The sequence below is a fragment of the Pseudomonas sp. W5-36 genome (assembly GCF_046540455.1).
Lineage (GTDB): Bacteria > Pseudomonadota > Gammaproteobacteria > Pseudomonadales > Pseudomonadaceae > Aquipseudomonas > Aquipseudomonas graminis_B.
Genome location: NZ_JAXCIQ010000003.1, coordinates 168,883 through 520,806, shown reverse-complemented (window position 1 = coordinate 520,806; position 351,924 = coordinate 168,883). Strand labels below are relative to the sequence as shown.

Here is a 351,924-nt window from a genome sequence, read left to right as displayed (position 1 = left end):
GATGCTTCCTCGAACAGGCCTTATACATAGATGCAACCGGGTAGCAGTGTTCGAAAAGCAGGTTGAATGTGGGGGCGAGTCCATACATAGGACCGGCTTTAGCCGGGAAGGGGCCCGTCTGGACAATGGTTTTCTTGAATAGGAAGCCGAATTCAAGAAATAGAAAAGCCCCGGGTTTCCAGGCCGGGGCTTCCTCTATGGCTTCAACCTTGTCTCAGCGGTTGATTTTGATCTCGACGCGGCGGTTGAGCGCTCGGCCGTCGGCGGTTTTGTTGTCGGCCACTGGGCGGGCTTCGCCGTCACCTTCGACGGACACGAACGAGGCACGCGGGATGCCGGCACTGACGAGGTAGTCGGTCACCGATTGCGCGCGTTTTTGCGACAGTTTCTGGTTGTAGGCGTCGCTGCCCACGCTGTCGGTGTGGCCGCTGACGTGGAGTTGCACGTTCGGCGCTTCGGTTTTGAGTTTGGTCGCAACCATGTCCAGTTGCTGTTTGTCACCCGGTGTCAGGGTGGCTTTGTTGAACTCGAAGTGCACGTCACGGATGGTGATGATTTCTTCTTTCGGCAGCACCACCGGCGCGGCCATCGGTTCAGGGGCCGGTGTCACGATCGGGCAACCGGTGGCATCGACCGGGGTGCCTTTCGGTGTGTTCGGGCATTTGTCCAGGCTGTTGAGGACGCCATCGCCGTCATCATCGCCGTCCCCGTGGGTCCAGCAATATGCGCCTGCCATGACGCCCACTGCAGCACCGAAGCCTGCCGCCACCGACGCGCTCTGGAAAGCGCCGATCGCAGCGCCACTCAGCGCGCCCCCGGCCGCACACAGAGGCCAGTCGGTCTTTTGCAAACCCGCACATCCCGTCAATACACTGGTCACCAGAATCAGAGGTAACGCTGTCCGAATCATGCTCATACGTTTCTTCTCCTTTGGTATCGGCTAAAACCGACTGAAATGCAGTAAAGACGCGTGTGGGGCCGTTCGCCACCCGGATGACGGGGGTTTTACCGGATTTCACCGCACAACTCGGGCTCTTCTGTGCAGAACAGCCTTCCGCCTTCACTCCGTACGCGTCGTTGTAATGCGAAATGAAAGCCTGCAAGCACTAGGCCATTGAAGTTCAGCACGCTAACCTTGCCGCCTGAACGAGGATCTCCAATGACCGACCGCTTCTCCAGCCGCACGCCGCAACAGGCCTTGGCCGCCCTGCTCGACCTCTATGCGCCGAATCGTTTGCTGCTGGTTGGCGCCGAGACTTTCCCGGCGTTGCAGGCCTTTCAAGAAGCGCATCCGCAGACCGAGCTGGCCCACGCGGGGCCAGGTCTCTTACCCGCCGACCTGGCCGGACAGCGCTTCGATCTGGCGCTGGTGGTGGACTGCCTTGAACACATGCCCAAACGTACGGGCCTGGAGTTGTTGGGCGGTATCCGCAACCTCAATGCCAGCCGCATTGCCGTGCTGGCGGATCTTGATGCCTGCGGTTGGCAGTCCACGGATTTCTACTCGCTGGCACTGCAGGCCAGTGAACGGTTTTCCCGGGATGAACAAGTGCTCACGCTGTTCACCTACGATCTGCGCGAATACAAACAGGTGCCGGACTGGCTGAACGCGAAGTTCTGGGCCAATCCGGAGAATTACGGCAAGTACTGGTGGTGAGAAACGCATCATGAGCAGCGCAATATGCCCTTGCGGCAGCGGCAATCTTCTCGACGGTTGCTGCGGTCGCTATCACGCCGGTCAGCCCGCGCCGTGCGCCGAAGCGCTGATGCGTTCGCGCTACAGCGCTTATGTGCTGGGGTTGGTGGATTATTTGCTGGACACCACATTGCCGGCGCAACAGGCCGGGCTGGACCGTGACGCGATCAGCCAGTGGAGCGCCCGGAGCACCTGGCTGGGTCTGGAAGTCGAGGGTGCGGAGTTGATCGGCGGTCAGCCTGAACATGCATTCGTGACCTTCACCGCCCGCTGGCACGATGCCGACGGCGAGCATTGTCACCGCGAGCGCTCGGCGTTCGTGCAGCATGACAGACGCTGGTATTTCATCGACCCGACAGTGTCGATCAAAGCCGGTCGTAACGACGCCTGCCCTTGCGGCAGTCAGCAGAAATTCAAGAAGTGCTGTTCGGCTTATCTCACCTGACTTTTCCGCGACGCCAGTCACCACTCAGCGACAGGCAGTCCTCAGGCCAGCCTGATGTGGGAAACGTCCGGCACCAGCGCGTGCTCAACCGGCTTGTCCTGACCCAGATCAGCGCCGGCCGGTGCCAGGCTCAAGCCGGACAGGTCAAGCTGCGGCGCACGCGCCGGCATCTTCGGATCCTGCACGTCCTGGCCCGGTTCGGAGAGCGTGAAGTCCGGCGCCTCGACGTCCACAAATGCAGCCATGTACACATCGCGCGGCTTGACGCTGGCTTTGCGCGGCGGGGTGGCGTCGTTGGGCGGCGTCAGGCTTGACGCCTTGCGCGTCCAGGTCGGCTCGTCCGGCGGCGGCGCCAGTTCAACTTCTTCCACCTCGACCAGACCCGGCGCCTCCACAACCGGCACCATCGACACAACCTGGGCCATGGCCCCGGCGCGTTCGAGGGTCGAGCGGTACTTTTCGGCGGCGGCCTCATCGAGGTTGTTTTTCAGCACCAGCCGACGGCCGGAGAACAGCAACGCGATGCGCTGAGCGTCCGCCTGGAACAGCTTTGCCAGGTTGGCCTTGACCAGATCCGGCTGCGCGCCGGGCACCAGTTGGCCGGAAAATACGATTTCGTAGCGCTGCATGGTCAATACTCCTTCGACACATGGCGCGAGTATGGCGCAGGCTGTAGAGAACGGCGAGTCACGTGAAGTGGCGGTCAGACCGGGCATAAAAGGGAGCGACCCATGATGTTTGCAGCACACGTCCTCAGAATCGCAGGCCTCTTCGCGCTCCTGGCGCTGTCGGGCTGCTCGACCTGGATAACCGGCGGCTTCGAAGACCCCGACGTCAAGCTGCTGAAGGTGGAAGTGGTCAAGGCCAAGTTGCTGCGTCAGGACTTCAAGCTGCGCTTTCGGGTCGACAACCCCAATGACTCCAGCCTGTTGGTCCGCGGCCTGCGCTACAAAATCCTGCTCAACGACATGCTGCTTAGCGAAGGCGTCTACAGCGACTGGTTCATCGTCAAAGCCAACAGCCACAAAAACTTTTCCGTGCCGATCCGCACCAATCTGTGGGAACACCTCAAGGACATCTCCAAGGTGCTCGGCAAAGCCAATCAGCCGGTGCATTACCGGTTGGAAGGCAAGCTCAAGACCGGATTTTTATTCGGACACAGCGTGCGCATCGGGCGCAATGGCGACATAATCCCCGGCGATTTGATTCCGGAGTAACCCCATGAACCAGCAAGCCCACGTGCACGGTCCCGATTGTGACCACGATCACGACCATCACGATCACCACCATGACCACGGCCACGTGCACGGCCCGCATTGCGGCCACGCGCCTCAAGAGCCGGTCCGCAACACGCTCAAGGACGTCGGCCGCAACGACCCTTGCCCTTGCGGCAGCGAGAAAAAATTCAAGAAGTGCCACGGCGCGTAACGCTCTCGGATGCTTCCACGGCCTGAATCTTCAGGCCGTTTTTATTTGTGTGATCGACGCCCGAAGGGGTAAAAGAGCTCAAGCCTTAATGGCAGTCGTGATGACTTCACCTGGAGCGCGCAATGATCGATCTGCACTACTGGACCACCCCCAACGGCCACAAAGTCTCGATTTTCCTCGAAGAAGCGGGCCTGCCGTACAAAATTTTCCCGGTCAACATCGGCGCGAGCGAGCAGTTCGAAGCCGATTTTCTGAAGATTTCCCCCAACAACAAGATCCCGGCCATCGTCGACCACGAACCTGCTGACGGCGGCGAACCGCTGAGCCTGTTCGAGTCCGGCGCGATCCTGCTGTACCTGGCCGAGAAGACCGGCCGGTTCATTGCAACGGACCTGCGCGGCCGCGAGGAAACCCTGCAGTGGCTGTTCTGGCAAATGGGTGGCCTGGGCCCGATGGCCGGTCAGAATCACCATTTCAACCGGTTTGCCAAAGAGAAGATTCCCTACGCGATCAAGCGTTACGTCGACGAAACCGCGCGCTTGTATGGCGTGTTGAACGAACGTCTGGCCGATCGCAGCTTTGTGGCGGGCGAGGACTACGGCATCGCGGACATGGCGATCTATCCGTGGATCGTGCCTCACACGTTTCAGGAACAGAACCTGGATGACTTCCCGCACCTGAAGCGTTGGTTCGAGACGGTCGCCAATCGCGATGCAGTGAAGCGGGCCTATGCGCTGGCCGACAAGATCAATCCGCCGAAGCCATGAACGGACAGACGCCGCCTTCACCGTGGAGCGAAAATCGCGAAAATAAACTCCCTCCCCCGGCTTGCGTGGCGCTCGCCTGCTCTCTAACGTAGCGCCTTTTCTACGCACACCCCCCGCAGGAGCTTCATCATGGCCTCGCCAGCCCTTTCAACTCTGAAAACGCGCATGAGCGCGGCCGCTGCCATGATCGGACTTCTGAGCCTGGCCGGTTGCCAGCTGGGGGGTGAAGACCGCGACAGCCTGCCGCCTGCCAGCGGGGTGTTTGCCATTAAAGGGCTGGCACAGAACGTCTCGATTCGCCGCAACAACCTGGGCATGCCGCTGATTGAGAGCAGCACGTTCCATGACGCGCTGTTCACCCTCGGCTACGTTCACGCGACCGACCGCATCACCCAGATGATGCAAATGCGCTTGCTCGCCCAAGGCCGGCTGTCGGAAATCGCAGGGCCGGGCGCCCTCGACCTCGACCGCATGATGCGCGCCGCCAACCTCAAGCAGACTGCCGGCCAGCTGTATGCGGCCTCCTCGCCGCGCCTGAAACGCTTCTTCGAGGTGTACGCACGCGGCGTCAACGCCTACTTGTTCCGCTATCGCGACAAGCTGCCGGCTGACCTCGCCGATTCGGGTTACAAGCCTGAATACTGGAAGCCGGAAGACTCGGCGCTGATTTTCAGCCTGCTCAACTTCAGCCTGTCGGTGAACCTGCAGGAGGAGATTTCCTCCCTGGTGCTGGCGCAGAAAGTCGGGCCAGACAAGCTGGCCTGGCTGCTGCCAACCTATCCCGACGAGGAGTTGCCCTTTGCTGAAGCCGACAAGCTCAAGGGCCTGAATCTGGGCAGCCAGCTGGCGGGCCTGAGCGATCTGGACAAAGCGGCGCTGCAGCTTTCCGACCTCAACCTGCTGGGGGTTTCGGCGTCGAATAACTGGGTGATCTCACCGCAACGCGCGCGCGCTGGCAAAAGTCTGCTGGCCACTGACAGTCAACTGGCGCCGACTGTGCCGTCGATGTGGAATTTCGTACAGATCCGCTCGCCGAAATACCAGGCCGCCGGCGCCACCGTTGCGGGATTGCCGCTGGTCTTGTCCGGCTTCAACGGCAAACTGGCCTGGGGCATGGGCCCTGCAATGGGCGACAACCAGGACCTGTTCCTGGAGAAGCTCAAGCGTGAAAACAACCGGCTGATGGTGATGACCGACGGCAAATGGGTCGCGGCGGGAGCCCATGAGGAAACCTACTTCGTCAAAGGCCAAAGCCCGGTGCGCGAGCCCGCCTACGAAACACGCCATGGTGCACTGCTCAACGCAAGTTCTGCGCGGTTGGCCAGCGGCTTGGGCATCGCCCTGCAGACGCCCGATGCCAGAGACGACAAAACCCTCGATGCCCTCTTCGACCTGACCCGTGCGCCGAACGTGCAGCGGGCCTTCGACACCACCCGGGAAATCCGCGCCATCACCTTGAACATGGTGTTCGCCGATGCGTCGAACACCGGCTGGCAGGTGACCGGCAAATACCCGAACCGGCGCGACGGGCTCGGCCTGATTCCTTCGCCGGGCTGGGACGGCCGGTTCGACTGGGACGGCTATGCTGACGCGATGCTGCACCCGTACGATCAGGATTCGCAACAGGGCTGGATCGCCACCGCCAATCAACGCACGGTGCCGAAAGGCTATGGCATGCAGCTCTCCAATTCCTGGGATTATCCGGAGCGCGCCGAACGCATCGCCGAACTGGCCAGTGCCGGCAAGCAGGACACCCGCAGCACCGTCGCCATGCAATACGACCAGACCACGACCTTCGCCGCCAAACTGAAGAAAATGTTCTCCGCGCCCGGCATGTCAGTACCGCTGAAACAGGCCATTGACGCCCTGCCCGCACCAGAGCGCGACAAAGCCCGTGATGCGTTGACCCGCCTGATGGCGTTCGACGGCAGGTTGTCGCCGGGTTCGGCTGATGCGGCGATTTACGAATTGTTCCTGCAAGAAAGCGCCCGCCAGACTTTCCTCGACGAACTCGGCCCGGAGACCAGCCCTGCCTGGAAAGCGCTGGTGCAAAGTGCGGACCTGTCCTACTCGCCCCAGGCCGATCACCTGCTGGGCCGTGAAGACAGTCCGTATTGGGACGACGTGAAAACGCCGCAAAAAGAAGACAAACCCGCCATCCTCGCCCGCAGCCTGGCCGCTGCGATCACCCTCGGCGAAGCTCAACTCGGCGCCGATCACAAAGCCTGGCAGTGGGGCAAGTTGCACCAGATCACTTGGACCGCCCAAAGCGCCCAACTCAGCGCGGCGCTGGGGGGCAACAAGGCAAACATGATCAAAGGCCCGATCGCCACGGGCGGCGACCACACCACCCTGAACGCGTCGGGCTTCCACTGGGGCCAGGACTTCAACGCCGCCGTCGTACCGGCCATGCGCATCATCGTCGACTTCGCCCAGCAGGAACCGATGATGGCGCAAAACGCCGGGGGCCAATCCGGCAACCCCGCCAGCCCGTACAACGCCAACGGCATCGACCCCTGGATGAAAGGCCTCTACATGTCCGTCCCGATGCAACCGGAAAACTTCGAAAAAGCCTACGGCAAACAACGCCTGACGCTGACGCCCGGGAAGTAAATGGCCGAGCCATCCGGGATGACGCGGAGCGTCTCGGGATGCATTCCCACGCAGAGCGTGGGAACGATCAGTGTCAAGGCGCAAAAAATAGACGTCGCTCAACCCGGCCTCTTCCCGGCTGAAACCGGTCCTACCAAAAAATCGCATGCATCCAGTGAGATTGGCGCCGACTTAGGACCGGCTTTAGCCGGGAAGCTTTTGATCCGCTTTTGATCTTCAAACTCAAATAGCCCAGACACCGCCAAACGCGACTTTGGTGCAGGCTGAACGCAGGTCTCGCGGAGTGGGCCGAGCGGCATGGATGCCGCGAGAGCCGCCCCCCGCCATGGATGGCGGATGGCGGCGGGCCCACGGAGCGAGACCGGAGTGAAGGAACCCTGACGAAGGAAGGGCCAAACCAGGAGCAAGCACCCTTGGCTGCTCTTTAGAACAGAGAGGGGGGTGCTTTTCCAAGTGACTCGGCGAAGCCGAAACAGTCGAGCCGTTAGGCCGACGCTCTTGATCTTGATCTTGATCTAGCGTCAAAACCCCGAACTTCTGCGCCCCGCCACCGCTCTACCTGACAAGTCCCCAAACCCGGTTAACCCATGGATCTCGTCATTGCCCGCCCCGAAGGCCTCTACTGCCCGCCCGGTGATTTCTACATCGATCCATGGCGCCCGGTCGAACGCTCCGTCATCACCCACGCCCACGGCGACCACGCCCGCACCGGCAACGAACACTACCTCGCCGCCGCGCCCGGCGAAGGCATACTGCGCTCCCGACTGGGCCAGGACATCAACCTCCAGACCCTCGCCTATGGCGAAAGCATCACCCACCACGGCGTCAAACTCAGCCTCCACCCGGCCGGCCACGTCCTCGGCTCCGCCCAGGTCCGCCTCGAATACCAAGGCGAAGTCTGGGTGGCCTCCGGTGACTACAAAGTCGAACCCGACGGCACCTGCGAACCCTTCGAACCCGTGCGCTGCCACACCTTCATCACCGAATCCACCTTCGGCCTGCCGATCTACCGCTGGCAACCTCAGGCGGAAATCTTCGCCGGGGTCAACGAATGGTGGCGCGCCAATGCCGCCGCCGGCAAAGCCAGCGTCCTGTTCGCGTACTCATTTGGCAAAGCCCAACGCATCCTCCACGGCATCGACCCCAGCATCGGCCCGATCCTCGTCCACGGCGCCGTCGAACCGCTGAACCGCGTCTACCGCGAAGCCGGCGTGCGCATCCCCGAAACCCACTACGCCGGCGACTTCAAAAAAACCGACCCCGCGTTGCGCAGCGCCCTGATCGTCGCGCCACCCTCCGCCGGCGGCAGCACTTGGATGCGCCGCTTTGGCGAATTCAGCGACGCCTTCGCCAGCGGCTGGATGATGCTGCGCGGCACCCGACGTCGGCGCGGCGTCGACCGAGGCTTTGCCCTCTCCGACCACGCCGACTGGCCGGGCTTGCTCTGGGCCATCGAAAACACCGGCGCTGAACGAGTGATGGTCACCCACGGTTCAGTGGCCGTGCTGGTGCGCTATCTGCGCGAACTGGGCCTCGACGCCCAAGGCTTCAGCACCGAATACGGCGACGAAGAAGACGACGCAGCGGCCAAGACCGAATCTGCACCCGGCCCCGAATCGACAGGCGAGGCCTCCTCATGAAGGCCTTCGCCGAACTCTATTCGGACCTCGACGCTACCACCTCCAGTAACGCCAAGCTGGCGGCCATGCAGGCCTACTTCAGCAACGCCGCCCCCGAAGACGCCGCGTGGGCGGTGTACTTCCTGGCCGGCGGACGCCCACGGCAACTGGTGCCGACGCGCATGTTGCGTGAGCAGGCACTGTTATTGTCCGGCTTGCCGGAATGGCTGTTCGAGGAGAGCTATCAGGCGGTCGGCGATTTGGCGGAAACCCTGTCGCTGCTGCTACCCAAAGCCGAGCACAGCTCCGAAGAAGGCCTGGCCAGCTGGATGGAAAACCATCTGCTGCCCCTGCGTGGTCTGCCTCCGGAAGAGTTGCTCGAGCGTTTGCCGACGTTCTGGTCGCAACTGGACCCGCAAAGCCTGATGGTCTGCCTGAAACTGATCACTGGCAGTTTCCGCGTCGGTGTCTCCAAGCTGCTGGTGACACGGGCCCTCGCCGCGCTGGCCGATATCGACAGCAAGCGCGTGGCCCAGCGACTCGTGGGGTACACCGATCTTTCCCATCGCCCCAGCGCCGAAGGCTATTTAAAGCTCATCGCCGAAGAATCGGCCGACGAACACGCCCAACGCGGTGGCCAGCCGTACCCCTTCTTCCTCGCCCACGCGCTGCAGCAGCCGGTCGATCAGTTCGAGAACCTGCTGGGCGCCGCCGAAAACTGGCAGGTGGAATGGAAGTGGGACGGCATTCGCGCCCAAGTGGTCAAGCGTGAAGGTCGCTTGTGGATCTGGTCGCGGGGCGAAGAACTGGTCACGGATCGCTTCCCTGAACTGCACACCCTGGCTCAGTGCCTGCCCGACGGCACCGTCATCGATGGCGAGATTGTCGTCTGGAAAGCCGCGACGCCGGAGAATCCAGAGAGCGGCGAGTTCGCGCTGGACACCCCTGCGCCCGGCACACCTGGCGAAGCGACGCCGTCGGTACAACCCTTCGCCCTGCTGCAGCAGCGGATCGGACGCAAAACCCTGGGCAAGAAGATTCTGGAAGACGTGCCGGTCGTCGTGCTGGCTTACGACCTGCTGGAATGGGAAGGCCACGACTGGCGCAGTCGCCCGCAACATGAGCGCCGCACGCAGATGGAAAAAGTCATCGCCAGCGCCCAGAGCCCGGTATTGATGCCGTCCCCCGTGCTGACCGGCACTGACTGGCTCGACCTTGGCCGGCAGCGCGAGGCGTCCCGCAGTCTCGGTGTGGAAGGCATGATGCTCAAGGCACGGGACTCGATGTACGGCGTCGGGCGCACCAAGGACATGGGCGTCTGGTGGAAATGGAAGATGGACCCGTTCAGCGTCGACGCGGTGCTGATCTACGCCCAACGCGGTCACGGCCGCCGCGCCAGCCTGTACAGCGACTACACCTTTGCGGTCTGGGACGGCCCGCCGGAGTCCAGCGAACGGACGCTGGTGCCCTTCGCCAAAGCGTATTCGGGGCTGACCGACGAAGAGATGCGCAAAGTCGATGCAATCATCCGCAAGACCACCGTCGACAAATTCGGCCCGGTGCGAAGTGTTACCCCGACCCTGGTGTTCGAGCTGGGCTTCGAAGGCATCGCCCTGTCGAAACGGCACAAGAGCGGAATCGCGGTCAGGTTCCCCAGGATGCTGCGCTGGCGCCTGGACAAGCCCGTTGCCGAAGCCGACAGCCTGGCGACGCTGCAGGACCTGCTGGCCTGAGCACCGTCGCGGTGCGCGGGCCTGGCTTCGGTCCGCGTCGAATGCGCTGAAATGGGGCGCGCTGAAAAACGCACCCCTCAGCGACAAGCCCCGCCAGGCGTTTCGAATCTCCCCTCCATCACAACAAGCGCCGCTGGTCACCCCAAAGGCTGCAACTTTTTCGCCCACTCTCAACGGGATACGGCTACTCTGCCGATGCCTGCGGGGCCTCAAAAAAAGACAAAAGATGGCGCTAAGTCATCATTGCGACAACTCCGTACATTTAAAACGCGCGTTCGTTTCTTTGGTTCGGAAATTGCTGTCTATTTGCGGTCTGGCTTTTGCCGGTAGCAAGCCTTCGCGTGTTCCCAACGCTCAATTTGGTTTTAAGGACTGAACGATGAAAAAAGCATGGCTGACCCTTTCCGCTCTCGCCATCTGTCTGGCCGCCGGTAACGCAATGGCCAAGGAGTACAAGGAGCTGCGTTTCGGCGTCGATCCTTCCTACGCGCCCTTCGAATCCAAAGCCGCCGATGGCAGCCTGGTAGGCTTCGATATCGATCTGGGCAACGCGATTTGTGCTGAATTGAAGGTCAAGTGCAAGTGGGTCGAAAGCGACTTCGACGGCATGATCCCAGGCCTGAAAGCCAACAAGTTCGACGGCGTGATCTCCTCCATGACCGTGACCCCGGCCCGCGAGAAAGTCATCGACTTCTCCAGCGAACTGTTTTCCGGCCCTACCTCACTGGTCTACAAAAAAGGCTCCGGCCTGAGTGCTGACACGGCCTCGCTCAAAGGCAAAACCGTGGGTTACGAGCAAGGCACCATCCAGGAAGCCTACGCCAAGGCCGTTCTGGACAAGGCTGGCGTGAAAACCCAGGCCTACGCCAACCAGGATCAGGTCTATGCCGACCTCGTTTCGGGTCGTCTGGATGCCTCGGTTCAAGACATGCTGCAAGCCGAGCTGGGCTTCCTGAAATCGCCACAAGGCGGTGACTATGAAGTCAGCAAGCCTATCGACGATCCCCTGCTGCCAGCCAAAACCGCAGTCGGCATCTCGAAAGGTAACAAGGACCTGAAAGCGCTGTTGGACAAGGGTATCAAAGCGTTACACGACGACGGCAAGTACGCCGAGATCCAGAAGAAGCACTTCGGCGATCTGAATCTGTACAGCGGTAAATAAGCAAACAGACGCCCGTTGATTTCAGCCAGAATCCGTCGCTGAAGTTCACGGGCGTTTTTATTGACTGTATAGGTTGCACATGTTCGAAACTCTCCTGCAAAACCTGGGACTGTCAGCATTCAGCCTGAAAGGCTTCGGCCCGCTGTTGCTGCAAGGCACCTGGATGACCGTCAAATTATCGGTAATGTCGCTGCTGCTGGCCATTGTGCTCGGCCTGCTGGGCGCCAGTGCCAAACTGTCAAAAGCCGCCGTGCTGCGCGTTCCTGCCCAGATCTACACCACATTGATTCGTGGCGTACCGGACCTGGTGCTGATGCTGCTGATCTTCTACAGCCTGCAAACCTGGCTGACCACGCTCACCAATGCGATGGAATGGGATTACATCGAGATCGACCCTTTCTCTGCCGGCGTCATCACGTTGGGCTTCATCTATGGCGCGTACTTCACCGAGACCTTCCGCGGTGCGATTCTCGCCGTACCGCGCGGTCAGGTCGAAGCCGCCACGGCCTATGGGCTCAGCCGTTCGCAACGGTTTCGCATGGTGGTATTCCCGCAGATGATGCGCTTCGCCCTGCCCGGCATCGGCAACAACTGGCAAGTGGTGCTCAAGGCCACCGCGCTGGTGTCGATCATCGGTCTGGCCGACTTGGTCAAAGCCGCGCAGGACGCGGGTAAAAGCACCTATCAGCTGTTCTACTTCCTGGTAATCGCCGCACTGATCTATCTGGTCATCACCAGCGTGTCCAACTTCGCCCTGCGCTGGGCCGAACGGCGTTATGCCGCCGGCAGCCGGGAGGCTCAACGATGATCGAGTTGCTGCAAGAATACTGGCGCGCCTTCCTTTATACGGACGGCCAGAACATCACCGGCCTGGCCATGACGATGTGGCTGCTCAGTGCCTCCATCGCCATTGGCTTCATCGTTTCGATTCCGCTGTCCATCGCCCGCGTGTCGCGCAATCCGCTGGTGCGCTGGCCGGTGCAGTTCTACACCTACCTCTTCCGTGGAACGCCGCTGTATATCCAGTTGCTGATTTGCTACACCGGCATCTACAGCATCGCTGCCGTGCGTGAGCAGCCCATGCTCGGCGCGTTCTTCCGGGACGCGATGAACTGCACGATCCTCGCCTTCGCTTTGAACACCTGCGCCTACACCACCGAAATCTTCGCCGGTGCGATTCGCAGCATGAACCACGGCGAAGTCGAGGCGGCCAAGGCTTACGGCCTGACCGGCTGGCGCTTGTACACCTACGTCATCATGCCGTCGGCACTGCGCCGTTCGCTGCCTTATTACAGCAACGAAGTGATCCTGATGCTGCACTCGACCACCGTGGCTTTCACCGCCACCGTGCCGGACATCCTCAAGGTCGCGCGGGACGCCAACTCGGCCACCTTCCTGACGTTCCAGTCGTTCGGTATCGCGGCGCTGATCTACCTCACGGTCACGTTCATTCTGGTAGGCCTGTTCCGATTGGCTGAACGCCGCTGGCTGGCCTTCCTCGGCCCGACTCACTAGGAACCCTGCATGCGACACCAGACCCATGATCTGCTGGCCCCGGTGCCTGGCACCGCGCGGCAGATCCATAGCTTTCACTACGGCCCGGAACACGGCGCCTGCAAGGTTTACATCCAGTCGTCCCTGCACGCCGACGAGCTGCCGGGCATGCTGGTGTCCTGGTACTTGAAGCAACGGCTGGCCGAGCTTGAAAACGCCGGCCAGTTGCTCGGCGAGGTGGTGGTCGTTCCGGTGGCCAACCCCGTCGGGCTGGAGCAGGTCCTGATGGACATGCCGCTGGGCCGTTACGAGCTTGAAAGCGGACAGAACTTCAACCGCCGCTTCGTCGACCTCGGTCAGCAGGTGGGCGATGAAGTCGAAGCGCTGCTGACGGATGATTCCCGGCACAACGTCGCACTGATTCGCAAAACCTTGCTGGGCGCACTGAATAACTGCGTCGGCAGCACCCAACTGGAGTCCCAGCGCCTGACGCTGCAGCGCCTGGCCTGTGACGCTGATGTGGTGCTGGACCTGCATTGCGATTTCGAATCCGTCGAGCACTTGTACACCACGCCTGAGGCCTGGCCCCAGGTCGAAGCGCTGTCGCGTTATCTCGGCGCACAGGCAAGCCTGCTGGCCACCGACTCCGGCGGACAGTCGTTCGATGAATGCTTCACGCTGGTCTGGTGGCAACTGCAGCAGCGCTTTGCCAAGCACTTCCCGATTCCTATGGGCAGCTTTTCCGTCACCCTGGAGTTGCGCGGCCAGGGCGATGTCAATCACGCCCTCGCCAGCCGCGACTGTCAGGCGATCATCAGCTACCTGATGCACCACGGCGCCATTGCCGGGGAGCCGGTTGCGCCACCCCAACTGATTTACCCGGCGACCCCGCTGGCGGGCGTCGAACCGGTTGCCACGCCTGTCGGTGGTCTGCTGGTGTTCTGCGCACTGCCCGGCGAATACGTCGAGGCGGGGCAATTGATCGCTGAGGTCATCGACCCGATCAGCGACGCAGTGACCCCGATCCACACGGCCAACGCTGGCCTTATGTACGCCCGCTCATTGCGACGCATGGCAACCGCCGGCATGGTCATCGCCCATGTCGCCGGCACCGAAGCCTACCGCAGCGGCTACTTACTTTCTCCTTGAGGACTGCCCTTCATGTACAAACTGACCATCGATGGCCTGCATAAAAGCTACGGTGACCACGAGGTGCTCAAAGGGGTGTCGCTGAAGGCCAGCGTCGGCGACGTGATTTGTCTGATCGGCGCCAGCGGCTCTGGCAAGAGCACGTTCCTGCGCTGCATCAATTTTCTCGAGCAACCCAATGACGGCGCCATGAGCCTGGACGGCCAGCCCGTGCGCATGGTCAGCGACACCGGCGGCATGCGCGTCGCCGACCCGGCCGAGCTGCAGCGGATTCGCACGAGGCTGGCGATGGTGTTCCAGCACTTCAACCTGTGGAGCCACATGACGGTGCTGGAAAACATCACCATGGCCCCGCGGCGGGTACTGGGCGTGTCGAAGGTGGAGGCTGAGGCCCGCGCACGCAAATACCTGGACAAGGTCGGGCTGCCGGCGCGTGTCGCCGATCAATACCCCGCGTTCCTGTCCGGTGGCCAGCAGCAGCGCGTGGCCATCGCCCGCGCGCTGGCGATGGAACCGGAAATCATGCTGTTCGACGAGCCGACTTCAGCCCTCGACCCTGAGCTGGTCGGCGAAGTGTTGAAAGTGATTCAGGGCCTCGCTGAAGAGGGCCGGACCATGATTCTGGTGACCCACGAAATGGGCTTCGCCCGCAAGGTCGCCAATCAGGTGGTGTTCCTGCACCAGGGCCAGATTGAGGAAATGGGCCACCCGGACGACGTGTTGGGCAGCCCGAAGAGCGAGCGCTTGCAGCAGTTTTTGAGCGGGAATCTTAAGTAGCCGCCTGCTGCCGGCCTGACACCCCGCCTCAGTGCGGGATACGCATCACTTGTGGGAGCGACCGGGGTGGCGTTCCACCTTGCTCGCGAAGGCTATGGTTCAGCCACCAGAGATTCTTTGGCTGTACTGGCCTCTTCGCGAGCAAGCTCGCTGCCACAAGTATGCAGTCAAGCCTTGCCAACGCGTAGCCCGCTCCCAAACCGATCCAAACGGATATTCCATCAAACTATTCCACGCTCTGAGCGGTCTCTGACTTAACCCCTTCCCAGAGCCTGCGCATGCCAAAAGCCGTCAATTTCGCCAAGCGCTGGTTTGCCGAGCGTGGCTGGAAACCCTTCCCCTTCCAGAAAGAAGTCTGGGCCGCCGTGGCTCGCGGCGAGTCGGGCTTGCTGCACGCCAGCACGGGCGCGGGCAAGACCTACTCGGTGTGGTTCGCCGCCCTCAACCAGTTCGCCCGGCCTGCACCCGAATCGACCGAGCAGAAGCCGCGCAAGCGCAAGCCCGTCGCCGCTCCCCTGAGCATGCTGTGGATCACGCCCATGCGCGCCCTCGCCGCCGATACCGCCCGTGCACTGGAAGGCCCGCTGCAGGATTTGCAGATCCCGTGGAGTGTTGGCCTGCGCACCGGCGACACCAGCAGCAGCGAGCGCGCCAAACAGGGCCGGCGCCTGCCGTCCGCGCTGATCACCACGCCGGAGAGCCTGACGCTGCTGCTGACCCGCGCCGATGCCCAGGCGACGATGTCGACGCTGAAGATGGTCGTGGTCGATGAATGGCACGAGCTGATCGGCAACAAGCGCGGCATTCAGCTGCAACTGGCCCTGGCCCGGCTGCGTCAGTGGAATCCTGAATTGGTCGTCTGGGGCCTTTCCGCGACCCTCGGCAATCAAGCCCACGCGCAACAGGTGCTGGTGGGCGACCACGGCACCACCGTCCATGGCAAAGTGGTCAAAAAATTGATCGTCGACACGTTGCTGCCGCCCTCCATCGAACGCTTCCCCTGGGCCGGACATATGGGGCTGCGCATGCTGCCGCAGGTGCTGGCCGAGGTCGACAGCAGTTCCAGTTGCCTGCTGTTCACCAATACCCGGGCACAGTCGGAAGTCTGGTATCAAGCGCTGCTGGAAGCCCGCCCGGAATGGGCCGGGTTGATCGCGCTGCACCACGGCTCGCTGTCCCGTGAGGTCCGCGACTGGGTTGAACGCGCGCTGAAAGAAGGCCACCTGAAAGCTGTGGTCTGCACCTCCAGTCTCGATTTAGGCGTGGATTTTCTGCCAGTCGAGCGCGTACTGCAGATCGGTTCGGCCAAGGGCGTCGCGCGGCTGATGCAGCGTGCGGGACGCTCGGGCCACGCGCCGGGCCGCCCGTCACGGGTCACGCTGGTGCCGACCCATAGCCTGGAGCTGGTAGAAGCCGCCGCTGCCCGCGACGCCGTCAACGCGCGTCTGATAGAACCCCGGGAATCACCCTACAAACCGCTGGATGTCCTCGTGCAACATCTGGTGAGCATGGCCCTCGGTGGCGGCTTTATGCCCGACGCGCTACTGGCCGAAGTTCGCACCGCCTGGGCCTATCGCGACCTCACCGACGAGGAGTGGGAGTGGGCTTTGGCTTTCGTGCGCTACGGCGGCCTGTCACTGACGGCCTACCCTGATTATCGACGCGTCGAGCCTGACGAAGACGGCATCTGGCGCGTCCCCGATGCCCGCCTGGCCCGCCGCCACCGCATGAGCGTGGGCACCATCGTCAGCGAAGCCAGCATCAACGTGAAGTACTGGAGCAAGGGCGGCGGAGGTGGATCCCTCGGCAGCGTCGAAGAGGGCTTCATCGCTCGCTTGAAACCCGGAGACGGGTTTCTGTTCAGCGGTCGGCTGCTGGAACTGGTGCGCGTGGAGAACATGACCGCGTACGTGAAAAAGGCTACGGGCAAAAAAGCCGCCGTCCCACGCTGGAATGGCGGACGGATGCCGCTCTCCAACGAACTGGCAGACGCCGTTGTCGAAAAATTCGATGCCGCTGCCCGGGGCGATTTCAGCAGCCCCGAGATGCACATCGTCAGCCCGCTGCTGGAAGTGCAGCGGCAATGGTCAGCCTTGCCACGCAAGGACACGCTGCTGGCGGAAGTCTTGAAGTCCCGCGAAGGCTGGCATCTGTTTCTTTATCCCTTCGCCGGGCGCCATGTGCACCTGGGGCTGGCGAGCCTGCTGGCGTGGCGACTGAGCCGCGACACGCCACTGACCTTCTCCATCGCCGTGAACGACTACGGCCTCGAGCTGCTCAGCGCCACCCCGATCGACTGGAACGAGCGCCTGACGACCCAGCTGTTCTCCGAAGACGAGCTATTGGCCGATATCATTGCCAGCCTGAACGCCGGCGAACTGGCGCTGCGCCGTTTCCGCGAAATTGCCCGCATCGCCGGGCTGGTGTTCTCCGGCTACCCCGGCGCGCCGAAGAGCAACCGACAGCTCCAGGCGTCGAGCGGATTGTTCTTCGAAGTATTCAAACAATACGACGCCGGCAACCTGCTGCTGACGCAAGCTCAAGAGGAAGTGTTGCGGCAGGAGCTGGACGTGGCCCGTCTCGAACAAACCCTGAGCCGTATCAACAATCGAACCCTGGATTTGCACGTGATCAAACGCCCCACCCCGCTGGCCTTCCCGCTGCTGGTAGAACGCATGCGCGAAAGCCTCAGCACCGAAAAACTCTCCGACCGTATCGCACGGATGGTCAACGATCTCGAGAAAGCCGCCGGGCCTGAGGTCATGACGTGAGGCCGTATCTGTCGATTCAGCTGGCAGGTGCGGAGTTGTGGTTACTGGCGGACAAAGCGATTTACTACCCGGCCGAGCGGGCGCTGTTGATCGCCGACGCTCACTTTGGCAAGGCTGCTGCCTACCGACGGTTGGGTCAGCCAGTGCCCCACGGCACCACCGACGATAACCTTCAGCGCCTGGATGCACTTCTGGCGAGCTATGACTGCGACCGGTTGATCTTTCTGGGGGACTTTTTGCACGCCCCAGAATCCCACGCGGCCGGCACGCTGTCGGCCATTCAGGCATGGCGCGACAAGCATGAGAGTCTGGCGATCACTCTGATTCGGGGTAACCATGACAAGCGTGCCGGCGACCCACCCCCGGAATTGCGCATGGACATCGTCGAGGAACCGATGTTCATGGGGCCGTATGCGCTTCAGCACGAACCCGACCCACACCCTGACTTTCATGTTTTAGCGGGCCATGTACATCCTGCCTACCGGCTGTACGGACGAGGACGACAGCGCTTGCGGCTGCCGTGTTTCTACGTATTGCCACGCGTGAGTCTGCTGCCGGCGTTTGGCGCGTTTACAGGCGGCATGAACATCGAGCGGGCGGAAAACAGCAGGGTTTACGTGGTGGGGGATGGGGCGGTATGGGAGGCGGTTTGAACACCAAGCCGAACAATCGACGAGGCACGCTCTGGTGACTTACCGGGTCGAACCAAGTGGGCGCGACTGAGTTGGCAGAAGACAGGAGGTTCCCGCCGATGCCCAGGCAACGGCGGGAGCTGAATCAAGCGACCGGTGCAGGCGGTGGCTCGTCCGGAATGGTCGGCACGCCCGGCTCTAAGGGTTGCTCAAAGTCCGGGGTGTCAGGATTCGGCTGCCCGGGAATACCCCCGGCGACCATGTTATTGAGGTGTGGATGCGCTAACAGCGACCAAGCCAGCAACCCAACCTGATTGGGACTCGGGTCGGTTTCATTGCTGCTGGTGTTGATGTGTCTCTTCATAGGGCACTCCTGAGCGTTGGCCCCACCCGCATGGTGCGGATGGGAACAGTTCAGTCAATAGAGTGCGAATTCCGAGACAAATTCAGTAACGGGCTGACAAATGGCGTGATCACGTGCGGGGCAGCGTTACACCGCGTTGGCCTTGGTACTTGCCACCACGGTCCTTGTAGGACACTTCACACTCTTCGTCAGATTCCAGAAACAGCATCTGGGCAACGCCTTCGTTGGCGTAGATCTTCGCCGGCAGCGTGGTGGTGTTGGAGAATTCCAGGGTCACGTGGCCTTCCCATTCCGGCTCGAGGGGCGTGACGTTGACGATGATGCCGCAGCGCGCGTAGGTGCTCTTGCCGAGGCAAATGGTCAGAACATTGCGAGGAATACGGAAATATTCGACGGTGCGTGCCAGCGCAAACGAGTTCGGCGGGATGATGCAAACGTCGCTTTTGATGTCTACAAAACTTTTTTCATCGAAATTCTTAGGGTCGACGGTGGCCGAATTGATGTTGGTGAACACCTTGAATTCGTCGGCGCAACGCACGTCGTAGCCATAGCTGGAGACACCGAAAGAGATCACCCGATCAGCGCCTTCGCCGCGCACCTGACGCTCCACGAACGGCTCGATCATGCCGTGTTCCTGCGCCATGCGGCGAATCCACTTGTCCGATTTGATGCTCATGGCGGTGTCCTGAATAGCGAGGTGAAAAAGATGTCCGGCATCTTACCGGTCGAACGCCCCGGGTTCAAAGATTGCGCGCCGTGCGCATTAAGGTCGTTGAGCCACCTCAAGAAAAAATCTCGGACAGACCCTTTGCACATTCCGGAAAAAGGGGTAAGGTGGCCCCACTGTGTTGCTTGTGTCACTGAGAATATCTACACGATGTTGAATTTCGATCCAACCATCTCCAAGAATTTTTCCTGCTCTTTGCACTCAGTCTCGGCCAGGGCATTTCCTGAGTCGCAGTTAACTTTGTCCAAGGAGATACACCATGTCTAATCGCCAAACTGGTACCGTTAAGTGGTTCAACGATGAAAAAGGCTTCGGCTTCATCACTCCACAATCCGGTGACGACCTGTTCGTTCACTTCAAAGCTATCCAATCTGACGGCTTCAAAAGCCTGAAAGAAGGCCAACAGGTCTCTTTCATCGCTACCCGCGGTCAGAAAGGCATGCAAGCTGAAGAAGTTCAAGTTATCTAACTTGTACTGATTCGCTTAAAAGACCCCGCCCTCAAAAGCGGGGTTTTTTTACGCCTGCATAAAGGCTACTGCTGCACATCCCCGCTGCCCCCTACCTCGCCTCTTGCTAACGCGACATGCCGATCGTCCGGCACATCGCGCCTCCAGCTTTCAGCTTCAGCTGATCAGTCGTCGCTCACAGAGATGTTCGGCATCTGCGCACTCGCAGCTTCCTGCAACACAATACGCGCGCCGACATGACGCGCCAGCTCCTGGTACACCATCGCAATCTGGCTCTCGGGCTCGGCAATCGCCGTCGGCTTGCCGCCATCGGCCTGCTCTCGAATCAACATGGACAGCGGCAGCGAGGCCAGCAGCTCGACGCCATATTGCGTCGCCAGCTTTTCCCCTCCGCCTTCGCCAAACAGATGCTCGGCATGGCCGCAGTTCGAGCAGATATGCACGGCCATGTTCTCGACGACACCCAGCACCGGGATATTGACCTTGCGGAACATCTCCACGCCTTTCTTCGCGTCCAGCAATGCAAGGTCCTGCGGGGTCGTGACGATCACTGCGCCCGCGACCGGCACTTTCTGCGCGAGGGTCAGCTGGATATCACCGGTGCCAGGCGGCATATCGATGACCAGGTAATCCAGATCATTCCAGGCGGTCTGAGTCACCAGCTGCAGCAGTGCCCCCGACACCATCGGCCCTCGCCAGACCATCGGCGTGTTGTCGTCGGTCAGAAACGCCATGGACATCACTTCGATGCCATGGGCCTCGATCGGCACGAACCACTTCTGATCCTTGATCCTGGGACGGGTGCCTTCGGCGATGCCGAACATGACGCCCTGGCTCGGGCCGTAAATATCGGCGTCAAGAATGCCGACGCGCGCACCTTCTCGGGACAGCGCCAACGCCAAGTTCGCCGCCGTCGTGGATTTACCGACGCCGCCTTTGCCGGACGCAACGGCCACAATGTTCTTCACATTGGCCAGGCCGGGGATCTGGCCGAGGGCTTTGTGGGGATGAATGACCGAGGCGATCCGGACACTGGCCGAGGCGACCCCATCCAGCCCTTCAATCGCCATCTGCAGCATCTGTGCCCAGCCGTTCTGGAACAGCGCGGCGGCGTAACCCAGTTCCAGCTGGACACTCACGCGGTCGCCTTCGATCTCGATGGCGCGGACACACCCGGCGCTGACCGGGTCCTGATTCAAGTAAGGATCGGTGTACTGGCGAAGGACGGCTTCCACCGTTGCGCGATTGACAGCGCTCATGGGTGACTCCCTATAAAGACTGACTAAAACAGGCGGCCATCCTACCTTGTATGTCCGATAAAGAACGCAACGACGTTTCCTTTCAAGCACATCGGCAGATTCCGACATGCAGCGCGGGATGAAAAAAAACGCTCAGGCCTTTATAGTGGCCGACCTCCGTTTCACTTCAAGTAGCCGAGCCCAATGTCCGAGCCACGCAAGATTCTCGTCACCAGCGCCCTGCCCTATGCCAATGGTTCCATTCACCTTGGCCACATGCTCGAGTACATCCAGACCGACATGTGGGTGCGCTTTCAAAAGCACCGTGGCAACCAGTGCATTTACGTGTGTGCGGACGACGCCCATGGTTCGGCCATCATGCTGCGCGCCGAGAAAGAAGGCATTACGCCCGAGCAGTTGATCGCCAACGTGCAGGCCGAGCACAGCGCCGACTTCGCTGACTTCCTGGTGGATTTCGACAACTTCCACTCCACCCACGCTGATGAAAACCGTGAGCTGTCGAGCGAGATCTACAAACGCCTTCGCGACGCCGGCCACATCGCCACGCGCTCCGTGACGCAATATTTCGACCCGGAAAAGAAAATGTTCCTGGCCGACCGCTTCATCAAAGGCACCTGCCCGAAATGCGGCACTGAAGACCAGTACGGCGACAACTGTGAAAAGTGCGGCGCCACCTACGCCCCGACTGACCTGAAAGATCCGAAGTCGGCGATTTCCGGTGCAACCCCGGTGCTCCGGGACTCCAAGCACTTTTTCTTCGACCTGCCGGCATTCGACGCCATGCTCAAGAGCTGGACGCGAAGCGGGACGTTGCAGGACGCCGTCGCCAACAAGATCGCCGAATGGCTCGATTCCGGCCTGCAGCAGTGGGACATCTCCCGCGATGCGCCGTATTTCGGCTTCGAGATCCCCGACGAGCCGGGCAAGTATTTCTACGTGTGGCTGGATGCTCCCATCGGCTACATGGCGAGCTTCAAGAACCTCTGCGCACGTCGCCCGGAACTGGACTTCGATGCCTTCTGGCGCAAGGATTCGACGACCGAGCTTTACCACTTCATTGGCAAAGACATCGTCAACTTCCATGCGCTGTTCTGGCCAGCGATGCTCGAAGGTTCGGGATTCCGCAAGCCTACCGGCATCAACGTGCACGGCTACCTGACCGTCAACGGCCAGAAGATGTCGAAATCCCGCGGCACTTTCATCAAGGCGCGTACGTACCTTGAGCACCTGTCGCCGGAGTACCTGCGTTACTACTACGCCGCCAAGCTGGGCCGTGGCGTCGACGATCTTGACCTGAACCTTGAGGACTTCGTGCAGAAGGTCAACTCTGACCTGATCGGCAAGGTGGTTAACATCGCCAGTCGTTGCGCGGGCTTCATTCAGAAAGGCAACGCAGGTTTGCTGGTGGCGGGCAACGCAGAGCCCGAGCTGACCGACGCTTTTCATGCCGCAGCGCCAAGCATTGCCGATGCCTACGAGGCACGTGACTTTGCCCGTGCAATGCGCGAAATCATGGCCCTGGCCGACCGCGCCAACGCCTGGATTGCAGACAAGGCACCCTGGTCGCTGGCCAAGCAGGAAGGCAAGCAGGACGAGGTCCAGGCGATCTGCGCACTGGGCATCAATCTGTTCCGTCAGTTGGTGATCTTCCTCAAGCCTGTATTGCCGAATCTGGCCGCAGACGCCGAGCAATTCCTCAACGTTGCGCCACTGACCTGGGATGACCACCAGACGCTGTTGAGCAATCATCAGCTCAACCCGTTCCAGCCCCTGATGACCCGCATCGACCCTGTAAAAGTGGAAGCCATGACCGACGCATCGAAAGAAGACCTGGCCGCCAGCGCCACTGACACTGGTGCGGCACCACAGGGCAATGGCGAACTGACGAAAGACCCGCTCTCCCCGGAGATCGACTTTGATGCGTTCGCGGCGATTGACCTGCGGGTCGCGCTGATCGAAAAAGCCGAGCACGTCGAAGGCGCCGACAAGCTGCTGCGCCTGACGCTGGATATCGGCGACGAGAAGCGCAACGTCTTCTCCGGCATCAAGAGCGCTTACCCGAACCCGGCAGAGCTGGAGGGTCGGTTGACCATGATGATCGCCAACCTGAAGCCGCGGAAAATGCGCTTCGGTATCTCCGAAGGGATGGTGATGGCAGCGGGTCCTGGCGGTGAAGAGATTTACCTGCTGAGCCCTGACAGCGGCGCCAAGCCCGGTCAGCGCATCAAGTAAGCCGCCCCGAACCGCCACATTCTGCACATTATCGACGGCCCGCTCGGGTCGTCGATCGGGTCCAAGCATGAGCCTGATTCAGCGCATCGACGCCTTGCTGCCACAAACCCAGTGTGGGAAATGCGGCCATCCGGGCTGCCAGCCCTACGCTGAAGGCATTGCGGCCGGCGAAGCCATCAATAAATGTCCACCCGGTGGCGACGAGACCATCGGGGCACTGGCTCGACTGCTGAACGTGCCAGTCCTGCAACTGGACATCGAACGCGGCAGCGCGCCGGCGCAGGTTGCGTTTATTCGCGAGGCCGAGTGCATCGGCTGCACCAAATGCATTCAGGCCTGCCCGGTGGACGCGATCGTCGGCGCTGCCAAGCTGATGCACACCGTCATCGTTGAGGAATGCACCGGCTGTGACCTGTGCGTTGCCCCCTGCCCGGTCGACTGCATCGACATGCTGCCGCTGCCGATGACCGCGATTCCTTTCATTGGCGACTGTGCAATGGACGACGCCCAGCGGTCGGTCAGAGCCGTCAAACGCAGTCGCGCACGGCAACGCTTTGATGCGCGCTCCGCTCGCCTGCAGCGCGATGAGCAGCGACGGCAGGCCGAACGCCAGGCTCGCCAGCCGCGGACTGTCACACCTGCCGTTCCCCAGCCAGACCCGGCGCAAGCCGCGCTGGCCCGAATTCGCTCAAGACCTTCAGCGGGTGGCGATGCGGCGTTGAAACAGGCACGCGCCCAGGTCGCGATGAGCAGAGCACAATTGCTGAAGTCGCTGAAAGCCTTTGGTCACCCGCCCATTGCCGAACAAGCCGCACAACTCGTGCAGTTGCAGCGCGGCCTTGACGAGGCAGAGCACGCGCTCGCCCAATTGCAGGATCCGACGCCCTCGGCACCGTCTTCTCAGGAAACGCCTACCCCATGAACGCCGCCAAACGCCTTGAGATCTTTCGTCGTTTGCACGAAGACAACCCCGATCCTAAAACGGAACTGGCCTACTCCACACCGTTCGAGCTCCTGATCGCCGTGATTCTCTCGGCACAGGCGACCGATGTCAGCGTCAACAAGGCCACGGCGCATCTATATCCCGTGGCCAATACGCCTGAGGCGATTTACGCGTTGGGCGTCGAGGGTTTGTCTGCCTATATCAGGACCATCGGCCTGTACAACAGCAAGGCGCGAAACGTGATCGAGACGTGTCGCCTGCTGGTTGAACTGCACGGAGGGGAAGTGCCGCAAACCCGAGAGGCCCTCGAAGCCCTCCCCGGCGTTGGCCGCAAGACCGCGAACGTGGTCCTGAATACTGCGTTCCGCCAGTTGGCAATGGCGGTCGATACGCACATCTTCCGCGTCAGCAACCGTACCGGCATCGCGCCCGGGAAGAATGTCGTGGAAGTTGAAAACAAGCTGATGAAGTTCGTGCCCAGGGGTTACCTCATGGATGCGCACCACTGGCTGATCCTTCACGGCCGCTACGTGTGCATTGCGCGCAAGCCTCGGTGTGGCAGCTGCCGGATCGAGGACTTGTGCGAGTACAAGGCAAAGACCTCTGACGATTGAACGATAGCGTCCCAAGGCTTTGATCGATTAAAAAAATCTTTTTTACCCGCGCGGGGTTTGTCGCTATAAGGAGCGCCAACGACTGTTCACGCCTGAGGCTGAATCATGAGCGATGAAAAAGACACCATCGAAGTGGACGACGACTTCGTCATCGAAGAGCCGGAAGAAGTCCTGCCCGTACCGGTAGAGACCGCCAAGACCAACCTCAGCAAGCGCCGCACCATCGATAACCTGCTGGAAGAGCGCCGTCTGCAACGGCAGCTTGCAGACTACGATTTCGATTTCTGATCGTTCCTTGAAACGCTCTGCCTGAAGGCCTCTCCCTCGAGAGGCTTGGGCAGAATACAGGGTCTGAAAACGCCGCCTTGAAGCACCGTTGTTCCTCGGCCATCAAACGAGGCCGTTACGTTGGGCGAGCTCGATAAGGTCAACCAGCGAGTGCGCATTGAGTTTGAGCAACAGACGCGTCTTGTACGTGCTGACAGTCTTGTTGCTCAGGAACATGCCGTCAGCGATTTCCTTGTTGGTCTTGCCGCGGGCCAACTGCTGCAACACCATCATTTCCCTACCCGACAGTCGATCCACCATCTCCGCCTCACTGGCATTGCCGAGACTGGAGCGCACCGTGTGCAGCGCCTGATTGGGGAAGTAACTGTAACCGGACAACACCGCCTTGATGGCGCTGAGCAATTCGGTCAAATCCTGCTGTTTGCAGACATACCCCGCCGCCCCCGCCTGCATGCAGCGCATTGAAAAATGCCCGGGCGCCTGGGAGGTCAGGATCAGCACTTTGAAGGCCAGCGTCATCGCCGACAATCGGGCGATGACCTCCAGACCATCCAGCTTGGGGATACCGATGTCCAGAATGACAATGTCCGGCAAGTGCTCGCGCGCCAGTTGTAACGCATCCACGCCGTTATCCGTCTCGGCAATGACTTCGTAGCCATGACGTTCCATCAACATGCGTACGGCGAGCCTAATGACAGGGTGATCATCCACGATCAACACTTTATTCATGAGCAGTCCATTCTTCGCTGTTCGAATTTTCAGAGCCCGCACAATAGCTTAGTCGTTTAGTGCTTTGCATGGCGCTCCTCCCTGCAGACCAGCAGGCAAAGACCTTTCTCACTCAACCAACAGAAAAATCCTACAAAACCTGCCCTATCCGCTCTATTTTTTACGATGTTCAATCCCGTCTCAGTACGTGACCGCATAATTCCCAAGACCGCAAGTGGTAATTTTTGAATCCTGACTTCCCTAAGCTTTTCTGCCTATATGACTGCAGGTTGATAGCTCGGTTTGTCCTAAGGTTGATCCACGATTTGGTTGCTCCGCCGACCGGTTTGGATGTGCGAAAGCCAGGGCCATCCGTGACGCCCGGAAAAATGAGATTCCTCTTTAAAACACGGCTTCTGGCCACCGGGTGACAGCCCGTTCACCACGAGTGTTATGACTTCAGCATATGCCCATCTTACCGGGCCGCCAGCAAACAAAAATCATAAAATATTGCAGGCCCGGCGAGGCGTCGGCGACCGCACACACTTGGTTAACTTACACGCGCGGGTTCGACGAGTTTCATTACATATAAATACTCGAAAGAGCCTACAACGGGTTCAGAAATGTCTGAACAGCCCGAATCAACTTTCAACTATTCTTACCCGGGACGTGGACACGGAGCAGCCTGGAAAGTTACAGCGCTTAACCACCTCCAAACCCTGCGACTCAATTCAATAACGACTGGATCACATCACCCGCTTTTAAAAAAAGGGGCTCGCCCGCCTTCCACGTAATACTATTCGACACATAACATCCAGCACCCTCACGTCATTCCAGAAAAATACTACATAACTAACGGACTATTATTACCGCCAAGAACTTCACCCAATGGCGTTAAAAAACAAACCGCCCATTTTTTGGCTTTTTACTTGCCAAACCTATTACCAGTCGTTACTTTTTGATGAGCGAATGGTTCAACCCACTGTTAGTTAGTGGCTCTTATCACAATACAAGATTATTGCGCATATAAAGGCGGGGGCTTCTTTTGCCAGCGGTCCGTGCGCAGGCCACTCTTCGGCATGAATAAAGCATTCAGTGTTTAAACGTTCTTAAGCGTGAACGTCCCGACAGTGCAGGCTGTTTAGTTGATATGTTCAAAGGAACCTACCATGACCAAGAAAATTAAATACCCCATTGGCGCAAGCAGCGACCCTCTCAAGCTGGCGGAAGCGGTAGAGCGCTACGTTTCCCAAGGCGGCGTTATTAACGTCATTGCAGAAGGAGAGTCGCGGGAGACCGAATCGTCCCGGCAAACCCGGGACGCCGATCCGGAAGCGGAGCTGTGCACCAAGGTCGATCTGCTCAAGGGGCTAGTGGCCAAAGGAGCTGGGGTCGCGGCGCTGCAATACTCGCTGCGCATGAACCAGAAGGACATCAAGCGCCTGGCCAGCGAGAACGGTCTGAAGATCCGCTATTGCCAGCCTGTTCGCCGATCACGCACGTCCCGGCAAAGAGAGCCGGTAACCCTGGACGACGCCATTGCCGGACACGCCATGCATTACTCGGCGCTGGGCTACACCGTTCCTGAAATCGCTCAACTACTGGGCGTCGGGGTACGCGATATCCGGGACATTGGCAAAGCCTATCGTTTTGAGTTTCGAACAACTTCGCAGGGGGATACGGCTGAGAAAACCGCTGGCGAGGAGACAGATTTGCCAACATGACGAATGAGATAACGCACAGCGAGAGCAGGTCTTTTAGCGCCTGTAAAACGAGGCAATAACCGGCCAGCGTGGGGGCGGAAAGAGTGTCGAATGAATGGCCAGCGGCACAGGGAGGACAGATGTGATGAGTGCAGCCCTGAGCAGGGCTGCACATCAATCACGGCAGCGATCAGAACAACTTGCGGCCCTTGTTCGCTGCAATGCGCATGCGCAATGCGTTGAGCTTGATGAAGCCCGCCGCATCTGCCTGGTTGTACGCGCCGCCGTCTTCTTCAAACGTCGCGATGTTCGCATCGAACAGCGACTCGTCGGACTTGCGACCGGTCACGATCACGTTGCCCTTATAAAGCTTCAGGCGCACGACACCATTCACGTGGGCCTGCGACGCATCGATCATCTGTTGCAGCATAAGACGCTCAGGGCTCCACCAGTAGCCGGTGTAAATCAGGCTGGCGTACTTGGGCATCAGCTCGTCTTTGAGGTGAGCGACTTCGCGGTCCAGGGTGATCGACTCGATCGCACGGTGACCACGCAGCATGATGGTGCCGCCCGGGGTCTCGTAGCAGCCGCGGGACTTCATGCCGACGTAGCGGTTCTCGACGATGTCCAGACGACCAATGCCGTGCTCGCCGCCGATGCGGTTCAAGGTGGCAAGGACGGTGGCCGGGGTCATTTCAACACCGTCCAGCGCCACGATGTCGCCGTTGCGATAGGTCAGCTCCAGATACTGCGGCTTGTCCGGCGCGTTTTCCGGCGACACTGTCCACCGCCACATGTCTTCTTCGTGTTCGGTCCAGGTGTCTTCCAGCACGCCGCCTTCATAGGAGATGTGCAGCAGGTTGGCGTCCATCGAGTACGGGGATTTTTTCTTGCCGTGGCGCTCGATCGGGATCGCGTGCTTCTCGGCGTAGTCCATGAGCTTCTCGCGGGACAGCAGGTCCCACTCACGCCATGGCGCGATCACTTTCACGCCAGGCTTGAGCGCATAGGCGCCCAATTCGAAACGAACCTGGTCGTTGCCCTTGCCGGTAGCGCCGTGGGAAATGGCGTCAGCGCCGGTTTCGTTGGCGATTTCGATGAGTCGTTTGGCGATCAGGGGACGTGCGATGGAAGTACCCAACAGGTACTCGCCTTCATAGACGGTATTGGCGCGAAACATCGGGAACACGAAATCACGCACGAACTCTTCGCGCAGGTCATCGATGTAGATTTCTTTGACGCCCATGGCTTGCGCCTTGGCGCGTGCTGGCTCGACTTCTTCGCCCTGACCCAGGTCAGCGGTGAAGGTCACCACCTCGCAGTTGTACGTATCTTGCAGCCACTTGAGGATTACCGAAGTATCCAGGCCACCGGAATACGCGAGAACTACCTTGTTTACGTCCGCCATGCCATCACTCCAACGCGTTGTACGGAAAACCGACGAGTTTACCGTTCACGCGCGGGAATTTACAGTGTCGCGACAGCTTCTGACGACAAAGCGACAGATTCTGTCAGTCAGACGACTTCGCTGCCCATCGTCAAGAGGCCTTTGCGGGGGCCGCACTTGCCGCTGTGGCGGGCGCAGCGCCTGGGGTTGGCGTGGCGGCAGGTGCAGGCAGTGGGACCGGCGTCGGTGCAGGTGCAGGTGCAGCGGATGGCGGCACGGCCGGGGTCTGCTGCGCCACACGCTCCAGGTGAATGTTCACCCGACGGTTGCGCGCGCGGTTGGCGTTGTTGGTGTTGGGCGCCAGCGGGTACTGCTCGCCGTGGAAGCGCAGGGTGATCTGTTCTTCCGGAATGCCCTGGGCCTTGAGGTAGTCCATGACGGACAGCGCACGACGCCGCGACAGATCGCGGTTGGTCAACCGGTTGCCGCTGTTATCGGAGTGGCCGTCCAGTTCGACGTGATTGACCGTCGGATCAGCCTTCATATAAGCCAGCACAGTGTCCAGCTTGCGCCTGGCCGTAGCGTCCAGCTCGATGCCGCCACCCGGGAAACCGATCTCGGACTGCCGCACTTGCTCGAAATTCATCGGCAACAGCTTCGCGGTACAGACCTGGAAGTCACCATAGGCTTTGCTGAATTTGACCGGCAACAGCCTGACTTCCATCGCGCCGCCGCCATCTCGCAGGGTGTGACGAATCATCGGGCTGCGACCTTCCATCAAACCCGCGATCAGCCGCGTGGCCTGGGCCTGGTTGGTATTGAAAGGAATCTCGCCGTTACCGACTTTCACTGCGCCAAGATTGAGATCTCCGCGACCCGGCTGCCACGGCGCCGCCGCGGCAATCAACGTGGCCGAGCCGGACGAAAGGCTGTAGCCATTTGCCTTCAGCCGAAACGTCGGTTGCTCGCCCGCGCGTCGCACGAACTCGCCCGCACCGAAATCGGCGATCGGTTGAGTCAGTCTGCACTCGAACTGGTCGCCTTCCACCTTCCACTCAATATTCTCCAGACGCGTCTGAAAGGTGAGCGCCACGGCCGGCAGGCTGGCAAACGCGCTGAGCAGGGCTAGATATCGCTGGCGCACGGGAGGCTCCACTAAATTCACGTGTAACAAGATTTATGACTTACACGTGGCTATCGGTAACTTCCCGCAAAACTTGATAGCGAGTGCCTGGAGGAGTCTTTTCCGGTAGCATTCCCAGCGAGTTTGACCCGCCTGGAATCCCCAATGTCCGAACGCCTGACCCTCCTGCGCCCCGACGACTGGCATATCCATCTTCGAGATGGCGCTGTTTTGCCCCACACCGTCGCCGACGTAGCGCGCACCTTTGGCCGCGCGATCATCATGCCGAACCTCGTGCCCCCGGTACGCAACGCGGAGCAAGCGGACGCCTATCGTCAGCGCATCCTCGCTGCACGTCCGCAAGGCAGCCGCTTCGAGCCGCTGATGGTGCTTTACCTCACTGACCTGACGCAGCCCGAAGAGATTCGCGCCGCGAAGGCCAGTGGCTTCGTGTATGCCGCCAAGTTGTACCCGGCAGGCGCGACGACCAATTCCGATTCCGGTGTCACCAGCGTCGACAAGATCTTCCCGGTGCTCGAGGCGATGGCTGAGGTGGGCTTGCCGCTGCTCATCCACGGCGAAGTGACCCGCGGCGACATCGACGTGTTCGACCGTGAAAAGATTTTCATCGACGAGCACATGCGACGTGTCGTCGAGCGTTTTCCGACGCTGAAAGTGGTGTTCGAACACATCACCACCGCCGACGCCGTGCAGTTCGTCAATGAAGCTTCGGCCAATGTGGGCGCGACCATCACTGCCCACCATTTGCTGTACAACCGCAACCATATGCTGGTCGGCGGCATTCGCCCTCACTTCTATTGCCTGCCGATTCTCAAGCGCAACACCCACCAGGTTGCCCTGCTCGATGCCGCCACCAGCGGCAGCAGCAAGTTCTTCCTCGGTACGGACTCCGCGCCCCACGCGCAGCACGCGAAAGAAGCGACGTGCGGTTGTGCCGGCTGCTACACCGCATTCGCCGCCATCGAGCTTTACGCCGAGGCGTTCGAATCACGCAACGCGCTGGACAAGCTGGAAGGCTTCGCCAGTTTGCACGGCCCGGCGTTCTATGGCCTGCCGACCAACACCGACACCATTACCCTGGTTCGTGACGAGTGGACGGCCCCCGCCAGCCTGCCGTTTGGCGAGCTTTCTGTTATCCCGCTGCGCGCCGGTGAAAAACTGCGCTGGCGCCTGCTGGAGGAACACGCGTGAGTGAAGATCATTACGAAGACGAGCAAGAAGGCTCCGGCGGCACTGGCTCCCGGCACCCGATGGCTGCCCGTTTTCGCGGTTACCTGCCCGTTGTCGTTGACGTAGAAACTGGCGGGTTCAATTGCGCCACTGATGCGTTGCTGGAGATCGCCGCCACCACCATCGGCATGGACGAGAAAGGCTTTGTCTTCCCGGACCACACCTATTTCTTCCGCGTCGAACCGTTCGAGGGCGCCAACGTGGAAGCCGCGGCGCTGGAGTTCACCGGCATCAAGCTGGATCACCCGCTGCGCATGGCCGTGAGTGAAGAAACCGCGCTGACGGACATCTTCCGCGGCATCCGCAAGGCGCTGAAAGCCAACGGCTGCAAGCGTGCGATCCTAGTCGGTCACAACGCCAGCTTCGACCTGGGCTTTCTCAACGCAGCGGTTGCGCGGCTGGACATGAAGCGCAATCCGTTTCACCCGTTCTCCAGCTTCGACACCGCGACGCTGGCGGGCCTGGCGTACGGCCAGACTGTCCTGGCCAAAGCCTGCCAGTCGGCGGACATCGATTTCGACGGTCGCGAGGCCCACTCGGCCCGTTACGACACCGAGAAGACTGCCGAGCTGTTCTGCGGCATCGTCAACCGCTGGAAAGAAATGGGCGGCTGGCACGACTTCAACGACTGAGTCGATGTTGCTGCGCAATGAATGAATGAACCGGCCCAAGTGGCCGGTTTTTTTATGGGTGGGGATCGGCAGGCAGTGACCGGCCTAAAGCCCTCAGCGTCCCGACTGGCCCCTTCCCGGCTAAAGCCGGTCCCACTAAAAAGCAGGTCGCGTACAACCCGTGGGACCGGCTTCAGCCGGGAAGCTCTTGATCCGCTTTTGATCTTCTTACCCAAAAGGCTCAGTCACCGCAGAACGCGACTTGGGTGCAGGCTGAACGCAGGTCTCGCGCAGTGGGCCGAGCGGCATGGATGCCGCGAGAGCGCCGTCAGGACATGGATGTCCGTTCGGCGCGCGCCCACGGAGCGAGACCGGAGTGAAGGAACCCTGACGAAGGAAGGGCCCAACCAGGAGCACGGCCTTTTTGGTTACTTTTTCGGCTGTTGGAAAAAGTGACCCGCCGTAAGGGCGGAACCTTAATCAGCACCACCACCGATAATGGATATACACACAACCCTCGCAAGCGATCATGCCTATCGCAGCAGCTGACCACTCATCGGTAGCCACGCGAACAAGCCTGAGTAGTTTTGACAAGCATTCTCATTAACATTAGTATCCATCGCATTGAGCCAATCACTCAGCGACGGTTTCTTATATGTATGTCTGCCTCTGCCAAGGTGTTACCGACGGACAAATCCGTGAAGCAATCATGGAAGGATGCTGCAGCTATCGTGACGTCCGCGAGACCCTCGGTGTCGCCAGCAAGTGTGGGAAATGTGCCTGCCTGGCCAAGGAAGTGGTGCGTGAAACCCTGACCGAGCTGCAAACCAGCCACGTCGCCCTCGCCTATCCTGCAGAATTTTCAGCTGCCTGAATAATCGCATTCAAACAAAACCGGACACTGTCCGGTTTTTTTATGCCTTTAATTCAATCGCTTAGCGACAAGATGCGGAACACAAACATTCTTATTCCTATTTATTTTCACTTATTATTCAATAACTTAGGTTTGACAGAGTTATAGAGGGGGCTCAGACTTGCCGCCTGTATTACCTATACCTTCGACAGGACCCGATCATGAAAGGCGACATCACAGTCATCCAGCATCTCAACAAGATCCTCGGTAACGAGCTGGTCGCGATCAATCAGTATTTTCTGCATGCGCGCATGTACGAAGACTGGGGCCTGAACAAGTTGGGCAAACACGAGTACCACGAATCCATCGACGAGATGAAACACGCTGACAAACTGATCAAGCGCATCCTGTTTCTGGAAGGCCTCCCGAACCTGCAAGACCTGGGCAAGATCCTGATCGGCGAACACACCAAGGAAATGCTGGAGTGTGACCTGCGTATCGAGCGCAAGGGCCACGCCGATCTGAAAGCCGCCATCGCCCACTGCGAAACCGTCGGTGACTTCGGCAGCCGCGAGATGCTGGAAGACATTCTGGAATCGGAAGAAGAACACATCGACTGGCTGGAAACCCAGCTGGGCCTGATCGACAAGGTCGGCATCGAGAACTACCTGCAGTCTCAGATGGGCGAAGAGGACTGATTCTCGTCCCTGCCTCCCAACAAGACCGCCCAACAAAAAGCCCCGCGTCTCGGCAGAGAGCGGGGCTTTTTTACGACTGCCGAAAATCAGGCAGTGGCGTTTTTCGCAACAGCATCTTTCACCAGTTTCTGCAGCGAACCGTCAGCCTGCATCTCAGTGATGATGTCGCTACCGCCGACCAGCTCACCACCGACCCACAGCTGTGGGAAGGTTGGCCAGTTGGCGTACTTTGGCAGGTTGGCGCGGATTTCCGGGTTCTGCAGGATATCGACGTACGCGAACTTTTCGCCACACGCCATCAGTGCCTGAGAAGCCTTGGCCGAAAAGCCACACTGCGGGGCATTCGGAGCACCTTTCATGTAGAGCAGAACGGTGTTGCTGGCAATCTGGTCTTTGATCGTTTCGATAATATCCATGGAGCACCTCGGCTAAACTTTACGACTGTATGGGTCGACACGGTGGCGCATTCTAAACGATTCCCGAGCATAACGCTCGGTCTTGGCCTTGACGCCCCCATGACCGTCATGCCGCCGCAACCGTAACCGGCACCCCGTTCAGCACGGCGTTCCCGGAAATGCCATCCAGCGCCCGCTCGTCAGTCAGGTCATTCGCGCTTTCACCTGGCTGAGCCGTCGCGATGTCCATTCTCACGCCCGGACGACCGTGGCCCCAGCCGTGGGGCAGGCTAACGACCCCGGGCATCATCTCGATGCTGCCCATCACTTCTACCTCAATGACGCCTACCCGCGAACTGACCCTGACCCGCTGACCGTCCATCAACCCTCGGCTGATCAAATCATCCGGGTGCATCAGCAACTGATGCCGCGGCTTGCCTTTCACCAGGCGATGATAATTGTGCATCCATGAATTATTGCTGCGCACATGGCGCCGACCGATGAGCATAAGGCCGTCGGCGTGGGGTAGCGGCTGCGCAGCGAATCGGGCGAGATCGGCAAGGATCACCGGCGGCGCAGCCTGCACGCGCTGGTTGATGGTTTTGAGGCGCGCAGCGAGATTGGGCTTGAGCGGGCCGAGGTCCAGGCCGTGGGGATACTGCGCCAGCGTTTCCAGCGACAATTTGAGCGGCGAAGCATCACCATACAGCCCAGCCCGCAGACCGCGATCGACCATCTGCGCAGGCGGCATCGTCGGTTTCAATTCGCGCCCGGTTTTCAGTGCGAACGCCTGGGCGAGGCCGACGAAGATTTCCCAGTCGTGCAGCGCACCCTCGGGCTTGGCAAGAATCGCACGGTTGAATCGGGTGACGTTGCGCACGGCGAATATGTTGAACGTGGTGTCGTAGTGGTCATTTTCCAGCGCAGACGTCGACGGCAGGATGAGGTCCGCGTGCCGTGTGGTTTCGTTGATGTACAAATCGACGCTGACCATGAACTCCAGCCCTTCGAGCGCGGTGTCAAGCTGACGGCCGTTCGGTGTCGACAACACCGGGTTGCCCGCCACGGTAATCAGCGCCTTGATCTGGCCCTCCCCCGGGGTCAGCATTTCCTCGGCCAGCGCAGAGACCGGCAGCTCGCCGCCGTATTCCGGCAGTTGCGAAACGCGGCTCTGCCAGCGGTTGAAGCTGCCGCCGGAGGTCGACGCCACCAGATCCAGCGCCGGCTCGGTGCACAGCGCACCGCCTGGGCGATCGAGATTGCCGGTGACCAGGTTGATCAGTTGCACCAGCCAGTGGCACAGCGTGCCAAAAGCCTGGGTGGAAATGCCCATGCGCCCGTAGCACACGCCGCGTTTGGCAGCGGCGAAATCCCGCGCTAGCCGCCTGATCTGCTCGGCAGGCACGCCGCATCGAGGGCTCATGGCGTCGGCGGTCATCTCGCTGACGGCCACGCGGACGTCCTCCAGTCCATCCACGGCAAGATGGCTGTCGCGGGTCAAGCCTTCGGCAAACAAGGTGTGCAACAAGCCGAACAGAAACGCCGCATCCCCGCCCGGGCGGATAAACAGGTGCTGGTCGGCTATGGCGGCGGTTTCGCTGCGGCGCGGATCGACCACAACGACTTTGCCGCCACGGGCCTGGATCGCCTTCAGACGCTTCTCGACGTCGGGCACGGTCATGATGCTGCCGTTGGACGCCAGCGGATTACCGCCGAGGATGAGCATGAAATCGGTGTGGTCAATGTCGGCGATGGGCAGCAGCAGGCCGTGGCCGTACATCAAATGACTGGTCAGGTGGTGTGGCAACTGGTCCACAGAGGTTGCGGAGTAGCGGTTACGGGTTTTCAGCAGTCCGAGAAAATAATTGCTGTGGGTCATCAGCCCATAGTTATGCACGCTGGGGTTGCCCTGATAGACCGCCACCGCGTTTTGCCCATGACGCGCCTGAATGCCGGCCAGGCGCTCGGCGATCAGATCAAACGCGGCCTGCCACTCGATCGGCTGCCAGTCGTTGCCGATACGCTGCATGGGCTGCCGGAGCCGATCGGGGTCATTCTGGATGTCTTGCAGCGCGACGGCTTTGGGGCAGATATGCCCGCGGCTGAAGGTGTCCTGCGCATCGCCCTTTATGGAGGTAATCAGGGTGCTGGCATCGTCCAGCAGGGTGGTTTCGAGGGTGAGGCCGCAAATCGCCTCGCACAGGTGACAGGCACGGTGGTGGAGAGTCTTGGTCATCGCCAGTCTCGAGTTTTTATAGGGCGATCAGCCGATCGCGGATACAAAACTATGGGACCTGTCCGGGCGATGCGCCAGAAATGTCAGCGCCGTGAATCGGGCAGCATCAGGCGAGCCGATAGCTCACCCGATGAAAGAAGCGTCACTCAGGAAGCAGAGCCACCAATAGGTGTAACCACCTTGCGCTGCATCTGCACCTCATGAACCGTTTCGATCTGTTCCTGAGACACCTGGATGCCGGTGAGTTCGCCGATCAGCCGCCAGTGTTCGTCGAGTCCGGCGCTGATGGTTGCCATGCGATCGATCATCCGGCGCCCCGCAGAACGGGTCACTTCGTCTTCGCTGCGCATCAGTTCGAACGACATCGACGTCATGGACGCCGTGAGGTGCGTAAGGGTCCGAGCCGTAAGCCCGAGTAGTTCCGTCAGTTGTTGCTCTTTTGAATCCATTCCCCACCTCTTTTGGAGGACATAAGCCGCCTTTATAACCCACGCCGATGGTTTAGGAAACGTCCGGGTCTCCGCGGCGTGAAGCATGTCGCATAAGGCTGCACAGTGGTTTGCGACTGTTACGAATCAGGCAGTAATCGCGGCGACGCCAAAGAGCGTTACAAGCGAGCTGTCTGATCAGGACTAATGCGATGGCGAATGGCCTGCGCAGAAACATGACTGTAGCACTTCGTTACATGAAAAGCGTCCTGCGAACGCCGCTTTCAGGCTACCGAACGTCCGACGACGATTTTCCGTCACGGCGGGCCTTGGCATCAGGCGACATTTTCTTATACCCTCGCGCCTTCCCTATTCGTCGCCCCGTGCGGCTTTCGCCGCAGGTCTCGCCCGTTTTTCCGAAAAACCCGGCTTTGAGGATCTGCGGTCTGTTGCAGACAAGGTAGTTAATGATGAGCGCAAGGCACTTTCTCTCGATGATGGACTACACCCCCGCTGAGCTGGTAGGGGTGATTCGTCGCGGCGTTGAGCTGAAGGACCTGCGAAATCGAGGCGTGCTCTTCGAGCCATTGAAGGGCCGCATCCTGGCAATGATCTTCGAAAAATCCTCGACCCGGACCCGTGTCTCGTTCGAAGCCGGGATGATCCAGCTGGGCGGCCAGGCCATCTTCCTCTCCCCTCGGGACACCCAGCTGGGCCGTGGCGAGCCGATTGCCGATGGCGCACGGGTCATGTCGCGGATGGTCGATGCGGTGATGATCCGCACCTTCGCCCACAGCAACCTCACCGAATTCGCCGCCCATTCCCGCGTACCGGTGATCAACGGCCTGTCCGATGACCTTCACCCCTGCCAGTTGCTGGCCGACATGCAAACGTTCCTCGAACACCGCGGCTCCATTCAGGGCAAGACCGTGGCGTGGATCGGCGATGGCAACAACATGTGCAACAGCTATATAGAAGCCGCGATTCAGTTCGACTTTCAGTTGCGTGTTGCGTGTCCGGAAGGCTACGAACCCAGCGCGCATTACCTGGCTCTGGCGGGCGATCGTGTGACATTGATCCGCGATCCCCACGAAGCGGTGAAAGGCGCGCACCTGGTCTCAACCGATGTGTGGACGTCCATGGGTCAGGAAGAAGAAGCCGCCAAGCGTCTGGGCCTGTTCAAACCTTTCCAGGTCACTCGCGAGATGCTCGACCGCGCTGCTGACGATGTGATTTTCATGCACTGCCTGCCGGCGCACCGTGGTGAAGAGATCAGCGAGGACCTGCTGGATGACCCGCGCTCGGTGGCGTGGGATCAGGCGGAGAACCGGCTGCATGCGCAAAAAGCCCTGCTGGAATTCCTCGTCGCTCCTGCCTTCGCTGCCCCATGAGTCAGCCCCTGCTGCTGACGCTGCATGACCTCGCCTGCGGTTATCAGGACCAACGCGTGGTGCAGCACCTCAATCTGCACCTGAACGCCGGCGACATCGGTTGCCTGTTGGGTTCCTCCGGCTGCGGCAAGACCACTACCTTGCGCGCCATCGCCGGTTTCGAACCGGTGCACAAGGGCGAGATCACCCTGGCGGGTAACGTCATTTCCCGACCCGGGTTTACCCTGGCCCCGGAGAAGCGCCGGATCGGCATGGTGTTTCAGGACTATGCCCTGTTCCCCCACCTCACCGTGGCCGACAACATCGCCTTCGGCATCCGCAATCATCCGCGCCAGAAGCAGGTGGTTCAGGAAATGCTGGAGCTGGTCAATCTCGGCGCGCTGGGCACGCGTCATCCCCATGAGCTTTCCGGTGGACAGCAGCAGCGTGTGGCGCTGGCCCGCGCACTTGCCCCTGAGCCGCAGTTGCTGCTGCTCGATGAACCGTTTTCGAACCTGGATGGCGAGTTGCGGCGGCGCCTGAGCCATGAGGTGCGCGACATTCTCAAGGCCCGTGGCACCAGCGCGATTCTGGTGACCCACGACCAGGAAGAGGCTTTTGCCGTAAGCGACCACGTCGGCGTGTTCAAAGACGGGCGGCTGGAGCAGTGGGATACGCCCTACAACCTCTATCACGAGCCGGCGACGCCTTATGTCGCCAGTTTCGTCGGTCAGGGTTATTTCATTCACGGGCAACTGATCGATGCCGAATCGGTGCAGACCGAGTTGGGTGTGCTGCGCGGCAATCGCGCCTATGCCGGCGCGCCAGGCACTCCGATGGATGTCCTGCTGCGCCCTGATGACATTGTTTATGCGCCCGACGGCCCGATAAAGGCCCGCGTGGCGAGCCTGAATTTTCAGGGCGCGGCGACCCTGTACCGCCTGCAGTTGCCGACCGGCACGCAACTGGAGGCGTTGTTCCCCAGCCATGTGGATCTGCGCGCCGGTGATCAGGTCGGCTTCACGGTGTCAGCCGAGCATCTGGTGCTGTTTCCGGCCTCGGGCAGCGTGCCGGTGCATCGGAGCGTTCCGGTGCATCGGGACGTGGCGGTCTGAGGGCCTGTCGTTCTCGACCAGGCACTTTCAGCCCGATATCGACTAACTCAGTATCAACGCGCCGCTGGCGACCAGCGTCGCGTGCCCGCCGATTTTCACGCGCTCCCCCTCAAGCCGGCAGAACAGCTCCCCTCCCCGCGTCGACGCCTGATAGCCCGTCAGGCTGAACTTGTTCAGCCGGGCCGACCAGTAGGGAATCAGGCTGCAGTGCGTCGAGCCCGTGACCGGGTCTTCATTGATGCCGATGCCCGGCGCAAAGTAGCGCGACACAAAATCGTAGCGCTCGCCGTCCCCCTTGGCGGTGACGATCACCCCAGGCCACGGCAAACGCGCGAGGGCGGCGAAGTCGGGTTTGCAGTCGCGAACAGCCTGCTCGGACTCCAGCACCACCAGCAATTCCGCAGCGCTCAGCACGTCGACGACGGCAACCCCAAGGGCGCGTTCGATTTCCACCGTCACACCCTGCTCGGCGGGCGGCATGGACGGAAAGTCCAGGACCAGCCGATTGCCCTCGCGGCTCACGCTCAACTCGCCGGATTTGCCAGTGAAGTGGATAACCTCGGCCTTCTCGCCGTATTTCTCGAACAGCACGAAGGCGCTGGCCAGGGTCGCATGTCCGCACAACGGCACTTCATGGGTCGGGGTGAACCAGCGTATGTGCCAGCCCGGTGCTTCACGGACCAAAAACGCGGTCTCCGACAGATTGTGCTCTGAGGCAATCTGTTGCATCAATTGATCGGAAAGCCAGGCGTCCAGGCGGTAGACCATTGCCGGGTTGCCTGAGAACGGGCGGTCGGTGAAGGCGTCGACCTGATGGAATTCAAGCTTCATGGAAGGCATCCCCGAGTAAAGAAACGCGGCAACCCGTTCCGGGCGCTGCGGGTCTGCGGTCAGTGTCACCGCATGAAAGAGTCTGGCATTTCCGGTAAACCCGGCGAATCATTCCCGGCCGATCCGGGCAAAGCTCGCACCGGTGTGTTGTGCAAGTACGGCGGCGGGCAGTTCGACTTCGAGCCCTCGTCGACCGGCGCTGACAAAAATCGTTGCGAACGGTTGAGCGGACTCATCAATGAAGGTGCGCAGCCTTTTCTTCTGCCCGAGCGGGCTGATCCCGCCCAGTAGATAGCCGGTGGCACGCTGGGCGGCGGCCGGGTCAGCCATTTCGGCCTTCTTGGCGCCGGCGGCATGGGCCAGGGCTTTCAGGTCCAGCGAGCCCACCACCGGGACGACCGCCACCAGCAGCTCGCCTTTTTCGGTGCTGGCCAGCAGCGTCTTGAACACCTGAGCGGGGGCCAGATCGAGCTTTTCTGCCGCTTCCAGGCCATACGATGCGGCCTTGGGATCATGCTCGTAACTGTGGACGCGATGTTCGGCGCGAACCTTTTTCAGTAAATCCAATGCAGGGGTCATGCAGTGCTCCAGACAACCAGACACTTTGTTGTTTGCTGCCGATACTTTAGGCCATTGGTTATCGAAATGCCTGCATTCGAGAAGGACTTATCCACTAATATCGGCGTCTTGGAACATTCATCGATAGGTTCGCTTTCGACCTTTGACAAGGTTCGTTTACGTCTATATTTTTTCGAATACGAATATCTCGCTTGCTTCCTTGACGCCATCCCGGTATTCAGTGCGCAAAGGCACTGAGCACTGGCAACACAACGGACGGCCGTTTCCGGAAACTCGCTACATCACCAGGCATTCACCATGACCGACACCGAAAATAAGAATTACATCATCGCTCTGGATCAAGGCACCACCAGCTCCCGCGCCATCATTTTTGACCGCGACGCCAATGTGGTCAGCAGCGCCCAGAGTGAGTTCGTTCAGCATTACCCCCAGCCTGGCTGGGTCGAGCACGATCCGATGGAGATCTTCGCGACCCAGACCGCGTGCATGACCAAGGTCCTGGCCCAGGCGAATCTGCATCACAACCAGATCGCCGCGATCGGTATCACCAACCAGCGCGAAACCACGGTGGTCTGGGAAAAGGACACCGGCCGGCCGATCTACAACGCCGTGGTCTGGCAATGCCGCCGCAGCACCGAGATCTGCCAGCAACTCAAGCGTGACGGTCTGGAAGACTACATCCGCGACACCACCGGTCTGGTCATCGATCCCTACTTTTCCGGCAGCAAACTGAAGTGGATTCTCGATCACGTTGAGGGCAGCCGTGAGCGCGCCCGCCGTGGCGAGTTGCTGTTCGGCACCGTCGACAGCTGGCTGATCTGGAAATTTACCGGCGGCAAGGTGCACGTCACTGACTACACCAACGCCTCGCGCACGATGATGTTCAACATCCATACGCTGGAATGGGATCAGCGCATGCTCGACGTGCTCGACGTGCCCCGGGAAATGTTGCCGGAGGTCAAGTCGTCATCCGAAGTCTATGGCCACAGCAAAAGCGGCATCCCCATCGCCGGGATCGCCGGGGATCAGCAATCGGCGTTGTTCGGCCAGATGTGCGTCGAGCCGGGTCAGGCGAAGAACACCTACGGCACCGGCTGCTTCCTGCTGATGAACACGGGCAAGAAAGCCGTCAAATCCAATCACGGTCTGTTGACCACCATCGGCTGCGGTCCGCGCGGTGAAGTGGCATACGCACTGGAGGGCGCGGTGTTCAACGGCGGCTCCACCGTGCAGTGGCTGCGCGACGAGCTGAAAATCGTCAACGACTCCATGGACACCGAATACTTCGCCACCAAAGTGAAGAACAGCAATGGCGTCTATCTGGTGCCTGCGTTCACCGGTCTGGGCGCGCCCTACTGGGACCCGTATGCACGGGGCGCCTTGTTCGGCCTGACCCGTGGCGTGAAGGTCGATCACATCATTCGGGCCGCGCTGGAGTCCATCGCCTACCAGACCCGCGATGTGCTCGACGCCATGCAACAGGATGCCGGCGAGCCGCTCAAGGCCCTTCGCGTTGACGGCGGCGCAGTGGCGAACAACTTCCTCATGCAGTTCCAGGCCGACATTCTCGGCACGCCGGTGGAGCGCCCGAAAATGCGCGAAACCACCGCGTTGGGCGCGGCCTATCTGGCAGGTCTCGCGATCGGGTTCTGGAGCGGGCTCGACGAGCTGAGGGGCAAAGCGGTCATCGAGCGCAAGTTCGAGCCGCAATGCGATGACGCCGAGAAGGAAAAGCTCTACGCCGGCTGGCGCAAGGCAGTAGACCGCACGCGCGACTGGGAACCCCACGAAGAGGCCGAATAAGCGCGATCCCGGACGGGGCGTCAGGGGCATTTTTTCCGGCTGACAGGTAATGGCTGCCTGCGGCATCATGGGCGCCCGTGCCCGAAGGATAAAAAATGAATCTGCCACCCCGTCAACAGCAGATCCTCGAGCTGGTCCGTGAGCGCGGCTACGTCAGCATTGAGGAAATGGCGCAGCTGTTCGTCGTGACCCCGCAAACCATCCGCCGCGACATCAATCAGCTCGCGGAAATGAATCTCCTGCGTCGCTACCACGGCGGCGCGGCCTACGATTCCAGCATCGAAAACACTGCTTACGCCATGCGTGCCGATCAGATGCGCGATGAGAAGCAGCGCATCGCCGAGGCCATCGCCGCACAGATCCCGGATCACGCGTCGCTGTTCATCAACATCGGCACCACCACCGAATCCATTGCCCGCGCGCTGCTCAACCATAACCACCTGAAGATCATCACCAACAACCTGCACGTGGCGTCGATTCTCAGCGGCAAGGACGACTTCGAAGTGCTGCTGGCCGGCGGCAATGTGCGCCGCGATGGCGGCGTGGTCGGTCAAGCGAGCGTGGACTTCATCACCCAGTTCAAGGTCGATTTCGCCCTGGTGGGCATCAGCGGAATCGACGAGGACGGCAGCCTGCTGGATTTCGATTATCAGGAAGTGCGCGTTTCCCAGGCGATCATCGCCAACGCGCGTCAGGTGATTCTGGCTGCGGACTCCAGCAAGTTCGGCCGCAACGCGATGGTTCGACTGGGACCGATCACGTTGATCGACTGCCTGGTGACGGACCAGACGCCCGTGCCAGCGCTGTCGCAACTGCTGACCCAGAACAAGATTCGGCTGGAAGTGGTTTAACCCCGATCCATGAGCGAGCGCGATTCCGGCGCTCGCCTCACCTCCGATGTTCGCTTTTGTTCCTTTCCCTTTTCTCTGATCAGTATTTTCAATGAATACTGAGTAGCTGTGTTCGCCTCATTGCGCTACTATTTTCGGAAATGAACATAAATGTTCGAATTCGCCCTCCCAGTAGCGCAACATTCGAACGCGATCGAACACTCAGGAGGCCCCGATGGCCCAGTCCAGTTTGCCGACCCCACCCCTTTCCGAGGTCTACGACGTTGCCGTGATCGGTGGTGGCATCAATGGTGTCGGCATCGCGGCAGACGCATCGGGCCGGGGCCTATCAGTCTTTCTCTGCGAGAAGGACGACCTCGCCAGCCACACCTCTTCGGCCAGCAGCAAGCTGATCCACGGTGGCCTACGTTACCTTGAGCATTACGAATTCCGTCTGGTTCGCGAAGCGCTGGCCGAACGTGAAGTGCTCCTGGAAAAAGCACCGCACATCGTCAAGCCGATGCGCTTCGTATTGCCCCACCGTCCGCACCTGCGCCCCGCGTGGATGATCCGCGCCGGGCTGTTCCTGTATGACCACCTTGGCAAGCGCGAGAAGCTGGCAGGCTCGAAAAGCATTCGCTTTGGCGCCAACAGCCCGTTGAACAGCTCGATTACCAAAGGCTTCGAATACTCAGATTGCTGGGTTGACGATGCACGTCTGGTCGTCCTCAACGCCATGGCCGCCCGTGAAAAAGGCGCGCACATCCATACCCAGACCCGCTGCCTGGGCGCCCGTCGCAGCGGCGGCGTGTGGCACATGAACATGGAGCGTGCGGATGGCAGTCAGTTTTCCATTCGCGCCAAAGCCTTGGTGAATGCGGCGGGTCCATGGGTTGCCAAGTTCATTCGTGAAGATCTCAAGCTCGAATCGCAGTACGGCATTCGCCTGATTCAGGGCAGCCACTTGATCGTGCCGAAACTGTACGAAGGTGAAAACGCCTTCATTCTGCAGAACGAAGATCAGCGCATCGTGTTCGCCATTCCGTACCTGGAACGCTTCACCATCATCGGTACGACCGACCGCGAATATTCTGACGATCCGGGCAAAGTAGCGATCACCGAAGGCGAGACCGATTACCTGCTGAAGATCGTGAATGATCACTTCAAGAAGCAACTCAGCCGCGCCGACATTCTGAGCACGTGGTCAGGCGTGCGGCCGCTGTGCAATGACGAGTCGGACAACCCGTCGGCGATCACCCGTGACTACACGTTGTCGCTGTCGGGCAGCGCCCAAGAGGCGCCGATCCTTTCCGTGTTCGGCGGCAAGCTGACGACCTACCGCAAACTGGCGGAGTCGGCGATGCAGCAGCTGGCGCCGTTCTTCCCGCAGATGAAGCCAAGCTGGACCGCGAAAGCCAGCCTCCCGGGCGGTGAGAGCATGACCACGCCTCAGGCACTGGCCGCCGAGCTGCAACAGCGTTGTGCATGGCTGCCGGCCGAAATCGCCAAGCGCTGGGCCATTACCTATGGCTCACGCAGCTGGCGCATCGTGGAGGGCGTTCAGACGCTGGGCGAAATGGGCGAACACTTGGGCGGCGGTCTGTACAGCCGCGAAGTGGACTACCTGTGCAGTGAGGAATGGGCGACCAAGGCCCAGGACATTCTGTGGCGCCGGACCAAGCTGGGTCTGTTCACCACCGACGAAGAGCATCAGAAGGTTCAGGCGTACCTGGACAGCGCGGCACGCAGCAACGGGGCCGTTGAGCGTATTGACTGGCCCATGCCGGCGCCAAAGATTCACGCATAACCTGCCAGATCCAATTCCCGACTGAAGCCGGTCCCACGGAATCACCGCGATCCCGTGGGATCGGCTAGAGCCAGTCCAGCGGATCACCGCGATTCTGTAGGACCGGCTTTAGCCGGGAAAGCGTCAGACAGCACACCGCAAAACCATCTGCCTCAACACGCCCCACCCCGCCGCTATCATTCGGATTCCCGAACATCTCGCCCCACCCGATTCGGATTCCCGGACGGCCGATCCGCCTCGCCCACGTCCCTCCTCCATAAATAGCCAACACTTTCATACCCTTAGCTTCAGTCACCTCCCTGGCATGACTCATGCTCTACACTCTTGCACGATTGCTTCGATGTAGCGTGTCGCCTGACTGGGCCGCCGTTGAAGCGCTCTGAAACGATAGGGCCGTCCAACACCGGCCCAATAAAAAAAACAATGTCGAGGAAAAACAGATGCGCATCGTTCCCCAACTCCTGGGCGCAGCCATTGCTGCTGCTCTGATCACCACCCCCGTTTTCGCCGCCGAACTCACCGGCACGCTTAAAAAAATCAAAGAGTCCGGCACCATCACCCTCGGTCACCGCGACTCCTCCATTCCTTTTTCCTATATCGCTGACGCTTCCGGCGTGCCAGTGGGTTACTCCGCTGACATCCAGCTGAAGATCGTCGAAGCGATCAAGAAAGATCTGGACATGCCTGATCTGAAGGTCAAGTACAACCTGGTCACTTCCCAGACCCGCATCCCGCTGGTCCAGAACGGCACCGTCGACGTTGAGTGTGGTTCGACCACCAACAACGCCGAGCGCGCCCAGCAAGTCGACTTCTCCGTCGGCATTTTCGAAATCGGCACGCGTCTGCTGAGCAAAGCTGACTCGTCCTACAAAGACTTCGATGACCTCAAGGGCAAGAACGTCGTGACCACGGCGGGCACCACCTCCGAGCGCCTGCTCAAGGCGATGAACGCCGACAAACAGATGGGCATGAACGTGATTTCGGCCAAGGACCACGGCGAGTCGTTCCAGATGCTGGAATCGGGCCGCGCCGTTGCCTTCATGATGGACGACGCCCTGCTCGCCGGCGAAATGGCCAAGGCCAAGAAGCCGACCGACTGGGCCGTTACCGGCACCCCTCAGTCCTACGAAATCTACGGTTGCATGGTTCGCAAGGAAGACCCTGCGTTCAAGAAAGCCGTCGACGACGCCATCGTTGCGACCTACAAATCGGGCGAGATCAACAAGATCTACGACAAGTGGTTCACCCAGCCGATTCCACCAAAAGGCCTGAACCTGATGTTCCCGATGAGCGAACAGCTCAAAGCGCTGATCGCCAACCCGAACGACAAGCCGGCGCCGGACAAGAAGGCCTGAGTCCTTCGCTCCGCCATTCTGACAACGTGAAAAGCCTGACTTCCGGAGACGCCCTGCGTTTCCGGAAGCCGCTAACTGGCGCGTGCGTGCATAACGATCGATAAGAGGGGAGACCCTGATGAACTACAACTGGGACTGGGGCGTGTTCTTCAAGTCCACGGGCGTCGGCAGCGAGACCTATCTGGACTGGTACATCACCGGGCTGGGCTGGACCATCGCCATTGCCGTTGCTGCCTGGATCATTGCGTTGCTGCTGGGCTCGGTGCTCGGGGTGATGCGCACGGTGCCCAACCGCATCGTTTCTTCAATTGCCGCGATTTACGTGGAAATTTTCCGTAACGTGCCACTGCTGGTGCAGCTGTTCATCTGGTACTTCCTCGTGCCGGATCTGCTGCCTGAGAACCTGCAGGAGTGGTACAAGCAAGACCTTAACCCGACGACTTCGGCATTCCTGAGTGTTGTCGTGTGCCTGGGCCTGTTCACCGCTGCACGTGTCTGCGAACAAGTGCGCACCGGTATTCAGGCGCTGCCGGTGGGGCAGGAATCCGCTGCGCGCGCCATGGGTTTCAAGCTGCCGCAGATCTACTGGAACGTGCTGCTGCCCCAGGCGTACCGGATCATCATTCCGCCGCTCACCTCCGAATTCCTCAACGTGTTCAAGAACTCGTCCGTGGCGTCGCTGATCGGCCTGATGGAGTTGCTCGCGCAGACCAAACAGACCGCCGAGTTTTCCGCGAACCTGTTCGAAGCCTTCACCCTGGCGACGCTGATCTACTTCACCCTGAACATGAGCCTGATGCTGCTCATGCGCCTGGTCGAGAAGAAAGTGGCGGTGCCAGGTCTGATCTCCGTGGGAGGTAAATAATGGACTTCTCTGGAGTGATTCCTGCGATTCCGGGCATGTGGAACGGCATGCTCATGACCTTGCAGTTGATGGTCATGGGCATCGTGGGCGGCATCATCATCGGCACCATTCTGGCGCTGATGCGGTTGTCGTCGAACAAGCTGGCGTCACGTCTTGCCGGCGCCTACGTCAACTACTTCCGCTCAATCCCACTGCTGCTGGTCATCACCTGGTTCTACCTGGCGGTGCCGTTCGTGCTGCGCTGGATCACCGGCGAAGACACGCCGATCGGCGCGTTCACCTCCTGCGTCGTGGCATTCATGATGTTCGAGGCGGCCTACTTCTGTGAAATCGTGCGGGCCGGCGTGCAGTCGATTTCCCGCGGCCAGATGGGCGCCGCTCAGGCGCTGGGCATGACCTACGGCCAGATGATGCGCCTGATCATCCTGCCCCAGGCGTTCCGCAAGATGACCCCGCTGCTGTTGCAGCAGAGCATCATCCTGTTTCAGGACACCTCGCTGGTCTACACGGTCGGCCTGGTCGACTTCCTCAACTCGGCACGCTCCAGCGGCGACATCATCGGGCGCTCCAACGAGTTCCTGATTGTCGCCGGTCTGGTGTACTTCACGATCAGCTTCGCCGCGTCGCGCCTGGTCAAGTTCATGCAAAAAAGGTTAGCCGTATGATTTCCATCAAAAATATCAACAAGTGGTATGGGGACTTCCAGGTGCTGACCGATTGCAGCACGGAGGTCAAAAAAGGTGAAGTGATTGTGGTCTGCGGCCCGTCGGGCTCGGGCAAGTCCACGCTGATCAAATGCGTCAATGCGCTGGAGCCGTTTCAGAAAGGCGACATCGTGGTTGATGGCACCTCAATCGCCGACCCGAAAACCAATCTGCCGAAACTGCGTTCGCGCGTCGGCATGGTGTTCCAGCATTTCGAGCTGTTTCCGCACCTGACCATCACCGAAAACCTGACCATCGCGCAGATCAAAGTGCTGGGCCGCAGCAAGGAAGAGGCCACCAAAAAAGGCCTGCAACTACTCGAACGTGTGGGCCTGTCGGACCATGCCCACAAGCATCCGGGGCAACTGTCGGGCGGCCAGCAACAACGTGTGGCGATTGCCCGCGCACTGGCCATGGACCCGGTGGTGATGCTGTTCGACGAACCGACCTCCGCGCTCGACCCGGAGATGGTCAACGAAGTGCTCGACGTGATGGTGCAACTGGCCCATGAAGGCATGACCATGATGTGCGTGACCCACGAAATGGGCTTCGCCCGCAAAGTGGCGGATCGGGTGATCTTCATGGACAAGGGCCAGATCGTCGAAGACTGCGAAAAGGAAGAGTTCTTCGGCGACGTCAACGCGCGCTCCGAGCGGGCTCAGCAATTCCTCAACAAAATCCTGCAGCACTAAAAAGCATTAGCCCTTCGAGGGCGTAAAAACCGCCGGCCGCCCGTTCATCCCTGATGAAACGGGCGGCTGGCCGGTCCAGGACGACTGTGATGAAATGCGACCCCCCTCTCTACCGCGCCGCGCCGCCATCACTCGCCGTGAAACCCCGACTGATTCGCCATCTGTTCGTGCCACCGCTGATCATCCTGCTGATGATTGCGCTGGGCTACGTCACGTATTTGTACAGCGAGAAGAATGCCATCAAGGCGTTGGGTGAAAACGGTCAGCGTCAGCTGGAGCTGCACGCGCGCACCGTCGAGAGCGAGATCAACAAGTACAATTACCTGCCCAGCGTGCTGGAGCTGGAATCCAATGTTTCCGACCTGCTCAACCATCCGTCTGCGGAGTTGCGTTCCAAGGTCAACGATTACCTCGAAGGCCTGAACCGGCGCAGCCGCAGTCGGGCCATCTATGTGCTGGACACCACCGGCCGGGTGCTGGCGACCAGCAACTGGCGCGACGCCGACAGTTACCTCGGCGAGGACTTGTCTTTCCGCGCCTATTATCAGGACGCGATTCGCGGTTTGCCGGGGCGCTTCTACGGCATCGGCAGCACCACCGGCGAACCGGGTTATTACCTGGCCCACGGGCTGGAAGAGAAAGGCAAAATCATCGGCGTCGCGGTGATCAAGGTCCGGCTTGAGGCGCTGGAAGAACGCTGGCAGCGCGCGCGCCTGGAAGCGTTTGTCAGCGACGAGAACGGCATCATCATCCTCTCCAGCGATCCAGCGCGACGGCTGAAATCAGTCCGCCCGCTGACCGCCGAGATCAAGGAGCGGCTGGCGCGCAGCCTGCAATATTACTGGTGGCCGCTCAACGAGCTGGTGCCGCTGGAACGTGAATCGATTGCCGACGGAGTCGAGAAGCTGACCTTTCCCGCCAACACCAGCGTCGATCATGAGCACACGGTGGTGAGTTATCTGGCGCAGACCCGCGAACTGGCTGACACGCCTTGGCACCTGACCCTGCTGACACCACTGGAAGACTTGCGCCGGGAAGCCGCCAATCAGGGAATGCTGGTCGCCGTCGCCTGCGCGCTGGTGGCGTTTCTGCTGATTGCCTGGAACGAGCGGCGCAAGGTGATTTCCACCCGCCTCGCCGCCCGAGAAGCGCTGGAGCAGGCGAACAACGAGCTGGAACGGCGCATTACCGACCGCACCGCTGACCTGCGCGCCAGCAACGAACGCCTCAAGGGCCAGATCCGTGAACGTCGCCAGGCCGAAGAGACCCTGCGCCAGGCCCAGGATGAATTGATCCAGGCCGGCAAACTCGCGGCCATCGGCCAGATGTCCACCAGCATCGCCCATGAACTGAATCAGCCATTGGCGGCGCTGCGCACGTTGTCGGGCAACACCGTTCGGTTCCTCGAACGGGGCGCGCTGGACACGGCGAGTGCGAACCTGCGCACCATCAACGATCTGGTGGACCGCATGGGCCGTATCACCGCCAGCCTGCGCGCCTTCGCCCGGCGCGGGGAAGATAAAGGTCAGGCGTCCCTGGGCAAGGCAGTCGAGGCTGCAGTGCAATTGCTCGCGGCGCGTCTGGACAATGCGTCACTGGCGCTGCATCAGCAGATCGACGATGTCGAACTGGCGATTGATCAGACCCGGCTTGAGCAGATTCTGGTCAACCTGATCGGCAACGCGCTGGACGCCATGCAGGCGCAGCCGCTGCCGGCTCTATGGCTGGAAGGTGACGTGTTCGACGGCCGCTATCGGTTGCGCGTCCGTGACAACGGCCACGGCATCGACGCCGAAGCGCGCAAGCATTTGTTCGAACCCTTCTTTACCACCAAGCCCGGTGAGCAGGGCCTCGGGTTGGGTTTGACGCTGTCCGCCAGCCTTGCCACGGCGGCCGGCGGCACGCTCAACGCTGAGCACCCGGCCGAGGGCGGCACGATGTTTGTGCTGGTGTTGCCGCTGGTTGACCCCGGGGCGGCGGGTGTGTGAGAGATCCGTGCATCCCCAGTCTCGGTGTGACAGTTCATGTGGGAGTGAGCTTGCTCACGAAGACGGCATCCCAGCCGCTGAAGATTCAGCGGTGTGGTGATGTTTGATGAAAGCGAGTCTGCTCGCGAAAGCACCGGGGCAGTGACCCTGTTCGAAAACCTGACACACCGCTTCGCGGGCCAGCACTGGAATACACCATGAACACTGATCTGACGGTCCTCATTGTCGAAGACGACCCGCATGTCCTGCTCGGCTGCCAACAGGCGCTGGCGCTGGAAGACATTCACAGCCAGGGCGTGGGCAGCGCCGAAGAAGCGCTGGCGCTGATCAGTGAGAATTTCGCCGGCATCGTCATCAGTGACATTCGACTGCCGGGCATCGACGGGCTTGAGCTGCTCAAGCGCCTGAAAGAGCGCGATCGAACCCTGCCCGTGGTGCTGATCACCGGTCACGGCGACGTGTCGATGGCCGTCGGTGCGATGCGCGATGGCGCCTACGACTTCATGGAAAAGCCCTTTTCCCCCGAGCGGCTGGTCGAGGTCGCCCGCCGCGCGCTGGAGCAACGCGGGCTGGCCCGGGAAGTCTGGTCATTGCGTCGGCAACTGGCCGAGCGCGATTCTCTGGAAGGCAAGATCATTGGCCGCTCCCAGGCGATGCAAACCCTGCGCGCACTGATCGCCAACGTCGCGGACACCTCGGCCAACGTGCTGATCGAAGGCGAAACCGGCACCGGGAAGGAACTGGTTGCCCGCTGCCTCCATGACTTCAGCCGCCGCCACGACCATCAGTTCGTTGCACTGAACTGCGGCGGCCTGCCGGAAAGCCTGTTCGAGAGCGAAATCTTCGGCCACGAGGCCAACGCCTTCACCGGCGCCGGCAAACGCCGCATCGGCAAGATCGAACACGCCCACGACGGCACGCTGTTTCTCGATGAAGTGGAAAGCATGCCGATCAACCTGCAGATCAAACTGCTGCGGGTATTGCAGGAGCGCACGCTGGAGCGACTGGGTTCAAACCAGAGCGTGGCGGTGGACTGCCGGGTGATCGCGGCGACCAAGTCGGAGCTCAACGCGCTGAGCAAAGCGGGCCAGTTTCGCAGCGACCTGTATTACCGGCTCAACGTGGTGACCCTCGAACTGCCGCCCCTGCGCGAGCGCCGTGAAGACATCCTGCAGTTGTTCGAACATTTTCTGCAGCAGTCTTCACTGCGCTTCGACCGCGAGGCGCCGCAGTTGGACGCAAAGACCCGCTCGGCGCTGCTGGCCCACGACTGGCCGGGCAATGTGCGCGAGCTGCGCAACGTCGCCGAGCGGTACGCATTGGGCCTGCCAGCATTCAAGACCGCCGGTGCGGAAGTCGCCACCCAGAGCCTGGATTTCGCCGAAGCCGTGGAAGCATTCGAGAAGAACCTGTTGGGTGAGGCGCTGCAGCGCAGCGGCGGGAATCTCAGCCAGGCCAGCCAGGAACTGGGCATGGCCAAGACCACGCTGTTCGACAAAGTGAAGAAATACGGGTTGGGGTGAGCAAGTTCGCTGTTTGATTCTCGCCGCAGACCGTAGGAGCGTGGCTTGTCCTGCGATCGGCTGCGCAGCAGTCGTAAACCGGACGACTCGGTCCTTCCTGAGGAACGCAGTCAGCGGATTGGCTGCCGCTTCGCGCCAGATCGCGGGACAAGCCACGCTCCTACAGGTCATGCGATGGCGGGGGTCATCAGGGTGCCAGGGGAAATTCGCTGCTGCCGACTAACTCATCCACCTCTGCCGCCGTCGGTGCAGTCGCCGGGCCCCAGCGAGTGACGGCAATGGCCGCCGCCGCATTGGCGCGCAATGCGGCTTCTGCAGCGGACAGCCCTGACGCCAGCCCGGCCAGCAACACCCCCGCATGGGCATCACCGGCGCCATTGGTGTCAATGGCCGTCACCGGGAAGCCGCGCACGTGTCGGGGCTCGGAACCCTGACGGATCCAGCAGCCATTCGGTCCGTCGCGCACCACCATCAAGGCATCCTTGCGCAGCCAGTGCGCCAGCCTGTCCAGGGCCCCCTCGATCGTCTCGCACCCGGTGAAGCGCAGCGCTTCTTCGGCATTGCTCGTCCACAGCGTGATCAATGGCAACACCACCTGCATCCCGGACGCCTCCGGCGAATCGATCAGCGGCCCCGGATCGAACACCACGCCCGCCCCCGCTGGCAACTGCACGAGCCAGTCCAGCAGCGTCGACACCTTGCCGTCGTGCAGCAAGCTGTAGCCACTGACGAACACATAATCTTCAGGCTGCACCTCGACGCCGCGCAGATCGTCAGCCGACAAACCGCCCTCGGCGCCGACGTAGGAAATGAACGAGCGCTCGGCCGAAGGCTCGATGAGCGCCACCGACAGGCCAGTGTCCTGACCCGCCGACGCCGCCGCCGCGATGTCGATGCCTTCTGCCGCCATGGCCTGCCGCGCCAGATCGCCGAAACGCCCCGCACCGTGGCGACCGAGGTACAGCGTTGGCATACCACTGCGCCGTGCGGCGGCCATCACGTTGAATCCCCCGCCGGTTTCGAAGGCCGCCGAGCGGGCGAGCACATCGCCGCCGGAGCGGGGCAAGGCGTCCAGCGCCATCACCAGATCGACCACGACCTGGCCGGTGTAGAGCAATCTAGCGGGCATGAACAACCTCTTCGGCAAGGACGCGACGGTCACGGGCGCCGCCCAGCAAAGCATACACACCGCCGGCGACCACGAAGGTCACGATCCAGCCCAGCCCGTTATGGCCGAACCACGAGTCGGACAGCAAACCTTTGAATATCACGTTCTCCGGCGTGGTCGCGACGGTGGTGAAACTGTACCCAAGCACGATGGCCAGGGCCCACGCACCCTGCGCACGCCACTCGATCCCGCCGCGATACCAATAGGCACTGCGCGGCGAGACGTCCATCAAGTCAGCGGGGGAATAGTAATGGCGATGCATCAGGTCGACGACGAAGATCCCGACCCACGCGGTGATTGGCACGGCGAGCATCGAAATGAACGTGATGAACGGGCCGTAGAAACTGTCGGCGATCAGCATGAAGTAAATCGAGCCGGCGAAGATCGCCACGATGTCGACAATCACTGCGTGCACGCGCTTGATCCTCAGGCCCAGCGTCAGCGTGGTCAGGCCCGCCGAGTACACCGACAGATTGTTGGAGAGCAGCAGCCCGCCGAATGCCGTGATCAGGTACGGCACCGCCATCCAGGTCGGCAGCAGTTCGCGGATCGCGACGATCGGATCGGTGGCCGACGCCAGGTGGTCATTGCCCACCGACAGCAGCCCGCCCAGGGTGATCAGCAACACCAGTGGAATGCCTGCGCCGAAAGCAGCCGACGCCACCAGCCGCGTGGCTTTGACGCTGCGATGCTGATAGCGCGACATGTCGGCGCCCGCGTTGGCCCAGCCGATGCCCGTGCCGGCCGCCATGGTGCCGATACCGATGATCATCGCGCTCACCGGTGCAGGCGCGGCGTTGAACACGGCCGCCCAGTCGATGTGCGCGATCAGGAACCCGCCGACGATGACGTTCAAAGCGCCGAAGATGTACGTCGCCCATTTCTGAATGACCAGCAGCGTGGCGTGGCCGAGCCCGGAAACGGTCAGCGTCATCAGCACGAAAATGGCGATGAACACCAGGGTCAGGCCCGGCGCACTTTTAGCTTCCACCGGCGTGGCGAAGAGAATCGAGCACAGCGACAGCAGTACGAAAGCGGCGGTCGTGGTGTTCACCGTCTCCCAGCCCAGGCGCGACATCAGCGAGACGATGGTAGGGCCGATATTCCCGCGCACCCCGAAAATCGCCCGCGACAGCGTCAGACTCGGTGCCCTGCCCCGTCGGCCGGCAATGGAGATGACCCCCACGACAGCAAACGAACCGGCCGCGCCGAGGATCGCCACGATGATCGCCTGCCCGATCGACAGCCCGCGAAAGGCCACGAGCGTTGCCCCCAGCGGCAAACCGAGGATGCTGATGTTGGCCGCAAACCACACCCAGAAAAGCTGCAACGGGTAGCCGTTGCATTCGTTCTCCGGAACCGGTTCGATGCCGCGTGTTTCAAGCTGACCTGCGCCTTGAGCGGCGTTGGATGTCGTCATGTGAATGCTCCTGTGCCATTTGTTCTGGTTGTGGGCAGTACGCAAAGCAAACGACGTCCGTGTCAGCGTGGGCTTTTGCAGGCTGCAAAAGCCCTGACTCGCCGCTACATGGAGCCGCGAGGTAGGTCTTGTTCTTTATACGGGCTGGCTTCGGTCGGATCAGACCCCGCGCAGGGACAGCAACTGCTCGACCACGGGATGAAGGTCGAGTCCGTTGACGGTGTGGATCTGTTCGATCAGCGGTGCGGGCCAGGCGGCCATGCCCTCGCAGGCACCGAGCATCGCCCCGAGAATGGCGGCGATGGTGTCGGTGTCGCCGCCCAGGCTGGCGGCCATGCACAGCGCATCGAATGCCGATACCTGCCCGCGAGCCACTTGATGGGCGAGGGCGAAGGCCGCAACCACCGATTCCTGGGAGGCGACGGACGTGCCGATCACGTCATAAATCAATTCGGGCAGTTGTTCATTGCTGCATTCGACGCACAGTTGTTTGGCCCACCGGATTCGGGCGGCAATGCGGCCCCCGGCGATCCAGTACCCGTAGCCCTCGGCCTCATGGGCGATGCGCGCGCCGACGTCGAGGGCTTCGCCCAGAGTGGCACCGCTGATACCTGCCGAGACAACCGCCGCGACCGCTGCTGCGCTGGAGATCCCGAGATTGGTGTTGTGGGTGACCTGGCAGGCCTGTTTGACCGCCTCGACGAAACGCGCCTCTTCGCGCACATCGAAGGCAATGCCCACCGGCGTGATGCGCATGGCGGCGCCGTTGGTGGTGCCGAAACGCCCCGATTCTTCGGGGCTGTGACCGGCCAGAATCATCTCGATGGCGCGCTTGGTCGAGGGGCCGAGCAGGTCTTGCGAACCCTTGGCCTGCATCACCGCTTCCCAGTCGATCAGGCTCTGCGCCAGATCCGACGGCTCGATGCGCCCTTCTCCAGCGACCAGCAGTTCAGCGACCAAAACGGCTTGTTCGGTGTCATCGGTGATCGATCCGGCAGGCATGTTCGGCGCAATAGGCTGATCGGCACCGGCAGCCTGCAACGTAGTGATGCGGTCGAATCGCTGCCTGATCTGCTCGCGACTCAAGGACTGCGTCGGCATGCCCAACGCGTCGCCCAGCGCCAATCCGTAAAAAGCGCCCAGGCCTCGGTCGCGCGTGTCGATCAGTGCAGTCATGTGGGTGATCCAAAAGCCAGATGCAGACGAAAATGCACGGGGTCAAGAAGACTTTCCACGTGCTCCATGAAACGTTCGCGGCGATCAAAAGTAGTGCGAGTCGCCTTGAGGAACACCGAGCCCGGCTGGCGCAACATCAGCGCCGCGTCGTCGTTGCTCAGGGGCTCGGCACCGATCCACTGATCGCCGCGATCACCGACATACCCGTGGGCAGCCAGGGTGACCGTCAGCGAATCATCGATCAGCCCGTCGCGGGGCAGATTTTCCAGACCGTCGCAGGCCGGGATCAGCACACGCTCCAGGGAAACCACGCTGCCATCCCCCGCCGTGCGCCGACGATCCAGCGCGATGAACTCGGCCGTGCCGAACCGTCCTGCCAGATCGGGCCGCTGCACCGCCACCAGACGCAGAATCTCGGTGCTGACCCTGGCCCCCGTGTCGGCCAGGGCCTGGGCCCAACCGGCGCGCTGATCCAGCGAGATGCCGTCGTAGGTGACGATCGAACCGACGCCGGTTTGCGTGGCGATGTAGTTGCGCCGCTTGAGTTCGGACAGCGCCTCGCGCAGCGTGCCGCGGCTGACGTTGAATTCCTGTGCGAGCAGATTCTCGCCCGGCAACAACTCACCCGACCCCATCTGTCCGGTCTCGATGCGGCGAGCCAGCTCATCCACCACACGTTTTTTCTTGTCGAATCGAACCTGTCTAATCATGTACAAATTGATATCCGAAAGTGGCTGGGAGGAGCAAGTGTTTTTTGAAATGCAATGACGGAGGCGTAACAGCAGGTGACGGCTGCACGCGCAGAAGGATAATCGGCCGTCCGGGGTCGAAGAGCCCCGGATCAGCCGCCTGTGCGCTGCGCGTCAGGCCTCATCTCGCGTTTCAATCAGCCCGATTCACTACGCTCGATTCATCGCCCACGATCTGACGAATGGCGCTGACGAACACGTCGACGGGTTGCCCACCGGAAACGGCGTACTGGTCGTTGAAGACGATCGTCGGCACCGAACTCACGCCCCGCGATACCCACAGTTGCTCGAGTTCTCGAACGTCGCTGGCGTACTGATCGCTGGCCAGCAAGGCCTCGGCGCGCACCCGGTCCAGCCCCACTTTCTGCGCAACATCCGCCAGCACCTGGTGGCTGGATACGTTGGCATGCTGGCTGAAATACGCCGTGAACAGCGCTTCTTTCAGCGCGTGCTGCTTGCCTTCCAGCTCAGCCCAGTGCAGCAGTCGATGGGCGTCGAAGGTGTTGAAAATGCGCCGCTCGCCCTGCTTGAAGACGAACCCGAGTTCTGCACCGCGCTCACGGATGTTCTCGGCGTTGGCCTGGAATTGTTCCCGCGTCGAGCCGTACTTTTCGGCGATGTGCTCGAAGATGTCCTGGCCTTCAGGGGGCATTTGCGGGTTGAGTTCGAAGGGCTGGAAGTGAATGTCGGCTTGAACTTCATCGCCCAGATGCTCAAGCGCCTGGTCCAGCGCGCGCAGGCCGACGATGCACCAGGGACAGGACACATCGGAGATGAAATCGATTTTCAGCGGAGTGCTCATGGCAGCCTCGTGCAAGAGAGGAAAAGCACCACGATACGCCGATCACGGTGGCGCTCAAACCCTACACCGGCACGCCCACCCTCAATGGGCGGGTCAACCCCGCCGTCTTATTAGAGCTGCGCGACGTGGGATGCGTCTTCACGATGCTCGCGCAAATACGGCAACACGGCCGCCAGCAGCGGGGCCTTGAAGGCTTCCTGAAAGCGGTGGGCCAGGCCGGGAATGAGCTTCAACTGGCTGCCCTGAATGTGCGCCGCCACATGAATTCCGTGCATGACCGGCAACAGCGGGTCGGCGGTGCCGTGAACGACCAGCGTTGGCACGCGCAGACGATTCAACAATTCCACTCGGCTGGGTTCGGACAGGATCGCCAGAATCTGGCGCTTCACGCCTTCAGGGTTGAACGCCCGGTCGTAGGAAACCGCCGCCTGATGCAACAGCATCTGCCGATCATCCTTGACCTCCGGGCTGCCCAGCGCCGCCAGAAGATCGGCCTGTTGCTCAAGGGCAGTCTGCCGGTCCGGGGCGCCGCGACGCGCCAGCAGCTGCAACAACGCCGGGCTGGGCATCGGCAGCCCGGGCGCGCCGGAGCTGGTCATGATCAGCGTCAGGCTCTCCACGCGCTTGGGCGCCATGTCCGCCAGATGCTGCGCAATCATGCCGCCCATGCTGGCCCCCAGCACATGGAATTGCTGAACGTGCAGCGCGTCCATCAGGCCGAGCGCGTCCTGAGCCATGTCGGTCAGCGAATACGGCGCCGACACCGGCAGGCCGATTTTGTAGCGCAGCACTTCGTAGGTGAGGTTGGGACTCGGCGGCGCCTGGACCCAGGTCGACAATCCTACGTCCCGGTTGTCGTAGCGAATCACGCGAAAGCCCTGCTGGCACAAGGCAACGACCACTTCGTCCGGCCAGTGGATCAGTTGACCCCCAAGCCCCATGACCAACAGCAGCGCCGGATCGGAATCACGCCCGATGCTTTGATACGCCAGGTGCACGTCATCGAGCTCGACCACCTGCGTGGGAACGTCAACATCGCATCGAGAGGCCGCAAAAGACGGCAGGCTGCACAAGAGCGCAGCCAGAAAAAGTAAAACCCGCATGGAAAAACACCGACACACAGAATCCCAGTAGGCCGCGAGTCTGATGAAGTTTGCTCAAGCGCGCTGCCACAGTTGCGTGACAGTTTGATGAAGAGGGCTGAGCGGTAGCAAAACGGTCATCTCACCCTGTATTCACGCGGCCGCTGTTGCCGGCGAGCTGATCGAATCTGCCACCCACAGGTTGTCGGCGAAGCGCAGTTGAGCCTCTTTTACCACCTCAAGGGCGGCTTCGCTGTCGGTGCCAGCGGGGTCAAGTTCGCCTGCTACACCCAGCGACAGCACCTTGTAGATGGGCAGGCGGTCCAGCACCAGAGGCATTTGCTCCGGGGCACTGAGCACATCGACATGCAGGCCTTGCACTGGCAAAGACACCGCAAGGCCAAGGTTGCTGCCCAGCCCCAGACCGCCGCAGGAGACCGCGAGCAGCTTTTTAAGCGGCGAGTATTGCAAGGCGTGGTACGCGCGCTCGAAGGCGTTCTTCCAGTCCTGGGGCAGGTCGAGGGTCAGAATTGGCTCGTCGATCTGTACCCACTCGACGCCCTTGCCCGCCAGCCGGCCGAGGATCTCGCCGTAGACCGGCAGCAGACGGTCGAGCAGGTCGAGCTTATCGAAGCCCTCCCCTTCCGCTTGTCCCAGCCAGAGGTACGTCAAGGGACCGATGATCTCCGGCCGGAGGGTGTGGCCCTCGGCGCGGGCCTGGTCGACCTCATCGAACAGCGGCGCCCAGCTCAGGTTGAAGCGCTGGTCATGGGTAAACGTTGGCACCGAATCCACATCAATGCCGTCACCCAGGGTTTCGAGGATGTGCTTGAAGCCCCTGGCCACGCCGATGTGAGGAAAATTAGAGTTGTTGACCTGGCCCATGCTGACTGCTTCCTTCAAAAGATGGCGCCATTGTCGACACTTACCCTGACATGAGACAAACTCATTAAATTCGTGTTGATCACAAAATTTACTCATGGAGCGCCGTCGGTGCTGGAAATTCGCCACCTGAAAACCCTGCATGCGTTACGCGAAGCAGACAGCCTCGTTGACGCCGCTGACCGCCTGCATCTGACGCAGTCGGCGCTGTCGCACCAGTTCAAGGAGCTGGAAGAACGCATGGGCATGCCGCTGTTCGTGCGCAAGACCAAACCGGTGCGCTTCACCAGCGCGGGCCTGCGACTGCTGCAACTGGCCGACTCGGTACTGCCGCAACTGCGCCATGCCGAACGGGATATCTCGCGACTCGCCGGCGGTGTCGCAGGGCGTCTGCACATGGCTATTGAATGCCACAGTTGCTTTCAGTGGCTGATGCCGACGATCGACCAGTTCCGCGATGCATGGCCTGAGGTGGAACTTGATCTGGCGTCAGGCTTCGCTTTCGCGCCCCTGCCCGCCCTGGCCCGTGGCGATCTGGATCTGGTGGTGACGTCGGACCCTCTGGAACTGGCAGGCATTACCTATGTGCCGTTGTTTACCTACGAGGCCATGCTCGCGGTCGCCAATCAGCATCCGCTGGCGGCCAGGCCTTATGTGGTGCCGGAAGATCTGATCAATGAAACCCTGATCACCTACCCCGTCGAGCGCGACCGCCTGGACATCTTCACGCGTTTCCTTGAGCCGGCCGACATCGAACCGGCGCAGGTGCGCACGTCCGAGCTGACGGTGATGATGATGCAACTGGTCGCCAGCGGCCGCGGCGTGTGCGGGATGCCCCACTGGGCGCTGCATGAATACAGCTCACGCGGGTATGTGAAGGGCAAGCGGCTGGGGGAAAAAGGATTGTTCGCCACGCTGTACGCGGCGATTCGCGCAGACATGCTGGACGCGCCCTACATGCGTGACTTCCTGCTGACGGCGAAGGACACGTCGTTTTCGACACTGGACGGGGTGAGCGCGGTTCGTTAACCCGCCGCACCGCCCCCCCCATCAAAATCAGGCGATTGGCAGGCCTCGGTACAGCGGCAATATCGAATCCCGGGTCAGCGGCGCCAGGTGCAACTGCTCAATATTCTCGCCGTCGACCCAGATCGCTTCCTCGATCTCGGCCGCGGGATTGACCGGCTCGTCCACGTGAACGCCGTACAGCTGGCAATTCACTTCAAAGCCCGGCTCATTCGCCGCCACCGCCGAAAACTCGCCCAGGAATCGCGCGTGTTCAGGCGCGATGACCAGCCCCAGTTCTTCGTTCAGCTCACGGGCCAGCGCATCGAGCGCCGACTCGCCGGCATCGATCTTGCCGCCCGGCTGCATGAACGCTTCAGTCCCGCGCTTGCGCACCAGCAGCGTCTTGCCATCGGCACGGGTCAGCAGCGCGGCGGCAATACGGAGCGTCTTCACCGTCACAGCACCACCTCGGTTTTCAGCGCGCGGGTTTCTTCGGCACGTTCCAGCGCCAGGGTGATCAACCGATCGATCAGCTCGGCGTAGCTCAATCCGCTGGCCTGCCAGAGTTTCGGGTACATGCTGATGGAGGTGAAGCCGGGGAGCGTGTTGACCTCGTTGATGATGATTTCCCGTGCCTCGGTGACAAAGAAATCCACCCGCGCCAAACCGGCGCAGCCCAGCACGCGATAGGCCTGCAGCGCCACTTCACGCACGGCCTCGCTCATCTCTTCGGCCATCTGCGCGGGGATCGCGATGCGCGCCTGACCGTCGTTCAGGTACTTGGTGTCGTAGGCGTAAAACTCGTCATTGGCCACGACCTCACCGCACACACTGACCTTCGGCTCGTGGTTGCCCAGCACGGCGCATTCCACTTCGCGACCGACGATACCCTGCTCGATCAGCACCTTGTTGTCGTACTCGAAGGCCAGCTTCAGCGCGGCGGCATAGCCGGCTTCGTCGGTGACTTTGCTCACGCCAACCGACGATCCCTGGCACGCCGGCTTGACGAAAAGCGGCAGGCCCAGCTGGGCGGAGACGCTGACGAAATCCACCGTCTCGCCACGCTGAAGGACCACGAACGGCGCCACCGATATACCCGCATCGCGCAGAAGCCGTTTGGTCACATCCTTGTCCATGCAAGCCGCGGAGCTCAGCACATCCGGGCCCACGAACGGAATGTCCAGCAGCCGCAGCATGCCTTGCAGGCAGCCGTCTTCCCCGAAACTGCCATGGATCAGCGGGAACACCACGTCGATGCGCGGCACCTCTGCGCCGGTCTGCACTTCCACGAATTGCGGCCCGCTGGCGCCCGGCATCAGCGAAAGCAGACGCCCGGAGTCACTGAGCTTGATGTGCGCAGGATCAGTAGGGTTCTGCAGGTAATCCTGCTCGTCGAAGCGCAGCCAGTGGCCCTGCTTGTCGACACCAATGAGGGTGATGGAGAAGTTGTTGCGATCAATCGCGTTGATCACGTTGCGCGCCGATTGCAACGACACTTCATGCTCGGAGGATTGCCCACCGAAAACGATGGCGACTGACTTTTTCAAAGGGGGATGCTCCTGAATTTCAGGTCGCAGAGCTAAAAGCAATTTGGCCCGATAGTCCAGTGCCAAGGTGGCTTGCGAGACGGAATACAGGAAAAACGGGGCAAAAAAATCCCGCGCCCGGGTGATCGACTGGCGATGCCCGGAGCGCGGGAGGTGCTGCTGTCATTCCTCTTTCCTGGCGCCGGAACCGAAGGTCGCGAAGCGCTTGTTGAAGCCCGCGATACGGCCTTCGGTGGTGGTCTTGCGTTGTTGACCGGTGTACATGGGATGCGACGCGCTGGACACGTCGAGGGCAACATAAGGGTAGGTGGTGCCATCGGTGTGCGTGTGTGTGCGATCGGTATCAACCGTGGAGCCGATCAGGAAAAACACATCGGCAGCAGTGTCGTGGAAGAGCACTTTACGGTAGTCGGGATGGATGTCGGGCTTCATCGTTTTTCTCCAGAATGTAAACAATCATGTAATACGTTATACAGTATCAATTCGATAAAGTTCAACCGCTAACGATTTTGTAACGGTTACAACTTTCGCCTTTTCCGCCGCTTCCCCTGCCGCTAACGTTCGCGCCTCTGACGACCTCAGCCCGGTCCTCGACGGGAACGGAATGAACAAAAACACCAGGAGGGAGTGCCATGCACTTGATCGATCGATACGAAATGAGTGTCCCGGGACACATGAAGCTGATTGACGCCCGCAGCGCGTTGAATCATCTGCAGCGTCTGGTCCAGGCAACTGGCGGTAAGCCTGAATCCGAGCAACTCGTCAGCCTGATCGAAACGATCGTGGAGGCTTTTCACGAAGCCGCTGACGACGTCATGCCGGTCAACGACCACGACGTGTTCATGCGCCAGGCGTGTGAATGGAACTACATCGCGCTGTCTCCCAAAGAGCGCGAAGTGCTCCACGAGATCCGCTGCTGCAACGACGAGGGCAAAGAAGACATTTATCGAATGGTCAGCGAGACGCTGGACCGCAAGCCGATGCTGATGCCGGAAGCTCAGTAATTCACGGTTGGGTTGGAAATCTGCGCGAAAAAAGGGGCGCCTGTGAGTTCCCCTGGTGCGTTGCTCGTCGTTAAAAATGCCGGTTCCAGGCCAACCTGACGGTGTCGCAGGGATGAGATCAAATGAAAGCGTTGAGCCGCCGTCCACCAGTCGATTTCGGACTGCTCTACGGCTTGCGAGCCGAGACGGCAGGCTCACCTGAGCGCGCCATCGCATTTTCGTTTATTTCGAATAACATCCTCAGTTCTAGACAACGTTGTCAGGGTGGTCCCGGTGCATGCCGAACTGACGACTCAGGAAGCCGCTGATCTCCTCAACGTCTCTAGACCTCATTTCGTCAAGCTGCTTGGGGAAGGCGCTCTTCCTCACTTTAAAACCGGTCGCTACCGCAGAGTGTTGTTCTCTGACCTGATGGCGTTCAAGAACAAACGCGACGAAGCCAGCCGAAAACCGATGGATGATTTGTCCCGGCTTTCAGAAGAGCTATAGAGCGAGACATCCTGCAACATCCACCCTTTGCTTTTACCCCGCAAACCCGCCACCCTGCGCGCCGCCGATCAGACCCTGCTGACGGCAAGGAACCATGGCCCCATTGGCCCCTCTTCTTTAAACACCTTTGCAAGGCCCACCGTCATGACGAACGGACGCGACCATCGCATCGACTTCTTTCGGGGTCTGGCGCTGATTTTCATTTTTTGGGATCACGTGCCAGCCAACCCTTTCGCGCAACTGACACTGCGCAATTTTGGCTTCAGCGACGCCGCCGAGGTGTTCGTGTTTCTCGCCGGCTATGCCGCCGTACTCGCTTACGGGCGCGTGGCGCAGCGTGACGGTTATGTCGTGGCGTGCCTGCGTATCCTGCGGCGCACATGGGTGCTGTACGTCGCGCACATCTTCTTGCTGATGCTGCTGATGGGCATCGTTTTCGTCGCCAACAATCACGTCGAAACCCGGGACATGGTGCGGGAGATGGGCCTGGAGTATTTCGTCGGCAACCCGCAGCAGGCGCTGGCCGATGAGCTGTTGCTGCGCTTTAAACCCAACCTCACCGACCCGCTGCCGCTGTACATCCTGCTGATGGGCACGTTGCCGTTGATCCTGCCTGTCATGCTGCGCAACGCAGCGCTGGCGATCGGCCTGTCGATTGCGCTGTACATGATGGTGCCGCTGCTGGGCTGGAACCTGCGCGCCTACGAAGGCGGCGGTTACTGGTATTTCAATCCCGTCGCCTGGCAGTTGATCTTCGTGCTCGGCGGGGCCTTTGCCCTGCATACCCAACGGGCGCCAATCGTAATCGCCCCTGCTCGGCCGCTTTGGCAACAGCCGCTGTTTCTCATAGCCGCGGCTTACCTGCTGCTGGCCGGCGTCATCACCGTGCTGTGGAAATTTCCTGACGTGCATGACGCGCTACTACCTACCGCGCTCACCGAATTGATCTACCCAATCAGCAAAACCGACCTGTCGCCGGTGCGCCTGCTGCATTTCCTTGCGCTGGTGTCTGTCGTCGCGAAGACGCTGCCGACGTCGATGACCTGGCTCGACAACTGGCCTGTCCAGCAGACCTGCCGGATGGGCCGCTATTCGCTGGAGATCTTCTGCCTGGGCGTCCTCCTCGCCCCGCTGGCCGACATGGCGAACGCGCTGGCTGACGATGCCTGGCAAATGCGCGTGATCATCGCGTTGTTGGGGCTGGGATTGATGCTGCTGTTGTCGAACTGGCTGGAGTTGAACAAGCGATTGGGCAGTCCGAAAGCGGTGCAGGTGGTGAAGGTTTGAGAACCATGTCTCACTTGGATGGAGCTTCGGAAATTTCCTACTGGTTTATCAGGCAAAGCTTTTTCGCGAATTGCCGTTACGCGAAGGAGTGGACAAATCAGCGGAGGAAAAAATGGAACTACATCACCTGATGCAGCACGTGGCTTTAGCACCAGCGAGGATCTCAGTACAGCTAAAGCAGGGCGACGAATCCCCCGGCAGCCTAGACGTGTCTCAAGGCCCAGTTGCCGTGGAAGATGAACAACCGTGGCTTACCGAGCCGAATATGAAGAACATAACGAGCATGGCCGACTATCTTTCCTTGAAAAGGATTGATGCGGCCATATCGCTTGAACTGGCAAATCTGGCTTATACGTCATTCAAAAACGAGCTCTATAACCTACGACCGGAACTGGCTTCCAAAAACTTCAGCTTTGGCTTTGATAGCAGTGGGAATATCCAGATACTCGACCCTCAGGAAAGTCTCTCCACAGAGGAGCGGATCTGGCTGACAGAGCAGCTAAAGCACCGAGGCATAAAGGATCATTTGGTCGACCACTCCAGCGCAATGTCAGCGTTAGCCAAATATGACAAAACCGGCTTCAATGCCCGCTACAAGCTTGAGGCGGCTGATATCGCCCGGATTGTTGACTACGGAAAAATCCTCGAGAGTGAAGACATGGTACAGACGTGGAAGAAACAGATAGACGAGAGAGCGGAGAGAAAGCCTTCCCTGATTTCTGAACATGTTTAATTGATCGGGACAGGCCTGGCTTGTACAGTGTTCAGCCAGGCATCTTCTTATAGGGGGCCTGGAATACTTTTAATCAGCGTCTGCCTACAAATATGACCGAACACTCTTAGATCCTTGCCAGCCTCCACATCTCCAGCCTTTCCCAGCAGATAGTTCGAGAAAGTATAACCACCCACGTAGTAAAAGCTTCTCCACGTATTTGTGCCATGGTCATAGCGGACAAAGTCCCGTGCTTGATGTCCTCACGCACAGCGTTCGAAATTGATAACCGCAACCGCTTTCCCGTTTTCGTCACTTGTGACCTCCTCCTTCACCGGCGCAATTCTGGATTGCGTGAGACTCAGCAGGAATTTGCCAATCGCGCCTTTCAACGGTGCTCCGACGGAGTCGGTAAACTCCGCTTCCAAAACGCCTAGGGTATAGCCCTGAGTCCACAGCCAAGTCGGTTCGGTATAACCTGAAGGAATCCTGTTAACACCGATTTCGTCGCTAAATTCGAAATTTTTTAAAACGGGGTAAGAGCCGATCGCCAAATGATAAGGCTGTCCAGATAAAGGGACATCCGCTCTGTGGATAACCCTGATAAGCACCTCAGTCCCAGGCATCAAACTAGAGAACTTATCTTCAGAATCAGGTTTTTTAAGCCAGTTAGCACCATCGAAGTATTCCAGCTCCCAAAACGGTGCACCTGACAATCCCGGTGTGTTAGACACCAGTACATCTTGGCCTCGGACGGAAGTAAAACTGTAGTAGTGAACGGCTGTCTTGCTTTTCAGCGCGGCGTCTAACACGTAAGTTTGATCAGACAACACAGTAAGAATCATCTCACCATCATCATGTACCTCAGAAACACTTTCCTCTAAACCTTTGGCATAGGGTTGAGCGGGGGAGATTGATTGAGCGCTGGCAGGCGCGGCGAGAGTACAGACACACGCTACAAAAAAGCCTCTTAACATGTCACTCAAAATTATTTTTCTGCTCATAGTTTCATCCTCTTTAAATTGATTTGCCACCGCACTCAGAGGTGACAAAAGGACGTAACTATCTCAATCAACGCCGGTCAGCTGACGAGGCTGAAAACAAGAGACTTCCTACAAATCAGTCAGTCCCCATAACGGCCCCCGGGGAAGGAATAATCAGGCACGAGGCGCGAGGGGTCTAAGCGAGATCCCTCGCGCCTATCACGAAGATTCAGCGGTTGGATGACGAACGTGCCTCCTAAAGAAGCCGACCGAGCGCCGGTCACAAACTCTTCACCCGCGCCCACCAGCGTCTACGCTTGTAACAAGTGCGATGTGCAGGTTTGACCGGGCTTACGATATGGGCGCTTTTTGGCATTCCGATACGAAGAAGGCTGCGGTCAAGGCTGACAGTCAGGGGAACGGATCAGTGCCAGCCCATGCTCGCCCACGGCGTTACGTGTGGCGGTTTTTGCTGGTGGCGGTGCTGATGGCAGCAGTGATCCTGGGATTTGTGGTCTCGACCGAGGTGCGCAGCTCCCGTTTGCAGGCGCAGGAGTTCAGTCATCTGGCCCAAGGCCTGAGCTACGCTGTCGAAGCCGGTCCCAGCGACGCGATTGTGTATCCCGGTGACGGGCCTTTCGACAAGCGTCTGGGCTATTCCGCCCTCGGCGAATTCCTGCCGCGCTTGCTCAAGCGTGACTACCTGATCAGCGCCCAGGCGCGGTTCTCCCCTGATCTTATGTCCTACGCCAGGCGCGGTTTCTTCGTCCCGTATCAGGAGAAGATTCAATCCGGCCTGACCATTTCTGACTGTCGCGCCGCGCCGCTGTATCAGTACATCTATCCGCAGCAGCTGTACCCGACCTTTGCCGCGATCCCACCGGTGCTGGTCAACAGCCTGTTGTTCATCGAGAACCGCGACTTGCTGGATGATCAGCGCCCGCTGGCCAACCCGGCGGTGGATTGGCCAAGGTTCTTCAAGGCGGCGCTCTCTCAGGTGGCGAAAATGGTGGGGTTGCCGGGGCAATCGGCAGGTGGCAGCACGTTGGCGACACAGTTGGAGAAGTACCGGCACTCGCCGGACGGCCTGACGCTGTCGGGCAGCGAGAAAATTCGTCAGATGGTGTCCGCCAGCGTTCGCGCTTATCAGCCGGGGCAGCAGACCCTGGAGGCGCGGCAGCGGGTGGTGCGGGACTATCTCAACAGCGTGCCGCTGTCGGCGGTCCCGGGGCATGGTGAAGTCCACGGCATGGCCGAAGGGTTGCGGGTCTGGTACGGCGCGGACTTCGACCGCACCAACCAGTTGCTGGCGTCGACGGCAAAAGACGATAAAACCCTGACGGCGCAGGGCTTGGCGCTGCGCGAAGTCCTGTCGTTGGTGATCGCGCAGCGCAGGCCCTCGCACTTTCTGGCGAAGGGGCGCAAGGAGCTCGCGGATCTGACGGACAGCCATCTGCGCGTGCTCGCGCAGAACCATGTCATCGATCAACCGCTGGCCGACGCCGCTCTGGCAGCCAGCGTGACCTATCGCGACTGGGTGCAGCAGCCGACCGTGCAACCGATTGAGAGCAACAAAGGCATCACCGTCGCCCGCACGCGGCTGTCGAACATGCTCAACCGTTCGCTCTACGACCTTGACCGCCTGGACCTTTCGGCCACCAGCACGCTGCAAAACGACCTGCAGGTCAGCGTCGGCCAGTACCTGCGCGACCTCGCCAAGCCCGAATTTGCCGGTCAGATGGGGCTGATCGGTGAGCATCTGCTGACGCCGGCCAGCACCCAGGCGGTGCGTTACAGCTTTACCCTGTTCGAGCGCGACCCCGATGGCTCGCGGGTGCGGGTGCAGACGGACAGCACGGATCAGCCGTTCGACATCAACGAGGGCAGCAAGCTGGAGCTGGGGTCGACGGCCAAGATGCGCGTGCTGACGACGTACTTGCAGATCATCGCCGAGCTGCACGACAAGTACGCCAATCTGCCCGCCAGCGCCCTGAGAAAAATCCCGGTCGAGGAGTCCGACCGCCTTAGCCGCTGGGCGTTGGACTACCTGATTCAGAACACCGATCGGGACCTCGCGAAGATGCTCGCTGCGGCCCTCGATCGTCAGTATTCGGCCAGCCCCGGCGAAAGCTTTTTCACCGGCGGCGGCCTGCATCATTTCAATAATTTTCGCCGGGAGGACAACGCGCGCAACCCCACCCTTCGCGAGGCATTGCGCGAGTCGATCAACTTGCCGTTCATTCGCCTGATGCGCGATCTGGTGCGTTACACCACCTATCAGGGGCCCAACAACAGCGCGGTGTTGCTCAAGGACGACAGCGATCCGAGGCGTCAGGAATACCTGGCCGATTTCGCCGACCGTGAGGGCAAGTCGTTCCTGCTGCGCTTCTGGAAGCGTTACAAAAACAAATCCACCCAGGACCGACTCGACACCTTTCTCGACGGGGTGCATCCCGCGGCGAGCCGACTTGCCGCCGTGCACCGTTACCTGCTGCCTGACGCTTCGCAAAGCGCGTTCAATGCGTTCGTGCGGGCGCACATGGCCGGGGAAAAGGGTAAAACGGCGCTCACCGAGAAGCGCCTGGACGACCTCTATTTCGCCTACGGCCCCGGCAAGTTTGATCTGCCGGATCAAGGCTACGTTGCCCGCGTTCATCCGCTGGATCTGTGGCTGGTGGGGTATCTGCTCCAGAACCCGGACGCCACGTTCAAGGATGCCGTCGCGGCCAGCCGTTTCGAGCGGCAGGAGGTCTACAGCTGGCTGTTCAAGAGCCAGCACAAGAGCGCGCGCGACAGCCGCATTCGCACCATGCTGGAGATCGAAGCGTTTCTCGACATCCACCAGCGCTGGCAGCGGCTGGGGTATCCGTTCGATCATCTGGTGCCGTCGCTGGCCACCGCCATTGGCAGTTCCGGTGATCGACCCGCCGCGCTTGCCGAACTCATCGGCATCATCCAGAACGATGGCATCCGCCTGCCGGTGTTGCGCATCGACAGCCTGCACTTTGCCGCGCAGACGCCTTATGAAACCCAGCTGGTCAACAACCCCGAGCTGGGCAAACGGGTGCTGCCCTCGGAAGTCGCCGCAGCCATGCGCGAGGCGCTTTCCCAGGTGGTCGATGCCGGCACGGCAAGGCGCGTGTCCGGCAGTTTCAAAACCCGTGACGGCAGCGTGCTGGCCATGGGCGGCAAGACCGGCACGGGCGACAACCGTATCGAAAGCATTGGCGCAGGGGGTCGAATCCTGGCGTCCAAGGCCATCAACCGCACCGCGACGTTCGTGTTCTTCATCGGCGACAACCACTACGGCACGCTGACGGCCTACGTGCCGGGACGCGCCGCCGAGAGCTTCAAATTCACCTCCGCCCTTCCGGTGCAAGTCCTCAAAGGCATGGCGCCGATTCTCAATCCCTACCTGGAGCCGGGCACTTTCACCCAGTGCAAAGCGCCCGTCCCTACGCAGGTGGCCACGCTTCTGTAACCGGTATTCATCGATCCCATGCCTCTGAAACGGGACGACAACCGTTCGTCTTAACCCATCTTGTGGAAACAATAAGATATATCTTAAGGTATATCTAACTTGTACCAAGAGATGAAAAAAATGAAAGACCACTCACACGATCACCCCCACCACCACCGCCCACACTTCGGCGAACACGGCGACGGCCGCGATGGTTTCGAGAAACGTCCCGGCCGTGAACGCGGCGGCCGTGGGCCTCGGGTATTTGCCCCAGGCGACCTGAAATTGATGCTGCTGGCGCTGATCGCCGATCAGCCGTGCCATGGCTATGACTTGATTCGTCAGATCGAAGCGCTGTTCGACGGCGCCTATAGCCCGAGCCCCGGCGTGATTTATCCGACGTTGACCTTTCTGGAAGAAAGCGAGTTGATCCAGGGCGATGCCGACGGCGGCAAAAAACGCTATCGCATCACCGAGGCCGGCCAGCAGTTCCTGACCGAACAGGCCGTCGCGCTGGATGGCGTGAAAATGCGCATCGAAGTCAGCAAGCGCTCGTTGCGTGGGCATGATCGTCCGCCGGAGATTCACGAGGCCGTGCACAACCTGCGTCATGCGCTGCAGATGCACCACGGCCGCTGGAACCCTGAGGAGATCCTGCGGGTTCGCGACCTGCTGAACGACACCGCGAAAGCCATCGTCGACGGCCAACAACCCGCTGCGGAGAAATCTGAATGAATGCACCCCAGGGAATTCACCGCGTCAGCCACGAGATCAAATGTCGTACGCTGCAGGTGCTGAGGGTGACCGACATCACCCCGCGCATGCGCCGCATCACCTTGCACGGGCCGGAGCTTGAAGGGTTCATCAGTCTGGGCACGGATGACCACGTCAAACTGTTGTTCGCCACTACGCCCGAAGAACAGGCGGCGCTGGACAGTGACGCACCGCTGCAAAACGCTGAAGGCCCGCGCCCGGCGATGCGCGATTACACCCCGCGTCGCTACGACCCGCAGTCCGGCGAGCTGGACATTGATTTCGTGCTGCATGGGGACGGTCCGGCGGCGACTTGGGCGGCCCAGGCCGAAGCCGGGCAAACGCTGAGTATCGCCGGGCCCCGGGGCTCGATGATCGTGCCGGACATGTTCGACAGCTACCTGCTGATCGGCGACGAGACCGCCCTCCCCGCCATCGGTCGTCGGCTGGAGGCATTGCCGGCCGGTCGGCGTGCGCTGGTGGTCGTTGAAATCGATAACGCAGCGGAGCGCCAGGCGCTGACCAGCGATGCGCAGATCGAGGTGATTTGGGTGGTGCGTGGTCAGCAAGATCTGCTTGAAGTCACGCGCCAACTGACCCTCCCGCAGGGCAGCTTGTATGCCTGGGTAGCGACCGAATCGTCCCTGTCGCGCAAGGTACGGCGGGTGCTGCTGGATGAGTTCACGCTGGACGAGGCGGCTGTCAAGGCCGCAGGTTACTGGCGCGCAGACGGTTCGGACGAGGAGTGAAGCGTTGGCGTCGCCAAAAGGGATTGAATGATGCCGGCGCGCCAGATTCGGGGCGCCCCGGCACTATTGAGGTTTAGGACTGCCCTCGGCGGCCCAAAACCTTGTCTGTCCCGAAAATGACTGCCCCGATTCCCGCAAAACCCGCCAGCACGCCCAACGCGTTGGTCAGGGCTTTAGCGACGCCCAGCGTGCCAATGTCGAGAAACGGATAGAGATAGTCACCGAAGGCATTTCCGCGCAACAGCAAATAACCGAAGTAGACGACGGGATACAGCATCCACATCAGCACATGCCTGGGTTTCAGCAGGCCTTTGGGCACGAAGAACAACCAGTAGCCAAGGAACAGCAGCGGCATGACGTCGTGCAGTAATTCATCGGCGATCCACTGCCAGCCCTGGGGCGTCCACAGATGGCGCAGCAGCAGGTTGTAAGCGAGGCTCACCAGAATAATGCTGGTGGTGATGCCGGCGCAGACAGCGGGAGAACGGAAGAATCGGTACCCCGCCGAATGCCGGTCAATGACCGCGCAGCTGAGCGCCACCGCCACCAGCGTGTTGGTCACCACGGTGAAGAAACTGCAGAAGCGCACCAGGCCGCCGAGCAGGCTGGCGTGGTCGATCCATCGCCCCCAGAGAATCAGATAGAGCTGCACCGCAAGCCCGAACCAGCCAAGCATGGCGGCCGTGCTGATGAAGCGGCGCCGGCCTGGCGACAGGTGCAACGGGGAGCTGTGCATTTCGATCTAATCCTGGGCAATCGGCGAGTCAGCTCAAGGGCGCTTGGTGCGCGCCAGCTTGATGTACAACCCTTCGACCTTCTCCCGCGCCCAGGGTGTCTTGCGCAGGAACGTCAGGCTGGACTTGATGCTCGGATCGCTCTTGAAGCAGCGAATGTCAATGCGCTCGGCCAGACCCGACCATTCGTAATGCTCGACCAGCGCAATGAGTATCTGCTCCAGCGTCACGCCGTGCAGCGGGTTGTTGTTGGGTGTGGTCATGACGGGCCTATGGACGCTGGTGGGACAAGACAGTTTCGCGAGCTGCGCACCTTAGCGGACCCACCGCTGGGTGTGAAGGGTTGGGTGATAGTGGGACCGGCGTTAGCCGGGAAAGCGCCAGCCGCCACGCCGTAAATCTGCGGCGTTCAATCCGGCCTTTTCCCGGCTAAAGCCGGTCCCACAATTTGATCGCATTCATTCAGCCGCAAAGGAACAGCCGCTGCACCGCTGAATCCTGCCACCTGATCACGCCTGCTCAACGCTCATCTATGCGCCACCTGCAACGGTCGCGGCATACCGTCCTTACCCACCGTCGAAGAGACGGCCTACCTAAACAAAGGACAGCGCTACCCGGGGCTCCCACCACTGTTACACCGACCGCAATGATCCATGTTGCAATTTTGACTTTTTAAAAAAACGTTAGCGTCCTATCATCGCCGCCCTAAACGCTGAAACGGCTAACTCGTCATTGATTAAGACCTTGCAATGCGCCTCCCAAGCATTGCGAGCGGCGTCGCCCTTTGCTCTCGAATAACTCAAAAAGACCTCACGCCCTATGCCCCGTCATCTGAAACGCCCGACCTGCAAATCGTCCCGAGCCCTTCGTCATGCCAGCGCCCTGAGCCTTGCCGCATTGGAGTTTGCAAGCTGTGCCCATGCTGCACCGGCGTTCGACAGCGCGTCGCCGTGGATGCTGGGTGACTGGGGCGGCAAGCGCAGTGAGCTTTCCGAACAGGGCTACGACTTCAAGCTCGACTCAGTCATCGAAGTGGGCTCCAACCTGCACGGCGGTTACAACCACGACAAGGCGACCCGTTACAGCGACCAGTTCGCCCTCGGTGCGCACATGGATCTGCAGAAGATCCTCGGCTGGCACGACGCTGAATTTCAACTGACCCTCACCAACCGTAACGGCGACAACATCAGCAACGACCGCGTGGGCGATCCGCGCACCGGCACCATTTCGTCGTCCCAGGAAGTCTGGGGCCGCGGCAACGTGACGCGCCTGACCGACCTCTGGTACCAGCAGAAATTTCTCGACCAGACCCTCAGCGTCAAGGTCGGCCGGTTCAATGAAGGCGAAGATTTCAACACCTTCCCGTGCGACTTCCAGAACCTGGCACTGTGCGGCTCCCAGGTCGGCAACTGGGACGGCGGGATCTGGTACAACTGGCCGGTCAGCCAGTGGGCAATGCGCGTCAAATATCAGCTGACCCCTGAACTGTTCGTGCAGGTTGGTGCGTTCGAACAGAACCCCTCCAACCTGGAAAACGATAACGCCTTCAAACTCAGCGGCAGCGGTACCCAGGGCGCCGTGTTGCCGGTCGAGGTGGTCTGGTCGCCGAAGGTCAACGGCCTGCCGGGCGAATACCGCGCCGGTTACTACTACAGCACCGCCGACAGCAGCGACGTTTCCAAGGACAGCAACGGTCGATACGCCGCCCGGAGTGGCGATGACTACGCCTCGTCGTCCAGCAAACACGGCATGTGGCTGACCCTGCGCCAGCAAGTCAGCAGCGAGTCCGGCGACAACGACCGCGGCTTGAGCCTGTTCGCCAACGGCACGCTGCACGACAAGAAAACCAACATGATCGACAACTTCGTTGCCCTCGGTGCGACGTACAAAGGCCCGTTCGATGCGCGCCCCGAGGATGACATCGGCGTCGGCATCAGCCGCATCCACGTCAACCCGGCGTACCGCAAGAACAGCAACCTGCGCAATCAGGCCGAAGGCGTTTCGGACTACAACGACCCGGCGTTCCTGCCCGTGCAGGACACCGAATACAACGCCGAAATCTACTACGGCGTGCACGTCGCCAACTGGCTGACCGTGCGCCCGAATCTGCAATTCATCCGCCATCCGGGCGGTGTGAATCAGGTTGATGACGCGCTGGTCGCGGGGTTGAAAATCCAGTCCTCGTTCTGATCAGCCCAGCTCGCCCGTCTGCACCCAGGCATCGGCATTGAAGGCATGGCTTATCCGCCGCGCCTTCACGCCAACACGCGTTAACCACCACATCGTTACGGAGTACAACACTTATGAGCACTGAGGGTGCTTTCGGTAAGGGTCGCCTGCTTCCGAGCTTGCTCGGGCTGGTCATTCTGATAATGGGCCTGGCCTTGCTGGTCGGCGGCATCAAACTGCTGACGCTGGGCGGGTCGCTTTACTACCTGCTGGCCGGCATCGGCTTCGCCATCACCGGCGTCCTGCTGATGATGGGTCGCGGCGCGGCATTCGGCCTGTACGCACTGGTGCTGTTCGCCAGTACCGTGTGGGCGCTGTGGGAAGTGGGTCTGGATTGGTGGCAGCTGGTGCCGCGTCTGGCACTCTGGTTTGCCCTGGGCATCGTGATGCTGCTGCCATGGTTCCGTCGTCCGGTCCTGCGTGGCCAGGTCGGCGATACGGGTACCCGCGCATTGGGCGCCGCTGTGATCGTGGCGGGCATCGCCGCGCTGGCCAGCCAATTCACTAACCCCGGTGAAATCAAAGGCCAACTGGACCGCGAAACCGCCGGCACCACCAGCGCCGCGCCGGCCATGCCTGACGGCGACTGGCAGTCCTACGGCCGCACGGCCTTCGGCGATCGCTACTCGCCGCTGTCGCAGATCACCCCGGACAACGTCAGCAAGCTGGTCCCGGCGTGGACCTATCGCACGGGCGACATTCCGGGTCCGAACGACCCGGGTGAGACCACGGCCGAAAACACCCCGCTGAAAGTCAACGGCATGCTCTACGTCTGCACGCCGCACAGCCAGGTCATCGCACTGGACCCGGACACCGGCAAGGAAATCTGGCGCTTCGATCCGAAGATCAGCAGCGGCAAGGCGGCCAACTTCAAGGGTTGGGCGCACATGACCTGCCGTGGCGTGTCGTATCACGATGACGCCGCCTACGCTGCCACCGCGCCGACCGACGCTGCCGCACCTGCGCAAAGCCCGGCCGCTCCGGCGGTTGCCGGCGCAGCCAATGCCTGCCCGCGTCGCATCTTCCTGCCAACCGCCGACACCCGTCTGATCGCCCTGAACGCCGACACCGGCAAGATGTGTGAAGACTTCGGCACCAACGGTTCGATCGACCTGAGCGCCAACATCGGCACTTACGCACCGGGCGGTTACTATTCGACGTCGCCACCGGCAGTGACCAAAGACCTCGTGGTCATTGGCGGTCACGTCACCGATAACGTTTCCACCGACGAACCGTCGGGCGTGATCCGTGCGTTCGACGTGCACACCGGCCGTCTGGTCTGGAACTGGGACAGCGGCAATCCGGACGACACCACGCCGCTTGCCGAGGGCAAGACCTACACCCGCAACTCGCCCAACATGTGGTCGATGTTCAGCGTCGACGAAAAGCTGGGCATGCTCTACCTGCCGATGGGCAACCAGATGCCTGATCAGTGGGGCGGCGACCGCACCGAGGCCTCGGAGAAATTCAGCGCCGGTCTGGTCGCGCTGGACATCGCCACCGGTCACGTGAAATGGAGCTTCCAGTTCACCCACCACGACCTGTGGGACATGGACGTCGGCGGTCAGCCAACGCTCATGGACATGAAAACCGCTGACGGCGTGAAGCCTGCTGTTCTGGCCTCCACCAAGCAGGGCAGCATCTATGTGCTGGACCGCAGCAACGGTCAGCCCATCGTGCCGATCAATGAAATCCCTGTACCCCAAGGCGCTGTCGCCGGCGATCACACCTCGCCTACGCAGCCGAAGTCCGACCTGAACTTCATGCCGCCGCCGCTGAAAGAGCGCGACATGTGGGGCGTGACGCCGTTTGATCAGATGCTGTGCCGCATCGACTTCAAATCCCTGCGTTATGAAGGTCCGTTCACTCCGCCGTCGCTGCAAGGCACGTTGGTGTACCCGGGTAACTTCGGCGTGTTCGACTGGGGCGGCATTTCGGTCGATCCGGTGCGTCAGATTGCTTTCGTGAACCCGAGCTACATGGCGTTCCGTTCCAAACTGGTGCCGGCGGCTGAAGTCGCAGGCGGCCCGGGTCGCAAGAGCGAAACCGAAGGCGTGCAGCCGAACAAGGGCGCGCCTTATGGTGTGATCCTCGAAGCAATGCTGTCGCCAATGGGCCTGCCGTGCCAGGCGCCAGCGTGGGGTTATGTGGCGGCGGTCGATCTGACTAACCACCAGACCATCTGGAAGCACAAGAACGGCACCGTGCGTGACAGCGCGCCGGTTCCGATCCCGCTGACCATGGGCGTTCCAAGCCTGGGCGGCACGTTCATCACTGCCAGTGGTGTGTCGTTCCTCAGTGCCACGCTGGACCAGTACCTGCGCGCCTACGACGTTCGTAACGGCAAGCAGTTGTGGGAAGGCCGCCTGCCAGCAGGCGCCCAGACCACGCCGATGACTTACACCGGCAAGGACGGCAAGCAATACGTGCTGGTCGTTGCAGGCGGTCACGGTTCGCTGGGCACCAAACAGGGCGATTACGTCATCGCCTACAAACTGCCGGATTGATCCGCTTCACTGATTAGCGTCGTGCAGTAAAAGAAAAGGCGGTCCCGAAAGGTGACCGCCTTTTTTATGCGCGCCGAAACGCTCAAAAGGGGACCGCTCAAAAGGGGACAGATTTATTTACAACGCTTCACCGTAAATAAATCTGTCCCCTTTTGCGCCTCACCGTAAATAAATCTGTCCCCTTTTGCGGCCCCCTTTAGCGCCCCTACTTCTCGATCACCTCACCACGCTGGGGCGCCAGCCTGGCAATAAAACGGTTCTGCGTGGTCACCGGAATGTGCTGCTCGTTCATCGCATCGATAAGGTTCTCGACCAACGCATTGAAATCGCTGCGGCTGAGTTTCATGCCCTTGTGCACTTCTTCCAGGGAGTCACCGGTGTACGTGCACGGCCCGCCGGCTTCGACGCAAAACCTTTCCACCAGCTTGTCGCGTACCCGAACGATGTCGACCTTGGCGAAGTATTTATAAATGCGGTCATCCTGAGCAATGTGCAGCAGCATGCCTTCGACGATTTTCTGGATGCCGGCGCGCTGGCCCAGGTCCTGATAGAGGCTGTCGTCCTTGGGCGGCTGTTGGGCGCACCCCGCCAGCAACGACAGACTGAGCCCGAGAATCAGCCGCAGAGACCGCCCCATCAGAAACTCCCCTGCACGGAAAGGTAGGTGCCGTTCTGGTTGTCCAGCGTGGCGATTTCACCGAGCCGGGCGTAGGCCAGCACCACGGAAACATGCTTGTTGGGAAACCAGCCGACAAAGAAGTCCGCCCAGTCGCTTTCGCCGGCGAACGACAGATTGTCGGGCTTCTCGCGGTAGTCCATGCCCACTGCCCAGTGCGGGTTGAACAGGATGGCTGCGCCGCCCTCTTTCAGTACGCTGCGGGTATCGCGCCGGTCGCCGCCAAAGCCCATCAACCCGGTTTCGTTGGCACGGCTGTAACGCAGGCCGGCGTTGACCACCAGGTTGTAGCCAAAGGCCGCGCCCATGAACAGACGGCTCGCGGTGACATAACCCTCGACGTCCGAATCGCGCTTGGCGCCCACCAGACTGGGGATGAGGAAATCATTCTGGTGTTTGTATTCCAGCCCCGCCGACACCTGCGGCAACTGATCGTAGATCAGGTCGCCAAACAGGCGAACCTTCACGCCGAAGATGTCCTGGGTGAGGTTGTCATCCGGGAGGTTGAGCTTGCTGACCAGTGAGCCCAGGTCGAAGCGTTGATGGGCGTAGGAAACCTCAATCCGATTGCCGTAGGACGCTGCAGCGCCGACCACATCGAGGGTGTAGTCCGGCAAGTCGACGTGGGTGGCGAACGCGTTGCCGCCCCACTCGCCCTGCTCGTCATACCCGGCCAGCATGGCCCAGGGGATGATCCCGCCGCCTGCGCCGCCTTCAATGCTGCTGGCGCCGCCGGTGGCGATCAGGCGCCCCTGCTCGGCTTCGGCCGCCGGCGCGAACCATGTCGCACAGCCTCCGACCACGCTGGCAAGCAGCACGGGATTCAAGTACGTCGAAAGGCGTCGTGCCATAAATCCGTGTTCCATCAATACACCGTCATGCGGGGTGGGAGCTGGGAGCGGGCAATCCAGGCTTCGAAAGCGATCGCATCGAGCGGACGGCTGATCAGGTAGCCTTGCGCGGTATCGCAGTGCCACCGCTCCAGCAGACGGAGGCTGTGTTCGTACTCGACGCCCTCGGCGACCACCTTCAGGCCCAGGTTGTGGCTCATCTCGATGGTCGACCGCACGATGACGGCGTCTTCGCTGGTTTCATCCAGATCGCGCACGAAGGACTGATCGATCTTCAATTCCTGCACCGGCAGCCGCTTGAGGTGCGCCAGCGAGGAGTAACCGGTGCCGAAATCATCCACCGACAGGCTGATGCCGAATTCGCGCAGGCGATTGAGCACCTTCAGCGACTGCTCGGGCTCGCGCATGATGGCGCTTTCGGTGATCTCGAAAATCAACTGTTCGGCCGGCACGCGGTACAGCTTGAGCAGCGCAGCAACGCGGTCAGCCAGATTGCCGTCCAACAGGTCGTCCGCCGAGATGTTCACCGACACTTGCAGAACCAGACCGCGATACGCCCATTCGGCCAACTGGCGCAGGGCTTCTTCGATCACCCAGTTGGTGAGGATCTGAATACTGCCGGTGCGCTCTGCCAGCACGATGAACTCGGCCGGGGACAACGAGCCGAATTGCGGGTGCTGCCAGCGCAGCAAGGCTTCGGCCTGAGTCACGCGGCCGTTGCGGATATCCAGTTTGGGCTGGTAATGCAGGGACAGTTCGCCATTGCGCGCGGCCTGACGCAGGTCGCGGATCAGGCTGATCTGGCGCAAGTGGGCGACATCGCGACCGTCCACATAGACCTGCAGACGGCCCGGCAGCTGCGCCGCGTCTTGCCGCGCAATGGAGGCACGTCTGAGCAACTCGGACGCCGAATCGCCATTGGCCGGATAGGCCGCGATGCCGATGCAGGCATCCATCGCGATGTCCTGCTCGCCAATGCGCTGAGGCTTGACCAATAGACGCTGCAGCCGGTCGGCCACCGCGACGGCACTGTCGGTTTCAGCGTTGTGCACCAGCAGCAGAAATTCGTTGTCGGAGAGCCGCGCCACCGTATCACCGGGACGCAGCGGCTCCTGCAGTTGCTCGCTGATGATGCGCAGCAGTTGCTCGACTCCCTCGAGACCGACGTTGGTACTGATCGCGCGGAAGTTATCGATGCCCAGATAAAGCAGGGCCACTGGCCGTTGAGCAATGACTGCGCTGCCGAGGCGTTCCATGACCAGCGCGCGATTGGGCAGCCCGGTGAGTGGATCATGCAGGGCGTTGTGGGCCAGTTGCAGCTCACGCTCGGCGATCCCGCTCTGCATCGAATTGATAGCGCTGGCGAGCAGCCCCAGTTCATCCCGGCGATCCAGCACCACGGGGGTGGCGTAATCACCTTCGCCAATGCGCCGGGCCGCCTGGGCCAGGGCACTCACCGGCCGCGACAGGTTGCGCGCCAGTAACAACGCGCCGACCAGCGAGCACGCCAGCGCCACGACAGTGATCCAGAACAGCGTCTTGTCCAGCGGCGCGAATGCCTGCATGGCCTGATCCAGCGGGCTCTGCAGCAGGGCCACGACCTCGCTGTCGCTGTTGCTCCCCAGGCGCAGGGTTTTGCTCAGAAAACTCTGGTTCTGATGCTCGGTCATCTGCATCTCGTCGCTGGGCGGGTTCATCATCACCCCGCGCAGGCTGTCGAACAGCGGCGCCGGCTGGGTGCTGATCATCTGACCCGGCTGCTTTTGCACGATCGACAGAAACGACACCTGCAAACCGCTCAACGAGCGCAGTTCCTGCGCCAGATCACCGTCCATGCTGAAGCCCATCACCACGCGCGCAATCGGCAGCGGTGCGAGGACCGTGCTCTCCACCAGCAAGTGCGGCTGGCCCTGCAACGGCACGATGAGCATCGACTGATTCTTACCCTTGAGCTCACGCAACGCCTGGGTGTAGGGAAACGGCGAGCCTTCGGGGATCTGCGCGACTGTGCTGGCCATGACCGTGCCGTCCATGCCCAGCAGAAACATGTCATTGGCGTTGATTCTGGCGCCGTGATTGAGCAGCACCGAGCGGATGGTCGCCGAGTCCGCCGATGCCACGGCGTCACGGAAGCCGAAATCGGTGGACAGCAATTGCACGGCGTCGCGCAGCCGCTTGCCGCGCATTTCCAGCAAACCTTCGAACACCCGGGTGCCGACTTCGAGCTGTGCCTGGGCCTGCTTGCGAACCGCGTCCTGGGTCGCCGCTCTCACCGCAATAAACACGGCGAAGACCACGATCAGCAGCAGCATGATCAACACGCCGGCAATCCGCGCCTGAAAGCTGATGCGCACCTTCATTCGTGGGCTGCTTTATGAAAGGCATCGCCGAACGCGCTGGGCGTCGGCGCGGCCGGGGTGTTATCGGCATTGGGCTGCACAGCGATGCTGAACCGTTGCTTGAGGCCGCCGGCCGGGATGTCGATGTCGCCACCGGACACGGGCAGCATGTCGGCCCCCTGGGGGTGCCAGAGAGTGACGGCGTAGTGACCGGCGGGCACTTGATCCAGGGTCAGCGCGCCCTTGTCGTTGCTGACGCCGAACCAGCCATCGTCGGTGACGTACACATACCCGATCATGTTGTCGTGGACGTTGCAGCCGAGCACGACCACGCCCGGCTTGTCGAACAGCACGGGGGCCGACGGGGTACCACCATACAACCGCAATTCAAAACGCTTGGGCGTCGAGAACGAATACACCTGATGGCGGATTTGATCGCTGTTGGGGAAACTGATTTCCGTCCCACTGCGGACGGCCAGCACGTGGGGGGCAAATTGCACATCGCGCTGGTCCATGTCGGCTTTCATCGGCCCGGCAGGCGGCGCCGTTGCGCCGCGCAGGGTAAGCACCGCGTCGGGAAGCGGCTTGCCCTGGGCATCAACGAATTCGGCGGTCAGGCTGGCCGCACTGGCAAGGGTGCCCTGCAGCGCGGTTACAACCAGCAACAATGAAATAAAAACGTGGCGCATGACAGATGTTCCAGACAGCGAGGCCGGCAGAGCCTCCGTGGCGATGATTTCCAGCGTAGCCCACATCGGCGGTCAGCGATATCAGACGGACTTCCAGCAAAGCACATGGCCTTCATTAGTGGAATGCCAAGGCCTGGCGCAACGCCTTACAGGCTTTAAAACGATCCCCCGTCATTGCTATCGACCGACGCTATTGAAACCTGAGCCAATCTGCCCCATCTAAGGCTCATCTCCATTTATGCAGGTGCCCCATGAGCGACCAGCAATCCGACGCCAACCAGCCGCACCCGAACGACGATCACGAGCACGAAATCCTCGGCTCCGACAGCAAGCGCCTCGCCCTGCCCGGCCAGAACCTGCCGGATCAGGTGTACATCATTCCGATCCACAACCGTCCTTTCTTCCCCGCCCAAGTGCTGCCGGTCATCGTCAACGAAGAGCCCTGGGCCGAAACGCTGGAGCTGGTCAGCAAGTCTGATCACCACTCCCTGGCGCTGTTCTTCATGGACACCCCGCCCGACGATCCCCGTCATTTCGACACCAAGGCGTTGCCGGAGTACGGCACGCTGGTCAAGGTGCACCACGCCAGCCGTGAAAACGGCAAGCTGCAGTTCGTCGCCCAGGGCCTGAGCCGCGTGCGCATCAAGACTTGGCTCAAGCACCACCGCCCGCCGTTTCTGGTGGAGGTCGAATACCCGCATCAGCCCAACGAGCCGACCGACGAGGTCAAGGCCTACGGCATGGCGCTGATCAACGCGATCAAGGAGCTGCTGCCGCTCAACCCGCTGTACAGCGAAGAATTGAAGAACTACCTCAATCGCTTCAGCCCTAACGACCCGTCGCCGCTCACCGACTTCGCCGCTGCCCTGACCTCCGCCACAGGCGTCGAGCTGCAGCAGGTGCTCGATTGCGTGCCCGTGCTCAAGCGCATGGAAAAAGTCCTGCCGATGCTGCGCAAGGAAGTCGAAGTCGCGCGCCTGCAGAAAGAAATCTCCGCCGAAGTGAACCGCAAGATCGGCGAGCACCAGCGTGAGTTCTTCCTCAAGGAACAGCTCAAGGTCATTCAGCAGGAACTGGGGCTGACCAAGGACGACCGCAGCGCTGACATCGAACAGTTCGAAGAGCGCCTGGTGGGCAAGACCCTGCCACCGCAGGCGCGCAAGCGCATCGACGAAGAGATCAACAAGCTGTCGGTGCTGGAAACCGGTTCGCCGGAATACGCCGTCACCCGTAATTACCTGGACTGGGCAAGCTCGGTGCCGTGGGGCGTGTTCGGTGACGACAAGCTCGATCTGAAACATGCGCGCAAGGTGCTCGATCAACACCACGCCGGCCTCGATGACATCAAGAGCCGCATCCTCGAGTTCCTCGCCGTCGGCGCCTACAAGGGTGAAATCTCCGGCTCCATCGTGCTGCTGGTCGGCCCGCCGGGCGTGGGTAAAACCAGCGTCGGCAAATCCATCGCAGAATCCCTGGGCCGTCCGTTCTACCGCTTCAGCGTTGGCGGCATGCGCGACGAGGCCGAGATCAAGGGCCACCGTCGCACGTACATCGGCGCCCAGCCGGGCAAGCTGGTGCAGGCGCTGAAAGACGTGGAGGTCATGAACCCGGTCATCATGCTCGACGAGATCGACAAGATGGGCCAGAGCTTCCAGGGCGACCCGGCCTCGGCGCTGCTCGAGACCCTGGACCCGGAGCAGAACGTCGAATTCCTCGACCACTATCTGGACCTGCGTCTGGACCTCTCGAAGGTCCTGTTCATCTGCACCGCGAACACCCTGGACTCGATCCCCGGCCCGCTGCTGGACCGGATGGAAGTGATTCGGCTGTCCGGCTATATCACCGAAGAAAAGCTCGCCATTGCCAAGCGCCACCTGTGGCCCAAGCAACTGGCCAAGGCCGGCGTTTCGAAAAACAGCCTGATGATCAGCGACAGTGCATTGCGCGCGGTGATTGACGGGTACGCGCGGGAAGCCGGAGTGCGGCAGCTGGAAAAACAGCTGGGCAAACTGGTGCGCAAAGCGGTGGTCAAGCTGCTGGACAACCCGGACACCGTGGTCAAGATCGGCCCGAAAGAGCTGGAAGCCTCCTTGGGCATGGCCGTATTCCGCAACGAGCAAGTGCTGTCGGGCACCGGCGTGATCACCGGCCTGGCCTGGACCAGCATGGGCGGCGCGACGCTGCCGATCGAAGCGACACGGATCCATACGCTCAACCGCGGCTTCAAGCTCACCGGCCAGCTGGGCGACGTGATGAAGGAATCTGCCGAAATCGCTTACAGCTACGTCAGCTCCAATCTGGCGAAGTTTGGCGGCGATAAGAGCTTCTTCGACGAAGCCTTCGTCCACTTGCACGTGCCGGAAGGTGCGACGCCGAAAGACGGGCCAAGTGCGGGCGTGACCATGGCCAGCGCGCTGCTGTCGCTGGCGCGTAACCAGGCGCCCAAAAAAGGCGTGGCGATGACCGGCGAACTGACGCTGACCGGCCACGTACTGCCGATTGGCGGCGTGCGGGAGAAGGTCATTGCGGCGCGGCGGCAGAAGATCTACGAGCTGATTCTCCCGGAAGCCAACCGTGGCAACTTCGAAGAACTGCCGGATTACCTGAAAGAAGGCATCACCGCACACTTCGCTAAACGCTTTGCGGATGTGGCGAAGATATTGTTCTAAGACGGACCAGCATCACTTCCACAGGGGCGAATCGTGACCTGTGGAAGTCGGCCTCACAGACAAGGAGTTCAACATGCTCGACTTCAACAACAAAGGCTTTTTCAAACTCAAGCAGAACAACGAATACGCTGAGCGTGTGGCCGCGCTGCTGCTTGAGGATGAAACCGTCATCGACGCCTACAAGTCGATGCGCGACGGCGTTGTCTTCACGACCAAGCGGATCATTTCCGTCAACGTGCAAGGCATTACCGGCAGCAAGAAGGACTTCACTTCATTGCCGTATAAAAACATCGTGGCCTACTCGGTGGAAACGTCCGGCACCTTCGACCTCGACTCGGAACTCGAGATCTACTTCTCCGCCCTGGGCAAAGTGAAGTTCGAATTCACCGGGAAGACCTCCATCGTCGAAATTTCCAGGTACATTTCCCAATTCGTTCTCTGAACCAACGCATTTGGCCCAGTCACATGCGAACGTGGTTGAGGTGCAGGCTGAACCGAGCATCACGCGGCAGCGCATCAAAGGGGACTGATTTATTTACACGCTTCTCCGTAAATTAATCTGTCCCCGTCCAGGCACGCTTAAAACTACCCGATCTTCGGTTATCCTCACCCCAAACGTTGCCCACGACCGGAGCCTTCATGACCCCTGCCCGCCTGCTCGTCCCGCTCAGCCTCTCCCTCCTTGCCGCTTGCGCGGCGACACCGAAGCAGATCGTTTCCCTAGACGATCAGCAAGACTGCCCGCTCACCCTCAAAACCGGCCAGACCCTCATGCTGATGCTGCCCAGCAACCCCACCACCGGGTACCGCTGGCTGATGCAAAACCCCGCGCCGTCGATACTCGCCAGCCTCGGGCCGGAGGTGTTCAATGCCTCTAAAGATGTAGGCCTGGTGGGTGAAGGCGGTCAGTCGGTCTGGCGCTACCGAGCCGCCAATGCAGGCACGGGCCATCTGATGATGGTCTACCAGCAGCCGTGGGCGCCGGAAGTGGCGCCAGAACGCACCTTCGATTGCGTGATCACCGTGAACTGATCGAAAGGATCGTGATCGAAAGGGGACTGATTTATTTACACGCTTCTCCGTAAATAAATCTGTCCCCGTCCATGTATTTACCCGCGTCTCCGTAAATCAATCTGTCCCCGTCCATGCAAGTCGCCAAGCACTGGCGTAAGCCCCGTCATTCGGTCAGTAACTGCGCCGCATCGAAGCCCATGCGCAAGTTGCCCCAATGACGGCCGTCGAAGAAAAACGGCACGTCGATCTCGGTCATGATTTCCCCCGTGTCGCGCAGGTAGGTTTGCAACAGGAAGCGCTGTTGGTTACCCGCTGCACGCAGGCCGATGGGGTCAGCGAACATGCGCTTGTTCCGGCAGACCGGCAGGTCGACAGCCCGGTCACCCGTAGGTTTTTTCGACACCCAGCTGTTATTCACCGGGCAGTAGCCCTTGGCGTCGACGATGAAGGTGACCTTGCCCCCCAGCGTGCCTTTGGTCAGCGCGTCGCACTCCTCCTGACAGATCTGGGCGAAGCGCTCGCTGTAGCTGGTCGTGTATTGCTTGGGGTCAGTCCCGGGAATCAGTTTGTAGTTCTGATCGAACAGGTTGACGCCCTCACGTTGCAACGCGGCCAGGCGTACCTGGAGCCGGTCGCGGCAGTGGCTGGCGCGGGTAATGCCAGCGTCCAGCGCGCCGTGCCCGAGGACGAACCGGCCCAGCAGCGCCTGGACCTTTTCCGCCACGCCCGACAGATCGCGGGTGGCGGTAGCGGAATGCTGCATGCGCTGGTCGATGGACTGGCTGTCCGCATGAATCTGGGTGACGCGGTTATTGATGCCGGTGTTGCTGTCGGCGAACTGCAAGATGTGCGAGGCGATGTCTTCCAACTTGATGTGAGTGGATTCGAAATCGCCGATCATGCTCTCGAAATGCCCTGACGCGCGCTCGACCACTTTCTGGGTCTCCCGGGCGCTATGGCTGATCTGGGTGGTCTGCTCGTGGGTCGAGCTCACTTCCAGCAGCATGGCGTCGATGTTCTGGGAAATGTCCTCGGTGGCGCGACTGACGTTCTGGGCCAGGGTCCGGACTTCGTCGGCAACCACCGCGAAACCACGGCCGCTCTCCCCCGCACGCGCCGCCTCGATCGCCGCGTTGAGCGCCAGAAGGTTGGTCTGGGAGGAAATCTGTTGAATCAATCCGACGATGGATTTGATGCTCGACGAGCGTTGGTTCAGCGCCGACACCAGCGTGCCGAACTCATTCAGGCTGGTGGAAATCTCACTGATGTTGCCGGTCACTTCCAGCAGCTCGGTGTAGGAGTCGCGGGCCATGCTGAGGTTCTGCGCGGTGGTCCCGGAAATGCCCTGGGTCTGCCGGGACACTTCGGCAATCCGCCCGACTGCGTCGTTGCTCTGCTCCATGACTTCCCTGGCGAAGCGCGCCTGATGGGTCGCGCTGTCGCTGGAATCGCTGATGTTTTTCAGCGAGCGCGCGGACTCCACGGCAATGTGCACGGTCAGCGCCTGAACGCTGCTGATGATCTCCCGCTGCTTGGCGAGAAACCGGTTGCAGGTGCTCGCCAGCACGCGAATTTCATCATGGGTCAACAGCGGCAAGTCCTTGGACAGGTCGCCCTCGCCATTGGCAATGCCTTCCAGCGCCAGCGTCATCTGGGTCACCGGCCGCACGATCAGGTGGCGGAAATACCAGACCATGAAACTGACCAGGCACAGGGTGAACAGCGTACTGCCCAGAATGGCGTTGCTCAGCACATCGAGTTTGCCTTCGATCATGCCTAGCGTCCCCGCCGGCAACTGCGCGCTGCGCAACTGAAGCAGAATGTCCGCGCGGATGCTCACGGCCACCCAGTACACCAGGGCGCTCACCATCACCATCAGGAAAAGGCTCGACAGCTTCTTGGTCAAAGAATCGAAAAACTGCCGCTCGACGGACTCGTACAACGCCTTGAACGCATGCATGCCACGGTTCCCTGTGTCTGGTAATGAAATGGGTTGCAACTAAGGTTCTTCGACTGAGGATGGGAAAGCTTTAATGCGGTGGGGTGAACATCGATAAATGACATTGATTCTCAATTATAACTTGCCGATACTTGAGAACCATCATCATTCGTTACATTCGCCGGAGCTTCGCCCGCCATGCGCCACTCGATCCCCTTTTGCCCAAAGGCCCTTTCGTTAATCGCACTGAGCGTGCTTAACACAGCGAATGCCGAAGACACAGCGCTCAGCCTGCCCGCCACCGACGTGACGTCAACGGCCACCTACGGTGACACCGGCGACCCGCTCGGTTATCAAGGCAAACCCGGCAGTACCACTACCCGGCTGGACCTGACCAAACAGCAAACGCCTCAAGGTATTACCAACATCAAGCGCGAGCAAATGGATGACTTCAAGCTCAACAGCATTCGCGACGTATTAACCAGTACCCCCGGCGTCAACGTGCAAAAAGTCGAAACTGACCGCACCTATTTCACCGCGCGCGGTTTCGACATCAACAACTTCCAGTACGACGGCACGGCCATGCCGATGACCAATGGGTTGCTGGTGGGCGACATTGACCTGGCGCCCTACGAACAGGTCGATATCGTTCACGGCGCCAACGGTTTGATGTCCGGATCCGGCAACCCTTCGGCCACGGTCAACTTCATCCGCAAACGCCCGACCTACGATCCCCAGGCGAAGATCGACGTGACTGCCGGTTCCTGGGACAAACGCCGGGTGGACATCGACGTTTCCGGGCCACTGACCGACTCAGGCAACGTGCGCGGACGCGTCATCTACGCCAACGAGAACGGCAACTCATACCTTGATCGCTACTCTCGCGAGAAGAACATCTTCAGCGGTCTGCTGGCATTCGACTTGAGCGACAGTGACACGCTGACCCTTGGTTACGAAGACCAGAAAACCAACGCCAATGGCTCAAGCTGGGGCGCACTGCCGTTGGTCGATGGCAATGGCAACGCCATCCATTACAGCAGCACCCATTCCAATATTTCCCAGCCGTGGGTGCATTGGGATGTTCACACGCAACGCGCGTTTGCCGAGTGGGAGCACACCTTCGCCAATGACTGGAAGTCGAAGCTGACCGTCGCCGGCGCCGAGCACCGCGAAGACACCGAGATGTTCTACATGTTGAGCTCCACCGACTCGCCGACCGGCTACAGCGGTCTGGGCTCCAAGTACAAAGACAAAAACCTCGAACTCAGTGGCGATTACTCCCTGAGCGGCCCCTTCATGCTGGGCGGTCGCGAACATCAACTCACGCTGGGGGCGAACGCTGCACGCCAGCGCAACCGCGAATCCTCGCAGTATGGCGACATACTCAACTACTCGCCTGTCACCCTTGAAGATGCGCTGCATGGCTACCTGCCGCGGCCGAATTACGTCGCCGCGTTGCCCGCTGCGACGTCGAACTACACCGATCGCCAGAAGAGCGTCTACGCCGGCGCGCGTTTCAGCCTGACCGACGACCTGCATTTGATCACCGGTGCCCGCATGCTCAGCGCCGACAGCAATGGCGACAACTACGGCTCCGCGCGCAAGGTGCGCATTCACGGCAAAGTCACGCCGTATGCCGGTATCGTCTACGACCTGACCCCGGAATACGCGCTGTACGCCAGTTACACCGAAGTCTTCAATCCGCAGTATTACCTCGACGGCCAAGGCCGGGTGCTCGATCCGCTTGAAGGCAAAAGCTATGAAGCGGGCATCAAGGGCCAGTTGCTGGACAAGAAGCTCAACGTCAGCGCAGCGGTGTTCCATGCCAAGCAGGACAACGTGCCGGGCAGTTCGGTGTATGACGCCAGCCTTGGCGGCTACGTGTACGAGGCGATGTCCTACGACAGCAGCGGCCTGGAGCTGGAAGCGTCCGGCGAAGTGGCACCCGGCCTGCAAATCAACGGCGGGTACACCTACGTCTATATCACCGACGACAACGACAGCCGTGCGCGCAAATTCATCCCGCGCCACGCCCTGACGTCGTCCATGACCTACCAGTTGCCAATGGCACCGAAGGTCAAGGTCGGCGGCAGCCTGAGCTGGCAGAGCAAGACCCAGAACGACGACGCACCGGCCGCCCGGCAGGACGCCTACGCGCTCATCGGCCTGATGACCCGCTATGACATCGATCAGCACTGGAGCACCCAGTTCAACCTCAACAACCTCACCAACGAGAAATACCAACAGAGCCTGCGCTACAACCAAAGCAACTTCGGTGATCCACGCAACTTAACCGCGTCGGTAAGCTGGACATACTGATAACACGGCTTGCGTCTCAGCCGCCCAGGTGCAACCGGGGCGGCTTTTGCCGTTGAGGGGCAAACGTCTGCACACGAACGATGAGATGAGGTTCCAGCCGAGGGACGGAATTGGCTAAAATGCCGCACTTTTCGCCTTGTCCCCCGGAATCGCCGTGAGCCCAGAACCCGACCGCCTATTCGCCCAGCCGCTGCCCCAGGTGCCCGACTTCGCTTTCAACGAAGACGTCGTGCGGGTGTTCCCGGACATGATCAAGCGCTCGGTACCGGGCTACCCGACCATCGTCGAAAACCTCGGCGTGCTCGCGGCGCAGTTCGCCCAGCCCCACAGCGTGCTCTACGACCTGGGCAGCTCACTGGGCGCCGTCACCCAGGCGTTGCGCCGGCATGTGCGGACCGAGGATTGCCGGGTGATCGCCATCGACAACTCGTCGGCAATGGTCGAGCGCTGCCGGGAGTACCTGAACGCTCAGGACTCGATGTACCAGGAGCTGCTGCCGGTGGAGGTCATCGAAGGCGATATCTTGAATCTAGCGTTTGAGCCGGCTTCGGTGGTCGCCCTGAACTTCACCCTGCAGTTCATCGCCCCCGAACAACGCCTCGCCCTGTTGACTCGCATTCGCCAGTCGCTGCTGCCCGGCGGCGCGCTGATCCTGTCGGAGAAGCTGCGCTTTGATGACACCGAAGAGCACGCGCTGCTCAGCGATCTGCACGTCGCCTTCAAGCGCGCCAACGGTTACAGCGAGCTGGAGATCGCGCAGAAACGCAGCGCGATCGAAAACGTGATGAAGCCCGACAGCCTTGAGCAGCACCGCGAACGCTTGCTGGCCGCCGGTTTCAGTAAAGTCGTGCCCTGGTTCCAGTGCCTTAATTTCGCCTCGTTGATTGCCCTGCCATGATTGATCTCGCTCCCCTGGTCCGCCGTCTGGCGGGCACGCCACTGTATGCTTGGGCCCAAGGCCTGCAGGCGCAACTCGACGCGAAGATGGAAAAGGGTCACGGCGACCTCGAACGCTGGCAAGGCGCCCTGAATGCCTTGCCTGATCTGACGCCAAGCCGCATCGAGCTCAAGGACGATTTTATCCTCGACGCCGACTGCGACGATGCCACCCGCGAGCAGACCCGTGCGGCGCTGATGGGCCTGTCGCCGTGGCGCAAAGGCCCTTTTGATGTGTTCGGCGTGCACGTCGACACCGAATGGCGCTCGGACTGGAAATGGTCGCGGGTGTCGCCGCACCTTGATCTGAGAGGCAAGCGCGTTCTGGATGTGGGCTGCGGCAACGGCTATTACCAGTGGCGTATGCTGGGGGCCGGGGCCGACAGCGTGATCGGCGTTGACCCGAACTGGCTGTTCTTCTGCCAGTTCCAGGCCATGCAGCGCTACCTGCCGAACCTGCCGGCATGGCACCTGCCGTTCACCCTGGAAGATCTACCCGCGCGGCTGGAAGGCTTCGACACGGTGTTCTCCATGGGCGTGCTCTATCACCGCAAATCCCCCATCGATCACCTGCTGGCACTCAAGGATTGCCTGGTCAAAGGCGGCGAGCTGGTGCTGGAAACCATGGTGGTCGAAGGCGACGCGAATCAGGTGCTGGTGCCGGAAGACCGCTACTCGCAGATGCGCAACGTCTGGTTCCTGCCCTCAGTCCCGGCGCTGGAACTGTGGCTGCGCCGCGCGGGTTTTGTGGATGTGCGCTGCGTCGACGTCAGCACCACCACGGTAGAGGAACAGCGCGGCACCGACTGGATGCGCTTTCAATCGTTGAGCGACTTTCTCGATCCCGCTGATCACAGCAAGACCGTGGAAGGACTGCCGGCACCGCGGCGTGCGGTGATCGTTGGGCGCAAGCCGTAAACCCACAACGGCGCCATCGCGCGCGCTCGTGGAGCATGACAACACCGCAGCTGTCATTGCGGACAAATCACCCGTGGGAGCGAGCTTGCTCGCGAAGGCGATGGTGGTCGTCCCTTCAGATCACTGGCGGTGAGAAGAACTCACCGCTGCCAGAATCAACGCCTTCATCTCCGATACCGCGGACTTGAAGCCGACAAACAGGGCATGGGCCACCAGCGCATGGCCGATGTTCAGTTCGTTGATGCCCTTGATCGCCGCGATCGCTTCAACGTTGTGATAGTGCAAACCATGACCGGCATTGACGATCAGGCCCTGGGCCAGACCAAAAGCAACGCCATCGGCAACGCGCTTGAGCTCTTCGGCGACGGCCGCCGGGGTTTCGGCATCGGCATAACGGCCCGTGTGCAGCTCGATGGCCGGCGCGCCAACCCGGGCCGACGCGGCAATCTGGCGCTCATCGGCGTCGATGAACAGCGACACTTCGCTGCCGATGGCAGACAACCGCTCCACCGCCGCCTTGATGCGCGCTTCCTGACCGGCGACATCCAGCCCGCCCTCCGTGGTCAGTTCCTGACGGGTTTCCGGCACCAGGCAGATGTGCGCCGGCCGAATGCGCTCGGCGAACGCCATCATCGCTTCGGTGACGCCCATCTCGAAATTCATGCGCGTTTGCAGCACGTCTTTGAGCAGCAATACATCGCGTTCCTGAATGTGCCGACGGTCCTCACGCAAATGCACGGTGATGCCGTCGGCACCCGCTTCCTCGGCATCCAGCGCGGCCTTGACCGGATCGGGATAGCGCGTCCCGCGGGCCTGGCGCAGGGTAGCAACGTGGTCGATGTTCACGCCGAGCAGAATGCGAGTGCTGTGGGTCACGGGGTTCTCCTGATTACTGTGGCGGTGCCAGCCAGTAGTGGCTGATTGCGCAAGCGAGGAAGGATTTTCTAGGTTTGCGCCGCTGGACGCTAGAGTTTGCGAAACAATTCACGGCTGACCAGCGGCCGCCCACCCAGATGCACGGCGAGGGCCTGGCGCATCAGACGCTTGGCCGCCGACAGCGCGCCCGGCGAAGTCCAGTCCGCTTCAGACATCGCCTGCAATTCGGCGCCCTGAAACAATCCCGGCTGAAACAGATACACCCGCTCAAGGCCTGCGTCCACCTGAAGCCGGTACAGGCCGTCGCTGGCCAGGGGATCACCGTTGACGTCTGCATCCAGCGCAAAGCCGTAACCGAGATCGTCCAACAGCCGCCATTCGAACGAGCGCAGCAACGGTTCCAGCGCGCGCCCTTCGGCCAGGGCCACAAGGGTCGCAGCGTAATGCTCGAACACGCCCGGGTGCGGGTCTTCGGCGGGCAACAGACGAATCAGCAATTCATTGAGATAGAGACCGCTGAACAGCGCCTCGCCTTCCAGCCACGTAGCGACGCCGACGCCTTCCATGCGCCCCACGTTCTTCAGCTCGCCCCGGCCGCGAAACTCCACTTCGAGCGGCACGAACGGACGCGCCATCGTCCCCGCCTTTCCCCGAGCGCTGCGCAACACCGCACGCAAGCGACCCTTCGGGGTAATGAAATCGACCAGTGCGCTGTTTTCGCGGTACGCACGGCTGTGCAACACATAAGCGAGCTGACCGACGGGAGGGGTTTGTGACATGGCTATCTCGATGAAAGAACGCGGCCGGACGGGCAATCTGAAACGACTGTGGGAGTGAGGTTGCCTGCGAACAGGCGATCCCAGTCAACATCAAATGCTGAATGTCACATCCTCTTCGCGAGCAAGCTCGCTCCCACACGTGTTCGGCACAACCAGACTGCTTAGATTACAAGTCGCCGTAACCCAGCGAACGCAACGCGCGCTCGTCATCAGACCAGCCGCCTTTGACCTTGACCCACAGATTGAGCATGACCTTGGAATCGAACAACACTTCCATGTCACGGCGCGCATCCGAGCCGATACGCTTGATGCGCTCGCCCTTGTCGCCAATGATGATTTTCTTCTGCCCGTCGCGCTCGACCAGAATGAGCGCGTGAATATGCAGCGTCTTGCCCTGCTGCTTGAATTGCTCGATCTCGACGGTGATCTGGTACGGCAGCTCGGCGCCAAGCTGACGCATGATCTTCTCGCGCACCAGTTCCGCTGCGAGAAAACGGCTGCTGCGGTCGGTGATCTGATCTTCCGGGAAGAAGTGCTCATTCTCCGGCAACTGATCGGCAATGACCTTCTCCAGCGCTTCCAGGTTATGCCCCTGCTGCGCCGAGATCGGGATGATCTGGGCGTTCGGCAGTTGCTCCTGCAGCCAGGACAAATGCGGCATCAGCGCGCTCCTGTCTTCGATGCGATCGGTCTTGTTCAGCGCCACGATCAACGGGCCGGTCACGTACTGCACGCGCTCGAGAACCATCTGGTCCTCTTCGGTCCACTTGGTGCGGTCGACCACGAAAATCACCACGTCGACGTCTTTCAACGCTGCCGAGGCAGTCTTGTTCATGTAGCGGTTAAGCGCTTTGTCGCTGTTTTTGTGCATGCCGGGGGTATCGACATAGACCGCCTGCACGGCGCCTTCAGTCTTGATGCCAAGCATGTTGTGCCGGGTCGTCTGCGGCTTGCGCGACGTGATTGCCAGTTTCTGGCCGAGGATGTGGTTCAGCAGCGTCGACTTGCCCACGTTTGGCCGGCCAACAATGGCAACATAGCCACAGCGTGTTGCAGGTGAATCAGTCATTGCCATTCTCCACACCCAGGGCGATAAGGGCTGCGGCCGCTGCTACCTGTTCGGCAATGCGACGGCTTACGCCTTGTCCCCGGCTTTTTTCATTCAATAAAGAGATCTCGCATTCGACGAAGAAGATTCGGCAATGCGGCTCGCCCTGGATATCCACCACTTCATAGCGTGGCAGATCGCAGGCGCGTGACTGAAGGAATTCCTGCAGTCGTGTTTTCGGGTCTTTGTTGGTGTCGACCAGGGTCAGGGTTTCGAACTCGCTGGCCAGCCAGGCGAGCACGCGCTCCCTTGCCATGTCCATCCCGGCGTCGAGGTAGATCGCACCGATCAGGGCTTCCAGTGCGTCAGCCAGAATCGACTCACGGCGAAAGCCGCCGCTCTTCAACTCACCCGAGCCCAGGCGCAGGTATTCACCCAGATCGAAACCGCGGGCCAGAAGCGCAAGGGTCTCGCCTTTCACCAGACGGGCGCGCAGACGGGACAACTGACCTTCACGGGCCTGGGGGAAACGCTCGAACAGCGCTTCGCCGGCGACGAAGTTGAGAATGGCATCACCGAGGAATTCCAGACGCTCGTTGTTGCGTCCGGCAAAGCTGCGGTGGGTCAGCGCCAGGATCATCAGCTCCTGATCCTTGAAGGTATAGCCGAGCTGACGCTCCAGGCGACTCAATGAAACGCTCACGGTTTACCCACGCTGAATTCGTGGTCGAACTTGACCACCAGATCGATGTTCTGGATCAGTGACTCACGTTTTTCGTAGTTCAAATGAGCGAGGAACCTGTTGTTCTCCGTCGTCACAGTTAACGCCTTGTTCAAATCCAAATCCCGAATGTTATTAACCTGCATACCTTTGGCCACATAGGCGTAAAGGTCACCGGCGTTGGTGATGTCTGCCGTGCGGTCAGTGCCGGCACTTTCGATGATTTTCTTCATAGACAGGTAGTCCATGTAATGCGGCACGATCTTGGCGGCAGCGCTTCCGGCGAAGGCCAGAATCGCCAGCAACACCAGCCAGCCGATGAACGAGAGGCCTTTTTGCGGACCGGCAGACGTCATGATTGTTTTCAAGAGTAGCCCTTCCCTGTCACCTGCGAGATCGGCCACGCAACATGGCCCTGAATGACATACGGCGCTGCCAATGGCAGCGCCGCATCGGTTACTTGATCAGACCGACTCGCGAGAAGTTCGGAAAGTGGCTGAGCTTGGGTTCAGGCCAGCTCATCCAGACCGCGAAGGCCTTGCCGACGATATTCTTGTCGGGGACCATGCCCAGCTCGTCCTTGGGAATGTTGGGATCATCCCAGTAACGGCTGTCATTCGAATTGTCGCGGTTGTCGCCCATCATGAAGTAGTGCGCGGCCGGAACGGTCCATTCATGATCAGGCGGCGCACGGTAGCGGCTCATTTCCTGACGGATCTGGTGTTCCACTTCGCCCAGCTTCTCGTTGTAAAGCTCTGCGCTACCCAGCGTGCCCGGCTCCGAACCGATCAACTGCTTGTCCACCAACTGACCGTTGATGAACAACTGCTTGTCGTTGGTGTAGCGAATCACATCACCTGGCAAGCCGATTACCCGCTTGATGTAATTGACGTTGGGGTCGCTTGGGTAGCGGAACACCATCACGTCGCCACGCTGCGGGTCTCCGACCGGGATGACCTTGAGGTCGATCACCGGCAGGCGAATGCCGTACGAGAACTTGTTGACCAGGATGAAATCGCCCACGTCCAGCGTCGGCTTCATCGAGCCCGACGGGATCTGGAACGGCTCAAGCAGAAACGAGCGCAGGACCAGAACGATGAACAACACCGGAAAGAACGATTTGCCGTATTCGACCAGAAACGGCTCCTTGTTCAACCGCTCCACGACCGCGACATCAGGCTGGCTCACGCTGCCCTGATAGTTCGCTATCGCGTTACGGCGACGCGGCGCCAATATGACCAGATCGAACAGGGCCAGCAAACCGCAGACAAACACGGCGACGACCAGCAACAGCGGGAAATTTAGTGACATAGGGCCTGACTATTCCAACCTGAGCACTGCAAGGAAGGCTTCTTGTGGAATTTCCACGTTGCCGACCTGCTTCATGCGTTTTTTACCGGCCTTCTGCTTCTCGAGCAGCTTGCGCTTACGGCTGACGTCACCACCGTAACATTTGGCCAGTACGTTCTTTCTGAGCGCCTTGACGGTTGTACGCGCGATAATCTGACCGCCAATGGCGGCCTGGATTGCCACGTCGAACATCTGACGAGGAATCAGTTCTTTCATCTTTTCGGTCAACGCGCGGCCTTTGTAGGCGGCGTTGTCACGGTGCACGATCAGCGCCAGGGCGTCGACCTTGTCGCCGTTGATCATCACGTCCAGGCGAACCAGATTTGCCGACTGATAACGATCAAAATGGTAGTCCAGCGACGCATAACCGCGGCTGGTCGACTTCAGTCGGTCGAAGAAATCCAGCACCACTTCGTTCATCGGCAAATCGTAGGTCACTTGGACCTGCGTGCCGAGGAACAGCATGTCGTGCTGAATGCCACGCTTCTCGATACACAGCGTAATGACGTTGCCCAGGTGCTCTTGAGGCACAAGAATGTTCGCCCGCACGATCGGCTCGCGCATGTCCTCGATGGTGGACAGGTCTGGCAATTTCGACGGGTTGTCGACGTAAATGGTTTCACCGGTCTTCAGCAGAAGCTCGAAGATAACCGTCGGTGCGGTGGTGATCAGGTCCAGGTCGTACTCGCGCTCAAGGCGCTCCTGGATGATCTCCATGTGCAGCATGCCGAGGAAGCCGCAGCGGAAGCCGAAGCCCAGCGCGTCCGAGCTTTCCGGCAGATACTGCAGGGAAGAGTCATTCAGCGTCAGCTTTTGCAGCGCGTCGCGGAAGTCTTCGAAGTCATCAGAGCTGACCGGGAACAGACCGGCGTAGACCTGCGGCTGGATGCGCTTGAAACCGGGCAGCACCGGAACGTCCGGCGTAGTGCTCAGGGTCAGGGTGTCGCCCACTGGCGCGCCGTGAATGTCCTTGATGCCGGCGATAATGAAGCCCACTTCGCCCGCTTTCAGATCAGCGGTGGCGCTGTGCTTGGGGTTGAACACGCCCACGCTATCGACGAGGTGCATCTTGCCGGTCGACTTGACCAGAATCTTGTCGCCCTTCTTGACGCGGCCGTGACGCACACGCACCAGGGAAACAACGCCCAGGTAGTTGTCGAACCACGAATCGATGATCAGCGCTTGCAGGGGATCTTCGATGTTGCCGGTCGGTGCCGGGATGGTGTGAACCAGACGCTCCAGCACTTCGTCGACGCCCAGGCCGGTCTTGGCGCTACAGACCACGGCGTCGGTGGCATCAATGCCGATGATCTTTTCGATTTCTTCCTTGACCCGGTCCGGATCGGCCTGAGGCAGGTCAATTTTGTTCAGGACCGGCATGACTTCCAGGCCCTGTTCGATAGCGGTGTAGCAGTTGGCGACGGATTGGGCTTCTACGCCCTGACCGGCATCGACCACCAGCAACGCGCCCTCACATGCCGCCAGCGAGCGGCTGACTTCGTAGGTGAAGTCAACGTGCCCCGGGGTATCAATGAAGTTGAGCTGGTAGGTGATCCCGTCCTTCGCTTTGTAATAAAGCGTGACGCTGTGGGCTTTGATCGTAATCCCGCGCTCACGCTCCAAGTCCATGGAATCGAGGACCTGAGCTTCCATCTCGCGCTCGGTCAGGCCGCCGCACATCTGGATAAAACGGTCAGCCAGCGTCGACTTGCCATGGTCAATGTGGGCGATGATGGAGAAATTGCGGATATGACTCAAATCACTCACGGATCAACACTCGAAAAAGGTCGCAGGCAGACTGCCCGCCAAAAATAGCCGGGAATTGTACCTGAAGGAACGATCAGGCGTCACGTTCACGCGCAGCGCCTGCTCGCCATGCACCCTGGGGGCACAAAAAAAGGAGCGGTCTGACCGCTCCTTTTTGCTGTTCCCGACGGGTTATTCCGCCAGTTTGAACGTGATGAATGTCGCACGACCCTGACGCAGCACGCGCATGGAGACAGAGCGATTCTTCGGCAAGCCCTTGGCCACTTCAGTGAACTGCTTGGACGAAATGATCGCCTGGTTGTTCAGGTGAGTGATGACATCACCCGACTGCAGACCGATCAGCGACGCAGGACCGTCCTGGACTTCCTTGATGACGACGCCGCCCTTCAGGTCCAGCGACTTCATCTGTTCAGCGGTCAGATCGACCACGGAAACGCCCAGGCGGTTGCTGCTGCGCTCAACACCGGTGTCAGCCGCGCCCATCTCTTCGCCTTCGGCCGGCAGTGCACCCACAGTCACCGTGAGCTTCTGACGCTTGCCGTCGCGAATCACTTCCAGCTCGGCCTTGCTGCCGTCTTTCAGGTTGCCGATCAGGTGCGGCAAGTCTGCGGACATGACGATAGGCGTGCCATTGGCGCTCAGGATCACGTCGCCCACTTGCAGGCCACCCTTCGCTGCCGGACCGTCATCAAGCACTTGAGCCACCAGCGCACCGGCAGGCTTGTCCAGACCGAAGGACTCGGCCAAGTCTTTGTTCACTTCCTGGATGACGACGCCCAACCAGCCACGATTGACCTTGCCACTGGCCTTGAGCTGGTTGGCAACATCCATCGCCACGTCGATCGGGATGGCGAACGACAGGCCCATGAAGCCACCGGAACGGGTGAAGATCTGCGAGTTGATACCCACCACTTCGCCCGCCATGTTGAACAGCGGCCCACCCGAGTTACCCGGGTTGATCGCTACATCGGTCTGGATGAATGGCACGTAGGTATCATTCGGCAGACTGCGGCCCTTGGCGCTGACGATGCCTTTGGTCACCGAGTGATCGAAGCCGAACGGCGAGCCGATCGCCAGCACCCATTCCCCGACTTTCAGCTTGTCGGAATTACCCAGCTTGACGGTGGGAAGGTCCTTGCCGTCGATCTTCAGCACCGCGACGTCGGTACGAGGATCGGTGCCGATCAGCTTGGCCTTCATTTCGCTGCGATCTGAAAGACGCACGAGAATCTCATCGGCACCATCGATCACGTGATTGTTGGTCAGGATGAACCCGTCGGCGGAGATGATGAAGCCCGAGCCGAGTGACTGCGCCTCACGCTGACGATCCCCCTTGCCGCCCCCTGGCGCACGGGAGCCTGGCGGCGTGCTGCGCTCAAGGAATTCACGAAGCATCGGTGGCAGGCCTTCCAGATCAGGCATCTGACCCTGGGCAACCGCGCGGTCCGGCAGTTTTTGACGCGTACTGATGTTGACGACTGCAGGGGAAGCCTGCTCCACCAGAGAGGTGAAGTCCGGCAGGGCTTCGGCCTGAGCGGTGAAGACCTGTCCAAGCATCAGCACAGCGGCCATCCAGGCCAGGTAAGGTTTCAAGCGTGGTATCGACATATGGCTCCCGTTTACAACGAGCATGGTTAAGCGGTACGAGCCCGCAGGCTCGCGAAGCATCTGTGTGTCGCGGCTTCCCGTGACACCTGTGTCTGCTCCAGTTTCCTGGACCCTGAAACAACAAAGGCCACAGCTGCGAAGCTGTGACCTATAGAAAAAAATACACCCGATTGCAACCGACAAAGCGCACTAAACATTTCAGCAGTACCAGTGAAGCCCATATTTAAAGGCTTGTGAACGTGAAACGACCGAATGAAACCTTTTTCATAGTGGCCATCACCGGCGTGCAGAATCAGTTCTTACTCGTGGTCGCAGCATCGTCGCGCATCGACAACGCAATGCGCTCGGCGGTCCCGATGGGGATCTCGCCCACCACGGTCACCATCGCATCACCCTTGGGTGTGGTTACGCGACGGGAGACGGCAACGGTTGGCCCTAACTGAGTTCGGATGTCCGTGACCGCGGCGCCAGTGACGGGCTCGACGAACACCGAAAAACGGGCGAGGCCATCGTCATACATCAGGCTCGTCACCAGACTTTTCGAGTCCGGATCCTTGCGTGCGGCAGCGCTGCTCAGGTCAAAACCGGGAGGCAACCAGTCCGAGCGCCATGCAACATTCTGCTTTGGCGCATCTGCTTTGGACCTGGCCACTTCAACCGGCTTGCAGTCAGCACTTGGCGACAGCATCTGATCAGTCAGCGACTGCGAGGTGTTGAGGTCGGTGAACTGGAAGCGCTCGAGCAATTGGCCCTTGTCACTGAGCAACAACGACTTCAATGGCAGACCGGTTTCACTGTCGAGGTGCAGTTCGATGCCGTAGCGGTGCTGATCACGGGGGGTAAGCGTCACCACATTGGCCACACGTCCGGCAACACGCGAGGTGCCTGCTGACTTGATGTCATACCAGGATGACAACCTGGCAGCATCAAAAGCTCGGGCCGGAGAATCGGGAACGCTGGACACACCCTCTTCGAGGGTACCGCTCACGCACTGGGTAACCCCGTCGACGCGCAGTACTTCCTGAGGAGAGCCATCCAGTTGAAGTAGATGCTCGCGAACCTTGCCGTCGGCGACGCGCTGCCAGATTCGGTGAGTAGAGAAGCTTCCGTTACGCTCGTAAACGAATGTGCCGGTGTAGCTTTGCCGTTGCTCGGCCTGCGCAAGACGTTTCAGCTGGTCTTGCGCGTCATCGGCATGAGCTGGAAGGACCAGCCATCCACCCAGCAGAAGCGGCAGTAGAGGGATGGCGCGCATGATCCTCCTTAACGGTTTTCCAGGCTTGCAGCACGAGCGTATGGCAGAGCGCCTTCAGCGCCTTTCATGGCAGCTTGCTGAGCATGCTGACGCAGGTAACCTGGCAGACGTTGGTCATGCCAACCGGCCTGGTTCTGCAGCACACCGCTGGCCATCGGACCCGGGGACTGCTCGCCCTCGGTGTAGCCTGCGAGCACCGCCGGGCCTTTGGCCTGCGGCATTGCGACGTTGGCCGGCTGAGATTGCTGAGCCAGTTGCGCCCCGGCAATTTCGTCCTGGTTGTACAAGCGGACACCAGCCAGAACGGCAACAGTCACCGAGGCGGCTACCGCCAGGCGACCCAGCGTACGCCAAGGGCCGCGACCGGCCTTCAACGGGCTGACTTCATCAGCGATTCCGGCAGCAACGGCAGCCGAAATATCCAGATAAGGCAGCAACAGTTCTTTATGCATTGCTGCACGGGCAATCTGATAACGGGACCAGGTGGCTCGTGTGTCTGCATCTTCAATGGCGCTAAGCACCCGACGCAGTTCCAATTCGTCCGCTTCGTTATCCATCACCGCGGACAGCGATTCCTGCAGGGCTTCACGACTCATGGCGGTTCCTCTCTTGTGGCTATCGCCGCTGTCTCAGGTTTCCTGCAACAGAGGTTGCAAGGCTTTGTCGATGGCTTCCCGAGCGCGAAAAATGCGAGAGCGCACGGTACCAACCGGACATTGCATGACACTGGCAATGTCTTCGTAACTCAGACCGTCGAACTCACGCAACGTTAAAGCTGTACGTAAATCTTCTGGCAGTAGCTGGATGGTTCGATGGACGGTGCCTTCGATCTCATCCCGCAGCAATGCCCGTTCTGGCGACTCGATGTCCTTGAGGCCGTGGTCGCCATCGTAGAACTCCGCGTCTTCCGATCTGACATCGCTATCCGGCGGACGCCGACCTCGCGACACCAGATAGTTCTTCGCCGTGTTAATGGCGATACGGTACAGCCACGTATAAAACGCACTGTCACCGCGGAAGTTACCAAGTGCGCGATAGGCTTTGATAAAAGCCTCTTGCGCAACATCCTGGGCTTCGTGGGTGTCGTGAACAAATCTCACGATCAACCCAAGAATCTTGTGCTGATATTTCACCACTAGCAGATCAAACGCTCGCTTGTCGCCGCGCTGTACGCGTTCAACCAGCTGCTGATCTTCTTCCTGGGTTAGCATGAACACTCCTCATAAAGCTTAAAGGAGCATCGCATCGGCTCTTTCGCAGGCTTGCAAACATAGACTCGGGCTTTAAGCAAAAGTTCTCCCCCCTTCAAGCAAGTTTCCGGCGGGCGTCTGCTGCCCGCACAGAAAACGCCGCTCGAACCAGGTCGGCTGCGTAAATAATCTTGTCGTCAAAAACGTTCGTACTGGCTGGAAACTGCCACTGCGCAACGTCGACGCTGTTCCTTTATGGGCAACCCACTATTGAACGTGCGGGTTCGTGAAAAGTTCCCATCGTTCATTATTGGCCGTAAGACACATCCCCCGTCAGTTGTAGGACTCAATCCATATGAAGCTGTGGGAAAGATCGCATCCATCAAACGGGGTGCGGGAGATTGCGAGGTGGCGCACACTTCGCTCCCACCGTGATTCACCGTTGCCATAAAGCGCGGACATTGTGCCGTTCCACACTTGCTTATACTAGTGGCCATTTAGACGCCGGTACCTGAGATGAGTCAGCATTTCCAGCACGACGTATTGGTAATAGGCTCCGGCGCAGCCGGTTTGAGTCTTGCCCTGACATTGCCCGGGCATTTGCGCGTGGCGGTCCTCAGCAAAGGCGATCTGGCGAACGGCTCGACGTTCTGGGCTCAGGGCGGCGTTGCGGCAGTGCTGGATGACGCCGACACCATACAGTCACACGTGGAAGACACCCTCAACGCGGGCGGCGGCCTGTGCCATGAGGACGCAGTCCGGTTTACCGTCGAGCACAGCCGCGAGGCCATTCAATGGCTGATCGACCTTGGCGTGCCCTTTACCCGCGATGACCCCTCGACCGTCGTGGACGGCGGCTTCGAGTTTCACCTCACCCGCGAAGGGGGTCACAGCCATCGCCGGATTATTCATGCCGCCGACGCTACCGGCGCGGCGATCTTCCGCACATTGCTGGCGCAGGCCAGCGCACGCCCCAATATCGAATTGCTGGAACAGCGCGTGGCAGTCGATCTCATCACCGAGTCCCGGCTGGGCCTGCAAGGGCAGCGTTGCCTGGGCGCCTACGTGCTGGATCGTTCGACGGGAGAGGTCGACACCCACAGCGCGCGTTTCACCATTCTGGCGTCCGGCGGCGCGGCGAAAGTCTACCTCTACACCAGCAACCCAGACGGCGCTTGCGGCGACGGCATCGCGATGGCCTGGCGCGCAGGCTGCCGCGTGGGCAATCTGGAGTTCAACCAGTTCCACCCCACCTGCCTGTACCACCCCTTGGCCAAGAGCTTTCTGATTACCGAAGCCCTGCGCGGCGAAGGCGCTTACCTGAAGCTGCCCGATGGCGAACGCTTCATGCAGCGTTTTGACCCAAGGGCCGAATTGGCTCCCCGCGACATCGTTGCCCGGGCGATTGACCACGAGATGAAACGCCTGGGCGCCGACTGCGTGTTTCTGGACATCAGTCACCAGTCCGAAGACTTCATCAAGAGCCACTTCCCGACCGTGTACGAGCGTTGCCTCACGTTCGGTATCGACATCACCCGTCAACCGATTCCGGTGGTGCCGGCGGCGCACTACACCTGTGGCGGCGTTATGGTTGACCAACAGGGCCGCACCGATGTGCCTGGACTGTATGCGATCGGCGAGACCAGCTTCACCGGCCTGCACGGCGCCAACCGCATGGCCAGCAACTCGCTGCTGGAGTGCTTCGTGTACGCCCGCTCGGCTGCGGCAGACATCGTGACTCAGCTTGAGCACGTCCCCCAGCCGCAAAACCTGCCGGCATGGGATTCGAGCCAGGTGACCGATTCCGACGAAGACGTGATCATCGCCCACAACTGGGATGAGCTGCGTCGGTTCATGTGGGACTACGTGGGCATCGTGCGCACCAACAAGCGTCTGCAGCGCGCTCAGCATCGGGTGCGGCTGTTGCTGGACGAGATCGACGAGTTCTACAGCAACTACAAGGTCAGTCGCGATCTGATCGAGCTGCGCAACCTGGCCCAAGTGGCAGAGCTGATGATTGCTTCAGCGATGGCGCGCAAAGAAAGCCGCGGTCTGCACTACACGCTGGATTACCCCGACATGCTGCCCGAAGCGCTGGACACTATTCTGGTGCCGCCCACCTTCGCCGGCTGAACTTCAGGCGCAAACGCAGGCGTCGGTGACTGTCCGGGGCCATGGCGTCTGCCGGGATGCACAGGCTTCGCACCCACATGCGGCTCAGCCAATGGCCCGTCATCCGCCTGAAACGCAGCACAACCAGGTGCGGCAGCGCCAGGCTGTCGGGGCGCAGCTGCACCGGTTGCCAGCCGCCCTCCTCGCTCCACAACGCCCAGCCGCTGCCGTCACGGCGCACCCCCGTAGATGACTGAGGCCGGTCCAGCAGAATGAACGTCCGGAGACTGCGTGCTGCGTGCAAGGCGCACAGCAAGACGCCGATGGCTTTTGCCCACAAGGGAATTGAAAGGAAAACGGTCGACGCCAGCGCAAGGATTTGCGTGACGAGGTACGCCGTCAGCAGCGCCCGGGAAGGCTGCCAACGGCATTCGAAGCGATCACTTCGGCTGGACACGGTCCAGGATCATCCGAACCATGCGTTGCAGCTCCGGATCTTCGGATTCCGCGCGCTGCATGAACCAGCCGAACATGTCCTGATCTTCACAGGTCAGCAGGCGCACGTAGAGGTCGCGATCGACCTGATTGAGCGTCGGGTAGACTTCTTTGACGAACGGCACCAGCAATACGTCCAGCTCGAGCATGCCGCGACGGCTGTGCCAAAAGAGGCGATTGAGTTCAACATCTTCGACCATGGAGGGCTCCTCGAATTTGCCGGCGAGTATACAGGCGCATCGTCCCGGGGCGTACTTGCAGTTAGTCGCAGCTTTTTGCGTATACCCATTAACGACACGCGGCACTATGATGGTGCCCCAGACTTCTACCCTGCGATGACTCATGGCCGTTCCAGCATTTTTCTGCCCCCTGTCCCATGAAGGTGTGCTCGCCGTTCGCGGCGTGGATGCCGGCAAATTCCTGCAAGGCCAACTGACTTGCAACATCGACTACCTAAGCGAAGGCAAAGCCACCCTCGGTGCGCGCTGCACGCAAAAAGGCCGCATGCAGTCGAGCTTCCGCATCCTGCTCGAAGGTGATGGCGTGCTGCTGGCGATGTCCAGCGAGCTGATCGAAGCGCAATTGCTGGACCTGAAGAAATACGCGGTTTTCTCCAAATCCAAACTGACCGACGAAAGCGTGTCCTGGGTGCGATTCGGCTTGCAGGATGGCGACGGGGCACTGGTCAGCCTTGGCCTCGACCTTGCGCAGGAGACCGACTCGGTGGTCCGCGCCAATGACCTCATCGCCATTCGCGTCTCCCCTGCCCGTGCCGAATTGTGGGTACGTGCCGAGCAGGCCGAGGACGTGCGCAGCCGGCTGATCTCCCACGTGCCGCAAGCGCCGCTCAACGACTGGTTGCTGGGGCAGATTCGCGCCGGCATCGGCCAGGTGGTCGGGCAGACTCGCGAAGAATTCATTCCGCAGATGATCAACCTGCAAGCCGTGGGCGGTGTGAGTTTCAAGAAAGGTTGCTACACCGGCCAGGAAATCGTGGCGCGCATGCAGTACCTCGGCAAGCTGAAACGCCGGCTGTACCGCCTGACCATGGGCAGCACAGAACTGCCTGAACCGGGCGCTGCACTGTTTTCGCCGGTTCACTCAAGCGCAGTAGGCAACGTTGTGATCGCGGCCCGGTCTGATGTCGGGATCGAGGTGCTGGCGGTCTTGCAGGCGGATGCGGCGGAAGATGGCCGGATCCATCTGGGTGCGGCAGATGGCGAGGCCCTGCAAATGAGCGAATTGCCATACACCCTCGACGCGAAGCTCGAAACACAGCGTTGAACCCGGTTGAGGCATGTGCAAGACGTCGGCGTAGTTGCCAGCGCCGTCCCCTCGTGTGGACGGCCGTTGGCCGGAATGCAATGTCCAGAGATCCAATATGAGTAGCATGGCTGACGAAGTGCAGAGGGATCTGATCAAGGCGATCGACAAGGATGCTCTGTTTCTGCCAACTCTCCCCGAAGTTGCACTGAAAATCCGCCTCGCGGCGGAAGACTCGGAAATCTCCATTGCTGCACTGAGCAAGGTCATCGGCAGCGACACCGCGCTTTCCGCACGGCTGATCAAAGTCGTCAACAGCCCCCTGCTGCGGCCCAATTTCGAAGTCAGCGACGTGCTGACGGCGGTCCGACGGCTGGGCGTTAACTACAGCTGTAACCTGGCCATCGGGCTGGTGGTGGAGCAGATGTTTCACGCCAAATCCGACGTCATCGAAACCAAGATGCGCGACATCTGGAAACTCAGCATGCAGGTGGCCGGGGTGTGTAATGTCCTCAGTTACCGCAGTGCGCGCCTCAAGGCTGACAAGGCCACGCTGGCCGGGCTCATCCACCTTATTGGTGTGTTGCCGATCCTGACGTACGCCGAGGACAACTACGAGTTGCTCGCCGACCCGATCAGCCTCAATCACGTCATCGAACGCATCCATCCGATCATTGGCGAGCGGCTGCTGCGCTCATGGGATTTCCCGGACGGCCTGGCGATCGTGCCCCGGGAATTCCAGAATTTCAGCCGTGTCTCGGGTCAGGCTGACTACGTGGATCTGGTCCAGGTCGCGACGATTCACATTCACGAAATGAACGGCACGCCGTACTCGAATCTGCAGTTTCAGGCCGTTCCCGCCGTGGCGCGGTTGGGCCTGAACATGGCCGATGGCGGGCTGATCAACGAGATGAACCAGGCAATGACGCTGTTGTACTGATCCTGTTGACCTAACCGGTCAAACCAGCCCCACCAGCCCCGACTCCGGCACCATAAAGCTCATCCTCACTTTCAAGCCCCGCTGTGCGCCGTCATGCAAGGTGATACGCGCCAGGTGTGCCCTGCAGATCTCCCCCACGATCGCCAATCCCAGACCGGAGCCCTTGCTCTGCTGATTACGCCGGTAGAAGCGCTCGAACACTCGCTCGCGCTCGTGGGCGGGGATGCCGGGGCCGTCGTCCTCGACTTCAAGCACACACGGCGCATGAACACGCAAAATCACGTTGCCGCCCGCCGGGGTATGAGCCAGGGCGTTATCCACCAGGTTGCTCAGCAGTTCGTTGAGCAACGTGGGTTCGCCGCGCATCCACACCGGCTCGTCGGCTTCCAGCGCCAATGCCACACCCCGTGCATGGGCCAGCGGCGCCATGGCCATGCCCAGCTCCCGGGCCAGCTGACTGAGGTCGAGCAATTGTGCGCCGCCCTCCGCAATGGCCCGCGCGCCATTTTCGATGCGTGCCAGCGACAGCAACTGGTTGGCCAGGTGGGTCAGTTTGTCGGTGCCGGAGGCGGCGCTCTCCAGCGTGTTACGCCACGCCGCAGGCTCCTGATCACGCAGCCCCAGCTCCAGCCGCGCCTTTAATGCAGCCAGCGGCGTGCGTAATTCATGGGCGGCGTCGGCGATGAATTGCGCCTGACGCTCGAACTGCATGCGCAGCCGTTCGGTAAAATGATTGAGGGAGCTGACCAGCGGACGCAGCTCGTGCTGCACTTCGACCAGCGGCAACGAGCGCAAATCGTCAGGCTGGCGTTCTTCCACCGCCGTGCGCAAGCGGTCCAGGGGTCGCAACGCGGCGCTGACCGTGAACCAGACCAGCAGCAGAGCGCCGCTGCCGAGCATGCCCAGACGCAGCAGGGTATCGGCCATCAGGGCCTGGGCCATGTCGACCCGCGCCTCTTCGGTTTCCGCCACGCGAATCTCGGCCATGCCGTTCATGTTCGGCTCGCTCACGGCCTTGAGCAGGCTCACCACTCGCACATCCTGCCCCTGATAACGCGCGCTGTAGAACTTGGCGAGCGCCGGATAGGCGTCGGTGCGCGGCGTGCCTTGGGGCGGCGCGGGAATATTTTCGTAGCCCGAAATGAGCTTCTGATTGATGTCGTTGACCTGGTAGTAGATGCGCCCCGCGCTGTCGTAGGCGAAGGTGTCCAGGGCCACATACGGTACGTCGGCGCTGAGGGTGCCGTCGCGTTCCGACAACCCGGCAGCGATGGTCCGCGCCGAAGCCAGCAAGGTGCGATCGTAAGCAGTGTCTGCCGCTTCGCGTCCGTTCCAGTAGGCGCTCATGCCGCTGGCGATCATCAGCACCACCAGCAGCAGACCGAGGTTCCACAGCAAGCGCCAGCGCAGGCTGTTTTCCGCTGAAGGGAACGGATTAAGCATCCCGGCTTTCCAGCAGATAACCCAGACCCCGAAACGTGACGATCGCAATCGGGTGCCCGTCGAGCTTCTTGCGCAGACGGTGCACGTAGATTTCGATGGCGTCGGCGCTGGCCTCTTCGTCCAGGCCGAATACCTGGGCCGCCAGTTGCTCCTTGCTCATCACCCGACCGGGCCGGGCGATGAGCGATTCAAGCACCGATTGCTCGCGGGAGGTCAGCGTGAGGAGTTCTTCGCCCAAGGTGAAGCGGCGGGTGTCGAGGTCGTAGACCAGCTCCCCGCAGCGTTGCTGGCGTTCGCCACCCAGTACGCTACGGCGCAACAACGCCTTGACCCGCGCTTCCAGCTCGGACAGCTCGAAGGGTTTGGCCAGGTAGTCGTCGGCGCCGAGGTTGAGGCCGTGGACCCTGTCCTTGACGTCGCTGCGGGCCGTCAGCATCAGCACGGGCGTGTTCTTGCCCCGCGCCCGCAGACGCGCCAGCACTTCGAAGCCGTCCATGCGCGGCAGGCCGACGTCGAGCACCACCGCGGCATATTCTTCGCTGCTCAGGGCCAGATCAGCTGCGACGCCGTCGTGCAGAACGTCAACGGTCATGCCGCTGCTCTTGAGGGCCAGCGCGACACTTTCAGCCAGTTGCAGATGATCTTCGACGAGCAGGACACGCATCGACTTCTCCAGAGTGGGCATTTTATGGGCCGAGTTTACAGGGGCGCCGTCGTCTGTGAAGGTCCGGCGCGCGGGAACAGCCACCTCCTGCGCTTGAGGCGGATCAGTTGAAAGCTTCCTGAAAGGTAGTTGAAAGGTTCACGAAAGCTTCGCTGATTAGGATCCCGTTACGACTTGTCACGATTGCGTCCCGCGCGACGCTGCTGATGCCAGGGCCGTGACGAAAAACGCCTTGATGCGTTTTCAACAATAAAAACAATATCGGAGTTATCAGTGATGCCCTCACTGCCATCATCGGCCCTCGTGCCGTCAGAATCCCGTTGTGTTTACTGTTCACCTCGCAGCCCTGTTGCGCGGTGTTTCGTCACGTCCGCATTGCGTCGGCCCACTCCTTCTCAAGGTTGTGGGACGACTGCCTGACAAACGTACGACCGCCTGCCCCCATTAAAACAACAACTCCTCTGGAGACGGACCATGAACCTATCGTTGCGCCAAATCAGCGTTGCCGCCAGCTGCATGCTGATGGCCACCCAATTGTGGGCCGCCGAGCCCAATCGTCCTGAATGCATCGCGCCGGCTTCCCCCGGCGGTGGCTTCGACCTGACGTGCAAACTGGCGCAGAGCGCGCTGATCAACGAGAAAATCCTCTCCAAACCGATGCGCGTCACCTACATGCCAGGCGGCGTCGGCGCCGTGGCGTACAACGCGGTGGTCGCCCAGCGCCCTGCCGACGCCGGCACGCTGGTGGCCTGGTCCAGCGGCTCGCTGCTGAACCTGGCGCAGGGCAAATTCGGCCGTTACGATGAAAACGCCGTGCGCTGGCTGGCCGCCGTCGGCACCAGCTACGGCGCGATCGCAGTCAAGGCTGATTCGCCTTACAAGAACCTCGACGATCTGGTTAAAGCGCTGAAAGCCGACCCGGGCAAAGTCGTCATCGGCTCAGGCGGCACCGTGGGCAGCCAGGACTGGATGCAGACCGCGCTGATCGCCAAGGCGGCCGGCATCAACCCGCGGGAGCTGCGTTATGTCGCCCTCGAAGGCGGCGGTGAAATCGCCACTGCCCTGCTCGGCGGCCACATTCAAGTGGGCTCCACCGACATTTCCGACTCCATGCCGCACATTCTCAGCGGCGACATGCGCCTGCTGGCAGTGTTCTCTGAAGAGCGTCTGGACGAGCCGGAAATGAAGAACATTCCGACCGCCAAGGAACAGGGCTACGACATCGTCTGGCCGGTGGTGCGCGGCTTCTATCTGGGGCCAAAGGTGTCGGACGAGGAATACAACTGGTGGAAAGCGGCATTCGACAAGCTGCTGGCCTCGGAAGACTTCGCCAAGCTGCGCGATCAGCGTGAGCTGTTCCCGTTCGCCATGACCGGTGAAGAGCTGGACAAGTACGTGAAAACCCGCGTCGCCGAGTACAAAACGCTGGCCAAGGAATTCGGCCTGATTCAGTGACTGAACCCATCGAAGCGTACTCGATTGACTGAGGATTGCGCCGCCTGCGCGGTGGCGTGATCCGGGAGCTTTCCATGGTTATACAACGCATTTTCGCCGTCGTGCTGCTGCTGGTCTGTATCGGCCTCGCCATGATGGCATGGCCTTATCAGGCGCCGTTTTCCTACGAACCCGTTGGCCCCCGCGCCTTCCCGCTGCTGATGCTGGCGCTGATGGGCATATCGCTGCTGTACATGGCGATCCGTCCGACACCGATCGTGCACTCCGAGGAAGAACCGGCGCTGGACCGTCCCACACTCATCAAGATCGGCATCTGCACTGTGCTGCTGCTGGTGTTCGCCGGGCTGTTCGAGCCGTTGGGTTTTGTGCTGAGCAGCATTCTGATCGGCATCCCCATGGCGCGCCTGTACGGTGGCCGCTGGCTGCCAAGCGTCGTGATCATCACCTTCATGAGCATCGCGTTATACGTGCTGTTCGACAAAGTGATGGATGTGCCCCTGCCCCTCGGCCTGCTCGACGTTCTGGAGAACTGATATGGACACTCTCGGCTATCTCGGCCAGGGCTTCGGCGTCGCGCTGACCCCTTACAACCTGATCACCGCCCTTTCCGGCACGCTGATCGGCACCGTCGTCGGCCTGCTGCCCGGCCTGGGTCCGATCAATGGCGTGGCGCTGTTGATCCCGATCGCATTCGCGTTGGGCCTGCCGCCGGAATCGGCGTTAATCCTGCTGGCAGCGGTGTACCTGGGCTGCGAATACGGCGGCCGCATCAGCTCCATTCTGCTGAACATTCCGGGCGAAGCATCGACCGTGATGACCGCGCTGGACGGCTACCCGATGGCACGTCAGGGCATGGCCGGCGTGGCGTTGTCGCTGTCGGCATGGAGTTCGTTCATCGGCGCGTTCATCGCCACCTGCGGCATGGTCATGTTCGCGCCGCTGCTGGCGAAATGGGCAATTGCCTTCGGGCCGGCGGAGTACTTCGTGCTGATGGTGTTCGCCATCGTCTGCCTGGGCGGCATGGCCGGCGATCGACCGCTGAAAACCTTTGTCGCGGCGTTGATCGGGCTGTTTCTGTCGAGCATCGGTATCGACGCCAACAGCGGCGTGTACCGCTTCACCGGTGACAACATCCATCTGGCGGACGGCATTCAATTCGTCGTGCTGGTGCTGGGCCTGTTCTCGATCAGCGAAATCCTGTTGTTGCTGGAGAAAACCCATCGCGGCCAGGAAGCGGTGAAAGCCACCGGGCGCATGATGTTCAACTTCAAGGAAGCCGGTTCGGTGTTCTGGGTGAACATCCGTTGCGGTCTGATGGGCTTCATCATGGGCGTGCTGCCGGGTGCCGGGGCAACGCTGGCCAGCGCCGTGACCTACATGTCCGAGAAACGTATCGCCGGCGCGAGCGGTAAATTCGGACAGGGCGACATGCGCGGTCTGGCGGCGCCGGAAACCGCCATTGGCGCAACGGCGTGCGGCGCGCTGGTGCCGATGCTGACGCTGGGCGTTCCGGGTTCGGGCACCACGGCAGTGATGATCGGCGCCCTGTCGCTGTACAACATCACGCCGGGGCCACTGCTGTTTCAACAGCAACCGGACATCGTCTGGGGCCTGATCGCGTCGTTGTTCGTCGCCAACATCATGCTGGTGATCCTCAACATCCCGATGATCCGCATCTTCACCCGCATCCTGTCGGTGCCGAACTGGGCACTGGTGCCAGTGATAGCGATCATCACCGGGATCGGCGTCTACGCGGTGCATGCCACCACCTTCGACTTGTTCCTGATGGTCGGCATCGGCATCTTCGGCTACATCCTGCGCAAGCTGGATTTCCCGCTGTCGCCGATTCTGCTGGGGTTCATCCTCGGCGGGCTGATGGAGCAAAACCTGCGTCGCGCGCTGTCGATTTCCAACGGCGGCCTGGAGATTCTGTGGTCGAGCCCGATCACCCTGGGCATGTGGGTAGTGACGGCGTTCATGCTGGTGTTCCCGCTGATCCGCATCTGGCGCAAGCGCTCCAGGCAGCGTCGCGCGCTGGCCGATGTCTGACCGGCCATTCAGCACGTGGTGGGGCACACCGCTGGTCGGCCTGCTGGGGGGATTTCTCGCCAGTCAGGTCGGCTGGCCACTGCCCTGGATGGTCGGCTCGTTACTGGCGATCATTCTGGTCCGCTGCCTCACGCCCTGGCAGCTGGCTGAAATTCCCGGCGGCCGCAAATGCGGCCAATGGGTGGTCGGGATCGGCATCGGCCTGCACTTCACCCCCGTGGTCATCGAACAAGTCCTTTCCCATTTCGGCCTGATTTTCATCGGCGCGCTGGTCACCAGCGTCTCCAGCGTGGTGGGCGTGTGGCTGATGCTGCGCACCGGCGAGGACCGCGCGACGGCGTTCTTTTCCAGCATGCCCGGCGGCTCGGGCGAAATGGTCAACCTTGGCGCACGCAACGGCGCGATTCTCAGCAACGTCGCCGCCGGGCAAAGCCTGCGGGTGCTGGCGGTGGTGCTGTGCGTGCCGGCGATCTTCAAATATCTGATGGGCGACGGCGGCGCGCCGTCCCACGCGACGGAAGTGGACTGGCGGTGGCTGATGCTGCTGTTTCCGCTGGGCGCGCTGGTGGCCTGGGGCTGGCAGCGGTTGAAACAGCCCAATCCGTGGCTGTTTGGGCCTTTACTGATCAGTGCGGTGATCAGCGTCAGTTTCGATTTGCACATTGGCCTGCCTCAGGGCGGCAGTCAGCTGGGGCAATGGCTGATCGGCAGCGGGCTGGGCTGCCACTTCAACCGCGCGTTCTTCCGTCGCGCGCCGTCATTCATCGGCCGCACGTTGCTGGGGACGGCGCTGACGATGAGCATCGCGGCGTTGTGCGCACTGGGGCTGAGCGCGTTGACCCATCTGGACTTGCGCTCGTTGACGCTGGGGATGATGCCCGGCGGGATTGCCGAAATGAGCCTGACGGCGGAGGTGCTGCAACTGTCGGTGCCGCTGGTGACGGCGATGCAGGTGATGCGGTTGTTGTTCGTGTTGTTTCTGGCCGAGCCGTTGTTTCGGTATTGGGATCGCAAGGCCTGCGCAGGCAAAAAATTGTAGGAGCGTGGCTTGTCCCGCGATCTGGCGCGCAGCGGCAGCACACCAGCCATCGATTTCTTCCCTGATCCACCCCATGCACCCATTCCACGACCGGTTCCCGGCCGATCGCGGGACAAGCCACGCTCCTACATCGGGATCTGCGGCCGGCGCAGATGTTGGGCGCGCTCCTAGAAAATTCGCGGCGGACGAAGCATTTGCGTCAGACGCTGGCTGGCAATCGCCATTCGATCGGCGCCAGGCCGTTCTGCTCCAGAAACTTGTTTGCCAGACCAAAATGCCCGCAGCCCAGAAACCCTTTGTACGCCGACAGCGGCGACGGGTGAACAGCGGTCAGGATTAGGTGTTTGGATGCATCGATCAGTTTTTTCTTGCTCTGCGCATGGGCGCCCCACAGCAGGAACACCAGGTGCGGCTGCTGGGCGCTGACGGTTTCGATGATCTTGTCGGTGAAATGCTGCCAGCCTTTGCCTGCATGGGAGGCGGCGTTGGCGCGTTCGACGGTGAGCGTGGTGTTGAGCATCAAAACGCCCTGCTCGGCCCACGACTGCAAATAGCCGTGGTTGGGGATGTCGATGTTCAGGTCACGCTTGAGCTCTTTGTAGATGTTGACCAGCGAAGGCGGCGCCGGCACGCCGGGCTGCACCGAGAAGCACAGGCCGTGGGCCTGATTGGGGCCGTGATAAGGGTCCTGACCGAGGATGACCACCTTCACGTTATCCAGCGGCGTCGAGTTCAGCGCATTAAAGATCAATGGTCCCGGCGGATAGATTTCCTTGCCCGCCGCATGCTCCTGACGCAGAAATTCGCGCAGCTCGCCCATGTAAGGCTTCTCGAATTCGTCGCGCAGGGCCTGCTTCCAGCTGGCCTCCAGTTTGATGCGGTCGTCGTTTGTCATGGTGTAATCCGGCAGAAACAATGCGCAACTTTAGGGACTGTGGCTGATTATTTCCAGCGCAGCGCACCGTGGGCTTTCCTACACTCGTTCACAGCCGCCGGTTTGCAACTTCCGGGCGTCGAGAGGACTCACAATCCTTGAGAGATCCCCGTACCACTGATAAGAGGTCACGATGAATCTGCAATTTGAAGAGCTCACCGCCACGGACGGTGCCCGCCTGGGCATCGCCACGCTGGATGCGGAAAAATCCCTGAATGCCCTGTCGCTGCCGATGATTCTTGCGCTGCAGGACCGACTGAACGACTGGGCGAGCGACCCGCAAATTGTCTGCGTGTTGCTGCGCGGCAATGGCGAAAAAGCCTTCTGCGCCGGCGGTGACGTGCGCGCGCTGGTCGAGGCCGGGAGCGGTCAGCCTGGTACGGTTCCGCCGCTGGCTGCGCAGTTTTTCGCGGCGGAGTATCGACTGGATTACACGCTGCACACCTACCCCAAACCGCTGATCTGCTGGGGCCACGGTTATGTATTGGGCGGCGGGATGGGCCTGCTGCAAGGGGCGAACATTCGTGTCGTCACACCAAGCAGCCGGCTGGCGATGCCCGAGATCAGCATCGGCCTGTTTCCTGACGTCGGCGCCAGTTGGTTCCTGTCGCGACTGCCGGGGAAACTGGGGCTGTTCCTTGGATTGACCGGGGCGCACATCAACGGCCGTGACGCGTTGGATCTAGGGCTCGCCGATCGCTTTCTGCTGGACGATCAGCAGGAGGAGATGATCGACCGGCTGTTGCAGCTCAATTGGCAGGAGCAGACGAAGGTGCAACTGACCAGCCTGTTCAGGGCCCTGCAGCTGGAGGCCGTGGATCAGATGCCTGCCGCGCAATGGCTGCCTCGTCGCGAGCGCATTGATGAGCTGCTGGATATGGCCGACGCGCCGAGCGCCTGGCATGCGTTGAAACACCATTTGAATGGCGATGACCTTTTACTGGCCAAGGCGGCGAAGACCCTGACGGATGGCTGCCCGATGACGGCGCACCTTGTGTGGGAGCAGATCGAACGGGCGCGGCATCTGTCGTTGGCCGAGGTGTTTCAGATGGAATACACCATGGCCCTGAATTGCTGCCGACATCCCGAGTTCGCCGAGGGGGTGCGCGCGCGGCTGATCGACAAGGATCAAACGCCCCACTGGCACTGGCAGGACATTTCTACCATTCCTCTGGCGGTGGTGGACGCGCACTTCGAAAAAGCCTGGGAAGGCCGACACCCGCTGGCGGATTTGTCGGAGTATTGAGGCGTTGGTTCATGCCTGCATGGAGGGTGTTCTAACGGGCCTCTTCCCGGCTGAAGCCGGTCCTACTACTGGAATGCGTACCCCCTGTATATTAAAAGGGGTCTGATTTATTTGATTCTCAGAAGACGGGGACAGATTAATTTACGGTGAAGCGTTGTAAATAAATCAGTCCCCTTTAACACCCTTTAACAGGACTGGCTTTACCCGGGGAACCGTCAGATGGTACACCTCAACCGTGAGATTCATCCCATAAAAAACGGCGCTCCTCGGAGCGCCGTTTTGTTGTGACTCAGCGGTTGCCGCCGCCCGGTCCGCCGTGGCCGCCACGGCCGAAGCCGCCGTCTCCTCGGTGGCCGCCTCCCCCGGGGCCAAAGCCGGGACGCGGGCCGCCGCCACCACCGCCGCCGCCAGGATTGCCATGCCAACCGCCGCCTGGGCCGGGGCCATTGCCGCCGCCGGGTCTCGGACCTGGGGGCGGTGGACGATAGCCGTTGCCGCCACCGTTATAGCCACCCCCGCCATGGTACCCACCCCCTCCACCGTTCCAATTGCCACCGCCATAACCGGGACGCCCCCCGTATCCGGGACGACCACCTCCGTATCCAGGCCCGTAATAACGGGGTGGAGGCGCGTAATAGCGCGGTGGCGGTGCATAGTAGCGGGGCGCCGAGTAGTAACGGGGCGAGGAGTAATAGACCGCCCCGCCGGAATACACCGGAGCGACCGGGCGATAACTGTCGTACACGTAACCGCTGCTGTAGCCACTGCTATAGATGGGCTGCGTGTAGCTCTCTGATTCGTAATAACCTCCGTAACAACCTGCAAGGGACAGCGTCATCAAAGCGGTAAGCAATCGTCGATACATGGCGGCCTCCCGGACCGCGGTAGAGCTCGAACCAGCGGCGCTGGTCGGCGTTCCCGAAACTGCCGAGAACGTTAACTGAGACTGCGGATTGCGGACCTAGTGCCCCAACGCGGCACCCAGGCGCCAGACGGCGCCCTGCATCAGTGCACGTCTCGCCCGCCCTGAAACGACCTGCGCCTGCCCGACTCAGGCGCCACAAGGGTTTGCGGGACTTGGCACAACTCTCGCTTTAATGATCGGGTGCAGGAGTCATCTCAGGTTCACGGCACCACAATTTGCAATAGCCGACTAGGGTTCCGGCTCGCCTTTCAGCGAGTGGCTGGTCCGAGAGTTGGCGACCTCCAGTAGAGGTTACACGGCGGGATAAAAGCCCGGGAGACAGGACACCAGTGGTGTCGCCGTGCTCCTGACCGTCCCTTTTCGCTACTGGAGACACCCATGCAAAAGTCCCGTCTGTTCAGTCTGCTCACCGCAGGCGTCTTCGCAGCATTGAGCCTCTCGGCCACCGCCGCCCCGAAAAAAGATTTCGACGTCTGCTGGACCATTTACGCCGGCTGGATGCCATGGGAATACGCAGGGACTCAAGGCATCGTCGACAAGTGGGCCAAGAAGTACGGCATCCACATCAAAGTCACCCAGCTCAACGACTACGTCGAATCCATCAACCAGTACACCGCCGGCCAGTTCGATGGCTGCACCATGACCAACATGGACGCCCTCACCATCCCTGCCGCCGGTGGCGTTGAAAGCACGGCGCTGGTGGTCAGCGACTTCTCCAACGGCAACGACGGCATCGTCATCAAGGGCGACGGCAAGAAAGTCACCGACCTCAAGGGCATGGACGTCAATCTGGTCGAGCTGTCGGTGTCCCACTATCTGCTTGCCCGCGCGCTGGATTCGGTGGACCTGACCGAGAAAGACCTGAAAGTCGTCAACACCTCTGACGCCGACATCGCCGCCGCTTTCAACACCAGCGAGGTCAAGGCCGTCACCACCTGGGACCCGATGCTCTCGGAGATCAAGGCCAAGCCCGGCGTCACCGAAGTGTTCGACTCCAGCAAGATCCCCGGCGAGATCATGGACATGATGGTGGTCAACACCCAGACCCTGAAAGACAACCCGGCACTGGGCAAAGCCCTGACCGGCGCGTGGTTTGAAGTGGTGGCGCTGATGAACGCCAAATCCGCTGAATCGAAAGCCGCGCTGGAGCACATGGCCCAAGCGTCGGGCACCGATCTGGCCGGGTTCCAGTCGCAACTGGACACCACCAAGCTGTTCGCCACGCCCAAGGAAGCGCTTGAATTCGCCACCAGTAAGCAACTGCCGGCGACCATGCGCAGGGTCGCTGACTTCTCCTTCGAACACGGTTTGCTTGGCGAAGGCGCCAAAGACGCCAGCGCGGTCGGCATGACCTTCGCAGGCGGCGTGACCGAAGGCGACAAGGCCAACCTCAAGCTGCACTTCGACCCGAGCTACGTGCAGATGGCTGCCGACGGCACGTTGTAAAAACCAAGGGTCTTTGCCATGCGTTTGATAAACCGCCGCCCGGATCGCGCCAGTCGATTGATCCTGGTGCTCCTGCCGTTCGCCCTGTTGCTGTTCGCCTATTTCACGGGCTCGGCGACGCGGCTGACGGAAAACCCCAACGACAAGCTGCTGCCCAGCGCCGTGCAGATGGCCGATGCGATCAAACGGGTGGCGTTCGTGCCCGATCAACGCACCGGCGAATACATCCTCTGGCAGGACACCGGCGCCAGTCTGCAGCGCCTCGCGATCGGCCTGGCGATCAGCGCCATTGTCGGGTTGTGCCTGGGCATCGCGTCGGGGGTGCTGCCGTTGTTCAGCGCGCCGCTGTCGCCGTTACTGACCGTGCTCTCGATGGTGCCGCCGCTGGCGATTCTGCCGATCCTGTTCATCGTCTTCGGCCTGGGCGAGCTGTCGAAGGTGATGCTCATCGTCATCGGCATCACGCCGGTGCTGGCCCGTGATCTGGAGCAGCGCGCCCGGGAGATTCCGGTCGAACTGCTGATCAAGGCGCAGACCCTGGGCGCCTCGACCTGGACGCTGATCCTGCGGGTGGTGCTGCCGCAGTTGCTGCCGCGCCTGTTGATCTCGCTGCGGCTGGTGCTGGGGTCGGCGTGGCTGTTTCTGGTCGCGGCCGAAGCCATCGCCTCCACGGACGGTCTGGGTTACCGGATCTTTCTGGTGCGGCGCTATCTGGCGATGGACATGATTCTGCCCTACGTGGTGTGGATCACCCTCCTCGCCTGGCTGATGGACTGGGGCCTGAAAGCGCTCACGCGCAATGCGTTCCCGTGGTACGAGGGGGCGCGCCCATGAGCTTTATTTCGGTCAAAAACGTCTGGCAGCAATACGGCGATCAGGTGGTGCTCGAAGGCCTGAACCTGAGCATTGCCGAAGGCGAGTTCTGCACACTGGTGGGCGCGTCGGGCTGCGGCAAATCGACGTTCCTGCGCCTGCTGCTGGGCCAGGAAGTCGCCAGCAAAGGCACGATCCTGCTGGATGGCCAACCGCTGGCGAAGGAGCCGGATTCGACCCGTGGCGTGGTGTTTCAGCGCTATTCGGTGTTCCCGCACCTGTCGGTGCTGGACAACGTCGCGCTGGGCCTGGAGTTGCCGCGCTCGGCGTTGCTCGGGCGGCTGTTCGGTGCCGCCAAGCGCGACGCCCGCGACCAGGCGGCGGCGCTGTTGCACAAGGTCGGCCTCGATCACGCGCTGGACAAGTACCCGACGCAATTGTCGGGCGGCATGCAGCAGCGTCTGGCCATCGCCCAGGCGCTGATCATGAAGCCTCGGGTGCTGCTGCTCGACGAGCCTTTCGGCGCCCTTGATCCCGGCATCCGCAAGGAAATGCACGCGCTGCTGCTGGAGCTGTGGCGCGAAACCAAGCTGACGGTGTTCATGGTCACCCACGACCTGTCCGAAGGCTTCAACCTCGGCACCCGACTGCTGGTGTTCGACAAGGTGCGCCTCGACCCCCACGCCCCCGGCGCCTATGGCGCGCGCATCACTTACGACATTCCCCTGAACAGCGATCGTCGCGCCGCCCGGGTGGCGCTCGATTCGCTGAAAACGGCTTGAAGGACATTGCCCATGACTGACTCAACCACGCTGTTTCCCGTCTTCGCCGAAGAGCTGCTGCCCGGCGGCGGCCACCTGTCGTTCGTGCTCAAACGCGGCGAACTGCTGCGCCTGACTGACCTGAACGGCAACGCCAACGTCAGCCTGACGCTGTTCAACGCCCATGAAAAAACCGAGCGCCTGAACCTGCCCGACAGCCTCAAGTGCCAACACACCGCCAAGCTCACGGCGGGCCATTGCCTGTATTCAGACATGGGCCGCGTGCTGGCGGCGATCACCGCCGACACCTGCGGCTGGAGTGACAGCATCGGCGGCGTGCTGTGCGCCGAAGAGGTCACCGAGAAATACGGCCAGGGCCGCTATCAGGAACTGCGCAACGGCTTCTTCCGCAACGGCGCCGACAACCTGCTGGTGGAAATGGGCAAGTGGGGCCTGGGGCTTTCCGACCTGTTGATGACGCTGAACCTGTTCAGCCGGGTCAACGTCGACGATCACGGCGCCCTGACCTTCGTGCCGAGCAATTCCAGAGCGGGGGACAGCATCGAGTTGTACGCGCCGATGGACACGCTGGTGGTCATGACCGCCCTGCAACACCCGATGGACCCCAACCCCGAATATGCGCCGCAACCCGTCCAGCTGAGCTGGATGAAGGCCGACCCCAGCGTCGCCGAACACTGCCGCACGTCCCGCGAAGAAAACGTGCGTGGCTTCATCAATACCGATCGCCTGTTCGCCTGAGGAGGCTTGCCATGAGCACTGCGCACTCTCATCACCACACGAGCGCCCCCGTTTCCATCACCCACATCCCGGCCGGCGAGCCATCGCTGACCGAACTCAAGGCCGGGCAGACCCTGCGCCTGCTCGATCTCGAAGGCAATCAGGCGGTCGACACGCTGTTCTACAGCCTCGCCAACCCCCGCGAACGCTACGACGTGCAACGGACGCTGCGCCGGCAGAACAACGTTTACCTGAGCAAGGGCAGCGTCCTTTATTCGAACCTGGGCAAGCCGATGCTGACCATCGTCGAAGACACCTGCGGACGCCACGATACCCTCGGCGGCGCCTGCGCCCAGGAGAGCAATACCGTGCGTTACGCGCTGGAAAAAAAGCACATGCACAGCTGCCGCGACAGCTACCTGCGGGCCTGCATCCATGACGGTCGGCTGGGCAAGCGCGACATCGGCCCGAACATCAACTTCTTCATGAACGTGCCGGTCACGGCGGACGGCGGGCTGACCTTCGAAGACGGCATTTCCGGCGCTGGCAAGTACGTCGAACTGCGCGCCGAGATGGACGTGATCGTGCTGATTTCCAACTGCCCGCAGCTCAACAATCCGTGCAACGGCTACAACCCTACCCCGGCGGAACTGCTCGTCTGGGACTGATCGCTGACCACAGTTTCAAGGCTTCGGCGCGAGGGACGGCCTTCGTGCAATGCGTACCACAGCGGGACGGCCCGCTACCCAGTGAGGGACTGATCGCTATCAGTCCCCGGGGTCTATGCCATGTTCGACAAACTGCTGATAGCCAACCGCGGCGCCATTGCCTGCCGCATCCTGCGCACCCTCCGCGACCTGCAGGTCGAGGGCGTCGCGGTGTACGCCGAAGCGGACGCTGCCAGCCTGCACATCCTGCAAGCCGACGAAGCCCACAGCCTGGGCGACGGTGGTGCTGCTGGCACGTACCTGGCCGTGGACAAGATTCTGGCCATCGCTCAATCCACCGGCGCCAAAGCGATTCATCCCGGTTATGGCTTCCTGTCAGAGAACGCGGCCTTCGCCCAGGCCTGTGAAGACGCCGGCATCGCCTTCGTCGGCCCGACGCCTGAGCAGCTGCGGGTTTTCGGCCTCAAGCATACCGCCCGCGCCCTCGCGAAACAGCACGGCGTGCCGATGCTCGAAGGCACCGAGCTGCTGGACAGCGTTGACGCTGCATTGAGCGCTGCTGAAACCATCGGCTACCCAGTGATGCTGAAAAGCACGGCGGGCGGCGGCGGCATCGGCATGCGCGTGTGCCGCAGCGCTCCCGAATTGAGCGAGTCGTTCGAGGCCGTCAAGCGCCTGGGCCAGAACAACTTCAGCGACGCCGGCGTGTTCATCGAGAAGTACATCCAGCGTGCCCGCCATCTGGAAGTGCAGGTGTTCGGCGACGGTTGTGGCGAGGTGATCGCCCTCGGCGTGCGCGATTGCTCGGTGCAGCGTCGCAATCAGAAAGTCCTCGAAGAAACCCCCGCGCCGAACCTCCCTGCCGGCATGGCCGATGAGCTGTGCGCCGCGGCGATCAAGCTGGCGAAAGCGGTGAACTATCGCAGCGCCGGCACCGTGGAGTTCGTCTTCGACAGCGACGATCAGCGCTTTTATTTTCTGGAAGTGAACACCCGATTGCAGGTCGAGCACGGCGTGACCGAGCAGGTCTGGGGCGTGGACCTGGTGAGCTGGATGATTCAGCTCGCGGCCGGTGATCTGCCGCCGCTCGTTGAATTGCGCGCGGGTCTACAGCCCGTCGGCCACGCGATTCAGGCGCGTTTGTACGCCGAAGACCCGGGCCGGGATTTCCAGCCCAGCCCGGGCTTGCTGACCTCGGTGCACTTCCCCGCCGCCGACGGCCAACACCTGCGCATCGACACGTGGGTCGAGGCCGGGTGCGAGATTCCGCCGTTTTTCGATCCGATGATCGCCAAGGTCATCAGCTGGGCGCCGGACAGAGCGTCCGCCAGCGACGGCCTGGCTCAGGCATTGAGCGAGACGCGGCTGTACGGGATCGAGACCAATCGCGACTACTTGCGTCAGATCATCGCGGACGTGCCGTTCGCCAGCGGCCAGCCGTGGACGCGGTGCCTTGAGGGGCTGACCTATCGCGCCGACACGTTCGAGGTCCTGAGCGGCGGCACCCAGACCAGCGTTCAGGATTACCCGGGGCGCCTGGGTTACTGGGCAGTGGGCGTGCCGCCGTCGGGTCCGATGGACAGCCGATCGTTGCGTCTGGGCAATGCTCTGGTGGGTAACGCTGAAGGGTGCGCCGCGCTGGAAATCACCATGAGCGGTCCGACGCTGCGCTTCAATACCGATGCGGTCATCGCCGTGACGGGCGCGGTCATTCCGCTGACGCTGGATGGCGACGCGCAGCCGATGAATCAATCGTTGCTCGTTTCGGCGGGCTCGACGCTGGCCCTCGGCACCATCGCTGGCGCCGGTGCGCGCAGTTATCTGTGCGTGCGGGGCGGGCTGGACGTGCCGTGTTATCTGGGCAGCAAGAGCACGTTCACCTTGGGCCAGTTTGGCGGGCATGGCGGGCGAGCGTTGCGTGCAGGGGACGTGCTGCATGTCGCGCCGTTGTCTGACCGCAGCGCAGGCGAACGGCTTGAACCGACGCAAGTCGCCGAGCTGCCGGAGGTGCGAGATATCCGGGTGATCTATGGCCCCCACGCGGCTCCTGAATATTTCACCGAGCGCTACATCGAGACCTTCTTCGCCACCGATTGGGAAGTGCATTTCAACTCCAGCCGTACCGGCGTGCGCCTGATCGGGCCGAAACCGGAATGGGTGCGTGCCGACGGCGGCGAAGCGGGCCTGCACCCGTCGAATATTCATGACAATCCGTATGCCATCGGCGCAGTGGATTTCACCGGGGACATGCCGGTGATTCTTGGGCCAGATGGGCCGAGTCTGGGCGGGTTTGTCTGCCCGGTGACGATCATCGAGGCGGATCTGTGGCAGTTGGGGCAGCTCAAGGCCGGGGACAAGGTGCGGTTTTATCCGGTGAGTGTCGACGCGGCCCGCTGGCTGAAACTGAACACTGATCTGTGTGGGAAGGAGCTTGCTCGCGAAGAGGTCGGAACATCCGATGAATATGTAGCGACTAGACGAGAGTCTTCGCGAGCAAGCTCGCTCCCACAGGGTGCAGCGTTGACCTCGCCGGTTGTGCTCGACATCGGGAAGGACGATACCCGCCTGGTTGCCCGGCTTTCCGGCGACACCCATCTGTTGCTGGAGATCGGCGCGCCGGAGCTGGATCTGGTGCTGCGCTTCCGGGGCCATGCGCTGATGCAGGCGCTGGAAAGCAAACAGCTGACCGGGGTGATTGACCTGACGCCAGGCATTCGTTCGCTACAGGTGCATTACCAGCCCGAGCAACTGCCGCTGAAGACGCTGCTCGATGTGGTCGCCGGCGAGTGGGACGGGGTATGCGCCAGCAAGAATCTGGAAGTGCCGTCACGCATCGTTCATCTGCCGTTGTCGTGGGACGACCCGGCCTGTCAGTTGGCCATCGAGAAGTACATGACCACCGTGCGCAAGGACGCGCCGTGGTGCCCGAGCAATCTGGAATTCATCCGTCGCATCAACGACCTGCCAAACCTCGACGAAGTGCACCGTACCGTCTTCGAGGCCAGCTACCTGGTGATGGGGCTGGGCGACGTCTACCTCGGTGCGCCGGTCGCCACGCCGCTGGATCCCCGACATCGGCTGGTCACCACCAAATACAACCCGGCGCGTACCTGGACCGCCGAGAACTCCGTCGGCATCGGCGGCGCGTACATGTGCGTCTACGGCATGGAAGGCCCCGGCGGTTATCAGTTCGTGGGCCGCACGTTGCAGATGTGGAACCGTTATCGCGCCGTGGCGGCGTTCGATGGCAAACCGTGGCTGCTGCGGTTTTTCGATCAGATCCGTTTTTATCCGGTCAGCGCCGACGAGCTGCTGACCATCCGCCGCGATTTCCCCCTCGGTCGATACCCGCTGCAGATCGAGCACAGCACGCTCAATCTGACCGAGTACCAAGCCTTTCTGGCCGATGAAGCGCAGAGCATCGCGGCATTCCGCACTCAGCAGCAAAGCGCGTTCAACGCCGAACGCGAGCGCTGGATCGCCAACGGCCAGGCCTCGTTCGAAAGCGACGAAGCGGTGGCCGAATCCACGGAAGAAGCCCCGTTGCAAAACGGGCAGACCAGTATCGACAGCCACATTGCCGGCAATCTCTGGCAGGTGCAGGTCAGCGTCGGTCAGCGCGTCGAAGCGGGCGAAACCCTGGTGATTCTGGAGTCGATGAAGATGGAGATCCCGTTGCTGGCACCCCATGCCGGTGTCGTCAGTGACGTCCGCGTGCAGCCTGGCTCGGCGGTCCGCGCCGGGCAACGGGTGGTCGTGCTGGACGTTGGCTAACTGGCACTGTTGCGGCTTGCGGCTTGCGGCTTTCATACAGGCATAAAACGCGGTGGCATACGCAATACATAGTTACCGCCATTGCAACCCTGCATCGCGCCATAGTGGGCACCCTTCCACGTGGCGCGATTTTTCATGAACGACCGCAGCAGCTCTCATTCCGCGAGCGGCCTTGATCTCATTTCCAACGACACCCTGCCCCATGGCGGGGATTTCAGCGTTTCACCGTTCGTCGAACCTTTGAGTCCGGTTGAATCCCTGGAGACCGCCGCCGTCGCGCCCGCTGAACCTCACGCGCTCAACCACAAACGTTTGATGCGCCAGGCCGTCAGCCCGGTCGCCGAATTGTTGTACGGATCATTCTGGGTCCTTAAAGCCTGGCAACTCGATCTGGCGTTTCCGCACTCAATCGTCCGCCATCTGGACCAGAGGCTGGAGGAAACGCTGCAGGCCCGATTCGCCACGGCAATCGACATCGATGAGCTGCACGTCAGTTTTGACACTGCGCTGGAGCCAGCCGTGGAGGTCGACGGCCGGGAGCGTTTCGAGCTGCGCCTGACGCTACGCGAGCTGGGCCGGGAGACGCTGAACCCGCTCGCACTCCTCGCCCTTCAACGCTGCGCCGAGGCTGATCGCCCGCTGTCGGCCTCGACGCCCTCGCTGACCGTCTCCGTGTTTTTCGAGCTGCTCATCAAAGCCCGATGGACACTGGAATATGAGCAGATGCAGCGTCAGTTCTGGGAGCAGCACGGCGACACATGGGAGATGCTCGCCAGGCTGGCGTTTCTCGATGGCCTGACCCGCTTGCATTCGCGCAAGCGCATCGATAACGAAGGCCATCTGCTAGCGCTCGATGCACTGGCGCTCAGCCGTTTCCCGCAACAGCTTCAGGACCTGCAGCCGATCAGGCCACCGGCACGCTCGACCGTGCGCGGGTTGGCGCTGAACGGCAAGATCATCCCCGGTATCTTCCATGTACGATCCAACACCACGGGGCATTGCTATGTGCATGTGCTGGGCAGCGCGCCCCACTGCCATGAGTACATCAGCGATGACGCGCCCTGGAAGGCGGACAAGGTGCTGGAGGCGATCAACGCATCGGCCTGGCATCGGCTGAATCTTTCCCTGGACGGCACGCGCACGGCCCTCACGCTGGGGGATCCTTCGGACGACGTGTTCGCTCAACTGCGTGTCGCCCAGCAACGCTTTTGGGCTGCGCGACTGACCGGCAGCGACACCGTTGAATCGCCCGACGCTCTCATCGACGACGACCACGCGGCGCTCATGCCCATCGAGCCAGCGCTGGCCCTGGTCAGCGCCCTCGATCACTGGCATCACCATGAGCCATTGCTGGCGCGAATCCCGACGCCCCTCGGGGTTGCAAACCGGCTCATGGGCCAGTGGCTCAGGCAGATGTCTCCCCGGCTCAAACCGGTCCCGTTGAATCAAACCCACACTTTGATCACAGACCCGCAGCGGGTGTTCATCCGCTACCTGCCCGGCACGTCGAGGACGCCTTGGGGCCACCCGCGAATCGCGGCGGCGAACGTGATTGTCACGCCGGACGAAAAGCCCATCACGCTGAGTCAGGCACTGCTGAGCCGTTTCAGGGCGCTTCAGCCTCAGGGGTACGATGACGAAGGCGGGCGCTGGGTCGTGTATGCCGACCCACGCGGCAAAGGGACGTGGTCGCCGGAAGCGGAGCTTAATATCAGCGCGACCAGCGTCGAGGCCTACATTCAGGGCATCGATTTTATCGGACTCATGCAGCACCAACTCGGCCGGTTCTGGCAGCAGCAACGCGCCCACGTCGAGCGTTCGCTCTGGTCGACGTTCATCGGCCAGGCGCTGCTGGCCCTGAAGAACGGCGATCTTCCAAGGGACAGCTTCCACAGGGTCACCGATGCTGTAGAGCAGGCTCAGCAGGTGCATCTGCCGGACACGCCACTTTTCGGGACAGCACCCATACGCTGGAGCGCTGCGGGCTTTTACGTGGGCAACGGCCTGCCACTCGGTGCCGACTGCCCTCCTTGCGTCGGCTTGCTGATGATCAGGGCTCCAGGCCAGGAAGGCGGCGTGCTTTATCAAGCCGGTCAGTCCAGGTCCTTCGTGCCTTTCAGCGGTCGTCAGGCGCTCATCGACCATCTGACTGCCGCCGCGGCCGACCCTGCCTGGCGCGAGACAGCGCTCAGTCACATGCCGCGCCGTTTTCACGTCAGGCTTGGTTATATCCTCGAGCTGTGGGGCGGGGTTCGTGCGCCGGCCGAACCGGTTTCGATCCTGCGTCCCTGGACCGAGCCGCTTTACAGCCCGGACACCCATGCCGCTCGGCAACATCAATGGGACGAGCAGAAACTGTCCGGCTCGCCTATGGGCTTCATCTGTGAAGGCCTGCGTCTTAACAGCCAGTACGACGCCGAGGACCGCATCGTCACCGACCGAGAGCAGGCACTCGGCAGCTGGCTTGAACACCTCAATCGCCTGCAACTGCTGCTGGCACCGATGGCGCTCTTGCTACCGGCGGCCTCGGTTGCGGCGCTGACAGCCAGCGCGGCAAGTGTCGCGCTCGGCATTCAGGCCGCCAACCTCCCCGGCGACCGTCAGGAAGAACGGCGCCAGGTGATGTTCGCCATTCTGTCTCTGGGGCTGTTGCACATGGCGCCGGTCACACCACGGCTGCTCCAGGCGTTCCGCAAACTGGCAGCGCCGACTAAAGCCCTGAGCCGAGGGCTTGGGCGGGGGCTTCGACAGGGGCTTACGCGAGGCCAGTCCGCTCCACCTGCCCATCGTTTCGGGGACTGGCTGCGGCGCTCGACCCACGCACGCAAAACGCTGATCAAGCCGTTTTTCAACGGCACTGCGCTGATGAAGACATGGCGCGTGGCGGGCAGCGCCGAATTCGGTACGTCAGCGGTTCAGGTGTGGAAACTGGGGCGCAAGTTTCTGCTGTGGACCTCGCACCGGAGCCCAGGCCCGCACGCTGGTCGTCAGCAGCCATGGCTACTACCTGCCCTGGACACGCACGACAGCAATCCCCAACGGCACGGAGCTCAGAACCTTCGCGCCCCACGGCCATGAACTGGTGGACCCGATGCTGCACCGGATTGCCAGCCAGTCGGTACGGCCCTACGCAATGCTGAACAGTACACAGACGCTGCCCGGCCCGGGCGTCGGACCGTTTCATGACATGTTTGCCCGGGACACGCTGATGGCCGGCACCTTGCTGCCGGGGCGCATCAAGAACTACACCCTGGCGAAATTTCAGAGCGAGCACTATGAGAGTTATCGGGACATCAGCCAGATCGTGCGCAACAGTCATCAGCCGCTGTTGCCCAGCCCGCTCCCTGCCACGCCCATGGATGTGCTGACCGTGCGCAACCGGTTCGGCATGACCAACCCGACCCTGCAGGACCTGTTCGGGGCGTTGCATCGGCAAGGGATTCATTACGACAACATCCTGCTGGTGCATTGCCGATGCCCTGCCGTGGGATCATTGCTGGGGCGCTCCCCCTCTTTTGTAGCCCCCCCGGGCCCATCGCCGATTACCCCGTAGGCGCATCGGCCGAGATCACATGCTCATGGCGCAAGACAGGGCGGCGCGCTAGCATTGGCGGCATTCAAAGGCGGCGCCCTACATGGACACTCACATCATCGACACGAGCATCTGTCCGGTTTGCGGCGCCGGTAACCGCTGCACCCTGGCTGATCCGCGCACAGTGGACCAGGCCTGCTGGTGTTTCACCGCCGAGATCGACCCGGCGGTATTGGCAGCTCTGCCCGAAGAGGTCCGTGGACTGGCATGCCTCTGCCCGCGATGTGCCGGCCTTGAAGCGGCGAGCCGCGATGCGTCTTGACCGTTTCCTCAGCAACCTGCCGCGCTTCAGCCGCAAGGACGTGCGCCTGGTGCTGATCGCAGGCCGTGTGCAGGTCGACGGGGTGCCGGTCAAAAACCCGCTGCATGAGGTGCGCGAATTCAGTCAGGTGCGGATCGATGACCAAGTCCTTCAGCTCGGCAAACCCGCCCGCTACTTCATGCTGAACAAGCCCCAGGGTTGCGTCAGCGCGACCGTCGATCCGCAGCACCCCACCGTGCTCGATCTGCTCGATGAACCGGACAAGGACAATCTGCACATCGCCGGCCGCCTGGATTTCAACACGTCCGGGCTGATGCTGATCACCAACGATGGCCAGTGGTCGCGACGCCTGACGCAGCCAACCACCAAATTGGCGAAGGTCTATTACGTCGAGACCGAAGACGACATCGGCGCGCATTACATCGAGAAATTCGCTGAAGGGTTTTATTTCGCGTTCGAGGACCTGACGACACAGCCCGCCGCGCTGACGATTCTTGCCAGTCATCGCGCCCGGTTGAGCATCGTCGAAGGGCGTTACCATCAGGTCAAGCGCATGTTCGGCCACTTCGACAACAAGGTGACCCGGCTGCACCGCGAAAGCATGGGCCCCTTGATGCTCGACACCACGCTGAAGCCCGGACAGTACAGAACGCTGAGTGCCGATGAAATCGCGTTGATCTGAAACCTGAGTCCTATTGCCTACCTGTCACGAAACCCGTGCAACGTGTCTGCGCGCACCCCGTTTTTTCGTCAGGAGACATGGAGATGAAAGCAGAAATCGCTGTGCTGGATATACAGGCCCAGTTCCGGGTGTATACGGAGCTGTACCGCGCAGACGCCGCCGAGCAGACCATCATTCTGGTCAATGGCTCGCTTGCCACGACCACCTCCTTCGCTCAGACCGTGCGCAACCTTCACCCGCAATTCAACGTCGTGCTGTACGACCCGCCCTACGCCGGTAAATCAAAACCCCACAATGCCCATGAACGGCCGCTCACCAAAGAGATTGAAGGACAGCTGCTTCTGGAGCTGATCGACCATTTCAACGCCGAACTCCTGATGTCGTTCTCATGGGGCGGCGCGGCGGCACTGGTCGCTCTGGCGCACCGGCCCAAACGAATCGAAAAGGCAGTCATCAGCTCATTCTCTCCCGTCATCAGCGACCCGCTGCGCGACTATCTCGAGCGCGGCCGGCAATACTTCGGCACTTACAATCGTCACGGGGTCGGGGAGTTGCTCAACAGCACCCTGGGCAAACACCTGCCCTCGCTGTTCAAACGCTATAACCACAAGCACGTCAGCTCTCTGGATTTGCATGAGTACGCGCAGATGCACCACCACATCGATCATGTGTTGGACCCGAGCAATCATCCTCAGATGAAAGCGGCGAAGCGCATCAATGTGCCGATGCTGTTCATGAACGGCGCGTGGGACGAATACACCTCGGCTGCCGACGCCCGGCACTTCGCTCACCACATCCGCGATTGCCACTTCAGCACCCTTCAGGATGCCGGGCACTTTCTGGACATGGAGAACAAGGCGGCATGCCTGGCATCGAAAAATGCACTGCATGGGTTTCTGACGCCCGCGCCTGAACCCCGCCGCGTTCATTACAGAACGGGGCAGTTGCAACAGGCGTTTGCGGTGTGACTGGAATGGGAGATGCAAGGGCAGAAGTCGGGGAAGGAAGGGTCTTCTGCAACCGTTGAGGAGTGCCATTGGAAGGCGAATCAGGGGTCGGCGAGGTGGCATTTGGTCGGTGCGGCATATAACGCTTCAATTAACACGCAGCATCTGGTACAAAGTCAGCCGCGCCAAAGGCGTCGATTTAAAAGCGGGTATAGTTTAGTGGTAAAACGAAAGCTTCCCAAGCTTTAGTTGAGGGTTCGATTCCCTCTACCCGCTCCATCTCCCCCAGTGTTTCCGGGCCTTTCAGCCCCTCCCTCTTTCAGAATCAACCTCGCCTCTTGCCCTCGCCTTCTAAAAGTCCGAGACAGGCCGCCCCCTCTCACGCATCGACTTCGCTACCGCTGATCCCCTGCTGAAAATCCGCAGCAAAGTTTTCACCGACGCTGCCGATACAGAGAAACCAGTCGCTCGAAATCCACAGATCGACCGACCAAATCTCAAGGCAGTGACGATCATGCAACACATTCCCCTGGCAACCTTCGAATCCATTGGCTGCGCTGAATGCCGAAACCTTGAAGGGCTGGGATTCGACTTCACCATGGCTTTTCAGCCTATTTTCAATGTCACCACGGGCGCGCCCTTCGCTTACGAGGCGCTGGTACGAGGTGTCAACGGCGAGTCCGCTGCGTTCATTCTGGGTCAGGTCAACGACGGTAACCGGTACCGGTTCGATCAGGCATGCCGGGTGCGGGCCATCGAGCTCGCTACCCAGTTGGGCCTTCCCGCGATTCCAGACTGCAAGCTGAGTATCAACTTCCTGCCCAAAGCGGTGTATCGGGCGGAAACCTGCATTCGCGCAACCCTTGAAGCGTCTCGGACGTTCGACTTCCCGGTGGATCGGCTCATGTTCGAGGTCACCGAAGGCGAGCGCGTCGAAGACCCGAACCATCTCAAGTCGATTTTTGAAGAGTACGCGCGGCAAGGTTTCACCACCGCTATCGATGACTTCGGATCAGGATATTCCGGCCTCAACATGCTGGCGATGTTTCAGCCGCAGGTGCTGAAAATCGACATGGCGCTCACCCGTGATATCGACAGGGACGGTGTACGTCAGGCGATTGTTGAAGGGATTGTGCTGGTTTCGAAGCGTCTGGGTATCACCGTGGTCGCCGAAGGCATCGAGACCTGCGAAGAGCGCGACGCCTTGCTGGGCCTGGGCGTCGAACTGATGCAGGGCTACCTGTTTGCCAAGCCCATGGTGGGGCAATTGCAGCCGATGCCGTCGCATCTGATAAGCGGCTCGGACGTTGTCGAAGTCGCTTGATTCCCAGAGCAATCGTTGACGATCCTGGGGTTAGGGGTCAGTTATGAAGGCGACACATCACTCCGCCGCGTGAGTGGCTGCCTGTTCGATCAACGCGGCCACTTCCTGCGGACGGGACTGGTACACCGAGTGACTGGCGCCTTTGATCTCGATGGTGTGGCTGTTGGCCCGCTTGGCGTACATGCGTTCAAGGTCCGGGTTGATGATCCGGTCCGCCCCGGCCACTGCGTACCAGCTAGGTTTGGTTTTCCACGCAGGCACCCCAGCGGGCGTGGTGAATACCGACGCAGCGGTCGGCTCCTGGGAAATGGCTTCGAACTCAGCCTGAGCCTTGGGCAGGTCAGCCGCGAAATCCGCCGGGTAGAACGCCGGGTCAAGGGACAGGAAACCGTCAGCGGTTTGCTTCACCGCCTTGGTGGCGTTAGGAAATAATTTGCCGTTCTGCGCTTCGGTTTCACCCTGATCCAGCGCGTGAGCGGCGATGTACACCAAGCCCACGACGTGCGCGTCATTGCCGACGTCCGTGATGATCGCGCCGCCATAACTGTGACCGACCAGAATCGTCGGGCCATCCTGCTGGTCAACGATGCGCTTGACCGCCGTCACGTCATCGGCGAACGACGTCAGTGGGTGTTCAGCGATCGAGACGTTGTACCCGTCCTTGCGCAGGATCTCGTAGACAGGCTTCCATCCCGAGCCGTTCACAAAGGCGCCGTGGACCAACACGATGTTCTTCACCGGGGCAGCCTGCGCCGCACTGGCAACGCCCAGCGCCAGGGCGCCCGCCGTAAAAACGCTTAGCAGCAATGACGCGTTGATTCTGTTCATGGGGTGTTTCCTCAGTGTGCATTCATGGTCGGCGGCTTGACCGGGATAGCCAAAGCCTGGCCCCGCCCTTCGTTGTGAATCATTGAATGCGCTGCACGTATCTGCAGTGTGTCGCTGAGGGGGGAGCTTTCAGTCAGCCCGTATCGGCAAGGGGTCTGGATACACAGGTATACAAAGCGGGCGCTTATTTTGTGGGACTGGCTTTAGCCGGGAAGAGGCAAGTGGGTTCGTCGTCAGTTCTGCAGCGTGTCGGCTGACGCTTTCCCGGCTAAAGCCGGTCCTACAATGAGGTCCACCGCCACTCCGCTGAATGCATGCAATCCCAATGTAGGACAGGCTTCAGCCGGGAAAAGGCCGTACCTGATTGAAACATCCGCTTTCTCATGCTCCGCCAATCTCCCAGTGCAGTGCGTCAGACTCCCTCCGCGTCTGAAATGCCAATCCACCACCCGGCGGCTCGGTAGCTAACCGCTTTGACAACAATCAACTGGTGGTTATGATAACCACCGCAGATCCGAACATGGAGGTGATGTGAATAGCCGACAGCTGATTGCTTACATTGAAGCTGATGGTTGGTATCTGGTACGGATCAAGGGCAGTCATCACCATTTCAAACACCCCACAAAAACGGGGCTGGTGACGATCCCTCATCCGAAGAAAGATCTGCTGAGCAAGCTTGTAAGCAGCGTCATGAGACAAGCTCAACTCTAACGAACGGGCTATCACTCAAGTAAGAGGAGAACACCAAGTGCTCTATCCAATCGCGATTCTTCCTGGCGATGCTCAGCACGCATGGGGTGTCGAGGTTCCAGATATCCCTGGCTGCTTCTCAGCCGGTGACGATCTGGATGACGCCATGGCCATGGCTCGTGAAGCCATTGAAAGCCATCTTGAGATCCTGGCTGAAGACGGCGCAGCCATTCCCTCAGCTCAGAAGGTGACCGTGCATCAGACCAAGGCTGACTTTGAGGGCTGCATCTGGGGGCTGGTGGACATAGACATCACCAAATACCTGGGAAAAGCTGAAAAACTCAACATTACCTTACCGGCCCACCTGATCACCCGGATCGACGAGCACGTTAAACATCATCCGGAAGTGAAAAGCCGATCAGGATTTCTGGCATCAGCCGCACTGAAAGTGCTGCAGCAGGCTTGATCGAAGCCAGGCGGCTGGAAAAAGCTCCACCCAGCTGACCGACATTAAAACCATCACCCACAAAAAAGCCCGGAAAATCCGGGCTTGTTCATTCCATTACCGCCTACGCCGCAATGCTCGGCGACGCCATGGACTTCTTGTACTCGGCCCGCATCGCTTCCATCTGCGCGCCCAGCTCTTCCAGCTGTTTCTCGCCCAGCAACTTTTCAGCTTGCGGGAACATCTCTTCCTCTTCTTCCTCGATGTGGTGCTCCAGCAGCTCTTTGACCACTTTCACACGACCGGAGAACTCCGGGGTGGCAGGGTCAGTTTGCTTGAGGTCCGGCAGCACAAGGGCATCGACAGTGCGGTGCTTTTCCTTGGCTTCGTAGTACATGATGTCCTGCTCTTTACCGCCCGCCTCTTTGAAAGCCGGATAAAGAATTTCTTCTTCGATCTTGGTGTGGATGGTGATTTCCATTTCCAGCTTGGCCAGCAAGTCCGTGCGCTTTTTAACACCGCGCTCAGTGGACTCACTCAGTTGGGTCAAGATGGCCTTTACGCGTTCATGGTCGGCTTTCAACAGTTCGATGGCGTTCATATAGATTTCCTCTAGATCACGGTAGGCGGGTCGATCTAAGTGCCGACCCTGCTGGTTCGTGATGAGTGTTGCATCGAGCGTGCCGAAAAAGCGGAGTATCAAAAAGCGCAACGAATCAAACAGTTAGCAAAAGACGTGAAATACGGAATCGTGCAGCCTGCATGAAACTTCGCGAACGGATAGTGCAGTTCACGAGTTGCCATCCGCCTGATTGAGCTCCGGCAAAGCCAGAGCTCAACTAGCGATAAACAGCGTTATTAGTGCGCTTTAGTCGCAGGCGCCAACGCCGTCCGCTCTTGATAAGCCGGCAGGGAAGCCGCGAACGCCATGGCTTCTTCGCGAGTGGAGAACGAGCCTAGTCGATCGTGATGGGTGCAGACCCGCCAAGGACCGTTGTTCACGTTGATCACATCGTAGCCGTTGAAATGCGTCTTGCTGAGCATTGCGGTATGCATGGCGATCTCCCCTCATTCAAGAGAGTGTTGTGGGTTGTCGGATAAAACCTTACACCCGCCATTCACTCTATAGACGTTACCGAGACCAGCGGTGCCCTGCCAAGAATGCTCGAAGCCGGGATGCTGCGTTGACAACGCCGACCTGGGTTTCTATAAGTCCCCTCCGTTCTGGCGTCCGGTCAGTACCTGCTCACCTGAAAGCGAAGCGAGATGATGGAATTCACGGATTTTGATGCCGAACTGGCCGACTGGAACACCCTGCAAGCCGCCACTCCCTGCTCGGGACTGCTGCTGGGCAACGGCGCCAGTCTTGCCGTATGGAAGAACTTCGCCTATGACTCGCTGTTCGAGCTGGCGCAGACCACGCGCAACAAACCCCTGAGCGCCACCGAGCTGGCGCTGTTCAAATCCATGGAAACGGAAAATTTCGAGCCGGTGCTCAGCGGCTTGAAAGTCGCCATGCGGGTCAATGCAGCGCTGACGATTGGTTCGTCATCGCCACGCAACCGCTATTTTGCGATCAAGGAAGCCCTGATTCACGGCATCCGCTCGGCGCATATCCCGTGGCGGCTGATGGAAGCGGCCACCATCGCCAGGATCAGCGACGCCCTGAGCCGCTACCAGACGGTGTATTCCACCAACTACGACCTGCTGGCGTACTGGGCGGCGATGCATGGCGCGCAGCCATTCGATGATCTGTTCGACGACGATGCGATGTTCAACCTGCACCGCACCGACAGCCACGCCACCCGCGTCTTGTATCTGCACGGCGGCATGCACCTGGTGAAGAATTTCGACGGTACGGCGCGCAAGCTGATGTCCTCGGAAAGCACGCTGCTGGGCAGTTTCGCGATCAACGCGCTGGAGGATGTGCCGCTGTTTGTCTGCGAGGGCCGCAGCGACGAAAAGATGAAGATCATTCGCGGCTCGGACTATCTGTCGTTTTGCCACGCCCAACTGGCGCAGCATCAGGGCGCGCTGTGCGTCTTCGGCCACTCGCTGGGCAAGCAGGATCGACACATCCTGAACGCCATTCTCCAGGCCCGCCCCAAATCCATCGCCATCTCGGTGCTGCCGCGCAGTGACGCCTTCATCCAGCACCAGAAACGCCGCTACAGCGAACTGTTTGAAGGGCAGAACATCGAGCTGACATTTTTCAACGCCACCACCCACCCGCTGGGCGATCCGACACTGGCCGTGCCGGTGGCGCGATTGAAGGAAGCGCTGGAGTTGAAGAAGAGCTGAGGGTTAGCGCGGTGAATGCTCATATTCCCAACCCCGACAGGCCAAAGCTACGTGCTTGGGGATAAGTGCAGCACCGCTGCTATAAGCAGTAATGGTTCGACGCGTAAAGCCCAGCTCGATGGCCGCTGCCGAGAGAGAAAGGTTGTTCTTCTCCATCCATTGTTTGAAGTCTCGCGTCGGCATGACTTCACCGGCCTGCTCCAACGCCAGCCGGTGAAGCGTCGACGCAGCCAGCTCGATGTCATTGCCCCACGAAACGTCAAACCCCCAGTCACCCAAAGTCACTTGGCCGAATAGCGTTTCATCCTTCAGCGGCGTCAGCGCTTCAAATTGGTCGATGTAGGCGGATAAATCTACGGTATGACGCTTGCCGTTGTTCCAGTCGAGTATCAATGAGCGGCTGTTCGCGACAGGTTGCGCAGCGGCGATGCGTAATTTGCTGGTCATGTCTCAAGTCCTCCGATTCTGCTCATACCAGATCCGCCATAAGTCGCGGGTATGACTCCTGGCCCACTGCAGCGCTTCTTTCAGCGCCTTCCCCTCAGCGCCCTTGCCTAAGACCCTTAAGCCATCAATTTGCACGAGCGACTCCCCGCCAGGGTCTGGACGTGGAAATGGGGTGGGGCGTGGTCGTCCGGATAGATTTTGATCTTCCAGTTGCGATTGTTATGTACGGTAGCCATGGCGGGATACTAGAGAAATTTTTTCCCCAGGACAAACTCTGCACGGAAAAACAAGAACCGGACCTTTCAGGTCCGGTCCTCCAGCCGCTTACCGCTTCCAATCTTCCCAGCCGCTGCCCTTTATTCGTTACCTTCCGACAACGACCCCACCACCACTGCCCCACCCTGGGTCTGTTTATTGATGCTGGTGGCGACCGATTCGGTGGTCAGGCGCATGCTGCTGAGGGCGGCGAGTCGGTCGCTGCTCGTCGTGTGCACGACGCTGCCCGACCATTGAGCGGCCACCGTCGCCAGCCATGCGAAAAGGAATACCACGACACCCTGCAACGCCCATTTTCCGATAACCGACACGATGGTTCTCCTGGCTGAATTCGACGGCATCAATTTGACCTTCTAACTGTTGCAGCAACATTGCATTCAACTTCTGCACCAACATTTAGAGCGATTCAGTCCGCAGCCGCAAAATCCTCGAAAACGGCATTTCCCCCCTCACGTCCCCGTCCATGATTCCCGGCTAAAGCTGGTCCGACTGCACCGCAATTCAAATGTAGGACCGGCTTCAGCCGGTCGGACTGCACCGCGATTCAAATGTAGGACCGGCTTCAGCCGGGAAGAGGCCGATTTGAGCGCCGGAGGATTAACGGGTGAAGTGTACGGACGATTCCGCACGCAGCTGTAAAGGGCCACCACTCAGGTTCTGTGGCTGAATACCCGTGCGTTTCGCACCCACAAGAACAAGGCAAGACCTTCTATGTCCTCTCGTGAAAACACCGGCATGGTCCTCGGACTGATCGGCGTGGTGATCTTCAGTCTGACGCTGCCCATGACCCGCATCGTGGTGCAGGAAATCCATCCCTTGCTCAACGGGCTGGGCCGCGCCTTGTTTGCGGCGGTGCCGGCGGCGGCGTTGCTGCTCTGGCGCAGAGAAAAATGGCCGACCCGCGCGCAGTTCAAGGCGCTCATGGTCGTGGCGTTGGGAGTGATCGTCGGGTTCCCAGTGCTCTCGGCCTGGGCCATGAAAACCCTGCCGGCCTCCCACGGCGCACTGGTCAATGGCCTGCAACCGCTGCTGGTCGCCATCTACGCCGCATGGCTCTCCCATGAGCGACCGTCGAAAGCCTTCTGGGCCTGCGCGGCCATGGGCAGCGTTCTGGTGCTGGGTTACGCGCTGATCAGCGGCGCCGGTAATCTTCAGGCCGGTGATGTGCTGATGGTCGCAGCGGTGGCGATTGGCGGGCTGGGTTATGCCGAAGGCGGCCGCCTGGCCAAGGAGATGGGTGGCTGGCAGGTGATCTGCTGGGCGCTGGTGATTTCGATCCCGGTATTGATCGTGCCCGTCAGCTATCTGGCGTGGCAGCACCAGGGCCCGATTTCTCCCGGCACCTGGTGGGCCTTCGGGTACGTGTCGCTGTTCTCGCAATTCATCGGATTCTTCGCCTGGTACGCCGGGCTGGCCATGGGCGGCATCGCGCGGGTCAGCCAGATTCAACTGGTGCAGCTGTTCTTCACCATGGCCTTTTCGGCGCTGTTTTTCGGTGAGCACATTGACCCGACGACCTGGATCTTCGCCGCCGGTGTTGTGGTCACGCTGGCCATCGGGCGCAAAACGGCGGTGATTGCACCCAAACCCGTGGCCGTCGCTCGCGTTTAGCCGAGCAGACCGTCGGCCTGGAGCAAGCGCTCCAGGCACTGTTCCTGAATCCCGTAGAACACTTTCAGCTCTTGGATCTTTGCCAGCAATTCAGCAGGGTCCGCCGGGCTGGTGCGTTTGACCGCCAGGATCATCTTGTTCTTGTTGGTGTGCTCCAGCGAGATGAACTCGAAGACCTTGGTTTCATAACCGCAGGCCTCCAGCAGCAACGCGCGCAAAGCATCGGTGACCATCTCGGCCTGCTGGCCCATGTGCAAACCGTATTGCAGCATTGGCTTGAGCAGCGTCGGGCTCTGGATCTGCAGGCGGATCTGTTTGTGGCAGCACGGCGAGCACATGATGATCGAGGCGCCCGAGCGGATGCCGGTGTGGATGGCGTAATCGGTGGCGATGTCGCAGGCGTGCAAGGCAATCATCACGTCCAGTTCGCTGGGCGCCACCGAACGCACGTCACCGCACTTGAACACCAGACCCGGATGCTCCAGCTGCGCGGCGGCGTTGTTGCACAGCGTGACCATGTCTTCGCGCAACTCGACGCCGGTGACGTTGCCTTCGGCCTGCAAGGTGTTGCGCAGGTAATCGTGGATGGCGAAGGTCAGATAACCCTTCCCCGAGCCGAAATCTGCGACCGTCACCGGCTTGTCCAGCTTGATCGGCGACGTCGCCAGGGCGTGGGAGAACACCTCGATGAACTTGTTGATCTGCTTCCACTTGCGCGACATGGCCGGGATCAGCTCGTGCTGCTTGTTGGTCACGCCCAGGTCGGTCAGGAACGGCCGGCTGAGTTCCAGGTAGCGTTTCTTCTCGCGGTCATGCTCGGCCGTCGGGGCTTCGCGTTCCTGCTGGGCCTTGTTGCGGAACAGCGTGCTCTTGCCCTTCTTGCTGAACTCCAGCTGCACTTCATCGGTGAGCGACAGCAGATGAGCGTTCTTGAAGGACTCGGGCAGCAGGCTGGCGATCAGCGTCTGCGCTTCGGCGAGGGGGTGATTTTTGGTGATGTCGCGGGTCTTGTAGCGATAGACGAAGGACAGGCAAGGCTGATCCTTGACCGTGACGGGCTTGATGATGACCCGCTGCAACTCCGCTTCACTTCCGACGTACTTGGCCAGCACCAGTTTGATCAGCGAATTTTGCGTCAGGCAGGTGTCCAGCAGACTCAGGAACTGAGCGCGGTGGTCCTGCGCAGGAACGGTGGCGGGTGCGGTAACGGACATCGGAAAGCGCCTCGGGAGCAGAAATGCGAGGCGCTATTTTAGGCGGGTCGTAAGCAGTAGGTGCAATTAAATGACGCGGAGCATCGGAAGACGCATTCCCACGCGGGGCGCGGGAACGATCGTGTCGGCAGCCGTGAGGCCCTACTCCAACACCACCAACCGGTTTGGCAGCTCGTTGCGCGCCTGGGTCACGGGCACCTGCTCGCTCAGCACGTCGCCGCACGAACGAATGCACCCTACGAAACCTTCCAGAATCCGGCCGTCCTTCACCTGCCGGGTAAAGGTCTCGACCATCGCGCGCCAGACTTCGTTGTCCACGCGCCGAGCGATGCCGTCATCAACGATGATCTCGACATAGCGCTCGGCCTCGCTGACGAAAATCAGCACGCCGGTGCCATTGGCGGTGGCATGAAGATTCTGTTCGAGAAACTGCCGACGGGCGAGATTACCCGCCCGCCAGTGCCGCACGCGAACAGGCACCAGCCGCGTGGTGATGCCCGGCAAGCGGCACACCAGCGCCACCACGATGAAGGTGACAACCTGGAACAGCAGCAGATGATTGGCACTGAGCCAGCCGGTCAGCAGGTTAATCAACCCCGGCACCAGCAGCGCGACGACCCCGGCCCAGATGAGCGGCACGTAGGTGTAGTCATCAGCGCTGGTCGCCAGCACCGTCACCAGTTCTGCGTCGGTCTGACGCTCGACGGTTTCGATGGCGTGGGCAACCCGCTGCTGTTCGTCTTTATTGAGCAATGTCATGCAAGCAAACCCTTCCTGAGCGAACGACTACCAGCCACCGGAGGCACCGCCCCCGCCAAATCCACCACCGCCACCGCGCATGCCGCCCGAGCCTGAGCCCCCGGAACCGAAGCCGCCTGAGCCGCCAGAACCGAAGCCGCCAAAGCCACCGCCCCCGGAGCCGATGGACCGGCCCCGCCCGGACCGTGCGCTGATGTAACTGATGACCACGAACAGCACCAGAAACAGGAGGGTCACTTTCCAGTCGACGCCTTGGTCCTCACTCGCCGCAGCACTGCCAGTGGCGCCGACTGCCGGCTCGGCGAGGGGATCGCCGCCGAGCACCTGAACCATCGCCTCGGCACCTTTGCTGATGCCACCGACGAAATCGCCCTGCCGGAACGCCGGCGTGATGATCTGATTGATGATCACCGAGGACTGCGCATCCGTCAGACGATCTTCCAGGCCGTAACCCACTTCGATGCGCACCTTGCGCTCGTCGCGGGCGACCACCAACAAGGCGCCGTTGTCTTTGCCCTTCTGCCCGATGCCCCAGTGACGACCGAGCTGATAGCCGTAGTCCTCAATGCTTGAGCCCTGTAAGTCAGGCAACGTGACCACCACCACTTGCTCGGTGGTCAGTTCTTCGTGCGCGCGCAGCATCTGTTCGAGATGCTCTTTGCTCGGGCCGTCGATCATCCCTGCGGCGTCGACAACGCGCCCGGTCAGCGGCGGAAACGTGAGGTCGGCTTGAGCCCATTGGGCAAACATACCCACCGACATCGCCAGTAACGCGACCAGCACTCCCCGGCGCGCGCGTCCCATCAGAACTTCACTTGCGGCGCTTTGTCAGCGTCAGCGGCGGTGGCTTCGAAGTTCGGACGCACCGGCAGATCGCTGTACATCACCGTATGCCACAGACGGCCCGGGAAGGTGCGGATCTCGGTGTTGTAACGCTCGACCGCCGTGATGAAATCGCGACGGGCCACCGCAATGCGGTTTTCCGTGCCTTCAAGCTGAGATTGCAGCGCGAGGAAATTCTGGTTGGATTTGAGGTCCGGATAGCGCTCCGACACCACCATCAAGCGGCTCAATGCGCCGGTCAGCTGACCTTGTGCGTCCTGGAACTGCTTGAGTTTGGCCGGATCGTTCAGGGTGCTGGCGTCTACCTGAATCGACGTCGCCTTGGCCCGCGCTTCGACGACTGCGGTCAGGGTGTCCTGCTCTTGTTTGGCGTAGCCCTTCACCGTTTCCACCAGGTTGGGGATCAGGTCGGCGCGGCGTTGATACTGGTTCTGCACCTGTGCCCAGGCGGCCTTGACCTGCTCGTCGTAGGTCGGAATGTTGTTGATCCCGCAGCCGGACAACAGGGTCGTCAGCAGCATCATCAAGGCCAGTGACAATTTGTAACGACTGCCCCGGCTGTGGTCATAACGCTCTGTTTGCATGGCGTGCGTGCTCCCTGTACTCATCAATAATTAGTCCTGTCAGTCATGACTTTAGCCAAACCGGACGATCCCCGGCATAATCCCGCCCCATCGCGTTGTCAGGGCTCTGGATTGCCGGGCCACAATCAGATAAAACTCGTTGCGCTACTGATGCTCATATGAGGCAGGAGTTCAGCGACGTTGCCGTCCTGACGACAATAAAAACCAAAGGTTCGACACCTATAACAATGGCTGACCGGTATTACGCGCGAGTTGCCGGCGACGCCTTGAGAAAACCATTCATGAATAAGCTGTGTTTCCTGAGTCTCGTCATCGGCCTGTTCAGTCAGTCCGCCTGGGCCGAAAACGCCACCACCGGCGTCGGCACCGCTTCCACGCTGCAAGCCAAGAATGCATTCATCGCCAACCTGATGAAGCAAATGACCCTAGACGAGAAGATCGGTCAACTGCGCCTGATCAGCATCGGTCCGGAAATGCCCAAGCCGGAAATTCTCAAGGAAATCACCGCAGGCCGTATCGGCGGCACGTTCAACTCCGTCGTGCTGCCGGACAACCGCGCCATGCAGGACGCCGCCGGGCACAGCCGCAACAAGATTCCGATGTTTTTCGCCTACGACGTCGTCCACGGCCAGCGCACGGTGTTCCCGATCAGCCTGGGCCTCGCGTCGACCTGGGACATGAACGCCATCACCCGCACCGGTCGCGTGTCGGCGATCGAAGCGGCGGCCGACGGCGTGGACATGACCTTCGCGCCCATGGTCGACATTACCCGCGACGCACGCTGGGGCCGCAGCTCCGAAGGCTTCGGCGAGGACACCTATCTGGTGTCGCGCATCTCCGCCACCATGACCCGTGCGTTTCAGGGCACCAGCATGCAGGCGCCCAACAGCATCATGGCGGTGGTCAAACACTTCGCCCTGTATGGCGCGGTCGAGGGCGGTCGCGACTACAACACCGTCGACATGAGCCCGGTGCGCATGCAGCAGGACTACCTGCCGCCCTATCGCGCGTCGATTGATGCTGGCGCAGGGGGCGTGATGATCGCGCTCAATTCCATCAACGGCGTGCCTTCCACCTCCAACGCCTGGCTGCTGCAGGACGTGCTGCGCAGGGACTGGGGCTTCAAAGGCGTGACCGTCAGCGACCACGGCGCGATCAAGGAATTGATCGACCACGGCGTAGCCAAGGACTTCCGCGAAGCTGCCAAGCTGGCGATCAAGGCCGGCGTCGACCTGAGCATGAACGACAAAGCCTATGGCGAAGAGCTGCCGGGGCTGGTGAAGAGCGGCGAAGTGTCGGAGAAAGAAGTCGACAATGCCGTGCGAGAAGTGCTCGGCGCCAAGTGGGAAATGGGCCTGTTCGCCAACCCGTACCTGCGCATCGGTGCGGCAGTGGATGACCCCGCAGACCGTAATGCCGAAAACCGTTTGCACCGTGCCGAAGCCCGCGACGTCGCGCGCAAGAGCATCGTGCTGCTGAAGAACCAGAACGACACCCTGCCGCTGAAGAAGCAAGGCACCATCGCCGTGATCGGCCCGCTGGCCAAGAGCTCGATGGACATGCTGGGCAGCTGGTCGGCGGCCGGTCTGGCGCGTCAGACCGTCAACGCCTACGACGGCATTGCGGCGGCGGTCGGCGACAAGGCCAAGCTGATTTATGCACTGGGCTCCAACGTCACCGACAATCAGCACGCCATTACCTACCTGAACAAAATGGACGACCAGATCGCCATCGATCCGCGTCCGGAACAGGAAATGATCGACGAAGCCGTCAAGGCCGCGCAGCAGGCTGACGTCGTGGTGGCAGTGGTCGGTGAGTCACGCAACATGTCCCACGAAGCCGCGAGCCGTGTCGACCTGGTGATCCCCGGCCGTCAACGGGAGCTGATCCGCGCGCTCAAAGCCACGGGCAAGCCGCTGGTGCTGGTGTTGATGAACGGCCGGCCGCTGGCACTGGGCGAAGAAAACGAGCTGGCCGACGCCATGGTGGAAAGCTGGTTCCTCGGCACCGAGGGCGGCAATGCTCTGGCTGACGTGTTGTTCGGCGACTACAACCCGTCCGGCAAACTGCCGATGACCTTCCCCCGCTCCGTGGGTCAGGTGCCGGCCTACTACAATCACCTGAACACCGGTCGTCCCTACCGCCCGAATGATTCGAACTACACCTCGAACTATTTCGAAGAGCCGACCAGCCCGCTGTTCCCGTTCGGTTACGGCCTGAGCTACACCCAGTTCAGCGTGTCGGACATCACCCTGTCGATCAACAAGATGACCCGCAAGGACAAGCTGACCGCCAGCGTCATGGTCAAGAACACCGGCAAGGTCGTGGGTGAAACCGTGGTCCAGCTGTACCTGCGCGACGTCGCCGCGTCGATCAGCCGCCCGGTGAAAGAGCTGAAGAACTTTCAGAAGGTCATGCTGAACCCCGGCGAAGAGAAATCCGTGAGCTTCACCCTGACCGAAGAAGACTTGAAGTTCTTCAACCCGTCGCTGAAGTACGCGGCCGAGGCGGGCGAGTTCAAGCTGATGATCGGCCTGGATTCGGAGAACGTGAAAGAGACAACGTTTAACTTGCTGTAAGGCAGGAGTCCGGGGCGAATGCGCCAGCCACTGAAAGGAGGTCATGCCCATGCCCCGTTCCGTCCGCCTTGTGCTCTACGTGTTGCTGATCCTCGCCGGTGCCGCCATCGCGGCGACGCTGGCGATGCATCAGGCTCAGCGGCATGCGCTGGAAGGTGACGCTGAACAATCCAGGGATCGTCTGGCGCTCTACGCCAATACGCTGCAAACCCTGATCGAGCGCTACCGGGCACTGCCGGCCGTTCTGGCCCTTGATCCGCAACTGCGGGCGGCGCTGAGCGGACCGGTCAGCGCCGACACCACCCAAGCGCTCAATCTCAAACTGGAGCAGATCAACGGCGCTGCCCAGTCCTCCACCCTCGAACTGCTCGACCGCAACGGCCTTGCCGTCGGCGCGAGCAACTGGCGTCTGCCGAGCAGCTATGTGGGTCACAACTACGGCTTCCGCCCCTACTTCACGCAAACCCGCGCCAACGGCGTCGGGCGCTTTTATGCCGTCGGCGTGACCAGCGGCATCCCGGGTTACTTCCTGTCGAACGCGGTGCGTGACGAGGCCGGGCAGTTCATCGGGGCCATGGTGGTCAAGCTCGAGTTTCCGGACCTGGAACACACCTGGGCGCAAAACGATGACCTGCTGCTGGTCAGTGACGCCAAGGGCATCGTCTTCATTGCCAATCAGCCGGGCTGGCGCTATCGGGCCCTGCGACCGCTGAACGAGCAAGAGCGCGCCGAACTGGCGAGCACGCGTCAGTACGACAAGCAACCGTTGACGCCCTTGCATCAGGAGCCGCTGCTTGCGTTCGGCGAGAATAGCCACCTCAGCCGCGTTGACGCCCCCAACGAGCAGGCGGATTTCTTGTGGCAGTCGATGCCGCTGCCGACCGAGGGCTGGACGCTGCACCTGCTGCGTAAACCGCAGCCCGCCAGCGAAGACGCGCGCAATGCAGGTCTGGCGGCGGCAGGCATCTGGCTGACCCTGGTGTTCCTCGGGCTGTTTTTGTATCAACGCTGGCGCCTTGCCCGGGTGCGCCAGCGCAGTCGCGAAGAGCTTGAGCGTCTGGTGGAAGAGCGCACGCGCGACCTGCACACCGCGCAGGACGGTCTGGTGCAGTCGACCAAGCTGGCGGCGCTCGGCCAGATGTCCGCCGCCCTCGCCCACGAAATCAACCAGCCGCTGACGGCGCAGCGCATGCAGCTCGCGACCCTGCGTTTGTTGCTGGAGCATGGCCGTGTCGACGATGCGTACAAGGCGTTGAGCCTGCTGGATCAGCAGCTGACGCGCATGGCCGCGCTCACCGGCCACCTGAAAACCTTCGCCCGTAAAAGCCCCAGCGGCCTGCGCGAGCGCCTTGATCTGGCCACCGTGGTCGATCAGGCGCTGCTGTTGCTGGATGCGCGGATTCGCGAAGAGCGCGTCAGCTGCGTGCTCGACCTCACGCGTCCGGCCTGGGTGCGCGGTGACGCGATTCGGCTGGAACAGGTGCTGATCAATCTGATGCGCAACGCCTTGGACGCGATGGGCGATAAACCGCTCAGGCGTCTGGAAATCCGCATCGATGCACAAGGCGAGCACTGGTGCGTTTCCGTCATCGACAGTGGCGGCGGGATTGCCGAAGAACACGTGGCTAACGTATTCGATCCGTTTTTCACCACCAAACCGGTGGGCGATGGCCTGGGGCTGGGGCTCGCGGTTTCGTTCGCCATCGTGCATGAACTGGGCGGCCGGCTCAGCGCCGAAAACATTAATAACGGCGCGCGGTTTTTCTTCTGTTTGACCCAGGCCCCGGAGGCCGACGCCCCATGCTGAACTCGGTAATCGTGGTGGACGACGAAGCGCCCATCCGGGAAGCGGTGGAGCAATGGCTCTCGCTGTCCGGTTTCGAGGTCCGCCTGTTCAGCCGTGCCGAGGAATGCCTGGCGCAAGTGCCCGAGCACTTTCCCGGCGTGATCCTCAGCGATGTGCGCATGCCCGGCATGGATGGCTTGCAGTTGCTGGCCGAGTTGCAACGGCGGGACCGCGATTTGCCGGTGATCTTGCTGACTGGCCACGGTGACGTGCCAATGGCCGTGGACGCCATGCGCGACGGCGCCTATGACTTTCTCGAAAAGCCGTTCACCCCTGAAACCCTGCTCGGAAGCCTGCGGCGGGCACTGGAGAAACGCGCGCTGGTGCTGGAAAACCGCGCGCTGCATGAACGGGCGGATAACCGCTCGCGGCTCGATGCCACACTGCTGGGGATGTCGCCGACGATGCAGACATTGCGGAGGCAGGTCCTGGACCTCTCGCAACTGCCGGTCAATGTGCTGATTCGCGGCGAGACCGGCAGTGGCAAGGAAATGGTCGCGCGTTGCCTCCATGACTTCGGTCCGCGGGCAGACAAGCCGTTCGTTGCGGTCAACTGCGCGGCGATCCCTGAGCAGTTGTTCGAAGCCGAGCTGTTCGGCCACGAAAGCGGCGCGTTCACCGGCGCCCAGGGCAAGCGGATCGGAAAACTGGAGTACGCCCACGGCGGCACGGTCTTCCTCGACGAAATCGAAAGCATGCCGCTGGCGCAGCAGGTCAAGCTGCTGCGGGTGATCCAGGAGCGGCGGATCGAGCGACTGGGTTCGAACCAGAGCATCGACATTGATGTGCGCATCATTGCCGCGACCAAGCCCGATCTGCTGGACGAAGCCAGGGCCGGGCGTTTCCGCGAAGACCTGGCCTATCGGCTGAACATCGCGGAATTGCGCCTGCCGCCGTTGCGCGAGCGGCGAGAAGACATCCCGATGCTGTTCAGCCATTTCTCGCGGAATGCGGCGGAGCGCCTCGGCCGCGACGCGCCGGTCTTGAGCGGGGAACAACTGAGCCATCTGCTCAGCCACGACTGGCCAGGGAACGTGCGCGAACTGGCGAACGCGGCCGAGCGCCAGGTGCTGGGGCTGGACGGTCCCGCTGCGCAAGAGAACCCGATGGGGCAATCGCTGGTGGCGCAGCAGGAAGCGTTCGAAGCGCACTGCATTCGCTCGGCGTTGCGACGGCATAGGGGCGACATCAAAGCGGTCATGCACGAACTGCAACTGCCCCGCCGTACGCTGAATGAAAAAATGCAGCGACACGGGTTGGTGCGCGAGGACTTTCTGGCCGACGGTAATACACAGAGCTGATCTGACCGCATGTAATCTGTGTAGAACCGGCTTCAGCCGGGAAGAGGCCCGCGAGATCACCCACGATTCCGCGGCGCGACACACGACGCATTCCCGGCTAAAGCCAGTCCTACATGAGCATGCGGTGATCCCGTGGGACCGGCTTCAGCCGGGAAGAGACTTCGATCCTGTCAGATCGGGGAATGAGCGGATTTTCGCTCATGGGTTTCAGACATCAAGCGGATTTCCGCTTACCCTGACCGCGACAACCCCTCTACTCCGGGCCTTTCAGCCGTTGGCACAGCTCCTGCTATCACTGTCGTCAGGCCGCCTCGATGCGTTCCTTCTAACAACAATGACTTGCAGGAAATCCCATGGCCATCCCCAATTCTGCCTCCCACGGAACGGCTGCCACGCCAGCCGCCGAAAAAACCACCGGAAGTCGCCTGAAATCCATTTTCAGCGGTTCGGTCGGCAACATGGTCGAGTGGTACGACTGGTACGTCTACGCCGCCTTCTCCCTCTACTTCGCCAAAGTCTTCTTCCCCAAGGGCGACACCACCGCCCAATTGCTCAACACCGCCGCGATCTTTGCCGTGGGCTTCCTGATGCGCCCCATCGGCGGCTGGCTCATGGGCCTCTACGCAGACCGCAAAGGCCGCAAGGCCGCGCTGATGGCGTCGGTGCTGCTGATGTGTTTCGGTTCGCTGATCATCGCCCTCACCCCTGGCTATGAAACCATCGGCGTTGGCGCCCCGATCATGCTGGTGTTCGCCCGCCTGCTACAAGGCCTGTCGGTAGGTGGCGAGTACGGCACCTCGGCGACGTACCTCAGCGAGATGGCGACCAAAGAACGCCGGGGCTTTTTCTCCAGCTTCCAGTACGTGACGCTGATCTCCGGCCAGCTCATCGCGCTGGCGGTGCTGATTGTGCTGCAACAGACGCTGACCACTGAACAGCTGCACGCATGGGGCTGGCGCATCCCGTTCGCCATTGGTGCGTTGTGCGCGGTGGTGGCACTGTTCCTGCGTCGCGGGATGGAAGAAACCGAGTCGTTCAACCGCAAGAAGGACAAACCCAAAGAAAGCCTCATGCGCACCCTGATGCGCCATCCCAAGGAGCTGATGACCGTCGTCGGCCTGACCATGGGCGGCACGCTGGCGTTCTACACCTACACCACCTACATGCAGAAGTACCTGGTGAACACGGTGGGCATGAGCATCACCGATTCGACGACGATTTCCGCCGCTACGCTGTTCCTGTTCATGCTGTTGCAACCGGTGATCGGCGCGCTGTCTGACAAGATTGGCCGTCGCCCGATCCTGATCGCCTTCGGCGTGCTGGGCACCTTGTGTACCGTGCCGATCCTCACCACGCTGCATACCATCCAAAGCTGGTGGGGCGCATTCTTCCTGATCATGGCAGCGCTGATCATCGTCAGCGGCTATACGTCGATCAACGCCGTGGTGAAAGCCGAACTGTTCCCGACCGAAATCCGCGCCCTGGGCGTCGGCCTGCCGTACGCACTGACGGTGTCGATCTTCGGCGGCACAGCCGAATACATCGCGCTGTGGTTCAAGAGCATTGGCATGGAAACCGGCTACTACTGGTACGTCACCGCCTGCATCGCAGTGTCGCTGCTGGTGTATGTGTTCATGAAAGACACCCGCAAGCATTCGCGGATCGAGACTGACTGACCTGAAACGGCGCTGGCTAGCCGCTTCGACCAGCGCTTAAAGGCAGCAAAACGAGGGCAGCTCACGCACATGAGCTGCCCTTTTGCATTCGCAGAAGCCGCTAAGTGCATGAATAACGATCGCTTTTCGCAGTATCAATTTCAGCGATGATCGCTACTAATGCGATTGACTTTTTAATAATGTTGAGGCGAGTAAAGTTCACTCCATACCGAGTTACCCACTCATTAAATCGATCTGGAGCAACTACCATGAAAACTAACAAACTGATCTTCGGCCTCGCTTTCTCCCTTCTTGCCAGCAGCGCATTTGCACTTCCCGTTGTTGATGCCCAGCACGCAGTTAATACTGCGGTCGTTGCAGAAAGCGGCTCGTCCCACACTAATATTGGTCGTGTCGCTGCTGACGGTTCGGACCATGTAGGTGCCAACCGCCTCGCTTCTGACGGCGCTGACCGTGTAGGTAACAACCGCCAGGCCGCTGATGGTTCGGATCACGTTGGTGCCAACCGCCTCGCTGCTGACGGCGCTAATCGTGTCGGTGCCAATCGCCAGGCAGCTGACGGCTCGGACCATGTTGGTGCAAATCGCCTGAGCTGATTCGCCCTGTCGTTCTCCCAGCCCGGCTTTATGCCGGGCTTAATTTTTCCCGCACGTGGAAACCTGAAACCCTCGGTTTGACTGGTCTCCTGACAGATGTGGGTCAGCAGCGAATCGCGTATCCATCTCGTTTTCTTTAGCTGGCATGCCCGATCCCCTCCCCGCTGCGCACCGAGCTACCAAATAACAGCCACCCGAGTCAACAGGCAAATTCGCCTTCGCCGGTGAAAATTGCTCCATTCCAGCGCAAATGTCTCGCCGACGCTTTAAAACCGGGCGCTCCAGCCCACTATCATTTTTAGCGATGGTCGATAGCAACAGCGTTAACTTCAACTTAATCGGCACGCGCGTAACATTGGCTCCATTCCCAAGTTGAAAACATTATTGAACTTACTGGAGCAACACTCATGAAAACGTCGAATATTATTTTTGGTATTGGTTTGTCCATTCTGGCATCGAGCGCATTCGCTCTGCCTGTTTCCGAACAGCACTCTGCATTTAACGGCACTGTTGTCGCAGAAGGCGGTTCTTCCCACACCAATGCGTCGCACACCGGTTCGTATCGTCAGGCTTCCGATGGTTCCGATCACGTTGGTGCCAATCGCCTCGCCGCCGACGGCGCTGACCGCGTAGGTAACAACCGCCAGGCTGCCGATGGCGCTGACCATATCGGTGCAAACCGTCTGGCCGCTGACGGCGCCGATCGCGTCGGTGCCAATCGCGCCAGCTAAGCGTTATCCGCACCATGCCCACCGCTTCATGTTCCACCTCCTGAACTCCCTTTGTAGCCCGACACTTGTCGGGCTTTTTTTTTGCGCGGGGTTCTGAGGTCGCTGGAATCCTCATCCAATGCCTTGCACTATGTCGGCCTGCATTCCGTGAACGCACTCACCGTGGCCGGCACGCCCGCACACCCACACTCAGGAACACACGATGTCAGACGATATTCATTTCTACGAACCGTCCAAAGGTCATGGACTGCCCCACGATCCGTTCAACGCTATCGTGGGCCCACGTCCGATCGGCTGGATCTCGTCCCAGGACGCAGAGGGAAAGCTGAACCTGGCGCCCTACAGCTTCTTCAACGCCTTCAACTATGTACCGCCCATCATCGGGTTCTGCAGCATCGGTCGCAAAGACAGCCTGAACAACATCGAACAGACCGGCGAGTTCGTCTGGAACCTCGCCACGCGCAGCCTGGCCGAGCAGATGAACATGAGTTGCGCGGCAGTGCCGGCAGACGTGAGTGAGTTCGAGCTGGCGGGCCTTACCGCAGAACCGTCGCGCATCGTTGCCGTGCCGAGGGTCAAGGAGACGCCGGTTTCGTTCGAATGCAAAGTCACGCAGATCATCCAGCTGCAACGCGCCGACAAGGAAGTGGTGCCGAGCTGGCTGATTCTGGGGGAAGTGGTGGCGGTGCATATCGCCAAGCGGCTGCTGAAGGAAGGTGTGTATGACACCGCAGCCGGCGAGCCCATCCTGCGCGGCGGCGGCCCGGCTGACTATTTCCAGCTAAGCGCAGAGTCGCTGTTCAAGATGTACCGGCCGAACGTCTGATCAATCCTGGGCGAACACCAGTTCGCCCTCTTGGGTGACGTCGGCGAGCCGCTCCAGCTCTTTTACGGCGGCGTCGTCAGCGGCGAGCGCGGTGGGGAATTTCTGTTCGGCGAGGACGCGGTGAAAGGTCGGCGACCCGCCCATGACCCGAGCCTTGACGGCGATCGCGGCACTGTAGCCGTCGTCACCGGGGACCGCTGCCGAAACGGCCTCGTGATGCTGGAATTCTTTGCGTGCCATGGTCCGACGTCCTGCCTGGAAAAATGAAGGCAGGATTTTAAACGCAGGCGTTCGAACACCTGAAAGGTTTTCTTCGCAGGCCTTATCGGCTGCAACCAAGCAATAGCACCGAAACCTGTTAGCCCACCAGGCGAGCACCTATAGGGACATCAACCGTCTGTGCCTGAGCCGTCGATACCGTGGCGAAGGTTTGAAAGTCGAGGCTCGCCACCAGCAACTCGGTCACCAGTTCGGAAAACAGGTTGAGCTCAGGCGCGGCGAACCAGTCGTTCATTGCGGAGGGGTCGGCCCAGGAGCCGGTTATGACCCAGAGGTCGTCGTCGGTCATGGATTTCTGCAGCGCGAAGTGCAGGCAACCCGACGCGGCAGCGGACGGGTTGATCAGGCTGCTCAAGCGGGCGCCCAGCTGCGCACTGTGTCCGGGCCGGGCGCGGACGGAGACCCAATGGCTCACGACTGACGTATTTAGCATGCTCTGCGCTCCTTCTCTTTACGTGCTTGGCTTAAGCAGGCGTGCCGCGACTCGGGATCTGGCATCCGTGGAACAGGCGGCGGGGGGAAGTGAAGGTTAGGGGCAGACGCGCACCCTGCGGTAGCCAATTACTGCGCGGTTATTGCCTGATTCTGCGCTGGCAGGTTCATAGTGACGGCCGCTCTCGTCGCTGGGTCGCGTGATGCCTGTGGACTTTCGAGCAACGATCCCGGGCGAACAGGGCCCGTTCACGGCAACGCAACACATCGGCAACAGAATCAGGCAAGCATTCGGCAGGATTCGCCTAACGCTTGCGCTTGCCCAAAAATAAGCTGTGCTGCATCAACGCCCTGTCAGAGGAACTCCCCATGTCGTTATCCGCTCTTGCGCCGTCCGCTCCGGATGCTCGACCTGTTGCCGAGCTGAGCGCGCAGATGACGCAACAGCGCGCCGAGCTGGCAGAACTGATCCGCCGGCATGCCCCCGTCGACGGCAGTTTCCAGACGGTGATCAAACCGTTGTTCATGGTGCGCCACGATCGCCCGTCGCAATCGGTGCCGGGGCTGGTGCAGCCGGCGCTGTGCATCATGGCTCAGGGCCGCAAGGACGTGACGCTGGGCGGCGAGCTGTACACCTACGACCCGCTCAACTACCTGGTGCTGTCGGTGGCGCTGCCCATCAGCGGCAAGGTGATTTACGCGACCCCGGAAGAGCCGCACCTGGCCTTGCGCCTGGAAATCGATCCGGTGGAAATCAACGCGCTGATCGCCGAAGCAGGGCCGATGAGCGTACCGACGCGTCACAGCGGGCGCGGCATGTACGTCGAGCGGATCGACGCTCAGCTGCTCGACGCTGTCATCCGCCTGATCCGTCTGCTGGACACGCCAAAAGACATTCCCATGCTCGCCCCGCTGATCAATCGGGAGATCCTTTATCGACTCCTGCGTGGGAGCGAAGGGCATCGGCTGTATGAAATCGCCATCTCCAACTGCCAGACCCATCGCGTCACCCAGGCGATCAAGTGGCTCAACGACCATTTCCAGGAGCCGCTGCGCATTGAAGATCTGGCGAGAGAGGTGAACCTGAGCGTCTCGACGCTGCACCACCGTTTCAAGTCCGTCACCGCCATGAGCCCGCTGCAATACCAAAAGCAACTGCGTCTGCAGGAGGCCCGACGGTTGATGCTGGCGGACGGCCTGGAAGCGTCCGCCGCCGGTTACCGGGTCGGCTATGAAAGCGCCTCGCAGTTCAGCCGCGAATACAGCCGCCTGTTCGGCGCGCCACCGCTGCGGGACCTGGCGCGCCTGCGCAGCACGGTTTGAACGCGCCGCTCAGTCGAAGTAAGACGTCAGCCGATGCTGCTCATCCAGCGCTTCTGGTCGATCTCGATCAACGTCGGGCCGTCACGCTGGCTGGCTGAGTTGAGGGCCGCGGTCAGTTGCTCAACGCTGCCAACCGCCTCCGCGGCGCATCCCAGTGCTGTGGCGACGCCGATGAAATCGGGCGTGTAGATGTCGACACCGATGGGCTCGATGGCGCGGTTGACCATGTACTTCTTGATCTCTTCGTAACCCTGGTTATTCCACAGCAGCACCACGATGGGCGTTCGCGCTTCCACCGCACTCGCCAGTTCGGACAAGGTGAACTGCAGGCCGCCGTCGCCAATCAGGCACACGACAGGATTGGACTCTCCGGCGTCGCGACTGCCCAGCCACGCCCCCACGGCGGCGGGCAAGGCGTAGCCCAGGGTTCCGTAACCGGTGGAGGAATTGAACCAGCGGCGAGGCTTGTCGAGGTCCAGGGTCAGGTTGCCGGTGTAGACGGGCTGGGTGGAGTCGCCCACGATCACGGCTTCCGGCAATACTTTAAGCACCGTTTGCAAGAACAGCGTCTGCCCACGGGTGGCATCGTCCCAGTTCGCCTCAATACTCGTTTTCAGCGCGGCAACCCGCGCAGCGCCCCAGTCTTGGCTGCGTGGCGCCAGCAATTCGCCGGCCAGCGCGTCCACCAAGGCTTCAGCGGCGTGTTGAGCGTCGGAGACCAGCGCAACCGTTGGCGGAAAGTTGCGCACAGTCTGATCGGGGTCGATGTCGATGCGCAGCAACGCGCCCGGAATCTTGAAGTGGCCCTGAAAGGTAATGTCGTAATCGGTCTCGGCCAGTTCAGTACCGATGGCCAGCACCACGTCGGCGTTTTCAATGACCTCACGGGTGGCATCGAGAGACTGCGTCGAACCTATCAGCAGCGGGTGAGCGCCCGGCAGCATGCCCTTGGCGTTGATGGTCAGCGCAACCGGTGCGCCGAGCCGTTCGGCCAGACGCGTCAATGCCGGGGCAGCGTCAATGGCGCCGCCTCCCGCGAGAATCAACGGCCGTTGCGCGGTGGCGAGCAAACTCGCCATGTGCCGGATCGCAGCGGGTGCCGGCCCCGCGCGGGTCACTGATACCGCCTGGCTGTGCAGCAGGGCGTCGGCATTTTCCACCAGGACATCCAGCGGAATCTCGATATGCACCGGACGCGGCCGCGCTGCTTGAAACACCGCAAACGCCCGGGCCAGCACCGACGGCAACTCGGCCGCTGACATCAGCGTATGAGAAAACGCCGCGACGCCGGCGACCAGCGTACTCTGGGACGGCAGTTCATGCAGCTTGCCGCGACCGCCGCCCAACTGACTGCGCGACTGCACGCTGGAAATCACCAGCATCGGGATCGAGTCCCCATAGGCCTGGCCCATCGCGGTGGTGATATTGGTCATGCCGGGGCCGGTAATGATGAAGCACACGCCCGGCTTGCCTCGCGTGCGCGCATATCCATCGGCCATGAACCCTGCGCCCTGTTCATGGCGCGGGGTGATGTGGGTGATCGACGAACCGGCCAGCCCTCGGTACAGCTCAACCGTGTGCACCCCTGGAATCCCGAACACCCGCTCGACCCCGTAGCCTTCCAGCAACCTGACCAGCACTTCCCCGCACGTCGCCATGTGTCTGCCCCTTTCGTATGCCTGTCGCAACGCCGCCCGCAATGTGCCAGGCTCGATAGGCGACCATTGAAGCTGCGGGCCGTATCGACCACAACGCATAAAATGTCATGCTTAGCCATGTCCTCAGCTCATGGCTAACCCGCCGATGAAACGCCTTCCTCCCCTGCCCGCGCTGCATACGTTCCTGATCACGGCGAAGTGCTGCAATTTCACCCGGGCTGCGGAGGCGCTGCACCTCACCCAGGGCGCCGTCAGCCGGCAGATCGCCGGGCTGGAAGCTCACTTGGGCTATCGCCTGTTCAATCGTCAGGCCCGTGGCTTGAGCCTGACCGCCCAGGGCCGCGAGCTGCTGCCGCGCATTGAGCAAGTGTTCAGCCTGATCGAGGCGGCGGTGGATCAAGTCGATGCCAGACCGAGGGCGCTGCAAATCAAGGCACCGACCTGCATCAGCCGCTGGTTGTTACCGCGCCTGATGCAGTGGCAGAAAGAACGGCCTGATGTGCCGGTGCAACTGACCACGACGAGCGCGCACACGGTGGATTTTAGGCGTGAGGATTTCGATGCCGCCGTGGTGTTCGGCGCGAAACCGGTTGATTCCAGTCACGTGCAGCACCTGTTAGACGAACAACTGACGCCGGTGTGCTCGCCGTCCCTGGCGTCCAGCAATCCCCTCGCCCGCGCCGCCGATCTGGAACGGCACATGCTCCTGCACCCCACCCTCGACGAGCGTGACTGGACGCTGTGGCTGAAGGCCGCCGGAGCGGAGCTGAGCCATGTCGAGCACGGTCAGCACTTCGACACGATGGACCTGGCGATGACGGTCGCCTCACAAGGGACGGGGGTTGCCATTGGCGACTGGTCGCTGATCGGCGAAGACCTGAGCGCGGGGCGCCTGGTCATGCCGTTCGAACTAAAAGTCCGGACCGGCGCGGCGTATTACTTCGTGCACCCCAAAGGCGCCAGCGTTCCTTCCCCACTGCAGGATCTGCTGGACTGGCTGTCGCTGCAGGCGGCTGAGCGGCGCATCGGCTGAGCGGCGCAATGCTTGCTCTTCACCAACGGCCCGCCTGATAAAAACATTCAATCCCCATCGCCCGGTCCACTCGCCGATAGCGACCTACACTGACAGTGTCCGCTCTGAAACAGATGTCCTACCGGATCGAGGCAAATGTCATGAGAACCACAATAAAAAGACAGTGCGTTTATGTCGTCGCCGTTACTGCCGTGTTGAGCCTGTACGCCGCAGGTGCTTACCGAATCGAACAAATGCGGCAGACGCCCCGCGTGGCGGTGGTCTGCACGATGGGGCATTGCATGCCCACTGATGCGACGTTCAGCGCCCTTCGTTGACGGCAACTGCCGGTCGACGTAACGCGGGTCAACGTACTGCGAAAATCCCCACAGCCTGCTATCGATTAGCAAGCTAACGGACTAGACTTGGCGCAAATTCCTGCGGATGTTCAGCGGGTCAATCTGCCAGTCGAGTCCCTTCTGTGACGAGCCTTAATCAACCCCGTCCGGACATCCGCAGCATTCTGTTTGCGCTGATGATGGCCGTGTTTCTCAGCGCGCTGGATCAGACCATCGTCGCGGTTTCAATGCCGGCCATCTCCGCCCAATTCCAGGATTTCGACCTGCTCGCCTGGGTGATCTCGGCCTACATGGTCGCGCTCACCGTAGCCGTGCCGATTTACGGCAAGCTGGGGGATTTATATGGCCGGCGCCGCTTGATGCTGTTCGGGCTGGCGACCTTTACCCTCGCCTCGCTGTTCTGCGCCATGGCCCAGAGCATGGAGCAACTGGTGCTGGCGCGAGTGCTGCAAGGCATCGGCGCCGGCGGCATGGTGTCCGTGAGCCAGGCGATCATCGGCGACATCGTTCCGCCCCGGGAGCGCGGTCGCTATCAGGGTTACTTCAGCGGCATGTACGCCGCGGCGAGCGTCGCCGGGCCGGTGCTCGGCGGCTTCATGACCGAGTATCTGTCGTGGCGCTGGGTGTTCATTATCAATCTCCCGCTGGGGCTGGCGGCCTGGTGGGTGGCGCGCAAAACGCTGGTGGGCCTGCCGATCCCCCAACGCAAACCGGTGATCGACTACCTGGGCACGGTGCTCATGATCATCGGCCTGACGTCGTTGCTGCTGGGCATTACCGAAATCGGCCAGGGTCGCAGCTGGCGCGACGAGTCGGTGGTCCTGCAACTGTCGGTGGCGCTGCTCGCACTGCTGATTTTTGTGCTGTATGAGCGGCGCACCCGCGAGCCTCTGCTGCCCATGCACCTGTTCGCCAACCGCAGCGCGGTGCTCTGCTGGTGCACGATTTTCTTCACCAGCTTTCAGGCCATTTCGCTCATCGTGCTGCTGCCGTTGCGCTTTCAGACCGTCACCGGTGCGGGGGCCGACAGCGCGGCGTTGCACCTGATGCCACTGGCGATCGGCATGCCTATCGGCGCGTACTTTGGTGGCCGCCGCACTTCCCTGACGGGCCGCTACAAACCAATCATCCTCACCGGCGCGGCGTTGATGCCGCTGGCAATCCTCGGTATCGCCTTCACGCCGCCGCAGTCGGCCATTCTGACGAGCCTGTTCATGGTCCTCACCGGCATCGCCAGCGGCATGCAGTTTCCGACCTCGCTGGTGGGCACGCAGAACTCGGTGGAGGTCAAAGACATGGGCGTGGCAACCAGCACAACCAACCTGTTTCGTTCCCTGGGCGGCGCGGTCGGCGTGGCGACAATGTCGGCACTGCTGCTGGCGATGCTCGCCGGTTCAGGGATTGCCCAGGTCGGCGGCAGTTCGATCCCGGGCGAAGGTTCGGGCAATGTGCTGATGGACAGTCTGCACGCCGCCAGCGGTCCCGCGCTTGAATTGCTGCGCGGGCAGCTGTCGATGACCTTTCAGCACCTGTTGATCACCAGCGCAGCCGTGTCGCTGCTGGGTTTGTCTGCTGCACTGGCGATGCCCAACAACCTGCTGCGCGGGCGGGACGACAAGGACCGCTAAACGAACCTGTCAGGGCGATCAGCCGCTGTAATAACCCACCGCCACCAGGAATGCACCGACCTTGCGCACGTAGGCGTGCTTGTGTTCGATTTTGCTGGTGACCGGGTTGCGCCAGCGGTATTCGTATTCGCCTTCAGACTGTTTCTTGACGAGCTCGAGCATCGGAATGCCGACCGGCTTGCCCTCAGGGTCCTTGACCTTGCTGAAGTCGGTATTCACCAGCCGCAGGTTGGTGCCGTGTGCGACATAGCGTTTGGTGTCGACGTTCACCACGAAGACGTACAGATCATCTTGCAGAAATCCGCCCTTGAGGTCGTTGATGGCGCGAAGGGTGCCGTCCTTATCCTGTTCCAGCGCCTTGGACGCCTTGTCGAGCAACGCCCTCGCCTGCTCCGGCGAAGCGCGCGGCAGGTAGTAACCGACGGCCAGAACCCGATCGCCGATGCGCTGAAAATACACGCGCTTGCGCTCGACCTTACCGTCGCGCCAGTTCTGCCAGCGATACTCGGCCTGCTGAATGCCGGCGCTTTCCGGGGTTTGCAGCACCTGCTTGAGGTTTTTCCGCAGCTCAGGATCGAGCACCGACGATACGTCACGGCCGATCAGCGCCACCGATGGCCCACCACTTGCAAGCATGATCCCCTTGGTATCGGTGACGAAGACATAACGCTCGCCATCGACGAACTCGCCCTGACGGCTGAATTCGGCGAGCGCCTTGTCACCCTGGACGCGGTAACGGGCCACGGCTTTTTCCAGCAGCCCCTTGGCGGCTTCCGCTTCCTGGACTTCGTCGCCCGCTGCCCACCCGTGTCCGATGCTCAGGGCGGCAAGCGCACCAACCAGAAGTGTTCTGCATGCGTTTTTTGATACGACTGCCATCGCCTCGCCCCCACTCTTATTGGTTATGGGGGGAGCGTAGACGCCAGATTGCAATAGGGCAGCATTCGGCACTTCAATGGGCACCCTGCCTGAATGAGGGCTGAATCACCGTAATCGCTGGGTAAAGCGAGGGTAAACCGCCTGTTCAGCGAAGGTCAGGCGCGGTATAGATACAGGCCAACCGCCACACAGCGCCGTTTTCCCAGGGACCGGCCCGGTGCTGGCAGGTCAGCTGACTGAGAAAGCGGGAGACACCGGGTCGCGCAACGCCGGGCTGAAGCGGAGCATGTCGAGAATGCCATCGACCAATCGCTCCGCATCATCCTGCAGCGAGAAGCTTTCCGGCACCAGCAGCCACTGGCCGAGAATGCCGTGTATATAGGCGTGCAGGCAGATCGCCGCGCGTTGCGGATTGATGTCAGCGGGGAGCTGGCCTTGCCGGGAGGCGTTACTGAGTGCCAGTGCGATCCGCTCGTTGGCGTCAAGCCAGACAAACTGCCGTTGTTGCCGCATGTCACACATTTCGTCGGTAAATTCGAATTTATGAAACAGGATTTCATTGATGCGGCGGGTTTTAGGATCGCTGGCAACTTGTTGAAACAAATGAATGAGAAGCTTGCGCGTCCATCCCAGTGGATCAACCTCATCTTCGCTCTCACTCGCTCTTGCCATTTCCTCGAGGGGCTCGTGCAGGCTGTCGAGCATCGCCTGGACCAGATCGGCCTTGTTGCTGAAATGCCAATAGATCGCGCCACGGGTCACGCCAGCCAGGGCCGCAATGTCGGCGAGCGTCGTGCGGGAAACCCCTCGATCATAGAAAGCCTGCTCGGCAGCTTCCAGAATCTGCCTGCGGGTTTCCTGAGCCTCTTCTTTCGTGCGTCGGACCATGGCAGTAAAAACCTCTATGAAAATGCGTCAGGCGCTCTGGTCGAGTGGCCTGAACAGCATGTCGGGCGGCCTTTGTAATGCCTTGTCCCGGATCTACAATCGATGCCCTCGGTGCGCTGGAGTGTCACACTCTTGGGTGTTTACAAACAACCGTGAATGTAAGTATATTCATTAGCATCCTACTTATCCAGCAGGAACCCTTTCCCGCCCCTTTCCACTTTTCATGAGTTCAGGCTCCTGACCCGAGGATCTTCATGCAATTCAAGCCAGCTGTTACCGTTCTGGTCACTGCCGTCGCCCTGGCATCGCTGCTCTCCGGATGCAGCAAGAAGGAAGAAGCGGCCGCAGCACCACCGCCCCCTCAGGTCGGCGTCGTTACTCTGAAAACCCAGGCCTACACCCTGACGTCTGAACTGCCGGGCCGGACCACCGCGTTCCGGATCGCCGAAGTGCGTCCGCAAGTGAACGGCATCATCCTCAAGCGTCTGTTCACCGAAGGTGGAGACGTCAAAGCCGGTCAGCAGCTCTACCAGATCGATCCGGCGATTTACCAGGCCACCCTGGACAGCGCCAAAGCCACCTACGAATCCTCCAACTCCCTCGCTGGCCGCTACAAGCAGCTGATCAACGAGCAAGCGGTCAGCCGTCAGGAATACGACACGGCGGTGGGTTCGGCCCGCGAAGCGAAGGCGGCGGTGCAGACAGCCGAGATCAACCTGCGTTACACCAAGGTCTACGCGCCGATTTCCGGCCGCATTGGTCGTTCGCTGGTGACGGAAGGTGCGCTGGTCAGCAATGGTCAGGCGGATGCGATGGCCACCATTCAGCAGCTCGACCCGATCTACGTCGACGTGATTCAGTCTTCGGCCGACATGCTCAAGCTGCGTCGCGAGCTGGAAAGCGGCAAGCTGCAGAAAGCCGGCGACAACGCCGCCAAGGTCAAGCTGGTGCTGGAAGACGGCAGCCTCTATTCAACTGAAGGCAAGCTCGAGTTCTCCGAAGTGTCGGTCGACCAGACCACCGGTTCCGTGACGCTGCGCGCCGTGTTCCCGAACCCGGACCACACGCTGCTGCCAGGCATGTTCGTGCACGCACGACTGCAATCGGGCGTGGCTGAAAATGCGATTCTGGTTCCACAGCAAGGCGTCACCCGCGACCTGAAAGGCACCCCGACCGCACTGGTGGTGAATGCCGATAACAAGGTCGAGTCCCGGACCCTGGTCGCCAACCGCACTATCGGCAGCGACTGGCTGGTAGAAAAAGGCTTGAGCGCAGGTGATCGCGTGATCACCGAAGGGCTGCAATACGTCAAGCCAGGTGCTGAAGTGAAAGTGGCCGAAGCCACCAACGTCAATGCAGCTAACCCGGCAACTGCCCCGGCAACTGATAAAGCCGCAGGCAGCAAAGGGGAGTAATTCATGTCGAAATTTTTTATCGACCGGCCAATTTTCGCGTGGGTAATTGCCCTCGTGATCATGCTGGTGGGGACGCTTTCGATCCTCAAGCTACCGATCAACCAATACCCGGCCATTGCCCCACCGGCCATCGCAATCCAGGTGACCTACCCGGGCGCGAATGCGCAAACCGTGCAGGACACCGTGGTTCAGGTGATCGAGCAGCAGCTCAACGGTATCGACAACCTGCGTTATGTGTCCTCGGAAAGTAACTCCGACGGCAGCATGACCATCACCGCGACGTTCAACCAGGGGACCAACCCCGACATCGCTCAGGTTCAGGTGCAGAACAAGCTCAACCTGGCCACCCCGCTACTGCCCCAAGAGGTGCAGCAACAGGGTATCCGCGTGACCAAGGCGGTGAAGAACTTCCTGATGGTCGTCGGTCTGGTGTCCGAAGACGGCAGCATGGGCAAGGAAGACTTGTCCAACTACATCGTGTCGAACATGCAGGACCCGATTTCCCGTACCTCCGGTGTGGGTGACTTCCAGGTTTTCGGTGCCCAGTACGCCATGCGTATCTGGCTCGATCCGGCCAAGCTGAACAACTTTCAGCTGACGCCGGTCGACGTCAAGACGGCCATCACTGCCCAAAACGTTCAGGTGTCTTCCGGCCAGATCGGCGGTTTGCCTGCGCTCAAGGGCCAGCAGCTGAACGCCACGATCATCGGTAAAACCCGTCTGCAGACGGCCGAGCAGTTCGGCAACATTCTGTTGAAGGTCAATCAGGACGGTTCGCAGGTTCGTCTCAAAGACGTCGCCAAAGTCGGTCTGGGCGGCGAAAACTACAGCATTGACGCACAGTTCAACGGCAAGGCGGCCTCAGGTCTGGCGATCAAGCTGGCGACCGGTGCCAACGCGCTGGACACCGCCAAGGCGATCCGCGCCACGATTGCCCAGCTGGAGCCGTTCTTTCCGCCTGGCATGAAAGTGGTTTACCCGTACGACACCACGCCAGTGGTTCAGGAATCCATCACCGGTGTGGTTCACACCCTGGGTGAAGCGATCATCCTGGTGTTCCTGGTGATGTACCTGTTCCTGCAGAACTTCCGCGCCACCATCATCACCACGATGACCGTGCCGGTGGTATTGCTGGGTACGTTCGGGATCCTCGCGGCGGCTGGGTTCACCATCAACACGCTGACCATGTTCGGGGTGATTCTCGCCATCGGCTTGCTGGTGGACGATGCCATCGTTGTGGTGGAAAACGTCGAGCGGGTGATGGCGGAGGACAAACTTTCGCCGCGGGACGCCACGATCAAATCCATGGAGCAGATCCAGGGCGCACTGGTCGGTATCGCACTGGTGTTGTGTGCGGTTCTGTTGCCAATGGCGTTCTTCGGCGGCTCCACGGGTGTGATCTACCGGCAGTTCTCGATCACCATCGTTTCGGCGATGGCGCTTTCGGTACTGGTCGCGCTGATCTTCACCCCGGCGTTGTGCTCCACCCTGCTCAAGCCGATCGACCACGAGAAACACGGGCAGCCGAAACGTGGATTCTTTGGCTGGTTCAACCGTACCTTCGACCGCAGCGTAGTGAGCTACGAGCGTGGCGTCGGCAACATGCTCAAGCACAAGGTTCCGGCCTTTATCGTGTATGCGCTGATCGTCTGCGGCACCATCTGGATGTTCACCCGCATTCCGAGCGCGTTCCTGCCGGAAGAAGACCAGGGCGTTATTTTCGCCCAGGTGCAGACGCCACCGGGCTCCTCGGCTGAACGTACGCAGACCGTCATCGACAACATGCGTAAGTACCTGCTGGAAGAAGAATCGGGCGCGGTCAATTCGGTGTTCACCGTTAACGGCTTCAACTTTGCCGGTCGCGGTCAGAGCTCCGGTCTGGCGTTCATCATGCTGAAACCGTGGGGCGATCGTGATGCCTCCAACAGCGTGTTCGAGTTGGCCAAACGGGCGCAGCAGCACTTCTTCGGTTTCCGCGATGCAATGACCTTCGCGGTCGTACCGCCTGCGGTACTGGAACTGGGTAACGCCACCGGTTTCGACGTGTATTTGCAGGATCAGGGCGGCGTGGGTCACGCCAAGCTGATGGAAGCGCGTAACCAACTGCTGGGCATGGCGGCACAGAGCAAGATTCTGGCGGGCGTGCGTCCGAACGGTCTGAACGATGAGCCGCAGTATCAACTGGTCATCGATGACGAGCGCGCGCAGGCACTGGGTCTGAGCCTGTCGGACATCAACACCACGCTGTCCATCGCGATGGGTGGCAGCTACATCAACGACTTCATCGACCGCGGTCGGGTCAAGAAGGTGTACGTGCAGGGCGATGCCAGTGCGCGGATGAAGCCGGAAGACTTGAAGAAGTGGTACGTGCGCAATACCGCCGGCGAGATGGTGCCTTTTGCCTCGTTCGCCAGCGGAGAGTGGGTATTCGGTTCGCCGAAGCTGTCCCGTTACAACGGTGTGCCGGCCGAGGAAGTGCTGGGTACTCCGGCGCCGGGTTACAGCACCGGTGAAGCGATGGCCGAGGTCGAGCAACTGGCGAAGAAATTGCCGGCCGGCGTTGGTCTCTCGTGGACGGGTCTGTCCTATGAAGAGCGTCTGTCCGGTTCCCAGGCTCCGGCGCTGTACGCACTGTCCATTCTGATCGTGTTCCTGTGTCTGGCGGCGCTGTATGAAAGCTGGTCGATTCCGATCGCCGTGCTGCTGGTGATCCCGCTTGGGGTGATCGGTGCGCTGGTTGCAACGAGCCTGCGCGGCCTGTCCAACGACGTGTTCTTCCAGGTAGGGCTCCTGGTGACGGTAGGTCTGGCAGCGAAAAACGCCATTCTGATCGTCGAGTTCGCCAAGGAACTGCATGAGCAGGGCAAGGGCATCGTGGACGCAACCATCGAAGCCTGCCGGATGCGTCTGCGGCCGATCGTGATGACGTCCATGGCGTTCATCCTCGGTGTAGTCCCGCTGGCGATTTCCTCGGGTGCCGGTGCCGGTAGCCAGCATTCGATCGGTACGGGCGTAATCGGCGGTATGATCACCGCGGTTATTCTGGCGATCTTCTGGGTACCGTTGTTCTTCGTTTCGATATCCTCGCTGTTCAAAGGCAAACAGAAACACACTCCACACGATGAGGCTGGCCAATGAGCAAGTCCCTGATCTCGCTGGCGGTCACCGCGTTCATTCTCGGCGGCTGCTCGTTGATCCCAGATTACAAGCAGCCCGCCGCACCGGTGCCGGCTCAGTTCCCGCAAGGTCCGGCGTATTCGCCGGCCCAGGCGGCGAATCAAGCCGCAGCCGAACAGGGCTGGCGTCAGTTTTTCCATGACCCGGCGCTGCAGCAGCTGATTCAGACGTCGCTGCAAAACAACCGCGACCTGCGCGTCGCCGCGCTGAACATCGACGCCTACCGCGCGCAGTACCGCATTCAACGTGCGGACCTGTTCCCGGCCGTCGCAGCCTCGGGCAGCGGCACGCGTCAGCGCGTTCCGGGTGACCTGTCGCAAACGGGCGAATCCAATATCACCAGTCAGTATTCGGTGGGTCTGGGCATCAGTTCCTATGAGCTGGACCTGTTCGGCCGGGTGCGCAGCCTGAGTGAGCAGGCGCTGCAAACCTACTTCGCCGGTGAAGAAGGCCGTCGCAGCACGCAGATCAGTCTGGTGGCCAACGTTGCCAATGCCTACCTGACGTGGGAAGCGGACAAAGAGCTATTGAAGCTGACCCAGGACACTTTGGGCGCCTTCGAAGAAAGCCTGCGTCTCACCTCCCGCAGCAGCGAAGTGGGCGTGGCCTCGGCGCTGGACCTGGCGCAGTCGCGCACCTCCGTCGAAAGCGCCCGCGTCAAGCTGGCCCAGTACCAGCGGCTGGTCGCCCAGGACGAAAACAACCTGGTGCTGTTGTTGGGCACCAGTCTGCCAGCCAACCTGCCCGCCTCGAAACCGTTGAGCGCTGACATGCTCAACGAGATGCCAGCGGGTCTGCCGTCGGAATTGCTGCAGCGTCGTCCGGACATTCTGCAGGCCGAATACAGCCTGAAAGCCGCCAACGCCAACATCGGCGCCGCACGTGCCGCGTTCTTCCCGAGCATCAGCCTCACGGCCAGTGCCGGTACGGCGAGCGGCGATCTGAGCGGCCTGTTCAAGGGCGGTTCGGGGACGTGGTTGTTCGAGCCGACGATCAATCTGCCGATCTTCAACGCAGGCAGTCTGCGCGCAAGCCTCGACTACTCGAAGATCCAGAAAGACATCGGCGTCGCCAACTACGAGAAAGCGATTCAGACGGCGTTTCAGGAAGTTTCCGACGGTCTGGCCGCGCGCAAGACCTACACCGATCAGCTCAAGGCGCAGACGGACTTCGTCAACGCCAACCAGGACTACTACCGTCTGGCCGAGCGTCGCTACCGCATCGGGATCGACAGCAACCTGACCTTCCTCGACGCTCAGCGTCAGTTGTTCAACGCGCAACAGTCGTTGATCACCGATCGCCTGTCCCAACTCAGCAGCGAGGTCAATTTGTACCGCGCCCTGGGCGGCGGCTGGTACGAACAGACCCCGACCGGCGAGCGTCAGCCGACCGCGGGCGATGTGCCGTCCACCCGTTTGTTCTGATCCAGCGCGTATGAAAAAACCCACCGATTGGTGGGTTTTTTTTGGCTGTCACCACGGCTTTTTCAAGCCGTAAGCGAGCAACCCGCAGACGTCACGCCAGCAAAAATTCCGTCACGCGCAGGGCGAAGACTTCACCCAACTCGACGCTGGACAGGTGCGCGGCGTAATAGTCGGAGAGCTCGCTGCCGTGGATGTGGTTCTGCAGAAAATGCCCGTCCGCCACCGTCGTGACGCCGTCATGGCTGCCGCAGATGATCAGCGTGGGCACGGTGATCGAACCGACTTCCTTGCGCAGATCGGCATCCCGTACGGCCGCGCAGCAGGCGGCGTAACCCAACGGGGAAGTTGCCGCCAGTACGTCGGTGATGGGCGTGACTTTGTCGGGGTGCTGACTGGCAAAGCCGGGGGTAAACCAACGCCCTATGGCGCCAGCGCCCATTTCCGTCATTGCCCGCTCACCGCCCTTCTCCACCTGCGCGATGCGCGGTGCCCAGGTTTCCGTATCGCCGATCTTCGCGGCGGTGTTGCACAGAATCAGCTTGTGCAGCCGGTCGTTGGCATGGATGCCCAGCCACTGACCGATCAGGCCGCCCATGGACAATCCGCAAAAATGCGCGCGGTCGATTTTCAATGCATCGAGCAGCGCCAGCACGTCGCGTCCCAGTTGCGAGAGGGTGTAAGGCCCCTGGGTGACCAGGGACTGGCCGTGGCCGCGTGTGTCGTAACGCACGACGCGGAATGACTTGCTCAGCGCCGGGATCTGCGCGTCCCACATATGCAGGTCGGTGCCCAGTGAGTTGGACAGCACCAGCACCGGCGCATCCACCGGGCCGTCAATTTCATAATGCAGCTCACCGTCTTCGAGTTGTACGAACGCCATGGCAGTCGCTCCGTGAAACACGTGGAATGAGTGTGATCAATAGGGACAGCACGCGCCCGGCAAGGACGCGCGCCTCAAGATCCGGGGATCAGTGATCTTCGTGCAGGTAAGCCGGCTTCTTCGGCAGTCGCAGGCTGAACAGAAAAGCAATCGCCATCATCGCGGTGACGTACCAGTAGAAGGTGTTTTCCATGCCCATGTTCTTCAGGCCCAGGGCCACGTATTCAGCCGAGCCACCGAAGATCGCGTTAGCCACGGCGTAGGCCAGACCAACGCCCAGCGCACGAACCTGAACGGGGAACATCTCGGCTTTCACCAGGCCGCTGATGGAGGTGTAGAAACTGACGATGGCCAGCGCCAGGGTGATCAGCACAAACGCGATGATCGGGCTGGTGGTGGTTTTCAGGGTCAGCAGCAGCGGCACCGTGCACAGCGTGCCCAGCCCGCCGAACCACAGCATGGAAGCACGACGGCCGATCTTGTCAGCGAGCATGCCGAACACCGGCTGCATGCACATGTACAGGAACAGTGCGCCGGTCATGATGTAGCTCGCGACCTTGGCGTCCATGTGCACGGTGTTGACCAGGTATTTCTGCATATACGTGGTGAAGGTGTAGAAAATCAGCGAGCCGCCGGCGGTGTAGCCGAGCACGGTGATGAACGCCGCTTTGTGATCGCGAAACAACGCAGACACGCTGCCCGCGTCCTTGTTCTGACGGACTTCGGCGGTGGTGGTCTCTTTCAGCGAACGGCGCAGCACCAGCGAAATCACCGCCGCCACCGCACCGACCACGAACGGGATGCGCCAGCCGTAGGCTTTCAGTTCATCGGCACTGAGAAACTGCTGCAGGATGACCACGGTCAGCACGGCCAACAGCTGGCCACCGATCAGCGTCACGTACTGAAACGAAGCGAAAAACCCGCGCTGCCCCCGCAACGCGACTTCGCTCATGTACGTGGCGGTGGTGCCGTACTCACCACCCACCGACAGGCCTTGAAACAGGCGCGCCATCAACAGCAGAAACGGCGCCCAGGCGCCAATCGACGCGTACGTGGGCAGGCAGGCGATGACCAGCGAGCCCGCACACATCATCAGCACGGAAATCATCATCGAGTTCTTGCGGCCGTGCTTGTCGGCCACGCGACCGAACAGCCAGCCGCCGATAGGCCGCATCAGGAAGCCAGCAGCAAAAACACCCGCTGTATTGAGCAATTGAACGGTCGGGTCATCGGAAGGAAAGAACGCAGGCGCGAAATAGATGGCGCAGAAGGCGTAGACGTAGAAGTCGAACCATTCGACGAGGTTGCCCGATGAAGCCCCGACGATGGCGAAGATCCGCTTGCGCCGTTCTTCGCCGGTGTAGTGAGTCGTTGTCATTATTATCTCCCCAGGTGTTAGTAAGGTCAGCCAGTCTAAGACATAACCTGCAACATTTAGACTTAAGCAGTAACGTTTCGACATCACAAGGACAACCACCCGAGTCAGCAAGTTGCTCCTTTCGTGGAGGCAACCGATGACTCGGGTGGCTGAGTTGCGGGACTGCCGTTTAGCGCGCTATCGCGAGGGCCAGCCCCTGACCCACACCGACGCACATTGTTGCCAGCGCTTTGCTGCCGCCGGTTTTCTCCAATTGATGCAAGGCCGTCAGCACCAGACGCGCGCCGCTCATGCCCAGCGGATGCCCCAGCGAGATCGAGCCACCGTTGGGATTGACCTTCGGCGAGTCGTCGGCGATACCCAGCTCACGCATGACCGCCAAGCCTTGGCTGGCGAAGGCCTCGTTGAGTTCGATGACGTCGAAATCACTGACCGCCATCCCCAGCCGTCCAAGCAGTTTGCGCACCGCCGGCACCGGGCCGATGCCCATGACGCGTGGCTCCACGCCGGCACTGGCCATGCCCAACACGCGGGCGCGGGGCGTCAGGCCGTGTTTCTTCACGGCTTCGGCGGACGCCAGAATCATCGCCGCCGCGCCGTCGTTCAGCCCCGCTGCGTTGCCGGCCGTGACCGTTTTGCCGGGGCCGTTGACCGGCTTGAGCTTGCCGAGTGCCTCAAGGCTGGTGTCGGCACGGGGGTGCTCGTCGGTGTCGACGACGGTCTCGCCTTTCTTGTGGGCGACCCACACGGGCACGATTTCTTCGGCGAAGAAGCCCGCAGCCTGAGCCGCCGCCGCGCGTTGCTGGCTGCGCAGGGCGAACGCATCCTGATCCTCCCGGGAGATGCCGAAATCCTCAGCGACGTTGTCGCCGGTCTGCGGCATGCTCTCAACGCCGTACCGGTCCTTCATCTGCGGATTGACGAAACGCCAGCCCAGGGTGGTGTCTTCCAGCTTTTGGGTGCGGCCGAATGCCGTGTCGGCCTTGCCCATCACGAACGGCGCGCGGGACATGGATTCGACGCCGCCGGCGATGGCCAGCTCCATTTCACCGCAGGCAATGGCGCGGAACGCAGAACCCACCGCGTCCAGGCCCGAAGCGCACAGGCGATTGAGGGTCACGCCCGGCACGCTGGCCGGCAACCCCGCCAACAGCGCCGCCATACGGGCGACGTTACGGTTGTCCTCACCGGCCTGATTGGCGCAGCCGAAGAACACTTCGTCCAGCTCATCCCAGTTGACCGACGGGTTGCGCGCCATCAGGGCCTTGATCGGCAACGCTGCCAGATCATCCGCCCGAACGCTCGCCAGGGCGCCACCGAAACGGCCAATGGGGGTACGAATCGCGTCACAGATAAAGACGTCACGCATCATGCTTCTCCCGGCGTTTGACCATGGGCGGCAGCGGTACGCGCTTCCAGATCACGCAGCGCGTTCAGTTCGTACTCGCTAGGCGCATCGGAATTCGCGACGGTGTCGGCAAAACGCACGTCCCAACCGGTGGCGGCGATCACCTGCTCGCGGGTCACGCCCGGGTGCAGCGTGGTCACGACGAATTCGTGGGTGCCCGCCTCCGGCTCCATGATGCACAGGTCAGTGATAATGCCAACCGGCCCGGCCCCCGGCAGGCCGAGGCGCTTGCGGGCGTCGCCGCCTTCGCCGTGGCCGACTGAGGTCAGGAAGTCCAGCTTGTTAACGAACGTCCGCGGCGACTGCTTGAGGATGATCAGCACTTCTTTGGCCGACCCGGCGATTTCCGGCGCGCCCCCCGCCCCCGGCAGGCGCACTTTCGGGTGGTGGTAGTCGCCGACCACCGTTGTGTTGATATTGCCGAACCGGTCGACCTGAGCCGCGCCGAGGAACCCGACATCGACACGGCCGCCCTGCAACCAGTAACGGAAGATTTCGCTGGTGGACACCACGGTGTCAGCGGTTTCCGCCAGTTCGCCGTCACCGATGGACAGCGGCAGCACATCAGGCTTGGCACCGATGGGCCCTGATTCATAAATCAGCACCACGTCAGGCGATGACGTCAGGCGCGCCAGATTGGCCGCTTTGGAGGGCAGACCAATGCCGACAAAGCACACGGCGCCATTTTTCAACCGACGTGCGGCGGCGACGGTCATCATTTCGCTGGTGGAATAGGTCATTGGGTAGCCTCCGCCACGTGGGCCAGCTTGTGCTTGAACTCACCGAAGTCGCGGGTGCCATGGATGTATTCGTCAATCCAGGCGGTAAACGCCTCACGGTCGCGGGCGATGGCGTCCCACGCCTGATAGAAACGGTTGTCGCGTTCGTAGTAGCCGTGGGCGTAGGAAGGATGAGCGCCGCCGGGCACAAGGCAGACAGCGCTGAGCGCCCAGGTTGGCAGCACGCAAGCGTTCATCGGTGCTTTGAGGTCATCGACGATTTCCTCGACCGTGACGATGCAGCGCCTGGCCGCCAACGCTGCCTCTTTCTGCACGCCAAGGATGCCCCACAGCAGCACGTTACCTTTGCGATCGGCTTTTTGAGCATGGATAACAGTGACGTCAGGACGTACCGCCGGCACCGCCGCCAGCACTTCGCCGGTGAATGGGCACGTCACGGATTTGATCAGCGGGTTGACCTTCGGCAAGTCGGAGCCGGCATACGCACGCAGCACCGCGAAAGGCAGGCCCGACGCCCCCGCCACGTAGGCGTTGGCAAGGTCGGCATGGCTGTGTTCTTCAATCTCCAGGGGTTGCGGCCATTGCCGTTCGACCGCATCGCGAAGCCGATGCAACGAGCCGACGCCCGGATTGCCGCCCCACGAGAAAATCAGCCGTTTCGCACAGCCTGCGCCGATCAATTGGTCATAGATTAAGTCGGGAGTCATGCGCACCAGCGTCAGGTCTTTCTTCTTCTGACGAATGAGCTCGTGGCCCGCCGCGGTAGGAATCAGGTGGGTGAAGCCTTCCAGCGCAACGGTGTCGCCATCGTTGACGAATTGCGTCACCGCTTCGTGAAGGGAAAGAATTGCAGCCATGAGGTGCTCCAGGTTCACACTTGGTTACCGTGTCTCGACAGAGGCGGCGTTGCAAATGAGGTTATGCCTGGGGCCGAAGCGGAACAATCCGATAATCGACTAAGTGTTCGATCACCGAACGGAGAGTGGTGATTGCGAGCCGGCTGCGTGTGTCCGGCCCTTTAAGCATCAGGTAAAGAGCTGCGTGCTGAGGTCACGGCTGGCATCCAGCATGATGGGCAAGAACTTCTGCTCCAGCTCGTTACGCGTTACCCGACCGGCGCTGGTGCTGACATTGAGCGCCGCGAGCACCTGACCCGAGGCGTCGTAGACCGGCACCGCGATGGAACGCAAACCCTGCTCGAGTTCCTGGTCGACAATACACCAGCCCTGTTGTCGCACTTGCTGCAGGCATTCGAGCAAGGCTTCGGGAGTGCGCAAGGTGCGGCTGGTTTTGGGTTGCAGGTCGACATGGTCGAGGTATTCCTGCAACGACACATCGTCCAGCGCCGCCAGCAGGATTCTGCCCATGGACGTGCAGTACGCCGGCAAACGCCCACCCACTGCCAGGTCCACGGAGATCAATCGCTGAGTCGTGGCGGAGCGGGCTATATAAAGAATGTCGTCGCCTTCCAGTGTGGCCATGTTGCAGGCCTCGTGCAGCTGATCACTCATGCGATCCAGATACGGCTGAGACGAGACCGCCAGGGGTGTCGAGGACAAATAGGCATGGCCGAGGGTCAGCACTTTCGGCAGCAGCGAGTACGTGCGGCCGTCAGTGGTGGCGTAACCCAGCTTGATCAGTGTGTGCAGGCAGCGACGAACTGCTGCTCTGGGGATTTCCGTGCGGTGGCTGATCTGCGCGATGGTCAGGTGCCGCTTTCGCTCTTGAAATGCATGGATGACGGCCAACCCTCGCGCCAGAGAGGTCATGAAGTCAGGATCACCGGTGAGCGCCTGAATCCTTTTAGCGGGGGACGCAACAATCGGCGGCGCAAGTGACGTGAAAGAATTACGCAATTGATCGTTCATGCTGGCACCGTTCGTCGTGGCCGCGAAAGCCTTGTAGAACGCCACTCTCGCCTGTTTTGGAACCCACGGCAAGCCAGCTTTGCGCGATTATCGAACGAGTGGGCGATAATCGCAATTGACCGGCCGTACGGTTGCTTATACCTTTCACCTGCCATATGAGGCTTCTTTGGATTACTGGTCAGGTACCCACTGAGAAGTCCCAGGCACGGCCTTGCTAACCCAAGGCCGTTTTTGTCTCTGCCTTTCGCATTTATGTGTAAGCGCATAAATACACATCGGCTATTCGCGGTTTCATAACCCGTGAATTTACGTCGCCAGAAAACTGCCTGTAGCGTTAAACATTTGACTCACCAAGTTACGTCATAAATCGGACTGGGCAACTTAGGAACCTTCGTACATCAAAAAGGTATAAATCCTCAGTTGTCCGACTGCGACAGTCTCGACAGTTGACTCGCCTGCGCATCTTCGCGATAGTGGCCGTCATTGAGGCCCAATACCGCTACCGCGCTGTTTAATCCACCGCCTTATCCGGCATGGATCCAAACTCACGCAGGCATTGCTCGACTCGATCGCAATGTTCAGCGACGGCAGGCCAATACCTTGGTCATTTGCCATCCTGCAGGCAATCAATAAAGAATGTTGCTACGACAGTTTTTTCATTCTGGTGCACGTAGCCGCCCTTGCTTGAAGTGTTAATCATCCTGCGCAGCGCCCCTGCCCGATGAGTATTCCTGATCCGATACATTGCGATCGTCAGGTGCGACACTTCCAGACTCGGCGTCATCACCGGGATTACATTCGACTCGATCAGGTATTAACGTGACCAAAGATGAACTGCGCGCAGAACTAGAGCGCCAGGAACAACGTTACAAAGAAGTGTACGGCGGCGAAGTGACAACATACGCCGCCCAGCCCGAGCCAGAGCGCAAGCCCTGGCGCAAACGGGCCAGCCTGCTTGACCAGGCGTTCAAGCAAGAGCTGCAGAAGATGGAAGAAGAACTCAAGGAAGAGCCTTGAGTCGCCCGCTTGCCGGTCGCTGACTCAAACAGCCGACGGCAAGCGTTTCAAGTGCCTTAACGCCAGGTTTTACAGACTCGTCTATGGTTCAGGGATGCTTCGCACGCTCCTTCACGACAGGAAGTCAACGGGCTGGCAGGACAGAAATTTCGTCGCAGGCTGCTACCAATGAGCAGCGCGCCTATCGCGCAGTTTTTTTTCTGTCATAATCCCGCCCCCTTAAGACCGGGTCAGAAAACCTTCCATGATCGATTTATTCAGCGGACTGGATGCTTGGGTGATTGTGAGCTTGTTGCTCGCCCTGGCGTTTGTCCTCACCTTCGAGTTCATCAACGGCTTTCATGACACCGCCAACGCGGTGGCGACAGTCATTTACACCAAGGCCATGCCGCCTCATCTGGCGGTATTTTTCTCGGGTGTGTTCAATTTTCTCGGGGTGCTCCTGGGTGGCGTCGGCGTGGCGTATGCCATCGTCCATCTGCTGCCGGTCGAGTTGTTGATCAACGTCAACACCGGTCACGGTCTGGCCATGGTGTTTTCGCTGCTGGCGGCGGCCATTACCTGGAACCTCGGCACCTGGTATTTTGGTATCCCGGCATCCAGCTCCCACACGCTGATCGGGTCGATTCTGGGTGTAGGCCTGGCCAATGCGCTGATCAATAACATTCCGCTGGGCGAAGGCGTTAACTGGCAAAAAGCGATCGATATCGGCGCTTCGCTGGTGTTCTCGCCATTGGCCGGCTTCATCGTGGCAGGTCTGGTACTGCTGGGGCTCAAGGCCTGGCGTCCCCTGTCCAAAATGCACAAGACCCCGGAACAGCGCCGCAAGCTCGACGACAAAAAGCATCCTCCTTTCTGGAATCGCCTGGTTCTGGTGATTTCGGCGATGGCGGTGAGCTTTGTTCACGGCTCCAACGATGGTCAGAAAGGCATCGGCCTGATCATGCTGGTGCTGATCGGTATCGTCCCGGCGCAGTTCGTGCTCGACCTCAGCACCACGACCTACCAGATCGAACGCACCCGCGACGCGACCCAGCACCTGAGCCAGTTTTACCAGCGCAATAACGCGACGCTGGGCGAGTACCTGGCATTGGGCAAATCGGCGGCCGGCGACCTGCCCGAGCGTTTCAGCTGCAACCCTGAGCAAACCGAGCCGACCATTGATGCGCTGTTGAGCAACCTCAAGGGCGTCAACGACTACCACAGCCTCGCACCAGAGCGTCGCATTGAAGTGCGTCGCTACTTGCTGTGCCTGGACGACACGGCACGCAAAGTCGGCAAGCTGCCGGCCCTGGATGCCCGTGAAAAATCGGATCTGGAGAAACTGCGCAAGGACCTGACCGCGACCACTGAATACGCGCCGTTCTGGGTCATCTTCGCCGTTGCATTGGCGCTGGGCATCGGCACCATGGTCGGCTGGAAACGCGTCGTGTTGACCATCGGAGAGAAGATCGGCAAGCAAGGCATGACCTACGCTCAGGGCATGTCTGCACAGATCACCACCGCGAGCGCCATCGCGCTGGCCAACGTGTTCAGCCTGCCGGTTTCAACGACTCACATCCTGTCGTCCGGCGTTGCCGGGACCATGGTGGCGAACAAGAGCGGCCTGCAGGGCGGGACAGTTCGCAACATACTGCTGGCATGGGTGTTGACCCTGCCCGCCACTGTCGCGCTGTCGGCAGGCTTGTTCTGGCTGGCGTCCAAAGCGCTGGCCTGACCTGACTGCACCGGCCGTTCTGAAAAAGCCCATTCATTGAATGGGCTTTTTTGTGGGCGCTGGATCAAAGGCGCATTCATCGGAATGAGCTGGCGCGCGAAGGCCTAGCGGCGTTTTTTACTACCCCCGAGCAAAGATCCCATCAATCCCCGCACCAGTTCGCGACCGATCTGGGTGGCGGCCTGGCGCATCGCACTTTTGACCGCCTGCCCCGCCAGCCCGCCCAGAAATCCACCGGCCATGTCGACAAAGCCGCCTTCTGACTTCTCCTCAGCGGCAGGTTTGTGTGCGGGATCTACCGATGCACCTTTGCGCGCCAGCAGCATTTCATACGCCGATTCGCGATCCACGGGTTTGTCGTAGCGACCGGCCAGTGGCGACCGGGCGATCAGCGCGGCGCGTTCGGCCTGGGTCAACGGCCCAATACGAGATTGCGGCGGCGCGACCAGCACACGCTGGACGATCTCGGGCGTGCCCTTTTCCTGCAGCGTGCCCACCAGCGCCTCGCCGATGCCCAACTCCGTCAGCACCGACAGCGCATCAAACTCGGGATTGGGGCGAAAACCGTCCGCAAGGGCTTTCAGCGATCGTTGCTCCTTGCTGGTGAACGCGCGCAGGCCGTGCTGAATGCGCAAACCGAGCTGCGCCAGAATGGAGTCCGGCAGATCCCCCGGCGACTGAGTGACGAAATACACGCCAACGCCTTTCGAGCGAATCAGCCGCACCACTTGTTCCAGCCGCTCCTGCAGCGCTTTCGGCGTATCCGCAAACAGCAAATGCGCCTCGTCGAAGAACAGCGCCAGCAAGGGTTTGTCGGCATCGCCGCGCTCGGGCAACTGCTCGAACAGCTCCGCCAGAAGCCACAGCAGGAAGGTGGCATAGACCTTCGGCGACTCGTGCACCAGCCGGCTGGCATCAAGCAGATGAATTTGCCCGCGACCGTCGCTTGCGGGCTGCAGAAGGTCTTCCAGCTGCAGCGCCGGCTCGCCGAACAGCGCCTCCGCGCCCTGCTGCTCAAGGACCGCCAGCCGACGTAACAGCGCCTGGCTCGAGCCTGTGGTCATCAAGGCGCTGTCATCCCCGAGCACGTCGGGGTTGTCACGCAGATGGTTGAGCAGCGCTTTGAGGTCCTTGATGTCCAGCAACAACAGACCTTCCCGATCCGCCACCTTGAATGCGGCGTAGAGCGCCGACTGCTGGCTGTCCGTCAATTCCAGCAAACTTCCCAGCAGCAGCGGCCCCATTTCCGACAGGGTCGTGCGCAACGGATGGCCCGTTTTACCGTGCACATCCCACAGCGTCACCGGATAACCCTGAGGTTTATGGTGCAACCAGGGCATGCCGGCGATGCGCTCGGCGATCTTGCCTTGGGGCTCACCCGCAGCACCGAGCCCGCAGAGATCACCCTTGATGTCCGCCGCGAACACCGCCACGCCAGCATCGCTGAACACCTCCGCCAGACGCTGCAAGGTGACGGTTTTCCCGGTACCGGTCGCGCCGGCCACCAATCCGTGACGATTGGCCAGACGCATCGCCTGCCCGACCGGCTGGCCCGTCAGGTCAGCGCCAATAAAAATCTGTTGTGAGTCAGGCATTCGTTCACCCAAGCGTCGCATTTGATATTCCCGAGGGGACTGCGGCGACAGCCCGACTGGACCGGCGCCCCTGATCAGCCCTCAGGCCACCTCCCTACTCTAGCGCAAGCGGCGTAACGCTCGTCCATTGGCCTAGGCTCAGGCATGGGTGCGACGTTCTGCAACCGAACATCTGTATGTGTGGACGGTCAACCAGAAGGACCGATCAATGGACGGAGGCATCCTGTGCATATCGCTGACATGACCATGTTCTACGCCCCTGCCAGCGGTGGCGTGCGCACGTATCTGGACGCTAAACACCGTCGCCTCGCGCTTTACCCGGGCGTGCGCCACAGCCTGCTGATTCCCGGGCCGCAAAGCAGTCATGAGGACGGCGTGTACCGGGTGCCGGCGCCGCCCGTGCCTTTTGGCAACGGCTATCGGTTCCCGCTGCGCGTCGGTCCCTGGCGAGCTGCCCTGCGAAGCCTGCGGCCGGACCTCATTGAAGTCGGCGATCCTTACCTGACGGCCTGGGCGGCACTGGATGCCCGGCGCCAACTGGACGTGCCGGTGATTGGCTTCTACCACTCCGATTTGCCGCTGCTGGTGAGCAACCGCATCGGCACCTGGCTGGGCGCCAACGTCGAGAATTACGTGAGCAAGCTCTACGGCAACTTTGACCGGGTGCTGGCGCCGAGCGCCGCGATGGCGGAGAAGCTGACCCGCCTGGGTGTGAAGAACGTTCATGTGCAGCCGTTGGGGGTGGATCTGCAGACGTTTCATCCCTCTCGCCGAGATTCGGGCCTCAAGGCCGAACTGGGCCTGACAGAAGACACACACCTGCTTATCTTTGCCGGCCGTGGGTCGAAAGAGAAAAACCTGACCGTTCTCCTCGATTGCATGAAGGCGCTGGGCGCGGGTTATCACCTGTTGCTGGTGGGCTCCCATATGCCAACCAGCGTGCCGACAAACGTGACGGTTGTGGATAAATTCCGCCCTGCCGCCGAGGTCTCGCGTCTGCTGGCAAGCGCTGATGCGCTGGTGCATGCCGGGGATCAGGAGACCTTCGGCCTGGTGGTGATCGAAGCCATGGCCAGCGGGATCCCGGTGGTCGCGGTGGATGCCGGTGCGTTCGGCGAAATCATCCCAGAGCACTGCGGCCTGCGGTGCGAACCCAATCACCCGCTGGCCATGGCGGCCGCCGTGCGTCAGTTGTTTGCCGAGAATGCGGCACGCCGAGGCGCGAATGCGCGGCGTCATGTCGAGGGGCACTACGCGTGGGACACCGTCGTCGCCGGCTTGCTCGGCCATTACCACGCAGTGCTCGGCGCCCACCAGCCGGGGTATGCCCATGGCTGATCACATGGCGAACACGCCACGCAGCGTCATGCTGGTCCTTCACGACGTGGCACCCCAGACCTGGCCGGATTATCGCCCGTTTGTGGAAGCCGTCGATGCGCTGGGAAACGTGCCCATTACCTGGCTGGTGGTGCCGGACTTCCACAAGCACGACCCGATCGATGCCAACCCGGATTTCCAGCGGTTGATGCACGACCGTCTTGCACGGGGCGATGAACTGGCGCTGCACGGTTATTACCATTGCGACGACAGCCCTGCCCCGCGCACGCCGCAGGACTTTTTCATGCGCCGCATTTACACCTGGGAAGGCGAGTTCTACACCCTCAACGAGCAGCAGGCGATGGAGCGACTCGAAGCCGGCATGGAAGTGTTCAGACACAACGACTGGCCGCTTCACGGGTTCGTTGCACCGGCCTGGCTGATGAGCGAAGGCACGCGCGATGCCCTGCGAAAATTGCCGTTGGACTACACAAGTGATGCCCAACACTTGTATCGTCTGCCGGACTTTTCCGAGATCGATGCACCCGGCATCGTCTGGAGCGCTCGCAGCGCCTGGCGCCGGGGCGTATCAAAAATCGTCAGCAACCACCGTGAGGCTCAATTGCACAACGCCGCAACTATTCGTCTGGGTCTGCACCCTGTGGACATGCGCCACGACTTCTCCCGTCTTTATTGGCTGCAAGCCCTTGAGCGCCTGCTGAACGACGGCCGCACGCCGACGAGCAAATTTGCCTGGTTACAGGGCCTTAATGCCGCCAGGTCTGCGGCGTGAGGCGACTTGGCTGGCTTGCAGCAGCACTGATACTCGCCCTGCTGATTCCGTTTTTCATGGGCGGGGCGGACATGTTTCATCGCCTGCGCAATTTCCCGGTAATGCTCCTGATCGGCATGTTCGGCATGGTATTGGTGGGCTGGTGCATGAACACCATGCGCCTGCGCCTGTTACTCGGCGATGCCGCCACTGGGCTCGGCATGCGCAAGAGCCTTGCCGTGGTCATGGCGACCGAGTTTGCCTACTGCGCGACACCCGGTGGCAGCGGAGCGCCTCTGACGCTGGTGGCACTGCTCTCGCGCAGCGGCATCGGCCCGGCGAAGAGCACTGCGGCTTTCGCCACTGACCAGTTGATGGATCTGGTGTTTTTCCTGCTCGCACTGATCGGCATCCTGATTTACGCGGTGTTCCACCAACTCAGCGAAAACCTTGAATGGATGCTCATTGCCAGCGCCCTGCTGATCGGCGCCGGGCTTTGCGCCTGCGCCGGTTTCGCGCGGTATCACCGACGCATCATTCTGTTCAACGGTCGGTTGCTCAAACGTCTGAAACGCAAGAACACCACGCGTATTCGCTGGGCGCGCAAGCTGTTGCATTTTCGCGACGCGCTGGCGGAAACCTGGAAGATGCCCCATCGCATACTGCTACAAGTGTTTGCGCTGACCTGCGTGCACTGGAGTCTGCGTTACAGCGTGCTGTACCTGGCGTTGCAAGGGTTGGGCGTGAATATCGACTGGGCGTGGACGTTTCTGGTGCAGATGCTCTCGCTGAGCGCCGGGCAGTTCAGCCTCTCGCCGGGCGGTGCGGGAGCTGCGGAGTTGACGTCGGCGGCCTTGTTGGCGCCGATGATGGGCAAGTCGACGGCAGCGGCGGCGATCCTTATCTGGCGGATCGTCACCTATTACTTCTATCTGGTCGCAGGCGGTCCGGTGTTTATGTTGATGGTCGGGCGCCCACTTTTAAACAAGCTACTGCGGATCAAGACTGTCTGATTCGTTTTGCTGTTTGGCAGACGTCAGTTCTTTCCATAACGCTTGCGCCCCCTCGAAGTCCGTGCCGTCTTCCGGCGACATTGCGTCGACGTCGTAACGGCTCAGGCACCCCTCGCCAAGGGTCGGTGGGGCTTTGGATGTGGCTTTGTCGAGGGGGTCGCTCATGTTGTTCCGCCTGTCTCGCCGCAGAAGCCTGAGTGTTCGCACACCATCATGGTGAAGTGAGCCGCTGAAACTTCAGCGGGCTCCCCAAACCGCTTAGACACTGCTTAATCAAAGACCACTGTCTTGTTGTCATGCACCAGCACGCGGTCTTCCAAGTGCGCGCGCAGCCCGCGAGCGAGCACCATTTTCTCCACGTCGCGACCGAAACGCACCATGTTCTCGATGCTGTCGCGATGGCTTACGCGGACCACGTCCTGCTCGATGATCGGACCGGCGTCCAGTTCTTCAGTCACATAGTGGCAAGTAGCACCGATCAGTTTCACGCCGCGCAGCGACGCTTGGTGATACGGCTTGGCGCCGACAAACGAAGGCAGGAAGCTGTGGTGAATATTGATGACCTGATGCGCGTATTCCCGGCACAGTTGCGGCGGCAGAATCTGCATGTAACGCGCCAGCACAACAACGTCGGCTTCGTGGTGTTTGACCAGACGCGAGACTTCGGCGAACGCCGGCTCTTTGTCTTTCGGATCAACCGGCACATGGTAATAAGGAATGTTGTGCCACTCGACCATGCTCCGCAGGTCCTGGTGGTTGGAAATCACGCAGGCGATTTCGCAGTGCAATTCATCGCTGTGCCAGCGGTGCAACAGGTCGGCCAGGCAGTGGGATTCCCGGCTTGCCATGAGCACGACGCGTTTTTTCTGCGCGGAATCGGTAATCCGCCAGTCCATCGAAAACTCTTCGGCGATAGGCGCAAAGGCTTGGCGGAAACCTTCGAGTTCGAAAGGCAGGGAATCGGCGCGGATTTCATGACGCATGAAAAACCAGCCGCTGAGACTGTCAGAGTGATGACTCGCTTCGGTAATCCAGCCGTTGTGCGAGGCCAGAAAGTTACTGACCTTGGCAACGATACCGACACGGTCCGGGCAAGCAATCACCAGACGAAAAGTGCGCATGTGAAAAACTCCAGAACTTCGCAAAGGCCGCCATTCTAGCGATTACCTGAGGACTGTGCAGTACCCGTATGCCGCTCATTTCAGGCGGCAAAAAAGCGCACCCTGCGGGGGTTAATGCATAAGTGCCAGACCGGTTCATCGGCGACGGAAATTCGACGCCAGATACTTCGCTGGAACTGCACCATGAGGGGCGTTCTATAACGCAACATGTGTATCTAAATCGAGCGTATGTCTGCGGCTATTTCAAAATGCTACGGATAAAACTTTTCTTAAATGTTTACTTGCGCAAACACTCTGATTATTATGCGCCCATCGCATCTTGCCCATCACAACATAGGTAACCCCCATGTCATTGATCAACGAATACCGCGCAACAGAAGAAGCCATCAAAGAATTGCAAGCCCGCCTGCAATATCTGCAACAAGACGACAAACTGCAGAAAGAACTTGAGTTCGAAGGCAAACTGCGCACGTTGATGGGCGAATATCAGAAATCCCTGCGCGACATCATCGCGCTGTTGGATCCAGAGTCCAAAATGAAGGCGCCGCGTGGCGCTGCTGTAAAGCCGGTTGGCACCAAGCGCGCTCGCAAGGTCAAGCAATACAAGAACCCGCACAACGGTGAAATCATCGAAACCAAAGGCGGCAACCACAAGACGTTGAAAGAGTGGAAAGCCAAGTGGGGCGGCGACGAGGTTGAAGGCTGGGCAACTCTGCTGGGTTAATTCCCGGGTGTAGAGTCAGTCGTCGCACTGAAACGTCCGACCCCAAAAAAACGCCAGCTGATGCTGGCGTTTTTTATTGCCTGCCATTAATCCAGCCTGGCTTAAAGCGCCAGACGCTGTTTCAACACCAGAGAGTATTCCTGCCATTGAGCGAGCACCTTGAGTTGCTCGGGCGTGGCCTTCAGTGAGAGCTCGATCAGCGCACGGCTGAATGCCTTGAGCGTATTCGGCGCGCCGGCCTGAGGATCGCTCAGGCGCAACTGACAAAACGCCAGCCAGCGCTGTTGCTCTGCAACGCTCAGGGTTTCAGCAAAGTTGCGGGCGCGATAGCGGAATAACAACTCGGGCAGTCGATGATCATCGAACGGCCAGACATCGGTAGCCAGTTGCTGCGGCTCGGCAGTTCGCACCTGCTCGCAGAGACGACGGTCCCGGTCATTGATGAAGCCGTCGTATAACTGCTGTTCCGGATCTTCACTGGCAGCGAAGTTGTCGTTGGCGTACACGCTTTTCAACTTGTCCTGCCAGATCGTCTGCCCTTCATTCAATGCGGCGACGCGCGTTTTATAAACACTCATGTCCAATTGCAGACGCTGACGGTCCTCCTCACGAAGCACGCTCAGCGGGGCAATGACCGGGCATTTATTTACATGCAGCAATTTGAGCGGGACCGGTAACTGGCCTTCGAGCAGATCTTCGCGACGGGTATATAGACGCTGACGCAAGGTCTCGCCGTCTTCGTCCAGCAGCGGGCTGTGGTCATGGAACAGGTCACAGACAATCAATGCATTTCGGTTGACCGGATGCCAGGCCAGCGGGAGTACAACGCTCACATAACTTCGCGCCGCGGAAAACCGACCCGATATATGCACCAGCGGCTGCATCAACCGAATCTGATCCTGCACCTTGTGCTTGAAGCGTAACTCAAAAAGATAATCGTAAAGTTTGGGTTGTTTTTCGCGAACCAGGCGCGCCAGTGCGATGGTCGCGCGGACGTCGGAGAGCGCGTCGTGGGCCTGACCATGGTCGATCCCGTTGGCCGCCGTCAGCCGCTCGAGTTTCAGCGTGACCCGGCCCTCTTCTTCCGGCCAGACAATGCCTTCGGGGCGCAATGCGTAAGCCGTGCGGACCACGTCGATCAGGTCCCAGCGGCTGTTACCGCTCTGCCACTCGCGGGCGTAAGGATCGAAGAAGTTTCGGTAAAGGCTGTAGCGGGTCATCTCATCGTCAAATCGCAACGTGTTGTATCCCGCGCTGCAGGTGCCGGGGAGTGACATCTCTGCGTGCAATCGCGTCATGAAGTCCGCTTCACACAGGCCCTTTTCCGCAAGCCGGTCAGGCGTAATGCCCGTCACCAGACACGCGGCCGGATGGGGCAGGATGTCATCGCCGGGCTGGCAATAGAGGTTGATCGGTTCGCCGATCTCGTTGAGCTGATCGTCCGTACGAATGCCCGCCACTTGCAGCGGCCGGTCGTTGCGTGGATTGATCCCGGTGGTTTCGTAGTCGTACCAGAAGATGCTGGAAGTCACGGGCTGATCCTGAGCAAAAGACCGGGCGAGTTTATCAGATGCCTTTGGGCGTCTGACGCCAGCGGATGCACACCACCGCTTGGGATACTGCGACACAGTTTGTGCGAAAGTGTCGGCTGTCTGTGGGCAGCAAGTTGTAACAGGACCCTTCCCACACTGTGTCCAGAATCATCCGGTTGCTTAGCCGCTCCGGCGTGGCTAGCATCAAACCTCTTTCACCGGCGTACCTTTCTTTATGTCCCTTTCCCATGCAGAGCCAGGAATTGCTGCGCCGCTTGTCCTGCTGGACACCCGTGTTCGCATGGAAACGCCCGAGGGCATAGACCTCATCCTGCGCCCCGCCGGTTTACTGCCCCGCTCCGTTGCGTTCGGCATCGACCTGATGATTCGCGGCGTATTGCTGGGTGTCCTGTTTTTTGTGCTGGGAACACTGGGCGACTTCGGCACCGGACTGTTCATGCTCGCGCTGTTTCTCGGAACCTGGGGCTATATGGTGCTCTTCGAGGTGCTGCACCAGGGGCGCACGCCGGGGAAACAGATCATGGGGCTGCGGGTCATTCACGATGACGGCACGCCGATTGGCTGGTCGGCCTCAGTGCTGCGCAACCTGCTGCGTTTCGTCGACATGCTGCCCTTCGGCTACTGCGTTGGCGGGTTCACCTGTTTGCAGCACCCGTTGTTCAAACGCCTGGGGGATCTGGCGGCCGGCACGCTGGTCATCTATCGGGATTTACCCCCGCAGCGGTCGTCACTGGCAGAGGCCACTGCGGTGAGCCCACCGCTGCCCCTCTTGCTGGAGGAGCAGCGCGCCATACAAGCCTTTGCCGAGCGTCACGACACACTTTCTCCGGCGAGGGCTCAGGAGCTCGCCGCCATCGTCACGCAGCCGTTGCAGCTGGCTACCTCGCCAGATCCGCACTATCCGGTCCAGCAACTACACGGCATCGCCCGCAGCCTGGCCGGTTCGTCATGAAGCAGAGCCTGTTCGAACAACGCCATGCAGACGACTGGCAGCGTTTTGCAACGCGTCTTGAGGCGCTGGAAGGGAGTCGACGTAAAAGCGAATCCGGTGCTGGCTTCAGCCGCGAATACCGTCAGATCTGCCAACACCTTGCGCTGGCGATTGACCGTGGGTACGCCAGTTATCTGGTCGAGCAACTGCAACAGCTTGCGATGCGCGGCCACCAACAGTTGTATCGCCACCGAAGCCAGTTCACTGCGCAGTTGCTGAGCTTCGTGCTGGCGGACTTTCCGCGGCTGGTGCGTGCTGAATGGCGATGGGTTGCCCTCGCCGGCCTGCTGTTTTTTGGCAGCCTGACGCTCATGGCGCTGCTGGTCTACGGCTATCCGGATCTGGTCTACAGCGTCGTCAGCCCGGCCGATGTCGCCGAGATGCACGCGATGTACGAGCCCGCCGCGCGGCGCATCGGGCAGACGGCCGAGCGCGCATCGAGCACTGACTGGCTGATGTTCGGTTACTACGTCATGCACAACGTCGGCATTGCTTTCCAGACCTTCGCCAGCGGCCTGCTCTTCGGCGTCGGCAGTCTGTTTTTTCTGTTCTTCAACGGGCTGATGATTGGCGCGGTTGCAGGCCATCTCACCGACGCGGGCATGGGGGCAACTTTCTGGCCGTTCGTGGTCGGACACAGCGCCTTCGAGCTGACCGGCATCATGCTGGCGGGTGCGGCGGGGCTCAAACTCGGATGGGCGCTGGTGGCGCCTGGTCAACTGCGCCGGAGCGAGGCGCTCCAAGGCGCTGCCCGGACCAGCGTACGACTGATCGGCGGGGTCATGATGTTCCTGCTCATCGCCGCATTCATTGAAGCGTACTGGTCGTCGATGAGCTGGCCACCAGCGATGGCCAAATATGGGGTGGGCGCTTCTTTGTGGCTGCTCGTGGGCGCCTACCTGACGCTTGCCGGACGCACGCCCCATGCGCCTGACTGACGCCAGCGTTGTCATACGCCCACGTACGCCCTGGGAGGCCATCGACCTGGGCGTTCTTCTGGCGCAGCGGCATCGCGCGTTGCTGATGACCAGTTGGGCCATCGTCACCTTGCCGGTCTTCGCACTGATTACCCTGCTGCTGTGGGATTACCCGTCGGTGGCAGTGCTCGTGTTCTGGTGGCTGAAGCCGGCCTACGAACGGCTCCCGCTGCTGATTCTGTCCCAAGCGCTCTTCGGCTCGGCACCTTCGCTCAGGCTGGCGCTGAAAAGCTTCCCGTCCGCACTCAAACCGCAGTTGATAGCGAGCCTGACGTGGCGCCGTCTGAGCCTCAGCCGCAGCTTTTATCAGCCGGTGCAGCAACTCGAAGGACTCGACGGGTTGCCGCGTGCGCAGCGGATTGCCGTGCTTGGACAGAAGGATTCCCGGGCGGCGCGTCTGCTGACCGCGCTGGGCAGCACCGTTGAAATGATCTTCTGGATCGGCCTGATGGTGCTGTTCTACGCCATGATTCCGCCACAGATTGAGGCGGACTGGTCGTGGCGCAGCTTGCTGGACATCGAGGGTGAGTGGAACTGGCTGGAGCATCTGACCAACGGGTTTTATGCCTTGGTCCTTATCGTCTGGGGGCCGGTGTATGTGTCGTGCGGGTTCGCGCTGTACCTCAATCGCCGAACCGCATTGGAGGCGTGGGACATCGAACTGGGTTTCCGCAAGCTGCGTCAGCGTGTTATGGGCAGCGCACTGGCGTTGCTACTGGGCGGGTGCCTTGCACTGACGTTGCTGCCGTCTTCCGCCCTGGCAGAGTCGGCGCTAAACCCGTCGATGACAGACCCGTCAATGGCGGACGAAATCCCCGGCGAATCGGGCAATAGCTGCCCGTTGCCGCCGCTGGACAACCCGCAGACGGACGAGAACGTGGCCTCGCCGGATTCGCCTCGCCTGCGTAATCAGTTGCTGACCAGCCAGGCGTCACAGGACGCCATCCATTCAGTGCTTGAGCAACCGCCGTTTAAAAATCCCAAACCAGTGTCCGGCTGGCGAATCGCCCAGCCAAAACAGGATGCCAGCCATGATGCCAGGTCAGCCGAGACACTGACCTGGCTGGCGCGGCTGGTCGTCGGCCTGCTCAACGTGGGCAAAACCTTATCAACGCTATTCGGGGCACTGTTATGGACGCTCGTTGGCCTGACGGTCGTGTGGGTGATCTGGCGCTATCGGGCCTGGTTCGCCACCTTCGTTGGTAAAAGCACGCCCAAGGCAATTGCACCACAAGACCTCCCTCAGCAACTCTTTGGCCTGCAGGTTCGGGCTGAAAGCCTGCCGGCGGATGTCGCCGATGCAGCAGAAAGGCTCTGGCAGCAGTCACCGCGCGAGGCGTTGAGCCTGCTTTACCGCGCACTGCTGAGCCGCCTGTTGACGGATTACCAGCTGCCGCTGAGAAGCGCAGACACCGAGGTCCAGATACTGGCGCGGATCGCCGAGCTCAAGCAGCCCTCCCTCGATGACTTCAGCCATGAGCTGACGTGGCACTGGCAGAATCTCGCGTACGGGCACCAGATGCCGCCGGATCAGGCACGGCAGACGTTGTGTGCAGACTGGCGGAAGTTGTTCGCGCAAGGGGCAGGGGCATGAGCCGGCGCTGGATCATCGGGCTGGTCGCCACGCTGATGCTGGCAAGCATCGTCATCGCCAGTGTGCCCGTACTGAAGCGGCTCGAGCGTTACCAGGAAACCGTCGATCAGGGCCCTTCTCCCGAGGCGCTGGCCAACCCTTACCTCGCCGCTCAGACGTTCCTGCGTCAGCGGAACATTGTGGTGAAGACGGTCGAAACCCTCGCCACTCTCCCGGATATCCAGGACCAGCCGCAGACGCTCATGCTGCTAGATTTTCGCGACAAGATGACGCCGTCCGAGGTCCAGCGCTTGCTGGCCTGGACCCGTTCGGGAGGCCGGCTTCTGTTTGTTGCGGAACAACTGTGGGACCCGACCAAGGGGAGCAGCGGCGACCTGTTGCTGGATCAATTGCAGATTCATCAATTTCTCACCCTGGATCTGCAAGAGCAGGACCGCGAACGTCAGCGCGAACAGCTCAAGCCGGTCATCCCGTTGAGCACTCCGGACATTCAAGGCTCCGAAACGCCGTGGCCCGAGTTGACCCGGCTATTCCTGCAAAATGAAAACGATCCGGCCTACATGAGCTTCGACCCGGCCTTCCACCTGGATGACCCCGAGGATCATGCGCAGTCATGGGCCAACAGCGCTGACGCCACGCACCTGCTGCAAATGGTGTACGGCTCCGGATTGATCACCGTCGTCACCGACGCCGACCTCTGGAAAACCCACGCCATCGGCGAATACGATAATGCCTGGCTGCTCTGGTACCTGAGCCAGGACAGCACTGTCACGATGGTGCTGCGCACTGAACACGACAACCTGTTCGGCCTGCTCTGGAAATACTTCCCACAAGCCCTCCTCGCGTTGACGCTGTGCCTCATCGCAACGCTTTGGCATGCAGCCATGCGCCATGGCCCGATGCTGCCAGTCCTGTCACGTGGCCGCCGTCAGCTCAGCGAGCACCTGCGGGCGAGCGCCGACTTCATGCTCCGCCGCGAAGGCCAGCACGCCGCGTTGCGCGCCTTGCAGCAAGACATCCTGCGCCGCGCCCGGCAACGGCATCCCGGTTTTGAAACCCTGGCCGTCACCGAACAATGGCAAACGCTGGCGCGCATGACGCGTCAGTCCACCAGCAGCATCGGCCAGGCATTGCGTCCGCGGCCGGAGCAGCGCCTGTCCAGCAGCGAATTCACCCGTCAGGTTGCGTACCTGCAAACCATCAGGAATGCCTTGAGCGGGTAGAAGGCAAAACCGCAGTCTCATGACGCTGCACTGGCTACTGGGATGCCGAATCAGTCTTCGGCTGCACCAACAACTTTGTTGACGTAATTCTCGACGAACCAATCAGGCAAATCCTCGAACCGAAATTCGAAATCAATGCCGTTGGTGACCTCGGCAAGCAAAACGGCCTCAGCTTCCGAGTTATCGAAAATGTAAGCACGATCGGTCGCCTCGACTGCAGCAGGAAGCAAATCAAGCGAGCCCTTGTAGCGCTTGCGGATTTTGTCTTCAGGTACGTTGTGACCACCTTCTGCAACTCGGTTGGCGACTCTCTGGATGTTGATGTCCACAGAATCAGTGGAAACGTAATAGAGGTAGGTACGGTAGCCCTTGCGCTGTGCCAGCTCCAGAAACTCGACTTTGTCAGGGCTGGACATCACCGTTTCAAAGGTGAAATTTTCGCCGAGTTCAAGCAGCTGATGTCGAATGAAATCTGCAATCGCCGACGCGAAGTAGGAATCCATGGGTACAAACGTGAAGTCAACGCGATCGCCATTTAGACCGATTAACTTTGCCTGGCCCTGTCTGTTGAATCTGACGAGCAGCGCGTGCTCATCGATAAATGAATGCAATGCCTGGGGGGTGGTGCGAATTGTGTAGCTGGAAAGGTCCAGAAAACCGGTTTCTTTGACTTCGTGTTCGATGTCATCCGCGTTGACGTAAATACCGAAGGTTCGCCGGGACAAATCCCTTCATCGTGGATTTACCGCTGCCATTGGGCCCCGCCCAGCAGCGTGCCCTAGGCACTGGTTTTCAGCCGGCGAACCTTAAGCACTTTGCCGAGCTGGACTTTGGTACGAGGCTTGGCTTCGGCGATCACCCGCATCGAGCCGTCAGCTTTGGCTTCAACCATATTCGTACCCTGGATGCGATAGACAGTCAGGCCTGATGACAACGCTCGGTAATACGCCGAAACGGTCGCGCTTGCAGCCAATACGGGGATTTTGTCCTCAAGATTCAACATGTCTTCTTCGGACAATGTGTTTAATTCGACCTGAGCCATGGCGTTCTCCGGCATTCAGTTTCATTTGGTAAGGAGGTTCGTCGTGATTCTAGCCCAAGTGGGGCCGCCAATCTCGACCCGGTTGTTTAACAGGACCCGAGCGAATCGCTTGAGGGTTCTGGACATCGACTCAAGATCGGACAAACATGGCTCCGGCTCTGTTCGACCAAGCTTCGACACGGCATCGCTGTCGACCTTTGAGTCTCCATATATTCACAAGATGCGGCGAGCCATGCAGCTCGCTCAAGACGCCCCGACATAATCCCCCGCAAATTCAAATGAGGTAAGCGCTCGATTTATGGACGATAAAACGGACCTCAACGTTAGCAAAACGCCTGAGCATGGGAGCGATCAACCGACCGAGCCAGGCCACGCCGCCAATCACCTCCCCACTCCAGAACACGGGGCCGTGGACCACAAGCACATCGAGCCAGCCACCCCCTCGGGCAGCAATCCGGCGCAGCAGCGCCAGCGCGCGATTCATCTGGCGCAGGCGGTGCGGCACGAGTTGCAAAAAGCGGTGATCGGCCAGGACGCCGTGATCGATGATGTACTGACTGCACTGATCGGCGGCGGCCATGTGTTGCTTGAAGGCGTTCCCGGGCTGGGCAAGACGTTGCTGGTACGGGCGCTGGCCCGGTGTTTCGGCGGCGAGTTCGCGCGCATTCAGTTCACCCCTGACCTGATGCCCAGCGACGTCACCGGCCATGCCGTTTATGACATGCAGAGCGAGCAGTTCAAGCTGCGCAAAGGGCCGCTGTTCACCCATCTGCTGCTGGCGGACGAGATCAACCGCGCACCGGCGAAGACTCAGGCCGCGCTGCTTGAGGCGATGCAGGAACGTCAGGTTACGCTGGAAGGCCGCGCCCTGCCGGTGCCGCAACCATTCATGGTGCTCGCGACGCAGAACCCGATCGAACAGGAAGGTACTTATCCGCTGCCTGAAGCCGAACTCGACCGCTTCATGCTCAAAGTGCGTATGGATTACCCCCAGGCTGATCAGGAGCTGGAGATGGTCCGCCAGGTGACCCGTTCGACGCGCTCCGACATGCTCGACATCCAGCCCCTGCGCACCTTGATGCAGGCGAAAGATGTGCTGGCGCTGCAACGCATCGCCGGCGATCTGCCGGTGGATGAACAGGTCCTCGATTACGCCGTACGGCTGGCCCGCGCCACCCGTACGTGGCCGGGCCTGACACTCGGCGCGGGGCCGCGGGCGTCCATCGCGCTGATTCGGGGAGCCCGCGCGCGGGCGCTGTTGCGCGGCGGCGAGTTCGTCGTACCCGACGATGTCAAAGGTTGTGCGCTGGCAGTACTGAGGCACAGGGTCAGGCTGGCGCCGGAGCTGGACATCGAAGGGTTGTCGGTGGATCACGTGCTCAAGCAATTGCTGGATCAGGTGGCGGCGCCGCGCCGATGAAACAACTGCTCAAGCCGTCGACACGCATGCTCTGGTGGCTGGCCGTTCTGCTCGGCGTGTCGGTGCTACTCGGCATTTTGCAGGCATTGGGTCGAGGCCCCGTTGCACGGCTGGATGGCTTTTTCTGGACCCTGCTGTGGGGAATGGCTGCCGTGGCAGGGCTGGATGCAGCATGGCTGTGGCGCTTGCCCTCCCCTCGGGTCAAGCGGCATTTGACCGGCAGCCTTGGGATGGGACGCTGGAGCGAGGTGAGGGTCGAGCTGGAACACGATTCACCCCGCGCGCTGCATATGACCCTCTTTGATCACGGCCCCTCCGAGCCGGACGCCCGCTACGAAACCGACAATCTGCCTCAGGTCGTCGTGCTGCGCCCCCAGCGAACGGCCCAGCTGACCTATCGGCTGCGGCCGGCCAGCCGGGGGGATTTCACTTTCGAACGGACCGAAATCCTCATGCGCAGCCCGTTGCGCCTGTGGTCATCCCGGCGGTATGTATCCAGCCATGACGCCGTCCGGGTCTACCCGGATTACGCCCGGCTGCAGAACGGGCAGTTGCTGGGCGTCGAGAACTGGCTCAGGCAGATCGGCATCCGCCAGCAACCGCGTCGGGGACTGGGCCTGGAGTTTCATCAGCTGCGCGAATTTCGTGAAGGCGACAGCCTGCGCCAGATCGACTGGAAAGCCACGGCCCGGCATCGCGCGCCCATTGCCCGGGAATATCAGGATGAGCGCGATCAGCAAATCCTGTTCATGCTCGACTGTGGCCGACGCATGCGCAGCCAGGACGGCGAGTTGACGCATTTCGACCATGGGCTGAACGCCTGCCTGCTGTTGAGCTATGTGGCCTTGCGTCAGGGCGACGCGGTCGGTCTTTTAACCTTCGCGGGCGATCAGGACCGGCATTTGCCACCCGTCAAAGGCGCGGAGCAGCTGAACGTGCTGCTGAATCACCTCTACAACGTCAACGCGACCCAGCGCCCCGCCGATTATGCGGTGGCGATGCGAACCCTCCTCGCGCGGCAGAAGCGACGGGCGTTGGTGGTGTTGATCACCAACCTGCGGGACGAGGATGACGAGCAATTACTCGAAGCGGTCAAACAGCTGAGTCGCCATCACCGGGTGCTGATTGCCAGTCTGCGCGAGGCCGCGCTCGACGATCTTCGTCAAGCGCCGGTGCATACCTGGCAACAGGCCGTGGACTATTGCGGAACGGTCGACCTGCTCAACGCACGCAGCGGGCTGCATGAGCGTTTGATCGCCCATGGCATCCCTGTGCTGGATGTGCGCCCCAGTGAGCTGGGGCCAGAGTTGGTAAGCCGATACATGAGCTGGAAAAAAGCCGGCGCGCTGTAGGGCGCCGGCCTTCAGGCAGACGCTTCGAGCGGATAGAAGCTGAAATAGCGCTGCAAGGCCTGAATGAGGACAAAGTATTCCGCCGGCGCCGCTTGCAGACGGAAGCCGGAATCGAATATGCGCGGGGTTTCGTCTTCCTGACACCACAGGCAGCTGGCGTCGATGTCGATGTGGTAGAGGCCGTTCTTGCCGTCAGGCACTTTCAGGCGCAGCTGAAAATCGGCGCCCACCAGAATGGGCAGATCGCTGATCAGCATCAGGCCCTGCTCTGACACGTTCCCCAGACAACCCAAGGGTTTATCGGTGTACCGGTTGAACACTTGCAGGTAGTAAGGCAGTTGGTGACGCTCTATTCGTCGTTCATTAAGCATGCGGACACTCGCCCTGAGATGACCATTGAGCATGGCCGCGCTAGTGCTTTGGGATTCGGTTGCACGGAACTGCCAGACCCGTAAAGCCAGAACCCGTCAATGGATAAGCCCATCACGGCATCTGACTCACTCGGTACTGGCAAAAGTCACTGACTCCCATGGCCGATCGGCGTTAAACACCCCTATCGAGCTCGCTTTCGGATCAGTGGCACTGCCACCTTCGTCAAAACACTTAGGTCCCTACCCATCGCAGCCTAGCTCAGGTTTTCCCGATATCCACTCGAAAACGCTACCGTACATCCACTCGGGTGTAACTAACGTGAAGCAGGGCGCGGTGTGGCGGGCGGCGCCAGGTTGTCATGGCCGAGCTGATGCAGTGTGTCCAGACGGGCCTTGGCGCGGAACGCGTATTCGCTTTCCGGGAACTGGGTGATGATGTACTGGTAGGTCTGTACCGCATCCATGTAGAACTTCTGGCGCTCCAGGCACTGACCCCGCAACATCGACACTTCGGGCTGCACGTAGCGACGCGAACGGCTCTCCCGGTCGACTTTCGACAGGTTGTACATCACCGCGTCACAGTCGCCCTGGGCGTAGGCGCGGTTGGCATTGTTCAAATGGCTGTTCATTGCCCAGCGGGTGCAACCACCCAAGGCAAGCAGCGCCACTAATATCATCACGATTCGCATGAGAGTCTCCTGTGCTCAGCCCTTGTATCGGCGTATTCCGGGATTTCTTCAAGGCCGATTTGAGCCCCGCCGGCCTGCCGATTGCCCAGCGATCAGGGGGTCAGGTAGTGCAAAGGAACAATGACTACAGAGCAATACAGTAGTAGCCTCTCGCTGCGCTTCATTTAAGGAGTTTGTGCATGACCGTTCGCCGCACCAAAATCGTAGCCACACTGGGCCCTGCCAGTAATTCGCCAGAAGTCATCGAGAAGCTGATTCTTGCTGGCCTGGACGTCGCCCGCCTTAACTTCTCCCACGGTACGCCCGACGAGCACAAGGCTCGCGCGAAGCTGATCCGCGACATCGCCGCCAAGAACGGTCGGTTCGTCGCGTTGCTGGGTGACCTTCAAGGCCCGAAAATCCGCATCGCCAAATTCGTCAACAAGAAGATCGAGCTGAAGGTAGGTGACAAGTTCATCTTCTCCACCAGCCATCCTCTGACCGACGGCAACCAGGACATCGTCGGTATCGATTACCCCGATCTGGTCAAGGACTGCGGCGTCGGCGACGAGCTGCTGCTGGACGATGGGCGCGTGGTCATGCGCGTCGACACGCAAACCGCCGATGCACTGCATTGCACCGTGACCATCGGCGGCCCGCTGTCGGATCACAAAGGCATCAACCGTCGCGGCGGCGGCCTCACGGCACCGGCGCTGACCGAGAAAGACAAGCAGGACATCAAACTCGCTGCCGAAATGGACCTGGATTACCTGGCCGTTTCGTTCCCGCGTGACGCGGCCGACATGGAATACGCGCGCAAGCTGCGTGACGAATCCGGCGGCACGGCCTGGCTGGTGGCGAAGATCGAACGCGCCGAAGCCGTTGCCGACGACGACACCCTCGATGCCCTGATCCGCGCCAGTGACGCGGTCATGGTTGCCCGTGGCGACCTGGGCGTGGAAATCGGCGACGCCGAGCTGGTGGGCGTCCAGAAGAAAATCATCCTGCACGCGCGTCGCCACAACAAGGCGGTGATCGTTGCCACGCAGATGATGGAATCGATGATTTCCAGCCCCATGCCAACCCGCGCTGAAGTGTCCGACGTGGCCAACGCCGTGCTCGACTACACCGACGCCGTGATGCTGTCCGCTGAAAGTGCCGCGGGCTCATACCCTGTGGAAGCCGTTGAAGCGATGGCGCGTATCTGCGTCGGCGCTGAACGTCATCCGACCGGCAAGACCTCCAGCCACCGCGTCGGTCACTCGTTCACCCGTTGTGACGAAAGCATCGCGCTGGCCGCCATGTACACCGCCAACCACTTCCCTGGCGTAAAAGCGATCATTGCGCTGACTGAAAGCGGCTATACCCCGCTGATCATGTCGCGCATTCGCTCCTCGGTGCCGATCTACGCGTTCTCCCCGCACCGCGGCACCCAGGCGCGCGCGGCGATGTTCCGTGGCGTCTACACCATCCCGTTCGACCCGGCCGCACTGCCGCCTGGTCAGGTCAGCCAGTCGGCTGTGGACGAACTGGTCAAGCGCGGTCTGGTTGAGCAAGGCGACTGGGTCATCCTGACCAAAGGCGACAGCTATCACACCATCGGCGGCACCAACGGCATGAAGATCCTGCACGTCGGCGACCCAATGGTTTAAGCGACACCGCAACACGAAAAAGCCCCGCCTCGTGAGAGTGCGGGGCTTTTTTACGTCTCTGAACCCATGGCCCGTCAGCCCTTCTCCACAAACACGTCCGCCAGCAACTGACTGCGCGGCAGTCCTGCGATGAAGAGCCGCTTCGAAAAAGCCTCGACGCTGACGGGCGACCCGCAGACCAGCGCAATGGTCTGACGAGACGTCACGCGCAACCCACTCAGCACGGCCGAGAAGTCCACCAGCTCGATCGACTCCACGTGCAGGTTCGGATGCTGGAGCGCCAGCTCGCCGAGAGGCCCTGCCAAGTAATGCTCTTGAGGCTCGCGCGCCAGATGCATCAGGCGAATTTGACCCTGATGGCCCTGCCGCAGCGCCTCGTGCAGCACACCCCACAACGGTGCCAATCCGGTCCCCGCCGCCAGCAGCCATAACGGCCGGTCCTGCCAGTCAGGGTCGTAATGCAACGCGCCGCCTTGAAGTTCGCCGAGACGGACAGGATTGCCCGGTTGCAGCCTACGGGCGACATCAACGAAAGCGCCCGGGCGCTGGCAGTCGATATGAAACTCCAGAAAGGGATCGTTCCCCGGCACACTCGCCAACGAGTATGGCCGTGCTACGCCGCTCTCGGTCCACAGCACCAGATGCTGTCCGGCACGATAGCGCAACGGACGTTCGGGGTTCAGTCGCAAGCGCAGCACCGATGCGCTGAGCCAGTCAGCCCCGACGACGGTTGCCGGCAAGCCATCGCGCAAGGGATCGAAGATCTCAACGGTCAGATCGCTCGTCACCCGGCACTGGCACGACAGCCGCCAGCCCTGGGCGCGCTTGTCGGCCTCCAGCGCATCGGGCGCGGCGTCCAGCGGATCGCCACTGACGCAACGCACCATGCACGTGTGGCAACTGCCGGCGCGGCAACTGTAGGGGACGGACAACCCGGCGTCGTTAAGCGCGTCGAGCAAATTCGCCGCAGGCGCCACTGACCATTGCCGGTCGCCCACACGCAACTCAGGCATCGGCGTAATCCCAGGCGCCGTGGCAACGGTTGCGGCCCTCGTGCTTGGCGCGATACAGCGACTGGTCGGCGCGTTGCAGTGCGCGGTCCATGTGGTCGCCACGCTCAATGACGGCCATGCCGATGGACAGGCTCAGGTCCAGTTCAGGAAACTCCGGCAGCGTGACCCGGGTAAACGCCAGCCGGATACGTTCGCAGCAATCGACCAGCTGCGCACGGGTGCAGCGAGGGATAAGCAACACGAATTCTTCACCGCCATAACGCGCGAGGATGTCGTCGGAGCGAAGGCACTGGGCAGCGGTTTTGCCGAACACCTGCAGCACCCGATCCCCCGCCGCGTGACCATGGATATCATTGACCCGCTTGAAGTGATCCAGGTCGATGAGCGCCAGCCCGGCGGTGTAATTGCCGTCCATGAGCTCAAGTTCGCGGGTCGCGATGCGAAGGAAATGCCGTCGGTTGTAGAGGTTGGTGAGTTCGTCGGTGGACGCCAGCTCTTCGAGCTGGAGCATCATGCCGCGCAGGGTTTCCTGGTGCGCCTGCAAGGTGATCCGCCGCTGGTGCATGCGATTGCGCGAGTTCTGCACGAAGCGCGCGAACAGGCACAGCCAGGAGAAAACGATGAACAGCGCGCAGGTCTGAATCACCGCCAGCCCCGGATCGGCGAGGCGTCCGCGGCTGGCGTCCCAGAGGTTGACGCCGGCGAACCCCAGCAAGGCAAACAGGGCGCAGCGCGCGAAAATACTGGGGCGCAGATGAAACAATCCGAACATCAGCACCAGCACGTAAACGAGCAGAAAGGTGCCGCGGGAGGCTTCCGTATGGCTAATCAGAAACGTCTGCCAGCCCAGCCCCAGCAACACCTGAAACTCGGTCAGGCTGGGGTCTTTGAAGCGTCGGTTGTAGCCGCCAAAAAACACCAGACTCAACGCGGCCTGACAGAAGAGCACCAGCACACTGGTGCACCAGATCCCGAAGAAGGTGGCGTGATAGTAGCCGGTAAAATACGCCATCCATACGAGCATCAGCCCCAGCACGTAGGTGCCGGTAGCGAGCGCGAAACGTTTCAGCAGCAAGCGCTGGATAGTTTGGGCATTCACTCGTTGACTCATCATGGGTATTAAGGGTCCGTCCCGTACCGGCAAGATGACCTGTGATACTTTTCAGGCACCAGATCGAAGCAATCCTGCGCCGTGCGCGGTAATGCAGGCAGCTTGCCACTGTAGTGCTTGCGCAAAAAAATGACTATTCAAATTCCTGTGTTCCAGACGGCCGTAGCAATCTGTTTCACCGGTGTTTCGGTATATACGTTGTACGATGTTCGACCATTGATTGGCGCTCGGCAGATGTACCTTGTTTGACCTCGGGTTATACTGCCGCGCCTTTTTTACCCCGGCCTGCCGAGGTGTTGCCCGGCTGTCTGACGCCTGATCAAGATGCTTTCATCCGGCCCAAGCGGTCCCGTCGCCACCCGCAATTCGAATGTTCCCGCCAAATCAGAGGAGCGCGCCCAATGACCGTGATCAAGCAAGATGACCTGATCCAGAGTGTCGCTGACGCCTTGCAGTTCATTTCTTACTACCACCCCGTTGATTTCATCCAGGCCATGCACGAGGCCTACCTGCGAGAAGAGTCGCCCGCTGCACGCGACTCCATGGCCCAGATTCTGATCAATTCGCGCATGTGCGCCACCGGTCACCGGCCAATCTGCCAGGACACCGGCATTGTGACCGTGTTCGTCCGCGTCGGCATGGACGTGCGCTGGGATGGCGCGACCATGGGCCTGGACGACATGATCAACGAAGGCGTGCGTCGCGCCTACAACCTGCCGGAAAACGTCCTGCGCGCCTCGATCCTCGCCGATCCGGCCGGCGCCCGCAAGAACACCAAGGACAACACACCTGCGGTCATTCACTACTCCATCGTTCCGGGTAATACCGTAGAAGTGGACGTGGCGGCCAAGGGCGGCGGTTCGGAAAACAAATCGAAGATGGCGATGCTCAACCCGTCCGACTCGATCGTCGACTGGGTGCTGAAAACCGTGCCGACCATGGGCGCGGGCTGGTGCCCACCCGGCATGCTCGGCATCGGCATCGGCGGTACGGCCGAGAAAGCGGCGGTCATGGCCAAGGAAGTCTTGATGGAATCCATCGACATCCACGAGCTCAAGGCGCGCGGCCCGTCGAACCGTCTGGAAGAAATGCGTCTGGAGCTGTTCGAGAAGGTCAACCAGCTGGGCATCGGCGCCCAGGGCCTCGGCGGTCTGACCACCGTGCTCGACGTCAAGATCATGGATTACCCGACCCACGCAGCGTCCTTGCCGGTCTGCATGATCCCTAACTGCGCCGCCACCCGCCATGCCCACTTCGTCCTCGACGGCTCCGGCCCGGCTTCGCTGGAAGCGCCACCGCTGGACGCCTACCCCGAGATCGTCTGGGAAGCCGGCCCGTCGGCGCGCCGCGTCAACCTCGACACGCTGACGCCGGAAGACGTGCAGAGCTGGAAGCCGGGCGAAACCGTCCTGCTCAACGGCAAAATGCTCACCGGTCGCGACGCGGCGCACAAGCGCATGGTCGAGATGCTGAACAAGGGCGAAACCCTCCCGGTAGACCTGAAGGGCCGCTTCATCTATTACGTCGGCCCGGTTGATCCGGTCGGTGACGAAGTGGTGGGGCCTGCCGGGCCGACCACCGCGACGCGGATGGACAAGTTCACCCGCCAGATCCTTGAGCAGACCGGCCTGTTGGGCATGATCGGCAAATCCGAGCGCGGCCCGACCGCCATCGAGGCGATCAAGGACAACAAAGCGGTTTACCTGATGGCCGTTGGCGGCGCCGCTTATCTGGTCGCTCAGGCGATCAAGAAGTCGCAAGTGCTGGCGTTCCCGGAGCTGGGCATGGAAGCGGTCTACGAGTTCGAGGTCAAGGACATGCCCGTCACGGTTGCCGTCGACAGCAAGGGCGAGTCGGTTCACATCACCGGCCCCGCCATCTGGCAGAAGAAGATCAGTGAAAGCCTGGCGGTGGAAGTGCAGTAAGCGTTTCAATCGCTAAAACGAAAAAGCCCGACCTGCGTGTCGGGCTTTTTTGTGGGCGATGGTTGCGGAGGCGTTTACCCCCGTCGATCAAGCACGTTCACCACCAGCCGATCCAGCCATCCCCATACGCGCTCCTGAACCCGTCGCCACAGCGGTCTGGATTTCCAGCCGTCTAGGGTGATTTCACTGCTCACGGCAAAATCCTGGGTGAAGCTGGCGGCCACGGCACGGGTCAGCGCGGGGTCGATCGCTTCGAGGTTGGCTTCCAGATTGAAGCGCAGATTCCAGTGATCGAAGTTGCATGAGCCAACGCTGACCCAGTCGTCGATCAGCACCATTTTCAGGTGCAGGAAGCACGGCTGGTATTCGAAGATTTGCACCCCTGCCTTGAGCAAGCGCGGGTAATAACGGTGGCCGGCGTAGCGAACCGACGGGTGATCGGTGCGCGGACCGGTGAGCAGCAGGCGCACATCGACGCCCCGAGAGGCCGCTCGGCGCAAGGCACGGCGGACTTTCCAGGTCGGCAGGAAATACGGCGTCGCCAGCCAGATGCGCGTCTTGCTGGTGTTCAGTGCACGCACCAGTGACTGCACGATATCCCGGTGCTGACGGGAATCGGCATAGGCCACACGACCCAGCCCATTCCCGCTGACGGGTGCCTTGGGCAGACGCGGCAGACCGAAGTTTTCCGCAGGCCGCCATGCTCGCCGCCGAGGGTTGGCGTGGAACTGGCGGTCGAACAACGCTTGCCAGTCGATCACCAGCGGCCCGCGAATCTCGACCATCACCTCATGCCACTCGCTGCTGTTCAGGTCCGGGCGCCAGAACTCGTCGGTGACACCCGTCCCGCCCACCACCGCCAGCTCTTTGTCGACCAGCAGCAGTTTGCGGTGGTCGCGGTAGAGGTTTCGAAAGCCACGCCGCCAATGGACGGGATTATAGAAACGCAGAATCACGCCGGCGTCTGTCAGGCGCTTGCGCAGGCTGATCGTGAACGCCGCGGCGCCGAAACCATCGAACAGACACCTCACGATGACCCCGCGATTCGCCGCACCGACCAGCGCCTGCACGATCGCCTCGGCGCAGGCCCCGGCTTCCACCAGATACAGTTCAAGCTCTATTTGCTGCTGCGCGCCTTCAATCGCAGCGATCATGCGCGGAAAAAACGCCGGGCCGTCGATCAGCAGGTTGAACTGATTTTCCTCGCGCCACGGAAAAATCGCGCCCCTCATGAGCGGCGCGCCGTGGCGATCAAGGCACAGGCATCAACGGCATTTAGCGCGCAGGCGAACGAGGAAGGAAGGCGAATAGACATGCGGACTCCAGAGGGTGCGATGCGCAACCCTATCCGGCTGTCTGACCGCACGCAAACTTCAACGTTCTACGGCACCGGCGGCGACAAACGGCAGCCCTGGCGCGGGCCCTCCCACTGCGCTGCGCTCTCGCGGCCCAGCCCTGTCGCAGTGATGCGCTTGTTCAGCGCGTCTTCGTCGAGGGTGCTCGGCAGCCACTGCTTCACGTAGCGGCGGCAATAGTCTGCAGGGTTATCCATGACGAAGCGGCACGAGCAATATTCTTTGGCGGTGTAGGCGCTGATGATGCTGGGGAATACCTGCAGCTGAACGCGCCAGTTCCAGATCAGGCCGGCAATGATCAGCAGCATCAGTATGAAGAAGCTGCGGAATGGGCGGCGTCGGATGAATGCCTTGCGAGCGTTCATTGATCACCCTCCCCGGCCACGGCCTTCAGCGCCAGCTTGAGCAACTGGTTGTGGTCATAAGTGCCGTCGCGATCGTCGGCGTAGCGAACGATCACCAGCTTCGCGCTGGGGATCACGTACAGCGCCTGCCCCCAATGGCCGAGTGCGGCGAAGGTGTCGGGAGGTGCGTCGGGCCACGGACCGAGGTTGCCGTCGGCGGCCTTGTTCAGCCACCAGTGACCGCCGGGGGCTTCATCGGCCGGGGTCGGGGTAAGGGATTTGAACGGCGTCAGGTTGAAATCAACCCAGGCCTCGGGCAGCAACTGGCGGTCTTGCCAGCGCCCGCCGCGTTCCATCAGCAGGCCGATGCGCGCCAGATCGCGGGCCGTCATGTACGCGTAGGACGACCCGACGAAAGTGCCGATGGCATCGCGCTCCCACGTGGCGCTGGTGATGCCCAGCGGGTCGAACAATGCAGTCCAGGGGTAATCCGCGTAAGCCCTCTCACCGACCATGCCTTTGAGTGCGGCGGCGAGGACAGTGCTGTCGCCACTGGAATAGCGGTATGAAGTGCCGGGCGCACTGGCGGCAACGTGTTCGGCGGTGTACCGCGCCATGTCGCCGCGCCCTCGGGTGTAAAGCATCGCCACGACAGACGAGTTGAGCGGCGCGTATTCGTAATCTTCCTGCCAGTCCAGCCCCGAAGCCCAGTGCAGCAGGTCCTGAAGTTTGATATCGGGATGCGCGCTGAACGGCGGGTAGAACCTGGCGACGGGGTCTTCAAGCTTGAAACGGCTTTCACCAAACGCGACGCCAAGTACGCTCGCCAGAATGCTTTTGCTGATCGACCAGGTCAGGTGCGGGGTGTCTGCCCGGGTCACGCCGCCATAGCGTTCATACACCACTTCGCCGTCGTGAATGATCAGCAGCGCGTCTGTGCGCACGCCCTTGCGTTCGACCTCGTCGCGGGTCGGGAAGGCGTAAGCATCGAGGGCAGTAATGGCAGCGTTTTGACTGAGCAGGCGCTCGGGCCAATCCGGCGTCGGCCAGGTTTCGGCTGCGGCTGAACAGCTGATGAGGAACAGCGCGAGTGTTAACAGCAGACGGCTCATGGACAGGACTCGGGCTCGGATGCAGGCAACCCTAGCACTCAATAATGACAGACCATTGAACGCAAACCCCTGTCACGCAACCATCACCAAAGCTTAATGGTCGTGACACGGCCTCTCCCTAGCCTGAATTCGTACAGCAATGCTCGAACAATCAGTCGACCCGCCTGGACGAAGGCGGGATTACGGAGACGCCGCATGACTCAGATCGCCAGCATTCGAGACACCCGAACCGAACGTCGCCTGCAGGCTGAACGCCTGGTCGGTGAGAAGGCCCTGCAGGAAGCACAGGCGTTGCGCTTCAGTGTGTTCAGTGGCGAATTCAACGCCAGGCTCAAGGGCGCCGAGCTGGGCCTGGATATCGATGATTACGACGTTCACTGCATGCACATCGGCGTGCGCGACCTGAGCAGCGGTCGTCTGGTCGCCACCACCCGCTTGCTGGACCACAAGGCCGCCAGCACCCTGGGCAAATTCTACAGCGAAGAAGAATTCAGCCTGCACGGCCTGCGCCATTTACAGGGCCCGATCCTGGAATTGGGCCGGACCTGTGTCGATCCGTCCTACCGCAACGGCGGCACCATCGCCGTGTTGTGGAGCGAACTGGCCGAGATCCTCAACGAAGGCGGCTACAGCTACCTGATGGGCTGCGCGAGCATTCCGATGCAGGACGGCGGCATTCAGGCCCACGCGATCATGCAACGCCTGCGCGAACGTTATCTGTGCAACGAACACCTGCGCGCCGAACCGAAGAATCCCCTGCCGATGCTGGACCTGCCCAACAACGTCATTTGTGAGATGCCGCCCCTGCTCAAGGCTTACATGCGCCTGGGCGCGAAGATCTGTGGCGAGCCGTGCTGGGACGAAGATTTCCAGGTCGCCGACGTCTTCATCCTTCTCAAGCGCGACGAGCTGTGCCCACGCTACGCTCGCCACTTCAAGGCAGCGGTGTGATGAGCACCTGGCGCAGTCATGCGCGCGTGGTGCGGGTGCTCTGGGTGATTGCGCTGGGCTTGAGCATCGCCGGCACCTTTGCCCTGATGGAACGCCTGCGCATCGGCAATTCCATGGCCCGTCGCCAGCGCTGGACCGCCTGGTTCATGGCGCGCCTGAGTGCCGCGCTGCCGTTTCGTGTGACCGTCAGCGGCAAGCTGCCGAGCGAGCCGATGTTGTGGGTGAGCAATCATGTGTCGTGGACCGACATCCCGCTGCTGGGCATGCTGGCGCCGCTGTCGTTCCTGTCCAAGGCCGAAGTGCGCACCTGGCCGTTGGCGGGCTGGCTGGCCTTGAAAGCCGGCACATTGTTCATTCGCCGGGGCTCGGGCGACAGCAAGCTGATTCAGAAGCAGATGGGCCAGCACTTGCTGGGCAGGCATTCGCTGGTGATCTTCCCCGAGGGTACCACCACCGACGGTCGCAGCTTGCGTACCTTCCACGGCCGCCTGCTGTCCAGCGCCATTGAAACCGGCGTGCCGGTACAGCCTGTTGCCATTCAATACGTGCGGGACGGCCAGCCGGATCAGATTGCGCCGTTCATTGGCGACGACGACCTGCTCTCGCACCTGCGTCGGCTGTTCGCAAATGAAGTGAGTGAAGTGCATATCCAGCTGCTCTCGCCTATCGCTTCTGTGGGGAAAGAACGCGCAGCGCTGGCGTTCGAAGCGCAGCAGGCGGTACAGGTCGCGCTGTTCGGTGAGGCGGTTCAACCGGTGATGGTACGTTCCGCCGCCAAGGCCGCCTGAGCAAACGCCTGAAGTTCAGGATAAAACGCGCTGAAATCGTCACTCAGTGGTCGGTACAGCGCGTGCAACTCTTGGTTGACCCCGGCCAGGCCTTCCGGCCGTGTCAGGCGACGCGAGATGCCAGCCAGCGCATCACCCACCACCGAAAATTCACGGTACGAACCCAGCCAGTCCTGCGCCGCCATGCGCGGCGCAATCAACGCGAGACGCTCTGGCAACGCGGGCTCTTCGGCCAGCACGCGGTAAACCTTACGCGTGAAGCCATCCAGCGGCTCGTCGGAATACAGGTGCCAGTCCCGCGCTAGGCAATGGTCGAAAAACACATCCAGAGCAATGCCGGCATAGCGACGACGGCCATCGGGAAAACGCCCCAGTGCCTGCTTGATAAGCGGGTGCGAATCAGTGAATGCATCGATTCGCCGGTGCAGACGAATCGCGCTTTCGATGTCTGCCGGGAAGCGCCCCGGCAGCAGGCCTTTTACGAAGTCGCCGTACAGGCTGCCCAGCAATTGCGCCGGCGTCTGCCCGCCGAGGTGCAGGTGTGCGAGGTAATTCATGGTTGTTGCCTATTGCTGCGAGCCTTTTTTCTGCGCCTGAGTCCGCCGAATGTGCGGGGACTCATGCGCAATGACGCTCGTACAGTCGCCACATTCCCTGCGCCTGTAAAGCGGGAATGCCCGTCAACGCTCTACCAACAGATCAGCCCAGCGCCATATCGTTATAACCCGATATAACGAACCAGCCCGTCCTAAGCACTTATTCATATTTGTATATCGCGATTTATAGATATAAGGTTCGCCCCATCGCGATACAGCGCACCTGCACTGAGCACGACATGCCTACTGACATCGATATCGACGAAATCATCAAAGCCCTCGCCCACCCGGTTCGCCGGCAGATTCTGGACTGGCTCAAAGACCCGGTTACGACTTTCCCCGATCAGCGTCACACCATTGATGGCGGTGTGTGTGCGGGGCAGATCGACCAGCGCGCCGGTCTGTCGCAGTCGACCGTTTCTGCCCATCTGGCCACATTGCAAAGGGCCGGTCTGATCACCAACCAGAAACACGGCCAGTGGCATTTTTTCAAGCGCAACGAAGACGTCATTCAGGCGTTCTTGCAGCAACTGACGCAGCGGCTCTGAGCCCTTCGCCCCACATCCAGGAGACGCAACGTGCCCCTTTCACTACTCATTCTGGCCCTGAGCGCCTTTGCCATCGGGACGACCGAATTCGTCATCATGGGCTTGCTTCCCGACGTCGCCAGCGATCTGGGCGTCAGCATTCCCGGTGCCGGCTGGCTGGTGACCGGCTACGCCCTGGGCGTTGCAATCGGCGCGCCGTTCATGGCGATGGCCACCGCCAAGCTCCCGCGCAAAGGCGCGTTGGTCACGTTGATGGGCGTCTTCATCATCGGCAATCTGCTCTGCGCGCTGGCGGCGGACTACAACATTCTGATGTTCGCCCGCGTGGTCACCGCGCTGTGCCATGGCGCGTTCTTCGGCATCGGGTCGGTGGTAGCGGCAAATCTGGTCCCGGCCAATCGTCGCGCTTCGGCCGTCGCGCTGATGTTCACCGGCCTGACCCTGGCCAACGTCCTCGGCGTCCCGTTGGGCACTGCACTGGGACAACAGGCCGGCTGGCGCTCGACCTTCTTCGCGGTGACGGTGATTGGCGTCATCGCCTTCATCGGCCTGATTCGCTTCCTGCCGAGCAAGCGCGATGAGGAGAAACTCGACATGCGCGCCGAGCTGGCCGCGCTCAAAGGCGTGGGCATCTGGCTGTCGCTGAGCATGACCGCGCTGTTCGCCGCCTCTGTGTTCGCCCTCTTCACCTACGTTGCGCCACTGTTGGGCGAAGTCACCGGCGTCTCGCCGCTGGGCGTGACCTGGACGCTGATGCTCATCGGCCTCGGCCTGACGCTGGGCAATATCATCGGTGGCAAACTCGCCGACCGCCGACTGGCCGCCACGCTGATCGGCGTGTTCATCGCCATGGCAGTGATCTCCACGGTGCTGAGCTGGACCAGCACGGCGCTGATCCCGGCTGAAATCACCCTGTTCCTCTGGGCCACCGCTGCGTTCGCCGCCGTGCCTGCCTTGCAGATCAACGTGGTGACCTTCGGCAAGGCCGCGCCCAATCTGGTGTCCACCCTGAACATCGGCGCCTTCAACGTGGGCAATGCGCTGGGCGCCTGGGTCGGCGGCAGCGTCATCGCCCATGGCTTCGGCCTGACCACCGTGCCTCTGGCTGCTGGCGTTCTGGCGGTGCTGGCGCTACTGGTTACGTTGATCAATTTCCGTCAGCGCAACGATGTCGAAATGGCCCCTGTGACCAACTGATTCCCCGAATTTGAAACCTGCGGATCCACCTTTTACCGACTGCACTAAGGATTTCACGATGACCACGATTTTTGACCCGATCAAGATGGGTGACCTGGAACTGACCAACCGCATCATCATGGCGCCGCTGACCCGCTGCCGCGCCGACGAAGGCCGCGTGCCCAACGCGATGATGGCCGAGTATTACGTTCAGCGCGCCTCGGCTGGTCTGATCATCAGCGAAGCCACTTCGGTCATGCCCATGGGCGTTGGCTACCCCGACACCCCGGGCATCTGGTCCAACGATCAAGTGCGCGGCTGGGCCAACATCACCAAAGCCGTCCACGCGGCGGGCGGCAAGATGGTGCTGCAACTGTGGCACGTGGGTCGCGTTTCGCACCCGACTTATTTGAACGGCGAAACCCCGGTTGCGCCGAGCGCTATCCAGCCAAAAGGGCACGTGAGCCTGGTGCGTCCGCTGTCTGATTACGTCACCCCTCGCGCACTGGAACTGGCTGAAATCGAAGAGATCGTCGACGCCTACCGCGTCGGTGCCGAGAACGCCAAGGCCGCCGGCTTTGACGGCGTAGAGATCCACGGCGCCAACGGTTACCTGCTCGACCAGTTCCTGCAGACCAGCACCAACACCCGCACCGATGCCTACGGCGACTCGCTGGAAAACCGCGCACGCCTGCTGCTGGAAGTGACCGACGCCGCCGTTGACGTCTGGGGCGCTGGCCGTGTCGGCGTGCACCTGGCACCCCGCGCTGACGCGCACGACATGGGCGACGCCAACCTGGCAGAGACCTTCACCTACGTCGCCCGCGAATTGGGCAAACGCGGCATCGCGTTCATCTGCGCCCGCGAACGTGAACTCGACGACAGCTTGGGCCCACGCCTGAAAGAAGCGTTCGGCGGCGTGTTCATCGCCAACGAGAAATTCACCAAAGAAAGCGCCAACGCCTGGCTGGCGAGCGGCAAGGCCGACGCCGTCGCCTTCGGCGTGCCCTTCATCGCCAATCCCGACCTGCCGGCACGTCTGGCCAAGGATGCCCCGCTGAACGAACCTCATCCCGAAACCTTCTACGCCAAAGGCGCCGAAGGCTATGTGGATTACCCGACGCTGTAAGTACAGAAGACGCGGAGCGTCGAGGGCTGCGTTTCCACGCAGAGCGTGGGAACGATCGGCAACGGTAGACCGGGGACAGATTAATTTACGGAGAAGCGCTGTAAATAAATCAGTCCCCTCTAGCCGCTGTCCCCTCTAGCCGCTCACTGGCCCCTTCCCGGCTAAAGCCGGTCCCACTAAAAGCATAGCCTCCAGCCAGTAAGACCGGCGGCGGCTGTAAGACCAGCTTTGACTGTAGGACCGGCTTCAGCCGGGAAGCTTTTGATCTGCTTGTGATCTGCTTTTGATCTTCCTGCGCAAAAAGCCCAGTCACCGCCAACCGCGACTTGGGTGCAGGCTGAACGCAGGTCTCGCGCAGTGGGCCGAGCCGCATGGATGCGGCGAGAGCGCCGTCAGGACATGGATGTCCGTTCGGCGCGGGCCCACGGAGCGGGACCGGAGTCAGGGAACCCTGACGAAGGAAGGGCCCAACCAGGAGCAGGCACCCTTGGTTACTTGGGGTGCTTTTCCAAGTAACTCGCCGAAGGCGAAACCCGAGGCCGTTAGGCCGACGCCTTTGATCTACTGCCCCCGCGCATTAATCTGCTGCGACAACGTCTGAATCTGACTCTGCAACGTGTTAATCGTCCGCGTCATCTGACCACGAAACGCATCAAACTCCGCCGTGCTGGCACCCGACGAAGCAGCTGCCGGACGATTCTCCAACTCACTCTTCACCACCACCATATCCTGCTCAAGCTGCTCGATCGCCTGACTGCCATTCGCCTTCTTCAGACTCGCCACGTCCGCGCTCAAGCCCTTCAACTGCGACTCCAGCCGCTCCTGCTCAGCCTGAACCGACTTGCCATCCGGCACCGCCGCCTTCAACGCCGCCAGCTCCGTGGTCACGGCCTTCAGCTGATCCTGCAACTGCTGATTGACCGCCTGCTGCTGCTGACTCTGCGTACTGATCTGCTCCAGCCGCTTGTCCAGCCCGCCCTGCAAACCTGCCACGCCCTGCTGCTGCTTGCTCTGATCAGCCAACTGATCCTGCAACTGCTTGATCTGCGCCTTCAGCGCCTCGCTGCTGCTCGCCATCGACTCGGTGGCCACCACCTTGCCGGAAATATCCTGCAAGCGCCCCGCCGCCTCCTCACTGATCCGCGCGAAGCTTTCCTGCGTCGCCACCAGTTGCTGCTCCATCAACGAGACCTGCTGAAAACTCCACCAGCCCAGGCCGCAAAACGCGATAAACAGCACACAGATCAACGCCCACAACGCACCGGTACCGGGCGCCTTCACCTTCACCACCGGCGTATCACGGGAATACACCGTCGTGCGCTCGCGGGCGCCCGGTGGCGGCAGAAAGTCATCGTCATCGTCTTTGGCGCTGAGGCTCGGGACGTCATCGACGTCGTCATAGGGATCTTTGCGCATGGATTTACCTTTGAAAAAACCGCTGAATCTGAATGGCTCGCAGTATAACCACGGATGTTGAAGCCTTTTACAACGCGCCGCCGTGCTGGGCTTTCCACCAGCCGCAGAACTCGTCGAGGGCGGTCCACACGCTGACGTCGGGCTGGTAATCCAGATAATGCCTGGCGCGATTGATATCAAGCGTGAAATCCCGGCTCATCACCTGTATCCCGATGCGCGACAGCGTCGGTTCAGGTTGCCCGGGCCAGATCAGGCACGCCGCCTCGTTCATGGCCGCCGCGGTGTACGCCAGGCCGTAAGACCGATAACGCCTGACCGGTGGCAATTCCATCTGGCGCATGACGTAATTGACCACGTCCCAGAGCGGCACCGGCGCGCCATTACTGATGTTGTAGGCCTTGCCCAGCGCCGAACCCGCCGCCAGCAAACTGCTGAGCAGCGCTTCATTGAGGTTTTGAATGCTGGTGAAGTCGACCTTGTTCAGGCCGTTGCCGATGATCGACAAGCGCTTCTTCTGCTGCATCTGCAGCAGTCGCGGGAAAATGCTCGTGTCACCTGCGCCCGTCACAAAACGAGGACGCAGGGCGATCACTTCCAGACCGAACTCTTCAGCACCAAATACTTTTTGCTCGGCCAGGTATTTGGTCGCGGCGTAGTGATTGCCGAAGCGCTTGGGCACTTGCTCCTCACGGATATCGAGGTGCGATCGGCCATCGAAATAGATCGAGGGCGAGGACAGATGCACCAACCGCCGGACTCTCTGTTTCAGGCAGGCTTCAACGACGTTTTCGGTGACTTGAACGTTGCCCTGATGGAAGTCCTGGCGTCGTCCCCATGTGCCCACCGCACCCGCGCAATGGACCACGGCTTCGACGTCGTCACACAGCGCATGAACGAGTTCCGGATCGGAAAGATCGCCCTGGATGAACTCGGCCCCGCGCCGCACCAGATGCTCGACACCCTCCGCACGACGGCCGTTGACCCGGACGCTCAAGCCTTGCTCCAGCGCGAAACGCGCGAAGCGTCCGCCAATGAAGCCGCCTGCGCCGGTGACCAGAATTTTCATTGCCTGCTCCGTTTAATCATCTTTTGCCTGTGATCGCCGCGGCTGTTCTGCGACCGATCCTACAATCTGCTGCGTCGACTACTGACGTTCACTCAGGCTGCAACGGCACCAGCCATTGCCCCGCTTTTTTCGCCAGATGGTCCGTCAGCTCCGTCAGCAAGCGACCGCCATTGCGCCAATGATGCCAGTACAACGGTACATCAATGCAGTGATCGGCCAGCAACTCGACCAGTTGACCGCTCGCCAATTGCCCGCGGACCTGCAATTCCGGCACCAGTCCCCAGCCCATTCCGGCTTCGACCATGCGCATGAAGCCTTCGGACGAGGGACACAAATGATGCTCGAAACCGCCTTCGACTCCCAGCGAAGCGAGGTAGCGGTGCTGCAGGAAATCATCCGGGCCGAACACCAGCGCGGGCGATCGGGCGACCGCTTGCGGCGTCACGCCCTGCGGGAAATGCCGATCGATGAAGTCAGGGCTGGCCAGCGCCCGGTAGCGCATGGCGCCGAGCAACACACTTCGCGCCCCCGCCACCGGCCGTTCACTGCCGCACAGACACGCGGCCACTTCACCGGCGCGCATGCGTTTGAGCCCGACATCCTGATCCTCAACCACGAGATCAGTGAGCAATCGATGCTCGGCGCAGAAGTCCCAGACCGCGAGGGCCCACCAGGTCGCCAGGCTGTCGGCGTTCAGTGCGATGCGCAGGCGCTCGGGCATGCCGCCTTCGTCCAGCGCGGGCACCACGCTTTGCAGATCCCGCTCCAGCAAGCGCACCTGCTGGACATGGTTGAGCAAGCGCCGGCCGATGTCTGTCGGCGTGGGCGGCGTCGCCCGGACCAGTACTGGCTGGCCGACCCGCGCTTCCAGCAGCTTGATGCGCTGGGACACCGCCGACTGCGAAAGGCCAAGCACGTGCGCAGCACGCTCGAAGCCGGCTTGCTCGATCACCGCTGCCAGCGCGGAAAGCAACTTGTAGTCGAACATCAGTTTCTCTAATGGGTGATGAGCTTTATTGGTTTTTCTTATACTCGCTCTCGCCTGACAATCGCCACCACTGACTGATGCCCACCTCAACAAACGGCGAATATCAATGACTGGCGAAACCTCCCTCAGCGCGTTGCTGCGCAGCATGGACCCCGAACTGAACGAAGGTGATTACGTGTTCTGCACCGTGGCTGACAGCGGCCACGTGCAAGGTGTCGAGGTGATCGGCAGCTTCAGGGAGCGTGAAGGCCTGACCGTCATACTTGAACGCAGCCAGGCGCAGCACCTGGGCCTGGCCAGCGATTACGTCATGGCCTGGATTACCCTGACCGTCCATTCCTCACTCGCGGCCGTCGGGCTGACCGCCGCGTTCGCCAGCGCACTGGGGCAGGCGGGCATCAGTTGCAACGTGGTCGCGGGCTTTTACCACGACCATCTTTTCGTGGGTAAGGACGACGCGCTGGAGGCCATGAGCACCTTGCGCGCACTGGCGACGAGCGCCTGATCCCGTCCATCCCTGAACTGATCGAGGCCCGACATCATGTGGCAAAGCTACCTCAATGGCCTGTTGGTTTCCCTCGGGCTGATCATGGCCATCGGCACCCAGAACGCTTACGTGCTGGCGCAAAGTCTGCGTCGCGAACACCACCTGTCCGTGGCCTTGCTGTGCATCGTGTGCGACGCCCTGTTGGTGGCCGCCGGCGTGTTCGGGCTGGCCAATGTGCTGGCCCACAACCCGACGCTTCTGGCGGTGGCGCGCTGGGGCGGAGTGGTGTTTCTGCTGTGGTACGGCGCCATGGCTTTGCGCCGCGCGTTGTCACCGCAGAGCCTCGCCAACGGCGACACCGACGGCCAGCGGTCACGCCGCGCGGTATTGCTGACCGCCCTGGCGGTGACCATGCTGAACCCGCACGTTTATCTCGACACGGTACTGCTGATCGGCTCGCTCGGCGCGCAGCAAACGGCGCCCGGCGCCTATGTGGCCGGTGCAGCCAGCGCTTCGGTATTGTGGTTTTCGACGCTGGCGATCGGCGCCGCCTGGCTGGCGCCGTGGCTCGCGCGCCCGGCCACCTGGCGCCTGCTGGACCTGATGGTCGCGGTGATGATGTTCAGCGTGGCGGTGCAATTGATCAGAACGGCGTGAAAACCCAAGCCTGCCACTGCGCTTTCAGCGCAATGCTCTGGAACCTCTATCCCACACTGTTGTTGCGTGGTTAAGGTCCGGGGCCGGTGCTATGATCCAGCCCCTGCGCTGCAAAGAGTACAAACTCGCCAGCGTAAGTTCTGTCTGGCCGCCCGTGATCGGCCTTGCGCAAACCGCAACTGACCTGATTAGGAGAATTACCATGGCTTTTGAATTGCCTCCGCTGCCGTACGCACATGATGCTCTGGCACCGCACATCTCCAAGGAAACTCTGGAATACCACCACGACAAGCACCACAACACCTACGTCGTGAACCTGAACAACCTGGTGCCAGGCACCGAGTTCGAAGGCAAGACTCTGGAAGAAATCGTCAAGACGTCCTCGGGCGGTATCTTCAACAACGCCGCTCAAGTCTGGAACCACACGTTCTACTGGAACTGCCTGGCGCCAAACGCCGGCGGCCAACCGACCGGCGCTCTGGCTGATGCAATCAACGCTGCGTTCGGTTCCTTCGACAAGTTCAAGGAAGAATTCAGCAAGACCTCCATCGGCACGTTCGGCTCCGGCTGGGGCTGGCTGGTGAAGAAAGCTGACGGTTCCCTGGCACTGGCCAGCACCATCGGCGCCGGCAACCCGATCACCAGCGGCGACACCCCGCTGCTGACGTGCGACGTCTGGGAACACGCTTACTACATCGACTACCGTAACCTGCGTCCAAAGTACGTCGAGGCGTTCTGGAACCTGGTCAACTGGAAGTTCGTTGCCGAGCAGTTCGAAGGCAAAAGCTTCACCGCCTGATGAATGCTTGAATGCTCGAATAAAAAAAGCCCGGCACGTCCGGGTTTTTTTTTCGCCTTCTGTTTGTCGTTTATGTATTGTCTGGAAGCGATAGCCGACTAATATCAAATTTCGTGCTGATTCAAACGGCTGGGCTCAAGTTCTTCCCGCGGACGACCGACACAGTACGGTTAGCCTGAGTGGTCTGCCTGTTAAGTGTTTTCCCGATTGATGGGGTCAGGCGCAAGCCAGAGGCGTCTGATCCGAATGCCTGCATTGCCCGTGCGTGCACACAGTCAGGCCGCTATCAGCATGGATGAAGGAATGGCCATTTGAAGCTGGAACTCAAACACAGCTTGTCGGTGAAGCTGCTTCGCGTTGTGCTGCTTTCAGCGCTGATCGTGGGGGTCGTGCTCAGTTGCGCACAGATCGTCTACGACGCATACAAAACCCGCCAGGCCGTTGCTTCGGACGCAGCGCGTATCCTCGACATGTTTCGCGACCCTTCGACACAGGCCGTCTACAGCCTGGACCGGGAAATGGGCATGCAGGTCATCGAAGGGTTGTTTCAGGACGAAGCGGTGCGACTGGCGTCCATTGGTCATCCCAACGAGACGGTGCTCGCCGAGAAATCCCGCGCCCTCGAAGTCACCCCTACCCGCTGGCTGACCGATCTGATCCTTGGCCAGGAACGCAGCTTCACCACCCAACTGGTCGGCCGCAGTCCGTACAGCGAATACTACGGCGACCTGCGCATCACCCTGGACACCGCCACCTACGGCGAAACCTTCCTCACCAACTCGATGATCATCTTCATCTCCGGCGTGTTGCGCGCGCTGGCGTTGGGTCTGGTGCTATACCTGGTTTACCACTGGCTGCTGACCAAACCGCTGTCGAGAATCATCGAGCACCTGACCACCATCAACCCCGACCGCCCCAGTGAACACCAACTGCCCCTGCTCAAAGGCCACGAAAAAAACGAGCTGGGGATCTGGGTCAACACCGCCAACCAACTGCTGGCGTCCATCGAGCGCAACACCACCCTGCGCCACGAGGCTGAATCCAGCCTGTTGCGGATGTCCCAATACGACTTCCTCACCGGGCTGCCCAACCGGCTGCAACTGCAGAAGCAACTGGACAAAATCCTCGTCGACGCCGGTAAGGTGCAGCATCGGGTTGCGGTGTTATGCGTCGGGCTGGATGACTTCAAAGGCATCAACGAACAATTCAGCTATCAGGCCGGCGACCAGTTGCTGCTGGCCCTCGCCGATCGATTGCGCGGCCACAGCGGACGTCTCGGCGCCCTCGCCCGCCTGGGCGGCGACCAGTTCGCGCTGGTCCAGGCCGATATCGAACAGCCTTATGAAGCCGCCGAGTTGGCGCAGAACATCCTCGACGATCTGGAGGCGCCCTTCGCTGTTGATCAGCAAGAGATTCGCTTGCGCGCCACCATCGGCATCACGCTGTTCCCCGAAGATGGCGACAGCACCGAGAAGCTGCTGCAGAAAGCCGAACAGACCATGACGCTGGCCAAGACCCGCTCGCGCAATCGCTACCAGTTTTATATCGCCAGCGTCGACAGCGAGATGCGCCGTCGACGTGAGCTGGAGAAGGACCTGCGCGAAGCCATGGCCCGCGAGCAGTTTCATCTGGTCTATCAGCCGCAGATCAGCTACCGCGACCACAGTGTGGTCGGCGTCGAAGCACTGATCCGCTGGATTCACCCGGAACACGGCTTCGTGCCCCCTGACCTGTTCATCCCGTTGGCCGAGCAGAACGGCACCATTATCGCCATCGGCGAGTGGGTGCTGGATCAGGCCTGCAAACAGCTGCGCGAATGGCACGATCAAGGCTTCAGCGACCTGCGCATGGCGGTGAACCTGTCCACCGTGCAGCTGCACCACGCCGAATTGCCGCGGGTGGTGAACAACCTGCTGCAGATCTACCGCTTGCCGCCCCGCAGTCTGGAGCTGGAAGTCACTGAAACCGGCCTGATGGAAGACATCACGACCGCCGCCCAGCATCTGCTGAGCCTGCGCCGCTCCGGGGCGTTGATCGCCATTGATGACTTCGGCACCGGTTATTCATCGCTGAGTTATCTGAAAAGCCTGCCGCTGGACAAGATCAAGATCGACAAGAGCTTCGTGCAGGATTTGCTCGACGACGATGACGACGCAACCATCGTGCGCGCCATCATCCAGCTCGGCAAAAGCCTGGGCATGCAGGTGATTGCCGAGGGCGTGGAAACCGCCGAGCAAGAGGCGTACATCATTTCCGAGGGTTGCCACGAAGGTCAGGGCTATTTTTACAGCAAGCCACTGCCGGCGCGGGAACTGCTGGTTTACCTCAAGCAAGCCCAGCGCACTCACAGCGAGGCGCTGTAGCACGCCTGCCTTGCGACGAAGAGGCAGCCGTTGCGGGGATTCCCCCTCGCCATTGCGACGCGGCACCTTACCTCTCCCTTGAAACAGCTTGAAATATCTCCCTCAGACTGCCTGGGCAAATGGCCTTTACACCGAATGCAAATCTTTCGCATTATGGCGCAGCATTTTTTGGCGTTCGCCACCGTTTATACCTCTTCTCGATGCAGGATTCCGTCATGATTCGTATGCCCCTGGCAACCGCAAGTCTGCTGGCTGTCGCTATTGCTCTGGCCGGTTGTGATCAAGGCAAGGACAAACCCGCCGCTGCAGCGCCTGCCCCGGCACCTGCCGCAGCCGCCGCCCCAGCCACAGCGCCGACCCCCGCCGCTGCACCGACCCAGTCCAGCGAAGCCGCCACCAAAGCAGTGGTCGCCAACTACGCCAACATGGTATTTGCCGTCTTCAGCGACGCCGAATCCACTGCCAAAACCCTCAGCACGGCAGTCGACGCTTTCCTCGCCACCCCCAATGACCAGACCCTGAAAGCAGCGCGTGCAGCGTGGGTCGCGGCGCGGGTGCCTTACATGCAAAGCGAAGTGTTCCGCTTCGGCAACACCATCATCGACGACTGGGAAGGTCAGGTGAACGCATGGCCGCTGGACGAAGGCTTGATCGACTACGTCGCCAAGGATTACCAGCACGCACTGGGCAACCCGGGCGCGACTGCCAACATCATCGCCAACACGTCCGTGCAAGTGGGTGAGGACAAAGTCGACGTCAGCGAAATCACCCCTGAAAAACTCGCCAGCCTGAACGAGCTCGGCGGTTCGGAAGCCAACGTGGCGACCGGTTACCACGCCATCGAATTCCTGCTCTGGGGCCAGGACCTGCACGGCACCGGCCCGGGCGCCGGCGAGCGTCCGGCCAGTGACTACATCGAAGGCCAGGGCGGCACCGGCGGCCACAACGACCGCCGTCGCGCCTACCTGAAGGCCGTCACCGACCTGCTGGTGAGCGACCTCGAAGAAATGGTCAATAACTGGAAACCGGGCGTCGCCGACAACTACCGCGCCACACTGGAAGCAGAATCCGCCGAGAGCGGACTGCGCAAAATGCTCTTCGGCATGGGCAGCCTGTCGCTGGGTGAACTGGCAGGCGAACGCATGAAAGTCGCGCTGGAGGCCAATTCCAGCGAGGACGAGCACGATTGCTTCAGTGACAACACCCACAACTCGCACTTCTACAACGGTCTGGGCATCCGCAACGTTTACCTGGGCGAATACACCCGCGTCGACGGCAGCAAAGTGACTGGCCCAAGCCTGTCTTCGCTGGTGGCCAAGGCCGACGCTGCGACCGACCAGACCGTTCGTGCCGACCTCGACGCGACCCAGGCAAAGCTGCAGGTCATCGTCGACCACGCCAACAAGGGCGAGCATTTCGACCAGCTCATCGCGGCCGGCAATACAGCAGGCAACGAGGTGGTGCGCAATGCCATTGCTGCGTTGGTCAAACAGACCGGGGCCATCGAGCAAGCGGCCGGCAAGCTGGGCATCACCGACCTGAACCCGGACAACGCCGACCACGAGTTCTGATCCCCATCACGTCCGCTTCAAACCCTGTGGGGCCACGCCTTTCGGAGTGAAGCCGGTCCAGCTGCAAACAAATGCCGACCCGACCACGGGCCGGCATTTTTTTCGTCAATCGAAGCTCCAAACCTCACCAAAACCGGCCTTATCCGGGGACCGGTCTGTAAGCTTTGTAGGGCATTTCCTGTTCGCTCCTTGTCGGATTGAACACGCCTCCCCCGCCGCCGATCATGCGCACTTCCTTGACCCCACCCTATCCAGGAGGAGACAGAAAGTGCCCAAGAGAAACAATAAAAGGCGCCGCGTCAGTAAGCTCAAAGCCAACGATTACGGTATCCACCTGCTGGTCGGCGTCAAGGGCCCGCGTGCCTGGAAGGTGACGATCTACCGCGATGGCAGGACCTTCAACCGGCTCTTCTCATTCTCCCGCTACGGGGGCCGTGACCCGGCACGCCAAGCCGCCGACGCGTGCCGTGACCAGTTGCTGCTGGCGCACCTGCCCAAGCTCAGCCGCGACATCCGTCAACGCATCATCGCCACCAACACCAGCGGCTATCCGGGGGTGCATTACCGCTGCTACACCGGCATTGCCTATTGGGTGGCGCGGACCACGCTACGCAACGGCAGCAGTGTCACCAAGTCGTTCAGGGTCGAGCATTACGGCTACGAGCGGGCCAAGGAGCTGGCGATCCGCGAACGCGAACGGCAGCTCGACGGCATTGGCGATTATCGGTCGTTCAAGGTGGTCGAGGGCGAACGGCGCCTGATGCAGCTGCTCGTGGAAAACCCGGCCCTGGAGATCGCCGGAGCGTGAGCTTTACCGACCCGTTGCCTGCGGATGATTTGGTAACAACACGTTACGAGAGGTCCTTCAAACGCTAATCCCTCTTATTCATAAAACACGGGGCTGGTAAGCTTGCTCGCCCCGATTTCCACCCCTTTGCAGGACCTGTATGACTGCGCGGTTACGTCCTTCGTTTCTTCTGCTGATGGCGCTGGCCGTCAGTGGGTGCGATGACGCCCCGCGTTTCACCGCAGCCGAGCCAGGGGAGTCGCGGTCCGGCGGCGCCACCACCGTCAACAAGCGCGACCGCAACGCGTTTTCCCTGCCCTCGGCCAACCTGTCGCCTGCCCGGCGACTGGACTTCAGCGTCGGCAACAGTTTCTTCCGCAACCCCTGGGTGATCGCCCCCTCGACGACCACCGCCCGTGACGGTCTGGGCCCGCTGTTCAACACCAACGCCTGCCAGAACTGCCACATCAAGGACGGTCGCGGACACCCGCCCGAGCCTGGTGCCGACAACGCTGTCTCCATGCTGGTGCGCCTGTCGATTCCCGATGAGCCGGCATTCGCCGAACGCATCAAGCAACTGGGCCTGACGCCTGAGCCGGTGTACGGCAAACAACTCCAGGACATGGCCATCCCAGGCGTGACGCCTGAAGGCAAGGTTCGGGTCGACTACGATTCGATGACCCTGCATTTTCGCGATGGCACCCCGGTGCATCTGCGCCGCCCTACCCTGCAGATCACCCAACCCGGTTACGGCCCGATGCACCCGCAGACGCGAGCGTCCGCGCGTATTGCGCCGCCGATGATCGGGCTGGGACTTCTGGAAGCCATTCCTCAGGCCGCGATTCTGGCCAACGCCAACCCGGATGATGAACAGGGCACCGGCATCACCGGTAAACCCAACTGGGTCTGGGACGATGCGCAGCAGAAATCCGTCCTCGGACGTTTCGGCTGGAAAGCCTCGCAGCCGAGCATCAAACAGCAGAATGCCCACGCACTGGCGGGTGACATGGGCCTGACGTCCACCTTGATGCCGGTCGACGACTGCACGCCGTCACAGACCGCGTGCCTTGCTGCGCCCAACGGCAATGGCCCGAACGGCGAGCCGGAGGTCAGCGACAACATCCTGCGGCTGATCACTTTCTACACCCGTAATCTGGGCGTTCCGGCCCGGCGAGACGTGGCCGACCCGCAGGTACTGGCGGGCAAGAATCTGTTTTTCAAAGCAGGTTGCCAGCAGTGCCATACGCCCCAATTCACTACCTCCGCCGATGCCGCCGAACCCGAACTGGCGAATCAGGTCATCCGCCCTTACACCGATCTGCTGCTGCATGACATGGGCGAAGGCCTGGCCGACAATCTCAGCGAATTTCAGGCCAGCGGCCAACAGTGGCGCACCCCGCCGCTGTGGGGCATCGGCCTGACGCAAGCCGTCAGTGGCCACACGCAGTTTCTGCACGACGGGCGCGCCCGCAACCTGATGGAGGCCGTGCTCTGGCACGGCGGCGAGGCGCTGCCGGCGCAACGTCAGGTGCTGGCCTTCGACGCGGAACAGCGCGGGGCGCTGCTGGCGTTCTTGAATTCTCTCTAACGTATTTCTGAAGATAAGGAGTCGGGCATGTTCCGCCCCAAGTTGTTGCTCACCAGCCTTGCCGCACTGGCACTGGGCGCGTGCGCGCCGTCGGACCCGCAAGCCGTGACGTCTGCCGCCATTGCCAGTCAGGTCATCCTGCCGACCTACAGCCGTTGGGTCGATGCCGACCGGCAACTGGCGATCAGTGCCCTGTCCTACTGTCAGGGCAAATCCGACCTGGACACCGCCCGCGCCGATTTCCTCTACGCACAAAAAGCCTGGGCCGAGCTGCAACCGCTGCTGATCGGACCGCTGGCCGAAGGTAATCGCGCCTGGCAGATTCAGTTCTGGCCGGACAAAAAGAACCTCGTCGGTCGTCAGGTGGAGCAACTGGTCACCGCACAGCCGCAGATCAGCGCCGATGCCCTGGGCAAATCCAGTGTGGTGGTTCAGGGCCTGTCGGCCTATGAATACATCCTCTTCGACGCCGACATCGACATGACCAATGCCGAGCAGAAAGCCCGCTACTGCCCGCTGCTGGTGGCCATCGGCGAGCGTCAGAAAGCGTTGGCCGAAGACATCCTCAGCAGTTGGAACAGCAACGACGGCATGCTCGCTCAGTTGAGCAAGTTTCCCAATCAGCGTTACGCCGATTCCCACGAAGCCATTGCCGAGTTGCTGCGCGTGCAAGTGACTGCGCTGGACTCGCTGAAGAAAAAGCTCGGCACCCCGCTGGGCCGTGGCACCAAAGGCGTACCGCAACCGTTTCAGGCCGAAGCCTGGCGCAGCAAAGCCTCGCTCAGCAGCTTGCAGGCGAGTCTGGCCAGTGCGCAGACCGTCTGGGCCGGCGTCGACAACAAGGGGTTGCGCGGACTATTGCCGAAGGAGCAAAAGCCGTTGGCCGACAAGATTGACGCCGCCTACGCTGAGAGCAATCGACAGCTGGCCGCGCTGAAACCGCCACTCGGGGATCTGTTGGCCAGCGAAGAAGGCCGCCAGCAGCTCAACGCCTTCTACGATAGCCTCAACGTGGTTCATCGCCTGCACGAGGGCGAGCTGGCCAAAGCGCTGGGCATCCAACTGGGCTTCAACGCCAATGATGGTGACTGATATGTTGCGACGTCAGGCTCTGGGTCTGGGCAGCCTGCTGCTCAGCGCCGTCACGTTTGGCGGCTGGACGCTGTTCGCGAAAAGAGGCGAAAGCCCGCTGCTGTTGTCCGCGCGGGACGACGGCAACGGCCAGCACTTTGCGGTGGGTTATCGCGTCGACGGCACGCAAGTCTTCGCCACCGCCGTCGCCCAGCGCTGTCACGACATCATCAATCATCCGAGCTTGCCGATCGCGCTGTTCGTCGCACGCCGGCCAGGGACCGAAAGTTACCTGATCGACCTGCGCGACGGTCGCCTGCTGCAAACCATCACCTCGCAACCCCACCGACACTTCTACGGCCACGCGGTCATCCACAAGGACGGCGAATGGCTGTACGCCACCGAAAACGACACCACGGAACCGGGCCGAGGGCTGTTGGGCGTGTATCGATTCGTTGATGAGCGGCTGCAACGCACCGGGGAAATTTCTACCCACGGCGTAGGCCCTCACCAAGTGTCATGGATGCCGGATGGCGAGACCCTCGCAGTTGCCAACGGCGGCATTCGCACCGAGGCCGAGAGCCGCGTCGAAATGAACCTCGACGCCATGGAGCCGAGCCTGGTATTGATGCAACGCGACGGCACGCTGCTGAGCAAAGAGACCTTGTCGCAACAGATGAACAGCGTGCGCCATATGGCGATCGCCAGCGACGGCACCATCGTCGCGGGCCAGCAGTTCATGGGCCCCTCCCACGAGTCCGCCGAGCTACTGGCCATCAAACGGCCGGGCCAACCGTTTCAGGCCTTTCCGGTGGCCGAGCAACAGCTACAGGCGATGGCCCTTTACACCGCCAGCGTCGCCATTCACAACGACCTGCGGCTGGTGGCACTGACCGCGCCAAGGGGCAACCGCTTCTTCATCTGGGACCTGGACAGCGGCGCGCTGAAGCTCGACGCACCACTGCCCGACTGCGCCGGGGTGGGTGCGGTGACGGACGGCTTCGTCGTAACCTCGGGCCAGGGCCGCTGCCGTTTCTATGACTGCCGCGAGACGGTGCTGGTCGCCAAGCCGCTGGAGCTGCCGGCGGGGTTGTGGGACAACCATCTGCATTTGGTTTGATCGGGAATGGAAGTCCTGCTCAATGCCACTGGCAACTAAACCGCGACACGACTAACGTGCTCGCCTGATTCATCGGTTTTCCAAGGAAGTGGAATATGTTGCGTCGCCGCATGTTGATCATGTTGGGCATTGTCCTGATCGTGGTGCTGGCCTTAGGCGGGTACAAGGCGTTTTCGGTTTATCAGCAGATCCAGCAATTCACGGCGCCGAAGCCGCCGATCAACGTCGCGGTAGCGGTTGTTGCCGAGCGCCCATGGCAGAATCGGCTGCCAGCCATCGGCACGCTCAAGGCGTCCCAAGGCGTGGATCTGTCGCTGGAAATCGCGGGCACGGTCAAGGCCGTGCAGTTCGAATCCGGCCAGAAGGTCAAGGTCGGTCAGCCGCTCCTGCAACTCGACAGCGATGTGGAAAAGGCCCTGCTCGGCACTGCCGAAGCGGACCTCGGTCTGGCACAGGTGGAGTACGGCCGCGGCAGTAAACTGGTGGGCGAATCCGCCATTTCCCGTGGCGACTTCGACAAGCTTGCGGCCACCCAGAAAAAGGCCGCCGCCACCGTCGCACAACTGAACGCTTCCCTGGCGAAGAAGCGCATCCTCGCACCCTTCAGCGGCACCATCGGCATTCGTCAGGTTGACGTGGGCGACTACCTGGCCAGCGGCACGGTGATCGCCACCCTTCAAGACCTGACCAGCCTGTACGCGGACTTTTTCGTGCCGGAGCAAATGCTCCCGAAACTGGCCCTTGGCCAAGAAGTACAGGTGAGCGTCGCGGCCTACCCCGAACGCGTCTTCACTGCGCGCATCAGCGCCATTAACCCCAAGGTCGAAGACACCACCCGCAATGTGCTGATTCGCGCCACGCTGACCAACCCCGACAGCCAACTATTGCCTGGCATGTTCACCAGCCTGCAAGTGCTGCTCGGGCAGGACACGCCGCAACTGGTACTGCCGGAAAGCACGATTACCTACACGCTGTACGGCAACTCGGTCTACGTCGTCGTGCCGAAAAAGACCGCCGACGGCCAGCCGGAAAACAACAGCAAGGGCGAGCCTCAGCTCATGGTCGAGCGGCGCTTTGTCGAAACCGGCGAGCGTCGGGGCGGGCTGGTGATTATCAGCAAAGGATTGAAAGCCGGAGAGCACGTGGTCACCGGCGGTCAGCTCAAACTGGATAACGGCGCTGCCGTCGCCATCGTGGCCGACCCGGCAACACCGTCTGACGCCACCCCGGCGGCGCAGAACAGACAGCCCAAAGCTGACTGATCAAGGAATCGATCATGGCCTTTACAGACCCTTTCATCCGTCGCCCGGTGCTCGCCAGCGTGATCAGCCTGTTGATCGTGCTGCTGGGTTTTCAGGCGTTCAGCAAGCTGACCATCCGCCAGTACCCGCAGATGGAGAACGCGCTGATTACCGTGACCACGGCCTACCCCGGCGCCAACGCCGAAACCATTCAGGGCTATATCACTCAGCCGCTGCAGCAGAGTCTGGCGAGCGCCGAAGGCATCGACTACATGACCTCGGTCAGCCGGCAGAACTTTTCGGTCATTTCCATCTATGCACGCATCGGCTCCAACAGCGACCGCCTCTACACCGAGCTGCTGGCCAAGGCCAACGAGGTCAAGAACAAGCTGCCCCAAGACGCAGAGGACCCGGTGCTGAGCAAGGAAGCCGCTGACGCCTCGGCGCTGATGTACATCAGCTTTTACAGCGCCGAACTGAGCAATCCGCAGATCACCGATTACCTGTCCCGGGTCATCCAGCCAAAGCTGGCGACGCTGCCGGGCATGGCCGAAGCCGAGATTCTGGGCAATCAGGTCTTCGCCATGCGCCTGTGGCTCGACCCGGTGAAGCTCGCCGGTTTCGGCCTCACCGCCAGCGACGTCACCGAGGCCGTACGCAAGTACAACTTCCTGTCCGCTGCGGGCGAGGTAAAGGGCGAGTACGTGGTCACCAGCGTCAACGCCAGCACCGACCTGAAATCCCCCGAGACCTTTGCGGCCATCCCGCTCAAGAGCGTGGGCGACAGCCGCGTGCTGCTGGGCGATGTGGCGCGGGTGGAAATGGGCGCGGAAAACTACGACACGGTCAGCTCGTTCGACGGCACACCGTCGGTGTACATCGGCATCAAGGGCACGCCCAGCTCGAACCCGCTGGATGTGATCAAGGAAGTGCGGCGCATCCTCCCGGAGCTGGAAGCCCAGTTACCGCCTAGCCTCAAAGCGTCCATCGCCTACGACGCGACGCTGTTCATTCAAGCCTCGATCCATGAAGTCGTGAAGACCCTGATCGAAGCGGTACTCATTGTCATCGTCGTGGTGTTCCTGTTCCTTGGTGCCCTGCGTTCGGTGCTGATCCCGGTGATCACCATCCCGCTGTCGATGATCGGCGTGTTGTTCTTCATGCAGTTGATGGGCTATTCGATCAATTTGCTGACGCTGTTGGCGATGGTGCTGGCCATCGGGCTGGTGGTGGACGACGCCATTGTGGTGGTGGAGAACATTCACCGGCACATCGAGGAAGGAAAGACGCCGTTCGATGCAGCCATTGAGGGCGCTCGCGAGATCGCCATGCCGGTGGTGTCGATGACCATCACCCTGGCCGCAGTGTATGCGCCCATCGGTTTTCTGGAGGGACTGACCGGTGCGCTGTTCAAGGAATTCGCGCTGACGCTGGCCGGCGCAGTAGTGATCTCCGGGATCGTCGCGCTGACCCTGTCACCGATGATGTGCGCCGTGCTCCTGCGCCGGGAAGAGAACCCCAGCGGCCTGGCGCACAAGCTCGATCACGCCTTCGAGAGCCTGAAAGGCCGTTACCAGCGCGTCCTCCATGGCACGCTGAATACGCGTCCGGTGGTGATCGTGTTTGCGGTGCTGGTGCTGTGCATGATTCCGGTGTTTCTCAAGCTCAGCCAATCGCAACTGGCGCCGGACGAGGACCAGGGCATCATCTTCATGATGGCGATGGCACCGCAGCCGACCAACCTCGATTACATGAACACCTACACCGATCAGTTCATCAGCATTTTCAAAGCGTTCCCGGAGTACTACTCCTCGTTCCAGATCAACGGTTTCAATGGCGTGCAAACCGGCGTCGGCGGGTTCCTGCTCAAGCCGTGGGATGAGCGCAGCCGCACGCAAATGGAGCTGCTGCCAGAAGTGCAGGCCAAGCTCAACGGCATCACCGGGCTGCAGGTTTTCGGCTTCAACCTACCGTCGTTGCCCGGCACCGGTGAAGGCTTGCCGTTCCAGTTCGTGATCAATACACCGGGCGACTATGCCGCGCTGCTGGAGGTGACGGATCGCATCAAGAAACGCGCCGCCGATTCGGGCAAATTCGCGTTTCTGGACGTTGACCTGGCGTTCGACAAGCCGGAAGTGGTGGTCGACATCGACCGCGCCAAGGCCGCCCAGATGGGCGTGTCGATGCAGGACCTGGGCGGCAGTCTGGCGACGCTGCTCGGCGAGGCGGAAATCAACCGTTTCACCATCGACGGGCGCAGCTACAAGGTCATCGCCCAGGTCGAGCGCGCCTACCGCGACAACCCGGCGTGGCTTTCGAATTACTACGTCAAGAACGCTGACGGCAAGATGCTGCCGTTGTCGACGCTGATTACCGTCAGCGACCGGGCAAGGCCCCGACAGCTCAATCAGTTCCAGCAGCTCAACTCGGCGATCATCTCCGGCTTCCCCCTGGTGAGTCAGGCAGAGGCGATTGAGTTGGTGAGACAGATCGCGATCGAAGAATCGCCACCGGGTTTTTCCTACGACTACGCTGGGGCCTCCCGTCAGTACGTGCAGGAAGGCAATGCGCTGTGGGTGACGTTCGGCCTGGCCCTGGCGATCATCTTTCTGGTGCTCGCCGCGCAGTTCGAGAGCTTCCGCGATCCGCTGGTGATTCTGGTGACGGTGCCGCTGTCGATCTGCGGCGCATTGATCCCGCTGTTCCTCGGCATCTCGTCGCTGAACATCTACACCCAGGTGGGTCTGGTGACGTTGATCGGGCTGATCAGCAAGCACGGCATTCTGATCGTCGAATTCGCCAACCAGCTACGCCGGGACAAAGGCCTGACCGCCCGCGAAGCGGTGGAGGCAGCGGCGGCGATACGCTTGCGTCCCGTCTTGATGACCACCGCAGCGATGGTGTTCGGCATGGTGCCGCTGATTCTCGCGACGGGTGCGGGCGCGGTCAGCCGGTTCGATATCGGGCTGGTGATTGCTACGGGCATGTCGGTGGGGACATTGTTCACGCTCTTTGTGCTGCCGTGCGTGTATACGCTCCTGGCGCGGCGGGATGATGCGCAGCCCGAGGGCAATAGCCATGGGGTTGCCGACACGACTGCTGGCCGCTGACGCAAAAACCTCGCCACACGCCCACAAAAAAGGCCCCGATCTTCGGGGCCTTTTGGTCAGCGCAACGGAAAGGAATCAGCCTTGCGGTCCGCTCCCTTGGGCCAGGCCGAACATCAACAGCAGCAGATCGTGATCAGGCCGGGCCGTGTCAGACACCTTGGCCACCCGAGGCAGCGGGCAATGGCCTTCGCCATGCACTGCACTCAGAATCTTCGGCCCGGGCTGATCCCAGGCAGCCAGCGCGATGGAAGTCACCCCCAACGCCCCGACCAAAAACAAACCTCGCGCCATTTCTAACTTCATCGCTGTAAACCTTTGATGGGCCTGCCAAACGCGGTCTCGTAAAAGTAGACCAGCTTTGTCCAGTCCGCCGCCTGAAACGACGAATGGCGGCGCAGTTGTTTCATGTCGTGCTGTGCGGCAGCGTAGGACGTCAGGCGCTGTCGGCATTTCTCCAGATCGAGCAACGCCACTTCAGCCCTGGCATTGGCGCCCTCGCCCACGACACGAACGAAAACGTGCTTGATGTAAATGCAGCTGTGCTGCCAGCGACCCTTGTGCATACGGGCCAGGTTGCTGGCGATTTCCTGGAGCATCTGTTCGTAGACGGCTTCGCCATACTGCTCACGACCGCCGGCGCGCAGCCAGTTTTCGAATTCGTCAAAACCGTCCAGCGAGGCGGTGACGAGCAGCGCGCGCCACTCGTTGTTCTCATCGCGCTCTGCGCCGCAGAACACCATGCGCGGCACGTTGACGTCGAGCTGACGAAGGCCCTCGAGGGCATCGCGTTCGCGCAACACCGTCGGACGGCCGAAAGGGTGCAACCAACTGCGATAGATATGGCCTGTCTGGCGCTTCACATACAGCAGCCGACCGTTTTCCGAGACGACGCGCTGCACGCCACTTTCACCGCCACGGCGCACATTGGGTTCTTCGACCCACTCGCCCCGCGTGTTCCAGAAATAGGCGAAGCGGTCCTTGGCAGGAACGGCTAACTCTGTTGCGAAATCCACGGCCATCCTGTTGTTACCTCTTACGTAATAGATACACACGCCACATGGCGTACATCGGCAGGAAATCCAGGCGCTCCTGAATTCGAAACCCTGCCTGTTCAAATTCGGCCTCTACGGTGGCCACCGGCAGCACGAAGCGATTCTGATAATCATGTTGCGGTCGCGACGCTTCGGCGCGTCGTCGCTTCCAGGCCTTGAAATTGCCATCCACCCACAACGACACAATCACGCTGTCGCGGGTCACCCGGTGAAACTCCTTCAACAGCACGGCGCGGTCTTCGGCCTTGCCGATGTGATGCATCAGGCGCATGCAGAAGATGCTGTCGACGGCGTTGTCGGGCATCTCGATAGCAAAGGCCGAGGTCTGCAGCGGTTGCACGCGCTTGACGACCTCCGCGGGTTGCGACTCGCACGCGATCTTGACCATCGCCGCCGAGTTGTCCGCACCGATGATCACCCGGTTGGGCTTCTCTGCCAGCACTGGCCAGAAACGACCGGCGCCACAGGGCAGGTCCAGCACCAGACCCGGCTCGCCTGCCAGCGCCACTGCGCGGCGGGCGAGCTGTTTGTCACGTCGGTCCGACAAGCGTCTCGCCAGTCCATCGTTGTGTTTACGTAAATACTTTTTCGCGTGTTCGTCGTCGTACTTGCGCGAAAAATCAAGCTCGATCCGCTTGCTCATGGCCGCTTCTCCTTTGAATGAGAGGGCCAAACTAAGCAGCGGGACGTTATGTTCAGGTCACATGAATGTGAAAAAAACGTCTGAAAAAGTGAAGATATGTTACGAGATTATTCAAGGACTTAGGGCCAGCATACGGCCATATTCCGCGGAGTTTTAGCACCTTTACACAGGCTGTACATTTGTCGACGGCAACCGAACGGGGTCTTTGGCAGGGCGCGAACCCATGTCCACGCTGAATCGACAGCCGTTGGGCTCCATGGTGTCCAGGCTCACCGACCACCCCTGGTTTTCGCAGATACGCTGCACCAACGACAGTCCCAGGCCCAGACCTTCGCCCCTTTGCTCGGTGCCGCGCACGAATGGCTGAAACATTGCCTCACGTTTTTCCTCGGGGATGCCTACACCGGAATCCTCCACCATGAAGCCGCCTTCACGCAGCGTCAGGCGGATAAAGCCGGTTTCGGTGTAGTGCAACGCATTGCGCAGCAAGTTGCCCATCACGGCATACAGAAAGGTGGCGTTGTAGGCGGCTTCGGAAGGTTGGCCAGGCAGGTATTCCAAGGTCAGCCCTTTGCGCTCGATCGGCTCGCGCCACAGGCTGATCAACTGCTGGGCGGCGCCTTGCAGGGTCAGTTGCGGATTCAGGGCGAGGTCGTCGTGCTGGGTGCGTGCCAGCATCAGGAAGGTCTGCACCAGATCGCGCATTTCCTCGCACGCCCGCGCCACGCGTTCGACCTGGGCCCGCGCGCGCTGGTCCAGCGCCGGGTTTTCCAGCAACAGCTCACAGGAACTGGCCAGCACCATCAACGGCGTGCGCAGTTCATGGCTGACGTCGCTGGTGAACATCCGCTCGCGGGTCAAGGCATCACGCAGGCGGCCCAGTGTGGCGTCGAAGGCGACCGCCAACTCGCCCACTTCGTCAGCGGCGTAATCAGGGGCCAAGGGCGGCGCGAGGCCGAGCAACTGATCGCGATGGCGCACCTGCCGGGCCAGCCGCACCACCGGCGCCATCACCCGCCGCGCCAGTATCCAGCCGAGGAAAATCGCCAGCGCCAACGCCAGCACAAAGCCCACCAGCACCACGGCGAACAGTACGCGCTCACGTTCTTCGAAATCGCTTTGATCCTGGAGCAGCACGTAGTGGCGACCGTCGACGATCTCGACCATCGCGTGGTAGGACAACGGCCCGCGAAAGACTTCGTGAAAACCCGACTCCAAATGACGAAGATCCTTCGGCAGCTCGAAATCCCCCGGACCGCCGCTGAAGTAAAACAGCTGATCCGGCTCGGGGCGATGGTTCCAGTCATTGACGCTGTCCATCAGCAACAGCCGCGTCAGGTCGCCGCCCAGTCCCGCCGAAATCAGCTTTTCTTCGACCAGGTGCACCGTCGCGACAATGCCCATCGCGAAGCAACCGGCAACCAACGCACTCATCAAGGCGAAGGCGATGATGATCCGCTGGGCGAGGCTCTGCTTAAACTCCATCACGCCCCTCGGCGAGGCGGTATCCGACACCGTGGACGGTCTGCAACAGCGGCTTTGCGAACGGCTTGTCGATGACCTGACGCAATTGGTGAACATGGCTGCGCAGGCTATCGCTGTCCGGGCAATCGTCGCCCCACAAGGCTTCTTCCAAGACTTCACGGCGCAGCACGTGAGGGCTCTTCTGCATCAACACCGCGAGCAACTTCAGGCCAACCGGGTTGAGTTTAAGCAGACGCCCTTCACGGGTCACTTCAAGGGTGTCGAGGTCGTAGATCAGATCGGCGACCTGCAGGGTACGCCGACCGCCGCCCTGGGCACGCCGTAGCACGGCCTCGATGCGCGCCGCCAGTTCCGACAGCGCGAACGGCTTGAGCAGGTAGTCGTCGGCGCCGGAGCGGAACCCCTGCAGCCTGTCGTCGAGCTGGTCGCGGGCGGTGAGCATGATCACCGGGGTGTCGCGGCGCGCGTCTTCACGCAGGCGCTTGCACAGGGTGTAACCATCGATACCGGGCAGCATGATGTCGAGCACGATCAGGTCATAGTGCTCGGTCGCTGCCAGGTGCAGACCAGACAGACCGTCTTGCGCGCAATCGACGGTATAGCCCTTCAATCCGAGGTAATCGGCAAGGTTTGCCAGAATGTCCCGGTTGTCTTCAACCAGCAGAATTCTCATGGCGCGTGTCTCCCTATGCGGTGTGGCGAGACCCGGGACACGGCTCGAGATGCCGCTCAACAAGGTCAGAGTTGGCGGCAGCTTACGGCGATGCGCGCTCAAGGGCCAGCACTGCGGTGCATAACGTTTTTTTCACCCGCGATTCACGGCGCCGCGACAGCGTTCTGCTCAGACTTCGCACCGCTCGGGCTCCCTCTCCCCTCGCCCATCACACGGAATTTGCCATGTCACACGCACTCGAACGGCCCGCCTCACGCCCGATCAACGCTTGGGTTTATCTGGGCATACCGGCCGTGACCGCCATCGTTTTGATCCTGCTGGAATTGACCTCGCTGGACATGGACATCGCCAAACTGGCCTATGACCCCGTGGCAGGCGAGTTCATCGGTCGGCACAGCTTCTTTCTCGAAGACGTCCTGCATGACCGCGCCAAACAGGCCGTCATCGCCATCGGCGTGTTGTCCTTCTTGAGCTTCATCGCCTCGTTCTTCGTCAACGTGCTGAAGCCCTGGAAACGTGAACTGGGCTGCATGGTCTTGTCGATGGCGTTATCCACCAGCTTCGTCACGCCGGTGAAAGTCGTGACATCGGTGCAGTGCCCGTGGAGCCTGAAAGAATTCGGCGGCCAGGAAACCTACAGCGAACTCCTCAGCCCCCGCCCCCAAACCGACAAACCCGGCCGCTGCTGGCCCGGCGGCCATGCGGCCACCGGCTTCACACTGTTCGCCCTGTTCTTCGTCTTCCGCGACCGCAAACCCCGCCTGGCCAAAGCCGGCCTGATCTTCGCGGCGGGACTGGGCACCGTCTTCTCCATCGGCCGAATGCTACAAGGCGCGCACTTCTTCTCCCATAACATCTGGACGGCGGTGTTCTGCTGGCTGCTGTGTTTGGGGGCGTATTACGTCGTGCTGTACCGGCCGGCGAAAAAGGATGTAGTGGTGGGTGGAGAAGCAGTTTCGGGATGATGACTAGACGGGGACAGATTAATTTACGGTGAAGCGCTGTAAATAAATCAGTCCCCTTCAACCCGGTAAATAAATCAGTCCCCTACAACCGGTATGCATGCCCACGCAGAGCGTGGGCATGATCAAGCGTTAGAGCCAAAATTGAGGGTGCCCAAACGGGCCTCTTCCCGGCTAAAGCCGGTCCTACTAGGAGACCGCGTGCATCCCGTGGGATTGGCTCTCCCTGTAGGACCGGCTTTAGCCGGGAAGCCCTTGATCCGCTTAAACGCGCTTTTGATCTTGATCTTCGTACACAAAAAGTCCAGTCACCGCCAAACGCGACTTGGGTGCAGGCTGAACGCAGGTCTCGCGGAGTGGGCCGAGCGGCATGGATGCCGCGAGAGCGCCGTCAGGGCATGGATGCCCGTTCGGCGCGGGCCCACGGAGCGAGACCGGAGTGAAGGAACCCGACGAAGTCGGGCCCAACCAGGAGCAAGCACCCTTGGTTACTTGGGGTGCTTTTCCAAGTAACTCGCCGGAGGCGAAATGTCTGCCCCTAGGCAGACGCTCTTGATCCTGAGGCTTTTCGAAGGTCACTCGCGGAGGGAGTCATTTAGCGCCGCCCATAAAAAAACCCCGCCTAAGCGGGGTTTTTTCTACATCGGGGTACGGCTGGCTTACATCATGCCGCCCATACCACCCATGCCGCCCATATCAGGCATACCGCCACCGGCTGCCTTCTCATCAGCCACATCAGCGATCATCGCCTCAGTAGTGATCATCAGACTGGCGATCGACGAAGCAGCCTGCAGAGCAGAACGCGTCACCTTGGCCGGATCGAGAATACCCATCTCGATCATGTCGCCGTACTCGCCGCTCGCAGCGTTGTAACCGTAGTTACCCGTACCCTGCTTGACCTTGTCGACCACAACGCTAGGCTCGTCGCCCGAGTTCGCCACGATCTGACGCAGAGGCGCTTCAACCGCACGACGCAACAGAGCGATACCCACGTTCTGATCAGCGTTGTCGCCACGCAGTTCGGAAATCGCCTGCAGCGAACGAACCAACGCAACACCACCGCCAGGCACCACGCCTTCTTCAACGGCCGCACGGGTTGCGTGCAGGGCGTCTTCAACGCGGGCTTTCTTCTCTTTCATTTCAACTTCGGAACCCGCACCGACCTTGATCACTGCAACGCCGCCCGACAGCTTGGCCAGACGCTCTTGCAGCTTCTCTTTGTCGTAGTCCGACGACGTGTCGCCGATCTGCTGACGGATCTGCGCGATACGACCGTCGATGTCGGCACGAACGCCAGCACCGTCGATAATCGTGGTGTTTTCTTTGTTCAAGATAACGCGCTTGGCATTACCCAGGTGTTCCAGGGTAGCGGTTTCCAGGCTCAGGCCGATCTCTTCCGAGATAACGGTACCGCCAGTCAGAACAGCGATGTCCTGCAGCATGGCCTTGCGACGGTCGCCGAAGCCAGGGGCCTTGACCGCTGCAACCTTCACGATGCCGCGCATGTTGTTCACGACCAGAGTCGCCAGCGCTTCGCCCTCAACGTCTTCAGCCACGATCAGCAGAGGACGGCCAGCTTTCGCAACGGCTTCCAGAACTGGCAGCATTTCGCGGATGTTGGAGATCTTCTTGTCAACCAGCAGCAGCAGCGGGCTTTCCAGCTCGGCAACCATGGTGTCCGGCTTGTTGATGAAGTACGGGGACAGGTAGCCGCGGTCAAACTGCATGCCTTCAACGACAGACAGCTCGTTTTCCAGACCCGAACCTTCTTCAACGGTGATAACGCCGTCTTTGGTCACTTTTTCCATGGCTTCGGCAATGATGTCGCCGATGGAATTGTCCGAGTTGGCCGAGATGGTGCCGACCTGGGCAATTGCCTTGGTGTCGGTGCAAGGCTTGGACAGCTTCTTCAGCTCGGCAACAATGGCGATGGTCGCCTTGTCGATGCCGCGCTTCAGGTCCATCGGGTTCATGCCGGCAGCGACGGCTTTCAGGCCTTCGTTAACGATGGCTTGAGCCAGAACAGTGGCGGTGGTGGTGCCGTCGCCAGCGTCATCGTTCGCACGGGAAGCAACGTCTTTGACCAGCTGCGCGCCCATGTTTTCGAAACGGTCTTTCAGCTCGATTTCTTTGGCTACGGACACACCGTCTTTGGTGATCAGCGGAGCGCCGAAGCTTTTTTCGATGATGACGTTACGGCCTTTAGGGCCCAGAGTTGCTTTTACTGCGTCGGCCAGGACGTTGACACCAGCCAGCATTTTTTTACGGCCAGCATCGCCGAATTTAACTTCTTTAGCAGCCATGATCGTTATTCCTTAAATACTTTGTAGTAACGGGAAATGGGGTATGAACTCAGCCTTCGACGACCGCGAGAATTTCGTTCTCGCTCATCACCAGCAGGTCTTCGCCGTCTACTTTCACAGTGTTGCTGCCGGAGTAAGGGCCGAACACCACTTTGTCACCCACTTTCACGGCCAGCGCGCGTACTTCACCGTTGTCCAGGATGCGACCGTTGCCGACGGCGATGATCTCGCCACGGTTAGGTTTTTCAGCAGCCGAACCAGGCAGCACGATACCGCCAGCAGTTTTTGTTTCTTCTTCGCTGCGACGGATTACGACGCGGTCATGCAGAGGACGAAGCTTCATTGTCGATCTCCTAATTATGGTTTTTAAACGCCCGGTGCGAACACCGGCGGGTTAAAACATCCGGGCTTGCCGGTTACGGTTCGCGAGCGAACCGCAGAATACGGTCTGACGAAACGCGCCAGAAACCTTGCGGTGACCCATACATAAGGGCGAGCAAGCCGAATTCAAGGCTGACCCCAGAAATTTTTTGAAGGAAGTGTGGTCGCAAAAACGAACACGGCACCCGCAGGTGCCGTGTCGTGGTGGACGTGAATCACTTTTTGTCCAATGGCTCGAATTCGCCTTCGATCACTTCGCCCTCAATGACCTCAGGGCGGCGTGCTTCAGGACGGGCAGCGCCGGGGTGCATGGGACCCGGTGAATTCGCCGCATGCATGTTCTCGGCAAACGCACGCTGGCGCGCGGCCTGAGCCTCGGCGCGGTTGCGCACCTTACCGACGATCAGGCGACGGGTAAACGGCATCAGAAACAGCAGGCCCAGCACGTCACTGATGAAGCCAGGCAGCACGAGCAAACCACCGCCGATGGTCATCATCAAACCGTCGAGCATCTGCTGGGCGGGCAGTTCGCCACGGGCGAGACTCTGGCGGGCACTCAGCGCGGTGGCCACACCGGCGATCCGCACCACGAACACACCGAGCATTGACCCGGCAACGACCAGCAGGAAGGTCGGCAGGAAGCCGATCGACATCCCGACTTTCACCAGCACGAACAGCTCGAGCACCGGAAAAAGCAATAAAAGCAGAAGAAAAACGCGCATCAAAGTGAGTTCCTAAACGGAAGAAGGCTTCCAGTAGACCTTACGTGAAGTCGCAAAGTCGTTAATTCAAGCCTCGGCCTGTTCAAGTGTGGGCCATTTTTCAGCGTGAGCCAGTTGAATCAAGGCCTGGCGGACGTGTGTCGGCGTATTACAGGGTTCAGCGAAGGCCAGCCAGTGCAGACTTTGTCCCACGCGCAAATGCATGCCCTCGCTGTCGATGCCGACCAGCATGGCGGGCTCGGTCTTGGGCAAACCGGCCAGTTCGACGTAGTGTGCGATGGCCTTGGCGTGGTCGGCGTTCATGTGCTCGACCATGCTCACCTCCGCAGCCCCGGCAAATGGATTGGCCAGCGCTGCGTCGTCCAGCCAGTGAATCGCGCCAAAGCCGCCGATAAAGCGATAACGCACCGGCTTCAGCACCCAGAAATCGAAATCGTGGGCGCTGTGGTAACTCTGGGATTCCGGAAAATAGCGGTAGTAGCGCTGAGCGGCCGCTTCCGTCTGTGCCTGGTCGCTGATCTTCTCGGCCTCGGCCATCAGCGTGACGCGCCCCACCGCTTGCACATCTTCGGCGCCCCGTTCGCCCACCAGTAAAGAGCACTTGGCGTCGAGCTGCAGGTTGTGGGTGTGTTGCGCGATGCGGCTGATGAGGATCAGCGGACGGCCTTGATCATCCAGGCAATAAGGCACCACCGAGCCAAACGGGTAACCGGGCATCGACTTGGAATGGGTCGACAACACGCCACGGTATTCCTTGAGCAGCAAGGCTCGTGCTTGCCGGTTGGCGCTGGCGCTCATGTGGGGCTCCTGGACAGTAAAACGAAGGCATCGGGGATGCGAAGCGGGAGACGGCGACGCATGCCACACGATAATCGTAATCGTGGGAAGGTGCCAGATTGGGAGGGAGTGACGGTTTGGCGGAAGGTTCGCGTAACGAAAACGCGGTGAAAACTCAAGCCCGCCGGCGCGCGCAGATCAGGGGTTGACCTGCGCACGCTCAGGCATCGATAGCGCTGCTATTACCAGGAAACACCGAAACCGGCGGTGTAGCGGGTCTTGTCCAGGTCGCCGTTGTCGGAGCCGCTGATGATGTCCTTCTCAGCCTTGAGGTTGAGCGAGGCCCATTCGGTGACTTTGTAACGCAGGCCCACTTCCGTCTCGAGGCTGTAGTCAGCTACGCCGCTGATAGGCTTGCCGACTTCACCGTTGGTGAAGAATTCGACCTTCTTGCCGATCAGGTAACGGTTGTAGTCCCAAGTGCCGGACACGGAATAGAAGTTGTCCTTCTCACCGTTGGAATATTCGAAATCGGTGCGGTTAAGCAGCGCACCGATTTTGAATGCGCCCAGCTCGTCGTCCCAGAACTGGTAACCCGGACCGGTACCGACGGTGCGCTGACGGGCCAAGTCTTCAATGGTGTCACGCTTGTAGGTGATGCGGCCGTCCCAGAACCACTTGTCCGTGAAGAACCGGTCCACCGAGTACTCGGCGTCCCAGTTATTGGTAGTGGTCAGGCTGTCCTGGGACTCGCGGTTGTACTCGCCCTTGGCGTTGTGGCGCCATTGGCCGTGGGTCGCTGAGGTCTTGAAGGCGATGTTGTAATCGTCGGTGTCGTTCTCGGCGCGCTGGAAGTCGAGCGCAGCGTCAACATTGCCCTTCCACACCAGATCAGTGACCACCGGCTTGGGTTTGATGATCTGCTGAATGCTCGCCAGCTCAACTGTCTTCGGTGCATCGCCATTGGCCAGCGTGACCTTGCCATCTTCGGCCGGCTGCAACGATTTGGAGACTTCGCCAGTGGTAGCGTCCTGCTTCACCAGAAGGTGCTGGTCACTTTCCAGCGTCTTGATTTCCTTCCAGTCCAGCGGGACGTCGCCTGCGTATTTGGTATTGATCAGCAGCTTGCCGCCGTCGAAGAACTTGATGGTCCCGGTCATTTTGTCGCCGTTTTTCAACCAGACGGTGTCAGCGAGCAATGGGGTAGAAGCAGTGGCAACAGCAACGCACAACAGGGTTCTGGACAACATAAGCAACGACAAGGCTCTGGTTCGCGGAAAATCGGGCATTATCCGAATGGACAACGTCTTGGCAATCGGCGGACCGCCGACACAGGTATGACTGACCGTCTAAGGCTTCTATAGTTCCTTGTCGAAAATTCCCGTTCATCCCTTTTACAGGAACGAATGCGTGATCGAACAAACACCGGCGCACGACGACCCTACCGGCCTCTCGCCCGCAGAGGCACGGCGCACGGCGCTTTACCTCACCTTGCATCAAGTGCCGGAAGGCAAAGTGGTCAGTTACGGTCAGTTGGCGGAGCTGGCCGGTTTGGGACGAGCGGCACGCTTCGTCGGCAGGGCGTTGAGTCAGTTGCCGGACGGCAGCAGCCTGCCCTGGCACCGCGTGATCGCCGCCGGCGGGCGCATCAGCCTGGCGCCCGGAACGGTGTCGGGAGAGGAGCAACGCGCACGGCTGCGGGCCGAAGGCGTGACCATCCGTAACAATCGTGTGGATATGCAGCGTCATGGCTGGCGCCCGACAGAGCACAACGGTTAGAGTGCGCGCTTTGTTTACGTAACCTGAGGCAGATTCCAGCCCATGCCCCGCAAAACCTGGCGCGCCGCGCTCGCCGCATATGCCAGCCCCTCTACGTTTGTGCTCCTGTTGCTCGGCTTTGCCGCGGGCATGCCCTACATGTTGGTGTTCTCAACGCTGTCGGTCTGGCTCCGTGAAGCCGGCGTCGCGCGTGAAACCATTGGCTATGCCAGCCTAATCGGCCTGGCCTATGCCTTTAAGTGGGTCTGGTCGCCGTTGCTCGATCAATGGAGCCTGCCTTTGTTGGGCCGGCTCGGCCGACGTCGTTCGTGGCTGGTGCTTTCGCAGTCGCTGGTCACCCTGGGCCTGATCGGGATGGGGTTCTGTGATCCGCAGCAGCACCTCTCGTGGCTGATCGCGATTGCGGTGCTGGTCGCGTTTTCTTCCGCGACCCAAGACATCGCCATCGACGCCTACCGCCTCGAAATCGCCAGCGACAGCCAGCAAGCGACTCTTGCCGCCAGCTACATGGCCGGCTACCGCGTCGCCGCCCTCCTCGCCACCGCCGGTGCGCTGTACTTCGCCGAAGGCTTCGGTTCGACCGGCTTCGCCTACAAACACTCGGCCTGGGCCGGCACCTACGTACTGTTTGGCCTGCTTATGGTGCCGGCACTGATCACCAGCCTGATCATGCGTGAGCCATCGGTGCCGATCCGCACCCAGCTGTCGGCGGTGCGTTACGGCTTTGCTCATCAACTGGCCTCGGTGTTCGTGCTGATCATTCTGCTGGTTTCGGTGCCGGCGATGTTCACCCAGCTGTACAACACCGATTTCGCCAGCGTGCTGTTCCAGGGCACCACCTGGAAAGACCTGCTGATGGAAGACCGCGCCTTTCTGCGCGCGATTCTCTACACGCTGCTGACCGTGGCCTGCCTGTCGTCCATGGGCCGACGCGGCCTGGCGCCGGTGCTGACGCCGATCAACGACTTCATCCTGCGTTATCGCTGGCAGGCGTTTCTGCTGCTGGGGCTGATCGCCACGTATCGCATGTCCGACACGGTCATGGGCGTGATGGCGAACGTGTTCTACATCGACCAGGGCTTCACCAAGGATCAGATTGCCAGCGTCAGCAAGATTTTCGGGCTGGTGATGACCCTGGCCGGTGCGGCATTTGGCGGCCTGGCGATCGTGCGTTTCGGCATTCTGCCGATCCTCTTCATCGGCGGCGTGACCTCGGCAGCGACCAACCTGCTGTTCCTGATGCTGGCCGACATGGGCCCGAACCTGAAGATGCTGATCGTCACGATCTCGCTGGATAACTTCAGCTCGGGCCTCGCGACATCAGCGTTCGTGGCCTATCTGTCGAGCCTGACCAACCTCAAGTTTTCGGCCACTCAGTACGCGCTGCTCAGCTCGATCATGCTGCTGTTGCCGCGTCTGATCGGCGGCTATTCCGGGGTCATGGTGGAGAAGCTGGGGTATCACAACTTCTTCCTGGCGACCGCGCTGATGGGCGTGCCGACGCTGTTCATGATCGCCCTGCACTGGGCGCAGGAAGCACGCCGGGAAGCGCGGGAAGAAGCGGAAGAAGGCGAAGAGCCGGCCAAGCCTGCGGATTCAATTCTGTAGGGCGCACCCGATTCTGTAGGAGCGTGGCTTGTCCCGCGATCTGGCGCGCAGCGGCAGTCAATACGGTGAGTGCGGTGCGTCAGCAACAAAGGCCGTCGCAAGGTTTACGACTGCTGCGCAGCCGATCGCGGGACAAGCCACGCTCCTACGCCCTTCGGGCAGAAGCAAGCCTCAATCATGCAAAGGCACCAACACCTACTCAACAAAAAGCCCCGCACTCTCACGAGTCGGGGCTTTTTGGTTTTTGCAATCGAGCGTTAGGCCTTCGTAGGCTGCTCGTCCTGCACCACACGAATCACCCGTTGCGGGAACGGGATGTCGATGTTGGCCGCGCGCAGGCGGTCGCGGATTTCAGCGTTGAAGCGGTTCGACACGTCACCGAAGTCACCGGTCTTGGTCCACACACGCAGGGATACGGTAATCGAGCTGTCGCCCAGTGCCGCGACCACCGCCTGTGGCGCCGGGTCCTGCAGGATGCGCGGGTCATCCGCCATGTCCATCAACACTTGCAGCGCCTGCTTGAGGTCGGCGTCGTAGTCGATGCCCACATCGAAGGTGATCTTGCGCGTCGGCTGACGGTTGGTGTTGGTGATGATGCCGTTGGACAGATTGCCGTTGGGCAGGATCACCGTCTTGTTGTCGCCGGTACGCAGCACAGTGTGGAAGATCTGAATCCCGTCCACGGTGCCGGATACACCCTGCGCTTCGATCCAGTCGCCAATGCGGAACGGACGGAAAAGCAGAATCAACACGCCGCCGGCAAAGTTTGCCAGGCTGCCCTGCAACGCCAGGCCGATGGCCAGACCGGCCGCACCGATCGCGGCGACGAATGAGGTAGTTTCAACCCCGATCATCGAAGCCACGCTGACGATCAGCAGGATCTTCAGGATGATGTTGGTGATGCTGCTGATGAAACCCTGCAACGCCAGATCGACGTGGCGCAGCGCCAACAGTGCACCCACCCGGGAAGTCAGTCTATTGATCAGCCACCAGCCGACCAGCAGGACGACCACTGCCAGCAGCACCTTGCTGCCGTATTGCATGACCATCGGGATCCAGGCCTGAGACGCTTTCACCAGATGGTCTACCTGGCCGTTTAAATCCAAGTCCATCTATTTCTCCTCTGAGTCGCGCATGGAAGGCTGAAGCAACGGCGCCGAGTGGGCCCATTGTTTCAGCGAGACCTGCATTCGGACGCACAGGAACCCCTCGGGTTCCTGAGTCAACATGAAATCGCAGGGCAAATCGCGGGGTAATCAGTCGCGGAAGTTGTTGAATTGCAGCGGCATGCCGAACTCGTGACCGCGCAGCGCAGCGATCGCCTCTTGCAGGTCGTCACGCTTCTTGCCGGTGACGCGCACTTGCTCGCCCTGAATCGCGGCCTGAACCTTGAGCTTGGCCTCCTTGATGTGAGCGACGATCTTCTTCGCCAGCTCCTTGTCGATGCCTTCCTTGAGCGTGGCTTCCTGCTTCATGACCTTGCCGGACGCGAAGGGATCTTTCAGTTCCAGGCATTGCACATCGATCTTGCGCTTGACCAGGGCCAGCTTGAGGATCTCGATCATGGCTTCAAGCTGAAAACCTTCTTCGGCCGTCATCTTGATCAGCAGGTCTTTTTCCGTGAACTCGAAGCTGCCTTTGCCTTTGAGGTCGTAGCGGCGGTCCAGCTCCTTGATAGCGTTGTCGACGGCATTCGTGACTTCGTGTTTATCCAGTTCGGACACTACGTCGAACGAGGGCATGTAGATTCTCCAATTGATACGGCGCGGCTCAACATGTGGATGGAGCACGCCTGACTTGACGGTATGAAAGCCCGGTCATTATAACGAGACTTTTCCCACGTTCATGTGAGCCTGCGATGTTGATTTCGTTTTCCTTGCGCACCGAGATCTTCGTCATCGGGCGTCATTTCTTTTGAATTCCGTGTGCTGGCACGTTCTGGGCGCGGGCAGTCTGGGGAGTCTCTGGGCCACGCGACTGGCCCGGGCGGGTCTGCCGGTGCGGTTAATCTTGCGCGACGAGGCCCGACTGGCGGCCTACGACGCGCACGCCGGTCTGGCGCTTGACGAGAATGGCCAGCGTCAGACGTTTGCCATTGCGGCGCAGACGGTCAGCGCGGATGAACCGATCCGGCGTCTGTTGGTGGCGTGCAAGGCCTACGACGCTGAACGCGCCGTTGCAGCCGTCGCCCATCGCCTGACCGACAAGGCTGACGTACTGCTCCTGCAAAACGGTCTGGGCAGCCAGGAAGCGGTGGCCGCCATGATCCCGCACGCGCGCTGCATTTTTGTCTCCAGCACCGAAGGCGCCTACCGCGATGAAGACTGGAGCGTGGTATTTGCCGGACAGGGCTCCAACTGGCTGGGCGACATACCGCACGGCGCGGCGCCGGCCTGGCTGGAAGACCTCAAGCAGGCAGGCATCCCCCATCAATGGACCGCTGACATCGCCGAACGCCTCTGGCGAAAGCTCGCGCTCAATTGCGCGATCAACCCGCTCACCGTGTTGCATCAATGCCGCAACGGCGAGCTGCTGGCCCATGCAGAAGAAGTGACGGCACTGTGTGCCGAGCTCGCCCGCGTGCTGCAACGCTGCGGTCAGCCCGGCGCGGCTGACGGTTTGCTGGAGCAAGTGCAACAGGTGATTGCCGCCACCGCCGGGAACTATTCCTCGATGTATCAGGATGTCGCCCAAGGCCGTCGCACCGAGATCCGCTACCTGCTCGGGCATGTCTGCGCGACGGCGGACGCCCTCGATTGCCCGGCGCCGATGCTGAACCAGTTACGCCTGCGACTGATCGAACACCTCAACGCCCGGGGCCTGCCCAGCGACTGACGGGTTTGCTCACGGGCGGAACAGCGCTAACCTGCCCGCTCCTTATTCCGGTGACCTGCCCCATGCCATTGCGCCAGCGCCTCGAAAACCTGCCGGTCGGTCAAAAGCTTCTGGCCGCCTTGCTGGTGTTGCTCACTACCGTGCTGGTGGTCGCCAACCTGACCTTCATCAGCGCCGCCTATTACATCTCCCAGGAAGCGATGGCGCCCCAGGCCTTGCAAACAATCGGTCGGCTGATCAGCAATCCCGGGCTTTCCGAGCAAGCCTTGTCCTCGACCTCTAACGCCCAGGCGCTGCTCAAGGAACTGAAAAACTACGGCCCATTACGGGCGGCAGCGGTGTACGACGGCAGCGGTACGCGTCTGGCGCAGATGCAGCAAGGCGACAAGCTGCGCATGCCCGACCACTACCGGGATCTGGAGAGCTGGCGCGTCACCGAGTTTCGCAACACTCAGGTCATCCCCATTCCCAAAGCGGGGCAAGCGCAGGGGCATCTGTTACTGGTCGCCAGCAGTGAATTGCCGACGGCGTTCTACACCGGCACGCTGACCGCCAGCCTCGGCATCCTGATCTTCAGCATCCTGCTCTGGGCCGGCGTTGCCCGGCAGATTCGGCGCTTTATCACCGAACCGATCTACCAGCTGGAAGACCTGTCGCGGCGGGTCACCCGCGAGGAGAACTACGCGCTGCGGGCGACGCCCGGCAACAAAGACGAAATCGGTTCGCTGGCCGAGGCATTCAACACCATGCTCTCGCGCATGGAAGCCCGTGAGCAGCAGCTCAGACGCGCCCGCGATGAATCCCAGGACGCCTACGATCAGGCGCAGGGGCTGGCGGAAGAAACCCGTCACACCAACCGCAAGCTTGAGCTGGAAGTTCAGGTGCGCAGCAAGATCGAGAAGAAGCTGACAGGGTTTCAGAACTACCTCAACAGCATCATCGACTCCATGCCGTCGGCGCTGATCGCCCTGGACGAGCAGCTGTATGTCACCCAGTGGAATCAGGAGGCCGGCGCCCTGTCCGGTACGCCGCTGGATGAGGCGCTCAACCAGCCGATTTACTCAGCCTTCCCGCCAATGCGGGCGTTTTTGCCGCAGATCAAACAGACCGTCGAACGACACACCGTCACCAAGATCGAGCGCGTCACCTGGGTCAAGGGCGAAGAGTCCCGCCATTACGCCCTCACCTTCTACCCCCTGACCGGCGATGCCGGGCGTGGCGCGGTGATCCGCATCGATGACATCACCCAGCGCCTGTCGCTGGAGGAAATGATGGTGCAGTCAGAGAAAATGCTTTCGGTGGGTGGTCTGGCCGCTGGCATGGCCCACGAGATCAACAACCCCCTCGGGGCGATCATGCACAACGTGCAGAACATCCGCCGTCGGCTGTCGCCCGATCTGCCGAAGAACCTGGAGCAGGCCGAGCAGGAAGGTATCCAGCTGGCTGCGGTGAATCAGTACCTGATCGCGCGCGAAGTGCCGCAGTTGCTCGACGGCATTCAGTCAGCCGGAGCGCGTGCGGCGAAGATCGTCAGCCATATGCTCAGCTTCAGCCGACGCAGCAACCGTCAGTTGGCGCCTTGTGATCTCCCGGCATTGATCGATCAGGCCGTAGAGATCGCCAGCAACGACTTCGACCTGACCATCGGTTTTGACTTCAAGGGCCAGAACATCATTCGCCAGTTCGACCCTGCTCTGGGCCCGGTGCCTGCGACGGCGAACGAACTGGAGCAAGTGCTGCTCAACCTGTTGAAAAATGCCGCTCAGGCCATTCACCAGCGCGAGAACGCCAGCGAGCCGGGGCGCATCATCCTGCGTACCCGCCTGAACCCGCCGTGGGCGGAGATTCAGGTCGAGGACAATGGCATCGGCATGCCGGAAAGCGTGCGCAAGCGCACCTTCGAACCGTTTTTCACCACTAAGGAAATCGGCCAGGGCACGGGCCTCGGGCTGTCGGTGTCGTATTTCATCATCACCAACAACCACAAGGGCCAGATGGAAGTGCATTCCACCCTCGGCCAAGGCACCTGTTTCACCTTGCGCCTGCCGCTGGTGGACAATTCGATAGATATGCCTGCACCACAGGTCATTGGTCAGAACGACCGGGAGTAGAGCCATGGGATTTCGCTTGTCGAAAATTTACACGCGCACGGGTGACACCGGCGAAACAGGCCTGGGCGATGGTCGCCGAGTGCCGAAGGATCATCCGCGGGTCGAGGCGATCGGGGAAGTTGATTCGCTGAACAGTCAGGTCGGCGTGTTGCTGGCCGGCCTTTCGGTAGCAGTCGCGACTCATCCGGCGCTGCAGGAAGTCATCGACGTATTGGCGCCCTGTCAGCATCGGTTGTTCGACCTGGGTGGCGAGCTGGCGATGCCGGAATACAAGGCGCTGAATGCGGCGGAGATCGAGCGCCTGGAAACGGCCATCGATCACTGGAATGAAGAGCTGGGGCCGCTGGAGAATTTCATCTTGCCGGGCGGCTCTACGCTGATCGCCCAGGCCCACGTTTGCCGGAGCCTGGCGCGCACGGCGGAGCGGCGTTGTCAGCACCTCAACGCGGTCGAGCCACTGGCCGGCGTCGGGCTGGCGTACATCAATCGGCTGTCGGATCTGCTGTTTGTTGCGGCGCGGATCATTGCCCGACGTGAGGGCGTGGCAGAGATTTTGTGGGAGCCTGCGAAGAAACCGCAGTGATTTGGGAGACAGTGCTGCGGTGCTGAGGGGCTACTGTCCTGACGTGCTGCTGTCCTGATACACCGCAACTCAGCTGGCAAGCGCAAATCCTGTAGGAGTGAGCTTGCTCGCGAAGACTGCATTTCAACCATTAGAGATCTAATGGATTTACAAACCTCTTCGCGAGCAAGCTCACTCCCACAATGATCCCATTCGCCGCTGAATCTGCGGTGTAGCAACCTTAGATCTCGCGGCTCGGACTTCGACAGCTGTCAGCTTTGCGGCCAGAACGCGCGAATTCCGGCCACACCCTGCGCACCACTCTCCCAAGCGTGCTGACGGTCCGTCGGCCCTACCCCGCCCAGCAGATAAACCGGCTTGCTGAAGCCCTCGATCAACTCGCGGGCCTTTTCCCAACCCAGCGGCTGGGCATCTGGATGGCTTTGGGTCGGCAGCACGGGCGAGATCGTGACGAAATCCACGCCCATCTGCTCGGCCAGACTCAACTCTTCGGCGTCGTGACACGAGGCCGCCAGCCAACGGTCTTCGGGAAACGGACGGCCCTTGCTGGCGTATTTGCGCAGCTGTTCGCTGGTCAGGTGCCAGCCCGCTGCCGGAAAGTCACCAAGCCATTCGCGCGGTCCTTTGAGCATCAACTGCGCCTTGCCCGCGCATAGCCCGACCGCGTCCACCGCCACGTCACGGTATTTCGGGTCGTACATGTTCGGCGCACGCAGCTGAACCAGCTTGATGCCGCCGGCCACTGCCGTGCGTATACCGCGCAACAGCTCCGGCGTGTCCAGATCGTCCGGGGTGATGAGGTACTCACCCGGCAAACGCGCAGCGGCCACGATCGGCCGATTCGCTGCCGGGAATTCATACTCGGCCAGCTCCCGCTGCGATACCCAGGCCAGCGGTTGCCCTTCAACACCGTCGGGCTCGCCGGTGAACGACGAGACTTCCCAGACATCCAGCAACACCTGCTTGTCCGGGTAGTCGTGCTTGATCTTGATCAGCGGACGCGCTGCAGTCACGACGATGCCCAGCTCTTCGTGCAGCTCGCGGGACAGCGCTGCTTCGACCGACTCATCAGGTTCGACCTTGCCGCCGGGAAACTCCCACAAGCCGCCTTGATGCTGTTTGTCGGCGCGTCGTGCGATGAGGATCTTGCCGTCGGTGCCACGGATCACCGCCGCGGCCACATGGATGCGTTTCACGTTCAACCTTCCTCCAGACCCGCCTGCTGCCAGCGCTTGAACTCAGGCCACTGATAAATCGTTTCGACGTAGGCTGCCGCGTCTGAGGGCAACTCGACGTGATAGGTACGAAAGCGCACGGCGACCGGTGCGAAGAACGCATCGACGATGCCCGGCGTGCCGAACAGGAAACCTTCACTCACACCCGACACCGCGCGGCATTCACGCCACAGCGCAACCATGCGGTCGATGTCTGCCTGAGCTTCGACCGAAATGACTTCCAGCGCCTCGTCCTGGCGCAAATCCATCGGCAAACGCGAGCGCAGTCCGACAAAGCCGCTGTGCATTTGCGCGCATGCCGACCGGGCCTGAGCACGGGCGGCGACGTCCGCCGGCCACAAACCTGCGTTCGGGAAGCGCTCTGCCAGGTACTCACAGATCGCCAATGAGTCGACGATGGTGCCGTGCTCGCACTTCAGCGCAGGGACTTTACCGGTCGGCGAGTGCTCAAGAATCAGGCGCGTGGTGTCGGCCTGATTCAGGCGAATCACCTGATCGGTGAACGCCTCGCCGGTCAGCGCAAGCGCCAGCCAGGGGCGCAACGACCAGGAGGAATAACGTTTGTCGCCGATGATCAGATGCAGGCTCATGTCTTGGCTCCATTGAAACCGGTGGACTCGCTCGTGACTCAGGTGCGGTATTCCGCGTTGATTTTCACGTATTCGTGCGACAGGTCGGTGGTCCAGATGGTCTCACTGCAATCGCCACGGCCCAGCTCGATGCGGATGGTGATTTCTTCCTGTGCCATCACCAGCGAGCCTTGCTCTTCAGTATAGGTGCTGGCGCGGGCGCCCTTGCTGGCGATGCAGACGTCACCCAGAAACACGTCGATCTTGCTCACGTCGAGGTTCGGCACGCCTGCGCGACCCACGGCCGCCAGGATGCGTCCCCAGTTCGGGTCCGACGCGAACAGCGCGGTTTTGATCAATGGCGAGTGGGCCACGGTGTAACCGACGTCCAGGCATTCCTGATGATTGCCGCCGCCGTTGACTTCGACGGTCACGAACTTCGTCGCGCCCTCGCCGTCACGGACGATGGCCTGGGCGACGTCCATGCAGACCTCGAAGACGGCTTTTTTCAGCGCTTCGAACAGTGAACCCTTGGCCTCGGTCACCGCGGGCAAATCAGCCTGCCCAGTGGCAATCAGCATGCAGCAGTCGTTGGTCGACGTGTCGCCATCGATGGTGATGCGGTTGAACGACTTGTTGGCGCCGTCGCGAATCAGGTCCTGCAGCACGTCCGGCGCCACCTTGGCGTCGGTGGCGATATAACCAAGCATGGTCGCCATGTTCGGACGAATCATGCCCGCGCCTTTGCTGATGCCGGTCACGGTGACGGTCACGCCGTCGAGTACGAACTGACGGCTCGCACCCTTCGGCAGCGTGTCGGTGGTCATGATGCCGGTGGCCGCCGCAGCCCAGTTGTCGACGGACAAATCATCCAGCGCCGCCTGCAGCGCGCCTTCGATCTTCTCGACGGGCAATGGCTCACCGATCACGCCGGTGGAAAACGGCAGCACGGCGCTGGCATCGACCCCGGTGATCTCGGCCAGCTTCGCGCAGGTGCGCTCGGCAGCGGCCAGGCCCGGTTCGCCAGTGCCGGCGTTGGCGTTGCCGGTGTTGGTCAGCAAATAGCGCACCGCGCCTTGCACGCGCTGCCTGGCGAGGATCACCGGTGCCGCGCAAAAGGCGTTCAGCGTGAACACGCCTGCGACGCTGGAGCCTTCGGCGCAGCGCATGACGACGATATCTTTGCGCCCCGGGCGCTTGATGCCGGCGGAAGCGATGCCGAGTTCAAAACCGGGAACCGGGTGCAGCGTCGGCAAAGGACCAAGACCAACAGCCATGAAGTGCGCTCCTTGAAAGACAGTCACGCCATGCGGCCTCGCCGACACGGCTCGATTGATTGAAAAACGCCGCGACGGCTAAGCCGGTCGCGGCGTGATGTTACAGGTCAGCTACAGCTCGTCGCGATGGACGAATCAGCTGATCTGGCCGTGGCAGTGCTTGAATTTCTTGCCCGAACCACACCAGCACAATTCGTTGCGACCCAGCTTCTGGTCGTTGCGAACCGGTGACAGTGCAGCCGCAGCCGCTACCGCGACGTCCTCACCCTCTTCGGCGAGCAGGTCCGGCTGATCCAGACCCGGTGCTTCGGCGTGCTGGAACTGCATGCGCTGGGCCAGCTCCTCGGCTTCGCGGCGCAGGCGTGCCTCTTCCTCGGCCGGATCTTCGCGGCGAACCTGAACGTGGGACAGCACACGAATGGCGTCGCGCTTGATCGAATCGAGCAGCTCCTGGAACAGGGCAAACGACTCGCGCTTGTATTCCTGCTTCGGGTTCTTCTGAGCGTAACCGCGCAGGTGGATACCGTGACGCAGGTGATCCATGGTCGACAGGTGGTCTTTCCACAGGTCGTCCAGCACGCGCAGGAGAATCTGCTTCTCGAACGTGCGCAGCGCCTCGGCACTGGCCTGGTCTTCTTTCTCGTTGTAGGCGGCCAGAATGGCTTCCATCAACTTCGGACGCAGGGTGTCTTCGTTGAGGTGATCGTCTTCGTCGAGCCACTGCTGAACCGGCAGCTTCACGCCGAAATCGCTGCTCAGCGCGGCTTCCAGACCCGCGACATTCCACTGCTCGGGCAACGACTGCGGCGGGATGTGCGCGGTGATGGTGGCGTCGAGGACTTCTTCGCGGAACTCGGCAATGGTGTCACCAATGTTGGTCGCAGCCAGCAGGCTGTTACGCATGTGGTAGATCACTTTGCGCTGTTCGTTGGAGACGTCGTCGAACTCGAGCAACTGCTTACGGATGTCGAAGTTGCGGCCTTCGACCTTGCGCTGCGCTTTCTCGATCGCGTTGGTCACCATGCGGTGCTCGATCGCTTCGCCGGACTGCATGCCCAGCGCTTTCATGAAGTTCTTCACCCGGTCAGAGGCGAAGATCCGCATCAGGCTGTCTTCCAGCGACAGGTAGAAGCGGCTAGAACCGGTGTCACCCTGACGACCCGCACGACCACGCAGCTGATTGTCGATACGACGGGATTCGTGACGCTCCGAAGCGATCACGTGCAGACCACCCGCTTCAATCACCTGCTGATGGCGCTTCTGCCAGTCGGCCTTGATCTGCGCGATTTGCTCAGGGGTCGGGTCTTCCAGGCTGGCCACTTCAACTTCCCAGTTACCGCCCAGCAGAATGTCGGTACCGCGACCGGCCATGTTGGTGGCGATGGTCAGCGCGCCCGGACGACCGGCCTGGGCAATGATTTCAGCTTCTTTTTCGTGGAACTTGGCGTTCAGAACCTTGTGCTCGATGCCTTCCTGCACCAGCAGGCGGGACATGTGCTCGGAGGTTTCGATCGTCGCCGTACCCACCAGCACCGGGCGTTGCTCGGCCAGACAGGCCTTGATGTCGGTGATGATCGCCGCGTATTTCTCTTCGGCGGTCAGGTACACGAGGTCGTTGAAATCTTTACGCGCCAACGGCTTGTTCGGCGGAATGACCATCACGGCCAGGGCGTAGATCTGGTGGAATTCGAACGCTTCGGTGTCCGCGGTACCGGTCATGCCGGACAGCTTGTTGTAGAGACGGAAGTAGTTCTGGAAGGTGGTCGAGGCCAGGGTCTGGCTCTCGGCCTGGATATTCAGGCCTTCCTTCGCTTCGATGGCCTGGTGCAGGCCTTCGGACAGACGACGACCCGGCATGGTACGGCCGGTGTGTTCGTCGACCAGAAGAATCTGGCCGTCCTGAACGATGTACTCGACGTTGCGATGGAACAGCTTGTGGGCACGCAGACCGGCATAAACGTGGGTCAGCAGACCGAGGTTGTGCGCGGAATAGAGGCTCTCGCCTTCAGCCAGCAAGCCGACTTCCGTGAGCATCTCTTCGATGAACTGGTGACCGGACTCGTTCAGCTCGACCTGACGGGACTTCTCGTCGATGGAGAAGTGGCCCTGCTGGGTGACCTGGCCTTCCACTTCCTCGATGTGCTGCTCGAGCTTGGGGATCAGCTTGTTGATTTCGGTGTAGAGCTTGGAGCTGTCTTCGGCCTGACCGGAGATGATCAGCGGTGTACGGGCTTCATCGATAAGGATCGAGTCGACTTCGTCGATCACGGCGAAATTCAGCTCACGCTGGAATTTGTCTTCCAGGCTGAACGCCATGTTGTCGCGCAGGTAATCGAAACCGAATTCGTTGTTGGTGCCGTAGGTGATGTCGGAGGCGTAGGCGGCGCGCTTCTCTTCCGGCGGCTGGAAAGGTGTTACCACGCCTACGGTCAGACCGAGGAACTCGTACAGCGGGCGCATCCAGTTGGCGTCACGACGAGCCAGGTAGTCGTTCACCGTGACCACGTGCACGCCTTTGCCGGACAGTGCGTTGAGGTAGACCGCGAGGGTCGCGACGAGGGTCTTGCCCTCACCGGTACGCATCTCGGCGATCATGCCTTCGTGCAGTGTCATGCCGCCGATCAGCTGTACGTCGAAGTGACGCATGCCCATGATGCGTTTGCCCGCCTCGCGGCAGACCGCAAAGGCTTCGGGCAAGAGCTGGTCGAGGGTCTCACCTTTGGCTATGCGGGCCTTCAACTCGTCGGTCTTGGCGCGCAGCTGTTCGTCCGAGAGGGCGAGCATTTGCTCTTCGAAGCTGTTGACGACCTGGACCGTCTTGAGCATGCGCTTCACTTCGCGCTCGTTCTTGCTTCCGAAAAGTTTTTTTAACAAAGGTGCAAACATATCGAAAGGATCTTCCACACATAGGGATGGAGGGCGGCCCCGTGAGTCGCCCGAGCAGCCCTCATGGCCGCATGCGAACGAGCATTCTACCCGGAAATGGTGGTGAGGAAAGTGGCGTTATTCCACGATGCTGGCACAGCAATGTTACGGGGCAGAAGTACAATAGGGTCATTTCCCGTGACTTCAACCCATGCGGGTGAGAAGTTTTATTAATGTTTTTTCATGATCGCGCCGTGCATTTGCACCCGGAACGCCTGACCTAAAGGTGCTTCCACCGATTCTGCTAAGATCGCGCTCTGGCAACACAAGGCACCCCATCATGGCATTTCGTCCCCTACCGGCGCGCGCACCGGCTGTTCTTCTGCGCGAAGCCCGGCCGCTCAAAGCCATCTTCAACCACGCCCAACGCCTCGCGCATTTGCAGCGCCTGCTGGAAAGCCAGCTGCAACCCGCCGCGCGCGAGCACTGCCACGTGGCCTCCTGGCGCGAAGGCACCCTGCTGCTCATCGTCACCGACGGCCACTGGGCCACCCGACTGCGCTATCAACAGAAGCGCTTGCAACGGCAACTGGTAGCGTTCAAGGAATTCGCCAACCTCACCCGGCTGCAACTGAAGGTACAGCCCGCGAGAACCCACCGGACCGAGATGGGGCATACACGCGATCTGTCGGTTGCAGCGGCCGAAACCATCTCCGCAACGGCCGAAGGCATCACCGACCCGAAACTGCGTGCTGCCCTGGAACGGCTGGCAGCGCATGCGAACCCGAAAGAGGCTGGGGGATCATAAGCCTAGAACATCCCAGTGTTCGCACTGGCCCCTTCCCGGCTAAAGCCGGTCCTACATGAACACCGCGTGCGGTCAGTAGGGCCGACTCCACTGTAGGACCGGCTTCAGCCGGGAAGCCTTTGATCTGCTTTTGATCTTCATACACAAGAAGTCCAGACACCGCAGAACGCGACTTGGGTGCAGGCTGAACGCAGGTCTCGCGCAGTGGGCCGAGCCGCATGGATGCGGCGAGAGCGCCGTCAGGGCATGGATGCCCGTTCGGCGCGGGCCCACGGAGCGGGACCGGAGTGAAGGTATTCCGACGAAGGAGGAACCCAACCAGGAGCACGGCCTTTTTGGTTACTTTTTCGGCTGTTGGAAAAAGTGACCCGCCGTAAGGGCGGAACCATAATTTCAGCAAACACAAAAAACGGATATGTACGCTCTCTAATAGACCAGCCACAAAAAAGGCCACCCGAAGGTGGCCTGAAAACAACAAAACTAGGAAGAAGAGACTGTTTACACCGCCGCAACGGGGCGCATGTAAGAGATCGGTGCGGTGCTGGCATCTTCGAAGGTCACAACTTCCCAAGCGTCTTCCTGAGCGATCAACGCACGAAGCAAACGATTGTTCAGACCGTGTCCCGACTTGAAGCCCTGATACTCGCCGATCAGACTGTTGCCCAACAGATACAGGTCACCGATGGCATCCAGAATCTTGTGCTTCACGAACTCGTCTTCATAACGAAGACCGTCCTCGTTCAACACGCCGTCCTTGTCCACGACGATCGCGTTTTCAACGCTGCCGCCCAGAGCAAGGTTATGTTTACGCAGATACTCGATGTCTTTCATGAAACCGAATGTCCGCGCACGGCTCACTTCTTTAACGAACGAAGTGCTGGAAAAATCCACACAAGCCGTTTGCGTACGGTTCTTCAGATAAGGGTGATCGAAATCGATCTCGAACCCTACCTTGAACCCTTCAAACGGTAAGAACTTGGCGGACTTGCCGTCTTCTTCTACGCACACTTCTTTAAGTATGCGGATGAATTTCTTCGGTGCGTCCTGTTCTTCCAGGCCAGCCGATTGAATCAGGAATACGAAGGGACCTGCGCTGCCATCCATGATTGGAACTTCGGAGGCAGAAAGTTCAACGTAGGCGTTATCGATGCCAAGACCGGCCATGGCCGACAGCAAGTGCTCGACCGTATCGACCTTCACGTCGCCATTGAACAGCGTCGTGGAAAGCGTGGTGTCACCCACATTCAACGCGTGAGCGTTGATCTGGACCACCGGCTCAAGGTCGGTACGGAAAAACACAATGCCAGCGTTCACAGGTGCTGGTTTGAGGGTCAGGTAAACCTTCTCCCCCGAGTGCAGGCCGATACCTGTGGCACGGATAATATTTTTCAGGGTGCGTTGTTTAATCATGGCATTGGCCGCTTCAGCGCGTATCGCGAATTAGTATCAACAAAGGCTGGCGATGATAGCAGACCCCGCCTTTGCTGAACACCAATCACCCTTATACCCCTGATAGAACCCATTAATCAGCCTGACGACGCAGGAACGCTGGAATATCCAGATAATCCAGATCGTCTTGCGGGTTCATCTTCGCGGCGGCTGTTGCGCCCGCGTGTGCCTGATTGCGCATCACGGTTGGACGGTCCAGATCGCGGTAGTTGACCGAAGGCAGCTCCTGGCGTGCGGCGTGTTGCTGCGCAGGTGCGGCTTGAGCGGTCTGCATGGTGTTGTCGATGACCTTCACAGGCTTCTCGATTTTTGCACCCAGGCCAGTGGCAACCACAGTCACGTGCAGCTCGTCGCGCATGTCCGGATCGATAACGGTACCGACCTTGACCATGGCGTGCTCGGAGGCGAACGCTTCAATGATGCTACCCACGTCGGAGTACTCACCCAGAGACAGGTCAGGACCGGCGGTGATGTTGACCAGAATGCCGCGAGCGCCTTGCAGGTTCACGTCTTCCAGCAACGGGTTGCGGATCGCCGCTTCGGTGGCTTCACGCGCACGGTTCGGACCGCTGGCGCAGCCAGTGCCCATCATCGCCATGCCCATTTCGGACATCACGGTGCGGACGTCGGCGAAGTCGACGTTGATCATGCCCGGACGCTTGATGATGTCGGAGATACCGCGAACGGCACCGGCCAGTACATCGTCAGCCTTGGCGAAAGCCGACAGCAGGCTGGCGTCTTTACCGAGGATGGTCAGCAGCTTCTCGTTGGGAATAGTGATCAACGAGTCGACGCTTTCGGACAGCGCGCGGATGCCTTCGTCGGCGATCTGCATGCGCTTGCGGCCTTCGAACGGGAACGGACGAGTGACGACCGCGACAGTAAGAATGCCCATTTCCTTGGCCACTTCAGCAATGATCGGCGCAGCACCGGTACCGGTACCGCCGCCCATGCCAGTGGTGATGAAGACCATGTTGGTGCCTTGCAGCACTTCAGCGATGCGCTCGCGGTCTTCCAGTGCAGCCTGACGGCCGACTTCAGGATTCGCACCTGCGCCCAAGCCTTTGGTCACGCCGGTACCCAATTGCAGAATGGTACGTGCGCCAATGTTTTTCAGGGCCTGAGCATCGGTGTTGGCGCAGATGAACTCGACGCCTTCGATGTTGCTTTTGACCATGTGATTGACTGCGTTGCCGCCGCCACCACCAACGCCGATAACTTTAATTACCGGGCTTTGTGGGATGTTGTCTACGAGCTCGAACATGTTCCCTCTCCTTCAGTTCTCTAGTTTTATGTCGCCTGTTGCCTGCCTACCACTTTTTGAATCTTAGAAATTCCCCTGAACCCAGCGTTTCAGACGCTCTAACACTGGGGCCTTCGGTTCATCGCTATAACTGCTACCGGAGCCGGAAAGGCCGGACAGCGAGATGCCGTCAGACTGCTTTTGCAGTCCGTACAGCAACAGGCCGACGCCGGTGGAGTAAATCGGGTTGCGGACAACGTCCGCGAGCCCTTTGACACTGTGCGGCACGCCAAGGCGGACCGGCATGTGGAAGATCTCTTCGGCCAGTTCGACCGCGCCTTCCATTTTCGAGGTGCCACCGGTCAGCACGATGCCGGCCGGGATCAAGTCTTCGTAGCCGCTGCGACGCAGTTCGGCCTGAATCAGGGTGAACAGCTCGTCATAGCGTGGCTCGACCACTTCGGCGAGGGCCTGGCGGGACAGTTCACGGGGCGGACGGTCGCCGACGCTTGGCACTTTGATGGTTTCACCGGCGCCGGCCAGTTTGGCCAGGGCGCAGGCGTAACGGATCTTGATCTCTTCGGCGTACTGGGTCGGTGTACGCAGCGCCATGGCGATGTCGTTGGTGACCTGGTCGCCGGCAATCGGGATCACCGCGGTGTGACGGATCGCGCCTTCGGTGAAGATCGCGATGTCGGTGGTGCCGCCGCCGATGTCTACCAGGCACACGCCCAGCTCTTTCTCGTCGTCGGTCAGCACCGAGTAGGCCGAGGCCAGTTGCTCGAGGATGATGTCGTCGACTTCAAGGCCACAGCGGCGCACGCATTTTTCGATGTTCTGCGCAGCATTCACCGCGCAGGTCACCACGTGAACCTTGGCTTCAAGACGCACGCCCGACATGCCCAGTGGCTCGCGAACGCCTTCCTGGTTATCGATGACGTAGTCCTGCGGCAGCGTGTGCAGCACGCGCTGGTCAGCCGGGATCGCCACAGCCTGGGCAGCGTCGAGCACGCGCTCAAGGTCGGCCGAGCTGACTTCGCGGTCGCGAATTGCCACGATGCCATGGGAGTTCAGGCTGCGGATGTGATTGCCCGCAACGCCGACGAACGCCGAGTGAATCCGGCAACCGGCCATCAGCTGCGCTTCTTCTACGGCGCGCTGGATCGATTGCACGGTGGACTCGATATTCACCACTACGCCCTTCTTCAGGCCGCGGGACGGGTGAGTACCGATACCGACGATTTCCAGCGTGCCATCAGCCGCGACTTCGCCTACCAGCGCCACCACTTTGGAGGTGCCGATATCCAATCCGACGATCATTTTGCCGCTTTGCACGTTTGCCATGGGTCCTGCCTCTTATCAATTCTTCGCGACGGCGGGTTTGTCCGTCGTTGGCGCTGCTGCCTGTTCGCGCCAACCAACGGCCAGGCCGTTGTTGTAACGAAGGTCGACTCGCGCAATGTTCGTGATCTGGTCTTTCAGTGTCTTGTCGTAGATGGCGATAAAGCGGCGCATCTTCTCAAGCAGATTGCCTCGTCCCAGCAGCAGCTCCAGGCCTGGGCCTGCACCGCCTGCGCCGGTGGTCAGAAACCAGCTGCCTCGCTCACGCAGTTCCAGGCGAGCGATGGAGAACCCCAGCGGGCGCAACATCTGGCTCAGTACCTGGTACTGCTGCATCACCTGCTGTTGAGCCCGCTGTGGCCCGAACAACTGCGGAAGGTGTTCGTAATTGGCCAGTTCACGCGGGGTGAATGCCTGGCCCTGGTTGTTCAGCAGGGATTGATCGCCCCAGCGCGCAACCGGTAATTGTTCTTCCAGACGGATCACCACCTGATCCGGCCAGACGCGGCGGACCTCGGCGTGGGCGATCCACGGCATTTGCTCAAGCTCGGTGCGCATGCCGGCCAAATCGATGTTGAAGAAGCTGGTCGCCACGAACGGCGCGATCCGCTGCTGCACGGCTTGCTGACTGATGTAGCTCAAGTCGCCCTGCACGTTGATTCGCGAGATCGGCCGGTCGGCGTAAGGCAGCAGACGCTGGGCGGCTTCGTACGTACCAAAACCGAACACAACCAACAGCACCGGCCACATCAGGCTGCGCAGGAAACCGAAGTTCGGTCGCGACATGCGCGACGACATGGGCTCCTTGGCCACCATGCGGCTGGCACCCCGCGGCACCGGCTTGTTGCGGCCGGTAGCGGATTGCTGATGACGAACCGTTGCGCCGTGCATGATTTACCCTCGCACCTGGACGCTGTCGGCCAGAATCGCTAACACCAACTGTTGGAAATCGAGCCCGGCCGCGCGCGCAGCCATGGGCACAAGGCTGTGGTCGGTCATGCCGGGAACGGTGTTCACTTCCAGCAGCCAGAATTTGCCATCGGCGTCCTGCATGACGTCGGTGCGCGCCCAGCCGGCAATGCCGACCGCTTCACACGCCCGCGCCGTGAGTGCCTTGAGTTCATCTTCTTTGGCTGCATCGAGGCCGCAAGGCATCCGGTACTGGGTATCGGAAGCCAGGTATTTGGCGTCGTAATCGTAAAAACTGTGGGGAGTACCCAGACCGATGGGAGGCAATACCTGCCCACGCAGAGAAGCGATGGTGAACTCCGGACCTTCAATCCATTGCTCGACCAACACTTGCGAATCGTAGGTACGGGCGGCGTTCCAGGCGGCGATCAATTCGTCGACGCCGGTCACCTTGGCCATACCGATACTGGAACCTTCATGGGCGGGTTTGACGATCAAAGGAAAGCCCAGTTCCGTTGCTGCAGAAATACAATCTGCCTCGCTGTTCAGCACGGCATGGCGGGGCGTCGGCAACCCGAGACTCTGCCAGACCTGCTTGGTGCGCAGCTTGTCCATGGCCAGCGCCGACGCGAGTACGCCGCTGCCGGTGTAGGGGATTTCCAGGCACTCCAGCAGACCCTGCATGGTGCCGTCTTCGCCACCGCGACCGTGCAGCACGATGAACGCGCGGTCGATCTTTTCGCTGACCAGCCGTTGCAGGAAATCCTCACCCACGTCGATACCGAACGCGTCGACGCCTGCGCTTTGCAGGGCTTCAAGCACCGCACTACCGGATTTCAGGGAAACCTCCCGCTCCGCGCTCTTGCCGCCGAACAGCACAGCGACGCGGCCGAAGCGTTTCGGCTCCAGCGTCGAGAACAGGGCGGACTGCAGGGCGGCTGTCATTTCAGCTTACCTTCGGTTGAGGCCACGATGGCGCCGGTAAACAGCGGGCTTTTCAGCAATTGCGGTGCGAGCCCGGCGATGTCGCCAGCGCCCTGGCACAGCAGAATGTCGCCGGCGCGCAGCAGCGGTTTGACCAGCGGAGCCAGTTCGACACCACGCTCGATGTAGATCGGATCAAGCTGACCGCGCTGACGAATACTGTGGGCCATCTGACGGCTGTCGGCGCCCGGGATCGGTTCTTCGCCGGCGGGATAGACTTCCATCAGCAGCAGCACGTTGGCGTCGTTGAGGACCTGCACGAAATCGTCGTACAGATCGCGGGTGCGGCTGTACCGGTGCGGTTGGTAAACCATGACCAGACGGCGATCGGGCCAGCCGCCGCGCACCGCTTTGATGACGGCAGCCACTTCGGTCGGGTGGTGGCCGTAATCGTCGACCAGCATCACACTGCCGCCTTCGACCGGCAGCTCACCGTAGACCTGGAAACGTCGACCCACGCCCTGGAAGCCCGAAAGCCCCTGCACAATGGCCTCATCGGTAATGCCTTCGTCGGTGGCGATAGCAATGGTCGCCAGCGAATTGAGCACGTTGTGATTGCCCGGCATGTTCACCGACACATCAAGGGGCTCACGGTCGCGACGCAGCACGGTGAAGTACGTTTGCATGCCTTCCTGACGCACGTTAATCGCGCGTACGTCGGCCGCTTCGTTGAAACCATAAGTCATGGTCGGACGCTTGACCGACGGCAGAATGTCGCGCACCACCGGATCATCGATGCACACCACTGCCAGCCCGTAGAACGGCAGGTTGTGCAGGAACTCAACGAAGGTTTTCTTCAACTTGTTGAAGTCACCTTCGTAGGTCGCCATGTGATCGGCGTCGATATTCGTGACCACAGCCACCATGGGCTGAAGGTGCAGGAAACTCGCGTCGCTCTCGTCGGCTTCGGCGATCAGGTAACGGCTTGTACCCAACTGCGCGTTGGTGCCGGCTGCATTCAGGCGACCGCCAATGACGAACGTCGGATCAAGGCCCCCGGCTGCGAATACCGAAGCGATAAGGCTGGTGGTCGTGGTTTTGCCGTGTGTACCGGCGACAGCGATGCCGTGGCGATAGCGCATCAACTCGGCCAGCATTTCAGCGCGTGGCACGACTGGAATACGACGCTCAAGGGCGGTCGCCACTTCCGGGTTGGACGTGTTCACAGCGCTGGAGACGACCAGCACATCAGCGGGAGCAGCGTTTTCTGCCCGGTGGCCGATGAAAATCTGCGCACCGAAGGATTCCAGACGCTCGGTCACTGCCGAGGTCTTGAGGTCCGAACCCGACACGTCGTAGCCCAGGTTCAGCAACACTTCAGCGATACCGCACATCCCCACGCCGCCGATGCCCACGAAGTGGATACGACGGATGCGGCGCATTTCCGGCTGGGGCATGGCGCGTTGATTCTCAACCATGGGCCACCTCCAGGCAGATATCGACGACGGTGTTGGTGGCGTCAGGCTTGGCCAGTTGGCGAGCCGTGACGGCCATGCGGTTCAATTGTTCGGGTTGCATCAAAACCTCTTTCAGGCGAGCGGCCATCTCGGCGGCGCCAGTTGTCGCTTGCGGCATGACGAAGGCAGCGCCCTCGCGAGCCAGATATTCGGCATTGCGCGACTGGTGATCGTCGATCGCGTGGGGCAAAGGCACCAGCAATGACGGCAGTCCGGCAGCAGCCAGTTCACTGACGGTCAACGCACCTGCGCGGCAGACCACCAGATCCGCCCAGCCATAGGCTTGGGCCATGTCTTTGATGAACGGGGCGACCTGCGCCTCGACACCGGCGGCGCGGTAACGCTCGGCGGTCACTTCATCGTGATGCTTGCCGGCCTGATGAAACACTTCAGGGCGGATGTCGGCAGGCACTTGCGCCAGAGCTTCCGGCAGCAATTTGTTCAGCGGCTCGGCGCCCAGGCTTCCGCCCAGCACCAGCAAACGAGGCCGGCGACCGATCAGCGTCTGGCGCGGCGTCTCGAAAAACAGCTCGGCGCGCACCGGGTTACCGGTGGTACGGCGCTTGGCCGATGCGGCGAAGGTCTGCGGGAACGCTTCACAGACCCGCGCGGCGAAGGACGCCAGGCTGCGATTGGCCGTGCCCGCCACCGCGTTCTGCTCATGGATGATCAGCGGCACGCCAGCGAGTTTCGCCGCCAGACCGCCAGGGCCTGTCACGTAGCCACCGAAGCCGACGACGCAGACCGGCTTCAACTCACCCACCACTTTGCGCGCCTGCAACAACGCCTTGATCAACATGAACGGCGCCTTGAGCAACGACAGCCGACCCTTGCCACGCAGACCCGTGACGTTGATCAGGTGCAGCTTCAGGCCTGTTGCGGGCACCAGCTCGTTCTCGATGCCGCGCGGCGTTCCCAGCCAATGCACGGTGTAACCGCGGGCCTGGAACTCACGGGCGCACGCCAGCGCCGGGAACACGTGTCCGCCGGTGCCGCCTGCCATGATCAACACGTTACCGGCGGCCATGGGTCGGCTCCTCGGCAAAGTCGCTCTCCTGGAACTCGGCTTCTTCGCTGCCCATGTTGTTGCGCGATTCCCACTCGATGCGCAGCAACAGGCCCAGGCTGGCGCAGCAAATGATCAACGAGCTGCCGCCGTAGCTGAGGAACGGAAGGGTCAGACCCTTGGTCGGCAGCAAACCCACGTTCACGCCGATGTTGATCAGGAATTGACCAATCCACAGAAAGGCCAGGCCGTAGGCGGTGTACGCGGCGAAGAACTGCTTGGCGCGCTCGGCCCACATGCCGATGTACATGGCGCGGATACTGACGAACACGAATAGCCCGACCGTAGCCAGTGACCCCACGACGCCCAGCTCTTCGGCCAGTACCGAGAACACGAAGTCGGTGTGGGCTTCCGGCAGGTAGAACTGCTTCTGCACGCTGTTGCCAAGGCCGACGCCGAACCATTCACCGCGACCGAAGGCGATCAGCGCCTGGGTCAGCTGGTAGCCGGAACCGAATTGATCGGACCACGGGTCGGTGAAGGTAATCAGACGCGCCATCCGGTACGGCTGGGCCTGAACCAGAACGAACACTGCGGCAACTGCCAGGGCCACCATCAAACTGAAACGGAACAGGCCAACGCCGCCGAGGAACAGCATCGCGGCCGCCGCGCCCATCATCACGACCGTGGCGCCGAAGTCCGGCTCCATCAGCAGCAGGCCAGCCATCGGCAGCAAGACGATGAACGGCTTGAAGAAGCCCATCCAGCTCTCGCGCACTTCCTGCTGGCGTCGAATCAAATAACCGGCGAGGAAAATCACCACGAATACCTTGGCGATTTCCGACGGCTGCACGTTGAACATGCCGAAGCCGATCCAACGCATCGAACCGTTCACCTCACGCCCGATGCCGGGCACGATCACCGCAATCAACAGGCCGAATGCACCGATCAGCATCAGCCAGCCGAGACGCTGCCAAGTGGCGACGGGCACCATCATGGTCGCGACGCAAGCGACGAGGCCGAGCACCAGATAGATCAGGTGACGGGTCATCATGTACAGCGCGTTGCCCGACTGAACGGCGGCCACTTCCGACGACGCGGAAGTGATCATCACCAGGCCCAGGCCCAGCAACGCGAGGCAACCGGCGAGCATCGGGAAATCGACGTCAACGCCACGGCCGCTGATGATCGGCGACGGGTACGGCTTGATCACGCCAAAAATCATGACAAGTCCCCCACGGCCCGGGCGAACAGTTGTCCGCGCTCTTCGAAATTCTTGAACATGTCCAGGCTTGCGCAAGCAGGCGACAGCAATACGGCGTCCCCTTCCTGCGCGATATCAGCAGCACGTTGCACGGCTTCTTCCAATGTAGTGACGCGTACCAGAGGCACCGATTCGCCGAAGGTTGCGGCGAGCAAATCCGCATCGCGGCCCAGCAGGACAACGGCGCGGCAATGGGCGGCAACCGGGGCTTTCAACGGAGTGAAATCCGCGCCCTTGCCGTCGCCGCCGGCAATCAGCACCAGCTTGCCGTCGATGTCGGCGCCCAAGCCTTCGATCGCTGCCAGTGCAGCACCGACGTTGGTCGCTTTGGAGTCGTCGTAGTAATTCACGCCGTTGAGCTCACGCAGCCACTGGCAGCGATGAACCAGACCGGCAAATCTCTTGAGGCTGGCAAGCATGGCGTCAAACGGCAGACCCACCGCATGACCCAGCGCCAGTGCGGCCAGGGCGTTGGCCTGATTGTGGCCGCCACGGATTTTCAGCTCGCGGACCGGCATCAGGTTGTCGAACTGGAAGGCCAGATACTTTTCGCCGTTCTCTTCGCGCAAGCCGAAACCGTTCCTGTCGGGCTTGTTCAAGCCGAAGGTCCAGCACGGCACGCCTTCGCCGATCAACGGGCGGGTCAGCGCGTCCTGACGATTGACCACCACCTGCCGCGCGCCGCGGAAAATCCTGTGCTTGGCCAAGTGATAAGCCGGCAGCCCGGCGTAGCGATCCATGTGGTCTTCGCTGATGTTCAGCACGGTCGCCACTTCGGCGCCGAGTTGATCGGTGGTTTCCAGCTGGAAGCTCGACAGTTCCATGACATACAGCTCGACGTCGTCGCTGAGCAGATCCAGCGCCGGCGTGCCGAGATTGCCGCCGACCGCGACACGCTTGCCCGCTGCCGCAGCCATCTCGCCCACCAGCGTGGTGACCGTGCTCTTCGCGTTCGACCCGCTGATTGCCACGATGGGCGCCTTGGCGTTGCGGGCAAAGAGCTCGATATCGCCGGACAACTTCACGCCGCGCATGGCCGCTTGCTGCAGCGCCGGGGTCGCCAACGCCAGGCCAGGGCTGACATACAGCTCGTCGGCGCGGCACAGGAATTCAACGTCGAGCTCACCACAGCGCACTTCGACCTGCGGGTAGTCACGGCGCAAGGTCGCGAGTTCTGGCGGATGCTCCCGCGTATCGGCGACAGCAAACGACACACCCCGGTTCGCCAGGAAGCGAACCAGGGACATGCCGCTCTTGCCGAGGCCGACAACGATGCGGAAGTGGTCAGAAGCGATCAGTGACACTCGTTCTACCTCAGTTTCAACGTGGCAAGGCCGACCAACACCAGAATCACGGTGATGATCCAGAAACGGACAATCACGCGCGGCTCGGGCCAGCCCTTGAGTTCAAAGTGGTGATGGATGGGCGCCATGCGGAAAACGCGGCGGCCGGTCAATTTAAAGGATGCGACCTGAATGACGACTGACAGGGTTTCCATGACGAAGACGCCGCCCATGATGAACAGGACGATTTCCTGACGGACGATCACCGCGATGGTGCCCAGTGCCGCGCCCAATGCCAGTGCACCGACGTCGCCCATGAACACTTGAGCCGGATAGGTGTTGAACCAGAGGAAGCCCAGGCCCGCACCGATCAGCGCGCCACAGAACACAATCAGCTCGCCCGCGCCCGGCACATAAGGGATCAGCAGGTATTCCGCGAACTTCACGTTACCCGACAGGTAGCAGAAGATCCCCAGCGCGCCGCCGACCATCACGGTTGGCATGATCGCCAGGCCGTCCAGGCCATCGGTCAGGTTCACGGCGTTGCTGGAGCCGACGATCACGAAGTAGGTCAGCACGACGAAGCCGATGCCCAGCGGGATGCTGAAGTCTTTGAGCATCGGAATCAGCAGCGTGGTTTCAACAGGCGATTGCGCCGTCATATAAAGGAAGATCGCCGCGCCCAGGCCGAACACCGACTGCCAGAAGTATTTCCAGCGGCTCGGAAGACCGCGCGAGTTCTTTTCGATCACCTTGCGGTAGTCGTCGACCCAACCGATGGCGCCGAACAGCAGCGTGACGATCAGCACGACCCACACATAACGGTTGCTCAGGTCAGCCCACAACAAGGTGGCGATGCCGATTGCAGACAGAATCAGCGCGCCACCCATGGTCGGCGTGCCGGACTTGGAGAGGTGCGATTGGGGTCCGTCGTTGCGCACGGATTGACCGATCTGCTTGCTCTGCAGGGCGCGGATCATCCACGGGCCCAGGCACAGGGAAAGTGACAGTGCAGTGAGCACGCCAAGGATCCCGCGCAGGGTCAGGTACTGAAAGACCGCGAAGCCTTTGTAGAACTGTTGCAGATACTCGGCCAGCAGCAGCAGCATTAATGTTTCTCCAGGCGTGTTCCGCATAAGGCCGCTACGACGTTTTCCATCGCAGCGCTGCGTGAACCTTTAATCAAAATGGTGGTGTTTTTATCGTGCTCGGCGCCGAGCGCTTCGATCAGCTCGGCCTGAGTTTCAAAATGGCGGGCATCCTGCCCGAAAGCCCTGACCGCATGGGCCATCAACGGACCGACGGCATACAGCGCGTCGACCTTGCCGACTGCGTATGCGCCGACGTCGCGATGGCCCTGCTCCGCCCAGGCGCCCAACTCGCCGATATCGCCCAGCACCAGCACCTTGCGGCCCGGGAACCCGGTGAGAATGTCGGTCGCGGCCGCCACGGACGTGGGGTTGGCGTTGTAGGTGTCATCAATGACGCGCATGCCGTTCGGCGCCAGTTGCGCCACAGTGCGACCCTTGACCGGCTGCACGTCGTTGAGCCCGGCCACGATGCCCGCGAGCGAAACGCCCAGCGCATGGGCAGCAGCAGCGGCGGCCAATGCGTTGGCAACGTTATGCGTGCCCAACAGATTCAATTGCACCGGCGCGGAGCCGGCCGGGGTGTTCAGCGTGAACGCCGGGCAACCGCGCGCGTCGATGCCCAGGTCGGTGGCGTGGAAGTCGGCGCGGCTGTTGCTGAGCGCGAAGCTCAAGACTTTGCGTGCGCCGGCGCGGGCCACCCAGATATCGAATGCCTTGTCGTCGAGGTTCAATACCGCGATACCGCGAGCGTCCAGGCCTTCGATGATCTCGCCCTTGGCTTCGACGATCTTTTCCGGACCGCCGAACTCGCCCACGTGGGCAGTCCCGGCGTTGGTCAGGACACAGACGTGGGGCTTGGTCAGGCTGACGGTGAAAGCGATCTCGCCCACACGGGACGCGCCCAGTTCAATCACAGCGGCATCGAATTCCGGCGCCAGCTCAAGCAGCGTCAACGGGACGCCCAATTCGTTGTTCAGATTGCCGCGCGTCGCAAGCACAGGACCGCGCGTGCGCAGAATGCTCGCGAGCATTTCTTTCACAGTGGTCTTGCCGCTGGAACCGGTGATCGCAGCGACCGGCTTGTCCATAAACGCATTGCGGTTCAGCGCGCCCAGTTGCGCCAGGGCTTTGCGGGTGTCGGTGACGATCAACTGCGGCAACGAACTGCCCGGGATCTCGCGCTCAACCAATGCGCCGACTGCGCCTTTGGCGGCGACTTGATCAAGGTAGTCGTGACCGTCAAACCGCGGGCCGGTCAGCGCCACGAACAACTGGCCGGGCGTGATCCCGCGGCTGTCGATGCTGACACCGGAGAAACTGCAATCATGGCCCACACGACGCGCGTCGAGCGGCACGAGCAATTCGCTGAACGAGAGCGGCTTAAGCATGTGCGGCCTCCCAGGCGTCGAGCGCTTTGGTGGCTTCTTCCAGATCGGAAAACGGCTGACGCTGTCCGTTGATTTCCTGGTAATCCTCGTGGCCCTTGCCGGCCAGCACGATCACATCGGCAGCGGACGCCTGGGCGATGATCTGCGCGATGGCCTGACCGCGCCCGGCAACGAAATCGACTGCGTTCGCCGAGACGAACCCAGCACGGATGTCATCGAAAATACGAGCAGGGTCTTCGCTGCGCGGGTTGTCGTCGGTGACCAGCACTTTGTCGGCCAGACGCTCGACCACTTCGGCCATCAGCGGACGCTTGCCACGATCGCGATCGCCGCCGCAGCCGAACAGGCAGGTCAGTTGACCTTTTGCGTGGGGGCGCAAAGCGGCAAGCACTTTTTCCAGCGCATCAGGGGTGTGGGCGTAATCGACCACCACCAGTGGACGCGAGCCACCGCCCAGACGCTGCATCCGGCCGGCAGGGCCTTCCAGCGTTGGCAGCACCTTCAAGATGTCGTCCAGCGGATAATCGAGACCCATCAACGCGCCGACTGCGGCCAGCACATTGCTCAGGTTGAAACGGCCCAGCAAGCTGCTGCGCAAGACATGACTGCCCTGGGGCGTCAGCAAGGTCGCGCGTACGCCGTCGTCATCGAAATGCGCATCGCGGCAGAACAGATAAGCGCTGCTGTCTTCCTGGCTGTAAGTGATCAGACGCGACGCGTGGGGCGCAGCCGCAAGCTCGCGCCCAAAGGCGTCGTCGAGATTGACCACACGGCAACGCAGGTCATTCCAGGCGAACAGCTTGGCCTTGGCGGCCGCGTAGGCTTCCATGGTGCCGTGGTAATCGAGATGGTCACGGGACAGATTGGTCATCACCGCCACGTCGAACGCCAGCGCGGTCACCCGGCCCTGATCCAGCCCATGGGACGAGACTTCCATGGCAACCGCTTTGGCCCCGGCCCTTTTCAGGTCATAGAGGGTCGATTGCACGGAGATCGGATCCGGCGTGGTGTGAATGCCGCTTTTCAGCTCGCTATAGAAGCCGGTGCCCAGCGTGCCGATGATGCCGCAGTGCTGCCCGAGCTTGTCCAGCGCCTGCGCCACCAACTGAGTCACGCTGGTTTTGCCGTTGGTGCCGGTCACGCCGATCAGGTTCAGATTGCGGCTCGGGTCGCCATAAAAGCGCCCGGCGAGGTCGGACAACTGTGCCGCCAGACCCTTGACCGGCATCATCGGGATGTCGGTGATCGGCAGCACCTTGGCGCCTTCGGCTTCATAAGCGATAGCCGCCGCGCCGTGTGCAATGGCGTCGGTAATGTGCTCACGGCCATCGACCTTGAGGCCCGGAATCGCCAGAAACAGATCGCCCGGACGCACCTTGCGGCTGTCCAGGGTCAGTTCGCGAATCAGCAGATCGCGGTTGCACTGGGCAAACAGCTTGCTCAAATTCAAAGACATCAGCCACGCCCTCCCTTGACTGGAGCGACGGCGGGCACAGCGTTAGCTTGTTGCTCGGGCGGAACCGGCGCGAGGTTGTCCGGACGCACGTTCATCAAGCGCAACGTGCCCGACATCACCTTGCTGAATACAGGCGCGGAAACCAGACCGCCGAAGTAACCGCCTTTGCTCGGCTCATCGATGACCACAACGACCGCGTAACGCGGGTTGCTCATCGGGCCGAAACCGGCGAACAGCGAACGGTACGAATTTTCGGCATAGCCTTTGGTGCCCACGGATGTCTTACGCGCGGTACCGGACTTGCCTGCCACGTGATACGACGGAACGCGCGCACGGTAAACGCCGCGCGGGTCTTCGATCACTTGCTGCAACATGCCCTGCACGGTCTTGGCCGTCGCTTCCGGAATGGCCTGAACCGACTCGGCTGGATTATCAGTTTTGAGAATGGTCAGCGGCACAATCTTGCCGTTGTTGGCCAGTGCCGCGTAGGCGTGCACCAACTGCAGCGCCGTCACCGAAAGGCCATAACCGTACGAAAGCGTTGCGGTTTCAGCCTTGCGCCACTCGCGGTAGTTCGGCAAGTTGCCGACGCGCTCGCCCGGGAAGCCGAGGCCGGTGTATTGGCCTAGGCCCACGCGCTGCATGGCATGGAAAATCGCTTCGCCACCGACGTCGAACGCCACCTTGCTCATGCCGACGTTACTGGAGTTGATCAGAATACCGGTCAGGTCGAGGATCGGGCCTTCGGTTTTGGTCACGTCACGGATGGTGTACTTACCGATCTGCAACGTACCCGGATACACCTCGACCTTGTCGCTCGGTTTCCAGCGGCCGCTTTCCAGCGCAGCAGTCATGGAGATCGGCTTCATGGTCGAACCGGGCTCGAACACGTCGATGATCGCGCGGTTACGCATCGCGGCCGGCACCATGGTGCGACGGTTGTTCGGGTTGTAGGTCGGCTGATTGACCATCGCCAGTACTTCGCCGGTTTTCACGTCCATGATCACCAGGCTGCCGGCCTTGGCGTCGTTTTCCTGAATGGCGTTACGCAGCTCGCGGGTTGCCAGGTATTGCAGGCGCAGATCAATAGACAAAGCCAAGGTCTTGCCGGCCTTGGCGTTTTTCTTCACTTGCAGGTCTTTGATCATCCTGCCGCGCCGGTCCTTGATGACCTGCCGCTTGCCGGGGACACCCGCGAGCCAGTCTTCATAGGCCAGCTCTACGCCTTCACGGCCGTGATCATCGAGGTCGGTGAAGCCGACCATGTGCGCGGTGACATCGCCCGCCGGGTAGAAACGGCGGAATTCTTCCTTGCCGTAAACGCCCGGGACTTTCAGATCGAGTACCGACTGACCCTGCTCCGGGGTCAGGCCACGGACCAGATAGATGAATTCTTTGCTCGCCTGCTCATTGAGGCGATCCGTCAGCGCCTTGGGGTCCTGCCCCAGTGCCTGCGCAAGCTGGACCCACTTGGTCTTGTCGGCCTGCATTTCGGACGGGTTGGCCCAAATGGTGGTGACCGGCGTACTGACAGCAAGGGGCTCACCGTTGCGGTCAGTGATCAAACCACGGTGGGCAGGAATCGAAACGGTACGCAGGCTGCGCGCATCACCCTGTTCGATAAGGAAGCGGTGGTCGATGACTTGCAGGTCGACGATGCGGTAGCAGATCGCGATGACCATGACCGACAGCAGGCCGACCACGACACGGAACCGCCACGGGTAAAGCGCCCCTTCGAGTTTCATCATGGCGACACCATCCGGATATCGGCGGCGTTCGGAATGCGCATTTTCAGCTGATCGGTGGCCAGGGCCTCGATACGGCTGTGGGCAGTCCAGGTGCTTTGCTCAAGAATCAGACGACCCCACTCGGCCTGCGCTTTGTCGCGCACGCTGAGTTCACCGTACAGGGAGTTGAGCAGCTGACGGTTCCAATGCGCGCTGTACGCCACACCGATCGCCGAAACCAGCACGGCGATGAATAGCATCAGCATGAAGAAGCTGCCGCCCGGCAGGGGCTTGAAGAAACCGCGGCTCATCGGAGTTTCTCCGCGATGCGCATGACGGCGCTGCGCGAACGCGGATTGGCGCGGGTTTCATCGTCGGACGCGAACTGCGCCTTGCCGACCAGCTTGATACGTGGCTCGAACGCCTGATGACGGATCGGCAGGTTGCGCGGCAGGTTGTCGGCTTCGCCCTTGACCAGCTTGCGCATGAACAATTTGACGATGCGGTCTTCCAGCGAGTGGAAGCTGATAACCACCAGACGGCCGCCCACTTCAAGGGCTTCCAGCGCAGCATCAAGCCCTGCTTCCAGATCGCCCAGTTCGTTGTTGACGTGGATGCGCAGGCCCTGGAACGCACGGGTCGCAGGGTTCTTGCCCTTTTCCCACGCCGGGTTGGCGACTTTCAGCACTTCGGCCAGATCGCCAGTGCGCTCGAACGGCTGAGTCTCGCGACGGGCCACGACGGCACCTGCCATGCGGCGGGAGAAACGTTCTTCGCCGTATTCTTTGAAAACGCGGGCGATTTCTTCGGCGGGCGCCGTATTGACGAACTCGGCTGCGCTGACGCCGCGGGACGGGTCCATGCGCATGTCGAGGGGGCCATCGTTCATGAAGCTGAAGCCGCGCTCAGGGTCGTCCAGTTGTGGCGACGACACACCGAGATCCAGAAGGATGCCGCTGACCTTGCCCGCCAACCCGCGTGCTTGAGCTTCGGCGCCCAGCTCGGCAAAGCTGCGCTGCACAATGACAAAGCGGCCGTCTTCGGCCGCCAGCGTTTGCCCGGTGGCAATCGCCTGGGGATCTTTATCGAATCCGAGAAGCCGACCCTCCGGCCCCAGGTTCTGCAATATGAGGCGGCTATGTCCGCCGCGCCCAAAGGTGCCATCCAGATAGCAGCCATCGGCGCGCACCGCGAGAGCCTCGACGGCTTCTTCGAGCAGTACGGTGATGTGGGTAAAGCCGCTATTCGTAGTCACAGAATCAAATCACGCAGTTCATCAGGCATAGCGCCCGGTTTTTGAATGGCCGCAAGGTCCGCATCAGCAAGTGCGTTCCAGGCGTCCTCATCCCACAGTTGAAACTTGTTGAGCTGGCCTACCAGCATCACTCGCTTATCGAGCTTGGCGTATTCACGCAAACGTGGCGGCACCAGGAAACGCCCGCTGCCGTCCAGCTCCAGATCCACCGCGTTCCCGATCAACAGCCGCTGCAGACGACGGTTTTCTTCACGGAAGGTGGCGAGCTCACGCAGCTTGGCCTCGATCAGCTCCCACTCGGGAAGCGGATAGATGCACAAGCACGGGTCGACGGTATCAATGGTGACGATCAGTTGCCCTGCGCTACGCGAATCCAACTCGTCACGGTACCGGCTCGGCATAGCGAGACGGCCCTTTGCGTCGAGATTGATTGCGTTTGCACCACGGAACACGGCGCGATCTCCAAATATTATCTTTTCGAGCCTAAAAAACCCACTTCACGCCACTTTCCGCCACTCGCGCACACTATAGGAATGCGCCCACCACACCGTCAAGGCGACTTCACGAGGAAAACCCTTATAGGACGGATATTTAGGAGCACTTACGAAGGAGATGTGGCGGATTTCGGATCGGTCCTACGGATATTTCCCAGGACGAACAAACGGATGGCGTTCGAAGTTAAAGTGATTTGTGAGGTTTAAGATTTTTTTGGTATTACCGGAGGGGATAAATCGTACAAACGAGGGGGAGAAAAGGAGGTGGAGAGTCGATCTGTAAGCCGGGTTCTGTCGAGGACAGTCATTCCTCTACGATGGCCATCACTGGACATCTTTAGCAACCTACCCGGTTCCAGCGCGGGCCACGCCTTGGAACCCTATTTGGTCTTGCTCCGAGTGGGGTTTACCTAGCCACGAACTGTTGCCAGCCGTGCGGTGCGCTCTTACCGCACCTTTTCACCCTTACCGGCACCGAAGTGCTTAGGCGGTTATTTTCTGTGGCACTTTCCGTAGGCTCGCGCCCCCCAGGCGTTACCTGGCACTCCGCCCTATGGAGCCCGGACTTTCCTCCCCCCTTCATTGCAGAACAATGAAAGGCAGCGACTGTCCAATCGACTCTCCGCCGCCAAGGTTAATGGGAGGACGGCTCAAGAACAAGCTTTAATCGGCTCTCGCGCCATTTGCAGCGCTGCCCGCGACATCCCGTCACACGCTTTTCTGTTTATCCAGCGCCACCTGATAAAGCAGGTTTTTGCGTACGCCGGTGATCTCTGCTGCCAGCGCAGCTGCACGCTTGAGCGGCATTTCCGCCAGCAGCAGATCCAGCACCCGCCGCGCTTCGGCGCCAATCACATCCTCGCCTTCGGGTTCGCTCCAACCTGCCACCAGCACAACGCACTCGCCCCGTTGCTGATTACTGTCGCCCTCAACGAAGGCACGCAGTTCGGACAGCGGCAGTCCTTTGAGGGTTTCGAATGTTTTCGTCAACTCTCGCCCGAGCAAGGCGGGACGGTCCGGACCGAAGATTTCCTCCATGTCCTGAAGGCATTCGAGAATGCGATGGGGCGCTTCATAGAAGATCAGCGTGCGCGGTTCTTCTTTGACGAGTTCCAGGCGCGCTTTGCGACCCACGGACTTGGCGGGCAAGAAGCCTTCGAAGATAAAGCGGTCTGACGGCAACCCTGCCGCAGACAATGCCGCGATCAAGGCGCAGGCGCCCGGGACCGGGATCACTTGAATACCGGCTGCGCGGGCCTGACGCACCAGATGGTAGCCAGGATCGGAAATCAGTGGCGTGCCGGCATCGGAAATCAACGCAACGTTATCGCCCGCCAGCAGACGCGTAATAAGGCGGCTGCCCTCCTCGCGCTCGTTGTGCTCATGACAGGCCGCCAACGGCGTCGGAATGCCAAAGTGCTGCATCAGCCGTAACGAGTGCCGGGTATCTTCTGCGGCAATCAGCGAAACATCGCGCAGCACCTTTAAGGCACGGGCGCTCATGTCATCCAGGTTGCCGATCGGCGTGGCCACCACATAAAGCGCGCCTGTAGTGGAATTCGAAACACCCGGAGCAGTCAAAGCGCACACCTCATGTTGTGTAAAAGCCTGCATTGTACAGGCTGCGGCGCACAAAACAGGACGCCGCACCCCGTGAGACCTGAAAACGCAGTTCGAGTGCCAGCATCAGGGCAGCGACCCCGCGAAAGACGTTTCAGCTTGGCTGACACGCCCGGAGACGACCCATATCGCCGCTTTAACGCCTTCAACGTCGCGCCCCGGCCAGTGCTTGGGTACACTTCCACGCTAATTTGCTCGAGTATCAGGAACATACACATGATCGCTTGCCTGCGGCTGTTCTCTGCCCTCTGCCTGGCTGCCCTTCTGGCTGCCTGTGCCGGTTCGCCCTCCTCCAGCCTTGGCGAATTGCCACGCACCCCCGATGCCAGCATCGAACAACTGCTCGAACAAGCCGCTGCGGCGAAGTCGCCGGATCAGGCAGCGTTGCTGAAACTGACGGCGGCCGATCTGGCAGCGCGCCAGAACAACCCGAGCCGCGCCGCGAGCATCCTTGAGCAGGTGCAGATGGACCAGCTCAAAACCGACAAACAAATCTACGCCAACACTCTGTCTGCCGAACTGGCACTGGGTCGCAGCCAGCCGAAAGCCGCGCTGACCGCACTCAACCACCCGAGCATGCAGCATCTGGGCGAAATGCCGGTTGACCTGCAAACCCGTGCTCACACCGTTCGCGCCCGGGCTTTTGAGGCAGATGGTCAGACCCTCGCCGCCGCGAGTGAGCGCGTGTTCATGGGCCCGCTGCTGCAAGGCGACGCACTGAACGCGAACAACGACGCCATCTGGACGCTGGTTGCCGCGCTGCCACCCGAGCAGCTGCAAAGCTCGGCCAACGATGACATGGGCGGCTGGCTGAGCCTGGCCCGCGCGGTCAAAGGTGCCGGCACGCTGGAGCAGCAACAGGCGGCCATCGACAACTGGAAAGCGCAGAACCCTCAGCACCCGGCGGCACGTCAGTTGCCGACTGCCCTCGCGCAATTGCGTGACCTGAAGAGCCAGCCTTTGACCAAAATTGCGTTGCTGCTGCCGCAAGACGGTCCGCTCGCTTCGGTATCCCGCGCGCTGCGTGACGGCTTCATGGCCGCGAACTATCAAGCTCAACAGGCCGGCGAGAAGCCACCTGCGATCGAAGTGTTCGACAGTTCCCGCGTGACGTCGATGGACGCCTTCTACGCACAAGCCAAAGCGGCCGGCGTGCAACTGGTGGTCGGTCCGCTGGAGAAGCCACTGGTTAAACAACTGAGCGCTCGCCCTCAATTGCCGATCACCACGCTGGCGCTGAACTACAGCGATTCCGGTACCCAGGGCCCTGCCGAGCTGTATCAGTTCGGTCTGGCGGCTGAAGACGAAGCTCGTGAAGTGGCGCGCCGCGCCTGGGCCGATGGCAAGCGCAGTGCGGTGGCCATGGTGCCAAAGGGCGAATGGGGTGATCGCGTGCTGGAGGCCTTCCGTCAAAGCTGGCAAGCCAAGGGCGGCACCCTGCTGGGTGCTGAACGCATTGATCAGCCGGTCGCACTCGCTCAACAGGTTGCCGATCTGTTCCAGCTGCGCAGCAGCGAAGGCCGTGCCCAGCGCGTCCAAAGCGCCACTGGCACGCAGATGGCTGCCCAGCCCTCCCGTCGCCAGGACGTAGACTTCATGTTCCTCGCCGCGACGCCTCAACAGGCGCAGCAGATCAAGCCGACCATGGTCTTCCAGTACGCTGGTGATGTTCCGGTCTACGCCACTTCGCACCTGTTCACCAACAGCGGCGACCCGGCGATGTACAACGACCTGAACGGCGTGCGCTTCTGCGAAACCCCGTGGTTGCTGAACGCTAACGACCCGCTGCGCCAGCAAGTGACCGCTCAATGGCCACAAGCCTCCGGCAGCCTTGGCCGTCTCTACGCCATGGGCATCGACGCGTATCGTTTGGCGCCACGACTGACTCAACTGAAAACCCTTCCTGACAGCCGCATCGATGGCCTGTCCGGCAGCCTGGCGATCGGTCAGGGCCAACGCATCGAGCGTCAGCTGCCGTGGGCAGAGTTCGTAGACGGCAAGGTCCAGCGCCTGCCGGACACCGCGCCTTGACCTCAGGCACCACCCGTCAAACAGCAGGGCGCGAGGCCGAAGCCTACGCCTTGCGTCACCTGCAACAGCATGGCTTGCAGCTGATTACCCGCAACTGGTCATGCAAACGCGGCGAGCTTGATCTGGTCATGCTCGACGGCGATACAGTAGTATTCGTCGAAGTTCGGTATCGTCGCCACGCCGGTTGGGGTGGCGCACTGGAAAGCGTCGATTTTCGCAAGCAGGAAAAGCTCACGCTGGCGGCTCAATCCTTTCTGCAAAGCGAGGTGCGCTGGGCCGATTCGCCGTGTCGCTTTGACGTTGTCGCGATCAATGGCGACCCCGGCACGTCGCCTCCGCTTAACTGGCTGACGAACGCTTTCGATTGCTGAAAACGCGATGATTCCGTCGGATTGCAGCGTAAGATCGGCCGCCTTCCCTTTCGTAGGACCGGCTTTAGCCGGGAAGCTTCTGGTATTGCGCTTTATCCCTTACCACCCAACGAACCACACTGGCTCTTTTTGCTCTTTGCTTTGCGGGCTGCACAGTTTTGTGCCGGGACGCCGATGACTTATCGGATGCCGCCCCGACCAGCCGCCCCTATTAAGGTTTTCATAGATGGACATGCAATCCCGAATCCGCCAGCTTTTTCAGGCCAGCATCGACACCAAGCAACAGGCGATGGATGTGGTTGCCCCCCACATCGAGCAAGCCAGCCAAGTGATGGTCAACGCCCTGCTCAACGAGGGCAAGATGCTCGCCTGCGGCAACGGCGGTTCGGCGGGTGATGCTCAGCACTTTTCCTCGGAGCTGCTCAACCGTTTCGAGCGCGAGCGACCGAGCCTGCCCGCTATCGCGCTGACCACCGACACCTCCACCATCACCTCGATTGCCAACGACTACAGCTACAACGAAATCTTCTCCAAACAGATTCGTGCGCTGGGTCAGCCGGGCGATGTGCTGCTGGCGATTTCCACCAGCGGCAATTCGGCGAACATTATTCAGGCCATCCAGGCCGCACATGATCGTGAAATGATTGTCGTAGCCTTGACCGGTCGCGATGGCGGCGACGTCGCGTCGCTGCTGTTGCCGGAGGACGTTGAAATCCGCGTCCCGGCAAAAGTCACCGCACGTATTCAGGAAGTCCACCTGCTGGCGATCCACTGCCTTTGCGACTTGATCGACAGCCAACTGTTCGGGAGTGAAGAATGATATCCAAACGTCTTAGCCTGCTGGCCCTGACGCTCTGCCTGGGCATCAGCGGATGCAGCTCGGTGATCAACGCCAGCCGTGAAGCGCCGATCGATGACGATCGCGGTACACGCACCTTCGGCAGCAAGATCGACGACTCGCTGATCGAGACCAAGGTCTCGGTGAACATCGCCAAGGCCAACCCTGATCTGGACAACGCCTCGCACATCGTCGTGACCAGCTTCAACGGCATCGTCCTGCTGGCCGGCCAGACACCGCGCGCCGACCTCAAGCAACTGGCCGAGCAAACCGCCAGCCAGGTGCAGAAGGTCAAGAAGGTGAACAACGAGCTCCAGGTCACCGGCCCGTCCTCGATGCTGGCGCGCAGCAATGACGCCTGGCTGACCAGCAAGATCAAAACCGAGATGCTGACCGACAGCACAATCCCGGGTTCGCGCATCAAGGTCGTGACTGAAAACGGCATCGTCTACCTGCTGGGCCTGCTGACCCAGGCAGAAGCCACCCGCGCCACCAACCTGGTGCAAGGCGTCGGCGGCGTACAGAAGATCGTGAAGCTGTTTGAGTACATCGACTGACGGTGTGGCAAGCGCCAATCAGCACTTACAAAAAAAGGCGATCCCTCGGGATCGCCTTTTTCGTTACTGCAGGCTCAACTTACTTGACCACTTTCAGACTCGGCCGGCCCGTAGGGCGTGGTGGCTCGTCGTTCGGTGGCGGCATGTCGTCTTCGACGTCCAGATCTTCGTCTTCATCCACAGCAGGCTCAAGGTCGAAGACCATGCCCTGGCCGTTCTCGCGGGCATAAATGCCCATGATGGCGGCAATCGGCACGTACAGGCTGTGGGGAACGCCACCGAAGCGGCCTTCAAAACTCACCGCGTCGTTGTCCATGTGCAGATGGCGCACGGCGCTCGGTGAAATGTTCAGGACGATCTGCCCGTCATTAGCAAAGCCTTGCGGGACTTGCACCGCTGGATACTCGGCGTTGACGAGTACGTGCGGTGTGCAATCGTTATCCACGATCCACTCATACAGCGCGCGGATCAGATAAGGGCGACTGGAGTTCATCAAACGGCTCCTAAGGCCTTAGCGCATGTCGCGTTCGGCACCAGACAGACTTGCCTGAAATGCCTCACGCGCAAATTGGCGCTCCATATAGTCAAGCAGCGGCTTGGCGGGCCGCGGCAATTCGATACCCAGAATCGGCAGGCGCCAGAGTATGGGCAATAGACAGCAGTCAACCAGACTTTGCTCGTCGCTCAGGAAAAAAGGCTTGTCCGCGAACAACGGCGACACGCCGGTCAGACTTTCGCGCAGTTCCTTGCGCGCCTGAACACGTGCAGCTTCTTTGCTGCGCGGGTCCAGAATCAGATCCACCAGACCGCACCAGTCGCGCTGAATCCGGTGGATCAGCAAGCGGCTGTTGGCACGCGCCACCGGATAGACCGGGAGCAGCGGCGGATGGGGATAACGTTCGTCCAGGTATTCCATCACCACCGTCGACTCGTACAACGCCAGGTCGCGATCGACCAGGGTTGGCACGCTGCCGTACGGATTCACCTCGATCAATTTGGGCGGATGACGGCCCTCGACAACTTCAATGATCTCGGCGCTGACACCTTTCTCGGCGAGCACAATGCGCACGCGATGGGAATAGTGGTCGGCGGGGTCGGAGTAACAGGCCAACCGATTGGTCACGCCCATGGCGGTCCTCCTCGCTTGTAGATATTCAAAAAGCAGAAATACGGATGCGCCGCGAGGGCGCTTTCGGCGACGTCCACGATGATCGGGTGTTCAACGCGGGCGACAAGATAGCTCATTTACTCAAGGTAGATTCTGCAATCTTCAGCCCGCCACTATACCTGCTCTTCCCTCATTACCTGAAACAGCTCAGCCGCAAGCGGCGCAGACCCGCGAATCAGACGTCCGCTCAGTGGATGTCTTTCCAGAATTCGCGCTTGAGCAGGTAGGCCAGGATGAACAACCCGGCGAGGTAAAGCAGCACGAAGGTGCCGATGCGCTGGTGCTGGAGCTTGTCTGGGTTGGCTGAGTAAGCGAGGAAGGTGACGAGGTTCTTGATCTTCTCGTTGAACTGTTCTTCGGTCAGCGTGCCGGTGTTGGCCATGGTCATCAGTTGATCGCAGGCTTGATCGGTCAACGGCGAGCCAGCAGGCCCATCGCTTTTTTTGTCGCCTTCGCCACGCGGTACCTGCTGGCAGCCGAGCCTCTGACGCCCCTGAAGCCCTTCCAGCACGTTGGGCATGGCCACGTCGGGGAGAACGCTGTTGTTCACGCCCCAGGGCCGCGTCGGGTCCTCGTAGAATGATCGCAGGTAGCCGTAGAGCCAGTCAGTTCCGCGTACCCGCGCCACAAGGGTCAGATCGGGCGGTGCTGCGCCAAACCAGTTCTTCGCATCCGCCGGCTGCATGCCGATGGTCATGTGATCGCCGATCTTCGCTCCGGCAGGCGCCAGCTTTTCCAGCATCAGCTCGTGGGAAATGCCCAAATCGTCCGCGACGCGTTCATAGCGCTGGAAACTGGCGCTGTGGCAACCCATGCAGTAATTGACGAACGTCTGCGCGCCATCCTGCAGGGCCCCTTTGTCGGACACGTCGATGTCGACGCTTTCCAGTTCCGCGCCATACTCACCGGCAAACGACAACGCCGGCAACAGGGCAATGAGCAAGACCAGGCACAGCGTTTTCATCAACCGGTCACCCTGTCCGGCACCGGCTTCGTCCGCTCCATCCGCGTGTAGAACGGCATCAGGATGAAGTAGGCGAAATACAGGAAGGTGCAGACCTGTGACAGCAACGCACGGCCGGGGCTCGGCGGCAGAACGCCCAGCACCCCGAGCGTCCCGAAGGACGCGCAAAACAGCAGCAGCCAGAGGCGGCTCAGCCAGCCCTTGTAGCGCATCGATTTGACCGGACTGCGGTCAACCCACGGCAGCACGAACAGCAAGGCGATGGCTGCGCCCATGGCCATGACGCCGAGGAGCTTGTCCGGGATGGCGCGCAAGATGGCGTAGAACGGCGTGAAGTACCAGACCGGCGCAATGTGCTCCGGGGTCTTGAGTGGGTTCGCTAGCTCGAAGTTGGCCTTCTCGAGAAAGTAGCCGCCCATCCCCGGGAAGAAAAATACCACCGAGCAGAAGATCAACAAAAACACCACGACGCCGAGCAGATCCTTGACCGTGTAGTACGGGTGGAAAGGAATGCCGTCCAGGGGGTTGCCGTTCTCGTCCTTGTACTTTTTGATGTCGATGCCATCGGGGTTGTTCGAGCCCACTTCACGCAGCGCCAGAATATGCAGCACCACAAGCCCGACGATCACGATCGGCAAGGCCACGACGTGCAGCGCGAAGAAGCGATTGAGTGTGATGCCTGAAACGAGGTAATCGCCACGAATCCACTGAGCGAGGTCGCCCCCGATGAGGGGAATCGCGCCGAACAGCGAAATGATCACCTGAGCGCCCCAGTACGACATCTGCCCCCACGGCAGCAGGTAGCCGGTAAACGCTTCCGCCATCAGCGCCAGATAAATCAGCATGCCGAAAACCCAGACCAACTCCCGCGGCTTCTGATATGAGCCGTACAGCAGCCCGCGAAACATGTGCAAGTAGATGACGATGAAGAACGCCGATGCGCCAGTCGAGTGCAGCAGTCGCAGGATTGAGCCGTATGCGACGTCACGCATGATGTACTCGATCGAGGCGAAGGCCCCCTCAGCTGTGGGCGTGTAACTCATCGTCAGCCAGATGCCCGTGAGGATCTGGTTGACCAGCACCAGCAACGCCAGCGAGCCGAAGAAATAGAAGAAGTTGAGGTTCTTGGGTACGTAATACTTGCTGAGGTGGTTCTCCCACATCGAAGTCGCGGGAAAGCGCGCATTGATCCAGTCCATGAGCCTGCTCATCACGCTTTCTCCTGATCCACACCAATGACGATGATTGAGTCCGACTCGTAGGAATGCGGGGGCACTGGCAGATTCAGCGGTGCAGGCTGCGCCTTGTAGACGCGTCCGGCAAGGTCGTACCTGGAGCCGTGACAAGGGCAGAAATATCCGCCGACCCAATCTTTGCCCAGGTCGACCGGGGCGACTTCGGGCCGAAACGTAGGCGAGCAGCCGAGATGGGTACAGATGCCGATCAACAGCAGGATGTCAGGCCGGATTGAACGGACAACTGGATCGACATAGGCAGGCTGGATGGAATCCTTTGAATCAGGGTCGGACAGCTCGCCGATAAGCTTGCTCAGACTGGACAGGATCTCGGGCGTGCGACGGACAATGAACACCGGCTGACCGCGCCATTGAGCGATCATCTGCTGGCCCGGCTCGATCTTGCTGATGTTGACTTTGACAGGCGCTCCCGCCGCCCTGGCTTTGGCACTGGGGAACCATGAACCCACAAATGGCACGGCGGCGCCTACCGCTCCTGCTGCGCCTACCACAGACGTGGCTGTCACGAGGAAGCGACGCCGGGCCGTGTTAACACCGTCATTGCCCATTGCGCCCTCTTCCGTCAGCATCCGAGATCTCCTTGATCAGGCCCTCGAAATCAATAAACGACAGCCATAAAAAAACGCCCAGCTTCGTATAGAAACTGAGCGTTCTTTTTGAACGGAAGCGAATTAACGCTTCGAGTACTGCGGACGCTTACGCGCTTTACGCAGACCGACTTTCTTACGTTCAACTTCGCGAGCATCGCGAGTGACAAAGCCTGCTTTGCGCAGAGCGCCGCGCAGGGTTTCGTCGTATTGCATCAGAGCGCGGGTGATACCGTGGCGGATTGCGCCAGCTTGACCACTCACACCACCGCCGATGACAGTGACGTAGATGTCGAATTTCTCGACAGTCTGAGTCAGTTCCAGCGGCTGACGAACTACCATGCGGGCAGTTTCGCGACCGAAGAACGAGTCCAGGGAACGGTTGTTGATGGAGATGTTACCGGTACCCGGACGCAGGAAAACGCGAGCGGTTGCGGTCTTGCGACGGCCAGTGCCGTAATTTTGAGTCGCCGACATAATGAACTATTCCGTTAAAACTTCAGTTCTTGGGGCTGCTGAGCAGTATGAGGGTGTGCAGCGCCCGCATAGACTTTCAGCTTACGATACATGTCGCGACCCAGCGGGTTCTTAGGCAGCATGCCTTTGACCGCGGTCTCGATCACGCGCTCAGGAGCTTTGGCGATCAGCTTTTCAAAGTTGATCGACTTGATCCCGCCCGGGAAACCGGAGTGAGAGTAGTAGATCTTGTCGGTGGTCTTGGCACCGGTCACACGGATCTGCTCGGCATTGATCACGACGATGTAGTCGCCAGTGTCAACGTGCGGAGTGTATTCCGGCTTGTGCTTGCCACGCAGACGGCTCGCGATTTCAGTGGCCAGACGACCCAGGGTCTGACCAGCAGCGTCGACGACGAACCAGTCGCGCTTTACTGTTTCCGGTTTAGCGGTAAAAGTTTTCATTCTTTATAGCCTCAAAGGCCGCCCTGAAAAATAGACGGCGGAGCATACTCATTAGTACGGTCTTTGACAAGTCAAAGGCCGCCGGGCACGAACGCTATAGGGGGCTCGGGTCAGCGCGTTCGATCGCAGCGGTTTCTTTTGTCGCCGGGCATCACTCCAGCGACAAAGAGGAGCGGAATTATGCAGATTGCGAAAAAAATTTCAACCTGCTTTTATGGCTCTTTTAAACAGGAGAGCCAAATGGACTACCGCCAACTGGGCAGAACCGACCTCAATGTCAGCGCAATCTGCCTCGGCACCATGACCTGGGGCGAGCAGAACAGCCAGTCCGAGGCCTTCGCGCAGATCGAACGTGCCAAGGCCGCCGGCATCAATTTCATCGACACCGCCGAGATGTATCCGGTCCCGCCGAAGAAAGAAACCTACGCCAGCACCGAGACCATCATCGGCAACTGGTTCAAGCAGAGCGGCGACCGCGCTGACTGGATCCTCGCCAGCAAGATCGCCGGTCCCGGCAACGGCATCGACTACATCCGTGACGGTCAGCTGAAATTCAACCGCGATCACATCGTCGCGGCGCTGGATGCCAGCCTCAAACGCCTGCAGACCGATTACCTCGATCTGTATCAACTGCACTGGCCTGAGCGCAGCACCAACTTCTTCGGCAAGCTGGGTTACAACCACAGCGAGGAGCACTTCACCCCGCTGCTGGAAGTGCTCGAAGCGCTGGACGAGCAGGTCAAGGCCGGCAAGATCCGCCACGTCGGTCTGTCAAACGAAACGCCGTGGGGCACCATGAAGTTTCTTGCTGAATCCGACGCCCATGGCCTGACGCGCCCGGTGTCTATTCAGAACCCCTACAACCTGCTCAACCGCAGCTTCGAGGTGGGTCTGGCGGAAGTGGCGATTCGCGAGCAGTGCGGCCTGCTGGCCTACTCGCCTATGGCGTTCGGCATGTTGTCCGGCAAATATGCCGACGGCGCTCGCCCTGCCAAGGGCCGTTTGAGCCTGTACAGCCGCTTCACGCGCTACTTCAATCCGCAATCGGAAGCGGCCTGCGCGCGCTACGTTGCGCTGGCGCGTGAGCACGGTCTTGATCCCGCGCAAATGGCACTGGCGTTCGTGACCAGCCGCAGCTTCGTGACCAGCAACATCATCGGTGCAACGACGCTCGAGCAGCTGGAAAGCAACTTGGCGAGCGCGGAACTGGTGCTGTCGGATGAAGTGCTGGCGGGCATTGAAGCGATTCACAAGGATCAGCCGAATCCTGCGCCTTGATCGATGATTAATTGTAGGAGCGCGCTTGCCCGCGTATAGCGTTTGATCAGTCACCGACGGCTTGGCTGACCTACCGCCATTTCGCGGGCAAGCGCGCTCCTACAGGCCTGTGTCGAGCTTCACAGAGACCGGGCAATGATCTCTTTCATGATTTCGTTGGTCCCGGCATAAATCCGCTGCACCCGCGCATCGGCCCAAGCCCGGGCGATCGGGTATTCCCACATGAAGCCGTAGCCGCCATGCAGCTGCACGCATTCGTCCAGCACCTTGCATTGCAGGTCAGTTGACCAGTATTTCGCCATGGCCGCCGTGGGCACATCCAGCTTCCCTTCCAGGTGCAACTCCAGGCACCGATCAATGAACGTACGACCAATCTGAACTTCAGTGGCGATTTCGGCCAGTTTGAAGCGGGTGTTCTGAAAATCGATGATGGCCTTGCCAAACGCCTTGCGCTCCCGCGTGTAGTCGAGCGTCCATTGCAAGGCCGCTTCGGCGGAGGCAATGGCGCCGATGGCGACCGTCAGGCGCTCCTGCGGGAGTTCCTGCATCAAATACGCGAAACCCATCCCGGCCTGACCCAGCAGGTTCTCCTTGGGCACTCTCACGTCCTGGAAGAACAATTCCGACGTGTCCTGCGCCTTCATGCCGACCTTTTCCAATCGCTTGCCCTTCGCAAAACCGGCCGTGCCCGCCTCCACGACAAACAGGCTGGTGCCCTTCGCGCCTGCACCGGGATCAGTCTTCGCGACGACAATCACCAGATCAGCGAGAAACCCGTTGGTGATGAAGGTTTTCGAACCATTGATGATGTACTCGTCGCCATCCAGCACTGCGGTGGTCTTGACCCCTTGCAGGTCGGACCCCGCGCCCGGTTCGGTCATCGCGATGGCGGTCACCAGCTCCCCCGACACCAGCTTGGGCAAATATTGGAGCTTCAGCGCCTCACTTCCGTAGTGGAGGATGTACGGCGCGACGATATCCGAATGCAGAGAGAACCCGATACCGGTCAGGCCGAGGCGAGAGATTTCCTCGATCACCACCGTGGTGTAGAGGAAGTCCGCGCCCATGCCGCCGTACTCTTCCGGCAGGTGCGAACACAACATGCCCTGCTCCCCCGCCCGGTTCCACAGCGTACGGTCGATGTGGCCCTGCTTCTCCCACTGGGCATGAAACGGCACCGCGTGCTGTTCGAAGAACTTGCGGACGCTGTTACGGAACAGTTCGTGTTCTGAGCTGAAGAGTGTTCTGGCGAGCATGGCTGCACCTGGCGCGAAGGATTGTCGGACAAAACGTCAGCAGAGCGTAGGCGCAGCCGGTTGACGGCGACACTGGACACATCCGACAAAAAATAAGACGATCACGCCGTTGCTTGACCACTTTCCCATATAAGAACAAAAGACTATGTCTATCCAACCCAACACGCCATTGCGGCGTGTCAGCATTCTTGCGATTGATGGCATTTTTGCGTCCACGCTCATGCAAGCCAAAGACTTCTTTCACCTCGCCAGCCTGCGCTACGGCAAGCAGTTGGGACAGGGCTTCAAGCCGGCCTTCGAAACCCGACTGGTCAGCCCGGACGGAAAGGAAGTTCGCAGTTTCAGCGACGTCGTGATCCCCGTAGACGGTGTGCTTGAACACAGCGACATCATCATCCTTCCTGCTTTCGTCGAAGACTTTGACACCCTGCGCGAGCGCTATCCGCAAATCCTGCCGTGGCTGCGCGAGCAACATGCGCGCGGCGCTGTGCTCTGCGGTGAGGCCAGCGGTGTGTTCTGGCTTGGGGATGCGGGGCTGCTCGACGGCAAGGAGGCGACCACCTACTGGCGGTTTTTCAACGAGTTCGCCGAGCGTTTTCCGAACGTGCTGCTGAATCAGGAAAAACACCTCACCGACGCCGATAACCTGTATTGCGCAGGCGGCACGATCTCAGCGTGTGATCTTTATATCTACCTGATCGAGCGCTTCTGCGGCGCCCATGTTGCGCAGACCGTCGCTCGCGACATTCTCTACGAAGTGCAACGCAGCTACGCACCGGGACGGATTGGGTTTGGCGGGCAAAAGCTGCACCAGGACGTGATCATCCTGCAGATCCAGCACTGGCTCGAAGAACACTTCGCCGACAAATTCCGTTTCGAGGATGTAGCCCGCGAGCACGGCATGAGCATCCGCAACTTCATGCGCCGCTTCCAGACCGCAACGGGCGACAAGCCGCTGCATTACCTGCAACGCCTGCGCATCGAAACCGCAAAGGGCTTGCTGTCAGGCTCACGCAAGAGCATCAAGACCATCAGCTACGAAGTGGGCTACGACGACGCCAGCTTCTTCGCGCGGCTGTTCCGTCAACACACCGACCTGTCGCCGAATCAGTACCGCCAGCAGTTCCAGCAGGCGGCCTGACAGCAGCTTCAAGCGGCAAGCTTTAAGCTGCAAGTGAGCGATATCTCCTCTTGCAGCTTTCCGCTTGAAGCTTGCAGCTCCCGCCTAGGGCTTATGCGCCCGCGACAGAAATTCGTGGGACTGCATTTCCAGCAAGCGGCTGAGCGTGCGCTGGAATTCGAAGTTCAGGCGACCGCCGGTGTACAGGTCTTTCAATTCGACTTCCGCCGAGATGATCAACTTGACGTTGCGGTCGTAGAACTCGTCGACCATGTTGATGAACCGACGCGCGATGTCGTCCGTGGTCACGCTCATCTGCTCCACGCCGCTGAGCAGCACCGCATGGAAGATCTTGCCGAGTTCGATGTAGTCGTTCTGGCTACGCGGGCCATCGCACAGCTCACGGAAGTCGAACCACGCCACGTCGTCGCAGGTACGGATCGCCTTGATCTGCCGATTCTCGATGATCAGCACATCGTTCTCGATGGCCTTGGTGCATTCCGGGGTCAACGCACGGAAGCTCTTGCGCAGGCTCTCCTCTGCCGCTTCGTTCAGCGGGAAGTGGAACAGCTCCGCTTGCTCAAGATGGCGCAGGCGATAGTCGACGCCGCTGTCGACGTTGACGATCTCGGTGTTCTGCTTGATCAGCGCAATCGCCGGCAGGAAGCGCGCACGCTGCAAACCGTCCTTGTACAGGCCGTCGGGAACGATGTTCGACGTCGCGACCAGGGTCACGCCGTTCTTGAACAGCTCTTCCATCAGTGTGCCGAGGATCATCGCGTCGGTGATGTCCGATACGAAGAATTCGTCGAAACAGATCACCCGCGCTTCCTCGGAAAACTGCTTGGCGATCAGGGTCAGCGGGTTCTTCTCGCCCTTGAGGTTTTTCATTTCCTCGTGCACACGCTTCATGAAGCGGTGGAAGTGCGTGCGCGTCTTGTCTTCAAACGGAAGCGCTTCGAAGAAGGTGTCGACCAGGTAGGTCTTGCCCCGGCCCACACCGCCCCAGAAATACAGCCCCTTCACAATCGGGGCTTCTTTCTTGCCGAACAGCTTGCCCAGCAATCCCGGCTTGCGGTCATGGGCGGCGACCAGATCGTCGTACAGACGCTGCAGATGGCGCACAGCATTCTCTTGCGCGGCGTCGTGGAAAAAGTCCGGACGCTTCAGGTCAGCTTGGTATCGTTCTAGAGGGGTCATAGTCGCTTGCAAGGGAGCAAAAACGGGCCGTCACTGTAGCGACGGCCCATTGGAATGGCAATTAATCCTGTTGTGGCGCGAGCGCCAGTTTCAGGCTCTCGATCGCGGCGTCACGGGCGGCGGCATCGGCGAACGCCGGGCTGTCGGCGACACAGGTGTCACTCAGCCACAAGGTGAAGGCATCGCCTTCGGGCCGAATGTCCAGCGCACCGCCCTGCTGCAGCTGTTTGGTCACGGCGCCGGCCGCCTTGCCGTCTGCGAAGTGGCGCGACAGCAGCAGTTGCTCGCCATCGGCCGCCAGCAACCGGAAACGGAAACTGCCGTCGTCTTCACGGAAACTGACGAAGCGCGGGCCTTTGCCGGCCTTCTTCTTGGTCGCCGTGACGGTTTGCGCGGCGGTGCGGAATGAACGCAGGCCGACCGCTTCACGCAGTTCGCCCAGAAACGGCGTGGCCACACGACGGGCCTTCTCGGCACCCGCTTGCAGGATGTCTTCCAGGTCGGCGGGGCGCTCGATCAGGCGATGGTAATGCTCGCGGGCTTCGCCCAACTCCGCGTCCAGCAACTGGAACAGGCGTTGCTTGGCGTCGCCCCAACCCAACCCCTGCAACAGGTCGGTGCGGAACTCGTCGCCTTGCTCTTTACTGGCGAATGCCTGGTACAGCGTGAACAGGTGCGACGTGTCCGGATCCTTGGCTTCGCCTGGCAGACGCGAGTCAGTGACGATGCGCGAGATCGCGTCCTTCATGTCTTTGGCGCTGGTGAACAGCGGGACGGTGTTGTCGTAGCTCTTCGACATCTTGCGACCGTCCAGGCCAGGCAGCGTCGCGACGCTTTCTTCGATCAGCGCTTCCGGCATTACAAAGAACTCTTTGCCGTTACCGAACAGGTGATTGAAGCGCTGACCGATGTCGCGCGCCATCTCGACGTGCTGGATCTGATCGCGGCCGACAGGCACTTGATGGGCGTTGAACATCAGGATGTCGGCGGCCATCAGCACGGGATAGCTGAACAGGCCCATGGTGATGCCGGCGTCCGGGTCTTCGCCGGCTTCGACGTTCTTGTCCACCGAGGCCTTGTAAGCGTGAGCGCGATTGAGCAGGCCCTTGCCGGCCACGCAGGTCAGCAGCCAGGTCAGTTCGGGAATTTCCGGAATGTCGGACTGGCGATAGAACGTCACGCGCTCGACGTCCAGCCCTGCCGCGAGCCAGGTCGCGGCGATTTCCAGACGCGAGCGCTGAATGCGCAGCGGGTCATCGCATTTGATCAGCGCGTGGTAGTCAGCCAGGAAGTAGAAAGAGTCGGCATCGCTTTGGCGGCTGGCCACGATGGCCGGGCGGATGGCGCCGGCGTAGTTGCCCAGGTGCGGTGTGCCGGTGGTGGTGATACCGGTCAGGATACGAGTGGTCATGGCTAGTCGCTTATTTTGGGTGCTGCGATCAATTCGAAAGGCGCGGCAGAATCAGATCCTTGAGATCGGTCAGCTTGCCGTGAAAAAAGTGCCCGCATTCTGCCACTTTCAGCAGCTCATGGGGGCGCTGAAGCGTGTCAGACCACGCGTACACACGTTGTGGGTCAACGACTTCATCGGTGTCCGGCTGAATAAGCGTCAGCAGACCCTTCTGCGGCAATGCTTCCACACTGGCGATGCGCATCACGGCTGGTGCGACCATGAACAGATGCTTCAGGGTTTCGCCCTTGGCCTCAAGACGCCCGCCCAGGGTAGCCGCCACGAAACCGCCGAAGGAAAATCCGAACAACGTCATGGGCAGGTCGGGATGTTTGTCGCGCAGCCAGTTCGCCGCCGCCTGTGCGTCGTCGACTTCGCCCTCCCCCATGTCCGAGCTGCCGGCGCTCGCGCCAACGCCACGATAGTTGAAGCGCAGGGTGATAAGACCGGCATCGCGCGCGGTGCGCTGCAGGGTCGAAATCACTTTATTGAGCATGGTGCCGCCCTGAACCGGGTTAGGATGGCATATCAGGGCGATGCCTCTGGCCTCGTCCAGATCGAGGTACAACGCTTCAAGTTGGCCCGCCGGGCCGTCGATGAATACAGGGGTCTCACGCATGAGCAAGAATGAACTCCGTGACCTTCAATTGGGTCGACTCGTCTAGCTGATTGTCTGTGGCTGGCAGGCTGGCGACACGTCGCCGCTATACAGCGCAGGTTCGAGCCGTTAACGTAAAGCAAAGCCGTTTATAGAGGAAGGACTCGTGGATTACTCGCTCTTAGTTTGGTTGCTGCCGACCATCGCCCTGGTGGTTGGTGTGATCATCGGTTTCTTCGTGGCGCGCGCGCTGCCCAATGCCGTGCCTAACGGGACTCAGCGCCAGCTGGATGACGTTCAGGAGCGTTTCGATACGTATCAGAACGAGGTGATCACTCACTTCAACAGCACCGCCAATCTGGTGCAGAAGCTGTCGCAAAGCTACCACGATGTTCAGGAGCATCTGGCCGAAGGCGCCAACCGCCTGGCCACCGACGACATCACCCGTCAACGCCTGCTGGCCGCGCTGCACCCGGACGCGCTCCATCCACACCGCGATCGCCTGACGCCACCGCGCACCGCGGCTGAACCGCCGAAGGACTACGCGCCCAAGTCGCCTGACTCCCCCGGCATGCTGGATGAGCATTACGGCTTGAAAAAATAACGCGACTCGAAACACCAAAAGCCCGCCGTTGCTAACCAACGGCGGGCTTTTTTGTGGGCAGTCGGTTGGCGGCGACGGGTAATGGAGGGAAACAAAAAACCCGCCATCATCGGCGGGTTTTTGTACAGCGAACAGCGTTTAGATCGCGCCGCGAGCTCGCAGCAGATCCAGCACTTGCTTGACGCTTTCTTCGACATTCAGCGACTGCGTGTCGATGACCAGGTCGGCGTCCAGCGGGACGTCATACGGGAAGGATTCACCCGGGATGTTGTCCTTGTCGGCAGCGTAGAGCCCTTGCGGGTCACGCTCGCGGCAGACTTGAGGCGACGCCTGTACGTACACGGTGATCAGTCGATCATCGCCGATCAGGGCCTTGGCATTCTGCCGACCGCCGGCGTCCGGCGCGACGAACGCCGCGAGGGTCAGCAGGCCGGCTTCGTTGAACTGACGCGCAACGTGGGCGGCACGACGCCAGTTCTCGGTGCGGCCGGCGCGATCCTGCGGCAAGCCCTTGTTGAGGTCGTGACGCAGGTTCTGGCCATCAAGGACGAACACCGCACGGCCCATGTCGAAAAGCTTGCGCTCCACGGCATATGCCAGCGTGCTCTTGCCTGCACCCGACAAACCGCTGAACAGCACGGTGGCCGGCTTCTGGCCGAAGCGCTGAGCGCGCTCTTCTGTCGAAACATGGGCCAGCGCGCCGTGATGACTCCCGCCGCCCGCAACCACCGGCTTGGCGATGATCATGCCGGCCGCCACGGTGCCGTTGGTCAAACGGTCGATGACGATGAACGCGCCCGTGGTGCGGTTGCTGTCGTAGCCGTCGAGGGCAATCGGTGCGTCCAGTGCGATCTTCACGCGGCCGATTTCATTCAGCTGCAGCGAACTGGCCGGGCCTTCTTCCAGCGTGTTCACGTCAACACGATGGGTGATGCTGGCAATCGAACCCGGCACGTAGGACGTGGCGCGTTTGATGTCGTATTTCTTGCCCGGCAGCATCGGCTCTTCGGCCATCCACACCAGCATGGCGTCGAAGGCGTCGGCCACCTGTGGGACATTGTCGGCATGCACCAGAAGGTCGCCACGGGAGATGTCGATTTCGTCTTCCATGGTCAGCGTCACCGCCTGACCCGGGCCCGCATGCTCCAGCTCACCTTCGAAGGTGACGATGGATTTCACGCGGCTGCTCTTGCCGGACGGCAGCACAACCACTTCGTCGCCCTTGTGCACGATGCCGCTCGCCAGGGTGCCGGCGAAACCGCGGAAGTTCAGGTTCGGACGGTTGACGTATTGCACCGGAAAACGCAGGTCAGTGAAATTGCGGTCGTTGGCGATCTCGACGGTTTCAAGAATCTCCATCAGCGACTTGCCGGTGTACCACGGCGAACGCTCGCTCCGGTTGACTACGTTGTCGCCCTTGAGGGCCGACATCGGCACGAATTCCATGGTGGTCGGCTTCAGCGCAATGCGGTCGGCGAACGCCAGGTAATCGGCCTTGATCTGCTCGAAGATGGTCTCGTCGAAGCCATTGAGGTCCATCTTGTTGATGGCGACCACAATGTGCTTGATGCCCAGCAACGAGGCGATGTAGCTATGGCGCTTGGTCTGGGTCTGCACGCCGTAGCGGGCGTCCACCAGAATGATCGCCAGGTCACAGGTGGACGCACCGGTGGCCATGTTGCGGGTGTACTGCTCATGGCCGGGGGTGTCGGCGATGATGAACTTGCGCTTGGCAGTGGAGAAGTAGCGGTAGGCGACATCGATGGTGATGCCCTGCTCGCGCTCGGCCTGCAGCCCGTCGACCAGCAGCGCCAGATCGACCTCATCGCCGGTGGTGCCGGATTTCTTCGAATCGCGGGTGATGGCTTCCAGGTGATCTTCGTAGATCATCTTGGAATCGTGCAGCAGACGCCCGATCAACGTGCTCTTGCCGTCGTCGACGTTGCCACAGGTCAGGAAACGCAGCATTTCCTTGCGTTCATGCTGGCCCAGATAGGCGAGGATGTCCTCGCTGATCAATTCAGATTGATGGCTCATTGGGTTCAAGCTCCAAGCTGTAAGCTTCAAGCGGCAAGCTCGTCGGCATACAGCTAGTCAAAATTCTTCCGGTTCAAGTGAGCTTCAGCGTTTCGGCTTGAAGCTTCCAACTTGCTGCTTGCAGCTTGCAGCTAGAAGTAGCCTTGGCGTTTCTTTTCTTCCATCGAGCCTGCGCCATCGTGGTCGATGACCCGGCCCTGGCGCTCGGAAGTTCGCGTCAGGAGCATTTCCTGAATGATGTCGGTGAGGCTGGTGGCCTCGGACTCGACAGCGCCCGTCAACGGGTAGTCGCCCAGTGTGCGGAAGCGGACCTTCTTCTTGACGATGCGCTTCTTGTCCTCGTCGGACAGGTGATTACGCAGGCGGTCGTCGTCGATCATGATCCAGGTGCCGTTCATCTCGATGACTTCGCGCTCGGCGGCGAAATACAGCGGGACGATCGGAATGCCTTCGAGGTAGATGTACTGCCAGATGTCCAGCTCGGTCCAGTTGGAAAGCGGGAACACGCGGATCGACTCGCCTTTGTTGACGTTGCCGTTGTACACGTTCCACAACTCGGGACGCTGGTTTTTCGGGTCCCAGCGGTGCTTGGTGTCGCGGAAGGAATACACGCGCTCTTTGGCGCGGGATTTCTCTTCGTCACGACGGGCACCGCCGAACGCGGCATCAAAGCCGTGCTTGTCCAGAGCCTGCTTGAGGCCTTGGGTTTTCATGATATCGGTGTGCTTCGAGCTGCCGTGGGTCAGCGGGTTGATACCCTGCGCGACGCCGTCCGGGTTCACGTGCACGATCAGATCCAGGCCCATCTCCTCGACCATCTTGTCGCGGAAGCGGTACATCTCCTGGAATTTCCAGCGTGTGTCGACGTGCATCACCGGGAACGGCAGCTTGCCCGGAAAGAAGGCCTTGCGCGCCAGATGCAGCATCACGGCAGAGTCTTTACCGACGGAGTACAGCATCACCGGGTTATCGAACTCGGCAGCGACCTCGCGGATAATGTGGATGCTTTCCGCCTCCAGCTGTTTCAGATGCGTCAGTTTGTCGACCATGGTTACTCACGGATAACGTACGTGTGTGGAGAGCCTGCGGGCTCTATCGAGCGAGGCACTTTATCATGGCGCCTGCTTCTATTCAGCGGCGTGGATAGATCGAAACGATCTATCCATATAGCTCAGGCTTTGGACCTCAGGACGGTTTAGATCGGGTTCGGACAATCGATAAACAGATGTTCAAGGGCAAAGCGCCGCGCCAGATAATCGCCCAGGGCCTGCACACCATACCGCTCCGTGGCGTGATGGCCGGCGGCGATGAAGCTGATACCGTTTTCCCGGGCGCTGTGAAAGGTCTGCTCGGACGCCTCCCCGCTCAAATACAGGTCCACGCCGGCCAGAACGGCCTGATCGATGTAGCCCTGCCCGCCTCCGGTGCACCAGCCGACCCGGCGGATCATCCCTTCACCCTCGATCAGCAGCGGCTCGCGTCCCAATGCAGTCTGCACGCGGTGGGCGAAATCCCGTGGCGTGATCGCCTCGCTGAGTGAGCCGACCAGCCCGACGATGCGTGGATTGTCCGGGTCCAGCGGGCCTTCGACGGTGATCTCCAGTTGCTGGGCCAACTGAACGTTGTTGCCCACGTCGGCGTGAAGGTCGAGGGGCAAGTGATAGGACAGCAGGCTGATGTCGTGCTTGAGCAGCGTTTTCAGCCGACGCTGTTTCATGCCGGTGATGCAGGGATTCTCGCCTTTCCAGAAATAGCCGTGATGCACCAGCACCAGATCGGCATTGGCCTCCACCGCCGCGTCCAGCAGCGCCTGACTCGCGGTGACGCCGGAGACGATTCGCCTGACCTGCGGCCGACCCTCGACCTGCAGGCCGTTCGGGCAATAATCCTGAATCCGCGCGCTACCGAGATAGCGGTCCGCTTCTTCCACCAGGGTGCTCAGGGCAACGGCCATAAAACTCTCCTAAATATGCAGTCCAGACCGTGTCGGTCCTCGTATAATGCCGGCCATTATGGCGCAGCTAGGCGCTTCTACCTTCAGGACTCCGCTCAATGTTCAAAGCGCTGCGTTTTCTCGGCTGGCCCTTGCTCGCTGGTGTGCTTATCGCTTTACTGATAATCCAGCGCTATCCCCAGTGGGTCGGGCTTCCAAGCCAGGACGTGAACCTGCAACAAGCGCCCCAGCAGACCTTTGTGCAACAGGGCCCGGTATCGTACGCGGACGCCGTCAGCAACGCCGCCCCCGCCGTGGCGAATCTGTACACGACCAAGATGGTCAACAACAGCAATAAACCCAACCATCCGCTGTTCGACGACCCGCAGTTTCGTCGTTTCTTCGGCGACAACCTGCCTAAACAAAAGCGCATGCAGTCGAGCCTGGGATCGGCCGTAATCATGAGTCCGGAAGGCTATCTGCTGACCAACAACCACGTCACCTCCGGTGCAGACCAGATTGTCGTGGCGCTCAAGGACGGCCGCGAGACGATCGCCAAAGTCGTCGGCAGCGATCCGGAAACCGACCTTGCGGTCCTGAAGATCGACCTCAAGAACCTGCCGTCCATTACCCTCGGCCGTTCCGACGCCATCCGCATCGGCGACGTTGCGTTGGCCATCGGTAACCCGTTCGGCGTCGGCCAGACCGTGACCATGGGCATCATCAGTGCCACCGGGCGCAATCAGCTGGGCCTCAACACCTACGAAGATTTCATTCAGACCGACGCCGCGATCAACCCCGGCAACTCGGGCGGCGCACTGGTGGACGCCAATGGCAACCTGACCGGGATCAACACGGCGATCTTCTCCAAGTCCGGTGGCTCCCAAGGCATCGGTTTTGCGATTCCGACCAAGCTGGCTCTGGAGGTGATGAAGTCGATCATTGAGCACGGTCAGGTGATTCGCGGCTGGTTGGGGATTGAGGTACAGCCGCTGACGGAGGAACTGTCGGAATCCTTTGGCCTTAAGGACCGCCCAGGGATCGTGGTCGCCGGGATTTTCCGCGATGGGCCGGCGCAGAAGGCCGGATTGCAGCTGGGTGATGTGATTTTGAGCATCAACGGCGAGCCAGCGGGCGACGGGCGCCGCTCCATGAATCAGGTGGCGCGCACCAAGCCGAGCGACAAGATCGCCATTGAGGTCATGCGCAACGGCAAGGAACTGAAGCTGAGCGCCGAGGTGGGCGTGCGTCCACCGCAGACAACGGCGCCTGCGGCGGAGGATTGATCGGTTGCGATGAAGCAGCCGTCAACTCAGCTCGAGAGGTCCCCCAAGGCATCCACCAGCGCCTGATTCTGTTCAGGCGTGCCGATGGTGATGCGCAGGAATTGCGCGATGCGCGCCTGTTTGAAGTGGCGCACGATCACGCCCTGCTCCCGCACCTTTGCCGCCAGACCCGCTGCGTCATGCTGAGGGTGGCGGGCAAAGATGAAATTCGCGGCCGATGGCAGCACCTCAAAACCCTTGCCTTCCAGCTGTTCGACGAGCGCTTCACGGCTGGCGATCACGCGCTGGCAGGTGCTCTCGAAATACGCGCGATCCTCGAAGGCCGCTGCTGCGCCGACAATGGCCATACGGTCCAGGGGATACGAGTTGAAGCTGTTCTTGACCCGTTCCAGCGCCTCGATGAGGTCCGGATGCCCCACTGCGAGGCCCACCCGCAGCCCAGCGAGGGAGCGCGATTTGGACAGTGTCTGAGTGACCAGCAGGTTCGGATAGCGATCCACCAGGCTGATCGCGGTGTCGCCGCCGAAGTCGACGTACGCCTCGTCGACGATCACCACTGAATCCGGGCTGTTCTTGAGGATCTGCTCGACGGCATCGAGGGCCAACAGGCAGCCGGTGGGTGCGTTCGGGTTCGGGAAAATGATGCCGCCATTGGGACGCGCGTAATCTTCGGCACGAATCTGAAACTGTTCGTCAAGCGGCACGGCTTCGTAGTCGACGCCATACAGGCCGCAGTACACCGGATAGAAGCTGTAGCTGATGTCCGGGAACAGCAGCGGTTTGTCCTGTCGGAAGAACGCGTTATAGGCGTGGGCGAGCACCTCGTCCGAACCGTTGCCGAGGAACACCCGACTGGCGTCGACGCCGTAATAACGCGCCACCGCGTGCTTCAGCAAATCGCTGTTGGGATCGGGATACAGACGCAGTTCATCACTGACCGCCGCACGCATGGCATCGATCGCCTTGGGCGACGGGCCATAGGGGTTTTCGTTGGTGTTGAGCTTCACCAGTTTGGTCAGCTTGGGCTGCTCGCCCGGCACATAAGGCACCAGGTCGTTGACGAAGGGACTCCAGAATTTGCTCATGCTCAGTTGCCCTCTTGTTCGGTGTCGACGATGCGGTATTCGGCGCTGCGGGCGTGGGCGGTCAACGACTCGCCGCGTGCCAGCACCGAAGCCGTTTTGCCCAGTTCGGACGCGCCCTGCTCCGAGCAGAAAATGATCGATGAGCGTTTCTGAAAATCGTACACGCCCAGCGGCGACGAGAACCGTGCGGTGCCCGAAGTGGGCAACACGTGGTTGGGACCGGCGCAGTAGTCGCCCAGCGCTTCAGAGGTGTGGCGGCCCATGAAGATCGCGCCGGCGTGGCGGATCTGCGGCAGCCAGGCCTGTGGATCAGCCACCGACAACTCCAGGTGCTCCGGCGCAATCCGGTTGGCGACTTCAATGGCCTGAGTCATGTCGGCCACTTTGATCAAGGCGCCGCGGCCATTGATCGAGGTCTGAATGATTTCCGCGCGCTCCATCGTCGGCATCAGTTTGGCGATGCTGGCCGCGACCCGGTCAAGGAATTCGGCATCCGGGCTGACCAGAATCGCCTGGGCGTCCTCGTCGTGCTCGGCCTGGGAGAACAGGTCCATGGCGATCCAGTCCGGATCGGTCTGACCGTCGCACACCACCAGAATCTCCGAAGGCCCGGCGATCATGTCGATGCCCACCTGACCGAAAACATGACGCTTGGCGGTGGCCACATAGATGTTGCCCGGGCCGACGACCTTGTCCACCTGCGGCACGCTTTCAGTGCCATAGGCCAGCGCCGCAACCGCCTGCGCGCCACCGATGGTGAACACGCGATCGACGCCGGCGATGCAGGCCGCCGCCAGTACCAGCTCGTTGAGCTCACCGCGCGGGGTCGGCACGACCATGACCACTTCGCCCACGCCAGCAACTTTGGCCGGAATGGCGTTCATCAACACTGACGACGGGTAAGAGGCTTTACCGCCCGGCACGTACAGGCCGGCGCGGTCCAGCGGGGTGACCTTCTGGCCCAGCACGGTGCCGTCGGCCTCGGTGTAGCTCCAGGAGTCCTGCTTCTGCCGCTCGTGGTAACTGCGCACGCGGTCGGCCGCTTTTTCAAGGGCCTGGCGCTGGGCGGGCGTGATGCGGGTCAGTGCCAGCTCAAGACGCTCGCGCGGCAGAATCAGGTCCGCCATCGACGCCACGTCCAGCCCGTCGAAACGACGGGTGTATTCCACCAACGCCGCATCGCCGCGCTCGCGCACGTTCTTGATGATGTCCAGCACACGCTCATTGACCGAGTCGTCAGACACACTTTCCCAGCTCAGCAGATGATCCAGATGACGGGAGAAGTCCGGATCGGCGGCGTTGAGTCGGCGAATAGCGTTGGGAGTGGTCATAGCGTGGGCCTCAATGATGGCGATTTCTCAGGTGGCGATTTCAGTTGCAAGGATAGGCAGATGCCTAAGCTAGCAAGCCATCCGCGCGGGCACCTGAGAAATTTGGCTATGACACGGATAGCTGGGCGTGATCCTGTTGAGGGTCACGCGATTCAGTCAACCGCGGTGTCGCGACTCCACGGCTGTGCGCAGGGTGTCGATCAACGACTGGATACGGGCGTGCTGCATTTTCATGGATGCCTTGTTCACCACCAGACGGGAGCTGATGTGGGCAATCATGTCCTGGGGTTCGAGGCCGTTGGCACGCAGCGTGTTGCCGGTGTCGACGACGTCGATGATCTTGTCGGCCAGGCCCACGAGCGGCGCGAGTTCCATGGAGCCGTACAGCTTTATGATATCGACCTGACGGCCCTGTTCGGCGTAATAGCGCTTGGCAACATTGACGAACTTGGTCGCCACACGCAGCCGACCCTTGGGTTCGACGGCGCCGACTGCACCTGCAGTCATCAGCTTGCACTGGGCGATTTGCAGGTCGAGGGGCTCATAAAGCCCCTGACCGCCGTATTCCATCAACACGTCCTTGCCCGCGACGCCGAGATCCGCAGCGCCATGCTCGACATAGGTCGGCACGTCGGTGGCACGCACGATCAGCAAGCGCACGTCGGCCTGGGTCGTGGGGATGATCAGCTTGCGGCTCTTGTCCGGATTCTCGGTCGGCACGATGCCCGCCGCAGCGAGCAGCGGCAAGGTGTCGTCGAGGATACGGCCCTTGGACAGTGCGATGGTCAACATGGGAAACGTCAGTCCTTATCAGCAGCGCGTGCCGGGTCGCAACTGGCGCCCGACAACCTCCGGCTCAAAAAGCCGAAGTGAAACGAATCAGAAAGTCTTGGCCCTTGGGCCAGACACGTCGCCCGAGTCGATCAAATCGACCCGGGCAAACGCGCAGCAGCTGACTAGCCCGGAACGCGACGGATCTTCGCGCCCAGCATCTGCAGTTTTTCTTCGATGCACTCGTAACCACGGTCGATGTGGTAGATGCGGTCGATCAGCGTGTCGCCTTCGGCAACCAGCGCCGAAATGACCAGGCTCGCCGAGGCACGCAGGTCGGTCGCCATCACAGGCGCGCCCTTGAGCTTGGTGCAACCGGTGACAATCGCGGTGTTGCCTTCGACCTGAATCTGCGCGCCCATGCGGTGCATTTCATACACGTGCATGAAGCGGTTTTCGAAGATGGTCTCGATGACCGTTCCGGTACCCTCGGCAATGGCATTCAGCGAGATGAACTGCGCCTGCATGTCGGTCGGAAACGCCGGATACGGCGCAGTGCGCACGTTGACCGCTTTCGGACGTTTGCCGTGCATGTTCAACTCGATCCAGTTGCTGCCCGTGGTGATCTCGGCACCGGCTTCACGCAGCTTCTCGAGAACCGCTTCGAGAATCGTCGGATCGGTGTCCTTGAGCTTCACACGGCCGCCGGTTGCCGCCGCCGCCACCAGATAGGTGCCGGTTTCGATACGGTCGGGCATCACGCGATAGGTCGCCGAACCGAGACGTTTAACGCCATCGATGGTGATGGTGTCGGTGCCGGCGCCAGAGACTTTACCGCCCATGGCGTTGATGAAGTTCGCCAGGTCGACGACTTCAGGTTCACGCGCGGCGTTTTGCAGGACGCTGCGGCCGTTGGCCAGTGCAGCGGCCATCATGATGTTCTCGGTACCGGTGACGCTGACGGTGTCGAAGAAGAAGTGCGCGCCACGCAGGCCGCCTTCCGGCGCCTTGGCCTTGATGTAACCGCCTTCGACGTCGATGATCGCGCCCATGGCTTCAAGACCACGGATGTGCAGATCGACAGGACGCGAACCGATGGCGCAACCGCCAGGCAGTGCCACTTCGGCTTCACCGAATCGGGCAACCATCGGACCCAGCACGAGGATCGACGCACGCATGGTTTTCACCAGTTCGTACGGAGCGACCAGGGTCTTGATGGTGCGCGGATCGATTTCGACGCTGAGCTTCTCGTCGATGATCGGCTCGATCCCCATGCGACCGAACAGCTCGATCATGGTGGTGATGTCGTGCAGGTGCGGCAGGTTGGCGACGGTCACAGGACCATCAGCCAGCAGCGTGGCTGCGAGAATCGGCAGAGCGGAGTTTTTCGCCCCGGAGATGCGGATTTCGCCATCAAGACGAATGCCGCCAGTAATAATCAGTTTATCCATTGGAATCTCGACGCCGTTTTGGCTCAGGTGCGCTCGGCCCAGGCAGCGCGGCTGAAAAATTTCATGGTGACCGCGTGGATGCTGCCATCGGCGATCCATGGGTTCAAATGCGTGTAGATCTGCTGCTGGCGCTTGACCGGGCTCAGTGCGGCCAGTTCGTCGCCGATCACGTTCAGCTGGAAATTACAGCCTTCGCCTTCAACTTCGACCTGGATATCTGGCAACTTAGCTTCCAGGAAGCTTTTAACTTCTACGGCCTGCATGCTTAACCTCTATCGGCGCCCTACGCGCGCGGGTCGGCCATCATACAAAAAAGCCCTCTCGTTGCGAACCCTACTTTGCAAGGGGCGGACGAGGGGCTTGATCGATGAAAGCAATTAATGGTGCTGCAACAGCTCGGTGAGCTCAGAGACTTTGGCGATTTCCTGCATGTCTTCTGGCAACGCCCGGACGGTGAGTAACTTGCCCGCCGCCTGAGCATCGCGCATGAATGCGAGGAGCAATGAAAGGCCGACACTGCTGGATTTTTCCACGCCGGAGCAGTCCAGCGTCAAAGCCGCTTCGGTGCTGGCCTTAATGAGCGCCGCGCCCTGCTCGCGCAAGGCGGGCCCGGTCCGATAGTCGACCACGCCGGAGAGCATCAGCTCTCCGCCGCCAGCGGCAGTAACGGACGCTTGACTCATTTGACGACCTTGTCGCTGGAGGCTTCCGAGGTCTCTTTGGCCTTGGCGACTTCGCCAGCCCAACCGTCGATGGTTTTGTCCAGGTTGTTACCGTTGCGCTGCATGGCGTCAGCGAACTGATCGCGGAACAGCTTGCCGATGTTGATGCCGTTGATGATCACGTTACGCACTTTCCACTCACCGCCGATTTTAACGAGGGTGTAGGAAACAGGGTAAACCGCGCCGTTGTTGCCCTTGACCGACATGTCAACGGAAGTGCGATCAGCACCTTCCTGCTTGGCAGGAGAAACAGTGATGCCCTGGTTGTTGTACTCAAGCAGTGCGTTGCCATAGAACTGGATCAGACTGCGCTTGAAGTTTTCCTGGAACCGCTGCATCTGCGCCGGGGTGGCGTTGCGCGAATACTTCACGGTCATGATGCTTTTGGAAATGCCATCGGCGTCAATGACCGGGCCGACGATGCCATTGAGTGCATCGTAGAACGCTTGCGGATTGGACTTGTAGGTTTCCTTGTTGGCGGACAGGTCAGCCAGCAATTGCTTGGTGGTGCGATCAACCAGGTCGTGGGCGGAAGCATCGGACGCCGCTGCATTAGCAAACAATGGCAGGGCGGCCAGCAGCACCAGAAGGCCACGGCGCAGAATCGAGATCATGAAAAAACTCCTCATTTGGCGTCTTTGCCCACTGAATTGAGCAGGAATTTACCGATCAGGTCTTCGAGTACCAACGAGGACTGGGTGTCATGGATGGTGCCGCCGTCTTTCAACAGCTGGTCATCACCACCGACACTGATGCCGATGTATTTTTCACCCAGCAGGCCCGCGGTCAGAATGGAAGCGGTGGAATCCGAAGGCAGGTTATTGACCCGTTTGTTCACTTCCATCGTCACACGACCGGTGAAGGTATCGTGATCCAGATCGATTGCAGTGACCTTGCCAATGTTCACACCGGCCATGGTCACTTTCGCTCTGACAGTCAAACCGGCGATATTGTCGAAATTTGCGTAAAGTTTATAAGTGTCGGTGTTGGCGCTGGCACTCAGACCGCTGACGCGCAGGGCGAGCAGGAGCAAAGCCAGGATACCGGCCAGCAGAAACAGGCCTACACCGGTTTCGAGGGTGCGGTTTTGCATCAGAAGTCTCCAAACATCAAGGCGGTCATAATAAAGTCCAGGCCCAGTACGGCCAATGACGCGTAGACCACGGTCTTGGTCGTGGCGCGACTGATCCCTTCGGACGTCGGCTCGCAGTCATAGCCCTGAAACACGGCAATCCAGGTGACGACAAAAGCGAACACGACGCTCTTGATGACACCGTTGAGTACATCATCGGTAAACGAAACGCTGTTCTGCATGTTGGCCCAGAAGGAGCCTTCGTAAACGCCCAGCCAGTCGACCGCCACCCACGAACCACCCCAGATGCCAACCACGCTGAAGATCAGCGCCAGCACCGGCAGCGAGATGAAGCCTGCCCAGAGACGCGGCGCGACGATGTATTTGAGAGGGTCAACGCCAATCATCTCGAGGCTGGAAAGCTGCTCGGTGGATTTCATGTTGCCGATTTCAGCGGTGAGCGCAGAGCCTGCACGACCGGCGAACAATAGAGCGGTAACGACCGGACCGAGTTCACGCAGCAGCGTCAGGGCAACCATCTGCCCCACCGCCTGCTCGGAGCCGTACTTGGCGAGAATGCTGAAGCCTTGCAGCGCCAGCACCATGCCGATGAACACGCCGGACACGACAATAATGGCCAGAGACATGACGCCTACCGAGTGCAGCTGACGCAGCAGCAGCTGAAAGCCGCCGCCGATTCCGCCACGCCCGAGCAACGCATGAACCAGAAAAATCCCTGAACGACCCAGCACTGCAACTATATCGATCGCCGAACGCCCCATCAGGCGTACGCGATCCATTAAAGACTTTCTGCGCATCAGCGCTTCCCCAAAAGATCGTCGCGATAATCCGGTGTCGGATAATGGAAAGGCACCGGCCCGTCGGGATCGCCCGTCATGAACTGACGTATACGAGGGTTATCCGACTCCATCAGTTCCTGCGGTGTGCCCTGCCCCAGCACCTGACCGTCACCGACGACATAGAGATAGTCGGCGATGCTCGCGGTCTCGGCGAGGTCGTGGGACACCACGATACTGGTGATACCCAGCGCGTCATTCAGCAGCCTGATCAGCCGAACCAGCACGCCCATGGCGATAGGGTCCTGGCCCACGAAGGGTTCGTCGTACATGAGGATCTGGGGATCCAGCGCGATGGCACGCGCCAGCGCAACACGACGCTTCATGCCACCCGACAGCTCGTCGGGCATCAGATCAACGGCCCCACGAAGCCCGACCGCCTGCAGCTTCAGCAGGACGATGTCGCGGATCATGTCTTCAGGCAGCTTGGTGTGAACCCGCAGCGGAAACGCCACATTTTCGAAAACGTCGAGGTCGGTGAACAGTGCGCCGCTCTGAAAGAGCACGCCCATCTGCTTGCGCGCGTCGAAAAGATCGCTGCGCGATAGCTTGGGCAAATTCTGGCCATTGACCCAGACTTCGCCAGCGCTGGGACGCAGTTGTGCTCCCATCAATCGCAGCAGGGTGGTTTTACCACTGCCGGACGGCCCCATGATGCCGGTGACTTTGCCCCGGGGGATGCTGATGTCCACATTATTGAAGATGCTGCGCGCACCGCGCTTGAAGGAAACGCCCTTCAGCTCGACCGCGTAGGCGTTATCGGCACTCATCTAAACTCCTTGCGATGCAACCTGTCTCTCAGATGCCGCGTTCTTGACGAACGACACACTTTTGGAGGGGCCGAACAAGCGGCGGACTATACCACCGCTCTCGCACGCCGCCCAAGCTTCAACGTGTCAAGTCGCAAACAAAGAAGGGTATTAAGGACGGTGTGGAATTTTCGTACCCATCGCCAGCCTTTATCACGCAGTTGCTGAAGGACGTGTCCTTTCATTAAACAAACAGCAACGATGAAGCGTGAGGCTTTTGAACATTGCCGCTATAATCCCCGGCTTTTGACCAAGCGACCCCTTCCGATATGTCCAATGCGCGCAATCTGATTGAATCGGCACAGAGCACCATCCGCCTTGAAATAGAAGCCGTGGAAGGTCTGCTTGCGCATATCAATGCCGATTTCGTCAGCGCATGCGACATGATTCTGGGCAGTCAGGGCCGCGTGGTCGTGGTCGGCATGGGCAAGTCGGGCCATATCGGCAAGAAGATCGCCGCGACCCTCGCCAGCACCGGCACTCCCTCGTTTTTCGTGCACCCGGCCGAGGCCAGCCACGGCGACATGGGCATGATCACCAGTGCCGACATCATTCTGGCCCTGTCCAACTCGGGCACGACGGCCGAGATCGTCACGTTGCTGCCGCTGATCAAGCGTCTGGGCATCAAGATGATCAGCCTTACTGGCAACCCGGACTCAACGCTGGCCAAAGCCGCCGACGTCAACCTCAATGCGCGGGTCGAAAAAGAAGCCTGCCCGCTGAATCTGGCGCCCACCTCCTCCACCACGGCGGCGCTGGTCATGGGCGACGCTCTGGCCGTTGCACTGCTGGACGCCAGAGGCTTCACCGCCGAAGACTTCGCCTTTTCCCACCCGGGCGGTGCGCTGGGTCGTCGGCTGCTGTTGAAGGTCGAGCATGTGATGCACACTGGCGCCAACCTGCCGCAGGTTGCGCGGGGCACGCCGCTTCGCGATTCGCTGATGGAAATGACCCGCAAGGGGCTGGGCATGACCGCCATCCTCGAGAGCGACGGACGCCTTGCCGGTATCTTCACGGACGGTGACTTGCGTCGCACGCTGGATCGCCCGATCGACATACGCCTGGCCACCATTGATGAAGTGATGACCGTCCATGGCAAGACTGTACGGCCGGAAATGCTCGCGGCCGAAGCTTTGAAAATCATGGAAGACAACAAGATCGGCGCACTTATTGTGGTCGACGAGAACGACCGCCCGGTTGGCGCGTTCAACCTTCAAGACCTGCTTCGCGCAGGCGTCATGTAAATGAGCGCCGATATGAATGACCTGATGCAACGCGGCAAGAACATCAAACTGGCGATCTTCGACGTCGATGGCGTACTCACCGATGGGCGCCTGTATTTCCTCGAAGACGGCAGCGAGTTCAAGACGTTCAACACCCTCGACGGCCAGGGCATCAAGATGCTCATCAACTCGGGCGTGACCACTGCCATCATCAGCGGGCGCAAGACCCCCGTGGTTGAGCGGCGAGCGAAGAACCTCGGCATCGCGCACCTTTATCAGGGCCGCGAAGACAAACTCGTGGTCCTCGACGAGCTTTTGCAGCAACTGAATCTAAGCTACGAGCAGGTCGCGTATCTGGGTGACGATCTGCCTGATCTGCCGGTCATTCGCCGGGTCGGCCTGGGCATGGCCGTTGCCAATGCTGCCAGCTTTGTCCGCGAGCATGCCGATGGCATTACCCAGGCACGTGGCGGCGAAGGCGCTGCCCGCGAATTCTGCGAGTTGATCCTGAAGGCTCAGGGCAACCTCGAAGCGGCTCATGCCGCCTACCTATAGAAGTGCATTTATGCTGAGCAAAAAGTTTCGTACGTTTCTGCTGTTCGGTGTGCTGGCATTGCTGCTGGCAGCGGTCGGCTACTGGAACATCAGTCCGGAAAGCTTCCTCGATCAACCCAAGGCTGCCGTGGATGAAAGCGCTGTCGATTATTACGCGACCAACGCCCACAGCATTCAGTACCTGCCCGACGGAACCATGCAGTACGACATGACCGCCGACAAGGTCGAGCACTTGAAAGCCACCGACGTCACCCTGATGACCACGCCGGTGCTGCAGATGTATCGAGGTTCGACCTTCCCGTGGCACGTACAGAGCGTTCGCGCCGAAGTGTCGCCGGGGGGTGATCACGTCGAGCTGATCGACTCGGTGCGCATCAACCGCACCGATGAAAAGAATCGCACCACCATCATCACCAGCAGCCGCATGACTGTATTCCCGCAGAAGCAATATGCGGAGACTGCCCAACCCGTTAGAATCGACGGCCTTGGCGGTGTAACGACCGGCACGGGTATGAAAGCGTATCTGAAAGAAAGCAGGATGAACCTGCTATCCAACGTAAGAGGACAGTATGAGGCTCGTTAAAACCCTTCCTTTTTTGCTCGGCCTGGGCGCAGCACTGGGAAGCGCGAGCGCCTGGTCTCTGCCGACGGATCGCGATCAACCCATCCACATCCAGTCGGATGACGCGCAACTGGACGACAAGCAAGGCATCGCCACTTACAAAGGCAATGTCATCATCACCCAGGGCACGATGAAGATCACCGGCAACACCGTGACCATCACCCGGACACCGCAAGGCGACGTGGACGTGTTCACGTCCGTGGGCAACCTGGCCTATTACGAGCAGAAGCCATCGGTGGACAAACCGATCGTTCAGGCTTGGGGCGTCACCATCCAGTACTTCGCGGCCCAGAACCGCATCGTGCTGATCGACAAGGCCAAAGTAGTCAACGACGGCAACACGTCCGAAGGCGAGAAAATCGTCTATGACACCGTCAAGCAGGTCGTGAACGCCGGCCGTGCCAACGGCACCAAGGTCACCGCACCACGCCCTCGCATCGACATGGTCATCCAGCCGAAAAAGAAAACCGACCAGCAGAAGGCCCAGTAATGGCAACGCTGAAAGCCCAACATCTGGCCAAGGCCTATAAAAGCCGCCAGGTCGTACGTGACGTCAGCCTGTCCATCGAGAGCGGTCAGATTGTCGGCCTGCTCGGCCCCAACGGCGCCGGCAAGACCACCTGCTTCTACATGATCGTCGGCCTGGTTCAGGCCGATCAGGGTCGCGTCCTGATCGACGACCAGGACGTCAGCCACCAGCCGATGCACGGCCGCGCACGCGCCGGTATTGGCTACCTGCCACAGGAAGCGTCGATTTTCCGCAAGCTCTCCGTCTCGGACAACATCATGGCGATTCTGGAGACCCGCAAGGAGCTCGATCGCACTGCCCGTCGCAAGGAGCTGGAAAGCCTGCTGCAGGAATTCCACATCACTCACATTCGCGACAACCTGGGCATGAGCCTGTCGGGCGGTGAACGTCGCCGCGTGGAAATCGCACGCGCCCTCGCCACTTCGCCGAAATTCATTCTGCTCGACGAACCTTTTGCCGGTGTTGACCCTATTTCCGTAGGCGACATCAAGCAGATCATTCACCACCTCAAGGCCAAAGGGATCGGCGTGCTGATCACCGACCACAACGTGCGTGAAACGCTGGATATCTGCGAAACCGCCTACATCGTCAACGATGGGCAGCTAATTGCCGAAGGCGACGCCGAATCCATCCTGGCCAACCAATTGGTCAAGGAAGTTTATCTGGGTCACGAGTTCCGCCTGTAACCGCAGTGATGACACGAGGTTGTGCGGTACGCCGCAACGCGCGCTATCGCCGACCTCGTTTTTTAATTGTCATCACACTCTAGGCAAACCCTCCAGCTTCAGGCATATAATTTGCTTAAGTTGGCGCCCTCGGCGCCCTGGTAGTAAATGGCGCGCAGTGCGCCGGCGAATAAGGTGTTAAGCCCTGCCATGAAACCTTCGCTAGTCTTGAGAATGGGCCAGCAGCTGACGATGACACCTCAGCTGCAACAGGCAATCCGCTTGCTTCAGTTGTCGACGCTGGATCTCCAACAGGAGATTCAGGAGGCGCTGGAGTCGAACCCGATGCTGGAACGGCAGGAGGAAGGCGACGATTTCGACAACGCCGACCCCTTGGCGGATAACGTAGAGCAAAAGCCCAACGCTGATGTTCAGGAGCCCACCTACCAGGAATCGGCGCCTACCGTCGACAATCTGGATGAGGGCGACTGGAACGAGCGCATCCCCAACGAGTTGCCTGTCGACACCGCGTGGGAAGACGTCTATCAGACCAGCGCCAGCAGCCTGCCCAGCAATGACGATGACGAGTGGGATTTCACCACCCGCACCTCCGTTGGCGAAAGCCTGCAAAGCCACCTGCTCTGGCAGCTCAACCTCGCGCCGATGTCGGACACCGATCGCCTGATCGCCGTGACGCTGATCGACTGCATCAACAACCAGGGTTACCTCGACGAAACACTGGAAGAATTGCTCGACGCTTTCGATCCTGAGCTCGATATCGAGCTGGACGAAATCGAAGCCGTTCTGCACCGCATCCAGCAGTTCGAGCCTGCGGGCATCGGCGCTCGCAACCTGAGCGAATGCCTGCTGCTGCAGCTCCGTCAGTTGCCGGCCAAAACCAGGTGGCTGGCGGAAGCGCAGAAACTGGTCAGCGACTACATCGATCTGTTGGGCAGCCGCGACTACGCGCAACTGATGCGCCGCATGAAGCTCAAGGAAGACGACCTGCGGCAAGTCATTGAACTGGTCCAGAGCCTCAACCCGCGCCCCGGCTCGCAGATCGAGTCCAGCGAAGCCGAATACGTTGTGCCTGACGTCATCGTGCGCAAGGACAACGAGCGCTGGCTGGTGGAGCTGAACCAGGAATCCGTGCCGCGCCTGCGGGTCAATCCGCAGTACGCGGGGTTCGTGCGTCGTGCCGATACCAGCGCCGACAATACGTTCATGCGCAATCAGCTGCAGGAAGCGCGCTGGTTCATCAAGAGCCTGCAAAGCCGTAACGAGACGCTGATGAAGGTGGCAACGCAAATCGTTGAACACCAGCGCGGCTTCCTTGAGTACGGCGACGAGGCCATGAAGCCGCTGGTTCTGCATGACATCGCTGAGGCGGTCGGCATGCACGAATCGACGATTTCCCGGGTCACCACGCAGAAATTCATGCACACCCCACGCGGGATCTACGAACTCAAATATTTCTTTTCCAGCCACGTCAGCACCTCGGAAGGCGGCGAATGCTCGTCCACGGCGATTCGCGCGATCATCAAAAAACTGGTCGCTGCGGAAAATCAGAAAAAGCCGTTGAGTGACAGCAAGATCGCTGGTTTACTGGAAGCACAAGGCATTCAAGTGGCCCGTCGCACAGTCGCCAAGTACCGAGAATCCCTTGGGATCTCGCCGTCCAGCGAACGCAAGCGACTGATGTAAAGGTCACACGTCAAAGTGTTCCAGTGGCAGGCATTACGCCTGCCTCTTAATGCACTGGCAACGAAGGAGAAGCTGTATGCAAGTCAACATCAGTGGACACCAGCTGGAAGTGACCGAACCTCTGCGTACCTACATCGGCGAGAAGCTCGCCCGACTGGAACGCCACTTTGACAAGATCACGAATGTGCAGGTCACGATGGAGGTCGAGAAGCTCAAGCAGAAGATCGAAGCCACCTTGCACGTTCCTGGCGCTGAAGTGGTTGCCAACGCCGAACACGACGACATGTATGCAGCCATTGACCTGCTTGCCGACAAGCTTGACCGCCAACTCAAAAAACATAAGGAAAAACAGCAAAGTCTGCTGCAAGGCGCGACTGCTCGCTGACACTCCCCACTCATGATCCGACTTGAAAATATTCTGACCCCTGGCCGTTCACTCGTGAACGTGCCAGGCGGCAGCAAAAAAGCCGTACTCCAAAACATCGCCAGCATGATCGGCAAGCAAGTGCCCGATCTTGATGAACAGGTGGTGTTTGAAAGCCTTATTGCCCGTGAAAAACTCGGCTCCACCGGTTTCGGTAATGGCATCGCCATTCCCCACTGCCGCCTGAAGGGCTGTACAACGCCTGTCAGCGCCGTGCTGCATCTCGAGAAACCCATCGATTTCGACGCCATCGACGGCGCGCCGGTTGACCTGCTGTTTGTGCTGCTGGTCCCGGAAGCGGCCACCGATGCTCACCTGGAACTGCTGCGCCAGATCGCCAGCATGCTCGACCGTGACGATGTGCGTAAGCGCCTGCGCGCCGCCAAAACCGACGAAGAGCTTTACAGCGTCGTGCTCGACGTCCAGAACGGTCACTGATCATGCGCATGATCATCGTCAGCGGCCGCTCCGGCTCCGGCAAGAGCACGGCCCTCGACGTCCTTGAAGACAGCGGTTTCTACTGCGTCGACAATTTGCCCGCCGGCCTGCTCCCGGAGCTGGCGGAGCGCGCACTGATCAACACCGAACTGGCCGAGCCTTTACTGGCGGTCTCGATTGACGCGCGCAACCTGCCCAGTCACCTGACCCGATTCCCACGCATGCTCGCCGAGGTACGCGCCCGCCACATCCAGTGCGACGTGCTGTTCCTCGATGCAGATGAACCTACCCTGCTCAAGCGTTTTTCCGAGACCCGTCGCCGTCATCCGTTGAGCACGGCAACGCGCTCGCTGGCCGAAGCCATTCGTGACGAGAAGACCCTGCTCGGCCCGATCATCGATCTGGCTGATCTGACGGTCGACACTACGCACCTGAATCTCTATCAGCTGCGCGACATTCTCAAATTGCGCCTGCTGAACAAACCCGAACCGGGCACTGCCTTCCTCATCGAATCCTTCGGCTTCAAGCGTGGCATGCCCGTGGACGCCGACCTGGTGTTCGACGTGCGCTGCCTGCCCAACCCGTACTGGAAACCCGAACTGCGCGAGCAGTCGGGCCTCGACAAGCCGGTTGCCGAGTACCTCGCAGCACAACCCGACGTCGAAGAAATGTTCCAGGACATCTTCTCGTATCTCAATAAGTGGTTGCCGCGCTTTGCCGCCAGCAATCGCGCCTACGTCACTATTGCCATTGGCTGCACCGGCGGACACCACCGCTCCGTCTACCTGACCGAACGTCTGGGTCAGGTCCTGCAGCAATCGCTCAAGAATGTTCAGGTCCGCCACCGCGACCTAAGCTGAAAGGACCTCCATCGCGATGCCCGCTCTAGAAATCACCATCATCAACAAGCTGGGTCTGCACGCCCGGGCCGCCGCCAAGTTCGTGGGTGTTGCCGGCAAGTACCCGTGTCAGATCAGGGTCGGCCGCACCCCGGAAACCATGGTCGATGGCAAAAGCATCATGGCCGTCATGATGCTGGCTGCCGGTAAGGGCACCCTGATCCACCTGGCCACCGAAGGTGAAGAAGCCGATGCGGCGCTGGCGGGGCTGGTGGAACTGATCAACAACAAGTTTGACGAAGGCGAATAAGCCTACCGCCGCACGACGCCTCCATTTCCCCGTCAGAGATGATCGATGCCACTGACAGCCAAGCCTCCATTCTCACGAGGGATCAGATCCGGTTCCGAGAAGATGCTGATGCTGGGCAGCGCCGTGGCGGTGGCCGCCATACTCGCCATCGTGACCTGGTTGCTGTTTCGGGAGCTGGGGACGGCCAACGAAGCCGCTGTGCGCTCGGCAAACAATGTGGTGCAGTTGATCGACGCTGACGTGCAGCGCAATGCCGAGCTGTATGACACCTCCCTATTGGGCCTGATCGCGGCCTGGCGACGGCCCGATGTCATGACGATCTCTCCGGAATTGCGTCAGCTGGTGCTCTTCGACCGGGCCACGGCGGCGCCCTTCAAGGGCGATGTGGTGCTGCTGGATGACACCGGGCGCATCGTCGCCGACTCCACCTCGCTGACGCCTCGGCTGGACAACTTCTCAGACCGGCCAGGCTTTCAGAAACACCGGGGCAGCGGCTCACTGGCGCTGGTGGTCGACGGGCCCTTCCTTTCGCGCTGGGGCTTCAAGGACCTGTGCATCAGTTTCAGTCGCCGTCTCCCCTCCGCCAACGGCCAGTTCGTCGGCATTGCCAGTGCATCAATGCGCCTGTCGTACTTCGATCAACTGTTTCGCACGCTGGACATCGGTCCCACCAGCACCGTCAACCTGCTCAGCGCGGATGGCGTGATGCTCGCCCGGCAACCCGACGACAACAACCGGACCTTCATCGGCCAGAACTTCAGCATGCGGCCCAACTTCAAACGCATTCTGAGGGAGGTCAACGGCAGCTTTGCGGCGATATCCGAACTCGACGGTGCTGAGCGGCTTTACACCTTCTCACGGGTGGGTGACTTGCCATTGATCGTCGTGGTCGCTCAATCCCGGGACGACGTCTACGCGCTGTGGAAACGCAACGCGCTGCTGGTGGCAAGCGCGACCGGTTTGCTGTGCCTCGGGATCCTCTCGCTGTCCTGGCTGTTGGGCCGCCAACTGCGCCTGCGCCAGAACGCCGAGCGTGAACTGGCCGGGCTGGCGGCCACAGATGGGCTGACCGGCCTGGCCAACCGGCGCAGGCTGGATCAGGTGCTCAAGCAGGAATGGGCGCGGGGCATGCGTTCGGAAAGGCCTTTGGCACTCCTGATGATTGATGTGGATCACTTCAAGGCCTTCAACGATCGACACGGGCATCATGGCGGCGACGTCGCATTACGCAGCGTTGCCCAGACCCTGACCGCCAGCATCCGCAGGCCGGGTGACCTCGCCGCGCGCTATGGCGGTGAGGAGTTCATGGTGGTGCTCCCGGAAACCGACAAGGCAGGTGCCTGTGTGATCGCGGAAAAGCTGCGTCTGGCGATAGAAGCACTTCCGCCTTTCGCCGAGGACACAGTGCCCATCACCGTCAGCATCGGCGTGGCCACGCACCTGCCGGCGACCCACGATCTGCCCGAGCCGCTGTTTCACGCCGCGGACCGGGCCCTGTACCGGGCCAAGAAACAAGGCAGGAACCGCGTGGAATTCGAACCCTATGTAGCGCCCTCTGCCGAATCGCAGGCATAAAAAAACGCCAGACTGGCTGGCGTTTTTCGACGTTACCGCGAATTACTTGTTGGCAGCACGAACGGTGTCACGCAGGGCTTTAACCTTGTCGTGGTTCGCTTGCACACCCTGCAGCTGACGCTGGATCAGGGTAGTGACGTTAACTGGCAAGTTCTTCTCGGTAGCTTCCTGGGCAGCCTTTTTGTAAGCCTTCAGCGCGTGGTCTTCACCGCTTTCGACTTCGTTCAGGACCGCTTCGTCGTTCTTGCCGCTCAACGCGCTTTTCAGGTTGACCCACAGGCGGTGTGCGCCGCCAGCGATGCTGGAGGAATCTTCTGGATCGCCGCCCAGTGCACGTACTTCAGCTTGAAGCTCGGCAACCGACGTCTTGCAGCCAGAAGAACGGGAGAGCAGGTAGGCCTTGATTTCCGGGTTCTTGGCGTCTTCAGCAGCAGTGTGAAAACCTTTCTCACCGTCAATGCTGGTCTCGATCAAGTCATTCAGGATAGAGATGGCTTCTTTGTTGATATCCGACATTTTGCGGTTCCTTTTTGGCAGGTTTATCAAAGGTCTGTTTAACGAAACACTCGATAGAAGGAATATTGCACTGTGCGTGCCAGCTTTTGCCGATAATAAATAGCGTTATTTTTCAATAGCTTAGGAATATCAAGGGACAGTTCATCCGCGCTTTCTGCATGATCTGTGTGTTTGCGTAGTTGCAGAATGCACGTATCGTCTGAGTTCACTCGAACGGATAAGCGGCTTTTGGATGAACCCGGAAAAACTCAAACTGTTGGTGACTCGCGAAATACCGTTCGGCAAGTATCAGGGGAGACTGCTGGCGGACCTGCCGGGCGATTACCTGAACTGGTTTGCTCGAAAGGGTTTCCCGGCAGGCGAGTTGGGCAGCCTGCTGGCACTGATGCACGAGATTGATCACAACGGCCTGTCGGCGCTGCTGGATCCTCTGCGCACCCGCCCTCGCGAACCGCTGCGGCCGGGCCCGTCGAAAACACCCATACGCTTCAACTAAACATCCATTGATAAAAGCGAGCCGCCGGATGAACAGCACTGCATACGCAATAACGGAATGGGCGGATGAACAGGCTCGGGACGAAGCGTTCTGGCAGCAGGTCGCGGCGCAGTACGACGTCGAACCGGGGCCGGTGAATTTCGAATACGGCTATTTCGGCCGCATGACCCGCGCAGCACTCAAGGATTACGAGCAGAACCTGGCGTACGTCAATCGCAGCAACTCGGTCTACGTGCGGCAGAAGTTCGATACCGAAGACAGCGAGATCATCCGCGCCGACCTCGCCGATCTGCTGAACGTGCCGGCCCGCGAAGTGGCCCTCACCCGCTCCGCGTCGGAGTCGGTGCAAGCGCTGATTCGCAACTACAACGGCCTTGTGGCAGGCGATCAGGTGCTGATCAGCGACCTGGATTACAACAGCGTCCAGACCGGCATGCGCTGGCTGGCGAAGAACCGTGGCGTTGAGGTGATCGAAGTCACTCACCAGCATCCCGCGAGCCACGAAGGGCTGCTGCAGACCTACCGCGAGGCGTTTGCTGCACACCCACGGCTCAAACTGGTGGCGCTGACGTACGTCACCCACCGAACCGGGCTGGTGATGCCGGTGAAGGCCATCGCCGAGCTGGCCAAGGCTCACGGCATCGAAGTCATTCTGGATGGCGCCCATGCCCTGGGCCTGCTGGATTTCGAGCTTGCTGACCTTGGCGTGTCGTTCGCCGGCTTCAACCTGCAGAAATGGATAGGCGCGCCGCTGAGCCTGGGCTTTATTTACGTGAAGCAGGAACGCCTGAGCGCCATCGACCCCGACATGGCAGACGAGCGCTACGGTGCGGACGACATCCTCGGCCGCGTGCCCTACGGGACGCCGAACATCCCCGCCCTGATGACCCTGCCCAAAGTGTTCGCCGAGCATCGCGCCATGGGGGGCGCACCGGCCAAGGGTGCACGTTTGGCGTATCTGCGAGACCTGTGGGTCACTCAGGCGCGCAGTATCGAAGGCATCGAGGTGCTGACGCCGGACGACCCGCGACTGTATTGCGGGATCACGTCATTTCGGTTCATCCGTCACGCAGATCAGGAACTCATGGTCAAGCGCCTGCTCGATGAACACGGCATTTTTGCAGTAACGCGGGAAGGCTCGGCCTGCGGGACGTGCATTCGCATCACGCCGGGATTCACCACGTCGGCAAAGGACGTTGAACAGCTGGTCGCGGCACTTCGCGCATTGGCGTGAGCCCTGCTCTATAGGCTGCACCGGGATCAACGCCCCTGACAGGATCGTGGAAAAAAGACGGCGCCTTCATGACGAAGGCGCCGTAAATCCATCGAGAAACGAACTACAAAGGAGCGGCAAAGATAAGCGCTCCCGCCGCTGCCTGTGCGGTACATATGTATTGCGTGTAAACGACGCAAAAAAAAAACGGCGTTCCCGACCAAGGAACACCGTAAAAAAGCCATGCAACAACGACTTCTGCAGCAACGCCCCGCGGGACGCTATAAACGGATCATGCTCAGCAGTAGACCAGCCCCCAGTTGAACGGGGGCTGTCCAAACGTGCGCCTGAACCGGCGAATCCAGACTCAGTCGAACAACGCGATGGCTTCGGCAGTGGCGTCGGTAATCCGCTGCCAGTCGCCGTTCTTCACCCACGCGTTATCGATCATCCAGGTGCCGCCGACGCACATCACGTTGGGCAGCGCCATGTAGTTTTTCAGGTTGGCCGCACTGACACCGCCGGTGGGGCAGAAACGCACTTCCGGGAATGGACCGCCCAGTGCCTTGATTGCACCGACACCGCCACTGATTTCCGCCGGAAACAGCTTGAAGCGACGATAACCCAGCGCGTAACCGATCATGATTTCCGACGCGCTGCTGATGCCTGGCAGCAGCGGCAATTCACTCAGTGCGGCAGCTTCCAGCAGATCCTGAGTGCTGCCCGGGGTGACGATGAACTGTGAACCCGCCTCCTCCGCCGCCTTGAGCATGTGGCGGTCGAGAATGGTGCCGGCGCCAACGCTCAGCTCAGGCCGCGCATCACGCAGCATGCGGATAGCTTTGAGGCCGAACTCCGAGCGCAGGGTGATTTCCAGCGCGTTCAGGCCACCCGCGGCCAGGGCATCGGCCAGCGGCAGGACATCCTGTTCGCGGGCGATGGTAATGACCGGCAGAATCTTTGCTTTCGCGCAGAGTGCGTCGATCTGGGCAATCTTGCTCGCCATGCTATTCAACGGCTGTTTCACTTGGGTATTTTCCATGGCGGCTGATCCTTTGCTTATGGGCACCAGTAGATCTCTAAGGACGGGTTGAGGAACGCGCGTACCGGCATTTCGGCAAGGTCATCGCCTGCCAGTGCCGAGCGCAATGTGTCGAGTTTGGCCTGACCGGAGACGGACAGGATGGTGGTCGCTGCGCACGCCAGCACCGGACGCGTCAGGGTCAGGCGCTGATGAGGAACGGTCGGTGCGAGCATGGGCAGGCAACGACGGTCGCTGTTGAGGTCCAGCGCTTCCTTCAGATGCGGGCTGTCGGGGAACAGCGACGCGGTATGCCCGTCGTCACCCATGCCCAGAATCAGCACGTCGATCTTCGGCAGCGCCTTGAGCGCCTCGTCCGTTGCAGCTGCGGCCTCATCCACTGTGGTGGTCGCACGGTACAGGCTGAAGAACCCAGCCTCGGCCGCCGGGCCCTGAAGCAGAAAACGCTTGAGCAGGCCTTCGTTGCTGTCGGCGTGCTCGGTCGGCACCCAGCGCTCGTCAGCCAGACTCACGCAGACTTTCGACCACTCGAGCGGCTTCTGCGCCAGCGCCTTGAAGAACGCCACCGGGCTTTTGCCGCCCGACACCACCAACGTGGCCGTGCCGTGAAGGTTGCTGGAAATTGCCGCCGTCAGACGTTCGGCCACCTGATCGGCCAGCGCGTTCGCCAGCACTTCAGGGTTATCGAATTCGTGGGCCTTCAGACCGGCCGGAAATTCAAGTTCACATATCGCCATACCAGGACCTCCCGTCACGCGTAATAAGAGCAATGGAGCTCATCGGCCCCCAGGAACCGGCCGGGTAAGGCTTGGGCGCATCGCCCGCCTTTTTCCAGCCAGCGATCAACTGGTCGCACCATTGCCAGGCGTATTCGATTTCGTCTTTGCGCACAAACAGGTTCTGATTGCCACGCATGACCTCCAGCAACAACCGCTCGTAGGCGTCCGGCACACGGGCGCTGCGGTAGGCGTCGGAGAAGCTCAGTTGCAAAGGGTTGCTGCGTAGCTGCATGCCTTTGTCCAGGCCCTGATCCTTGGTCATCACTTGCAGCGAGATGCCTTCATCGGGCTGCAGGCGGATGATCAGGCGGTTGCTGATCTGCAAGCGCTGCTCGGGCGCAAAGATGTAATGCGGCGGCTCTTTGAAGTGGATCACGATCTGCGACAGCTTCTGCGGCATGCGCTTGCCGGTCCGCAAATAGAACGGCACGCCCGACCAACGCCAGTTACGGATGTCGGCACGAATGGCGACGAACGTCTCAGTGTCGCTCTGGGTGTTGGAGTTTTCTTCCTCCAGATAACCCGGCACCGGCTTGCCGTCGCTGTAACCGGCGATGTATTGACCGCGCACCACCTGGGTGGCCAGACGCTCCGGCGTGAACGGCGCCAGTGCCTTGAGCACTTTCACCTTCTCGTCACGGATGCTGTCGGCCGACAGGTCGCTGGGCGGGTCCATCGCGATCAGGCACAGCAGCTGCAGCAGGTGATTCTGGATCATGTCGCGCAGTTGACCGGCCTGGTCGAAATAGCCCCAACGCCCTTCGATGCCGACCTTCTCTGCCACGGTGATTTCCACATGGGAGATGTGGTTCTGGTTCCACTGCGTCTCGAACAGGCTGTTGGCAAAACGCAGGGCAATGAGGTTCTGCACCGTGTCCTTGCCCAGGTAATGGTCGATCCGGTAGATGCGGGTTTCAGGCAGGAACCTGGCAACGGCGTCATTGACGCGACGGGACGACGCGAGGTCATGGCCGATGGGTTTTTCCAGCACCGCCCGGGTGCGATCGGTAAGGCCGACCAGCGCGAGGTTTTCGCAGATGGCGCCGTAGACCGACGCCGGGGTCGCGAAGTAGGCAATCATGGTCGGCGCGTCGCCCACGGCTTCGGCGAGCGCGACGTAATCTTCGCCCTTGAGGAAGTCCACGTGCAGGTAACTCAGGCGGGCCTGAAAACGCTCCACGTGCTCGGTCTCAAGCTGCGCCTCGGGGACGAAGCGACGCAGGCTTTTATCAATGTAGGCCAGGTGCTCCTCAGGAGTTCCCGGCTCACGGGCCAACGCAATAATTCGGGTCTCGGCATGCAGCAGTCCAGCTCGATCAAGCTGGTACAACGCAGGAAACAGTTTGCGTACCGCCAGGTCACCCAAGGCGCCAAACAACGCAAAAGTGCACGGTTCAACCGTAATCGAGAGCATAATGTTGGTTCTTTTATCAAGTTAAGCTACAAATACCTTTTTTAAAGGCGTTACTCAAGGCCGAATGTAGTAATAACCACAACATTCCCACTAGAACCACATTAGAGTGGTGATCACCACAGGCCCTCAGTACGATAGGCCACCTTTGCGACAGGCTAAAGGCCCAATTCCCACTCTTCAAATAAAGGCCTGTTCACCCGCCTGTCGACGTTTCATCAGAAGGACAAACAATGGACCGCGTACGCAATCTTCTGGAGCAGATCCAGAGTCGTCTGGAAGAGCTGAACAAGGCCGAGCGCAAGGTCGCCGAGGCGATTCTGAGCAATCCGCAGCAGGCCACCCGGTTCAGCATCGCTGCGCTGGCCCAGGCCGCCAAGGTCAGTGAGCCGACGGTCAACCGCTTCTGCCGCTCATTCGATGTCAGCGGCTACCCGGAGCTGAAACTGCAACTGGCCCAGAGCCTGGCCAGCGGCGCCGCCTACGTCAGCCGCGCGGTGGAAGCCGATGACAACCCGGAGGCCTACACCCGCAAGATTTTCGGCAGTGCCATCGCGTCCCTCGACAGCGTGTGCCAGGTGCTTGACCCCAACCTGATCAGCAAAGCGGTCGACTTGTTGATTCAGGCGCGGCAGATTCACTTCTTCGGCCTCGGGGCTTCGGCGCCGGTGGCACTGGACGCGCAGCATAAATTCTTCCGTTTCAATCTCGCCGTTACGGCCCACGCCGACGTGCTGGTGCAGCGCATGCTGGCCTCGGTGGCCCACACCGGCGAGCTGTTCGTGATCATTTCCTACACCGGACGCACCCGCGAGCTGGTGGAAGTGGCGCGCATCGCCCGTGAAAATGGCGCGTCGGTGCTGGGACTGACCGCTGCCGACTCGCCACTGGCAAAAGCCAGCACGCTGAGCCTGAACATTCCGCTGCCGGAAGATACCGACATCTATATGCCGATGACCTCGCGGATCGTCCAACTGACAGTGCTGGATGTGCTGGCGACCGGCATGACCCTGCGTCGGGGCGTCGATTTCCAGCCGCACCTGCGCAAGATCAAGGAAAGCCTGAACGCGAGCCGTTATCCGGCGGACGATGAATTGAACTGATCGACGGACGGGACCCTGTCAAGACAGGCGTCGGGACAGGTCAGTGAACCAGACTGGCCTGCAGGCTCAAACTGGCGTGCTGCCCGGGGGCCAGGCTCAGGCAATCATCCACACCTGACGCCGCCTCGACCCGCAAAAAACCCATGGCTTCATCGCCACCCACGCCCAGCAACGGTCGGTTGCCCGGGTGCCAGACCACCGTGCTGTCGCTGTCGCCGGTGTCGATGTTCAAACGCCGCTGCCAGGCGTCGTCCTGCAACTCAAGCATGCCGGCGTGCTCGAACACCCGCTGACAACTGCCCTGTACCCGCAGCTCGCCCCGCTGCTCGCAGGCGCTGCGGCTGAGTTCGTCATAGCCGTGCGCACCATCGAGCCCACGCAACGCGACGTCCGCCACATCGCTGATGCGCCAGTAGGCGTGCAAGCCATGGCCGAAGTGACAAGGCTCGCTGTCGTCGTGCCGCGTTTCAAGGCGCAGGTCCATCGCTTGGCCGAGCTCGGCGTAGAGATCCGCCTGCCAGTCCCACAGCTTGAGTTGCCAGCGCAATGTCACGCCCGCCTCGTGCTCGTGGCTTTCGACCAGCTTCCAGTCAAGCAGCCGACCCCAGCCATTGGCCGGCCAGCCGCTCTCGCCGGGATGACGCCCGACCCAGGGCCAACTGACCGGCACGCCGCCGCGGATCGCGCCGACCAGAGGCCAGTGCGCGGCGCACCACAGCCAGGGTCTCTGCCCGGCAGGTTCGAAATGCAAAAGCTGAGCGCCCTGCCGGCTAAACACGGCCTGACACTGCGCATGATTGATCACCAGCACATCACGCTGTTGGTAGCGTTCCCACTGAAAGGTCGGTTGCGGTCGCACCGAGGTGAAGAAACGCTGGAGAGGATGCTCGGTTGAGCCGGGATCCCTGAAGGGCATCGTTGTAGCGCTCCAGATAGCGGTCACTCGTCACGCGAGAAAAAATGCTCCGAATGCGAAGCCATTGCTGCGGAATAAATAGCGGAAAAAAAACGGGCAGCCAGGCTGCCCGTAAAGCACACACGACCCTTGATCGTTTGTGGAGCGCGGAGGAGCGTCCGCTTTAAGTTAGAACTTCGATTGAATCTTGATGCCGGCAACCAGCGCGTTCTGGACGTCGTCCACACCGCCCGGGCTCTTCACGTACTGCAGGTTGGGACGCACGGTCAGCCAGTCGGTGACGTGCACGCCGTAGTAGATTTCCGAGTTGTATTCGGTCTTCTGGATCGGCAGGTAGCCTGGGTTGTCGTAGTCTTCGATACCGTTGACGGCGTTGACCAGACGACGGTTGTCCTGGGCATCATCGTTCACGTGGATACGCGCGACGCCGATACCGATGTCATCCTTCGGACGTGCATCGAACGGGCCTTTGTAGACGAAGCCGACCTGCTGGTAGTTGTCGACGAAGTTGGTGGCTTTGTCATGCACCGTCGCGTTGGCGAAAATGCTCAGACCGCGGGATGCGTCGCCGTTGTGAGCGGTCAGCTGTTGCTGAGCCACGACCCACCAGCCGTGCTTGTCTTTGTGGGACTTGAAGTCACCGCCAGCGATTGCCTGAGGCTGACCGTTCTCGTTCTCGTAGAGATCGTCGGCGCTCGGGTTGCTCACGTAGTAGCCCAGACGGTATTCGCCGGGCAGCGAGTTGACGTTTGGCGACCACACCACTTCAACCGGTACGACGGTGCCTTTCGAGCCGCTGCCGCTGAGTTTGAAGCTGTTGCCGGTTTCGAGGTACGAAGGGTTCTGCTCGTAGACGCCGATCTGGGCGAACAACTCAGGCGTGATGTTGTACTTCACGCGTGCAGCCCACTGGCTGACAGGCCAGTTGTACCAGGTGTTGACGTAGTTACCGACCTGCGAGCCGCAGAACGAAAGGTTCTGGAAGTCGCAAGGGAAGCTGTTGAAGTCTTCGCCTTCGCCGAAACGGCCGACCTTGATGTCGAGCTTGCCGTCGAAGTACTTCTGCTTGACCCACATCTGGGTCAGACGCCAGGTCTGGCCACGGCCCCAGACTTCCTGGGAGGAACTGAGCGTGCCGGCACGCGGATCGCCGATACGGTCGTTGGAGATGTTGTTGCCACTACGCTCGGTGATCGCGAGCTTGAACTCTGCGTCGTGCCAGCCTAGGATTTTTTGCAGGTCCATCTGAACGCCAAACGCAAACTGGTCGCTGTAGCGGCCGGTCCGGTCGTCGTTATAACCACCGTTGAGGTTGGAGGCGGCTTCGCCCACGTACTCGATCGGGAAGTCGTAACCCTTGTCGTACAGCTCTTGACGCAGACCACCCCAGTCACCGGTCATGTGCTCGCTGGCTTTGAAGGGCTCCATTGCAAACGCCGTTCCGGAAACCGTCAACGCGCTCAGGACAGACAACCCACCGATCAGCTGAAACTGGTTAAGCGACTTGTTACGTACCTTTTTCATCCCTTGGATCCTCGTTTTATTGTTATTAGCTTTTGAACAGCGTTGTAACCACGTACATCGTGTGCATGACGGGTTTTGTACGGCAGACATCCACCCGTCACAGGTGCTCGTTTGTGCAGTGCTCCTGCACGTCGGGATCAGCTGCGGTTGAGCCGCGTGACATTTCCCATGCTCTCCACCGACTGACTCGGTGCCAGCACGCCCAGGCGCTCGCCGGTTTTCGCGTCGAACAGCAGAACCTTCGCCGGATCGAACTGCAGCGTCAAGGTCTCGCCCACAGCAGGTGCAATATCCGGCGCCAGACGGCAGCAGACCTTGCTCTCGTTGAGGGTAACGAATACCAGCGTATCCGGGCCAGTGGGCTCGGTCACCTGGACTTCAGCGCGAATCGTCGGCAGAAGACCTGCAGCATCACCGGACGCTAGCACGATCTGCTCGGGACGCAGGCCCAGAATCACCTCACGGTCCTCGAGACCGGCGTCGTTCATGCTCATCGGCAGCTCGCAGCGGGCCTGACCGCTGTCCAGCAGTGCGACGAGGCGACCGTCCTTGCGCTGCAGGCGCAGCGGGATGAAGTTCATTGGCGGCGAGCCGATGAAGCTCGCCACGAACAGGTTGGCCGGATCGTTGTAGATCTGCTTCGGCGTGCCGAACTGCTGAATGATGCCGTCCTTCATGACCGCCACTTTGTCGCCCAGGGTCATTGCTTCGATCTGGTCGTGGGTCACGTAAACCGTAGTGGTCTTAAGGCGCTGGTGCATCAGCTTCATTTCGGTCCGCATCTCAACGCGCAGTTTGGCGTCGAGGTTGGAGAGCGGCTCGTCGAACAGGTAGATCTTGGGACGACGGGCCAGCGCCCGGCCCATGGCCACACGTTGTTGCTGACCACCGGACAATTGCCCCGGTTTGCGGTTGAGCAGGTGTTCGATCTGCAGCAGCTTGGCGACCCGCGCCACTTCCGCATCGATGTCAGCCTGAGGCATCTTGCGAATCTTCAGCCCGAATTCGATGTTCTCGCGCACGCTCATGGTCGGGTACAGGGCGTAGGACTGGAACACCATCGCGATGTCGCGATCCTTCGGGCTCATGCCGCTGACGTCCTGATCACCGATCATGATCGCGCCGCCAGTAATGTTTTCCAGCCCGGCGATGCAGTTCATCAGGGTCGACTTACCGCAGCCCGAAGGGCCGACCAGAATCAGGAACTCGCCTTCTTTGATGGAGAGTTCGATGTTCTTCAGGGTGTCCGGCAGACCGGCCCCGTAAGTCTTGTTTACATTGCGTAGTTCAAGCGTTGCCATGATTACCCCTTGACTGCGCCGGCCGTCAGCCCGCGCACGAAATACTTGCCTGCGACCACGTAGACCAGCAGGGTCGGCAGACCGGCGATCATCGCCGCCGCCATATCAACGTTGTATTCCTTGGCGCCCGTACTGGTATTGACCAGGTTGTTCAGCGCGACCGTGATCGGCTGCGAATCACCACTGGAGAACACCACACCGAACAGGAAGTCGTTCCAGATCTGAGTGAATTGCCAGATCAGGCAGACCATGATGATCGGCGTCGACATCGGCAGAATGATCCGACGGAAGATGGTGAAGAAGCCGGCACCGTCAAGACGTGCAGCCTTCACCAGTGCTTCTGGGATGCTGACGTAGTAATTGCGGAAGAACAGTGTGGTGAACGCCAGACCGTAGACAACGTGAATGAACACCAGCCCCGTCGTGGTATTGGCCAGGCCCATCTTGCCGAGGGTGAAAGACGCAGGCAGCAGGACGGTCTGGAACGGCAGGAAGCAGCCGAACAGCAGCAGGCCGAAGAACAGCTGCGAACCGCGGAAACGCCACATCGACAGCACGTAGCCGTTCAGCGCACCAATGGTGGTGGAAATCAGCACCGCGGGAACGGTGATCAGGAACGAGTTCCAGAAATAACCTTTTACCGTCGCCCAGGCCTTGACCCAGCCGATGGCTGTTACTTCGGTCGGCCAGCTGAGCAGGTTGCCGCTGCCGATATCCTCCGGCGATTTGAAGCTGGTCAACAGCATGACCACCAGCGGCACCAGATAAAGCAATACGGCAACGATCAGCACCGCATAAATGGCGACGCGGCTCAGGCTGAGGGCGGGCTTGTTGGCGAGACTAGTCATTGCGCTTGGCCCTCAGCTCGGAATACAGATAAGGCACAAGGATGGCGAGAATCGCGCCCAGCATCAGAATCGCACTGGCCGAACCCATGCCCATCTGGCCACGGCTGAAGGTGAACGAGTACATGAACATTGCCGGCAGGTCGGATGAATAGCCCGGGCCACCGGCCGTCATGGCAGCGACCAGGTCGAAGCTCTTGATGGCGATGTGCGCCAGAATCATGACCGCACTGAAGAACACCGGACGCAGGCTTGGCAGCACAACCTTCCAGTAGATTTTCGGCATGCTCGCACCGTCGATCTGCGCGGCGCGGATGATCGACTGGTCGACGCCGCGAAGGCCCGCCAGGAACATCGCCATGATGAAGCCCGACGCCTGCCATACGGCAGCGATCACCAGGCAGTACACAACTCGGTCCGGATCGATCAGCCAGTCCAGGCGAAAGCCTTCCCAGCCCCAGTCACGCAACAGTTTGTCCAGGCCCATGCCCGGGTTGAGCAGCCATTTCCAGGCCGTACCGGTGACGATCATCGAGAGCGCCATCGGGTACAGATAAATGGTGCGGATAAAGCCTTCGCGGCGGATGCGCTGGTCCAGAAAGACCGCCAACAGCACGCCCACCACCATGCTGATACCGATGAACATGCCACCGAACACCGCGAGGTTTTTGCTCGCTACCCACCAGCGGTCGTTGTCGAACAACCGCGCGTATTGCGCCAGACCCACAAATTTGTAGGTCGGCAAAAAAGTCGAGTTGGTGAACGACAGAACGAACGTCCACAGGATATAGCCGTAGAAGCCCACCAATACGATGAACATGCTGGGCGCCAGCACCAGTTTGGGTAGCCAGCGCTGCAGTGCATCAAACGGCGAGGCTTTGCTGAACACAGCAACAGAACTCATGGTGAAAATCCAATAAAAAGTGAAAGCGGCCGCAAGTCGCAAGCCTCAAGCTGCAAGTCAGAAGCCAATCATCGATCAGCTTGAGACTTGCAGCTTGCCGCTAGTCGCTGGCCTTTATTTGGCAGACTTGATCGCAGCGCCCAGCTTCTTCGCCGCGTCGGCCGGATCGGCTTTCGGGTCGTTGATGAAGTTGGTCACGACGTCAAAGAAGGCACCCTGAACGGCCAGCGTAGTGGCCATGTTGTGCGCCATGCTTGGCTGCAGGCCGCCGGTTTTGGCGTCAGCCAGGAAGTCCTTGGCAGCGGTCTGGGCGCACGAGTCGAAACCGTACTTGCCCATGTCAGCCAGCATGTCGTTGCGAACAGGGATCGAGCCTTTGTTGATGCTGAAGACTTTCTGGAAGTTTTCACCCAACACGACCTTGGCGATGTCCTGCTGACCGGCAGCAGTGCCCGCGTCTTTCTGCTTGAACACTGCCAGGGAGTCGATGTTGTAGGTGAACGCCTTGTCGGTGCCCGGGAACGCTACGCACTCGTAGTCCTTGCCGGCGACTTTCTTGGCGGCGGTCCATTCACTCTTGGCCCAGTCACCCATGATCTGCATGCCGGCCTTGCCGTTGATGACTTTGGCGGCTTCCAGGTTCCAGTCCTGGCCTTTACCGTCGGCATCCATGTAGGTCGCGACTTTCTTCAGCTCAGTCAGCGACTTGACCATTTCAGGGCCCGTCAGCGCAGCGTTGTCGAGATCGACCAGTGCCTTCTTGTAACCATCGGCGCCCATGACAGACAGAACGACGGCTTCAAAAACAGTGCTGTCCTGCCAAGGCTGGCCACCGTGGGCCAGAGGGATGAAGCCGGCCGCTTTGAGCTTGTCGCCCGCTGCGTAGAATTCTTCGAGGGTGGTAGGGGCTTTTTCGATACCGGCTTTCTTGAAGACTTCCGGGTTGATCCACAGCCAGTTGACGCGGTGGATGTTCACCGGCACGGCCACGTAATCACCGTCGTACTTCACGGTATCGGAGACTTTCTTGTCCAGCAGGCTGTCCCATTTCTCCTCTTTGGAGACGGTTTTCAGCACGTCAGTATCAAGCAGGCCAGTGGAGGCCCATTCCTGAATGTCCGGGCCTTTGATCTGGGCAACGCCAGGCGGGTTGCCAGCAACGGCGCGGCTCTTGAGCACGGTCATAGCGGTTGCACCACCGCCGCCTGCGACAGCGCCGTCTTTCCAGGTGAAACCGTCTTTTTCAACTTGCGCGCGGAGCACATCAACAGCGGCTTTTTCGCCACCGGACGTCCACCAGTGCACCACTTCAACCGTGCCTTTGGCATCAGCCGCCATGGCGCTCAGAGGGAACAAGGAGGCGAGGGAAATAAGTGCAGCGAGACGGGAAATCGAATTCATATCTGACCTTTCTTGTTGTTATGCATGTGCAAGTCGTGGCGCTTGCGCTGCGTGGATTCTAACCAAGGGCCCGGAGCGGACGGTAACGAAGGGATGCGCGAATGTCACAAGGCTGTGACATTCAACAAAGGGACTGCATTACTCAACGCCACGCGGCAGATAGAGCGTCACCCGCAGGCCGCCCTCGCGCATGTTCTGCAACGTCACTTCGCCGCCGTGACTATGGGCGATATTGCGGGCGATGCCGAGCCCCAAGCCGTAGCCCTGTTGGTGTTTGCCGGCCAGCCGGAAGTGCGGTTCAAAGACCTGTTCCATTCGCTGCTCCGGCACACCCGGCCCCTCGTCTTCGACATGCAGGATGAACGCGTCAGCGTCGTCTTCAACGGACAGGTGCGCACGGTCGCCGTATTTGATGGCGTTATCGATGAGGTTGCCCATGCAGCGGCGCAGTGCCAGGGGTTTGCCGTAGTACATGGACATCGCCTTGCCCTGCAACGTGACCCGGCCCGCGCCGTCAGGGGCAAGATAGGGCTCGATCAGGCAATCCAGCGCGTGGTTCAGGTCGACCGGCTCGATGTTCTCGTGAATGTCGGTGTCCTTCACGCACTGCAATGCGCCTTTGACCAGCAGCTCCAGCTCATCCAGATCCCGGGTGAATTTGGCCTGCATCTGTTCGTCTTCGAGCAGCTCGACACGCAGTCTCAAGCGAGTGATCGGGGTGCGCAGGTCGTGGGAAATCGCACTGAATAATTGGCCGCGCTCGGTCAGGTAACGGCTGATCCGATCGCGCATGGTATTGAACGCGCGGGTCACTTCCACCACTTCACTGCCGCCGCCCTCCACCACCGGTTCGACGTCGGCCCCCAACGACAGATCCCGCGCAGCATGGGCCAGACGCTTGAGCGGGCCGCTCTGCCAGTGCACCAGCAGGCCGATGAAGACCAGCAGAAAGAGACTGGTCAGCGCGATGAACCAAACTTGCTGCGAGGGCAGACCTTCCGACTCGAGCATGGTGTAGGGCTCGGGCAGCAGCGAGGCGATGTACAGCCATTCGCCGGGCGACAGTTCGATCTGCGTGACCAGCACGGGCGGGTTCACCGGTTCGAGGGTCAGCGCGTAATGGGCCCACGAGCGTGGCAGCTCATCGAGCCTCAAGCCGCTGTTGAAAATACGCAGGTCTTCGGGACGCACAAAGCGCACGAGGATGTCCGGGTCGGCGCCGAGGTTCTGCCGCAGCACCTGACCGACCACATCGATAACCGCCGTCTTGCGCGCAGTAGGCTCAAGCACCTGCATTTCCAGCGGACGATCATTGAGCGATACGAAGAACCGCGTGCCGCCCATGCTGCGCAACTGATCGAGCACCAGCGGCCGAAACGCGACAGGCAACGAGCGAAAGTAGCTGACGCTTGCCGCCATGGAGAAACCCAGACTGCGGGCACTGGTGACCAGCCCTTCCATCTGCGTGGCGCGCAGTTGCGAGAGCCAGATCAGGCTGGACAGGGTTTGCGCCAGCAACACGGCGAGCAAGGTCAGCAACAACATGCGCCCAAGCAGCGAGCGCGGCACCGGCAGGCGGCGCTTCTTGTCGGTCACCATCAAGGACTAGTAACCGTTGCCGGCTTGCGGCAGCACATTGGCTGCCAGCAGGTAACCGCTGCCTCGTACGGTGCGGATCAATCGCGGTGCCTTGCCGGTGTCGCGCAAGCGCTGACGCAGACGACTCACCGCCATGTCGACGATGCGCTCCAGCGGCATCAGCTCACGGCCACGGGTGGCGTTGCCGATGGTGTCGCGATCAAGAATTTGTTGGGGGTTGTCGAGAAACAGCTTGAGCAGCGCGAAATCGGCGCCCGACAAAATCACCTCTTCGCCGTCGTTGTGGAACAGCCGGTGACTGACCATGTCCAGCCGCCATTCATCGAACACCAGCACTTCACCTCCGCTGCGCTCCTGGCCGAACTGGGCACGACGCAACAGGGCCTTGATCCGGGCCTGAAGTTCACGGGGGCTGAAGGGTTTGGCCATGTAGTCATCGGCGCCGAGTTCCAGACCGATGACGCGGTCGGCTTCGTCGGAGCTGGCGGTGAGCATGATGATGGGAATATGCGGCTGACGCGGATGTTGCCTGACCCAGCGACACAGGCTGAAGCCGTCTTCGTCGGGAAGCATGACGTCAAGGATCAGCAGGTCGCTGGCCTCTGCGTTAAATGCCTGTCGAAACTCGGCCCCATCGCCAACCGTGCGCACCTGAAAACCGGAACGGCTCAGGTAGGCTTGCAGCAACTCGCAAATCTCCTGGTCATCGTCGACCACCAGAATCGATTTACTGACAGCGTTCACATGGTCGTCCTTGTGAGCAATGGTTGGGTATGGCTGCTTCAAGCTTCAAGCTTCAAGCTTCGAACTCAAAGCGGCCAGCGTGACGTGCGCGGTCTTTGCTTGCCGCTTATAGCTTGCCGCTAGCGCTCGCCGCATATTGATCCAGCGCCACGCCTGCGCCCATCAGGCCGGGATATTCGGCCGTGACCAGCCAGACCGGCACGTCCTTGAAATAATCCTTCATCAAGCCCTTCTCGGCGAACGCCTTGTTGAAGCCGCTCTGCATGAAGAAGTCGACGAACCGCGGGATTACGCCCCCGGCAATATACACGCCGCCGCGTCCGCCGACAGTCAGTACGTTGTTGCCGGCCACGCGACCGAGGAACACGCAGAACTGCTCCAGCACTGCGCTGGCGACCGGATCGCCCTTGAGCGCCGCCGCGGTAATGGCCGCAGGCGACTTGAGTTCAGGCTCGATTTCGTCCAGTCCGCAGCTGACTTGATACAGCAGCAACAGCCCGGCGCCACTCAGAATCGTCTCGGCACTGACGTGCTCATGGGTCGCCATCAACCGCATCCACAGCAGGGCTTCGCGGGGCGTGCCGATCGGCAGATCAACGTGACCGCCCTCGCCCGGCACCGCAGTCCAACGCGCTTCGCCACTGCGGATCAGGGTGCCGACGCCGAGTCCGGTGCCAGGCCCGATAACCACCCGCGCGCCGCGAGGATCGCCCTTGCCATGACGCACGGTCAGGTACTCGTCGTCCTTCAGGCGGGTCATGCCCAGGGCCATGGCAGTGAAGTCGTTGACCAGGATCAGGTGGTCGATCTTCAGCTCGGCGCAGAACGCCTGCCGATTGATCTTCCAATGACTATTGGTGAAGTGGAAATCGTCGCCGGTCACCGGCCCGGCCACGGCCAGGCAAAGGGAGGTGACATCACCGCGCTGCAATTCCAGGTCCTGCAGATAGACCAGCAAGGCCTTTTCAGGACTGGCGTAATCGACCGTCGCGAACACCCGGATCGAATGCAACTGCTCGTCTTCCCAAATGGCAAACCGCGCATTTGTGCCGCCGATATCACCCACCATCGCCAATGTCACTTGAGCGTCTCCAGATTCGAAGTAAAGGCGCTGGCGCCCTTCTCTGCCGAGCTGAAGGCCATGCGCATGAAACCAAACAGTTCGCGCCCGCTGCCCACGTTATGGGACAAGCGACCGACTGCCGGCTCTCTGGCGGCCAATTCTGCCGGTTCGACCAGAACTTGCAACGTTCCTTTCACGCCATCGACACGAATGAGATCCCCATCACGCACCAACGCCAGCGGGCCGCCGTCAGAAGCTTCCGGGCAAACGTGAATCGCCGCCGGGATTTTCCCGGACGCGCCGGACATGCGCCCGTCCGTAATCAGCGCCACTTTGAAGCCACGGTCCTGCAGCACGCCCAGAAACGGCGTCATCTTGTGCAGTTCAGGCATACCGTTGGAACGCGGCCCCTGGAAGCGCATGACCGCGACAAAATCGCACTCCAGTTCGCCGGCCTTGAAGGCGTCGGCGAGGTCCTGCTGGTCTTCGAATACTTTGGCGGGGGCCTCGACGATCTGGTGCTCCAGGGCAACGGCGGAGACTTTCATCACGCCACGGCCAATATTGCCTTCCATGACCCGCAGACCGCCCTCGGCCGAAAACGGACGCGCGATCGGGCGCAGGACGTTTTCGTCCAGGCTTTCGACCGGGCCATCGCGCCACACCAGCTTGCCTTCTTCCAGGAAGGGCTCCTGGATGTAGCGACGCAGGCCACGGCCCATGACCGTGTTGACGTCTTCGTGCATCAGGCCCGCGTCGAGCAGCTCGCGGATCAGGAACGACATCCCGCCGGCGGCCTGGAAGTGGTTGATGTCGGCTTTGCCGTTCGGGTAGACGTGGGACAGGGTCGGCACGACTTCCGACAGATCGGCCATGTCCTGCCAGGTCAGCTGAATGCCCGCGCACTGGGCAATGGCCGGCATGTGCAGCGTGTGGTTGGTAGAACCGCCCGTCGCGTGCAGGGCAACAATCGAGTTGACCAGCGAACGTTCGTCCACAATCTCTCCGAGTGGGATGAAGTCGCCGCTTTGTTTGGTCAGACGCGTGACCTGGAACGCCGCCTCGCGTGTCAGGGCATCGCGTAGCGGTGTGTAAGGATTGACGAAAGAGGCGCCCGGAAGATGCAGACCCATGACTTCCATAATCAACTGGTTGGTGTTCGCCGTGCCGTAGAACGTGCAGGTACCCGGGCCGTGGTAGGACTTCATCTCCGAGTCCAGCAGCTCTTCGCGGGTCGCCTTGCCTTCGGCGTAGCGCTGACGCACGTCGGCTTTTTCCTTGTTGGAGATGCCCGACACCATCGGCCCGCCCGGCACAAAAATCGTCGGCAGGTGACCGAAACGCAGCGAGCCCATCAGCAAGCCCGGAACGATCTTGTCGCAGATGCCCAGCATCAGTGCGCCGTCGAACATGTTGTGGGACAACGCCACCGCCGTTGCCATCGCAATGACTTCTCGGCTGGCGATACTCAGTTCCATGCCCGGCTCGCCCTGGGTGACGCCATCACACATAGCCGGAACGCCACCGGCAAACTGCCCCACCGAGCCGATTTCACGCAGCGCTTTTTTAATCTGTTCGGGGAAGTGTTCGTACGGCTGATGCGCCGAGAGCATGTCGTTGTAGGAGGAGACAATGGCGATGTTGGCCGCATTCATCATGCGCAGGCTGTTCTTGTCTTCGGGACCACATGCCGCAACGCCGTGGGCGAAGTTGGCACATTGCAGCTTGCCGCGCATCGGCCCGTCGCTCGCCGCACCCCGGATCAATTGCAGGTAGCGTTGACGGGTTTCACGGCTGCGAGCAATCAGCCGTTCGGTTACCTCAAGGACGCGGGGATGCATGTCATGGACTCCAGGCTAGCGGATGGGGTCACCCGTTCAGGCGCTTTCACCAGGCTGCGATCAAATCCGGGCTCGGTCGGGAGCGGCGGCAAACACTTGATTTTGAGCCAGTTGTGACGGCCAGACGGGTTTCTATTTGTAGATAAAACAAAATACTGCCACTAAAAGGGGTTGTTTTCTATTTTTATGAGAATAATCTTGTAATTCCAACAACAAATTCTTGAGGACGGGTGTATGACTCTCCGCATCGCAATTAATGGCTTTGGCCGAATCGGCCGCAACGTCCTACGCGCACTCTATACCCAAGGCTACCGTCAGGACCTGCAAGTCGTCGCCATCAATGACCTGGGCGACAGCGAGATCAACGCCCATCTGCTGAAATTCGACACCGTGCACGGGCCGTTCGACGGCACCGTTGAGCACGATCAGGAAAGCCTGACCGTCAATGGTGACCGAATTGCGGTCAGCGCCATCCGCAACCCGGCCGAGCTGCCGTGGAAATCCCTGAATATCGACGTGGTGTTCGAATGCACCGGTCTGTTCACCGACCGCACCAAGGCCGCCGCGCATATCACCGCCGGCGCCAAAAAAGTCATTATCTCGGCTCCGGCCAAAGGCGCCGATGCGACGATCGTCTACGGCGTCAACCATGACGTGCTGCGCCAGTCCCATCAGGTCATTTCCAACGCCTCCTGCACCACCAACTGCCTGGCGCCGGTCGCCCAGGTGCTGAACCGTGAGCTGGGCATCGAGAGCGGTCTGATGACCACCATCCATGCCTACACCAACGACCAGAACCTGATCGACGTCTACCACACCGACCCGTACCGCGCGCGTTCGGCGACGCAGTCGATGATCCCGAGCAAGACGGGCGCTGCCGAAGCGGTCGGTCTGGTGCTGCCGGAGCTGGCGGGCAAGCTCACCGGCATGGCCGTGCGTGTGCCGGTGATCAACGTGTCGCTGGTCGACCTGACCATTCAGCTCAAGCGCGATGCGACGGCCGAAGAGGTCAACGCGATCATGAAAGAAGCGGCGCAGCATTCGAAAATCCTCGGTTACAACACCCTGCCGCTGGTTTCCCACGACTTCAATCACAACCCGCTGTCGTCCATCTTCGACGCGAACCACACCAAAGTCAGCGGTCGCCTGCTGAAGGTGCTGGCGTGGTACGACAACGAATGGGGCTTCTCCAACCGCATGCTGGATAACTGCCTGGCGTTGATGAACGCCGAGTAAGTAACAGTATCCCCCTATGTAGGAGCGAGCTTGCTCGCGAAGTCGGAATCCAATCCGCTGGAGAGTCAGCGGATTTACCCAGCTCTTCGCGATCAACTCCCTCCCTCAGTCATGACTACCGTCCCCGGACAACGCCCTTACAAACTGTGCAAATCCCCGCCTTGACCTGACCTCTAGATGATAAGCATTATCATCTGCTGAATTCTGGTCGGGTGCCCCCGTGACTCAGTCGCATTTCAACACTGTCTTTCTCGCCCGGCGAACCATGCTGCTGCGAACGCTTCAGCGTATGGTCCGCAGCCACAGCACCGCCGAAGACCTGCTTCAGGAAACCTACCTGCGTGTCACCCGCGCGCTCTCCGAGCGAGCCATCGAGCACCTCGAACCCTTCCTCTTCCAGACCGCGCGCAATCTGGCACTGGATCATCTGCGCGCCAGACGCATTCACGCGCGGACCATCGTCGATGATGCGCCGATCAGCGATATCCATGATGTCGTCGCCCCCGACGCCGCGCTGGAGGATGCCGCCCACGCCAACCGGTTGCTGGAAAGCCTCAGCGCGAGCCTGGAAACCCTGACGCCGCGGCAGCAGAAAATCTTCACCCTCAGCCGGCTCCACGGCGCGAGTTATCTGGAGATCGCCAAACAGCTGGGGGTGTCCACCAGCACCGTGCAAAAAGAACTGAAGCTGATCATGACGGTCTGCCTGAGTGTGGCCGCGCGTCTGGATCACTGAGCTTCGCCGGTCAGAATCGTCAGCTGGTGCCACAGAGTGACGCTACACTGCCGCCCAAACCGTGGACCCGAGGACGCTGCTTGACGGACGCCCAATCACCCCGCCGCGCTCAAGCCGATGCGGCACGCGCCGAGACGATGGATCAAGCCCTGACCTGGCTGATCGAACTGGACATTGCCGATGCCGAAACGCATAGGCGCTTTCTGGAATGGCTCGACGCCGATCCTTCCCACCGCGAAGTATTCGCCAGCGCCGAGGCCGTGTGGCATTCGCAACCGGTGTTCGATGCCGCAGCGCTGCTGGCCGCGCGGAAAAAAACATAGCGCCGGGTGATGTGCTGGCAAAGCAGCCCGCAGTTGCTCAATACCTGATGCTCTGGCACTCACCCAAATTATTTTTACGCGATAGCCGCTGCCCGTACGTCTAGTCATAGCCAATGCAACTGATTCCTATTTGAATCATCTCGCAACAACTATGACGACCCGCACGACAGGGAGCGCTATCCATGCTGTCCAGTTTCAACCCCGCACCGCCCGCCTCGCCCAGAGCCACACACGACGTCGGGCTTTCGCTGCTGACCATCGCCATTTTCGCCGCAAGCCTGCACAGCCCCACCATCGCTGCCGCCGAGCAGGGTCATGCCCTGGAACTGGAGCAGATTACGGTCAGTGCCACGCGTCAGGCGCAGTCGGTGGATTCGGTGCCCGGAACGGTGACGGTGCAGGACCGCACGGCACTGGATCGGCGCAACGTCAACAGCATTCGCGATCTGGTACGCGACGAGCCCGGTGTCTCCGTGGGCGGAGCCGGCCAGCGGGCGGGCACCAGCGGCTATAACATCCGCGGCATCGACGGCGACCGCATCCTGACCCAGGTGGATGGCGTGGAAGTGCCGGACAATTTCTTCCAGGGCCCTTTCGCCAACACCCATCGCAATTATGTTGATCCGGAGATCATCAAGCGCGTCGAAATCCTGCGCGGGCCTGCGTCGGCGTTGTATGGGAGCAGCGCCATTGGCGGCGCCGTGAGCTATTACACCCTCAATCCCGAGGACATCATCAAGCCAGGCAAGGATGTCGGCGCCCGCCTGAAGACCGGCTACAGTTCGGCGGACAACAGTTGGCTGACTTCGTCTACGGTTGCCGGCCGCGCGGGGGATGTCGACGGGTTGCTGCACGTCAGTCAGCGCAACGGCCACGAGACCGAGTCCTACGGTGAGCATGGCGGCACGGGGCTTTCACGCACGAAGGCGAACCCGGAAGACGCCCGCGCCACCAATGTGCTCGCCAAGCTGGGCTGGAACTACGGCGACAATGATCGTCTGGCGTTCACTTACGAGAAGTACAAGGACGACACCCATACCAATCAGAAAAGTGTGGTGGGCGGGCCTTTCTATGCCGGTCGTGGTTTTGGTTACTACGGCTCACGTGAAGGGAACGACGTTATCACCCGAGAGCGGTTTGGCCTGGAAAACAGCTTTGCGCTGGACAGCGTGTTTGCTGACAACGCCAAGTGGAGCCTGAACTACCAGATTGCCAAGACGGATCAAAATACCTTTGAAAGGTATCTGCCCTCTGACCCCAGAAGCGGGGCGGTTTTGCGAGATGTCTGGCGCACCCGCGACACCCATTACAAGGAACGCCAATGGATCCTCGACACACAGCTGGATAAGGCGTTCGACATCGGCGACACCCAGCACCTGCTAACGTACGGCACGACCCTCAAGCAACAGAAGATAACAGGGCTTCGGACAGGATCAGCCACCTGTGCGTCGGTCGTCGGAACCTGCCGCACCCTCGGTGCAGTCAGTGCCAGCGCGAACGACATCGTGGCACCCACCAACGACTTCCCGAACCCGACGATCACCACCTACGCGCTGTTCGCCCAGGATCAGATCAAATGGGGCGACTGGACCTTCATGCCCGGCGTCCGCTACGACTACACCACGCTCGAACCAGACGCCACGGATTCATTCCTCAAAAGCGTCAATCTGAAAAGCAAGAGCGAGTTCGACGACAGCACGAAAAAATGGCATCGCCTGTTACCCAAGCTGGGGCTGACGTATGCGCTCAACGACGCCTACACCTGGTACGGCCAGTACGGCGAGGGTTTCCGCACACCAAGCGCCAAGGCGCTGTATGGCCGGTTCGAGAACACCCGGGGCAATTACGTCGTGGAGCCCAATCCCGACTTGAAACCGGAGACGAGCAAGAGCTACGAAACCGGGCTGCGAGGTCACTTCGACGAAGGCACGTTTGATGTTGCTGCGTTCTACAACACATACCGCGACTTCATTAATGAGGACGCGGTGATTCCAGCCAACTCCACCACCACGACCTTCCAGTCCAACAACATCAAGCACGCCACGATCAAGGGCGTCGAGCTCAAGGGTCGTCTGAACCTGGACAGCTTCGGCGCACCCGAAGGCCTCTACACCCGAGGCTCGCTGGCCTATCTATACGGCCGCAACAATGACAACGGCCAGCCCATCAACAGCATCAACCCGCTGACCGGCGTATTCGGGCTGGGTTATGACCAGAACACCTACGGCGGCTTGCTGAACTGGACCCTGGTCAAGCGCAAAACGCGGGTCGACACCCGCAGCTACTACGCGCCGGATGGCGCCACCCGGTTCAAGACGCCGGGCTTCGGTCTCGTTGATCTGACGGGTTATTACAAAGTCACCAATGACGTCACGGTCAGCGGCGGCCTGTACAACGTCGCGGACAAAAAATACTGGCTGTGGGACGACGTGCGCGGCTACGACAACGTCGGCGACGCAGGCGCCACCGCCCCCGCCAACCTCGACCGCCTGACTCAGCCAGGACGCAATTTCGCCGTCAACGTGGTGTGGGACATCTGACCGATCCCCGTTGCAGGAGCGTGATTTTTTACGCGCCTGCGACGTTCGTTTGTTTTGTTATCAAGCGCCTCATTTAACAAGGAAGACCCCATGACCGATAACTCGATTCGTCGTTCGCAACGACTGAACCAGATCACCCATGCCCCCCATGAACAACTGGACAAGGCGGTGAAAGCCAACGCGCCGTTCGAAACACTGGCCAGTTACAGCCGATTCCTCAGCGCGCAGTACCTTTTTCAGGAAGAGCTGAAAACGCTGTACACGCACCCACAGTTGATCGCGCTGATTGCCGACCTGCCCGATCGATGCCGCGCCGAACAGGCCAAGGCTGATTTGCTTGATCTTCAGGCTGGCATCCCCGGCCCTGTCGCCGGCGCCGTCGAGGAGCCCAGCATTGCCGAGGCACTGGGCTGGCTGTTCGTCTCGGAGGGTTCGAAGCTGGGTGCTGCGTTTCTGATCAAACGCGCCATGGCCCTGGACCTTAGCGAGACCTTCGGCGCCCGCCATCTGGGAGAACCGTCGGGCGGTCGCGCCGAAGGCTGGAAGCGCTTTATCCGGGTCATTGACGATCTGCCGTTCAACGCTGAGCAGGAGCGCGCGATAGACCGCGGAGCAGTGGCGGCCTTCGAGCGTTTCAATGTGCTGCTGCAACACGCGTACGCTCCAGCGTCTGAAGCGGAACCCGCCTGACGCCGGGCCTTTTGCGCCCGGCACTGATAAGCTGAGCGCCTTTGCGGGACGTGAAAATCCCGCAACACCTGCTCACTCTGCATTACCGAGACCATGACCAGTACACCACCCGGCAGCAAACTGTCCCGCATCCTGTTTGGCATTCTCGCCTACGTGAGCCTGACGATCGGCATCATCGCGATTTTCATTCCGGGCCTGCCCACCACCGAATTCATTTTGCTGGCGGCATGGGCGGCGACGCGTAGCTCGCCGCGCCTGAGCGCGTGGCTCGAGAATCATCGGGTGTTCGGACCGATGCTGAGCAACTGGCGAAACGGCAAGATGATTGCGCGCAGGGCCAAGATCAGCGCCACGGTCACCATGCTGATTTGCACGGTGATGATGCTGGTAGTACTGAAACATAATTGGTGGATCTATTTCGCGGTGGCCGGCATGGTGCTGGTCAATCTGTGGATCTGGTCACGGCCTGAGCCTTCGCGCCTTCAGCCGGAAAAGTGAGATGTAGAACCGGCTTCAGCCGGGAAGAGGCCGGTTTGAACGCCCTCAATCCTGGGGCGTGACACCTGACGCCTCCCCGGCTAAAGCCGGTTCCACACACAGCGCGCAGCACATGAGCCTGAACCCGAGGCGGCCCTGTGGGTCTGTCCCTCTAGGTCCAATCACTTTCTCAGGAGCCACCGCCATGTTCGAGCCAGGTCATCTGCACATCGTCCACCCCGCTCTGCAACCACACGACGTCGGCTACGACCTTCATATCCGCTACGAGGTCAGCCAGACTGATTCGGGGCCGGGCATGCAATTCAGGCTGGAAGGTGACATCAGTGGCCAGAGTGTCAACGAAACCTTTGAGCTGCCGAAGGACAAGGCGTACAACTTCGCCAGCGAAGCTTCCCGCAGACTTGAGAAGCATGGGCTGCCGAGAACCACCGACCTGCACGCGATGCACGGGGAGTACGATCAGATGTTCGAAGAGATCCGTCACAAGCTCGACATGAAATCCGGCGACTCGGTTAAGCCAGAGCATCTGGAATAGCCCGCTCGCTTCCACGGTCTCGGGATGGGCAATGAGATTACTGGCATAATCGCCCCCCTCATTCCCGCGAACCCTTTCCCTCCCCATGCGCATTCACGTCACGTTCATTGACCGCGTCGGCATCACCCAGGAAGTGCTGGCCATCCTCGGCGCGCGCAACCTGAACCTCGATGCCGTGGAAATGGTACCGCCCAACGTCTATATCGATGCTCCGACGCTGAGCCATGACGTGCTTGAAGAACTCAAGGACCGGCTGTTCCGCGTGCGCGGTGTGGAAGCGATCACGGTGGTCGACATCCTTCCCGGCCAGCGCCGTCATCTGCAACTTGACGCCTTGCTGGCAGCGATGACCGACCCGGTGCTTGCCCTCGACAGCGCCGGCCATGTGCTGCTGGCAAACCCCGCACTGGTTGCGTTGTATGGCCGGGAGCCGGCGGGCGAATCGATTGGCGAGCTGTTTTCCGATGCGGGTCTGCAATCGGCGCTGCTGGAAAACGGCTTTCGTCTGCCGCTGCGGGAAGTCACGCTCAACGGCGAAGCGCTGCTGCTGGACGCTACCCCCATCACCGACGCGGGCGCGCTGCTGACCCTGTATCTGCCCAGCCGGATTGGCGAACGCCTGTCGGCACTGCACCACGATCACGCTGAAGGTTTCGACGCGCTGTTGGGGGATTCCGCGCCGATCCGCACCCTCAAGGCGAGGGCGCAACGGGTCGCTGCACTGGATGCGCCGCTGCTGATTCAGGGTGAAACCGGCACGGGCAAGGAACTGGTGGCGCGGGCCTGTCATGCAGTGAGCGCGCGCAACGGGGCGCCTTTTCTTGCGCTGAACTGCGCGGCGTTGCCGGAGAACCTCGCTGAGAGTGAACTGTTCGGCTATGCCCCCGGCGCCTTTACCGGTGCCCAGCGCGGCGGCAAACCCGGCCTGATGGAGCTCGCCAACAAAGGCACGGTGTTCCTCGACGAGATTGGCGAAATGTCGCCGTACCTGCAGGCCAAATTGCTGCGCTTCCTCAATGACGGCAGCTTTCGGCGGGTCGGCGGCGACAAGGAAGTGCAGGTCAACGTGCGTATCCTCAGCGCAACCCACCGTGACCTGGAGAAAATGGTCGCCGAGGGCACCTTCCGCGAAGACCTGTTCTATCGCCTGAATGTGCTCAATCTGGACGTACCGCCGTTGCGTGAACGGGGTCAGGACATCCTGATGCTGGCACGCTATTTCATGGAGCAGGCCTGCACGCAGATTCAGCGACCGGTCTGCCGACTTGCGCCAACCACGTACCCAGCCCTGCTTGGCAATCGCTGGCCGGGCAACGTTCGCCAGTTGCAGAACGTGATCTTCCGCGCTGCCGCCATCTGTGACAGCTCGCTGGTCGACATCGGCGACCTGGACATCGCCGGTACGTCGGTGGCGAGGGACCGTGATGGCGAAGTCGAAAGCCTCGAAGGGGCGGTCGAGGATTTCGAAAAGTCGCTGCTGGAAAAGCTCTACAGCCAGTATCCCTCGACGCGCCAGTTGGCCGCGCGGCTGCAGACGTCACACACCGCGATCGCCCATCGGCTGCGCAAGTACGGGATCCCGGGCAAAAGCTAAAGAGCCCAAAGATGTTGGGAGTGAGCTTGCTCACGAAGGCGAAATTCCAACCGCTGGAGATTTAGCACGTGGACGGGCCTCTTCGCGAGCAAGCTCGCTCCCGCAAGACTCCGTACGTCCATAACATCAAGCGCATCACCTCCGTAACGATATCGCAACACTGTATTGAAAACATTCCAGAGCTTATACGCAGCGCCCTATAACTCCGCTGCGGCGGAATCCCGCTCTTGCCTCAAAGCTCCGTATCGATTTCGTTCCAGCAAGTTTCGAATTCCAAGCCACTTGAACCGCCACCGCCCAACGTTTACGCGCCCTTCTCGACCTTGGCCGCAAACTTGCTATGCACTCCTCCCATCACGCCCGGGCATAACGGGCGATTTACCATCTGGGGAGATTCCATGAGCGAGTTGCGTTTTACCGAAGACCACGAGTGGCTGCGCGCCGAAACTGACGGCAGCGTCACGGTCGGTATCACCGCCTTTGCGCAGGACGCACTGGGTGACGTGGTTTTCGTGCAACTGCCGGAGCTGCAGTCCTACGACAAAGGCGCCGAAGCGGCCACCGTCGAATCGGTCAAAGCCGCCAGCGGCGTGTACATGCCCCTCGATGGCGAAGTCGTCGAAACCAATCCCGCGCTGGATGCCAACCCTGAACTGGTCAACGAAGACCCGCTCGGCCAAGGCTGGTTCTTTCGCTTTATTCCTTCCAATCCCGATGCTGTCGGCCAACTGATGACCCAAGACGCCTATGATCGTCTGATCAAAGCCAACGCCGAAGCCTGAGGAGCGCGCAATGACTGACCGTATTGAATTGAGCACCGCCAACGAGTTCATCGCCCGCCACATCGGCCCGCGTGCCGCTGACGAAAAAGCCATGCTCACCACCCTGGGCTATGACTCCCTCGACGCACTGACCGCCAGCGTCATCCCTGAATCCATCAAGGGCACCAGCGTTCTCGGCTTGTCCGCCGGGCAAAGCGAAGCCGACGCGCTCGCCGACATCAAAGCCATCGCCGGCAAGAACCAGCTGTTCAAAACTTACATCGGCCAGGGTTACTACAACACCCATACCCCGGCGCCGATCCTGCGCAACCTGCTGGAAAACCCGGCCTGGTACACCGCTTACACACCGTATCAGCCGGAGATTTCCCAAGGCCGTCTGGAGTCACTGCTGAACTTCCAGACCCTGATCAGCGACCTGACCGGCCTGCCGATCGCCAACGCCTCGCTGCTCGACGAAGCCACTGCCGCTGCCGAGGCCATGACCTTCTGCAAACGCCTGAGCAAGAACAAGAGCAGCAACAAGTTCTTCGCCTCCGCCCATTGCCACCCGCAAACCCTCGACGTGCTGCAAACCCGCGCCGAGCCGCTGGGCATTGAAGTGGTCGTTGCGGACGAAGCTCAACTGACCGACGTCAGCGAGTTCTTCGGCGCGCTGCTGCAATACCCTGCCAGCAACGGCGACGTCTTCGACTACCGCGAACTGGTCGAGCGCTTCCACACCGCCAACGCCCTGGTCGCCGTGGCCGCCGACCTGCTGGCCCTGACCCTGCTCACCCCACCGGGCGAGTTTGGCGCTGACGTGGCCATCGGCAGCGCGCAACGCTTCGGCGTGCCGCTGGGTTTCGGGGGTCCGCACGCGGCCTACTTCTCCACCCGCGACGCCTACAAGCGCGACATGCCCGGCCGACTGGTGGGTGTGTCCATCGACCGCTTCGGCAAGACCGCCCTGCGTCTGGCCATGCAAACCCGCGAGCAACACATCCGTCGCGAGAAGGCCACCAGCAACATCTGCACCGCGCAGGTGCTGCTCGCCAACATCGCCAGCATGTACGCCGTCTACCACGGCCCGCGCGGCCTGACCCGCATCGCCATCCGTGTGCATCACCTGACCGCGATTTTTGCCGAGGGCTTGAATCAGCTGGGCTTGAAGGCCGAGCAGTCGTTCTTCTTCGACAGCATCACCCTGAACACCGGCGCCAAAACGGCCGACCTGCACGCCAAGGCCCGCGCACACGAAATCAACCTGCGTGAAGTAGACGCCGAGCGCCTGGGCGTTTCCCTGGACGAAACCACGAAGCAAGCCGACGTCGAAGTGCTGTGGTCTCTCTTCGCTGCCGAAGGCCAGGCCCTGCCTGACTTCGCCGCGCTGGCGGACAGCGTGGAAGCGCGCCTGCCTGCCGAGCTGAAGCGCCAGTCGGCGATCCTCAGCCATCCGGTGTTCAACCGCTACCACTCTGAAACCGAGCTGATGCGCTACCTGCGTCGCCTGGCGGACAAGGACCTGGCGCTGGACCGCACGATGATCCCGCTGGGCTCGTGCACCATGAAACTCAACGCCGCCAGCGAAATGATTCCGGTGACCTGGGCCGAGTTCGGCAACCTGCACCCGTTCGCCCCGGCCCAGCAGAGCGCCGGATACCAGCAATTGACCGACGAACTGGAAGCGATGCTCTGCGCCGCCACCGGTTATGACGCGATCTCCCTGCAGCCGAACGCTGGCTCCCAGGGCGAGTACGCCGGTCTGCTGGCGATCCGTGCTTACCACCAGAGCCGTGGCGACGAGCGTCGCGACATCTGCCTGATTCCATCATCGGCCCACGGCACCAACCCGGCGACCGCCAACATGGCCGGGATGCGCGTGGTCGTGACCGCTTGCGACGCCCGCGGCAACGTCGACATCGAAGACCTGCGCGCCAAGGCCATCGAGCACCGCGAGCACCTCGCTGCACTGATGATCACCTACCCGTCGACCCACGGCGTGTTCGAAGAAGGCATCCGCGAAATCTGCGGCATCGTGCATGACAACGGCGGCCAGGTGTACATCGACGGCGCGAACATGAACGCCATGGTCGGCCTGTGCGCACCGGGCAAGTTTGGCGGTGACGTGTCCCACCTCAATCTGCACAAAACCTTCTGCATCCCCCACGGCGGCGGCGGCCCGGGCGTTGGCCCGATCGGCGTGAAATCCCACCTGGCGGCGTTCATGCCGGGTCACGCCCGAATGGACCGCAAGCAAGGCGCGGTCTGCGCGGCGCCGTTCGGCAGCGCGAGCATCTTGCCGATCACCTGGATGTACATCCGCATGATGGGCGGTGAAGGCCTCAAGCGCGCCTCGCAACTGGCGATCCTGAATGCCAACTACATTTCCCGTCGCCTGGAAGAGCACTACCCCGTGCTGTACACCGGCAGCAACGGCCTGGTCGCCCATGAATGCATTCTCGACCTGCGCCCGCTGAAGGAAACCAGCGGCATCAGCGTGGATGACGTCGCCAAACGCCTGATCGACTTCGGTTTCCACGCCCCGACCATGTCTTTCCCGGTCGCGGGCACGTTGATGATCGAGCCGACCGAGAGCGAGTCGAAGGAAGAGCTGGATCGATTCTGCGACGCGATGATCAAGATCCGCGAAGAAATCCGCGCGGTCGAAAGCGGCGTGCTGGACAAGGACGACAACCCGCTGAAAAACGCGCCCCACACCGCCGCTGAACTGGTGGGCGAATGGAGCCATCCGTACAGCCGCGAGCAGGCCGTGTACCCGGTGGCGTCGTTGATCGAAGGCAAATACTGGCCACCGGTGGGCCGTGTCGACAACGTGTTCGGCGACCGCAACCTGGTCTGCGCCTGCCCGTCGATCGAAGACTACGCTTAACCAAGCCACGAGCTTCAAGCCGCAAGCTACAAGTGAAAGCCGATCAGCTTTTACTTGCGGCTTGTAGCTTGCTGCTTGTTACTGCTTCACTTCCCGGAACCCCATCATGTCGCTGAGCGTATTTGACCTGTTCAAGATCGGCATTGGTCCCTCAAGCTCCCACACGGTGGGCCCGATGCGGGCGGCGGCGCGGTTTGCCGAAGGCTTGCAGCGCGATGGCCTGCTGGAAACCATCATCTGCGTCAAAGTCGAGCTTTACGGCTCACTGGGTGCCACCGGCAAAGGCCACGGCAGCGACAAGGCTGTGTTGCTGGGCCTTGAAGGTGAGCATCCCGACACCGTCGATACCGAAACCGTCGCGGCTCGCCTGCAGCAGATCCGCAGCACTGAACGCCTGAAACTGCTCGGCCGGCACAGCATCGAATTCATCGAAAAGCATCACCTGGCGATGATTCGCAAACCCTTGGCCTTCCACCCCAACGGCATGATTTTCCGTGCCTTCGATGCCTTCGGCCTACAGGTGCGCAGCCGCGAGTACTACTCCGTCGGCGGAGGGTTCGTGGTCGATGAGCAAGCCGCTGGCGCAGACCGCATCGTGGAAGACCAGACGCAGCTGCTATATCCCTTCAAAACCGCACGGGATCTGATGGCGCACTGCACCGCGAGCGGCCTTTCGATCAGCCAGGTCATGCTGGCCAACGAAGCCGCGTGGCGCCCCGAGGCCGAAACCCGTCAGGGCCTGCTGCACATCTGGCAGGTCATGCAGGACTGCGTCGAAGCGGGTTGCCGCAACGAAGGCATCTTGCCGGGCGGCCTGAAGGTCAAGCGGCGTGCGGCAGCACTGCATCGTCAACTGTGCAAAAACCCGGAAGCCGCGCTGCGTGATGCCTTGTCGGTGCTCGACTGGGTCAATCTGTACGCGCTGGCGGTCAACGAAGAAAACGCTAACGGCGGCCGTGTGGTGACCGCGCCCACCAACGGTGCAGCCGGGATTATCCCGGCGGTGCTGCATTACTACATGCGCTTCATCACCGGGGCCAACGAAGACGGCGTCGTGCGTTTCCTGCTCACGGCGGCGGCGATCGGCATTCTCTACAAAGAGAACGCGTCGATCTCCGGCGCCGAAGTCGGCTGTCAGGGCGAAGTCGGCGTGGCCTGCTCCATGGCCGCCGGCGCACTGTGCGAAGTATTGGGCGGCAACGTTCAACAAGTGGAAAACGCCGCTGAAATCGGCATGGAGCACAATCTCGGCCTGACCTGCGACCCCATCGGCGGCCTGGTTCAAGTGCCGTGCATCGAGCGCAATGCAATGGGTTCGGTGAAGGCCATCAACGCAGTGCGCATGGCCTTGCGCGGCGACGGCCAGCATTTTGTCTCGCTGGATAAAGTGATCCGCACCATGCGCCAGACCGGCGCCGACATGAAAAGCAAATACAAGGAAACAGCCCGTGGCGGGCTGGCCGTGAACATCATCGAATGCTGACATCAGCCCCCATTCATAGGGTTCCCTGCCCTTCGCGGGTACCCCGGAACCGCTTTCAAGGAGTGACCCCATGACCACCGAATTGCTGAAGACCCCGCTCAACGCCCTGCACCGTGAACTCGGCGCGAAAATGGTCGAGTTCGCCGGCTACGACATGCCCGTTCAGTACCCCGCCGGCGTCATGAAAGAACACCTGCATACCCGAGATCAGGCCGGCCTGTTCGACGTTTCGCACATGGGTCAGATCCTCTTGAGCGGCGCGAACGCAGCGAAGGCGCTGGAAACCCTGGTGCCGGTGGACATCATCGACCTGCCGGTCGGCATGCAGCGCTACGCCATGTTCACCAACGAAAACGGCGGCATTCTCGACGACTTGATGGTCGCCAATCTGGGTAACGATCAGCTCATGCTGGTGGTTAACGCCGCCTGCAAGAACCAAGACCTGGCGCACCTGCAGCAGCACATTGGCAGCCAGTGCGATATCACGCCGCTGTTCGACGAACGTGCATTGCTCGCGCTGCAAGGTCCGCAGGCCGTTACCGCACTGGCGCGGCTGGCCCCGGAAGTCGCGAAAATGACCTTCATGCAGTACACCTCGACCAAGATCGACGGCATTGACTGCTACGTCAGCCGCTCGGGCTACACCGGTGAAGACGGTTACGAGATTTCGGTACCGGCGGACCACGCAGAATCCCTCGCGCGTCGTCTGCTCGCGGAGCCGGAAGTGGCGCCGATAGGCCTGGGCGCGCGGGACTCGCTGCGACTGGAGGCCGGCCTTTGCCTCTACGGCCACGACATGAATACCGAAACCACGCCGATCGAAGCCAGCCTGCTGTGGGCGATGTCCAAGGTGCGTCGCGCCGACGGTGCGCGTGCCGGCGGTTTCCCCGGTGCCGACTCGATCTTCGCCCAGCACCAAAGCGGTGCGGCGCGCAAACGTGTAGGCCTGTTGCCACAAGAGCGTACGCCGGTGCGTGAAGGCGCTGAAATCGTCGACGCCGAGGGGACGACCATCGGGACGGTCTGCAGCGGCGGCTTTGGCCCGACCCTGAGCGCGCCGTTGGCAATGGGTTATGTCGACGCCCGTTTCACCGCGCTGGAAACCCCTGTCTGGGCCATCGTCCGCGGCAAGAAAGTCCCCATGCACGTGACGAAAATGCCTTTCGTTCCGGCACGTTACTTCCGCGGCTAAGTAACATCGTCAAAAAATGCGGCACCGCAACAGTGCATTAAACTGTGCGGATGCCGCAGCCCGGCGCCAGCGTTAAGTGCATTAAAACTGTCAAAATATTGAACTTCGACAACCCTCTAAACATTAAAAACTATCGATCTTGCGAACGTGGTTAATGTTTTTAAAAACCCGGAAACCCCTATGAATGCTGGCCCAAACGGGGCTTGTTTTTTCGCCGAGAGTTAGCGTAGAGTTTCTCGACTGTGTTTGCATGGGTCGCTGGGATCGTGACCCGGGCAGTAGCGCCAAAAGCAATGCTACATCCCGTTCTACGTTTCTTCTTCCTGCAACCAGCCCCAGTACTCTTTCGTGTGAAGGAGACTGTCATTAATTTAATGCTTCAAGGAATAAGAAAATGTCTACACGTCAGAGCGGCACCGTTAAGTGGTTTAACGATGAAAAGGGTTTCGGTTTTATCACCCCTGAAAGCGGTCCGGATCTGTTCGTCCACTTCCGCGCTATTCAAGGCAACGGCTTCAAAAGCCTGAAAGAAGGCCAGAAAGTGACGTTCGTCGCGGTGCAGGGCCAAAAAGGCATGCAGGCTGACGAAGTACAAGCCGAGGCCTGATCAGCCGACGCAAAGAGCCCCTGATGGCCAACATCAGGGGCTTTTTTGTGCCTGCGATTCCGTAAACTGCCCGCCTCCGATTAAACGAGCGCCGCCAAGATCCGACACGTTTTACGCCCCCAGGGCGAATTTCCTCCCGTGGGATTGGGCCGGCGCATGGCTGCGATCAGCTACGACGCACTGCTGTGTGTGGCACTCATGATAGTCACCGCCTTTCTCTACAAACTGGTCTGGATGGGGATTGTCGGCGAAACCAGACTGCGCCAGCTCTCCGAGTCGGGCGCGCTCGACGCCGACCCGTTGCTATCCTCGATTCTGCTGATCACGCTGTTCGGCTTCTTTGCCCATTTCTGGACACGCGCGGGCCAAACCCTCGGCATGCAGGTCTGGGGAATACGCGTGCAGAACGCCGACGGAACGGCCATCGGCCTGTGGCAGGCGCTGCTGCGCTTCATCGTAGCCATCGCATCGTGGCTGTGCGTCGGGCTAGGCTTCTTCTGGAGCCTGTTCGACAAACAGAAACGCTGCTGGCATGACCTGTATTCCGAGACGCAATTGGTGCGAGTGCCCAGAATCAGAAAATGAACCTCGGTAAGCCGCCCACAAAAAAGCCGACCCTGGGGTCGGCTTTTCATACTCAGCAGGTATCAGCCCGCGCGACGCAGCAACCAGATGCCCGCCAGGGCGCACACACCCGCCGGCACCAGCACGGCGAAGAGTGGCGAGAAACCGAATACGAGGCTCGACGGGCCCAGCAGATCCTGAGCGATTCGGAAGGTGAAGCCCACCAGCACGCCCGTGAACACACGCTGCCCCAGCGTCACCGAGCGCAACGGCCCGAAGATGAAGGAGATCGCCATCAGCACCAGCGCCACCGTCACAAGCGGCTGAAGAATCTTGGTGTAGAACGCCAGCCAGTAACGACCGTTGTTCAGCCCCTGATCGGCGAGATAACGCGCATAGCCGTAAAGCCCGGTCATCGACAGCGATTCAGGCGGCAGCACCACCGTGCTCAGCAGCTGCGGGCTCAACGCAACGTTCCAGCGTTCTTCAGGAGCGGTGACCACTTCGGTGCGACCGTCGTGGAAGACCGTCGTGGTGACGTCTTTCAGCAACCAGTAATCGGTCTTGAAGTTGGCCTGCTTGGCGAAGCTCGACGTCAGCATGTGGCGCTGGTCGTCGAAATGGTAACGGGTGACGCCATACAAAAGGCCGTTCGGCTGCACCGTGTTGATGTGGATGAACTCCTCACCCTGACGGTGCCACAGGCCGTGCCTGGCGCTCTGCGCGTCGCCGGTGCCTTGAGCCAGCGAACGTGCGGCCTGGGCCGAGGCTTCAGTCACCGGCGCGACGTATTCGCCGATCAACAACCCGGCCACCATCAACACGAGCATGGGCTTCATGACCGCCCAGACGATACGGCCGATCGACACACCGGCGGCCCGCATGATGGTCAGTTCGCTGCTGCTGGCCAGTGCGCCGAGACCGATCAGGCAACCGATCAGCGCGGCCATCGGCAGCATGTCGTAGAGCCGGCGCGGCGCGGTCATCAACACGAAACTGCCAGCGTCCCAGAAGGTGTAGGTGTCGCTGATGTCAGCCATCTCGTCGATGAAGGCAAACAGCGAGGCCAGTCCGAGGATGATCCCCAGTACCGCAAGGATCGCCATGAACACGCTTTTGCCGATGTAGCGATCGAGCTTAACCATGAGCCACCCCCGACACGCTGCGGCGACTCGCAAGCTTCAGGCGCAGAGGCTCCCAGTAGAGCAACGCCAGTCCGATGGAGAGGAACAGTGCATGCACCCACCACAGGCCGAGGCCCATCGGGATCTTGCCCTTCTCCAGCGCACCGCGCGCAGCAATCAGGATAGTGAGATAAGCCATATAAAGAAGAATCGCCGGAAGAAGCTTGAGGAAGCGGCCCTGACGCGGGTTGACCCGAGCCAGGGGCACCGCCATCAGCGTAACGATGAACACCAGAATCGGCAGTGAGACCCGCCATTGCAGCTCGGCACGGTTGCGCAGGCTGTCTTCGCCGGTCAGCAGTTCGCTGGTGGAGATGGCGTCGCGGTCGGTGACCTCATCGCTGATGTCCGGCTTGGGCAGCAAGGCGCCGTAGGTGTCGTATTTGATGGCGCGGTAATCGGCCTGACCGGGGTTGCCGTCGTAGCGATAGCCATTGTCCAGAATCAGGTAGCGCGTGCCATCGGGCTTGATTTCCTGCCGGCCTTTTTCCGCCACCAGCACGGTGATGCCGTGGTCTTTCTTCTCGTCGAGTTTCTTTTCGGAGATGAACACGCCGCCCAAGTTGATGCGGTCGTCGCTCATGGTTTCGGTGTAGGTCACGCGGCTGCCGTCACGCAGCAGCTGGAAGCGACCCGGCACGAGTGTGTCGAATTCGGTCATCGCGTCCTGCTTGTTGATCAGCAGCTGGAACTGGGTCGCGCCCTGGGGGGCGAGGCTGAAGCTGAGCCAGGCCACCAGCAGTGACACCAGCGCAGCCGGCGCTAGGGTGATCAGCAACAGACGTTGCTGGCTCATGCCGGTGGCGGCCAGTACGGTCATTTCGCTTTCGAGGTACAACCGGCCGTACGCCAGAAGAATCCCCAGGAATAACCCCAGCGGGAGGATCAGCTGCAGGAAGCCCGGCAGACGGAAACCCATGATCAGAAACAGCACACCCGGATCGAGTGCACCCGATGCAGCCTGGGCCAGGTATTTGATGAAGCGGCCACTCATGATGATTACCAGCAGCACAGCACTGACAGCGCTCAGGGTAACCAGCACTTCTCGGGACAGGTAACGGAAGACAATCAAACCAGACACTCCAGGGTTGTCACGCTAAGGCGGCATGACAATGAAATGGATCAGCCATGATGCGCGCGACGGCGAACCACCAAAAAAATATGCGGCATTATCCTGTGATTGGGTGTGTCTGTCACTGCGCGCGCGGGATACTTCTGTAACCGGCACACCGGCGCACCCGGACGGGGTTGTCATCCATTGGCTCGCAGGGTCAAACTGCGGGCCTTGCCGCAGGCATGCCGGTGTAAATACCTCTGCGCCGCTGCCGAGCCGTGTGCTCAAGTGCGATAACTCACAGTTTATTCGGGGACCCCGACATGGAATTGGTTGTTAAAAGCGTCAGTGCAGAAACCTTGAAGACCGCCACACTGGTGGTCGCCGTCGGTGAAGGCCGCACGCTGAGCGACACCGCGAGCACCCTCGACACCCTGAGCGGTGGCGCCATCAGCGCTGTCCTCAAGCGCGGCGACCTGTCGGGCAAGATCGGCCAGAGCCTGTTGCTGCACAGCCTGCCCAACCTGAAAGCCGAACGCGTACTGCTGGTCGGTTCGGGTAAAGAGCCGGAATTGAACGATCGCCAGTTCCGCAAAATCATCAGCGGCGCGCTCGGCACCCTGAAAAGCCTGGGTGGCGTTGATGCCGGCTTCGACCTTGACCAGTTGAACGTCAAGAATCGCGATGTTTATGGCAAGAACCGCCTGCTGGTCGAAACCCTGGCCGATGGCGAATACGTCTTCGATCGCTTCAAGAGCCAGAAAGTCGATCCTCGCGCCCTGAAAAAAATCACCCTGCTGACCGCCAAAGCCAACGTCGCCGACGTTGAACGTGCGGCCAAACACGCACAGGCCATCGCTGCCGGCATGGCGGTGACCCGCGACCTGGGCAACATGCCGCCGAACATCTGCCACCCGACCTATCTGGGCGAGCAGGCCAAGGCGATGGGCAAAGCCAACAAGGGCCTCAAGGTCGAGATCTTCGATGAAAAAGACATCGAAAAGCTGGGCATGGGCTCGTTCCTGGCGGTCGGCCAAGGCAGCGCTCAGCCGCCACGCCTGATCGTCATGCAGTACTCCAACGGCAAGAAAAGCGAAAAGCCTTTCGTGCTCGTCGGCAAGGGCATCACCTTTGACACCGGCGGGATCAGCCTCAAGCCGGGCCTGGGCATGGACGAAATGAAGTTCGACATGTGCGGCGCGGCGAGCGTGTTCGGCACGTTGAACGCCGTACTCGAACTGCAACTGCCGATCAACCTGGTGTGCATCGTCGCGGCGGCTGAAAACATGCCGAGCGGCAACGCGACCCGCCCGGGTGACATCGTCAAGACCATGAGCGGCCAGACCGTCGAGATCCTCAACACCGACGCTGAAGGCCGTCTGGTGCTGTGCGACGCGCTGACCTACGCCGAACGCTTCAAGCCACAGGCCGTTATCGACATCGCCACGCTGACCGGTGCTTGCGTCGTCGCGCTGGGCGGTCACACCTCGGGCTTGCTGGGTAACAGCGACGCCTTGATCAGCCAAGTGCTGGAAGCCGGCAAACGCGCCGACGACCGTGCCTGGCAGCTGCCGTTGTTCGATGAGTACCAGGAGCAGCTGGACAGCCCGTTTGCCGACATCGCCAACATCGGCGGCCCGAAGGCCGGCACCATTACCGCGGCCTGCTTCCTCTCGCGCTTCGCCAAAGCCTACGAGTGGGCGCACCTGGACATCGCCGGCACGGCATGGCTGAGCGGCGGCAAGGACAAGGGCGCAACGGGCCGTCCGGTTCCGCTGCTGACCCAATACCTGATCGACCGCGCTGGCGTTTAAGCCGCTGCAAACGCGCCGGCCTCCGCGGTCGGCGCGTTCAGCGTTCTGGAATCACCCATGACCCAAGTCGATTTCTACATTCTGCCGAGTGCCGACCCTGTCGCGCGCCTGGACTTCGCCTGCAAACTCACCGACAAGGCCTGGCGCCTCGGCCATCGGGTGTATCTGCATTGCAGCGATGCCGGGCAACGCGAGGAGCTGGACGCCCGACTGTGGCGCTTCCGGGGCGAAGCGTTCGTGCCCCATGGCTCGGTCGAGGACGATCAGGACGCTCCGGTGGCGCTGGGTATCGGAAGCGACCCCGGCCAACATCAGGATCTGCTGGTCAATCTTGACCTGCGCATCCCGGAATTCTTCAAACGATTCGCGCGTGTCGCCGAGATCGTTGTCGAGGATCCAGCCATCCGCCTCGCGGCACGCGAGAGTTTTCGCTTCTACCGCGAACAGGGCTATCCTCTGCAAGATCACCGGCTGCAGCGTCTTTGAGCACACGATGGATAATTCAAAACACCTGAAAGATTCAGCGCACCTGCTGGATGACCTCGAATCGATTCGCCAGCTGTTGGGCGATGATCCGGCCCAGCCTCCCCTGCTGACCGAGTCCGTGCACAGCGACGAGCAGATCCCGCTGCTGTTTGACGTGGTCACCGGCCAGGTCGTGACGCTCGATGAGCACGATGCCAACCTCAATGACATTCCCCTGCTCACGCCCGAGCCGGTCGCGGCGGTTACACCTGCCGCACCTGCGGCCAACACGTCGACCTCCAAGGCGCCGAACGCTGACGCGCTGCTGCACCTGGATGGGGAACTGCGTGCCGCTGCGCAGTTGATCATGCAAGACGTGATCGACGACTTCGCCCCACACATCGAGAACGAAATCAAACGCCGTCTGGATGCGCGGATGGAACGGCTGTTGAGTCAATACAACAGCTGAACCTGTCCTCTTTCCGACCCGGGATCGCGGGTAAGCGCAGTCCTACAGGTGCCCGCGACGATTCCGGGCATCACCGCTCGTAGCACCCGACCTAGCGCTTGTAGCTTGACGCCGCCTTGAAAAGCTATACTCGTCGGCTTTTCCGACTCAAAGCAGATCAGGTTCCCGCCTCGCATGGACAAGACCTACCAGCCGCACGCCATCGAAACTTCCTGGTACCAGACCTGGGAGTCCGAAAACTATTTCGCTCCGCAAGGCGCGGGCGACTCGTACACCATCATGATTCCGCCGCCGAACGTCACCGGCAGCCTGCACATGGGCCACGGTTTCAATAACGCGATCATGGACGCCCTGATCCGCTTCCGCCGCATGCAGGGTCGCAACACCCTGTGGCAGCCGGGCACCGACCACGCCGGTATCGCCACGCAGATGCTGGTGGAGCGCCAACTCGAAGCCTTGGGTCAAAGCCGTCACGATCTGGGTCGCGACAAATTTCTCGAAAAAGTCTGGGAATGGAAGGATCAGTCCGGTGGCAACATCAGCCGCCAGATCCGTCGCCTGGGCTCGTCGGTCGACTGGAGCCGCGAGCGCTTCACGATGGACGACGGCTTGTCCGAAGCCGTTAAGGAAGCCTTCGTGCGCCTGCACGAAGACGGCCTGATCTACCGTGGCAAGCGGCTGGTCAACTGGGACACCAAGCTGCACACCGCAATCTCCGACCTCGAAGTGGAAAACCACGACGAGAAAGGCCACCTGTGGAACCTACGCTACCCGTTGGCCGATGGCGCGAAGACCGCTGAAGGTCTGGACTATCTGATCGTCGCGACGACCCGCCCGGAAACCATGCTCGGTGATGCGGCCGTTGCGGTGAACCCGAACGATGAGCGCTACGAGGCGCTGATCGGCCAGTTCGTTGAGCTGCCGCTGGTAGGCCGTCGCATCCCGATCATCGCGGACGACTATTGCGACCCTGAGTTCGGCACCGGCTGCGTGAAGATCACCCCGGCCCACGACTTCAACGACTACGAAGTCGGCAAGCGACACAACCTGCCGCTGCTGAACATCTTCGACAAGAACGCTGCCGTTCTGCCCGCTGCCCAGGTATTCAACCTCGACGGCACGCTGAACGACACCGTCGATGGCACCCTCCCCGCCGAATACGCCGGCCTCGACCGCTTCGAGGCGCGCAAGCAGATCGTGGCTGCGTTCGACGCTGCCGGCCTGTTGGTCAGCGTTGACGACCACGCCTTGAAAGTACCGAAGGGCGACCGCTCCGGGACCATCATCGAGCCGTGGCTGACGGATCAGTGGTACGTGTCGACCAAGCCGCTGGCCGAACCTGCCATCGCCGCCGTTGAAGATGGCCGCATCGCCTTCGTGCCCAAGCAATACGAAAATATGTATTTCTCCTGGATGCGCGACATCCAGGACTGGTGCATCAGCCGTCAGCTCTGGTGGGGTCACCGCATTCCGGCCTGGTACGACGAGTCCGGCAAGGTCTACGTCGGCCGCGACGAAGCCGAAGTCCGCGCCAAGCACAACCTCGGTCCTGATGTTGCCCTGCAGCAGGACAACGACGTGCTCGACACCTGGTTCAGTTCCGGCCTGTGGACGTTCTCCACCCTGGGCTGGCCGGAGCAGACCGATTTCCTGAAAACCTTCCACCCGACCGACGTGCTGGTTACCGGTTTCGACATCATTTTCTTCTGGGTCGCCCGGATGATCATGCTCACCATGCACTTGGTGAAGAATGAAGACGGCACGGCGCAGGTGCCGTTCAAGACCGTGTACGTTCACGGTCTGGTGCGAGATGGCCAAGGCCAGAAGATGTCCAAGTCCAAGGGCAACGTCCTTGATCCCCTGGACATCATCGACGGCATCGAGCTTGAAGCCCTGGTGCAGAAACGCACCTCCGGCATGATGCAGCCCAAGCTGGCCAAGAAGATCGAGAAGCAGACCCGCGACGAATTCGCCGACGGCATCGCCAGCTACGGCACCGATGCCCTGCGCTTCACCTTCTGCTCGCTGGCTTCCACGGGCCGTGACATCAAGTTCGACATGGGCCGCGTCGAAGGCTATCGCAACTTCTGCAACAAAATCTGGAACGCCGCGCGCTACGTCCTCGACAAGGGCGAGGACTGCGGTCAGAACGGCGAGGCGTTCGAGCTCTCGCTGCCGGATCGCTGGATCATCTCGCAGCTGCAACGCACTGAAGCCGAAGTAACCCGCCAGCTGGATCAGTTCCGTTTCGACCTCGCGGCGCAGGCGCTGTACGAGTTCATCTGGAACCAGTATTGCGACTGGTACCTGGAGCTGTCCAAGCCGGTTCTGTGGGACGAGACGGCGCCGATCGAGCGTCAGCGCGGCACCCGTCGCACGTTGGTGCGCGTGCTGGAAGTCGCACTGCGTCTGGCGCATCCGTTCATGCCCTTCATCACCGAAGAAATCTGGCAGCGCCTCGCGCCGCTGGCGGGCGTTGAAGGCAAGACCATCATGCTGCAACCGTGGCCGGTGGCGAATGAAGCGCGCATCGACGTCGCAGCAGAAGGCGACATCGAGTGGCTCAAGAGCCTGATGCTCGGCGTGCGCAATATCCGTGGCGAAATGAACATCGGCCCGGGCAAGCCGCTGCAGCTGTTCCTCAAGAACGTCAGCGCCGAAGACCAACGCCGCCTGAACGAGAACGAGCACCTGCTGAAGAAGCTGGCCAAGCTTGAATCGTTCACCGTGCTGGAAGCCGGCGCTGAGGCACCCCTGTCGGCGACCGCACTGGTCGGTGAGATGGAAGTGCTGGTGCCGATGGCCGGCCTGATCGACAAGGACGCCGAACTGGCGCGTCTGGACAAGGAAATCCAGCGTCTGCAGGGTGAAGTGCAGCGGGTGGGCGGCAAGCTGTCCAATGCCGCGTTCGTCGACAAGGCGCCGCCTGAGGTGATCGCCAAGGAACGCGCGAAGATGGCCGAAGCGGAACAGGCGCTGGGCAAACTGGCAGAGCAGCACGCGCGGATCGCGAGCCTGTAATCCGATCAAATCAGCCGGCCTGAATTGCAGGCCGGTTGACGACCATGACCCCTGTAGGGGGGGGGGGGGGGGGGGGGGGGGGGGGGGGGGGGGGGCACCCCCCCCCCCCCGCGCCCCCACACCCGCCCCCCCCCCCCCCCCCCCCCCCCCCCTACAGGGGTTGTGCTTTCATGAGAATGCATCACCGATGACCAGCCCCGACGCCCCCAAACCGCCACGCAATCCCCCGCGCAAGAAAGCCAAACCTGCTCAACAGGCCAAGCCTTCCACGCCACGCGAGAAAGCCACTCTGCACCCGCGCAACCGCCATCAAGGCCATTACGACTTTCCGCGCCTGATCAAAAGCAGCCCCGAACTGGGCACATTTGTGATCCTCAACCCCTATGGCAAAGAAAGCATCGATTTTGCCAACCCGGCAGCCGTGAGGATGTTCAACCGCGCCTTGCTTAAAGCGTTCTACGGCATTGCCCATTGGGATATTCCGGCGGACTACCTTTGCCCGCCAATCCCGGGACGGGCGGACTACCTGCACTTTCTCGCGGATCTGCTGGCGGAACGCAACGACGGGGTCATCCCGCGCGGGGCGTCCGTCACTGCGCTGGACATTGGCACCGGCGCCAACTGCATCTACCCGCTGATCGGTCAAGGCGAGTATGGCTGGTCGTTCCTGGGCTCGGACATCGACAAGGTCGCCCTTGCCTCGGCAACGACCATCGTCAAAGCCAACGGCTTGAGCAAGAGCATCAGCTTTCGGCATCAGACTGACCAAAAGCACATCCTGACCCACTTGCTGCAGCCCGATGAGCACTTCGACATCAGCGTGTGTAACCCGCCCTTCCACGCTTCCGCTGAGGAGGCGTTGAGCGGCAGCCAGCGCAAATGGCGAGCCCTTGGCAAGGCAGACCCCAAACGCAAATTGCCGGTGCTGAATTTCGGCGGTCAGGCGGCGGAGTTGTGGTGCGAAGGGGGCGAGGCGCGCTTTGTGACGCAGTTGATCAGCGAAAGTGCGCACGTCGCGAAACAGGTGCTGTGGTTCAGCACGCTGGTATCCAAAGCGTCGAATCTGCCGCTGATTCAGAGCGCGCTGAAAAAAGCCGGTGCGGTTGAAAGCCAGACGGTCGAAATGGGGCAAGGGCAGAAACAGAGTCGCTTCGTTGCCTGGACCTTCCAGGACAAGCCGCAGCAAGCCGCCTGGCGGGCAACGCGTTGGGTTTCACCGCGCTAGGTCGCCGACGACCGAAGCGATAACCGAATCGCAGGCACAAAAAAACCGTGTCCGGATCGCTCCGTCACACGGTTTCCTCAACCAAGCAGCGTTTTCGCTTACTTGTTGACCGAGTCAGTCAGTACTTTGGCTGGTACGAACTTGACCACTTTCTTGGCGGCGATTTCGATGGCTGCGCCAGTCGAAGGGTTGCGGCCAGTGCGTGCTGGACGCTCGGTGACTTTCAGTTTGCCGATGCCTGGCAGAGTGATTTCACTACCGTTTTCCAGTTGGTCAGCGACGATTTGACCCAATTGGTCGAGAGCGTTGCGCGCGGTGGTTTTCGGCGCGTCGATTGCTTCTGCGATATCGGCGATCAATTGGTCTTTAGTCAGAGCCATGGTGGTGTTCCTTCCCTATCAAATTCGAATGGTTTGCAGAGTGTGGTACAGACGCGAAATGTAGATACTGTAAACGGCCTTTGGTTCGGCCGAACGCCCACAAACTGCACGCCTGGCGCGCTTGGGCGCTCAGGACCGGGCAAAACTAGCACAGCGCAACGCAAATATCCGCCCCTACCTACCCATTTGGTCAGCTTTATCGCCCGAGAGGCGTAAAAAAGTCATATTAATGGGCTCAGGTCAGCGTTTTCGGCCCTTCCAGAGCGTTCCGCCCCCCGTCTGCGGTACACTTGCCGACTTTCGCACGGGCCTGGTCTGGTCCCGTTCAGTTCCACTTCAGCCGCCGAGAATTCCATGCCGATCCGTCACGCCATCGTCCACCTGATCGACAAAAAACCTGACGGCACGCCCGCCGTGCTCCATGCCCGGGACTCGGAACTCGCCGAATCGCAGGCCATCGAGAACATGCTGGCGGACCTTAACGAGAGCTATAACGCCAAACAGGGCAAGGCCTGGGGTTTATTCCATGCCGAATCCGGCGCGCACCCGTTCAGTGGCTGGCTGAAGGTATACCTGGATCAAGGCAAGGATTTCACCCAGTTCAGCCGCATCGCGGTCGAGCATCTGCAGAAGCTGATGGAAGAGTCGAACCTGTCGGTCGGCGGCCACGTACTGTTTGCGCATTATCAACAAGGCATGACCGAGTACCTGGCAATCGCGTTGCTGCACCACAGCGAAGGCGTGGCGGTAAACGAGGCGCTGGACGTGACGCCGTCGCGGCATCTGGACCTGGGTCAACTGCACCTTGCGGCCCGTATCAATATTTCCGAGTGGCAGAACAACAAAGCGTCCAAGCAGTACATCTCGT

Annotated in this window: 325 protein-coding genes, 1 tRNA gene, 1 other RNA gene, 3 pseudogenes and 1 riboswitch (1 of these 331 only partly in view); of the genes and pseudogenes, 170 read left to right on the top strand and 160 right to left on the bottom strand. The window is 60.8% G+C overall.

Features of this window, described 5'->3' with window-relative positions:
• Positions 1–214: 214 nt before the first annotated feature.
• On the bottom strand, positions 215–916 hold the full coding sequence (locus tag SLW74_RS08305; RefSeq protein ID WP_410928585.1) for an OmpA family protein: 702 nt from the start codon (positions 914–916) through the stop codon (positions 215–217).
• A gap of 243 nt (positions 917–1,159) precedes the next feature.
• Here SLW74_RS08305 and SLW74_RS08300 point away from each other — a divergent pair, with 243 nt between their 5' ends.
• Both SLW74_RS08300 and SLW74_RS08295 read left to right on the top strand, forming a co-directional pair.
• Positions 1,160–1,657: a DUF6231 family protein gene (locus tag SLW74_RS08300; RefSeq protein WP_065992593.1), complete on the top strand. Its 498-nt coding sequence runs from the start codon at positions 1,160–1,162 to the stop codon at positions 1,655–1,657.
• Between the two features lie 10 nt (positions 1,658–1,667).
• Positions 1,668–2,141, top strand: coding sequence for a YchJ family protein (locus tag SLW74_RS08295; protein WP_065992592.1), 474 nt, complete (start codon positions 1,668–1,670; stop codon positions 2,139–2,141).
• A gap of 41 nt (positions 2,142–2,182) precedes the next feature.
• Here SLW74_RS08295 and SLW74_RS08290 read toward each other — a convergent pair whose 3' ends face one another.
• A complete protein-coding gene (locus SLW74_RS08290) occupies positions 2,183–2,770 on the bottom strand; it encodes a hypothetical protein (RefSeq protein WP_410928584.1) in 588 nt (195 codons plus the stop codon).
• Between the two features lie 102 nt (positions 2,771–2,872).
• On the opposite strand from SLW74_RS08290, the gene SLW74_RS08285 reads away from it, so the two are divergent.
• From SLW74_RS08285 to pdeM, 13 genes are all read left to right on the top strand, one after another.
• Positions 2,873–3,358 (top strand): LEA type 2 family protein, encoded by a 486-nt coding sequence (locus SLW74_RS08285; protein ID WP_065992587.1) that lies wholly within the window; start codon positions 2,873–2,875, stop codon positions 3,356–3,358.
• Positions 3,359–3,362: 4 nt separating this feature from the next.
• A complete protein-coding gene (locus tag SLW74_RS08280) occupies positions 3,363–3,569 on the top strand; it encodes an SEC-C metal-binding domain-containing protein (protein ID WP_065992586.1) in 207 nt (68 codons plus the stop codon).
• A 122-nt stretch (positions 3,570–3,691) separates the two neighbouring features.
• The gene (locus tag SLW74_RS08275) at positions 3,692–4,336 is read left to right on the top strand and encodes a glutathione binding-like protein (RefSeq protein ID WP_410928583.1); all 645 of its coding nucleotides are present in this window, start codon (positions 3,692–3,694) and stop codon (positions 4,334–4,336) included.
• Positions 4,337–4,465: 129 nt separating this feature from the next.
• Positions 4,466–6,949 (top strand): penicillin acylase family protein, encoded by a 2,484-nt coding sequence (locus tag SLW74_RS08270; protein ID WP_410928582.1) that lies wholly within the window; start codon positions 4,466–4,468, stop codon positions 6,947–6,949.
• 587 nt (positions 6,950–7,536) lie between these two features.
• Positions 7,537–8,589 (top strand): ligase-associated DNA damage response exonuclease, encoded by a 1,053-nt coding sequence (locus SLW74_RS08265; protein WP_410928581.1) that lies wholly within the window; start codon positions 7,537–7,539, stop codon positions 8,587–8,589.
• Positions 8,586–10,301: an ATP-dependent DNA ligase gene (locus SLW74_RS08260; protein WP_410928580.1), complete on the top strand. Its 1,716-nt coding sequence runs from the start codon at positions 8,586–8,588 to the stop codon at positions 10,299–10,301. Before SLW74_RS08265 ends, SLW74_RS08260 begins: the two co-directional genes overlap by 4 nt.
• 379 nt (positions 10,302–10,680) lie before the next feature.
• Complete coding sequence (locus tag SLW74_RS08255) at positions 10,681–11,463, top strand: transporter substrate-binding domain-containing protein (RefSeq protein ID WP_065992580.1); 783 nt, start codon at positions 10,681–10,683, stop codon at positions 11,461–11,463.
• A gap of 79 nt (positions 11,464–11,542) precedes the next feature.
• Positions 11,543–12,271, top strand: coding sequence for an ABC transporter permease (locus SLW74_RS08250; RefSeq protein WP_065992578.1), 729 nt, complete (start codon positions 11,543–11,545; stop codon positions 12,269–12,271).
• Positions 12,268–12,978: an ABC transporter permease gene (locus SLW74_RS08245; RefSeq protein ID WP_065992577.1), complete on the top strand. Its 711-nt coding sequence runs from the start codon at positions 12,268–12,270 to the stop codon at positions 12,976–12,978. The genes SLW74_RS08250 and SLW74_RS08245 overlap by 4 nt, the downstream gene beginning before the upstream one ends.
• A gap of 9 nt (positions 12,979–12,987) precedes the next feature.
• Positions 12,988–14,106 (top strand): succinylglutamate desuccinylase/aspartoacylase family protein, encoded by a 1,119-nt coding sequence (locus SLW74_RS08240; protein WP_410928579.1) that lies wholly within the window; start codon positions 12,988–12,990, stop codon positions 14,104–14,106.
• Between the two features lie 12 nt (positions 14,107–14,118).
• On the top strand, positions 14,119–14,883 hold the full coding sequence (locus SLW74_RS08235; protein WP_065992575.1) for an ABC transporter ATP-binding protein: 765 nt from the start codon (positions 14,119–14,121) through the stop codon (positions 14,881–14,883).
• Between the two features lie 278 nt (positions 14,884–15,161).
• Positions 15,162–17,654, top strand: coding sequence for a ligase-associated DNA damage response DEXH box helicase (locus tag SLW74_RS08230; RefSeq protein WP_410928578.1), 2,493 nt, complete (start codon positions 15,162–15,164; stop codon positions 17,652–17,654).
• On the top strand, positions 17,651–18,307 hold the full coding sequence (gene pdeM, locus SLW74_RS08225) for a ligase-associated DNA damage response endonuclease PdeM (RefSeq protein ID WP_410928577.1): 657 nt from the start codon (positions 17,651–17,653) through the stop codon (positions 18,305–18,307). The genes SLW74_RS08230 and pdeM overlap by 4 nt, the downstream gene beginning before the upstream one ends.
• Before the next feature lie 124 nt (positions 18,308–18,431).
• On the opposite strand, the gene SLW74_RS08220 is transcribed toward pdeM, so the two are convergent.
• Together SLW74_RS08220 and dcd are read right to left on the bottom strand one after the other, a co-directional pair.
• The gene (locus SLW74_RS08220; RefSeq protein ID WP_065992572.1) at positions 18,432–18,650 is read right to left on the bottom strand and encodes a hypothetical protein; all 219 of its coding nucleotides are present in this window, start codon (positions 18,648–18,650) and stop codon (positions 18,432–18,434) included.
• Between the two features lie 109 nt (positions 18,651–18,759).
• Positions 18,760–19,326 carry a dCTP deaminase gene (gene dcd, locus SLW74_RS08215; protein ID WP_002554836.1) on the bottom strand — a complete coding sequence of 189 codons (567 nt, stop codon included), beginning with the start codon at positions 19,324–19,326 and terminating at the stop codon, positions 18,760–18,762.
• A 310-nt stretch (positions 19,327–19,636) separates the two neighbouring features.
• Between dcd and SLW74_RS08210 the strand changes: the two genes are divergently transcribed.
• Positions 19,637–19,846, top strand: coding sequence for a cold-shock protein (locus tag SLW74_RS08210; RefSeq protein ID WP_002554837.1), 210 nt, complete (start codon positions 19,637–19,639; stop codon positions 19,844–19,846).
• A 164-nt stretch (positions 19,847–20,010) separates the two neighbouring features.
• Here the strand turns inward: SLW74_RS08210 and apbC are convergent, their stop codons facing one another.
• On the bottom strand, positions 20,011–21,105 hold the full coding sequence (gene apbC / locus SLW74_RS08205) for an iron-sulfur cluster carrier protein ApbC (RefSeq protein ID WP_296310250.1): 1,095 nt from the start codon (positions 21,103–21,105) through the stop codon (positions 20,011–20,013).
• A gap of 183 nt (positions 21,106–21,288) precedes the next feature.
• Here apbC and metG point away from each other — a divergent pair, with 183 nt between their 5' ends.
• From metG to SLW74_RS08185, 4 genes and pseudogenes are all read left to right on the top strand, one after another.
• Entirely contained in the window at positions 21,289–23,337 is a 2,049-nt protein-coding gene (metG, locus tag SLW74_RS08200) for a methionine--tRNA ligase (RefSeq protein WP_065992565.1), read from the top strand.
• Between the two features lie 67 nt (positions 23,338–23,404).
• Positions 23,405–24,235, top strand: a pseudogene (rsxB, locus tag SLW74_RS08195) (electron transport complex subunit RsxB); the annotation flags it as partial.
• 20 nt (positions 24,236–24,255) lie between these two features.
• Positions 24,256–24,894, top strand: coding sequence for an endonuclease III (nth, locus tag SLW74_RS08190; RefSeq protein ID WP_410928576.1), 639 nt, complete (start codon positions 24,256–24,258; stop codon positions 24,892–24,894).
• A 105-nt stretch (positions 24,895–24,999) separates the two neighbouring features.
• On the top strand, positions 25,000–25,182 hold the full coding sequence (locus SLW74_RS08185) for a PA3496 family putative envelope integrity protein (RefSeq protein WP_065992563.1): 183 nt from the start codon (positions 25,000–25,002) through the stop codon (positions 25,180–25,182).
• Between the two features lie 102 nt (positions 25,183–25,284).
• On the opposite strand, the gene SLW74_RS08180 is transcribed toward SLW74_RS08185, so the two are convergent.
• Positions 25,285–25,911 carry a response regulator transcription factor gene (locus SLW74_RS08180; protein ID WP_037012286.1) on the bottom strand — a complete coding sequence of 209 codons (627 nt, stop codon included), beginning with the start codon at positions 25,909–25,911 and terminating at the stop codon, positions 25,285–25,287.
• 1,148 nt (positions 25,912–27,059) lie between these two features.
• Here SLW74_RS08180 and SLW74_RS08175 point away from each other — a divergent pair.
• Positions 27,060–27,614: a hypothetical protein gene (locus SLW74_RS08175; protein WP_065992562.1), complete on the top strand. Its 555-nt coding sequence runs from the start codon at positions 27,060–27,062 to the stop codon at positions 27,612–27,614.
• 169 nt (positions 27,615–27,783) lie between these two features.
• Here SLW74_RS08175 and SLW74_RS08170 read toward each other — a convergent pair whose 3' ends face one another.
• Positions 27,784–29,001 (bottom strand): argininosuccinate synthase, encoded by a 1,218-nt coding sequence (locus SLW74_RS08170; RefSeq protein ID WP_065992560.1) that lies wholly within the window; start codon positions 28,999–29,001, stop codon positions 27,784–27,786.
• Between the two features lie 130 nt (positions 29,002–29,131).
• Positions 29,132–30,124, bottom strand: a complete 993-nt coding sequence (locus SLW74_RS08165) for a flagellar protein MotY (RefSeq protein ID WP_410928575.1) — start codon at positions 30,122–30,124, stop codon at positions 29,132–29,134.
• 144 nt (positions 30,125–30,268) lie between these two features.
• Here SLW74_RS08165 and pyrC point away from each other — a divergent pair, with 144 nt between their 5' ends.
• The 4 genes from pyrC (at position 30,269) to bfr (ending at position 33,516) form a co-directional block, all read left to right on the top strand.
• Positions 30,269–31,315 carry a dihydroorotase gene (pyrC, locus tag SLW74_RS08160; RefSeq protein ID WP_410928574.1) on the top strand — a complete coding sequence of 349 codons (1,047 nt, stop codon included), beginning with the start codon at positions 30,269–30,271 and terminating at the stop codon, positions 31,313–31,315.
• Positions 31,312–31,986: a ribonuclease T gene (gene rnt / locus SLW74_RS08155; RefSeq protein ID WP_410928573.1), complete on the top strand. Its 675-nt coding sequence runs from the start codon at positions 31,312–31,314 to the stop codon at positions 31,984–31,986. The genes pyrC and rnt overlap by 4 nt, the downstream gene beginning before the upstream one ends.
• 634 nt (positions 31,987–32,620) lie before the next feature.
• On the top strand, positions 32,621–32,839 hold the full coding sequence (locus SLW74_RS08150; protein ID WP_410928572.1) for a bacterioferritin-associated ferredoxin: 219 nt from the start codon (positions 32,621–32,623) through the stop codon (positions 32,837–32,839).
• A 200-nt stretch (positions 32,840–33,039) separates the two neighbouring features.
• Positions 33,040–33,516, top strand: coding sequence for a bacterioferritin (gene bfr / locus SLW74_RS08145; RefSeq protein ID WP_065992554.1), 477 nt, complete (start codon positions 33,040–33,042; stop codon positions 33,514–33,516).
• Between the two features lie 86 nt (positions 33,517–33,602).
• Here bfr and grxD read toward each other — a convergent pair whose 3' ends face one another.
• From grxD to SLW74_RS08130, 3 genes are all read right to left on the bottom strand, one after another.
• Positions 33,603–33,932 (bottom strand): Grx4 family monothiol glutaredoxin, encoded by a 330-nt coding sequence (grxD, locus tag SLW74_RS08140; RefSeq protein WP_065992552.1) that lies wholly within the window; start codon positions 33,930–33,932, stop codon positions 33,603–33,605.
• Between the two features lie 106 nt (positions 33,933–34,038).
• Positions 34,039–36,147: a molybdopterin oxidoreductase family protein gene (locus SLW74_RS08135; RefSeq protein WP_410928571.1), complete on the bottom strand. Its 2,109-nt coding sequence runs from the start codon at positions 36,145–36,147 to the stop codon at positions 34,039–34,041.
• 146 nt (positions 36,148–36,293) lie between these two features.
• Positions 36,294–36,596: a hypothetical protein gene (locus SLW74_RS08130; RefSeq protein ID WP_065992547.1), complete on the bottom strand. Its 303-nt coding sequence runs from the start codon at positions 36,594–36,596 to the stop codon at positions 36,294–36,296.
• Positions 36,597–37,045: 449 nt separating this feature from the next.
• Here SLW74_RS08130 and argF point away from each other — a divergent pair, with 449 nt between their 5' ends.
• Positions 37,046–37,966 (top strand): ornithine carbamoyltransferase, encoded by a 921-nt coding sequence (argF, locus tag SLW74_RS08125; protein ID WP_410928570.1) that lies wholly within the window; start codon positions 37,046–37,048, stop codon positions 37,964–37,966.
• On the top strand, positions 37,963–39,060 hold the full coding sequence (locus SLW74_RS08120) for an ABC transporter ATP-binding protein (RefSeq protein WP_410928569.1): 1,098 nt from the start codon (positions 37,963–37,965) through the stop codon (positions 39,058–39,060). The genes argF and SLW74_RS08120 overlap by 4 nt, the downstream gene beginning before the upstream one ends.
• 42 nt (positions 39,061–39,102) lie before the next feature.
• On the opposite strand, the gene SLW74_RS08115 is transcribed toward SLW74_RS08120, so the two are convergent.
• Positions 39,103–39,891 (bottom strand): PhzF family phenazine biosynthesis protein, encoded by a 789-nt coding sequence (locus SLW74_RS08115; protein WP_065992544.1) that lies wholly within the window; start codon positions 39,889–39,891, stop codon positions 39,103–39,105.
• Positions 39,892–39,999: 108 nt separating this feature from the next.
• The gene (gene ybaK / locus SLW74_RS08110; protein WP_192171592.1) at positions 40,000–40,470 is read right to left on the bottom strand and encodes a Cys-tRNA(Pro) deacylase; all 471 of its coding nucleotides are present in this window, start codon (positions 40,468–40,470) and stop codon (positions 40,000–40,002) included.
• 297 nt (positions 40,471–40,767) lie between these two features.
• On the opposite strand from ybaK, the gene glpK reads away from it, so the two are divergent.
• The 9 genes from glpK (at position 40,768) to SLW74_RS08065 (ending at position 52,037) form a co-directional block, all read left to right on the top strand.
• Positions 40,768–42,273, top strand: a complete 1,506-nt coding sequence (glpK, locus tag SLW74_RS08105) for a glycerol kinase GlpK (protein WP_410928568.1) — start codon at positions 40,768–40,770, stop codon at positions 42,271–42,273.
• Positions 42,274–42,368: 95 nt separating this feature from the next.
• Positions 42,369–43,124 carry a DeoR/GlpR family transcriptional regulator gene (locus SLW74_RS08100; RefSeq protein WP_065992540.1) on the top strand — a complete coding sequence of 252 codons (756 nt, stop codon included), beginning with the start codon at positions 42,369–42,371 and terminating at the stop codon, positions 43,122–43,124.
• A gap of 214 nt (positions 43,125–43,338) precedes the next feature.
• On the top strand, positions 43,339–44,910 hold the full coding sequence (gene glpD, locus SLW74_RS08095; RefSeq protein WP_410928567.1) for a glycerol-3-phosphate dehydrogenase: 1,572 nt from the start codon (positions 43,339–43,341) through the stop codon (positions 44,908–44,910).
• 440 nt (positions 44,911–45,350) lie between these two features.
• On the top strand, positions 45,351–46,265 hold the full coding sequence (locus SLW74_RS08090) for a glutamate/aspartate ABC transporter substrate-binding protein (RefSeq protein WP_296308583.1): 915 nt from the start codon (positions 45,351–45,353) through the stop codon (positions 46,263–46,265).
• A gap of 118 nt (positions 46,266–46,383) precedes the next feature.
• Positions 46,384–47,130 carry an amino acid ABC transporter permease gene (locus SLW74_RS08085; RefSeq protein ID WP_065992535.1) on the top strand — a complete coding sequence of 249 codons (747 nt, stop codon included), beginning with the start codon at positions 46,384–46,386 and terminating at the stop codon, positions 47,128–47,130.
• Complete coding sequence (locus SLW74_RS08080; protein ID WP_192135289.1) at positions 47,127–47,795, top strand: amino acid ABC transporter permease; 669 nt, start codon at positions 47,127–47,129, stop codon at positions 47,793–47,795. Before SLW74_RS08085 ends, SLW74_RS08080 begins: the two co-directional genes overlap by 4 nt.
• Positions 47,792–48,526 carry an amino acid ABC transporter ATP-binding protein gene (locus SLW74_RS08075; RefSeq protein ID WP_065992531.1) on the top strand — a complete coding sequence of 245 codons (735 nt, stop codon included), beginning with the start codon at positions 47,792–47,794 and terminating at the stop codon, positions 48,524–48,526. Before SLW74_RS08080 ends, SLW74_RS08075 begins: the two co-directional genes overlap by 4 nt.
• Positions 48,527–48,615: 89 nt before the next feature.
• On the top strand, positions 48,616–50,514 hold the full coding sequence (locus tag SLW74_RS08070) for an ATP-binding protein (protein ID WP_410928566.1): 1,899 nt from the start codon (positions 48,616–48,618) through the stop codon (positions 50,512–50,514).
• 197 nt (positions 50,515–50,711) lie between these two features.
• Positions 50,712–52,037: a sigma-54-dependent transcriptional regulator gene (locus tag SLW74_RS08065; protein ID WP_192135160.1), complete on the top strand. Its 1,326-nt coding sequence runs from the start codon at positions 50,712–50,714 to the stop codon at positions 52,035–52,037.
• Between the two features lie 187 nt (positions 52,038–52,224).
• Here SLW74_RS08065 and SLW74_RS08060 read toward each other — a convergent pair whose 3' ends face one another.
• The 7 genes and pseudogenes from SLW74_RS08060 to SLW74_RS08030 all read right to left on the bottom strand — a co-directional run.
• The gene (locus SLW74_RS08060) at positions 52,225–53,166 is read right to left on the bottom strand and encodes a PfkB family carbohydrate kinase (RefSeq protein ID WP_410928565.1); all 942 of its coding nucleotides are present in this window, start codon (positions 53,164–53,166) and stop codon (positions 52,225–52,227) included.
• A complete protein-coding gene (locus tag SLW74_RS08055; protein ID WP_410928564.1) occupies positions 53,156–54,625 on the bottom strand; it encodes a purine-cytosine permease family protein in 1,470 nt (489 codons plus the stop codon). The genes SLW74_RS08060 and SLW74_RS08055 overlap by 11 nt, the downstream gene beginning before the upstream one ends.
• Positions 54,626–54,784: 159 nt before the next feature.
• Positions 54,785–55,801, bottom strand: a complete 1,017-nt coding sequence (locus tag SLW74_RS08050) for an ADP-ribosylglycohydrolase family protein (RefSeq protein ID WP_065992522.1) — start codon at positions 55,799–55,801, stop codon at positions 54,785–54,787.
• Positions 55,798–56,511 (bottom strand): GntR family transcriptional regulator, encoded by a 714-nt coding sequence (locus tag SLW74_RS08045; RefSeq protein ID WP_192135167.1) that lies wholly within the window; start codon positions 56,509–56,511, stop codon positions 55,798–55,800. The genes SLW74_RS08050 and SLW74_RS08045 overlap by 4 nt, the downstream gene beginning before the upstream one ends.
• 172 nt (positions 56,512–56,683) lie before the next feature.
• On the bottom strand, positions 56,684–57,352 hold the full coding sequence (locus SLW74_RS08040) for a DsbA family oxidoreductase (protein ID WP_296308572.1): 669 nt from the start codon (positions 57,350–57,352) through the stop codon (positions 56,684–56,686).
• 110 nt (positions 57,353–57,462) lie between these two features.
• Positions 57,463–58,455, bottom strand: a complete 993-nt coding sequence (locus SLW74_RS08035; RefSeq protein WP_237250358.1) for an alpha/beta fold hydrolase — start codon at positions 58,453–58,455, stop codon at positions 57,463–57,465.
• 156 nt (positions 58,456–58,611) lie between these two features.
• Positions 58,612–59,220 (bottom strand): annotated as a pseudogene (locus SLW74_RS08030) (5-methyltetrahydropteroyltriglutamate--homocysteine S-methyltransferase); the annotation flags it as partial.
• A gap of 207 nt (positions 59,221–59,427) precedes the next feature.
• Between SLW74_RS08030 and metR the strand changes: the two are divergent.
• A complete protein-coding gene (gene metR, locus SLW74_RS08025; protein WP_065992512.1) occupies positions 59,428–60,345 on the top strand; it encodes a transcriptional regulator MetR in 918 nt (305 codons plus the stop codon).
• Positions 60,346–60,372: 27 nt separating this feature from the next.
• On the opposite strand, the gene SLW74_RS08020 is transcribed toward metR, so the two are convergent.
• The 3 genes from SLW74_RS08020 to SLW74_RS08010 all read right to left on the bottom strand — a co-directional run bounded on the left by SLW74_RS08020 (position 60,373) and on the right by SLW74_RS08010 (position 62,303).
• Positions 60,373–60,777 carry an NUDIX hydrolase gene (locus tag SLW74_RS08020; RefSeq protein WP_065993203.1) on the bottom strand — a complete coding sequence of 135 codons (405 nt, stop codon included), beginning with the start codon at positions 60,775–60,777 and terminating at the stop codon, positions 60,373–60,375.
• A 2-nt stretch (positions 60,778–60,779) separates the two neighbouring features.
• Positions 60,780–61,871 (bottom strand): D-alanine--D-alanine ligase, encoded by a 1,092-nt coding sequence (gene ddlA / locus SLW74_RS08015; protein ID WP_192135175.1) that lies wholly within the window; start codon positions 61,869–61,871, stop codon positions 60,780–60,782.
• A gap of 162 nt (positions 61,872–62,033) precedes the next feature.
• Positions 62,034–62,303, bottom strand: coding sequence for a type B 50S ribosomal protein L31 (locus SLW74_RS08010; RefSeq protein WP_065992508.1), 270 nt, complete (start codon positions 62,301–62,303; stop codon positions 62,034–62,036).
• A gap of 200 nt (positions 62,304–62,503) precedes the next feature.
• On the opposite strand from SLW74_RS08010, the gene SLW74_RS08005 reads away from it, so the two are divergent.
• The 4 genes and pseudogenes from SLW74_RS08005 to SLW74_RS07990 all read left to right on the top strand — a co-directional run bounded on the left by SLW74_RS08005 (position 62,504) and on the right by SLW74_RS07990 (position 65,384).
• Positions 62,504–62,875, top strand: a complete 372-nt coding sequence (locus SLW74_RS08005; RefSeq protein ID WP_065992506.1) for a hypothetical protein — start codon at positions 62,504–62,506, stop codon at positions 62,873–62,875.
• Between the two features lie 246 nt (positions 62,876–63,121).
• Positions 63,122–63,364: pseudogene (locus SLW74_RS08000) on the top strand (excisionase family DNA-binding protein); the annotation flags it as partial.
• 144 nt (positions 63,365–63,508) lie between these two features.
• Positions 63,509–64,651, top strand: a complete 1,143-nt coding sequence (locus tag SLW74_RS07995) for an OpgC domain-containing protein (RefSeq protein WP_410928563.1) — start codon at positions 63,509–63,511, stop codon at positions 64,649–64,651.
• Positions 64,652–64,763: 112 nt separating this feature from the next.
• Positions 64,764–65,384 carry a hypothetical protein gene (locus SLW74_RS07990; RefSeq protein WP_410928562.1) on the top strand — a complete coding sequence of 207 codons (621 nt, stop codon included), beginning with the start codon at positions 64,764–64,766 and terminating at the stop codon, positions 65,382–65,384.
• Positions 65,385–65,626: 242 nt separating this feature from the next.
• Here SLW74_RS07990 and SLW74_RS07985 read toward each other — a convergent pair whose 3' ends face one another.
• On the bottom strand, positions 65,627–66,367 hold the full coding sequence (locus SLW74_RS07985; RefSeq protein WP_410928561.1) for a hypothetical protein: 741 nt from the start codon (positions 66,365–66,367) through the stop codon (positions 65,627–65,629).
• 337 nt (positions 66,368–66,704) lie between these two features.
• Between SLW74_RS07985 and SLW74_RS07980 the strand changes: the two genes are divergently transcribed.
• The 3 genes from SLW74_RS07980 (at position 66,705) to SLW74_RS07970 (ending at position 71,308) form a co-directional block, all read left to right on the top strand.
• Positions 66,705–69,827 (top strand): transglycosylase domain-containing protein, encoded by a 3,123-nt coding sequence (locus SLW74_RS07980; RefSeq protein ID WP_410928560.1) that lies wholly within the window; start codon positions 66,705–66,707, stop codon positions 69,825–69,827.
• Between the two features lie 120 nt (positions 69,828–69,947).
• Entirely contained in the window at positions 69,948–70,541 is a 594-nt protein-coding gene (locus tag SLW74_RS07975; RefSeq protein WP_065992498.1) for a PadR family transcriptional regulator, read from the top strand.
• Positions 70,538–71,308 carry a siderophore-interacting protein gene (locus SLW74_RS07970; RefSeq protein WP_410928559.1) on the top strand — a complete coding sequence of 257 codons (771 nt, stop codon included), beginning with the start codon at positions 70,538–70,540 and terminating at the stop codon, positions 71,306–71,308. Before SLW74_RS07975 ends, SLW74_RS07970 begins: the two co-directional genes overlap by 4 nt.
• Before the next feature lie 73 nt (positions 71,309–71,381).
• Here the strand turns inward: SLW74_RS07970 and SLW74_RS07965 are convergent, their stop codons facing one another.
• The gene (locus tag SLW74_RS07965; RefSeq protein ID WP_410928558.1) at positions 71,382–72,044 is read right to left on the bottom strand and encodes a Pr6Pr family membrane protein; all 663 of its coding nucleotides are present in this window, start codon (positions 72,042–72,044) and stop codon (positions 71,382–71,384) included.
• A 33-nt stretch (positions 72,045–72,077) separates the two neighbouring features.
• Complete coding sequence (locus SLW74_RS07960; RefSeq protein WP_074888901.1) at positions 72,078–72,305, bottom strand: VF530 family DNA-binding protein; 228 nt, start codon at positions 72,303–72,305, stop codon at positions 72,078–72,080.
• A gap of 556 nt (positions 72,306–72,861) precedes the next feature.
• On the opposite strand from SLW74_RS07960, the gene SLW74_RS07955 reads away from it, so the two are divergent.
• Both SLW74_RS07955 and SLW74_RS07950 read left to right on the top strand, forming a co-directional pair.
• Positions 72,862–74,232, top strand: a complete 1,371-nt coding sequence (locus tag SLW74_RS07955) for a carbohydrate porin (protein ID WP_410928557.1) — start codon at positions 72,862–72,864, stop codon at positions 74,230–74,232.
• Between the two features lie 113 nt (positions 74,233–74,345).
• The gene (locus tag SLW74_RS07950) at positions 74,346–76,778 is read left to right on the top strand and encodes a glucose/quinate/shikimate family membrane-bound PQQ-dependent dehydrogenase (protein ID WP_065992486.1); all 2,433 of its coding nucleotides are present in this window, start codon (positions 74,346–74,348) and stop codon (positions 76,776–76,778) included.
• Positions 76,779–76,983: 205 nt separating this feature from the next.
• On the opposite strand, the gene SLW74_RS07945 is transcribed toward SLW74_RS07950, so the two are convergent.
• Genes SLW74_RS07945 through SLW74_RS07930 form a run of 4 tightly spaced genes read right to left on the bottom strand, consistent with a single transcriptional unit; the run spans position 76,984 to position 81,333 of the window.
• Positions 76,984–77,415: a group I truncated hemoglobin gene (locus tag SLW74_RS07945; protein ID WP_410928556.1), complete on the bottom strand. Its 432-nt coding sequence runs from the start codon at positions 77,413–77,415 to the stop codon at positions 76,984–76,986.
• On the bottom strand, positions 77,415–78,305 hold the full coding sequence (locus SLW74_RS07940; RefSeq protein ID WP_410928555.1) for a DUF3034 family protein: 891 nt from the start codon (positions 78,303–78,305) through the stop codon (positions 77,415–77,417). Before SLW74_RS07940 ends, SLW74_RS07945 begins: the two co-directional genes overlap by 1 nt.
• A 14-nt stretch (positions 78,306–78,319) precedes the next feature.
• The gene (locus tag SLW74_RS07935) at positions 78,320–80,665 is read right to left on the bottom strand and encodes an EAL domain-containing protein (protein ID WP_410928554.1); all 2,346 of its coding nucleotides are present in this window, start codon (positions 80,663–80,665) and stop codon (positions 78,320–78,322) included.
• Entirely contained in the window at positions 80,662–81,333 is a 672-nt protein-coding gene (locus SLW74_RS07930; RefSeq protein ID WP_410928553.1) for a methylamine utilization protein, read from the bottom strand. The genes SLW74_RS07935 and SLW74_RS07930 overlap by 4 nt, the downstream gene beginning before the upstream one ends.
• A gap of 251 nt (positions 81,334–81,584) precedes the next feature.
• Between SLW74_RS07930 and lon the strand changes: the two genes are divergently transcribed.
• From lon to SLW74_RS07915, 3 genes are all read left to right on the top strand, one after another.
• Positions 81,585–84,002 (top strand): endopeptidase La, encoded by a 2,418-nt coding sequence (gene lon, locus SLW74_RS07925; RefSeq protein ID WP_410928552.1) that lies wholly within the window; start codon positions 81,585–81,587, stop codon positions 84,000–84,002.
• Positions 84,003–84,075: 73 nt separating this feature from the next.
• On the top strand, positions 84,076–84,444 hold the full coding sequence (locus tag SLW74_RS07920) for a PH domain-containing protein (protein ID WP_065992476.1): 369 nt from the start codon (positions 84,076–84,078) through the stop codon (positions 84,442–84,444).
• A 197-nt stretch (positions 84,445–84,641) separates the two neighbouring features.
• Complete coding sequence (locus tag SLW74_RS07915; RefSeq protein WP_065992474.1) at positions 84,642–85,034, top strand: protease inhibitor I42 family protein; 393 nt, start codon at positions 84,642–84,644, stop codon at positions 85,032–85,034.
• 145 nt (positions 85,035–85,179) lie between these two features.
• On the opposite strand, the gene SLW74_RS07910 is transcribed toward SLW74_RS07915, so the two are convergent.
• Positions 85,180–86,976: a methyl-accepting chemotaxis protein gene (locus SLW74_RS07910; RefSeq protein ID WP_410928551.1), complete on the bottom strand. Its 1,797-nt coding sequence runs from the start codon at positions 86,974–86,976 to the stop codon at positions 85,180–85,182.
• Positions 86,977–87,153: 177 nt separating this feature from the next.
• On the opposite strand from SLW74_RS07910, the gene SLW74_RS07905 reads away from it, so the two are divergent.
• The 3 genes from SLW74_RS07905 (at position 87,154) to cmoB (ending at position 91,128) form a co-directional block, all read left to right on the top strand.
• Positions 87,154–89,274: a TonB-dependent siderophore receptor gene (locus SLW74_RS07905; protein ID WP_410928550.1), complete on the top strand. Its 2,121-nt coding sequence runs from the start codon at positions 87,154–87,156 to the stop codon at positions 89,272–89,274.
• A 154-nt stretch (positions 89,275–89,428) separates the two neighbouring features.
• Positions 89,429–90,172 carry a carboxy-S-adenosyl-L-methionine synthase CmoA gene (cmoA, locus tag SLW74_RS07900; protein WP_410928549.1) on the top strand — a complete coding sequence of 248 codons (744 nt, stop codon included), beginning with the start codon at positions 89,429–89,431 and terminating at the stop codon, positions 90,170–90,172.
• Positions 90,169–91,128: a tRNA 5-methoxyuridine(34)/uridine 5-oxyacetic acid(34) synthase CmoB gene (gene cmoB / locus SLW74_RS07895; RefSeq protein ID WP_369318394.1), complete on the top strand. Its 960-nt coding sequence runs from the start codon at positions 90,169–90,171 to the stop codon at positions 91,126–91,128. Before cmoA ends, cmoB begins: the two co-directional genes overlap by 4 nt.
• A 120-nt stretch (positions 91,129–91,248) precedes the next feature.
• Here the strand turns inward: cmoB and pdxJ are convergent, their stop codons facing one another.
• The 11 genes from pdxJ to rpoE form a co-directional block, all read right to left on the bottom strand.
• Complete coding sequence (gene pdxJ / locus SLW74_RS07890) at positions 91,249–92,004, bottom strand: pyridoxine 5'-phosphate synthase (protein WP_410928548.1); 756 nt, start codon at positions 92,002–92,004, stop codon at positions 91,249–91,251.
• Between the two features lie 89 nt (positions 92,005–92,093).
• Positions 92,094–92,783, bottom strand: a complete 690-nt coding sequence (gene recO / locus SLW74_RS07885) for a DNA repair protein RecO (protein WP_192135216.1) — start codon at positions 92,781–92,783, stop codon at positions 92,094–92,096.
• A gap of 166 nt (positions 92,784–92,949) precedes the next feature.
• Entirely contained in the window at positions 92,950–93,852 is a 903-nt protein-coding gene (gene era / locus SLW74_RS07880; RefSeq protein ID WP_410928547.1) for a GTPase Era, read from the bottom strand.
• The gene (gene rnc / locus SLW74_RS07875) at positions 93,845–94,534 is read right to left on the bottom strand and encodes a ribonuclease III (RefSeq protein ID WP_065992454.1); all 690 of its coding nucleotides are present in this window, start codon (positions 94,532–94,534) and stop codon (positions 93,845–93,847) included. Before rnc ends, era begins: the two co-directional genes overlap by 8 nt.
• On the bottom strand, positions 94,531–94,908 hold the full coding sequence (locus SLW74_RS07870; protein WP_192135293.1) for a DUF4845 domain-containing protein: 378 nt from the start codon (positions 94,906–94,908) through the stop codon (positions 94,531–94,533). Before SLW74_RS07870 ends, rnc begins: the two co-directional genes overlap by 4 nt.
• A 100-nt stretch (positions 94,909–95,008) precedes the next feature.
• Positions 95,009–95,863 carry a signal peptidase I gene (gene lepB / locus SLW74_RS07865; RefSeq protein ID WP_410928546.1) on the bottom strand — a complete coding sequence of 285 codons (855 nt, stop codon included), beginning with the start codon at positions 95,861–95,863 and terminating at the stop codon, positions 95,009–95,011.
• 9 nt (positions 95,864–95,872) lie between these two features.
• Positions 95,873–97,669: a translation elongation factor 4 gene (gene lepA, locus SLW74_RS07860; RefSeq protein WP_065992448.1), complete on the bottom strand. Its 1,797-nt coding sequence runs from the start codon at positions 97,667–97,669 to the stop codon at positions 95,873–95,875.
• 171 nt (positions 97,670–97,840) lie between these two features.
• A complete protein-coding gene (locus SLW74_RS07855) occupies positions 97,841–99,277 on the bottom strand; it encodes a DegQ family serine endoprotease (RefSeq protein ID WP_410928545.1) in 1,437 nt (478 codons plus the stop codon).
• Positions 99,278–99,569: 292 nt separating this feature from the next.
• Entirely contained in the window at positions 99,570–100,532 is a 963-nt protein-coding gene (locus SLW74_RS07850) for a MucB/RseB C-terminal domain-containing protein (protein WP_065992444.1), read from the bottom strand.
• 8 nt (positions 100,533–100,540) lie between these two features.
• Positions 100,541–101,128 carry a sigma-E factor negative regulatory protein gene (locus SLW74_RS07845; RefSeq protein WP_410928544.1) on the bottom strand — a complete coding sequence of 196 codons (588 nt, stop codon included), beginning with the start codon at positions 101,126–101,128 and terminating at the stop codon, positions 100,541–100,543.
• Positions 101,129–101,161: 33 nt separating this feature from the next.
• Entirely contained in the window at positions 101,162–101,743 is a 582-nt protein-coding gene (gene rpoE, locus SLW74_RS07840) for an RNA polymerase sigma factor RpoE (protein WP_037014368.1), read from the bottom strand.
• A 495-nt stretch (positions 101,744–102,238) separates the two neighbouring features.
• Here rpoE and nadB point away from each other — a divergent pair, with 495 nt between their 5' ends.
• Positions 102,239–103,855 (top strand): L-aspartate oxidase, encoded by a 1,617-nt coding sequence (gene nadB / locus SLW74_RS07835; protein WP_410928543.1) that lies wholly within the window; start codon positions 102,239–102,241, stop codon positions 103,853–103,855.
• On the opposite strand, the gene SLW74_RS07830 is transcribed toward nadB, so the two are convergent.
• Positions 103,824–104,291, bottom strand: a complete 468-nt coding sequence (locus SLW74_RS07830; RefSeq protein ID WP_410928542.1) for a protein YgfX — start codon at positions 104,289–104,291, stop codon at positions 103,824–103,826. The two genes, nadB and SLW74_RS07830, sit on opposite strands and share 32 nt — an antisense overlap.
• Positions 104,275–104,529, bottom strand: a complete 255-nt coding sequence (locus tag SLW74_RS07825; RefSeq protein WP_065992433.1) for a succinate dehydrogenase assembly factor 2 — start codon at positions 104,527–104,529, stop codon at positions 104,275–104,277. The genes SLW74_RS07830 and SLW74_RS07825 overlap by 17 nt, the downstream gene beginning before the upstream one ends.
• A gap of 142 nt (positions 104,530–104,671) precedes the next feature.
• On the opposite strand from SLW74_RS07825, the gene SLW74_RS07820 reads away from it, so the two are divergent.
• Positions 104,672–105,613 (top strand): YgfZ/GcvT domain-containing protein, encoded by a 942-nt coding sequence (locus tag SLW74_RS07820; RefSeq protein WP_065992432.1) that lies wholly within the window; start codon positions 104,672–104,674, stop codon positions 105,611–105,613.
• 97 nt (positions 105,614–105,710) lie between these two features.
• A complete protein-coding gene (locus SLW74_RS07815; protein ID WP_065992430.1) occupies positions 105,711–106,532 on the top strand; it encodes an HDOD domain-containing protein in 822 nt (273 codons plus the stop codon).
• An 18-nt stretch (positions 106,533–106,550) separates the two neighbouring features.
• On the opposite strand, the gene SLW74_RS07810 is transcribed toward SLW74_RS07815, so the two are convergent.
• Complete coding sequence (locus tag SLW74_RS07810; protein WP_410928541.1) at positions 106,551–107,975, bottom strand: sensor histidine kinase; 1,425 nt, start codon at positions 107,973–107,975, stop codon at positions 106,551–106,553.
• Complete coding sequence (locus tag SLW74_RS07805) at positions 107,968–108,639, bottom strand: response regulator (RefSeq protein WP_065992426.1); 672 nt, start codon at positions 108,637–108,639, stop codon at positions 107,968–107,970. The genes SLW74_RS07810 and SLW74_RS07805 overlap by 8 nt, the downstream gene beginning before the upstream one ends.
• 474 nt (positions 108,640–109,113) lie before the next feature.
• Between SLW74_RS07805 and SLW74_RS07800 the strand changes: the two genes are divergently transcribed.
• From SLW74_RS07800 to SLW74_RS07785, 4 genes are all read left to right on the top strand, one after another.
• Entirely contained in the window at positions 109,114–110,094 is a 981-nt protein-coding gene (locus SLW74_RS07800) for a Bug family tripartite tricarboxylate transporter substrate binding protein (RefSeq protein WP_065992422.1), read from the top strand.
• Positions 110,095–110,168: 74 nt separating this feature from the next.
• Positions 110,169–110,627, top strand: a complete 459-nt coding sequence (locus SLW74_RS07795; RefSeq protein ID WP_410928540.1) for a tripartite tricarboxylate transporter TctB family protein — start codon at positions 110,169–110,171, stop codon at positions 110,625–110,627.
• Position 110,628: 1 nt separating this feature from the next.
• A complete protein-coding gene (locus SLW74_RS07790; protein WP_410928539.1) occupies positions 110,629–112,143 on the top strand; it encodes a tripartite tricarboxylate transporter permease in 1,515 nt (504 codons plus the stop codon).
• Complete coding sequence (locus tag SLW74_RS07785; protein ID WP_410928538.1) at positions 112,136–113,182, top strand: AbrB family transcriptional regulator; 1,047 nt, start codon at positions 112,136–112,138, stop codon at positions 113,180–113,182. Before SLW74_RS07790 ends, SLW74_RS07785 begins: the two co-directional genes overlap by 8 nt.
• Positions 113,183–113,381: 199 nt before the next feature.
• Here the strand turns inward: SLW74_RS07785 and ung are convergent, their stop codons facing one another.
• The gene (gene ung / locus SLW74_RS07780; protein WP_108122315.1) at positions 113,382–114,077 is read right to left on the bottom strand and encodes a uracil-DNA glycosylase; all 696 of its coding nucleotides are present in this window, start codon (positions 114,075–114,077) and stop codon (positions 113,382–113,384) included.
• Between the two features lie 172 nt (positions 114,078–114,249).
• Here ung and SLW74_RS07775 point away from each other — a divergent pair, with 172 nt between their 5' ends.
• The 13 genes from SLW74_RS07775 (at position 114,250) to SLW74_RS07715 (ending at position 130,249) form a co-directional block, all read left to right on the top strand.
• Positions 114,250–115,362, top strand: a complete 1,113-nt coding sequence (locus tag SLW74_RS07775) for an enoyl-CoA hydratase/isomerase family protein (protein WP_410928537.1) — start codon at positions 114,250–114,252, stop codon at positions 115,360–115,362.
• A gap of 1,142 nt (positions 115,363–116,504) precedes the next feature.
• A riboswitch (guanidine-I (ykkC/yxkD leader) is annotated at positions 116,505–116,607 on the top strand.
• Positions 116,608–116,665: 58 nt separating this feature from the next.
• A complete protein-coding gene (locus SLW74_RS07770) occupies positions 116,666–117,733 on the top strand; it encodes a putative urea ABC transporter substrate-binding protein (protein ID WP_410928536.1) in 1,068 nt (355 codons plus the stop codon).
• An 18-nt stretch (positions 117,734–117,751) separates the two neighbouring features.
• Positions 117,752–118,567: an ABC transporter permease gene (locus SLW74_RS07765; protein WP_410928535.1), complete on the top strand. Its 816-nt coding sequence runs from the start codon at positions 117,752–117,754 to the stop codon at positions 118,565–118,567.
• Positions 118,564–119,328, top strand: a complete 765-nt coding sequence (locus SLW74_RS07760; protein ID WP_410928534.1) for an ABC transporter ATP-binding protein — start codon at positions 118,564–118,566, stop codon at positions 119,326–119,328. Before SLW74_RS07765 ends, SLW74_RS07760 begins: the two co-directional genes overlap by 4 nt.
• A gap of 12 nt (positions 119,329–119,340) precedes the next feature.
• The gene (locus SLW74_RS07755; protein WP_410928533.1) at positions 119,341–120,066 is read left to right on the top strand and encodes an urea amidolyase associated protein UAAP1; all 726 of its coding nucleotides are present in this window, start codon (positions 119,341–119,343) and stop codon (positions 120,064–120,066) included.
• Between the two features lie 11 nt (positions 120,067–120,077).
• The gene (locus SLW74_RS07750) at positions 120,078–120,713 is read left to right on the top strand and encodes an urea carboxylase-associated family protein (protein WP_410928532.1); all 636 of its coding nucleotides are present in this window, start codon (positions 120,078–120,080) and stop codon (positions 120,711–120,713) included.
• A gap of 120 nt (positions 120,714–120,833) precedes the next feature.
• Positions 120,834–124,487, top strand: coding sequence for an urea carboxylase (gene uca, locus SLW74_RS07745; protein WP_410928531.1), 3,654 nt, complete (start codon positions 120,834–120,836; stop codon positions 124,485–124,487).
• Between the two features lie 135 nt (positions 124,488–124,622).
• Positions 124,623–127,565, top strand: coding sequence for a dermonecrotic toxin domain-containing protein (locus SLW74_RS07740; protein WP_410928530.1), 2,943 nt, complete (start codon positions 124,623–124,625; stop codon positions 127,563–127,565).
• Entirely contained in the window at positions 127,468–128,040 is a 573-nt protein-coding gene (locus SLW74_RS07735; RefSeq protein WP_410928592.1) for a putative adhesin, read from the top strand. Before SLW74_RS07740 ends, SLW74_RS07735 begins: the two co-directional genes overlap by 98 nt.
• An 82-nt stretch (positions 128,041–128,122) precedes the next feature.
• Positions 128,123–128,341, top strand: coding sequence for a cysteine-rich CWC family protein (locus SLW74_RS07730; RefSeq protein ID WP_108122281.1), 219 nt, complete (start codon positions 128,123–128,125; stop codon positions 128,339–128,341).
• Positions 128,331–129,023, top strand: a complete 693-nt coding sequence (locus tag SLW74_RS07725) for a pseudouridine synthase (protein ID WP_410928529.1) — start codon at positions 128,331–128,333, stop codon at positions 129,021–129,023. The genes SLW74_RS07730 and SLW74_RS07725 overlap by 11 nt, the downstream gene beginning before the upstream one ends.
• An 83-nt stretch (positions 129,024–129,106) precedes the next feature.
• The gene (locus SLW74_RS07720; protein WP_410928528.1) at positions 129,107–129,991 is read left to right on the top strand and encodes an alpha/beta fold hydrolase; all 885 of its coding nucleotides are present in this window, start codon (positions 129,107–129,109) and stop codon (positions 129,989–129,991) included.
• 184 nt (positions 129,992–130,175) lie between these two features.
• A tRNA-Gly gene (locus tag SLW74_RS07715) sits at positions 130,176–130,249 on the top strand.
• Between the two features lie 100 nt (positions 130,250–130,349).
• Here SLW74_RS07715 and SLW74_RS07710 read toward each other — a convergent pair.
• Positions 130,350–130,490 (bottom strand): hypothetical protein, encoded by a 141-nt coding sequence (locus tag SLW74_RS07710; RefSeq protein WP_167355829.1) that lies wholly within the window; start codon positions 130,488–130,490, stop codon positions 130,350–130,352.
• Between SLW74_RS07710 and SLW74_RS07705 the strand changes: the two genes are divergently transcribed.
• Entirely contained in the window at positions 130,485–131,294 is an 810-nt protein-coding gene (locus tag SLW74_RS07705; protein WP_192135253.1) for an EAL domain-containing protein, read from the top strand. The two genes, SLW74_RS07710 and SLW74_RS07705, sit on opposite strands and share 6 nt — an antisense overlap.
• A 57-nt stretch (positions 131,295–131,351) precedes the next feature.
• On the opposite strand, the gene SLW74_RS07700 is transcribed toward SLW74_RS07705, so the two are convergent.
• Complete coding sequence (locus tag SLW74_RS07700) at positions 131,352–132,122, bottom strand: alpha/beta hydrolase (protein WP_410928527.1); 771 nt, start codon at positions 132,120–132,122, stop codon at positions 131,352–131,354.
• A 531-nt stretch (positions 132,123–132,653) separates the two neighbouring features.
• On the opposite strand from SLW74_RS07700, the gene SLW74_RS07695 reads away from it, so the two are divergent.
• Both SLW74_RS07695 and SLW74_RS07690 read left to right on the top strand, forming a co-directional pair.
• On the top strand, positions 132,654–132,833 hold the full coding sequence (locus tag SLW74_RS07695; RefSeq protein ID WP_083233249.1) for a type II toxin-antitoxin system HicA family toxin: 180 nt from the start codon (positions 132,654–132,656) through the stop codon (positions 132,831–132,833).
• A gap of 37 nt (positions 132,834–132,870) precedes the next feature.
• Positions 132,871–133,278 (top strand): type II toxin-antitoxin system HicB family antitoxin, encoded by a 408-nt coding sequence (locus SLW74_RS07690; RefSeq protein WP_410928526.1) that lies wholly within the window; start codon positions 132,871–132,873, stop codon positions 133,276–133,278.
• A gap of 103 nt (positions 133,279–133,381) precedes the next feature.
• Here SLW74_RS07690 and SLW74_RS07685 read toward each other — a convergent pair whose 3' ends face one another.
• On the bottom strand, positions 133,382–133,858 hold the full coding sequence (locus SLW74_RS07685) for a hemerythrin domain-containing protein (protein WP_410928525.1): 477 nt from the start codon (positions 133,856–133,858) through the stop codon (positions 133,382–133,384).
• 39 nt (positions 133,859–133,897) lie between these two features.
• Between SLW74_RS07685 and SLW74_RS07680 the strand changes: the two genes are divergently transcribed.
• Complete coding sequence (locus SLW74_RS07680) at positions 133,898–134,023, top strand: hypothetical protein (protein ID WP_279615269.1); 126 nt, start codon at positions 133,898–133,900, stop codon at positions 134,021–134,023.
• A gap of 92 nt (positions 134,024–134,115) precedes the next feature.
• Here the strand turns inward: SLW74_RS07680 and SLW74_RS07675 are convergent, their stop codons facing one another.
• On the bottom strand, positions 134,116–134,313 hold the full coding sequence (locus SLW74_RS07675) for an SPOR domain-containing protein (RefSeq protein WP_065992330.1): 198 nt from the start codon (positions 134,311–134,313) through the stop codon (positions 134,116–134,118).
• A gap of 210 nt (positions 134,314–134,523) precedes the next feature.
• Here SLW74_RS07675 and SLW74_RS07670 point away from each other — a divergent pair, with 210 nt between their 5' ends.
• On the top strand, positions 134,524–135,558 hold the full coding sequence (locus SLW74_RS07670) for a DUF4917 family protein (RefSeq protein ID WP_065992328.1): 1,035 nt from the start codon (positions 134,524–134,526) through the stop codon (positions 135,556–135,558).
• A 3-nt stretch (positions 135,559–135,561) separates the two neighbouring features.
• Here SLW74_RS07670 and SLW74_RS07665 read toward each other — a convergent pair whose 3' ends face one another.
• The gene (locus SLW74_RS07665) at positions 135,562–136,005 is read right to left on the bottom strand and encodes a DUF2442 domain-containing protein (protein ID WP_410928524.1); all 444 of its coding nucleotides are present in this window, start codon (positions 136,003–136,005) and stop codon (positions 135,562–135,564) included.
• A 356-nt stretch (positions 136,006–136,361) separates the two neighbouring features.
• Complete coding sequence (locus tag SLW74_RS07660) at positions 136,362–136,592, bottom strand: hypothetical protein (protein WP_065992324.1); 231 nt, start codon at positions 136,590–136,592, stop codon at positions 136,362–136,364.
• Between the two features lie 400 nt (positions 136,593–136,992).
• Between SLW74_RS07660 and SLW74_RS07655 the strand changes: the two genes are divergently transcribed.
• Positions 136,993–137,892: a DMT family transporter gene (locus SLW74_RS07655; protein WP_410928523.1), complete on the top strand. Its 900-nt coding sequence runs from the start codon at positions 136,993–136,995 to the stop codon at positions 137,890–137,892.
• Here SLW74_RS07655 and SLW74_RS07650 read toward each other — a convergent pair.
• The 4 genes from SLW74_RS07650 to SLW74_RS07635 form a co-directional block, all read right to left on the bottom strand.
• Positions 137,889–139,106, bottom strand: a complete 1,218-nt coding sequence (locus SLW74_RS07650) for a class I SAM-dependent methyltransferase (protein ID WP_410928522.1) — start codon at positions 139,104–139,106, stop codon at positions 137,889–137,891. The two genes, SLW74_RS07655 and SLW74_RS07650, sit on opposite strands and share 4 nt — an antisense overlap.
• A gap of 141 nt (positions 139,107–139,247) precedes the next feature.
• Positions 139,248–139,865, bottom strand: coding sequence for a TPM domain-containing protein (locus tag SLW74_RS07645; protein WP_410928521.1), 618 nt, complete (start codon positions 139,863–139,865; stop codon positions 139,248–139,250).
• A 27-nt stretch (positions 139,866–139,892) separates the two neighbouring features.
• Positions 139,893–140,669, bottom strand: a complete 777-nt coding sequence (locus SLW74_RS07640; protein ID WP_065992319.1) for a TPM domain-containing protein — start codon at positions 140,667–140,669, stop codon at positions 139,893–139,895.
• A complete protein-coding gene (locus tag SLW74_RS07635) occupies positions 140,669–141,232 on the bottom strand; it encodes a LemA family protein (protein WP_410928591.1) in 564 nt (187 codons plus the stop codon). Before SLW74_RS07635 ends, SLW74_RS07640 begins: the two co-directional genes overlap by 1 nt.
• Before the next feature lie 341 nt (positions 141,233–141,573).
• Here SLW74_RS07635 and bglX point away from each other — a divergent pair, with 341 nt between their 5' ends.
• The 7 genes from bglX to SLW74_RS07600 all read left to right on the top strand — a co-directional run bounded on the left by bglX (position 141,574) and on the right by SLW74_RS07600 (position 150,847).
• Positions 141,574–143,871, top strand: a complete 2,298-nt coding sequence (gene bglX, locus SLW74_RS07630; protein WP_410928520.1) for a beta-glucosidase BglX — start codon at positions 141,574–141,576, stop codon at positions 143,869–143,871.
• A 43-nt stretch (positions 143,872–143,914) separates the two neighbouring features.
• A complete protein-coding gene (locus SLW74_RS07625; RefSeq protein ID WP_065992315.1) occupies positions 143,915–145,678 on the top strand; it encodes an ATP-binding protein in 1,764 nt (587 codons plus the stop codon).
• Positions 145,672–147,018: a sigma-54-dependent transcriptional regulator gene (locus SLW74_RS07620; RefSeq protein WP_410928519.1), complete on the top strand. Its 1,347-nt coding sequence runs from the start codon at positions 145,672–145,674 to the stop codon at positions 147,016–147,018. Before SLW74_RS07625 ends, SLW74_RS07620 begins: the two co-directional genes overlap by 7 nt.
• A gap of 353 nt (positions 147,019–147,371) precedes the next feature.
• Positions 147,372–148,694, top strand: coding sequence for an MFS transporter (locus tag SLW74_RS07615; protein ID WP_065992311.1), 1,323 nt, complete (start codon positions 147,372–147,374; stop codon positions 148,692–148,694).
• Positions 148,695–148,942: 248 nt separating this feature from the next.
• The gene (locus SLW74_RS07610) at positions 148,943–149,290 is read left to right on the top strand and encodes a hypothetical protein (protein WP_410928518.1); all 348 of its coding nucleotides are present in this window, start codon (positions 148,943–148,945) and stop codon (positions 149,288–149,290) included.
• A 407-nt stretch (positions 149,291–149,697) separates the two neighbouring features.
• The gene (locus SLW74_RS07605; protein WP_410928517.1) at positions 149,698–150,021 is read left to right on the top strand and encodes a hypothetical protein; all 324 of its coding nucleotides are present in this window, start codon (positions 149,698–149,700) and stop codon (positions 150,019–150,021) included.
• A gap of 202 nt (positions 150,022–150,223) precedes the next feature.
• Positions 150,224–150,847, top strand: coding sequence for a flavin reductase family protein (locus tag SLW74_RS07600; protein WP_065992302.1), 624 nt, complete (start codon positions 150,224–150,226; stop codon positions 150,845–150,847).
• On the opposite strand, the gene SLW74_RS07595 is transcribed toward SLW74_RS07600, so the two are convergent.
• Together SLW74_RS07595 and SLW74_RS07590 are read right to left on the bottom strand one after the other, a co-directional pair.
• Positions 150,848–151,087, bottom strand: coding sequence for a hypothetical protein (locus tag SLW74_RS07595; RefSeq protein ID WP_410928516.1), 240 nt, complete (start codon positions 151,085–151,087; stop codon positions 150,848–150,850).
• Between the two features lie 118 nt (positions 151,088–151,205).
• Positions 151,206–151,559 (bottom strand): antibiotic biosynthesis monooxygenase family protein, encoded by a 354-nt coding sequence (locus SLW74_RS07590; protein ID WP_410928515.1) that lies wholly within the window; start codon positions 151,557–151,559, stop codon positions 151,206–151,208.
• Positions 151,560–151,927: 368 nt separating this feature from the next.
• Here SLW74_RS07590 and SLW74_RS07585 point away from each other — a divergent pair, with 368 nt between their 5' ends.
• A complete protein-coding gene (locus tag SLW74_RS07585; RefSeq protein ID WP_410928514.1) occupies positions 151,928–152,881 on the top strand; it encodes an AraC family transcriptional regulator N-terminal domain-containing protein in 954 nt (317 codons plus the stop codon).
• A 26-nt stretch (positions 152,882–152,907) separates the two neighbouring features.
• Here SLW74_RS07585 and SLW74_RS07580 read toward each other — a convergent pair whose 3' ends face one another.
• Entirely contained in the window at positions 152,908–154,539 is a 1,632-nt protein-coding gene (locus tag SLW74_RS07580; protein ID WP_410928513.1) for a 5-guanidino-2-oxopentanoate decarboxylase, read from the bottom strand.
• A 145-nt stretch (positions 154,540–154,684) separates the two neighbouring features.
• Between SLW74_RS07580 and SLW74_RS07575 the strand changes: the two genes are divergently transcribed.
• Both SLW74_RS07575 and SLW74_RS07570 read left to right on the top strand, forming a co-directional pair.
• The gene (locus SLW74_RS07575; RefSeq protein ID WP_065992296.1) at positions 154,685–155,572 is read left to right on the top strand and encodes a LysR substrate-binding domain-containing protein; all 888 of its coding nucleotides are present in this window, start codon (positions 154,685–154,687) and stop codon (positions 155,570–155,572) included.
• Between the two features lie 460 nt (positions 155,573–156,032).
• The gene (locus SLW74_RS07570) at positions 156,033–157,538 is read left to right on the top strand and encodes an MDR family MFS transporter (RefSeq protein ID WP_410928512.1); all 1,506 of its coding nucleotides are present in this window, start codon (positions 156,033–156,035) and stop codon (positions 157,536–157,538) included.
• 18 nt (positions 157,539–157,556) lie between these two features.
• On the opposite strand, the gene SLW74_RS07565 is transcribed toward SLW74_RS07570, so the two are convergent.
• Positions 157,557–158,417, bottom strand: coding sequence for a cache domain-containing protein (locus tag SLW74_RS07565; RefSeq protein ID WP_192135283.1), 861 nt, complete (start codon positions 158,415–158,417; stop codon positions 157,557–157,559).
• 228 nt (positions 158,418–158,645) lie between these two features.
• Entirely contained in the window at positions 158,646–159,305 is a 660-nt protein-coding gene (locus SLW74_RS07560) for a TetR family transcriptional regulator (protein ID WP_192135285.1), read from the bottom strand.
• 254 nt (positions 159,306–159,559) lie between these two features.
• Between SLW74_RS07560 and SLW74_RS07555 the strand changes: the two genes are divergently transcribed.
• From SLW74_RS07555 to SLW74_RS07545, 3 genes are read left to right on the top strand one after another with little or no spacing between them, the layout of a single operon-like run.
• Positions 159,560–160,720: an efflux RND transporter periplasmic adaptor subunit gene (locus tag SLW74_RS07555; protein WP_192135287.1), complete on the top strand. Its 1,161-nt coding sequence runs from the start codon at positions 159,560–159,562 to the stop codon at positions 160,718–160,720.
• Positions 160,721–160,723: 3 nt separating this feature from the next.
• Positions 160,724–163,858, top strand: coding sequence for an efflux RND transporter permease subunit (locus SLW74_RS07550; RefSeq protein WP_296309884.1), 3,135 nt, complete (start codon positions 160,724–160,726; stop codon positions 163,856–163,858).
• Complete coding sequence (locus SLW74_RS07545) at positions 163,855–165,321, top strand: AdeC/AdeK/OprM family multidrug efflux complex outer membrane factor (RefSeq protein ID WP_065992285.1); 1,467 nt, start codon at positions 163,855–163,857, stop codon at positions 165,319–165,321. Before SLW74_RS07550 ends, SLW74_RS07545 begins: the two co-directional genes overlap by 4 nt.
• A gap of 91 nt (positions 165,322–165,412) precedes the next feature.
• Here SLW74_RS07545 and pcaD read toward each other — a convergent pair whose 3' ends face one another.
• From pcaD to pcaR, 6 genes are all read right to left on the bottom strand, one after another.
• Positions 165,413–166,201, bottom strand: coding sequence for a 3-oxoadipate enol-lactonase (gene pcaD, locus SLW74_RS07540; protein WP_410928511.1), 789 nt, complete (start codon positions 166,199–166,201; stop codon positions 165,413–165,415).
• Positions 166,202–166,289: 88 nt separating this feature from the next.
• A complete protein-coding gene (locus SLW74_RS07535) occupies positions 166,290–167,579 on the bottom strand; it encodes an MFS family transporter (protein WP_065992283.1) in 1,290 nt (429 codons plus the stop codon).
• A gap of 169 nt (positions 167,580–167,748) precedes the next feature.
• The gene (gene pcaF, locus SLW74_RS07530; RefSeq protein ID WP_296309879.1) at positions 167,749–168,951 is read right to left on the bottom strand and encodes a 3-oxoadipyl-CoA thiolase; all 1,203 of its coding nucleotides are present in this window, start codon (positions 168,949–168,951) and stop codon (positions 167,749–167,751) included.
• A complete protein-coding gene (locus tag SLW74_RS07525) occupies positions 168,948–169,727 on the bottom strand; it encodes a CoA-transferase subunit beta (protein WP_296309877.1) in 780 nt (259 codons plus the stop codon). The genes pcaF and SLW74_RS07525 overlap by 4 nt, the downstream gene beginning before the upstream one ends.
• Positions 169,724–170,584, bottom strand: a complete 861-nt coding sequence (locus tag SLW74_RS07520) for a CoA transferase subunit A (protein WP_192132826.1) — start codon at positions 170,582–170,584, stop codon at positions 169,724–169,726. Before SLW74_RS07520 ends, SLW74_RS07525 begins: the two co-directional genes overlap by 4 nt.
• Before the next feature lie 168 nt (positions 170,585–170,752).
• The gene (gene pcaR / locus SLW74_RS07515) at positions 170,753–171,595 is read right to left on the bottom strand and encodes a pca regulon transcriptional regulator PcaR (RefSeq protein ID WP_065993181.1); all 843 of its coding nucleotides are present in this window, start codon (positions 171,593–171,595) and stop codon (positions 170,753–170,755) included.
• A gap of 819 nt (positions 171,596–172,414) precedes the next feature.
• Here pcaR and SLW74_RS07510 point away from each other — a divergent pair.
• Both SLW74_RS07510 and SLW74_RS07505 read left to right on the top strand, forming a co-directional pair.
• Positions 172,415–172,612 carry a hypothetical protein gene (locus tag SLW74_RS07510; RefSeq protein ID WP_037014498.1) on the top strand — a complete coding sequence of 66 codons (198 nt, stop codon included), beginning with the start codon at positions 172,415–172,417 and terminating at the stop codon, positions 172,610–172,612.
• A gap of 244 nt (positions 172,613–172,856) precedes the next feature.
• The gene (locus SLW74_RS07505) at positions 172,857–174,329 is read left to right on the top strand and encodes an inorganic phosphate transporter (RefSeq protein ID WP_065992277.1); all 1,473 of its coding nucleotides are present in this window, start codon (positions 172,857–172,859) and stop codon (positions 174,327–174,329) included.
• A 104-nt stretch (positions 174,330–174,433) separates the two neighbouring features.
• On the opposite strand, the gene SLW74_RS07500 is transcribed toward SLW74_RS07505, so the two are convergent.
• A complete protein-coding gene (locus SLW74_RS07500) occupies positions 174,434–175,924 on the bottom strand; it encodes a helicase HerA-like domain-containing protein (protein ID WP_410928510.1) in 1,491 nt (496 codons plus the stop codon).
• A gap of 225 nt (positions 175,925–176,149) precedes the next feature.
• Between SLW74_RS07500 and SLW74_RS07495 the strand changes: the two genes are divergently transcribed.
• From SLW74_RS07495 to SLW74_RS07485, 3 genes are read left to right on the top strand one after another with little or no spacing between them, the layout of a single operon-like run.
• Positions 176,150–177,262, top strand: a complete 1,113-nt coding sequence (locus SLW74_RS07495; protein ID WP_410928509.1) for a glycosyltransferase family 4 protein — start codon at positions 176,150–176,152, stop codon at positions 177,260–177,262.
• Positions 177,255–178,034 (top strand): DUF2334 domain-containing protein, encoded by a 780-nt coding sequence (locus SLW74_RS07490; protein WP_410928508.1) that lies wholly within the window; start codon positions 177,255–177,257, stop codon positions 178,032–178,034. Before SLW74_RS07495 ends, SLW74_RS07490 begins: the two co-directional genes overlap by 8 nt.
• Entirely contained in the window at positions 178,031–179,026 is a 996-nt protein-coding gene (locus SLW74_RS07485; RefSeq protein ID WP_410928507.1) for a lysylphosphatidylglycerol synthase transmembrane domain-containing protein, read from the top strand. The genes SLW74_RS07490 and SLW74_RS07485 overlap by 4 nt, the downstream gene beginning before the upstream one ends.
• Here the strand turns inward: SLW74_RS07485 and SLW74_RS07480 are convergent.
• Together SLW74_RS07480 and purU are read right to left on the bottom strand one after the other, a co-directional pair.
• Complete coding sequence (locus tag SLW74_RS07480) at positions 179,003–179,191, bottom strand: hypothetical protein (RefSeq protein ID WP_192132823.1); 189 nt, start codon at positions 179,189–179,191, stop codon at positions 179,003–179,005. The two genes, SLW74_RS07485 and SLW74_RS07480, sit on opposite strands and share 24 nt — an antisense overlap.
• A 104-nt stretch (positions 179,192–179,295) precedes the next feature.
• On the bottom strand, positions 179,296–180,147 hold the full coding sequence (gene purU / locus SLW74_RS07475; protein ID WP_192132822.1) for a formyltetrahydrofolate deformylase: 852 nt from the start codon (positions 180,145–180,147) through the stop codon (positions 179,296–179,298).
• Positions 180,148–180,493: 346 nt separating this feature from the next.
• Here purU and mvaT point away from each other — a divergent pair, with 346 nt between their 5' ends.
• Entirely contained in the window at positions 180,494–180,871 is a 378-nt protein-coding gene (gene mvaT / locus SLW74_RS07470) for a histone-like nucleoid-structuring protein MvaT (protein ID WP_410928506.1), read from the top strand.
• A 101-nt stretch (positions 180,872–180,972) separates the two neighbouring features.
• On the opposite strand, the gene sbcB is transcribed toward mvaT, so the two are convergent.
• Positions 180,973–182,403 (bottom strand): exodeoxyribonuclease I, encoded by a 1,431-nt coding sequence (gene sbcB, locus SLW74_RS07465; protein WP_410928505.1) that lies wholly within the window; start codon positions 182,401–182,403, stop codon positions 180,973–180,975.
• Between the two features lie 235 nt (positions 182,404–182,638).
• Here sbcB and SLW74_RS07460 point away from each other — a divergent pair, with 235 nt between their 5' ends.
• Genes SLW74_RS07460 through SLW74_RS07445 form a run of 4 tightly spaced genes read left to right on the top strand, consistent with a single transcriptional unit; the run spans position 182,639 to position 187,209 of the window.
• Positions 182,639–183,376, top strand: coding sequence for an RDD family protein (locus tag SLW74_RS07460; protein WP_065992261.1), 738 nt, complete (start codon positions 182,639–182,641; stop codon positions 183,374–183,376).
• Entirely contained in the window at positions 183,373–184,353 is a 981-nt protein-coding gene (locus tag SLW74_RS07455; RefSeq protein ID WP_369318431.1) for a stage II sporulation protein M, read from the top strand. The genes SLW74_RS07460 and SLW74_RS07455 overlap by 4 nt, the downstream gene beginning before the upstream one ends.
• Entirely contained in the window at positions 184,340–185,986 is a 1,647-nt protein-coding gene (locus SLW74_RS07450; RefSeq protein WP_410928504.1) for a DUF4129 domain-containing protein, read from the top strand. The genes SLW74_RS07455 and SLW74_RS07450 overlap by 14 nt, the downstream gene beginning before the upstream one ends.
• Positions 185,983–187,209 carry a DUF4350 domain-containing protein gene (locus SLW74_RS07445; protein WP_192132813.1) on the top strand — a complete coding sequence of 409 codons (1,227 nt, stop codon included), beginning with the start codon at positions 185,983–185,985 and terminating at the stop codon, positions 187,207–187,209. The genes SLW74_RS07450 and SLW74_RS07445 overlap by 4 nt, the downstream gene beginning before the upstream one ends.
• Positions 187,210–187,259: 50 nt before the next feature.
• Here the strand turns inward: SLW74_RS07445 and SLW74_RS07440 are convergent, their stop codons facing one another.
• Together SLW74_RS07440 and SLW74_RS07435 are read right to left on the bottom strand one after the other, a co-directional pair.
• The gene (locus SLW74_RS07440) at positions 187,260–187,934 is read right to left on the bottom strand and encodes a zeta toxin family protein (protein ID WP_410928503.1); all 675 of its coding nucleotides are present in this window, start codon (positions 187,932–187,934) and stop codon (positions 187,260–187,262) included.
• A 53-nt stretch (positions 187,935–187,987) separates the two neighbouring features.
• The gene (locus SLW74_RS07435; RefSeq protein ID WP_192132812.1) at positions 187,988–188,251 is read right to left on the bottom strand and encodes a hypothetical protein; all 264 of its coding nucleotides are present in this window, start codon (positions 188,249–188,251) and stop codon (positions 187,988–187,990) included.
• A gap of 298 nt (positions 188,252–188,549) precedes the next feature.
• On the opposite strand from SLW74_RS07435, the gene SLW74_RS07430 reads away from it, so the two are divergent.
• Both SLW74_RS07430 and SLW74_RS07425 read left to right on the top strand, forming a co-directional pair.
• Positions 188,550–189,671 carry an AAA family ATPase gene (locus SLW74_RS07430; RefSeq protein ID WP_369318434.1) on the top strand — a complete coding sequence of 374 codons (1,122 nt, stop codon included), beginning with the start codon at positions 188,550–188,552 and terminating at the stop codon, positions 189,669–189,671.
• Entirely contained in the window at positions 189,668–191,023 is a 1,356-nt protein-coding gene (locus tag SLW74_RS07425; protein ID WP_410928502.1) for a DUF58 domain-containing protein, read from the top strand. Before SLW74_RS07430 ends, SLW74_RS07425 begins: the two co-directional genes overlap by 4 nt.
• Positions 191,024–191,034: 11 nt before the next feature.
• Here SLW74_RS07425 and SLW74_RS07420 read toward each other — a convergent pair whose 3' ends face one another.
• Both SLW74_RS07420 and SLW74_RS07415 read right to left on the bottom strand, forming a co-directional pair.
• Positions 191,035–191,394: a PilZ domain-containing protein gene (locus SLW74_RS07420; protein ID WP_192132807.1), complete on the bottom strand. Its 360-nt coding sequence runs from the start codon at positions 191,392–191,394 to the stop codon at positions 191,035–191,037.
• 314 nt (positions 191,395–191,708) lie between these two features.
• Positions 191,709–192,083 carry a tetratricopeptide repeat protein gene (locus SLW74_RS07415; protein ID WP_065992246.1) on the bottom strand — a complete coding sequence of 125 codons (375 nt, stop codon included), beginning with the start codon at positions 192,081–192,083 and terminating at the stop codon, positions 191,709–191,711.
• A 179-nt stretch (positions 192,084–192,262) separates the two neighbouring features.
• Here SLW74_RS07415 and pyk point away from each other — a divergent pair, with 179 nt between their 5' ends.
• A complete protein-coding gene (gene pyk, locus SLW74_RS07410) occupies positions 192,263–193,714 on the top strand; it encodes a pyruvate kinase (RefSeq protein WP_065992245.1) in 1,452 nt (483 codons plus the stop codon).
• 74 nt (positions 193,715–193,788) lie between these two features.
• On the opposite strand, the gene SLW74_RS07405 is transcribed toward pyk, so the two are convergent.
• Together SLW74_RS07405 and SLW74_RS07400 are read right to left on the bottom strand one after the other, a co-directional pair.
• The gene (locus SLW74_RS07405; protein ID WP_410928501.1) at positions 193,789–194,727 is read right to left on the bottom strand and encodes an iron-sulfur-binding ferredoxin reductase; all 939 of its coding nucleotides are present in this window, start codon (positions 194,725–194,727) and stop codon (positions 193,789–193,791) included.
• Complete coding sequence (locus SLW74_RS07400) at positions 194,720–195,826, bottom strand: GGDEF domain-containing protein (protein WP_410928500.1); 1,107 nt, start codon at positions 195,824–195,826, stop codon at positions 194,720–194,722. The genes SLW74_RS07405 and SLW74_RS07400 overlap by 8 nt, the downstream gene beginning before the upstream one ends.
• Before the next feature lie 413 nt (positions 195,827–196,239).
• Here SLW74_RS07400 and SLW74_RS07395 point away from each other — a divergent pair, with 413 nt between their 5' ends.
• A complete protein-coding gene (locus SLW74_RS07395; protein WP_410928499.1) occupies positions 196,240–197,763 on the top strand; it encodes a fumarate hydratase in 1,524 nt (507 codons plus the stop codon).
• Positions 197,764–197,837: 74 nt separating this feature from the next.
• On the opposite strand, the gene SLW74_RS07390 is transcribed toward SLW74_RS07395, so the two are convergent.
• From SLW74_RS07390 to SLW74_RS07380, 3 genes are all read right to left on the bottom strand, one after another.
• Positions 197,838–198,995 (bottom strand): phospholipase D-like domain-containing protein, encoded by a 1,158-nt coding sequence (locus tag SLW74_RS07390; RefSeq protein ID WP_065992236.1) that lies wholly within the window; start codon positions 198,993–198,995, stop codon positions 197,838–197,840.
• 149 nt (positions 198,996–199,144) lie between these two features.
• Positions 199,145–199,483 (bottom strand): amidase, encoded by a 339-nt coding sequence (locus SLW74_RS07385; RefSeq protein WP_410928498.1) that lies wholly within the window; start codon positions 199,481–199,483, stop codon positions 199,145–199,147.
• Positions 199,480–200,574 (bottom strand): serine hydrolase domain-containing protein, encoded by a 1,095-nt coding sequence (locus SLW74_RS07380; protein ID WP_410928497.1) that lies wholly within the window; start codon positions 200,572–200,574, stop codon positions 199,480–199,482. The genes SLW74_RS07385 and SLW74_RS07380 overlap by 4 nt, the downstream gene beginning before the upstream one ends.
• A 195-nt stretch (positions 200,575–200,769) precedes the next feature.
• On the opposite strand from SLW74_RS07380, the gene olsB reads away from it, so the two are divergent.
• Positions 200,770–201,525, top strand: coding sequence for an L-ornithine N(alpha)-acyltransferase (olsB, locus tag SLW74_RS07375; protein WP_410928496.1), 756 nt, complete (start codon positions 200,770–200,772; stop codon positions 201,523–201,525).
• Positions 201,525–202,313: a lysophospholipid acyltransferase family protein gene (locus tag SLW74_RS07370; protein ID WP_410928495.1), complete on the top strand. Its 789-nt coding sequence runs from the start codon at positions 201,525–201,527 to the stop codon at positions 202,311–202,313. The genes olsB and SLW74_RS07370 overlap by 1 nt, the downstream gene beginning before the upstream one ends.
• Here the strand turns inward: SLW74_RS07370 and SLW74_RS07365 are convergent.
• On the bottom strand, positions 202,274–202,870 hold the full coding sequence (locus SLW74_RS07365) for an ACP phosphodiesterase (RefSeq protein WP_410928494.1): 597 nt from the start codon (positions 202,868–202,870) through the stop codon (positions 202,274–202,276). The two genes, SLW74_RS07370 and SLW74_RS07365, sit on opposite strands and share 40 nt — an antisense overlap.
• Before the next feature lie 278 nt (positions 202,871–203,148).
• Here SLW74_RS07365 and SLW74_RS07360 point away from each other — a divergent pair, with 278 nt between their 5' ends.
• From SLW74_RS07360 to SLW74_RS07350, 3 genes are read left to right on the top strand one after another with little or no spacing between them, the layout of a single operon-like run.
• On the top strand, positions 203,149–203,457 hold the full coding sequence (locus SLW74_RS07360) for an ArsR/SmtB family transcription factor (protein ID WP_065992224.1): 309 nt from the start codon (positions 203,149–203,151) through the stop codon (positions 203,455–203,457).
• 30 nt (positions 203,458–203,487) lie between these two features.
• Positions 203,488–204,654 carry an MFS transporter gene (locus tag SLW74_RS07355; RefSeq protein WP_065992222.1) on the top strand — a complete coding sequence of 389 codons (1,167 nt, stop codon included), beginning with the start codon at positions 203,488–203,490 and terminating at the stop codon, positions 204,652–204,654.
• Positions 204,655–204,712: 58 nt separating this feature from the next.
• Complete coding sequence (locus tag SLW74_RS07350; RefSeq protein WP_410928493.1) at positions 204,713–205,762, top strand: alkene reductase; 1,050 nt, start codon at positions 204,713–204,715, stop codon at positions 205,760–205,762.
• 561 nt (positions 205,763–206,323) lie between these two features.
• Here SLW74_RS07350 and SLW74_RS07345 read toward each other — a convergent pair.
• The 3 genes from SLW74_RS07345 to SLW74_RS07335 all read right to left on the bottom strand — a co-directional run bounded on the left by SLW74_RS07345 (position 206,324) and on the right by SLW74_RS07335 (position 209,232).
• Positions 206,324–207,178, bottom strand: coding sequence for an ATPase (locus SLW74_RS07345; protein ID WP_410928492.1), 855 nt, complete (start codon positions 207,176–207,178; stop codon positions 206,324–206,326).
• A 67-nt stretch (positions 207,179–207,245) separates the two neighbouring features.
• Positions 207,246–208,244, bottom strand: coding sequence for an NAD-dependent epimerase/dehydratase family protein (locus tag SLW74_RS07340; protein ID WP_410928491.1), 999 nt, complete (start codon positions 208,242–208,244; stop codon positions 207,246–207,248).
• An 88-nt stretch (positions 208,245–208,332) separates the two neighbouring features.
• Entirely contained in the window at positions 208,333–209,232 is a 900-nt protein-coding gene (locus tag SLW74_RS07335) for a LysR family transcriptional regulator ArgP (RefSeq protein ID WP_410928490.1), read from the bottom strand.
• A 106-nt stretch (positions 209,233–209,338) separates the two neighbouring features.
• Here SLW74_RS07335 and SLW74_RS07330 point away from each other — a divergent pair, with 106 nt between their 5' ends.
• From SLW74_RS07330 to SLW74_RS07280, 11 genes are all read left to right on the top strand, one after another.
• The gene (locus SLW74_RS07330; protein WP_410928489.1) at positions 209,339–209,737 is read left to right on the top strand and encodes an ACT domain-containing protein; all 399 of its coding nucleotides are present in this window, start codon (positions 209,339–209,341) and stop codon (positions 209,735–209,737) included.
• A gap of 36 nt (positions 209,738–209,773) precedes the next feature.
• A complete protein-coding gene (locus SLW74_RS07325; protein ID WP_410928488.1) occupies positions 209,774–210,376 on the top strand; it encodes a LysE/ArgO family amino acid transporter in 603 nt (200 codons plus the stop codon).
• A gap of 202 nt (positions 210,377–210,578) precedes the next feature.
• A complete protein-coding gene (locus tag SLW74_RS07320; protein WP_065992213.1) occupies positions 210,579–211,175 on the top strand; it encodes a superoxide dismutase in 597 nt (198 codons plus the stop codon).
• A 311-nt stretch (positions 211,176–211,486) separates the two neighbouring features.
• Positions 211,487–213,538 (top strand): putative bifunctional diguanylate cyclase/phosphodiesterase, encoded by a 2,052-nt coding sequence (locus tag SLW74_RS07315; protein WP_065992207.1) that lies wholly within the window; start codon positions 211,487–211,489, stop codon positions 213,536–213,538.
• 215 nt (positions 213,539–213,753) lie between these two features.
• Positions 213,754–215,109, top strand: coding sequence for an imelysin family protein (locus SLW74_RS07310; RefSeq protein WP_065992202.1), 1,356 nt, complete (start codon positions 213,754–213,756; stop codon positions 215,107–215,109).
• 268 nt (positions 215,110–215,377) lie between these two features.
• Positions 215,378–215,917: an AP2/ERF family transcription factor gene (locus tag SLW74_RS07305; RefSeq protein ID WP_065992198.1), complete on the top strand. Its 540-nt coding sequence runs from the start codon at positions 215,378–215,380 to the stop codon at positions 215,915–215,917.
• A 139-nt stretch (positions 215,918–216,056) separates the two neighbouring features.
• On the top strand, positions 216,057–217,484 hold the full coding sequence (locus tag SLW74_RS07300; protein WP_410928487.1) for a di-heme oxidoredictase family protein: 1,428 nt from the start codon (positions 216,057–216,059) through the stop codon (positions 217,482–217,484).
• Between the two features lie 27 nt (positions 217,485–217,511).
• Positions 217,512–218,576 carry an imelysin family protein gene (locus tag SLW74_RS07295; protein ID WP_410928486.1) on the top strand — a complete coding sequence of 355 codons (1,065 nt, stop codon included), beginning with the start codon at positions 217,512–217,514 and terminating at the stop codon, positions 218,574–218,576.
• A 1-nt stretch (position 218,577) separates the two neighbouring features.
• Positions 218,578–219,675, top strand: coding sequence for a DUF1513 domain-containing protein (locus tag SLW74_RS07290; protein ID WP_410928485.1), 1,098 nt, complete (start codon positions 218,578–218,580; stop codon positions 219,673–219,675).
• A 95-nt stretch (positions 219,676–219,770) separates the two neighbouring features.
• Entirely contained in the window at positions 219,771–220,937 is a 1,167-nt protein-coding gene (locus SLW74_RS07285) for an efflux RND transporter periplasmic adaptor subunit (protein WP_410928484.1), read from the top strand.
• Between the two features lie 14 nt (positions 220,938–220,951).
• Positions 220,952–224,026, top strand: coding sequence for a multidrug efflux RND transporter permease subunit (locus SLW74_RS07280; RefSeq protein WP_410928483.1), 3,075 nt, complete (start codon positions 220,952–220,954; stop codon positions 224,024–224,026).
• A gap of 75 nt (positions 224,027–224,101) precedes the next feature.
• Here SLW74_RS07280 and SLW74_RS07275 read toward each other — a convergent pair whose 3' ends face one another.
• The 5 genes from SLW74_RS07275 to colR form a co-directional block, all read right to left on the bottom strand.
• On the bottom strand, positions 224,102–224,329 hold the full coding sequence (locus SLW74_RS07275; RefSeq protein WP_065992187.1) for a hypothetical protein: 228 nt from the start codon (positions 224,327–224,329) through the stop codon (positions 224,102–224,104).
• On the bottom strand, positions 224,326–225,045 hold the full coding sequence (locus SLW74_RS07270) for a lipopolysaccharide kinase InaA family protein (RefSeq protein ID WP_065992185.1): 720 nt from the start codon (positions 225,043–225,045) through the stop codon (positions 224,326–224,328). Before SLW74_RS07270 ends, SLW74_RS07275 begins: the two co-directional genes overlap by 4 nt.
• A 7-nt stretch (positions 225,046–225,052) precedes the next feature.
• Entirely contained in the window at positions 225,053–225,721 is a 669-nt protein-coding gene (locus tag SLW74_RS07265) for a class I SAM-dependent methyltransferase (protein ID WP_410928482.1), read from the bottom strand.
• A gap of 162 nt (positions 225,722–225,883) precedes the next feature.
• The gene (locus SLW74_RS07260) at positions 225,884–227,206 is read right to left on the bottom strand and encodes a sensor histidine kinase (RefSeq protein ID WP_410928481.1); all 1,323 of its coding nucleotides are present in this window, start codon (positions 227,204–227,206) and stop codon (positions 225,884–225,886) included.
• Complete coding sequence (colR, locus tag SLW74_RS07255; RefSeq protein ID WP_037014624.1) at positions 227,196–227,879, bottom strand: two-component system response regulator ColR; 684 nt, start codon at positions 227,877–227,879, stop codon at positions 227,196–227,198. The genes SLW74_RS07260 and colR overlap by 11 nt, the downstream gene beginning before the upstream one ends.
• A gap of 224 nt (positions 227,880–228,103) precedes the next feature.
• On the opposite strand from colR, the gene SLW74_RS07250 reads away from it, so the two are divergent.
• On the top strand, positions 228,104–228,844 hold the full coding sequence (locus SLW74_RS07250; RefSeq protein ID WP_410928480.1) for a phosphatase PAP2 family protein: 741 nt from the start codon (positions 228,104–228,106) through the stop codon (positions 228,842–228,844).
• 656 nt (positions 228,845–229,500) lie between these two features.
• Here the strand turns inward: SLW74_RS07250 and groL are convergent.
• From groL to SLW74_RS07225, 5 genes are all read right to left on the bottom strand, one after another.
• On the bottom strand, positions 229,501–231,144 hold the full coding sequence (gene groL / locus SLW74_RS07245) for a chaperonin GroEL (RefSeq protein WP_065992179.1): 1,644 nt from the start codon (positions 231,142–231,144) through the stop codon (positions 229,501–229,503).
• A gap of 49 nt (positions 231,145–231,193) precedes the next feature.
• Positions 231,194–231,487, bottom strand: coding sequence for a co-chaperone GroES (locus SLW74_RS07240; RefSeq protein ID WP_065992178.1), 294 nt, complete (start codon positions 231,485–231,487; stop codon positions 231,194–231,196).
• Positions 231,488–231,740: 253 nt separating this feature from the next.
• A complete protein-coding gene (locus tag SLW74_RS07235; RefSeq protein ID WP_065992177.1) occupies positions 231,741–232,247 on the bottom strand; it encodes an FxsA family protein in 507 nt (168 codons plus the stop codon).
• 66 nt (positions 232,248–232,313) lie between these two features.
• On the bottom strand, positions 232,314–233,045 hold the full coding sequence (locus tag SLW74_RS07230) for a HugZ family protein (protein ID WP_296308532.1): 732 nt from the start codon (positions 233,043–233,045) through the stop codon (positions 232,314–232,316).
• A gap of 221 nt (positions 233,046–233,266) precedes the next feature.
• Complete coding sequence (locus tag SLW74_RS07225) at positions 233,267–234,274, bottom strand: DUF481 domain-containing protein (protein ID WP_065992174.1); 1,008 nt, start codon at positions 234,272–234,274, stop codon at positions 233,267–233,269.
• A gap of 160 nt (positions 234,275–234,434) precedes the next feature.
• Here SLW74_RS07225 and SLW74_RS07220 point away from each other — a divergent pair, with 160 nt between their 5' ends.
• Both SLW74_RS07220 and SLW74_RS07215 read left to right on the top strand, forming a co-directional pair.
• On the top strand, positions 234,435–234,803 hold the full coding sequence (locus SLW74_RS07220; RefSeq protein WP_083233242.1) for an MGMT family protein: 369 nt from the start codon (positions 234,435–234,437) through the stop codon (positions 234,801–234,803).
• Positions 234,804–234,845: 42 nt separating this feature from the next.
• Positions 234,846–236,411: an AmpG family muropeptide MFS transporter gene (locus SLW74_RS07215; RefSeq protein ID WP_296308535.1), complete on the top strand. Its 1,566-nt coding sequence runs from the start codon at positions 234,846–234,848 to the stop codon at positions 236,409–236,411.
• A gap of 257 nt (positions 236,412–236,668) precedes the next feature.
• Here SLW74_RS07215 and SLW74_RS07210 read toward each other — a convergent pair whose 3' ends face one another.
• Together SLW74_RS07210 and SLW74_RS07205 are read right to left on the bottom strand one after the other, a co-directional pair.
• Entirely contained in the window at positions 236,669–237,517 is an 849-nt protein-coding gene (locus SLW74_RS07210; RefSeq protein ID WP_065993168.1) for a mechanosensitive ion channel family protein, read from the bottom strand.
• Positions 237,518–237,667: 150 nt separating this feature from the next.
• Positions 237,668–238,153: a YajQ family cyclic di-GMP-binding protein gene (locus SLW74_RS07205; RefSeq protein ID WP_065992166.1), complete on the bottom strand. Its 486-nt coding sequence runs from the start codon at positions 238,151–238,153 to the stop codon at positions 237,668–237,670.
• Between the two features lie 172 nt (positions 238,154–238,325).
• Here SLW74_RS07205 and SLW74_RS07200 point away from each other — a divergent pair, with 172 nt between their 5' ends.
• The 3 genes from SLW74_RS07200 to SLW74_RS07190 all read left to right on the top strand — a co-directional run bounded on the left by SLW74_RS07200 (position 238,326) and on the right by SLW74_RS07190 (position 241,940).
• Positions 238,326–239,246 (top strand): putative 2-dehydropantoate 2-reductase, encoded by a 921-nt coding sequence (locus SLW74_RS07200; RefSeq protein ID WP_410928479.1) that lies wholly within the window; start codon positions 238,326–238,328, stop codon positions 239,244–239,246.
• 62 nt (positions 239,247–239,308) lie between these two features.
• Entirely contained in the window at positions 239,309–241,357 is a 2,049-nt protein-coding gene (locus SLW74_RS07195; protein ID WP_410928478.1) for an ATP-binding protein, read from the top strand.
• 4 nt (positions 241,358–241,361) lie between these two features.
• Positions 241,362–241,940: a cob(I)yrinic acid a,c-diamide adenosyltransferase gene (locus SLW74_RS07190; RefSeq protein WP_410928477.1), complete on the top strand. Its 579-nt coding sequence runs from the start codon at positions 241,362–241,364 to the stop codon at positions 241,938–241,940.
• Between the two features lie 251 nt (positions 241,941–242,191).
• Here SLW74_RS07190 and SLW74_RS07185 read toward each other — a convergent pair whose 3' ends face one another.
• The 4 genes from SLW74_RS07185 to secA all read right to left on the bottom strand — a co-directional run bounded on the left by SLW74_RS07185 (position 242,192) and on the right by secA (position 247,907).
• A complete protein-coding gene (locus SLW74_RS07185; protein WP_410928476.1) occupies positions 242,192–243,136 on the bottom strand; it encodes a Nudix family hydrolase in 945 nt (314 codons plus the stop codon).
• A gap of 2 nt (positions 243,137–243,138) precedes the next feature.
• Positions 243,139–243,765 carry a glutathione S-transferase family protein gene (locus SLW74_RS07180; RefSeq protein ID WP_410928475.1) on the bottom strand — a complete coding sequence of 209 codons (627 nt, stop codon included), beginning with the start codon at positions 243,763–243,765 and terminating at the stop codon, positions 243,139–243,141.
• Between the two features lie 38 nt (positions 243,766–243,803).
• Positions 243,804–245,021, bottom strand: coding sequence for a bifunctional glutamate N-acetyltransferase/amino-acid acetyltransferase ArgJ (argJ, locus tag SLW74_RS07175; protein WP_410928474.1), 1,218 nt, complete (start codon positions 245,019–245,021; stop codon positions 243,804–243,806).
• A 135-nt stretch (positions 245,022–245,156) separates the two neighbouring features.
• A complete protein-coding gene (gene secA, locus SLW74_RS07170) occupies positions 245,157–247,907 on the bottom strand; it encodes a preprotein translocase subunit SecA (RefSeq protein WP_192132759.1) in 2,751 nt (916 codons plus the stop codon).
• 319 nt (positions 247,908–248,226) lie between these two features.
• Here secA and SLW74_RS07165 point away from each other — a divergent pair, with 319 nt between their 5' ends.
• A complete protein-coding gene (locus tag SLW74_RS07165; RefSeq protein WP_410928473.1) occupies positions 248,227–248,694 on the top strand; it encodes a DUF721 domain-containing protein in 468 nt (155 codons plus the stop codon).
• Between the two features lie 498 nt (positions 248,695–249,192).
• On the opposite strand, the gene lpxC is transcribed toward SLW74_RS07165, so the two are convergent.
• The 18 genes from lpxC to rsmI all read right to left on the bottom strand — a co-directional run bounded on the left by lpxC (position 249,193) and on the right by rsmI (position 268,655).
• Complete coding sequence (gene lpxC / locus SLW74_RS07160) at positions 249,193–250,104, bottom strand: UDP-3-O-acyl-N-acetylglucosamine deacetylase (RefSeq protein ID WP_065992158.1); 912 nt, start codon at positions 250,102–250,104, stop codon at positions 249,193–249,195.
• A 112-nt stretch (positions 250,105–250,216) separates the two neighbouring features.
• Positions 250,217–251,407: a cell division protein FtsZ gene (ftsZ, locus tag SLW74_RS07155; RefSeq protein WP_074884474.1), complete on the bottom strand. Its 1,191-nt coding sequence runs from the start codon at positions 251,405–251,407 to the stop codon at positions 250,217–250,219.
• Between the two features lie 63 nt (positions 251,408–251,470).
• Entirely contained in the window at positions 251,471–252,730 is a 1,260-nt protein-coding gene (gene ftsA, locus SLW74_RS07150) for a cell division protein FtsA (protein WP_037014678.1), read from the bottom strand.
• A 15-nt stretch (positions 252,731–252,745) separates the two neighbouring features.
• Complete coding sequence (locus SLW74_RS07145) at positions 252,746–253,618, bottom strand: cell division protein FtsQ/DivIB (RefSeq protein WP_410928472.1); 873 nt, start codon at positions 253,616–253,618, stop codon at positions 252,746–252,748.
• Between the two features lie 3 nt (positions 253,619–253,621).
• On the bottom strand, positions 253,622–254,581 hold the full coding sequence (locus SLW74_RS07140) for a D-alanine--D-alanine ligase (RefSeq protein WP_410928471.1): 960 nt from the start codon (positions 254,579–254,581) through the stop codon (positions 253,622–253,624).
• Positions 254,578–256,038, bottom strand: a complete 1,461-nt coding sequence (gene murC, locus SLW74_RS07135) for a UDP-N-acetylmuramate--L-alanine ligase (RefSeq protein WP_065992150.1) — start codon at positions 256,036–256,038, stop codon at positions 254,578–254,580. The genes SLW74_RS07140 and murC overlap by 4 nt, the downstream gene beginning before the upstream one ends.
• Complete coding sequence (murG, locus tag SLW74_RS07130) at positions 256,031–257,104, bottom strand: undecaprenyldiphospho-muramoylpentapeptide beta-N-acetylglucosaminyltransferase (protein WP_410928470.1); 1,074 nt, start codon at positions 257,102–257,104, stop codon at positions 256,031–256,033. Before murG ends, murC begins: the two co-directional genes overlap by 8 nt.
• Positions 257,091–258,308 (bottom strand): putative lipid II flippase FtsW, encoded by a 1,218-nt coding sequence (gene ftsW, locus SLW74_RS07125; protein ID WP_065992148.1) that lies wholly within the window; start codon positions 258,306–258,308, stop codon positions 257,091–257,093. The genes murG and ftsW overlap by 14 nt, the downstream gene beginning before the upstream one ends.
• Complete coding sequence (gene murD, locus SLW74_RS07120) at positions 258,305–259,651, bottom strand: UDP-N-acetylmuramoyl-L-alanine--D-glutamate ligase (protein ID WP_410928469.1); 1,347 nt, start codon at positions 259,649–259,651, stop codon at positions 258,305–258,307. Before murD ends, ftsW begins: the two co-directional genes overlap by 4 nt.
• Before the next feature lie 5 nt (positions 259,652–259,656).
• Positions 259,657–260,739 carry a phospho-N-acetylmuramoyl-pentapeptide-transferase gene (gene mraY / locus SLW74_RS07115; protein ID WP_037014691.1) on the bottom strand — a complete coding sequence of 361 codons (1,083 nt, stop codon included), beginning with the start codon at positions 260,737–260,739 and terminating at the stop codon, positions 259,657–259,659.
• The gene (locus SLW74_RS07110) at positions 260,739–262,109 is read right to left on the bottom strand and encodes a UDP-N-acetylmuramoyl-tripeptide--D-alanyl-D-alanine ligase (protein WP_410928468.1); all 1,371 of its coding nucleotides are present in this window, start codon (positions 262,107–262,109) and stop codon (positions 260,739–260,741) included. Before SLW74_RS07110 ends, mraY begins: the two co-directional genes overlap by 1 nt.
• Positions 262,102–263,565, bottom strand: coding sequence for a UDP-N-acetylmuramoyl-L-alanyl-D-glutamate--2,6-diaminopimelate ligase (locus SLW74_RS07105; protein WP_410928467.1), 1,464 nt, complete (start codon positions 263,563–263,565; stop codon positions 262,102–262,104). The genes SLW74_RS07110 and SLW74_RS07105 overlap by 8 nt, the downstream gene beginning before the upstream one ends.
• Positions 263,565–265,310 (bottom strand): peptidoglycan D,D-transpeptidase FtsI family protein, encoded by a 1,746-nt coding sequence (locus SLW74_RS07100; RefSeq protein WP_197985980.1) that lies wholly within the window; start codon positions 265,308–265,310, stop codon positions 263,565–263,567. The genes SLW74_RS07105 and SLW74_RS07100 overlap by 1 nt, the downstream gene beginning before the upstream one ends.
• Positions 265,310–265,603 carry a cell division protein FtsL gene (gene ftsL / locus SLW74_RS07095; RefSeq protein ID WP_037014701.1) on the bottom strand — a complete coding sequence of 98 codons (294 nt, stop codon included), beginning with the start codon at positions 265,601–265,603 and terminating at the stop codon, positions 265,310–265,312. Before ftsL ends, SLW74_RS07100 begins: the two co-directional genes overlap by 1 nt.
• The gene (gene rsmH / locus SLW74_RS07090) at positions 265,600–266,547 is read right to left on the bottom strand and encodes a 16S rRNA (cytosine(1402)-N(4))-methyltransferase RsmH (protein WP_192132747.1); all 948 of its coding nucleotides are present in this window, start codon (positions 266,545–266,547) and stop codon (positions 265,600–265,602) included. Before rsmH ends, ftsL begins: the two co-directional genes overlap by 4 nt.
• Positions 266,544–266,999: a division/cell wall cluster transcriptional repressor MraZ gene (mraZ, locus tag SLW74_RS07085; protein ID WP_037017349.1), complete on the bottom strand. Its 456-nt coding sequence runs from the start codon at positions 266,997–266,999 to the stop codon at positions 266,544–266,546. Before mraZ ends, rsmH begins: the two co-directional genes overlap by 4 nt.
• 306 nt (positions 267,000–267,305) lie before the next feature.
• An RNA gene (gene rnpB / locus SLW74_RS07080) (RNase P RNA component class A) lies at positions 267,306–267,663 on the bottom strand.
• 86 nt (positions 267,664–267,749) lie between these two features.
• Complete coding sequence (gene rsmI / locus SLW74_RS07075) at positions 267,750–268,655, bottom strand: 16S rRNA (cytidine(1402)-2'-O)-methyltransferase (RefSeq protein WP_410928466.1); 906 nt, start codon at positions 268,653–268,655, stop codon at positions 267,750–267,752.
• A 222-nt stretch (positions 268,656–268,877) separates the two neighbouring features.
• On the opposite strand from rsmI, the gene SLW74_RS07070 reads away from it, so the two are divergent.
• The 4 genes from SLW74_RS07070 to SLW74_RS07055 all read left to right on the top strand — a co-directional run bounded on the left by SLW74_RS07070 (position 268,878) and on the right by SLW74_RS07055 (position 272,458).
• Positions 268,878–270,692 (top strand): penicillin-binding protein activator, encoded by a 1,815-nt coding sequence (locus SLW74_RS07070; protein WP_065992139.1) that lies wholly within the window; start codon positions 268,878–268,880, stop codon positions 270,690–270,692.
• The gene (locus SLW74_RS07065) at positions 270,689–271,063 is read left to right on the top strand and encodes a YraN family protein (protein ID WP_410928465.1); all 375 of its coding nucleotides are present in this window, start codon (positions 270,689–270,691) and stop codon (positions 271,061–271,063) included. Before SLW74_RS07070 ends, SLW74_RS07065 begins: the two co-directional genes overlap by 4 nt.
• A gap of 226 nt (positions 271,064–271,289) precedes the next feature.
• Complete coding sequence (locus SLW74_RS07060) at positions 271,290–271,883, top strand: phosphoheptose isomerase (RefSeq protein WP_065992135.1); 594 nt, start codon at positions 271,290–271,292, stop codon at positions 271,881–271,883.
• Positions 271,880–272,458 (top strand): BON domain-containing protein, encoded by a 579-nt coding sequence (locus SLW74_RS07055; RefSeq protein ID WP_133772193.1) that lies wholly within the window; start codon positions 271,880–271,882, stop codon positions 272,456–272,458. The genes SLW74_RS07060 and SLW74_RS07055 overlap by 4 nt, the downstream gene beginning before the upstream one ends.
• 79 nt (positions 272,459–272,537) lie before the next feature.
• Here the strand turns inward: SLW74_RS07055 and SLW74_RS07050 are convergent, their stop codons facing one another.
• The 7 genes from SLW74_RS07050 to rplM form a co-directional block, all read right to left on the bottom strand.
• A complete protein-coding gene (locus SLW74_RS07050) occupies positions 272,538–272,951 on the bottom strand; it encodes a ClpXP protease specificity-enhancing factor (RefSeq protein WP_065992131.1) in 414 nt (137 codons plus the stop codon).
• A gap of 18 nt (positions 272,952–272,969) precedes the next feature.
• Positions 272,970–273,587, bottom strand: coding sequence for a glutathione S-transferase N-terminal domain-containing protein (locus tag SLW74_RS07045; protein WP_065992129.1), 618 nt, complete (start codon positions 273,585–273,587; stop codon positions 272,970–272,972).
• A 226-nt stretch (positions 273,588–273,813) separates the two neighbouring features.
• Positions 273,814–274,590, bottom strand: a complete 777-nt coding sequence (locus SLW74_RS07040) for a cytochrome c1 (protein ID WP_410928464.1) — start codon at positions 274,588–274,590, stop codon at positions 273,814–273,816.
• Positions 274,590–275,801 (bottom strand): cytochrome b, encoded by a 1,212-nt coding sequence (locus SLW74_RS07035; protein WP_410928463.1) that lies wholly within the window; start codon positions 275,799–275,801, stop codon positions 274,590–274,592. Before SLW74_RS07035 ends, SLW74_RS07040 begins: the two co-directional genes overlap by 1 nt.
• Complete coding sequence (gene petA / locus SLW74_RS07030; protein WP_296312604.1) at positions 275,801–276,394, bottom strand: ubiquinol-cytochrome c reductase iron-sulfur subunit; 594 nt, start codon at positions 276,392–276,394, stop codon at positions 275,801–275,803. The genes SLW74_RS07035 and petA overlap by 1 nt, the downstream gene beginning before the upstream one ends.
• 123 nt (positions 276,395–276,517) lie before the next feature.
• The gene (gene rpsI / locus SLW74_RS07025; protein WP_065992123.1) at positions 276,518–276,910 is read right to left on the bottom strand and encodes a 30S ribosomal protein S9; all 393 of its coding nucleotides are present in this window, start codon (positions 276,908–276,910) and stop codon (positions 276,518–276,520) included.
• Between the two features lie 14 nt (positions 276,911–276,924).
• A complete protein-coding gene (gene rplM, locus SLW74_RS07020) occupies positions 276,925–277,353 on the bottom strand; it encodes a 50S ribosomal protein L13 (protein ID WP_019693576.1) in 429 nt (142 codons plus the stop codon).
• Positions 277,354–277,593: 240 nt separating this feature from the next.
• Here rplM and SLW74_RS07015 point away from each other — a divergent pair, with 240 nt between their 5' ends.
• On the top strand, positions 277,594–278,631 hold the full coding sequence (locus tag SLW74_RS07015; protein ID WP_065992121.1) for an NADP(H)-dependent aldo-keto reductase: 1,038 nt from the start codon (positions 277,594–277,596) through the stop codon (positions 278,629–278,631).
• Positions 278,632–278,750: 119 nt separating this feature from the next.
• On the opposite strand, the gene SLW74_RS07010 is transcribed toward SLW74_RS07015, so the two are convergent.
• Entirely contained in the window at positions 278,751–279,887 is a 1,137-nt protein-coding gene (locus SLW74_RS07010; RefSeq protein ID WP_410928462.1) for an acyl-CoA dehydrogenase family protein, read from the bottom strand.
• Between the two features lie 220 nt (positions 279,888–280,107).
• Here SLW74_RS07010 and SLW74_RS07005 point away from each other — a divergent pair, with 220 nt between their 5' ends.
• The gene (locus SLW74_RS07005) at positions 280,108–281,028 is read left to right on the top strand and encodes a GlxA family transcriptional regulator (RefSeq protein WP_172612965.1); all 921 of its coding nucleotides are present in this window, start codon (positions 280,108–280,110) and stop codon (positions 281,026–281,028) included.
• A gap of 84 nt (positions 281,029–281,112) precedes the next feature.
• Here the strand turns inward: SLW74_RS07005 and zapE are convergent, their stop codons facing one another.
• The 3 genes from zapE to SLW74_RS06990 form a co-directional block, all read right to left on the bottom strand.
• Positions 281,113–282,207, bottom strand: a complete 1,095-nt coding sequence (gene zapE, locus SLW74_RS07000; protein ID WP_065992112.1) for a cell division protein ZapE — start codon at positions 282,205–282,207, stop codon at positions 281,113–281,115.
• Positions 282,208–282,268: 61 nt separating this feature from the next.
• Positions 282,269–283,618 (bottom strand): tryptophan--tRNA ligase, encoded by a 1,350-nt coding sequence (locus tag SLW74_RS06995; RefSeq protein WP_410928461.1) that lies wholly within the window; start codon positions 283,616–283,618, stop codon positions 282,269–282,271.
• A 28-nt stretch (positions 283,619–283,646) separates the two neighbouring features.
• Complete coding sequence (locus tag SLW74_RS06990; RefSeq protein WP_192132727.1) at positions 283,647–284,276, bottom strand: alpha/beta hydrolase; 630 nt, start codon at positions 284,274–284,276, stop codon at positions 283,647–283,649.
• A gap of 145 nt (positions 284,277–284,421) precedes the next feature.
• Between SLW74_RS06990 and SLW74_RS06985 the strand changes: the two genes are divergently transcribed.
• Positions 284,422–284,859 (top strand): YhcB family protein, encoded by a 438-nt coding sequence (locus SLW74_RS06985; RefSeq protein ID WP_065992106.1) that lies wholly within the window; start codon positions 284,422–284,424, stop codon positions 284,857–284,859.
• Positions 284,860–284,997: 138 nt separating this feature from the next.
• Here the strand turns inward: SLW74_RS06985 and cysN are convergent, their stop codons facing one another.
• The 3 genes from cysN to SLW74_RS06970 form a co-directional block, all read right to left on the bottom strand.
• Positions 284,998–286,896: a sulfate adenylyltransferase subunit CysN gene (cysN, locus tag SLW74_RS06980; RefSeq protein ID WP_296308229.1), complete on the bottom strand. Its 1,899-nt coding sequence runs from the start codon at positions 286,894–286,896 to the stop codon at positions 284,998–285,000.
• 131 nt (positions 286,897–287,027) lie between these two features.
• A complete protein-coding gene (cysD, locus tag SLW74_RS06975; protein WP_065992104.1) occupies positions 287,028–287,945 on the bottom strand; it encodes a sulfate adenylyltransferase subunit CysD in 918 nt (305 codons plus the stop codon).
• A gap of 146 nt (positions 287,946–288,091) precedes the next feature.
• A complete protein-coding gene (locus SLW74_RS06970) occupies positions 288,092–288,850 on the bottom strand; it encodes a Nif3-like dinuclear metal center hexameric protein (protein WP_065992103.1) in 759 nt (252 codons plus the stop codon).
• A 98-nt stretch (positions 288,851–288,948) separates the two neighbouring features.
• On the opposite strand from SLW74_RS06970, the gene algW reads away from it, so the two are divergent.
• Positions 288,949–290,115: a Do family serine endopeptidase AlgW gene (gene algW, locus SLW74_RS06965; protein WP_065992102.1), complete on the top strand. Its 1,167-nt coding sequence runs from the start codon at positions 288,949–288,951 to the stop codon at positions 290,113–290,115.
• Between the two features lie 26 nt (positions 290,116–290,141).
• Here algW and hisC read toward each other — a convergent pair whose 3' ends face one another.
• The 10 genes from hisC to SLW74_RS06915 form a co-directional block, all read right to left on the bottom strand.
• Positions 290,142–291,200, bottom strand: a complete 1,059-nt coding sequence (hisC, locus tag SLW74_RS06960) for a histidinol-phosphate transaminase (protein WP_410928460.1) — start codon at positions 291,198–291,200, stop codon at positions 290,142–290,144.
• Between the two features lie 2 nt (positions 291,201–291,202).
• Positions 291,203–292,531: a histidinol dehydrogenase gene (gene hisD / locus SLW74_RS06955; protein ID WP_410928459.1), complete on the bottom strand. Its 1,329-nt coding sequence runs from the start codon at positions 292,529–292,531 to the stop codon at positions 291,203–291,205.
• A gap of 156 nt (positions 292,532–292,687) precedes the next feature.
• Positions 292,688–293,323, bottom strand: a complete 636-nt coding sequence (gene hisG / locus SLW74_RS06950; RefSeq protein WP_065992096.1) for an ATP phosphoribosyltransferase — start codon at positions 293,321–293,323, stop codon at positions 292,688–292,690.
• A gap of 164 nt (positions 293,324–293,487) precedes the next feature.
• The gene (murA, locus tag SLW74_RS06945) at positions 293,488–294,753 is read right to left on the bottom strand and encodes a UDP-N-acetylglucosamine 1-carboxyvinyltransferase (protein ID WP_065993161.1); all 1,266 of its coding nucleotides are present in this window, start codon (positions 294,751–294,753) and stop codon (positions 293,488–293,490) included.
• A gap of 23 nt (positions 294,754–294,776) precedes the next feature.
• Positions 294,777–295,016 carry a BolA family protein gene (locus SLW74_RS06940; RefSeq protein WP_410928458.1) on the bottom strand — a complete coding sequence of 80 codons (240 nt, stop codon included), beginning with the start codon at positions 295,014–295,016 and terminating at the stop codon, positions 294,777–294,779.
• Positions 295,017–295,130: 114 nt separating this feature from the next.
• The gene (locus tag SLW74_RS06935) at positions 295,131–295,436 is read right to left on the bottom strand and encodes a lipid asymmetry maintenance protein MlaB (protein WP_065992094.1); all 306 of its coding nucleotides are present in this window, start codon (positions 295,434–295,436) and stop codon (positions 295,131–295,133) included.
• Entirely contained in the window at positions 295,433–296,089 is a 657-nt protein-coding gene (locus tag SLW74_RS06930) for a phospholipid-binding protein MlaC (RefSeq protein WP_065992093.1), read from the bottom strand. The genes SLW74_RS06935 and SLW74_RS06930 overlap by 4 nt, the downstream gene beginning before the upstream one ends.
• An 11-nt stretch (positions 296,090–296,100) precedes the next feature.
• Positions 296,101–296,568 (bottom strand): outer membrane lipid asymmetry maintenance protein MlaD, encoded by a 468-nt coding sequence (gene mlaD, locus SLW74_RS06925; protein ID WP_065992091.1) that lies wholly within the window; start codon positions 296,566–296,568, stop codon positions 296,101–296,103.
• Entirely contained in the window at positions 296,568–297,365 is a 798-nt protein-coding gene (mlaE, locus tag SLW74_RS06920; protein WP_192132717.1) for a lipid asymmetry maintenance ABC transporter permease subunit MlaE, read from the bottom strand. The genes mlaD and mlaE overlap by 1 nt, the downstream gene beginning before the upstream one ends.
• On the bottom strand, positions 297,365–298,174 hold the full coding sequence (locus SLW74_RS06915; RefSeq protein ID WP_410928457.1) for an ATP-binding cassette domain-containing protein: 810 nt from the start codon (positions 298,172–298,174) through the stop codon (positions 297,365–297,367). Before SLW74_RS06915 ends, mlaE begins: the two co-directional genes overlap by 1 nt.
• A gap of 308 nt (positions 298,175–298,482) precedes the next feature.
• Here SLW74_RS06915 and SLW74_RS06910 point away from each other — a divergent pair, with 308 nt between their 5' ends.
• The 11 genes from SLW74_RS06910 to SLW74_RS06860 all read left to right on the top strand — a co-directional run bounded on the left by SLW74_RS06910 (position 298,483) and on the right by SLW74_RS06860 (position 307,097).
• Complete coding sequence (locus tag SLW74_RS06910; RefSeq protein ID WP_065992085.1) at positions 298,483–299,457, top strand: KpsF/GutQ family sugar-phosphate isomerase; 975 nt, start codon at positions 298,483–298,485, stop codon at positions 299,455–299,457.
• Positions 299,458–299,991: a 3-deoxy-manno-octulosonate-8-phosphatase KdsC gene (gene kdsC / locus SLW74_RS06905; protein ID WP_065992081.1), complete on the top strand. Its 534-nt coding sequence runs from the start codon at positions 299,458–299,460 to the stop codon at positions 299,989–299,991.
• 10 nt (positions 299,992–300,001) lie between these two features.
• The gene (lptC, locus tag SLW74_RS06900) at positions 300,002–300,574 is read left to right on the top strand and encodes an LPS export ABC transporter periplasmic protein LptC (protein ID WP_037014789.1); all 573 of its coding nucleotides are present in this window, start codon (positions 300,002–300,004) and stop codon (positions 300,572–300,574) included.
• Positions 300,561–301,103, top strand: a complete 543-nt coding sequence (gene lptA / locus SLW74_RS06895) for a lipopolysaccharide transport periplasmic protein LptA (RefSeq protein ID WP_037014791.1) — start codon at positions 300,561–300,563, stop codon at positions 301,101–301,103. Before lptC ends, lptA begins: the two co-directional genes overlap by 14 nt.
• The gene (gene lptB, locus SLW74_RS06890; protein ID WP_065992079.1) at positions 301,103–301,828 is read left to right on the top strand and encodes an LPS export ABC transporter ATP-binding protein; all 726 of its coding nucleotides are present in this window, start codon (positions 301,103–301,105) and stop codon (positions 301,826–301,828) included. Before lptA ends, lptB begins: the two co-directional genes overlap by 1 nt.
• 189 nt (positions 301,829–302,017) lie before the next feature.
• Positions 302,018–303,511, top strand: coding sequence for an RNA polymerase factor sigma-54 (locus SLW74_RS06885; protein ID WP_065992077.1), 1,494 nt, complete (start codon positions 302,018–302,020; stop codon positions 303,509–303,511).
• Positions 303,512–303,587: 76 nt separating this feature from the next.
• The gene (gene hpf / locus SLW74_RS06880) at positions 303,588–303,896 is read left to right on the top strand and encodes a ribosome hibernation-promoting factor, HPF/YfiA family (RefSeq protein WP_037014798.1); all 309 of its coding nucleotides are present in this window, start codon (positions 303,588–303,590) and stop codon (positions 303,894–303,896) included.
• A 12-nt stretch (positions 303,897–303,908) separates the two neighbouring features.
• Positions 303,909–304,373, top strand: coding sequence for a PTS IIA-like nitrogen regulatory protein PtsN (ptsN, locus tag SLW74_RS06875; RefSeq protein ID WP_065992075.1), 465 nt, complete (start codon positions 303,909–303,911; stop codon positions 304,371–304,373).
• A gap of 2 nt (positions 304,374–304,375) precedes the next feature.
• Positions 304,376–305,233, top strand: coding sequence for an RNase adapter RapZ (rapZ, locus tag SLW74_RS06870; RefSeq protein WP_065992073.1), 858 nt, complete (start codon positions 304,376–304,378; stop codon positions 305,231–305,233).
• A gap of 16 nt (positions 305,234–305,249) precedes the next feature.
• A complete protein-coding gene (locus SLW74_RS06865) occupies positions 305,250–305,522 on the top strand; it encodes an HPr family phosphocarrier protein (RefSeq protein ID WP_065992070.1) in 273 nt (90 codons plus the stop codon).
• A 102-nt stretch (positions 305,523–305,624) separates the two neighbouring features.
• Positions 305,625–307,097 (top strand): diguanylate cyclase, encoded by a 1,473-nt coding sequence (locus SLW74_RS06860; protein WP_410928456.1) that lies wholly within the window; start codon positions 305,625–305,627, stop codon positions 307,095–307,097.
• 42 nt (positions 307,098–307,139) lie between these two features.
• Here the strand turns inward: SLW74_RS06860 and SLW74_RS06855 are convergent, their stop codons facing one another.
• The gene (locus SLW74_RS06855) at positions 307,140–307,613 is read right to left on the bottom strand and encodes a PA2169 family four-helix-bundle protein (protein ID WP_192132711.1); all 474 of its coding nucleotides are present in this window, start codon (positions 307,611–307,613) and stop codon (positions 307,140–307,142) included.
• A 232-nt stretch (positions 307,614–307,845) separates the two neighbouring features.
• On the opposite strand from SLW74_RS06855, the gene SLW74_RS06850 reads away from it, so the two are divergent.
• Together SLW74_RS06850 and SLW74_RS06845 are read left to right on the top strand one after the other, a co-directional pair.
• Positions 307,846–308,109, top strand: coding sequence for a DUF3820 family protein (locus SLW74_RS06850; protein ID WP_410928455.1), 264 nt, complete (start codon positions 307,846–307,848; stop codon positions 308,107–308,109).
• A gap of 28 nt (positions 308,110–308,137) precedes the next feature.
• Positions 308,138–309,343, top strand: a complete 1,206-nt coding sequence (locus SLW74_RS06845) for an aminotransferase class V-fold PLP-dependent enzyme (protein ID WP_410928454.1) — start codon at positions 308,138–308,140, stop codon at positions 309,341–309,343.
• Between the two features lie 346 nt (positions 309,344–309,689).
• On the opposite strand, the gene SLW74_RS06840 is transcribed toward SLW74_RS06845, so the two are convergent.
• From SLW74_RS06840 to zwf, 3 genes are read right to left on the bottom strand one after another with little or no spacing between them, the layout of a single operon-like run.
• Positions 309,690–310,364 (bottom strand): bifunctional 4-hydroxy-2-oxoglutarate aldolase/2-dehydro-3-deoxy-phosphogluconate aldolase, encoded by a 675-nt coding sequence (locus SLW74_RS06840; protein ID WP_065992060.1) that lies wholly within the window; start codon positions 310,362–310,364, stop codon positions 309,690–309,692.
• Between the two features lie 17 nt (positions 310,365–310,381).
• Positions 310,382–311,101, bottom strand: a complete 720-nt coding sequence (gene pgl, locus SLW74_RS06835) for a 6-phosphogluconolactonase (protein ID WP_410928453.1) — start codon at positions 311,099–311,101, stop codon at positions 310,382–310,384.
• The gene (gene zwf / locus SLW74_RS06830; protein WP_296306117.1) at positions 311,088–312,557 is read right to left on the bottom strand and encodes a glucose-6-phosphate dehydrogenase; all 1,470 of its coding nucleotides are present in this window, start codon (positions 312,555–312,557) and stop codon (positions 311,088–311,090) included. The genes pgl and zwf overlap by 14 nt, the downstream gene beginning before the upstream one ends.
• Positions 312,558–312,787: 230 nt before the next feature.
• Between zwf and SLW74_RS06825 the strand changes: the two genes are divergently transcribed.
• Positions 312,788–313,657, top strand: a complete 870-nt coding sequence (locus tag SLW74_RS06825; RefSeq protein ID WP_065992054.1) for a MurR/RpiR family transcriptional regulator — start codon at positions 312,788–312,790, stop codon at positions 313,655–313,657.
• Between the two features lie 40 nt (positions 313,658–313,697).
• Here the strand turns inward: SLW74_RS06825 and SLW74_RS06820 are convergent, their stop codons facing one another.
• From SLW74_RS06820 to edd, 10 genes are all read right to left on the bottom strand, one after another.
• Positions 313,698–314,573 (bottom strand): D-hexose-6-phosphate mutarotase, encoded by an 876-nt coding sequence (locus tag SLW74_RS06820; RefSeq protein WP_065992050.1) that lies wholly within the window; start codon positions 314,571–314,573, stop codon positions 313,698–313,700.
• 168 nt (positions 314,574–314,741) lie between these two features.
• The gene (locus tag SLW74_RS06815; protein WP_065992048.1) at positions 314,742–316,097 is read right to left on the bottom strand and encodes a carbohydrate porin; all 1,356 of its coding nucleotides are present in this window, start codon (positions 316,095–316,097) and stop codon (positions 314,742–314,744) included.
• A 137-nt stretch (positions 316,098–316,234) separates the two neighbouring features.
• Entirely contained in the window at positions 316,235–317,398 is a 1,164-nt protein-coding gene (locus tag SLW74_RS06810) for an ABC transporter ATP-binding protein (protein WP_192132702.1), read from the bottom strand.
• A gap of 2 nt (positions 317,399–317,400) precedes the next feature.
• Positions 317,401–318,246 carry a carbohydrate ABC transporter permease gene (locus SLW74_RS06805; RefSeq protein ID WP_410928452.1) on the bottom strand — a complete coding sequence of 282 codons (846 nt, stop codon included), beginning with the start codon at positions 318,244–318,246 and terminating at the stop codon, positions 317,401–317,403.
• Positions 318,239–319,147: a carbohydrate ABC transporter permease gene (locus SLW74_RS06800; protein WP_037014845.1), complete on the bottom strand. Its 909-nt coding sequence runs from the start codon at positions 319,145–319,147 to the stop codon at positions 318,239–318,241. Before SLW74_RS06800 ends, SLW74_RS06805 begins: the two co-directional genes overlap by 8 nt.
• 114 nt (positions 319,148–319,261) lie before the next feature.
• On the bottom strand, positions 319,262–320,548 hold the full coding sequence (locus tag SLW74_RS06795; RefSeq protein ID WP_065992042.1) for an ABC transporter substrate-binding protein: 1,287 nt from the start codon (positions 320,546–320,548) through the stop codon (positions 319,262–319,264).
• A gap of 138 nt (positions 320,549–320,686) precedes the next feature.
• Positions 320,687–322,147, bottom strand: coding sequence for an ATP-binding protein (locus SLW74_RS06790; protein WP_065993160.1), 1,461 nt, complete (start codon positions 322,145–322,147; stop codon positions 320,687–320,689).
• Between the two features lie 6 nt (positions 322,148–322,153).
• Positions 322,154–322,891 (bottom strand): response regulator, encoded by a 738-nt coding sequence (locus SLW74_RS06785; protein ID WP_065992040.1) that lies wholly within the window; start codon positions 322,889–322,891, stop codon positions 322,154–322,156.
• A gap of 106 nt (positions 322,892–322,997) precedes the next feature.
• A complete protein-coding gene (locus tag SLW74_RS06780) occupies positions 322,998–323,972 on the bottom strand; it encodes a glucokinase (protein ID WP_065992039.1) in 975 nt (324 codons plus the stop codon).
• Positions 323,969–325,795, bottom strand: coding sequence for a phosphogluconate dehydratase (edd, locus tag SLW74_RS06775; RefSeq protein WP_065992037.1), 1,827 nt, complete (start codon positions 325,793–325,795; stop codon positions 323,969–323,971). The genes SLW74_RS06780 and edd overlap by 4 nt, the downstream gene beginning before the upstream one ends.
• 234 nt (positions 325,796–326,029) lie before the next feature.
• Here edd and gap point away from each other — a divergent pair, with 234 nt between their 5' ends.
• From gap to SLW74_RS06705, 14 genes are all read left to right on the top strand, one after another.
• A complete protein-coding gene (gene gap / locus SLW74_RS06770; RefSeq protein ID WP_065992035.1) occupies positions 326,030–327,031 on the top strand; it encodes a type I glyceraldehyde-3-phosphate dehydrogenase in 1,002 nt (333 codons plus the stop codon).
• Between the two features lie 220 nt (positions 327,032–327,251).
• Positions 327,252–327,767, top strand: coding sequence for an RNA polymerase sigma factor (locus SLW74_RS06765; RefSeq protein ID WP_065992034.1), 516 nt, complete (start codon positions 327,252–327,254; stop codon positions 327,765–327,767).
• Positions 327,768–327,847: 80 nt separating this feature from the next.
• Positions 327,848–328,090: a FecR/PupR family sigma factor regulator gene (locus SLW74_RS06760; RefSeq protein WP_410928451.1), complete on the top strand. Its 243-nt coding sequence runs from the start codon at positions 327,848–327,850 to the stop codon at positions 328,088–328,090.
• Between the two features lie 182 nt (positions 328,091–328,272).
• The gene (locus SLW74_RS06755) at positions 328,273–330,630 is read left to right on the top strand and encodes a TonB-dependent hemoglobin/transferrin/lactoferrin family receptor (protein WP_410928450.1); all 2,358 of its coding nucleotides are present in this window, start codon (positions 328,273–328,275) and stop codon (positions 330,628–330,630) included.
• A gap of 90 nt (positions 330,631–330,720) precedes the next feature.
• Positions 330,721–331,320: a biliverdin-producing heme oxygenase gene (locus SLW74_RS06750; protein WP_410928449.1), complete on the top strand. Its 600-nt coding sequence runs from the start codon at positions 330,721–330,723 to the stop codon at positions 331,318–331,320.
• A gap of 93 nt (positions 331,321–331,413) precedes the next feature.
• The gene (locus SLW74_RS06745) at positions 331,414–331,818 is read left to right on the top strand and encodes a YbaN family protein (protein ID WP_410928448.1); all 405 of its coding nucleotides are present in this window, start codon (positions 331,414–331,416) and stop codon (positions 331,816–331,818) included.
• A gap of 184 nt (positions 331,819–332,002) precedes the next feature.
• On the top strand, positions 332,003–332,353 hold the full coding sequence (locus SLW74_RS06740) for a DUF5064 family protein (RefSeq protein WP_410928447.1): 351 nt from the start codon (positions 332,003–332,005) through the stop codon (positions 332,351–332,353).
• 85 nt (positions 332,354–332,438) lie between these two features.
• Positions 332,439–333,947 carry a sigma-54-dependent transcriptional regulator gene (locus tag SLW74_RS06735; RefSeq protein WP_410928446.1) on the top strand — a complete coding sequence of 503 codons (1,509 nt, stop codon included), beginning with the start codon at positions 332,439–332,441 and terminating at the stop codon, positions 333,945–333,947.
• Between the two features lie 398 nt (positions 333,948–334,345).
• Positions 334,346–334,729, top strand: a complete 384-nt coding sequence (gcvH, locus tag SLW74_RS06730) for a glycine cleavage system protein GcvH (protein ID WP_410928445.1) — start codon at positions 334,346–334,348, stop codon at positions 334,727–334,729.
• Positions 334,730–334,739: 10 nt separating this feature from the next.
• Positions 334,740–337,598 (top strand): aminomethyl-transferring glycine dehydrogenase, encoded by a 2,859-nt coding sequence (gcvP, locus tag SLW74_RS06725; RefSeq protein ID WP_410928444.1) that lies wholly within the window; start codon positions 334,740–334,742, stop codon positions 337,596–337,598.
• 106 nt (positions 337,599–337,704) lie between these two features.
• A complete protein-coding gene (locus SLW74_RS06720; protein WP_410928443.1) occupies positions 337,705–339,081 on the top strand; it encodes an L-serine ammonia-lyase in 1,377 nt (458 codons plus the stop codon).
• Positions 339,082–339,151: 70 nt separating this feature from the next.
• Positions 339,152–340,273 (top strand): glycine cleavage system aminomethyltransferase GcvT, encoded by a 1,122-nt coding sequence (gene gcvT, locus SLW74_RS06715; RefSeq protein WP_410928442.1) that lies wholly within the window; start codon positions 339,152–339,154, stop codon positions 340,271–340,273.
• A gap of 394 nt (positions 340,274–340,667) precedes the next feature.
• Positions 340,668–340,880 carry a cold-shock protein gene (locus SLW74_RS06710; protein ID WP_003227496.1) on the top strand — a complete coding sequence of 71 codons (213 nt, stop codon included), beginning with the start codon at positions 340,668–340,670 and terminating at the stop codon, positions 340,878–340,880.
• A 99-nt stretch (positions 340,881–340,979) separates the two neighbouring features.
• Positions 340,980–341,465, top strand: coding sequence for an RDD family protein (locus SLW74_RS06705; protein WP_410928590.1), 486 nt, complete (start codon positions 340,980–340,982; stop codon positions 341,463–341,465).
• Between the two features lie 62 nt (positions 341,466–341,527).
• Here the strand turns inward: SLW74_RS06705 and lptG are convergent, their stop codons facing one another.
• Entirely contained in the window at positions 341,528–342,589 is a 1,062-nt protein-coding gene (lptG, locus tag SLW74_RS06700) for an LPS export ABC transporter permease LptG (RefSeq protein WP_065992013.1), read from the bottom strand.
• Entirely contained in the window at positions 342,582–343,700 is a 1,119-nt protein-coding gene (gene lptF / locus SLW74_RS06695; RefSeq protein ID WP_065992010.1) for an LPS export ABC transporter permease LptF, read from the bottom strand. The genes lptG and lptF overlap by 8 nt, the downstream gene beginning before the upstream one ends.
• Positions 343,701–344,005: 305 nt before the next feature.
• Here lptF and SLW74_RS06690 point away from each other — a divergent pair, with 305 nt between their 5' ends.
• The 5 genes from SLW74_RS06690 to rlmF all read left to right on the top strand — a co-directional run bounded on the left by SLW74_RS06690 (position 344,006) and on the right by rlmF (position 350,676).
• A complete protein-coding gene (locus tag SLW74_RS06690; protein WP_065992008.1) occupies positions 344,006–345,496 on the top strand; it encodes a leucyl aminopeptidase in 1,491 nt (496 codons plus the stop codon).
• Between the two features lie 57 nt (positions 345,497–345,553).
• On the top strand, positions 345,554–345,982 hold the full coding sequence (locus SLW74_RS06685; protein ID WP_133772097.1) for a DNA polymerase III subunit chi: 429 nt from the start codon (positions 345,554–345,556) through the stop codon (positions 345,980–345,982).
• 7 nt (positions 345,983–345,989) lie between these two features.
• Positions 345,990–346,430: a DNA polymerase III subunit chi gene (locus tag SLW74_RS06680; RefSeq protein ID WP_410928441.1), complete on the top strand. Its 441-nt coding sequence runs from the start codon at positions 345,990–345,992 to the stop codon at positions 346,428–346,430.
• Between the two features lie 174 nt (positions 346,431–346,604).
• Positions 346,605–349,451 (top strand): valine--tRNA ligase, encoded by a 2,847-nt coding sequence (locus tag SLW74_RS06675; protein ID WP_410928440.1) that lies wholly within the window; start codon positions 346,605–346,607, stop codon positions 349,449–349,451.
• Between the two features lie 187 nt (positions 349,452–349,638).
• A complete protein-coding gene (rlmF, locus tag SLW74_RS06670) occupies positions 349,639–350,676 on the top strand; it encodes a 23S rRNA (adenine(1618)-N(6))-methyltransferase RlmF (protein WP_410928439.1) in 1,038 nt (345 codons plus the stop codon).
• Positions 350,677–350,774: 98 nt separating this feature from the next.
• Here rlmF and SLW74_RS06665 read toward each other — a convergent pair whose 3' ends face one another.
• The gene (locus tag SLW74_RS06665; RefSeq protein WP_037014905.1) at positions 350,775–351,056 is read right to left on the bottom strand and encodes an HU family DNA-binding protein; all 282 of its coding nucleotides are present in this window, start codon (positions 351,054–351,056) and stop codon (positions 350,775–350,777) included.
• Between the two features lie 354 nt (positions 351,057–351,410).
• Between SLW74_RS06665 and yejK the strand changes: the two genes are divergently transcribed.
• A protein-coding gene (yejK, locus tag SLW74_RS06660) for a nucleoid-associated protein YejK (protein WP_410928438.1) crosses the window boundary here: on the top strand, positions 351,411–351,924 show its 5' portion. 488 nt of this gene lie beyond the right edge of the window; only the first 514 of its 1,002 coding nucleotides appear in the window; the start codon lies at positions 351,411–351,413; the stop codon falls past the right edge of the window.

What these genes read in the sequence shown, in the direction of transcription:
- SLW74_RS08305 (WP_410928585.1), bottom strand. Translation starts at nt 916, where the DNA reads ATGAGCATGATTCGGACAGCGTTACCTCTGATTCTGGTGACCAGTGTA.
- SLW74_RS08300 (WP_065992593.1), top strand. Translation starts at nt 1,160, where the DNA reads ATGACCGACCGCTTCTCCAGCCGCACGCCGCAACAGGCCTTGGCCGCC.
- SLW74_RS08295 (WP_065992592.1), top strand. Translation starts at nt 1,668, where the DNA reads ATGAGCAGCGCAATATGCCCTTGCGGCAGCGGCAATCTTCTCGACGGT.
- SLW74_RS08290 (WP_410928584.1), bottom strand. Translation starts at nt 2,770, where the DNA reads ATGCAGCGCTACGAAATCGTATTTTCCGGCCAACTGGTGCCCGGCGCG.
- SLW74_RS08285 (WP_065992587.1), top strand. Translation starts at nt 2,873, where the DNA reads ATGATGTTTGCAGCACACGTCCTCAGAATCGCAGGCCTCTTCGCGCTC.
- SLW74_RS08280 (WP_065992586.1), top strand. Translation starts at nt 3,363, where the DNA reads ATGAACCAGCAAGCCCACGTGCACGGTCCCGATTGTGACCACGATCAC.
- SLW74_RS08275 (WP_410928583.1), top strand. Translation starts at nt 3,692, where the DNA reads ATGATCGATCTGCACTACTGGACCACCCCCAACGGCCACAAAGTCTCG.
- SLW74_RS08270 (WP_410928582.1), top strand. Translation starts at nt 4,466, where the DNA reads ATGGCCTCGCCAGCCCTTTCAACTCTGAAAACGCGCATGAGCGCGGCC.
- SLW74_RS08265 (WP_410928581.1), top strand. Translation starts at nt 7,537, where the DNA reads ATGGATCTCGTCATTGCCCGCCCCGAAGGCCTCTACTGCCCGCCCGGT.
- SLW74_RS08260 (WP_410928580.1), top strand. Translation starts at nt 8,586, where the DNA reads ATGAAGGCCTTCGCCGAACTCTATTCGGACCTCGACGCTACCACCTCC.
- SLW74_RS08255 (WP_065992580.1), top strand. Translation starts at nt 10,681, where the DNA reads ATGAAAAAAGCATGGCTGACCCTTTCCGCTCTCGCCATCTGTCTGGCC.
- SLW74_RS08250 (WP_065992578.1), top strand. Translation starts at nt 11,543, where the DNA reads ATGTTCGAAACTCTCCTGCAAAACCTGGGACTGTCAGCATTCAGCCTG.
- SLW74_RS08245 (WP_065992577.1), top strand. Translation starts at nt 12,268, where the DNA reads ATGATCGAGTTGCTGCAAGAATACTGGCGCGCCTTCCTTTATACGGAC.
- SLW74_RS08240 (WP_410928579.1), top strand. Translation starts at nt 12,988, where the DNA reads ATGCGACACCAGACCCATGATCTGCTGGCCCCGGTGCCTGGCACCGCG.
- SLW74_RS08235 (WP_065992575.1), top strand. Translation starts at nt 14,119, where the DNA reads ATGTACAAACTGACCATCGATGGCCTGCATAAAAGCTACGGTGACCAC.
- SLW74_RS08230 (WP_410928578.1), top strand. Translation starts at nt 15,162, where the DNA reads ATGCCAAAAGCCGTCAATTTCGCCAAGCGCTGGTTTGCCGAGCGTGGC.
- SLW74_RS08220 (WP_065992572.1), bottom strand. Translation starts at nt 18,650, where the DNA reads ATGAAGAGACACATCAACACCAGCAGCAATGAAACCGACCCGAGTCCC.
- dcd (WP_002554836.1), bottom strand. Translation starts at nt 19,326, where the DNA reads ATGAGCATCAAATCGGACAAGTGGATTCGCCGCATGGCGCAGGAACAC.
- SLW74_RS08210 (WP_002554837.1), top strand. Translation starts at nt 19,637, where the DNA reads ATGTCTAATCGCCAAACTGGTACCGTTAAGTGGTTCAACGATGAAAAA.
- apbC (WP_296310250.1), bottom strand. Translation starts at nt 21,105, where the DNA reads ATGAGCGCTGTCAATCGCGCAACGGTGGAAGCCGTCCTTCGCCAGTAC.
- metG (WP_065992565.1), top strand. Translation starts at nt 21,289, where the DNA reads ATGTCCGAGCCACGCAAGATTCTCGTCACCAGCGCCCTGCCCTATGCC.
- nth (WP_410928576.1), top strand. Translation starts at nt 24,256, where the DNA reads ATGAACGCCGCCAAACGCCTTGAGATCTTTCGTCGTTTGCACGAAGAC.
- SLW74_RS08185 (WP_065992563.1), top strand. Translation starts at nt 25,000, where the DNA reads ATGAGCGATGAAAAAGACACCATCGAAGTGGACGACGACTTCGTCATC.
- SLW74_RS08180 (WP_037012286.1), bottom strand. Translation starts at nt 25,911, where the DNA reads ATGAATAAAGTGTTGATCGTGGATGATCACCCTGTCATTAGGCTCGCC.
- SLW74_RS08175 (WP_065992562.1), top strand. Translation starts at nt 27,060, where the DNA reads ATGACCAAGAAAATTAAATACCCCATTGGCGCAAGCAGCGACCCTCTC.
- SLW74_RS08170 (WP_065992560.1), bottom strand. Translation starts at nt 29,001, where the DNA reads ATGGCGGACGTAAACAAGGTAGTTCTCGCGTATTCCGGTGGCCTGGAT.
- pyrC (WP_410928574.1), top strand. Translation starts at nt 30,269, where the DNA reads ATGTCCGAACGCCTGACCCTCCTGCGCCCCGACGACTGGCATATCCAT.
- SLW74_RS08150 (WP_410928572.1), top strand. Translation starts at nt 32,621, where the DNA reads ATGTATGTCTGCCTCTGCCAAGGTGTTACCGACGGACAAATCCGTGAA.
- bfr (WP_065992554.1), top strand. Translation starts at nt 33,040, where the DNA reads ATGAAAGGCGACATCACAGTCATCCAGCATCTCAACAAGATCCTCGGT.
- grxD (WP_065992552.1), bottom strand. Translation starts at nt 33,932, where the DNA reads ATGGATATTATCGAAACGATCAAAGACCAGATTGCCAGCAACACCGTT.
- SLW74_RS08135 (WP_410928571.1), bottom strand. Translation starts at nt 36,147, where the DNA reads ATGACCAAGACTCTCCACCACCGTGCCTGTCACCTGTGCGAGGCGATT.
- SLW74_RS08130 (WP_065992547.1), bottom strand. Translation starts at nt 36,596, where the DNA reads ATGGATTCAAAAGAGCAACAACTGACGGAACTACTCGGGCTTACGGCT.
- argF (WP_410928570.1), top strand. Translation starts at nt 37,046, where the DNA reads ATGAGCGCAAGGCACTTTCTCTCGATGATGGACTACACCCCCGCTGAG.
- SLW74_RS08120 (WP_410928569.1), top strand. Translation starts at nt 37,963, where the DNA reads ATGAGTCAGCCCCTGCTGCTGACGCTGCATGACCTCGCCTGCGGTTAT.
- SLW74_RS08115 (WP_065992544.1), bottom strand. Translation starts at nt 39,891, where the DNA reads ATGAAGCTTGAATTCCATCAGGTCGACGCCTTCACCGACCGCCCGTTC.
- ybaK (WP_192171592.1), bottom strand. Translation starts at nt 40,470, where the DNA reads ATGACCCCTGCATTGGATTTACTGAAAAAGGTTCGCGCCGAACATCGC.
- glpK (WP_410928568.1), top strand. Translation starts at nt 40,768, where the DNA reads ATGACCGACACCGAAAATAAGAATTACATCATCGCTCTGGATCAAGGC.
- SLW74_RS08100 (WP_065992540.1), top strand. Translation starts at nt 42,369, where the DNA reads ATGAATCTGCCACCCCGTCAACAGCAGATCCTCGAGCTGGTCCGTGAG.
- glpD (WP_410928567.1), top strand. Translation starts at nt 43,339, where the DNA reads ATGGCCCAGTCCAGTTTGCCGACCCCACCCCTTTCCGAGGTCTACGAC.
- SLW74_RS08090 (WP_296308583.1), top strand. Translation starts at nt 45,351, where the DNA reads ATGCGCATCGTTCCCCAACTCCTGGGCGCAGCCATTGCTGCTGCTCTG.
- SLW74_RS08085 (WP_065992535.1), top strand. Translation starts at nt 46,384, where the DNA reads ATGAACTACAACTGGGACTGGGGCGTGTTCTTCAAGTCCACGGGCGTC.
- SLW74_RS08075 (WP_065992531.1), top strand. Translation starts at nt 47,792, where the DNA reads ATGATTTCCATCAAAAATATCAACAAGTGGTATGGGGACTTCCAGGTG.
- SLW74_RS08070 (WP_410928566.1), top strand. Translation starts at nt 48,616, where the DNA reads ATGAAATGCGACCCCCCTCTCTACCGCGCCGCGCCGCCATCACTCGCC.
- SLW74_RS08065 (WP_192135160.1), top strand. Translation starts at nt 50,712, where the DNA reads ATGAACACTGATCTGACGGTCCTCATTGTCGAAGACGACCCGCATGTC.
- SLW74_RS08060 (WP_410928565.1), bottom strand. Translation starts at nt 53,166, where the DNA reads ATGCCCGCTAGATTGCTCTACACCGGCCAGGTCGTGGTCGATCTGGTG.
- SLW74_RS08055 (WP_410928564.1), bottom strand. Translation starts at nt 54,625, where the DNA reads ATGACGACATCCAACGCCGCTCAAGGCGCAGGTCAGCTTGAAACACGC.
- SLW74_RS08050 (WP_065992522.1), bottom strand. Translation starts at nt 55,801, where the DNA reads ATGACTGCACTGATCGACACGCGCGACCGAGGCCTGGGCGCTTTTTAC.
- SLW74_RS08045 (WP_192135167.1), bottom strand. Translation starts at nt 56,511, where the DNA reads ATGATTAGACAGGTTCGATTCGACAAGAAAAAACGTGTGGTGGATGAG.
- SLW74_RS08040 (WP_296308572.1), bottom strand. Translation starts at nt 57,352, where the DNA reads ATGAGCACTCCGCTGAAAATCGATTTCATCTCCGATGTGTCCTGTCCC.
- SLW74_RS08035 (WP_237250358.1), bottom strand. Translation starts at nt 58,455, where the DNA reads ATGCGGGTTTTACTTTTTCTGGCTGCGCTCTTGTGCAGCCTGCCGTCT.
- SLW74_RS08010 (WP_065992508.1), bottom strand. Translation starts at nt 62,303, where the DNA reads ATGAAGCCCGACATCCATCCCGACTACCGTAAAGTGCTCTTCCACGAC.
- SLW74_RS08005 (WP_065992506.1), top strand. Translation starts at nt 62,504, where the DNA reads ATGCACTTGATCGATCGATACGAAATGAGTGTCCCGGGACACATGAAG.
- SLW74_RS07995 (WP_410928563.1), top strand. Translation starts at nt 63,509, where the DNA reads ATGACGAACGGACGCGACCATCGCATCGACTTCTTTCGGGGTCTGGCG.
- SLW74_RS07990 (WP_410928562.1), top strand. Translation starts at nt 64,764, where the DNA reads ATGGAACTACATCACCTGATGCAGCACGTGGCTTTAGCACCAGCGAGG.
- SLW74_RS07985 (WP_410928561.1), bottom strand. Translation starts at nt 66,367, where the DNA reads ATGAGCAGAAAAATAATTTTGAGTGACATGTTAAGAGGCTTTTTTGTA.
- SLW74_RS07980 (WP_410928560.1), top strand. Translation starts at nt 66,705, where the DNA reads ATGGGCGCTTTTTGGCATTCCGATACGAAGAAGGCTGCGGTCAAGGCT.
- SLW74_RS07975 (WP_065992498.1), top strand. Translation starts at nt 69,948, where the DNA reads ATGAAAGACCACTCACACGATCACCCCCACCACCACCGCCCACACTTC.
- SLW74_RS07970 (WP_410928559.1), top strand. Translation starts at nt 70,538, where the DNA reads ATGAATGCACCCCAGGGAATTCACCGCGTCAGCCACGAGATCAAATGT.
- SLW74_RS07965 (WP_410928558.1), bottom strand. Translation starts at nt 72,044, where the DNA reads ATGCACAGCTCCCCGTTGCACCTGTCGCCAGGCCGGCGCCGCTTCATC.
- SLW74_RS07960 (WP_074888901.1), bottom strand. Translation starts at nt 72,305, where the DNA reads ATGACCACACCCAACAACAACCCGCTGCACGGCGTGACGCTGGAGCAG.
- SLW74_RS07955 (WP_410928557.1), top strand. Translation starts at nt 72,862, where the DNA reads ATGCCCCGTCATCTGAAACGCCCGACCTGCAAATCGTCCCGAGCCCTT.
- SLW74_RS07950 (WP_065992486.1), top strand. Translation starts at nt 74,346, where the DNA reads ATGAGCACTGAGGGTGCTTTCGGTAAGGGTCGCCTGCTTCCGAGCTTG.
- SLW74_RS07945 (WP_410928556.1), bottom strand. Translation starts at nt 77,415, where the DNA reads ATGGGGCGGTCTCTGCGGCTGATTCTCGGGCTCAGTCTGTCGTTGCTG.
- SLW74_RS07940 (WP_410928555.1), bottom strand. Translation starts at nt 78,305, where the DNA reads ATGGCACGACGCCTTTCGACGTACTTGAATCCCGTGCTGCTTGCCAGC.
- SLW74_RS07935 (WP_410928554.1), bottom strand. Translation starts at nt 80,665, where the DNA reads ATGAAGGTGCGCATCAGCTTTCAGGCGCGGATTGCCGGCGTGTTGATC.
- SLW74_RS07930 (WP_410928553.1), bottom strand. Translation starts at nt 81,333, where the DNA reads ATGCGCCACGTTTTTATTTCATTGTTGCTGGTTGTAACCGCGCTGCAG.
- lon (WP_410928552.1), top strand. Translation starts at nt 81,585, where the DNA reads ATGAGCGACCAGCAATCCGACGCCAACCAGCCGCACCCGAACGACGAT.
- SLW74_RS07920 (WP_065992476.1), top strand. Translation starts at nt 84,076, where the DNA reads ATGCTCGACTTCAACAACAAAGGCTTTTTCAAACTCAAGCAGAACAAC.
- SLW74_RS07915 (WP_065992474.1), top strand. Translation starts at nt 84,642, where the DNA reads ATGACCCCTGCCCGCCTGCTCGTCCCGCTCAGCCTCTCCCTCCTTGCC.
- SLW74_RS07910 (WP_410928551.1), bottom strand. Translation starts at nt 86,976, where the DNA reads ATGCATGCGTTCAAGGCGTTGTACGAGTCCGTCGAGCGGCAGTTTTTC.
- SLW74_RS07905 (WP_410928550.1), top strand. Translation starts at nt 87,154, where the DNA reads ATGCGCCACTCGATCCCCTTTTGCCCAAAGGCCCTTTCGTTAATCGCA.
- cmoB (WP_369318394.1), top strand. Translation starts at nt 90,169, where the DNA reads ATGATTGATCTCGCTCCCCTGGTCCGCCGTCTGGCGGGCACGCCACTG.
- recO (WP_192135216.1), bottom strand. Translation starts at nt 92,783, where the DNA reads ATGTCACAAACCCCTCCCGTCGGTCAGCTCGCTTATGTGTTGCACAGC.
- era (WP_410928547.1), bottom strand. Translation starts at nt 93,852, where the DNA reads ATGACTGATTCACCTGCAACACGCTGTGGCTATGTTGCCATTGTTGGC.
- SLW74_RS07870 (WP_192135293.1), bottom strand. Translation starts at nt 94,908, where the DNA reads ATGACGTCTGCCGGTCCGCAAAAAGGCCTCTCGTTCATCGGCTGGCTG.
- lepB (WP_410928546.1), bottom strand. Translation starts at nt 95,863, where the DNA reads ATGTCACTAAATTTCCCGCTGTTGCTGGTCGTCGCCGTGTTTGTCTGC.
- SLW74_RS07855 (WP_410928545.1), bottom strand. Translation starts at nt 99,277, where the DNA reads ATGTCGATACCACGCTTGAAACCTTACCTGGCCTGGATGGCCGCTGTG.
- SLW74_RS07850 (WP_065992444.1), bottom strand. Translation starts at nt 100,532, where the DNA reads ATGCGCGCCATCCCTCTACTGCCGCTTCTGCTGGGTGGATGGCTGGTC.
- SLW74_RS07845 (WP_410928544.1), bottom strand. Translation starts at nt 101,128, where the DNA reads ATGAGTCGTGAAGCCCTGCAGGAATCGCTGTCCGCGGTGATGGATAAC.
- rpoE (WP_037014368.1), bottom strand. Translation starts at nt 101,743, where the DNA reads ATGCTAACCCAGGAAGAAGATCAGCAGCTGGTTGAACGCGTACAGCGC.
- nadB (WP_410928543.1), top strand. Translation starts at nt 102,239, where the DNA reads ATGAGTCAGCATTTCCAGCACGACGTATTGGTAATAGGCTCCGGCGCA.
- SLW74_RS07825 (WP_065992433.1), bottom strand. Translation starts at nt 104,529, where the DNA reads ATGGTCGAAGATGTTGAACTCAATCGCCTCTTTTGGCACAGCCGTCGC.
- SLW74_RS07820 (WP_065992432.1), top strand. Translation starts at nt 104,672, where the DNA reads ATGGCCGTTCCAGCATTTTTCTGCCCCCTGTCCCATGAAGGTGTGCTC.
- SLW74_RS07815 (WP_065992430.1), top strand. Translation starts at nt 105,711, where the DNA reads ATGAGTAGCATGGCTGACGAAGTGCAGAGGGATCTGATCAAGGCGATC.
- SLW74_RS07810 (WP_410928541.1), bottom strand. Translation starts at nt 107,975, where the DNA reads ATGCTTAATCCGTTCCCTTCAGCGGAAAACAGCCTGCGCTGGCGCTTG.
- SLW74_RS07805 (WP_065992426.1), bottom strand. Translation starts at nt 108,639, where the DNA reads ATGCGTGTCCTGCTCGTCGAAGATCATCTGCAACTGGCTGAAAGTGTC.
- SLW74_RS07800 (WP_065992422.1), top strand. Translation starts at nt 109,114, where the DNA reads ATGAACCTATCGTTGCGCCAAATCAGCGTTGCCGCCAGCTGCATGCTG.
- SLW74_RS07795 (WP_410928540.1), top strand. Translation starts at nt 110,169, where the DNA reads ATGGTTATACAACGCATTTTCGCCGTCGTGCTGCTGCTGGTCTGTATC.
- SLW74_RS07790 (WP_410928539.1), top strand. Translation starts at nt 110,629, where the DNA reads ATGGACACTCTCGGCTATCTCGGCCAGGGCTTCGGCGTCGCGCTGACC.
- SLW74_RS07785 (WP_410928538.1), top strand. Translation starts at nt 112,136, where the DNA reads ATGTCTGACCGGCCATTCAGCACGTGGTGGGGCACACCGCTGGTCGGC.
- ung (WP_108122315.1), bottom strand. Translation starts at nt 114,077, where the DNA reads ATGACAAACGACGACCGCATCAAACTGGAGGCCAGCTGGAAGCAGGCC.
- SLW74_RS07775 (WP_410928537.1), top strand. Translation starts at nt 114,250, where the DNA reads ATGAATCTGCAATTTGAAGAGCTCACCGCCACGGACGGTGCCCGCCTG.
- SLW74_RS07770 (WP_410928536.1), top strand. Translation starts at nt 116,666, where the DNA reads ATGCAAAAGTCCCGTCTGTTCAGTCTGCTCACCGCAGGCGTCTTCGCA.
- SLW74_RS07765 (WP_410928535.1), top strand. Translation starts at nt 117,752, where the DNA reads ATGCGTTTGATAAACCGCCGCCCGGATCGCGCCAGTCGATTGATCCTG.
- SLW74_RS07760 (WP_410928534.1), top strand. Translation starts at nt 118,564, where the DNA reads ATGAGCTTTATTTCGGTCAAAAACGTCTGGCAGCAATACGGCGATCAG.
- SLW74_RS07755 (WP_410928533.1), top strand. Translation starts at nt 119,341, where the DNA reads ATGACTGACTCAACCACGCTGTTTCCCGTCTTCGCCGAAGAGCTGCTG.
- SLW74_RS07750 (WP_410928532.1), top strand. Translation starts at nt 120,078, where the DNA reads ATGAGCACTGCGCACTCTCATCACCACACGAGCGCCCCCGTTTCCATC.
- uca (WP_410928531.1), top strand. Translation starts at nt 120,834, where the DNA reads ATGTTCGACAAACTGCTGATAGCCAACCGCGGCGCCATTGCCTGCCGC.
- SLW74_RS07740 (WP_410928530.1), top strand. Translation starts at nt 124,623, where the DNA reads ATGAACGACCGCAGCAGCTCTCATTCCGCGAGCGGCCTTGATCTCATT.
- SLW74_RS07730 (WP_108122281.1), top strand. Translation starts at nt 128,123, where the DNA reads ATGGACACTCACATCATCGACACGAGCATCTGTCCGGTTTGCGGCGCC.
- SLW74_RS07725 (WP_410928529.1), top strand. Translation starts at nt 128,331, where the DNA reads ATGCGTCTTGACCGTTTCCTCAGCAACCTGCCGCGCTTCAGCCGCAAG.
- SLW74_RS07720 (WP_410928528.1), top strand. Translation starts at nt 129,107, where the DNA reads ATGAAAGCAGAAATCGCTGTGCTGGATATACAGGCCCAGTTCCGGGTG.
- SLW74_RS07705 (WP_192135253.1), top strand. Translation starts at nt 130,485, where the DNA reads ATGCAACACATTCCCCTGGCAACCTTCGAATCCATTGGCTGCGCTGAA.
- SLW74_RS07700 (WP_410928527.1), bottom strand. Translation starts at nt 132,122, where the DNA reads ATGAACAGAATCAACGCGTCATTGCTGCTAAGCGTTTTTACGGCGGGC.
- SLW74_RS07685 (WP_410928525.1), bottom strand. Translation starts at nt 133,858, where the DNA reads ATGAACGCCATCGAACTGTTGAAAGCCGACCATGAACGCGTAAAGGCC.
- SLW74_RS07675 (WP_065992330.1), bottom strand. Translation starts at nt 134,313, where the DNA reads ATGCATACCGCAATGCTCAGCAAGACGCATTTCAACGGCTACGATGTG.
- SLW74_RS07670 (WP_065992328.1), top strand. Translation starts at nt 134,524, where the DNA reads ATGATGGAATTCACGGATTTTGATGCCGAACTGGCCGACTGGAACACC.
- SLW74_RS07665 (WP_410928524.1), bottom strand. Translation starts at nt 136,005, where the DNA reads ATGACCAGCAAATTACGCATCGCCGCTGCGCAACCTGTCGCGAACAGC.
- SLW74_RS07655 (WP_410928523.1), top strand. Translation starts at nt 136,993, where the DNA reads ATGTCCTCTCGTGAAAACACCGGCATGGTCCTCGGACTGATCGGCGTG.
- SLW74_RS07650 (WP_410928522.1), bottom strand. Translation starts at nt 139,106, where the DNA reads ATGTCCGTTACCGCACCCGCCACCGTTCCTGCGCAGGACCACCGCGCT.
- SLW74_RS07645 (WP_410928521.1), bottom strand. Translation starts at nt 139,865, where the DNA reads ATGACATTGCTCAATAAAGACGAACAGCAGCGGGTTGCCCACGCCATC.
- SLW74_RS07640 (WP_065992319.1), bottom strand. Translation starts at nt 140,669, where the DNA reads ATGGGACGCGCGCGCCGGGGAGTGCTGGTCGCGTTACTGGCGATGTCG.
- SLW74_RS07635 (WP_410928591.1), bottom strand. Translation starts at nt 141,232, where the DNA reads ATGATGCTGCTGACGACCCTGTTGTCCGGCTGCGGGATCAACAACATT.
- bglX (WP_410928520.1), top strand. Translation starts at nt 141,574, where the DNA reads ATGAATAAGCTGTGTTTCCTGAGTCTCGTCATCGGCCTGTTCAGTCAG.
- SLW74_RS07625 (WP_065992315.1), top strand. Translation starts at nt 143,915, where the DNA reads ATGCCCATGCCCCGTTCCGTCCGCCTTGTGCTCTACGTGTTGCTGATC.
- SLW74_RS07620 (WP_410928519.1), top strand. Translation starts at nt 145,672, where the DNA reads ATGCTGAACTCGGTAATCGTGGTGGACGACGAAGCGCCCATCCGGGAA.
- SLW74_RS07615 (WP_065992311.1), top strand. Translation starts at nt 147,372, where the DNA reads ATGGCCATCCCCAATTCTGCCTCCCACGGAACGGCTGCCACGCCAGCC.
- SLW74_RS07610 (WP_410928518.1), top strand. Translation starts at nt 148,943, where the DNA reads ATGAAAACTAACAAACTGATCTTCGGCCTCGCTTTCTCCCTTCTTGCC.
- SLW74_RS07605 (WP_410928517.1), top strand. Translation starts at nt 149,698, where the DNA reads ATGAAAACGTCGAATATTATTTTTGGTATTGGTTTGTCCATTCTGGCA.
- SLW74_RS07600 (WP_065992302.1), top strand. Translation starts at nt 150,224, where the DNA reads ATGTCAGACGATATTCATTTCTACGAACCGTCCAAAGGTCATGGACTG.
- SLW74_RS07595 (WP_410928516.1), bottom strand. Translation starts at nt 151,087, where the DNA reads ATGGCACGCAAAGAATTCCAGCATCACGAGGCCGTTTCGGCAGCGGTC.
- SLW74_RS07590 (WP_410928515.1), bottom strand. Translation starts at nt 151,559, where the DNA reads ATGCTAAATACGTCAGTCGTGAGCCATTGGGTCTCCGTCCGCGCCCGG.
- SLW74_RS07585 (WP_410928514.1), top strand. Translation starts at nt 151,928, where the DNA reads ATGTCGTTATCCGCTCTTGCGCCGTCCGCTCCGGATGCTCGACCTGTT.
- SLW74_RS07580 (WP_410928513.1), bottom strand. Translation starts at nt 154,539, where the DNA reads ATGGCGACGTGCGGGGAAGTGCTGGTCAGGTTGCTGGAAGGCTACGGG.
- SLW74_RS07575 (WP_065992296.1), top strand. Translation starts at nt 154,685, where the DNA reads ATGAAACGCCTTCCTCCCCTGCCCGCGCTGCATACGTTCCTGATCACG.
- SLW74_RS07565 (WP_192135283.1), bottom strand. Translation starts at nt 158,417, where the DNA reads ATGGCAGTCGTATCAAAAAACGCATGCAGAACACTTCTGGTTGGTGCG.
- SLW74_RS07560 (WP_192135285.1), bottom strand. Translation starts at nt 159,305, where the DNA reads ATGGTCCGACGCACGAAAGAAGAGGCTCAGGAAACCCGCAGGCAGATT.
- SLW74_RS07555 (WP_192135287.1), top strand. Translation starts at nt 159,560, where the DNA reads ATGCAATTCAAGCCAGCTGTTACCGTTCTGGTCACTGCCGTCGCCCTG.
- SLW74_RS07550 (WP_296309884.1), top strand. Translation starts at nt 160,724, where the DNA reads ATGTCGAAATTTTTTATCGACCGGCCAATTTTCGCGTGGGTAATTGCC.
- SLW74_RS07545 (WP_065992285.1), top strand. Translation starts at nt 163,855, where the DNA reads ATGAGCAAGTCCCTGATCTCGCTGGCGGTCACCGCGTTCATTCTCGGC.
- pcaD (WP_410928511.1), bottom strand. Translation starts at nt 166,201, where the DNA reads ATGGCGTTCGTACAACTCGAAGACGGTGAGCTGCATTATGAAATTGAC.
- SLW74_RS07535 (WP_065992283.1), bottom strand. Translation starts at nt 167,579, where the DNA reads ATGACAACGACTCACTACACCGGCGAAGAACGGCGCAAGCGGATCTTC.
- pcaF (WP_296309879.1), bottom strand. Translation starts at nt 168,951, where the DNA reads ATGATGCGTGACGTCTTTATCTGTGACGCGATTCGTACCCCCATTGGC.
- SLW74_RS07525 (WP_296309877.1), bottom strand. Translation starts at nt 169,727, where the DNA reads ATGACCTATTCCACCAGCGAAATGATGACCGTCGCCGCCGCACGTCGG.
- SLW74_RS07520 (WP_192132826.1), bottom strand. Translation starts at nt 170,584, where the DNA reads ATGGCTGCAATTCTTTCCCTTCACGAAGCGGTGACGCAATTCGTCAAC.
- pcaR (WP_065993181.1), bottom strand. Translation starts at nt 171,595, where the DNA reads ATGAACGATCAATTGCGTAATTCTTTCACGTCACTTGCGCCGCCGATT.
- SLW74_RS07505 (WP_065992277.1), top strand. Translation starts at nt 172,857, where the DNA reads ATGATCGATTTATTCAGCGGACTGGATGCTTGGGTGATTGTGAGCTTG.
- SLW74_RS07500 (WP_410928510.1), bottom strand. Translation starts at nt 175,924, where the DNA reads ATGCCTGACTCACAACAGATTTTTATTGGCGCTGACCTGACGGGCCAG.
- SLW74_RS07490 (WP_410928508.1), top strand. Translation starts at nt 177,255, where the DNA reads ATGGCTGATCACATGGCGAACACGCCACGCAGCGTCATGCTGGTCCTT.
- SLW74_RS07480 (WP_192132823.1), bottom strand. Translation starts at nt 179,191, where the DNA reads ATGAGCGACCCCCTCGACAAAGCCACATCCAAAGCCCCACCGACCCTT.
- purU (WP_192132822.1), bottom strand. Translation starts at nt 180,147, where the DNA reads ATGCGCACTTTTCGTCTGGTGATTGCTTGCCCGGACCGTGTCGGTATC.
- mvaT (WP_410928506.1), top strand. Translation starts at nt 180,494, where the DNA reads ATGTCATTGATCAACGAATACCGCGCAACAGAAGAAGCCATCAAAGAA.
- SLW74_RS07460 (WP_065992261.1), top strand. Translation starts at nt 182,639, where the DNA reads ATGTCCCTTTCCCATGCAGAGCCAGGAATTGCTGCGCCGCTTGTCCTG.
- SLW74_RS07455 (WP_369318431.1), top strand. Translation starts at nt 183,373, where the DNA reads ATGAAGCAGAGCCTGTTCGAACAACGCCATGCAGACGACTGGCAGCGT.
- SLW74_RS07450 (WP_410928504.1), top strand. Translation starts at nt 184,340, where the DNA reads ATGCGCCTGACTGACGCCAGCGTTGTCATACGCCCACGTACGCCCTGG.
- SLW74_RS07445 (WP_192132813.1), top strand. Translation starts at nt 185,983, where the DNA reads ATGAGCCGGCGCTGGATCATCGGGCTGGTCGCCACGCTGATGCTGGCA.
- SLW74_RS07435 (WP_192132812.1), bottom strand. Translation starts at nt 188,251, where the DNA reads ATGGCTCAGGTCGAATTAAACACATTGTCCGAAGAAGACATGTTGAAT.
- SLW74_RS07430 (WP_369318434.1), top strand. Translation starts at nt 188,550, where the DNA reads ATGGACGATAAAACGGACCTCAACGTTAGCAAAACGCCTGAGCATGGG.
- SLW74_RS07425 (WP_410928502.1), top strand. Translation starts at nt 189,668, where the DNA reads ATGAAACAACTGCTCAAGCCGTCGACACGCATGCTCTGGTGGCTGGCC.
- SLW74_RS07420 (WP_192132807.1), bottom strand. Translation starts at nt 191,394, where the DNA reads ATGCTTAATGAACGACGAATAGAGCGTCACCAACTGCCTTACTACCTG.
- SLW74_RS07415 (WP_065992246.1), bottom strand. Translation starts at nt 192,083, where the DNA reads ATGCGAATCGTGATGATATTAGTGGCGCTGCTTGCCTTGGGTGGTTGC.
- pyk (WP_065992245.1), top strand. Translation starts at nt 192,263, where the DNA reads ATGACCGTTCGCCGCACCAAAATCGTAGCCACACTGGGCCCTGCCAGT.
- SLW74_RS07405 (WP_410928501.1), bottom strand. Translation starts at nt 194,727, where the DNA reads ATGCCTGAGTTGCGTGTGGGCGACCGGCAATGGTCAGTGGCGCCTGCG.
- SLW74_RS07395 (WP_410928499.1), top strand. Translation starts at nt 196,240, where the DNA reads ATGACCGTGATCAAGCAAGATGACCTGATCCAGAGTGTCGCTGACGCC.
- SLW74_RS07390 (WP_065992236.1), bottom strand. Translation starts at nt 198,995, where the DNA reads ATGAGGGGCGCGATTTTTCCGTGGCGCGAGGAAAATCAGTTCAACCTG.
- SLW74_RS07385 (WP_410928498.1), bottom strand. Translation starts at nt 199,483, where the DNA reads ATGAACGCTCGCAAGGCATTCATCCGACGCCGCCCATTCCGCAGCTTC.
- SLW74_RS07380 (WP_410928497.1), bottom strand. Translation starts at nt 200,574, where the DNA reads ATGAGCCGTCTGCTGTTAACACTCGCGCTGTTCCTCATCAGCTGTTCA.
- olsB (WP_410928496.1), top strand. Translation starts at nt 200,770, where the DNA reads ATGACTCAGATCGCCAGCATTCGAGACACCCGAACCGAACGTCGCCTG.
- SLW74_RS07370 (WP_410928495.1), top strand. Translation starts at nt 201,525, where the DNA reads ATGAGCACCTGGCGCAGTCATGCGCGCGTGGTGCGGGTGCTCTGGGTG.
- SLW74_RS07365 (WP_410928494.1), bottom strand. Translation starts at nt 202,870, where the DNA reads ATGAATTACCTCGCACACCTGCACCTCGGCGGGCAGACGCCGGCGCAA.
- SLW74_RS07360 (WP_065992224.1), top strand. Translation starts at nt 203,149, where the DNA reads ATGCCTACTGACATCGATATCGACGAAATCATCAAAGCCCTCGCCCAC.
- SLW74_RS07350 (WP_410928493.1), top strand. Translation starts at nt 204,713, where the DNA reads ATGACCACGATTTTTGACCCGATCAAGATGGGTGACCTGGAACTGACC.
- SLW74_RS07345 (WP_410928492.1), bottom strand. Translation starts at nt 207,178, where the DNA reads ATGCGCAAAGATCCCTATGACGACGTCGATGACGTCCCGAGCCTCAGC.
- SLW74_RS07340 (WP_410928491.1), bottom strand. Translation starts at nt 208,244, where the DNA reads ATGAAAATTCTGGTCACCGGCGCAGGCGGCTTCATTGGCGGACGCTTC.
- SLW74_RS07335 (WP_410928490.1), bottom strand. Translation starts at nt 209,232, where the DNA reads ATGTTCGACTACAAGTTGCTTTCCGCGCTGGCAGCGGTGATCGAGCAA.
- SLW74_RS07330 (WP_410928489.1), top strand. Translation starts at nt 209,339, where the DNA reads ATGACTGGCGAAACCTCCCTCAGCGCGTTGCTGCGCAGCATGGACCCC.
- SLW74_RS07325 (WP_410928488.1), top strand. Translation starts at nt 209,774, where the DNA reads ATGTGGCAAAGCTACCTCAATGGCCTGTTGGTTTCCCTCGGGCTGATC.
- SLW74_RS07320 (WP_065992213.1), top strand. Translation starts at nt 210,579, where the DNA reads ATGGCTTTTGAATTGCCTCCGCTGCCGTACGCACATGATGCTCTGGCA.
- SLW74_RS07310 (WP_065992202.1), top strand. Translation starts at nt 213,754, where the DNA reads ATGATTCGTATGCCCCTGGCAACCGCAAGTCTGCTGGCTGTCGCTATT.
- SLW74_RS07300 (WP_410928487.1), top strand. Translation starts at nt 216,057, where the DNA reads ATGACTGCGCGGTTACGTCCTTCGTTTCTTCTGCTGATGGCGCTGGCC.
- SLW74_RS07295 (WP_410928486.1), top strand. Translation starts at nt 217,512, where the DNA reads ATGTTCCGCCCCAAGTTGTTGCTCACCAGCCTTGCCGCACTGGCACTG.
- SLW74_RS07290 (WP_410928485.1), top strand. Translation starts at nt 218,578, where the DNA reads ATGTTGCGACGTCAGGCTCTGGGTCTGGGCAGCCTGCTGCTCAGCGCC.
- SLW74_RS07285 (WP_410928484.1), top strand. Translation starts at nt 219,771, where the DNA reads ATGTTGCGTCGCCGCATGTTGATCATGTTGGGCATTGTCCTGATCGTG.
- SLW74_RS07280 (WP_410928483.1), top strand. Translation starts at nt 220,952, where the DNA reads ATGGCCTTTACAGACCCTTTCATCCGTCGCCCGGTGCTCGCCAGCGTG.
- SLW74_RS07275 (WP_065992187.1), bottom strand. Translation starts at nt 224,329, where the DNA reads ATGAAGTTAGAAATGGCGCGAGGTTTGTTTTTGGTCGGGGCGTTGGGG.
- SLW74_RS07270 (WP_065992185.1), bottom strand. Translation starts at nt 225,045, where the DNA reads ATGGCCGTGGATTTCGCAACAGAGTTAGCCGTTCCTGCCAAGGACCGC.
- SLW74_RS07265 (WP_410928482.1), bottom strand. Translation starts at nt 225,721, where the DNA reads ATGAGCAAGCGGATCGAGCTTGATTTTTCGCGCAAGTACGACGACGAA.
- SLW74_RS07260 (WP_410928481.1), bottom strand. Translation starts at nt 227,206, where the DNA reads ATGGAGTTTAAGCAGAGCCTCGCCCAGCGGATCATCATCGCCTTCGCC.
- colR (WP_037014624.1), bottom strand. Translation starts at nt 227,879, where the DNA reads ATGAGAATTCTGCTGGTTGAAGACAACCGGGACATTCTGGCAAACCTT.
- SLW74_RS07250 (WP_410928480.1), top strand. Translation starts at nt 228,104, where the DNA reads ATGTCACACGCACTCGAACGGCCCGCCTCACGCCCGATCAACGCTTGG.
- groL (WP_065992179.1), bottom strand. Translation starts at nt 231,144, where the DNA reads ATGGCTGCTAAAGAAGTTAAATTCGGCGATGCTGGCCGTAAAAAAATG.
- SLW74_RS07240 (WP_065992178.1), bottom strand. Translation starts at nt 231,487, where the DNA reads ATGAAGCTTCGTCCTCTGCATGACCGCGTCGTAATCCGTCGCAGCGAA.
- SLW74_RS07235 (WP_065992177.1), bottom strand. Translation starts at nt 232,247, where the DNA reads ATGCGCGTTTTTCTTCTGCTTTTATTGCTTTTTCCGGTGCTCGAGCTG.
- SLW74_RS07230 (WP_296308532.1), bottom strand. Translation starts at nt 233,045, where the DNA reads ATGAGCGCCAGCGCCAACCGGCAAGCACGAGCCTTGCTGCTCAAGGAA.
- SLW74_RS07225 (WP_065992174.1), bottom strand. Translation starts at nt 234,274, where the DNA reads ATGTTGTCCAGAACCCTGTTGTGCGTTGCTGTTGCCACTGCTTCTACC.
- SLW74_RS07215 (WP_296308535.1), top strand. Translation starts at nt 234,846, where the DNA reads ATGCCCCGCAAAACCTGGCGCGCCGCGCTCGCCGCATATGCCAGCCCC.
- SLW74_RS07205 (WP_065992166.1), bottom strand. Translation starts at nt 238,153, where the DNA reads ATGCCCTCGTTCGACGTAGTGTCCGAACTGGATAAACACGAAGTCACG.
- SLW74_RS07195 (WP_410928478.1), top strand. Translation starts at nt 239,309, where the DNA reads ATGCCATTGCGCCAGCGCCTCGAAAACCTGCCGGTCGGTCAAAAGCTT.
- SLW74_RS07190 (WP_410928477.1), top strand. Translation starts at nt 241,362, where the DNA reads ATGGGATTTCGCTTGTCGAAAATTTACACGCGCACGGGTGACACCGGC.
- SLW74_RS07180 (WP_410928475.1), bottom strand. Translation starts at nt 243,765, where the DNA reads ATGAGCCTGCATCTGATCATCGGCGACAAACGTTATTCCTCCTGGTCG.
- argJ (WP_410928474.1), bottom strand. Translation starts at nt 245,021, where the DNA reads ATGGCTGTTGGTCTTGGTCCTTTGCCGACGCTGCACCCGGTTCCCGGT.
- secA (WP_192132759.1), bottom strand. Translation starts at nt 247,907, where the DNA reads ATGTTTGCACCTTTGTTAAAAAAACTTTTCGGAAGCAAGAACGAGCGC.
- SLW74_RS07165 (WP_410928473.1), top strand. Translation starts at nt 248,227, where the DNA reads ATGGCATTTCGTCCCCTACCGGCGCGCGCACCGGCTGTTCTTCTGCGC.
- lpxC (WP_065992158.1), bottom strand. Translation starts at nt 250,104, where the DNA reads ATGATTAAACAACGCACCCTGAAAAATATTATCCGTGCCACAGGTATC.
- ftsZ (WP_074884474.1), bottom strand. Translation starts at nt 251,407, where the DNA reads ATGTTCGAGCTCGTAGACAACATCCCACAAAGCCCGGTAATTAAAGTT.
- ftsA (WP_037014678.1), bottom strand. Translation starts at nt 252,730, where the DNA reads ATGGCAAACGTGCAAAGCGGCAAAATGATCGTCGGATTGGATATCGGC.
- SLW74_RS07145 (WP_410928472.1), bottom strand. Translation starts at nt 253,618, where the DNA reads ATGCACGGCGCAACGGTTCGTCATCAGCAATCCGCTACCGGCCGCAAC.
- SLW74_RS07140 (WP_410928471.1), bottom strand. Translation starts at nt 254,581, where the DNA reads ATGACAGCCGCCCTGCAGTCCGCCCTGTTCTCGACGCTGGAGCCGAAA.
- murC (WP_065992150.1), bottom strand. Translation starts at nt 256,038, where the DNA reads ATGGTTGAGAATCAACGCGCCATGCCCCAGCCGGAAATGCGCCGCATC.
- murG (WP_410928470.1), bottom strand. Translation starts at nt 257,104, where the DNA reads ATGGCCGCCGGTAACGTGTTGATCATGGCAGGCGGCACCGGCGGACAC.
- ftsW (WP_065992148.1), bottom strand. Translation starts at nt 258,308, where the DNA reads ATGATTTTTGGCGTGATCAAGCCGTACCCGTCGCCGATCATCAGCGGC.
- mraY (WP_037014691.1), bottom strand. Translation starts at nt 260,739, where the DNA reads ATGCTGCTGCTGCTGGCCGAGTATCTGCAACAGTTCTACAAAGGCTTC.
- SLW74_RS07110 (WP_410928468.1), bottom strand. Translation starts at nt 262,109, where the DNA reads ATGCTTAAGCCGCTCTCGTTCAGCGAATTGCTCGTGCCGCTCGACGCG.
- SLW74_RS07105 (WP_410928467.1), bottom strand. Translation starts at nt 263,565, where the DNA reads ATGTCTTTGAATTTGAGCAAGCTGTTTGCCCAGTGCAACCGCGATCTG.
- SLW74_RS07100 (WP_197985980.1), bottom strand. Translation starts at nt 265,310, where the DNA reads ATGAAACTCGAAGGGGCGCTTTACCCGTGGCGGTTCCGTGTCGTGGTC.
- ftsL (WP_037014701.1), bottom strand. Translation starts at nt 265,603, where the DNA reads ATGAGCCGCGGTTTCTTCAAGCCCCTGCCGGGCGGCAGCTTCTTCATG.
- rsmI (WP_410928466.1), bottom strand. Translation starts at nt 268,655, where the DNA reads ATGCAGGCTTTTACACAACATGAGGTGTGCGCTTTGACTGCTCCGGGT.
- SLW74_RS07070 (WP_065992139.1), top strand. Translation starts at nt 268,878, where the DNA reads ATGATCGCTTGCCTGCGGCTGTTCTCTGCCCTCTGCCTGGCTGCCCTT.
- SLW74_RS07060 (WP_065992135.1), top strand. Translation starts at nt 271,290, where the DNA reads ATGGACATGCAATCCCGAATCCGCCAGCTTTTTCAGGCCAGCATCGAC.
- SLW74_RS07055 (WP_133772193.1), top strand. Translation starts at nt 271,880, where the DNA reads ATGATATCCAAACGTCTTAGCCTGCTGGCCCTGACGCTCTGCCTGGGC.
- SLW74_RS07050 (WP_065992131.1), bottom strand. Translation starts at nt 272,951, where the DNA reads ATGAACTCCAGTCGCCCTTATCTGATCCGCGCGCTGTATGAGTGGATC.
- SLW74_RS07045 (WP_065992129.1), bottom strand. Translation starts at nt 273,587, where the DNA reads ATGGGCGTGACCAATCGGTTGGCCTGTTACTCCGACCCCGCCGACCAC.
- SLW74_RS07040 (WP_410928464.1), bottom strand. Translation starts at nt 274,590, where the DNA reads ATGAAAACGCTGTGCCTGGTCTTGCTCATTGCCCTGTTGCCGGCGTTG.
- SLW74_RS07035 (WP_410928463.1), bottom strand. Translation starts at nt 275,801, where the DNA reads ATGAGCAGGCTCATGGACTGGATCAATGCGCGCTTTCCCGCGACTTCG.
- petA (WP_296312604.1), bottom strand. Translation starts at nt 276,394, where the DNA reads ATGGGCAATGACGGTGTTAACACGGCCCGGCGTCGCTTCCTCGTGACA.
- rpsI (WP_065992123.1), bottom strand. Translation starts at nt 276,910, where the DNA reads ATGTCGGCGACTCAAAATTACGGCACTGGCCGTCGCAAGACCGCAACC.
- rplM (WP_019693576.1), bottom strand. Translation starts at nt 277,353, where the DNA reads ATGAAAACTTTTACCGCTAAACCGGAAACAGTAAAGCGCGACTGGTTC.
- SLW74_RS07015 (WP_065992121.1), top strand. Translation starts at nt 277,594, where the DNA reads ATGGACTACCGCCAACTGGGCAGAACCGACCTCAATGTCAGCGCAATC.
- SLW74_RS07010 (WP_410928462.1), bottom strand. Translation starts at nt 279,887, where the DNA reads ATGCTCGCCAGAACACTCTTCAGCTCAGAACACGAACTGTTCCGTAAC.
- SLW74_RS07005 (WP_172612965.1), top strand. Translation starts at nt 280,108, where the DNA reads ATGCAAGCCAAAGACTTCTTTCACCTCGCCAGCCTGCGCTACGGCAAG.
- zapE (WP_065992112.1), bottom strand. Translation starts at nt 282,207, where the DNA reads ATGACCCCTCTAGAACGATACCAAGCTGACCTGAAGCGTCCGGACTTT.
- SLW74_RS06995 (WP_410928461.1), bottom strand. Translation starts at nt 283,618, where the DNA reads ATGACCACTCGTATCCTGACCGGTATCACCACCACCGGCACACCGCAC.
- SLW74_RS06990 (WP_192132727.1), bottom strand. Translation starts at nt 284,276, where the DNA reads ATGCGTGAGACCCCTGTATTCATCGACGGCCCGGCGGGCCAACTTGAA.
- cysN (WP_296308229.1), bottom strand. Translation starts at nt 286,896, where the DNA reads ATGAGCCATCAATCTGAATTGATCAGCGAGGACATCCTCGCCTATCTG.
- cysD (WP_065992104.1), bottom strand. Translation starts at nt 287,945, where the DNA reads ATGGTCGACAAACTGACGCATCTGAAACAGCTGGAGGCGGAAAGCATC.
- SLW74_RS06970 (WP_065992103.1), bottom strand. Translation starts at nt 288,850, where the DNA reads ATGGCCGTTGCCCTGAGCACCCTGGTGGAAGAAGCGGACCGCTATCTC.
- algW (WP_065992102.1), top strand. Translation starts at nt 288,949, where the DNA reads ATGTTCAAAGCGCTGCGTTTTCTCGGCTGGCCCTTGCTCGCTGGTGTG.
- hisC (WP_410928460.1), bottom strand. Translation starts at nt 291,200, where the DNA reads ATGAGCAAATTCTGGAGTCCCTTCGTCAACGACCTGGTGCCTTATGTG.
- hisD (WP_410928459.1), bottom strand. Translation starts at nt 292,531, where the DNA reads ATGACCACTCCCAACGCTATTCGCCGACTCAACGCCGCCGATCCGGAC.
- hisG (WP_065992096.1), bottom strand. Translation starts at nt 293,323, where the DNA reads ATGTTGACCATCGCACTGTCCAAGGGCCGTATCCTCGACGACACCTTG.
- murA (WP_065993161.1), bottom strand. Translation starts at nt 294,753, where the DNA reads ATGGATAAACTGATTATTACTGGCGGCATTCGTCTTGATGGCGAAATC.
- SLW74_RS06940 (WP_410928458.1), bottom strand. Translation starts at nt 295,016, where the DNA reads ATGCAGGCCGTAGAAGTTAAAAGCTTCCTGGAAGCTAAGTTGCCAGAT.
- SLW74_RS06935 (WP_065992094.1), bottom strand. Translation starts at nt 295,436, where the DNA reads ATGAGTCAAGCGTCCGTTACTGCCGCTGGCGGCGGAGAGCTGATGCTC.
- SLW74_RS06930 (WP_065992093.1), bottom strand. Translation starts at nt 296,089, where the DNA reads ATGATCTCGATTCTGCGCCGTGGCCTTCTGGTGCTGCTGGCCGCCCTG.
- mlaD (WP_065992091.1), bottom strand. Translation starts at nt 296,568, where the DNA reads ATGCAAAACCGCACCCTCGAAACCGGTGTAGGCCTGTTTCTGCTGGCC.
- mlaE (WP_192132717.1), bottom strand. Translation starts at nt 297,365, where the DNA reads ATGCGCAGAAAGTCTTTAATGGATCGCGTACGCCTGATGGGGCGTTCG.
- SLW74_RS06915 (WP_410928457.1), bottom strand. Translation starts at nt 298,174, where the DNA reads ATGAGTGCCGATAACGCCTACGCGGTCGAGCTGAAGGGCGTTTCCTTC.
- SLW74_RS06910 (WP_065992085.1), top strand. Translation starts at nt 298,483, where the DNA reads ATGTCCAATGCGCGCAATCTGATTGAATCGGCACAGAGCACCATCCGC.
- kdsC (WP_065992081.1), top strand. Translation starts at nt 299,458, where the DNA reads ATGAGCGCCGATATGAATGACCTGATGCAACGCGGCAAGAACATCAAA.
- lptC (WP_037014789.1), top strand. Translation starts at nt 300,002, where the DNA reads ATGCTGAGCAAAAAGTTTCGTACGTTTCTGCTGTTCGGTGTGCTGGCA.
- lptA (WP_037014791.1), top strand. Translation starts at nt 300,561, where the DNA reads ATGAGGCTCGTTAAAACCCTTCCTTTTTTGCTCGGCCTGGGCGCAGCA.
- lptB (WP_065992079.1), top strand. Translation starts at nt 301,103, where the DNA reads ATGGCAACGCTGAAAGCCCAACATCTGGCCAAGGCCTATAAAAGCCGC.
- SLW74_RS06885 (WP_065992077.1), top strand. Translation starts at nt 302,018, where the DNA reads ATGAAACCTTCGCTAGTCTTGAGAATGGGCCAGCAGCTGACGATGACA.
- hpf (WP_037014798.1), top strand. Translation starts at nt 303,588, where the DNA reads ATGCAAGTCAACATCAGTGGACACCAGCTGGAAGTGACCGAACCTCTG.
- ptsN (WP_065992075.1), top strand. Translation starts at nt 303,909, where the DNA reads ATGATCCGACTTGAAAATATTCTGACCCCTGGCCGTTCACTCGTGAAC.
- rapZ (WP_065992073.1), top strand. Translation starts at nt 304,376, where the DNA reads ATGCGCATGATCATCGTCAGCGGCCGCTCCGGCTCCGGCAAGAGCACG.
- SLW74_RS06865 (WP_065992070.1), top strand. Translation starts at nt 305,250, where the DNA reads ATGCCCGCTCTAGAAATCACCATCATCAACAAGCTGGGTCTGCACGCC.
- SLW74_RS06860 (WP_410928456.1), top strand. Translation starts at nt 305,625, where the DNA reads ATGCTGATGCTGGGCAGCGCCGTGGCGGTGGCCGCCATACTCGCCATC.
- SLW74_RS06855 (WP_192132711.1), bottom strand. Translation starts at nt 307,613, where the DNA reads ATGTCGGATATCAACAAAGAAGCCATCTCTATCCTGAATGACTTGATC.
- SLW74_RS06850 (WP_410928455.1), top strand. Translation starts at nt 307,846, where the DNA reads ATGAACCCGGAAAAACTCAAACTGTTGGTGACTCGCGAAATACCGTTC.
- SLW74_RS06845 (WP_410928454.1), top strand. Translation starts at nt 308,138, where the DNA reads ATGAACAGCACTGCATACGCAATAACGGAATGGGCGGATGAACAGGCT.
- SLW74_RS06840 (WP_065992060.1), bottom strand. Translation starts at nt 310,364, where the DNA reads ATGGAAAATACCCAAGTGAAACAGCCGTTGAATAGCATGGCGAGCAAG.
- pgl (WP_410928453.1), bottom strand. Translation starts at nt 311,101, where the DNA reads ATGGCGATATGTGAACTTGAATTTCCGGCCGGTCTGAAGGCCCACGAA.
- zwf (WP_296306117.1), bottom strand. Translation starts at nt 312,557, where the DNA reads ATGCTCTCGATTACGGTTGAACCGTGCACTTTTGCGTTGTTTGGCGCC.
- SLW74_RS06825 (WP_065992054.1), top strand. Translation starts at nt 312,788, where the DNA reads ATGGACCGCGTACGCAATCTTCTGGAGCAGATCCAGAGTCGTCTGGAA.
- SLW74_RS06820 (WP_065992050.1), bottom strand. Translation starts at nt 314,573, where the DNA reads ATGCCCTTCAGGGATCCCGGCTCAACCGAGCATCCTCTCCAGCGTTTC.
- SLW74_RS06815 (WP_065992048.1), bottom strand. Translation starts at nt 316,097, where the DNA reads ATGAAAAAGGTACGTAACAAGTCGCTTAACCAGTTTCAGCTGATCGGT.
- SLW74_RS06810 (WP_192132702.1), bottom strand. Translation starts at nt 317,398, where the DNA reads ATGGCAACGCTTGAACTACGCAATGTAAACAAGACTTACGGGGCCGGT.
- SLW74_RS06805 (WP_410928452.1), bottom strand. Translation starts at nt 318,246, where the DNA reads ATGACTAGTCTCGCCAACAAGCCCGCCCTCAGCCTGAGCCGCGTCGCC.
- SLW74_RS06800 (WP_037014845.1), bottom strand. Translation starts at nt 319,147, where the DNA reads ATGAGTTCTGTTGCTGTGTTCAGCAAAGCCTCGCCGTTTGATGCACTG.
- SLW74_RS06795 (WP_065992042.1), bottom strand. Translation starts at nt 320,548, where the DNA reads ATGAATTCGATTTCCCGTCTCGCTGCACTTATTTCCCTCGCCTCCTTG.
- SLW74_RS06790 (WP_065993160.1), bottom strand. Translation starts at nt 322,147, where the DNA reads ATGGTGACCGACAAGAAGCGCCGCCTGCCGGTGCCGCGCTCGCTGCTT.
- edd (WP_065992037.1), bottom strand. Translation starts at nt 325,795, where the DNA reads ATGCATCCCCGCGTCCTTGAGGTAACCGAACGGCTGATTGCTCGCAGC.
- gap (WP_065992035.1), top strand. Translation starts at nt 326,030, where the DNA reads ATGACTCTCCGCATCGCAATTAATGGCTTTGGCCGAATCGGCCGCAAC.
- SLW74_RS06755 (WP_410928450.1), top strand. Translation starts at nt 328,273, where the DNA reads ATGCTGTCCAGTTTCAACCCCGCACCGCCCGCCTCGCCCAGAGCCACA.
- SLW74_RS06750 (WP_410928449.1), top strand. Translation starts at nt 330,721, where the DNA reads ATGACCGATAACTCGATTCGTCGTTCGCAACGACTGAACCAGATCACC.
- SLW74_RS06745 (WP_410928448.1), top strand. Translation starts at nt 331,414, where the DNA reads ATGACCAGTACACCACCCGGCAGCAAACTGTCCCGCATCCTGTTTGGC.
- SLW74_RS06740 (WP_410928447.1), top strand. Translation starts at nt 332,003, where the DNA reads ATGTTCGAGCCAGGTCATCTGCACATCGTCCACCCCGCTCTGCAACCA.
- SLW74_RS06735 (WP_410928446.1), top strand. Translation starts at nt 332,439, where the DNA reads ATGCGCATTCACGTCACGTTCATTGACCGCGTCGGCATCACCCAGGAA.
- gcvH (WP_410928445.1), top strand. Translation starts at nt 334,346, where the DNA reads ATGAGCGAGTTGCGTTTTACCGAAGACCACGAGTGGCTGCGCGCCGAA.
- gcvP (WP_410928444.1), top strand. Translation starts at nt 334,740, where the DNA reads ATGACTGACCGTATTGAATTGAGCACCGCCAACGAGTTCATCGCCCGC.
- SLW74_RS06720 (WP_410928443.1), top strand. Translation starts at nt 337,705, where the DNA reads ATGTCGCTGAGCGTATTTGACCTGTTCAAGATCGGCATTGGTCCCTCA.
- gcvT (WP_410928442.1), top strand. Translation starts at nt 339,152, where the DNA reads ATGACCACCGAATTGCTGAAGACCCCGCTCAACGCCCTGCACCGTGAA.
- SLW74_RS06710 (WP_003227496.1), top strand. Translation starts at nt 340,668, where the DNA reads ATGTCTACACGTCAGAGCGGCACCGTTAAGTGGTTTAACGATGAAAAG.
- lptG (WP_065992013.1), bottom strand. Translation starts at nt 342,589, where the DNA reads ATGGTTAAGCTCGATCGCTACATCGGCAAAAGCGTGTTCATGGCGATC.
- SLW74_RS06690 (WP_065992008.1), top strand. Translation starts at nt 344,006, where the DNA reads ATGGAATTGGTTGTTAAAAGCGTCAGTGCAGAAACCTTGAAGACCGCC.
- SLW74_RS06685 (WP_133772097.1), top strand. Translation starts at nt 345,554, where the DNA reads ATGACCCAAGTCGATTTCTACATTCTGCCGAGTGCCGACCCTGTCGCG.
- SLW74_RS06680 (WP_410928441.1), top strand. Translation starts at nt 345,990, where the DNA reads ATGGATAATTCAAAACACCTGAAAGATTCAGCGCACCTGCTGGATGAC.
- SLW74_RS06675 (WP_410928440.1), top strand. Translation starts at nt 346,605, where the DNA reads ATGGACAAGACCTACCAGCCGCACGCCATCGAAACTTCCTGGTACCAG.
- rlmF (WP_410928439.1), top strand. Translation starts at nt 349,639, where the DNA reads ATGACCAGCCCCGACGCCCCCAAACCGCCACGCAATCCCCCGCGCAAG.
- SLW74_RS06665 (WP_037014905.1), bottom strand. Translation starts at nt 351,056, where the DNA reads ATGGCTCTGACTAAAGACCAATTGATCGCCGATATCGCAGAAGCAATC.